Annotated in this window: 298 protein-coding genes, 1 tRNA gene, 1 rRNA gene, 8 pseudogenes and 5 riboswitches (1 of these 313 cut by a window edge); of the genes and pseudogenes, 192 read left to right on the top strand and 116 right to left on the bottom strand. The window is 49.6% G+C overall.

The features are described from left to right. The 3 genes from BN2762_RS07875 to gyrA all read right to left on the bottom strand — a co-directional run. A 16S ribosomal RNA gene (locus tag BN2762_RS07875) occupies positions 1–115 on the bottom strand; the annotation flags it as partial. Positions 116–447: 332 nt separating this feature from the next. Next, positions 448–1,563, bottom strand: a complete 1,116-nt coding sequence (locus BN2762_RS07870) for an HD-GYP domain-containing protein (protein WP_055106452.1) — start codon at positions 1,561–1,563, stop codon at positions 448–450. 413 nt (positions 1,564–1,976) lie between these two features. Continuing rightward, positions 1,977–4,535 carry a DNA gyrase subunit A gene (gyrA, locus tag BN2762_RS07860; RefSeq protein ID WP_055106450.1) on the bottom strand — a complete coding sequence of 853 codons (2,559 nt, stop codon included), beginning with the start codon at positions 4,533–4,535 and terminating at the stop codon, positions 1,977–1,979. Positions 4,536–4,877: 342 nt separating this feature from the next. On the opposite strand from gyrA, the gene BN2762_RS07855 reads away from it, so the two are divergent. Beyond that, positions 4,878–5,657 carry a YheC/YheD family protein gene (locus tag BN2762_RS07855; RefSeq protein WP_055106449.1) on the top strand — a complete coding sequence of 260 codons (780 nt, stop codon included), beginning with the start codon at positions 4,878–4,880 and terminating at the stop codon, positions 5,655–5,657. A 79-nt stretch (positions 5,658–5,736) separates the two neighbouring features. On the opposite strand, the gene gyrB is transcribed toward BN2762_RS07855, so the two are convergent. The 9 genes from gyrB to gnd all read right to left on the bottom strand — a co-directional run bounded on the left by gyrB (position 5,737) and on the right by gnd (position 16,159). After that, positions 5,737–7,650 carry a DNA topoisomerase (ATP-hydrolyzing) subunit B gene (gene gyrB, locus BN2762_RS07850; RefSeq protein WP_055106448.1) on the bottom strand — a complete coding sequence of 638 codons (1,914 nt, stop codon included), beginning with the start codon at positions 7,648–7,650 and terminating at the stop codon, positions 5,737–5,739. 49 nt (positions 7,651–7,699) lie between these two features. Beyond that, on the bottom strand, positions 7,700–7,948 hold the full coding sequence (gene remB / locus BN2762_RS07845; protein ID WP_055106447.1) for an extracellular matrix regulator RemB: 249 nt from the start codon (positions 7,946–7,948) through the stop codon (positions 7,700–7,702). A 17-nt stretch (positions 7,949–7,965) separates the two neighbouring features. Beyond that, positions 7,966–9,078, bottom strand: coding sequence for a DNA replication/repair protein RecF (gene recF / locus BN2762_RS07840; RefSeq protein ID WP_055106446.1), 1,113 nt, complete (start codon positions 9,076–9,078; stop codon positions 7,966–7,968). Between the two features lie 66 nt (positions 9,079–9,144). Further along, a complete protein-coding gene (yaaA, locus tag BN2762_RS07835; RefSeq protein WP_055106445.1) occupies positions 9,145–9,360 on the bottom strand; it encodes a S4 domain-containing protein YaaA in 216 nt (71 codons plus the stop codon). 64 nt (positions 9,361–9,424) lie between these two features. Beyond that, on the bottom strand, positions 9,425–10,567 hold the full coding sequence (gene dnaN / locus BN2762_RS07830) for a DNA polymerase III subunit beta (RefSeq protein ID WP_055106444.1): 1,143 nt from the start codon (positions 10,565–10,567) through the stop codon (positions 9,425–9,427). A gap of 290 nt (positions 10,568–10,857) precedes the next feature. Further along, positions 10,858–12,204 (bottom strand): chromosomal replication initiator protein DnaA, encoded by a 1,347-nt coding sequence (dnaA, locus tag BN2762_RS07825; protein WP_055106443.1) that lies wholly within the window; start codon positions 12,202–12,204, stop codon positions 10,858–10,860. Between the two features lie 523 nt (positions 12,205–12,727). Then, entirely contained in the window at positions 12,728–14,266 is a 1,539-nt protein-coding gene (gene gntK, locus BN2762_RS07820; RefSeq protein WP_230202454.1) for a gluconokinase, read from the bottom strand. A 156-nt stretch (positions 14,267–14,422) separates the two neighbouring features. After that, positions 14,423–15,100 carry a GntR family transcriptional regulator gene (locus BN2762_RS07815; protein WP_055106441.1) on the bottom strand — a complete coding sequence of 226 codons (678 nt, stop codon included), beginning with the start codon at positions 15,098–15,100 and terminating at the stop codon, positions 14,423–14,425. A 153-nt stretch (positions 15,101–15,253) separates the two neighbouring features. Then, positions 15,254–16,159, bottom strand: a complete 906-nt coding sequence (gnd, locus tag BN2762_RS07810) for a phosphogluconate dehydrogenase (NAD(+)-dependent, decarboxylating) (protein WP_055106440.1) — start codon at positions 16,157–16,159, stop codon at positions 15,254–15,256. A 355-nt stretch (positions 16,160–16,514) separates the two neighbouring features. On the opposite strand from gnd, the gene rpmH reads away from it, so the two are divergent. From rpmH to BN2762_RS07750, 12 genes are all read left to right on the top strand, one after another. Continuing rightward, entirely contained in the window at positions 16,515–16,649 is a 135-nt protein-coding gene (rpmH, locus tag BN2762_RS07805) for a 50S ribosomal protein L34 (protein ID WP_040735642.1), read from the top strand. A 686-nt stretch (positions 16,650–17,335) separates the two neighbouring features. Then, positions 17,336–17,686 (top strand): ribonuclease P protein component, encoded by a 351-nt coding sequence (gene rnpA / locus BN2762_RS07800; RefSeq protein WP_055106490.1) that lies wholly within the window; start codon positions 17,336–17,338, stop codon positions 17,684–17,686. 76 nt (positions 17,687–17,762) lie between these two features. Next, complete coding sequence (locus BN2762_RS07795; protein WP_055106439.1) at positions 17,763–18,638, top strand: YidC/Oxa1 family membrane protein insertase; 876 nt, start codon at positions 17,763–17,765, stop codon at positions 18,636–18,638. Continuing rightward, on the top strand, positions 18,635–19,348 hold the full coding sequence (gene jag, locus BN2762_RS07790) for an RNA-binding cell elongation regulator Jag/EloR (RefSeq protein WP_055106438.1): 714 nt from the start codon (positions 18,635–18,637) through the stop codon (positions 19,346–19,348). The genes BN2762_RS07795 and jag overlap by 4 nt, the downstream gene beginning before the upstream one ends. 744 nt (positions 19,349–20,092) lie before the next feature. After that, complete coding sequence (gene mnmE / locus BN2762_RS07785) at positions 20,093–21,472, top strand: tRNA uridine-5-carboxymethylaminomethyl(34) synthesis GTPase MnmE (protein WP_055106437.1); 1,380 nt, start codon at positions 20,093–20,095, stop codon at positions 21,470–21,472. 124 nt (positions 21,473–21,596) lie between these two features. Then, positions 21,597–23,483: a tRNA uridine-5-carboxymethylaminomethyl(34) synthesis enzyme MnmG gene (mnmG, locus tag BN2762_RS07780; RefSeq protein ID WP_055106436.1), complete on the top strand. Its 1,887-nt coding sequence runs from the start codon at positions 21,597–21,599 to the stop codon at positions 23,481–23,483. A 4-nt stretch (positions 23,484–23,487) separates the two neighbouring features. Continuing rightward, positions 23,488–24,210, top strand: coding sequence for a 16S rRNA (guanine(527)-N(7))-methyltransferase RsmG (rsmG, locus tag BN2762_RS07775; RefSeq protein ID WP_055106435.1), 723 nt, complete (start codon positions 23,488–23,490; stop codon positions 24,208–24,210). Positions 24,211–24,717: 507 nt separating this feature from the next. Next, positions 24,718–25,536: a nucleoid occlusion protein gene (gene noc, locus BN2762_RS07770; protein ID WP_055106434.1), complete on the top strand. Its 819-nt coding sequence runs from the start codon at positions 24,718–24,720 to the stop codon at positions 25,534–25,536. A 238-nt stretch (positions 25,537–25,774) separates the two neighbouring features. Next, on the top strand, positions 25,775–26,536 hold the full coding sequence (locus BN2762_RS07765; RefSeq protein ID WP_055106433.1) for a ParA family protein: 762 nt from the start codon (positions 25,775–25,777) through the stop codon (positions 26,534–26,536). Further along, positions 26,529–27,368, top strand: a complete 840-nt coding sequence (locus BN2762_RS07760) for a ParB/RepB/Spo0J family partition protein (protein ID WP_055106432.1) — start codon at positions 26,529–26,531, stop codon at positions 27,366–27,368. Before BN2762_RS07765 ends, BN2762_RS07760 begins: the two co-directional genes overlap by 8 nt. Positions 27,369–27,702: 334 nt before the next feature. Then, positions 27,703–28,860, top strand: coding sequence for an aminotransferase class V-fold PLP-dependent enzyme (locus BN2762_RS07755; RefSeq protein ID WP_055106431.1), 1,158 nt, complete (start codon positions 27,703–27,705; stop codon positions 28,858–28,860). 23 nt (positions 28,861–28,883) lie between these two features. Beyond that, entirely contained in the window at positions 28,884–29,384 is a 501-nt protein-coding gene (locus BN2762_RS07750; RefSeq protein ID WP_055106430.1) for a DUF4446 family protein, read from the top strand. On the opposite strand, the gene yyaC is transcribed toward BN2762_RS07750, so the two are convergent. After that, complete coding sequence (gene yyaC / locus BN2762_RS07745; protein WP_055106429.1) at positions 29,356–29,964, bottom strand: spore protease YyaC; 609 nt, start codon at positions 29,962–29,964, stop codon at positions 29,356–29,358. The genes BN2762_RS07750 and yyaC overlap by 29 nt on opposite strands. A gap of 160 nt (positions 29,965–30,124) precedes the next feature. On the opposite strand from yyaC, the gene BN2762_RS07740 reads away from it, so the two are divergent. From BN2762_RS07740 to BN2762_RS07725, 4 genes are all read left to right on the top strand, one after another. After that, on the top strand, positions 30,125–30,358 hold the full coding sequence (locus BN2762_RS07740) for a putative Se/S carrier protein (protein WP_055106428.1): 234 nt from the start codon (positions 30,125–30,127) through the stop codon (positions 30,356–30,358). Between the two features lie 10 nt (positions 30,359–30,368). Then, on the top strand, positions 30,369–31,262 hold the full coding sequence (locus BN2762_RS07735) for a mechanosensitive ion channel family protein (protein WP_055106427.1): 894 nt from the start codon (positions 30,369–30,371) through the stop codon (positions 31,260–31,262). A gap of 133 nt (positions 31,263–31,395) precedes the next feature. Beyond that, positions 31,396–31,629 carry a DUF951 domain-containing protein gene (locus BN2762_RS07730; protein ID WP_055106426.1) on the top strand — a complete coding sequence of 78 codons (234 nt, stop codon included), beginning with the start codon at positions 31,396–31,398 and terminating at the stop codon, positions 31,627–31,629. Between the two features lie 112 nt (positions 31,630–31,741). Beyond that, positions 31,742–31,832, top strand: a tRNA-Ser gene (locus BN2762_RS07725). 724 nt (positions 31,833–32,556) lie between these two features. Here BN2762_RS07725 and BN2762_RS07720 read toward each other — a convergent pair. Continuing rightward, positions 32,557–32,754, bottom strand: coding sequence for a YjzC family protein (locus tag BN2762_RS07720; RefSeq protein WP_055106425.1), 198 nt, complete (start codon positions 32,752–32,754; stop codon positions 32,557–32,559). A 199-nt stretch (positions 32,755–32,953) separates the two neighbouring features. Here BN2762_RS07720 and rpsF point away from each other — a divergent pair, with 199 nt between their 5' ends. The 18 genes from rpsF (at position 32,954) to BN2762_RS07630 (ending at position 51,702) form a co-directional block, all read left to right on the top strand. Next, a complete protein-coding gene (gene rpsF / locus BN2762_RS07715) occupies positions 32,954–33,238 on the top strand; it encodes a 30S ribosomal protein S6 (RefSeq protein ID WP_019639411.1) in 285 nt (94 codons plus the stop codon). Positions 33,239–33,318: 80 nt separating this feature from the next. After that, positions 33,319–33,798: a single-stranded DNA-binding protein gene (gene ssb, locus BN2762_RS07710; protein WP_055106424.1), complete on the top strand. Its 480-nt coding sequence runs from the start codon at positions 33,319–33,321 to the stop codon at positions 33,796–33,798. Positions 33,799–33,818: 20 nt separating this feature from the next. Continuing rightward, positions 33,819–34,088, top strand: coding sequence for a 30S ribosomal protein S18 (gene rpsR / locus BN2762_RS07705; RefSeq protein ID WP_009223360.1), 270 nt, complete (start codon positions 33,819–33,821; stop codon positions 34,086–34,088). 336 nt (positions 34,089–34,424) lie between these two features. Further along, positions 34,425–35,429 (top strand): ABC transporter ATP-binding protein, encoded by a 1,005-nt coding sequence (locus tag BN2762_RS07700; protein WP_055106423.1) that lies wholly within the window; start codon positions 34,425–34,427, stop codon positions 35,427–35,429. A 14-nt stretch (positions 35,430–35,443) separates the two neighbouring features. Continuing rightward, the gene (locus tag BN2762_RS07695; RefSeq protein WP_055106422.1) at positions 35,444–36,379 is read left to right on the top strand and encodes an ABC transporter ATP-binding protein; all 936 of its coding nucleotides are present in this window, start codon (positions 35,444–35,446) and stop codon (positions 36,377–36,379) included. A gap of 5 nt (positions 36,380–36,384) precedes the next feature. Beyond that, positions 36,385–37,347 carry an oligopeptide ABC transporter permease gene (opp4B, locus tag BN2762_RS07690; protein WP_055106421.1) on the top strand — a complete coding sequence of 321 codons (963 nt, stop codon included), beginning with the start codon at positions 36,385–36,387 and terminating at the stop codon, positions 37,345–37,347. 26 nt (positions 37,348–37,373) lie between these two features. Then, positions 37,374–38,282 (top strand): ABC transporter permease, encoded by a 909-nt coding sequence (locus BN2762_RS07685; protein WP_055106420.1) that lies wholly within the window; start codon positions 37,374–37,376, stop codon positions 38,280–38,282. A gap of 15 nt (positions 38,283–38,297) precedes the next feature. Next, entirely contained in the window at positions 38,298–40,130 is a 1,833-nt protein-coding gene (locus tag BN2762_RS07680) for an oligopeptide ABC transporter substrate-binding protein (protein ID WP_055106419.1), read from the top strand. Positions 40,131–40,445: 315 nt separating this feature from the next. Then, a complete protein-coding gene (locus BN2762_RS07675) occupies positions 40,446–41,495 on the top strand; it encodes an LCP family protein (protein WP_055106418.1) in 1,050 nt (349 codons plus the stop codon). Positions 41,496–41,651: 156 nt separating this feature from the next. Beyond that, positions 41,652–42,080, top strand: coding sequence for a CBS domain-containing protein (locus BN2762_RS07670; RefSeq protein ID WP_055106417.1), 429 nt, complete (start codon positions 41,652–41,654; stop codon positions 42,078–42,080). Between the two features lie 86 nt (positions 42,081–42,166). After that, entirely contained in the window at positions 42,167–42,469 is a 303-nt protein-coding gene (locus BN2762_RS07665; RefSeq protein ID WP_055106416.1) for a MazG-like family protein, read from the top strand. A gap of 6 nt (positions 42,470–42,475) precedes the next feature. Continuing rightward, complete coding sequence (locus BN2762_RS07660; protein ID WP_055106415.1) at positions 42,476–43,402, top strand: DUF2232 domain-containing protein; 927 nt, start codon at positions 42,476–42,478, stop codon at positions 43,400–43,402. Between the two features lie 11 nt (positions 43,403–43,413). After that, positions 43,414–45,402 carry a DHH family phosphoesterase gene (locus BN2762_RS07655; protein ID WP_055106414.1) on the top strand — a complete coding sequence of 663 codons (1,989 nt, stop codon included), beginning with the start codon at positions 43,414–43,416 and terminating at the stop codon, positions 45,400–45,402. Then, positions 45,399–45,842, top strand: coding sequence for a 50S ribosomal protein L9 (gene rplI / locus BN2762_RS07650; protein WP_055106413.1), 444 nt, complete (start codon positions 45,399–45,401; stop codon positions 45,840–45,842). Before BN2762_RS07655 ends, rplI begins: the two co-directional genes overlap by 4 nt. Before the next feature lies 1 nt (position 45,843). Continuing rightward, positions 45,844–47,205: a replicative DNA helicase gene (dnaB, locus tag BN2762_RS07645; RefSeq protein ID WP_055106412.1), complete on the top strand. Its 1,362-nt coding sequence runs from the start codon at positions 45,844–45,846 to the stop codon at positions 47,203–47,205. Between the two features lie 270 nt (positions 47,206–47,475). After that, the gene (locus BN2762_RS07640) at positions 47,476–48,762 is read left to right on the top strand and encodes an adenylosuccinate synthase (RefSeq protein ID WP_055106489.1); all 1,287 of its coding nucleotides are present in this window, start codon (positions 47,476–47,478) and stop codon (positions 48,760–48,762) included. A gap of 174 nt (positions 48,763–48,936) precedes the next feature. Further along, positions 48,937–49,782, top strand: a complete 846-nt coding sequence (locus tag BN2762_RS07635; RefSeq protein WP_055106411.1) for a hypothetical protein — start codon at positions 48,937–48,939, stop codon at positions 49,780–49,782. A 240-nt stretch (positions 49,783–50,022) separates the two neighbouring features. Beyond that, on the top strand, positions 50,023–51,702 hold the full coding sequence (locus BN2762_RS07630) for a peptidoglycan DD-metalloendopeptidase family protein (RefSeq protein WP_055106410.1): 1,680 nt from the start codon (positions 50,023–50,025) through the stop codon (positions 51,700–51,702). A 94-nt stretch (positions 51,703–51,796) separates the two neighbouring features. Here BN2762_RS07630 and BN2762_RS07625 read toward each other — a convergent pair whose 3' ends face one another. The 4 genes from BN2762_RS07625 to BN2762_RS07610 form a co-directional block, all read right to left on the bottom strand. Next, entirely contained in the window at positions 51,797–52,852 is a 1,056-nt protein-coding gene (locus tag BN2762_RS07625; protein ID WP_055106409.1) for an efflux RND transporter periplasmic adaptor subunit, read from the bottom strand. Then, the gene (locus tag BN2762_RS07620; RefSeq protein WP_055106408.1) at positions 52,849–55,962 is read right to left on the bottom strand and encodes an efflux RND transporter permease subunit; all 3,114 of its coding nucleotides are present in this window, start codon (positions 55,960–55,962) and stop codon (positions 52,849–52,851) included. Before BN2762_RS07620 ends, BN2762_RS07625 begins: the two co-directional genes overlap by 4 nt. Positions 55,963–56,071: 109 nt before the next feature. Next, a complete protein-coding gene (locus tag BN2762_RS07615; protein WP_055106407.1) occupies positions 56,072–57,421 on the bottom strand; it encodes a sensor histidine kinase in 1,350 nt (449 codons plus the stop codon). Continuing rightward, complete coding sequence (locus tag BN2762_RS07610) at positions 57,418–58,104, bottom strand: response regulator transcription factor (RefSeq protein WP_055106406.1); 687 nt, start codon at positions 58,102–58,104, stop codon at positions 57,418–57,420. Before BN2762_RS07610 ends, BN2762_RS07615 begins: the two co-directional genes overlap by 4 nt. 214 nt (positions 58,105–58,318) lie before the next feature. On the opposite strand from BN2762_RS07610, the gene yycF reads away from it, so the two are divergent. From yycF to BN2762_RS07585, 5 genes are all read left to right on the top strand, one after another. Next, positions 58,319–59,032: a response regulator YycF gene (yycF, locus tag BN2762_RS07605; protein ID WP_055106405.1), complete on the top strand. Its 714-nt coding sequence runs from the start codon at positions 58,319–58,321 to the stop codon at positions 59,030–59,032. Position 59,033: 1 nt separating this feature from the next. Further along, positions 59,034–60,857, top strand: coding sequence for a cell wall metabolism sensor histidine kinase WalK (gene walK / locus BN2762_RS07600; protein WP_055106404.1), 1,824 nt, complete (start codon positions 59,034–59,036; stop codon positions 60,855–60,857). Continuing rightward, positions 60,854–62,134, top strand: coding sequence for a YycH family regulatory protein (locus tag BN2762_RS07595; protein WP_055106403.1), 1,281 nt, complete (start codon positions 60,854–60,856; stop codon positions 62,132–62,134). Before walK ends, BN2762_RS07595 begins: the two co-directional genes overlap by 4 nt. Before the next feature lie 208 nt (positions 62,135–62,342). After that, entirely contained in the window at positions 62,343–63,092 is a 750-nt protein-coding gene (gene yycI / locus BN2762_RS07590) for a two-component system regulatory protein YycI (protein WP_055106402.1), read from the top strand. 8 nt (positions 63,093–63,100) lie between these two features. Further along, complete coding sequence (locus BN2762_RS07585; RefSeq protein ID WP_055106401.1) at positions 63,101–63,907, top strand: MBL fold metallo-hydrolase; 807 nt, start codon at positions 63,101–63,103, stop codon at positions 63,905–63,907. Here the strand turns inward: BN2762_RS07585 and BN2762_RS07580 are convergent. Continuing rightward, positions 63,876–64,082: a hypothetical protein gene (locus BN2762_RS07580; RefSeq protein ID WP_055106400.1), complete on the bottom strand. Its 207-nt coding sequence runs from the start codon at positions 64,080–64,082 to the stop codon at positions 63,876–63,878. The two genes, BN2762_RS07585 and BN2762_RS07580, sit on opposite strands and share 32 nt — an antisense overlap. Positions 64,083–64,479: 397 nt before the next feature. On the opposite strand from BN2762_RS07580, the gene BN2762_RS07575 reads away from it, so the two are divergent. From BN2762_RS07575 to rlmH, 4 genes are all read left to right on the top strand, one after another. Next, positions 64,480–65,793 (top strand): S1C family serine protease, encoded by a 1,314-nt coding sequence (locus BN2762_RS07575; protein WP_083484802.1) that lies wholly within the window; start codon positions 64,480–64,482, stop codon positions 65,791–65,793. A 232-nt stretch (positions 65,794–66,025) separates the two neighbouring features. Beyond that, on the top strand, positions 66,026–67,996 hold the full coding sequence (locus BN2762_RS28135) for a glycerol-3-phosphate dehydrogenase/oxidase (protein ID WP_055106399.1): 1,971 nt from the start codon (positions 66,026–66,028) through the stop codon (positions 67,994–67,996). Positions 67,997–68,169: 173 nt separating this feature from the next. Further along, positions 68,170–68,337, top strand: coding sequence for a CxxH/CxxC protein (locus BN2762_RS25945; protein WP_074048587.1), 168 nt, complete (start codon positions 68,170–68,172; stop codon positions 68,335–68,337). A gap of 374 nt (positions 68,338–68,711) precedes the next feature. Continuing rightward, positions 68,712–69,191: a 23S rRNA (pseudouridine(1915)-N(3))-methyltransferase RlmH gene (rlmH, locus tag BN2762_RS07565; protein ID WP_055106398.1), complete on the top strand. Its 480-nt coding sequence runs from the start codon at positions 68,712–68,714 to the stop codon at positions 69,189–69,191. A 382-nt stretch (positions 69,192–69,573) separates the two neighbouring features. Here rlmH and BN2762_RS07560 read toward each other — a convergent pair whose 3' ends face one another. Then, positions 69,574–70,281 carry a recombinase zinc ribbon domain-containing protein gene (locus BN2762_RS07560; protein ID WP_055106397.1) on the bottom strand — a complete coding sequence of 236 codons (708 nt, stop codon included), beginning with the start codon at positions 70,279–70,281 and terminating at the stop codon, positions 69,574–69,576. 301 nt (positions 70,282–70,582) lie between these two features. Here BN2762_RS07560 and BN2762_RS07555 point away from each other — a divergent pair, with 301 nt between their 5' ends. Continuing rightward, a complete protein-coding gene (locus tag BN2762_RS07555; protein WP_055106396.1) occupies positions 70,583–72,283 on the top strand; it encodes a proline--tRNA ligase in 1,701 nt (566 codons plus the stop codon). Between the two features lie 187 nt (positions 72,284–72,470). Here the strand turns inward: BN2762_RS07555 and BN2762_RS07550 are convergent, their stop codons facing one another. Together BN2762_RS07550 and BN2762_RS28305 are read right to left on the bottom strand one after the other, a co-directional pair. Then, positions 72,471–73,919, bottom strand: coding sequence for a serine hydrolase domain-containing protein (locus BN2762_RS07550; RefSeq protein WP_055106395.1), 1,449 nt, complete (start codon positions 73,917–73,919; stop codon positions 72,471–72,473). 216 nt (positions 73,920–74,135) lie between these two features. Beyond that, positions 74,136–74,273: pseudogene (locus BN2762_RS28305) on the bottom strand (IS3 family transposase); the annotation flags it as partial. Positions 74,274–74,351: 78 nt separating this feature from the next. On the opposite strand from BN2762_RS28305, the pseudogene BN2762_RS27565 reads away from it, so the two are divergent. Then, positions 74,352–74,629, top strand: a pseudogene (locus BN2762_RS27565) (AraC family transcriptional regulator); the annotation flags it as partial. 64 nt (positions 74,630–74,693) lie between these two features. Here BN2762_RS27565 and BN2762_RS07545 read toward each other — a convergent pair. Further along, entirely contained in the window at positions 74,694–75,245 is a 552-nt protein-coding gene (locus tag BN2762_RS07545) for a TetR/AcrR family transcriptional regulator (RefSeq protein WP_055106394.1), read from the bottom strand. 340 nt (positions 75,246–75,585) lie between these two features. Here BN2762_RS07545 and BN2762_RS07540 point away from each other — a divergent pair, with 340 nt between their 5' ends. Then, complete coding sequence (locus BN2762_RS07540; RefSeq protein ID WP_055106393.1) at positions 75,586–76,440, top strand: SDR family NAD(P)-dependent oxidoreductase; 855 nt, start codon at positions 75,586–75,588, stop codon at positions 76,438–76,440. Between the two features lie 250 nt (positions 76,441–76,690). Here the strand turns inward: BN2762_RS07540 and BN2762_RS07535 are convergent, their stop codons facing one another. Next, positions 76,691–77,602 (bottom strand): helix-turn-helix transcriptional regulator, encoded by a 912-nt coding sequence (locus BN2762_RS07535; protein WP_055106392.1) that lies wholly within the window; start codon positions 77,600–77,602, stop codon positions 76,691–76,693. Between the two features lie 98 nt (positions 77,603–77,700). Between BN2762_RS07535 and BN2762_RS07530 the strand changes: the two genes are divergently transcribed. Both BN2762_RS07530 and BN2762_RS07525 read left to right on the top strand, forming a co-directional pair. Continuing rightward, the gene (locus tag BN2762_RS07530) at positions 77,701–78,171 is read left to right on the top strand and encodes a VOC family protein (RefSeq protein ID WP_055106391.1); all 471 of its coding nucleotides are present in this window, start codon (positions 77,701–77,703) and stop codon (positions 78,169–78,171) included. After that, on the top strand, positions 78,161–78,730 hold the full coding sequence (locus BN2762_RS07525) for a YdeI/OmpD-associated family protein (protein ID WP_055106390.1): 570 nt from the start codon (positions 78,161–78,163) through the stop codon (positions 78,728–78,730). The genes BN2762_RS07530 and BN2762_RS07525 overlap by 11 nt, the downstream gene beginning before the upstream one ends. A 127-nt stretch (positions 78,731–78,857) precedes the next feature. Here BN2762_RS07525 and BN2762_RS07520 read toward each other — a convergent pair. The 11 genes and pseudogenes from BN2762_RS07520 to BN2762_RS07475 form a co-directional block, all read right to left on the bottom strand. After that, positions 78,858–79,079, bottom strand: a pseudogene (locus BN2762_RS07520) (nitroreductase family protein); the annotation flags it as partial. 133 nt (positions 79,080–79,212) lie between these two features. Next, positions 79,213–80,247 (bottom strand): alpha/beta fold hydrolase, encoded by a 1,035-nt coding sequence (locus BN2762_RS07515; RefSeq protein ID WP_055106388.1) that lies wholly within the window; start codon positions 80,245–80,247, stop codon positions 79,213–79,215. Positions 80,248–80,282: 35 nt separating this feature from the next. Beyond that, positions 80,283–80,569 (bottom strand): annotated as a pseudogene (locus BN2762_RS27560) (IS4 family transposase); the annotation flags it as partial. A gap of 23 nt (positions 80,570–80,592) precedes the next feature. After that, the gene (locus BN2762_RS07510; RefSeq protein WP_230202452.1) at positions 80,593–81,558 is read right to left on the bottom strand and encodes a CPBP family intramembrane glutamic endopeptidase; all 966 of its coding nucleotides are present in this window, start codon (positions 81,556–81,558) and stop codon (positions 80,593–80,595) included. Between the two features lie 72 nt (positions 81,559–81,630). Continuing rightward, positions 81,631–82,275 carry a response regulator transcription factor gene (locus tag BN2762_RS07505; protein WP_055106386.1) on the bottom strand — a complete coding sequence of 215 codons (645 nt, stop codon included), beginning with the start codon at positions 82,273–82,275 and terminating at the stop codon, positions 81,631–81,633. Continuing rightward, positions 82,262–83,416: a sensor histidine kinase gene (locus tag BN2762_RS07500; protein WP_083484800.1), complete on the bottom strand. Its 1,155-nt coding sequence runs from the start codon at positions 83,414–83,416 to the stop codon at positions 82,262–82,264. Before BN2762_RS07500 ends, BN2762_RS07505 begins: the two co-directional genes overlap by 14 nt. A gap of 285 nt (positions 83,417–83,701) precedes the next feature. Next, positions 83,702–87,586: a non-ribosomal peptide synthetase gene (locus BN2762_RS07495; protein ID WP_055106384.1), complete on the bottom strand. Its 3,885-nt coding sequence runs from the start codon at positions 87,584–87,586 to the stop codon at positions 83,702–83,704. 34 nt (positions 87,587–87,620) lie between these two features. Continuing rightward, positions 87,621–92,318: a non-ribosomal peptide synthetase gene (locus BN2762_RS07490; protein ID WP_055106383.1), complete on the bottom strand. Its 4,698-nt coding sequence runs from the start codon at positions 92,316–92,318 to the stop codon at positions 87,621–87,623. Next, entirely contained in the window at positions 92,315–93,544 is a 1,230-nt protein-coding gene (locus tag BN2762_RS07485; protein ID WP_055106382.1) for a MupA/Atu3671 family FMN-dependent luciferase-like monooxygenase, read from the bottom strand. Before BN2762_RS07485 ends, BN2762_RS07490 begins: the two co-directional genes overlap by 4 nt. Before the next feature lie 12 nt (positions 93,545–93,556). Further along, the gene (locus BN2762_RS07480) at positions 93,557–98,293 is read right to left on the bottom strand and encodes a type I polyketide synthase (protein ID WP_055106381.1); all 4,737 of its coding nucleotides are present in this window, start codon (positions 98,291–98,293) and stop codon (positions 93,557–93,559) included. 7 nt (positions 98,294–98,300) lie between these two features. Further along, complete coding sequence (locus BN2762_RS07475) at positions 98,301–101,573, bottom strand: non-ribosomal peptide synthetase (RefSeq protein ID WP_074048586.1); 3,273 nt, start codon at positions 101,571–101,573, stop codon at positions 98,301–98,303. A 720-nt stretch (positions 101,574–102,293) separates the two neighbouring features. On the opposite strand from BN2762_RS07475, the gene BN2762_RS07470 reads away from it, so the two are divergent. The 4 genes from BN2762_RS07470 (at position 102,294) to BN2762_RS07455 (ending at position 106,471) form a co-directional block, all read left to right on the top strand. After that, a complete protein-coding gene (locus BN2762_RS07470) occupies positions 102,294–102,950 on the top strand; it encodes a hypothetical protein (protein WP_230202451.1) in 657 nt (218 codons plus the stop codon). 781 nt (positions 102,951–103,731) lie between these two features. Then, positions 103,732–104,745: an ABC transporter ATP-binding protein gene (locus tag BN2762_RS07465; RefSeq protein ID WP_230202450.1), complete on the top strand. Its 1,014-nt coding sequence runs from the start codon at positions 103,732–103,734 to the stop codon at positions 104,743–104,745. Then, positions 104,738–105,472 (top strand): ATP-binding protein, encoded by a 735-nt coding sequence (locus tag BN2762_RS27555; protein WP_055106379.1) that lies wholly within the window; start codon positions 104,738–104,740, stop codon positions 105,470–105,472. The genes BN2762_RS07465 and BN2762_RS27555 overlap by 8 nt, the downstream gene beginning before the upstream one ends. 195 nt (positions 105,473–105,667) lie before the next feature. Further along, positions 105,668–106,471, top strand: a complete 804-nt coding sequence (locus BN2762_RS07455) for a helix-turn-helix domain-containing protein (RefSeq protein WP_055106378.1) — start codon at positions 105,668–105,670, stop codon at positions 106,469–106,471. Positions 106,472–106,557: 86 nt separating this feature from the next. Here the strand turns inward: BN2762_RS07455 and BN2762_RS07450 are convergent, their stop codons facing one another. After that, positions 106,558–106,959 (bottom strand): VOC family protein, encoded by a 402-nt coding sequence (locus BN2762_RS07450; protein ID WP_055106377.1) that lies wholly within the window; start codon positions 106,957–106,959, stop codon positions 106,558–106,560. A 684-nt stretch (positions 106,960–107,643) separates the two neighbouring features. Here BN2762_RS07450 and BN2762_RS07445 point away from each other — a divergent pair. From BN2762_RS07445 to BN2762_RS07430, 4 genes are all read left to right on the top strand, one after another. Beyond that, positions 107,644–108,147 (top strand): RNA polymerase sigma factor, encoded by a 504-nt coding sequence (locus BN2762_RS07445; RefSeq protein ID WP_055106376.1) that lies wholly within the window; start codon positions 107,644–107,646, stop codon positions 108,145–108,147. Next, on the top strand, positions 108,140–109,171 hold the full coding sequence (locus BN2762_RS07440; protein WP_055106375.1) for a DUF4179 domain-containing protein: 1,032 nt from the start codon (positions 108,140–108,142) through the stop codon (positions 109,169–109,171). Before BN2762_RS07445 ends, BN2762_RS07440 begins: the two co-directional genes overlap by 8 nt. A 328-nt stretch (positions 109,172–109,499) precedes the next feature. Beyond that, positions 109,500–109,597, top strand: a riboswitch (cyclic di-GMP riboswitch). A 1,675-nt stretch (positions 109,598–111,272) separates the two neighbouring features. Beyond that, the gene (locus BN2762_RS26475) at positions 111,273–113,084 is read left to right on the top strand and encodes an isopeptide-forming domain-containing fimbrial protein (RefSeq protein WP_222861037.1); all 1,812 of its coding nucleotides are present in this window, start codon (positions 111,273–111,275) and stop codon (positions 113,082–113,084) included. Positions 113,085–113,407: 323 nt separating this feature from the next. Further along, the gene (locus tag BN2762_RS07430) at positions 113,408–114,064 is read left to right on the top strand and encodes a DUF4085 family protein (RefSeq protein WP_055106373.1); all 657 of its coding nucleotides are present in this window, start codon (positions 113,408–113,410) and stop codon (positions 114,062–114,064) included. Between the two features lie 68 nt (positions 114,065–114,132). On the opposite strand, the gene BN2762_RS07425 is transcribed toward BN2762_RS07430, so the two are convergent. Beyond that, entirely contained in the window at positions 114,133–114,678 is a 546-nt protein-coding gene (locus BN2762_RS07425) for a DUF6199 family natural product biosynthesis protein (RefSeq protein WP_055106372.1), read from the bottom strand. Positions 114,679–115,954: 1,276 nt separating this feature from the next. On the opposite strand from BN2762_RS07425, the gene BN2762_RS07420 reads away from it, so the two are divergent. The 8 genes and pseudogenes from BN2762_RS07420 (at position 115,955) to BN2762_RS07390 (ending at position 126,244) form a co-directional block, all read left to right on the top strand. Beyond that, positions 115,955–117,178 carry a Fic family protein gene (locus tag BN2762_RS07420; RefSeq protein ID WP_055106371.1) on the top strand — a complete coding sequence of 408 codons (1,224 nt, stop codon included), beginning with the start codon at positions 115,955–115,957 and terminating at the stop codon, positions 117,176–117,178. 915 nt (positions 117,179–118,093) lie between these two features. Beyond that, positions 118,094–120,226: a diguanylate cyclase gene (locus BN2762_RS07415; protein ID WP_055106370.1), complete on the top strand. Its 2,133-nt coding sequence runs from the start codon at positions 118,094–118,096 to the stop codon at positions 120,224–120,226. Positions 120,227–120,448: 222 nt separating this feature from the next. Next, positions 120,449–121,552 carry a phosphotransferase enzyme family protein gene (locus BN2762_RS07410; protein WP_230202449.1) on the top strand — a complete coding sequence of 368 codons (1,104 nt, stop codon included), beginning with the start codon at positions 120,449–120,451 and terminating at the stop codon, positions 121,550–121,552. A 300-nt stretch (positions 121,553–121,852) separates the two neighbouring features. Continuing rightward, on the top strand, positions 121,853–122,173 hold the full coding sequence (locus BN2762_RS07405; protein ID WP_055106369.1) for an ArsR/SmtB family transcription factor: 321 nt from the start codon (positions 121,853–121,855) through the stop codon (positions 122,171–122,173). Next, positions 122,151–122,291 (top strand): annotated as a pseudogene (locus BN2762_RS27550) (iron chaperone); the annotation flags it as partial. The gene BN2762_RS07405 and the pseudogene BN2762_RS27550, both read left to right, overlap by 23 nt. Before the next feature lie 223 nt (positions 122,292–122,514). Further along, entirely contained in the window at positions 122,515–123,906 is a 1,392-nt protein-coding gene (locus tag BN2762_RS07400; RefSeq protein ID WP_055106368.1) for an MATE family efflux transporter, read from the top strand. Between the two features lie 94 nt (positions 123,907–124,000). After that, positions 124,001–125,674 carry a DUF6138 family protein gene (locus BN2762_RS07395; RefSeq protein WP_055106367.1) on the top strand — a complete coding sequence of 558 codons (1,674 nt, stop codon included), beginning with the start codon at positions 124,001–124,003 and terminating at the stop codon, positions 125,672–125,674. A gap of 132 nt (positions 125,675–125,806) precedes the next feature. Next, entirely contained in the window at positions 125,807–126,244 is a 438-nt protein-coding gene (locus BN2762_RS07390; RefSeq protein ID WP_055106366.1) for an imm68 putative immunity domain-containing protein, read from the top strand. A 95-nt stretch (positions 126,245–126,339) separates the two neighbouring features. On the opposite strand, the gene BN2762_RS07385 is transcribed toward BN2762_RS07390, so the two are convergent. Beyond that, positions 126,340–127,029 (bottom strand): Dph6-related ATP pyrophosphatase, encoded by a 690-nt coding sequence (locus tag BN2762_RS07385; RefSeq protein ID WP_055106365.1) that lies wholly within the window; start codon positions 127,027–127,029, stop codon positions 126,340–126,342. Positions 127,030–127,328: 299 nt separating this feature from the next. Here BN2762_RS07385 and BN2762_RS07380 point away from each other — a divergent pair, with 299 nt between their 5' ends. The 8 genes from BN2762_RS07380 (at position 127,329) to BN2762_RS07345 (ending at position 143,986) form a co-directional block, all read left to right on the top strand. Further along, positions 127,329–129,146: a putative bifunctional diguanylate cyclase/phosphodiesterase gene (locus BN2762_RS07380; protein ID WP_055106364.1), complete on the top strand. Its 1,818-nt coding sequence runs from the start codon at positions 127,329–127,331 to the stop codon at positions 129,144–129,146. Positions 129,147–129,547: 401 nt separating this feature from the next. Further along, a complete protein-coding gene (locus BN2762_RS25895) occupies positions 129,548–131,632 on the top strand; it encodes a S8 family serine peptidase (protein WP_074048585.1) in 2,085 nt (694 codons plus the stop codon). 255 nt (positions 131,633–131,887) lie between these two features. After that, the gene (locus BN2762_RS07370) at positions 131,888–132,487 is read left to right on the top strand and encodes a uracil-DNA glycosylase (protein WP_148499894.1); all 600 of its coding nucleotides are present in this window, start codon (positions 131,888–131,890) and stop codon (positions 132,485–132,487) included. 101 nt (positions 132,488–132,588) lie between these two features. Beyond that, on the top strand, positions 132,589–132,870 hold the full coding sequence (locus BN2762_RS07365) for a hypothetical protein (RefSeq protein ID WP_055106363.1): 282 nt from the start codon (positions 132,589–132,591) through the stop codon (positions 132,868–132,870). 354 nt (positions 132,871–133,224) lie between these two features. Continuing rightward, positions 133,225–133,323, top strand: a riboswitch (cyclic di-GMP riboswitch). Positions 133,324–133,719: 396 nt separating this feature from the next. Beyond that, a complete protein-coding gene (locus BN2762_RS07360; protein WP_083484798.1) occupies positions 133,720–137,046 on the top strand; it encodes an isopeptide-forming domain-containing fimbrial protein in 3,327 nt (1,108 codons plus the stop codon). A 21-nt stretch (positions 137,047–137,067) separates the two neighbouring features. After that, positions 137,068–138,846, top strand: a complete 1,779-nt coding sequence (locus BN2762_RS26470; RefSeq protein ID WP_262362799.1) for an isopeptide-forming domain-containing fimbrial protein — start codon at positions 137,068–137,070, stop codon at positions 138,844–138,846. A gap of 303 nt (positions 138,847–139,149) precedes the next feature. Continuing rightward, positions 139,150–139,236, top strand: a riboswitch (cyclic di-GMP riboswitch). A 144-nt stretch (positions 139,237–139,380) separates the two neighbouring features. Continuing rightward, a riboswitch (cyclic di-GMP riboswitch) is annotated at positions 139,381–139,468 on the top strand. A 13-nt stretch (positions 139,469–139,481) separates the two neighbouring features. Further along, positions 139,482–140,282 (top strand): transglutaminase-like domain-containing protein, encoded by an 801-nt coding sequence (locus tag BN2762_RS07350; protein ID WP_055106360.1) that lies wholly within the window; start codon positions 139,482–139,484, stop codon positions 140,280–140,282. 278 nt (positions 140,283–140,560) lie between these two features. After that, positions 140,561–143,986, top strand: a complete 3,426-nt coding sequence (locus tag BN2762_RS07345; RefSeq protein WP_055106359.1) for an LPXTG cell wall anchor domain-containing protein — start codon at positions 140,561–140,563, stop codon at positions 143,984–143,986. A 156-nt stretch (positions 143,987–144,142) separates the two neighbouring features. Here the strand turns inward: BN2762_RS07345 and BN2762_RS07340 are convergent, their stop codons facing one another. Beyond that, on the bottom strand, positions 144,143–144,778 hold the full coding sequence (locus BN2762_RS07340; protein ID WP_055106358.1) for a class D sortase: 636 nt from the start codon (positions 144,776–144,778) through the stop codon (positions 144,143–144,145). Between the two features lie 685 nt (positions 144,779–145,463). Between BN2762_RS07340 and BN2762_RS07335 the strand changes: the two genes are divergently transcribed. The 3 genes from BN2762_RS07335 (at position 145,464) to hprK (ending at position 150,928) form a co-directional block, all read left to right on the top strand. Next, entirely contained in the window at positions 145,464–145,922 is a 459-nt protein-coding gene (locus BN2762_RS07335) for an L-type lectin family protein (RefSeq protein WP_055106357.1), read from the top strand. A 66-nt stretch (positions 145,923–145,988) separates the two neighbouring features. Next, entirely contained in the window at positions 145,989–149,774 is a 3,786-nt protein-coding gene (locus BN2762_RS07330; protein ID WP_074048584.1) for an isopeptide-forming domain-containing fimbrial protein, read from the top strand. 239 nt (positions 149,775–150,013) lie between these two features. Beyond that, complete coding sequence (gene hprK / locus BN2762_RS07325; RefSeq protein ID WP_055106355.1) at positions 150,014–150,928, top strand: HPr(Ser) kinase/phosphatase; 915 nt, start codon at positions 150,014–150,016, stop codon at positions 150,926–150,928. Between the two features lie 144 nt (positions 150,929–151,072). On the opposite strand, the gene pgmB is transcribed toward hprK, so the two are convergent. The 7 genes from pgmB to BN2762_RS07290 all read right to left on the bottom strand — a co-directional run bounded on the left by pgmB (position 151,073) and on the right by BN2762_RS07290 (position 159,554). Next, positions 151,073–151,756, bottom strand: coding sequence for a beta-phosphoglucomutase (pgmB, locus tag BN2762_RS07320; protein WP_055106354.1), 684 nt, complete (start codon positions 151,754–151,756; stop codon positions 151,073–151,075). A 51-nt stretch (positions 151,757–151,807) separates the two neighbouring features. Beyond that, on the bottom strand, positions 151,808–154,072 hold the full coding sequence (locus BN2762_RS07315) for a glycoside hydrolase family 65 protein (RefSeq protein WP_055106353.1): 2,265 nt from the start codon (positions 154,070–154,072) through the stop codon (positions 151,808–151,810). Between the two features lie 17 nt (positions 154,073–154,089). After that, a complete protein-coding gene (locus BN2762_RS07310) occupies positions 154,090–154,773 on the bottom strand; it encodes an MgtC/SapB family protein (protein WP_055106352.1) in 684 nt (227 codons plus the stop codon). A gap of 51 nt (positions 154,774–154,824) precedes the next feature. Continuing rightward, complete coding sequence (locus BN2762_RS07305; protein WP_055106484.1) at positions 154,825–156,522, bottom strand: ABC transporter permease; 1,698 nt, start codon at positions 156,520–156,522, stop codon at positions 154,825–154,827. Between the two features lie 22 nt (positions 156,523–156,544). Beyond that, on the bottom strand, positions 156,545–157,555 hold the full coding sequence (locus tag BN2762_RS07300; protein WP_055106351.1) for an ABC transporter ATP-binding protein: 1,011 nt from the start codon (positions 157,553–157,555) through the stop codon (positions 156,545–156,547). A 108-nt stretch (positions 157,556–157,663) separates the two neighbouring features. Further along, a complete protein-coding gene (locus BN2762_RS07295) occupies positions 157,664–158,755 on the bottom strand; it encodes an extracellular solute-binding protein (protein WP_055106350.1) in 1,092 nt (363 codons plus the stop codon). 7 nt (positions 158,756–158,762) lie between these two features. Next, positions 158,763–159,554 carry an endonuclease/exonuclease/phosphatase family protein gene (locus tag BN2762_RS07290; RefSeq protein ID WP_055106349.1) on the bottom strand — a complete coding sequence of 264 codons (792 nt, stop codon included), beginning with the start codon at positions 159,552–159,554 and terminating at the stop codon, positions 158,763–158,765. Between the two features lie 224 nt (positions 159,555–159,778). Here BN2762_RS07290 and BN2762_RS07285 point away from each other — a divergent pair, with 224 nt between their 5' ends. The 3 genes from BN2762_RS07285 to BN2762_RS07275 all read left to right on the top strand — a co-directional run bounded on the left by BN2762_RS07285 (position 159,779) and on the right by BN2762_RS07275 (position 163,183). Then, positions 159,779–160,537, top strand: a complete 759-nt coding sequence (locus BN2762_RS07285; RefSeq protein ID WP_055106348.1) for an AraC family transcriptional regulator — start codon at positions 159,779–159,781, stop codon at positions 160,535–160,537. 222 nt (positions 160,538–160,759) lie between these two features. Next, the gene (locus tag BN2762_RS07280) at positions 160,760–162,259 is read left to right on the top strand and encodes a malate:quinone oxidoreductase (RefSeq protein ID WP_074048583.1); all 1,500 of its coding nucleotides are present in this window, start codon (positions 160,760–160,762) and stop codon (positions 162,257–162,259) included. A gap of 150 nt (positions 162,260–162,409) precedes the next feature. Beyond that, a complete protein-coding gene (locus BN2762_RS07275; protein ID WP_055106346.1) occupies positions 162,410–163,183 on the top strand; it encodes an SDR family NAD(P)-dependent oxidoreductase in 774 nt (257 codons plus the stop codon). A 450-nt stretch (positions 163,184–163,633) separates the two neighbouring features. On the opposite strand, the gene BN2762_RS07265 is transcribed toward BN2762_RS07275, so the two are convergent. From BN2762_RS07265 to BN2762_RS07255, 3 genes are all read right to left on the bottom strand, one after another. Further along, a complete protein-coding gene (locus tag BN2762_RS07265) occupies positions 163,634–164,833 on the bottom strand; it encodes a hypothetical protein (RefSeq protein ID WP_055106344.1) in 1,200 nt (399 codons plus the stop codon). Between the two features lie 362 nt (positions 164,834–165,195). Next, complete coding sequence (locus tag BN2762_RS07260; protein WP_055106343.1) at positions 165,196–166,056, bottom strand: hypothetical protein; 861 nt, start codon at positions 166,054–166,056, stop codon at positions 165,196–165,198. An 898-nt stretch (positions 166,057–166,954) separates the two neighbouring features. Continuing rightward, a complete protein-coding gene (locus BN2762_RS07255) occupies positions 166,955–168,145 on the bottom strand; it encodes a coenzyme F420-0:L-glutamate ligase (protein WP_055106483.1) in 1,191 nt (396 codons plus the stop codon). A gap of 126 nt (positions 168,146–168,271) precedes the next feature. Between BN2762_RS07255 and BN2762_RS07250 the strand changes: the two genes are divergently transcribed. Next, positions 168,272–169,162 carry a LysR family transcriptional regulator gene (locus BN2762_RS07250; protein WP_055106342.1) on the top strand — a complete coding sequence of 297 codons (891 nt, stop codon included), beginning with the start codon at positions 168,272–168,274 and terminating at the stop codon, positions 169,160–169,162. A gap of 74 nt (positions 169,163–169,236) precedes the next feature. Here BN2762_RS07250 and BN2762_RS07245 read toward each other — a convergent pair whose 3' ends face one another. Then, a complete protein-coding gene (locus BN2762_RS07245) occupies positions 169,237–169,788 on the bottom strand; it encodes a GNAT family N-acetyltransferase (protein ID WP_083484797.1) in 552 nt (183 codons plus the stop codon). A 99-nt stretch (positions 169,789–169,887) separates the two neighbouring features. Between BN2762_RS07245 and pdxR the strand changes: the two genes are divergently transcribed. Continuing rightward, on the top strand, positions 169,888–171,330 hold the full coding sequence (gene pdxR / locus BN2762_RS07240) for a MocR-like pyridoxine biosynthesis transcription factor PdxR (protein ID WP_055106340.1): 1,443 nt from the start codon (positions 169,888–169,890) through the stop codon (positions 171,328–171,330). A 112-nt stretch (positions 171,331–171,442) separates the two neighbouring features. On the opposite strand, the gene BN2762_RS07235 is transcribed toward pdxR, so the two are convergent. From BN2762_RS07235 to BN2762_RS07210, 7 genes are all read right to left on the bottom strand, one after another. Next, on the bottom strand, positions 171,443–172,159 hold the full coding sequence (locus BN2762_RS07235; RefSeq protein ID WP_055106339.1) for a glycosyltransferase family 2 protein: 717 nt from the start codon (positions 172,157–172,159) through the stop codon (positions 171,443–171,445). Beyond that, entirely contained in the window at positions 172,159–172,896 is a 738-nt protein-coding gene (locus BN2762_RS07230; protein ID WP_055106338.1) for a glycosyltransferase family 2 protein, read from the bottom strand. Before BN2762_RS07230 ends, BN2762_RS07235 begins: the two co-directional genes overlap by 1 nt. A 431-nt stretch (positions 172,897–173,327) precedes the next feature. Further along, entirely contained in the window at positions 173,328–173,777 is a 450-nt protein-coding gene (locus tag BN2762_RS07225; protein WP_055106337.1) for a VOC family protein, read from the bottom strand. A gap of 80 nt (positions 173,778–173,857) precedes the next feature. Then, positions 173,858–174,016, bottom strand: coding sequence for a VOC family protein (locus BN2762_RS28130; protein WP_326830426.1), 159 nt, complete (start codon positions 174,014–174,016; stop codon positions 173,858–173,860). A 116-nt stretch (positions 174,017–174,132) separates the two neighbouring features. After that, entirely contained in the window at positions 174,133–174,540 is a 408-nt protein-coding gene (locus BN2762_RS27545; protein WP_055106336.1) for an RNA polymerase sigma factor, read from the bottom strand. 86 nt (positions 174,541–174,626) lie between these two features. Beyond that, a complete protein-coding gene (locus BN2762_RS07215) occupies positions 174,627–175,499 on the bottom strand; it encodes a PhzF family phenazine biosynthesis protein (RefSeq protein ID WP_055106335.1) in 873 nt (290 codons plus the stop codon). Between the two features lie 46 nt (positions 175,500–175,545). Beyond that, positions 175,546–176,460, bottom strand: a complete 915-nt coding sequence (locus BN2762_RS07210) for a phosphatidate cytidylyltransferase (RefSeq protein ID WP_055106334.1) — start codon at positions 176,458–176,460, stop codon at positions 175,546–175,548. A 100-nt stretch (positions 176,461–176,560) separates the two neighbouring features. Here BN2762_RS07210 and BN2762_RS07205 point away from each other — a divergent pair, with 100 nt between their 5' ends. The 6 genes from BN2762_RS07205 (at position 176,561) to BN2762_RS07180 (ending at position 184,953) form a co-directional block, all read left to right on the top strand. Next, positions 176,561–177,106, top strand: a complete 546-nt coding sequence (locus BN2762_RS07205) for a hypothetical protein (RefSeq protein WP_055106333.1) — start codon at positions 176,561–176,563, stop codon at positions 177,104–177,106. Between the two features lie 177 nt (positions 177,107–177,283). After that, the gene (locus tag BN2762_RS07200; protein WP_055106332.1) at positions 177,284–178,651 is read left to right on the top strand and encodes an amino acid permease; all 1,368 of its coding nucleotides are present in this window, start codon (positions 177,284–177,286) and stop codon (positions 178,649–178,651) included. Between the two features lie 168 nt (positions 178,652–178,819). Beyond that, a complete protein-coding gene (locus tag BN2762_RS07195; RefSeq protein WP_055106331.1) occupies positions 178,820–180,442 on the top strand; it encodes a glycoside hydrolase family 9 protein in 1,623 nt (540 codons plus the stop codon). Positions 180,443–180,595: 153 nt separating this feature from the next. Next, positions 180,596–181,255 carry a ThuA domain-containing protein gene (locus BN2762_RS07190; RefSeq protein WP_055106330.1) on the top strand — a complete coding sequence of 220 codons (660 nt, stop codon included), beginning with the start codon at positions 180,596–180,598 and terminating at the stop codon, positions 181,253–181,255. A gap of 130 nt (positions 181,256–181,385) precedes the next feature. After that, positions 181,386–182,834: a polysaccharide deacetylase family protein gene (locus tag BN2762_RS07185; protein WP_055106329.1), complete on the top strand. Its 1,449-nt coding sequence runs from the start codon at positions 181,386–181,388 to the stop codon at positions 182,832–182,834. Positions 182,835–183,042: 208 nt separating this feature from the next. Beyond that, positions 183,043–184,953, top strand: a complete 1,911-nt coding sequence (locus BN2762_RS07180) for a beta-N-acetylhexosaminidase (protein ID WP_055106328.1) — start codon at positions 183,043–183,045, stop codon at positions 184,951–184,953. A 116-nt stretch (positions 184,954–185,069) separates the two neighbouring features. On the opposite strand, the gene BN2762_RS07175 is transcribed toward BN2762_RS07180, so the two are convergent. Next, a complete protein-coding gene (locus BN2762_RS07175) occupies positions 185,070–189,062 on the bottom strand; it encodes a glycosyl hydrolase family 18 protein (protein WP_230202448.1) in 3,993 nt (1,330 codons plus the stop codon). Between the two features lie 498 nt (positions 189,063–189,560). Here BN2762_RS07175 and BN2762_RS07170 point away from each other — a divergent pair, with 498 nt between their 5' ends. From BN2762_RS07170 to BN2762_RS07150, 4 genes are all read left to right on the top strand, one after another. Further along, positions 189,561–189,899: a zinc ribbon domain-containing protein YjdM gene (locus BN2762_RS07170; RefSeq protein ID WP_055106327.1), complete on the top strand. Its 339-nt coding sequence runs from the start codon at positions 189,561–189,563 to the stop codon at positions 189,897–189,899. Positions 189,900–190,128: 229 nt separating this feature from the next. Beyond that, positions 190,129–191,052, top strand: coding sequence for a pentapeptide repeat-containing protein (locus BN2762_RS07165; RefSeq protein WP_083484796.1), 924 nt, complete (start codon positions 190,129–190,131; stop codon positions 191,050–191,052). A gap of 181 nt (positions 191,053–191,233) precedes the next feature. After that, positions 191,234–192,295, top strand: a complete 1,062-nt coding sequence (locus BN2762_RS07160; RefSeq protein ID WP_055106326.1) for an LLM class flavin-dependent oxidoreductase — start codon at positions 191,234–191,236, stop codon at positions 192,293–192,295. A gap of 365 nt (positions 192,296–192,660) precedes the next feature. Further along, positions 192,661–193,428: a TerC family protein gene (locus BN2762_RS07150; protein WP_055106324.1), complete on the top strand. Its 768-nt coding sequence runs from the start codon at positions 192,661–192,663 to the stop codon at positions 193,426–193,428. Between the two features lie 50 nt (positions 193,429–193,478). Here BN2762_RS07150 and BN2762_RS07145 read toward each other — a convergent pair whose 3' ends face one another. From BN2762_RS07145 to BN2762_RS07125, 5 genes are read right to left on the bottom strand one after another with little or no spacing between them, the layout of a single operon-like run. Continuing rightward, positions 193,479–194,291, bottom strand: coding sequence for an ABC transporter ATP-binding protein (locus tag BN2762_RS07145; RefSeq protein ID WP_230202447.1), 813 nt, complete (start codon positions 194,289–194,291; stop codon positions 193,479–193,481). Between the two features lie 52 nt (positions 194,292–194,343). Further along, a complete protein-coding gene (locus tag BN2762_RS07140; RefSeq protein WP_055106322.1) occupies positions 194,344–195,111 on the bottom strand; it encodes an ABC transporter permease in 768 nt (255 codons plus the stop codon). Between the two features lie 2 nt (positions 195,112–195,113). Next, entirely contained in the window at positions 195,114–196,268 is a 1,155-nt protein-coding gene (locus BN2762_RS07135; RefSeq protein WP_055106321.1) for an ABC transporter substrate-binding protein, read from the bottom strand. A gap of 39 nt (positions 196,269–196,307) precedes the next feature. After that, positions 196,308–196,544, bottom strand: coding sequence for a 4Fe-4S dicluster domain-containing protein (locus tag BN2762_RS07130; RefSeq protein ID WP_055106320.1), 237 nt, complete (start codon positions 196,542–196,544; stop codon positions 196,308–196,310). Positions 196,545–196,570: 26 nt separating this feature from the next. Next, the gene (locus BN2762_RS07125; protein WP_055106319.1) at positions 196,571–198,283 is read right to left on the bottom strand and encodes a fumarate reductase/succinate dehydrogenase flavoprotein subunit; all 1,713 of its coding nucleotides are present in this window, start codon (positions 198,281–198,283) and stop codon (positions 196,571–196,573) included. Positions 198,284–198,587: 304 nt separating this feature from the next. On the opposite strand from BN2762_RS07125, the gene BN2762_RS07120 reads away from it, so the two are divergent. Next, positions 198,588–199,781, top strand: a complete 1,194-nt coding sequence (locus BN2762_RS07120; protein ID WP_055106318.1) for a helix-turn-helix domain-containing protein — start codon at positions 198,588–198,590, stop codon at positions 199,779–199,781. A 107-nt stretch (positions 199,782–199,888) separates the two neighbouring features. Next, positions 199,889–200,218: a chaperone CsaA gene (csaA, locus tag BN2762_RS07115; protein WP_055106317.1), complete on the top strand. Its 330-nt coding sequence runs from the start codon at positions 199,889–199,891 to the stop codon at positions 200,216–200,218. Between the two features lie 196 nt (positions 200,219–200,414). Here csaA and BN2762_RS07110 read toward each other — a convergent pair whose 3' ends face one another. Beyond that, positions 200,415–200,843 (bottom strand): MarR family winged helix-turn-helix transcriptional regulator, encoded by a 429-nt coding sequence (locus tag BN2762_RS07110; protein ID WP_055106316.1) that lies wholly within the window; start codon positions 200,841–200,843, stop codon positions 200,415–200,417. Positions 200,844–200,963: 120 nt separating this feature from the next. Between BN2762_RS07110 and BN2762_RS07105 the strand changes: the two genes are divergently transcribed. Next, on the top strand, positions 200,964–201,551 hold the full coding sequence (locus tag BN2762_RS07105) for an NAD(P)H-dependent oxidoreductase (protein ID WP_055106315.1): 588 nt from the start codon (positions 200,964–200,966) through the stop codon (positions 201,549–201,551). A 208-nt stretch (positions 201,552–201,759) separates the two neighbouring features. Here the strand turns inward: BN2762_RS07105 and BN2762_RS07100 are convergent, their stop codons facing one another. After that, the gene (locus tag BN2762_RS07100; RefSeq protein ID WP_055106314.1) at positions 201,760–202,191 is read right to left on the bottom strand and encodes a hypothetical protein; all 432 of its coding nucleotides are present in this window, start codon (positions 202,189–202,191) and stop codon (positions 201,760–201,762) included. 154 nt (positions 202,192–202,345) lie between these two features. Between BN2762_RS07100 and BN2762_RS27540 the strand changes: the two genes are divergently transcribed. Next, the gene (locus BN2762_RS27540) at positions 202,346–202,618 is read left to right on the top strand and encodes a hypothetical protein (RefSeq protein WP_222861036.1); all 273 of its coding nucleotides are present in this window, start codon (positions 202,346–202,348) and stop codon (positions 202,616–202,618) included. 54 nt (positions 202,619–202,672) lie between these two features. Here the strand turns inward: BN2762_RS27540 and BN2762_RS27535 are convergent. Both BN2762_RS27535 and BN2762_RS07095 read right to left on the bottom strand, forming a co-directional pair. After that, positions 202,673–202,985: pseudogene (locus BN2762_RS27535) on the bottom strand (IS3 family transposase); the annotation flags it as partial. A gap of 174 nt (positions 202,986–203,159) precedes the next feature. Then, positions 203,160–203,504 carry a helix-turn-helix domain-containing protein gene (locus BN2762_RS07095; RefSeq protein WP_055106313.1) on the bottom strand — a complete coding sequence of 115 codons (345 nt, stop codon included), beginning with the start codon at positions 203,502–203,504 and terminating at the stop codon, positions 203,160–203,162. A gap of 224 nt (positions 203,505–203,728) precedes the next feature. On the opposite strand from BN2762_RS07095, the gene BN2762_RS07090 reads away from it, so the two are divergent. Together BN2762_RS07090 and BN2762_RS07085 are read left to right on the top strand one after the other, a co-directional pair. Then, on the top strand, positions 203,729–205,141 hold the full coding sequence (locus BN2762_RS07090; RefSeq protein ID WP_055106312.1) for a helix-turn-helix domain-containing protein: 1,413 nt from the start codon (positions 203,729–203,731) through the stop codon (positions 205,139–205,141). A gap of 428 nt (positions 205,142–205,569) precedes the next feature. Continuing rightward, positions 205,570–206,247: a polysaccharide deacetylase family protein gene (locus tag BN2762_RS07085; RefSeq protein ID WP_055106311.1), complete on the top strand. Its 678-nt coding sequence runs from the start codon at positions 205,570–205,572 to the stop codon at positions 206,245–206,247. Positions 206,248–207,345: 1,098 nt separating this feature from the next. On the opposite strand, the gene BN2762_RS07075 is transcribed toward BN2762_RS07085, so the two are convergent. The 6 genes from BN2762_RS07075 to BN2762_RS07050 all read right to left on the bottom strand — a co-directional run bounded on the left by BN2762_RS07075 (position 207,346) and on the right by BN2762_RS07050 (position 213,880). Next, positions 207,346–209,289, bottom strand: a complete 1,944-nt coding sequence (locus BN2762_RS07075; RefSeq protein WP_055106309.1) for an FtsX-like permease family protein — start codon at positions 209,287–209,289, stop codon at positions 207,346–207,348. Continuing rightward, positions 209,279–210,040, bottom strand: coding sequence for an ABC transporter ATP-binding protein (locus tag BN2762_RS07070; RefSeq protein ID WP_055106308.1), 762 nt, complete (start codon positions 210,038–210,040; stop codon positions 209,279–209,281). The genes BN2762_RS07075 and BN2762_RS07070 overlap by 11 nt, the downstream gene beginning before the upstream one ends. 237 nt (positions 210,041–210,277) lie before the next feature. Then, positions 210,278–211,282 carry a sensor histidine kinase gene (locus BN2762_RS07065; protein WP_055106307.1) on the bottom strand — a complete coding sequence of 335 codons (1,005 nt, stop codon included), beginning with the start codon at positions 211,280–211,282 and terminating at the stop codon, positions 210,278–210,280. Then, positions 211,275–211,970 carry a response regulator transcription factor gene (locus BN2762_RS07060; protein WP_055106306.1) on the bottom strand — a complete coding sequence of 232 codons (696 nt, stop codon included), beginning with the start codon at positions 211,968–211,970 and terminating at the stop codon, positions 211,275–211,277. The genes BN2762_RS07065 and BN2762_RS07060 overlap by 8 nt, the downstream gene beginning before the upstream one ends. A 279-nt stretch (positions 211,971–212,249) precedes the next feature. Then, positions 212,250–213,347, bottom strand: a complete 1,098-nt coding sequence (locus BN2762_RS07055) for a stalk domain-containing protein (protein WP_055106305.1) — start codon at positions 213,345–213,347, stop codon at positions 212,250–212,252. Positions 213,348–213,532: 185 nt separating this feature from the next. After that, positions 213,533–213,880, bottom strand: a complete 348-nt coding sequence (locus BN2762_RS07050; protein ID WP_055106304.1) for a hypothetical protein — start codon at positions 213,878–213,880, stop codon at positions 213,533–213,535. 163 nt (positions 213,881–214,043) lie between these two features. Between BN2762_RS07050 and BN2762_RS07045 the strand changes: the two genes are divergently transcribed. Next, positions 214,044–214,679 (top strand): hypothetical protein, encoded by a 636-nt coding sequence (locus BN2762_RS07045; protein WP_055106303.1) that lies wholly within the window; start codon positions 214,044–214,046, stop codon positions 214,677–214,679. Positions 214,680–214,938: 259 nt separating this feature from the next. Here BN2762_RS07045 and BN2762_RS07040 read toward each other — a convergent pair whose 3' ends face one another. The 8 genes from BN2762_RS07040 to BN2762_RS07005 all read right to left on the bottom strand — a co-directional run bounded on the left by BN2762_RS07040 (position 214,939) and on the right by BN2762_RS07005 (position 227,934). Beyond that, positions 214,939–215,901 carry a glycosyl hydrolase gene (locus BN2762_RS07040; RefSeq protein ID WP_187386486.1) on the bottom strand — a complete coding sequence of 321 codons (963 nt, stop codon included), beginning with the start codon at positions 215,899–215,901 and terminating at the stop codon, positions 214,939–214,941. A 32-nt stretch (positions 215,902–215,933) separates the two neighbouring features. Next, complete coding sequence (locus BN2762_RS07035) at positions 215,934–217,634, bottom strand: ABC transporter substrate-binding protein (RefSeq protein WP_055106301.1); 1,701 nt, start codon at positions 217,632–217,634, stop codon at positions 215,934–215,936. Between the two features lie 100 nt (positions 217,635–217,734). After that, positions 217,735–218,670, bottom strand: a complete 936-nt coding sequence (locus tag BN2762_RS07030) for a carbohydrate ABC transporter permease (protein WP_055106300.1) — start codon at positions 218,668–218,670, stop codon at positions 217,735–217,737. Between the two features lie 35 nt (positions 218,671–218,705). Further along, positions 218,706–219,665, bottom strand: a complete 960-nt coding sequence (locus tag BN2762_RS07025; RefSeq protein WP_055106299.1) for an ABC transporter permease — start codon at positions 219,663–219,665, stop codon at positions 218,706–218,708. A gap of 274 nt (positions 219,666–219,939) precedes the next feature. Next, positions 219,940–222,102 carry an alpha-galactosidase gene (locus tag BN2762_RS07020; protein ID WP_055106298.1) on the bottom strand — a complete coding sequence of 721 codons (2,163 nt, stop codon included), beginning with the start codon at positions 222,100–222,102 and terminating at the stop codon, positions 219,940–219,942. A 104-nt stretch (positions 222,103–222,206) separates the two neighbouring features. Then, a complete protein-coding gene (locus BN2762_RS07015) occupies positions 222,207–224,468 on the bottom strand; it encodes a glycosyl hydrolase (RefSeq protein WP_074048582.1) in 2,262 nt (753 codons plus the stop codon). 123 nt (positions 224,469–224,591) lie between these two features. Further along, positions 224,592–226,142, bottom strand: coding sequence for a response regulator transcription factor (locus BN2762_RS07010; protein WP_055106297.1), 1,551 nt, complete (start codon positions 226,140–226,142; stop codon positions 224,592–224,594). Further along, on the bottom strand, positions 226,120–227,934 hold the full coding sequence (locus tag BN2762_RS07005; RefSeq protein WP_055106296.1) for a sensor histidine kinase: 1,815 nt from the start codon (positions 227,932–227,934) through the stop codon (positions 226,120–226,122). The genes BN2762_RS07010 and BN2762_RS07005 overlap by 23 nt, the downstream gene beginning before the upstream one ends. A 487-nt stretch (positions 227,935–228,421) precedes the next feature. Between BN2762_RS07005 and BN2762_RS07000 the strand changes: the two genes are divergently transcribed. Together BN2762_RS07000 and BN2762_RS06995 are read left to right on the top strand one after the other, a co-directional pair. Continuing rightward, positions 228,422–233,581 (top strand): bacterial Ig-like domain-containing protein, encoded by a 5,160-nt coding sequence (locus BN2762_RS07000; RefSeq protein ID WP_222861035.1) that lies wholly within the window; start codon positions 228,422–228,424, stop codon positions 233,579–233,581. 72 nt (positions 233,582–233,653) lie between these two features. Then, positions 233,654–234,124: an SRPBCC family protein gene (locus BN2762_RS06995; RefSeq protein WP_055106294.1), complete on the top strand. Its 471-nt coding sequence runs from the start codon at positions 233,654–233,656 to the stop codon at positions 234,122–234,124. A 262-nt stretch (positions 234,125–234,386) separates the two neighbouring features. Here the strand turns inward: BN2762_RS06995 and BN2762_RS06990 are convergent, their stop codons facing one another. Then, positions 234,387–235,073, bottom strand: coding sequence for a polysaccharide deacetylase family protein (locus tag BN2762_RS06990; RefSeq protein ID WP_262362798.1), 687 nt, complete (start codon positions 235,071–235,073; stop codon positions 234,387–234,389). Positions 235,074–235,207: 134 nt separating this feature from the next. Here BN2762_RS06990 and BN2762_RS06985 point away from each other — a divergent pair, with 134 nt between their 5' ends. From BN2762_RS06985 to BN2762_RS06945, 9 genes are all read left to right on the top strand, one after another. Then, entirely contained in the window at positions 235,208–236,767 is a 1,560-nt protein-coding gene (locus tag BN2762_RS06985; protein WP_055106292.1) for a helix-turn-helix domain-containing protein, read from the top strand. Further along, complete coding sequence (locus BN2762_RS06980) at positions 236,768–238,564, top strand: sensor histidine kinase (protein WP_055106291.1); 1,797 nt, start codon at positions 236,768–236,770, stop codon at positions 238,562–238,564. 17 nt (positions 238,565–238,581) lie between these two features. Next, entirely contained in the window at positions 238,582–240,126 is a 1,545-nt protein-coding gene (locus BN2762_RS06975; RefSeq protein ID WP_055106290.1) for a response regulator transcription factor, read from the top strand. 136 nt (positions 240,127–240,262) lie between these two features. Then, positions 240,263–241,951, top strand: coding sequence for a type 2 periplasmic-binding domain-containing protein (locus BN2762_RS06970; protein WP_055106289.1), 1,689 nt, complete (start codon positions 240,263–240,265; stop codon positions 241,949–241,951). Positions 241,952–242,029: 78 nt separating this feature from the next. Then, on the top strand, positions 242,030–242,989 hold the full coding sequence (locus BN2762_RS06965) for an ABC transporter permease (protein WP_055106288.1): 960 nt from the start codon (positions 242,030–242,032) through the stop codon (positions 242,987–242,989). A gap of 2 nt (positions 242,990–242,991) precedes the next feature. Then, on the top strand, positions 242,992–243,951 hold the full coding sequence (locus tag BN2762_RS06960; protein ID WP_055106287.1) for a carbohydrate ABC transporter permease: 960 nt from the start codon (positions 242,992–242,994) through the stop codon (positions 243,949–243,951). A 123-nt stretch (positions 243,952–244,074) separates the two neighbouring features. After that, entirely contained in the window at positions 244,075–245,049 is a 975-nt protein-coding gene (locus BN2762_RS06955; RefSeq protein WP_055106480.1) for an endo-1,4-beta-xylanase, read from the top strand. A 232-nt stretch (positions 245,050–245,281) separates the two neighbouring features. Beyond that, complete coding sequence (locus BN2762_RS06950) at positions 245,282–246,301, top strand: SDR family oxidoreductase (RefSeq protein WP_055106286.1); 1,020 nt, start codon at positions 245,282–245,284, stop codon at positions 246,299–246,301. Between the two features lie 250 nt (positions 246,302–246,551). Then, positions 246,552–247,607, top strand: coding sequence for an NAD(P)/FAD-dependent oxidoreductase (locus tag BN2762_RS06945; RefSeq protein WP_230202446.1), 1,056 nt, complete (start codon positions 246,552–246,554; stop codon positions 247,605–247,607). Positions 247,608–247,689: 82 nt separating this feature from the next. On the opposite strand, the gene BN2762_RS06940 is transcribed toward BN2762_RS06945, so the two are convergent. The 3 genes from BN2762_RS06940 to BN2762_RS06930 all read right to left on the bottom strand — a co-directional run bounded on the left by BN2762_RS06940 (position 247,690) and on the right by BN2762_RS06930 (position 250,921). After that, positions 247,690–249,138 carry a serine hydrolase domain-containing protein gene (locus BN2762_RS06940; RefSeq protein ID WP_083484795.1) on the bottom strand — a complete coding sequence of 483 codons (1,449 nt, stop codon included), beginning with the start codon at positions 249,136–249,138 and terminating at the stop codon, positions 247,690–247,692. A 223-nt stretch (positions 249,139–249,361) separates the two neighbouring features. Beyond that, positions 249,362–250,072 (bottom strand): purine-nucleoside phosphorylase, encoded by a 711-nt coding sequence (gene deoD / locus BN2762_RS06935; RefSeq protein WP_055106283.1) that lies wholly within the window; start codon positions 250,070–250,072, stop codon positions 249,362–249,364. Between the two features lie 186 nt (positions 250,073–250,258). Further along, positions 250,259–250,921 (bottom strand): Crp/Fnr family transcriptional regulator, encoded by a 663-nt coding sequence (locus tag BN2762_RS06930; RefSeq protein WP_074048581.1) that lies wholly within the window; start codon positions 250,919–250,921, stop codon positions 250,259–250,261. Positions 250,922–251,457: 536 nt separating this feature from the next. Here BN2762_RS06930 and BN2762_RS06925 point away from each other — a divergent pair. The 5 genes from BN2762_RS06925 (at position 251,458) to BN2762_RS06905 (ending at position 257,597) form a co-directional block, all read left to right on the top strand. Beyond that, positions 251,458–252,516 carry a BMP family lipoprotein gene (locus tag BN2762_RS06925; protein WP_055106282.1) on the top strand — a complete coding sequence of 353 codons (1,059 nt, stop codon included), beginning with the start codon at positions 251,458–251,460 and terminating at the stop codon, positions 252,514–252,516. A 61-nt stretch (positions 252,517–252,577) separates the two neighbouring features. Then, positions 252,578–254,113 (top strand): ABC transporter ATP-binding protein, encoded by a 1,536-nt coding sequence (locus BN2762_RS06920; protein WP_055106281.1) that lies wholly within the window; start codon positions 252,578–252,580, stop codon positions 254,111–254,113. Then, positions 254,106–255,176: an ABC transporter permease gene (locus BN2762_RS06915; RefSeq protein WP_055106280.1), complete on the top strand. Its 1,071-nt coding sequence runs from the start codon at positions 254,106–254,108 to the stop codon at positions 255,174–255,176. The genes BN2762_RS06920 and BN2762_RS06915 overlap by 8 nt, the downstream gene beginning before the upstream one ends. Positions 255,177–255,179: 3 nt before the next feature. Continuing rightward, a complete protein-coding gene (locus BN2762_RS06910; RefSeq protein WP_055106279.1) occupies positions 255,180–256,133 on the top strand; it encodes an ABC transporter permease in 954 nt (317 codons plus the stop codon). A gap of 177 nt (positions 256,134–256,310) precedes the next feature. Beyond that, positions 256,311–257,597: an NCS2 family permease gene (locus BN2762_RS06905; protein ID WP_055106278.1), complete on the top strand. Its 1,287-nt coding sequence runs from the start codon at positions 256,311–256,313 to the stop codon at positions 257,595–257,597. Between the two features lie 225 nt (positions 257,598–257,822). On the opposite strand, the gene BN2762_RS06900 is transcribed toward BN2762_RS06905, so the two are convergent. Next, positions 257,823–258,518, bottom strand: coding sequence for a 4'-phosphopantetheinyl transferase family protein (locus BN2762_RS06900; protein WP_055106277.1), 696 nt, complete (start codon positions 258,516–258,518; stop codon positions 257,823–257,825). A gap of 226 nt (positions 258,519–258,744) precedes the next feature. Here BN2762_RS06900 and BN2762_RS06895 point away from each other — a divergent pair, with 226 nt between their 5' ends. The 3 genes from BN2762_RS06895 (at position 258,745) to BN2762_RS06885 (ending at position 261,590) form a co-directional block, all read left to right on the top strand. Next, the gene (locus BN2762_RS06895; RefSeq protein WP_187386485.1) at positions 258,745–260,706 is read left to right on the top strand and encodes a S41 family peptidase; all 1,962 of its coding nucleotides are present in this window, start codon (positions 258,745–258,747) and stop codon (positions 260,704–260,706) included. An 86-nt stretch (positions 260,707–260,792) separates the two neighbouring features. Continuing rightward, complete coding sequence (locus tag BN2762_RS06890; RefSeq protein WP_055106275.1) at positions 260,793–261,143, top strand: ASCH domain-containing protein; 351 nt, start codon at positions 260,793–260,795, stop codon at positions 261,141–261,143. 6 nt (positions 261,144–261,149) lie between these two features. Further along, positions 261,150–261,590, top strand: a complete 441-nt coding sequence (locus tag BN2762_RS06885) for a DUF2269 family protein (protein ID WP_055106274.1) — start codon at positions 261,150–261,152, stop codon at positions 261,588–261,590. Positions 261,591–261,792: 202 nt separating this feature from the next. On the opposite strand, the gene BN2762_RS06880 is transcribed toward BN2762_RS06885, so the two are convergent. After that, complete coding sequence (locus BN2762_RS06880; RefSeq protein ID WP_055106273.1) at positions 261,793–262,620, bottom strand: AAC(3) family N-acetyltransferase; 828 nt, start codon at positions 262,618–262,620, stop codon at positions 261,793–261,795. Between the two features lie 282 nt (positions 262,621–262,902). Between BN2762_RS06880 and BN2762_RS06875 the strand changes: the two genes are divergently transcribed. Then, positions 262,903–263,943, top strand: a complete 1,041-nt coding sequence (locus BN2762_RS06875; protein WP_055106272.1) for an alpha/beta hydrolase — start codon at positions 262,903–262,905, stop codon at positions 263,941–263,943. Positions 263,944–264,080: 137 nt separating this feature from the next. Continuing rightward, a complete protein-coding gene (locus tag BN2762_RS06870; protein ID WP_055106271.1) occupies positions 264,081–264,842 on the top strand; it encodes an AAC(3) family N-acetyltransferase in 762 nt (253 codons plus the stop codon). A 189-nt stretch (positions 264,843–265,031) separates the two neighbouring features. Here the strand turns inward: BN2762_RS06870 and BN2762_RS06865 are convergent. Then, positions 265,032–265,906, bottom strand: a pseudogene (locus tag BN2762_RS06865) (AraC family transcriptional regulator). Positions 265,907–266,400: 494 nt separating this feature from the next. On the opposite strand from BN2762_RS06865, the gene BN2762_RS06860 reads away from it, so the two are divergent. The 4 genes from BN2762_RS06860 (at position 266,401) to BN2762_RS06845 (ending at position 270,626) form a co-directional block, all read left to right on the top strand. After that, a complete protein-coding gene (locus BN2762_RS06860; protein ID WP_055106270.1) occupies positions 266,401–266,904 on the top strand; it encodes a GyrI-like domain-containing protein in 504 nt (167 codons plus the stop codon). A gap of 983 nt (positions 266,905–267,887) precedes the next feature. After that, entirely contained in the window at positions 267,888–268,946 is a 1,059-nt protein-coding gene (locus BN2762_RS06855; RefSeq protein WP_055106269.1) for an ABC transporter ATP-binding protein, read from the top strand. A gap of 124 nt (positions 268,947–269,070) precedes the next feature. Beyond that, complete coding sequence (locus BN2762_RS06850; protein ID WP_055106478.1) at positions 269,071–269,820, top strand: ABC transporter permease; 750 nt, start codon at positions 269,071–269,073, stop codon at positions 269,818–269,820. 17 nt (positions 269,821–269,837) lie between these two features. After that, entirely contained in the window at positions 269,838–270,626 is a 789-nt protein-coding gene (locus BN2762_RS06845; RefSeq protein WP_055106477.1) for an ABC transporter permease, read from the top strand. Positions 270,627–270,872: 246 nt separating this feature from the next. Here BN2762_RS06845 and BN2762_RS06840 read toward each other — a convergent pair whose 3' ends face one another. Beyond that, the gene (locus BN2762_RS06840; protein WP_055106268.1) at positions 270,873–271,844 is read right to left on the bottom strand and encodes a glycerophosphodiester phosphodiesterase family protein; all 972 of its coding nucleotides are present in this window, start codon (positions 271,842–271,844) and stop codon (positions 270,873–270,875) included. 10 nt (positions 271,845–271,854) lie between these two features. Further along, positions 271,855–272,745: a TIGR01777 family oxidoreductase gene (locus BN2762_RS06835; RefSeq protein ID WP_055106267.1), complete on the bottom strand. Its 891-nt coding sequence runs from the start codon at positions 272,743–272,745 to the stop codon at positions 271,855–271,857. A 225-nt stretch (positions 272,746–272,970) separates the two neighbouring features. Between BN2762_RS06835 and rlmN the strand changes: the two genes are divergently transcribed. The 7 genes from rlmN to BN2762_RS06800 all read left to right on the top strand — a co-directional run bounded on the left by rlmN (position 272,971) and on the right by BN2762_RS06800 (position 284,716). Continuing rightward, entirely contained in the window at positions 272,971–274,041 is a 1,071-nt protein-coding gene (rlmN, locus tag BN2762_RS06830; protein ID WP_055106476.1) for a dual-specificity RNA methyltransferase RlmN, read from the top strand. 95 nt (positions 274,042–274,136) lie between these two features. Beyond that, complete coding sequence (locus tag BN2762_RS06825; protein WP_055106266.1) at positions 274,137–274,376, top strand: LSm family protein; 240 nt, start codon at positions 274,137–274,139, stop codon at positions 274,374–274,376. 1,060 nt (positions 274,377–275,436) lie between these two features. After that, a riboswitch (cobalamin riboswitch) is annotated at positions 275,437–275,633 on the top strand. 199 nt (positions 275,634–275,832) lie between these two features. Further along, on the top strand, positions 275,833–280,080 hold the full coding sequence (locus BN2762_RS06820) for an S-layer homology domain-containing protein (RefSeq protein ID WP_055106265.1): 4,248 nt from the start codon (positions 275,833–275,835) through the stop codon (positions 280,078–280,080). A gap of 95 nt (positions 280,081–280,175) precedes the next feature. Beyond that, positions 280,176–281,249: a DUF4430 domain-containing protein gene (locus BN2762_RS06815; protein ID WP_187386484.1), complete on the top strand. Its 1,074-nt coding sequence runs from the start codon at positions 280,176–280,178 to the stop codon at positions 281,247–281,249. Beyond that, complete coding sequence (locus BN2762_RS06810) at positions 281,236–282,138, top strand: energy-coupling factor transporter transmembrane component T (protein ID WP_187386483.1); 903 nt, start codon at positions 281,236–281,238, stop codon at positions 282,136–282,138. Before BN2762_RS06815 ends, BN2762_RS06810 begins: the two co-directional genes overlap by 14 nt. Further along, a complete protein-coding gene (locus BN2762_RS06805) occupies positions 282,111–284,009 on the top strand; it encodes an ABC transporter ATP-binding protein (RefSeq protein WP_055106262.1) in 1,899 nt (632 codons plus the stop codon). The genes BN2762_RS06810 and BN2762_RS06805 overlap by 28 nt, the downstream gene beginning before the upstream one ends. Continuing rightward, entirely contained in the window at positions 283,997–284,716 is a 720-nt protein-coding gene (locus tag BN2762_RS06800; RefSeq protein WP_055106261.1) for an ECF transporter S component, read from the top strand. Before BN2762_RS06805 ends, BN2762_RS06800 begins: the two co-directional genes overlap by 13 nt. Here the strand turns inward: BN2762_RS06800 and BN2762_RS06795 are convergent. Further along, a complete protein-coding gene (locus BN2762_RS06795; RefSeq protein WP_055106260.1) occupies positions 284,694–285,056 on the bottom strand; it encodes a DUF423 domain-containing protein in 363 nt (120 codons plus the stop codon). The two genes, BN2762_RS06800 and BN2762_RS06795, sit on opposite strands and share 23 nt — an antisense overlap. Positions 285,057–285,253: 197 nt before the next feature. On the opposite strand from BN2762_RS06795, the gene BN2762_RS06790 reads away from it, so the two are divergent. The 4 genes from BN2762_RS06790 (at position 285,254) to BN2762_RS06775 (ending at position 288,495) form a co-directional block, all read left to right on the top strand. Beyond that, the gene (locus tag BN2762_RS06790) at positions 285,254–285,706 is read left to right on the top strand and encodes a carboxymuconolactone decarboxylase family protein (RefSeq protein WP_055106259.1); all 453 of its coding nucleotides are present in this window, start codon (positions 285,254–285,256) and stop codon (positions 285,704–285,706) included. 87 nt (positions 285,707–285,793) lie between these two features. Next, the gene (locus tag BN2762_RS06785) at positions 285,794–286,990 is read left to right on the top strand and encodes a sigma-70 family RNA polymerase sigma factor (RefSeq protein WP_316246773.1); all 1,197 of its coding nucleotides are present in this window, start codon (positions 285,794–285,796) and stop codon (positions 286,988–286,990) included. Positions 286,991–287,095: 105 nt separating this feature from the next. Further along, complete coding sequence (locus tag BN2762_RS06780) at positions 287,096–287,434, top strand: PadR family transcriptional regulator (RefSeq protein WP_055106258.1); 339 nt, start codon at positions 287,096–287,098, stop codon at positions 287,432–287,434. A gap of 20 nt (positions 287,435–287,454) precedes the next feature. Further along, positions 287,455–288,495 (top strand): HAAS signaling domain-containing protein, encoded by a 1,041-nt coding sequence (locus BN2762_RS06775; RefSeq protein ID WP_055106257.1) that lies wholly within the window; start codon positions 287,455–287,457, stop codon positions 288,493–288,495. A gap of 84 nt (positions 288,496–288,579) precedes the next feature. On the opposite strand, the gene BN2762_RS06770 is transcribed toward BN2762_RS06775, so the two are convergent. From BN2762_RS06770 to BN2762_RS06750, 5 genes are all read right to left on the bottom strand, one after another. Further along, the gene (locus tag BN2762_RS06770; RefSeq protein ID WP_055106256.1) at positions 288,580–289,668 is read right to left on the bottom strand and encodes a copper amine oxidase N-terminal domain-containing protein; all 1,089 of its coding nucleotides are present in this window, start codon (positions 289,666–289,668) and stop codon (positions 288,580–288,582) included. 83 nt (positions 289,669–289,751) lie between these two features. Further along, entirely contained in the window at positions 289,752–290,555 is an 804-nt protein-coding gene (phnE, locus tag BN2762_RS06765) for a phosphonate ABC transporter, permease protein PhnE (protein WP_055106255.1), read from the bottom strand. Then, positions 290,552–291,352, bottom strand: a complete 801-nt coding sequence (phnE, locus tag BN2762_RS06760) for a phosphonate ABC transporter, permease protein PhnE (RefSeq protein ID WP_055106254.1) — start codon at positions 291,350–291,352, stop codon at positions 290,552–290,554. The genes phnE (BN2762_RS06765) and phnE (BN2762_RS06760) overlap by 4 nt, the downstream gene beginning before the upstream one ends. Beyond that, positions 291,349–292,122, bottom strand: a complete 774-nt coding sequence (gene phnC, locus BN2762_RS06755; RefSeq protein WP_055106253.1) for a phosphonate ABC transporter ATP-binding protein — start codon at positions 292,120–292,122, stop codon at positions 291,349–291,351. Before phnC ends, phnE (BN2762_RS06760) begins: the two co-directional genes overlap by 4 nt. Positions 292,123–292,273: 151 nt before the next feature. Beyond that, the gene (locus tag BN2762_RS06750; protein ID WP_055106252.1) at positions 292,274–293,263 is read right to left on the bottom strand and encodes a phosphate/phosphite/phosphonate ABC transporter substrate-binding protein; all 990 of its coding nucleotides are present in this window, start codon (positions 293,261–293,263) and stop codon (positions 292,274–292,276) included. Between the two features lie 202 nt (positions 293,264–293,465). Between BN2762_RS06750 and BN2762_RS06745 the strand changes: the two genes are divergently transcribed. The 16 genes from BN2762_RS06745 (at position 293,466) to BN2762_RS06670 (ending at position 319,299) form a co-directional block, all read left to right on the top strand. Next, positions 293,466–295,079 carry a bifunctional metallophosphatase/5'-nucleotidase gene (locus BN2762_RS06745; RefSeq protein WP_055106251.1) on the top strand — a complete coding sequence of 538 codons (1,614 nt, stop codon included), beginning with the start codon at positions 293,466–293,468 and terminating at the stop codon, positions 295,077–295,079. Positions 295,080–295,274: 195 nt separating this feature from the next. Further along, the gene (locus BN2762_RS06740; protein ID WP_055106250.1) at positions 295,275–295,553 is read left to right on the top strand and encodes a hypothetical protein; all 279 of its coding nucleotides are present in this window, start codon (positions 295,275–295,277) and stop codon (positions 295,551–295,553) included. 280 nt (positions 295,554–295,833) lie between these two features. Then, entirely contained in the window at positions 295,834–297,708 is a 1,875-nt protein-coding gene (locus BN2762_RS06735) for an SLC13 family permease (protein WP_148499889.1), read from the top strand. Between the two features lie 220 nt (positions 297,709–297,928). Further along, positions 297,929–298,441, top strand: coding sequence for a DUF6773 family protein (locus BN2762_RS06730; protein WP_055106249.1), 513 nt, complete (start codon positions 297,929–297,931; stop codon positions 298,439–298,441). Continuing rightward, the gene (locus BN2762_RS06725) at positions 298,438–298,632 is read left to right on the top strand and encodes a helix-turn-helix transcriptional regulator (protein WP_055106248.1); all 195 of its coding nucleotides are present in this window, start codon (positions 298,438–298,440) and stop codon (positions 298,630–298,632) included. Before BN2762_RS06730 ends, BN2762_RS06725 begins: the two co-directional genes overlap by 4 nt. A gap of 176 nt (positions 298,633–298,808) precedes the next feature. Next, positions 298,809–299,810: a DUF3829 domain-containing protein gene (locus tag BN2762_RS06720; protein WP_055106247.1), complete on the top strand. Its 1,002-nt coding sequence runs from the start codon at positions 298,809–298,811 to the stop codon at positions 299,808–299,810. Positions 299,811–300,713: 903 nt separating this feature from the next. Then, positions 300,714–303,023 (top strand): ATP-dependent DNA helicase, encoded by a 2,310-nt coding sequence (locus BN2762_RS06715; protein ID WP_055106246.1) that lies wholly within the window; start codon positions 300,714–300,716, stop codon positions 303,021–303,023. A gap of 310 nt (positions 303,024–303,333) precedes the next feature. After that, positions 303,334–303,732 (top strand): MarR family transcriptional regulator, encoded by a 399-nt coding sequence (locus BN2762_RS06710; RefSeq protein ID WP_230202445.1) that lies wholly within the window; start codon positions 303,334–303,336, stop codon positions 303,730–303,732. 15 nt (positions 303,733–303,747) lie between these two features. Next, positions 303,748–304,500 carry an SDR family NAD(P)-dependent oxidoreductase gene (locus BN2762_RS06705; protein ID WP_055106245.1) on the top strand — a complete coding sequence of 251 codons (753 nt, stop codon included), beginning with the start codon at positions 303,748–303,750 and terminating at the stop codon, positions 304,498–304,500. Positions 304,501–305,400: 900 nt separating this feature from the next. After that, a complete protein-coding gene (locus tag BN2762_RS06700) occupies positions 305,401–307,074 on the top strand; it encodes a hypothetical protein (protein ID WP_055106244.1) in 1,674 nt (557 codons plus the stop codon). 20 nt (positions 307,075–307,094) lie between these two features. Then, positions 307,095–308,684, top strand: a complete 1,590-nt coding sequence (locus BN2762_RS06695) for a hypothetical protein (RefSeq protein ID WP_055106243.1) — start codon at positions 307,095–307,097, stop codon at positions 308,682–308,684. Continuing rightward, positions 308,677–313,767: an FtsK/SpoIIIE domain-containing protein gene (locus BN2762_RS06690; protein ID WP_055106242.1), complete on the top strand. Its 5,091-nt coding sequence runs from the start codon at positions 308,677–308,679 to the stop codon at positions 313,765–313,767. Before BN2762_RS06695 ends, BN2762_RS06690 begins: the two co-directional genes overlap by 8 nt. 31 nt (positions 313,768–313,798) lie before the next feature. Further along, the gene (locus tag BN2762_RS06685; protein WP_055106241.1) at positions 313,799–314,674 is read left to right on the top strand and encodes a DUF4007 family protein; all 876 of its coding nucleotides are present in this window, start codon (positions 313,799–313,801) and stop codon (positions 314,672–314,674) included. Next, positions 314,674–318,012 (top strand): hypothetical protein, encoded by a 3,339-nt coding sequence (locus BN2762_RS06680; protein WP_055106240.1) that lies wholly within the window; start codon positions 314,674–314,676, stop codon positions 318,010–318,012. The genes BN2762_RS06685 and BN2762_RS06680 overlap by 1 nt, the downstream gene beginning before the upstream one ends. Before the next feature lie 34 nt (positions 318,013–318,046). Further along, a complete protein-coding gene (locus BN2762_RS06675; RefSeq protein ID WP_055106239.1) occupies positions 318,047–318,844 on the top strand; it encodes a phosphoadenosine phosphosulfate reductase domain-containing protein in 798 nt (265 codons plus the stop codon). Positions 318,845–318,924: 80 nt separating this feature from the next. Further along, a complete protein-coding gene (locus BN2762_RS06670) occupies positions 318,925–319,299 on the top strand; it encodes a hypothetical protein (protein WP_055106238.1) in 375 nt (124 codons plus the stop codon). 657 nt (positions 319,300–319,956) lie between these two features. On the opposite strand, the gene BN2762_RS06665 is transcribed toward BN2762_RS06670, so the two are convergent. From BN2762_RS06665 to BN2762_RS06655, 3 genes are all read right to left on the bottom strand, one after another. After that, complete coding sequence (locus BN2762_RS06665) at positions 319,957–320,628, bottom strand: GNAT family N-acetyltransferase (protein ID WP_055106237.1); 672 nt, start codon at positions 320,626–320,628, stop codon at positions 319,957–319,959. 65 nt (positions 320,629–320,693) lie between these two features. Continuing rightward, complete coding sequence (locus BN2762_RS06660) at positions 320,694–321,368, bottom strand: GNAT family N-acetyltransferase (RefSeq protein WP_055106236.1); 675 nt, start codon at positions 321,366–321,368, stop codon at positions 320,694–320,696. A gap of 91 nt (positions 321,369–321,459) precedes the next feature. After that, positions 321,460–322,317: a carbon-nitrogen hydrolase family protein gene (locus BN2762_RS06655; RefSeq protein ID WP_055106235.1), complete on the bottom strand. Its 858-nt coding sequence runs from the start codon at positions 322,315–322,317 to the stop codon at positions 321,460–321,462. A 233-nt stretch (positions 322,318–322,550) separates the two neighbouring features. Here BN2762_RS06655 and BN2762_RS06650 point away from each other — a divergent pair, with 233 nt between their 5' ends. The 7 genes from BN2762_RS06650 to BN2762_RS06620 all read left to right on the top strand — a co-directional run bounded on the left by BN2762_RS06650 (position 322,551) and on the right by BN2762_RS06620 (position 330,188). After that, positions 322,551–323,564 carry a LacI family DNA-binding transcriptional regulator gene (locus BN2762_RS06650; protein WP_055106234.1) on the top strand — a complete coding sequence of 338 codons (1,014 nt, stop codon included), beginning with the start codon at positions 322,551–322,553 and terminating at the stop codon, positions 323,562–323,564. Between the two features lie 107 nt (positions 323,565–323,671). Further along, positions 323,672–324,574 carry a pseudouridine-5'-phosphate glycosidase gene (locus tag BN2762_RS06645; RefSeq protein WP_055106233.1) on the top strand — a complete coding sequence of 301 codons (903 nt, stop codon included), beginning with the start codon at positions 323,672–323,674 and terminating at the stop codon, positions 324,572–324,574. Beyond that, a complete protein-coding gene (locus tag BN2762_RS06640) occupies positions 324,571–325,446 on the top strand; it encodes a carbohydrate kinase family protein (protein WP_055106232.1) in 876 nt (291 codons plus the stop codon). The genes BN2762_RS06645 and BN2762_RS06640 overlap by 4 nt, the downstream gene beginning before the upstream one ends. A 30-nt stretch (positions 325,447–325,476) precedes the next feature. Then, positions 325,477–326,565, top strand: a complete 1,089-nt coding sequence (locus BN2762_RS06635; RefSeq protein ID WP_055106231.1) for a BMP family lipoprotein — start codon at positions 325,477–325,479, stop codon at positions 326,563–326,565. An 86-nt stretch (positions 326,566–326,651) separates the two neighbouring features. Continuing rightward, positions 326,652–328,184, top strand: coding sequence for an ABC transporter ATP-binding protein (locus BN2762_RS06630; protein WP_055106230.1), 1,533 nt, complete (start codon positions 326,652–326,654; stop codon positions 328,182–328,184). Next, the gene (locus BN2762_RS06625; RefSeq protein ID WP_055106229.1) at positions 328,174–329,244 is read left to right on the top strand and encodes an ABC transporter permease; all 1,071 of its coding nucleotides are present in this window, start codon (positions 328,174–328,176) and stop codon (positions 329,242–329,244) included. The genes BN2762_RS06630 and BN2762_RS06625 overlap by 11 nt, the downstream gene beginning before the upstream one ends. Positions 329,245–329,246: 2 nt before the next feature. Beyond that, positions 329,247–330,188: an ABC transporter permease gene (locus BN2762_RS06620; protein WP_055106228.1), complete on the top strand. Its 942-nt coding sequence runs from the start codon at positions 329,247–329,249 to the stop codon at positions 330,186–330,188. 91 nt (positions 330,189–330,279) lie between these two features. Here the strand turns inward: BN2762_RS06620 and pepT are convergent, their stop codons facing one another. The 4 genes from pepT to BN2762_RS06595 all read right to left on the bottom strand — a co-directional run bounded on the left by pepT (position 330,280) and on the right by BN2762_RS06595 (position 334,618). Next, entirely contained in the window at positions 330,280–331,518 is a 1,239-nt protein-coding gene (gene pepT, locus BN2762_RS06615) for a peptidase T (RefSeq protein WP_055106227.1), read from the bottom strand. Between the two features lie 701 nt (positions 331,519–332,219). Further along, positions 332,220–332,660, bottom strand: a complete 441-nt coding sequence (locus BN2762_RS06605) for a hypothetical protein (protein ID WP_055106225.1) — start codon at positions 332,658–332,660, stop codon at positions 332,220–332,222. Between the two features lie 240 nt (positions 332,661–332,900). After that, complete coding sequence (locus BN2762_RS06600) at positions 332,901–333,731, bottom strand: carbohydrate ABC transporter permease (protein ID WP_055106224.1); 831 nt, start codon at positions 333,729–333,731, stop codon at positions 332,901–332,903. After that, on the bottom strand, positions 333,731–334,618 hold the full coding sequence (locus tag BN2762_RS06595) for a carbohydrate ABC transporter permease (protein WP_055106223.1): 888 nt from the start codon (positions 334,616–334,618) through the stop codon (positions 333,731–333,733). The genes BN2762_RS06600 and BN2762_RS06595 overlap by 1 nt, the downstream gene beginning before the upstream one ends. Positions 334,619–334,799: 181 nt before the next feature. Between BN2762_RS06595 and BN2762_RS06590 the strand changes: the two genes are divergently transcribed. The 7 genes from BN2762_RS06590 to BN2762_RS06565 all read left to right on the top strand — a co-directional run bounded on the left by BN2762_RS06590 (position 334,800) and on the right by BN2762_RS06565 (position 342,982). Continuing rightward, positions 334,800–336,623, top strand: a complete 1,824-nt coding sequence (locus BN2762_RS06590) for a sensor histidine kinase (RefSeq protein ID WP_055106222.1) — start codon at positions 334,800–334,802, stop codon at positions 336,621–336,623. After that, the gene (locus BN2762_RS06585; RefSeq protein ID WP_055106221.1) at positions 336,616–338,262 is read left to right on the top strand and encodes a response regulator transcription factor; all 1,647 of its coding nucleotides are present in this window, start codon (positions 336,616–336,618) and stop codon (positions 338,260–338,262) included. The genes BN2762_RS06590 and BN2762_RS06585 overlap by 8 nt, the downstream gene beginning before the upstream one ends. 124 nt (positions 338,263–338,386) lie before the next feature. Then, on the top strand, positions 338,387–339,703 hold the full coding sequence (locus BN2762_RS06580) for an ABC transporter substrate-binding protein (protein ID WP_055106220.1): 1,317 nt from the start codon (positions 338,387–338,389) through the stop codon (positions 339,701–339,703). Between the two features lie 119 nt (positions 339,704–339,822). After that, complete coding sequence (locus BN2762_RS06575) at positions 339,823–341,934, top strand: glycoside hydrolase family 36 protein (RefSeq protein ID WP_055106219.1); 2,112 nt, start codon at positions 339,823–339,825, stop codon at positions 341,932–341,934. Between the two features lie 24 nt (positions 341,935–341,958). Continuing rightward, complete coding sequence (locus BN2762_RS26815; protein ID WP_154674764.1) at positions 341,959–342,099, top strand: hypothetical protein; 141 nt, start codon at positions 341,959–341,961, stop codon at positions 342,097–342,099. Positions 342,100–342,210: 111 nt separating this feature from the next. Beyond that, positions 342,211–342,645: an SRPBCC family protein gene (locus BN2762_RS06570; RefSeq protein ID WP_055106218.1), complete on the top strand. Its 435-nt coding sequence runs from the start codon at positions 342,211–342,213 to the stop codon at positions 342,643–342,645. A gap of 1 nt (position 342,646) precedes the next feature. Beyond that, a complete protein-coding gene (locus BN2762_RS06565; RefSeq protein ID WP_055106217.1) occupies positions 342,647–342,982 on the top strand; it encodes an ArsR/SmtB family transcription factor in 336 nt (111 codons plus the stop codon). Between the two features lie 384 nt (positions 342,983–343,366). Here BN2762_RS06565 and BN2762_RS06560 read toward each other — a convergent pair whose 3' ends face one another. After that, positions 343,367–344,299, bottom strand: a complete 933-nt coding sequence (locus BN2762_RS06560; RefSeq protein ID WP_055106216.1) for a LysR family transcriptional regulator — start codon at positions 344,297–344,299, stop codon at positions 343,367–343,369. A 229-nt stretch (positions 344,300–344,528) separates the two neighbouring features. Between BN2762_RS06560 and BN2762_RS06555 the strand changes: the two genes are divergently transcribed. The 7 genes from BN2762_RS06555 to BN2762_RS06525 all read left to right on the top strand — a co-directional run bounded on the left by BN2762_RS06555 (position 344,529) and on the right by BN2762_RS06525 (position 355,303). Further along, positions 344,529–345,578, top strand: a complete 1,050-nt coding sequence (locus tag BN2762_RS06555) for a YeiH family protein (protein WP_055106215.1) — start codon at positions 344,529–344,531, stop codon at positions 345,576–345,578. Positions 345,579–346,039: 461 nt separating this feature from the next. Beyond that, the gene (locus BN2762_RS06550; protein WP_230202444.1) at positions 346,040–347,641 is read left to right on the top strand and encodes a sensor histidine kinase; all 1,602 of its coding nucleotides are present in this window, start codon (positions 346,040–346,042) and stop codon (positions 347,639–347,641) included. A gap of 47 nt (positions 347,642–347,688) precedes the next feature. Next, the gene (locus BN2762_RS06545; RefSeq protein WP_055106213.1) at positions 347,689–348,513 is read left to right on the top strand and encodes a response regulator; all 825 of its coding nucleotides are present in this window, start codon (positions 347,689–347,691) and stop codon (positions 348,511–348,513) included. Positions 348,514–348,646: 133 nt separating this feature from the next. Continuing rightward, positions 348,647–349,978: an ABC transporter substrate-binding protein gene (locus BN2762_RS06540; RefSeq protein ID WP_055106212.1), complete on the top strand. Its 1,332-nt coding sequence runs from the start codon at positions 348,647–348,649 to the stop codon at positions 349,976–349,978. 1,313 nt (positions 349,979–351,291) lie between these two features. Beyond that, entirely contained in the window at positions 351,292–352,173 is an 882-nt protein-coding gene (locus BN2762_RS06535; RefSeq protein WP_055106211.1) for a carbohydrate ABC transporter permease, read from the top strand. A gap of 16 nt (positions 352,174–352,189) precedes the next feature. Continuing rightward, a complete protein-coding gene (locus tag BN2762_RS06530; protein ID WP_055106210.1) occupies positions 352,190–353,017 on the top strand; it encodes a carbohydrate ABC transporter permease in 828 nt (275 codons plus the stop codon). Positions 353,018–353,047: 30 nt separating this feature from the next. Continuing rightward, positions 353,048–355,303: an FAD-dependent oxidoreductase gene (locus BN2762_RS06525; RefSeq protein ID WP_055106209.1), complete on the top strand. Its 2,256-nt coding sequence runs from the start codon at positions 353,048–353,050 to the stop codon at positions 355,301–355,303. Between the two features lie 85 nt (positions 355,304–355,388). Here BN2762_RS06525 and BN2762_RS06520 read toward each other — a convergent pair whose 3' ends face one another. Then, entirely contained in the window at positions 355,389–356,144 is a 756-nt protein-coding gene (locus BN2762_RS06520) for an SDR family NAD(P)-dependent oxidoreductase (protein WP_230202443.1), read from the bottom strand. Positions 356,145–356,398: 254 nt separating this feature from the next. On the opposite strand from BN2762_RS06520, the gene BN2762_RS06515 reads away from it, so the two are divergent. The 3 genes from BN2762_RS06515 to BN2762_RS06505 all read left to right on the top strand — a co-directional run bounded on the left by BN2762_RS06515 (position 356,399) and on the right by BN2762_RS06505 (position 360,252). Continuing rightward, positions 356,399–357,700 (top strand): NCS2 family permease, encoded by a 1,302-nt coding sequence (locus BN2762_RS06515; RefSeq protein WP_187386482.1) that lies wholly within the window; start codon positions 356,399–356,401, stop codon positions 357,698–357,700. A 292-nt stretch (positions 357,701–357,992) separates the two neighbouring features. Then, positions 357,993–358,520, top strand: coding sequence for a hypothetical protein (locus BN2762_RS06510; protein WP_055106207.1), 528 nt, complete (start codon positions 357,993–357,995; stop codon positions 358,518–358,520). 373 nt (positions 358,521–358,893) lie between these two features. Further along, positions 358,894–360,252, top strand: a complete 1,359-nt coding sequence (locus BN2762_RS06505) for a sensor domain-containing diguanylate cyclase (protein WP_222861034.1) — start codon at positions 358,894–358,896, stop codon at positions 360,250–360,252. A 117-nt stretch (positions 360,253–360,369) separates the two neighbouring features. Here the strand turns inward: BN2762_RS06505 and BN2762_RS06500 are convergent, their stop codons facing one another. Further along, positions 360,370–363,060, bottom strand: coding sequence for a putative bifunctional diguanylate cyclase/phosphodiesterase (locus tag BN2762_RS06500; protein WP_055106205.1), 2,691 nt, complete (start codon positions 363,058–363,060; stop codon positions 360,370–360,372). Between the two features lie 250 nt (positions 363,061–363,310). Between BN2762_RS06500 and BN2762_RS06495 the strand changes: the two genes are divergently transcribed. Then, positions 363,311–364,258 (top strand): 1,4-dihydroxy-2-naphthoate polyprenyltransferase, encoded by a 948-nt coding sequence (locus tag BN2762_RS06495; protein ID WP_055106471.1) that lies wholly within the window; start codon positions 363,311–363,313, stop codon positions 364,256–364,258. A gap of 294 nt (positions 364,259–364,552) precedes the next feature. Here BN2762_RS06495 and BN2762_RS06490 read toward each other — a convergent pair whose 3' ends face one another. The 4 genes and pseudogenes from BN2762_RS06490 to BN2762_RS06475 all read right to left on the bottom strand — a co-directional run bounded on the left by BN2762_RS06490 (position 364,553) and on the right by BN2762_RS06475 (position 366,900). After that, positions 364,553–365,257, bottom strand: a complete 705-nt coding sequence (locus BN2762_RS06490; protein ID WP_083484791.1) for an ABC transporter permease — start codon at positions 365,255–365,257, stop codon at positions 364,553–364,555. A gap of 40 nt (positions 365,258–365,297) precedes the next feature. Beyond that, a pseudogene (locus BN2762_RS06485) lies at positions 365,298–365,609 on the bottom strand (ATP-binding cassette domain-containing protein); the annotation flags it as partial. Between the two features lie 131 nt (positions 365,610–365,740). Continuing rightward, positions 365,741–366,292: a PadR family transcriptional regulator gene (locus tag BN2762_RS06480; RefSeq protein ID WP_055106202.1), complete on the bottom strand. Its 552-nt coding sequence runs from the start codon at positions 366,290–366,292 to the stop codon at positions 365,741–365,743. A 101-nt stretch (positions 366,293–366,393) separates the two neighbouring features. Continuing rightward, a complete protein-coding gene (locus BN2762_RS06475) occupies positions 366,394–366,900 on the bottom strand; it encodes a hypothetical protein (protein WP_055106201.1) in 507 nt (168 codons plus the stop codon). Between the two features lie 217 nt (positions 366,901–367,117). Here BN2762_RS06475 and BN2762_RS06470 point away from each other — a divergent pair, with 217 nt between their 5' ends. The 3 genes from BN2762_RS06470 (at position 367,118) to BN2762_RS06460 (ending at position 369,178) form a co-directional block, all read left to right on the top strand. After that, on the top strand, positions 367,118–368,038 hold the full coding sequence (locus BN2762_RS06470; RefSeq protein ID WP_055106200.1) for a prenyltransferase: 921 nt from the start codon (positions 367,118–367,120) through the stop codon (positions 368,036–368,038). Positions 368,039–368,095: 57 nt separating this feature from the next. Further along, the gene (locus tag BN2762_RS06465; protein WP_055106199.1) at positions 368,096–368,824 is read left to right on the top strand and encodes a DUF6081 family protein; all 729 of its coding nucleotides are present in this window, start codon (positions 368,096–368,098) and stop codon (positions 368,822–368,824) included. A 174-nt stretch (positions 368,825–368,998) separates the two neighbouring features. Beyond that, on the top strand, positions 368,999–369,178 hold the full coding sequence (locus BN2762_RS06460; protein ID WP_055106198.1) for a hypothetical protein: 180 nt from the start codon (positions 368,999–369,001) through the stop codon (positions 369,176–369,178). Positions 369,179–369,283: 105 nt separating this feature from the next. On the opposite strand, the gene BN2762_RS25865 is transcribed toward BN2762_RS06460, so the two are convergent. Next, positions 369,284–369,415: a DUF4023 domain-containing protein gene (locus tag BN2762_RS25865; protein ID WP_074048578.1), complete on the bottom strand. Its 132-nt coding sequence runs from the start codon at positions 369,413–369,415 to the stop codon at positions 369,284–369,286. Between the two features lie 142 nt (positions 369,416–369,557). On the opposite strand from BN2762_RS25865, the gene BN2762_RS06455 reads away from it, so the two are divergent. From BN2762_RS06455 to BN2762_RS06435, 5 genes are all read left to right on the top strand, one after another. Further along, positions 369,558–370,562: a Gfo/Idh/MocA family protein gene (locus tag BN2762_RS06455; protein ID WP_055106197.1), complete on the top strand. Its 1,005-nt coding sequence runs from the start codon at positions 369,558–369,560 to the stop codon at positions 370,560–370,562. 420 nt (positions 370,563–370,982) lie between these two features. Further along, the gene (locus tag BN2762_RS06450; RefSeq protein WP_055106196.1) at positions 370,983–371,936 is read left to right on the top strand and encodes an ABC transporter permease; all 954 of its coding nucleotides are present in this window, start codon (positions 370,983–370,985) and stop codon (positions 371,934–371,936) included. Further along, positions 371,926–372,876 (top strand): iron chelate uptake ABC transporter family permease subunit, encoded by a 951-nt coding sequence (locus BN2762_RS06445; protein ID WP_055106195.1) that lies wholly within the window; start codon positions 371,926–371,928, stop codon positions 372,874–372,876. Before BN2762_RS06450 ends, BN2762_RS06445 begins: the two co-directional genes overlap by 11 nt. After that, positions 372,870–373,628 carry an iron ABC transporter ATP-binding protein gene (locus tag BN2762_RS06440; protein WP_055106194.1) on the top strand — a complete coding sequence of 253 codons (759 nt, stop codon included), beginning with the start codon at positions 372,870–372,872 and terminating at the stop codon, positions 373,626–373,628. The genes BN2762_RS06445 and BN2762_RS06440 overlap by 7 nt, the downstream gene beginning before the upstream one ends. 42 nt (positions 373,629–373,670) lie before the next feature. Beyond that, complete coding sequence (locus tag BN2762_RS06435) at positions 373,671–374,675, top strand: siderophore ABC transporter substrate-binding protein (protein WP_055106193.1); 1,005 nt, start codon at positions 373,671–373,673, stop codon at positions 374,673–374,675. Positions 374,676–375,443: 768 nt separating this feature from the next. On the opposite strand, the gene BN2762_RS06430 is transcribed toward BN2762_RS06435, so the two are convergent. Then, positions 375,444–376,730: a Gfo/Idh/MocA family oxidoreductase gene (locus BN2762_RS06430; protein ID WP_055106192.1), complete on the bottom strand. Its 1,287-nt coding sequence runs from the start codon at positions 376,728–376,730 to the stop codon at positions 375,444–375,446. Between the two features lie 130 nt (positions 376,731–376,860). Between BN2762_RS06430 and BN2762_RS06425 the strand changes: the two genes are divergently transcribed. After that, positions 376,861–377,685 (top strand): helix-turn-helix domain-containing protein, encoded by an 825-nt coding sequence (locus BN2762_RS06425; protein WP_055106191.1) that lies wholly within the window; start codon positions 376,861–376,863, stop codon positions 377,683–377,685. Positions 377,686–377,710: 25 nt separating this feature from the next. On the opposite strand, the gene BN2762_RS06420 is transcribed toward BN2762_RS06425, so the two are convergent. Next, positions 377,711–379,471 carry a sensor histidine kinase gene (locus BN2762_RS06420; protein WP_055106190.1) on the bottom strand — a complete coding sequence of 587 codons (1,761 nt, stop codon included), beginning with the start codon at positions 379,469–379,471 and terminating at the stop codon, positions 377,711–377,713. Beyond that, positions 379,468–380,445 (bottom strand): response regulator transcription factor, encoded by a 978-nt coding sequence (locus BN2762_RS27530; protein WP_055106189.1) that lies wholly within the window; start codon positions 380,443–380,445, stop codon positions 379,468–379,470. The genes BN2762_RS06420 and BN2762_RS27530 overlap by 4 nt, the downstream gene beginning before the upstream one ends. Positions 380,446–380,704: 259 nt before the next feature. Between BN2762_RS27530 and BN2762_RS06410 the strand changes: the two genes are divergently transcribed. Genes BN2762_RS06410 through BN2762_RS06400 form a run of 3 tightly spaced genes read left to right on the top strand, consistent with a single transcriptional unit; the run spans position 380,705 to position 383,878 of the window. Further along, positions 380,705–382,048, top strand: a complete 1,344-nt coding sequence (locus tag BN2762_RS06410) for an ABC transporter substrate-binding protein (protein ID WP_055106188.1) — start codon at positions 380,705–380,707, stop codon at positions 382,046–382,048. A 40-nt stretch (positions 382,049–382,088) separates the two neighbouring features. After that, the gene (locus BN2762_RS06405) at positions 382,089–383,030 is read left to right on the top strand and encodes a carbohydrate ABC transporter permease (protein WP_055106187.1); all 942 of its coding nucleotides are present in this window, start codon (positions 382,089–382,091) and stop codon (positions 383,028–383,030) included. A gap of 2 nt (positions 383,031–383,032) precedes the next feature. After that, on the top strand, positions 383,033–383,878 hold the full coding sequence (locus BN2762_RS06400) for a carbohydrate ABC transporter permease (protein ID WP_055106186.1): 846 nt from the start codon (positions 383,033–383,035) through the stop codon (positions 383,876–383,878). Positions 383,879–384,024: 146 nt separating this feature from the next. Here BN2762_RS06400 and BN2762_RS06395 read toward each other — a convergent pair whose 3' ends face one another. Further along, positions 384,025–384,801, bottom strand: coding sequence for an alpha/beta fold hydrolase (locus BN2762_RS06395; RefSeq protein ID WP_055106185.1), 777 nt, complete (start codon positions 384,799–384,801; stop codon positions 384,025–384,027). Between the two features lie 464 nt (positions 384,802–385,265). On the opposite strand from BN2762_RS06395, the gene BN2762_RS06390 reads away from it, so the two are divergent. The 4 genes from BN2762_RS06390 (at position 385,266) to BN2762_RS06375 (ending at position 390,601) form a co-directional block, all read left to right on the top strand. Next, a complete protein-coding gene (locus BN2762_RS06390) occupies positions 385,266–386,723 on the top strand; it encodes a catalase (protein WP_055106184.1) in 1,458 nt (485 codons plus the stop codon). A 993-nt stretch (positions 386,724–387,716) separates the two neighbouring features. After that, positions 387,717–388,505, top strand: coding sequence for an ABC transporter ATP-binding protein (locus tag BN2762_RS06385; RefSeq protein WP_055106470.1), 789 nt, complete (start codon positions 387,717–387,719; stop codon positions 388,503–388,505). Between the two features lie 3 nt (positions 388,506–388,508). Beyond that, positions 388,509–390,152 carry a hypothetical protein gene (locus BN2762_RS06380; protein WP_055106183.1) on the top strand — a complete coding sequence of 548 codons (1,644 nt, stop codon included), beginning with the start codon at positions 388,509–388,511 and terminating at the stop codon, positions 390,150–390,152. A gap of 17 nt (positions 390,153–390,169) precedes the next feature. Further along, complete coding sequence (locus BN2762_RS06375) at positions 390,170–390,601, top strand: nitrous oxide-stimulated promoter family protein (protein ID WP_055106182.1); 432 nt, start codon at positions 390,170–390,172, stop codon at positions 390,599–390,601. Positions 390,602–390,887: 286 nt separating this feature from the next. On the opposite strand, the gene BN2762_RS06370 is transcribed toward BN2762_RS06375, so the two are convergent. Then, complete coding sequence (locus BN2762_RS06370) at positions 390,888–393,131, bottom strand: copper amine oxidase N-terminal domain-containing protein (protein ID WP_055106181.1); 2,244 nt, start codon at positions 393,129–393,131, stop codon at positions 390,888–390,890. Positions 393,132–393,482: 351 nt separating this feature from the next. Between BN2762_RS06370 and BN2762_RS06365 the strand changes: the two genes are divergently transcribed. Then, positions 393,483–394,803: the 5' portion of a cytochrome ubiquinol oxidase subunit I gene (locus BN2762_RS06365; RefSeq protein WP_055106180.1), read on the top strand. Its footprint extends 86 nt past the window's final position; 1,321 of the gene's 1,407 nt are visible here — the first part of the coding sequence; it begins with the start codon at positions 393,483–393,485; the stop codon falls past the right edge of the window.

Below are 394,803 nucleotides of genomic sequence, written 5' to 3'. Positions count from 1 at the left end.
CCCGTCCGCCGCTAGGTTGCTTCGGAAGCAAGCTTCCAAAACAACCCCGCTCGACTTGCATGTATTAGGCACGCCGCCAGCGTTCGTCCTGAGCCAGGATCAAACTCTCCAATAAAGTTGGACGTCCGTCGTCCGAAGGCGATGACAATCCAGTTGGAATAAGCTGATTAAGCTCATTTTGAATCTGACGAGATCAGATTTGCATCTGACTCTATTATTTAGATTTCACTTCCGTGAAACCCGCTCACTCGTTGTTCAGTTTTCAAAGATCAACTTCATTTTTCGTGTGTCGCCGTTGTTTCAGCGGCAACTCTTATAATATAACACTTGCTGCGAACAATTGCAAGAGTTTTTTAAAAAAATATTATCGAGCTTCTAAAGCTCAACTCCAGCAGCTATCGCTGCAGCAAGGTATACTATATCCTATTTCCTATCTAAAAAGCAAGCCTAGGAAATAACTTCCTCGATATGCAGGCTAGTATTCTGCATCAAGTTAATAATTTCGCCATTTACCGATACCATAGGCCGAGTAGGATGATTGCGGTCGGAGAATATAATTTCCCCTGTTTTGCCATTGCTGAGGCGCACTCTCATACCATTATGGAACTGGGTTACCTTCTCCACGAAGGTTTGTACGATACTCGGATCAAGCTTGCCGAATGCCTCGGTTTTTAACTGCTCCAGCACTAGATAAGGCGATTGGGCTTTACGATATTTGCGATTCAAGGTCATGGCATGGAATATGTCCGCTACCGCTACGATTCTCGCATATATGTGAATTTTATCGCCCGACAAGTGGAAAGGATATCCCGTCCCATCCATTTTCTCGTGATGCTGCAGCGCAGTGAGGCGTACTCCCTCATTGATAGCTGACGTTTTCCGAAGCAGCTGATATCCATATGTCGTATGCATGCGCATTTCCTCGGCCTCGCTCCCGGAGAGGGAATTCGGGCTATACAGAATAAGCGGATCGATCTTTGTATTCCCGATATCGTGCAGCAGACCGGCAAAAGCGACCTGCATCCAATCCTTTTGCGGGAGGCCATGCCACTGGGCGATCAGATAAGATGTCATCGAGGAGAGGATGGCATTATGGTACAGGTAATCATATTCATTCATATTTCGCGGCGTAAACGTCAATACTTTATAATGCTTCAGTTGGCTGATCAGGGCTTCTAACTGACGTCGTAGCTCGTAGATCGGCAGTTCGGCGGCCAATACGGACTGAAATGCTGTCTTCGTTAAATGAAGCATCCGGTCGTACTCCTGGTGCAGCGAGCTGTTCACCGTATCATAAACCTCTACAGTTGCAGAAGCGGAGGCTGTGGATGCGGCCCTCCCCGATTTGGTCGTCAATGACGCAGGAGCGGCAGCCTTAGATTCATTTGCCGGATGGAAAGGTTCTTCGATTTCTACCGTTATAATCATAAAAGCGCGCAATATATCCAAATCCCTCGGCAACAGCACTTTCCCTTTTTGCAATAATAGACCGCCCAAGGGACTGTATACGTTGCTTGCAATTTTTAACCCGGGCTTTAGTTCTGTCACAGGGATCTTATTCATAACACAATCTCTCCTCAACTCTTCTACTTTATAGGATATACTCCCTATGTGTTTGATAAGAATTACTGAAAAAATAGTACTATTGTCATTATAGTATGGCTGTATTGCCCTAAACAATCTCCTTTTCATAAAGATATCTAAAAATATTAATTATTTTAATTTTATGCGTAACAAAATAAGGCTTCTGAGTCAAATTATCAAAAGGAGGAGCTAAACGGGGCAGATCGGCATACACTATCGCTATGTCATTACCTGTAAAGAGATACAGAGGCTCGGAGAATAGGGTCGGGAAGCTTCTATTTCAAACTATTATAGTGTACATGAAAGTTAAAAAAGCAGAGGCAGAAAATAATAAAAGAAGCGGCGCCCCATCGGGTGCCGCTTCTTCTAATGTGCTGCTAGAAATTATCCGTTTATTCTTCTGACGAATCCGTATCGGCCTCGGCATGGGTCCCATCCATCTCTTCTTGATGTCCGCCGTCAGCCGTTTCCTGGCTTAAAATGCCCTCCGAACTCTCACCGTTCTCTGAATCCTCATGCTCCTGATCTTCGCTCTTATCCGAACGGCAGACCGTAGCTACGGCGTCATCCTCGCGAATATTGATCAGCTTCACGCCCTGCGTATTACGCCCCATGGTAGATATGCCTTCCATGCTCGTACGAATGAGCGTGCCGCTGCTTGTAATAATCATTAGGTCCTCATCGTTCTTGACTACCTTCAGGCCGACGACCGGACCGTTCTTCTCCGTAACGTTGATCGTCTTGATCCCTTTACCGCCGCGGCTCTGAATCCGATACTCAGAGACAGGGGTACGCTTGCCGTAGCCCTTCGTCGTCACGATCAGAATATCCTGGTCAGCAACGATAACATCCATGCCGATCAGCTTATCGCCCTCATCGAGCGTGATCCCTTTTACCCCGGTTGCCGCTCTGCCCATTGAGCGAACGTCGCTTTCCGGGAAACGGATGGACATCCCTTGAGCGGTACCCATGATGACCTCTTGCTCGCCGTCTGTTAGCCTTACATCGATTAATGTATCATCATCCCGCAAATTCACGGCGATGAGTCCGCCTTTGCGAATATTGATGTAATCCTCCAGCGGCGTCTTCTTGACGATCCCTTGGCGCGTCGCGAAGAACAGGTACTTGTCCTCATCGAATTTCTCTACCGGAATAACCGCATTGACGGTTTCTCCCTGTTCGATTTGGATCAGGTTGATGATCGGCGTCCCGCGCGCGGTCCGGCCAAGCTCCGGAATTTCATAAGCCTTCAGGCGATACGCCTTGCCCCGGTCCGTAAAGAACATCAAGTAATGATGCGTATTCGTTACGAACAGATGTTCTACGAAGTCATTGTCCTTCGTATCCATGCCCACGACCCCCCGTCCGCCGCGTTTCTGGCTGCGATAGGTGGTTAATGGCAGGCGCTTGATATAGCCGGTGTGCGTAATCGTAATAACGACTTCCTCTTGAGGAATCAAGTCCTCATCCAGAATGCTCTCTTCACCGATCGTAATTTCCGTGCGACGCGGATCCGCGAAGCGCTCACGAATTTCTTGAAGCTCGTCGCTGATGATCTGCAGAACGAGCGACTCGTTCGCAAGAATCTCGCGATATTCAGCGATTTTCAGAAGAAGCTCATTATACTCTTCCTCGATCTTCTCGCGCTCCAAACCTGTCAGGCGCTGCAGACGCATATCAAGAATTGCTTGCGCTTGCTCCTGGCTAAGCCCAAATCGCTCCATTAACCCCGTACGGGCAATTTCCGTCGTTCGCGATCCGCGAATCAGGGCGATGACCTCATCCAGATGATCGAGAGCAATTCGCAATCCTTCCAGAATATGAGCCCGCGCTTCCGCTTTCCTTAGCTCAAATTCCGTCCGGCGGCGAATAACTTCTACTTGGTGCTGCAAATAATGCTGAAGAACTTCCTTGAGCGTCAGAATCTTCGGCTCATTATTTACAATCGCAAGCATGTTAATGCCGAAGGTACTCTGCAAGGAGGTATGCTTATATAAATTGTTCAGCACGACATTCGGATTAACGTCTCGGCGAAGCTCGATCACTACGCGCATTCCGTTACGGTCTGATTCGTCCCGCAAATCGGTAATCCCGTCAATCCTCTTCTCGCGGACAAGCTCGGCGATCTTCTCAACGAGTCTGGCCTTATTCACCTGATAAGGAAGCTCGTCCACAATGATGCGTGCCTTGTTATTATTCTCTTCAATCGTGGTTCTGGCTCTCATGGTAACGGAGCCTCGACCTGTAGTATAGGCCTGGCGGATGCCAGAGCGCCCTATAATATAACCTGCCGTCGGAAAATCCGGGCCTTGAATATATTCCATCAGCTCGAGCGAATCAATATCCGGGTTCTTGATCATCGCTTGAACCCCATCGATTACCTCGCCTAGATTATGCGGCGGAATATTCGTAGCCATCCCTACTGCGATTCCGGATACGCCGTTGACGAGCAGATTCGGATATCGTGCGGGAAGCACAACCGGTTCATGCTCTTCACCGTCATAGTTCGGCATGAAATCAATAGTTTCTTTATTGATATCGCGCAGCATCTCCATAGCAATCTTGGACAAGCGCGCTTCCGTATATCGCATTGCCGCAGCAAAGTCACCGTCGATAGAACCGAAGTTGCCGTGACCTTCTACAAGCATATAACGCATTGAGAAATCCTGAGCCATGCGAACCATCGTCTCGTATACTGCGGAATCCCCGTGCGGGTGATACTTACCAATAACTTCGCCGACGATTCTGGCCGACTTCTTGAATGGCTTATCGGGATACATCCCAAGCTCGGACATCGCATACAAGATACGGCGATGCACCGGCTTCAAACCATCCCTCACATCTGGCAGAGCACGGCTGACAATAATGCTCATCGCATAATCCATAAAGGATTCGCGCATTTCCACATTAATGTCCCGATCTATGATTTGCGAAAATTTTTCTTCCGCCATGCTGGACCTCCTTCAAATTCTATCCAAATGCCTATGTTCGGGAAAACCTTGAAAACCGGTAAGCCACTAGTGCTTATTATATTACTTTCACAAATTAAGCACAATTAAACGTATTTGATTTCCCGGTTATCTTCCCGAAAAGCACCTTAAAAAATGGGGATGTGTCCACTCCCATTATTACCTCCGCTCATATACTACGGATATAGGCATTTTCTTTACACGCCAAACGAACTATCAAGATTTCTACATCACTTAATTATATCATTTTTTATCTCTTCTGTCCTATGTTTTCATCTTTGAAGAAAATGTACAACAACAGCTCAGGAAAGGAAGGAAAGAGACTTGGCGATTCAGCGTATTGCAAGCAAGTGGGAAAAAACCAAAGCCCTGAACAAGAGAGAGCATATATTGCCGTATATTCCTGACACCCGGGTATATTCCCTTGCTCATCTACAAGACATGTTAAACGAATACGGAATGGTGTACATCAAGCCAGACTGCGGAACCTATGGCATTGGCGTCATGTGCGCGGAACTAGAGAAAGATGACATCGACGAGAATGCAGGGCCTTTGTTCAAACTGAACTTCGGAACACAGAGCGAAGTCCATCCGACCGTAGAAGAGCTCCATAAATCCATTAAAGAGAAGATTGGCGCCAAGACATATTTAATTCAAAAGGGCATTACGTTATTAACCTACAGGCGGCGTAAATTTGATCTCCGGGCCCTGGTGCAAAAAACGCCTCATAACACCTGGGAGACGACCGCCTTCATCGGCCGTGTCGCTGCACCGCAAAAAATCGTAACAAATCACCATAGCGGAGGGACAGCTCTGCCGATCGAGGAATTGCTGGGCCCGCATCTGTCTCCTTCGCAATTTTCCGCTTTATACAAAGAAATGAAAACGCTCGGGGTTCAAGTTGCCTCGCAGCTGTCGCGCAAATATCCCCGCCTTAAAGAAATTGGCCTCGATCTGGCGATTGACGAACAGTATCGCATCTGGATATTGGAGGTCAATACGAAGCCCGCGCTTTTCCCTTTTAAGTGGCTGCAGGACAAAAGCATTTATAAAAAGGTGCGCCGGTACGCGGTGGCCTACGGAAGGCTGAAATCTGCAAAGTAGCAATAAATGACCGCTAAATGGCCGCATCAGATGCTATCAAAAAAAGGTGCCGTCCGCTATAAGACAGCACCTTCTTGTATTAAATATCCAAATTCGTCACGTACTTGGCGTGCTCGTGAATGAAATCGCGCCGCGGCTCAACGTTGTCGCCCATGAGCGTATCGAAGATCGCATCCGCCTGGATTGCATCGGAGATGGACACCTGCTGCATCGTGCGGCTCTCGGGATCCATCGTCGTCTCCCACAGCTGCTCGGCATTCATCTCGCCAAGACCTTTATAGCGCTGCACATTAAATTTGGCATTCTCGCCGAATTCCGCGATGATTTCATCGCGCTCCCGCTCGGAGCCGGCATAACGCACGACCTTGTTGCGTTCGATCTTGAAGAGCGGTGGTTGTGCGATATAGATGTAACCAGCTTCGATCAGCTTCCGCATGTAGCGGAAGAAGAAGGTCAGAAGCAGCGTGCGGATATGCGCGCCGTCCACGTCAGCATCAGTCATGATAATCACTTTGTGGTAACGGGCTTTGGAAATATCGAACTCCTCGCCGATCCCCGTCCCGAGCGCCGTAATGATCGCCCGGATCTCCGCATTGCCGAGAATACGGTCAAGCCGCGCCTTCTCTACGTTGAGGATTTTACCGCGAAGCGGCAGGATCGCTTGGAAATGGCGATCCCGTCCTTGCTTGGCCGATCCTCCCGCAGAGTCCCCTTCGACGATATACAGCTCGCTGATCGATGCATCCTTGGAGGAGCAGTCCGCAAGTTTCCCCGGCAGTGCACTGACCTCAAGCGCGCTCTTGCGGCGCGTCAGCTCCCGGGCTTTACGGGCAGCCTCCCGCGCCCGGGAGGCCTGGAGCGCCTTCTCCAGAACCCGGCGGGATACAGCAGGATTCTCCTCCATGAATTCCTGCAGCTTCTCCGCGAATAACGACTCGACGATCCCTCGAACCTCGCTGTTTCCAAGCTTCGTCTTCGTCTGTCCCTCGAACTGAGGCTCGGGGATTTTAACGGAAATGATCGCCGTCAGCCCCTCGCGCACATCGTCGCCGGTCAAATTGGAATCGTTGTCCTTAATCATATTGTTCTTGCGGGCGTAATCATTGATAATCCGGGTCAAAGCGCTCTTAAATCCGGATTCATGCGTCCCGCCTTCATGCGTGTTGATATTGTTGGCAAAGGAATGAATATTCTCGGTATAGCTGTCGTTGTACTGCAGCGCTACCTCGACGACGATCATATCGCGCTGTCCTTCAACATAAATCGGCTCCTCATGAAGGACTTCCCTGTTCTGGTTCAAATATTTCACGTATTCGATAATGCCGCCCTCATAATGGAACCGCTCGGATTGTCCTGTCCGCTCATCCGTCAAAGACAGATTGATGCCTTTGTTCAAGAAGGCCAGCTCGCGAATTCGGGTCAACAGAATATTATAATCGTATACCGTAGTTTCCGTGAACACCTCTGGATCCGGATAGAACGTTGTCTTCGTGCCGGTGTGCTCGCCCGCTTCGCCGACAATGCGGAGATCGTACTGCGGCACGCCGCGGTGATACTCTTGCATATATACATGGCCGTCCCGGCGCACCTGAACGATCATCTTCGAGGATAGGGCATTTACGACGGATACGCCAACCCCATGCAGACCGCCGGATACCTTATAGCCTCCACCGCCGAATTTCCCGCCAGCATGCAGGACGGTCATGACAACCTCCAGCGTGGAGCGCTTCATTTTGGGATGCTCCCCCACAGGTATGCCGCGGCCATTGTCCGTGACGGTGATGCTGTTATCCTGATGGATCGTTACATCGATCGTATCTGCATAACCGGCAAGCGCTTCGTCAATACTATTGTCCACGACTTCCCATACCAGATGGTGCAATCCCCGTGAACTGGTTGAACCAATGTACATACCGGGCCGTTTACGAACGGCCTCCAGGCCTTCGAGCACCTGTATCTGACTCTCGTCATACGATTGTTCGTTCATCGACATGCCTTCTTTCACCTACTTCTATAGATTCAAATCCCCGGTTTGCGGGCAGTTAAATAGCGAGGGATATGTTTGCTTTCTTCTTGAGCGTGGCAGAAGAAATCGGCGAATAATAGACCATAGATTTCGTAACTACGATTGACTTGGCTTCTTCCTCCCCGATGCGCTGTACGTTCTTCTCCTTGATCGCGTGACTAACAAACTGCTTGGAAATCTTCGAGGACCTCTCAATCGAAATGTCGAAGATGGCTACCAGCTCAGAAGAGAGGATCACCTTTTCGCCACCTAAGTGAATGTACATCTCTTTCCTCCGCTCATTTATGAATTGACTTGTCCTTCGTGCACGTGAAAAATGCTGGCGTCCTGCAGCCGGCTCGCGTTGATCGTCTCCACGCCCGTTGCCGTTATGAACGTCTGCACTTTACTCTGAAAAGTCTCGATCAATTGAGTTTGCCGATAGGGATCAAGCTCAGACAGCACATCATCCAGCAGAAGGATCGGATACTCTCCGATCTCCTCGTGAATCAGCTCGATCTCTGCTAATTTTAGCGACAATGCCGTGGTTCTCTGCTGTCCCTGGGAACCATACACCTGGGCCTCGTTCCCGTTGATATGGAACGCCAAATCATCGCGGTGCGGCCCAGAAAGCGTCATGCCACGGCGTATTTCCTGATCTCTCATTTGTGATAACTTTATCATAAATTGCTCCATTAGGACAGCTTCATCTTCTTCCTCGGCCTCTCCGAAGGAAGGCAAATAGGATAATTCCAGCTTTTCGAGGCCTCCAGTAATGCCTTCGTGAATCTGCTCCGCCCATTTTTGCAGCTTTCTTATAAATTGTTTCCTTCTTTTGATAATTTTAACACCATGCTCCGCAAGCTGCTCATTCCAAATCTCCAGCATTGTCCCCATTTCCGGTCCGGCCCCGAAAGCCTGCTTCAACAGATTGTTTCTCTGCATTAGCACCTTCTGGTATTGCTGAAGATGGAACAGGTAGCTTGGCTGAACCTGGCCGATCTCCATATCAAGGAACCGCCGGCGAATCCCCGGCGTTCCCTTGACGATCTCCAGATCCTCCGGAGCGAACATGACGACGTTCAAAGCACCGATGAAGTCGCTGAGCTTCCGCTGCTCCAGACTGTTCAGCTTGGCCCTTTTGCCCTGCTGGGATAAGCGGAGCTCCAGGCTCAGCGTGCCGTATTTCTTCTCTACCTCGGCGGCAATGACCGCATGATCGCTGCCGAAGGCGATCAGCTCCTTGTCCTTGGCAGTCCGGTGCGATTTGGTCAAGGCCAGCACGAAAAGAGATTCCAGCAAATTGGTCTTTCCCTGCGCATTGCGGCCGATCAGCAAGTTGACATTGCCGAAGTCCTTCAGCTCAAGCGTCTTATAGTTCCGGTAATGCTCCAATCTTAAATGGTTCACATACATGCGGTCCTAAGCCCCCTTCCTTCCCGCTGCCCCATATGAATGAATATGGCATGCAGTCAAGGGACTTTATTGCTTGGCAACCTGAAACACGCCGCATCCTTCTACGTCCACCGTATCTCCAGGATACAGCTTGCGGCCCCGCCGGTCCTCCGGTTCGCCATTCACCTTAACGGCTTCCTCCTGCAGAAGCGCCTTGGCCATGCCCCCCGTAGGCACACAATCCGCCAGCTTAAGAAATTGATCCAGCTTAATGTATTCGGTCGATATTCCGACTGTCTTCATGGATAGCTTCTTCCTTTCTCCTTATCGTGCCCGGCATTTATGGATGCCTAGCTGCGTAAACCGATTAGTTCGTGGTGCGGTAAGGGAGGATGAGATACAGGCTTTGGCTGTCATCCAGCGGTTTAATAATAATTGGACTCATCGCGCCCGTAAAACCGATATGCAGCTGCTGGCTCTCGACCACCTTCAGTACATCAAGCATATATTTCGAGTTAAACGAAATACGCAGCGGATCCCCTTCGAACTTAGCGACCTCGAGTTGTTCTGTTACCTTTCCGAGCTCCGACGAGCTGGAGGAGATTTCAATCGTTCCGTCCTCCATCGTTTGCAGGCGGACAATATTCGTTTTCTCTTCACGGGAGAGCAAATAAGCCCGGTCGATGGAATCCGCTAATTTTTTCGTATCCAGGACGAGTTCTGTTTTATAGGTTGTCGGGATAATCTTGGAGGTATCCGGGTATGTGCCATCCAAAATACGGGTATAGAACAAAATCCGGTCGATTTTGAACAGTACTTGATTGTCTGCAACAACAATTTCGATCATGGTGTTCTGGTCAGGAATGATTTTGCTGAGCTCGTTCAGCGTTTTACCGGAAATCACGATATTGCTGAAGCGAATATCATCGGCATCAGCCAATACTGCTGTGCGGCTGGCTAGGCGATGCCGGTCAGTAGCAACGAATTTGAAATGATTGTCGCTTAAGTTCCACAGTATTCCGGTCAGAATCGGCGATGTTTCATTGGTCGAAATGGAGAATGCTGTTTGCTTGATCATATTCTTGAGCAGGTCGCCCGGGATCATAATGATTTGATCCTCTTCAATGCTTGGAAGCACTGGAAATTCCTCTGGATCAAGCCCAACCATTTGGATATCGGTGGAGCCGGAGCGGATTAAGGTTTGAAAGCCGTCCTTGACCTCCATTTCGATCTCTTGAGAAGGCAGCTTCTTAATAATTTCCACGAAAAACTTAGCCGGCAGAACGACGCTGCCTGGACGTTCGATTTGAACGATTTGTTTGTCGTGATCCTCAGCCGGGATAAAGGCCTGAATTGAAATATCGGTATCGCTGGCGGTTAAGGTCATGCCTTGGAAATTTACCTCCAGTTTGATGCCTGTCAATATGGGAATCGTTGTCCGGCTGGAAATCGCCTTGGAAACGTGTTGAATAGATTCGTTTAATTCATGTTTAAGAATGCGGATTTTCATAATTTCAACTCCTAACAAAATTTTATGTAGCTAGTCAGGTCATAAAAGTTGTTCTTGAGGCATATATTCCAATTATATCGACAAAAAGCGGGCGAGTATTTCACCGTACCTCGGTAGAACGAAGTTGTGCTTGGTCCCTTGCGGCTTAAAGCCGCTTATATATGATGATATATCTTTATAAAAATAATAGAAGAAGTAGTAGGGGCATTGAATATGTGGATAACACCCTTAATTATATGAAATGAAGCCTATCCACATGTGCATAGAATGTGCATAGGCTCAAAGCTTATTCAGGATAGATTTTTAATTTTTTCAATCAGGTTATTCACAATTTTGTATAATTCCTGGTCGGTTTTCAAGGCTTGGGATATTTTGTCATGGGCATGGATGACGGTTGTATGGTCTCGCCCGCCAAAGGCATCGCCGATCTTCGGCAATGAGAAATCAGTAAGCTCGCGCGATAAATACATGGCGATTTGCCGTGGAAAGGCGATTGCTTTCGTTCGTTTGCGCGCTTTGAAATCTTCGATTTTCAAATTATAGTATTCGCCGACTTTTTGCTGAATGTCTTGAATGGTAATCATTTTGGGACGACTGGATGGGATGATGTCTTTCAATGCTTCAGCGGCCAGATGAGTAGTCACGTCCTGGTTAATCAGGGAAGAGTAGGCTACGACTCGAATTAACGCTCCTTCAAGCTCCCTAATGTTCGTATCGATCTGATTGGCGATATACATCATCGCTTCGTTCGGAATATCCAAATTCTCGGCTTTGGCCTTCTTGCGCAAAATCGCGATCCGCGTCTCCAGATCCGGAGGCTGAATATCGGTAATCAATCCCCATTCGAACCGCGATCTCAGCCGTTCCTCCAGTGTAGGAATTTCTTTAGGCGGCCGGTCACTGGAAATAATGATCTGCTTGCGCTCTTCATGCAGAGCGTTGAAGGTATGGAAGAATTCCTCCTGTGTAGATTCCTTGCCCGCCAAAAATTGAATGTCATCAATAAGCAGGATGTCGATATTCCGGTATTTGTTGCGGAAGCTCTCCGCCCTGTTGTCTCGGATCGAGTTGATGAATTCATTCGTGAATTTCTCGGAAGAGATGTAAACCACCTTGCTGCTGGGGCTATGCTCCAGGATGTAATGGCCGATGGCATGCATCAGGTGGGTCTTGCCCAATCCGACGCCTCCATATAGGAATAGCGGGTTATAAGCCCGCGCGGGCGCTTCGGCAACAGCTAGCGAGGCGGCATGGGCGAACCGGTTGCCGGAACCGATGACAAAGGTGTCGAACGTATATTTCGGGTTCAGCATATGGGAAATCGGTTCTTCTACCGCCACTGGAGCGGGCGTCTCCTTCTGCTTCTGAGTCTGCTCAGCCGGAGCCGATTCTTCAATCACAAAAGAAACATCGACCTGCTTGTCGAGATATTCATATACAGTTGTAGCTACCAGCTTGGTGTACCGGCTCTCCAGCCATTCAACGGCAAATGTAGTCGGGGCGGATATGACGATTGAATCGTCGGTGAGGGACACTACCTTCGTTGCCTTGAACCAGGTGTCGAAGCTGGGTTTGCTCAGCTTGGTATTAATGATTGATAAGATATGCTGCCATATTTCGGAGGTATGGCTGTCCACAGACTGTCACTCCTTTTAAATCTTACATTTGTGGCTTGAGCCATGCAGAACGAGTCGAAAAAAAGCATAAATAAAGGGGACTATTATCCCCATTGGTCAGAAGGCTATAATAATTATAAACGTGGATAATTTAAAATTGTTCACAATGTTATCCACAGGTTGTTGATAATTATGTTGTTAACATCTAGATATTCACAACAAAAGCAATCTAATCATAGCAAAATAAGCCTTGTATTTCAATGTTCCGCACCAAATTATCCACAAATTCAATAACTTGTGTATAATTTTAATTCACACCACTACATATTGTTTATAAATTGTTTAGTATTCGACATAATGAGTGAATTATCGCTAAAAATTATGCACAGGTTGTTAAATAAAAGGTTGGAATTTGTGGAATCAATTTCTTGGGGAGGTTTGTGAATAACTCCGATTGCTCCTCGCTTGGGGCGAGCTATTGGAAAATAATAAAAAGGGAATGAGCGGGGGGTCTGACTCATTCCCTTTTTGATGTTTTGTTTTGCTAGTTAGAAGGGGGTGGAGGTAAATTTCTTTGGAAAGAGGCGATGGCCTCGTAATCTTCCTCCAGCTTGCGGGAAATTCGGATATAGATAGGAAGCAGCTCCTTATATACGGCTGCATGCTCTTTATTAGGCGAATGCTCATGCATGCCGCCGATCATTTCCTTAACGACGTCGAATGACTCGATTTTACCGAGAGCATATAGACCGAGAATTACAGCTCCCAGGCAGGAGCTTTCGATGCTTTCGGGGATAACGACCTTCTGGTCAAAAATATCGGCCATCATCTGCCGCCATAATGGAGAGCGGGCGAAGCCGCCGGTAGCCTGGAGCTTGCGCGGTTGTCCGATCTGTTCCTCCATGGCGAGCAGAACGGTATACAAGTTGTAGATGACGCCTTCTAATACAGAGCGGATCATATGCTCCTTCTGATGGTGTAGCGTAAGGCCGAAGAAGGAGCCGCGAACGTTCGGATTCCACAGCGGAGCCCGCTCCCCGGATAAAAACGGGTGAAAGAGCAGTCCATCTGATCCCGGTCTGACCCGTTCGGCGATTTTGGTAAGGACATCATAAGGGCTGATGCCCAGCCGATTGGCCGTTTCGATTTCCGAGGCTGCGAATTGATCGCGTACCCAGCGGAAAATGACGCCGCCATTGTTGACAGCACCGCCAATGACCCAATGCTTGTCTGTCAGCGCATAGCAGAAGATCCGCCCCTTCGGATCGAACACGGGCTGATCCACAACGGTGCGAATCGCTCCGCTAGTGCCGATGGTGACGGCCACTACTCCGGGGTCAATCGCATCGACGCCGAGATTCGACAACACTCCGTCGCTTGCGCCGACAACGAACGGGGTAGAGGAGGAGAGGCCCATCTCCCGGGCATAGGCCTCCGATAGCCCCTGGATCGTATGCGTAGTAGGCACGATCGCGGAGAGGCGATCCGGCGTAATCCCCGCCAGGTCCAGCGCTTCGGCATCCCAGTCCAGCCGGCGCAAATCCAGCATTCCTGTGGCCGAGGCGATGGAATAATCCACAATATATTGATCGAACAGCTTCTTAAACACGTACTCTTTAATAGAAATGAATTTATCAGCGGCCTGGAATATTTCCGGCATATCATGACGAAGCCACATCAGCTTCGTCAGCGGCGACATCGGGTGAATCGGTGTTCCGGTACGCATATAGATCTCATGGCCGCCAAGCTCGTTCTTCAGCTTGTCGGACCAAGGCTGGCTGCGGTTGTCCGCCCAGGTTAAGCAGCGCATGAGCGGGTTGCCTTCGCGGTCAACCGGAATCAGGCTGTGCATTGCCGAGCTGAACGAGACGAACATGATTTGATCGGGAGGGACCTGGCTGTCCGCCATGATTTGCTTAACGGATTGTACGACAGCTGCGAAAATTTCCTCCGGATCCTGCTCCGCGACCGAAGCGGATGGGGTATAGAGGGGGTACCCCTCATTGCCGGTAGCCACAATCCGGCCGTTCTGCTCGAATAAAACGGCTTTGGTGCTGGTTGTTCCTATATCTATACCAATCATATATAAGGGATGTTCCATGACTAATACCTACCCTCTAATTTTTAATGATTTTGAAGCCGGGAACCTGCATCTTTTAATACCCCTACGAAAAAATTGGCTATATAATGAAAGATTCCATGATGAATGTCATTAAGCTCAACAAGTAAGATCGGTTTATTATGATTGAGGCAGGCTGGCCTGTAAGGTCCGCCGGGAATCTGCGAAATATTCCTCGATTCCCGACTGAATAAGGGATTTGTCCCGGGTCTGCAGGCTGCTTACCAGCTTGCGATGCTTGTTGATCACGTATTTGGCCTGATCCTCGCTGCGGGAGAGCACTTCCTCATTCGTGATCAGCATGACCGTAAGGACGATGGGGCGGATGCTTGCCCATAAATGCATGATTCTCGCATGCTGCGATGCCTCGATCATCGTCTCGTGGAAGCGGATATCCTGGGAGGTGAACTCTACGTAATCCTGATGCTTTGCTGCGAGCTCCATTTTGTCGATCGTCTGCTCCATCTGGGACACGAGATCTGTCGGTTTCGTCAGATCCGGCTGCTGCCAGGCGAAGCTTTCGATCAGGTAACGGACGTCGTATAGCTCGAGAATATCTTTCAGATGAAGGCCAACGACGACCGCTCCCATCCGCTGCAAGGTAATAAGGCCTTCGGCGGATAGCGTTCTCAGCGCTTCGCGCACCGGAGAACGGCTCGTCCCGAAATCGGCGGCGATGCGGTTCTCGGACAAGATTTCACCGGCTGTAATTTGCCCCCGGATAATTTGCAAGCGAAGTTGGCTGGCGATGGATTCGCCGAGTGAATTTCCTTTTAACCAGGCAGCTGGATATTTCATGATACATAACTCCTTGTCTTGAAAGAGAGAATTTCCATAGTAAGCGTTTGAATAACGCCGGACCTTTTCATCATAGCACGGTTTTCATGAAGCGGGAATTGCCGCAGGGATAAGGCGAATCCATGCCAAGATGATACTGCTCAGGCAGTATGTCTATTGCTGGCCGGCGGATACTACCGCATGTCCACCGAACTCGTTGCGAAGCGCTGCTACTACTTTACCGTGGAAGGCGTCCTGGTCGAGAGAGCGGTAACGCATAAATAGGGACAGGGCGATAACCGGGGCGCTTGCCTGCAGGTCCAGAGCGGTTTCGACCGTCCATTTGCCTTCCCCGGAAGAGTGCATGATGCCGCGGATATGATCCAGCTTGGGATCCTTGGAAAAAGCCTGCTCCGTAAGCTCCATCAGCCAGCCGCGGATGACCGAGCCGTTCGACCAGACTTTGGCAACCTTTTCGTAATCGAAATTGAACTCGCTTTTGTCCAGCAGCTCGAAGCCCTCGGCGATCGCTTGCATCATCCCGTATTCGATCCCGTTATGCACCATTTTAAGAAAGTGGCCGCTGCCGGCTTTGCCTGCGTACAGATAGCCGTTCTCGACGGCAATGTCTTTAAAGATCGGTTCAATTTTGCGGAAAATAGCCTCGTCGCCGCCGACCATGAAGCAGGCTCCATACTGCGCTCCTTCCACTCCGCCCGAAGTGCCTACGTCAAAAAAGTGAACTCCTTGCTGCGACAGCCTGTCGGCCAGCTTGAGGGAGTTTTTATAGTGAGAGTTCCCTCCATCGATGACAATATCGTCCGGATTCAGCAGGGGAGTTAATGCAGTGATAGTGGATTCCAGGGGATCGCCGGCTGGAACCATGATCCAAAGGATGCGCGGGGTTTCCAGGAAAGCGATCATTTCCTCCAAGCTGGCTGCAGGGATTGCTCCGCTGCCCGCTGCTTTGCTGCCCGCCTGCTCGTTTACATCGTAGACTACGACTTCATGCTCATGCCGCAGCAGGTTTAGCACCAGATTATAACCCATTTTGCCAAGACCGATCATGCCTAGTTTCATTGTTGTAATTGCTCCCTTCCTCGGTTGGTATACTTGTATACAACTATGATCTAGATTATACTTCTGCATTTGTATGGATGTAAACCTAATTTAGAAATAGTTTTCCACATGTGCATAACTATTATGCGGAGATATGATAAATATGAACCTGTGGACAAGGCGTATCCGGTAATTTTTAAGCCTGGGGATTGTGCATAGTTTAAATTTGGGCGTCCTACTAAAAATGATGATAAAAAGAAATGCCGGGCCCGGTTGACTTTAATCGGGGTTTTATGGTTAAATGAAAAAAGGCATTTTCTGTGGATAATGAAAATGGTGAATATAGAAGTTTAGTCCTGTGAGGGGGGTGCAATAGATGAAACCGACTTTCAAACCGAATGTGAGCAAACGTAAAAAGGTTCACGGTTTCCGTAAGAGAATGAGCACGAAAAATGGCCGTAAAGTTCTGGCTGCTCGTCGTCAAAAAGGCAGAAAAGTACTTAGTGCATAAATGACTGCGTGAAGACCACTACGGTGGTCTTTTTTTAAGATTATAGAATTTGCGATTTCAGCGGAAGCTGAACGATTCTATAATTGTAGGAAAAACTACCGCCAATCACGGACGTCTTCCTTGAAAAAGATGCGTCGACAGACGATTTTTTATAAATGACCGGGGTGGGCGATCTCCCTGATGATTCCGTATGCGCTGAATTGATGAGAAGTAAGGTAGTGAAATATGTTGCTGGTTAATGCCCCCTGCAGTGAAGGTTCCGCTTTTTCGTTTCCGTCCCTAGGTTATGGTACCGCATGATATTTGCCGGAAGTGATTTTGAAGCGCACTAGCTGCGGGTTATTTTTGTTTTTGCTGCAATGATAATGGCATGCCTGAAGGAATTTGGCCTTGCAAGAACAATTGGTGTACAAGGTGCTGGGAGCTCAGCGGCAAGTTCATGGACTGAGCAGAGCACCATTTGTCTTGGCATGGCGATGAACGTTATGATTTTCACGTGTGTAGCAATATGTTACGTATGCAGGAGTATGTTAAATAGAAGCATGTAAGCAGGAATATGAAATTATGTTAACGGGACACCTATTTTAATATGAGGTTTACCGTTTTTGGCGTTGGTTTATAATACAAAGAAAGCGAAGCCCTGCATTGTCCTAAAGCGGCGTGGGGTTCAAAGCAAGGAGATTATCGTGCATAAGAAGCTGCGATTAAGGAACCGGGCTGATTTCAGCCGAGTGTACCGGTTTGGGAAGTCTTTTGCGAACCGCCAGCTTGTCGTCTATTGGTCGAACAAACCGGAGGTGGAACGATTTCGGCTTGGCGTCTCGGCCAGCAAGAAGATCGGAAACGCGGTCGTCCGCAACCGGATGCGCCGGTTGATTAAAGAGATTGTCAGGCTGCATGAATCGAAGATCAGGGATCATGTTGATATTATTTTCATCGTGCGGAAAGGCGCTGTCGGGATGGAATATCAAGAATTGGAGAAAAGCGTGCTTCATGCTCTGCGCAAAGCCTCGCTGCTCAAGCCTTCCAGACCGTAAGGATGCTTGTTTATTTGTCTTTTTAAATATGTTATGATTTACGATGAATGGATAGGTTTAAGAGAGGGGTTTTGAAGTGTCGCGTTTTAAGAACAACAGAAGCAAGTGGCTTCTCCTCATTTTAGCGATCGGTCTGGTTGTCGTGCTTGCCGGTTGCGGACAAGTTACGAATAATGCCACGACGACTGAAAATATGCGTAATAGCGGTTCCTGGTGGACAGCGAACGTCGTTTATTACTTCTCGCTTGCTTTGGATACGTTTGCGGACTGGTTCGGCGGGGAGTATGGATTGGCGATTCTCCTTCTTACCATTATTGTGCGTACGCTGATTTTGCCGCTGACGCTCAAGCAGGTCAAGAGCTCGAAAGCGATGCAAGCCATTCAGCCAGAATTAACGAAGATTAAGGAAAAGTATAAAGATAATCCGGAAATGCAGCAGCAAGAGACGATGAAGCTGTTTCAGGAGCATGGCGTTAATCCGATGGCCGGCTGTTTTCCGTTATTGATTCAAATGCCGGTGTTCATCGCGCTATATAATTCGATCTACAATAACTCGGCGATTTCTACACATTCATTTTTGTGGCTGCAGCTCGGAGAACCGGACAAGCTGTTCATTCTTCCGGTTATTGCGGCATTAACGACATACATTCAAACGAAAATGATGTCGAGCATGAACCCGGCAGGCATGCAAGGACCTATGCAGTTCATGATGCTGGTCTACCCTGTGTTGATATTCATCATGGCTTACAACTTCCCTGCAGCACTCCCTCTATACTGGGTGTACAGTAACCTATATACGATTGCGCAAAACTATTTCATTTATCGCAAGAAAGAGCCTGTTGTTGCTGCAGCTAGTAATGACGGGGGCGGTACGAAGTCGAAAAAGGGCGGTTCCAATTTAAAAGCCGGTCATCCCGGTAAAGGAGCCAAGGAGGCCAAAAAGTCGAAATGAATAAAATTGTGACGTCGGGAAAAACCGTTGAAGAAGCTGTAAAACAAGGATTGGCCAAGCTCGGCACTACCGAGGATAAAGTCGCCGTGAATGTGTTGGAGCAGCCGTCAAAAGGATTCCTGGGGCTGATCGGTGTCAAGGATGCCAAGGTGGAACTGACCTTGCTGAAAGAGACCCCTTCAGAACCGCTTCAAGGAAGTCGTTCGAGCCATACTGTTCCTGCAGCTGCTCTAGAGGATGAAGTTAGGGACGAACGGAATCCTTACGAGGAGGCGGCGTCATTTGTTCGCGACGTCGGCGAGAACATGGGTCTTCAGGTAAATGTGGAAATCGAGCATAAGAAGGATAATACCGTCTTGAATATTTCCGGCAATGATTTGGGGCTTTTGATCGGGCGGAGAGGACAAACCCTCGATGCTCTGCAATATTTGGCGAATATTATCGCTAACCGTTATTCCGATAGCTTCGTTCGTATCGTGCTTGATGCGGAGAATTTCCGGGAACGCCGGAGAAAGACGCTCGAGGATTTGGCCGTCAGGCTTGCTGGCCGGGTGGTTCGCACCCGCAAAGAGCTAGCGCTTGAACCGATGTCGCCGCAAGAGCGCAAAGTGATTCATTCCAAACTTCAGGATCACCCGGAGGTTAAGACCTACAGCAAAGGTGAGGAGCCTAACCGGCGTGTGGTGATCGCCCTGAAGCAGAGCAAATGAATGGGGACGCAATGACGTTGTTTCGGCAAATGTCATTGCGTCTTGTTTTTGTCTCAACCCTCCCAAACCCTCCCTTACCGTAAGGGAGGGCTCCCAGGGCTTGCAGCCCTCGGGACTCCCGCAAACTGGAGTAACGTTAGAGGTGCAGAGGCGCTCCTGCCCGCTGTCCCCTTCGGGGATGCGCTCTACTTACGGTGCGTGGCACGCTTTACCCCCTTCGGGTACGTCTTACTTTTGGAGCTCCTGGGCAACCTGAAAACACGCTGCAGGCACTTCTGCTGTCGGCGCACCCGAGTTGGGTAAGTGGGAGGGAGTCGCTTACGCCCTATCGGGCACGCTTTACTACGGCGCTCCTGCGGGGCGAGGGAGTGGGGTTGGTGGTGAATGAGTTGGTGCGTGCAAGGAGGAACTGTCCCTTCGGGATGCGCTTAGGTTGGTACGGGAATTATAGTGGTTGAATGTGGTTTTGCTCAGAGATGTGGCGAGATTGTGCGGGACAAATATCAGTAGGTGAAGAGCAGCAGAGCAGGCCGTTTGAATTCGGAGAAGCGGTAGCGGTCGCCTTTGTCAGCGGATTATAACCTCTTACGAATTTATCAAATCATAATAATCTGGTGACAACAGCGATCGGAGGATCAAACGGAATGCCGAGCGGTTTATGTTTTCACCACGTTTTTAGCTCGTCCACTGTTCTATGTTACGACAAGCAAATTTTATTCTATAAATTATGAGGTGAGTTAAAACATGTTGAGCGATACAATCGCTGCCATATCGACGGCAGTAGGTGAGAGTGGAATTGCGGTAATCCGGGTCAGCGGTCCGGAGGCGATTGCTGAAGTGGGAGCATTGTTTCGTTCCAAGAAGCCGCTGACGGAGGCAGAGAGCCATACGGTACATTATGGCTTCATCATTCATCCGAAGACGCAGGAGAAGCTGGAAGAGGTGCTGGTCTCCGTGTTCCGCGCACCCCGTTCGTTCACGACGGAAGACGTCGTGGAGATCAGCACGCATGGCGGGATCATTTCCGTGAAACGGGTAATGGATCTGCTTCTGCTGCAGCCTAATATTCGCCTGGCAGAGCCAGGGGAATTTACGAAGCGGGCGTTCTTGAATGGACGGATCGATTTGTCGCAGGCGGAGGCGGTCATCGACTTGATTCGTTCGAAGTCGGATCGGGCGTTCTCCCTAGCTTTGAAGCAGGTGGAAGGCGAGCTGTCTCGTAAAATCACGGCGCTGCGACATACGTTGGTGGAGACGCTGGCGCATATCGAGGTCAATATCGACTATCCGGAGCATGATGTGGAATCGATGACGACACAGTTCATCAAGACAAAATGCACGGAAGTGACGGAGGGCATCAACCAGCTGCTGAAGACGGCCAACCAGGGTAAAATTTTGCGGGAAGGCATAACGACGGCGATTGTGGGGCGGCCTAATGTCGGTAAATCCTCGCTGATGAATGCCTTAGCCAGAGAGAATAAGGCGATCGTCACTGACATTCCAGGCACCACTCGCGATGTGATTGAGGAGTACGTGACGATTAACAATATTCCGCTGAAGCTGCTGGATACGGCGGGCATTCGTGAAACGATTGACGTTGTTGAGCAAATTGGGGTGGAAAGGTCTCGTGCTGCGGTGCATGAAGCGGATCTGATCCTGCTTGTGTTGAACAACGCCGAGCTGCTGCATGAGGACGAGATCCATCTGATGGAGCAGCTGAGAGGCCGGCAGACGATCGTACTGATTAACAAAATCGATCTGCCTGCGCAGTTGAATAGAGAGGTTATAAGCCGTTATTTCCCGGAGGAAGCGATCGTGGAGCTGTCTGTGAAGACGGAAGAAGGGCTAGATCATCTAGAGGATGCGATCTCGAAGCTGTTTTTTGGCGGTCAGTTGGAATCCGGGGATTTGACCTATGTCAGCAATGTGCGCCATATCGCACTGTTGAACAAGGCGAAGCAATCGCTCGCAGATGCTTACGAAGCTGCAGATGCAGGCATCCCGATTGATATTCTGCAAATCGATGTTCGGCTGGCATGGGAGCAGCTGGGCGAGGTCATCGGAGATGCTGCGCCGGATGCGCTGATCGATCAAATTTTCTCCCAATTTTGTCTGGGAAAATAAGATCGCGTACGTATGGACAGCGTTCATTCATGGTATGATGAAAAAGAACGTTTTGAGTCATTTAATTTTTAATTAATTGTCGTTACTCTACTATATAATCACGGAATTCAAAGGGGGTTTTAGGATGGGATTTGAAGCAGCAGAATACGATGTCATCGTCGTTGGTGCTGGACATGCCGGCAGTGAATCTGCCCTGGCTGCGGCACGCATGGGCTGTAAAACATTGCTGGTCACAATTAACCTGGATATGGTGGCATTCATGCCGTGCAATCCTTCTATCGGAGGGCCGGCCAAAGGTCATGTAGTCAGGGAAGTGGATGCCATCGGCGGTGAAATGGGCCGCAATATCGATAAAACTTTCATCCAAATGCGTATGCTGAATACGGGGAAAGGCCCGGCGGTTCACGCGCTGCGCGCACAAGCGGACAAGGTGCTGTACCAGCATACGATGAAGGAGACGCTGGAGAAGCAGGACAATTTGACTCTGCGTCAGGGCATGGTCGAGGATTTGATCGTGGAGGACGGCAAGTGCGTGGGTGTCATTACCCAATCGGGAGCAAGGTACCGCAGCAAAGCAGTTGTCTTGACAACAGGGACTTATTTGCGCGGTAAAATCATCATGGGCGAGCTGGCCTACGAGAGCGGGCCGAACAACCAGCAGCCTGCTGTAACGCTGTCCCATAGCTTGAAGAAGCTTGGCTTCGAGCTCGTTCGCTTCAAGACGGGAACGCCGCCGCGCGTTCACCGGGATACGATTGATTTCTCTCAGACGGAGATCCAGCCTGGGGATGAGAATCTTAAATTTTTCTCGTATGAGACGAAAAGCTCGGATAATGAGCAGCTGCCGTGCTGGCTGACTTACACTTCACCGGAGACGCATGAAATCATTAATGCGAATTTGCATCGCGCGCCGATGTTCTCCGGCATCATTGAAGGAACAGGGGCCCGGTATTGTCCATCCATCGAGGACAAAATTGTTCGATTCGCCGATAAGCCGCAGCATCAGGTATTCCTGGAGCCGGAAGGCAAGAATACCGCAGAATACTATGTTCAAGGACTATCGACGAGTATGCCTGAAGAGGTGCAGGAGCAAATCGTGCGCTCGGTTCCTGGCCTGCAAAATGCCAAAATCATGCGCAACGGGTACGCGATCGAATACGATGTCATCGTTCCGACGCAGCTGTGGCCGACGATGGAGACGAAGCAGCTTCCCGGCTTGTTTACGGCGGGACAAATCAATGGTACATCAGGCTATGAAGAAGCCGCAGCCCAAGGGGTTATGGCGGGAATTAACGCCGCCCGCAAGGTGCAGGGCAAGGAGGGCATCGTGCTGGATCGCTCTCAAGGATACATCGGGGTGCTGATCGACGATTTGGTAACCAAAGGCACGAATGAGCCGTACCGTCTGCTGACCTCGCGTGCAGAATACCGTTTGCTGCTTCGCCACGATAACGCGGATTTGAGGCTGACACAAATCGGCTATGAGATCGGCCTGATCTCACCGGAGCGTTATGCGGCATTCCTGGACAAGAAGGAGAAGGTGGAGCAGGAGGTAGAGCGTCTGCGCACGACGAAGGTTCGTCCGGCGGATATCAACCCTCTATTGGAATCGATCGGGTCAGCACCGATTCAGGATGGCAGTCATTTGCTGGCGATTTTGCGCCGACCAGAGGTGACCTACGCACATATTCATCAGTTCTCTCCAGCTGAGGTTGAATTGGATGAGGAGATGAGGGAGCAGGTCGAAATTCAAGTGAAGTATGCCGGATATATCGAGAAGCAGCTTCTTCATGTTGAAAAATTGAAAAAAATGGAAAAAAAACGATTGCCTGAGAATATCAAATACGAAGATATTCAAGGCTTGGCCATCGAAGCACGTCAAAAGCTGGCTAAGATTCGCCCGCTTTCTATCGGCCAAGCATCGCGAATTTCCGGAGTATCGCCGGCTGATATCTCCATTTTGCTCGTCTATTTGGAACATTATAATCGGGTTACCGCCGCAGGAGGATAAGTGATTGGATCAAGTACAATCTCATTTTCTATCACTGCTCCGCGACCATGAAATAGAGATCAGCGCGGAGCAGTTAACCCAGTTCGAAATTTATTTCAAGGAATTAGTGGCTTGGAACGAAAAAATGAACCTGACGGGGATTACCGAACGTGAGCAGGTTTATGTGAAGCATTTTTATGATTCGCTTACCCTCTCATTTTTTGTGAATATGAAGGATATTCATACTTTGGCTGACATCGGGTCTGGAGCAGGATTTCCTGGCATTCCCCTGAAAATTTGTTTCCCTCATTTGAAGCTGACGATTGTAGACTCGCTGAACAAGCGAATTCTATTCTTGCAAAATATCGTGGATCAATTATCGTTGGATGGCGTAGAACTCATACACGGAAGGGCAGAGGATATTGCTCGTAAGACACAGTACCGTGATCAATTTGACTTAGTCACGGCCCGTGCTGTTGCCCGGATGGCTGTGCTCAATGAATTTTGCCTTCCTTTCGTTAAGGTCGGCGGCGTTTTTGCCGCAATGAAGGGAAGCGATCCGCGAGAAGAAGTGGAGGAAGCAGCACGCAGCTTAAAGGTGCTTCACGGCAGACTTACTGGCAATCATCACCTCACCTTGCCGTTGGATGATTCCGCCCGCCATATTATTCTGGTCGAGAAAGCCGGAGCTACTCCGAAGGCCTACCCTCGAAAGGCAGGAACGCCTTTAAAATCACCAATTGTTTAGTATAATGATTCGAATTATTTGAGTAGTTTCAGATCCTTTTAGCATAATGTTCCACGTGAAACAATTATGCTGAGGGATCTCTTACTCATGTAAGCCCATCTAGAAAAAATGCTAAATAAGAGAATAGGATTATAGAGAAAAAAGTGGTAGAATAGATATATCGATCATCAATTACCCGATGTTAGTTGATTTCTGCTTTATTTGCAGTATTCTAAATGTGCTTGCTTTAAATTCATGCAAGAATACTGCTCGTAGAAACTCACATGAAATACTACCAGTTATGAGATGATTCACCTTGGAAGCTATACATAGGTGATCGGTTTTCTCGATGGGGGCTATTTCACCATTACTGTGCAGCGTTCCCCTTGTCTTGAGAAAAACAATCGTTAGCAGTGGACTTTCCTTATAGAATACAGTAACCAATGTTTTTCTTCTAAAATAAGCAAGGAAATGCAGCCCATAAGGCTTTGCCTTATGACACTATGAAATTAGGTGGTAATTTACGGAATGAAAGAACAATTTTCGAAATTGTTTGGTTTTACCGAACGAAGCAGCGGAGATGAAGTGAAACAAATTCCGGTTGGTGAAATTGTAAGCAGTCCATACCAACCCAGAACTATTTTTGATGACGAAAAAATCGATGAGCTGTGCCAAACAATTAAGACGCATGGCGTTATACAGCCTATCGTAGTTCGTTTCCGAAATGATAAGTATGAGCTTATCGCAGGGGAAAGACGTTGGCGTGCGGTAGTGAAGCTTGGCTATGAGACGATCCCAGCTATTTTACGGGATTTCAATGATTCTCAAGCGGCTTCGATCGCTTTGATCGAGAATTTGCAGCGAGAGGGGCTTACTTCTATTGAGGAAGCTCTAGCTTATCAGAACTTGATCGACCTGCATCAATTAACCCAAGAGAGCTTAGCTCAGCGGCTGGGAAAAAGTCAATCGACGATAGCCAACAAAATTAGGCTGCTTCAACTGCCTGAACAAGTCAAGACAGCGCTCATGGAGCGTAAAGTTACAGAACGTCATGCAAGAGCTTTGTTATCTCTTGATACGGAAGAACTTCAATTAAAGGTATTGGATGAAATTATCAGCAAAGAGTTGAATGTCAAACAGACGGAAGCGCGAGTGGCCTTTTATAAAGAGGTCGCTAAGAATAAGAAATCTCCAAAACGAATTTCCTTTTCGAAGGATGTTCGGCTGGCTCTTAATACGATTCGTCAGTCGATTGATATGGTAACCGGCTCGGGGATGCAGATTAAGACTTCTGAGAAGGACCATGAAGATCATTATGAAATCGTGATTCAAATTCCTAAAAGATAATGTGTGATGCTCGCTGACCATGACCGCGAGGTTAAGAGGTCAGCTTCTTTTTCGGCAAAATGGCTTGAGTCATCCGGGGTCATTTCCATCTAACCGAACGCGCAGCTAGCGGGAATGATCATTTATGCAAAGTGCGGACGCACTGATGACTTTGTTGTCTTTTTGTAGAATCAGCTTAGTTGATACTACCTAGAAATACACTACAAGAAGATTTTTAACGGATACTGAGGTGAAAAGATTGTCTAAAATCATTGCCATTGCTAACCAAAAGGGAGGAGTCGGTAAAACGACAACCTCCGTTAACCTCGGGGCAGGACTTGCTGCGATCGGTAAAAAAGTGCTGCTCATTGATATTGACCCGCAGGGAAATACGACAAGCGGAGTCGGAATCAACAAAGCCGATGTAGCCAATTGTATTTATGATGTGCTTATTAATGAAGTGAATCCGAAGGAAGCTATTGTTTCTACGCAGGTGGATGGGCTGGATATCATTCCCGCTACGATTCAGCTGGCAGGAGCGGAAATTGAGCTTGTGCCTACGATCTCACGTGAAGTCCGGCTTAAGAAGTCGATTCAACAAGTCAAGCATATGTACGATTATGTACTCATCGACTGCCCGCCGTCGCTTGGTATTTTAACGATCAATTCGCTTACGGCGGCTGATTCGGTATTGATTCCAATTCAATGCGAGTATTATGCGCTTGAAGGGTTGAGTCAACTTCTGAATACGGTACGTCTAGTTCAGAAGCACTTGAATACGTCGCTGCAAATTGAGGGCGTTTTGCTTACGATGTTTGATGCCCGTACCAACCTAGGGATTCAAGTTATCGAAGAGGTTAAGAAGTATTTTCAACAAAAGGTCTATAAAACAGTTATTCCGCGTAATGTTCGCTTAAGTGAAGCACCATCGCATGGTCAATCGATTATAACGTACGATCCCCGGTCTAAGGGAGCGGAAGTATATTTAGAGTTGGCAAAGGAAGTGGTCTCTTATGAGTAAACGATTGGGGAAAGGTTTGGATGCGCTGATACCATCGCTCTCCATTCAAGAGGATGATAAGGTAGTAGATATTCCACTGAATCAGCTCCGTGCCAACCCGTATCAGCCACGCAAGACTTTTGACGAGGATGCAATTCGTGAATTGGCGGAATCGATTCGCCAGCATGGCGTTATCCAACCGATCATTGTTCGAAGTGTGTTGAAAGGCTATGAAATCATTGCCGGGGAACGGAGATTCCGTGCTTCTCAATATTGCGGAAATGATACCATTCCAGCTGTTGTACGGTCTTTCTCCGATCAGCAGGTCATGGAGATAGCTTTAATCGAGAACTTGCAGCGTGAAAACTTAAATGCCATGGAAATAGCGGTAGCTTATCAAGGCTTGATGGATCAATTCCAGCTAACACAAGAAGAGCTATCATTAAAGGTAGGCAAGTCCCGCTCTCATATTGCAAACTTCCTTAGATTGCTATCGCTTCCCGAGGAAGTGAAGGATTATGTTTCACGTGGAACATTGTCCATGGGACATGCTCGGGCATTGGTTGGATTAAAGGATGCGACGATGATTAAGGATCTAGCCAAGCAGTGTATCGATAATGAGTGGAGTGTAAGAGAGCTTGAGGATGCTGTACAGCAATTAGACCGTAAGAAGAAGGATAAGCCTAAGCCAGTGTCCCTAAAGCGTGATCCATATATCGAAGAGGTTGAAGGAAGCCTGCGGGAGAAATTCAAAACAACCGTGAAGATCAAAGCAAGCAAGGATAAAGGTAAAATCGAAATCAATTATTATAGTCAACAAGATCTGCAAAGATTGCTTGATTTACTCTCTTGATTCAGGGTTCATTGCGAATGGCATATTCGTCTTGCCTGAGGGATGCTTTAATCTCTGCAGCGGAGGAATATGTCATTCTTTGATCATAGGGTGAATAGATTATGAGATGGAATGAACAAGGATTAAAATTGGTAGCGAACTAAAGATATAGAATAGAAAATATATTTCATCTATATAAAATTAGTTTGCATAAATGAAGATTAGCAGATATACCAGATTGCAGGTTGCATATATAATGCAGATTGCATATATAAGGATTACAAAAAAACGGATTGAAGAAGGACGAACTATAGAGGTGTGGAGTTAGCAGCAGCCGTCTGAGGAGGGGAGTTCACTGAAAAGGCAAAGGGTCATCTATTTGGATCATGCAGCTACGTCTTGGCCCAAGCCCCCAACAGTTGGGGAAGCCATGCTGGCAGTATTGAATGGCCAAGCTGCAAGTGCCGGTCGGGGAAATCACAATATGGCGCTTCAAGCAGGACGGATTATGTTTAAGGCTAGGCAGGCACTTGCGACGCTGTTTCATGTTTCTAACCCGAACGATATTGTGTTTACCTCAAACACGACCTCAGCGTTGAATTTAGCGATTAAAGGCTGGCTGAAGCCCGGAAACCACGTTATTGCAACGATGGTGGAGCATAATTCGGTAAGAAGACCGTTGGAATATTTAAAGAGAACAATCGGGATAGAAGTCGATTATGTGGCAGTGAATGAATATGGACAGATTGATCTGGATGTTTTGAGGAACTCTTTCCGTCCAGAGACGACGCTGTTGGTATGCTCGCACAGCTCGAATTTGCTGGGAAGCATCATGCCGCTGAAGGAAATAGGGCGCCTAGCTCATGAGCACGGGGCTGTATTTTTGGTGGATGCTGCACAAACCGCAGGGACATATCCGATTGATGTCGCCGAGATGGGTATAGATTTATTGGCTTTTCCGGGGCACAAAGGCCTGCTCGGCCCTCAAGGTACAGGAGGGCTGTACATTTCTCCCCAGGTAGAGCTGGAGCCTTTGCTGCATGGAGGGACGGGGAGTCAGTCCGAGGTACTGGAGCAGCCCACTGTCCGGCCAGACCGCTATGAAGCGGGAACGGCAAACATAGTTGGCATTGCCGGATTGGCAGCAGGTGTGCATGCCGTGCTTGAATATGGGGTGGAACAAGTTTATGAACGCCAAAGGATGCTTATCCAGAACATGATGAAGGAATTAGCGGGAATGCCAGGCATATCCTTAATCGGGCCGAGGTTTGGAGAACCGCGAACAGGGCTCGTGTCCTTTAATCTGGAGGGCAGGGATGCCGCAGAAATTGCATTTCTTTTAGATAGAGAATATGGGATTGCTGTTCGCGCCGGTTATCATTGTACGCCATTAGGGCATATGACTGCAGGAACATCGGCCGGCGGAGCAGTTAGAGCCAGCGTAGGGCTGGATACGACAGAGGAAGAGGTCGAGACATTCGTATTAGCCATGCGGAAAATTTCGGCTCAATGACATGAACATAGGGGAGAGGAAGCATGCAAGAATGGAATGAGCTCATTCTGGAGCAGTTGATTTGGGTCGTAATCGGATTAGTGATCGTGGTGGTTTGGCTGCTCATTTGGAATTTGCTTCAAGGTGCTAAGCTCCGGAAGGTCCGCCGGAAATATGAAATGATGATGCAGGGGACGGGCGTGGAGGATCTGGAGGGCTTGCTCATTGATTTGAAGCTGCAGCAGGGCAAGCTGGAGGATGCGCAGGAACAGCAGCAAAAAATTCTAGAGCATTTGCAAAAAATCGTTCCGAAGCAAAAAGCAAAGATCGGCATCAAGCGTTATAACGCTTTTGCCGAGCGTGGGAATGATTTAAGCTTCTCCATAGCATTCCTTAATGATGAGAAGGATGGGGTCGTCATTACGGGCATTTATAATCGGGATGGCTCTTATGTCTATGCCAAGCCGTTGACGAAGGGGGAGTCCCCGCATGCGCTATCCTCGGAAGAAGTCGAGGTTATTGCTCTCGCCGCGCAAGGGGAATAAACCCTTTGTTCCATTCCATGATGGCAGAATAGAGGCTGCTAGCAATGATTTCGGATAGACGCATGACCAGACTAAGCCGCGTGTTCTGCAATACAAAATATTCCATGAAGCCGCCGACGTTGACGATGCCAGTCAGATGGATATCGCCAACCGGCGGCAATTCTTTATTTACGCCTGCTCCGGGGCGCAGGGGTCCTTGGACGACCTGAATCGAGCCTACGCTGGTCGTTTGACCCAGACAGGCATCAATGCCGATGATATACGGATCCACAAATGTGGTATTAATTTGTTGGAGGGTATCTTTTAGATTCATGGCGTGAACCGGCTCATCCAGCGTGCCATATAAATGGAAGTGCGGGCAGTTGTACTTAGCCAAGGCGGTGCCCACAAGAGGACCCAGGCAATCGCCGGTGGAGCGGTCGGTGCCGATGCACACGACAACGATTTCCTGACCAGGCTCGATCTGGGCAAGGTGAAGCAGCAGTCGATGAATAATGGCGGAATGTATGCCCGGCTCGGTATGTGGTATTTTTAAATAGGGAATTTCTTGTCCTGTGATAGAAGGGTTTAGCTGAGACATAGAATCTTCCTTTCCGCTTGGAATATCGTTATAGCGGCCCGCGAACCGGAACATCTGCTATAAGGAATAATAGATAGTATATGGAAAAAAGAGCATTTCTATACTCCGACCAAAGTATCGCTTATAATAGGGGGCTAAAGGTGTGGACAGATGGTTAGTGATGGCGTTTGATTCAACGCAGCAAGCATTAAGGGCCGAGATGCTGCTGGAATATGCGGACATAGAAATCGACCTTTTTCCGACGCCTAAAGAAATCACGGCAGGCTGTGCTCTATCGATTCGTTTTCCAGAGGAATCCCTGCCAGATGTCAAGCAGATTGTAGAGCAGGAGAACGTTGAGATCCGGGGAATCTATTCCCAATCTGAATCAGGTTATGATAACATCGAGTTATAGGAGGGAGAAGATGAATTTTTTTACTGCTGAGACGGATCATTCTATAGATTCTCCTGAAGAAGTTTTTGAAGCGGCAATAACCTGGAAGGATAAGCTGTGGGCTTGGGCGACCAATATCGATATGTGGGAAATGGTCTTATTTTCAGCCTTGCGGATTATTCTCATTTTTGTACTTACAAGAATTTTTATCAGAATTATATATCGGGTGATTGACCGCTCCCTTGAGAAAAGACAGAACAGCCGCCTAAAGGTTAATCCACGCAGGTTCGTAACCGTTGGCGAGCTGCTTAAGAATATTACCTGGATTACAAGCAACTTTATTATGGTTATGCTCGTGCTGGGCGAATTCGGCTTCCAGCTTGCGCCGCTGCTTGCCGGGGCGGGAGTACTAGGACTGGCTATCGGCTTTGGCGCTCAGAGCCTGGTCAAGGACGTGATTACGGGATTCTTTATTATACTGGAGGATCAATTTGCCGTAGGCGATGTCATTCAAACTGGCAGCCTTAAAGGTACGGTAGAGATGATCGGGCTCCGTTCAACGCGGCTCGTCAGCTGGACGGGAGAAGTTCATATCATCCCGAACGGTATGATTACCAATGTTACGAACTATTCGTTGAACAATGCGATGGTCATTGTCGATTTCCCTTTTAGCAATGATAAGAAGCTTGACGAGAGTATCAGCTTGTTGAAAAAAGCAATGCTAAAAATGAAGGAGGATCACCCAAATACTCCGGAAATGCCGCATGTGCTTGGAGTCCAGTCGCTGAGCGCCAGCGAATTTGTAGTCCGTATTGTGATGGAATGCATGCCGGCCGCGAGAGAAGAGATGGAGCGGCAAATTCAAACCTATGTGAAGCAGGCGTTGGAGGAAGCTGAGACGCTGGCTTTGCCAGAAGGGGAATAAAGAGGGATTATTAGTTGCTTCAAAGTTGCTTAAGAGCTGCATAAGAATTGCATAGAGTGAAGCTTCAAACGACTGCACGGGATCGTGGTCTTAAATTAGGAATAATTATGGAAGATGTAGGAGAGGAATAGACATGGAGCGTAAATCGTTTGGGCTGGGCGATGTTGTGTTGATGAAGAAGAATCATCCTTGCGGCAGTAATGAAATGGAGATCATTCGAATGGGAATGGATATCCGGATCAAATGCGTAGGCTGCAAGCACAGTGTACTCGTTCCAAGAGCAAAGTTTGAGAAAAACATGCGCAAGGTGATCCGCCCGGCTGCAGCAGCCGGTGAAGAAAACTCGGATACGCAGAACCAGTCATAATTCTGTTAAAGGGCGCCGGACCGTTAGATTTGGTAGTTAATATTATACCGATATTGGGAACGTTTGTTCCCTTGATCGGTTAGGCGTTTTGTGATATACTCAATTGTGCTGTGGAAAGGTACCCAAGAGGTCCAAGGGGGCTGACTCGAAATCAGCTAGGCGTGTCAAAGCGTGCGTGGGTTCGAATCCCACCCTTTCCGCCATTATAGCTTAGAGGCTATAATCAGGTCGGGATGAGAACCTACAGGTGTGGGGTCGTCGGAGCATAAGCTTCGATAGCATAATCATCGCAGTCCCGGAATGCAATGGAGGGTATCCCACCCTTTCCGCCATCATAGTCTAGTCACTATAATTAGTTGGGATGAGAACCCACAAGAGTGGGGACGTCGGAGTATAGGCTTCGAGATCCTTCGATTACCTTTCATACATACTTGAATGTTTAAACCTATCTGCGTTTTTAACGTGGATAGGTTTTTTGGTTATGCCGATAGCTTGAAATGGCTACTATAAGGGATAATTATTTTTAGTACTAAATGACGTGAATGGGAGATACGAGCCGCTGCTAACTGTTGTGAAAAATTCCCTGTAGGAATCTTACCCGCCAAGCCATAAACAACAAAGAAGAACCCATGAGGGTTCTTCTTTTGCGACGGGATGCGGATTGGAATTCTTCTCTCACGACTAAGAAACATCTGATCTTCGCCTAGGCTTTAACGAAGTGACAAAGAGGGGTCTTTCTCAATTCGCGATCGTTTGCTTCTAACGGGTAGTGAATAAGACTCCAGGCAGCTGTGTTGCTCGTGGATGATCCAACGGAACCACACCTCTCTTTGCATCGCCGTCTGAGTGTATTATGCGCAGAGACTTGCGTTTTATGCACCGGATTTGTAATTAATATTTCCGTGACTAGGGGCTGGTACGATTCGATTAGTGGACGCGGGCTTTTTCGGCTTTTTTCCACTTGCGATTCTTGTTGGTTGTCTCAGGGAATGTGTCGCGGCGTTCCAGTTTGACTCGCTTGGGGTTGTTGATTTGTGTATGGAAGCTGCGCGCCTCGCCTACTTCCGTGTAGATGCCGGGATTCGGCGCTTTGTCCCCAGGCTCGAATTCGGTTTGTTCACCCATGGGTAAGGCCTCCTTTCGGATTAAAATGGGGAAGCTGCGATAAAAGGCATGAAGCACGTTTATTGTATGGAGTTCCTTTAGGTTTCATACTTGCAGGGAGTACGCGGGTTTGATATAATATTTTGGTGCGAGTTGAAGCTCGCTCCTTGCTCCCATGGGGAAGAAGGTGGGGGCCATAGTCCAAGAGGAGGTGACATATATGCGCAAATATGAAGTGATGTACATTATTCGTCCTGAACTTGAACAAGAAGCTGTTCAAGCCGTAGTTGACAAATTCCAAGGCATCATCCAAAACGGCGGTGAAATTACAAAGCACGAAGTGATGGGCAAACGCCGGCTTGCGTATGAGATCAACAAAATCCGTGACGGTATTTATGTCCTCGTGAATTTCACAGCGACTCCTGATGTCGTTGCTGAGCTCGAGCGGATTCTGAAGATTTCCGACGAGGTTATCCGTTATCTCATTACAAAAGACGTAGCCTAATATAGGCGTTCAAGAAGTCTCCGGACTTGCTTGAACACGGATTGTACTTTGTAAGCATTAGCCCGGAGGAGGGGATTGGATTGTTGAACCGTGTCATTCTGATCGGACGTCTAACCAGAGATCCCGAGCTGCGGTATACGCCGTCTGGCGTAGCGGTTACTCAGTTCACGATTGCCGTGGACAGACCGTTCACATCGCAGGGCGGAGAACGCGAAGCGGATTTTATTCCGGTCGTAACTTGGAGACAACTGGCTGAGACGTGCGCGAATTACTTGCGTAAGGGCCGCCTCACAGCTGTTGAAGGACGCATTCAGGTACGGAATTACGAGAATAACGAAGGCAAACGTGTATACGTAACCGAAGTCATTGCTGATAATGTCCGTTTCTTGGAATCTAATCGTGAAGGTGGCAGTGGTGGCGGACAGCGCGAGGAGAATCCATTCGGTGGAGGCAGCGCGGGCGGCAATAGCAACCGCAGCAGCAATTTCTCACGCAGCCAAGATCCATTCTCTGACGATGGGAAACCGATCGATATATCGGATGACGATTTGCCATTCTAATATAGGAAGGACTGAAAAGCATGAGCTTCAAGCAAAGAGAAGGCGGAGACGACAAAAGACCGGCACGCCGCGGCGGCCGCAACAAACGTCGAAAAGTATGTTATTTCACTGTGAACAAAATTACTCACATTGACTATAAAGATACTGAGCTGCTTAAGAAATTCATCAGCGAGCGCGGTAAAATTCTGCCTCGTCGTGTGACAGGTACAAGCGCGAAGTATCAACGTCTCTTGACGATTGCGATCAAACGCTCCCGTCAAATCGCATTGCTTCCGTACACTACGGAGTAATCGCATAGACGATCCATATGAAATCCTCTTTAAGTAGATAAGAGGGCAAGAGCATCTCTAGCAGATGCCGTCCCCCTTATTGAACAAGGGGGATTTTTTATTTTGTCATCTAATAAGGATTTAGGTTGTTTCCAGGTAAATCCTTAATTTCAAAAAAACACTTGGAATATAACTGGTAATACTATATATTAAATATCAAGAATATATTTCTATCAGTGGTTATTTTTATAATAAATAGTCCATTGAAGGCAACATTATAAAACCAAGTAAGTGGGGATGTTTAATTTAATTTAGATCGCTCTAGCATTTACAAAACCTTGTGACAGGGTGATGAATATGAATGATGATCTCTTGAGCATCAAGAATCTGTCGACCTCCTTTCGCATATCGGATCAATGGTATGCCGCCGTAGATAACCTAAGCTTAACAGTAAAGAGAAATGAAATATTGGCTATCGTCGGTGAGTCGGGTTCGGGTAAAAGCGCATTGGCCTTCTCCATTATGGGGCTGCATACTCGTGCCCGCATGGAGGGAGAAATTTATTACCAAGGCCAGAACCTCGCAGCAATGTCTCCAGCTGAATTAGACCGTCTTCGCGGCAACGAAATCAGTATGATCTTTCAGGATCCTTTATCCGCACTCAATCCTCTCATGATAATTGGTGAACAAATCGAAGAAGTGCTGCTTCTTCACGAATCCAAGCAGACAGCATCACCCAAGAAGTCCAGGAAGCATAGGAAGGAACAAGCCATTGAATTATTGCAGAAGGTGGGGATTCCTCGTCCAGAGCATGCCTACGGGCAGTATCCTCATGAATTATCCGGCGGCATGCGGCAACGGGTGGTCATTGCCATCGCCATAGCGAACCAGCCCAAACTGTTAATCGCTGATGAGCCAACGACAGCACTTGACGTTACCATTCAGCTGCAAATACTTGAGCTCATTCGGCGACTCAAGGAGGATATGGCTGCAGGAATCATTCTGATTACGCATGACTTGGGCGTTGTGGCAGAAATGGCGGACCGCGTAGCCGTAATGTACGCTGGGCAGATTGTTGAAATCGCTTCAATTTATACTTTGATGAAGAATGCGAAGCATCCTTATACCCGTTCGCTAATGAGCTCCTTGCCTACCGTTAATGATGAGGGTGCCAAGCTGCACGTCATTCACGGCGTTGTACCGTCTCTTAAGCATCTGCCTCGACAAGGCTGCCGGTTTCGCTCCCGGATACCCTGGATCGATGAGTCCAAGCACGAAGCTGATCCGCAGCTGCACGAGGTCGAACCGGGCCATTATGTCCGCTGCACATGCTATAAGGATTTTCATTTTCTCGATTACTGAGGGGAGGATCATGTATGGCGCTTCTTGAGGTTAGGGAGTTAAAGGTGCATTTTCCGGTCTATGGCGGGGTTTTCCGAAGGGTCATTGATCGGGTAAAGGCAGTTGATGGCGTCAGCCTGAATATAGAGGCAGGGCAGACCTACGGCCTGGTGGGGGAATCCGGCTCAGGGAAGACGACGACAGGGCGGGCGATCATCGGCTTGAATCCGGTCACTTCGGGGAGGATCCTGTTCCAGGGAGAAGATATCGGGGATGGGATGCGCCGGAGCCGTTCAAGGTTCCGAAGGGATATTCAGATGATCTTCCAGGACCCGTACTCTTCATTGAATCCGAAGAAGCGGGTGTTGGATATTGTAGCAGAGCCGCTGCGTAATTTCGAGCGTTTATCAGCCGCAGAGGAGAAGCGCCGCGTACAGGAGCTACTGGCTCAGGTTGGTCTAAGCGCAGAGACGATACATAAATATCCGCATGAATTTTCCGGAGGCCAGCGCCAGCGCATCGGCATTGCCCGGGCAATTGCTTTGAAGCCCAGGCTGATTATCGCCGATGAGCCGGTATCCTCGCTGGATGTATCCGTTCAGGCGCAGGTGTTGAACTTCATGCAGGATATTCAGAAGGAGCTGAATCTTACCTACCTATTTATCAGCCATGATCTCGGCATTATCCGCCACATGTGCGATTATATCGGCATTATGTATAAAGGGCGGCATGTGGAGCAGGGCACAACGAGGGATATTTTTGAGAACCCCCAGCATATTTATACGAAGCGTCTATTGGCGGCCATTCCGGATTTGGATCCGAAGCAGCGGGAGATACGTCACCGGCAGCGCGAATCGGTTCGTTTGGAATATGAGGAGGCTTATTCCCGGTACTTTGACGATGAGGGATTAGCCTGTGATTTAAAGCCGCTCTCTACGACCCACTTTGCGGCCTTGCCCGAAAGGGGGTGAAGCCGATGTGGAAAACGATTCTGCGCAGGCTGTTGATCATGATTCCGCAAATTATTCTGCTGAGTGTTCTTGTTTTTATTCTGGCGAAATCATTGCCAGGAGATGCCTTGACCGGAATGCTGGATCCGAGCGTCGATCCGTCGATGCTCCAGGAGCAGCGGGAGAAGCTGGGGTTGAATAATCCCTGGCATATTCAGTATTGGGATTGGATCACCAAGGCGGTTCAGGGCGATTTCGGCCAATCCTTCCGCTTCAAGATGCCGGTCATGGATTTAATTGGACAGCGAATTAACAATACGATATGGCTGTCTTTGGTGACGTTAGTGCTCACATATCTTATCGCGATTCCGCTGGGAATCATTAGCGGTCGTTATCACGATACCTGGGGAGACCGGATAATTACCGGATATACGTATTTAGGCTTTGCTGCGCCCTTATTTATTTTTGCCTTGCTGATGCTGTGGATTTTCGGGTTTCATTTTCAAATGTTCCCTACGGGAGGAAGCGTGGCTCCTGGGCTAGCGCCCGGTACCTTCGATTATATGGTCAGTAAAATATACCACTTGCTGCTGCCTGCCTTGTCAATGGCTCTGATTACTACCGTGTCTACCGTGCAATATTTGCGCAGCGAGATTATCGATATCAAGCAGAAGGATTTCGTTCTGCTGGCAAGGGCGAAGGGAGCGTCGGAATCCCGCGTTTATACGCATCACATTCTGCGGAACTCGCTTCTGCCGATCGCCGCGTTCTTTGGCTTTGAAATCACGGGACTCATCGGCGGGACTGTTTTTATAGAGTATATTTTCAGTTATCCGGGAATGGGGCAGCTGTTTTTGAACTCCATTTTGATTCGCGATTTCAGCGTCGTGACTGCCCTGGTTCTGCTTTACGGCATTGCTTCTATCTTGGGATCATTAATTTCGGACATTATTCTGGGCATTGTGGATCCTCGCATTCGCATTAAATAATGCATCGATCGTACGGGGGTGATGAAATGGATAAAGCAAGCAGGCTAGTAGAGGACGAAGTCTATGAGCCGTCAGCCAGCCCCTCCAGCTGGCAGATTTTATGGCGGGAGATCAAACGGGATAAGCTGGCGCTTGCGTCTCTGATTTTCTTGGGTATCGTCGTTGCGGCGGTCTATGGCGTATCTCTGATCCTGGACCAAAAGCAGATTGTAACGGTTGATTTATTTGCACTGTACCAGCCCCCCTCCTCGAAGTTCTGGCTTGGTACGGATTATGGCGGGCGGGATGTGTTCGGACAGCTGATTATTGGTACTAGAAACTCGCTGTCGATCGGAATTATCGTAACGGTTCTGACCGGAGTGATCGGCATTCTGGCCGGGCTGATCTCCGGGTACTTCGGCGGAACGGTAGATAACGTAGCGATGCGGGTTGTCGATTTTTTCATGATCCTGCCAACGCTAATGATCGTCATCGCCTTCGTGGCTGCTGTGCCAAAATACAGTGTTGTTTCGTTCTCGCTAATTATGACAGCCTTTCTATGGATGGGAATTGCCCGCCTGATCCGGTCAAAGACGCTGCAGGAGAGGGAGCTAGAATACGTGAAGGCTTCGCGGACGCTCGGCTCATCCCATCTGAAGATTATGTTTACCCAGGTCCTGCCTAATTTAAGCTCCATTATTATCGTGACGATGACGCTGAATTTAGCGGCCAATATCGGGCTGGAATCGGGCTTGTCCTTCCTGGGATTCGGGTTTCCCGAAAGTACCCCCAGTCTAGGAACTCTGGTCAGCTACGCCCGGAATCCGCAGACCCTGGAGTTCAGATGGTGGATTTGGTTGCCGGCATCACTACTCATTCTTGTATTGATGCTTAGCATAAATAATGTCGGTCAAGCGCTAAAGCGTGCGACGGATGCTAGACAAAGAAGAGGATGAAAGGGAGGAAATGCTATGGGAAGAAAGTTAACTCCACGAATGCTGCTGCCGCTATTGCTTACATTCATGATTGTTCTCTCTGCCTGTACGTCCGGCAAAGGGAACGAGGGAGCTCAGCCGCCAGGTCCGACCAACACACAGAACCAGACGGAGGGCGAGAACAAGCCGAAAGAGGAAGGGCTGTACTCCATTGAGGATTTCAGTAATGTCAAGACGAATGAAGGGGAGCCGATCAAAGGGGGATCGATTACTTACGGCCTGGTGTCAGATACGCCATTTGAAGGTATTTTAAATTATAATTTCTCCTCCGGCGCTCCGGATGCGGCAGTGCTGGGGTGGTTCGATGAATCGCTCCTAGCATGGGATAAGAACTATGTCTTTACGAACGATGGGGCAGCAACATATGAGGTATCAGAGGACGGAAGAACCTTTACGTTCACCATTCGCGATAATGTCAACTGGCATGACGGCAAGCCGGTAACGGCGGAGGATTGGGAGTTTGCCCATGAAGTCATTACACATAAGGATTATGACGGCCCGCGTTACGGCTCGGATTTTACCAATATTGAAGGAGTGCTCGAATATCGGGAAGGCAAAGCCGATAAAATCTCCGGCATTAAGGTGTTGAGCGATAAGAAGCTGCAAATTACGTATATTAAATCCACGCCGTCCTTATTGACGGGCAGCATCTGGACCTATCCGCTTGCGAAGCACATATTCGGCGATATGGAAATTGCCAAAATGTCCTCCTCCTCTGCGGTTCGCGAGAAGCCGATCGGCTTCGGCCCTTTTAAGGTAGAGAGCATCGTACCGGGGGAATCCGTGGTTTATACCAAGAATGCCGATTATTGGCGGGGAGAGCCGAATCTGGATAAAGTCGTGCTCAAGGTCATTAATCCGACAACGGTCGTTCAGCAATTGAAGTCGGGCGGGGTTGACCTGGTGGATTCATTCCCAATTGACCAGTTCCCTGACAATGCTAATATGTCCAATGTAGAATATTTGGGTGTTATCGATCGGGCCTATACTTACATCGGCTTCAAGCTGGGCAAATGGGATGAGGAGAACAAGGTAGTTGCCCCGGATCCTAATGCCAAAATGGCGGATGTGAACCTGCGCAGAGCGATGTGGCATGCGGTGGATAACGACCAAGTAGGCAAGCGCTTCTACCATGGCCTGCGCTGGAATGCGACGACGCTCATTCCGCCTTCCCATCCGGAGTTTCACGATGCTAGCAATCCGGGAATTGCGTATGATGTTGAGAAAGCCAATCAAATCCTGGATGAGGCCGGATACAAGAAAAACGGCGAATTCCGCACCAAGCCGGACGGCAGCGAGCTGGTGATCAACTTCTTATCGATGACGGGCGGAGACATCGCGGAGCCGCTGGCCCGTTATTACGTTCAATCCTGGAATGCGATCGGGCTGAACGTTAATCTAGAGCTGGTTGAATTCAACACCTTCTATGATCGTATCGGTAATAACGGGAAGGATGATCCTAATGTCGATGTGTATCAAGGCGCATGGACTGTAGGCATTGATGTTGACCCGGCAGGACTGTACGGACGGGATGCGTTGTATAATTTCTCAAGATACGCCAGCGAGGAGAACGACCGTCTTCTGGCAGAAGGGGTCTCTGAGAAAGCCTTCGATGTAGCGACGCGCAAGGCTATTTATAAAGAATGGCAGCAATTTATGATAGAGGAAGTTCCAGTGTTCCCGACGCTCTATCGTTCCGAGATTGTGCCTGTGAATAAGAGAATTCTTAATTATGCCATCGGCGACGGAACGGGAATCTATCTATATGAGCTGGCGGTGACGCAGGATAAGCCGTTTGTTGCAGAATAGAAGAGCCGACGTGCACAAAACGAAGTAATAGAAACGATCAAGCAGTGGATTAACCAAGCGAGTCCCCCGCGGAATGCGGGGGATTTTTTTGGTGTTTTTCCAACAACATATTTGTATGCAAAAACCGGTTTATGGTATAGTACGAAGCGGTAGAGTAATTTTAGTATTTTCGGTTTAATTACTATTTTGTAGTTTTTTGCCGAGGACTACGGTTTACAATTAATTGAAGACACCTGGTATTGCGGCTGTATACCGTATTTAACTGGAAATGCAGTGAGGGAGAGCCGTTATAGTACAAACCATGGGAGGCATATGATGTTAGAACGAAGAAATAGAGCCAAAGATAAAACGAAGAAGCGCAGCAGACTTAGAGGCCTGCTCATCACGCTGCTGGTCCTGATCATCGTCGGAGCCGGAGCATATACATTCCGCAAGCCGTTAGCATTAATGGCATTTGATTTGTTCCTCTCGGGGCAGGTGGAGGAGCAGCTGGAGAAATCATATTCCCCGATCGAAGGGGAGAAGCCCAAGCCTGTCGTTGCCGCCAAAGAGATGAAGCCATTTACCGCTTTGCTGCTAGGCATCGACCAGCGGGGGAATGAACCGGCGCGCTCCGATACACTGATCTATGCTGTCGTGCGTCCGCAGGACTCCAAGGTATTGCTCATCTCGATCCCGCGAGATACGTATACCGAAATCGTCGGACGGGACAAGGACGACAAGATCAACCATGCCTATGCATTCGGCGGGGCCAAGATGACCAAGGATACCGTGGCGAATTTCATGGGTTATCCCGCAGATTACTATGCGGCCATTAATTTTGAGGGCCTGCGGAATGTTGTAGACGAGCTCGGCGGAATCGAGCTGCCGATCGACAAGGATATCGTGAACAAGCACAAGGACCATGAGAAATTCACGATTAAGGCGGGCAAGCCGTTGTATGACGGTCAGGAAGCGCTTAATTACGTCAGATATCGGGAGGACAGCGACTTCAACCGGACGAAGCGGCATCAGATCTTCCTGAACGCTCTGGTCGATCGCATGCTGAAGCTGGACCAAATCGGAAAGATCCCTGATTTAATGGATATGCTGGGGGAGAATTTCAAGACGGATATGGCTCCGAGCTTCATTATTCAGCTGTCCAAGCAACTGCTGACCAACCAGGCGCCGCAAATCAACGGGTTTACCATCATGGGTGAAGGCATGCGCAAGAACGGAGTTTATTATATTCAAGCCAATGAAGAAGACGTAACTTTTGCCGGGGAGCTGATTGAGAGCTGGACGAATCCGAATACGAAGACAGAGGATTTGCTAAGTCCTGATGCACAATCGGCCCAAGAAGGGCAGAATAGCGAGCAGCCATAAATTCTTATATGGATATTATTTAAGTCTCTACAGAATCGTAACCTTATTCGGCAGTCCGGTCCCCGGCTGCCGATTTCGCACCTGTAATGGAACAAATCCTGCTGTGCATCGTAACAATAGGGAGAGTCTGAAAAGGGCAGAGGAGGACTTTTATATATGAATATCGCGTTTTTTCTACTACCCAAAAAAGACGTCGTTACCGTAACCCTGGATTCTACGCTCAGGCAAACTTTAGAGAGAATGGAATACCACAGATATACGGCCGTGCCGATCATCGGCAAGGATGGCGTCTACGTCGGCACTGTAACCGAGGGAGATCTGCTGTGGTACATGAAGAATTCCGGAGGCAAGGTGACTTTTGAGAACGCTTCTAAATTTCTACTCAAGGACGTCCCGCTCAAGATGAACAACAGGCCGGTATCCATCGATGCGGCGATGGAAGGCCTGATCAACCTCGCCAAGGTGCAGAACTTCGTGCCCGTGGTTGATGATATGGGGCGGTTCATCGGCATTGTACGACGCAGCCAGATCATCGAGTATTGCGAGCGGTTTGTAACGAGGGATGTATCCGTTCCCAAAAATTAGAGGCAAGGTTTGCTTCATAGGAAGGAATTGCTTTATGCTATAATGAAGAATAAAGCTTTTTTCAGGGAGGGTGGAAGCTGTCCGCCATGCAGAAAGAAATGGATGTGGCCAAACGCGCCAAAGTGATTGAGTGGCTCAAAACGGAAGTAGTCGATCACGTATCCCGTTTATTCAAGGCATTGTGGGAAGGCAGCACGACACGGGTAAGTGACAGTCTCGCCAGTCTGATCGTCAGTTCTTACATATTAGGACGCAGGCTTGGCGTATCCTATAAGGATATGGACGATCATATCCTGGAAAAGCTGAAGAAGCATGAGCAAGAAGGGCACCAGTTGGAAGATTGGTATCAGGATATTTCTACATTGCAAGAACATTTGCGCAAGAGGTGAACCCATTTGAATTTACGCTGGACCTCGATTGCATGGAGCGTAGTATATCTGCTGCTCCTGCTGTCGTTTGCATCGCCTTTTTCTTTTATCACGATTTTCGTTATGTTATTGCCCGGCGTCATCCTCTACGCAACGTTATCGCTGAGAGCATTCTTATTTCACATCGCAGTCGTATGGGCGGCAGCATTCCTTCTGCTGCTGAATCCCGTGATTATTCTTCTGGCTATTTTCTTCATTGTTCCGGTGCTGGTCATGGGATATCTGTACAAGGCAAGGGCGTCCGCTCTCAAGGTGGTTGTAATGGGAACGGGAACGCTTCTGCTGGAATTTCTGCTGGCCTTCCTCGCCATTACCGTCATTTATGATTTTAACCTGGCCTCTTCGATCGAAGAGACGCTGACGACGATGACGACCCTGATGCAGAATATGGCCGACAACGAATTGATCGCTGCCGATCTCGTATGGACTCCGGAGATTGCGCAGGAGCTCTCCAGCCTGGCCGCGAGAATGACTCCATTCACAATGATCATGGGCTCGTTCCTGCTTGCAGCAGTGACGCATATGATTGCCCGGCCGATCCTGAGCAGCCTCGGATATGCGGTGCCTAGCTTCCCGCCGGTGCGGGACTGGAGACTGCCGCGGGCGCTGATCTGGTACTACCTGGCTACGGTATTGATTATGCTGTTCGGCGGCGCTGCTGTTATGGACAGCTTCGTCGGCACGGTGCTTCTCAACTTGTCGCCGATGCTTAATTTCTTGTTTATGATTCAGGCAGCCAGCTTTTTCTTCTTCTTGGCTTATCATAAGAAGTGGAACCCGGCGATTCCGGTGTTGCTGATCATAGTGATGCTGTTTGTTCCTCCCCTGAAAATCGTGGGGATCCTGGATATCGCTACACCGCTGCGTGAGATAATTACGAGATCAAGACGATAGGGTGAGAAATCATGCCTAATTTACTTCAAAAACGTTGGCACGGCTATCAGAGCGTATGGGTGTTTGCGCTGCAGCTTCTGCTCGTCATATTTATCTCGTATTACAATTGGATCCTGGGCCTGATCAGTCTGTGTTTGGTTTGCGGCTTGACCTACGTCATGCTGCAGGCGGAGCGGCGCTTCCGCAAGGAGCTTGTTCGCTATGTGACCAATCTGACGTACCGGATCAAACGGGTAGAGGGCGAGGCGGTGAGCCGGCTGCCGTTCGGCATCCTGCTGTACAGCGAGGAACGGACGGTAGAGTGGCATAACCGCTTCGTGAACCAAATGTTCTGTCTGGATTCCGTCGTTGGGCAGCCGCTGACAGAGCTGCTTCCAACGGTGCCTCCACACCCTCCCCGGGACAAGAAGGATCCGGCTGTGAATACAATCTCTACGGTCGAGGCGGTCGTAGCAGACCGCCATTACGAATTGACGGTGCTGCATGATGAGCGCCTGATTTACGTTCACGACATAACCGCGTTCGCGGGTCTTCGCGACCGATACGAGGATGAGAAGGCCGCGCTGGGCATCGTGATGCTCGACAACCTGGACGAGGCGGCCCAGGGGATGGACGATCAGCAGCGGACCGCGCTTATCGCCCGCGTGGCCACGGTTCTGACGGAATGGGCGAAGCAGTACAGGGTCTACCTGCGAAGATTGTCCTCGGAGCGATATTTGATGATGCTGAATCAAAAATCGCTGAACGAACTGGAGCAGAGCCGGTTCGTGATCCTGGACGAGGTCCGCGAGATGACCGCGGACCTGAAGGTGCCGATGACGCTGAGCATCGGCCTCGCCTCCGGCACCGAGCGCTACAGCGAGCTGGGCGAACTCGCCCAGTCGAGTCTGGATATGGCGCTCGGGCGCGGGGGGGACCAGGCCGCTGTGAAGGCCGGTCAGCGGCTCTCGTTCTATGGCGGCAAGTCGGGCGCCATAGAGAAGCGGACGCGCGTGCGGGCGCGCGTCATTGCGCATGCTCTCCGCGATTTGATGCAGGAGAGCGATAGGGTCATTATTATGGGCCACCGCATGCCGGACCTGGACGTCATCGGCGCCTCCATCGGCGTATTGAAGGCGGCGGATATGTTCCAGGTCGAGGCGCATATCGTGCTCGACGACAAGAATCCGGGCATCGACCGCCTGATGGAACGGATCGAGAAGGAAGAGCCTCTGCATCGCCGCTTCATCACGTCGGCGCACGCGCTCGACATCATGACCGAGCATACGCTATTGATCGTCGTCGATACGCATAAGGCATCGATGACGATGGAGCCTAGACTGGTCGAAGAGGCCAGCCGGGTCGTTGTCGTCGATCATCACCGGCGGGGCGAGGAATTCATTAACGATGCGGTGCTCGTCTACCTTGAGCCGTATGCCTCCTCGGCGTGCGAGCTTGTTACCGAGCTGCTGCAGTACATTCATGAGAAGGTCGAGCTCAGCCCGCTGGAGGCGACCACGCTGCTTGCGGGAATTACGGTGGACACGAAGCATTTCGCGCTGCATACCGGGTCGCGCACGTTCGAGGCTGCGGCATTCCTGCGGCGGATTGGCGCCGACACCGTGATGGTGCAGCGGGTACTCAAGGAGGACCTGCAGGAATATATCGCAAAAGCCGATATTATAAAGCATGCGCGCATGATTTATAATCATATCGCTCTGGCGGTAACGGAGCCGAACCGCAAGATTCCTCAGCTGCTGATCGCCCAGGTGGCTGACACGCTGCTGAACATGACGAATGTGCTGGCCTCGTTCGTGATTAGCGAGCGGCCGGATGGCTTGATCGGGATCAGCGCCCGGTCATTGGGCAATATGAACGTGCAGATCGTGATGGAGCGGCTGGGCGGCGGAGGGCATCTGACGAACGCTGCAGTGCAATTGGAAGGAACCCAGGCTGAAGCGGAGAGAAGGCTGCTGGAAGTGTTGGATGAAATAGAAAAGGAAGAGGGGTTATTCGAATGAAAGTTATTTTCTTGCAAGACGTGAAGGGTCAAGGCAAAAAAGGGGAAATCAAGAACGTATCCGAAGGTTATGCACAGAACTTCCTGATTCCGCGGGGGCTGGTGCGAGTGGCAACCGAAGGCAACGTCAAGACGCTTGAGGTTCAGAATGCGGCGGAACAGAAGCGCAAAGCCCAGGAGAAGGAAGAAGCGATCCAGCTGGGCAAGAAGCTGGAGGAAATGACGGTCACGCTGCAGGCTAAAGCCGGAGAAGGCGGCCGTCTGTTCGGCGCGATCACGAACAAGCAAATTGCCGAAGCATTGGCTAAAGCGGGCGTGAAGATCGACCGGCGCAAAATCGAGCTTGCGGAGCCGATCCGGACGCTTGGCGTTACCCAGGTTCCTGTGAAGCTTCACCCTGACGTGAAATCGACGCTCAAGGTTCAAGTAACGGAGGAGTAAAATGGCGGGAGATCAATTCTTCGACCGTATTCCCCCGCAGAATCTTGAAGCGGAGCAGGCGGTGCTTGGGGCGATACTGCTGCAATCAGAAGCGCTGATTACCGCCATGGAGCGGGTGCGGACGGAAGATTTCTATGACCCTCCTCACCAATTAATCTATGACGCCATGGTTCAGCTCGGCGAGGAGAGTCAGCCGATCGACCTGATTACGCTAACCTCCAAGCTTCAGGACCGCGGGCAGCTTGAGGACATCGGCGGGGTCAGTTACCTGGCTAAGCTGGCTAACGCAGTGCCAACGGCGGCCAACGTCGATTATTACGCCCGGATCATTGAAGAGAAGTCGATGCTTCGCCGGTTGATCCGGACGGCTACGCAGATCGTCAGCGAGGGCTATGCCGGCGGCGAGGACGTAGGCGGCATGCTGAGCGATGCGGAGCGGAAGATACTCGAGATATCGAACAGCCGATCCGGCAGCGGCTTTATCGCGATTCGCGACGTCTTGATGGAAGTGTTCGAAAAGGTGGAGGAGCTGCACCAAAACCGGGGCAATACCACGGGAATCCCCTCGGGCTTCGTCGATTTGGATCGGATGACGTCCGGCTTCCAGCGTAACGATCTGATCATCGTCGCGGCCCGTCCGTCCGTCGGCAAGACGGCGTTTGCCCTCAACATCGCCCAGAACGTCGCCGTTCGGGCCAAGGAGACCGTCGCGATCTTCAGTCTGGAGATGTCGGCGGCTCAGCTCGTTCAGCGGATGATTTGCGCGGAGGCGAACCTGGACGCAGGGGTTATGCGGACAGGGGATTTCAAGAACGACGACGACTGGTCCAAGCTGACGATGGGGATCGCCGCTCTGTCGGAATCGGAAATTTATATCGATGATACGCCGGGGGTAACGGTGGCCGATATTCGCGCCAAGTGCCGCCGGCTCAAGAAGGAGAAGGGCCTCGGGATGATCGTCATCGACTATCTCCAGCTCATTCACGGGCGCGGCAAGCCGGGGGAGAACCGGCAGCAGGAGGTATCGGAGATTTCCCGTACGCTGAAGCAAATCGCCCGGGAGCTCGAGGTGCCGGTCATCGCCTTGTCCCAGCTCAGCCGGGGCGTAGAGCAGCGGCAGGACAAGCGCCCGATGATGTCCGACCTGCGGGAGTCGGGTTCGATTGAGCAGGATGCGGATATCGTGGCGTTCTTGTACCGTGATGATTACTACAATCAGGAAACGGAGAAGAAGAATATCATCGAGATCATTATCGCTAAGCAGCGTAACGGCCCGGTAGGAACAGTGGAGCTGGTCTTCCTGAAGAACTTCAATAAATTCGCGAATTATGAACGCGCGCATAGCGATGCGTTTGCGGGGTAAATTATAAATTAAATAGCGGCATTGTCCTTATATTACAATTTTTCATGCCAGATCCCGAACAATCACGATTTTATACTCGTGATTGTTCGTCTTTTAATTTGACATTGAAAAACGCAATTGTTACACTTGTATTGCTGCCCGAGATCAAAGGAAGCTGCAGCGGCTTTTGAGGCGGTTATCGTTATGGCAGCCGCCGTCATAAGCGAACCTGACGTATGGAATTCAAGCAAGGCAAATTCGGGTGCCTTACGCACCGACGGGGGAATATACATGTCAACAGTAGTCGTTGTGGGAACGCAATGGGGAGACGAAGGTAAGGGGAAAATCACGGATTATCTCGCGGAAAGCGCGGATGTGGTAGCCCGTTATCAAGGCGGCAACAACGCCGGTCATACCATACTTATTGACGGGAAGAAGTATAAACTGAGCTTAATTCCATCGGGCATTTTCTATAAGGACAAAATATGCGTCATCGGTAACGGGATGGTCGTCAATCCGGCAGCCCTTATCGAGGAAATCAACTATATTCAGGACAATGGGTTCTCGACGGATAATCTGGTCATCAGCGACCGGGCCCATGTCATTATGCCTTATCATATGGTTCTGGATGCTCTGGAGGAAGACCGGAAGGGGCCGAACAAGATCGGTACGACGCGCAAAGGGATTGGGCCGGCGTATATGGACAAGGCGGCGCGTAACGGCATTCGTATCGCCGACCTCCTCGATCCGGAGGAGTTCGAATCAAAGCTGCGCCATCTTATGAAGGAGAAGAACCATATCATCGAGCAGGTATATGGCGCTGAGCCGCTGGACGTGGAGGAAGTGCTGAAGCAGTATTTAGAGTATGCGGAGATTGTCCGGCCGTATGTCCGGGACACGTCGGTGATTTTGAATGATGCGATCGATGCGAAGCGTAAAGTATTGTTTGAAGGCGCGCAGGGCGTGATGCTGGACATCGACCAGGGCACTTACCCGTTCGTGACTTCCTCGAATCCGTCCGCAGGCGGGGTCTGCATCGGTTCCGGCGTCGGCCCGTCCAAGATCGATCAGGTCATCGGCGTAGCGAAGGCCTATACGACGCGTGTCGGGGACGGTCCATTCCCGACGGAGCTGGACGATGCGACAGGCGACGCGATTCGTGAGGCCGGGCACGAGTACGGCACCGTTACGGGACGTCCGCGCCGTGTCGGCTGGTTCGACAGCGTCGTCGTGCGCCATGCCCGCCGGGTGAGCGGCCTGACCGGGCTATCTTTGAATTCGCTGGATGTACTGACCGGGCTGGAGACGGTCAAAATCTGTACCGGCTATAAATACCGCGGCGAGGTCATCAGCCATTATCCGGCCAGCCTCAAAATGCTTGCCGAGTGCGAAGCGATCTACGAGGAGCTTCCAGGCTGGTCCGAGGACATCACCGGGGCGAAGACCCTGGCCGATCTGCCGGAGACAACGCGGAACTATGTACAGCGCGTGTCTGAACTGACAGGCATTCCGATCGCGATCTTCTCGGTAGGCCGGAACCGCAATCAGACGAACCAGGTATTGCCAATTTTCGAATAAGGCGGCATGCCATATAATTGATTCGAAAGCGTCATAACATTTAGCCGTTTGGAGCGTTCGTGGAGAACGTCTGCTCCGGGCGGCTTTTTTTGCTGTTCTTTTCTTGCATCGGGAGGTTGAATCGGCCTTCTATCGTCCATACTGGTAGGTAGGATAAGTAGAAGGAGGAATAAGATGAGATGGGCTGCCTGGCTGGCGAAGCTATCGATTACGGTAGTCATCGTCAGCATGTTAACCGTCGCTACGACGGGTTATGTCGTCAATTGGTATATTCGGTCGCTGCTGAGCAGTTATAACATACCTCTCGAAGTGGAATCGTTAAGCTTGGGAAGCATGATGAAGGGGATGCTGGGCTTTGGAGGGAAAGGGAGCACAGGTAAAGGCACAGGAAACAGGACCGCTGGCGGTAATGGCTTGGACAAGGGTTCGGGCAGTTCGGACAATGGAAAAGAGAGCGCCAGGGTCAATCCAGGCATCGGCAGCAGCGCTGGGGGAAGCGAGAATGGGGAACCCGGCACGGATGGGGCTGCCGGCGGGCAAATGAGCGGAGATGCGAATGGAAGGGATGACGTGCAAGGCAATGAGGCTGCAAACGGCAATGGCGGCGGAGATGACCGTGGATCGGGCCGCGGATCTGAGCATCCTGATGGCGATGGCATGAACACGGGGGAAGGTATTCCCGAGGACGCACTTCCGGTAATGGGCGGTATGGCGTCCGGACAATCACAGCAATCGCAGCAGTCCCAGCAGTCGCAGCAGGGGGCTCTCGGGAGCCAGGATCAGGCGGTCGTTATTTCGCCGGAGGATCTGTTAGCCAAGAAGGATGAACTGCCCAATCAGCAAAAGGAAGAAATTTTTAACATTCTGATGGCTAAGCTTCCGGAGGACGAAATGCAGAAGATGACTGCGGCAATGGAGGGCGGGTTGACCGAGGCTGAAATGATAGAAATTCAGCAAGTTCTATCCAAGCATTTAGATAAGGAGCAGTACGCTAAGGTCATGGAAATACTAAAAAAATAATTGGATAATGCACTAACAATATAGTATGACAGCGATTCCATTCACAGAATTGTAAATAAAATACCTGCTGGTTAATTTAGCAAAAAAACGTTAAGCCCGCTCTTGGAGCGGGTTTTTGGCATTTGTGAACAGAGTTGAAATTCAAGACGCTCGTATGCTAAAGTAAACGATAGCGATTAATGGTTAAAATTTTGAAACTATTTTCTGTCGAATAGTGTCTACTAGAAAAGGAGATTTACCATGAAAGGGTTCAGGGGAAAACTCGGGCTCGGTCAGCTTACGAAGCGGCTTCAGCGTGTATTTCAGAGCATCAGGCCGAACCATAATCTAGCGGCGACCAAGCAAGACGAAATAGATAGTGTGAGCGTAGAGAGCAAGAGTATTCATAGCACGAGCATTGATAGTATGAACATTGATAGTACAAACATAGAGAGCACAAACATGGATACTATGAATACAAACAGTATCGATGCAGCTGGCTTGAACACAGATGGCCTGATTACAGATCGGCAGGGTATGAGATTACGGAGAATCAAAATCGGGGCTATAGCAGCCGTCCTTGCGACAGGCACCTTCCTGGCGGGATATCAATATGTGCAGGCGAATACGGTGACTTATTACCGCGTCATGATCAACAACGAGGAGATCGGGGAGATCGAGAGCGAGGAGCAGCTGTTAGCGCTCTACAAGCGTAAGGGGCAGGAGTACGCTGAGAAATACCCGCAGGCGGATATGGTAGTTAATACGAAAGGCATTACAACGGTCGAAGCGAAGAAGTATAAAGCCAAAATCGATGCGGACGCGACCCTCGCCAAGCTGAGTGAGAGGCTGACGGGTTATTCCCGCGGGGTAGAGCTGAAGGTCGACGGCAAGACCATAGCGATCGTGAAGGATCAGGCTACGGCCAACGCGATTCTGGAGCAGGTGAAGGGGAAATACGCACCGGACACTTCCTCCAATAATGCGGCTTCCAAAATTAAATTAGTGAGCAGCAATCCGAACGCGGCCAAGAAGAAAAACGGCGTAACGGTGGAATCCGCTGAGATTGTGGAGGAGGTTACGCAGGCTGCCGTGAAGACCGATCCGAACAAGGTGCTGAGCGCCGAGGAGGCGGTGCAGCGCATCACGGAAGGCAGTGAGGCTGTGATCACCTATACGGTTCGCGAGGGGGATACAATCTCCTCTATCGCCAAGCGCTATGGGGTGACCCAGAAGGAACTGTTCGCGAATAACCCTGGCGTTCAGGAGAAGACAATGCAGATCGGTACGGAGCTGAACGTAAAGGCGTTGAAGCCTGCGCTTACCGTAAAGACGGTGGAGCTGGTATCCGAGGAAATCGTCACCGAGCCCGAAGTAATCATTCAGAAGAGTGCGGATATGAAGGCGGGCGAGTCCAAGGTGGTGGCCGAAGGGGAAAGCGGCCTGAAGATCATGGAATATCGGCTGACTAAAGAGAATGGCGAGGTGGTCACCGAGGAATGGCTTGGCCATGAGGTCATTAAGGCATCGTCGCCGCGGATCATCATCAAAGGCACAAAGATCGTCGGTGAGGGAAGCGGCCAGTTCGCATGGCCGGTATCCGGCGCTCGGATGACGAGCAGCTACGGCGAGCGCTGGGGCCGAACGCATAAAGGCGTCGACCTCGTCTCTTCGAATCGGAATATTCTTGCCGCGGATGAAGGAGTTGTCAGCTTCGCAGGCGTCAAATCCGGCTATGGCAATGTTATCATCATCAATCATAATAACGGATATGAGACGCTGTATGGGCATCTGAGCAAGATCAGCGTAGAGAAGGGCGACATCGTAGAGAAGGGCAGCAAAATCGGGGTTATGGGCAGCACAGGGCGCTCTACCGGGACGCATTTGCATTTTGAAATTCATAAGAACGGCAACGTGCAAAATCCGATGAAATATCTATAGTATAAAGGCAGTTAAAAAGTCATGTTCAAATAAAAATGGCCCGCGCGGCCGGTGTTCCCTCAGGAGCACCGTCACGCAAGGCCATTTTTTTATATCAATTCGCCGCAACAGCTTCGACCTCTTGCTTGTCTTTCAACTGGTGTTGACCTGATACCACGACCTGATCTCCCGAGGCCAAGCCTCCGATGACCTCCTGATGCAGTTCGTTGAGGCGTCCGAGCTCCACCTGCCGTTTCTCGACTTTGCCGCCGGAGAAAATGTAGACGTAGGTGTTGCTCTCTTCCCGGATAATCGCCGTAGTTGGGATGGTGAGCACTTCCTGCTCCGCTTCATCGGTCAGCCGCAGCTGCACCTTGGTTCCGGGCTTAAGCGCCAGATTGGCGTTGTCTGCCTGCAGCTCCAGCTCATAGGTTCTGTTCATGGTGTCCATAATGTCCGCGAAATAGACGATTTTTCCCTGGAGCAGCTGTTCCGGCTGATCGCTCGCATAGAACGAAAGCTCGGTTTTGCCTTTCAGGAGCTTGGCGTTTTCTTCCGTGATGTTCGCTTTGATTTTGACCGGGTTGATCCGCTGAATTTTGCCGACGGCCCCTTGGGTTATGGTCATGCCGGGCTCAATCGAGAAATCGGTCAAGATGCCGCTGATCGGCGCAGTCACTTTATAATTGTCCAAGGTGCGGTTGATTTGCTCGATATCGATTTGTGCCAGCTTAATCTGATCTTTCAGCGGCTGCAGGGCATCCACATCGTCTTGCCCGGCAAACTGGCCCTCTTGCAGATTTTTCTGGGCCGTGCGGAGCCCGATTTCCGCTTTTTGCTTCTGCAGCAGTACATCGGCCGGATCCAGTTCAAACAGCAGTTCCCCCTGTTTGACCTGATCACCACGCTTTTTCAACGCTTTAAGCACGTCACCGCTCGCTTTGACTACAATATCCCGTTCCGCTGAAGCCATCACTTCGGCTACCGTCTCCTGCGGCGCACCAATGCTTCTCTTTTGAACTTCACTGATCTTGACAGACGGCTTCTGAACAACGGCCTGCTGCACGTCCATTTGCGTTTCCTTAGGGGCATTGCAGCCGGACAGGGCCATTCCGGCCATGGCCAGCAACGCGCTGCCCATCATAACTTGGATCCATCTTTTGTTTCTCATTGACTTACCACTCCCTCACTGATGTCGTCGGATGATTTATCGACTCGGCCTCCTCTGCGGAACAAACGGCCCATCCGGTTCTTAAACGATTCAAGCAATTCGTAGACGACCGGAACGACGACCAACGTCAGAATCGTCGATGAAACGAGCCCGCCGATCACGACGACGGCCATGCCTTTCGAAATGATAGCTCCGCCTTCGGTAAAACCAAGCGCAAGCGGCAGCATGGCAACCATCGTTACGACCGCCGTCATGATAATCGGTCTTAGGCGAAGCATGCCCGCTTCGATTAAGGCGTGGCGAACGGTGTAGCCTTCGTCGCGGAGCTGCTGCGTCCGGTCGATAAGCAGAATCGCATTGGTCACGACGATCCCGATCAGCATCATGAAGCCGATCAGCGAGGTGATGCTCAGCGCTTCGCCGCTGATCAACAGGCCAAGTAAACCGCCAATTACAGCAAGCGGCAGCGAGAACAGGATGACAAACGGTGCGCTCAAATTGCCAAAAGCAATAACCATGATGAGATAGACGATAAATACGGCCGCTGCCATGGCGACAAACAGCTGGGAGAAGCTTTCTCCGATATCTTCGTTAATCCCGCCGACTTCGCGCGACACCCCGTCAGGAAGCTCGACCTGATCCAGAGCCATCGCCACTTGAACGGCAACGCCGCCCTTGTTTTGGCTGTCGATTTTGGCGGTAATGTTCACAACCTGTTCCTGGTCGTTGCGCTGAATGCTGGAGGCGGCATTGATCATGTTCAGCTTCGCCACTTCCTTCAGATAAACGATGGAGCCGCTCCCCGTATGGAACGGAATGTCCCCCAGCTTGGACAGCGTATCGATGCCCGATTTATCCAGTTGGACCGTTGTCGTGTAAGTGATGTTATCCAGCTTGACATCACCGATTTCATCCTCGGCCAGCCAGCCGGCGACAGTTTGCTGTACCGTAGAGGCGCTTAGCCCGTATTGCCAAGCTTTGTTCTGATCGACTTCGATTTCAAGCTCCTTCTTGGCATCGCTGAGGGAGTCCTCCACTTCCTTAATTTCCGGAAAGTCCTTCAGCTTCTCCTTCAGCAGCGCGGAAGCTTCAACCAGCCGATTGAGGTCGTCCCCCTTCAAGGAATATTGGAAGTCGGAGCCGCCTGCTGAATTGCCCTCCAGGGATCTAACGTCCAGTTCAGAGTCTACCGGCAATTCGGCCATTAAAATGTTTTTGTACTGCTCCTGAACAGCTTTGACGTTGCTGCCTTCGCTGACTTCGGTGAAAATCTGCGCCCGGTAAGGTGTTGCCTCCGTGGAGCCGTCAAATCCGATCAGCGATTCGGTAAAGGTAAATTGCGGCTGACCATTGGACATTTTCGCATGATGCAAAATATCCTCCATATCTTTGACTTTGGCATCCATGGTTTTCAAAGAAGTCTCGTACGGCATCTTAATGACGAAGTAAAACTGCCGCGGAGGCTCTTCCTCAGGCATCAAGGTGATGGATAAGAACGGCAGCGTTCCGATAATTGACGCGATGAACAGAAATCCTGCGGCCAGCAGCGTTTTGATCCGGTGGCGCAGCGACCATTCCAGGACACGGCGGTAAAAAGCCGTCGAACGCCCAGCCTTCTCTTCATGATGCTTGATCTTGGCTCCGCGGAGCACCAGCACCTTCGCCAGCATCGGAATCACCGTCAATGCCACGAGCAGCGAAGCCAGCATGGCGGTGGACAACGTAATCGCGAACGGCTGGAATAATTGCCCGACCATACCGCTGACAAAGGCGAGCGGGGCAAAAACCCCAACCGTCGTCAGCGTGGATGACGTAATGGCTGCGCCGACTTCGCGGGTGGCCAGCTTAATGACCGATTCGCCGCGCTCCTGCGCTTTCTGCAAATGCGAATATATATTTTCAATAACGACGATACTGTCGTCCACGACCCGGCCGATCGCGATGAACATACCGCCGAGCGTTAGAATGTTCAAGGAAATGTCCAAGGAATTCATAACGAGCAGCGTAATCAGGATTGAAAGCGGAATCGAGACCAGGACAATCAAAGTCATGCGCATATTCCGCAGGAACAGCAGGATCACGAGCGCCGCCAGCAGCGCGCCGGTGAGCCCTTCATGCACCATTCCGCTAATGGAGGAACTGACTAGTTCCGAAGTGTCATAAATCGTCTTAAAGCCGATATCGGGAAGCTTCTGCTCCCAGTCTGCGAACAGTGACTCGACTTCCCTCGCGAAATCTACAGCGTTGGCATCGCTCGTTTTGTACAGTTGGATGCCGATGGCTGGCTGCTGATTCAGGCGAGCTATGAAATCCGATTCCGAGATCGATTCGACCTTGCCCAGCTGATTCAAGCGAACCCGGGTGCCGTTTGCGGTCAGCAGATCCATGTTTTCCAAGCTATATACGCTGTTGGTGTCGCCCTTTACACGGGCCATCAAGGAGCTGCCATCGAGATCGACGGCGCCTGCCGGCAGCGAAGTGAGGTTTTGGCGAACCTGGCCGGATACATGTCCGGGAGTAAGGCCAAAGGCGTTCAGCTTCCCGGCATCAAGCTTGATGGTAAGCTTCGTCTCCCGCGCTCCGATTTCGTCCATGTGGTCGTAGCCGGGGATCGATTCCAGTTCGGGCTTGATCTCATTGGCATACCATTGATCCAGATCCGTCTGGCTCATGCCATTTTCGCCATAGATGGCGAAATAATAAGCCGGAATTGAGGCGAAACCGAAGGTGGCCACTTTCGGAGTGCTGGCCGAAGCAGGAAGATTGACCTCTTGCAGCAAGCTTTCAATATCTTGCTTTTTCTTTTCGGGGTCGGACTTTTCGGTCAACATGACCATAATGGTTGCAAAGTTGTCGCTTGACGTAGAGTCCAGCGAGGTAACTCCCTCCATGTTGGCTATTTTTTTCTCTATGGGTCTGGTTACTTGCTCCATGACGTCGCTGGGAGACCCGGGATATTGGGCCGTTATGTATACCATGGGAATCGAGATGTCCGGCATGATCTCCGTCTTTAATTTCCCAGCAGCATACAGGCCACCGCCAAACAACATGATGATCATGATAAACAAGGCGCCTGTATTTTTCATGGAAAAATGAATTAGTTTGTTCATGGTAATCCTCCTATCTTAAGAAAGACTACCGAATAAATGTGAACTGAGTATGAATAAATAAGAAGTCAACTTTAAATTTAATTCGCATAGATCAAAGAAACTATATTGCTTAGGACGGCAGGGTGACGGTGATTTCCGTTCCGGCCCCGGGCTTGCTGCGCACTTCGATATGGCCGTGATGCAGATCCACGATTCTTTTGACGATCGCCAGGCCCAGCCCGTTGCCATTATGAACCCGGTTGCGCGAGCGGTCCGCCTTGTAGAACCGTTCGAATATCTGGGCTTGATCCCCGGGCGCAATGCCGATTCCCGTATCTTTGACCGTCACGGAAACCTGGTGGATGCCCCGCCGCACGTCAATGGCGATTTTGCCGCCTACCGGCGTAAAGCGGATGCTGTTCCCCAGCAGGTTGATCCACACCTGATCCAGCTGGTCACGGTCGCCGCAAATTTTCACAACGGGCAGCTCCAGATCGATCGCAATGGATTTGGCGGCCCATTGCGGTTCAAGAGCGACAGCCGTTTGCCGGATCTGTTCATCGAGCCGGAATGTAACGGGACGGAAAGGATGATGCTTCGACTCTAGCGAGGCCAGCTGCAGCAGGTTGTCGCTCATCCGGGACATTCGTTCGCTTTCCGCGATAATGATGTCCAAATAACGATCCCGTTCCATAGGGCCAAGCGCATCGGTCTCCTTCAGCGCCTTGGCGAAGCCGCGGATGGACGTGAGCGGCGATTGAATTTCGTGCGAGACGTTAGAGACGAAGTCCTGGCGCATCTCCTCCATTTGCCGCAGCTGCCGCCGCATTTCGTTAAAGCTCTGCACCAGGACGCCCAATTCGTCTTTACGCCGCGCTTTCAGTTCGCTGCTGAAATCCCCTTTGGCCATCCGTTTCGTCGCTTCCGTCATTCTGCGCAAAGGCTGGATCAGAAAGGCGGCTTCCACGATAAAAAACAGACTGCCGCCCACCAACAGGACAGTGATTCCGGTGAGGATCATGCCGCCGATCGGATAACCGACCTGGCTGTTCGAGCTTGGATCGATAAACATGGCATAGGTTTGCCCTTGATGGCCGAAAGGCAGCCCCACATAGGCATGTCCTTCGGAGGTAGTTCCCTTCACGATTTCCCCTTGAAGCACGCGCTCAATTTGCTCCCGGCTTATCTCGATTAGTGAATCCGAGCCGTATTTCTCTTCGGACAGGGAGCCGTCAAAAATTTGCATACTGACCATACTTGCCAGATCCTTGATGTCGTCCATCACCAGGGCCCGGCGGTCGTACCCGACCCGCTCGAAAATCCGGATCAGGCTTTGGCCGAGCGTAATCATGTAGTTCTGGGTTTGATCCTGGATCTGACGCTGGTATAAATAGCCGATAACCATCGTGGAGGTTAGCAGGCTGACGAGAATGGCGACTAGAAACATCACGACGATACGGACGTATAGCGATTTGATCATTTGTCCACCACAAGGCGGTAGCCTAGCCCGTATACGGTGGCGATATGAAAGGAGTGAGTCTCCTCGCTGTTTGCGGCAAAGCGTTCGCGCAGTCTTTTGATATGGACGTCGACCGTGCGGTCATCCCCTGTATAGTCTGGACCCCAGATTTGTTCAATCAGCTGCCCGCGGGTAAAGATCTGCCCCGGATAGCTTCCGAGCTTGAACAAAAGCTCGAACTCCTTGGGAGGGAGCATGATTTCTTCGGATCCACGGATCACTTTATAGCTTTTGCGGTCGAGCAAAATGTTCCCGAGCTGAATGCTTTGGGAAGAAGCGATTTTATAGCGCTTGAGCAGCACTTTGATCCGGGCCACCAGCTCGAGCGGCTCAAACGGCTTCACGACATAATCGTCGGCACCCAGGTCAAAACCCTTTATTTTCTGCCCCGTCTCGCCCTTCGCAGTAACCATAAGCAGCGGTGTATCCGGGTACAGGCGGCGCAGCTCGCCGCACAGCTCCCAGCCGTCCATGACCGGCATCATGATGTCGAGCACAACCAGATCAACGATTTCCTGCTCCATCATTTTCAGCGCCATGGCGCCATTTTCAGCCTGGATGGGACGTAATCCTTCCTTCGATAAATAGAGACAAATCAGTTCGCGTATATGGGGGTCGTCATCGACGAGCATAATGGTGGTCATAGGCTTAATTTTCCTCCTTAAGTGACTGGTAAAAATAAGTGAATGTATGTATGATCTAAAGCGATTGGGGCAATTGCCGCCAATGATAGAGTAACAGTTTTAGGCAGAGGCATTCAATATTTGCTCTAGGCTTCCCGATAGCTGATGACACTGAGGATATGGTAAGATAGAGGAAGAGTGGCCAAGGCCTGAGAGTTTGGGGTGAATCGCAGCAATGCAAGGTAAAATTCTAGTGGTGGACGATGAGCGTCCAATTGCCGATATTTTGAAATTCAATTTGGAGAAGGAAGGGTACGAGGTCATCGTCGCTTTCGATGGAATCGAGGCTGTAGAGCTGGCATTCAACGAGCAGCCGGATCTGATTCTGCTGGATTTGATGCTGCCCGGAAAGGACGGCATGGATGTGTGCAGAGAGGTGCGTGCCCGCCTGCAGACGCCGATTATTATGCTGACCGCCAAGGATGGGGAAATCGATAAGGTGCTTGGACTGGAGCTTGGAGCGGATGATTATGTCACCAAGCCGTTCAGCGCGCGCGAGCTTCTTGCCCGGGTGAAGGCGCAAATGCGGCGCCAGCAGCGGCCGGCTCAGCTGGAGGGCGCCGAAGGCAAGCAGGGAATCAGCTTGTTCGAGCTGTTCATCGATACCGACATGTACACGGTATACAAGAACGGTGAACCGTTGGATCTGACTCACCGGGAGTTCGAGCTGCTTCATTACCTGGTGAAGAATGCCGGGAAGGTGATGACCCGCGAGCATCTGCTGCAAGCGGTGTGGGGGTATGACTATTTCGGGGACGTTCGCACGGTGGACGTAACGATTCGCCGGCTGCGGGAGAAGATCGAGAGCGACCCGAGCAAGCCCGAGTATATTTTGACCCGGCGCGGCCTCGGCTATATGATGCGCAGCTCCAAGGCGGGTGGATTCTAGGATGAATCTGCCCTCCTTCTTCCGTACGATCCAGGCTAAGCTGATCATCATTTACGTGCTTCTGATCCTGATCGCCATGCAATTGATCGGGGTCTATTTCGTGAGCGCAATGAAAACCTCGCTGACCAGCAACTTTACGAAGGAGCTGCAGGAGCGAGCGGCATTGCTATCGGTACTGGCTGCGCAGAACTTGGGGGTTACCGGAGAATCGGCAGATGCATCGCTTGATAATTTGAGCGTTCTTGTCAACAATTTATTTAATATTAACGGCGCTGAAATCCAGGTGCTCGATGCGAGCGGCCGGGTTCTGACGACCTCCAAGCCGTCGCATGCGGATTACGTCGGCAAGAAGAATACGCAGACCGTAGTCAGCAGGGCGCTGCAGGGAATACGGGACAATGAAGAATATATGATCGATGAAGATAACGTCCGCAAAAAGGTAGTGGCCAAGCCGGTCGTCCGGGACGGCAAGACGGTGGGCGCCATCTATATTGCGGCGTCGATGACGGAGCTTTATAGCACGATGGAGCGGATCAACAGCATATTCATCTCTGGCATATTGCTGGCGCTGGCCTTGACCGCCGTGCTGGGCGTGATTCTCTCCCATACGATTACATCGCCCATTAAGGAGCTGACCCGGCGGGCGACGGCGGTGGCTGAAGGGCAGTTCCATCAGAAGATGCCGATACTCGGCAACGATGAGATCGGTCAATTGAGCAAGGCGTTCAACTATATGACAAGCCGGCTCCAAGACGCGCTCGCCCAGAACGAGGAAGAGAAGGAGAAGCTCGCTTCGATTCTCACCAATATGAGCGACGGGGTCATTGCTGCGGATGAGAAGCGTCAGGTTATCCTGATGAACCGCCGGGCCAGCGAGATGCTGCGGGTTCAGGAGCAGGAGATCAGCGGCATGGATATTATGACGGTGCTGCATTTGCCGCTGGAGGAGCGGGCGATGCTGGAGCGGGGAACGATGCATTCGGCCATACTGGAGATCGATTCTCCCGAAGGGGATACGTTCCTGATCCGCGTAACGTTTACTCCGATCCACCGCCGGGAGTTCGGCGTGAGCGGGACGATTGCGGTGCTGCAGGACGTGACGGAGCAGGAGAAGCTCGAGGCTTCCCGCCGGGAGTTCGTCGCGAACGTCTCCCACGAGCTGCGGACCCCGCTGACGACGATTAAGAGCTATACGGAGGCGCTGGAGGATGGCGCCCTGCAGGACCCGGAGCTTGGCCCGCGGTTTGCCTCCGTGATTCAGAACCAGACCGAGCGAATGATCCGTCTCGTTACGGATCTGCTGCATTTATCCCGGCTTGATTCGAAGGAAGCCATGCTGCGCAAGCAATCCACCGGGGTGCTGGAAATGCTGGAGGAGGTCGTGGACCGCTTCTCCTTCCAAATGCAGGAGAAGGGGATTCATCCGGAGATTTTTATTGAGGAAGGCGTGGATACGGCCTGGATGGACCGGGATCAAATCGATCAGGTGCTGGACAACCTGATCTCCAATGCAATGAAGTATACGCCGGAGGGCGGGAAGATTGCATTTGAGGCGCGCCGGATCGATGACGGGATGATCGCCATATCCGTTCAGGATAATGGAATTGGCATACCGAAGCGCGATTTGGAGCGTATTTTTGAACGGTTCTATCGGGTGGACAAGGCGCGGGCCCGCAATATGGGAGGAACCGGTCTCGGTCTGTCCATTGCCCGGGAAATTGTGAAGGCTCATGGCGGCACGATCACATTGGACTCGGAGCTGGGGGAAGGCACTAAGGTAACCTTTACACTGCCTACACGGGATCAAGGAGGCGAAGGACAGTGAAGGAAACGGTGAAGTCTCTCTTGCTTGCCTTTCTTGTCGCTTGCAGCCTGGTACAGAGTTATTTCTTGATTTATCGGCTGCCTGGCAGCAACCCGGTGGTCAAGACGGAGAATGATTATATCAAGACCGAGAATATGGGAGCGGAGATGCGAGCGGAGGAGCTTATATTCCCCGCGCAAATATCCGTCCACATGGGCGATAACCGGCATACGGTGTTCTATCCCGATTCGATGTTCTACGACCTGATTTATTCGCGCCTGAAGGGCCGGATGTTCGAAGGGTTCCAGCGCATCGCGGTAGATAATATGAACTGGTCGGAAATCCGCAGCAGATATGCGGGTGTGGAGCTTCAGTTCGGCAGCGGCGTACCCGTATCGCTTCTGCAGAAGGTGATGCAAATTTCGGCGGATTCGTTGTTCGAGGAAGAGAGCATTAACCGGGTGTTGATCTATAACGGGGAGAATGAGGAGCGCGCGCGCGTGTTCTTCTTCAGCTCCCATGGAGATGTCGTATATGAAGCAACGAAGGCTGATCTGACGGTGCAGGACGTGAGGCAGCAGGTCGATTTCGGCAAGGATTGGATTCCGTATACGCTGCAGGATGGCTACTATGTTCCAGAGAAGCCCATTGATATGGTTGAGACCCTGCTGAAGGTAGGCGTGTTCTCGACCGAGCAAATCCAGGGCAGCCTGTTCTTTGACCCGAGCATTACGAGAATTATCCGGGAGAAGGACGGCTCGGAGATTTATACGGACAGCAGGCGAAGCCTGCAGGTAAAGCAGGATGGGAACTGGATCAATTATACCGATCCGGCGGCGCCGGCCGCAGGCGAGAACAGCCCTGCCAGAAATGCGCTGTCCGCGATCGACTTCGTGAATCAGCATGGCGGGTGGAACGGCAGCTACCGTTTGGAGCAGGTGGACGGCCTGGACGAGATGAATTCGGTCATCTTCCGCCAGTATTTCGGGAACGGGCAATTCGGCGCTTTTCCAGTGATGGATTTCAGCTCGTTCCGCTACGGAACGATTTCGCTTGCCATGCGCCAAGGGACGATTACGGGTTATGAGCGTTCCTTGCTGTATGTGAAGGCGGGCGATTGGGACAAGCAGGTCGTTCAGCTGTCCGGCGGCAAGGAGCTGAAGGACAAGATCAGTAAGCTGAAGGGCGTCGTTAATCTGTTCCCGGCCTATCTTCCTTCGCTTAGTCAGGAAGGGCTGCTGCTCAGACCGGCATGGATCGTTGAGCTGAGCAGCGGTGTGATGCATGAGCTGAAGTAAGCGCATTGCGTGCCGGATCAGAGGCTCCGCAGGGGACAAGCAGAGGTGCGTAATTTACAGGTATGGACAACGAAACCGCAAAAATGAATGTTCGCCAGCTTGAAAGGTATCCGTGCGGTGACGCCAGTCGCAAGACTGGAAGGCAGTTTGCAGGATAGAGGGCAATTCACAAGAGTGGACAATTTGTAATCAAGGGAGGTCATGGAGTATGGATTGGGGCAGAGCTAAAAATGTGCTGATTTACGCTTTTTTGCTGCTGAATTTAGTGCTGGGCTATCAGCTCTGGAATGACCTGAGGGAGCAGGCCGACTCCAATCCCGACCTTACCTCGCTGGAAATCAGTACGCAGAAGGTTATGGAGAGTAAGCGCATCAAGGTACTCGCGCAAATTCCGAGCGACACGCCGCAGCTGCGCAAAATTTCCTATCGCTTCGTCAATGGGCAGCAAAGCCATAAAGTTGTCGAGCTGCCGGCGCCTGTGGACAGCAGGCTGATCTTTACGCCGAAGGAGCTGGTCAATGCGCTGCGTCCGAGCCTGCCGGATATCGGAAATTACCGTTATGACGAATGGGCCGGAAGCGAGAACATATTCGTACTGCATCCGCTCGTGGACGGAAAGTGGCCGCTCTTTAAAATCAATCTGGAGCTGCATTACAGCAATCAGAAAATCCTGTCTTACCGCCAGGATTTAATTGAAATCAACGAATCAGCGGATGAGAAGGAGCAGCAGGTGCTGTCTGCTTCGAAGGCACTGGGCAATCTTATTGAGAATTTTTTGCCGGAGGGTGCCGTAGTGACGAGTATTGAGCTCGGTTATTACGGTCAGGTGTTCGATTCGGACGCCGATCTGCCGGCTTCGCCGGCATGGCGTTTCCTGCTGGAGAGCGGAGAGGAATATTACGTGCAGGGCATTAGCGGGGACGTCATCAGTCCTAACACGAAGGAATCGAAGGAGTAATGGGGAATATGGGTTTACAATTTACGGTACTGTCGAGCGGATCTACCGGGAATGCGACGGTGGTGACGGACGGAGAGGTTACACTGATGATCGACGCGGGGTTCAGTGCCCGCCGCATAGATGAGCTGCTGCTGGAGCGCGGATTGACCGGCGAGAATCTGACGGGCATTCTGGTGACACATGAGCATTCCGACCATATCAAGGGACTTGGGGCAGTAGCGAGGAAATATAATTTGCCCATTTACGCCAATGAGAAGACGTGGCAGGCGATGGAGAAGTCGATTGGCAGCATTGCCGAGGAGAACCGGCGGCTCCTTGCCACCGGCGAGGCCCGCGATTTCGGATCGATGCGGGTGCAGTCGTTCGGTATTTCGCATGATGCCGCAGAGCCTGTCGGTTATACCTTCAGCGACGGCCGGGAGAAGCTGAGCGTCTGCACGGATTTGGGCTATGCAAGCGATAAAGTAAAGCAGGCAATTGCTGATTCGGATGTGCTCGTCCTTGAGGCGAATCACGATATCGAAATGCTGCGCATGGGACGCTACCCCTGGAACATCAAGCGTCGTATTCTTGGCGATATGGGCCACTTGTCGAATGAAGCGTCAGGCGAGGTGCTCAGCGAGCTGCTGAACGGCCGCATGAAGCGCACTTATCTGGCTCATCTGAGCAAGGAGCATAACATGCTGGATCTGGCTAAAATGTCAGTTCGCAGCGCTATGGAGGATCGCGGGTGCTTCTACCGGGACAGTGAGTTCCGCCTGTGCGACACCTATGCGGATCGTCCTACGCCGTGGGATAGGGTGGGCGAGCCTTAGCATGGTCCAACTCGGAGGTCTTCTGTGCGATCTCTTCGCGGCTAAGGACGCCCTTCTCGACGAGCAGCTCCATCATCGCGCCAAGGGCGAGCAGCTGCCGATACTGATCTTCCTTGAGATCGGCCAGCTTCGCTAGAATATTGACCTCATTCATCGGGGAGAAATAAGAATCCATAATCATCCTCCTTAAGTTGAAATTGCCGGCATTTCCCTTAATGGAAAAACCTTCAGGAACGCGCCTTATATGGTAAAATGAATCTATGAAACTATCGCTTGAAAAACTATTGCTAAAAGCGGTCTGTCTTTATTGAAGGTACATTCGATCAACGTTTTTCTTCTTAGTCTAGTCTTTTAAGGAAGGAATCATTCCTGATGTCTTGAAAAAGTTGAAGAAATGCGGAACCACCAGCAACTTCATACTGAACCGTCTCGTTAGAAGCTAGGGGTTTGTACGGACATATGGCTTTGCCTACCGGGAATAAGGTGAAGTAGAGCTTCATTTCAGGTTGCAGGCATGAGATGAATCGGGAGCGAATAGCCTGGGAGCAGAGTCACGGAGGGAGAGAGTTCGGATGGGATTGTTTGATGACGAGTTTTATTCCACGAAGGTATCGCGGCGGCATGAACGGCGGACGGAGAGCCCACGCGGGTGGAAAAAACGGAAGCGCGGCTCGGGATGGTCTACACTGCAGGTTTCGATCGTCTCATCCGTCCTCAGCGCGATTGTCGCGGTGCTGCTGTTCAGCTTAATTACGGGTCTTCCTTCCTCCAAGGCCAGATACGGTTCGGGCGGAGGGGCTACTTTTGGCTGGGGTCCTGATCCTTTCAGCCGAATTAGCACCGCTGCCGCGAAGGTCGGGCCGACGGTCGTTAGCATTCTGAACCATAGCGAGCTGTCGGGAGGAGATCCGGAGCAAGCCGCGCTTGGATCCGGGGTTATTTTTAAGAAGGAGAAGGGCAAGGCCTTTATTATTACGAATGCACATGTCATTTACGGAGCGAGTGATTTGGAAATCCTCACGAGTAACGGGGAATCGAAGAAAGCTACGGTTGTAGGCGAGGATGCCATTAGCGACATTGCGGTTCTGGAGGTCGATGATAAGGGGATTACTTCGGTAATTGCATTAGGTGACTCCAAGACTCTGCAGCCGGGGGAGACCGTACTGGCTGTAGGCAATCCGCTGGGACTCGGGGGGACGCTGACTTCTGGCATTGTCAGCTATACAAGCCGAGTGATACCTGTATCGGTCAACCAGGACGGCAATTATGACTGGGAGCAGGAAGTGATTCAGACGGATGCGGCGATTAACGACGGAAATAGCGGCGGAGCGCTGGTCAATCTGAACGGTGAGCTGATCGGGATCAATACGATGAAGATTGCTGATATGGGCGTGGAAGGCCTTGGGTTTGCCATCCCGGTCAGCGAGGTCATGAAGACGGTCAATGATTTGATGGAGCATGGGAAGGTAGTGCGTCCGTATTTAGGCGTGTACACCCTTGATTTGAACAATCCATTCTCCGTGCTGACCGAGGAGGATCGCCGGGAGCTGCTGCTGCCGGAGGATGTGGAGGATGGCGTCATCGTGCTTGAAGCTCATGGCCCGGCGAAGGCGGCGGGGCTGAAGCTGAATGATGTCATCGTCAAGCTCGACAAGCAGCCGATTACGTCGACGCTCGATCTGCGCAGGTATCTGTACAGACATAAGAAGATTGGCGACGATATGGAGGTCAGCTTCTACCGCGATGGCAAGCTGCAGCGCGTGAAGGTCAAGCTGGAGGATAAGCCTGACGATAGCGGGCAGGAGGATGATTGGTACGAGATATACGATGAGGAGCATGATCACGATAGCGACCACGGCTTCGGCGAGCTGGAGCCCAGCCCTTAAGGGGCAGCAGCATAGGTTTGTGCACCGTGTGCACTGCTCCTTGCGGGTACGGTACGGTGCATGAAACGGTACGGTGATGGTCCGGGGATGCTTGGAGTCTGTATCGTTTAGGTTATTCAAAGTATGAAGAATATAGCGAATACGCAAGGGATCACATTACGAGGGCAGCCGCATTGCAGCAGGGTGAAGGAGTAATTGTGGTCCCTTTCTTGCAATTAGAGGAGGTAAACCCATGACAGTCCCGTTTGCGAGCAGAAGTAGAACGCATTTTCTTCAAAATATGGAACAGGCGCCGCTTGATTTGCTGATCATTGGAGGCGGGATAACGGGTGCGGGCATTGCCCTTGATGCGGTTACCCGCGGCATGAGAACCGGCCTGATTGACATGCAGGATTATGCGGCGGGGACGTCGAGCCGTTCGACTAAGCTGGTGCATGGCGGGCTGCGGTATTTGAAGCAGCTTGATATCGGTGTCGTAGCCGAGGTAGGCAAGGAGCGGGCAATCGTATATGAGAACGGGCCGCATGTGACGACGCCGGAGTGGATGCTGCTGCCGATTTATAAGGAAGGCACCTTTGGCAGGTTCAGTACATCGCTTGGGCTGAAGGTCTATGATTTCCTGGCCGGGGTAAAGCGGGAGGAGCGCCGCCGCATGCTGAGCGCGGCTGAGACGGTGGAGAAGGAGCCGCTGCTGCGCCGCGAAGGCTTGCAGGGCGGCGGGTATTATGCGGAATATCGTACGGATGACGCCCGGCTAACGTTAGAGGTTCTGAAAGAGGCCGTGGCCCATGGGGCGCTTGCTGTGAATTATGCGCGGCTGGAGCGTTTTGATTATGCGGGGGGGCGGATTGCAGGCGCAGAGATTGCGGATGTGCTCAGCGGCAGGACGTATATGGTCAAGGCGCGGCGGATCGTTAATGCGGCTGGTCCCTGGGTCGATGCGCTGCGGCAGCTCGACGGCTCGAAGCAGGGCAAGCGGCTGCTGCTGACGAAGGGGATCCATCTTGTGCTGGATCAGAGCCGGTTCCCTTTGCAGCAGGCGGTGTATTTTGATACGCCGGACGGCCGGATGCTGTTCGCTATCCCTCGGGACGGCAAGACCTATGTGGGCACGACGGATACGGAATATACCGGGGATATGATGCATCCCCGCATGACGGAGCGGGATCGGCAGTATGTGCTGGATGCGGTGAACGGCATGTTCCCTGAGGTCAGGATTACGGAGGAGGATGTTGAATCCAGCTGGGCTGGCATTCGCCCCCTGATCTATGAGGAAGGGAAGGGACCTTCTGAAATATCCCGCCGGGATGAGATCTGGCAATCCGAATCCGGGCTGATCACCATAGCTGGGGGAAAGCTGACAGGCTACCGGAGGATGGCGGAGACGGTGGTGGATCGGGTTGCAGCTCAGCTAGAGGCGGATGCTGATCGCGGCAGCGGCGGGGCGGACAGGGACAGAAATGGGAGTGTTGAAGGAACTAAAAGTTTCCATGAGGGCGCTTCGGGCAGCCTGGCTCAGACAGGCGGCGTTGCTGTATCTGTTGTGGGTGACGGTGGGAGATACCCGCCGTGCCGGACGAAGGAATTGCCGATTTCGGGCGGCCATGTGGGGGGAGCGACCTCTTTTCAAGACTATGTAGCGAAGAAGACTCGGGAAGGGACCGGCCTCGGCTTGCCTCGGGAATTGGCGGCAAAGTGGGCGGCCTGCTATGGGTCCAACGTGGATCGGTTGTTTGAGCTGGTGCGGGAGATGCGGCGGGCGGATGGATCTCAAGGGAAGCATTCGGTGGAAGCAATAGAATCGGCAGAAGCAGCTGATCAGGCTGGACTTGCTGGAATGATGGAATTATCTGAGGAGAATGTTTTTTCTAATGAGATTGATTTTCCAGATGGGATGGATACGACTGAAGCATCGCAAACACTCGGTAGTTCCCAAATTTCTAAGGCTATTCGGCTCCCTCTGGAGGTCCGTGTGCCGCTAAGGTATGCAATGGAGCATGAGATGGCAGTAACGCTGGAGGACTTTTTCATCCGCAGGACAGGGGCACTGCTGTTCAATGTGGATTGGGTGAGGAAATGGAAGGGGCCTGCCGCTGTATATATGGCTTCATACTTAGGCTGGAGCGCCGAGGAGCAAGCTCGTTATGCGGAGGAGCTAGAGAAGCGTCTGCATGAGACGGTTGTGCCGGAGGATGCGGAGTAATAGGAGGATGTGCTGGAAAATGTAGAGCCGGTGTATATTTACAGTACATTTTGTGCGGAAAGATGGTTCCTTTTTGCCCGGGAGTGTGGTAGAACTGAAAAGGGTATACTGTGTTTATCGTGGAACTGAATGGCGGATCGTGAGACGAGCTAGAGAAAGGATGCTTTCATTTTATGTATGTAGTTTGCAAAGATCATGTGGAATTAGCGATCGATATGTTCGTGGACGAGTTCGAGGAGGCGCCGGACATTGTCGATTTGGATCAGACGAAATTTATCGAATGGGATCCTCCTGTGACGTGCGAGCAATGCGAGCAGCGGGCGAAGTTTTTGATTATTTGATACGAGGCTAAGCCTTGAAGGTGCAGTGCGGCCCCTGATTGGGGACAAGGCAATTCATTTGGGTTCAATGCAAAGGTTAGCTTCAGCGGTGTGAACTTATCGAAATTCGTGATTGAATGTAGAGGGCGGCGTCTTCATCCTTGGGTATGGAGAGCGGCCTTTTTGCGTGGTGGGGCTGTGACAGGTAAAATGGGTGGATAGAGTGGAGCGGACTTATAGGTTATAAGAGCCAGCCCGGAGGTAATCCATTTGTAACGCTAGTCAGAATGTGATAGGGATTTATTAATTTACATAAACGATAAATCGTATAAGAGCGATGGAATCGCAAAATTTCAGCAGCCTGGATCGGGCAGGCTGGACAGGAGATGCTTGGAATGTTCATTCAAATTGTGGCCGTCGGCAAATTGAAGGAGAAGTATTTGGTACAGGGGATCGCGGAGTATGCGAAGCGGCTTGCCCCGTATGTGAAGTTTCAAGTCGTGGAGGTACCCGACGAGAAAGCGCCGGAGACGATGAGTGAGGCGGAGGTGCAGGCCGTGAAGGCACGCGAGGGGGAGCGCGTGCTGGCCCAGGTGAAGAGCGATGCGCATGTCATCGCTCTGGAGGTGGGCGGCGAGCTGTGGAGCTCGGAGGAGCTCGCTGCCGCGATCGACAGGCTCGGCACGTATGGGACGAGCCATGTCGTGTTTGTCATCGGCGGGAGCCATGGGCTCGCCGATGCGGTGCTCCGCCGCGCGCAGCAGCGGTTGTCGTTTGGGCGCATGACGCTGCCCCATCAGCTTATGCGGCTGGTGCTGGTGGAGCAGATTTATCGGGCGGTGAAGATCAATCGGGGGGAACCGTATCATAAATAAGGGCAAGTTTTTTTGCGGAGTTCCTTGCGGGGCATGGATTTGTATATATGTGTGCAGGTTTCGGGCCAAGGAAACGCAAGAAAAGTACATAGGGCAATCGTTTTTTGAGTAGAACATCCTCGTCACATCCCACGGAAGGAAGAGGGCTTCGTGGATGGGGGAGGGTCTCCGAGGCTGGGAAAGAAAAGTGTCAGAAGTGTCGATGCTGGCAGTTTATGCGCTTCTGACGGTACTTTCGCTTAGCGGAAAGAGAGATGCCCTAGATCACGATCGTGAAGGGTGAGGGGTACTTGCGTCTGGACAAAGAAAAAGCCCCGTCCACCTTGTCGGTGGAGGGGGCTGCGACGACGAGACATTGTCTGAGCGTCTCGTCGAATTCCAGTTAAATGCCTCGAAGCTTTTGGCCTTGCTGTACGGCTATCTGCTTCACTATGGTCTGTATTAGGGTCTTCTGCGTTTCGACTGGAGAGGTCTGAAGAAGCCCGTTGAAGTCGCTGAGTGCTTTGCGTACAAGCTGAAGCGGGATGGGCTCGGCTTGGTTTTCGTCCAACTGGCGTTCTGCTTCGGATTTTCGGTTTGCGAGCACGTCGTACTTCGACTTCAATTCGTTGATGCGCTCGACCAGCATGTCGTTATCGATCGTGTCGCTTTCGTAGAGGGCAAAGTACCTTTGCTTCTGGGAGTCTAGCGTTTTCAACTCGCGCTCGATTGCAGCTAGCTCTTTTTGAAGCGGAGCAACGCTCTTGCTCCGCGACTTGTTGAGGCTAACGACAATGTCGTCCAACAGTTTTGGCGTTTGTACTACCGCCGCGATCCGTTCGATGACGTAGCGTTCAGCGAAGTCCGCCTTCACCGAGTTGGAGTTACAGACTCGGCTCCCCTTGTTGCGGAAGTTGCTGCAAATGTAGTATCTTCGGACGACCTTCTCACCACTCTTTAGCGTGTCGTTGATTCGATGGGCGACAAGCGTTGCTCCGCACTGAGGGCATCTCATGAGCCCCGTCAGAAGGTAGATACCGTCGAACTTTCGAGGAGCGGAGACGGCCTTCTTCTTGTAGAACTTAGGCTTCCGTTCAGAATGACTTGACATGGAGCTCTCCATTAACTATGATCTATAACAATAAATGACAGTAATAGCTTAGACCAAGGAGCATGTTATCGAATTCGGCGGCGCAGAGAGGGACCCTAGAGCTGCAAGGTCTCCCCCGAAAGATACATTTCCCGCCTTGTGAGCTGCAACGGCGAATTCAAGTAACCGTTGCCGGTACCGACCGTTATTCGGATTGAGGATCGCCAAGAATAGGCGATCAAAACTAGGGTGGTACCACGACACATTCGTCCCTGACGAGTGTGTCTTTTTGTTCTTTAGTGCACTAAAAGGAGGTATGTTTATGCGTCAATCCCAACTATTTGCCAACACTTTACGAGAGGCACCAGCGGAAGCGGAAGTCGCAAGTCACCGACTATTGCTGAGGGCGGGCTATATTCGCCAACTTGCCGCAGGCATTTACACATACTTGCCAACGGGCTGGCGCGTACTGCGCAATGTAGAACGAATTCTACGCGAAGAGCTAGATAACGCTGGCGCACAAGAGCTTCTCATGCCATCACTTCAGCCTACGGAGTTGTGGAAGGAATCGGGCCGTTATAACGCGTATGGTCCAGAGCTAATCCGACTTACCGATCGGCATCAGCGGGAGTTTGCATTGGGTCCGACGCACGAGGAAGTCGTTACGATGTTGGTGAAGAACGAAATCAATTCCTATCGTCGGTTGCCTGTAACACTATATCAAATCCAGACGAAATTCCGTGACGAACGTCGTCCACGTTCCGGTTTGCTTCGAGGTCGCGAATTTCTAATGAAAGACGCCTATTCCTTTGATGCCTCATGGGAAGGACTGGACCGATCTTACCGAGCAATGTACGATGCGTACCATCGTATTTTCGAACGATGTGGATTGACTTTCAGAGCGGTAGAAGCCGATGCGGGATCAATCGGTGGCGAAGGTGGCACCCATGAATTCATGGCTCTAGCCGACATTGGGGAAGATACAATAGCGGTTTGCTCTCATTGCGGGTATGCTGCCAACGTAGAGAAGGCAACGTCCATGGAGGATCGTTTTGAGAGCAGCGAAAGTGAAATACCAGTGTATGAGAAAATCCACACCCCCGGAGTGCAAACGATCGAGCAACTTACCCAGCACTTACAAATTAGGCCCATTGACGTCATGAAGACACTCATCTACATTGCCGGTGGAAATCCAATCGCAGTCCTTGTTCGCGGAGACCATGAAGTGAATGAAATCAAGGTAAAGAACGCGTTAGGTGTCGACTCGGTGGCGCTTGCAGATGCAGAGACGACAGTAGCGGTTACACGTGCATCAATAGGGTTTGCAGGTCCGATCGGGTTGTCGATCCCCCTTCTTGTAGATGAAGCTGTAGCCCGGATGGAGTGTGGCGTAGCTGGTGCAAACGAAAGCGAATTTCATATAAGGAACGTCGTTCCAGGTCGGGATTTCACGGTTGAGCGCGTCGGTGATTTCCGTAACGTCAAGGAAGGTGAATCATGCTCTCGTTGCGAAGCAGGCAAGCTACGCTTCGTGAAAGGAGTTGAGGTTGGGCATGTATTCAAGCTTGGGACAAAATATAGTGAGGCATTAGGGGCCCGCTATCTGGACACGAACGGAAGAGAGCAACTGATGATTATGGGCTGTTACGGCATTGGCGTGTCGCGCATCGTTTCAGCAATTGTGGAACAGCATCATGATGAGCGCGGGATTGTATGGCCAACTGCAATTGCTCCCTACAGAGTGCATCTCATTCCTATCTCTATTAAGGACGATACTCAGAGGAAAATAGCGAATGATATGTACGATGCATTAAGGCAAAGGGGTATCGAAGTGCTACTTGATGACAGGGACGAACGGGCAGGCGTGAAATTCAATGATTCCGATTTGATCGGTCTACCTATTCGCATCGTCGTTGGTAAGGACTCGGTCCGTGGTAATGTAGAATATGTCGACCGCGGAACGAACGAGAAACAGCTACTTTCAATTGACGAAGCTCTTCTTCGAGTAAGCACTAGCGTTTAGGAAGTCTTCAAGGAAAGGGCCATCCCTCAAAGGATGGTCCTAAAACTTGCCGTTACAGGCAACGCGGAGAACCCTACTATAAGTAACGGCGAAAAATAGGGGGTGCCTGGCACTTCCTTTTTGTTGGAATTGTTCTCTCATTAAAAGAAATCTTCGCGTTTTTTCAATAAGCGAACGAATGAAATGCTTATTTTCGGAGTGAGGCATTATATCGGTGAGTGTATACAAACCATGTAATGCTTGCTGTTAATAATGCCGACGAAATCAAAGCTGTAAGAACACTATATGTTCGCCAAATAAGTATCGCTGACCAATCTAATGCAAAGCACAATATACACTGGACAATCGTAGCAACCAGCATAATAGCTGTTACGATTATTCGCTTTTTTGTCATTGGCTGCCGCTCATTCGTTTTCCTTCTGCGTAATCCTAAGAGAAAGAACAGAACAGCCAATAGGCAAAGAATAATTGTGGTAGACGACAAAATGATGTCCAAAAGCTGTGTGCCGCTTATTTCATATGACTGCGTCAGATTGCCGTCTAATATATCTTTAACTTTTAATACCAAGCTTCTATTGATATTTTCGCCGTTGGTCAGCAAGCAGATGGCTATTCGTTCATTTAGCAGTATGACCACTTCGGTTCCGAAATTGGGATTGCCCCCTGGGTGCTCTATCATCGTTTGGTTGGCGTCTACCGACCAGCCCGCCGCATAATACATTTTGTTGACAGCCGGAACAGACATATCACCCTGATGTGATTTTTCGATAACGGTATGGAATATTTCGGGTATGTCCTGCACAATACCCATCTGTATGCCCATCCAACGCGCCATATCTTTTGTATTAGAAATGATGTAGGCTGCGGGCTTATTCCCGGAATAATCCGGCGCGTTATATGGAGTTGTCCTAAAAAAGGAAGAACGGTAGCCCTGTGCCAACTGTCCGGTGGCTTGAGCATCTTCTTTATAAACATACGTCTGGTGAAGACCCAACGGCTGAAATACCTGTTCCTTCATAAAGTCTTCATAGCTTTGTCCCGACACACTCTCAATAACCAGACCTAATACGTCATAATTAACGGTCCCATAGTTATGCTGTTCACCGGGAGGGAACGCCAATTCAGCATCTACGAGCATTTCCACAGTCTTTTGCAACATATCTGGTGTATTGCCTTGTGGAATATTTTGAGTATGCCAAAAATTTGTTAGACCACTGGTATGGTGAAGAAAGTTATTTAGTGTAAGGCTTTGCATATCAACAGGTCTCCCTCGATACTTTAACGTAAACCAAGGCAAATATTCCTGGATAGAGTCTGACATTGACAGCAGTCCTTGTTCTTCCAGCAGCAGAATACCCATGCCGGTAAAAGCTTTACTTACCGAAGCCAGCTCATATAGAGTATTTTCACTTGCCGACAGTCCCCTTTCACGATCTGCGTACCCGGAAGAAAAGAAGAGCACTTCATCGTTCGCAAGTATGGAGATTGATATTCCCGGTACACCTGATATACGGCTTGCATCATCCAACAATGTTTGTATTGAATCAGATTGCGAATCTGATAATGCATAGCTTGGTGTTGCAAATCCGGTGAACAGTATAAGTAATGCAAGCATAAAGACAATAATTTTTTTCATAGTCTCTCCATTCCGAAATAACTCCCTTATGGAAAATATAAATAATCCGCAGTACGCCTTATTCCCCTAAAGTGTAATAAGATATATGTTATGAAGCTTATTAATGTAAAATCTTATTGTATGTGAAGAATCATACGATATAAAAAATTAGATTGCTATCATAATCTTCTACTTACTACGAACTATTTTGCTAGGAACACAAAAAGCCCCCTCTGCTTCATTCAACTCAGCATCCTTGTCTGGCTTGTCGAACGTTTTAATCACGTAATAATAGGTACTGCGAGGAATCGCTGCTAGCTCTAGAAGTGCCTTCAGCGAGAATTCGTTCCTTAGTTCATAGACTACTTTCGCTTTGTGTGGCTGTAGGGCGTCTATGCCATGTGATTCTAAGCTGATATATAGACCTTTCTAAAGGCCTTTTCACCGTGAAACAAGCTTATGGGAGATGCTGATTATGCACCGTTCAATGAAGCAATGTGTGTAAATGCGACGACGGCATCTATTTTCGATTATGCATTTATTCAAACAAGAGCGGCAGGACATAATGAATCTGAAGAAAGTTACAGGAACAAGGTAATAACGCCCTAAATCATCTGTTTGAGAAAAGCTATGACTATATTGTTTTATGGTTTGGGGAGGATATGTTTTGTCAGATGAATCTTCTAACGATCCTTGCCTATCTTGAACAGTCTCAGTATAAAGGTCAAGTTATTTGAAGTTGATCGATCAAATATTGTGAACCGTATCATAAGTGACGCCGAAATTGTTGCAGTTTTAATCCACGCAACAAAATGAGTTCTCATACAACTCATAAACGGCGAGCAGCTGCTCCGCAAGGCTTATCTCAGCGTTTGAAATCCATTTATTGTATGCCATATGAAAAATTTCTACTGCAAATCGCGCGGCCAGTTCTGACAGATTGCTATCATATTTGGCAGATAACGAGCTTGTGATAGACGCAATGAGCACTTGCCCCTTCAACAGCTCTCGTTCCTGCAGATCAGAGTGGCTCTGAATAATTTGATTCCGCGCTAGTACCCTCTCTCGCGAGCTTTCGAAAAACTCGGAATTCGATACAAAGCCTTCAACCGCTAGCTTCAGCGGTTTTGTCTCAACGTTTAAATTATCTGTGATAAATGCCGCTACCCACTGCCCCAGCTCATTGTTCGTGTCAAAAAGCACGTCCGACTTGTCCTTGAACTGACGGAAAAAAGTTCGCTCCGTCACACCCGCAAGACTCGCAATCTCCTGTACAGTCGTGTTTTCATAGCCCTTTTCCATAAATAATTTAACGGCCGCCGCCTGTAATTTTTCTTTGCTTTTCATGTTCATCATTCCTATTTATGTGGTTAATGGAATAAAAATAAAATAGTCAGTCTCTGACATTTTTTCTTGACATTAAAAAACCCACAGGTATACAATAACTTCAAATGTCAGTTTGTGACACTATTTTATCAAAAAGAGGGTGAATACACAATGAAAATAACAGTACTCGGCTCACTTAGCCATACTAATCGTTACTGCTTATCGCTGACGGACACGATTAGGCTTCCACGAACACACGGCTAACCGTCTTCGACGGAATGAGCCACCTACTACCACCTAGGCAGAGTCAAACTTGTAGGTTCGCGAAGGTTTTTACTGTTGCGTATAAGGGGGAGAGACGATGAACGAAACACGGACGGATATTGAAAACAGAGTATTTTTAATTTCCGGGGGAACATCCGGAGTAGGAAAAGCAATCGCAACGGGACTAGCCAGACTTGGCGCCAAGATCGTGATCATCAGCAGGAGTGCGGAGCGTGGGCAAGCTGCATTAAAGGATATTTCGGAAGCCACAGGCAACAACAGGGTAGATTGGGTGGCGGCAGATCTTTCCCTACAGTCATCGATCCGGGAAGTCTGCGACGTATACAAGCGGAAGTATGATCAATTGCACGTGCTTATAAATGCTTGTGGTGCAGTCTATTTTAAGAAGGAATTGACGGCTGAGGGGATTGATCGTATGTTCGCGGTCAATGTGCATAGTCATTATCTGCTGACTAACCAGTTGCTCGACATTCTCCAAGAAAGCGGTCCAGCGCGCGTCATCACAGTGTCGGGTAACCCTAGATTTATGAAGAATCCCATCATTAACTTCGATGATATTCAAATGGAGCACCAGTATAGCACGATGCGTGCAACCAGCCAGTCGCTGTTCGCCAGGACATTATTTGCTTTCGAATTGGCAAAGCGTTTGGAAGGAACGGGAGTGACCTCCAATGCTTTTTACCCGGGATTTGTGAAATCCAATCTTGCGAGGAACGCGCCTTGGTACTTGAGGGTCGCTGCACCTCTCATGAACGCAAGTGCAAAGCAGAAATGCGAGATCGGGGTTTATCTGGCGTCTGCGAAAGAAATAGAGCGCGCAAATGGCGTGTTCTTCGATGATAAGAAGCAGATCGTACCGATTCACACCAAGTATGAGGATGGAGCGGGAAAGAAACTGTGGACCTTGTGCGAAGGGCTGACAAATTACTAACCGAGCCGCTATCCTGTTAAAAATACATCTATCCAGAATTGGCCTGTAGAGAAGCACTTGTAAATACAATAGCACATAGAGATAATGTAATTCAAAATGGTATAGATATGACGAAAGGCCATTCGGCTATCTAGAGCAGTCGAGATCGTGCTGCACTCATAGCCAACCAGTGCGACTGCGGAAGACAGCCGCGCAGTTTCAAATTGTTAATACATGTGGAATCGGTCATATATGCCAAGAAGAGACCTTATCAAGAATAGTTCTCCATCATTTGATATAAATAATTGCGAAAGTCTTCAACATAAGTTTTGGGTTCTACAACTTTTAGATGAGTGCCAAAGCTCGCTAAGAATTGAAATCCCGTAGGGTTTTGGGGGACATAAATGGTTGCTAATAAAAATCCAGAACGATGATCTTCAATACTCCTTCGACCATACCTTTCGATGATTTGATCCCTTATGCTTGGCGATATCCATGCCTTAATCGCGACGAGTTGCGGTAGATAACTTACTTCGTGTCCTTGCGCTGACCAATCGTCTCTAGGGTGAAACGCATGTTCATCTACAGCAATATGATCAATCCGAGATAATTTGAATGTTCGATATCCCTGTCGATGTAAACAGAATCCTTTCAAGTACCAACTCGATTCGCTAAAATGCAGCTCATAGGGTTCGACTCTTCTATTCGTTACAGCCCCGTCCTTGTCCGTATAATCAAACGAAAGCAGCCTTTTCTTTAAAATGGATTCTTGACACGTCTTTAAGGTTTCAAGAATTTCGGACCGACCTTCCCAATCATAAAACGACAGTTGAATGGAACGATTCAGAGACAATGGACTGACCATGGCCTCTATTTTTTTAATTGTTCTTTCAACTTCTTCCGTAAGGAGGATTTGTTCCAATCCGCCGAGCGCAGTCAATATATTCTCTAAATCGGAGCTGCTTAACAGCCGTTTATCAACCTTGTATTCATCCATGATGCCGTAGCCGCCATTCACCCCATGAACAGAGTAGATTGGGATGTTCGATAAGCTCAATACTTCCATATCGCGAAGGATCGTTCGTTTGGAAACATTGAATAGTTGTGAGAATTCCTTTGCAGAAACAATCTCTTTTTTCAGCAAGATCATGATAATCGAAATAAGTCTCTCCACTTTGTCCATAATTGCCCTCTTTTTCTACATGATTTCAGAATGGTGACACTAAGCTGTCACCTTTTATCCATTATACTACATGTATCACAAGAAGGAGGTTTTGCTTAATGTCAGCGATCGCGTATTTGAATTTTGATGGGGTTACGGAACAAGCGATAGATTTTTATTCAGAGGCCTTACAGGCAACTGAAGTGAAAAAGGTTAGATACAAGAACTTTCCGCAAGATCCGAGCTACCCTCTATCCGAAGCGGAGTTGAATATGATTATGGAATCTTCGATCGAATTCGCGGGCGGGAAAATCATGATGTCGGATTTGCTGCCTTCCATGAAGAGCGTGACGGGTGAGTTGATGAAAGGAAACAATGTATGGATCAGTTTAGTCTATGAGGATAAACAAAAACTGGAGATTTACTTTAATCATCTATCGGCAGACGGTCATGTGATCACGCCGTTATCCAATACTCCGTGGTCATCCTGCTTCGGAATGCTGGTGGATAGGTTTGGGGTTTGCTGGAAGTTTAATAGTGACGCCGATAGGTTTCTTGATCAAGTGATTTTGAGCAGCCATGGAAATTGAAAGGTTGCTGCCGGCAAAATCGAGAAAAGATCTTCGGATTTGGCTGCAGGAAAACGGTAGGACTGAAAAGTCATGCTGGGTCTTGGTTTGTATGAGGCCTATTCCAGATAAGGTGTTATATTTGGACGCAGTTGAGGAAGCGCTGTGCTTTGGATGGATCGATGGAGTCAAAAAGAAAATTTCCGAAACAGAGTTGGCTCAGAGGCTTTCTCCTAGGAGCAAAAAGAGCCCATGGACGGAATTGAACAAAGAACGCGTCCGCCGCCTTGAAAAGTTAGGGATGATGACAGAAGAAGGAAGAAGGGTATTGCCTGATCTGGATCCCCGATCATTTAAAATAGATGAGGTGATTGAGCAGCGGATAAAAGAGGATCAGCAAGTATATGATCACTTCAGGGCATTTCCGAATCTATATAGAAGGGTTCGGATTGACACGATACAAAGTGCCAAGAATCAACCGGAATTGTTTAGGAGCAGATTAGATAAATTCATAACGAACACGAGAGCAAACAAAATGTACGGTCAATGGAATGATTTTGGACGTCTGCTCGATTATTAAGATGCTTTATAATATTCAAATAAGCATTTGGCGGCCATAGGGCCGCCATTCGTTTGAATTGTCTCTGCGGGCATGAATACTCGAGGAATCCGCGAAGCACTAGGACTTCGCGTTGCTAAAAGTCCGATCATGCCCAAGTGGCAATCGTATCTACTGGTAATCGGTAGGAAGGATAGCCTTCTTTGCTCGCTTTACCGATCGAAAGCAGCATGACCGGCTGGAACCGCTCCTTGTCCAAGTGAAAGACCTCCGCGATTCGATCCTTGTCATAACCCGCCATTGGGTTGGTGTCATAGCCGTGGGCGCGAGCTACAAGCATTAGTTGCATGGACATAAGGCCCGAGTCCAACGCGCTCCGTTTGTCAAAATAAAAAGCCGCTCCTGGAAGGAACGGCTTCGATTTTTATACTGAATTATTATACAAATAGAACAGTTGTAGCACTTCGGAAAAATTGCTGCAACCATAAAACTGACCTTTCGCACTATTGTTGAACGAATGAATCCACCATCCACTTGGAAAATGTCTCTTTATCTTCAAATTGTGGATAATGAGCAGATTGCTCGTATGTTATAAATTCCTTTGAACTCGCCTCAATTTGATCGAAGTATGCTTTGGCCGATTTTGCGGAAGTCATGTAATCATACTGTCCCATGATAAAATATACTGGTATCTCAAGTTTCGTAACGATTGTAGGCAGAGGCTCTGCAAGGGCTTGCCGAATTAAAATGCCTTGTGAGTAAGCTGCACCACGGTTATAACGGATGCGATCTAATAAGTTATACTCAGGTCCAAACCATAACCCTTGTTCCATATCCGCCTCAGCATCGATCAGTCTTGCGGCACCTCCATATTTGTGAACATATTGGCGAGGTACTAACGCAGTCCCGTTTCGGACTTGTTCGGTTAACCCTTGCAAATATTGAACGTCGGTCGTATTACCGCTTTGTTTCGCTTGATCAATCACATAATTCATACTATCCCATTCGCTATCAACAATATTAGATACCTGTCCGATGCCAATATAGGCTTCGTATTTATCAGGAGCTTGCTGTGCCGCCTGTATGCCAATATACGTTCCGGAGGAATGTCCGACGAGGATGACCTTCTCTTGATTCAAACGAGCCGAAATGTAATCCGTCAAAATCAATAAATCCTTTACTAATAGATCTGTCGAAAGATTGGAATAGTCCTCTCCAAAGTGATAAGATTTTCCGCTGGCTCGTTGGTCATATCGGACAACCGTAAAGTCCTTCTCCAGCAGATCTTGGTACTTGGTGGCATAGGGGATTTCTGAAACCGCCGGACCTCCGTGTACAAAAATAACAACCGGATTGCTCTTATCCTGACCTCGTATCAGAAGTTCATGACCTGTGCCGTTAATTTCGACTTGCTCAAGTATGCTTATGCTGTTTTTGCCCTCTATCTTGGGAGTCCAAGTGGGAAAAAACAACGCTAACCCAACAAGCAATATAATAGCTGCCCCCGAATATACCAACATCCTTCTCACCTTTTTGATAATCTCACCTCATTAATAAGAGTAGTTTTATTAACTCAACTTTCGTAACATGAAATAGGCAGATATGCCTTGATGTAATTGGGCAAACCAGCGATCCATTGCTGTAATTGACGTTGAATGATTGCTGTCATCCGCTTACCAGCTCTCGAGGCAATTTCATTGATCATATCGACCAATTGCTGAAGAGCAACTGCCCAATCGATTGTACCAACTTCATCGCAAAGCAAATAAAACAGTCGCCAAAAGATCGCTGATCCGTACTCTGCCGGTGCTGCCAAGCAAGCAGGATGTAACGTGAAAAAACAATTGTCGGGTAGTTGATCGAGAGGTGCGAAAGTTGAGATATTAAATATAAGGCTTTTCGGACGACGATACCCGATTCTGTGCAGCGCCAATCAGCATGGGAATGGCAATCAGAAGGCTGACTATCACCGGAACAATAGAGCCCTCGAGTCCAAAATCTCCCCCTGTGAGAATGGCTGCACCGTTCACTTTCACAGTAAACAGACCCGCTGAAGAGTGTCCGGAAACAGGAATACCAAGTAAAGCCTCAAGTGCATTCCAGGCAAAATGCAGCCCCATGGCAAACCATAGGTTCCGTCGCCACAAGAACGCGGCTCCAAGCAGAATACCTGCTTCTATGGTAATGGCAAACGCGCTCCATAGGGTTGCCCCTGTATTCCCAAGATGGGCTATTCCAAAGAATAGTGAGGTTATAGCAAGTGAGACCCCGTTTCCCGCCAACTTACTAATGGCTTGAAGCATAAGCCCGCGAAAGATAAGCTCCTCAATAATAGCTGCGCTTAAAGCTGGTGTAACTGAGGATATTAGAACAGAACCCGTGTCCGCAGTACTGGACCATTGAAAGGAGTAGCCTCCCGCAGCAACAATAATAGAAATGGATATGGTGATAAAAATAGCTCCAGTGAGTAATCCCATGCCAGCTTCAATACCTGCGCGTTTTCTTGATATCTCAGGAATTGACCGACGAGCCAGGTATTTCATCGTCAGCCTATAGACGATGATGGCCACAATCCCAGCCGTTAGTGTCAAAAGAAGAGAAGCAACTCCCCGTGCTTGCTCTGCTAATGGCCGGAATAGAGCATCCGCTAGAATAATGCCGATGGTACCCACAATCATCCAGACGATTGGAAAGCGCCAAAATAGATTCCATTTACTTATTTTTCCACCAACATGCTGCTTCTCTTTAAGTGCAGACATTTTCTTCATGTCCTGCTCAGCCTCCTCTATTACTTGATAGACATGAGTATAGGCTGAAAAAGTCATAAAGAGAAAGTACGCTTTGGTCATGATTTGGTCATATGAACATGCTCAAAAAGCTGGCGACTATTATTAGCTGCCAGCTTCTTGGGTATCGGCTTCTTAGTGATCCATGAATCCCGAATCTCGGGCTTTACGAATAGCCTCCCGCCTTCCCCTCACATTAAGCTTCGAATAAATCGTTGAGATGTAATTTTTAACCGTTCCTTCACTTAGAAACAGCGCCTCAGCAATGTCTTGATTGCGCAAGCCAGAAGCCAGCTTATGCAGCACTTCAATTTCACGAGCGCTCAGCCCGTATTCATTACTTATCGTGGCGGGGCCGCTGTTCATACTTTTGATCATTTTACTCGCCATCTCCTGCGTGATTAAAGTCCCTCCCGCATGAACCACTCTTATGCCTGCAGCCAGATCCTTGGGATGAATGGCTTTGAGCAAATAACCTTCTGCCCCATGGCTTAATGCCGTCAGCACATATTCTACTTCCTTATAGGAGGTCAGCATGATCACTTTGATTGCAGGCATCCGTTCTTTAATCACAGCTGTTGCTGCAACGCCGTCCATGACTGGCATATTGATATCCATCAGTACAAGATCCGGCTGAAACTGTTCACAGCCTTTAATCGCTTCTTCTCCATTCTTGGCTAATGCGACGATATCTAAATCCTCTTCCATGGACAATACAATATGCAGACTCTCCAGAATTAACTCCTGATCATCGGCAAGCAGCACTTTAATTTTCGCCATGCAGTGTCGCTCCCTTCAGCGGAATTTCACATTTGACTTCGGTAATCGCCGAAGTTCCTAACCTGGATGACACAAGCAAGCGGCCTCCCAAATGCTCAAGCCGATGTTTCATAGAGGTCAAGCCGAAGCCATACTCCAGCTTGTCCATGGGTTTTCCGTTATTTTGAATGGATAATTGCAGAATAGATTCGGAAAATCGAAGCTCCAGATGCAGTTGAGACGCTTTTCCATGTTTTAATGCGTTCGTGAAAGACTCCTGGATGACCCGAAGTATCGCTTGACGCACTTCAAAGCGCATCCGCTGCTCTGTCCCCAGCAGATTCATAGTCATAACGGTTCCCGTGTGCTCCTGGAATCGAACTACAAGCGCCTCAACCTGTTGGAAAAGAGTTGACTCCTCTTCTTCTCCCATCTCGTGTACAACACTTCTCATTTCGTCCAGATTTTGCTCAGCCAGCGCTCTTAATCGAATTAACCTGTCTTTGGCCTCGGCAGGCTTGTGATCCATAAGGGCAATGGATGCATCAAGGCTCATAATGAGTGAGATAAAGGAGTGCCCCAGTGTATCATGAAGCTCCTTGGACATACGGTTGCGCTCCTGCATCAAAGTCATCTTCTCAATCTCAGCGGCATAGTGGGTTAACAGTTTATTTTGATGTTCCACTTCGGTAACCAGTTTATTTTTCTGTTCATACGCATTGGCTACGAAGCTTGCCCAAATGCCGATGAAGCAGAATAACAGATTGTCTGTTCCAAGACTAATGGTTTGATCCCAAGATAATCTTAAATAAGACTGAAAAGTAAAAGGTATTAAAGCAACTGCGGGAATGACCCAGAGGGTTTGCTTAGTCAACAAGTATCCCATGGCAAGACTCGGCAGTAAGTAATCAGCTTTTGACGTCAGTTCCGGATGGAAGATAGAATTTACATAATAAGAACCGCCTAGCAATAGCTCCAGTATGCAAAACCAGAGTTTGTTCATCCGTCGCCCAGGAAACCATGATATTAGAGGGATGATCAGCGCGGCCATTAGCCAGATGATGTTTAACCATGTAGTGCTCGAAAGCCCAGGACTTGTGAGAAGCCGGGCTGCCATCAAAATATAATGGTAGAAGCGAAGAGCAAATACGCCCCAATCCATGAAAGATAATATTTTTTTGATATCGTCATCCCACTTTTCCAGAAAAATAAACCAGCATTAGTAAATCCAGTTTATCATTATAGTTTTCCTTCAACAATTGCAGGGGGACTTGCTCTATAGATGATACGGTGAGTCGTACCATAAGTAACGGCGAAAAATTTGCGTGTCAAGGAGGGCCGATAGAACTGTTAAAGCGGTGGAGGAAGGTGCTATAGAAGAATATTTATCCCCCTATAAACTATAGGGGGATTTTTGTGTTCTATTTACCCTTCAAGCCTGCCCGCCTTACCGTACAACCGCCGACCCCAAAATCCCCTTAATAATCTTCACATTTGCTTGCATATGCTCGGGCTCCAGCATCCGTTCGTGCCCCCCGACGCCCTGATAATACGCCACCCGGCCCAAAGTGGCCCCTTGCCAATTCCGGTACTGTTGATCGGCCTCATCCTTCGGTGGAGGGTGAAGATCGTCTTCTGGTTGCGAGGAATGAACGACATGCAGATCCGCTTGGACCGTTCCGATATTATCCAGCAAATAAATATAGCACAAATATTGTTTCAAGCGCTCCAGATCTTGTTCGTTGGTGAGAAAATTTTTATAGAACTCGTGAACCACGGGGGTGGCGATATACTCCTCCCACATCTCTTGCAACGTATCATCGGTCACGGTCACGGGCACGGTCTTCCGGTAAGCGTCCAGCATAATGATATCGGACACGCGGTATCCGGCCGCCTCCATCGCTTTGGTCACCTCGAACGCCAGATTCCCCCCGGCGGAGTACCCCAGGAACGTATAATCGCCCTCCCTCTGCGCAGAGGAGATCAGCTTCACATACCGCTCCATCCGGTCGGGATGATCGATATAATCCAGCGCATAGATCGTGCAGTCGTCCATCTGCTTAGCGAACTCATAATACGCGATCCCGAGACCGCCCATCGGCGGGAAGCAGAAAAGCGTTTTGCGCCGGTCCTTTTTGTTTAACCGTACAATAGGCAGAGGCTCCGCCTTGTTGTTATCCATCAAAAAGGCGGCCATCCCCCGGATCGTGGACGACTCCAAAATGATGTGCAGCGGAAGCTTGACCCGATAGTCGTGCTGCACCCGCGACACGAGAAGCATCGCATGGAGCGAGCTGCCGCCCGCTTCGAAGAAATCGTCCGTGACGCCAATCTCCGGCCTCTCCAAAATCTCCCCGCACACGACCGCCAGCCGTTGCTCCCACGGATTGCTCGGAACGGCCTGCGCCTGCACCTCCGGCGATTCCCGAGCCGTCACGTCGGGCTGCGGCAGCGCCCCGCGATCGATTTTGCCATTGGATGACAGCGGCATCTCGCTGAGCTCCGTATAATGAGACGGCGCCATGAATGCCGGCAATCGCGCCGCGACAAACGCCTTAAGCTCTTCCACAGAGACTGGGGCCGTAGAAACGTAATAGGCGCTCAGCACGGTATCGCCGCTCGCCCCATCCCAGGCCATCACCGCCACATCGTTCAACCGCTCATGGCTCCGAAGCGCGCTTTCGATCTCTCCGAGCTCGATGCGGTAGCCCCGGATTTTGACCTGCTCGTCTTTTCTTCCCATATACTCCAGCCGCCCATCCGGGAGCCAACGGGCGAGGTCTCCGGAACGGTACATGCGCTCCCAGGGATAGAACGGATCGGCCGTGAACGACGCAGCCGTCTGCTCAGGGAGATTCAAATAGCCTCTCGCCAGCCCCCTGCCTGCGATCCACAGCTCGCCCTTCACGCCAACCGGGACCAGGCCGTGGTCGTCGTTCAGTACATAGACGCGGGTGTTGGGCAGCGGCTTGCCGATAGATAAAGGGCGGTCCGGCATGACGTTCCGCTCCAGCGTCGTCACGATGCTGTTCTCCGTCGGACCGTATTCGTCCACCAGTTCGATATGGGGGAAGCGCTCCTTGCTCCGCTTCACCAGCTTGGCGGGCAGCCGCTCCCCGCCAAGCGTCACCACCCGCAAGGAACGGGTGTCCTCCTCGCCGAGACATTCGACCAGCGCCGTATACACACTGGGCACGCAGTCGAGATGCGTCACCTGCGAGTCGCGAATATGATCGCGGAGCGCCAACGGATTCCGCGCTTCTTTGTCCGTGGCCAGCACCACCGTCGAGCCCGACAGCAGTGGAGTGAACAAGCAGGACAGAAAAGCGTCGAACGCATACGAGTACAATTGAAGCACCCGGGCCGTTCCGTCGAACGGGTATTCCGCTTGGCGTGCCAGAACCGTATTGACCGCTCCCTGATGCTCGATCAAGACGCCTTTCGGCTTTCCGGTCGTCCCGGAGGTGTAGATAACGTAAGCCAAATGGCGGTTGCCCGAAAGCGACAGCAGCTCCTTCCGGTCGGCGCGGTCAATCTCCGGGTCCCTGAGATCGATGCATTCCCCGGCAAAAGAAGTCTCCCCCAGCAACGAAGTCGTCAGCAGCAGCTTCATGTCGCTGTCGGCGATCATATAGGCTTGCCGGTCGGTCGGATAATCCGGCGGGATCGGGACGAAGGCCGCGCCCGCCTTCAAGATGCCGAGCATGCCTGCGATCATTTCCACGGAACGTTCCGCGCGCAGGCCGATGCGGTCGTCAGGCTGTACTCCTCTGCTCCGCAGCACATGGGCCAGTTGATTGGAACGCTCATGCAGCTCGCGGTACGTCAGCGTGTGAGTGCCGCAAATCAAGGCCGGGTGATCCGGCGTCTTGCGGACCTGATCCGCGAAGCAGGCATGAAGCGTCCGATCCGCCTGCTCGTACCGGACCGACTGGAAGAATCCTTCCAAAAGCTTCCGTTTATCCCCCGGCGTCAGCACTTTGATCCGGCCGACGGGGATGTTTTCGTCCGCTATAATCTGATCCAGCACGCCGATGAATTGCTCCTTGAGCTGCTCCATCAGCCACGGCTCGTACAACGACGCGTTGAAGTTAAACTTCACGACGGCTTCCTGCGGATAGACGTAGACATTGAATTGCTGTGTCTCCTCTGCGACGCAAAAATCCGTGAACTCGAAGCCTAAGCCGTCCTTCGACTCGACATTGTCCACGTACCTCCGGTCGAGGGGGTAATTTTCGAAGACCATCAGATGATCCAGAAGCCGATGCTTCACATCGGTCGCCCGATTCATCTCCTGAAGAGGGACAAAGTCGTACACCTTCGACTCCAGCGATTGCCGCTGCACCTGCTTGAGGTAGTCGGCGAAGGGCTGCCCGGGCTGCAGCCGGATACGGACAGGGATCGTATTGATAAAGAACCCCACCATCTCTTCAATCCCCTTCACCTCGGCAGGCCTTCCCGAGACGACAGAGCCGAACACGACATCGTCGCTCTGCACGTACTGCCGGAGCACAATCGCCCATGCCGCCTGAAACACGGAATTGATCGTGGCCTGACACATTCCGGCGAGACGCTGCAACCGGTCCAGCCGGGCTGGACCCAGCTCCGCATCGATGCTCATAAGCACAGGCTTAACGGCTGACTTGCCTACAGAGCCCGAAGCGGAAGCGAAGGCCTGAGCGGTCATGGGGAGGCTGCCCCGAGACCGCTCCAATCCGGCCAACGTCTTTTGCCAATACGCGATCCCCGCTTCTTTATCTTGTCTCTCCAGCCACTCCAGATAATGACTGTAAGGGGACGCTTCCACGGTCACAGGCTCCCGCTTGTCTCGCAGCAAGCGGTAATTGTCCAGCAGCTCCCGGAACAACCGGCCGAATGACCAGCCGTCCAAAATAATATGGTGATTGCACCAGATCCAGAGATACTCTTGCGGACTTGTCCGAAATACGGCCATTCGGAAGAGAAGTTCTTTGGCGAGGTCAAAGCCTTGCGCTTTGTTGGCCTGTTTCCATTGGCGTAGATAGGACTCCTGCGGTTCTTTCGCCAGCTCCGACACGTCTTCGAAGTGCAGCCGGAACTTCCGTTCCTTCATCACCACCTGCAGCGGACGCGGCAAATTTTCGTGGACGAATATCGTTCTCAGGATATCGTAGCGCTTCACAAGGGCGTCCATGCTTTGCTCTAGCAGGGAGACGTCGAGCTCTCCCCGCAGCACCGCCTCGATCTGTACGAAAGACAGCGGGGACTCCTTATCCGAGAGCCAGAAATAATACATCCCTTCTTGCGAAGGAGCCAGCGGGTAGATTCTTTTGATTTTGTCCTTTGGATTCATAGCAGTTCCTCCTGTAGCGACGCAGCCGGAGAGGCTACTCGATCATATCGACCAGATTGTTTAGCTGATCCAGCTCTTGCAGCGTCAGCCGGTTATAGCCCAAGTCGCTGGGCGTGGCTTCGGCAGCGGTCTGCTCCCCGCAGTGGCGTATGAGATCCACCAGGCGGTTTTGGAGCTTGTCCAGCAGAGCGGCAATCGTGTCTTGACGGTGATGCGTGCGGTTATATTCCATCACGATGTGAAGACGCCGATCCTGCACATAGCCAATGATGAAAAGCGAAGCCTTTCGCTCGGCTTCTGGGCTTATCGTACGGCCCACTGGCCACGGTGACGGACCGAACCACCGATTGCGCAGATCAGTATTGATCTGACCGAGGTAGTTGAAGCAGATGTCCGGCTGCTGTGTGAACAACATGCCTGGCAAGCTTTCCCGGGGCGTAATATATTTCAACAAGCCATAGCCGATCCCGTGATTCGGCAGCTGCCGCAAATGCTCCTTGACCGATTTGATCTGGTAACCCAAATCTTCCGTGTGCTCTATCGGCAGCACGATCGGAAACTGCGACGTAAACCAGCCGACCGTGCGGGTAATGTTCATATTCTTTATGGTGCTCTGCCGACCGTGCCCTTCCAGATGGATCACGATCCGGTTCGTGTTCATCCATTCCTTCAAGGTCAGGCCCAAGGCGGTCAGCAAAATATCATTGATTTCTGTATTGTAAGCGCGGTGGACTTGCTTCAGCAGCCGCTCCGTTTCTTCCGGCGGCAGCGTGACCATCACTTGAGCCTCGTCCTTCGTCCAGTCACCCGTAGCCTCGAAATCCCTTGGCACAGGCACGCACGGCGTACTCTCGACGGCCGCCCAATAATCTGCTTCACGCAGCACTTCGCCGCTCCGGGCGTATTGTTGCAAAGCTTCCGCCCAAGCTTGGAATGAATGCGTTTTGGGCGGCATGACGATGGCCCCGTGGTTCAGCGCCTGCCCGTAAGCCGCTTCTAGATCTTCCAGCATAATTCCCAAGGACACCCAATCCATCACCAAGTGGTGAGCGACGAGCAGCAGATGGTCGCCCTGCGGCGTCCGGAACAAGGCAGTCTTCATCAGAGGGCCGTTCGCTAGATCGATGCTCTCTTGCAGCCGGTTGGCATGCGCCAGAACGGCCGATTCCATCGAATCGCCGCCGTCCAGAGCCACGACCTCGAAACCGATCATCGGCTGCTCCGCGGGTCCCCGGTTATAAAGCTGCTTGCGGTCCCCTTCGTCCCTCACCACGGATCGCAGCACGTCATGATGCTCGGCCAGACTTTCCAGCGCCCGCTTCAGGGCGGTTTCGTCCAAAGCAGTCTCCGAATGCAGCATCACCGCCGAATTCCAATGGGCCGAAGAAGCGAAGTCACGGTCAAAAAACCACTGTACGATTGGCGTTTCCGCTATCGGTCCTTCCACGGCGTCCTGCGGGATCTGCACCTGCCCGTCGGCCGGCTTGAGATCGAGGCAAAGCTCCTTCAGCACCGGGGTCAAAAATATGTTATTCATCTCAAGGTCCCAGCCTCTGCGGTACAATCTCGATGCAATTTGGATCGCCTTGATGGAATCGCCCCCCAAATGGAAAAAGTTATCTTCGCGCCCAACCGTTTCTGCTCCCAGCACCTCCTGCCACACGGAAGCCATCAGCTCCTCCAGCTCGCCTTCCGGGGGAACGAAATCCGCTGCCAGGCCTCCGATCGCCGAGGGCTCCGGGAGCCGCTTGCGGTCCAGCTTGCCGCTGGACGTCAGCGGAAAAGCGTCCAGCCTCACGTAGTACGCCGGGATCATGTAAGTGGGCAGCTGATTAAACAGCAGCTTCCGCAGCTCCGCAGTATCCAAATCCCGATCCGCGACGTAATAAGCGCAGAGGGCTTTACCAGATGCGGAGGTGGATGCGCTCTGCCGGACCAGAACAGCGGCTTCTTTGATCGCCGGATGCCTGTTCAACGCGGCTTCGATCTCTCCCGTTTCGATCCGGACGCCGTTCAGCTTCACTTGATCGTCTCGACGCCCAAGGTACTCGATGCTTCCGTCCGGCAGCCGGCAGCCGTAATCCCCGGTCCGGTACATGACCTCGCCCGGCCGGTACGGATGATCGACAAACCGCTCGGCGGTCAGCTCCGGATTGTTGCGGTAGCCCCGGGCCAGACACGCTCCACTGATATATATTTCCCCACGCACGCCAACCGGCACGGGCTGCAAGCACTCGTCCAAAATATATATTTGTGTGTTGGCAATAGGAAGCCCGATGCAAGCGGTTAGACTGTCCGTATCGAATTCGTGAGCCGTCGCGAAAATCGTCGCTTCCGTCGGGCCGTACATGTTCAGTAAACGTCTGGAATCCGACAGCCACGCGCGAATGTCGAGCGTGCACGCTTCCCCGCCCGATCCCACGGTACGCAGTGAATCGGGCAGATGCTCCGGGGTGAGCGTGGACAAGACGGACGGCGTCAGCACCATCGCCGTAATCCGCTGTTCCTCTAGAAACCGGTGCAGTGCCTCGCCTCCCGCCGTCGCTTCCGGGCTGACGATGCAGAGTGCCGCACCCGAAGCGAGCGTCGCGAAAATCTCCAATACCGACGCATCGAACGTCGGCGACGCATACTGCAGCATCCGGTCGCCTCTTGACAAGCCAAACAGCCCGATCGCCGCTTCCACCGCGTTGCAGACGCTGCGGTGTTCGATCGCTACCGACTTCGGCTTGCCTGTCGATCCTGACGTATACATTACGTAGGCCAGGTCGCCTGCATCCACTTTAATGCGCGGATTGTCCGCATTTTCTTCCGAAATCGATTGCCATGCGCTGCCGTCAAGCACGAGCTTGTGACGCACCGCCGAGCCTGACTCCGCTTCCGCATGCGCCAGCTTAGGCTGAATCAGCAGGACTTCGATTCCCGAATCCTCGATCATGGTGCGAATCCGCTCAGCCGGATAAGCCGGATCGATGGCGACGTACGCGCCCCCAGCCTTTAGAATGCCGAGCAGCCCGACGACCGTTTCGAACGAGCGCTCCATCATCAAGCCGACGGCCGTCTCCTTGCCGACTCCCCGCTTCTGCAAAGCGTGAGCGACCTGATTGGCGCGCCGGTTCAGCTCCCGGTACGTCATGGACTGGCCGCCGCACACAACGGCCGGATCGTCCGGCGTAAGCTCGGCCTGTCTCTCGAACAGATGATGAATACACGAATCGTCCGGGAACGGCTGTACCGTCTCGTTCCATTCATCAATGAGCTGGTGCCGCTCTTCGTCCGACAGCATCGCCAGCTCGTGAAGGGATTGCTGTGGATCGCGCACGATGCTGTGCAGCAGAGCTTCCCAATGTCGGCTCATGCGCTCAAACGTCTCCCGGCGGAATAGATCCGGGGAATATTCGAGAAAGCCGTCCAACCCGTCTTCCGTTTCGGTTAAGCCGATAGTGATGTCGTACTTGGCCGTCTCCCCGTCGATCATTTCAATATCCGCTTCCAGATCGGGGAGCGCGAACTTCTCCTCGGGCACGTCCACATACACGAATACCGCCTGCACCAGCGGGTTGCGGCTCGGATCGATCGGAATCCGCAGCTCGTCCAGCAGCAGCCCGATCGGAAGCTCCTGATGCTTGTAAACCTCTCTGGCGGTATCGCGCACCTGCCGCAGCAGGTCAATAAAGATAGTCTCTCCCGACACGCGAGAACGCAGCGTGCCCATAGTCAGGAAGTACCCCATCACTTTTTCCATCTCGATCCGGCTGCGATTGGCGAGCGGTGTCCCGACCAAAATGTCGGCTTGCCCGGTATACCGATAGAGCAGCGCCTTGAACGCCGCCATCACGATCATGAAGGCCGAAGCGTTTTCCCGCTTGGCAATCGCCTTCAGTCCGTCCAAAGTCTCCTTCGACGACCGTAGGAAGACACGCGCCCCCCGGTAAGTTATCGCGGGCGGCCGGGGGAAGTCCGTATGGATGTCAAGGATATACTCACAATCCTTCAGCTGCTCCTTCCAGAAGGCGAGCAGCTTCTCCCGGGTCTCGCCCTGTAAGTAATTCCGCTGCCATTCGGCATAATCCGCGTACTGGATCGGCAGCTCCGGGAGCTCGGCCGGGACGCCTGCAAGCGCTGCTTTGTAATGCGCCATCAGCTCTTCGAAGAAGATCGAGAAGGTGAGCCGGTCGATGACAATGTGATGGACGGTCAAAACGAGCATCGATTCCATATCCGACAGCGTAAACAGCTTGAAGCGGATCAGCGGCCCTTTTTCCAGATCGAACAATTGCTGGACCTCTTCGCGCATGAGTTGCTGAGCGACGGCTTCCCGCTCTTCCTCAGGAATATCCTGCAGGTCCACCACGGGTACGCTGACGCGGAGCTCGGGCAGCACGGTCTGCACGGGATCGACGCGCCCGAATACGGTCCGCCAAGCCTCGTGGCGTTTGACGATTTCGTTAATGCCGTACTCTAGCGCCCCATGATGCAGCTTTCCTCTCAAACGGGCGGCCCCGTACACGTTGTACGCGTGCGATTCAGGGTGCATCCGCTGAAACAACCAGAGCCGCTCCTGATCGAAGGAAAGCGGGCTTAGGCCCGTATGGTTCCGCCGGGGGATGGCTGCGGCAGCCGGATTCGGGCTTAGCTGCTGCGCATTCAAGTTTTGTTCCTTGAGCCGTTTTTCGAACAGCGCCCGCTGCTCCGGCGTCAGCGATTGGATACGATCGGTCAGATTCTTCATGGGATCAGCTCCTTGTCATAGGCGAATTTCCGCTGCAAATCAGATAATAATGCCAAGCTTTCCATTACCGTCTCCCGGTCCACGCCAAAATCGATCAGGCAGGCAATCTCCCCGACGCCGATATCGCGGAGCGTCTCCACCAGCTTCGCGCACTTGTCCGGCGTTCCGAGCAGGGAGCTTTCGCGGTAATACTTGTCGAAGGCGCGGGATACGATCGCCTCGAAGTCCGCGCCAGTCATGTCGCCATAGTCGGCGAGAATATGCCTTTGCTGGCTTAAAAAAGTCTTGAGATATTCCTTCAGAGGCCGCTCCACCTTGGCCCTGACCGTTTCGTCGTTCTCCCCGAGGCAGGTATGGAGCATGACCGCGACCTTTTTTGTCTGCGGATCGTAGCCATACCGGATTAGCGCTTCGCGGTACCGCTCGATCTTGCCCTCCAGCTCCGCAAAGCCGTTCCCGAGGATGCCGGTCAGGATGCCCGCTCCGATTCCGGCGGCCTGATGGTACGTCTCCTCGTTCCCGTTCGTGGCGATCCACAGATTCAATTCGCTTTGGATCGGCCGGGGCAGCGTCTTGATTCGGTGGACCGCTCCGCTGGCATCGGTAAAAGGAACCGCCTCCCCGCTCCATAGTGCCCGAACCTGTTCGACGGACTTGAACAGCTCTTCCTTGCGATGGACATAATAATTCGGGTCCTGTACCGGCGCGAGGATAAAATCGGCGGGATGCCAGCCGGTGGCAAAAGCGACCGACACGCGACCGTCCGACAGGTTGTCCACGACCGACCATTCCTCCACGAACCGGACCGGGTGGTGCAGCGGGAGCACTACGCTTCCCGCCCGCAGCTCAATCCGCTCCGTGACCGCCGCCAGCGCCGCACTGAGCACCGACGGATTCGGATAAAGTCCGCCAAAATCCTCGAAATGTCGCTCCGGCGTCCACATTGCCTTAAATCCGTGCCGGTCCGCAAACGCCGCGCATTCCATCAGCAGCCCGTATTTATGACGGTCCGTGGTCGAACCATCGCCAGAGAAGAAAAACAGACTGAAATCCATGGCTGCCTCGCTGCGCCTGTGCTTCGGGACAAAAGCTGCTTCTGCCGCAGCCTGTCCGGGCCTCGACCTTGCCGTATCCGGCGCCGCGATCCCCTGCTGCTTGAGACGCCGCTCCAGCAGCGCCCGCTGCTCCGGCGACAACGCCGCCAATCGCTCGTGAATGTCGCTCATTTGCTCATCTCCTTACCCTTCGCGGCTTAATAGCTGCATCAGCTCATCCTGCGGCAAATTTTCGATTTCGCTGAGCAAGCGTTCGATTTCGTCCAGCTCCTCCGGCTTGACCTGTGTCTGCGCTATCGACTCGGCCAGCTCGGCAATCGTCGGCGATTGGAAAATAACATCCATCGGGATGTCGCCGTGAAACGCTTGCCGCAGCCGGGCAACAAGCTGGATCGAGAGCAGCGAATTGCCGCCCAAATCAAAGAAGTTCTGCTGTCTGCCAATGCTCGGAATCCCGAACAGTGTCTCCCAGATCGCCGCGATCTTTTGCTCCGCCTCGGTTTGTGGCGGTTCTTGAAACGGTTCGCCATCCAGATAAACCTCATCTGCCCGGCTATTTCGGCTGTTCGAAGCAGCGTGGCCTGAGGCATTCAGCCATCCGCTGCCCATCGCATCATGAATGCTTTGCGTGGATACGACGGCTTGGGACAAACCGCTGGCCGCAATGCGCCGGATCGCCTCAAGCCCTTCCGCTCCGGTAATTCCGAATGTCGCCTGCATTTGGAGCATATGCTCCCTGACGTCCACCGGGAGCTCCGTCTGCTTACGTACCCAGACGTCGTCCTGCCACATGCCCCAGTTCACGGCGACGGTTCGTCCTCCAGCGGACGCATGCCACTTGGCGAACGCATCGACAAAATGATAGGACGCGCACTGATCCATCAGTCCAACGCCGCCGGTGAACGAGATCGTACGCGAGAACACGATCATGAGCTCCAGAGGATGGGAGCGGAGCAGCGATTCCAAGGTGAGCAGCCCCAGCGCCTGAGGTGCAATAATCCGTTCGGACCGCTCCCGGTCGCCCAGCTGGATCAAGCCCGAGCCGTACGGCTCCTGGGCGAACAGTACGCCGTGAATCGCACCGAACCTCCGCTCCGCTTGCCGCACAATGTCCCGCAGCCCGGCTTCATCCGTCAGATCGGCGCTGGCATAGAGCAGAGGCGTTCCGTTTTGCTCCAGTGCACGGATGCGTTTGATGATATTGGCTGTATCGTCCGACTCCCCGTGATGCAGCAAGTCATGCTCTGACTCGCGGACATCCGGAAAAGACGCCTCCCCGATCAGCACGAAAGAAACCTTCGCCGTCCGTGCGATTTCCTCGCACAGTTGCAAGCCGATTTCGCTTGTGGCTCCCGTCACCAGATACACGCCTCCGTCGCGGAAGGTGGCGTCCGCAGGATCGGCTTCAGGCAGCTTGACGGCTTCGTAGAGTTGCGTGAAGCGCTGCATCCCCCGGTACGCCACGACAAAATCCTCTCCCCCATGCTCGATCTCCTGAAGCAACTGCCGGATCAAGCGTACGGAGGAAGCCGAAGCGAGATCGGCCAAGCTCACGTCGACGGCACGCGCCCGAATCTGCGCGTACTCTTGCGGAATGACCCGCAGCGCCCCGAGCAAGGTCGCCCGCTCCGGGCTCCGTACCTGCTCGTTGGCGATCCATTGCAGATTGCCGGTCAGCGCGATCAGCTCCGTCGGCTTCGCCGCCGCCTGCATGCCGATTGCTTGGGCCAAATGCATCAAGCTGTACAGCCCAAGCTGCTGGGAGTGGGCGTAACGCTGTGCAATGGGGATAAGGTTATCTCCATCATCCGATTCTGGTTCGATGACGTTCCAAAGGTGAACAACGGTATCCGGGAAGCATTGCTGTGCTGCCAAAGCATGCAGCAGTTCCTCATAGGACCGGCCTTCTGCGGGATGGACCGTGAAGACATCCTCCTCCACTTGCCGGAATCCGTCGCCTTCGAGCACGGCGACAACATCGTGCCCCTTGCTTTTCAAGCCCTCGCTCAAGGCCTTGGCCAATCCGTACCGGTCGTGGAAGAGCAGATACGTCCGCTTGTGCGGCGCTGCGGCTCCAGAGGCTGGTCGCTGCGGAGGCAGGGGCGTTTGTTTCCATACCGGAGCGTAGAACCAGTCGGCCATGTCCGCCTGGCGCTCCTGTCCTGCGGCTGCGGCCGTATCGGCAGAAGCGGCGGGGACGGCTCGAACCTTCTTCTCCAAATAGTAGCGGTAGCGCTCGAACGGATACGTCGGCAAAGGCACTCGACAACGCGCTTTCCCCTCATGCCATGCGGCGAAATCGATGTCCGCGCCTGCGGACCACAGCTCGCCCAGCGCCTGAAGGACGCTGGCATATGCGGATGTGCCCGCTGCCGCCGGGGGCAACGCATTGACGGCCAGCGTCCCGGGTATCGCGTTCAGGGCGATTTGCTGCCGGACCAGCGAGGTCAAAGACTGCCCCGGGCCGATCTCCAGAAAGGCCGTTCTTCCCGATTCCGACAGCAGGCGGATTCCATCTGCGAAGCGGACGGTGTCCCGCAAATGCCGGACCCAATACATCGGGTCCGTCGCTTGCCCGGCCGTAATCCACGTTCCCGTCACATTCGAGACGTACGGAAGCTGCGGTGCATACAGAACGATCCCCCGCATCACCTCGGCGAACCGTTCGAGCATCGGCTCCATCATCGCTGAATGGTAAGCGTGCGAGGTCGCAAGCCGCTTCGATACGGCGTTCTTGTGGCCGAGCGTCTGCTCAAGCTGTTCGATCGCCTCGAAGGTTCCCGATACCACGCAGGACGTCGGGCCGTTCACGGCGGCTACGGACAGCTCCGAGCACGCAGCGACCAGCAGCTCCCGCACTTCCGCTTCGGACAGCGCGATCGCTAACATTGCCCCGCGTTCCATCTCCTGCATCAGACTTCCGCGCGCGGCAACGGCGGTCAGCGCATCGTCTACGGCCATGACTCCCGCCAAGCAAGCGGCCACATACTCGCCAATGCTGTGGCCGATCATCGCCTGTGGACGAACGCCCCAAGCCTCCAACTGCTTGGCCAAAGCATATTCGAGGACGAACAGCGCAGGCTGTGTCAGAGCGGTTTGGCGAAGCCGGGATCCCGCTTCCTCCGCTTGGGATGGCGGCGGATACAGCACGTTCCGCAGATCAAGGCCGAGAAGGGGTTGCAGCCGTTCGGCGCACCGGTCCACCTGTTCGCGATACACGGGTGCGGATTCGTACAGCTCGGCGCCCATATCGATGTGCTGCGCCCCTTGTCCGGTAAACATAAAGGTCACACCCAGCGGCGGTTCGCCGCCGTCTGCGGACTCTTGAGCGTCCCGGCCGGATGGCGGCAGGTCCGCGAGCTTCGCTTTTAATCCGTCCACGACCGACCCATGATCGCGGCCGATCACCACAAGCCGCCGGGCGAACGTTTCTCTGCCTGCGGCAAGCGTATACGCCACGTCGGATAAGGGAATATCACGGCTCGCTTCCAAATAGCCGATCAACCGCTCCGTCTTCCAGCGCAAGGCCGTGGCCGTTTTGGCAGACAAGACGAGGACGTTCCAATCAGTCCCGGTCTCGGTCCCGACCTCCAGCTCCCCATGGGCGAACGCGGCCCCCGCCTCCGGATGCCGTACTTCCGCCAAAGGAGCTTCCTCCAGCACGACGTGCGCATTCGTGCCGCCCATGCCGAAAGAGCTTACCCCGGCACGGCGGGGACGCCCGTCCGTGTCCCATTCCCTGAGCCGGTCGTTCACATAGAAAGGACTGTTCGCGAAATCGATTTTCGGATTCGGCTCCGTATAGTGCAGACTCGGCGGCAGCATTTTATTTTGCAGGCACAGCACCGTTTTGATCAGTCCGGCAATTCCAGCGGCGCTGTCGAGATGGCCGATGTTCGTTTTGACCGACCCGATGGCGCAGTACTGCTTCCGGTCCATAGCATCACGATAGGCCTCCGTCAAGGCGGCCACTTCGACGGGATCGCCCAGCGCGGTGCCCGTACCGTGAGTCTCGATATACGTCATCGTCGCCGGGTTGATCTCCGAGACGGCCAGCGCTTCCTTGACCACCTCGGCTTGCCGTGTAACGCTGGGGGCGGTATACCCGACCTTCTGCGACCCGTCGTTATTGACCGCCGAACCGCGAATCACGGCCAGAATCGTATCCCTGTCCGACACGGCTTCATCCAGCCGCTTCAGCAAGACGGCCCCGGCCCCGTTCCCGACCGCCGTACCTTGGGACTTGGCGTCGAACGCGCGGCAGCGCCCGTCCGGCGACAGAATGCCCCCTTCCTGATAGTCGAAGCCTGCCGTTTGATCCGCTTTGACTGACACGCCGCCCGCGATCGCCATATCGCATTCGTACGTGAGCAGCGCCTGACACGCCATATGGACAGCCACCAAGGAGCTGGAGCAAGCCGTTTGCACAGCGACGCTCGGACCGCTCAGGTTCAACTTGTACGAAACGCGGGTAGCGAGAAAGTCCGGGTAATTGCTGATGCCGATCTGGAACGGTCCGAATGATTCCACAAGCTCGTCATGGCTCAGCACATGCTGGAGATAATCCGACTGCCCACTGCCCGCGTACACCCCAACCCGCTCGGGGCACCTCGTCGGAGGATATCCCGCCGACTCCAAGGCTTCGTAGGCGCATTCCAGAAATAACCGATGCTGCGGGTCCGTCATCTCCGCTTCCCGCGGCGTCATCCCGAAGAAGGCGGCATCGAAGTCGGCCGCTTCCTCCAGAATCCCTGCGGCATGGACCCGGTTCTTCTCCGGCTCCTTGAAGGAGGTAATCGATTCCTGCCCATCTCGCAGATTGATCCAAAATTGCTCCAAATCGCCCGCTCCTGGAAACCGTCCCGCCATCCCGATAATCGCAATCCCCCGCAGTTCACCATTTTTTGAAATCGCTTCCATAAACTCTTTACCTCCTCTGCGTTCTTAGCCGTTTCTGCCTTTCTATTTCTTCCTTTCTCTGGAACGCCATACGGTTCGCGCTGTTGCTTCTGCTGCCGCTCCCGGGCACTTCCTCACGCGCGGCTCCCCGGCTCCGGTTCAAGTGACCCGCCAGCGCACGAATCGTGGGAAAACGGAACAGGTCGACGACAGTCGCGGAATCGTCCAGCGCCTCCCTGATGCGCTGATGAACACGCAGCAGCCGGAAGGAATCTCCGCCCAAGTCGAAAAAGTGATCTTGAACGCCCACCCGCGACAAACCGAGCGCCTCTTTCCAGATCTGCGTCAGCACCTCTTCCGCTTGATTGAGCGGAGCTGCGCTTTCATTCGCGACCGGTTCTTCGAAGCCGAGATTACTTAAAGCAGCCCTGTCTACTTTGCCGCTAGGCGTCAGCGGCAGCCGGTCGACCACGCGGATGAAATGCGGCACCATAAATGCGGGAATCCGTTCCTGCAAATAGGCGCGCAGCTCCGCCGTTTGCGGCTTGTACGTCCCGTCCGCGACCGGGACCACAAAAGCAACCAGCCGCTTGCCGCTTCCATCGTCATGAACGACGACCACGGCTTGCCGGACTTCCGGGTGCAAACCCAACACGGATTCGATCTCTCCCAGCTCGATGCGGTGGCCGCGAATTTTGACCTGATGGTCTGCGCGCCCAATATACTCCAGACTTCCGTCCGGCAAATAGCGGGCCAGGTCTCCTGTCCGGTACAAGCGGACGGCTCCCGGCACAGGCAAGTCGAGCTCTGCCTCCACGAACCGCTCAGCCGTCAGCTCAGGGCGGTTCCAATACCCACGGGCCAGTCCCGTTCCGCCGATATATATCTCACCGGTGACGCCAATCGGAATCGCCTTCCGGTTCTCGTCCAGCACATATACCAGCGTATTGGCAATGGGCCGGCCGATATCCGGCGGTAGCTTGCCGCCGTCGAACGTTTGGTCGGTTACCCATACCGTGGCTTCCGTCGGCCCGTAGGCGTTGATAAAGCGCCGGTTGGCGCTCCACGCGGCAGCGACCTCGGCAGGACAGGACTCGCCCACCGAAACCAACGTCTCCAATGTCCGTAAAGCGCTGACACTGCCCGGGACTTCAGACAGCACAGCGAGTACGGATGCCGGGGAAATGAACAGATTGACAGCCTTTTGGCCGATAAGCTCGACCAGCGGCTTGCCTGGCAGCATCGCTTCGCGGGTGTCTGCCACGAGCGTTCCCCCGCTGCATAGCACAGGGAAAATTTCCACCACGGAGGCGTCGAAGCTGCACGACGAAAACTGCAAGATCCTCGTACGGCTGGACAACCCTAGCTTCTCCTTCATCGCATGAATGAGGTTGCCAAGTCCCCGGTGCTCAATCATGACCCCCTTCGGCTGCCCGGTGGAGCCGGAGGTATAGATGATATAAGCGAGATCGCCCTCCCCGGGGAAGGGCCAATGAATGTCCCTCAGCTCTTCAACCGCACCTCCTTGCGCTTCTTTCGGTTCAACAAGAATGGCCTCGCCGATCCAACCTGTGACTGTCTGTCCGATCCCTTCTTTTGTCATAAGGAATGGAGCCTGTGAATCGTTCAACATATAAGCGATGCGTTCCGCCGGATAATCCGGATCAATCGGCAAATACGCTCCGCCTGCGCGTAGAACCGCGATCATCGCAGCGATAAGCTCCGGCCCCTTGGGCAGCATCACCGCGATGACGCTCTCCGCCGCCACGCCACGGTTCCGCAAGTTGTGCGCCAGCCGGCGCGTCCATTGCTCTAGCTCGCGATATGTAAGGCGTTCGCCCCCGAATTCGACGGCGACCGCATCGGGCGTCTGCCGGACCTGCCCGGCGAACAGCTCGACAAACGTGCGCGGCGTTCCGAAATCTCGCTCCGTCCGGTTGAAATCGGCTAAAATCCGCCTGGTCTCGGCTTCCGATAGTAGACGTAGGTCTGCTACGGTGCGCTCCGGATGGGACAGCACATCGTCCAACAGATTCATGTACCGCTCGCCATGCGCCGCAATTTCGTCTTCGCCGAACAGTGCCCGCTGGTATTCGAAATCCAGCCGGTACATACCGGAAGCCGTATGATCCTTAACGTGAAAATGCAATTCATCCGCGATCGAGCCGCTGAAATGAATTTCGCTTGAAATACCGATCTCGTCTTCCTTGCGGAAATTCATCACTTGAAACTCTGCCCCGATATGGTACAACGGCCCCGTGATCGGATGGCGCTCCCTCGTTCGGGCTACGAGCTGGTTATAGGGATATTTCTGGTGGCGCAACATGCGCGTATAGGCTTTGGCAAAGGCTTGGCAATGCGATGTAAAAGCATGCTGCGGATCGACTTCGTAACGAAAAGCAGCCACACCCGCAAACATACCGAAGGTATGCTTGTCCTGGGGGCTCGTCCGGTTCCCAGTTATACTGGCGAGCATGATGTCCCTTTGGCCCGTCATCCGGTACAAATAGGCGTAGAAAAGAGCAAGAAAGAACGCCGAAGGATTGACCCCGGCCTCCCGGCAGAAGGCATCGACGCGCTCCCTTCTGCTGCCGTCGATCGCGAACCCGTAGCGGCCGCTTTCCAGGCTCCCCGTCAAATTTTCGGTCCGGGCCAAAGAAAGCGGTTCCGGCATTGTACGAAACGCTTCGTCCCAATATTGGCGGTCCCGTGCATGCCGATCCGATTCCAGATACGCGCGCTCCCGGTCGATCACTTCGAGATAGGAAGGCTTCTTTTGAAAATCCCGCGCCTGCCCTCGGGCTAAGCACAAATAAAGGTCTGCGATGTCGGCCCCGGCCTGCACGAGGGCAGTACCGTCACCAAGGATATGATGGCATTTGAGATATAACCATAATTCGGTGTCGGAAAGGCGCAGGAGAGCAAAATCATAGAGCCGGGAAGCTTCAAGCGAGTAAGGCTGTTTGGTTGCAGCGTCGATCCACAGGCGAGCCGCCTGGTCGGGCGACTGCTCGTTGCGGAAATCAAGCAGCGGGATATCGGGAGGACCTTCCGGATTGATATACTGTCGGGGCATGCCGGGCTCGTCCGAGGCTGAGGTTGTGATCGAGAGCCGGATGGAGTCATTTTCCAGCATGAATTGGGCGATGGCCTTCTTCAGCAAATCGGGAGACACCTGCGTCAAAAATTGAACGGACAAACCAAAGTTCATGAAACCGGAATCGGGATGCATCTTTTGCATGAACCATATCCGCTTCTGCGCTTGCGTCAGCGGAAACGTTCCTGTAGGCATTGCGTTCATTCCTCATCCTCCATTTCTTCATTACCTCCATGTAATCCGATGTTTGATTTCATTGTAGCATAATTGGAATTTATTTGATATAAATACCTAATATTGAAATTAAACCATATTCATGATTCGTTCTGCTGTGTGATCTCCCTTCTTGCCCTGACTTCCGCATAACCGGCACGCCGGTACAGTCCACAGCGCCCGGATTTTGGGTAAATACGTCGAGCCGGATGCACCGCGAGCCGGTGAATGCAAACAGGACCGCCACGTTTTTTATTTAGTTTTGTTAAAGAGTTCTATACAGACAACCGAAGGAGCTGCTGCGGCATGCTCCTTTCGTGATTTTCGCCGATAGGCCCGTTAAGCTGAACCGTATCATAAGTAACGGCGAAATTTTTAGACAGCAATCATTCAAGAATTTTGCATCATCGTCATTGCGATTAATCAGAAGGGACATTTGAGTATTACTGATAGCAGGGAAGGCATGCGTTTGATAAAGTAGTTATTATTAGGGAAAACGTAAGGCTCCGATCAATCAAACAGTAAGATGGTCTGCAATTTTAAGGGTTCTGGTGAACCCCGGCGGGGTACTGGTGTTACAAGGTGGCAAGGTGCTTATGAATGCACTGTCTGATTAAGTAGTTGGTTAATAGAAAGGATTTGAAATGGATGGGACAAGAGATAATCGCCTTGGTGTGCGGCACATGCAAAAGTTTATCGGAGCGCGTGAAGATGGAGAGTGAGCTTTTTGATATCGTTGGCTTCGAAAATGATGTTATGGAATGGTCTGATTACGAAAATGAAGTTCCCCCGTTAGATGACCCTCGTTGGATACGGACAGATCGCCCTCCTTTGCAAGGCCAGGTTAGAACAGTGAAAGTATATCATCCTTTCTATATGATGATAGGAGAACCCTTTTGGATGTTATATACCCCAGTATCCTCCAGCCTTAATGGATGGGATTCTCATCCCGAGGAGATTGAGCATTCCTCTTTTGTTCGATGTTCCATCGAACGTGTACTTGAGCGGAACGATTATAAAGCGTGGTTGCGAGTTAAGGTTTTAGAGGTATTGATGATTAAGGATTACAATATACGTTTTCCGGTCAGAGATGGGAGTAACGGGTACTTGGAGGATTTTGAGATGTTCGGGAAGCCCTACATATTCAATTACAGGGATTGGTTATTTATAAATGCTGGCGCACAAGGAGATCTCGGCGTATGGGGACTCGTAAAACGAATGGATAGTCAGTACCATATGCTAGTATATGGAGACTGGGGCTTTCATAGGAGTAATGCTTTTGGAGGCAATATCCTGCTGCCTAAGCATCAGATTGAGGGATGGATTGAGCAAGCATTGCAGAATAATCGCTATGAGACGGTAGAGTAATAGGATTATGTTGGGAAATCTGTGTTGCGCTCTATCCGTTTTAGATCATGTAGATATGTTCCGAGGCAAGCAACTGACGAGTTTATTGCCATGATAAGTAGTCTGGATAGCAGTAAAGTTGAGACCATAAAGCGTATTTATGTTGTATAGTATGATAGAGTTGGCGGATACTTTGAATGATGTATAAGTGTCTTATAGAAGATCGAAAAAGAATTCCTTTGTAAATACAGTATTTCAAAACCATAATTTACGAGGAGCGGAAATATTAAATTTGGAGGCTCGGATTTTTGCTGAGGGGCGACATCTTGAGCGGGACAGTAAGTCCGGTTGCGTGGGCTCTCACCTCAAAACGAAATTACAGTTGTGCTCTTGCTAAAAATGTATAAAACAAACGAAGGAGCTGCCGCAATCAGCTCTTTTAGCATTTTTCGCCGATAGCCCCGCTAAGCTGAACCTTATCATATCTTAGTTGAAAAGGTTATGAAATTATTTTTGATCCAACAGTAAACTCCTTCATATATGCCCATAGGAAAACTCAGGAAATTGCTGTGCAAAGTGTATAAAAAGGACTATAACGATATGTCTTTACAGCTTCGTCAGAATCGGTCAAGACCTAACGACTGTCCCTCTTCGCGAGAATGATCCTAAAGTGATGTAGCTTATGATCTGTCTTCGGGCTGGCTCTCCTCATTAAGAAGTACGGCTATCCCTGTTTTGAAAAAGCACTTTTGAAAAATATACAAGCTCAGTATAGCTCAACGGCCCTGGATGTGTTTCGACTATGGCCGGCTTTGGCGATCCTGTTATCTATCATCTTCTTATGTGCGGTGTTCATGACTTTATTATCGGCTTAAAGGGGGCAGAGCCTAGTGGAACAGGCTGTTCTGACAACCATCAAAATTTGACGAAGAAATACAAGGAACAGACCGCCCTGGATCATGTCAACTTGGTCGTGGAGAAGGGAGATATATACCGATTTATCGGGCAGAACGGAGCAGGAAAAAGTACGTTGCTGCGTATCGTGACTGCCCTGGCCCGGCCAACGAGCGGATCTGTCAGTTTGTTTGGAGAAAGCAGCGAGGCGGGGTTGATTGAAGCTCGGAAGCGCGTAGGGGCAATCATTGAAAGCCCTGCATTATATCCGGATATGACGGCCCGCGATAATCTTGAAGTCCATCGGCTGCTCCGAGGCATCCCGGGTAAGGGATGCATATCGAAGACGCTTGCCCTCGTCGGACTACAGGATACAGGGAAGAAGAAGGCGAGGAACTTCTCCCTTGGCATGAAGCAGCGCTTAGGCTTGGCTATCGCCTTGCTGGGCGACCCGGAGCTGCTGATACTCGACGAACCGACGAATGGCCTTGACCCTGGAGGCATCGTGGAGCTTAGAGAACTGGTCAAGAAGCTGAATCGCGAGTTGGGATTAACGATTCTGATCTCCAGCCATATTTTGAGCGAGCTTCATCAGATGGCAACGAAGTACGGCATTATCCATAGAGGCAAACTGCTGGAGCAAATGACCCATGAACAATTAAATGAGAAGTGCAAGCAGCATCTACGTATCCCAGTGGATGATCCAAGCAAGGCGGCAACTGTTCTTGAGATGGAACTGGGCACCCAGGATTATGAAGTTTTGCAGGATGGCACAATCAAGCTTTACAGCCTCTATCATGATGTCAGAAGGGTATCTATGGCTTTGACAAGCAGCGGTCTGGTTATTGAATATTTGGCGCCAGGCGGGGATGACTTGGAAAGCTATTTTACTAAACGGGTTGGGGGCGGATTCCATGATTAATTTATTGCGCATGGAGCTGTTCAAACTCGGCAAAAATAAAGTGTTTTGGACACTGACGATCATCGTAACGGTTGTGTTTACCCTCCTGCACTATCTAATTACCATCGGATGGTGGAAGATGGATAATGTGTTTATGGGGGCGGGTCTGGAGATGTTCTCTTCGCTTGCACTTGCTACAACCCCATTCTACTTCATGTTATTCTTGAGTACGCTTGCCGGATTTTTTGTGACGAATGAATTCACAATAGGGGTTGTCAAGAACATCGTTATGAGCGGGAATCGCAGAAGTCATATCTTTTTAGCTAAATTCATCGTATTGGCACTCGGTTCCATGTTTCTAGCTGTAGTGTGTCCGTTAATTGTAATCATAGGCGGGAAGCTATTATTCGGATTCGGCGAAATGACAGACCCGTCGGCGGTTAAACGTGTATTCGAAAATTTAATCAGCAATGTGATCCGACATGCGACAGGCCATGTAGCGATCAGCTTGAAGGAAGCAGGGGGCAACATCGTGCTCATCATCAGGAATGAAGCAGACAACTTGAGCGAGCAAGACATAGACAGGCTGTTTGATCGCTTCTATACAGCGGATCGATCAAGATCAAGTCGAAGAACAGGCCTGGGTTTATCCATTGCCCATAGTCTCATGTTAAAGATGAACGGGCAACTGTCTGCAGAGCTTAATGATGGGTACGTGGAGATGAGATGCGAGTGGAAAAGAAAATAACGCGCCGTGAGGCTGCTGCTGGAGCATTATTATGATCCAGGAGCGAAGGCTAGATAAGAGACCTGCCCTGCAGCCCGGAAAGCACAAGCGCCTCCCAATGTTATCAGGCATGTCTGGGTACAATCATTGTCGATGAAGTCGGATCTGGGTTAAAATATGGTAAATCATGAGAAGTGTTCAAAACGGGGTGATGGCATGGCGAAAGAGGGAACAGACCACTATTCAGAAATCGATGAAGTTATTGCCTATATTCACAAGCATATTGACGAACCGCTTGAGCTTTCGCGTCTGGCCAATATTGCGCTATACAGCCCGTTTCATTTTACGCGCATCTTCAAAGAGAAGATCGGGCTTCCGCCCTTGTATTATGTCTCAGCTCTCCGATTGCAGAAGGCCAAAGACCTGCTGCTGCAGACAAACTTGACCATTCGCGATATCGGGCTCGAGATCGGGCAGCAGAGCCTTGGCACGTTCACTACCCGGTTTACCGAGCGGGTAGGCGTGACGCCGTCCGAGTTTCGCCGATCCGCGCAAGAAGCGGACGAGCACTTCAAGTCGTTGCGGAATCTCAGCGACTGGGAAACGACGTATACTGTGCTGCTTCCCGGAAACTCCACGATAGAAGGAAAGATCTATTCGGCAGTTCCGTTCGACGGGTTCATTCTAATTGGCTTATTTGCCAAACCGATTCCCGAAGGACTCCCGTTATATGGGACACTGCTTCCTTCATTGGGGTATTTTCGTTTTATGGGTGTCAGGCCTGGCACTTATTATTTAATGGCAACGTCCGTCTCTTGGGGGATGCAGACGAAGGATTTTCTGCTGCCGTATACTACCTTGCGTACCCGATCACACGCGCCGATTATCGTTCAACCTCATACACCTGTACATTACCAGGAAGTCATGCTTCATCCTGCCCGGCAAGTTGATCCCCCGATTCTTGTATCTTTGCCGTTGCTTATGCAGAACTTTCTCAATCTAAAGAATCAATCCTGGTAGCGGAAGTAGAGTCTATGGTCTGGAAAATATAAAAAGGTCAGCCTAATGGCCAACCAGTGTAATAGGGGAGTGGACGCGCGATCTGTCTAGCTCGGCTTAACCTCGTTGGAAATCATCCACAGCACGCCGAATTTGTCCTCAAGCTGTCCGTGCAGGGCGCCCCAGAAAGCAGGTTCTAAGGGGTACTTCACCTTGCCGCCTTCCGCAAGCTTCGCGAAGGCTTCGCGAGCTTCGTCCTCCGTTGCGAATTCCAGTGACAAGTTGATATTGTTCCCGCAATGAATCGGTTCGAAGGAGTCAGACATGTAGAGATTAACTCCGCCCGCCACAAGGCTCAGGTGAACGACCTTGTCCTTGATGGCGTCATTTGAATCGGGCAGCTGTCCGTATGTCATGATGGAGAGAACCTCTCCTCCTAGCGCATTCGTGTAAAACTCAGCTTGTGATCTTGCATCCTCGGATAAAATGTAGGTTGTGTGTTTAGCCATTGTTCGTACATCCTTTCTTCGCCATATTTGAATTTTTATAAACTCAGTATAGCATCCGATCCACAAGTGGATTTCTTCTGGATTGCTAAGATTTCGCTCAGTAGATGATATGGTGAACCGTATCTTAAGTAAGAGTGAAAAATTGGGGTGTTAGCCGCTTGTCAGCATGGGAAAGTTGTCCTCGAGGAGCAGAGTGGAGGGGCAATTTTCCATGCCTTAACAGGGGATCGGCTCGATGGAGATGTTATTCTTTGGTGGGCAAAACTTTCATAGTTAGAATTTCGTCAATATCTTTTGCTGAACCAGAACCAGAGTTTAGAAGAACGCCTAACCATACATTTTAGAAGCGGTCATTGTCGAGCAGTGTTCATTAGTCGCAATCTTCGTTTAAGTTAGCGTCAAGTGTTTCATGCCAGTACGCTTAGTAAAGCATAAGATGAGATAATCCTCCTCAAATGAACCGAGGGGGATTTTTCATGTTTACACAAGTGTAATGAAGGCAACTCAGATCAGCGAGTACTTCAGCATTTTAAAGTGGTGGCTTTCCGTTCTGTTTCCTCATCGATTTTTGTAATGTATATGGCATTGAGGTTATGTGACAATTAGTTAAATCTTTATATAAAAAATATAAGCTAGTGAGATATTTTCGAGTCACTGATCGTGTTATATACAGGAGGCGAAAAAATGGAGAACAATTCTTTATTGCGTACGGATAAAGAATTGGCAGAACTATATCAACGACATATAGATCTAGTTTATAGGCTGTGCTATATCTACTTGAAAAGTCGTGTTGATGCAGAAGATGCTGTTCAATCTGTATTTCTAAAATTGATCAAAAGCCAAATGGTTTTCAATGACCATGAGCATGAAAAAGCATGGTTAACGGTAACCACCAGAAATTACTGTAAAGACATTTTAAAAAGTTGGTGGCGATCCCGTCGAGTTGATTTAGATAACTTACCGGAGATACCTTCTTGGAGTAACGTTGAACCATCAGGGAAGGTGCTAGCAAGACTACTTTCACTACCCGAAAAATATAAAACAGTGTTATATCTTTACTATTTCGAGGAGTACACGGTAAAAGAGATCTCAAGGATGCTCGGATTCAAAGAAAGTACGATTCAAACACAATTAGCGAGAGGTCGTAGACGTCTTAAAATTGATTTGGGAGGGAATTGCCTTGAGTAACAAAAATATCCATCGGCTTTTTGATGCCTTTACGCCAAAAATCGAAGAAAAAGAAAAAATGTTTCATAAGATTTTAGTAAAAAGCAAAGAAAATGAAAGTAAAAAGCATAAGGGGTATACGCTTGCGAGACGTTTTAGACCCGCAGTATTGGCTGCTATGTTGATGGTTTGCTTTGCCACAACCGCTATTGCAGCGGCATATATGGGGTTGGATGAAACGTTTATGAAATTTCTTAATCCAGTAAACCACGAGCAGGCAGAATATTTGTCCAATGGTGCTTATGTGGTTGATAAAGAGATTAAAAACAAGAATGGGACGCTTAAAATTAAGCAAGTGATCGGCGACAGTAATCTGACTTATATTTTTATGGATTTTTCTGCGCCAGAGGGTACGGTATTAGACGCAGCGCGGTATCACTTTTTGGATAACGACATAACGACAAAGCAGAAATTTCATTCGGTAGGATTTAAAGTCCTCGACGATGGCAACCAGCATGACAACAAAATTAGCATGGTTATGAGTATCATGACGAAAAATAGCCTAGCCGGCAGTAAAATTCACTTACGGCTCAAAGATTTACAGGCAGCAGATCCGTTTCCAGGCATTTTTACAACGGTAATACCAGGCATTTGGGAAACAGATTTTAAGTTGGATTTCAAGGAATACTCTACTCCTCATGAGGTCAACGAAACCATTTCCATGTTTGGTTATGGGGCGGTTCTCAAATCGGTTTCCGTCTCGCCGATTTCGATTTCACTGAAGGTTGAGGGCAGTTCAATGGATGAAATTGACAAAGCTGCAGGCTCATTTAAATCAATTGGCCCTAATCAATACTTGGATAACTACCCAATCACGATTAAGTACAAGGACGGTACATCGGAAACGACAAGCCTGTTCAAAGGAATGCATTTAACGGAGAGTGGCACTCGCCTCTTAACAATTAAAACATTTGAAAATGTGGTTAATGACAACGAAATCGCATCAATTGTCTTTTTTGATAAGGAGATTCCGATAACAAACTGAAATCGTAACGAAGGTGGGTTGAGATGCTTTTTTTCTGTAATCGTATTTTCTGACTTGATAACAACGATAATCAGATAATCATTACTTAAGCTTTTAAATCATGAGTAAGCGAGCCTCCTGCACAAGATTGTTACGGGAGGCTTGCATTTTTTAAGGTCTAAAGAATTTAATATTTTTTGTATCTTTAATTAACAAAAAAGTAACAAACCCCCTCTTAAACGACAAAAAGAGAATGAATTTCTACAAAAATAAGACCTTAGAACCTAACTTATCATACTTTTATATTATACCTTTAATTAAATGGTTAAATTTTTTAATTAAACTGTTCGTATGATCAGGGCAAACCCATTGAAAAATGGGGACGCAAAGCTAAAGGGGCTAACGGATTTGCTGCCATGCAAATGTTACTGCCAGCCAGCTGCCGAATACGACGGAAGACTCCGTCTATTAGCGTTTGCTTTTGGATGGAGTTTTCTTTTATGGAGATATTTAAAATTTTAATTAAGTTAGCCGAGGCATTAAGCCTTGTCTATAGATTCAAAAGAGCTTCTGGGTCGGCAATAGATTGAACATGGTTGGACCCTGGCTTTGTAGGAGAGGACTTCCTTATATCACGGATATTTAGGAGTTAGGTAAAGAGGAGGTGATGACACGGTTTTGGGTTAAGCAGTTCCTTAACATCCCGAGCGATACCCGAATTTCGGTACTAATCTTCCCATGATAAAGACCGGACAACAAAAAGAGGTGAACAAACTTGGAGTTAAAACGAGAAGTGAGAAAGGGGTTACATAACAGTCTAATATGCTTCATGGTAATATTGATCATTTTTAGTGGAGTCTCACCTGTCCAAGCTGCAACAATACCAAATACACCTATTGATCAGCATCCCAAGGTGACAATGTTAGGGGACGTGGGTGAGGGAAAATATATTGATGCGGACTACTCGTTTACACCGAGGATTACAGACGAAACGAAAGTGTCGATCACACCAGGATCGAATACTAGATTAATAACAATTGACGAATTTTGCAGTAAAGCTCCTGCTTCTATGTGTAATTCTTTTCAGGGGAAGAATTATTATTTTCCTGAAGATACCTCAGGAGAACGTTCGCCGTCAGCGACAATGACCTTTACTAATGTTGGTATATACAATAATCAAAAAATAGATATGATGATTGAAACGACATCAGAGCATACAGACGTACTAAGTATTTCATTTGATGTGAACGGCGGGGTCAACTTACAAGGAGGGACGTCACCTTCTAGTGTGACTCGTAAAATAACTTTTCTATCACAAGAAACTGGGCAACCGATCGAAGTAAAAGGATATATGTCTTATAACGCAATTAATATGGCAAAAACTATGTTGTTTGATTTACCGATAAGAGATATATTTGCAATTAATGGTTCTACAGTCCTTTATGATAATGGAATTTCTAAAGGTGAACCTCTGTTCGTCACAGGAACTACACCAGGAGGAACCGGCACACCTGATACCAGGATAACTATAGTTTATGAGCCAACATCCACCATTACCTTTACACAGACTTACCGTGGTAGAGTAGACGTTTTTCCATCAAATCATGGTACAAGTATAGGATATTTTAGTCTAACTGGAATTGAACCTCCTGGACCTGTAAAGTTTGGGTATACGGTAGAAGATAAAAAGGTAGGCCAAAACGAGTATCCAAATCCTAGAGAAGTCATTTACCAAATCGTTCAGGCAGTCGCTTATGCAGATCCAATTAATTATTATAAGTCATTTGAGATAACGGATGTTTTGGATGATGTATTACTCATCGAGGAGAACGACATAGAAATCAAAAATACTATCGGTGATGACGTATCCAGCTTATTTGACATATCTGTTATAGACCATCAATTATCCATCAAAGCAAAAAATGCTACGCTTTCAAACGCGAATTTTTATAATCAACAGTATACGATTACAATGAAGGGCGCATTAGATTTAACAAGTGATTACGGAAAATACATGGATCAAGATGGGAATATATTGGTTTCAAATAAAGCGATAACGACGGTTGATAATGTACCAAAAAGCAGCAATGAAGCTTATGCGAAGTTTAAGTATAAAGCTCCTGTGCTCGAGTCCAAAAAGACTGCCTCAATTGAGCAAAAGGCAAATGGCAACTCAGATCTGAAGAATCCAGAAGTGGGAGATATCCTCACGTATACGATTGAGACTCGAAACACAGAGGATAATAGTCTTATTAAAAACCTTACGATCAGCGACATCATTCCGGAAGGAATAGAGTATGTATCAGGTACGTTAATAGTAGATGGACAGACGGTAACAGATGCAGAAGGGGACGACAGCGGTCATTATGCCAATGGAAAAGTGACTGGACAATTCGGAGATGTAGCCGATACGAATTGGCATACGCTTCAATTCAAGGCAGTCGTAGAACCTGGACAAGCGGGTAAGGATATTATCAATATCGCCACTGTAGCTGGTGATAATGTCGAGACGCCGGACAAGCCACGCGTAGGAGTGGAAGTATATCCACGGAATCCGCAGATTGAATCGGAGAAAATGGTAAGGAACTTGGATGTAACCAAAGCTACGTATGAAGTCGGGGACATTATCTCCTATACGATTCGTACGAGAGCGGTGGTCAACGATAGCGCTTTGGAGAATCTGACGATTACAGATACGCTGCCGGCAGGTCTGGAATACGTTTCGGGCAGCCTGAAGGTGGACGGCAAGCCCGTCACTGATGCGCAAGACGGCGACGCGGGTTATGCAGTGACAGGGCAAGTCTACGGCTGGTTTGGCGATGTAACAGATATGGAGTGGCATGAGCTGGAGTTCCGGGCCGTGATTCAAAAAGGACAAGGCGGTCAGATGATCCAAAATACGGCGCTGGTGAAAGGTGACAACATCGTTCAGCCTGGCGAGCCGACGGAGAAGTTCGTCGTTGAGCCCGAGCCAGATCCGCCACTGGATCCCGTCGACCCTCCCGTGGATCCTGTAGATCCTCCGGTAGATCCACCCGTTGATCCGCCGGTCGACCCGGTAGATCCCGTTGACCCACCGACAGATCCAGTCGATCCTCCTGTTAACCCACCGGTAGACCCGGGTAACAGTGGTGGAAACGGTGGTGGCGGCGGTTCAGTAGATGTGCCGCGCTCTCCGGTGCTTGAATCTGAGAAATTTGCACGGGACCTGAACGGAGGCAGCATTGAAGTCGGTGACTTGATCGAGTATACGATCCGCGCCCGCAACACGGTTGCAGGCAGCCAAGTCACGAACATGGTGATCTCGGACCAGCTCCCTGAAGGGCTGGAGTATGTGCCGGGCACATTGAAGGTGAACGGTGCTGCTGTAACGGATCAAGCCGACGGCGACAGAGGCGAATATGCGAATGGAACGGTCACAGCGAGATTCGGAACTGTAACGGATATGGCTTGGAATACGCTAGAGCTCCAGGCGAAGATTGTTCAGGGCAAACAGGGTGACGTCATCAGGAATGTTGGTGTAATCCATGGAGACAACCTGATTACTCCGAATCGTCCGAGTGAAGAGATTATTATTGATGGCGGCAGCGGAAGCAACCCAGAAATCCCTGGTACCCCAGGAGATCCGAAGGATGGAGCTTCTTCCGGTAATGTGAATCCAGGCGAGGAAGATTGGGATACGGGATCCCCAGGCTCGAGCCAATCCGGGGGAACCGACGGAGCTGGTGAATCGGCTGCAGCCGGTGAAGCGGATGGATCTGGCCAGTCTGGCCAATCCAGTACTTCGAACGACTCGGCGTATGTAGAGTCTGGAGATAGCGAAGGCAAGGGTAACAAGTTGCCGAATACGGCTACAAATATGTACAGTTATATACTAGCTGGGTGCATAATGCTGTTTGCAGGACTGTTCCTGATTAGAAGAAAAAAGGCATAAGGATAGGTGAAAGCAGGCCCCCTGTAAGCTTACAGAGGGGCCTGCTTTCATTTTTGGTATGGAAATCGGGTGATGTTTCCCGGCGCTGTTGGTGGTAATGTTTTTGTTTCGCTAGCAGTAATGTCCTGATTTGTTTTGATGATTCTCATTACGTACCTCCTGAAAAAGTAAATGATCCTCAAAAAGGGGTCTTAGCTCTGGGCCATAAATATGAAATATGTATCAAGATTTGCTTGATCTGGCTTTAAGCTAACGGGCAGGATAGCGCAACAAAACGTATGTTAATCCGTATGTTTAGGGAGTGAGCGATATAGGAGGAACGAATGAAATATTTTACTAAAGCATGGTATGAAGAAGCGCAGATCAGAAGCTTTTTGATTTTTCCTGATACGAAAAAAGAATGGGATGATGATATTGCTTGGTATGAATCGGAGGGTCTGAACTTTAAAGAAATTTGTAAGAGCAACTTAGAGAATAGAAAGACTGATTTACTTAAATATCTCCCGGCACACTTTCATCCTTACATTGAGGATGGAACGTTAAATTCACAATTTCCTTCTGAAGAACTTAGAGAAATGGCTGACCAATGGGTATTGGAGTATGATGAGAAAACGGAAGTAAGAGTAGAAAGCTATCGGAACAACTATAACTCTATAAAAAAATCACTTCCCGAGAATGTGATTAATTTGGTGGAGAAGACCTTACACGATGCACGAGTAATTTCATTTGAAATGCCTTCGAAGGGTACGTTAGTCATGACATTAGATTGTAGAGGCGGCTATCATTATTTGACGGATATTAGGTTAACCTTTACGGGAGTTCAGAAGATGAAGCCAACTACTTTAAGAGAAGGCAGTGTCTGGCTATACGATGAAGTATACCTCACGGAGACAGGTTTTGAACTTCATGTGTTGTTAGATGGCCCTTTAATGGAGTTCACCATTTTAGCTACAAACGTTACTATAGAGATCATCTCATAATCCAGGATTTAACTTGATTCAGCGAATGAAAGTAGTTAGTTGTAGATTATAACATTATAATGATGCTACTAATCACCATAATTTGTATGAAACCAATTTTTTAAATCTTCATTCACTATCTCATACTCCTTCTTAGTAGCATCTGGATGCAATTCGATCCCTCCAGATGCCCCGAAAATAACTATTTCTACACTAGTCTTGTCTATAAATGTAATTTCCCCAGTAGCGCTTGCTCCAAAAGCTTTACCTGAATCAAAAGGTCTAAGTTCTGCATCTTGTATCATTTTGATAACAGTATCTGTTTCTTCCTCGCTTAATATTGTGGGATTAATCATACCGATACTGATTTCTTTTACTTGCCCTGCCTCAAGTTTTTCTTTAAACTGTTCTAACCATTTATCGTCTTCTCCTTTTCCAGTGGAGCAACTTGAAACAATCAGTATAAAACCGACAATTACAAAGATAATACCTAAAATCCGTTCAACACTTAATACTAAATCACTTGGCTTCGAATCTTCAAGCATCCATCCCAGTTGTAAAAACCAAGCAAAGTAAGGCCAAATTACGATAATCAATCCTATTATTATGGCTACAATTCCTATAAACCCTGTCAAATAATCACACCCATATTGTTAATTATACTGTTTAATACGAAAAACATTTATTAATGTTTCTCGTATGTAAATCCCTCCCTACACTCATTGAATTTATCAATTACCAGATTTTAAACCAAGGTTGTGCTGGAGGTGTTCCGGAAGGAGCAAACTGTGAACGAAATTGCTGCTAAATATGAGCTTAGTCCCGTGATGATTAGCTGCTGGAAGTTTTCTAAGTGTCTGAGAAGAAGGTGATTGAAGTTGACGAAGTGGGAAAGGAGTACGAGAGCATCTAGAGAGCTGGTGGCCAACTTACAGTTGAGATCGACTGGCTAAAAAAGTCTGGTCTTAAATGAATCGCCCTAAGCAAGTAAAGCCATGGTCGAGCGTGACAATGCAGAGATAACGATCAAGAGCCACACTGACCTTCTTAGTATCAACAAAACCAGCGTATATCGCTCTAAAAAGGAGCAACGTGAGAGCCAAGAAAATGTACAAATCATGCACCGGATCGATGGGACCCTTACTATGTACCTGTAGAATATCATCTGACTGATACAGTCGAAAAATCACCGATTATGAACTATCAAACACGCTAGATTATCTTGAACTGCTAAAGAAGGCAGGAGTGAAGGTCTCGATGGATGGCAAAGACCGGGCAATAGAAAACACTCGCACAGAGCGTTTTTTCCAGTCGTTCAAGTAAGAATGTATCTTCCTCAAAGATTTTTAAGACCCTCATAAGCAAAGAACTGGCTCATTATGTCCAATTCAAAAGCTAGGAACGTTTATCGGTAGGCGGAGCCAAGCCCGATAATTCTATACCCATCATTTGAAAAATGCATACTAAATCGCTAAACTTAATCGATCGGTTGTGTATTCGCATAATCAAAAATATATAGCATTGGTACATTGCCTTCAATTTCGCTCTATAGGTCTTACGCTGAACTATTATAAGTAGGGCGAATATCGGGATCGTAAATTATATGATTTTAGAAAAAAACGTGGTCGAGAGGTATAACAACTTACATCCATGCTAAAAATATTAACACTTTGAAAGGAGAGGTGTTAATTTATGAAAGTTGTTTGTCCTTCATGTAAGAGAGAAGTGATAATTAAGAAAAATGGGAATGGTCGATGTGTCTGTGGTGCTAACATTAAAGTGTTGAGCTAACATCAGGAAATAAAAAGGTATTCCTATGCTAAGAAATAGACGTTTTTTTTAACATAGGCATGGACATTACCAGTTTAGTATGCATATATTATTGTTATATATTAAATTGGCGGTGATCTAATGAGATATCTGCATAAAATATTTTATGAAAGCAGTGCTAGTAAATTTAATAGGGCTTATGAAGAAAGATTTAACTTTCCTTCAACCATAAGGCTTGGGATATATATAAAACCCATGGACCAAGCCAATATTTATGAATTATATTATGTGCCTACAAACAAAATGATAAGTCTGATCACAGAACTTTACACAATATCGATGGATTTTGGCACAACCTTTAAGAATCTTCCTAAAGTAGCACAAAAACAGTTTATTATTGAATGTATTTCAGAGGAGTTGTATAACACAAACGAGTTAGAAGGGATAAGAAGTAGTAAAGAGGAAATTGTTAGGAGTACCAAAGATATACTATTCAATAGGAAATCAAAGAAAAGGTTCGAGAGTATGATTAAATCATATTTTCGTCTACTCGATGATTTTGAATATCCCAAAACGCCTAAGGACATTAGAACAATATATGATGATATTACACAAGGGGAAATTGACCCACAAGAACTTCCTGATGGGGAAATATTCAGAAAAGATGTCACTTACATTTTAAAAAAATCAGGTAGTGGAAAGGTTATACATCAGGGAATTACACCAGAACTAGAAATCAATAAATTAATGGGAAAATTATTGGAATTTATGAACAGTGATGATCTTCAGGTACCCAATATAATCAAAGTGGCAATAGGTCATTATTATTTTGGGTACATACATCCATTTTATGATGGGAACGGGAGGACATCTAGATTTATTAGCAGTTTATACTTGTCAAAGGATTTGGGTAATATTTCGACATTATCATTATCTAGAGGTTGCAATAAATATAAAACAAAATATCTTGAGGCTTTCGAGATAACAAACAGTATTAGAAGTAGAGGTGAAATGAATAGTTTTATTGAAGTTTTTTTGGAAATATTAATAGAGGCTCTTAAGCAGATGAATGCAGAATTGAAAGAAAAAAGCCAGTTGTTAAATATGGCATTTAAAAAGATTAATAGCGATTCGATTCTAGGAAATGTGCCCCAGGGTCATAGGGATTTGATGTTCGTTTTAGCACAAAATCATTTCTTTGATTCTAGTAGTGGACTAACTGCAGGAGAACTATCTGGTATATTTGAAAAGTCAGCAGCAACAATCAGAAAAATAGTTAAAGATCTTCTTGAATTGTCGTTGGTAGAACAAAGAGGAGAAAGACCTGCATATTTCTGCGTCAGGAGAAAATATTTCGAAGAATGATAACCATTTTTCCGGTGAAAAAAGGTTGGTTGTGAGTATGTCGAGAATTGTTGGTGGGCCTCTGAAGCAGAATTAATTTTAACCTCTACGACCTTTGGGTCCTAGGGGTTCTTAGTTAATTTTGACTAGAAAACCACCTGCCATTTTCCATGGTGTGGTCGCGACAAGCTCCTTCTTACTTTTCATCGATATTCGTTCTGGTGCAAACAACTCTTATTAAGTACATTCATCGAATGGAAAAATTAAAACTTGCTTTTTATCGTGATGGTTAGCACCTTAGCTCTTTTTAAGTCAGGAAACAATGAGATCAGGCCTAGGGATCGCAAAAAATGAAACCTACCCATAAGCGAGAGTGGGGCCCATATCCGGCATCAATGGCCAGTCCTCCGATGGATGAGCCGACGACGACGCCGAGGCTTATAACCGATCCGTGAACATTCGTAACAAGCTCCCGTCACAATCGCCTGTTGCAGAGTCTGCTCCAGCAAATCCACGTGTCGTTTGAATAGGCGTTTGACCACCGGATCTCTTTGTACACACTCCATTGCAGCATTAATCAATAGGTAACCTCTCCGGCCTGGATGCCGAATTCATGATAAGGCAAGGGGGCTTAAAGTTTTAGTTTCAATATTATGGTCATGATGGCATGAGGTTAAAAAGATTTACAAGATTGCAATCTAGCCTCCAATAATGCTCGGATAAAAATGTTGCTCTCTCCTACAGGAAAAACACTATACACTTCCCAATTATTCATTATAATAGAGTGAATTAAGTCAATTTCTTCGCTTATACAAGAGTATCCATTAATGTTATTTAACGCCGTTTCTTATTTGTACCTCCTCGCTGCCCCAAATGAGTAAAGTTGCCTAATAAGATTTCAAGATTACTACGATTGAGAAACTAGGTGAATATGACATGTTGCTGGAGGAGTTAAACAAAGAACTAATCAAGTTGAAGGATGATGAAAATTACATCGTCAAAATATGTGAAAAGTTAAGAGGAACGGAGTCTAAAGTTGCAATAGAAGCCTACGAAGCAGCTATTACATTTGTAAGAGAACATAAAATGTTGACCTGTGCTTACCCATGGATTCTTTATCATAAGGGCTGGTTATGCTTTGATTCCACAGACTTTAAAGCTGCGACCAATCTTTATGAAGAGGCTTATCATATTTTTAAAGAGAATAACAATATAGATGGCCAATTGGCGACTTGCAGCGCTCTTGTAAGCGGTTACTCGGTACAGCAAAAGCTTTCCCAAGCCATTGAGCATGGCATGGAAGGCATAGAGCTTGCAGAAAAAGTGGGTAACTATGAGCGGCTCACTCAAATCAAAGGAAACCTTGCCGCGCTGTATATGGAGATCGATGAGTATGAAAAGGCAAAGGAGCTATTGGATCAGATCGTAAACATCCCTCGTGTCTATAGCAATGCCTTTAAAGTAGCTTGTTACACGAATCAAGCTGAATGCTGCAACCACTTGGGCGATCCAGATCAGGCAATCGTGTATATCACGAAGGCGCTTGAGTTAGCAGAGGAATATATTCCCAGAATGGTACCCAATGTGTTAAAGGAAATGGCTCATATTTACGCGACTAAAGGGTGCTACGATACAGCAGAAGAATACTTCGTCAAGAGTGTAGAAATGGCGAAAGCCGGAGGAGCGCAGCTGTATGTTCAAGATGCGCTATTGTACTGGGCAGAGCTGGATTTGGTACAGGGCCGATATAAGGAGACAGTTGATAAGCTGCAGCAAGTAGAAGAAGGGATAAAAGAGGCCAAATCTATAAGGAATTTAAATAAAGTGTATTTGAATATGAGCAAAGGCTTTAAAGGACTGGGGAATTATGAACAAGCCTATGCGTATTTAGAAAAGCATATGGAATTAGAAAAACAAATGCAGGCTATTCGCAGTGCTGAGAGTATGGAAATGCTGAATCGAAAAAGAGAAGAGGAAGAGGGGAAAATCTACAAGTTCCTCTATAATCAGACTGAAGCATTGAACGGTGTGGGTCAGCATATCCTGTCTAACTTGGATAAGGAAAGTATCTTTACTATTGTTGCTAAAGAAATACAGGATTTGATCCAAGCGGATATTGTTCAAATTGGCATATATAACGAAGAGGAAGGGGTCCTTTACAATGAGTTGTCTATCGAAAAGGGGCAACGTCTGGTTGTAGGGCCTATGTCTATAATCGAAGATAGCTTTTGGGCATATAGTGTCAAGCACAAGCAGGATATTTTTATTAAAGATACTGAAAAGGAATATAGCCGTTATTTTGAAAATTTTAAGGAATACCTGGAGAAGATAAGGAAGAAAAAGGAGTACGTAGTAGAGACAATACCCTACTCTCTTATATTTGTACCTATTATTATGAAAGATAAGGTCATAGGGGTAATAAGTACTCAAGCTTATAAGAAAGATTCCTTTAACTTAAAAGACCTGAGTACATTAAAGACCCTATCTAATTATCTAGGGATTGCATTAGAGAATGCTAGACTATATATGGAAGTAGAGTATGCTTCTAAGTATGATGTGTTAACCAAAGTTTTTAATCGAAAAGAGTTGTTTGAAGAAACAACCCAAATGTACGAGCAACTTAAAGAAAGCAATAACACAAATAGAACACTATGTATCCTGATGATTGATGTGGATAATTTTAAGAGAATAAATGATGTTTACGGGCACCAGGAAGGAGATAGGGTGCTAGAGACTGTGGCGGATCTGATTCAAGCTAGTGTGGGAGAAAAGGATAGGGTTGGCAGATATGGGGGGGAAGAGTTTATGGTGGCAATTCCCGATGAAGCCCTAAAGCAATGTATTCAAAAAGCAGAGGCTATCCGAAAAAATGTTGAGAAGGCCGTTATAACATCAGCTCTAGGGATACCCATTCCTATTACCGTAAGTATAGGGGGAGCTAACCTAAGTACAAAGAAGCATACCTTAGAGCAAATCATTAATTATGCTGATAAAGAATTATTGAAGGCTAAAAACTCAGGAAAGAATTACGTATTTGTATATCAAGAAGGAAATACGGGCGGTAGATAGGGCACTCTGATTAGAGTGCCCTTCGTCATTCGCCGTACAATTTAAACTGCCTTATTTTCTCTAAAGGCTCACTTGGATGTGATCTATTCGGGGTTTAGTTTACAGTTTTATTATATTTAAAGTTTCCCTAGAACCTGGTGGAACTTTCAGGTAAGTATAAGGTAACTAAAAGGAGGATGGATCAATGTTAAATAAGGTGGTTATCATTCAATCGGGAAGTCGTTGCGAAAATTTGGACTGGAGGAGATATTTATAAATTATAGCGAAGTTGTTAAAATCAGCGATGCATATTTACTTCCATTAGTAACAGAGTTGTACGGATTGGAAGGTTATGAATTTCAACGGATACCGGCACATGACGGCGGACGGAACGTTGTATATGCTTTTGAGAAAGAGGGCGGCGACGCGAAAATACTCCGAATTGCATTCTTGCCTGACAGGAGCAAGGAGGATTTTCTGGGAGAAGTAGAGTTTATCAGGTATTTATCCGAGCATGGAGGAAGTGTTTCGGATGTTGTCAGCTCTCGGAAAGGGAATCTGCTGGAAGAGGTTACTCATAATAATCATACTTTCTTTATCTGCCTGTTTAAAAAGGCGAAGGGAAAATTGCTCGTAGAAAATCATTATCAGTACCGGGAAGGCGTTCCGATTGCTGAATACTATTATAATTGCGGTAAAGTCCTGGGGAAACTGCACCAAATATCAAAGGGGTATACTCCCGTTCATCGCAGGTATAGTTTTTTTGACAAATACAATGCCGACTATATCGAGAAACTGATCCCCGACTCGTTACCTTTGCTGAAGGATAAGCTGTTAGAGCTCTTAGGAACCTTAGGAGGATTGGACAGGAACCGTGAGTCTTATGGTATGATCCACTTTGATTACAACGATGGGAATTACTCGATCGATTTTGATACTGGGCAAATCACTGTATATGATTTCGATAATTCATGTTATTGCTGGTATATGTTTGACCTAGCAGGTCTTTGGACACACGGAGTGGGCTGGATACAATTTGAACCAGACTCCAATAAACGCAAACAGTTCATGGATGATTATTTTGAAACCGTCCTTGCGGGATACAGATCCGAGACGAATATCGAGCATTCGATGTTGGAGAAGCTGCCCTTATTTATCCAAGTATCTCTCATGGAAAGTATTATCGATGCGTTTGAGGTAATGCGGAACAACGGTGAAGATCCGGAGTGTGATGAGGAGTTGTCGTATCGCATAAAGTGTATGGAAGATGATATCCCGTATTTGGGTTTCTTCCATGAAATTTACTCGTGCGAACAACCCTTTGAGTATGAAGAACGAACGATTTAGTCTTGTTAAAGCAGCTTTTGAATAAAAGGTTGCTGAGATTGTGCTACAATAAGGAACTGCTATAGTTGAAAAAGCAATATAGAAAGGCCATCCTGCCCAAGGATGGCCTTTGGATTTATGCGACTCTCATAAACGCACGAAGTCCTCGCTTTGTTTCAACCGTTCAAATCGTTATAGGCGGAACAAAACGGCGGTCATAAATAAAGTTGACTAGACACCAAATGGTGTCTTATAATCGAATTGACACCAAATGGTGTCCGATTAAATAAATACAACATGAAAGAAATCTGGTGGGTTGCTATGAACCAAGCTGCTCAAATACGAGATGTGTTTGACGCGATTGCAGATCCGACGAGACGGCGACTGATTCATTTGTTGTCGGATGTAGATGAGTTGTCGCTTCATGAGATCACGCCGCATTTTCCAATGGGCCGTACGGCGGTGTCGAAGCATCTGACCATCCTTAAAGAGGCAAGTCTGGTGCATGATCGTAAAGTCGGCAGAGAAACGCGATATAAGTTAAACGCATCTCCGCTTAAAGAAGTAGAAGACTGGGTTGCTTTCTACAGAAAGTATTGGAATAACAATATGATGCGTGGAGATTTCGAAGGCCGGCTATGACCAAACGAAGGAGTTAATGCGGATCCCGTGGGATCAACCGATTAATTACTCGTTACTTGAGAAGATGATCGAGTATAATATTATGGATAAGGCGGACTGTACAACCTTTTGGAGATAATAGAAAACTTGAAGGGGCTTTTGCTTGGGGAGAGCAAAAGTCCTCTTTGTCATTTTGGCGGAAGGTGTCAGTTTCAAAGAAATGCCCTCGGACGGTCGGGTTGACTCAAGCCCGATGACAGAGCGGCTCGCCCAGAAGGTAAATTTAATTATAGACTTGTTGGATTGTGGGCACTACACTAGGTAAAGCGACAGAGAAAAAATAGGGTAGGAGCTTGTTAACAGTGACATTAACCGATCGTATTCCATCTTGGAAAAAACTTAGTCTTTTTGCCGTGACTTGGCCTATTCTCATCGATTCCGTGCTGCGAATGATGCTCGGCACGGTGGATGTATTTATGCTAAGCCGCATCTCCGATAAGGTGACCGGGGCAGTTGGGCTAGCCAACGAAATTATTTACTTCTGTATTCTGATGTTCGGCTTTGTCGGCATCGGCACCAGCGTTGCGGTTGCCCAGTATATCGGCGCTGGACGGGAGAGAGAGGCGGGCCGCATCTCGGCGAATGCCATTACGTTGAACCTGATTTTCGGGGTGCTCGTCAGCCTGGTCCTGTTTCTGTATGGGGAGCCTATCTTGCAGTTGATGAAGTTAAATCCCGAGCAAATCGGAATTGCAAGTCATTATTTAAAGATCATCGGCGGTTTCATCTGGATTGAGGCGCTCTCTTACGCGGTTTCATCGGTCATCCGTTCGAGCGGACATACCAAAAGCGTGATGTTTGTTACCTTGGGCGTCAATCTCGTTCATGTTATTGGTAATTATTTGCTTATCTTCGGGAACCTGGGCTTTCCAGAGCTGGGCGTGACCGGGGCAGCCATATCCACGGTCGTTAGCCGCTTGCTTGGCATCGTCGTTCTTTTTATCATTCTGTACCGCCGGAGTCCTGCACCGATACGTACTAAAGATTACGTAGTTTGGAACAGCACTTACGTAAAACAGATTCTGCATGTCGGCTTGCCCGCCGCAGGCGAGCATCTCGCCTGGCAGTCGCAGTACCTCATGATCATCAGTTTCGTCAACATGATCGGCGTTTCTGCGTTAAACACGCATGTTTACGTCATGAACATATCGAACTATTTTATGGCGCTTGCTTTGGCGATCGGAGCAGGTACGGAAATCATTGTCGGGCAGATGGTCGGCGCGGGGGAAATGAAAGCAGCTTACAAGAGACTCATGAAAAGCGTGAAAATCAGCTTTATGCTAACTTTAGCTATCGTGGGTGTAGCATCGATATTCCGGCATGAGTTGGTTGGCATGTTCACGAAAGACCCCGCGATCATTGCTGCGGGAGCGGGTATTTTTCTGCTTTCCATCATTCTCGAACCCGGCCGGACATTCAATATGGTCATCATCAATTCGCTGCGGGCCGCGGGGGATGCGCGCTTTCCTGTATTGATGGGCGTGATCTCGATGTGGGGGGTCTCGGTACCGCTTGCTTATGCGCTTGGCGTTCATTTCGGATTTGGGCTGCTGGGCATATGGATTGCGTTTACGGTGGACGAATGGCTGCGCGGCATGATCATGCTGCTTCGCTGGAGAAGCCGTGCCTGGGAGAAGAAGGCGCTAGTGAAGCCGGTTTCCGTCCCGGAGAACGGCATGGGGGCGCAGGCTTAAACAGGTATACTTTATCAATGGACAAAAAGGGCCATCCGCGAAGGATGGCCCTAATAATTGAGAGAAGATGAAACATGCAGAAAGGCGGAGGACAATGAACGAACTTCAGAAGGAAGCGCTGGAAGAGATGAGAACGGCCATTCATAAATGGTTTGACGAACAGGAGAATCGAATTGACGTAGAGAAAGTGGTCTTGCGCACCACGCTGCAGGTAGGGATCTTTAATTTTATCATACTGGATTACCGCCCGGGCAGAACCAGGGTTGACAGCTCGAAATCTATGGGGAGTTCCGCAGGCAGGAAGTCGATGAAGGCTTCACCCTTTACGCGGGAGCAGATACTGCATGAGGTTCAGCCCCTGCTGGCGGAAATAGCCAGGGAGAGGCTGGACAAGCTGGAAACGTCGCCATTGATCAACTACCGGTTTACCTTCGAAGGAAGCTTCGCAACAACAGACGGGCTTGTGGAATTAACGGTGCTGGAAATGGTATATGAAGAGAAAAAGCAGCAGCTTCTGGAGCGAATTCAGTCCTATATTGAGAAGAAGCTGGAGAAGGGCTCTTATCCGACAAAGCCGCTGGAAACCTTCTTTTTGGCGCGTCATCTGCTGGATCCGTATTTATTTCCCGAATCGGAGGCTGCAAAGACGATTGCTTTATTTGACCGGATTCAGGAGTTGAATAAAGGGCGGGTTGAAGCTCTCGCGGAGCATCGAAGAGATATCATTGGGGCTTTGACCAGCTGGGCCGAGGATGGATTCCTGCCACGTTATTATGACGTTACCCGTTCCGAATACAGAACCAATGAATATGTGATCAAGCCGGATGCGGTTCTTGAGAATAAGGATGAGCCGAATCAGCCGATTAACCTTCTGTTGTACGGAGCGGTAATGATTATTCGTTATGAGCCGAACTACAGCAAATTTAGAGGGCATACCTTTTTGGAGCTGGCGAAGCAGCTTGGCAGCGGCAAAGCCGCACGCATGCTGAAGGAGGGCAGCGGCAGCTTCTCGCACGACGAAGTCTATATGTCCCATGAGTTGGTCGAATGCCAGGCTAACGATGTGTTCTCCCTCTTCACCATCGTTATTCGCAAGGAAGAAGCCGGGGCGTATGAGCGGGCGATTTCGTTTATTCTCTCCCTGCTCCGGAAGGACTTCCCGAAAAGCTACAAAATCAAGCTAAAATCCAGCGTGAGAGAGTATCTGCCGATCAAGGGGCTGGCCAAGTCGGACACGCACCGTTTTTTTGCGAATGCGCTGGCTTATTCCGAGCTGCATCCGTTATTGGAGGAATACGCACGTCAGGCAATGGTCGAATTTGAATGGTATGAAGATACGGAAGATGAAAAAAGCGTAATGCCAGGCAGTTATGCCGTGTTCGGGCTGGGGCTTTCGTCCGAGCGGTATTTTCCGCTTGTTGAAGCTTACATGGATCTAGTGGATGATGAGCATCAGCTGATGCATGACAAGTTCACAGCTGTTTTTGCCGAAACCTACGGCATAACGGAACGCTCGACTCCTACCTTGACTGCCTGCCTGCTGCACTCCCACGATTCGCTAAAGCTGAAGATTCAGCCCGAGCTGGAAAACGAAGACAAGCTATCGCTATTTGTGCAGCATATAGAGACTCTGTCGGATGACGAGGCTGAGCGGGTGCTGTACCCGATCTGGGGCAGGGCGGAGAAGCTGGCTGCATTGGCTCGCAAGGCGCAGGAACCGCGCAAGGAGCTGCTGCTTCGTCTGCTAAAGGCGGCAGGTATAGCCTGACGGCGGCTTGCTGAGAGCGGCATTATAAGTATGCTTTTGAGGGATTAAGCATAATTAAAGCCCATGACTCTTGTAGAATAAATCTATAATATTTGAATAATTACAATACTTACTAGAAAGTAGGAGAAGAACATGTACATAAGCAAATGGTGGGGAGACTTGATTGGCGGTTCCGATGATTCTATGGCATTAATAGACTATTTGGAGCAATTGGGCTCAACGGATGTGACGCTCAATCAGATTTTCAAGGATTTGGGTCTGGATGTTCTGCTGTCTAAGGGAGACTTGAAAAACGGCGGAGACCTTGGATTTGATATAAAAAGTGCTGACGGCACGTTTCGAGCGGAGCTTGATATTGCCTGCTCTGTTCTAATCGATCTCTCAGCCATTGTATTGGAGTGTCATAAATCAGGCTATGTCAATTTGCATGATTTGGATGAGGCCAGGCAGCCGTGCAAGCTTTATATAGACGCTCCCCAAGAAGAAAGAAACCTGCTTCGGGACGAATTGTACAAATTCTCCCGTAATCCGCTGGCTTATGAATTAGCCGAGCTTGTGGACTGCTCCTGATCAGAAGAGAAAAGGCATAAAGATACTGAGCTGCACAACAGCCCCTCTGCTAATTGAGGGGCTGATGTCATTTTGTTGATGCAGACATCTCATTCTTATGTTACCAGCTCCAGCGGCAGGAATGCATAATCTCCGTTACGAATGATCTCTCCTTTGCTTACGGAGAGTGGCTTAGAGAATATAGGGCCATCGATGACGGCCGTATGGAATTCACCGCCTTCTCCGCAGGGGTCAATCCCGCGAGCTTCGAGCTCCTTCACATAATCCAGAGTCAGCACCCGCCCTAAATCATCCTCTTTCATGCCTAACGATACATTCACCGTAACGATAATGGTGATGAAGCCTAGATGAATGAATTCTTCAACGACGTCTCGATGATTCATTTCCCAAAGAGGCATGCCAAGCTTTAATCCAGCATTCCTTGTTACCTTGTCGTGCCAGCAGCCATGAGCAGGCATATCCAGATCCCCGGTTACCAGCACCTCGGCCCCTTGACTCTTAGCGGTTGCTAGCAGGCGCATAAAGTTATCTTCGTAATCTGCCCAGCTTGAGGCCGCGGTATATAGGGGGAATCCTATAGAATCCGCTTGAGCTTGCAAGAGCGCTGGAGGCAAGCCGTGGGATCGGGAGCGGTCGCCCTCTTCCTCTAGCATCACGATAAGTCCGACGGCTTCTCCAGCCTTCATCGCTTTGTACAAGGCTAGTGTGCTGTCCTTTCCACCGCTAAAGGAAGCTATAAATTTATGTCCATCAGCGCCTGTTCTCCAATCTGAAGTTCCGGTCATTTCTCAAGTTCCTTTCGTTTTCCTTGATCTCTTATATTCTATCATTTGCACCGGATCCTAAGAAAGAAAATAACCCCCAAAAAGGGGTCTTGGTACTAGGCCGCGAATATGATAAATGTCACGAAATTTTCTTGAATCGGTTCAAGCTAGCGGAGAAGTTTTGTGTAACAAGGGGGGAGTTCAATACACTTAGAAATTAATGAAAGGCATGAAGCCAACGAACCGAATAGGGGAACCTGTTGCATATGGAATGTTGTCTAGAATTACAAAGTTACTTTAAACAAACGAGGTGTTGATCAATGAAGCTGCCACAGGTTTGGACGAAGCGCCTTATGCATATCACGCCGAAAATGGTCATCATGTTCTCGGCAATCGCTCTTTCCATGAATTTGATCAAGGCCGTTAGTAGTTCACAAGGTCTTACCTTTGCTCTCATCTTTATTGGTATTATCTTTGCATCCATTTTTGTCAGACCGTTACCGCTCAAATATACACTGGCTGCTGCAGCCTTTCTCGCATTCTTCAATGCGCTCCCAGATCTATCCTTCGATAGGCTGGTCAGCGTAATGTATACATCGTTGATTCTTCTCGCATTCCTACTACCATCCCCCCTACCGCTATTCCTCGTTGCAGGATATTTTCTTTATTTCACTCTATCTTATTCGCTCGAAGAGTCGATGGAAATGATCCGCCCAATCGTAATCGGTATTGTCGTCAACACGATCCTCTATGCATTGCTAGCATTCTACTTCCGGAATATGGAGAAGGAGAATTCGATCATTGTGGAGTTAAATGCAAAGCTTAACCAAGCTCTCGGCAAGCTGAAGCATATCGCTTACTACGATACGCTCACCAAATTGCCAAACCGTGAATTACTCAGAGAACGGATGGCCGAGGAGTTGTCCAAGGAAGCTCCATTGGCTGTTATGTTCCTCGACCTCGACCATTTTAAGAACGTTAACGACATGATGGGCCACAGCGCGGGAGATCAGATGCTGCAGGTCATCGCCAGCCTTCTGAATGACACGGTCGGCCATGCATGCTTCATTGCCCGTTATGCGGGGGATGAATTTGTGCTGCTCATGCCTTACGAGCAGCAAGAAGAAGTCGAAGAGCTGGCGGAGATGCTCATTCAAGCCTTTCAGGCTCCGTTTCAGATGGATCACAAACAGATTTACTCGACGCTTAGCGTGGGTATCAGCCTGTATCCAAGGGATGCGAAGGATGCCGAAACACTGATCCAATACGCAGACAAGGCAATGTACAGCGTGAAAAGCGGCGAAAAAAATGGGTTTCGTTTTTTCTCTGCTATTAAAAGTGAGGAAATGCTGCGTCAAGTCAAGCTAGAGAATGATCTGCGGAGTGCATTGAACAAGAAGGAGTTCAGCATCCACTACCAGCCATTGGTGGAGATGAACACGGGCAGAATCCGGGGAGTGGAGGCGCTGCTGCGCTGGACGCATTCGGAGCTGGGTCAGATCTCACCATCCGTATTTATTCCGCTGGCTGAGCGTACTGGAGCTATCGTCGAGCTGGGCGAATGGGTTCTTAAGGAGGCATGCATGCAGGTAAAGGACTGGCAGCGCGTCGGTAATCCCGATCTAGCGTTAGCCGTTAACATTTCGATTCGTCAATTTAAATCGCCCAAATTCGCCTGCAAGGTGTTGAATATCCTAGAGGAGACAGACTTCGAACCTGCTCTTCTGGTGCTAGAGGTTACGGAGAGTATAGTACAGAATCTGAATGAATCGATCACGATTCTTGGTGAACTCCAGCGGGAAGGCGTAAGAATTTCTATCGACGACTTTGGAACGGGTTACTCTTCCCTAAGCGTCTTGCGGCACCTGCCTGTAGATTTTCTTAAGATCGATCGCTCATTTACACAGGAATTGACAACGGCTATCCCTGCCGCTTCGATCGTCAAGCTGATTATTGATATTGGTCACAGCATGAATTTACAAGTCATCTGCGAAGGCATTGAGACATACGAGGAGTTTCAAATGCTCCGGCAGTACGGCTGCGAGATTGGACAAGGCTATTACTTTCATCGCCCCTCCTCTCCTGAAGAGATAGAGCTTCTGCTTCGCCGTGGAACTCCTGAGCGAGCTTTGCAGTAGGCAGACCAATATTCATAGTTAGTCTGATAAGATGAATCGGCTCTCCAATAGTGGTAAGCAACAAATCGATTTGAACGTTGGCCTTTCAATGCTAAATATCTGGATGGGGGCGCAATCTGTCCCCCGGTTGAAATTTTTCATGAAATAGTGGTGTTATTTCCTGGTAAAACAATAGCAAAGTATCACTTGGGGAAAAAGAGTAATTTATCCAACTACCCCTCCATATTTATGATGTTGAGAAAGGGGGATCAAGGAAATCAGGGGAAAGGGCTGAAAAAACTGTGGTGTAATATGCATTTTTTTGAATGCGCTTTCCTAGCATCATGACGAACTCCATTTCATCATGTAGAAGACAAGAAACCAGTACAACTGGCTACATTTGTTTCTTGGAGGGGATTTTAATGATGAGGAAGTTTGCAAGCTCTATGTTAGTCGCTATTTTCCTTGTGGGAAGCCTCTTTACAGGGGTATCGTTTGGCAGCTCTGCTCAGGATAGCTCAACTGATTATATTGAAGGCCAACTCGTAGTATCGATTGCGGAACCATCCGATGTGTACTCGATTCAAAGTGCGGATGACAGATTGATGAAATCAGCTTCGCTCACAAAGAACGGTTTCACTATTGCCGATTCATTGTTCGGATACGATGCAGGCACCTTCTCGGTGCAATCGCTGGAGAGCAATGTCAGAGCTACAGCGATAGAAAAGATGGGATTGGTATATTTGGTGGAGTACTCTGTTCAGGACTATGAGTCGATCGATTCCGCCAAAATAGAACTGAACCAAATATTAGACAGTCTCGGCTTCAAGGTCCGGTATATCTCGGAGAACCGCAAAATGTATGCTGCTGAAACTGAAACACTGGAAGATGTGTCAGCCCAGGCTATTCACAATAACCAGCGTTGGCATTATGACATGATTAAGGTTTCGCAAGCCTGGGGGATTACGACCGGTTCAAGCTCCGTGCGGATTGGCGTGCTGGACACGGGAATCGACAGCAACCATCCAAGCTTAAGAGATTTGGTGAACACTAGCTTGGGCCGCAGTTTCGTAGACAGCACCACAAGCGACCGCAATGGGCACGGTACTCATGTCGCGGGAACGATCGCCAGTTATGGATCGGTGTCAGGCGTCATGCAGAATGCGACCTTGGTTCCTATTAAAGTGCTTAGCGACAGCGGCTCGGGCACGATGTATGGCATTCAACAAGGTATTCTTCACGCCGCCAATGTCAGGGCCGATGTCATCAACATGTCGCTTACTGGCGGCGGCTATGATCGCGGGATCGATGAGGCGATTCAAACAGCGAACAGCCTAGGCTCTATCGTGGTAGCGGCCACTGGCAATGAAGGAAGGGCAAGTATCTCTTATCCGGCAGCTTACAACGGCTCGATCGCGGTTGGTTCCGTTACATCAAGCCGAACCCGTTCAAGCTTCTCCAACTATGGAGCAGGTATCGATGTGATGGCTCCTGGGTCGAATATATACAGCACCTATCCAAACGGTCAATATTCAAGCCTGTCGGGCACCTCGATGGCAACTCCTCATGTGGCGGGAGTATTAGGGCTGATGAGATCGGCTAACCCGAGTCTTTCCCCTGCGGCGGCCAGAGATATTCTTAGGAGGACTGCCCAGCCCGCTGGAAGCTCCGACCAGTATGGGTATGGCATTGTTGATGCGTACGCTGCTGTGCTAGCGGCTGGCGGCGGCGGTACGCCTCAGCCGGGCCGGGAAACCAGAACTACAGTCCAGACGGACAAAACAGTGTATCAACGTGGAGACAATATCAACATCACTTCAAGAGTTACGGATCAGCAAGGGAATGTACTGCAGGGAGCCTCGGTAAACTTTACCTTAACTCGTCCAAACGGCACAACCGTCACCAGCGCGGCTACATCGAACAGCTCTGGTATAGCAACCTGGACGATAGGCTCCAACGCGCAAACAGCGCTTGGCACTTATCAAATTTTAGCCGAGACTACACTTGCGGGCTATCAGCCTAGCACAGCCAATACATCGATTCAGTTCAGTGACGGCGGCAGTGGCGGTGACACGCAGGCCCCGAGCGCACCTGGCAATCTAACCTCCACAGGCAAGACCAGCACCAGTGTATCGCTTAGCTGGAGTGCATCTACGGACAATGTGGGTGTAACAGCTTATGAAGTATATCAAGGAAGCGCGCTAGCGGCGACAGTTACGAATACTTCGGCAACGATTACCGGTCTGACGCCCAATACGACATATACGTTCACAGTTCAAGCGAGAGACGCCGCAGGTAATCGGTCTGCAGCAAGCAATGCCGTAACGGTAACGACGGATTCCGATTCGTCACAGCCGCCTGCGGGTTCTCCTTGGGCTCCGGGCGTAGCGTATAAAATTGGGGATGAAGTGTCTTACAACGGAGCTACGTACCAGTGTCTTCAAGCACATACTTCCATGGTGGGCTGGGAGCCGGCCAACGTACCGGCATTATGGTTGAAGAAATAATAGGTTCTAATTGATCCGGAGTAAATACACAGAGCGCCTTCGCAGATCCGTCTGGAAGGCGCTTTTATTTATTGAGTGATTATCAATTAACGAGCGTTTATTGAACATCTCTATCCTTCTCCAGCAGCATTGAAATATAAAACGTTTCTTTTTCGACAATTAGTTCTGTATGGGCCACCTTATAAGACGAGGACAAGTTTTTGCCCTAGGTGGGCATAATGGAATCATTGCGTGCTACAGAAAGGATGGAACTGCATGGCTATGGAAATGGATCATCCCTGTATCATCTTGCCTGAAGAACAAGCCCCCGAAGGGATTCAGCATTGTGAACGCTGCGGACTATTCAAGCAGGGGAGCCGCGTTATTTGGGGAGAAGGTAATCCGCAAGCCTCGCTGATGATGATTCTGGATAATCCGGGGGCCCGGGAGGATCGGGAAGGAAGTCCGTTCTTGTGCGGTACCCGGGAAACCCTCCAACTGGGCATAAGGGAAGCGGGTATGGATATAAACTCGGTTTATGTAACGTACTTGCTTAAACGCCGGCCCATCCGTGCTTACAATAAGCCTGAGGCAAGATTGGCATGTCTTCCACACCTGCAGCTGCAGATGTTACAGAAGCAGCCATTGGTACTATTTGGGCTTGGGAACGTCGTGGCTGAAGCATTGCTTCCGCAGAAGGAGAATCCGAGTGTTAAGGAATTGCGAGGGAGTTGGCACGAATTTGAGAGTATACCCGTCGGCTTCACCTATCACCCGCTTGCGGTAAGAAGAAGGCCGAATTTACTGAAGTTTTTTGTTGAGGATCTGAAGGCCTTGAAGGAGAAATGGGAGGAAAGGTCAACGAAGGCAACATAAATGAGCTAAAGAGCCGTTTCGCCTCATGTATAATTTCAGCTCGACTTACAATACTATGCACTAGAGAACATGATCACATTGGCGAAAGGGATGATGTACCATTGGCGAAGCATTCAGATATAAGCTGGAAAAAGGATCATCCGAGCACTTTATTAAGCAATTCTGTCCAAAAGGTGGATCGTGCGGTGAAGCAAGCGATGTCGCACCCCGCGGACACAACGGTTGAGCATGCTTTCAATTCAATTTCCCATGCTGAGAACGCACTCTTCAATGCAGAGGAACACAATGAGCATTTGGATACCGTCCAGCAATATAAAGACCAGTTGGAGCTGTCAAAGCAGCAATTGCAAGAGGTGCAGGAGATTGTAGAGGACCAGGAATAATACGTAGCAGATTAGAACCAGCCATAAGAACAACTACCCTAGGGCGTTATATGGGTAAGTCTCATTTAGTGGATATGGAAAAAAGCAGCTAGTCTAGAAACTGGGGTCGGTCTTTACCGGCGCCAGTTTATTTAATTTATTTTTGATCCATAAAATCGTAGATTAATTCGGACTTATGCAAGCGTAATTCGACGCTTTAGCAGGTCTGATATGGAGCATCTCTGATGGAAAAAGTAAAAATCTTCCTCATAAGAGGTGGATGGAGAAAAAAATCTCCAAAAATAAGACTTTAGGACCTTTCCTATGATTCTTCCATATTATACTTTTAGGTTAATCATTCAACTGCATATAATCGTACGATCAAGGCAAACCCATTGAAAAGTGGGGACGCAAAGCTAAAGGGGCTAACGTGTTTGCGGAAGAAGCAAATGCTATTGTCAGCCAGCTGCCGAATACGACGGTAAACTAACTCCGTCTATTAGCATGTGCTTATGGACGGGGTTTTATTTTTGTATATATTTAAAATTTTAATTATTGGTAGCCGAGGCATCAGGCCTTGACTATAGATGAGTTAAATTGACGAGGGGGAGAGGCCTTTGAAGAAGAAGGATACATACTCATCCTAGGAGGAGAGACCGTTGAGGTGGTGAAGGAAGCAGAGACGTCTTGCGTCCCGTTCTTTAATCGTATCCGCTGCCGTTCAAACGAGAGGCCGATTAATGAAGAAGCGGTATATTAACAGACGCCATTTCTTAACCAAGCTCTACAAATCAGGTACTATTAAGTTTTTTAATCCCGCGAGGGATAAATTTCAGATGATAGTTAGCTTGGCTTGTTGTTATCAGGGGGATGACAAATATTGGGTTAGAGTACCGGCGTGATTCAGGAACTACAACAATGATTGGGGGGGATGAATTGAACCTTACCCGCACGGTAACTAGAGCAAATACAGTAAAACGTCTATTTATTCAATTTTGTGTATTTTTAGTTGTTTTGGGATGTGTTTTTCCTTTAGGGCCGTCTCAAACTAATGCCGCAGCTTTTGAAATTAACGATGTGGATACTTACGTCATTGCGGCAAGCGGCAATGCCATCTACCAGCTCGACGGCAATAATCCGGGGGCTCTGAATCCTAAGGCGAGCCTTCCGCTTGACAGTTCCCTTCGAATTGTTAATGGATTAGCGATTTCATCGACGGAAGATGTATTCTACGCATATTCCGGAAATGGCGGAATTCGCCGATTGTATAGAATCTTACCTACGGGGGTTGCAACTGAAGTTGCAACGTTACAAGGACCAGCTGGCAGCGCTGTGATTAGCAAGGATAATAAATATTACTACTTTTACGATGTTAGTGGGGTAACTTATCTTGCTAATTATGATTTATCGACGAAGCAGCACAGCAGCAAGGTCATCAGCAACATGGCAACGGGTAACGGAGGAGATCTTCTATTTGATGAGAATGGGTACATTTGGTTTCTGGGTTTTACTGACCAGTTAAGTGCCTATCAAGTCGACCCGGAAAAGGCAACCGTATTACGCCATGTTCCCATGACAAGTCTGGATGGCAGCACAATTACACCTGGGAGCCGGGCACTCAGTTTCCTGCCGAACGGAAAAATGTATATAGGTGCCGGTAACACTAACACTACCGTGTTCGAGCTCGACCCGGACACACTCAGCTATCGATTCCTGAGCTCGACCAATATCGAATTAACGTCAGATGCAGCATCGCGTGTCATGCCGAATTTTGACCCAAGTCCTCCCGTAATTGAATCTAGCAAAACAGCAACCCTTCAGGAAAAAGCGGCCGGAAACACGGATGCCGTCAATCCGGAGGTAGGAGACACGCTGCTATACACGATTCAGACACGAAACACGGTGGATAACAGTTTGATTCGTGATCTTACGATCTCTGACATACTTCCGGAAGGCCTGGAATACGTACCTGATACACTGACAGTAGATGGTCAGGCAGTTAGTGATGATCAAGATGGTGATCAAGGCCATTATGCTGACCTTAAAGTAACCGGAACGTTTGGGGATGTCACCGACACCGAATGGCATACCATTACATTCCAAGCAACGGTCAAGTCTGGACAAGCAGGTAAAACCATTGAAAATACTGCAGTCATCACTGGCGACAATCTAGACAGGCCTGATGAGCCGAAGAATTCAATTGGAGTATATCCGCTTGATCCGTCGAATCCTCCAGGCGTCTGTGCCGTACCAGTGGCGCTGATTAATGGTAGTTTTGAACAACCGCCTGCAAGAATGCCGGGGGATACAGGTTCACCAGGCTCTGAACATGCATGGCAGTATTTTTTAGAGGATGAAGTTCCTGGTTGGAAAACAACGGCTTCTGATAAATTTATTCAAATTATGAAATCGGAATTTATTTATAATGGGATGGAGATCAATCCTCCTAACGGGAATCAATATGCTGAGTTAAATGCAGAACAAGTGTCGGCATTATATCAAGATGTTGAAACGGCGCCAGGCCAAACCATTTATTGGCGATTAGCTCATAGAGGGCTTCTGGGTGTCGATACAATGGCTGTACAAATAGGCTCAGCAGATATTCCTATAGAGGAGCTGCCAGTAATCGAGGAAATAAGTACTGGAAATACTGAGTGGGTTTATTATTCAGGATCCTATACAGTACCAGCAGGCCAAACAAAAACAAGGTTTGCTTTTAACTCTATAGATGCTGCTGGTGGAAACCAACGTTTTGGTAATTTATTGGATGACATCTTTCTCGGAACAGTACCTTGTGTGACTGCAGAAAAATCTGTTAGTCCTGGAGGAGATGTTTTTGTCGGTGATGAATTAACGTATGAAATCTCCTTGAAAAATGGTGGCGGTGACATCGCCTCAAACACAGTCATCGAAGACGCCATTCCTGAAGGTACAGAATATGTCCCTGGATCGATGAAAATTGTTAACGGTCCAAATTTAACGGATGCTGAAGATCATGATGCAGGTCATTTTGCTAATGGTAAGGTAACCTTTCATGTAGGGGATTTACCGAATACAAACGACTTGCCTGACGGAATTACGGTTCAATTTAAAGTGAAAGCTTTGTCAAGCCACGTAGGAAAGACTGCAGCCAACAAAGCACAAGTCAAATATAAGAATTTGTTAAAAGATGAGAATGAGGAAATTTCATCTAATGAAGTAACCAACAATGTCATAGAAAGGCCAGACATTAATGCCTGTGCCGCACCAGTGGCATTGATTAATGGCAGCTTTGAGGAGCCGGTTATTAATAACGGAACCTGGTGGGCGCTAATTCCTCAGGACAATGTTCCAGGATGGAAAACTACTCATACTACTGGAACAATAGAAATATGGAACAGCGACAGTCCTATCACTAATGCTGCAGAAGGCAATCAATTAGCAGAAATCAATACGGGTATGTTTTATCAAGATGTTGAAACAACACCTGGACAAACGATTTATTGGCGGTTGGCCCATAAGGGACGCGAGGGTGTTGACACGATGCAAGTCCGTATAGGTCCTGCAACGAACAACATAAATGATACAAAAGTGATTCAGCAAATGTCCGATGGAACCGATAAGTGGGGATACTATTCTGGAATTTATGATGTTCCGGCCGGTCAAACGGTTACACGATTCGGTTTTGAATCCATTGCCACGGCATCGGGGAATTTAGGTGATGGCAATTTATTAGATGATATTTTCCTTGGCACAGGACCATGTGTTGTCGGGGAAAAAACCGTCTCACCAGAGGGAGAGATCTATGCCGGTCAAGAATTAACGTATGAGGTAACTATTAAGAACCATGGCGGCGACATAGCAGCTAATGCTGTCTTTGAGGATGCTATTCCTGAAGGCACGGAATATGTTCCAGGTACGTTAAGAATTACAAATGGCCCAGGCAATGGCGATTTAACAGATGAAGACGATGGCGACGCAGGTCATTTCGATGGAAAGAATGTCATTGTCAGGTTAGGGAATCTGCCGAACACGAATGATTTACCGGATGGAATCACCGTACAATTTAAAGTAAAGGCCCTATTAAATGATAGTTTTAATGAAATTGTCAATAAGGCGCAGATAAGTTACGATAATCTATTAACTGATGATAGGGAAGTGACTGAATCCAATGAGACGACTTCAGCACTTACTTATCAGAAGCCGGTATTAGAATAGCAAAAATCCTCAGAGCTTAAAATTAAAGCCCCGGGGAATGCAGACGCAGCTCATCCGGAAGTAGGAGACACGCTGCTGTACACGATTCAGACTCGAAACACGGTGGACAACAGTTTGATTAAAAACCTTACGATCCGTGACACCATTCCGGAAGGATTGGAATATGTACCGGGCACACTAACCGCTGATGGCCAAGCTGTAACAGATGCAGAAGGTGATGATGCCGGTCATAATGTGGATGGAGACATCGTTGCACGATTTGGCGATGTGACGGATAAGGAATGGCATACTGTAACTTTCGAAGTCGTAGTTGGAGAAGGCCGAGCGGGCAAGGATATTATTAATATCGCCGAAGTAAATGGCGACAATGTCAGTACGCCGGACAGACCGAGAGAAGACGTGCAGGTATATCCACGTAATCCGCAGATTGAATCGGAGAAAATCGTAAGGAACTTGGATGTAACGAAGGCTACGTATGAAGTCGGGGACATCATCTCCTATACGATTCGTACGAGAGCAGTAATCAATGATAGCGCTCTGGAGAATCTGACGATTACAGATACGCTGCCGGCAGGCTTGGAATATGTTGCGGGCAGCCTCAAGATGGACGGCAGATCTGTCACTGATGCACAAGACGGCGATGCGGGTTATGCAGTGACAGGGCAAGTCTACGGCTGGTTTGGCGATGTAACGGATATGGAGTGGCATGAGCTGGAGTTCCAGGCCGTGATTCAAGAAGGACAAGGCGGTCAGATGATCCAAAATACGGCGCTGGTGAAAGGGGACAACATCGTTCAGCCTGGCGAGCCGACGGAGAAGTTCGTTGTTGAGCCCGAGCCAGATCCGCCAGTGGATCCCGTCGATCCACCCGTGGATCCTGTAGATCCTCCGGTAGATCCACCCGTTGATCCGCCGGTCGACCCGGTAGATCCCGTTGACCCACCGACAGATCCAGTCGATCCTCCTGTTAACCCACCGGTAGACCCGGGTAACAGTGGTGGAAACGGTGGTGGCGGCGGTTCAGTAGATGTGCCGCGCTCTCCGGTGCTTGAATCCGAGAAATTTGCACGGGATCTGAATGGAGGCAGCATTGAAGTCGGTGACGTGATCGAGTATACGATCCGAGCCCGCAACACGGTTGCAGGCAGCCAAGTCACGAACATGGTGATCTCGGACCAGCTCCCTGAAGAGCTGGAGTATGTGCCAGGCACATTGAAGGTGAACGGCGCTGCTGTAACGGATCAAGCCGACGGCGACAGAGGCGAATATGCGAATGGAACGGTCACAGCGAGATTCGGAACTGTAACGGATATGGCTTGGAATACGCTAGAGTTCCAGGCGAAGATTGTTCAGGGCAAACAGGGTAACGTCATCAGGAATGTTGGTGTAATCCATGGAGACAACCTGATTACTCCGAATCGTCCGAGTGAAGAGATTATTATTGATGGCGGCAGCGGAAGCAACCCAGAAATCCCTGGTACCCCAGGAGATCCGAAGGATGGAGCTTCTTCCGGTAATGTGAATCCAAGCGAGGAAGATTCGGATACGGGATCCACGGGTTCGAGCCAATCCGGGGGAACCGGCGGAGCTGGTGAATCGGCTGCAGCCGGTGAAGCGGATGGATCTGGCCAGTCTGGCCAGTCTAGTACTTCGAAGGACTCGGCGTATGTAGAGTCTGGAGATAGCGAAGGCAAGGGTAACAAACTGCCAAACACAGCTACAAACATGTACAGCTATTTGCTGGCAGGATGTATTCTCTTCCTTGCAGGACTGTTCCTGTTAAGAAGAAGAAAGGCATAGAGATATAGGAACTAGCAGCCCCAGATTTACTAGAGGGGCTGCTAGTTTTTATATGCGAAAGGGGGGCCGAGGAACTTCGGTTCCTTTTTCTTTTTTGTAGATTAAGATATGATTTCCTCTCTAGTAGGGAAGGAGGCTAAGCACCTGATTAGAGGGATTTATTTCATAATTTCTGTTCCCCCCGCCTGATTGATTCTGAAAGGAGCAAATCTAATAAAATTATTCTATGTAAAAGGTGACAAAATTCGATTTATCTCTTGCTGGAAATAGAGAAATTTGGTACGATGGATACATAAAAGCTACTCACGATAACGGCAAACCTGTCGAAAGGCAGGGGCGCAAAGCTATAGGGCCTTCTTGACGCTATGTCAATGGCAGCCAGCTACCGAACGAAGATGCTTTTTTTGTTTTTCTAGGATTATAGAATTCTATCCTCACTAGAGAAACTGCCGCTAACTGCGGTCAGTCCACTTTGAAACTATTGATCGACGTTTCTTAGTAGGACCAACATCCATAGTAATCTGTGAAACTCTATTACGATAATGGCAAACTTGTCGAAAGGCAAGGACGCAAAGCTATAGGACCTTCTTGACGCTATGTCAATGGTAGCCTGGCCACCGAAGGGAGTTTACAGTATGCGCAATGCAGTATTCGCTATTGTAGGACTTTTTGTGTTATTGATGTGGGCTCCGGTTATACAAGCTGCGCCATTTGAGGATTGGCTGGGCTTGGAGCAGCTGGACCATGGCGCAGTTGTCATTCGATATGATGTGCAGCCTGGCGTCAGAACGAAGCTCATGATCACGAAAGGGCAGGACAAGTATACATATGAGCTTTCGGCGGACAAGCCTCAGGAGACATTTCCGCTGCAGATGGGCAACGGCGAGTACACGGTAAGCGTTCTGGAGCAAGTTGGCGGAACCAGATACAAGCTTGTGGAGGAAGCGGCAGTTACGCTTCAGCTGACGAACGACAGCAAGGTGTTCCTGAACTCTGTACAAAATGTAAATTGGAGCGAAGGGGATCAGGCAGTTCAGCTTGCGAAGAAGCTGACCGGGTCTCTCCAATCCGATGAAGAGAAAGTACAGGCTGTTTATGAATATATTATCGGGACAATCAAGTACGATCATGCTCTTGCATCCAGCGAGCTGACGGGCTACCTTCCTGATAACAATCGCACGATTTCTGGACAGCAAGGGATGTGCTACGATTATGCTTCCCTATTCGCTTCCATGCTGCGGAGCATAGGCATTCCAACAAAGCTTGTCATGGGAACGTCGGAATATGTTGAGGTTTACCACGCCTGGAATGAGGTTTACTTGAACGGGCAGTGGGTTACCATTGACACTACCGTCGATGCAAGCTGGAGAAGCAGTGGATACGGGTTCAAAATGATAAAAGACGCCTCCCGCTATATGGCAGACAAATTTTACTAATTCGTGTATGATATAACTAAGCTTTGGACGCTAAGTCCAAGGCTTATTTGAGTTTGTTGAGAAATTGTATAGTTTTGGAAGATATAATGCAAGAAACCCCTTGGTTCTGAGGGAAATTATAGGCACATGAATCGTGCGTAATAAGGCATAGCGGAGGTGGTGGATTAGAAAGTCCCTTATCGGCATGCATCCAATAGGTGTGTGACTCGATTTGCGCACGGTAAGCAAGAATCGGAACCGAATATTATAAGGGTGATGGAGAGTCTGAGGGAGAGATCATGAAGAAAAAAGTAAGTGGAATCATTGTGGCGCTGCTGCTTCTGATTCAATCGTTGTTTGGCGCATCTGCTTGGACGGCCAATGCAGGGGCAAGCGTGTCGGAATCAGTATATGGATTGAAGCTAAACGCTGATAACCCGCCAGCGCCAGTCGCCAATACGGACAATATTCTAACTAAAGTCGTGTTAACCGATACGAACGGTACCGTGATTGATGCGGTATATCATCCGGACAGCAGCCTGGACATAGGCGCCGCTGTCAATCTCAGCTACGAGTGGGAGCTTCCGAACGGACACAGCTACAAGGATGGAGATACATTTACCTTTGAGCTGCCGTCGCAGTTTGAAATTTTTACGGATATTGACGAACCACTTAGAGCTGGTGAAGAAGAAGTCGGCCGGTTTAAGGTCGATCGGAACGGGAAAGTGGTTATGACCTTCAACCGTTATGTGGAGAGTCATTCCAATGTAAGCGGCAAGCTGGAAATTCGTACGGAATTTAAGAAGGAAGTTCTTAAAGGAAGTACGGAGGTCATTATTGCTATTCCCATCAAAACCGGAGTACAGACCATTATCGTCAATCTGAAGCCGGAGAGCGGCGCTCTGATTGATAAGCAGGGGCAAGCGATTGGCAAAGAGCGGATCGATTGGACCGTTCAGGTCAATAAGTCACTGGATAGAATCAAGCATGCGGTTGTCACGGATGCGATGCCAGAAGGCTTGGAGCTTATCGCTGATTCTGTAGAGGTCTACCACCTGCAGGTTAATGGCGATGGATCGACGGCCCTTGGCAATAAGGTAGAGGCCAGCAAATATTCCGTAGAGACGAACGAAGGCGCCAAACTGGAGCTAGCGTTCCAGGATGAGACGATTAGCAAAGCCTATGAGATTCGTTTTTCGACGAAGCTTACTGGCGAGCAGTCGCGCTTTGAGAACACCGCTGTACTGTCTGGCGACGGGATAGAGGATGCCAAATCGAAAGCTTCCGTATCAGTGAACCGAGGCCAGTTCCTGGATAAATCGTATCGCCAAGACAGGGATACCGGAATCATCACTTGGACTGTGAAATACAATTTCAATGAGAAGAAGATTCCGCAAGAGCAAGCGGTTATTACGGATGAATTTAGCAGCAATCATACATGGATCGAGGACTCGTTGAAGGTGTATAACGGGAATTCGACGGAAGACAGCCATTTGGTGCCACGGGGTGAGTACACCGCTGATCCGGAAGGTACGAATGGATTCCGTCTCCAATTCGGGAAGGATATCGAATCGCCGTATACCATCGTTTATCAGACGAAGCCAGTCGATCGGCTGAGCGCCGATGGTAAGCCGGTGAAGAACAAAGTCGTATCGGGTGAATCGACCAAAGAAGTGACAGCTCCTGGCCAATCCAGCCGTGCTCTGGTGAAAGAAGCCCAGAACGTCAACTTTGCCACCAAAACGGCGAAGTGGGTTATTACGGTCAACGGCGATAAGCGGCCAGACGGCGGCAAGTACAGCATGGAGAAGGTAGTGATCACGGATACCTTCCCGAACGAAGGGCTCGAATTCGATCCGGAGTCATTGATCGTCAAAGCGGACGGGAAAGTCGTTGATAAGAGCGATTATAAGCTTGACTACGATGAACGCAGCGGCTTTGTAATCGAATTCTCCAAGATTGACACCGTCTATACGATCGAGTATAAAACCGAGTTTAACATCGCCTGGCTGAAGGAAGGCAAGCCGAATTTTGTGAACAAAGCCTCCATGACGTGGATTGAGGGCGGCGAGACAAAAGGGCCAATAGAGCGGCAAGCGAGCTTCTCTCCTGATAATTATACGAAGAACAACGGGGGGAAGGATGGCCGCTACAATCCTGTCAACAAAGAGATTACGTGGAACATCAAGCTGAATTACAATCTTGACTCGCTGGACGAAGCGATCGTAACCGATGTCCTGAAGCATAACCAGAAGCTTGTGCCAGATTCGGTCAAGGTCTACGAGATGAAGCTGACGGGAGCACGGGATGGAGTTACAAAGGGAACTGAGGTTCAAGCGTCTGAATATGAGGTAACAGAACCGTCTGAAGCGAACGGCAACAAGCTGACCATTCGTTTTACCAACCCGATCACAGCCTCATACTGGGTCGAGTTCAAAACATCGCTGCAGGGTACGTTGATTGTCAAGCATATCGATAATACTGCTGATCTGTGGGATGGCAATGATAAGGAAGCGACATGGAATGCCAGCGTGACGGTTCCTCACGGCGGCGAATATGTGAAGAAGGATGGTGGCCAGAACGGAAACAAAATCGATTGGACGATTCGAATCAATGAAGGCCAATCGCATATTTCCAACGCCACAATTATCGACCATCCAAGTGCGAATCAAATTTTGATTGAGGATTCATTCCATCTGTACAAAGCCGAGATTAGTGAAAATGGTGAAGCGGTCAAAGCTGAAGAGCTGACAAAAGGAACGGACTACACGCTAACCATTACTAGGCTTGATGGAGATCATGAGAAGTTTGAATTGAAGTTCACAGACGATATTTCCACGGCTTATATTTTGGAATATCAGTCGTTCATTATCGCAGAGGATAAAGAAGCTGTAACAAATGAAGTATCGCTCGAAGGAGATCAGCTGACCACCGAGATTAGGGAGACGTCGAAAGAGGTTGTTGTCCGTACTTCCTCCGGTTCAGGTTCAGGAGGCGGCGTAACGGGCAGCCTGGAAGTGACGAAGGTTGATAAGGATGATGAAACGAAGCCGTTGGCCGGTGCGAAGTTTGCGCTTTACGATAAAGCAGGCAAACGAACGCCGATCGTAGACACAACGGATGAGGAAGGCAAAATCCTGTTTACGAAACTGCTGTATGATGACTATATTCTGGAGGAGCTGGCAGCTCCGGAAGGATATAAAATCGAGCAGGCAACGTGGGACGTAAAGATCGACTCCAGTATCACAAGCGAAGGCAATGTAAAGAAGCTCACTATAACGAACAGTAAGGAAGAAGAGCCTGTTGAACCAGGCAATCCTGGAAACCCTGGAAACCCTGGCAATCCGGGTAATCCAAGCAACCCGGGAACTCCGTCGAATCCAGGAAGTCCTAGCAATCCGGGACATTCTTCAACAACTCCGTCCAATCCAGGGCCGCCATCTAGTGAAGTAGAAGTGCCGGATGAGGACATTCCAAGAGGCGAACCGATAACGCCTCCAACGGACGATCCAGAAACACCTACCGTTGACATCGAAGAGGAGGATACTCCTCGCGGCGAGCCAGAACCTAAGAAGCCGGAACCGAACACCCAGACATCGAAGACTCCGGTAGCGACGCTTCCGAAAACTGGTGAAGCAAGCCATTATCCGTTCTATTTATCGGGTCTTGGGTTGATCGCTCTCGGGATTTGGTTAATCCGTAAACGTTCAACCATGAAACCATAATGCATTGGTGCTTCGGCTCCTCTTGTCCTCGGACAGGGGGGGCCGTTTTGATATCTGAAAGAAGGCGACATCAAATGAAGCTGCATGAATCGTCATCAATATCACGGTTGCATATCTTGCCGGAGCACATCCTGCCGGAGTTGGAGTTCTGCTCCATCAGGAATCACGGCTGTCTTCGCCCTCGACCGGATAAGCGTAGAAAACAAACCGTTCTGGCGCATTTCCTACATAACGGAACGGATAGCAGGTCGAAACCACCAGCACCTCTGTCCCCATAGAACGAATGACCGATGTATCGTCTTTATCGACGATATCTGTGCTTTTAATCTCATATTCAAACGTTCCGTAAGGCAGTGTAACGATAAAACGATCCCCCACCGCCAACTTGTCAAAATTACGAAATACGGTATCCCGATGTCCCGACAGCAGAATTTGCTCGTTGTCCATTGGAAAGGCTGTACCGCTGAAGTGACCCACTCCTCTTGCAAGCATCTCTTCCTCCGTGCCTTCGATGATTGGAAGCTCCGCTTCCAGCTTGGGGACTTCGAGCACTCCGATCACCTCGTCCAGCTGCGGGTCAAACTTGGCTCTGGCGAGTAACTGGTTCTGATAGGTTGCTTGATCCGCATGTTCATCAGCGGAAGGATCTACTGTGCTGGATTGGCGAATAAGCGTGTTCGCTTCTGCCATGGCTTCCTGCATATTCACTCGATGTTCGATGAATTGAAACGCAGCGAAGGCTACGATCCCCATGCCCGCTAGTATTAATAGTGTCCCTAATATTCTTCGCATGTTAGCTCCTCCGATTCGTCTATAACGATTTATCGATCTCATGAAGCCTTTTGAATTCTATGTATTTATCATTCAATTTTACTGTTCTATACCCTCAAAATCCAGTGACTGCAGAAGTCAGTCTATTTGGGTTGCCCTGGACAATCAATTTCTTTAATTAAAATGCCTTTCGGGAAGGGCGTGAGGAACTCTTCTATAGGTCCAACGGTTTATAATCTTAGTATAAAGTGATTGTTTTTTTGTTTGAGGGCAGGAAAAATGTAGAATTATGTCGTATTTTGAAATTCTATAGAATAAAATAAATAGTGATTGTGATGGTTTAGGGCGGGGTTCCTCTCGATTTAATGATTTTAAAAGAAGTGGCCTCTCTCACCTAAGCGAATCGCAACTAAACTATTAAAGCAAGAGGGTGATGATCAAAAAAGCATGACAACGATTACATAATGAATGCTGCTCTGATCAAATCCGAGCCCCTTAAAGGCGGAATTTCTATTGTGTGTCTCCCTGCATTACATGCAAGATCGAAGCGATTCATAGAGTCGAGAAGAGGAGAGGGGAACGTCGAATGGTGCCGGCGTCCAGTAATCAAGGAAGAACTTAAGCTTGCAAGCAGCGATTCACTGCCTTTGCCCGCACCCCTTGGAACGGCTTTAGAGCCTTCCCACTGGAAGATAGGGAGGAAACAATGAACAGAAAATCGAAAATCAGTCAACGTTTTAAGTATTTGATGGCTGCCTTCATCATTTTGTTTAGTCAGATTGTGCCTTTATACCAGCTTGATGCAGAAGCGAATACAGCAAATAGCAAATGGCTGAATTTTAAATTTGATGAATTTTCCAGAGATGCGTTCAATCAATTATTTACCGTATCTGGTGACGCCGAGGTTGCCGATGGTACGAATTTTATCCGATTGACGCCGAATTCCGCCCTAAAAAGTGGAGCCGTATTTAATAATACTGCACTATGTCCCAGATACGATTATTCATTCAGTACAGCCTTTTCATTTAGAATGAGTAATCACAGTCCTCAAGGCCCAAGCGACGGTTTGACCTTTACGATCCAGACGGGCACGACCAGTCAGCCGGCATATGGTGGCAGCTTGGGATACTACGGCATACAACCTAGCTTTGCTGTTAAGAAATGACACCTTTGAAAACGATGTCTACAGTGATCCTTCAGCGAACTATATTGGGCTTGCGGTAAATGGGAGGTGGCAAATAAGCCGGGCTGGTATACAGACTTAGATACGTATAGCGGTCCGAAATATAAATTATCTGATGGAACCTTGTATTATACATGGATCGACTACGACGGTCTAAACCAGAATGTACAGGTTCATCTAGGCACATCGCCAGATCGGGCGAGTGCAAGCAAAATATTAGATGTCAGTGACATAGATCTTGGCAGCGTGTTTGGCGGGAAATCGTTCTATGCCGGTTTTACCGCATCAACTGGAGAACCATATTACGAGTATCATGATATCCATAGCTGGTATTTTGTAAATGAGTACGCACCTATTGATACTCTCGATTCGCCAAATGATTATAAAGTGAACCAGCCCCCAACCGCTCCAGATGACGCAAGGGCTACGGCGGTAAATACGCCCGTCTCTGGGCAATTATTCGGTACAGACCCGGATGGAGACCCTTTGACATATAGCAAAGGTACGGCTCCGGGGAACGGAAATGTCATCGTCAATTCCGATGGAACCTGGATTTATACGCCGGACTCGGGTTTTACCGGTGTGGACGAATTCTCCGTTTTCGTCAGTGACGGCAAGTGCGAGAATGTCGAGGCTAGGATTACCGTTGAAGTGACGGACTCCGTTCCGCCTCCGTTGGACATCTGTCCAAATAGAGTAGCGCTGATTAATGGCAGCTTTGAAGATGGGCCGGCACAGGGGTCTTTTGATCCAATCAATGGCCCGTTTATGTTCTATGAATCCGAGGTGCCTGGGTGGAAGACAACAGATGAGGCGGCCGGTCCGGGTATTCACTTAATCGAAATATGGGATTATGCTCAAGGTTATCCGAATCCTACCGTTACACAACAACCCGCTCCAAAGCATGGTAATCGTTATGCAGAACTAAATGCTGTAGAAGATGGCATGTTATATCAAGACGTTGAGACAACACCTGGACAGACGATTTATTGGAGGCTTTCACATAAAGGTCTGTACGGTGTTGATACGATGCAGCTTCGTATTGGCCCGGCAACAGCCGATCCTTATGATACATCGGTCATAAAGCGGATGTCTGATGACAATACGGCTTGGGGAACTTATTCGGGCATCTACACGGTTCCGACAGGCCAGACAGTGACAAGGTTTGGGTTTGAGGCAGTCTCGACGGCCAATGGATCCATTGGGCACGGCAATCATCTGGACGATATTTTCCTTGGAACAGAACCATGTGTGGTCGCCAGCAAGACGGCATCTGCACAGGAAGTAAACATCGGTGATGAAGTAACCTATGAGATTCAAATCAAAAATGAAGGCGGAGATATCGCCGCCAATACGAGCGTCACGGATTTCATTCCGGAAGGAACGGAATATGTTCCAGGCTCGATGAAATTAATCCAGGAATCAGCGATCAAAGATCTTACGGATGCAGCTGATACGGATGAAGGTCAGTTCGACGGCAGCAAGGTCAGCATTCAGTTAGGCAATTTGGCGAATACAAGCCAACTAGCGGATGGCGTTACGGTTCAATTTAAGGTAAAGGTTCTATCCAACGCTTGGAATCCGGAAATTAGAAACAAGGCTCAGATCCATTATGATAACTTGTTAACGGACACGAAGGAACAAATAGAAACCAATGAAACCACGACCCTGGTCCGTACCAATCCTCCTGACCTTGAATCCAGCAAAACAGCTGCCCTTCTGTTGAAGGCGGCTGGAAACACGGACCCTGACCATCCTGAACCGGGAGATACGCTTCTGTACACAATTCAGGCACGAAACACGGTTGAGGACAGCTTGGTTCGCAGCTTCGTCATATCGGACGATATACCGGCAGGGCTGCAATATGTACCGGGCAGCATGAAGGTTGACGGCAATTCTGTCACCGATGCCGGAAATGACAATGACGGCGGTCTGTATGCCGATGGCCGGGTAGTCGCCTTATTCGGGGATATCACGGATACGAACTGGCATAAGCTTGAATTCGCCGTGGTCATTGAAGAGGGACAAGCCGGCAAGAATATTCGAAATATCGCCATCATTGGCGGTGAGAACGTCGATACGCCTAGCAGGGCCGAGGAGGAAGTGAAGGTCTACCCGATTCTGGAATCGGAGAAGTTCGCAGTGAACCTCGAGCCTGGAAAGAACACGTTTGAAGTCGGCGATACGGTGGCCTACAAGATTCAGACTAGAAACTTGGTAAACGGCTCCTTAATATCGGACCTGAAAATTACGGATACCTTGCCGGAAGGCTTGAAGTACGTGCCGGGCAGTTTAAAAGTGAACGGAAGCCCCGTCACTGATGCAGAGGGCGATGATAGCGGCCATTTTGTGACCGGTGCCGTTTACGGCGGATTCGGCGATGTTCAGGACATGGAGTGGCGGACGCTTGAGTTTAATGCGGTTATCCAATCGGGACAAGCTGGCAAGAATATACGTAATATTGCAGTAGTCAGCGGGGATGGTATCCAAGTGCCAAGTATGCCGGAAGAAGAGATAAAGGTCTATCCGCGCAAGCCGATCATCGCTTCAGAGAAGTCTGCAGTTAACCTCGAAGCGGGCAAGGACAACTTTGAAGTTGGCGATACTGTCATTTATACGATTCGGGCAAGAACAGTAGTCAGCGATACTTATATAGACAACCTGGTGATATCAGATACGCTGCCGGCAGGGCTGGAATTTATTCCGGGCAGCTTGAAGGTGGATGGCAATCCGGTCACCGATGACTATGATAATGACAACGGTCATTATGCCTCAGATCAGGTAGCCGGCCACTTTGGGGAGATCTGGGATACGAAGTGGCATACGCTTGAGTTCCGGGCGAAGATCGTAGGAAATGCAGGCCAGACGATCCGAAATACCGGAGAGATTACCGGGGACAATATTGACGAGCCAGGCCGGCCAACAAAAGAAATTACGGTTGAGGAGGGCGGTACTCCGCCTGTCAATCCGCCGATCGATCCGCCTGTTGATCCTCCAGTAACACCGCCAGATGTAACACAACCAGATGTAACACCGCCCGATGTGACTACGCCTGCCCCTGTCATCGAGTCGCGTAAAACATTGAGGGATATCCATGGTGGAGTCATTGAAGTCGGCGATACGATCGAGTACACGATTTCCGTTCGCAACACCGTTGCCGGAAGCCATGTATCGAACCTCGTTATCTCGGACATTCTGCCTGCGGAGCTGAAATATGTGGCAGGCAGCTTGAAGGTGGACGGCCAGTCGGTAACGGATGCCGTGGATAGCGATAAAGGCTCCTATGTGGACGGTAAAGTCAGCGGACGGTTTGGCGACATTGCGGACTTGAGCTGGCATTCGATCGTTTTCCAGGCTGAATTAGTATCCGGCCAAGCCGGTCAGACGATTCGCAACACGGGAGTAGTAGCCGGAGATAACCTGACCAATTCGGACCGGCCGTATGAAGACATCATCGTTGGAAATGGAAGCGGAAATAACCCGGGTATTCCAGGTACTCCAGGGGATACGAATGATGGGTCCTCTTCCGGAAATCCGAACAACCCGGAAGGGGAGAATTCGGATACGGCTGCAGATTCCAATCCATCTGGAGAAAACGGTTCTTCTAGCGGCGCTGACGCAGCCGGTGAGTCTGACGTAACCAGTGAATCCGATGGATCTGGGCAGACAGGCCAATCTGGTTCCTCGAGTGACTCTGTGAACCTAGAGTCTGGGGATCGCGAAGGAACAGGCAGCAAATTGCCAAATACAGCTACAAATATGTATAGTTATTTACTGGCTGGATGTATCCTTCTGCTAGCAGGCCTGTTCCTGATCAGAAGAAAAAGGGCATAAAGAAGAGAAGCCCCGATTTATTAGGGCGGCACAAGTTACTAAGATATGTAGTAAGGGACCGGAGAAATCCGGTTCCTTTTCATTTTATGTATACTTCTGTTAGAACTAATTCAGAGGCCGGCCTTCTGGAGACAAAAATTTGCAGGAACCAGCCTGCTGGCTGTTGAATATATCCGGAATCGCGTTATTGAATATCAGGCGTATTTAACGGGACGCCCTAGCCGCAGGAGGAGAACAACATGAAGACAATCACTGTTCAGAAGCTTAAGGAAACATTCCAGTTGGAAGTGCTTGCGGGAGCCAACGGCATGGATCGTGTAGTTACACGTCCAAGGACGCATAGGCCCGGGCTGGAGTTTGTCGGGTATTTTGATTTTTTTCCAATGGAACGGGTGCAGGTGCTCGGCCGCAAGGAAATTACTTATTTATTGACACTAACCGTAGAGGAACGCAAGCTGCATATCGGTAATATCGTCAAGTATCATCCGCCATGCTTTATTGTGACGTCAGGGCAGCAGGAGATCCCGTATTTAATCCTGTTCTGCGATCAGGAGGGGATTCCGCTGCTGCGGACGACGGAGACGACAACGGAGTTCATTGCCAAGCTGGACAGCTATCTGGTCAAGGCACTTGCGCCAGAAATATCCATCCATGGGGTGTGCGTAAATGTCTCGGGCATAGGCATCCTGCTTCGGGGTAAATCCGGGATCGGCAAGAGCGAAACAGCCCACACGCTTATCCGCAGAGGCCACCGATTCGTGGCGGACGATATTGTGGTGCTCAAGAAGCTTGGCCCGGCAACTCTTCTCGGGACACATAATGAAACTACTCGGGAATTCCTCGCGCTGCGCAGTGTCGGCTTGATCAATGTTGTACGGCAATATGGGCGCAGAGCCTTTCAAGACGAGACGCGAATTGTACTCGACATCGAATTAGCCCCATGGCAGGAAAATTCCTTGAATAATGAGCTGGAGGTAGAGCCGCAATTCACAGAATATCTCGGTGTCAAAATCCCGCATATCGAAGTCCAGCTTCAGCCGGGACGCGATGTGGCGGGTCTGATTGAGGCAGCGGCAAACAACTGGTACCTCAAGCAGTTGGGCTACAGCGCCGCTGAAGAGTTCATGAAGCGGATCGAGAATGAAATGCAGTAGTCGTAAACGCAGTGTGCAGCGTTGATCCAACGATTGCTGAAATCGACGGGGCTTATCGACTAAAATGTATAAAGCAACAACCGCTGTCAGGCTTTGAGCCGACAGCGGTTGTTTTTATATCTTATGATTTGACTTAATGTTCGGCTAATGTTGATGGCAGCCGTGCTTCGAAAACGACGCTTGAATCTCGTTCCAGTGCAGCTGATCGGTGGATTCCACCAAATAGTCGGCGCCAGATAGAGAGGGGCCGACTCCCACGGCGAACATGCCGCTTGCCTTAATCGCCAGAATGCCTGCGGCCGCATCCTCGATGCCGATCGAGCGGCGCGGGTCGGCTCCTAATCCCGCGCATGCGGTCAGGAAGATTTCAGGATCCGGCTTGGATCGCTGGATTCGCGCGGCGTCCGCGATGTAATCGAACGTCCCTTCCAAGCGCAAGGATTGCAGCACGGTTGCCGCATTTTTGGATACGGAGGCAAGCCCGATCGGGATGCCTTCCTCCTTGATTGCAGCGATCAACTCTGAAATACCGGGCAGGATATCATCCGGCGTTAATTGCGTCAGCAATTGACAATAATGCGTGTTCTTCTCATCCGCCATCCGTTCCTTTTCCGCCTCGGTATAATCGTGCTGCTGCCCGCCTTCGCGCAATATTAACTCTAAAGAATCCATTCGGCTAACGCCCTTCAGCTGTTCGTTAAAAGCCTCGTCAATGACAATGCCCAGCTGTCCGGCAAGCTGCTTCCACGCAACAAAGTGAAAATGAGCCGTATCCGTAATAACGCCGTCCAAATCGAACACCACGGCTTCGATTGCCTTATCGGCCATAAATCGCTTCCTCCCTTTATCCCCCCCGCCAGCTAACGGGCTATTGGCTGATTAAGCCAGGCGGACCTCCCGTCCGAAAAGACGGATCGTCAATTCTTCTCCCGACAGCAAGGTCACCTTCGAACCGCTCTGATCCACGGTGATCGACAGGCGTCTTCCCAGGTACATGATCGTGAATGAATAGGAATCCCATGGCTTGGGGAGAACCGGCTCTAGCGACAAGCCGCTGTCCTTAATGCGCAGACCAGCGAAGCCGAATACAATCGCCATCCAGGTTCCGCCCATATTGGCCATATGGAGACCGTCCTTCGTATTCCCGTGCGTATTATCCAGATCCAGCCGCGCCGTCTCGATGAAATAATCATAGGCCTTGTCAAGCTCTCCGATCTTTGCGGCCATAATGCTGAAGACACAGGAGGACAGCGAGGAATCGTGCGTCGTTATTTTCTCATAATAATGATAGGAGGCCCGGATAACCGATTCATCCTGTTCATCCTCCAGCAGGAAATGCGCGAGCACCGTGTCGGCCTGCTTGCAAACCTGGTAACGGTACAAGGTCAGCGGATGGTAATGCAGCAGGAGCGGGTAGTGATCCGCCGGTGTCCCTTCGAAGTCCCAAATCTGTTTTTGCAAGAAGGAGTCGTCCTGAGGATTGATATGGAGTGCTGAATCATAAGGCAGATACATCTGCTCCGCGGCCTGCAGCCACTCGTTAGCCTCTTCTTCCCTCAGCCCGATCCTCGAAGCCACTTCAGCTAGCGCTTCGGGGGCGCGTTCCTTCATTTCCTCAACGACTCGGGCGGCCCATTTCAAATTATATTTGGCCATCACATTCGTGTAATAGTTGTTGTTAACGATCGCCGTATATTCGTCCGGCCCGGTTACCGCGTCGATCTTGAATTTGCCGTCGTGGTAGTGGCCGGTATCGATCCACAGCCGGGCTGTCTCCATCAGAAGCTCCGCGCCATAGCGTTCGATAAATTCGAAGTCTCCCGTGACCAGATAATATTGCACGAAGCTGTAGGCGATGTCCGCACTGATATGGTACTGGGCGGTGCCAGCCGGAAAGTAGGAGGAGCATTCTCCGCCTGATATAGTCCGCCACGGGAATAATGCGCCTTGGCGGTGTCCCATTTCCCTTGCCCGTGCCCGTGCCCCGTCCAATATCGAGTACCGGTAAAGAAGCAGTGACTTGGCACGCTCCGGGTTCGTCATCAGGAAGACAGGCAGCATATAAATTTCAGTATCCCAAAAATAATGGCCTTCGTACCCTTCGCCCGACAAGCCCTTCGCCGCTATATTCGAATGGCGGTCGCGGCCTGCCGACTGAAGCAGATGGAACAGATTGAAGCGGATGCCTTCCTGCAGCGCCGGATCTCCTCCGATGCGAACGTCCGCCTGGCGCCAGAATTCGTCCAGGTAGCTGCGCTGGCTCTCCGCGACCTCCTGAAAGGACAGGCTGGACAGCTGGCTGCTCAGCTCATAGGCCGCCTGCAGAGGAGCCTCTCCATGCCGGAGCGTGTCTGTGAAGATATTGACCTTCGTCAAGACAGCCGTCTCTCTCAATTCGAAGGCAAGCATCGTTTCGATGCGCTCGTCTGTCCGGGTGATATGCTGGCGGCTGTCCTGATTGACCCGGCATGTAGAGACGCAAGCGGCGCGAAGCTTGGAATGCAGCGTCTCCGCCTCAATGCCGGCTGTGCTGCCTTCCGCCTGTGCTGCCGTGACCCGCAGCAGCTTGACATGATCGGAGCCGACCCTCGGGTCGTTTGGATCAGCAAAGTTCGATACGTCGCCCCGCAGCACCGATACGACGGCTGCAGGACCGAAATAATTGACAGGCTCTAGTGAAATCTCCTGAACAAACAATTCCTTGTCGCGGAAGGAGACAATGCGCTTGAAGCGCAGCTTGATTTCCTTGCCTAGCGGCGACCGCCAATGCACATATCGTTCTGCAAATCCTTTATCCATATGAAGAGTACGGCGGTACTCGACAATTTCCCCTTCGTCTAGTGCAAATCTTTCCCTGCTGTCCTCTTCGCCGAAATAGATCAGCACGGTCTGCGCGTCCATGATATTCACGAGCTTCTGCTGGGTTTCGGGAAAGCCGTTTAATTTCTCCCCGTAAGCGATGTCTGTAATATCGTGGAACGCGTTCAAATACGTTCCGCGGATTGTGCCAGACGTATTGGCGGAGCTGTCGTTTTCCTCAAGATTTCCGCGCACGCCCAAATAACCGTTTCCTGTAAAGTAAAGGCTCTCCTCCTGAAGCAGGCTTGCCTGATCAGACTGATTGGACTGAATGATCCAAGACATGTATACAAAATTCCTTCCTAATTCGAAATTTCGATCGATACAACCCCGTCCATCTGCGAGATGGTACGGTACAATTTCGTAATCGATTGGTTAGAGCTCACTTTAGTCCGAAGCTCAAGTAAATGGACAGCGTCCTTCTTGATATCCTTAATCCGTGAATGTGAAATCCGGATTCTCTCCGCTTGGAGATTGTCGATGACTTGCTCCAGGCTGGACGGCTTGTCGACCGTGATTAGAATCAGATGCTCGTTTCCCAGCCGTTTCATCGGTCTCTCCAACAAGAAGGGAATCAGCTCTACACTGACGATCAGCAGCACAACGACCGTGATCGCTTCAATATAGAAGCCCGCTCCGACGGCAATGCCGATCCCGGCGGCGCCCCATATCATTGCAGCCGTTGTCAAGCCCGAGATATGGTCGTTGCCCCGTCTCAGGATGACGCCGGCCCCGAGAAAGCCGATTCCCGAGACGATTTGCGCAGCAAGCCGGAGCGGATCCATTTGGATATGGATGCCGTGCTCACTTCGGGTTGCCAGATAGGCGGACTCCATGGAGACGATCGTCAGCAGGCAGCTAATGATCGCGATGACTGAGCTCGTCTTCAAGCCCAGCGGCTTCCTCTTGATTTCGCGCTCCAATCCGATGATAAAGCCGAGCAGAGCTGCCAGGCCCAGCTTTATAAAAAGTTCATTGTTAGCCATTCCATGGGATCTTCCTTTCCAAGGGCGGAGCCTGTGACATGATGTAGGATTCTAGTTTTTGCTTCTTCTTCCGTACACGAAATATAGCGTTAACCCGGACATGATCATGAGAATAACCGTGTAGACCAAGGTGAGCGCCTTGGCGTCACCAAGTGCCTGCGGATCGGTGCTGTTCTTGACCACGATTCCGAGCGGCTCGAACAGCGGATGGTACAGGAACACCGTGACATCGTAATCGGCCAACATCCCGTTGAAATTCAGAGCGAGCACGGCCAGCGTGGATGGAAGAATGATAGGCAGCAGCACTCTGCGGAACGTGTAGAACGGTTTGGCTCCCAGGTTGCGGGCCGCATCCTCCAGGTTGCTGTCTATGCTGAAGAACGAAGCCTTCACCATCCGGAGCGTAAACGGAATATGCACGATGACATATGCCAGGAACAGCATCCAGACAGAGCCTACGAGCACGGAATTGCCGACGATCCAACGGGGTACCCCGAATGTAACAATTAATCCGATGGCAATCAGCGTGGAAGGCAGTATCCAGGGAATGAGCAGCGCATACTCCAGCATTGTGGACCAGATATTTCTGTATTTATGCAGAATCCGCGAGGCCATCAAGGCAATGGCTACTACGGTCACCGAAGCCGCTGCCCCGTAGCAAATGCTGACCAGGTATGGCTTGAACGCCGACAGGCTGGAAAATACCCGAATATAGTTGTCGAGGCTGAAACTGCTGAGCGACAACGTTCCCGAATAAATACTCTGGGCGTCCGTGAATGAGAAGAGGACGATGAGAATAACCGGGATGACATAAATCAGGAACAGGAAATAGGCAATGGCATGAACGATAATATTGCCGAGCTTGGAATGGATTTGCTGCTTGACCAGATCCGATTTCACCTTCGAGACCGACATGAAATTGCCCTTGCGCTCGAAACGGATCATGATCGACAGCAAGATCAAGGTGGCGATGCCCAGAATAAGCGCCAGCAGCGCCGCCAAATTCCGCGAGGTTACGCTCTTGGAGAAGGTCAAAATCATCGGCGTGATCGTCTGGAACTCAGTTCCGCCCAGGATGAGCGGAGCGGATGTGGCCGCAAGCCCTGTCAGGAACACCAGAATGGTGAGCGCGTAGATGGTGGGCTTCAGAACCGGGATCACGACCCGCCATAAAATGTAGAAGGTAGAAGCGCCCATGTTTCTTGCGGCTTCGACCGTTTGGTAGTCGACCTTCCGGATCGCGTTGCTCAGGAAGAGCACGTGATTGGACGTACAGGCGAACGTCATGACGAACAGAACCGCCCAGTAGCCGTGAAACCATGTTGCGTCGAAGGACGGAAATATGGCCGACATCACCTTCGTCATAAATCCGGTTTCTCCGTAAATTAATTTGTAGCCCGAGACCAGAACGACACCGCTGTAGATCAAGGTGGTAAAGTAACCAAGCCTCAGGAGCTTCGCGCCCTTAACCTTGAAATATTCTACGACGAGAACGAGGAAGATGCCTACGATATTGACCGTAACCACCAGGGAGCAGGCCAGCAGGAAGCTGTTGGACAAGCTCTTCATCGCCCGTTCCGAGCGAAGCAGCTTCTCGATAGCCTCGAAAGAGAACTTTCCGCCGGAAAAAAAGATTTCATAATAAATGTTCAGGTTGGGATAGATCAGAAAGGCTATGACAAACCAGGCGATCAGCCCGTACATGATCATAGCGGTCGGTCGCAGCGGCAGTCGGCCTTTATTTTTCATTGCAAACAAACGATGTCACCCCCTAGTACTGAAGAATATCTGTGGCATTGATGTACACGTCGATCTCGTCTCCTACAGCGGGCTGGGCCGATCCGCTCTCCGTTTCCAGCGTTTTCAGCAGCCCGCCTCCGATCACCTCAACGGTATATTTCGTATACAGGCCATAGAACTCCTGATCAATGATTTTACCCTTCAGCCGAACGGTATCCTCTCTCTGGGCCACAGGGGAGAGGTTGACCTTCTCGTTGCGAATGTACGACTTCTTATGGGGATCCACATAGTTCTTCAAATCGCTGTTCTCGATAATGGCCGGAGCGATCAGATTAATGTCGCCGATAAAATTACATACGAACTCGGTCTTGGATTCATTGTAAATTTCACGCGGTGTGCCTACCTGCTCAATGACGCCCTTATTAAACACCGCGATGCGGTCGGACAGCGTCAGTGCCTCCTCCTGGTCATGCGTAACGTAGATCGTCGTGATGCCGAACTTCTTCTGCAGGTCCTTAAGCTCGTTGCGCAATTGTACCCGCAGCTTGGCATCGAGATTGGACAGCGGCTCATCCAGCGCGAGAATGCTGGGCTTGAGCACGAGCGCCCGGGCGATGGCTACACGCTGCTGCTGTCCGCCCGACAGCTCTGAGACCTTCTTAGCAAGCTGTTCGTCGTTCAAGTCCACCTTGCCTGCAATTTCCTTGACCATCCGGTCGATATCCGCCTTGGGCGTCTTTTTGACCTTCAAGCCGAAGGCGATATTCTCGTACACGTCCAGCGTCGGAAACAGCGCATAGCTCTGGAACACCATGCCGATTTCCCGCTTCTCGATCGAGACGTTCGTGATGTCCTTGTCCTTTAAGAAAATTTGTCCGTCCGTTGGCTGGATAAAGCCGACCAAGCTGCGCAGAATCGTTGTTTTGCCGCAGCCAGACGGCCCTAGAAAGGTGAAAAACTCACCCTCCTTAATATTCAAATTTAGATTCTTGATGGCATGGAAATCGCCGAATTTAATCTGGATATCCTTGAATGTAATCATGTTTACCCCTTGTGTGTGAATTTTTGTGGATGAAAATCAGCAGACTGCATATCGGCCATCTTTAACATGCAGTCTGCTGTCGAATCGTCGTGATATTGTCCGTCCGTCTTATTTTTTGATTTCTAGCTCAATCTTCTCGACCCATTGCTCAATATTGTCGGAGAGGAAGCCCCAATCGAACTGCTGCGCCTTCAGCGCCGAATACAGATTCTTCACTTCGTCGTTCGCCTTCTCTACGGCCTTCATATTGGCTGGCATCGCATTGAATTGTGCAACGAATTCGCCCTGAACCTCAGCTGTGCCCAACCATTCGACGAACCGTTCAGCCGTCTCCTGCTTCTTCGTTCCATTAATAATGGCAGCATGCTCTACGATCATAGGAACGCCAACCTCAGGCGCAACCGTGCCGGCTTCAACGCCGTATTGCTCTGTCTTGCTCTTCAGTGTACCGGAGACGATTGTCACCAGCGGAGTTTTGCCGCTGGCCAGGTTCGCATACGGATCTTCTCCTTCAACCATAGGAACGCCGTTGTCGTACATTTTCTTTACTTCGTCCCATCCTTGCTGCGAAATGCCCAGTTCACCGTTCTCATCGATGTGACGCGTCAGAATTCCGGCCACTACCAGCTGAGGCGTGATCTGTCCAAGCAGCGCCGGCGCCTCATATTTGCCATGGAACTCAGGATTGTTCCACAGATCCGTCCAATCCTTCGGCGCTTGATCCGCCGCTATACTGTCCGGATTGTAGCCCAGCAGAATCGCCTGCTTGATCAAGCCGTGGTAATATCCATCCGGATCGTTCAAGCCTTCCTCAACATCACTAGCCCAAGCGGGAACGTATTTGGCAAGTACATTTTCCTTTTTCAGCTTCTCATACAGCATATTGTTCAGACCGTACACCACGTCGGCTACCGGGTTATTCTTCTCGGCAATCAGGCGGTTCGTCAGATCGGCGCCGCCCGCTCCCACGATTTCGATTTCGAAGCCGGCTGCCTTCGCTTTCTCAACGAGCCATTCGCCGCGCCCGTCCGAGTTAGCGTTCGTGTACACGATCAGCTTCTCATTCTTGACCGCTTGTCCACCCTCGGACTCCGCGTTCGAGCCTGCGGGATTGCCCCCGTTGCCCGATTTATTGCCGCAAGCTGCTACCATCATGGCCAGTACCAAGGTTAACGTCAAAAGCATGAATTTCTTCTTCATGTTGAATTCAGTCTCCTTTATGATCGGTTATTTCTAAAGTTGCCGTAATTGGGAAATGATCCGATGGATATTTCCGGTCAAAGCTGTCGGTTACAGCTCTCGTGCTCAGCACCTTTACCTGCTTGTCTGCAAAAATATAATCGATTTCCTTCAATTCACCCCATGGAATGTCGTAGCGGAAGCCGGTAAAGGTTCCCCGCGGGCCATAATGAAGCACATCCGCTACTCTCCGGGTATCGATTAGCCGATTTACAATGGCTTTATAGCATCTTTCCTCCAGAGAAGCGTTGAAATCTCCTGTCAGTACAACCGGAAGGCCAGCCGCATGCCGTTCAATCCAGTCCAGAATGAGGAGAGCGCCGCGGTACCTGGCTTCCTCGCTGACGTGATCCAAGTGGGTGTTCATGATTAGCAGCCGTCTCCCGTTCCGCTTGTCCCTAAGTTTCACCCAGGTGCAAATTCGCATGCAATCCGCGCCCCACGATTTTGAAGGAACGTCCGGCGTTTGCGACAGCCAGAAGGTGCCGCCGTCCTCCTTGGCAAACACCGAGGCTTTGTAGAAGATCGGGCTATGCTCGCTCTCCGGATCGTGATCGCGGCTGATGCCTTCTGTGGCGTAATCGTCCAATCCCGATAGATAACGCAGCTGATTGCCCCGTGCTTCCTGTATCCCCACGACATCCCAGCGGTAATGCGCCATCATGCTGAGCATGTGCTCCTTGCGGCAGTCCCAGCCGTTCTCGCCATCGGCAGGATTATCGAAGCGAATATTGAAGGAAGCCATTTCATAAATCGTCATGCCTGTCACCAACCACCCCTCAGCCGTATTTTTTCGACGTCTTCGCTGTCATTGAAACCGCTTTAACTTTGTTGTCTGCTTGGCGCCGTCTAATACGCCTCTCATCCCCCTAATGTGATTTAGTCAGAACGAAATGTCTTTGTTTACATATTGAAGTGTATAAGTTAAAGGGATATAATGCTGTTAAAAAATAAAGGTTTTTATTAAAAATTAAAGGGTGAAATATGACAGCGACGAATAACACAGTCCCTCAGAAGATCATCAAAAAGTTCACAGAAGAGCGGGTCAAGAACAAACAAAAGTTCTTCGTGCATCCTTCCTACAATTCGGAGCAGAAGATGCTGCAGGCTTTAACCAAGGGCCTGCTGGATGAGGCTACCCAAGCCCTGGATGCTATCAACCGTCAGGATCGAGCTACGCTGGCCCGGGACCAGGTACGTTCCTTGAAGAATTCGTTGATCTGCACTTGTACCTTGTTTACGCGAGCGATTATTAGCGGCGGGGTTCACCCGGAGCACGCTTACAATTTGAGCGATGTGTTCATCAGGCAAATCGAGGATACGAACGAGATCGGGAGCCTGAAGGACCTTGAGTATGAGATGCTCCATTCCTTTTTCTGGACGCTGCGCAAGGAAAAGAAGCCGTTGTATAACTCCATTATCAATAAAACAATTTCCTACATTCATGATGAAATTTTCGGCGATCTGTCGCTGGAGAAGCTTGCGGCTAATGTAAAAGTGCATCCGTATTATTTGTCCAGCCTGTTCAAGCAAGAAGTCGGCTTGTCTATTGGCGAATATATTAATAGGAACCGGATCGAGGATTCCAAATATTTTCTCATCCACACCGATCTTCGCATCCTGGATATTGCTGTGCTGCTCGGATTCTGCAACCAGAGCTACTATAGCCGGCAGTTCAAGAAATATGTGTCCATGACTCCGCTGCAGTACCGGAACCGGTACTCGGAGTTGGAGATGCATTAGTGGATAAAGCTGTAAACTTCAAATCAGATTCTAAATCACTTAAATTTATCATATTTATACTAAATAAATATTTTAATCTATCAGTATTATTGATACACTAGGATCAGGTTATGAATTGTTCCAGAAATGGTGTGTGACTAGGTTCCGCACTGGCTTGCTGTTATGCCTGAGCAGGAGCGCCTACATCCTTTCTGCAAATCTTAGGGTATAAGGACGGTAAAAATGAGTAACAGACAAACAAGTACAGATGTTATCTTAATTGGTGCCGGGATTATGAGTGCAACTTTGGGGACACTGCTGAAGGAATTAGTACCGGACTGGGAAATTACAGTGTTTGAGAAGCTTGCCACAGCAGGAGAGGAAAGCTCTAACGAGTGGAATAATGCGGGAACAGGACATGCAGCGCTATGCGAACTTAATTATACCGTCGAGAAATCGGACGGATCCGTAGATATAAGCAAAGCTATCAAGATTAACGAACAGTTTCAGGTTTCCATGCAATTCTGGTCTTATCTTGTCAACAGCAGCCTGATCCGTAATCCGCGCGACTTTATCGCCCCATTGCCGCATATGAGCTTCGTACAAGGGGAGAAGGACGTAACGTTCTTGAAGAAACGTTTTAAAGCGCTATCAATCAATCCGTTGTTTAAAGGCATGGAGTTTTCCGATGATCCCAAGCGGCTGATGGAATGGATTCCGTTGATGATGAAGGATCGCCCATCCAACGAACCGATAGCGGCGACAAGAATCGAGTCCGGAACGGATGTGAACTTCGGCGCTTTAACCCGCTTGTTGTTCGAGCATTTACAGAGACAAGGCGTAAGTATCCAATACAACCGCAGCGTAGATAACCTAAAGCGTACTAGCGACGGCTTGTGGGAGTTGAAAGTACGGAATGCCGATAACGGCAGCATCGAGCGCCATACGGCCAAATTTGTCTTTATCGGCGGCGGGGGAGGAAGCCTCCATTTACTGCAGAAATCGGGCATTCCGGAAGGGAAGCATATTGGAGGATTTCCCGTTAGCGGACTATTTATGGTATGCAATAATCCGGAAGTGGTGGCGCGGCACCATGCCAAAGTATACGGCAAGGCCAAGGTAGGCGCCCCTCCTATGTCCGTTCCGCATCTAGATACAAGATTTATCGACAATAAGAAGTCATTGCTGTTCGGGCCATTTGCCGGTTTCTCGCCGAAGTTCCTGAAATCCGGCTCCATGTTTGATTTGATTACGTCCGTTAAGCCGGATAATCTTGTAACGATGCTGGCTGCAGGCGCCAAGAACATTCCACTGACCAAGTACCTGATCCAGCAGGTAATGCTGTCGAAGGAGAAACGCATGGAGGAGCTGCGGGAGTTCATCCCAGATGCCAAAAGCGAGGATTGGGATCTGCTTGTGGCCGGTCAACGCGTGCAGGTGATCAAGGATACGGATACCGGCAAAGGGACGCTTCAGTTCGGAACGGAGGTCATCAGCTCCGCCGATGGCTCGATCGCCGCATTGCTCGGCGCTTCACCAGGGGCTTCAACCGCTGTGTCCGTCATGCTTGAAGTCATTGCAAGATGCTTCCCGCAGTATATGGAGGCGTGGGAGCCGAAGATCAAAGAAATGATTCCTTCTTATGGCGTATCATTACTGCAAAACCCTGCACTTATTCAGGAAGTTCACACTCTAACATCACAGACGCTCGCTCTAAGCGAGAAAGTCCCTGTATACAATTAGTATCATTTAACCCGGAACCTTTGATCTGCTTTTGGATCAAGGGTTCTTTTTTCATGCCAGTGAGAAAGTTGTATCGGGGGAATCCGTTATGGGTAAACTGCAAAATGGCAGGACATCCGGAGGCCGTATAGCGAAGGAGGCAATCAAAATATGAGTAAGTTCGATGGCAAAGTAGTATTGATTACGGGCGCTGCAGGCGGGATTGGGAAGGCGACGGCAAAAAAATTGGCAGAGCAGGGAGCTAAGCTTGCTTTGGTCGACTTGAATGTAGAGGCAGTCCAGCAAGTCATTTCAGAATTGGGCTTGGATGATTCAAGGGCCCTTGCTCTTAAAGCCAATGTCGCGAATGAAGAAGAGGTCAAAGCTTATGTCGATGCAGCCGTTGAGAAGTTTGGCAAAATCGATGGCTTCTTTAACAATGCAGGAATAGAAGGGATTACTGCCAATGTAGAGGATTATCCGACAGACATTTTTGAAAGGGTACTTAACGTCAATGTCAAAGGCGCGTTCCTTGGGCTTAAATACGTGGTTCCTGTGATGAAGAAGCAAGGGTACGGCAGTATCGTCAATACCTCCTCAGGCGCAGGGCTAATCGGCTCTCCCGGCTTTGTTGGCTACAACAGCTCCAAGCATGCAGTGATTGGGATGACCAGAGTGGTGGCGCTAGAAGCAGCCCCCTTCGGTGTAAGGGTGAATGCGGTGGCACCCGGTGTAATCAATACCCGCATGATGCGCCAGATTGAGAAGAATACGGTCCCTGAGGACGCCGAAGGAGCGAGAGAGGCCTTTAGTTCCGCAGTACCTATGGGAAGATACGGAGAGGCGGAGGAAGTGGCAAATGTAGCTGTCTTCCTGCTATCTGATGAGGCCTCTTATGTAGCTCAGTCCATCTACACGGTGGATGGCGGCCAAATCAATCAGTAGAAAGTAGAAATATGCAGAAACGATTAGACTTGAGGCAGCCAAAGGGCTAGGTTGGCTGCCCCGTTATTCTGTGGTGAAAAATATTTGCCCAAAAGAAGATAAAAACGAGTAATTAAAGGTAGAATGGATAGTTACTCACCTTATAATTATTTGTCTACGTCCTGACTCAAATATACAAGCCACAAGCCAATTATGAAGAGAATAACAGGAATTACAAACCAACTGATATGGATATTAAAGATATTATATCGAAAAGCTCCGCTATTGATGTCGGCAGAACGGTCAACCGACTTAAGTGCAGAGATTAAAAATCCCGTGCATAAAAAAATTACCGAAGATAAGATAGATGTACATCCAAGAAACAATTTTCTCATGTGTAAGCCCTCCTGGAAAAAAGTACAACTCTCCTACCATGGATAATATAGGTAGGAGAGGGGACGATTTTAATGTTTAGAAGCTATACGAAAGATTTGTTGTGGTTGTTGAATACCAGACGCTTCCATTAGTATATACATTTTCATTTCTAAACTGATGACTCGCAGAGAATGAAAGAACTTTGTTTGTTGCTTGGATTAAGGCTCCATGCCCCGTTGTAAAAGTATCGGAGGCAATAGCGTTTCCATTATTTTTATAAATATATTCTGTTGTTAGCCCAGAGGTTTTACTTCCAGTAGACTCTAATTTTACATTAGAAGTGCCATTCCAAGTATAGTTGAAACTCAGCTCAATACCAGCTGTACTTGCAGAGATCCCTACCTGGAACTGATCATTACTGTCCAGACTAAGCCCAGTAGTATTTGGTGACCAGTTTATCAATGAGTTTGTACTAGAATTCGTTCTAATATTGGATTTATAACCTGTTGTCCAAGTAGCATTATTGTTGTCGGCCACACCTGCAGGATAAATTTGTGAATCAGCTAAAACATAAAAATGAGTCCCTTTACTATTGGCATAAAGTATATAGTCAGTTACAGCTTTGCCTGCCACATAGTTAACCGTAGAACCACCTATTACTGTATAACTGCCATTAACAGATAATGTCTTTCGAATGCTTGTCAATATATCACCTTGAGCAGCAGAGACACTAACTTTCGCGGGAGAAAAATACTCTTTAAAGAAAAGATCATTCATATCATTTTTAAAATCATTAATAAGTTTTTGTTGGTCATTAGTATCTACATAGGATCTAAAGGACTTGACGTTAACAGATTCATCAATTGGTTCGTCATTCTGTAAGACTGTTATCTTACCATTGGCATTGTAAAGGGCAATTAGGGTAGTTTTTGTTGGCACAACAATGTTTTTTTCATTATCGATGATTGTATCCTGCTCATTTAAAACGACATCAGGGTTAATTTCTTTAAATTCTTCATCTTCTAAGAATAGAGGTATGTTCATTGGCAGAAAAATATTCTGATACAGTGGAAGCTTATTAATATCGGCTCCTTCAAAAATAACAATATTGCCTGGAGTGCTTAAGTGAGATTCAATAGTATAAACAGAGTCAACAACAGAAACAATCGAATTATCTAAGTTATAAACTAGAGTATCTTGGCTATTATCAGCAGCGGAGGTTGTTTGCAGATTCATGGGTGTTATCAGCGCTAATAACGATAAGCAGAATAAGCATTTAAATATCGATTTTTTCATTAGAATTTCCTCCATTTATCGCAATTATGTCGGCCGACGCAATAATATAATACCACAATTACCCAATTCCTCAACTATAAAATACAAATTTTCACAGAAATATTAATCATTTGTTATTTTTTTGAGTAAAAAATGTACCTTTGAAATAAAACAAAATATTTAACATTCAGTTAATGGGGGATGAAAGAAAATTAATTAAGTAGGAAAACATAGTGAAATAAAAGAAAGAGATAGCAAGACTGCCATCTCTAAAATAATTAAATAATTGAATTTTATAACAGTGTTATAGTTTACCTGGGCCGTAACCGGTACCATGATTAAATGTTTGTATCGAAGTACCTGGGGAGTGAATAGCTTGTAAGTTACTTAGAATTCCAATCACCAATAAAACTGAAAGCAGCACTTTCTTCATTTTTAACAACTCCCTCGCTTATAGTTTTTTGGATTGCTTGATATTCTTTTAGTTGATCTTGTGTTGCATGACTTCTAAATGCTTCAAAAGTAGCGACTGCTTTTTTGAAACATCCATCATAACCAATTTTATCAGATGTTGACAAAATATTCAAAATATGAAGAATAAGATTTATTGAGCCGTGATATTCCTGATGTTTAATTCTATATATCGATAATAAAAAATAAAAGGAAAGATAGTCAGTACAGTCCATGTGATTGTTATAAGCATTGAAATCTTTAATATAAGGCATGAGCAAATTAATTTCTTTGTCTACAACTATACTATAATCCAAGGCTGCTTCTAATATCGTTATTAGCCCGGAAAGAATTTCATCTGGGTGATCTAGAAGAAACGCAGTATATTCAGGAAGCTTGTCAATGCTTCCAATGAGAATGTCAAGTGTTAATGTATTTGCATGAGCAAAGAATTTAAAGTCTGATATGACTTTTTTACTCTCGGCACAATCATCGCCAAGCCAGTCAAGGTTTTCATACTTTTTTATACATTCTTTCGCCTTATCGTATTGTTTGAGTTTTTGAAGGGCTGAGCCTTTCATTAGATAACTATATCCAAAATAGTATGCGATTGGCCTATCTAATTTACGCAGCTTAGAAAATCTGACAGGACTACGATAGACCTTTTCTGCCTCTGTGAGGAGTTTATCGGATATGAAAATTACTTTCTCCCAACATTCTAATTCGTAAGCCATTTTTAATATCTTAACTAAGGGGTCTACCTCATGAGCATCAGATAGAAAGTTATCTTGCATACAAGCACCCCCTTGAATTACAATTATTTACATCATTGTATGATAATAATATTACATGGTCAACGCTTAGTTTTTAAAATATAATGGAGCATAATATAATTATGGTGGCCAATCACATATCCACCTCCCCTTTCGCCGAGCATGAATCGTGGACTTTTTGTTCTAGCGAACACGAATCGTGGACTTCTCGATTTAAATGGATTTATAGTAGTTAGTCTCTGCGGCAAAGACAGGAAAGCAGATTTAAATGGATTTCATGTCGTTAGAAGAAGGGGATAGTCCCATCATGGGCGGGATTCTTGATTTTAGGTGCATCAAATCCAGCTAATCTATTGAACCACTCGTTTCGAGCATAATTAGATACATGAATTCCATTTCGTGTTCGAGTTCGACAGGCAAACCTAAGCGGATGGTAGTCGGTAAAGATTGCATGAATTCCATTTCGTGTTCGAGATCAGCAGCTTATGTTCTAGTTCGATAGCGTATGTTCGAGTTTTCGTTTGAGCTTATGATCGATAACCTGTGTTGAGTTCGATAGCTTGTATTCGAGCTTGATAGCTTATGTTGTTCGATAGCTTGTATTCGAGTTCGATAGCGTATGTTCGAGATTATGTTCTAGTTACTAGTGTTAGAGCTTGTATTCGAGCTTGTATTCGAGTTTGTGTTCGATAACTTATGTTCGGTAACTAGTGATCGAGTTCAAAGGTTCTATAGCTTATATATGGATGAGCCACAGAATGGGGTCTAGGCAAGGGAAAAATGGATTCCGGCTAAAATGGATACCGTAAAATGGATTCCCCAGGAACGGATAGCTTTCTAAAAAGAAAGGGGCGCCCCTCTGCCATCGATGATGACTTCTGGGACAGCCCCTTGCCGTAAAGCGCTTATTTTAAACAAATTACTTCGTAAAGTTATCGAAGTAACCTTGAATATAGACGATCGGCGTTCCTTTGTCTCCGCTTCCTGATGTCAAATCGGACAGAGAGCCGATGAGATCGGTAAGCTTCCTAGGCGTAGTGCCCTGTGCTTCCATGGATCCCACGAGATCGTCATTCTTATTGCTGATGTACTCGGAAATAGCCTGTTTAAGCTCATCGCCGCTTAGATCGGCAAAGTTGTTATCTGCAAGATACTTCAGCTTGATTTCGTTAGGCGTGCCTTCAAGTCCGGAAGTATAAGCGGGTGATACCACCGGATCAGCCAGCTCCCAGATTTTCCCCACAGGGTCTTTGAAGGCCCCGTCCCCGTAAATCATGACCTCAATGCTCTTTCCTGTCTTCTCCTTGAAAATTTGCTGGATCTTATCGACGGTTTGTTGGCAGTCGCGCGGGAACAGCTTGATTTCGTCCTCGGTAGATTTATTCGATCCGAGCAGGCCGTATTCTTCATTAAAGCCGCTGTTGTCAATGGATTTAGCCAGGATGTCGCTGAGGCTGTAGATCTTCTCTCCGCCATTGGCCTTAAGAATCCTTGCCGTTCTGATCCGGGAATGGATGTCGCAGGTCAGCACATTTTTAGTGTAATCCAGGATTGTTTTAGGATGGTTGGAGAAAATAACCTCGCACTCCGCCCCTTGTTCTTCTACTAAGGTTTTATAGTAATCAATGTAATCTATGCCTGTAAAAGTATGCTTATTATAGCCAAAGAGCTCGCGGAACCGGGCTTCCGTCAGCACATCGGTCCAAGGATTGACGCCTTTCTCATCGAGCATGTCGAGATCGACCAGGTGATTGCCAACCTCATCGGAAGGATAGCTAAGCATGAGCACGACCTTCTTAACGCCCTTGGCAATACCGCGAAGGCAGACTGCAAAGCGGTTGCGGCTTAGAATGGGAAAAATAACGCCCACCGTGTCGTCACCGAACTTGGATTGAACGTCCTTGGCAATATGATCGATCGTCGCATAGTTTCCCTGCGCGCGGGCGACAATGGATTCTGTGATCGAGACGATGTCTTTATCCTTAATTTGAAAGCCTTCAATTTCCGCAGCCTTCAATACGCTATCTACAACGATTTCCTCTATATGATCCCCTCGTTTGATAATGGGGCAGCGCAGGCCTCTAGCAACCGTTCCAACTACTCTTTCCAAATACATTCAGCTCCTTAGGGTGATAAAGTTTGTTTTACATTATCCAACCATCTACTTGTAATATACATTATCCTAGTGGTATAAGTTAAATTAATATATCGAATAGAGGGTATAAGAGGTGTTTATGTGATAAGCAAATTGGATTTATATAAAATTTTCAGCAAAGTGGCAAGATGCGAGAGCTTTTCCAAGGCGGCCAAAGAGCTGTTTATGACACAGCCGGCGGTAAGCCAGGCGATCATGCAACTAGAGAAGGATCTGGATACGCGGCTTTTTAATCGAACCCCCAAAGGGGCGTCCTTGACAAATGAAGGCAGCCTTCTGTTTGAGTATGTAAATTCGGCAATGAACTTGCTGCAGACCGGTGAGGAAAAAATATTGGAATTCAAAAATCTAACGGCAGGCGAATTAAAGATCGGCGTAGGGGATACGATCTCCAGATATTTTTTGCTTCCTTACTTAGAGGCCTTCCATAATAAATATCCGAATATTAAATTTACGATTGTGAATGGCACCACCTTGGAGCTCTGTTCGATTCTTAAATCAGGCGAGGTTGATATTTCTATATGCAATCTTCCCATCGATGATGCCTCTTTAGAGGTAAGGCCATGCTTCGATATCCAGGATACGTTTGTTTATGGAGAACGGTTTGCGGAAGTCTTATCCGAGCCGATAAGCCTTCATGAATTAGTGAAGCTTCCCTTGATCTTTCTTGAATCAAAGTCCAATTCCCGAAGATATGTGGAAGACCATATGTTCTCTAAAGGAATCAAGATTGCGCCGGAGTTTGAGCTAGGCTCGCATGACCTATTGCTGGAGTTTGCCAGGATTAATTTAGGGATCGCATGCGTTACGAAGGAGTTCTCTCAAGAATATCTATCGAAGGGCTTGTTGTCCGAAGTCCAGCTGCTGGAGGAGATCCCAGGGAGAAGCGTAGGCGTATGCAACATCAAGAGCGTCCCTCTTTCGTCGGCGGCAACAAAATTCGTGGAGATGCTGCACTGGCGGTTAGGTTAACTATGCTTTGTGAAAATGGAGTGCCTATAAAAAAGGAGCTCCAATTCAAAGTGAATGGCTCTCCTTAATTATCCTTATTTACAGTATAGAGATCTGTATTCATCCTCTAGCATACTCATGAGAATGGAGTCGTAATACTGATGGTTGTAAAATAAGGCTTCTCGCTGAACCCCTTCTTTCTTGAAGCCTATATTTTTATAGACCTGCATGGCACGCTCATTGTACGAGAAGACGTTCAACTCGATCCGGTGAAGATTGAGGATGCCGAAGCCGTAATCCAGCATGAGACGGAGAGCTTCAGTACCGTAGCCTTTTCCTTGATTGTTGCTGTCAGGGATAGCGATGCGGATGTTGGCATTGCGATTGATCGTATCTATATCTTGAATCGCAATATCTCCAATGGGGGTATCGTCACTTACGGCGGCAATGACCAGCAATACAGATGAGCTGTCCTGAGCTTTTCCTTCGATATAGCGGGCAATTTGGTCCTGGGTATAGTGCTTCTGTGTCCCAGTAAGTTTCCTTGTTTCAGGATGGTACAGCGTAGTGAAGTACCAATTAGCATCGGATACTTCGATCGGTCTTAAATAGACTTTTTTTCCTGCGAGAAAGCGTGTCGGTTTCATGGTTGATATCTCCTTGTTTTGACTCTACCTCAATTTACCACCAATCTGTATACTTAAAAATATACAGATTGTAATATTTTCAGAGGACAGGAGAGGCAGATGAAAAACAGCACGGTTTCTATACCCTTTTCTAAATCCCCCGTTTATTTGACCGTTTATGAAGCTATCAAGCAGGATATCGTAGGAGGGAGGCTCTACGCTAACGAACGCTTGCCCTCGATCAGGGAACAAGCCAGGCAGCTATGCGTTAGCACGACTCCTGTAGAGACTGCCTACCAGCAGCTGATGGCAGAAGGATTCATTGAGAGCCGTCCCAGACAAGGGTACTATGTAGCAACTCTCCCCGATTCGTATAGCAGGTTTACGATGTCTGCCTCCAAGACAGAATCCGGTCTTTCCGAGAAGGACTGCTCTACCGCGGAGACGTATGCCTATGATTTTCATCTGGCTAAAAACGACTTTGCAAGCTTTCCGGTCTCCCATTGGAAGAGGCTCCTGATGCAGACGCTTCGGGAGGAGTACGAGGAACTGCTCTTCTACGGGGATCCGCAAGGCGAGGCTGGATTGCGCGAGGAGCTTGCCGCTTACCTGTACAGGATTCGCGGAGTGGTGTGCCGCAAGGAGCAGATTGTCATTGGTGCGGAGCAGCATCTGCTTCTGCATTACCTGGCCATCCTTCTTAAGGGAATTTCTCCAGCTGTAGCTGTAGAGGATCCGTGTTATCCGCTAATCGCCCGGACATTCCAGGCCGAGGGCTTTGCTGTCTTGACCGCAACTGAAGCAGACAAGGGGATAGACATTTCCCGTTTGCTGCAGTCATCCGTACGAATTGTGGCAGTCGCCCCTTCCCATCAGTTTCCTGGGGGCAGGGTAATGCCGATTAACGAAAGAATGGAGCTGCTGAAGTGGGCCAAGGAGCAGGAGGGCTATATCATTGAGGACGATTACGGCGGAGAGCTTCGCTATGTAGGGCAGCCGGTACCAGCGCTCCAAGGCTTGGCGCCTGATGCGAATGTGATATATGTAGGGGGGTTCTCCCAAATACTCGCCCCCGACATTTGTATCCATTACCTGGTGCTTCCTGAATCGTTACTGGCTCCTTATCAGCAATTGAGAAGAAGATTGCTATTCGAGCAATCCTCCTCCCGGGTGTATCAGCGCACGCTGGAGAAGCTTATGAAGCAGGGGTATTTCGAGAAGCATGTTCGTAAAATGAGAAGCCTTTACCGCAGAAAAAACCAGGAGCTCGCCGAGGCCCTTCAGATACAATTCCACGACTGCGGCGATGTCCTTAACCCGCATGCGGGATTTCACCTGATTCTGTCGCTTCGCGCTACAGCTTCTGAGCAGGAAATGATTCAAGCGGCGAAATCCGGCGGCATCCGTGTGGCATCGGCATCTGCCTTCTACGCGGATCAGGCTGCCTGCGAACGCAGGAAGAGGAAAAGATTCATGATCGGCTTCGGCGGCATTGCAGGGCAACGAATAGAGGAAGGGGCGGCCCAACTTAGGCAGATATGGGAGCCTTACCTTCAGGTTTGATCCCCTATATAGTATCTTGGGCGATGATGATTCGATATTCCCTTTCACCTATAGAAACGACCATCCCTTAGGAGCAGGGGTGGTCGTTCTCTAGCGAGAAGAAGGTCGGAGTTTATCCTCGGGTTACGAATTTTTCGGGATCCCTGACCTTTAGCACTTTCACCTTGCCTGTGAGCAAGCTCTTGTCGCTTACGATCCAAGTATGGTCTCTCGAATTCTTCCTGCGATACGCAACAAAGTTGTAGGGATTGCCGGCATAAATTTTGAAGCCCTTGGCCCGGCTGTCGGAGCAGAACTTTACACTTTCCCCCCGGTTTCGATTGGGGAAGGAGACCTTGCTGAACACGTGGCGTTTGACGAGCAGGGTGGCGCCTTGAACAAGGGGGACATATTTATCGGCCATATTGTTGTAACGATGAAGGAGTGTCTTTTTGCCGTTCAGGTACATGTAGTGGGCTCGTTTCCCTATGATATCGGCGTTTGTTTTGCGCAGAACCTGCATACTGTCTTTGAGATAGCCGGGAGCATAATAATCGTCATCATCAAATTTAGCAATGTAATTGTATTTGGCGACCTTTACTCCATAGTTGAGGCAGCTGCCCAGCGAATAATTAGGGAGACTGTAGATTCTTACGTTCTTATATGGCTTTGCCGCTATGATATATTCATCCATGTTCAGCTTGCTATGATTAAGTATGATGATAAGCTCTTTATTCTGATAATTTTGCCTGCTATAGTTGCGAAGAAGCGCATCCAAGCAGTATCTTCGTTTAGTGCAGGTAATGATGGAAACAGCGCTTTGCTGGCTGGAGATATTCACCTTGGCCATTATGGAGCATCCTTTGGCGTCCGCTGCACGAACTTCTTGTAATTTTGAACATTGGGGATTCGTTTATGGTGGGCGAGAAGCTTTTTATCGCTGATGACCCACGTATGGCTGGATGAGTTTTTTCGGCGGATAGCGACAAAATTATATTTGCCTGCAGAGTAGACTTTATATCCCTGTTGCTTGCTTCTAAGGCAAAAGAGGTCGTCTTCCCCAACGTTCCGATGGGGAAATTGCACCTTGTTCAGCACGTTCCGTTTCATGAACAGCGTAGCGCCGGGGAGCCTGTTAACCGATCTGTTCTCGTCCTGGGAAAAACGGAGAATTAATGTTTTGGAGCCGCGTAAATACATATAATGAGCTCGTTTCCCTACGACATCGGCATTTGCTTTTTGCAATGCTTGCAGGCTGTCTTTTAAATAGTAGGGTGCGTAATAGTCGTCATCATCGAACTTGGCGATGTAGCTGTACTTTGTCTTACTGAATGCATAATTTAGGCAAGCACCGAGGGATTCGCGGCCTGCCATGCGGTAGACGCGGATGCTCGGGTTTTTCTTGGCTAAACGCTGATATGGCTCAAGCGGTATGCTATCGTTGTTTACAATAATGATGAGTTCCTTTTTCGGATGGCGCTGCCGAGTGTAATTTTGAAACAGGTTGTTTATAAAATTGTGGCGCTTTGTGCAGGTAATGATGGAAACCCCCTGCTGCTTTGCCTCGTTCCTCTGTCCAGATCCCATTACATCCTCCTCCTATCCGTGATGATGAATAGCAACTTACTCTACAGTATGTACACGAATTAGAAGAGCAACGGCATATCCACCAAAGAGTAGATATCCTATTAAAAATAGGGGAGTATCTGAGTTAATCGTCAAACGCCGCAGGAGGGGCGGCTTTACTTCCTAAATGACGATGCGGTATCCTCTTTTAAGATCCATCAGGAAAGGAGTTACTCGCTTTGGGTGACAGCATTTTAAAGAAACAGAGGCATGCGATGCCGTTATTTTGGCGCTGATGGGCGGGAGCTTAGCGGCCGGGCGATGTACGGGAATCATGCTAATTTGGAATAGTCACAAACAGAGTAAAGACAGTAAAGACAGTCCCTTACACGATCAGGTAGAGGACTGACTTTCTGTTTGGAGGTCAATCATTTTGTTAGCCGCTCATTTCATTATGCGGTTGCGGGGTCTTGCCATACATTAAACTTGTTGCCGTCAGGGTCTTTAAATTTAAACTGCAGACCGCAGCTGTCAAGGTCCATCAAGGGCTCAACCTCAACGCCGTTGTCCCGAAGCTTCTTATGCAGCTCGACAATGTTCTCGACTTCAAAGGTCAAGGAGAACATCTCATATGTTTTTTCATTTCCGTCCCATTGACTGGTGGCAAAATTAGCGGTTCTTTTCTCTGTCGTCTCCAGCAAAAACAGCCACTGGCCATCCCCTAAGACGAGAATCGCACCGCCAGGGTCGCGCCTTTTCAACTCTAAACCGAAAATCTCGGTATACCATTTTGCTGCAAGCTCCAAATCGGATACGGGCAAATAGTTGCAGAGCACCCTCTTGAGCATCGGCTTCTGCTCGGCCTTACGGCTTTCTAGCTTCCGCATTTTCTGTTGTTCCATCCGTTATTCACCTCTTGTTTTGTAGTTTCAGTAAATAGACGATGCATATAGATGAAATCCGTCACAAGAGAAATACAAACTTACACAATTTCTACAGCATTGAATTTGTTCCCGTCCGGGTCATGGAAGACAAACGACTTTCCGAATAGATCGTCTACCGCAATTGGCTCCGTCTGCACACCGCTGCTTGTGAGTTTAAGCCATAATGCTTTAGCGTCGGATACGGAGAAAGTTAGCAAGGGAGTCTCTCTGGGCGAGTGACTCTCCGATTCCAATAAATATATTTCATGACCGGATTCGAGCAGTAAATTTCCGTGGGTGCTGTATTTTAGATGGAAATGGTGGAAGAACCAGTTTACAGTTTGCTTTTTGCCTCTAATGTTTGCAAGGCAGCCCAGACCGATTCTTGAACGGTATGTTGTTCCAGCCAGGAATGAACATTGTCCAATTTTGAAGCGGTGGCCTGGTCATAAGGAAGGAGCTTGTGTTTCTTTCTAGTAAAATCAAGACTTGTTCGGTAAGCGATGGAATACAGCCAGCTGCCAAGCCTGGAGGGGTCTTTTAACGTATGTAACTTATGATGGCATTTCACAAAGGTTTCCTGAACGGCATCCTGGGCTTCATGATAATCTTCCAATATGCTGTAGGCCACAGATAGAAGGGCTTTGGAATAGCGGCACACGATCGCCCGGAACGCTTCAAAATCACCTTCAGCTGCGCTTGCTGCCAGCTGCTTATCGGATGGATTAATTTCTTCGGTCACGAGATCACCTTCCTTTGATTGATCATGGCCCCTCAGCTTCCTGAAAATTCATCATAAAGAGGTGAGGACATTTCATGGCGGAGGTACTACAGCCATTCGCCTTTTGCCACGAAGAATACCCGCCCGCCGACATTGATGTCGTATGAATCACCATCCTTAGAGGCGTCTATGTGCAGAAGGGAAGGACGCCCCGTGGCGTATCCCTGCTCGATTCGAAGCTGAATTTCACCCTTTTGCAAAAATTCGTGTTTTAACAAATAACCTGCCAGGTTCCCGGTGGCACTGCCGGTGGCGGGATCTTCATAATACCCTGGGTCATTAACGAATACCCGCACATGCAAATCATTTTGCTCATGAAGGGTCTCCTCGGAGAACACGAGGAGGTTCGCATCTGCGATATTTTCGAGGAAGGCCTTATACTTCCCCGGGGCAACCTCGCATCTTCGCACGGCATCTAGACTCTTTAAAGGGACAATGACGGATGGAAACCCTGTTGAAGATACATGGATGGGGTAGGCGGTTTGGATATCCCCGACAGGAATTTGGAGTATCTCTGCGATCACGGCAGGGGCGATAGCCTCCCCGAATACAGGCTGCTGCTGCTTCATCCATAACTCGTTATCCGATCCTTCGGCAAAGGAGACGGGGATTTGGCCCACGCCAAGATTCAAGAGCATATGCCTGCTCTTATTTGGATCAAGCTGATGATGAATGACGAAGGCCGTTCCAAGCGAAGGATGTCCCGCAAAGGGAAGCTCCGCGTTGGGGGTAAAAATGCGCACAGGGTATCCCCCGTCCCTCTGTTTGCCCGACATAATGAAGGTTGTCTCCGAGAAGTTGATCTCTTTGGCGATCTGCTGCATCTCTTCCGTGGCCAGTTCCCGGTCCGGCAGCAGTACGGCGAGCGGATTGCCTTGATATTTTTGTTCCGCAAATACATCAACGATATAGAATTCCATAGCAAGCAACTCCTTGGCTTCAAAGTGAGGTTGAACGTTCGACAGGCTACATGAAATCAAAAAAGTAACGAATCACGTGGAAAATAACCGGCGAAGTATAAGCCAGACTATCAACCCGGCTGAGGTAGCTTTCCTTAAGCGCATCGAACTTGTTGTCGTCGCCGATTAACAAATCCCGCTTCAGCACGGAAACCGTCAGGCTGCCGAAGAACCCGCTCAAGCTGATCAGCATGCCGCAAAATATTCCGAACATGGAACCAAGCGGCGTCAGGTAGGGGTGGATCAAATAGGCCGCGGCGGTCGTCACCAGGAACGCGAAGGCAAACCCTTCCCAGGTCAGATAGGGATTGGCCGTCGGAACGACTTTGCGTTTGCCGAAATAAAGCGATGCCACATGATGGGCGACGTCATTCAGCTGGGTCAGCACAACCAGGAACAACACAAGCCCTGCGCCATACTCCGGCGTGGCAAACTGGAAGTAGGCGAGGTGGCTAAGCCCGAATACCATCAGCATGAGCCCCCACTGGGTGGAGCTGACGCTGCGCAGGAAGCCGACCGTTCCTTTATTGATCAGCCGCGGGAGCGGCAGGAACAGAAATACATAGATCGGAATAAAGATGATGAACATCCCGTACCATTCAATATAGATCCAGTAGAACTGCACGGGAATGGATAAATAAGCCCAAAGATACAATCTGCGGTCGGCTTTTCTGGAACGGATCATGGAGAAATACTCCTTCAGCGCGAAGAAGGTAAGCACCATAAGGGACAGCAGCGAAACGACCGGATTAAATAGAGTAGCCAGACAAAAAATAACGAACATGCCCCACCAGGTCTTGATTTTGGAGCCGATGGCGGCGTAATCTTTGTCCGGCTGTATTTTGTTCAGGACATAATAGATAATCTGTATGACTAATAATGCAGTAAAAATCAGGGTTAAAGTTATGAGCGAGCTGTTCATTGCCCTTCACCATCCACCTTGTCATGACGTAGGACCCACCAGGGGCGATCATATGTTATTATGAAGGAACAACTCATTTTTGATAAGGGGAATTTCGTAAATGGCAGATGATCGTTCGGTTTTTATTTTGCTTACGAATACCGGGACGCTTTTTACGAGGATGATCAAGGGGTATACGAGAGCCCCGTACAATCATGCATCTATATCCTTCAACCGGGAGCTGTCCGAGCTGTACAGCTTTGGACGGAAGAGCCCGAACAATCCGCTCAACGGGGGGTTCGTCAAGGAGGATATCAAGACGGGCACGTTCAGCAAGTATCCAAATACGACGTGCGTTCTTTATGAGCTCAAGGTATCCGAGCGTGAAGTCGAGAAAATGAAGCGGGTTCTGCAGATTTTCATCCGCAGCCGCAATAAATATCTGTATAACATTCTGGGCGTGGTCGGCATTGCGCTCAAGGAGCCCGTTGAATTCAGCAACTCTTACTTCTGCTCGCAGTTCGTGGCGGAGATTCTGGACAGGTCCGGCATCAAGCTGTGGAACAAGCTGCCGGCGCTGGTGACGCCGGATGATTTCCGGCAGAGCGACCGCCTGAAATTGGTCTATGAAGGAAAGTTAAGCGAGTATGAGCCAGAGGAGCTGTAAATTGAGGGACCGTACTTCTAATGGGAGTACGGTTTTTTATATGCGGCGTTATAGATATGGAGAAATTGGCCATTCCTGGTAGTGGTGATTTTTAGGCGTGCATGTTTTGGAGAATAGGGGTAAACTGTAGATTTAGGTGTATACAATAAGGTCTGGATCATCGGAAGGAGTCAGGAAATGTCTCAGGAGAGGGCACAAGCAAACGAACAGGAGCAGGGGACGCTTCATAAAAAATTACGGCCTCGGCATATTACCTTTATGGCGATGGGCGGCGTAATCGGCACGGGAATATTCAAGGGAAGCTACGAGACGATCAGTATAGCAGGACCGGGGATCGTCATTTCATATATTCTGGCAGGCTTGCTGCTGCTCGTCGTGATGGGAGCCATTGCCGAGATGGCGATGGTATACCCGAATCGCAATATGAAGGACTTCATTCGGGAGGCCTTCGGCGAACGGCTGTCTTTCATTATCGGCTGGCTCTATTGCTTTATGTGGCTAACGGTATGTGTCATAGAGGTGCTGGCCGCAGGCAGCTTCCTGCAATACTGGCTTCCGGAGGCGCCGCTATGGCTGTTGACCTTGGGGTGTGCAATCCTTGTCCTGGGGATTAACATGCTGAGCGTCAGCGGCTTTGGAGAAGCGGAGTTCTGGCTGGCGGGCATCAAGATCGGCATGATTATTGTCTTTATCATTCTGGGTGCCTTGATACTGTCTGGCGTATGGACAGTGGAAGGTGCTGGCGGCCTGCATAATTTGGTGGATTACGGTGGCTTCCTGCCGAACGGTTGGACGGCGATTATTGCCGCGCTGCTGGTAGTGATGTTCTCTTATGGCGGGTCGGAGCTGATCGGGCTTACCCTGACGGAGACCAAGGACGTGGACAAGGTTTTGCCCAAGGTGGTAAAGAGCTTCATATTACGGGTCATTCTGTTCTATACGCTGCCGATCCTCGTCATTTGCAGCTTGATTCCGTGGAATCAGTTGAACAGCGAGAGCAGTCCCTTCGTTCAGGTGCTGGCCAGTACCGGGCTGCAGGGATCGGCCCATGTGATGAATTTTATTCTCGTGACAGCGGTGCTGTCCGCAGCGAATTCGGGGATTTACGGGGCTACCCGCATGCTGCATTCGATGGCGGCGAACGGCGAAGCATCGCCTTATCTGGCCCGTACGACGAAGCGGGGCGTGCCGATGAACAGTCTGAAGCTGTGTGCGGCCGTACTTATCGGCGGGGCTGTTCTGGCTTATCTGTTTCAAGACGGTTTATTCCGTTTCCTGATGGCGGTGCCGGGATTTGTCGTGCTGCTGGTGTGGATCAGCATTTGCCTGTCTCAGTTGAAGCTGCGCCGCAGCTATCCGGTACAGCCGAGCTTCCGCGTATGGGGATTTCCATACATCACGATTCTAGCGACGGTCAGTCTGTCGGTCATTGCCGTACTGTTTCTATTTGATCGGCAAAATATGCTTAGCATCGGGTTTTGCTTGGCGTTTCTGTTGTTTCTGTTCCTATGGTCGCTCATCAAGTTCAAGAAAACGCGGCGGTGACTACAGAAATATGCTAGAAAAGCCGCTAGCGGGAAGAATAGAGTAACAATGAAAGGCCGTTCTCTGTTAAATCAGGAGAGCGGTCTTTTTTTCGCAAAAGCAATTGACCAAAAATTAAAAAGGAAATATCATGGGTGCTAATTAGAGTAAAGAGGAGGATATGGACGTATGCCCATGGAGCAGCAATTCACAATAGCCGTGAACCAGCTTGGTTACCGCAGCAAGGATGCGAAGATGGCTATGATTACAGGAGAGAGCGCCGGCTTTCGGCTGGTGGATCATGAAACCGGTAAAGTAGTTTGGGAGGGCCAGACGCGGCCTGCTGCCGAAGACGCAGCTAGTGGAATCACGGTAAGCCGGGGAGATTTCTCGGCTTGGGAGCAGCCGGGAACCTATCGGATTGAAGCCGGGGATGGGCAGAGCTCTTACCCTTTTGTTATTTCGGAGGCGGTGTATGAAGCAGCTCATCAGGCGTTGTTGAAAGCGTTTTACTATTTCCGCTGCGGGATGGACCTGGAAGAGAAGCACGCTGGTCCATGGAAGCATGCGGCCTGTCACCTTGCGCCTGCGCTCGTCTATGGCGAGGAGGCGAGGACCATCGATGCTTGGGGAGGATGGCATGATGCCGGGGACTACGGCAAATATGTAGTGCCTGGAGCCAAGGCGGTGGCGGATTTGCTGCTGGCTTATGAGTGCTATCCTCAGGCTTTTCAGCGGGCAGTGCCGGTGCCGGAGACCGATGGGGCTACGCCGGATGTGCTTCATGAATGCAGATATGAGCTGGAATGGATGCTCCGTATGCAGGATGAGGAGAGCGGCGGTGTCTTTCATAAGCTTACGACATTGCGCTTTCCCGGCCCGGACGTCATGCCTGAGGACGATACAGCGGAGCTGTACATTACGCCGATATCCGCCACGGCAACGGGCTGCTTTGCCGCCGTCATGGCTATGGCAGCCCGGGTGTACGCCCCGTATGACTCTGCCTTCGCTGCATCCTGCCTGCAGGCTGCAGAGCGGGCATGGACGTGGCTGGAACGCCATCCTGAATATCCCGGCTTCCGCAACCCGCCGGAGATCTTCACCGGGGAATACGGTGATGAGCAGGACATGGATGAGCGCTACTGGGCTGCAGCCGAACTGTACCGGACTACCGGGGAGTCCCGTTATCATGAGGCCTTCGGGCAATATGCCAGGCAGGACAGCTTCGATAAATACGAGCTGGGATGGGCCGATATGGGGGGATACGGAACGATTTCTTATTTGATGTCGGCGCGGGAACAAGAGCCTGAGCTGGCTGCGCGTCTACAAGCCGGCCTGCAGCAGAGGGCCGCTGAGCTAGCTGATGTCAGCCTTCAAGACGGGTTTGGCATATCGCTCAGGCCGGAGCAGTATATTTGGGGCAGCAATATGCTGGTTATGAATCATGCGATGCTGCTGCTTATCGCTGACCGATTGTCGGGCTCCAAGGCCTATGAACGCTGGGCTCTCGAGCACGTCCATTATTTATTCGGAGCCAACGTAATGGGGATGAGCTATGTCACCGGACTTGGCAGCCGGCCGATTCTTCATCCGCATCATCGTCCCTCTGAAGGAGACGGCGTCGAAGCGCCTGTTCCCGGGCTGGTCTCGGGCGGGCCAAATTACGGCAAGCAGGACGACTATGCGCGAGAGCATTTGGCAGACCGGGCGCCGGCCGCCTCTTTCGCCGATGTCATGGAGAGTTATGCAACCAATGAGGTTACGATTTATTGGAATTCTCCCGCTGTGTTCGTGCTGTCTCACTTTGTGTAAAGGAGCAAGCAAGCCCCGCGCTTAGCGGGGCTTGTGCAGTTCTAGTTAAGCTCATCGAGGAAGCTTCTGACGAGGTTTATACCGCGAACGGCCTTTGGCCTTGTATTGTTATGCTTCCAGTGGCTCATTAATGCGGAATGGAGATGGTTATGAATGAAGCGTATGCTGGTGATCGTTGGCGATTATTATCATGATGCTGAACTGGCTCGGCATTCTTTGGAGAAAGTGGCCGAGCCTTATGTTCAGGCAGGCAGGCTCCAGTTGACTTATGCGGGTGTGGGGCATTGCGAGCAGGAGCTTAACCTAGCTCCGGACTTAGTCGTCTTGTTTGCAGGAAATTATATGAATCCGCAGGCGGAGCCGGAGAACTACTGGATGACGGAACGATTGGCCGAGCGGATCGAGAGGTATGTGGCGGACGGAGGAGCCTGGCTGGCCTGGCACTCGGGCTTGGCATCCTATCCGAATGACAGCGTCTATGTCAGAATGCTTCGCGGACATTTTCTTATGCATCCGGAGCAGCACAGCCTAGTGACGTATACTCCGCTGTCAGGCACGGATCTAGGCCGTTTAGGGGAAGCCTTCAGCTTCATGGACGAGCACTATTTTGTCGACTGCAAGGAGGAGGAGACGAATGTATTCTTGCGTTCCTCTTCGGTAGAGGGGGAAGCCGCAGCCGGCTGGTATCATAGCTACGGCTCCGGCCGCGTCGGATGCATAACGCCGGCGCATTTGTCCGAAGGCCTGTTGATGCCGCGGTTTATTGATACAATGAGAAGCTTGGTTGCTTGGTGTGCTAAGCTTGATACATGAGTCCGTACACTCGGACTTTGCTTGGTTTCAGTATCGATCGGCGGCATGGTTGGCGCATACAGCCGAAAGGGTATAAAATGGTTAGCGGTAGAAAGAGCTTCATGAGTTTTACATAAAAGGAGTATGGAGAATGCAGACAGGAAATACGAACAGATTAGGAAGAGGCTGGATACAGGCCATTTTTGTGCTAGGAGTATGCTTGATTTTATCCAGCTGCAGCATTGCCGGGGACAGAAATATAATGGAGGGAAATGAAGACAGCGGAACGAAGCAGCCGATAGAAAGGTATACAGGGGCTCCAAGTCAGGCGATCTCTTCTGTCTATACTACCGGACGCGAGCTGGCGCTTACCTTCAATGGGATGGCGGACAGCGACACCATGAACAAGCTGCTGGATCAGCTGGACGGTTACGGGATCAAGGCCACCTTCTTTTTACCGGGCATGAGAGTAGCGGAGGAGCCTGATATCGCCAGGGAGATTAAGTCCCGTGGCCATGAAATCGAGAATAATACCTTAAACGGACAGGATCTGAGCCAGCTTTCCTATGAACAGGTTTATCAGGAGATCCATTTAGCGAATCAGGTTATTCAGAAGGAGACGGGTATCACTCCCCGATATGTAAGAACCGCGAGCGGTGAATACAACGATGATATCCGGCTTGCAGCTGCTCATAACGGGCAGAAAGCGGTGATTTCTCATAGTTTGTTTCTGCATAATTGGAACAAGGAGTCCGAAGCCCAGAAGAGAAGCTATATCCGAAAATACATCAATCGGGGGGGAATCATCGCGCTTGATGCGGGGGAGAACAAGCAGCTTCTTGAAGACATCGCTTTTCTAGCCGATGCTGCCAAGGATGCAGGCTATACGTTCGTACCGTTAAGCAAGCTTGTGATGGAGGGCGGAGAGCGGAAGCCGCTCGAGCAGATCGCAGGATATGATGCCGCCAGGCTGAACGCTAGTCATAAGCCGACGTCCTATAATCTTGTTTCCAGAGAAGAAACTAACAGCAAAAAAGTGGCGCTGACCTTTGACGACTGGGGTACAGATTACACGATTACTCAAATTCTTGACATTCTGGAGAAGTACCAGGTCAAGGCCTCCTTCTTCCTGCGCGCAGACGGGGTTGAGAAGAATCCGAACCTGGCCAGGGCCATTGCGAAGGCAGGGCATGACGTTGGTAATCACACTTACAGTCATCCGGAGCTGGCCAATCTCACTCCGGAACAGCTGCAGAACGAGGTGGTTAAGGCCCATCAGATCATTACGGAAGCCATTCAAGAGAAGCCGGCGATGCTCTTCCGGCCGCCTACTGGAAATATCACGCCCGAGGCTGCTGAAATCATAGCGGCAACAGGCTATCACACCATTGTCAATTTTGATGTAGATCCGAAGGACTGGGATCGGAGCCGCTCTGCTGCTCAAATCACCCAGAGCATAATGGAGCAGACGAAGAGCGGCAGCATTATTTTGCTGCATATCCTGGATGATCTGCAAACGATCGAGGCGCTCCCCCAAGTCATTGAGAGCCTGGAGGGGCAGGGCTATACTTTTGTAAGGGCTAGCGACCTTTTATCTTAAATTGACAATCTCTAAATTTTGCTCTTTTAGAAATTGAATGATACGCGGCAGTGCATCGAGGGTTGCCTGGGATTCATGGAGGAGAATAGATAACAAGGATCAGAGAAATTTCCCCCTTTTGGCTATATTTTTTCTAGTATAGTAGGAATTAAAGCGCTTATATCATTTTGGGTAGCGTAATATAAAACCTATTACCAGGAGGGAAGAAATGAGGCTGCGATTTGAAGGAGATTTGACGTCTCTGCGGCCTGGAATTCAGGCCTTGTCGAGGGATATTGCTTTTACGGAAGCAGAGGAGGGACTTTCTGTTCAGGTGGAGTCCTCCGCTGGAGATCTCGAAGTTGGACTGAATGAAGGCGGCGCATACATACGCTTTAGTAAGAGGCACCAATTCTTTCGCGGCTTGGGGCTGCTTGTGCAGCATGGTCGCAGCGGCAGGCCCTTTGCGATACGGGAAGCCCAGCAGTTCGACATCATAGGGCCGATGTTCGACCTGTCTCGCAATGGCGTTCTCACGTTAGACAGCTTCAAGTTTTTACTGCGCAAAATGGCTTTGATGGGCCTGAACACTGTAATGCTGTATCTCGAGGATACTTATGAAATCAGCGGTGAGCCGTACTTCGGCTATATGCGGGGACGCTATACACAGGATGAGCTCCGGGAAATCGATGATTATGCGGATCAATTCGGGATCGAGGCATTTCCGAGCATCCAGACGCTTGCGCATTTGGAGGAGTTCCTGAAGTGGGAGCCGGTATCCTATTATAAAGATACGAAAGGAGCGCTTCTGGTCGGAGACGAGAGGACCGAGCAGTTGGTCGATCGCATGATCGAAGCGGCCAGCGCTCCGTTCCGCAGCCGGAAGATTCATATCGGCATGGATGAAGCGGAGGAGCTTGGACGGGGCAAATATCTCGACCGGAACGGGTACGTGGAACGGTTCGAGATCATGACCGGCCATTTGGAGAAGGTGCTGGAGATGGCTCGCCGCCGGGGCCTGAAGCCGATGATGTGGAGCGATATGTTCCTGAAATTCGCCTCGAAGGACGGGGCTGAGCATTATGACACCGAGACTCCGATTCCTGAGGAAATGGCGCGCAGAATTCCGAAAGATGTGGATATGGTGTATTGGGACTATGCGCACACCGACAAAGAGGATTATGAGAAGCTGATTGCGAAGCATCGGCCGCTCGGCTGCAATCTGGCATTTGCCGGAGGGATCTGGGTGTTCAATACCTTTGGCGTGAACTATGGGCTGTCCCTGAACGCAACGGATTCGGCGCTGCAGGTATGCAAGCAAGAGGGTATCCGAGAGGTCTATGCCACGATGTGGGGCGATGACGGAATGGAAGGCAATCCGTATGCAGCGCTGTTGGGCTTGCAGTTCTATGCAGAGCACGCTTATACGGAGGGAGAGCTGGCATGGAGCCAGGTGGCGGAACGGGTGAAGTTCTGCACGGGAATCGAGGCTGAGGCGTTCCTGAAGTTCAAGGATCTGGATGAGACGCCTGGCTCAGAGCCCAATAACCGCAAACAGAGTAATCCGTGCAAGTTCCTGCTTTATCAGGATGTGCTGCTGGGCCTGTTCGATAAGCAAATTGAGGGATTGGCTATGGCAGAGCATTATGCGCAGCTTGAGCAGGAAATTCGCCGGGTTCGCGTGAAGGACGCGGAGCTGGATTATTTGTTCGATGTGCCGGAGAAGCTGTGTGCGGTGCTGAAGCAGAAAAGCGAGATCGGCATTGAGCTGAAGCGGGCATATGATTCCGGCGATCAAGCTGAGCTGCAGCGAATTGCGACGACGGTGCTGCCTTCTATTGCTGAAGCGGTTAAAGAGCTGCGGGCTGCGCATCGCTCGCAATGGCTGCGAATGTTCAAGCCGTTCGGCTGGGAGGTTATCGATATCCGCTACGGGGGAGTCTTGAGTCGGCTGGATACGGCTGCGCTAAGGCTGCTGGATTACGTAGAAGGGCGAATCCCGGCAATTGAAGAGCTGGAGCAAGAGCGGCTCGTGTACAGCTCGGTCAACCGTTTCAATCAGAAGGGGGCCGGCTGGTGCAGCTACTATTACCGCATGGCTTCGCCAAACGTCTTTTTCCATGTGATTAATCCGTTTTAAGATGCTCATTGCATAACTGATTAATAAGTAGAGCAGCAAGCCCCTTGGGGAGGGACTTGCTGCTCTTTGTTGCTGCAGAGGATTTCGCAGCGTTAAGCGGAGAAGATTGCGAGGTATTAATTAGATAATTCTAGAGCGCGCAGCATTCTCATTACGGTAACTACGTTCTGCTCACGAGTTACAGGCGCTTGAGGTGCCAGCTCGTCAGCCGATATGCCGTAGAGGACTTTGTGCTCTACCATAAATGCCATAGCATTACGGGCGAAGGCACCGATGGCATGCTGATCCTTGAATTTATCCAGCACATCCTCAGCTGCATTGTTCTCTTTGCCAGCATAGCTCATCGCATTTGCCAGCATCACTGCCAGCTCCTGGCGGGTAACCAGACCGTTAGGATCGAATGTGCTGCCGGTTCTGCCCTTGATCAGTCCTGCTGCATAAGCTGCAGCGATTTCATTGGCATACTTCGATTGCGGATCTACATCCGTGAACACGGACGGGTTGTCGCCAGGGATAATTCCCAGGCCTCTTACGATCAAAGATATCATTTCAGCGCGGGTAGTATGCTGCTTAGCCCCGAAATGATTGGCATTCTCGCTCGTAGCGATCAATTTGGCTATAGCCTCGGCTACATCCTTTTTGGCCCATGGCGAGACATCAAGAAGGCTAGGGAGGCTGGATTGAACCAGTGCATAAATGCCGATGCCTGTTTTCTTGATTTCCACAGTAATTGTCCCGTCGGCATTGACTTTAACCAGGGTAGGCACGGAACGAATTTCATTCGTGTCTGGAATATAGACGATTCCGACAAGGCTCTTCGCATCGATGCCGGCTGCATCCAGTGTAATAAATTCGCTTACTCTGGATTTGCCGAATTGCTTGAGCTCTTGCTTCGTGTTATCAGCGTTAAGCTTCTCAATTCTAAGCACGGCAGGCTCTGTAAGTGCCTTTTTGCCTTGCAGCAGCTCCGCGAAGGCTGCCTTTTCAGCCTCTGTCGGAGCAGTGATGGAAATGCTCGCGCTTCCCTCTCCGGATAGCAGAGCCGCAGGAATGCGGTGCTCCTTTCCATCCACAAGCAGGGACAGGCTGCTCTCCGGTCCTTTTTTGGCCAGTGCGGCAATGACCTCTTGAGGAATTTGGAGCTCTGCCTGCTTGGCTTTATCGCCAGCAGAGATTTGGAAGTTCAGAGATTTAGAATCGTTAATAGCCTTGACTGCCGCATCAGCCGGCACGGTTACGACGGCCTTGTCTCCATCGAGAACCACTTTGGCGTCAAGCTGTCCTTCAGGCTTAGGCTTCTCTGGAGCTGGTGCAGGCGTGCCCGATCCGCTCGAACCGCTGCTTCCACTAGAGCCGCTTGAACCTCCGGAGCCTCCAGAACCGCCAGAACCGCCATCTGATCCAGAACCGCTTGAAGTCTGTGCGCTTACCACGTTAGAAGCTGCGGATACCTTCTCAATCTGCTCATCTGCTTTGGCGATCGCCAGCAAATGAATCTTGTAAGTGGTATTCGGCGTTAGAGAGCTGATGGTGTATTGATTAGCCGTAGTGGTTCCCACCATCACGTTATTCACATAGACCTCGTACTCGGTTGCTCCGGTAACCGCTCCCCATTGGATTTGAATCGAATCGCTCGATGCAGATGCCAATAGATTGCTAGGAGCTGCTAGAGCAGAAGTGTTCACACTGCCGTCGATCGGCAGGTCCTTCACCAGCTGAGTAGTCAACGTCCGGTTGCGGTCGCCGCTGATCTCCCAGCTCATGACGCCTGCGATATCCAAGGATTTGACGATCGAGGCCGTGTACATCATTGTAGCTTTGTCGTTATAGGTAACGAAGCCTTTGGTTTCCTCGCTATACAGGTAAGGGACCTTTGCCGCTTCATTCCAATAACGGACATAGCCGTTCTTGTTCAAGAAGTTTTCCTCAATATCTGTATAGTCCAGTATACCGGCTTCCCAAGTTCCCGGCATAATGCTGTCGCAGGTCTGATATTGACCGTTAGCAGGGCAATCTGCCCATGCTTTTCCGTAGAAAGGCACGCCTACCATCAATTTATGCTGTGGAACTCCGCCATTCAAATGGCCTAGAAGACCGCCAAGCACATGATTTCTTGGAGCTGTGGTCGATGCCAATGGATGCTCCTTATCATAGAACAATGGTGAATTGTGGTGCGCCAGCGTCTCCCAGCTTCCGCTGAAATCATAGGACATAATATTAACAAAATCGAGATATTGTACGGAGTTGGCGAGATCGGCATTTCTGACGAAGTTATCGCCTTGTGCAGAAGCAATTGTTAATAAATAGTACTTGTTGTCCTCGGAGCCGGCTGCATCCAGCGCTTCGCGAACGGCTTTCATCATAAGCGTGTAGTTTTCCGGATCCTCAGGGCTTCTGGAGTTATCTTCCTCTCCGCCCTCAACAGGATATTCCCAGTCCACGTCTAATCCGTCAAGCTTGTATTGACGAAGGAATCTAACCGCTGAATCCGCGAACGAGCGGCGGGTTTCCTCGGTTGCTGCCATATTGGAGAAGTTGTTGGACCAGGACCAGCCGCCGACGGAAACCAACAGCTTCAAATGAGGGTTTCGGTCTCTGATCTCTGCCAATGAATCCAGATTCACGAAGTCGAATTCCGGATCGCCTATAATGATTTCGCCGTTATGGACGTAGCGATCCTGGCCAGGAATAGTAGGATCCTCGCAAGCTCTTACGGTGCTGCCGAATTTCTTCCAGCAAATATCGCCAAAGGCGTAGTTAATATGTGTGATTTGTGATACATCAATATCTGTTGGATGGAAGTTGCGTTCTGTGGGGCTAGCAGACCAAGAGGTGTAATAAGTAATATTGTTGTAGTTGCTGCCCGGTACTACCGAGATCTCCTCGCTTGCAGAAGAAGACCATAAGCTGTTCTTGGCAACAATGGTATAACGATAGGTTTTGCCTTCTTCAAGTCCCTTGGCTACATAACGGTTATCGCTGCTGGAGCCGATCTTAGCTCCATCTTGATAAATGTCATAGCTTGTAGCCCCAGAGACAGGCGCCCATCCTAAAGCCGCGGCGCTTCTTGTAGCTGACACGATCTGCAGCCCCTTCGGCTGGGCAAGCTCGCCCCATGTTACGGTGACTAGGTTGCTTTTCTCGGAAGCCGGCTCATCGTCATTTACCGCGCTTACTGCGAACGTATAAATGCTGCCTTGTGCAAGGGGGCCGTAGGACAGTGTAGTTCCATCGGTTTCCTCTGCCAAGGCATCGTTCACATAGAGCTGGTATCCGGTCGCCCTTGGGCTGGAGCCCCAGTTCAAGGTTATCGTATCTGCGGAGACATCCGTGACCTTCAAGAAGCTTGGAGGTGCAAGAGGCGCTTCCTCATACACGGTTGTGTCTGCCGTTGTAGTAAATTCAAGAACATTACTTTTTAATTCTTTAGAAGGCCTGTGGTCATACCAGGTAATGTAAATGCGATAGGTGGTTTCCGGCTGAAGATTCGTGACCGCATGAGTAGTCAGGTTCCCCCAAGTGATATATCTGTCAGTATCGGCATCCCAGACATCGATATTATTCGGGTCATCTGGAAGGTAGTTCCATTCAAAGGTAGCCTGATTATGTGTTGCTTCAATTAGCCGAAGATTAGCCGGTGCGGCGGTTTTCTCGGGTTTGCCCGGTCCATCGAGGGTCGTAAATTCGACCACATTGCTTTTGTGCCGCAATGCTGCTTCTGGGGCCGGTCTTTCATACCAGGTAATATAGAGCTTGTAAGTCGTATTTGGCTTTAAGTCATCAATCGTTCGACTGTCGCCGCTACCCCAAGTGAAATACTCATCGGTATCGGCATGCCACACATCGACATCTCCTACATGGTTTGGATCATCGGGATCATAATCCCATTCTATAGTAGCTCCAGTAGAGGTGATTGAATCCTGCACGACCCTTAAATTCTGCGGCGCCAGCGGATCTTGGGATGCAAATGTGTAAGTAGAAGCGGTCACTGACGCAGGGGCATTTGCGTAGGTTGTAGACTGAGGAGATGAATTGCCATCTGCAGCGTGGGCCGTGATGGAATGAAGCAGCGGTGTGAAAGATATTGCAAAAGTCAGAAGCCATATCACCCATTTTGAGCGTTTCCTGGGTACCATTGAGTTCACCATTTTCACCCCTGTTAGCTTAGTAATTGAAAAACGTGCGATTCCTCAACATGCAAGGATGTTGCTCAGGTTCTCACCATGATATTGAAAGCGTTTACTAAAATTGGCGATAGTTTAGTGTGCACCAGCCTCCTTTGGGTTGATTTTGCAAATTCCTTGTTGAGCTTTCAGTCCCCTTTCCTTGTTGCAAGATGAATGTTCATAAAGTGTTAACAATCTAATCATGGAATCTACCTGGTTAATTGGGAAGGGGGAAATATTTATAAAAGAGGGATAAAATCTTATAATTAGGCATTTACACCTAGGAAAATGAGATCATAATGGGGGTATTTGAGGCCGTGTTTGCCATTATGAGCGGACTATGACACGATATAAGGTAGATGCGAGCCCCCCGAAAAGCCTCATGCTGACCGGGGTTGGCAAATTATATTTCATCATAAATGAATGGAGGAACTGGAGATTATGCCGTTACCGAATTGTCCGAAATGTAGTTCAGAATATACATACGAAGATAGAGATTTGCTGGTATGTCCGGAATGCGGCCATGAGTGGACGGCTCATAGCGACAGCCTAGAGAGTGAAGAGGCTAAGGTCGTGAAGGATGCCAATGGCAATATTCTAAGCGATGGCGATTCTATTACTGTGATTAAGGATTTGAAGGTAAAAGGAAGCTCATCCGTGATCAAAATCGGCACCAAGGTGAAGAACATCCGACTGATTGACGGTGATCATGATATCGATTGCAGGATTGACGGCTTCGGGGCGATGAAGCTGAAATCGGAATTTGTGAAGAAAATATAGTTGCTAGAAGACAGTTCCTGCACGAAATAGGTGCGGGAGCTGTTTTTTAATTTTGTTGAAGGAAGCTATCCCAGGTGAAGGAGCAAGCCTAATCTATTGCATGGGAATTATGATCAAATTGACTGCTCAATTGCAATATATAGTAGAATAAAAAACGTCCTTAAAAAGACATTGCACATTGAATATATGAGTATCGGCAGCCCTTAAATAACTTGAAGGAGTATGAACAATGTCAAATAGCGATCGATGGCAAGAGAATTTGACAACATATGGGCATAATGAGAATACAGCAGCTGCTTCTCCCATCGGCTTTGATCGGAGGTCCATTCTTCAGGCCGACTGCGAGAACTGCTTTGGGCTATGCTGTGTCGCACTTCCCTATGCGGCTTCTGTTGATTTTGCAATCGATAAAAATCCAGGGCAGCCTTGCCCCAATCTACAGTCTGATTTCCGCTGTGGCATTCACCAGGGTCTTAGACAGCAGGGCTTTCGGGGCTGCACGGTATATGATTGCTTTGGTGCGGGTCAACAGGTCTCGCAAGGGACCTTCGAGGGGCGTGACTGGCGGAAGTATCCAGATACGGCTCAAACCATGTTCGAAGTGTATCCGATGATGTGGCAGCTTTATGAGCTCTTATGGTACTTGTCCGAGGTGCTGACCATCCAGTCTGCACGCCCCATTCATGAGGACGTTCAAGGAGCGATGGAAAAGACGGAGCAACTGACATATCTTGACGCGGATATTCTTTTGAAACTGGATGTAGCTGCACACCGGGCTGAAGTGAATAAGCTGCTTCTTCGGGCTAGCGAGCTTGTAAGATCGGCAGTATTGCAATCGTTGCAGGGCTCGGCTGCTCGCCGGAAAGCCTTTGGCCGTGGCGCGGATCTGATCGGAGCTAAGCTTAAAGGCGCAGACCTTCGAGCCGCCAATTTAAGAGGGGCATATCTGATCGCCGCCGACCTGCGGGGGGCAGATTTGAGAGGGGCAGATCTCATCGGTGCGGATTTGCGGGATGCAGATCTTCGAGGGGCTGATCTTGCGGATAGTATTTTTCTCACCCAGGCTCAGATCAATTCTGCCAAGGGAGACGCCCATACCAAGCTGCCACAGGCAATTAACCGCCCGATGCATTGGCTGCTGCCCTCCGGGTAGAAGGTCACTCCTGCCAGAGATTCCATCTATAACTAGCTTATGTTCAGGTATAGCCTTCCCGCTGGAATTGAGATACAATGAGAGATAATTACTTACCGTTTGAATGATTCTTACCTTTTGAAAGTTAAGAGAAGGATCTAGATTGAAGTGAAATAGATGGATAAAGCAGGAGGGATTTACTATGGAAATAGGCGTAAGCACTTTTGTTGAGACCTCGCCGGACGTACATACCGGCAAGGTGATGAGCCATGCACAGAGGCTGCGCGAGGTTGTCGAGGAGATCGTGCTGGCCGATCAAGTCGGGCTGGACGTCTACGGGGTAGGCGAGCACCATCGCAAGGATTATGCGGCATCATCTCCAGCCGTCGTGCTGGCTGCCGCGGCGGCTCAGACGAAGCGGATCCGGCTGACGAGCGCGGTCACGGTGCTGTCCTCGGACGATCCGGTACGGGTATTCCAGGACTTTGCCACGCTGGATGGCATTTCGAACGGACGGGCTGAAATTATGGCTGGGCGGGGTTCCTTCATCGAATCCTTTCCGCTGTTTGGATATGATCTGCAGGACTATGACGAGCTGTTCGATGAGAAGCTGGATTTGCTTCTGAAACTATGCGAGTCTGAGAAAGTGACCTGGAGCGGCAAGCATCGTCCGGCGATTCATAATCTGGGCGTCTACCCTCGCCCGGTTCAGAATCCGCTGCCCGTGTGGATCGGCAGCGGGGGGAACAGGGAATCGGTAATCCGCGCCGGACTGCTCGGCTTGCCGCTCGTGCTAGCGATCATCGGCGGCCGTCCAATTCAGTTCGCTCCACTCGTACAGCTCTATAAGCGGGCAGCGGCCCAGGCGGGGCATGATGTATCCAAGCTGCCGATCGCCTCGCACTCCCATGGCTTTGTCGGGGAGGATACGGAGGCTGCGGCGGACAGATTCTTCCCCTCCACGCAGGCGAGCATGAACGTGATTGGCCGCGAACGGGGCTGGGGCCATTACGACCGGGCCAGCTTCGATGCTGCCCGCAGTCCCGAAGGGGCGCTGTATGTAGGCGACCCGGAGACGGTGGCCCAGAAGATCATTCATTTGCGCAAAAACGTTGGGATCACCCGCTTCTTCCTGCACGTACCGCTTGGTACGATGCCGCATGAGGATGTCATGCGGGCTATCGAGCTGCTGGGCACCGAGGTTGCGCCGCGGGTTCGGGAGGAGATCGCCCGCTGGGAGGCGGAGAACGAAGGGGACATTTAAACAAATAAACAATTTCGACAAAAAACTTGAACATGTCCATTGACAAATCCCCGGGGGAGCAGTTATATTTAAAAAAACTTAATATTCTTCCTGAAGGGGAGTAGCTGATACAACAAAGTCGTCAATTCGAAGATGATGTCTTCCGGCTTTGTTGGCAACGAATTTGTTGTTAGCAAGACCTTTGCCTGCTTTTTACACGGGTGAAGGTCTTTTTTATTGAACCTTTGCCGTTTGGCAAGGGTTTTAATTTTTTTAGACGGGCTTAAGGGGGGTTCGTTAACGGATCGCAAATGTTTGAATGATTCCTGAGGCAACAAGCTAACACTAGAAAAAGTACAAGAACGATTCGGAAAAGGGGATGGAGAATGGATTTTTCAATCTTATTGGAATATGGCTGGGTTCTGGTATTATTAGTCGCTCTGGAGGGACTTTTGGCCGCGGATAATGCACTGGTGTTGGCGATTATGGTGAAGCACCTGCCTGAATCGGATAGAAAGAGAGCTTTATTCTACGGGCTTGCGGGCGCTTTCGTCTTCCGTCTTGCCTCGTTGTTTATCATATCTTTTCTAGTCGATGTTTGGCAGATTCAAGCGATTGGGGCATTGTATCTGTTATTTATCGCGATTAATCATATTGTCAGAAAGGTGTTCATTAAGAAGCAGGAGACTAAAGCCGAGAAGGAAAAGAAGCAGTCCGGCTTCTGGGCAACGGTGATCAAAGTTGAATTAGCGGATATTGCGTTCGCGGTGGATTCGATTCTGGCAGCCGTCGCCATGGCGATGACGCTTCCAGATACGCCGCTTCCGGCAATTGGCGGCATGGACGGCGGGAAGTTTATCGTCGTGTTCGCAGGGGGGCTGATCGGGTTGATCATTATGCGGTTTGCCGCCAACCTGTTCGTGAAATTGCTGCATTCCAGACCAGGCTTGGAAATTGCCGCCTTCGCCATCGTCGGTTGGGTGGGCGTCAAGCTCGCTGTTTTAACGCTGGGACATGAGGATGTGGGCATCATTTCGTCCGAGTTTGCGCACTCGACGCTTTGGAAGCTGATCTTTTATTTTGTTCTTATTGTCATCGGTGCGTCAGGCTGGTTCCTCTCCAAAGAGAAGAAGCCGTCCGTGGCCGGGTCATAACGCATAAGGGGCTGAGCCGGGAGTCGAAGGACTTGGGCTCAGCCTCTTTTCTAATGGCAGCTATAAATCTCGTGCAGCAATGGCATGCGCCGTTCACTAGCTGTGCAAGCCAGCGGCGGCATATCCACAGCCTCAGGTTCATCCGCTTGCAGGAGGCGAAGGATTCTGCTGCGAAATTGAATAAATCCGGCTTCCGTTCTGACACGCGGCCGGGCGAGCGATATGGGCAGGATCTCTTTGATTCTGCCGGGGCCTGGCGTCATGACAATAATTCTGTCGGCCAAATAGATCGCCTCTTCCACGTCATGGGTCACAAGGATAAAGGATTTGTTCTCCCGCAGCCAAATGCGAGTCATCTCCTCCTGCAGCTTCTGCCGAAGAATCGCATCCAACGCGGCGAACGGCTCATCCAACAGGAGGAGCCGGGGGTTAAGGCATAGTGCTCTGGCGATCGCAACCCGCTGGCGCATGCCGCCGGACAGCTGCTTTGGATACAGCTTGGCCGCCTTTTCCAAGCCGAGAATGCTGATATATTCATTAACGATGCTTCTTTTGGTTTTTGTATTCAACCCTGTCATGTCGAGGCCGAAGGAGATGTTATCGCGAACATTGAGCCATGGGAAAAGAGCATATTCCTGAAAAATAAAGCCCCGTTCGGGCGAGGGGCCCGTTACGGGCATTCCCTCGACCTTCACGCTTCCCGAAGACGAGGATTCGATGCCGGCGATCAGCTTAAGCAATGTGCTTTTTCCGCATCCAGATGGTCCGAGCAGACAGATAAACTCGTTCTCCCCAATGCTTAAGGAGATGTCTTCCAACGCTTGAATGACATGCCCGCTGCTTGAAGGATAGGCTTTGGTCACATGTTGGATTTCTACATGCAATGTTCATCACTCCCGATGATTTGTTAAGACCTCATTTCCACTTGATCGTCATACGTTCGAGTCCTCGAACCACAGCGGATGAAGCGAACCCCAGCATGCCAATCGTAAACATCCCGATTACAGAAAGGCGGTAATCGAGCAAATGATAAGCCTGCCAGGTCGTGTACCCGATGCCGGTTTGCCCCGACATCATTTCTCCCGTAATGACCCCCATCCAGGAGGCGCCTACTCCTACGGATAGGCCTGTGAATATCTCCGGCAGCATAGCCGGCAAATAGACGCGCCATATCAGCCTGGCAGGGCCGCAGCCCAGGCAGCGTGCGGCCTGTACAAGATTGGCGGGAATTCTACCTGCGGCATCCTTCGTACTGATCAGTATCGGAAAGAACGCCCCGAGGAACGTAATAAAAATAATGCTGCTCTCAATCGTAGGGAACAGCAGCATGGCGACAGGCAGGAAGGCGATCAGGGGGATAGGGCGGAACAGCTCCAGGCTTGGAAACAGAGCGTCTCTTGCAAGCTTGCGGTTCCCGATCCACAGGCCGATCGGCACCGCCGTAATGAAAGCAAGGACAATTCCGCTTAGAACTCTTGCCGAACTGACGAATATGTCCTTATAGTAGCTGCTCTCTTTCAGATAAGATAGCCAGGTCGCAAGGATATCCACGGGGTCCGGCAGGTTGCCGAATTGAAGCGGCCAGGTGATGTTCATCCGGACCAGCCACATCCATGCCGACAGGAATACCGCGATGGACAGCGTGCGTACGGAATAGGACGTAAGCTTTCTTGGCCTTCTCATGTTCAATATACCTTCCCGTCTATCCACTCGCCCTGTAACTCCTCGTCGGACAGAAAGATCTTCCCGCTCTCTTGGACTGCAGTCCGCAAGTAGCTGTCATCGACGAATGTCTTTAAGTCAAGCCTGGCCTGAAGCTTGCCTATCCCGGTGAGGAACTCGATGCTTCCGTTTAGCGTGTCGAGGTCCTTTTGATAGACTGCCGAGTCGAACCGGATGCTCTCCACCATTTGCAGGCATATTTCCAACGGGAATTGGCTTTCGGCTTCAAAGATCCGGGCCGCTTCCTCCGGATGCGAGATTGCAAACTCATGCGCCTCGTTCAGGGCCTGAAGGAAGGCCGTTACATAAGGTTTGTTGGATTTAGCCCAATCCAGATTAGCGACGACGCCGGCCAGGTAGTCGATACCCGTTTCCTCGCCGAGCTGCAGCACCGTGCCGATGTCCTTGAACTGCATCAGGCTCGGGTAAGGCTCCCATGTGGAATGAGCGTCAATCTTGCTCTGCTCGATGCTTTGCATGCCTACCGTGACGGATTGATCAACGATCGTCACCTGATCGACCAGATCGACCGATCGGAGGGAATCCAGCAGCATTCGGTGAGCACTGCTTCCGATCGGCGTGGACACCGTTCTGCCTTTAAGATCGGTGATCTCCTTGATATCGCTATGGCTGGGGATGAGAATGGCCTGATTCCGGCCATGCTTTCCTTTTCCGTCGAAGGCGAGAAATACAGAATTGTAGTTAGCTTGCGTGACTCCCAGCACCCCGTTCAGCAAGGAAGGCATGTCTCCCAAAAAGGAGATCTGGATTTTGCCGCCAGCCATATGGTTATTCAGGATGGAGCCTGCCGGAGCATCGAACCATTCTACTTGAATATTATGGTCAGGTGCTTGCTGCTTCAGGTATTTCTCGAACAGCTTTTGATTCTTTATGATCAGCGCGCCCCAGGTCTGGGCGGTTGGAGACTGATAGCCGACCGTGATTGTCACGGTCTCTCCTGCGGGCGAGGCAGTGCCCGGCGAGGAGGGGGCACTTTCCGTGCTCCCCGGTTCCGGTCCGGATGCCGGTCGATGGAGCGCGCAGGCTTGCAGCAGCAGTAGCACGAGGATTAGCGTCATGGCCGTTCCGGCGGCCTGGAGGGGATTACGCTTATTCATGGCATCGACCTTCCTTCTTCGTGAATCATTGAAGTGATGTTATCTTACTAAATAAGGAATATGGACGGTTACCGCATCTACCGGACAGTCCGTCTGGCAAGGCGTGCAATACCAGCATTCGTCATATTTCATATAAGCCTTGTTGTCCTGGTCCAGTGCGAGAATTCCCATCGGACATACTTGAATGCATATGTTGCAGCCGATGCATTTGTCCCGGTCGATAATTACGCTAGCCTCTACTCGCTGTGGTATAAAATTGGCGGACAAATTACTCATGTCATCTTAAGCTCCTTTCTTCACCGTTAATGGGCCGGCGCCTTTTGGTCGGTGCCGGACGCCTCTGGCTCTGGCTCCAGAATATAGGGCGGCAGCTCCTTGGTATACAGCTCGCATTCACCGGTGCTGCCCTTTCGGACGATGACTCGTTTGAGCCAGTTCTGATCGTCGCGATCTGGATAATCCAGGAAGTAATGGTAGAATCCCCAGCGGCTCTCCTTGCGGAACAGCGACGCTCGGGCCATCAGCTCCGCGCAGTCTACGATGCTGTGGACTTCGAGAGCCCGGCCGACCTCATGCGGATCCCTGGCACCAAGCAGTTGGAGGTCTACATGGCGAAAATGGGCGATTTTCTCCAGAGCCATCTCCATCTTGACGATGGTCTTCGGCGGCATGAGATATTGCGTGACAATCCGCCGTATTTTATATTCCACTTGTTGATGGGGGACGCCTTCGGGATTGCCTGCAATTCTGGCGATGCGTTCTTTTTCCGCTTCGATTTGTTCCGGGTCGGGCTCGATATGAACCTGATCCTTCGCAAAATGAGCTGCATTGGTGCCCGCGATCCTGCCGAAGGTAAGTGCGCCCAGCAAATATTGATGCGGAACACAGGCCATGTCTCCGGCGGCATATAAGCCCTTCATCGAGGTCTCTGCTTCATGGTTGACGAGGACACCGGAGGCGCTATGACCGCTGCACAGCCCAAGCTCCGAGAAATGGAGCTCTACCATGTCGGTGCGGTAATCTTGGCCGCGTCCTGCATGGAACCGGTCACGGCTCGGTCGTTCGTTATTGTGGAGGATGGCTTCAATTTTTGAGATCGTCGTGTCATCTAGATGGGACAGCTTCAAGAACAGCGGCCATTCCCCCTTGTTGGCCATCTTCCACATATTCATGATCAGTTCGCCGCTCCAATAATCACAGCCCGTAACCCGTTCCCCTTTGGCGTTGGCTGTATAGCCTCCGAATGGGCCGGCAACATAAGCGCAGGCGGGACCGTTATAGTCCTTCATCGTTGGATTGATTTGATAGCATTCGATCCCCGTCAGCTCCGCGCCGGCATGATAGGCCATGGCAAATCCCTCGCCGGAGTTGGTCGGGTTCTCGTAGGTGCTGTACAAATATCCAGAATCCGTCAGTCCCATTCTTCCGGCCGCGCCAGCCGTCATCACTACCGCTTTGGCATGCACGAGGACAAGCTCGCCGCTCCTCACGTCGTAGCCGAGCGCTCCGATCGTCTGGTTCCCCCAAGTGAGCAGTCTGGTAGCCATGACCCGATTAACCACTTTGCAGCGCATTTGCTTTACTTTTTTGGTCAGAATCAGCTTCAGGTCACTCGCCTTCGGCATCGGCAGCACATATCGGCCTTTCCGGTGAACCCGGTAAACTTCATAGTTTCCGTCGGCATCCTTCTCGAAATCTACCCCCCAGGAGTCGAGCTCCTGGACAATCTCATAGCATTCCGAGGCCTGCCGAAAGACGGCGCGCTGGTCGACAATGCCATCATTGGAGGCCGTAATTTCAAGCGTGTATTCCTCAGGCGTTGCTTTTCCTGGAATTACCGCGTTGTTAAGACCGTCCATCCCCATGCTGATCGCGCCGCTGCGGCGAATATCTGCCTTGTCTAGTACGAGCACCTCCAGTTCAGGCTGGGCGGCCTTCGCTTTGATGGCGGCCATCGTTCCGGCCGTTCCGCCTCCGATAATTAGTACATCCGTTGTATAAACTCTTGTTTCCATCCGGATATGCAACCTCCCTTGGACTTGAAAAAAGACACAGTACCTTATAGAAGGCAGCCGTGTCTCCGGTAAGTCCAGTCGACATTCATTATTCCCATGCAGATACTATGTCTTTCGATTTGCTATGAATCTTATCATCGGGGCAAAAGAGGCGTCAATACGGAATAGAACGATGAGGAGCAATGAGGAATAATGAGGAATAGAGCAAGAAATAAGTTGTTTGGGTGGGAAGAATTGGATTACAATGATATAAATCATATTATTCACATTAAATTTATAGGAATTTAATGCGGAGGTGGGATCAATGAATGATAGGGGATTTCGCTTGATTACATTGCAGGAGGCAATGAACCTGTTCGGCATAAGCCGGGCAACGATTGACCGCTGGCGGCAAACCAAAGGATTGCCGTACATTAAAATCGGCAGGGAAGTATTTATCGATCCCGCACAATTGCAGCGATGGATCGGCGGCTTCACCCGCGAACATGTCGAGTCGGAACCGAGAAGGCAGGAACACGAACCGGACCGGGTGGCCATTGGCTATCAGAGCGGGACTGCTCATATGTGGAGCGCGCTGTTGATCAAGGAGGCTGGCTTCTTTGAGGAAGAGCTCCGCAGTCTTTTTCCGGGGAAGGATGTGGCAGTAGATTGGTACAACGCCCATAACGGCATTGAACTGGTGGAAGGCCTGATCACAGAACGCGTTCAAATCGCATCTCTGGGGGACTATCCCATTCAAATAGCTCATAAATTAAGCGAAATGCTGCCTTCGTTTCAATCCGTGCTGCTTGCCTTCGACGGCAAGACTCCAAACGGGAAGGGAATCTCGATTGTTGTTCCGCCCGGCAGTCCGATTCAGCGGGTTGAAGATCTGCAGGAGCTGGAAATATCAACCGTGCCGCATTCGAGTGCAAGCTCCCGGTTGGAAAGGTTGATTACGGTTACTGGGCATATATCGGCTCGGCAAATCGTCGCGACTCCTATGCGGGAAAGCATGGAACGGATCATGAGCCGCCAGGTCGGAGCAAGCGCTATGTGGGAGCCGTACCCGAGCCTGCTTCAGGAGGCGGGGGCGGGCCGAATCCTGTTCGAGGAAGGCATGGGCGAGGATTATTTGACCGGAATCGTGGCGGGCAAGGCGTGGGCGGCAGCAAATCCGGCAGTGACGACCGCTTATCTGAAGGCTCATCTAAAAGCACATCAGATGATTCGGGTTCATTTGGACAAGGCTGCTGCGCTGATACATCGTGCAACAGGAGTTCCCCAACGAACCGCTGCCAAGGTTCTGCGGCGTGTTCGCTGGGATGCGGCGATTTATGAGCGCGATCTGCACACTCTGCACAAGCTGGATACACTTGATTCTGATCTCAAGGGGCGTGAGGCTGATTCGCTCAATGTTGAGACGGTGTACCTGCAGGCTGCATTAAAGCATCTGAGGCTGCAGCCCGTTCCCGATGCTCCTATCCGGGGAGAATGGTCTTCCGAGGCTGTGTATTAAGACGGATTCTCCGGTGACGGATTGCTGGGATTAGGAGATGCAATAGAATATAATAAAACTATAAGGCCTGACGGGCCACACTGTAAAAATTGGAGTGAGTACTCGACGTGGCAACGATAGAGGATTTTTTGAAGTTGGATATTCGCATAGGAACAGTGATCCAAGCAGAAGCCTTTCCGGAAGCAAGGAAACCGGCGATTAAGTTAGAAATTGATTTCGGGGAGATCGGCATCAAGCGTTCTTCCGCCCAGATCACGAGAAGGTATAATCCAGAACAGCTTATAGGCCGGCAAGTAGCCGCTGTAGTGAATTTTCCAGTGAGGCGGATCGCGGGCTTTGAATCGGAAGTGCTCGTCATTGGTGGCGTTCCCGGTGAAGGCGATGTTGTACTATTACGACCGGATCAGCCTGTGGAGAATGGCACGCCTGTCGCTTAACCGTATTTGGCAGGTGCTTTTCGTTCCACGGACGGATACGGATGCTTTGCGAGAAGCTCTAAATATTGCCTGAATTAAACTAGCCTAGCGGCTTTATCGCTAGGCTTTTTATTTCTTCTTAAGGAATTCTGGATTCAATCTCATTTGCGAGGCGAAGGAAATCAGGGGGCCTGATGGGGGCGAAATCTCCTCTTCCTTAGTAAAAAACCTTGCTGCGCAGTATATCCAGCGCATGCTCGATCTCTTGCAGCTCCTCCTCGGTAGCATGAGCAATTCTTTCAGCAAAACGGGACTCCACCCGCCCAAAAGCCTCATTCATCATCTCCTCCCCTTGCTTGGAAAGACGAATATATTGCTTGCGCCGGTCGGCTTCGTCCACTACCTTGTCGCATAGCTGCTTCTCGCTTAGCTTCCGCAGCTCCCGGCTCGTATTTGGCATGGAAATGTGCAAGCATTCGCTGATTTTGCTCAGCGTTACCGGCTGGCTGATCGAAATGAATTCAAGCATTTTATATTGAAGGGGCGTAATGTCTTCAGATCTAATATCTCTGGTCATATGATTCGTTATTTCATGAACGGCCGAGACAAAGGCCACGAATTTCTGGAACAATTCGCTCTTGCCCATAGAATCACCTCTACACACACGATAACAAAACGATTATCATATAACAATTATCATTTGACAATAAAATAGGAGGTATGCTACCTTTTTGTTATCAAATGATAAGTAAAAGGAGACTAAACGATGAAACTGCTCATTATTTATACACATCCGAATCATCAAAGCTTGAATTATGCATTTTTACAGGAGGTTATCCGAGGCAGTGAGGAGAATGCCGCCATTGAGGAGATGAAGGTACTCGATTTATATGAAGCAGGCTTCAATCCTGTCCTTGTGTTCAATGAACATAAGCGCAGGAGGGATATGCATGCTGATCCCGATTTAGCCCCATACAGGGAACAGCTCATGTGGGCGGATAAGATCGTGTTTATTTACCCGATCTGGTGGGGACGGCCTCCAGCCATGCTGCTCGGATACATCGACCAGATGTTTGCCTCGGAATTTGCATATAGAGATAAGGGGGGAATCTTTCCAGAGGGATTGCTGAAGGAGAAATCCGTCGTGTGTATTTCAACGATGAAGGGGCCGACCCACTACCCATTGTTCTGGTTGAACAACGCTCACAAAACATTAATGCGCAAAGCGCTGTTTAACTATGTGGGCATCAAGAAGGTGAAATTCTTTGAATTCGGCAAGATGGAGAGCCCGCAGGGCAAGCAAAAGGAGAAGCTGGAGAGGGTGTATCGTTTTTTTAGGGGGATGGTGAGTTGAAGTTAATAAGTTTGCAGTGTGAGTGAGAATTATTAGAGAAACATAATGTAAACTAATTACCGATATTCAGGAGAAGGACTTAGAAAAAGTTGCAAAGGATATCTAAAAACACCGGTGTGAGCCGGTGTTTTTTGTATTTATTAATTGCTAAAGTCTTCAGTATTCTACGATATTATAAGTGGCCATCAAGAACGCAGGATTTAGCCTTTTAAAGGGAAGTATATTCAATTAGTAGACTTATATGGGAATCCTTGGTAGGATCATTATATAGTTTGGAAAATATTTCTGAAAGAGAATCTAAATCCATTTTTGCATCGTACTGTTCGTTTACTAAACAGTTAGCAAAATAATTTTTTAAATGTTTGGTGTATTTTGTAATAGAAATATTGGAATTATCAAATGATGTATATTTGCCAATTGAGTCCATTTCGCTGCTCACTTGCAATGCTTGAATAATAATATGATTCTTTTCATTCCCACTACTTAATATTTGTTGCATTGTAGCTAGTGAGTTTCTGAAGTCGTTATCAATGCTGCTTTCTAATCTTGAAACAGTTTGATAATAATAACCAACAAGGATAGCTAATACTATCAAAAGGAGTGATGATATCAAAAAATACCTTTTATAATTTTGTTGCACAAGTCATTCCACCTTTTTTAGATTTTGATTTTAAGATTAAGGGAGTGTTGATGAATTGAAGAAAAAAATTAACTTTTTTACTATCGCTTGTAATGTTATTTCTTATTGTAGTTCCAAATAATGTTTTGCAACTAAATTACATAAAGACTCTGTTTTGCAAGAATTAGGAATTAATATCAATGAATTATCTCCTCAATCCAAAGATCTATTCTGGAATAAAATTAATTCTAATTTTGATGTCAATAATATGCGCCCAGGTAGTGAGCATACGACTTATCATGAAGTTAGAATAGTTAACTATGATGATGTAGTTAAATATGATGTAAAACCCATTACTCAATCAAGAGTAGTGTCTAGTAATCAGCACCTGCTTCATATTATGATGGGTATGGCGCTTATGCCCATCAAGAACTTGGTACTTCTATAAGCGTCTCTATTCCTTTAGGTGGTTCAATTTCATTTTCAGGTTCGTATGATAAAACTAACACCCATGTACAAGATTTTTTCTAATAACAAAAAAAACTAAAGCAGCCAGTCGTCGGAAATTCATCGGCGACTGGTTATTTAGTTTCGTTTGATTCGCGAATTGAGTTATAGTAAGCGATGTACCTCGGACGGTCTGTACCACGATTGCAGTCGTTATACGGATTAGCCCTTCGAGATAGAACGTTTAAGACTTTAGTGTGGAATGAAACGATTCAATGGGGGCATTATCAGCAGGCGTTCCTTTACGGTACATGCTCATGCAATACCTTTTCCTTTATCGTAGCCTGATAAGCCTGAGATGTACATACGCCCCTCGGTCGCTATACTTTAAGACCGGAATTTATGACGGATGCAAAGCTCTTGAATTTCTCCACGCTGTATCTGTACTTTTTTTCTTCACGACTGTTTTCCAACGATAGTTAGGTAGCTCTTGCGATCCCAAGCCATGCACAAGCCTCATTTCTATGGCTCTCATCTTTCAGCTATTCCTCTTCCGATAACATTTCCCGAATGACTCGATAAACTTTACGTTGAGTACGTTCATCCTGTTGAAGCATCAGGTTAATACTACCCCAAACCCACTTTTTAGACTGCAGAAAGGCTTCATGCTCATTATCAAATAACTGCTCGATCGATAAATCTAAAGCAGTAATTATTTTCTCAACTGTATCAAGTCGTATGTTCTTCTCGCCGCGTTCAATTTGACCGATGTAGGATGCTGTAGAGCCAATCGCTTCTGCAAGTTGTTCTTGTGTCAAATTTTTGGCTATACGATGTAGTCGAATTTTTGCACCGATTCGCTGTGTAATAGATACGGATAATTCCATAATATTTTCCACAACCTCTCTATATGAAAAGTGTAGACCAAGGAAAGAGAGGGGTGGAGTTAGCTAAAACGACTTTAGAATAATTTAAAAATCGTTTTAATATTGATACCTCCTGTAATGTGAGGTATAATTTTCCATATAATCACAATCTTTTCTCATCTGCTGATCTACGTTGAATTTTTATCATAACTACATTCCTATCTTTTAGAAAGGAGGTTAGATCTATGAAGCCAACAGCCTCAGTCCGGCAGCTATTGGAGGATTACATTAAAGAGAACGGTTTATCGCTGCATCAGTTTTCGGATATTTCCGGGGTGAATGTTGGAACACTGAGCGGCCTGATTAATTCTCGCAAGCGGATGTCGATTCTTCAATTGGATCGCATATGTATGGCTATGGGGTTGGCGGAGGGCAGTTTATATGAGTTATATATTGAGGAATTTCTGATGGAGTCATCGCCAGATTGGCGCAGGCTAAGACCTTTGCTCCAACGTTGTGTGGAGCTGAATAGGCTGGATTGTATCCAGCACATCATCATGACGGTCATGGATAATTTAGCATATGCCCCACATCTTTTTGTGCTCGCAGAGCAGTGGTATATAGCAGGGGAAAATGAAGCAGCGGCGCTATTATACCAGTGTGTAGCGGAAAGTGAAAAATATCAGCATTCGGAACGATTAGCTCTTTGTCGGTACAGATTATTCACGATTCAACTCGGGGATGACCGGGAAGCTGATCTATCCTTGGCGGCTTCTTTTGAGCCTTATGTAGGGCGCTTGGGGGAAGGGGTTCAATTGGATGCGCTTAAGGATCTGGCGGATACTTATGCAGCAAATCAACGTTGGACCAAAGTTGAGGAACTTGCTGAAGAGTTGGGGCGCAAGGCAGTTATTCAATACAGACCTGGCCCTTGCGATCAGCAGCGAAGGGAGCTTTGCCCAGAATCGGAGCAAAGGGGAACGCGAAGACCTGTACTTTTCTACATTCTTTATGCTTATCTGCTGAGAGCTAACGTTTGCGAAGCCCGGGGAGATTATGAACAGGCCTTGAACATGGTCTCGTTGTATACAGAAGTCGGCCGGGTACAGAGTTGTAGCGAGAAAGAACATGTGATCTTGGATCAATTTAAGGAGTGGGGGCGGGCTAATGCTTGCTTATACCGGCTGATGGCCGGACAAGCGGAGGTTCTGCCGGAATATGCAGAATACGTAGCTTCCCATGATAGCGAGAAGGTATCAGCCCTGCTCAAAATCACGGAGGCGGCTAACCGCCATCGTTTTCAAGTGGACCACATCCTGGAACGTTTCGGCCCTGATTTAAAATCTGAGGGACGTGAGCACGCCTTCGGGAGTTATCATGCTGGAATCGCAGCAGATCAACATACGCGTTTGTTAGCCGAACTGGCGGCCTATTATTTATCGACAGAACGGGTCGAGCTTGGAATGAATTACATCATCGCATGTCTGGAAGGCTGTGCTGCATTCTACAGTGAAGCGGTAGTTATTCGGTGTGTGGGGTTATTCGAGAAATATCGGACATGGGCAACACCGGAGATGAAGAAGCAATATACAAATTTAATAAGTGAGGTGCAAAGGAATCATGAGGAAAAAAGGGGCTTTGCTGCTGATTGTGTGTAGTTTCGTTCTGACTTTGGTCCTTCCCGGTGGGAGTGGGGGACTTGGTGTCACTAAAGTTACTGACGTATCTTCTAATTTTTCCACACAGTCATTAATTCATGGCTTGGGAGGCTAAGGGCTGATCCTGCGGATGTTTAACGAGGGATCCAGCGAGATCTCCAGCGGCAAATTAACGATCCTTTGCTTTACATAAATTAGCTCAGAATAACGAACCCTAGGGCATAACAATAAATTCAGTTCAGGAGGATGTGTTTTGCCGTGAAGGTTCGTTGGATCATTATTTGTCTCGTAGTCCTATGTGTGTTCTCCGGCTGTGCGCAAGGCGGCAAGTCAAAAACGCAGCAGGTTAAGCCGAATGCCAAATCTAAACAATCGAAAGTATTGCGGGCTAAGTCTGCTACGCCTGATTTGGCAGGCGGGCCTGAAATGTGCGCAAGCCCCATCCGCTCTCTTTGGCGGACCTGCGGAAGAAGTACCGCAGTACTTTCATATTGAATGGTTCCCCATCTAAACGGGAAATCGCCCTGACTTTTGACGATGCACCGGATGATCACTTTACGCCATTGGTGCTGGATACTTTAAAAAGAGAGGGTGTGAAGGCTACATTTTTTGTGGTGGGAAACCGGGTCGAAGCTCATCCCGAGATCGTCAAGCGAATGGTTGAGGAAGGTCATCTCCTCGGAAATCATTCTTATAACCACGCCAACCTTCCCAAAATATCGGACGATGAATTTCGCAAGCAAGTGATTAAAACGGACAACCTTATCCGTCAGTATACCGGATATACCCCGAGTATTATTCGCCCGCCGTATGGAAATATCAGAGAAGGGCAAATCCAGTGGTTAGCGAGTCAGGGAAAGAAGATAGTTAATTGGAATGTTGATTCCCTCGATTGGAAGAAGTTGACTCCAGAGCAGGTAGAAACCAATGTACTTGCGCAAATCCAACCAGGAGCGATTATCCTGCTTCACTCCGGCGGTGGAAAAGGGGAGGATTTATCTTGTACGGTTCAAGCTTTGCCCAGGATCATCAAGCAGCTCAGAGACGATGGGGTCAAGCTTGTGACGGTTACAGAGCTATTGAATATGAGCACTCCAACTCAATAGCAGTGCGTAAACAGGTATGCTGAGAATAAATCAGCATACCTTTATTTTTTATTCAACAAGCCCTGATACTTAATCGATGGATTACTGCTAAAGGGCATGTATGTCCCTTGGTATGCAGAAAAGTTGGATGAAACAGAACAAATTCAGATCCAGCAAGCGTAAAATATAAAAGCTAGTAATAAAAGAAGAACCGGGCAGTCATTTATGACTGCTCGATTCTTTAGGTTTGCATGTTTTACCTCAACTGCTCAACCGTTGGTTCACTGCTGTTAACACTACTTGGGCCGCGAACATCACTTAGAATGTTAATACTACTTGGGCCGCGAACATTACTTAGAACGCCAACATCTACTAGAGCCGCCAATGTCACTCGCGATACCAACAACACTTGGGGAGGAATTAAGTGGATTTCATGATTCTAATCCAGCTCTATAGTGGAAGCTAGCCGAAATAGTTGGATATCATGCATCTAGTCCATCCCTTTTGGGCCTATTTCCCTCCAAACTTCATTATTAACTACAGGAAATCCATCTAAATGTATATTCAGTGATAGAGAGGAATATTTAAATACAACAAATCCAGTAAAATTACATAGAACCCTACCATAGCGAGGTTACCCGTACCAAACCGATACTGCACCAGTAACGACTTTTACATAAAACCTATCCATATCGTCGGCGCCCGTACCGTACCAATACCGGCTGGCCGCCCATACAGCTCCCCACTACAATGAGTTGACCCCTTTTTGTATTGTTGCCATTCCATTATCAAAGCACTCCCATAGCACGTACCACTATTGCGCTACCATTGCGCTACCATTGCGCTACCATTGCGCTGCCATAGCATCGCACGCATCCCCATAGCACCGCCACGTACTCCTATGGCATCGCCACGTACTCCTATGGCATCGCCTCGCACTCTCAAAGCACCGTACGCACTCCTGCTGCATCGCCACTCACTCCTATACCGCCAAGCGCTGCCATAGCATCGCACGCCCCCCATAGCATCGCCACTAACTCCCAGAGCATCAGCACGCACTCTCAAAGCATCGCCAATTGTTACCATGACATCGCGACGAACCACCAAAGCATTGAACTCTTACAACGCCTCCCGAATTACGCGCTTGTAATATATTACCGAAAGGATCGCAAAGATCGAATAAAGCTCCGTATACAGCAGCATGACCAGGATCATGGGCGTCCACAGCTCGGTGCCGAACAGGAACCAGCCTGATTTCACGGCAAAATAGCTATGGCTGACCCCAACAACAAGCGGAATGCCGAAGTTGAACAATTGTTTCGCTTGGATACCTCTTAATAAATCTCCTTGGGTGAAGCCGAGCTTCCGGAGTATCGTATAGTTCGGCTTCTCTTCCTCACTTTCATCCATCTGCTTGAAGTACAGAATGCAGCCGGAGGTCATCAGGAAGGTAAGTCCCAGGAAGCCGACCACGAACATGATCAGTCCCATCGTTTGCTGCTGGTTGCGTATGACGGCGATCTGCGATTCATTGGCGCTGCCTTGGCCTAATGCTAACTGTTCAAATATCACGTTAGCCTCGTCCAGCTTGGCCCCATCAGCAATATCAAACCCGATATACGCGGAGGATCTATATTGCATCTCGGGGTCGGCATCCTGCTTCAATCGTTCGAATACGGCTTGATCCACAACGGCTATTGGTAGGCCGCTAGTGAAATGCCACGATACATAGTATTTGCGTTCCACAGCCTGGATTTGCTGGGGGATCACCTCCTGCTGGCCCATGAATTGGATCTCGCCGCTATCTTTTATCGCTAAAAAAGTCTTCATCATATCGTTATATCCCGTAAGCAGCGTCTCCCCTTCGGTCAGATCGAGCCCATTGACCGACGTATCGCTAATGACACTGATGGGAACCACTTTTGCATTAGGGTCGCTATCGTCAAATCCGTTATCCATCACCTGGGAGAAATCCGCTTGCGTCTTAAGCACATCAATGAACGTTTCTTGAAACGGAATACCGCTGGAGGTCAGAGCCTCTTTGAACTTATCCGCATCTTCCTGCACCGTAAACGAGAAATCATTAGGCACGCTGTTCTTTCCCGACCGCTCTGCGGAATAGTAGGAAATATAGCTGAGCGACAACAGGCCGATGGCCAATGCCGATACCGTCGTAATGATGGTCAGCAATAGAGCATTGGATTTCATGCGGAACATGATGGAGGAGAGGGACAGAACCTCGTTGATGTTCAGATAGCCCCCTTTTTGCCTGCGAATTAAATAGAAGATGAACCGCACCGACCCTTTGTAGAACAGATACGTTCCCGCGATCACCGAGCCGAGAATCACTACCATCGCAAGGAACAATTCAGTCATGGCCATAAAGTCTCCACTGAACAGCTTCGTGGAAATATAATAGCCCAGCGCGATTAAGGCTAAGCCGAGGATCCCGAGAATCATCTCCCATGCCGATACCTTCTTCACCTTCTCTTCCGTGGATGACCGTACTCTGAAGAGAGAGAGGATACTCTGCCGCTTCATAAAAGTATAATTCATCAGCATGATCAGCAAATAAATTGCCAGGAACACGATAACCGTTTGAATAACGGCTTGAACAGAGAACCTTAGCGTTGCCCCGGTCTCTACCGCAGTAATTTTAAATAGAATCATAATAATCAGTTTGGAAAAAGAGAACCCGACGAACATCCCGATCAGCAGTGAGCCGAAATAGAGTATGAAGTTCTCCACCGTTAGAATACGGAATATCCGGTTCTTGGTCAGCCCGATCAATTGGAACAAACCGATCTCTTTGCTGCGCCGTTTGATGAACAAATTGTTGGCATACAGCAAGAAGATAGACACAATGGCAACTAACAGAATCGATCCGGCACCGATCGCCGCCCCGCCCTTGATGCTTCCTTTGATCTCATCCATAGCGGGATCATACTGCAGCGTGACGAAAGCGAAGTAGAGCGCTACGCTGAAAATGAGGGCGAAGACATACAGGTAGTAATTTTTGACGTTCTTCTTGAGGTTGCGGAGAATGATGTAGTTAATGCTCAACCTGCACCCCTCCTAGTACCCCTTGCGTCTTCATAATGTCCTTGAAAAAGGCCTGTCTCGTCTCTTCCCCTTTATTTAACTGCGTGTAGATCTGGCCATCCTTGATAAAAATAACCCGGCTGCAATAGCTCGCAGCGACTGGATCATGCGTCACCATCACAATCGTGGCTTGCCGCTTCTTGTTCATTTCGCTTAGCTTGTTCAGCAGATCCGAGGCCGACTTGGAATCCAGAGCCCCCGTAGGCTCATCCGCAAAAATAATGCTCGGCTCGTGGATAAACGCCCGGGCGGCTGAAGTTCGCTGCTTCTGCCCGCCGGAAATTTCATTCGGATACTTATCCTTGATCTCATCAATCCCCAGCTCGGTCGCGACGGCTTGAAACTTTTGGTTAGCTTCTTTCCTGGACACCTTGGAAACCGACAGCGGCAGCAGGATGTTCTCCTTCACGGTGAGCGTATCCAGCAGATTATAATCCTGAAAAATAAACCCCAAATGCCGCTTGCGGAATTCCGCCAGCTCTTTTTCCTTCATGCCCGTCATTTCGTGGCCTTCAATGAGCACAATGCCGCCGCTCACCTGATCGATGGAAGAGAGAACATTCAGCAGCGTTGTCTTCCCGGAGCCTGAGGCTCCCATGATCCCGATGAACTCGCCCTGCTCGATGCTCAGGTCGATCCCTTTTAACACTTCTTGTTTATTGAATTTATTGCCGTAGCTTTTATGAATTTTTGTGGCTTCCAGTATCGCCATTTCTCCACACTCCTTTATTCGGTAGCTCCATTATAAAAGGGACCGCCATCCTCATTCCTTCGTTTCGCCGAACAATTGAACAAGGCATGTGACAATGCTGTCACATGCCTGTGCTTACCGCTGTGCTTACCGCTGTGCTTACCAGTGTGTTCCCCGCTCGTGTTCTCCATTGGTTACCTACTGTGCTCTTCACTGTGTTCTCCACTATTATTCCGCTATGCTGTCTATCTGCTTGTGCTACCCGCCCTGGATTTGAATGAACTCATTTTGCTGCGGGAATATGAGACTTGCCGTCGTGCCGGCTCCTGGCCTGGACTCGACATCTATGCGGATGTGAAGCGAGCGGGCAGCCTTATGGGCTAAGTATAGTCCCATCCCCGTAGCTTTATCCTCATGATGCTTGGTCGTCGAAGTGAAGCCTCTATCGAAAATGCGGGGAAGATCTCGCGGATCAATCCCCCGGCCCTGATCCCGAACCTCCAGAACGGTATGGTCACCGCGGGCATAGCTCTTGACGCTGATGTCTCCCTTTTCGCTGTACTTCACGGCATTGGTCAGCAGCTGGCGGAGGATGAACGCGAGCCACTTAGCATCGCTAAGCACCTCCGCTACTTGCAGATCTACATCGAAACCGATGCCCTTCTGCATGCACCATGAGCGGAGGGTGCGGATTTCCCCGATGAGCAGGGGCTTCAAGTCGAGCTGCTCGACAAACATATCATTTTCCATGGAAGGAATTCGCTTCTGATGCAGCTGCTGATCGAGCAGGAGGTGGATGCGCAGCCACTCGTAGGTCAGCTGCGTCTTCAGTGTCTCATCTTCTATACGCTCCAGCATGAGATGCATCGCAGTAAGCGGCGTCTTCACCTCATGAATCCAGGACAAGAGATAGTCCTTCTCCTCCTCGAGCGCTATGCGGTTATGCGCCGCTTCCTCCTTGAGCCGCTGGGTCTGTTCAAGGAGCAGATCGCGGGTAATTCTCTCGAAGGGGCGCTGCCCTTCCGCTAGGTCGGTGATGTCGAGATGCGGCTCCCATTCCTCCAGATTTTTATAGAACCGGGTTTCTTTATGATACCGGGCGACGAGGAAGATCACGAAGATCATCGTCGATAGAAAAACGATGTAGAGCAGCGAATCCATCGGGATTTCCGCATCCAGGTAGGCCACGGATAAGGTGAGCAGCTGCAGCACGATGACGAGCAGAATCCAGCTGCGGCGTTCGGTCAGGAATTTTCTAATCATGGCCGGCACCTTCCTCAATGGCCATATAGCCTTGTCCGACCTTCGTCTCGATCATACGGTCCAGACCTAGCTCCTCCAGCTTCTTGCGCAGCCGGTTCACGTTAACCGTCAGCGTATTGTCGCTGATAAAACGCTCGTCATCCCAAAGGCTCTTGATCAGCTCCTCCCGGGTGACGATTTTGTTCTTCCTCTCAATGAGGAGCTTTAGGATGTAAATTTCATTCTTGGTCAGCTCGACCGTGCCCTCGGCATTCGTCACGGTGTTCTTCTCATAATCGACGGCAGCCCCGCACCAGGTGCGGAGCGAGACCACCTCGGTATTATAATCATATACACGCCGCAGCGTCGCCTGGATTTTCGCCACGAGCACCTCGAAGTGAAAAGGCTTCTGAATGAAATCGTCCGCCCCCAGCTGCATGGACATGACCATGTCCGTCGGGTGGTCGCGCGAGGATAGGAAGATGATCGGCACATTGGAGTGAGTACGGATCATCCGGCACCAATGAAAGCCGTCAAACTTGGGAAGCTGTATATCAATAATCACGAGATCGGGCTTCACGGCCGTGAATTTTTGCATAACGCTGCTGAAATCCTCGACCCCATATACGTCATAGGACCATTGCTGCAGCCGCTCCCGAATCTCGCCGAACAGGCTGGCATCGTCTTCAATCAGCATAATTTTGAACATGGCGGCACCACCATTAGTTAATCTATAACTGCTTATTATACTGCAACTGCTTGATCTGTTGCTCCTTATTTCATCTTTACATGAAAAATGGAGGTTGTAAATCTCTTGCTGCCAGCTGCTGTGGTTATGCCCGCATTCACATAGAGAAGGAGCAGCTCAGGTTGGGCTGCTCCTCGAGAAGGATTGGCGCTGTTCGGCGGGATTTGGCACTGGGGAAATCTCCAGTGTTTAACATGGGGCTGCAGGCAGTACCCGCAGCTGTTTAGCTGCGTCCTCCTGTTAAAACACCCTGCGCGCCGTTACGAACCGCTTCTTCCATTGGCCGTCGAATTCGCCGATATGAACGCCGAGCTTCTTCGAATACGTATGCAGAATTTGGTTGTTGCCGGCATAGATGCCGACATGGCCAATTTCCAGACCCCGTGCGCTGAAGAACAGCAGGTCTCCGGTGCGCAGCTCGTCCACTCCGACTTCCCGGCCTTCCTTCGCTTGATTATAAGACACTCGGGGAAGCTCGATGCCCAGTGTATCCTGGAAGACGCGCTTCACAAAAGAAGAGCAGTCGAAAGTGTCTGTCTGGCCGGGAGAAGCGCCGAACTCATACGGCGTGCCCCAATACTGCTTGCCATAAGCAATCAACGCCTCTCCTTGCCGTTCAATGAGCGAAGGACTTGTATAATCGGTATATTTCGGCTTGGCCGAGATGTATCCTTGCTTCTGATCCCGGGTTCGGACCTCCAGCCAGAGCGCATCGGCCTCGCGGAGGACATGAACCTTATCGCCTGCTGGGAGCAGCACTCCCGTTGCAGAGCCGTCAGCCGTGTCGGGCCGGCTGCGCAGATTGACGCCCCAGAGAATCGTCGTCTCATAGTTCACTGGGGAGGAGACATGGATCGTGCGCGTGTCCGGTGACCATTTGACGCTGCTGCCGAGCGTCTCGCTGACGAACCGCAGGGGCACTAGGGCATAGCCGTCCGCAATCCGGCCGGGAACGGATAGGCTTACCGGCCGTCCATTGAGATCGGCAGAGGCTTCTCCGATCCGGTAGGTAAGTGTCAGATCATCCTTGGTTGCGGTAAGGGTCTTGCTGGCATGGTTCCAGGCCAGCTTTGCGCCTTGAGCTTCGAACAGCCCGCGCATTGGGACGAGCACGGTGCCGTTCACTATGACCGGCTCTGTTTCAGGCTCAAGCTGGCGGTCGTCCAGGTAAATCGTAATTGGTTTAGATTTGGCTTGTTCCTGGGACTGAATATGCTTCTGCGTTTGAAGTACGGTTTGAGAACGGGCATCCGTTACACCCGCTTCTGCCTGCGCCGGGGCGGCATACAGCAGGGAGGCTGCAAGCACGAGCAGCAGCAGGCTCTGATTATTTGTCATCTGTCCATCACCTTGTTGTTTGAAATATTCATATAGTTGGACGAGGACAAAAAGGATTAGTTGTGATCCAAATATTGGCGAGGGGCAGAAGTTTTCATAAATAGATAGAAGGTAATAAAAGCGTAGACACTTTTCGGATGGTTTTTATTTTTGACGGATTGTAATATAAATTACGACAACTATAATCAGTTAATCTTATTTATAGAATTGTAACGTACCCAATTTTCAATTTCACTAATTAAAAACAAATGTTTTCCTCCGGGCAACTCCATATAAGGAAATAATGTATAAGTATCATAAATACCCTCGCCAAATTGCTCTCTCTTCTTCTTATCTAGATCAATAAGAGTATTCAATTCTTCTGCTGTGATTCCAAGATATTCAGCAATCTCACTATCTGAAAATATAGTCTTATTTTCATTAATTTTTTCAATAGATTTATTTGGATCAATATTTTTGGAAATCAAATAACAACCAGTTATAAAGGAAACAGAAATAATAATACTACTAATAACATTGGAGAATTTACCCATTTTCACATATCTCCTTTTTATTAAAAATTAGTAAATAAGTAGGAAGGGGAAAATAGGGTTATGGGGAATTATATTAATAGTATAACAAAAATATCCTTCGAAAAATGGAGTAATTAAACTGAAAAAGAAACGCTTGTTGTCAATTACGTTGTCCTGCTTGCTAATGATTCTTTCTATTTCAGCAGTATCAGCAGAAGGCTTCAACTCCTCTGTTCAATCGCAGGAAATTGTTGTCGCTACCCCTAATGGTGTTCAAAATGCTAAAATTGAATTTATTGATAAGACAAAGATTAATAATGGTTGGAAAATAAGTCCTTATGGTGGAGATAGACGCGTATATAGGCACTCTTATTCGCAAATAGCAAAAAACACTATCACAGCCTACAATGCCGGTCCCCGAGAGAAAGACGTTTTTTTGCTTAGCGTTTCTAAAGGACAAGAAAAAGCAATCTCCAGCACGAAGAAAGTAACAGGATCTGTCCAATTTTCAACAAATGTTGGTGTAGAAATAAAATCTTTGATTAATATGGCTATAACCAGTAATACTGCAGGAAGCTTTTCTCATGAATGGTCGCAATCAGTTAAATATCAAGGTCCCGATGGAAATTATACTACTAGGGACTATTATGGTGCAGTAAACTATGACCAATACAGTACTATTGTAAAAACATATGATGTTTATGATGAATACTTGGGTACTGTCAAAGTTGAGACTTCACATGAATTAGTTTCAACACAAACTATTAATGGAACTAAAGCGCCAAAAGCTGTAGAGTATTATAGAGACTTTAATAATTAAGTGTTGTAATTAACAAGACTGTCCAAAAAAATATTTCTTTGGTGTTAGTTAAGTGAAGAGTTTTGGAACTAAAGCCCCCCAAGCGTACACTCGGTAAGTCTGGGGGGCATTATAATTTCATCTTGGTCGCAGGAAGCTTAAATTGTTTAATAAGTTTATACATACATGATTCTGATATTATCCAAATATTGGCGGCGCTAATCATAAAAAGACCAAAACCAGCCCCTGTAAATGGTTAGGGGTGGTTTTGGCTGACATGCTAATATAGCTTCGGAAGCTTATCCAGGGTGATGGCATAGTCGCTGTGATAAGCGCTGTATAGCTCCGCTTTGGTGGTGAACTTTTCCGTTTTGCCAAAATCATTGGACCAGGTCATAAACCACAGCCAGGGTATTCGCGATTCGGACAAACTTTGAATGCACGGAATCGGGCCAATTTCCCCGAGAGCGGCAAGCTTCGGAGTAGGCGTGATGCGAATCAGCTCCTCGTACTCCTGGCGCAAATCCGTATGCTGGTGGGCTGGCGGATATAAATCCCTGGAGATGATATCAGCGACATCGTCCCCGACATAGCCTTCAGGGGTTGGTGAGTTCCACACCCAGATCAAATTCGTCAAATCGTGGTGCTTCGTATATCTATCGTACATGATGCGGTATAATTCCTTCGCTACTACTGGACCCTTGCTGCCCCACCAGAACCAGGTTCCTTCCGCTTCATGAAAGGGCCGCCACAAGATCGGGATCCGCTTGTCGCGGAATTCCCGTAAAATTTCGGCCATGTCATCCATATCGGACAGCAGGGCCTCGTGTTCTGCGGTGCCTTCCACAGCCGCCTTCGCTGCATCAAAATCGGTATGCTCTGTATAGAAGCTCTTATCCCGGCCGCCAAGCGGAGAGAACCAATGCCATGTGAAAGTAATCAGGCCTTTCTCCTTTTCGGCCCATTCCCAGGCTTTTTGCAGCGTATCCTTGTTTTCCGTGACTTCCAGCAGGCATTCCTCACTGCTGTCTTTATAATTAATATTGGGAGAATAGCCGAGAAGCTCGAAGCCGCAGAGCGCAGGAAGCTTTCCCGTCACTTCACGGATATAGTGAAGCTCGTCCTGTGCTATGGTCTGGGTGTGCTGACCCGTAATAATGCCTTTTCCTCTAATTTCGCTTAAATAATTCAGAACAGCCCTTACTTCAGGGGAAGCTTTCGGATTGCAAGGGGCTGTATTCATCGTATGCATTGTATCCTACCTTTCCTTTATGACTATTCACCGCTCCAAAGCTTAACACGGTCCTTGACGTATTGGCCGTAAGCCTCTTCCATCTCTTCTACGCCCGCTTTTTCCAGCTCCGCCATATAGTCATCCCAGATTTTATCGAACTGATCCGGATGGGCCATAATTGCCTCTGGAATGCGTTTCCAGGTGATATCCTTCATTTTTTGCATCAGGATTGTAGCTTTGCTGTCGCTAGGCAGAACGATATTGTATACCGCGCCGGCTTTTCTTTCCGGGAACTCCTCCTCTTTCGGGAACAGGTCTCTCCAAGTCTCGACGTTATAAGCCTTCAGCGCTTCCTTCTCAGGCTCACTGTAAGTAGCCTCCAGCATTTCTCTGTTGTTCTTGGTAAAATAGTTGCCCGTCGAGTCTTTGATTCCGTCACCGTAATGAACCGTAAGATTCCAGTACAAACCAAGCCCCGACTCCTTCAGATAAGCATTGCCTTCCTTGTCCATCTTGTCTTGAGTTTCTTTCGGTACAACTCTCTTGCCGTCTTGAACAATATAATCTATGCCTTCGACGCCCCAGTTGATCAGAATTTGACCCTCTTCGGAGGCCAGATAGTCGAGGAACTTTATAGCCGCAACTGGGTCTTTGCAGTCTGCCGAGATGGCTATGCCGTAGCCTCCGTCAAAGCCTGCCGGCCAGAAGCTGGTATCCTTATACTCCTTGGACATGGTAACCGGATAATGCCCGTAGGTCTGATCGAATTTACCTTCGGCTCTTAGAGCATTCTGTGCCTCGCCATAGTCCCATGCAGGATCGATCAGACCGAGCACTCGGCCGGAAGCGACCTTAGCTTTGAATTGATCCGTCTTTTGCACGAAGCTTTCCTTGTCCAGCAGCCCGATGGAGTTCATATGGTTCAGCCAGCGGAAATACTCCCGTTCCTCCGGACGGCGGAAGTGGTAGGTCACATCAAATGTTTCCTGGTCAACATAATACTCGCCGTCATCTGGCGCACCTGTCGTAAAGAAGCCCATATTCGTCACTTGATACATATGCCAGTCATCGGCGTTAAGCGTAAGCCCGATATTCGGATTGCCGTTCTCATCCGTTGGATGCTTCTCAAGGTACTCCTTGATCACCTTCTCAAAGTCTTGAACTGTTCGGATCTCAGGATATCCGGCCTCCTTTACAACACGGTGCTGCAGCTGGAAGCCATAATCGGGTTTAAGCTTACGCTCGTCAATTGCAGACCAGGTTGGAATCGTGTAAATGGCTTGGTCCTCCAAGCTGTATTTGGTACGTACAATTTTATCGCCTAGCATTTTCTTGATGTTCGGAGCATGCTCCTCAATCAGGTCTGTCAGATCGAGGATCGCACCCACATCAACCAGTTTGCCGATATCCGCCTTGGCTGCGATAAGGTCAGGAACTTCTCCGGTTGCCGCCATGATGGCTATCTTTTGCGTAGGATCCCCTACGGCGTATTCGGCATCCAATACAACGCCTGTTTTTTCAGTAATAATCTTCCCTATTCGATCCTGCATGTTGTTCCAGTTGGCGCTAGGGTCCTGGGAAAAATAGGTGAGCGTAATAGGAGATGTACTGTTGCCAGTTGGATTTGATGCATTAGAAGATTTTTTTCCGTCTGCGGAGCCGCCGCTGCAGCCGATAAGCTGACCTAGCAGAAGAACTGACGTTAAGACTGAAAACGTAGTTTTCTTGAACTTAGTCTTCATAATATTTAAACGCTCCTTTATTCAAATTGATGTCCAAAACAAATTTATCAAATACGATGCATGCGCCACAGTATTGCCTTGCAGATTCCAGTTTACCGCATCAGCTTTTTACAGCGCCAAGCGTCATCCCTTTGACAAAGTATTTCTGCAAGAACGGGTAGACGACCAGAATCGGAACGGTAGCAACGATGGTAATCGCCATTTTGACGGAATCCGGGGACACTTGTGCCATCAGTTCAGTCATATTCCCCCCGCGCATGTTGTTGGCATTCGTCGTAGTGCTTTGCAACACTTTCATTAACTCATACTGCAGCGTAGTCAATGCGTCATTGGATCCATTATACAGATAGGTATCAAACCAAGAGTTCCATTGCCCGACAGCGAGGAACAGCGCAACTGTAGCAAGCGCAGGTTTGCATAGCGGAAGAATGATGCGCCAGTAAATCGTAAAGTCGTTTGCCCCGTCAATCTTGGCTGACTCTTGAAGGGCAAAAGGGAGGCCATCGATAAAAGAACGAATGACGAAGATATTAAAGGCACTCACAAGTCCAGGTAAAATATAGACTGCAAATGTATTAATCATATCCAGGTTCTTGATCAGGATAAATCCAGGAATCAAGCCGCCGGATACATACATGGTAATAGCAAGGAACGTGGAGATGAATTTTCTTCCTTGAAAATCTGTCCGAGCCAAGGTGTAAGCGACCATAGAGCCACTAACAAGGCCCGCCACTGTGCCAGCAAGTGTACGGTACACCGAAATTTTGAATCCAGTGAGCAAGCTGCTGTAGCTGAAAATTTGTTTGTAATTTTCCAGAGTGAATTTTCTTGGGTAAATCGTCACGCCGCCTCGAACCGTATCGACAGAATCATTGAATGAAATGGCTAGTACGTTTAGGAATGGATATAGAGTAACAATAGTAATGATTCCAATGAGCAAATATACGATTGTATCAAAAATCCAGTCCTGGAGAGATCGGGAGGCTGCTCTCGACCTTTTTGTCCTGAGGGTGGATGCCGAATCGGCTGCGCCCATGCCTGAAGCCCCTCCTTTATAAGATGCTTATAAGTTTACATGATACTTTCATTAGCGAATTTCTTGAACATTCCGTTCGCCACAAACAATAGGATCAAACTGATCATCGAATTAAAAATATTAATTGCAGTACCGAAGGAATATCTGCCCATAGACAAGCCGTAATTCAAAGCGTACAGATCCAACACCTCGGAATAGTCCTTGACCATATGGTTGCCGAGCAGGAACTGCTTCTCAAAGCCGATCCCGACGAGATGGCCGATGGACATAATCAATAGCACAATAATCGTCGATCGAATACCCGGGAGCGTAATATGCCATATTTGCTTCAGGCGGCTGGCCCCGTCAACCCTGGCGGCTTCATACAGCTCAGGCCCGATCCCTGAAATGGCTGCCAGATAGATAATGGCGTTCCAGCCTGTCTCTTTCCAGACATCGGCTACTGTTACCAGCCCCCAAAACAGGTGGCCCTTCGACATAAACTGAATCGGTTCATCAATAAGATTCAGACTCATTAGCACAGCATTTACAGCACCGCCATCCGTCGACAGCATCTTGGTAACGATCCCCGCCGCAACTACCCAAGATACAAAGTGCGGCAGATAGGAAACCGTCTGTACAAACCGCTTCATAGCCTGAACTCGTACCTCATTTAGCAATAATGCAAACAGCACTGGAAATACAAAACCTGCCACGAGCCCCATTACACTCATTGCCAGTGTATTTCTGAGCACCAAATAGAAGTGGTCATCACGGAACAGCATTTGGAAATGCTCCAGCCCGACCCATTTTTGTTCAAAAAAGCTCTTGCCTGGCTTGTAGTTTTGAAAAGCCATCGTCCAGCCCCAAAGCGGTAAATATTGAAACACGAAAACCCAGATTACAAAAGGAATGGACATTAGATAAAGGTATTTCTGATTTTTGAACACCTTCCACCTTTGCGGCTTATGATTCAGTCCGCTGCCGGTTCGGTTTTTCAGTGTTATCGCTTTCATCTCTCCGTTTCCCCCCTCTCTTTCCTTAAGCATAAAGTATCGAGAGGCTTGGAGACATATCGCAGATTTCGTATAATTTCATTCTAAAATCTAAGATGATTTCTGAAACAATCATTCGTTTTCAGGATGCGTGAATACATTCTACTGACAGCCAATCCGGTTCTGGACATGAATAAAGGATGACTGCAAAGCAGCAGCTTTGAGACATCCTTATTCACGATCCCATTTGACTTCAGTTTTTAGCTCTATTTATTTCTGGCCTTTGGCCGTGTGTTCAATGAACTACACTTAACTTAAACCAAGTACTGGCGTAGTCGCCAGTAAGATGGGGAACAATCAGGCCTGCCTGCATCAAACGGTCGCCGCCGTAAATACCGATCTTGCCGTCCGTTGTTGTAACTGTGTAGGCAAGAGACCGGTCAAGCCCCTTAAGCCGCAGAATCCCAGATGCAGGGTTTGGTTTGGCAAGCACGCGGAAGAAGAATACGAGCGCCTCGGTTTTATCCTCTGACACAAACATCCAGGATGTCTCCTCCCCGTCAAACGGGCTTTTGAGCCGATAGAGATCACCCTGCTGCACAAGAGAGCGTATCTCCTTATACATGGCAATATGCTCCTTAACTTGGTCCTTCTCCGCTTCACTGAATTTCGTCAGGTCAAGCTCGTAGCCAAAATTTCCGGACATGGCTACCTCACCACGCATTTTGAGCGGTGTTTCCCGGCCGACCTGATGATTGGGCACCGCAGATACGTGAGCCCCGATGGTGCTTACCGGATAAATCAGACTGGTTCCGTATTGAATTTTTAATCGCTCCACAGCATCGGTATTATCGCTTGTCCAGACCTGCGGCATGTAGTAGAGCATCCCTGGATCGAAGCGTCCGCCACCGCTGGCACAGCCTTCAAACAAAATTTCTGGAAACGCTGAAGTTAACCTTTCCAGCAGCTCATAAAGTCCAAGCACATAACGATGCGCGATCTCCTGTTGATGCTCCGGGGAAGCTGTGGCCGAGCCGATCTCGGTCAGTGCGCGGTTCATATCCCATTTGACGTAAGCAATAGGAACGTCTGTGAAAATACGGGCTAGTGCATGGTACAGATAATCACGAACCTCCGGCCGCGAAAGATCCAACACGTGCTGCCAGCGCGCTTCTGAGCGGCGCCGGCCGGCCACGTGCAGACACCAGTCAGGATGAGCACGATATAGGTCACTGTCTGGTGAAATCATCTCCGGCTCAAACCACAGACCGAACTTCAGCCCGTGCCGGTTAATCCTTTCCGCCAAATCACGAAGCCCGTTCGGCAGCTTGCGGCGATCCTCGACCCAGTCGCCAAGGGAGCTGTTGTCGCTGTCTCTTCTGCCGAACCAGCCATCATCAAGCACGAACAGCTCGATCCCCAGCTCGGCTCCTGTCTTAGCGATCGTCTCAATTTTGTCCGCATTAAAGTTAAAATAGGTCGCTTCCCAATTGTTGATGAGTATCGGACGTTCCTGATCCCGATGAACTCCGCGGCAGAGACGTTTCCGGTACAGACGATGGTAACTTCTCGACATGCCTCCGAGCCCTTCAGCGGAATAAACTAATACAGCCTCAGGCGTCTGAAAGGACTCCCCTGGCTGAAGCGTCCAGGCAAAATCGAATGGATTCAATCCAATCGCCATTCGTACGAGACCGAAGCCATCGACTTCCGCCTCGGCGTGAAAGTTGCCGCTGTACACCAGATTCATGGCATAAACCTCGCCATAGTTCTCATCTGTCCCAGGGCTGATTACAGCTGCAAACGGGTTGTGCTGGTGGCTGCTCATTCCTCGCCGGCTGCCCAGGTTGGTTCCCCCAGGGCCGAGCGGCCTGCGCTGAATATGGGCCTCCCGTGCCCAATGACCGGAGAGATACAGCAGCTCATGATCCCCTTTGCCATATAAATCAACGTTTGCACTCAAGGCACGCAACAGTCTCAGCTTTCCATTGCCCTTGTTTATAAAGCGAGCCGATCGTGTAATCGCACCGCCTGTAAAAATGCTGTAGCTTAACAAGACGATCATCCCGGTGTATGCATCCTCGAGCTCCAATTCGAGTGTATCTGCCTCGTCATCTGACTCTGTGTATACATACGGCAAACCTTCCAGAGCCGGTTTTCCAGCTGAAGCCGTGTAACTTTTATAACGAAGCTCTGTGATCCGGCTGCCATCCTCAAGCTGCACCTGATAAGCAGGCGAGCGGAAGTCACCTGACCCATATTGCGGATACTCCTGAGGCATTGTATCTAGAAATGCATTGTTGGCAGCAGGCACAAGCCCCTCCAAATCAGTCTCTGCTTGAAGCTGCTGCCCCCAGTAAGTATGCACGGGATAGCCGTCTATGATTTGAATAACATAGCTGGTGTGATCTGATTGCAAATGAAAGATTTGCTTTGACTCGTCTATATAAATGGCCAAGATATATTCACTCCATTATTAGATTATTTCGCATTTAAAAGAAGATCGCTAACCATTTGGAATTAGGTAAACGGTCAGCTGATCTTCTTTTGAATTGTTGATGATCAGGAATTCATGAGGTTTAAATAAGCCAGTAGACGCTTGAGTATGACGACAGCTTGCGCACGATCCACCATTTCCTCGGGTACAAACTGGTCTGGGGATACTCCATGAATAAGTCCTGAGGCTGATGCTATATTTACACTGTCTGCTGCCCATGCACTGACCGTGGAACTATCGGTGAACCTTGCCAGAGAGCGGTCTGCCCCAGCTGGGTTTTGCCCTGCAAAGGCCATCGTACGAACGATCACCACCGCCATTTGCTCACGTGTAACCGGAGCATTCGGCTGGAAAGCACCCTCAGCAGAGCCTTCCATGATCCCCGCTTCACTTACAGCTTCAATAGCACTTGCGTACCAGCTCGTCTTCGCTACATCAGAGAATTTGCCCGTTGCCGGTTGTTGATCAAGACCAATCGCTCTAGCCACAAGGGCAGCGACTTCGGCACGCGTAATTGAACGATCCGGTGCAAACTGTCCGTTGCCAATCCCGTTAACGATCAGTTTGTTCAGCATTAGCTCAATGTCGTCCTTAGCCCAATGGCCTTCGAGATCAGTGAAGCTATTTTTTGGCTCCATGCCGGTAGTATAGCCGCCCTTCGAATGGCTTTCCTGCCCATTAGCTCTGGTCATTCCTGCCGATTCGCCATTCTCAGCCTCAAACTCAGGATTGGCGTACAGGTCTGCCGGGAGCTCATCGAGCGTGATGACGTAATCGTGATGGTATACCTTTTTCAAATGTTCCATGGTATTGGTTTTACCATCCCTGATGTAATCGCCGGTCCAGGTACTAAAGAAGCTCCATTCGGCACCGTACGCCTGAAGAGCATCCGGGTCCGGAATAGGGCCATTCTCAGCGAGTGCAGCCATCTTCTTGCCGTTCACCAAGGACACAAGCCCCTCATACTTTGCGATGCTCGGATTGTAATCCTCTGCAGGGTTGTAGATATCCACGCTTACTATATCCACGACATCATCACCCGGATACCAATCCTTCTTCTCGGAGTTCCATATCCAAATGAGATTATTCAAATTGTGATCATGGGTTAACCGATCATACATCAATCTGTATAGCTGCTTCGCCGGCTCAGGTCCCTTGGCTCCCCACCAAAACCAGCCGCCTTCGGCCTCGTGAAGCGGTCTCCATAACACAGGCACGTTCGCATCCTGCAGCCGCTTCAATTGAACAGCGATGGCGTCAATGTCCCGGATCAGAAGCTGGTAATCCTCCGAATCCAGATGGTTAAGTGCAAATTCTACATCGAAGGTCGTAAACTCGGTGTAGAAGCCCCGCCACCATTCGTGCCCAGGCTCATTGCCGCCGATTCCCTTTGGCGCATTCCAGTGCCAGCATAAAGACACTATACCACCGCGTTTGTACCACTCTATCATCTTTTCCACCTCTGTCGAGGAGGCCCCATTTTCGATGCGGGATGGAGAATAATCCATCAAGTCAGTAGAGAATATTGCTGGATATTTGCCCGTCTGCTGCTTAATCCACTCTATATCTTCAATCGTCTGCTGCCCAGAGATAATTTTCTGTCCATACTGGCTGAGCAAGTAGTCCATCAGCGCTCTGGCCTCAGGTGTCGCCTCGGGATTGTTCAGTGCGCCAGTCATGGGGCCATCCTCTGCTGCAAGCTTGTTGCTGGATGAGGCTGCACCAGCTGGCTCGAGCTTAATATGCTCAATGCCGTAGTAACCCCACCCGCGCATAATTTTGATGGTATTGCTGCCCGCGTTCAGCAGCACTTTACTGACCATTTTCTCAGCGCGAACCGTACCTGCCGCAGGTTCATCCAGTGTCAGCTCTCCGGTGCCTGCGCCATTGATCTCGATACTGGTCACTTTGTCCCCATAGCCTTCAGGAAGGTAGTAGCCTAAACTCAGCTTATACAGCCCTGCTTCAGCAACATCTACAGTAAACGTTGCACTGCCGACGGGTTCTGCAGCGTTTGCATCCTCGTCGAAAAAGTAAGAGATATACCCTTTGCCGTCATATAAAGTATCCTCGTTTTCCTTGACAGAGCCGCGCTTCTCAATACCATAGCCTGTCAGTACAGCATCAGCGAAAGTAACTGTTATGCCGTTTGTCGGACTGGCAGATGGCGCCTCTTTAACGACAGTATCCGGCAGGGCTGAAGAAGCATCGGCAATTGGAGCAGCTGAACCATACGTTCCCGCCAAAATAACAAAGCAAAACAAAAAAATAGAAAATCTTCTCTTTCTTTGTTCAGCCGCCACCAAAAGGTTTGACATCGCTTTCATTTTTTCTGCGTTCCCCCTCTCGTGCTTAAAACTATAAAGCATACGGGGATGTGGAGATATATCACTAATTTCGCATAATTTCATGCGATAATCCGCAGAAGTTTCAGAAACAATCATAGATTTTCATTGTTTTTTCTGATACGAGGAAGGCGATTGCCCCTCTATTTTTTTAAATTTGTTGTGAAAATAATTCACATTTGAATAGCCTACCTTTTCGGCCACCTCATATACCTTCATTCCCTGTGTCAGAAGCTCCTTCGCTTTGTCAATCCGAACCTTGTCGAGATAGGCGTTGAAATATTCTCCCGTGTGGCTCTTGAAAAGCTGCCCCAGGTAGGAGCTGCTGTAATTGAATAGCTCTGCCAGCATTTCCAACCGCAGATTTTCGTAGTGATGCCGGTCTATGAAGTCGAGCATGCGCTTCATTTCGTTGTCCCGGCTGGTATAATCTGCGCAGCGGGCCAGCCTTTCCATGACCGCAGCTACATAGCCGACAAGATCCCGGATCGAGCGCTGATTGTAAATGCCCGCCAGAAATTGGGTCGGCTCCCCCGGATAGATGGATTCCGACCAGAGGCGAGGCGAGGTTTTTCGCAGCGTTTCATTGGCCAGGTAGAAGAACCGGTCCCGAATCTCCGTTTCTCCTTTCCCCTGAATCACCATTTGCGCAGCCGTCTCGTCCAGAAGGGAATGGATCGCCTCCGCATGCCCGACATCAACTAAATAATATAGGCGAAAAGACACCTTCTCTCCGTCCAGCAAGGATATATCCGTGGAGACGGAGACCGCCTGCCGATAGCTTTCCGGAGTCTCCGGTGTTAATAATTTTCCTTTGTCAAAGAAAAAGCTGCGATCGAGCAGGGACCGGGCAGTGCGGAATGAATCCGGGATTTTCTGCAATTCCTGAACCGTTTCTCCTGCCGCCACATCCATCTGGGTGCGAATCTCCCCGGAGAGCATCTGCAATTCTCTGTATAGATCAGCCCGTCTGAAGTCACCAGCTAGCGTTTTGCCGAGAAGCAGAACGGTATAAGGAGCAAAATAGAGAACAACGCCTTGACCATCCGCTGCATATGCTGCAACCAAACGGTCCCGGAAGCTGCGAATCCGCTCATCCTCCTCCGGATGCAGGCCCGGAAAAGCGATCAGCACAACTTGATATTGCGGCCAATCCATTCCTAGCGATTCAGCCAACTCATCCAGGGAAACGCTTTCCAAATCATGCGAGCCGGACAGCAGGGAGTACACCGTCCACTCCCGCGAATTAGCTTCCTGCTGCACCGCCTTCTCCAGCCGCTGGGCAGAAATTTTCCCATGAAGCTTCTGAAGCAGAGCAGACAGCTCCTCTTTGTTTACAGGCTTGAGCAGATAGCCTTCAACACCGTACTGGAGTGCCTGGCGGGCGTACTCAAAGTCGGCGTATCCGCTGAGTACGATCGCATGCGTGTCCAAATCACGGCGCCGAATTTCTTGCAGGAGCTGCAGCCCGTCCATGCCGGGCATACGGATATCGACCAGCATCACATCGGGAACCTGCTCTTCCACAATACGAAGCGCTTCTTTTCCACTGGCCGCAGTTCCCATGATCTCGTACCCTAGCCCTTGCCACGGTATTAAGGTTTGCAGCCCAAGGCGCAGTTTTGGTTCATCATCAACAATCATTACTGTAAACATTCGTTTCGTTCCCCCTCGGTATGCAGAATCTAATGCTGGTTCCTTCACCCTCTTTGCTCTCTATCGAAAGCCCTGAACCATTGCTATAGGTAAGCTGAAGGCGGTCATGCACGTTGCGGAGCCCGATCCGCTGCCCGGCTTCCCCCGGTTCCTGTTCCTTCAGCTGCTTTTGTAGTTCCTCGATCTTCCATGCAGGGATCCCTGCCCCGTTGTCGTGAATCTCCACGTACACTTCTTCATTCTCACCAAGCCCCGTTCGAATGGTAATCCGTGTTGATCCTTCCTCCTTGTGATCTAACCCGTGGATAATCGAGTTCTCCACCAACGGCTGGATAATCAGCGGCGGAAGCTCAATGTCCTCTGTGCCTGGCGCCACCTCCAGTTTATAAAGAAGTCTATCCTCATACCGGAACTTTTGCAGCTCCAGATAGCAAAGCACCATATTCAATTCCTCGGAAAGCCGTATTTTGCCGTTGCCAACCTCCAGGCTGTTGCGGATTAAGCTGCTAAGCTGCCAGACAGCTTCTGCTAAATCCTCCTCGCCCCGGATGTGGGCCTCCATTCGAATGGATTCCAGGGTATTAAATAAGAAATGAGGGTTGATCTGGCTTGCAAGCATTTTAAACTTGATCTCGTTTTGCTTCTGCTCCAGCAGCCGTTTTTGCCGGTTACTCTCTTCTACCTCTAGCATCAACTGGCTGACCCGTTGGACAAGAGCATTAAATTGCCTGGACAGTTGTCCGATTTCATCCTTACCATCCAGATCAAGATAGGTATCCCAGGAGCCGCTGCCAGTGCCTACTTTGGACATATGCTTGCTTAGCCGCAGCAGCCTGCTCGTAATGAGAGATGCCGAGGCGTAGACAAGCAGCACTGCAACAATCAGAGAGCCTGCAATGACCAGCGTGGCCAATCGGATAACCCCGTTTGCATCCCGGAGGATATCCGACACCGTGAACACGGAAATGACGCGCAGCCCATTCCAACTAGACTCCGGAATCAGACTGGAAATCACGACTTCGGAGCGTTCTCCGTCCATGTCGACATCGAAGCTGCCGTCACTTTGCGTCAGAATGCTCTGCGCGGTATGCACTTCCGCAAGATTTTTGCCATATAAATCCGGACGGTTGGCAGCCACAATGTGGTTATGATCGTCCACAATCATGGTAGTGAATGATTCTTGTGAAAGGATAGAATTAAGCCGCGCTGTATTGACGTTGATGACGAGCACACTTTCCTGACCGAGTTCGTCCAGGCTGATTTTTCGCACCAAGCTTAAATAATGCGTCTGATCCCGTTCATCCTCGATATATCCCCAGCCGGCCAGCCCCTTCTTGCTTAGCGCCATCTTGTACCACTCGGCCTGCTCGATCTGAGCGTCCGGCTGCATGAATTCCCAGTTGTTCAACATCGTCGGATTGGGCGTGTAAAGCCGGATGGCCTTTATCTCCTTATACAGCCGAACATAATCCCGAATGTCGGAATATTGCCGATATGTCTGAATGACCTCGATGTAACTGTCGTAGCGGCGGCTCGCCACAGCTTTCATCCGGCTATCATTGGATAGCTGATAGGAAATATCCAGCGGTACCTTGATAACCTCCTCCGTTCTCTTCCGAACACGGTCTACATTATCTGTGGCCTGTTGAAAGGCATCCGCTATCATAATCTCGCGCAGCTTGCCGGTCAGAAATATGCCGCTGATTAAGAGCGGGACAACTGCAACTGTGATAAAAGTGAGGGAGAGCTTTCTCCTAAGCTTTATGTTATTCAGCAATCTGATAAATTTCATATTCCGGCCTCCTCTGGTTTTCAGAGCTCCATAAAAACGACCCCTTTTATGAAAAAAAGGGGTGCGTAAGTTGAATCGACCATCTGAAAGACATAAGATTTTGTTATATTTTTCTTTAATGTGTTATTGCATTTGTTATTTTAATAAAAAAATAATATCCTTCTTGACTCCATTCGTCAATGAAATAACCTAAATCCATAATTTATCAGGCGCGAATTCGCGTGATTTTAAATGGAGGATTTTGTTATTTTACTTCCAAAAATAAAATCAAACTAAAATTCAGGGAGCTGCTCATGCTTTATCAGAACGAGGTAAATAGATTTGAATAAAATGGGCGACAAATCTCCGGGATTAGTATAGAATCATAAATTAGGTAGGAGAGATAAATTTACTAAAATAGTTTACTTGCGGAGAGTGGACCAAGCATGACCAAAATTTGAACAAAGGAGAGTATGGCGATTTGAGGAGACTACAACGTTGTTTGGCTGTGTTTGTATCATGTTTGCTGCTTCTTTCTTCTTTTCCTTTGACGGTTGGTGCGGTTCAGGGCAGTGATTCATCTGCCGGTTTGGTTCAAATTACGAGTGATTGGCAAGGCAGTGTTTTTGGGGATGTAGGCGGAGCGGATAAGATTACGCCCGAACATTTCGGCATCGCCGAACATGCCGGGGGCACGGTAACGCTTCGGAGCTCGAATGACAGAGGCAAAATTTCGAGCAGCACAGAAGGGATTGCTTACTACTTCAAGGAAGTGGCGCCGGATGCCAACTTTGAGCTGACAGCCACGGCACAGGTGGATCACTGGACGGCTCATAATCAGGTGTCGTTCGGCCTGATGCTGCGCGGCAATGTATTGGACAATGAGAGTATCAGTACATTTACCGGGGATTACGTTGCCGCGGGTGCTTTGGACCAGAAAATGAAAGCGCTTCATAAATCGCAAGGGGGCGGCTTGAAGAAGATAGAGGCCTTTGCTTCGGCTGCTTTGCCTGCGCCAGGCGAGGAATACCGGCTGAGCATTAAGAAGTCGGGCAGCCTGTACGTCGTACAAATCGGCGACGAGACGGAGGCCATTACCGACTTCACGGGGGATATTCGTTATGCCGGATTATATACGGCCCGAAATGCGACGGTGACCTTCAAAGACGTGAAGCTAAGCGTTGAAGGCTCTGTCCAGCTGGGCGACTGGGAATTCAGCGCTTTTGGCGCCAATACGAGCGAATCCAAGAATCCTCCTCCCTTGGAGCAAAGCGAAACCTCGGCAACCCTGGCAGTTTACGGCGGGAAAATAGCCAGCGGCGATGAAGGCATGTCCTTTTACTTCAAGGAGCTGCCGGCTGCGGCGAATTTCGAGCTGAACGCAAAGGCCAGGGTAATATCCTTCAATAGCGACAGTACCATCAGTACGCCGAATCAGAAGTCGTTCGGGCTCATGCTGCGGGACAGCGTAGGCGCCCATGGAGATTCGAGTACAGCGACTGCAAATTATGTGGCGATCGGTGCATTGGATACGGTGATGAAGGGCTTCTACAAGAGCCAGGGCACACAAACGAAGCTGGGCCCGACGCCTGGCGCCAACGCGCCTGCCGCAGGAGAGGTATATGATTTGCGCATCAAGAAATCAGGAGCGACCTACCTGTTGAGCGTCAATCAAGAGAGCGAAACGCTCCTACTGGGGGATATGTTCACGGACACGCTCTATGCCGGGGTCTATGCCGCCCGGGACGCTAAGGTGGCTTTCAGTGACATTCAGTTTCGTGTAGAGAGCAGAACGGTGAGTCATCTGATCGCCGATCCTAGCGCGATGAAAACCTCGTATTTGGTAGGTGAAGGCCTGGATTTGACGGGGCTTACGGTAAAAGCTCAGTATTCTGACGGCAGCGAGGAGATCCTGCCGCCAGGTGAGTATATCGTCACAGGCTTTGACAGCAGCCAGGCGGGAACAAATGTGGTGACGATCCACTATAACGGCGCTTCTGCAACGGTTGCTCTGCAAATTGTCCCGTTAACGGTGACCTCGCTGGCCGTAAAATACTATCCAGCTAAAACGGTTTACTATTTGGGCGATGCTTTTGACCCAGAGGGTCTTGTCGTCAGAGCCGATTACAATCATGGCTTCAAGACGGCGGAGCTGACGGATGACCAGTACTCGCTGTCCATCGAGGGGCAGCCGATTACGGAGCAATCGCCGTTTACGTTCACACAGCCGGGAAGCGTGGAGGTGATGATCATGTCCGAGGAGACGCCGGGAGTGAAGGCCGCTTTTGATGTGACGGTCAAGGCAGCGGCTCTGACAGAGCTGGAGATCAGGCAGCTGCCGGAGCAGACGGTTTATTTCATCGGTGATTCATTGGATTTGGACGGGCTTTTGCTGTACGCCAAATATAGCGACGGTTCGGAAGTAAGGCTGATGAGGGGCGAATATACGGCCTCGGTTCTCGATACCTCTGCCCCCGGGCAGAAGCAGGTTACTCTGCAGCATAAAGGGCAGACGGTTTCTTTTCCGGTGACGGTGAAGGTTAAAGAGCTGGTTGGAATCGAAGTTACGAATTATCCGCGAACGACCTTTAACCTCGGGGATGCCTTTGAACATGAGGGCTTGAAGGTCTCGAAGGTATTCGACAACAGCGACAGGGAGGAGCTGACGGACTTTACGCTCGATACCTCGCGGTTTGATGGGCAGGCGGCTGGAGTATATGAAATTAGCGTGATTCCCGGGGATGCGTCGATCCGTCCGATCACGTATAAGGTCACGGTTCGAGAGGTATCGGCCCCTGAATGGCAGACGACTTATTTTGGCCAATCGACCTCGGCTAAGAGCAATTACGCCACGATCCATGCTGACGGCTCGATTGAGCTTGTAGCTGCGGATGGCGGTAAAGTGACCGGGGATCATGATGGAATTACGTATTACTATACCGAGCTGGATGCGGCCAAGGACAATTTTGTGTTATCCGCGGACATTCAGGTAGTAGCCTATGCGAAGAACCCGAATGACGGCCAGGAGTCATTCGGCCTTATGGCCAGAGACGCCATTGGCGTGAAGGGCAATTCGAGCGTGTTTGCCTCTAACATCGCAGCCGTTGGCGGGTATAGCGGCGGCACGAGGGATGACAACGGGACGCAGCTGTTTGTGCGTACAGGCGTTGAGACGTCGGACGGCGCAGGCAGCCAGGGGGTTCAGAAGATCATGCTGCAAAACGAGCGCCCGGCAGCCGGCAATACTCATCCGGCAGCGCCGTACCGCTTGACGCTTGCCAAGACGAATAGCGGCTTTACCGGCAAGCTGAACAACGGACAAGAGGAGATCGTTTTTACGCCGGATATTTTAAATGTGCAGGACTCCAAGATGTATGTCGGCTTCTATACGGCACGGGTTGCGACGATCATCGTCAGCAATGTGGAGCTTACCGTTACTGCGGCGGATACGGATGCGCCGAGAGTTGTGCCGCCAGCCGAGCCAGTTGAGCCGCAGCTTGAGGTGCTCTCGCTGGAGAAGACGCCGGAAACCGATTATGAGCTCGTTCTGCGGGCGAATGTGGACGGTACGGTTACGGTAAAGCAGGGGCAAACGGTCATTCAGCAGGATGCTGCTGTGGAAGCCGGCCAGCGTCTGGCGGTTCCGGCCGCGCTTGCGGCACAGAGCGATACGAATTTCAGCATTGTTTTTGTGCCGGACGATACGCAGAAATTAACCTCCTATGACAAAATCGTTCGCAATTTCACGGTGGAGGTCAGGGAATATGCGGCAGGCCAGGATATTATTGTATCCCCGACCGGAACGAGCGGCGGTGACGGGACAGCCGATCGCCCGCTGGATATCGATACGGCGATCGATTACGTGAAGCCGGGCCAGCGCATCGTGCTGCAGGATGGCCGCTACTTGCGCAGCTCCAAAATTGAAATCAAGAAGTATAACGACGGGAAACCCGGCGCGATGAAATATTTGACGGCGGCGGAGGGCGCAAGGCCTGTTATCGACTTCGACAAGAAAACGGAAGGCGTTGTGCTGAGCGGAGACTATTGGCATATCAAGGGGCTGGACTTCACCCGTTCCGCAGGCAATACGAAGGGCTTTACCGTAGGGGGAAGCCATAACATCGTTGAGAACAGCAGATTCTATGCCAACGGCGACACAGGGCTGCAGATCAGCCGTACGGATCCGAGCGCCCAGGATCCGGCGGAATGGCCGTCGTACAACCTGATTCTGAACAGCACCGCATTTGACAATCGCGATCCGTCCGACAACAATGCCGACGGCTTCGCTGCCAAGCTTACTTCAGGCGTCGGAAATGTGTTCAGGGGCTGCTTGTCCCACAACAATATTGACGATGGCTGGGACTTGTACACGAAGGCAGGAACAGGCGCGATCGGTGCAGTGGTGATCGAGAACAGCGCTGCATTCAATAATGGATTTCTGACCGACGGTACGGTAGGCGCGGGAGACAAGAACGGCTTCAAGCTGGGCGGGGAAGGCATTCACGTTCCCCATGTAATCCGTAATTCCATCGCCTTCGGCAACGGTGCTTACGGCTTTACCAGCAACAGCAATCCCGGCGTCATTGCGATTAACAACACCGGCTTCAACAATGACGGAGGGAATTTGAGCTTTACGACGTATTCGCATATTACGCCGGACTTTACGATCGACGGCTTCCTGTCCTACCGGACAATTGACATCGCGAAGGATAACTACCCGGCGTCGAATGCTGCGGATAATAATTTTATGTTTGACGGCAAGGTCTCCAAGAACAAGTCGGGGAAGGAGCTGACCGATGCCAGCTTTGCTAGTCTTGAGCCGGTCGTTAGTTATGAGAGGGATGCCGAGGGGAATGTTATCTGGGGCGACTTCTTGAGATTTATCGGCTTCCAGGAGCCGGGGAATCCTGGGGAAAATCCGGACGGCGGAGACAATGGCGGCGAGAATCCAGGTGGCGGAACTCCAGGCGAAGGCAGCTCTGGCGGCAGCTGGAGCAGCGGCAGCACCGGAACAGGCAGCACGGGAGGCACTGGCGGCGAGAAACCTGAGGACTCATCGGATCAATCTTCTCCCGGAAGCGGGGATCACGGCAATGAGCCTGCCATTCCGGCCCGGCCTTCCGCCGTCGCATTTACCGATACGGATGGACATTGGGCGGAAGCAAGCATCCGGGAAGCAGCGGCGAGAGGATTCGTGAACGGTTATCCGGATGGAACGTTCAAGCCGAATGGAGCGGTTACTCGCGCCGAATTCGCCGTGATGCTTACAAAGGCGTTCAAGCTGGGCGAAGTTGGAGAGGCGGCATCGGAGTTAAGCTTCACCGATCAGGGCAGCATTCGTCCATGGGCGCGGAACGCGATAGCCCAAGCCCTGCAGGCGGGAATCGTAAGCGGCTATGAGGACGGCAGCTTCCGACCTGCCAAGGCGGTTACACGCGCCGAGATGACGTCGATGCTCGCTAGAGCGGCAGGACTGAAGCCGGCTGCGGGGAACGCTACGAGCTTCGCCGACGATAAGGAGATCCCGGCCTGGGCCAAAGAGGCTGTGGCAGCCATGCAGAAGCAGGGCCTTGCAGCCGGCCGGGACGGCAACCGCTTCGCACCGCAGGAGACGGCGACACGCGCTGAAGCGGTAACGATGATCCTGCGGCTGCTGGATCGGGCATAACTGGGGCGCCGCGTTGCATAATAGGAATATTCCATTGCGGCAAGCGGCGCCGCTAGATGAGGAGGAACTCTATTGTTAGCAGACATCCGGCAGGCCGGGCAAGGATATATCGCATATTTTGAACGGTACCTCGAGCATTCTGCCCGGGAGGTCTGGTCCTGGTTGACCGAGAACGACAAGCTGGCCCAATGGTTCCCGGAGCTTCGGATCGACGATCTCCGTGAAGGAGGAGCCGTCAGGTTCGATATGCAGAACGGAACGTTTGAAGAGCTCAAGATTATAGGGCTCAGGCCAGGCTCCGTACTGGAATACGCATGGGGCGGGGATCAGGTGCGTTTTGAGATACATCCGGAAGCGGGCGGGTGCCGTCTCATCCTCATTGAGAAGTTAGTCAAAATTACGGACCATACCCCAAAGGATCTAGCCGGCTGGCATGTATGCCTGAATGTTATACAGAAATTGATGAACGGGCAGGCTGTTGAACGACGACATGAAGAATGGAAAATATGGTACGAGAAATATAAAGAAATTCTTTTGAAGTAGGAGAGGCTCGCCTCTCCTCTTTTTTTGCGGCCATACACGAAAAAGAGAAATTTATCTGGCCTACACCTTTTCAATTGCTCAACAAAGCATGCTGTGCTGAAGTGACAATCACGTATTCTAGGGCTTGATCTTCTGCAGTCAAAATAGGAGACGAAAATGCAGGGGAGGCATGCAAACGGATTAAGCCGAATAGGTAGCCGAATAAGTTCAGGAAGAAAAGGAAGCTGCATGATGCATGAAATGCGGCTCCCTTTGTATACCTTTACTCCCCTCTGACCGAGGAGGACATCCTGACTAAATCGCTGACGGTGACCAGGCGGTATCCTTCGGCAGCCAGCTCAGTGACGAGCGTGCGTACTGCCTCTACCGTTTGTGAGCGGTCGCCGAAGCCGTCGTGAAAGAGCAGCACACTTCCCGGGGACAGCTTCTCCCGCGTCTTCTCGACAATATGCGCCACTCCCGGCTGCTCCCAATCCATGGCCTCGCCGTTTACCGCTCCGGCCGTGATATACCCCCGGCTGCTGATCCACTCCGCGGCCTGCTCGTTATAATCAAAATAAGGAGGACGAAAGGTTAGCGGCTTAACGCCGATCGTCTCCTGAATCAGGCGCTCCGTCCGAATGACTTCCTCGGCGAATTCCTCTGCGCTAAGCTTCGATAAATAAGGATGCGTATAAGTATGGTTGCCGATCTCGTGCCCTTCGCCGTGAACGGTGCGCGCTAGCTCGGGATACTGCTCAATCTGGCTGCCGACCATGAAGAAGGTCGCCTTGGCCGCGGCGCCCGCTTCCCGGAAAATATCCAGGATTTGGGGCGTATAGACAGGGTGTGGACCATCGTCAAAAGTAAACGCAACGGCTTTCTGATCGGTATCGAATTTATGAATAACTGCGGTGCTGAACATGAATGAAGCCTCCTTTTCGATAATATCAAAATGATAATTATATATCTTCTCGATATTTCTTTTTTAATCCTCCTTTGATAGAATCAGCCTTACTTAAGTATCTCTTCACCGCAGTCAGGACATTGGGAAATATGAATGCGCTTTCACGAGTAGCAATAGAACAGAGGAGGCGAATGAACATGCTGAATGTATTGCTGGTAGATGATGAGCCCTGGATTCTCGAAGGGCTGAGGACGATGATTGCTTGGGATAAATACGGCTTCCGCATTTGCGGAGAAGCGCTGAATGGTACCGAGGCGCTCCGCCTGATACAGGATCATCACCCCGAGCTGGTGATCACGGACATCCATATGCCGAACCTGAACGGCCTTGAGTTGATTGAGCAGTGCAACCGGCTCCTGCCGCGGCCGCCCAAATTCGTTGTGCTGAGCGGTTACGACGATTTTGATTATGCGCGGGCCGCTATGCGGCAGAGAGTAGCCGAATATCTGCTCAAGCCCGTAGATGATGAGGATATAGATGCCTTGCTGGTCAAGCTTAGCACCAGCATTCATAACGAACTTGCCTCGGAGCAAGCCCGCCGGCAGCAGCAGCAATTTGTCGTGAACAACATCATTAAGCGCTTGATTCAGGGGGAGACGGGCGAACGCCTGTGGCAGCAGGCTGCAAGCACGATGCAGCTGCGGGAGGACTCGGAGCTGCAATGCATCTTGATCGAAGCCGCTGCCGCTTCCGAGGACTTGAGCTCATGGGCTGCAGCTTTCTTTCCAGCGGAAGCCGTTCACGCCTTCCTTGACCCATCCGGAAGAACAGGCTTGTTCGTACAAGCGAATCGGAGTCTGGATGGCAGGGTAGGGGAGGCCGGTGCTGAGCTGCACAGGCGGCTATCGGCAAGCTCGGAGGAGCCTGTCATGATAGCGGTTAGCGGCACGGGCCGGGGAATCGCCTCCATCCGGGAGCTGTACCGGCAAGCGGCCGAAGTGGCCCGGGCCAAGCGGGGTCAGGGAAGAACCGGCCTGTTCTATTTTTGCGGGGATTACAAAGGCCAAGTGAACTACGAAGCGCTCAAAGCGAAGCTTGATCAGCTCTTTGCTGCTGTTCTTGCCGGAGACGAGACAAATATCGGGGCCTCCGTAAAGGAATTTATCGCTTCCTTCGTCTGCCGCGTGCCCGACATTGAGGCGGCGAAGGCTTATGTCGTTAACCTGGAATGGCTGATCTGCGAGCGGATCGCAGAGCTCGGCGGAGATCCGAATACGCTGATGGGGACGGTGCAGGAGAAGTGCGGTTTGTTGGGCGAGCAGGCGGATTATTGCAGGTTGGAGCGGTACGTGGAGCAGCTATGCGCTCGTGGGGCTCTGCGAATAAGCGAATTGAAACGGGAGAATGAGTCCAATACGATCTTTCATGTCATCCAGTACGTTGACCGGGAATTCCGCAGCAGGCTCCAGCTTCAGGAGCTGGCACGTCAATTTCACATGAACGCGACTTATCTGGGGCAGTTATTCAAGAAGAATACGGGGCAATCGTTTAACGCGTACTTGAACGAGAAGCGGATTGAGGAAGCCAAGCGCCTGCTGAAGCGGACCCAGCTGAAGATTTCCGATGTAGCCGTGCAGGTCGGCTACCCCAATACGGATTATTTTATTAATAAATTCAAACAGAGCACCGGGATGCTGCCATCGGCATACAAGCAGGCTGCCGGGATTAAGGCGGCTTGGAACCAGGAGGAGCTGTAGATGTCTGAGAGTAAATTCAAGCTTAGAAAAATCGTGAATGATATTCCGCTAAACTATAAGTTTCTGCTCATTTTCTTTATCGGCGTGCTTCTTCCGATCATTCTTCTGAATATATTTTTTATGGATCGCATGTCCCAGCTGATTACGTCAAGGGAGGAGCAGAACCTGGAAATTTCGCTGGAGCGGGCCCGCAAGGATATCCACGACTATCTCGATGGGGGCGTGGCGGTCAGCCATGCCTTGAGCAGGGATAGAACGCTGTACGAAATGCTGGATCAGGTATATGAGGACCAGCTGGACTTCTATGTCGCGTTCGATGAGCAGCTTCGCCACCGGGTAACCAGCTACATGCCGGTCAATAACCAGATTCAGCGCATTACGATTTTTACGGACAATGAATCCATCGTAAGCGGAGGGAATTATCAGGTCATCAATGAGGAGGTGAAGCGCAGCGACTGGTATAAGCTGTGGAAGGCGTCGGACGAGAGCGTGCTGGTTGCGGCGTACCAGGCCACGGGCAGCAGCGACAGGACTTTTACGGTCCCTTATTTGAGCGTGATCGAGAAAATGGATTATATCGACCATTTCAATACCTATGAAAAGCTGCTGCGCATCGATATCGACCTAAGCAAAATTTACGATGTGATCGTGCGGGAGAAAGACTATCTGAATCTCTACCTGGTCAATGAGCGCAACCAGATTATTATGTCGTCGCAGAGCGGCTATCAGAGAGGCAGCTTGGATCCGTATCCCGTATTTAAGCTGCCCGAGCATTATAAGGACGAGGATGTACATATGGTTTCAATCGGGACGGCCAAATACGTAAAAGGCTGGCGGCTGATCGGACTCGTCGAGGGCACGCGGATTTCCAAGGCCATGCTCGACATGCGTTTGTTCGTTGGCGCGATGGCTGCGGCCGTTACTTTGATGGCCACGATATTTATTTACGTCATGCTGCGCTCCTATAACTACAGGGTCAAGCGGCTGTCCAGACATATGCAGAAGGTATCCAACGAGAAATTCGATCTGATTCAGATTGACGAGGGACGCGATGAAATCGGCGGCTTGATCCGCAATTTCAACCGGATGACCGCGAAAATCAATTCCCTGATCAACAACGTGTACAAGCTCGAGATTCAGAAGAAAAGCCTGGAGATGGAGCGGGTGAGGGCAGAGCTCAATTTTATGCAGAGCCAGATGAATCCCCACTTCTTGTTCAATACGTTGAACGCTATATTGGTCGTATGCACGAAGAACAATTATTCCGACGTGACCGATATCATCAAGAGCTTGTCCAAGCTGCTGCGCAGGCTGCTCGGCTGGAAGGAAGATGTCGTAACGCTTGAGGAAGAGCTTATGTTCATTGAGATGTATTTGAAGATCGAGAAATTCCGCTTCAGGGAGAAATTCGATTATCAGTTCGAGATCGAGGAAGAGGCGCTCCAATATAAAATTCCGAAGATGAGCATTCAGCCGCTCGTCGAGAATGCCTGCAAGCATGGCATCCAGGCGATCGACGGGCTCGGCCTGGTGCGGATCAGCGCCACGGTGAGGGATGCCCGCCTGCGCATCGTCATTGCGGATAACGGCAAGGGCATGGAGGCAGCCAAGCTTCGGGAGATTATTCTCGCCGTGCGCAATGAGAATTCCACAGGAACGAGCATCGGTATGCGCAATGTCTACCGGCGGCTGGAATTGTATTATGACGACCAGGTTCGCTTCGATATTGTCAGCCAGCCTGGACAGGGAACTGAGATTAGCTATGAAATTCCGCTTAAGCTTCTTGAACATGCATAACTAAGGGGGAAGAGATCATGACCTTCAAAGTGCTCTTGATTGACGATGAGCCCGGTGCGCTGGAGGGGATGCAGCTGTGGATCGACTGGCCGGGCATCGGATTCGAGGTATGCGGGACCGGAAGTAACGGAGTTGAAGGCCTGAAGCTGATCAAAGAGCTTCAGCCGGATTTGGTCGTGACGGATGTCAACATGCCGCTGATGAACGGGCTAGAAATGATCGCATCCTGGCAGGAGGAGCAGACCCGCGGCGTTCGCTTCGTCATTCTCAGCGGGTACAGTGAATTTGAGTATGCTCAGCGGGCGCTGCGTTACGGCGTGAATCACTATTTGTTGAAGCCGATCATACCTGAAGAGGCCGAGAAGGAGCTGGCTGAAATTCATAAGGTGCTGGTACAGGAGAAGGAGGAGCAGAGCCTGAACCAGATCGCCTCCTATGAGGAAATTGTATCGGGCATTAAGACTATGCTGCAGGGGCAGCCCTCGGATCCAGCCGCGGCTTCGCTGTTAGGCCGGGTATCAGAGATCCGGGAGAGATGGAACTTCTGCCTCGTGCAGACGGAAGCGGATGCTTTTGCCGAATTGCGGGGCCAGGCGGCGGCTCTGCTGTATCAGGAAGAAGCGATGTATCTCATTGATCTGGACATGAACCGCTTCGGCATCGTATACGGCCAATCCGGGAGCAAGGACGGGGAGCAGGCCTCGTGCCGGATGCTCTGGGAGCTGGTGCGGCTATATGCTGGGCAGCGCGTATTTATCGTTACGGGCGAGGAAGCAGGAGACTTGCTCCAGATCGGCCATAGTTATCGAACTGCCAAGGCAGCGATGATTTATAAATTCTATGACACGGCATACGACCGTATATTCCGCTATGAACAAATTTCGAAGGGTCCTCTGAATTATCATTATGATCAGCTGCAGCTGGTCGAACGGATTACTTTGGCGGTTACTCTTCTGGATCAGGAGGCATTACAGGAGGCCATACATTCGGCGGCTCGAAGCTTTCGGGAAATGCTGATCGCCCCTGAAATCGTCAAGAAGGCCGTGATCCATATCATGTGCAGAATCATGGAATATGTGGAGAAGACCAGCGAGACGAAGCCGGGGCAGCTGTTCGGGAAATATGAGCTTCCCGGATTATCGGATTCGGTCTATATTCTGAGCGATCTGATGGAGCTTCTGCTGGCATGCGGCACGGAAGGCATTGAACTGCTTGCCAAAGAGCAATCCAAGCAGTCACAGGGGGTTGTGCAGGAGGTCAATGATTACATTCGGGAGCATTTCCGCGAGCGCCTCACCCTGAAGAAATTGGGCGAAATATTCTACATGCACCCGGCATATTTAGGGCAGCTGCTGCTGAAGAAGAATGGACTCAGCTTTAATGAGCTCATTCATGATCTGCGGATTGAAGAGGCGGCGCGCCTGCTGGAGCAGAGCGAGCTGAAGAACAGCGAAATAGCCGAGCGGGTCGGCTACAGTCATTACGGCCAGTTCTTCAAGCAATTTGAGGCCCGGATGCGGATGTCCCCGAATGAATACAAAAAAAGAAGCACCATGTTCTAATATTTTTAGGGTGAGACCTTTAATTGTGCTATAGTTCAGCCCGGATAGCACTTCTAAAATAAAGATAAGTTACATGAAAGGGCTTACAATGGAAGCTTGTGTGTAGCTAAAAATTTTTGCGGAGGTGCTTTAAACAATGGGGGGTACATCTAAGACATGGCTTCGGCTCGGGACAATTCTGCTGTTGTCGCTCAGCGTCGTTCTATCGGGCTGCAGCGGCGGGAATGCGAAGCCAAGCGGGAACAATACTCCGGAGCAGACGGCGACCGGAAATAATGATGGCAAGGTAGAACCGTTCGAAATCAGTATCTTTATCGGGGAAGCCGGACAGCAGCCGACGCCGGACAATAAAATATACAAGAAGATCAAAGAAGAGACAGGTGCTACCTTCAAGTTTGAATTCCTGGCGGGCGACATTGACCAGAAGCTGGGCGTTATGATCGCTGGCGGCGATTATCCTGACATGATGACAGGAAATACGAAGCTGACTGCAGCCGGGGCTTATATTCCTCTGGAGGATCTGATCGAGGAACACGCTCCGAACTTGAAAAAACATTATGAAAAATATTGGAATATGATGAAGGATCCAAATGACGGTCATATTTATATTCTTCCGAACTATGGCGTTTTGAACGCCGACCCTGCCAGCAACTGGTATGCAGGACCGGCCTTCTGGATTCAAAAAGCGGTATTGGAGGATGCAGGTTATCCTCAAGTCAAGACGCTGGATGAATACTTTGATTTGATCGCCAAGTATAAGGAGAAATACCCAACGATCGACGGAACCCCGACCATTGGTTTCGAGATCCTGAACTATGACTGGAGAAACTGGAGTCTGTTCAACGCTCCGCAGCATTTGATCGGTCATCCAAATGACGGTGGCGTCGTTGTCAAAGACGGCAAAGCGGAGATTTTTGCTGATAAGGATTACGCGAAGCGGTACTATCAAAAGCTGAATGAAATGAATGCGGCCGGATTAGTCGATAAAGAGGCATTTACCCAAAACTACGACCAGTATATGGCCAAAATTTCAAGCGGTGCCGTTCTCGGTATGTTTGACCAGCATTGGAATTTCCAAACGGCTGAGGAATCCTTAATTACACAGGAGAAGCTCGAAAGAACTTATATAGGTCTTCCTCTCGTATACGATACAAGCATAAGGGATCACTATAAGGATCGTCCGGCACTGAACCTCAACAACGGTTTTGGCATTAGTGTCAACGCGAAGGATCCTGTGAAGATTATTAAGTTAATGGATCGCTTGATAGAAGAGGATTGGCAGAAAATTCTCTCTTGGGGAATTCCAGACGAGGATTACTATGTCAATGAGGAAGGTCGCTTCATGAAAACGCAAGAGCAGCGTGATAACTTTAATGACGGCACCTGGAAATTGGCCAACAAAGCGGATGCTTGGTTTAAATTTGCACCGAAAATGGAAGGTTACTTCTCCGATGGGAACTCCACGGATGCAGCCGCTCAACCTGAAGAATTCAAGGCTGGGTTGAAACCGTATGATAGACAGTTCCTTGAAGCTTACGGCTTTGACAGTCCCGTTGACTTCTTTAGTGAGGCACCGGAGAATGACATTGCTTATCCAGCTTGGTCCGTAGACTTGGTGGATGGATCTGAAGCCAAAATTGTAAATACGAAGCAAAATGAATTGTCGACGAAGTATTTGCCGAAAGCCATTCTTGCCAAGCCAGCCGATTTCGAAAATGTATGGAACGAGTATGTGTCCGAAATCAGGAAGCTTAACATCAAGGCATATGAAGATCGCATCAATGAAGTATTGCAGTGGAGAAGGGATACCTGGTCAGTGAAATAAGGGTTGAATCGGAAGGTGGAGGACATCTGCATTTGTCTCCCGCCTTCCGTAATTACAGGCTTTGGGGAGAAAACGCTTATGGATGAGACATTAACGAAAGATCGTACCGGCCGGAAGTCTAAAAAAGAAAAGAAAATGACCTGGTCCCTCATTAAAAGCCAGAGTCAGCTGATCTACATGTCAGTGCCACTTCTGGCCTACATCGTTTTATTCGCCTATGTTCCAATTTGGGGTTGGACCATGGCCTTCCAGGACTATAAGCCAGCGCGCAGCTTCAGTGATCAGAAATGGGTAGGTTTTAAACACTTCGAATTTTTGTTTAAAGACGACAGTTTTTTGCAGGTGCTTCGAAATACGCTTGCGATGAGTGTTATTAATCTAATTCTCGGCTTTACGACCGCGATTATATTGGCTTTATTGCTGAATGAAATCAAGAAGGTATTCTGGAAAAGAACCGTGCAGACGATATCCTATCTGCCGCATTTTTTATCATGGATTATCGTAACTGGAATTGTAGCTACTTCGCTAGCTTCAGACGGAATTGTCAACGACGTCCTGCTTAAGCTAAATCTGATTAAAGAGCCGATTCAATGGCTCAGCGAAGGAAAGTATTTTTGGGGCATTGTCGGTGCTTCGCATGTGTGGAAAGAAGTCGGCTGGAATACGATTATCTACTTGGCCGCCATGTCCGCAATCGATCCCGCACTGTACGAAGCTGCAGATATCGATGGAGCAAGCCGCTATAGGAAAATGCTCCATATTACACTGCCGGGCATAAAACCAACGATTATTATTCTGTTGATCATGTCGATCGGTCATATTCTCGAAGCAGGCTTCGAGGTTCAATATCTGCTGGGTAACGGCCTTGTCCTCGACTGGTCGCAGACGATAGATATTTTCGTGTTGAAATATGGGCTCGCTCAAGGCAATTACTCACTAGCTACTGCTGCTGGTATATTCAAAACGGTCGTTAGCGTGACCATGCTGCTCTTTGCAAACTGGATGGCTAAACGACTAGGGGAAGAGAGGTTGTTATAGTTATGGCAAATCATTCAACCACCCCAAGGCCGGCAACTGTTGCGGCAGTCAATAGACGCATCAGAAGAGGACGGATAGAACCGATAATCTTCCATACCTTCAACACGATATTCATGGTTGTCTTGGTCATCGTCACCTTATATCCATTTCTAAACACGATCGTCGTATCCCTTAATGCAGGGAACGATACGATCCGTGGCGGATTATATCTTTGGCCAAGGGAATTCACCTTGCAGAACTACAAGGCGGTTTTCGTCTCGGGAACGATATATAACGCATTTTGGGTTTCGGTAGCCAGAACGGTGTTGTCGACCTTGCTGAATTTGTTCCTGACAACGATGCTGGCCTATACACTGAGCCGGCGGGAGTATGTGTTCCGCAAGCCGATTACCTTCATTTTTATCCTGACGATGTACTTTAACGCCGGTCTGATTCCAGGCTACTTCCTGATGAAGGACCTGCACTTGATCAATTCGTTCTGGGTGTACGTGATCCCTTCAATGATCAGCGCGTTTAACATGATCGTGATCCGTACCTATATCGGATCTATTTCTGAAAGCTTGGTCGAGTCGGCGAGGATCGATGGAGCCGGTGATTTCAAAATTTTCTGGCAGATCATTTTCCCGCTCTGCAAGCCAGTGTTGGCCACTATTGCATTGTTTGTTGCTGTCGGGGCATGGAACTCCTGGTTTGACGCCTTCATCTACACCTCCTCTAGACAGGAGCTGAGCACCTTGCAATACGAACTGATGAAGCTGTTATCCTCGAGTATGAATGCTAATAACAATCCTTCAGTAGCTGCGGGGGCAGGCATGACTCAGGGTGCGGCCGCGCAAATGGTGACGCCTTTATCGATTCGGGCTTCGGTGACGGTTGTGGCTTCCGTGCCTATTCTGCTGGTTTACCCCTTCATGCAGAAGTATTTTGTCGTCGGTCTGAATGTAGGAAGCGTTAAGGAGTAACGGTTATGGAAGCGATATGGGGATACGGGCGATATAGGGATGTGAATTACTGGAGCGAATGACCAGACAGGAGGAATTGTTTTGACCACGAGAGCTATTCGCACGGAGGCAGCGCTGAAGGAGATGTTTGCGGAGGACTTTCAGATCGGAGCCGCTGTTAATCCGATGACTATACGGACACAGGAGGAGCTGCTTGCTTATCACTTCAACAGTATTACGGCAGAGAATGAAATGAAGTTTGCCAGTCTGCAGCCGGAGGAGGGGGCTTATGCTTTTGACGAGGCGGATCGATTGGCGGCCTTCGCCCGGAAGCATGGCATGGCGATGCGGGGACACACTTTAGTGTGGCATAACCAGTCCACAGGCTGGCTGTTCGAAGACAAGCAGGGAAATCCTGTAGATAAGGCAACTCTGCTGGAGAGGCTGAAATCGCACATCCATACGGTAGTAGGACGTTATAAAAACGATATTTATGCTTGGGATGTGGTAAACGAGGTTATAGAGGACGAGGGAGACGGCCTGCTGCGCCGGTCGAAATGGCTGGATATTGCCGGACCGGAATTCATTGCCCGGGCGTTCGAGTATGCTCATGAGGCTGACCCTAATGCGCTGCTCTTCTATAATGACTACAACGAGTCCAATCCGGCGAAGCGAGACAAGATCCATGCTCTGGTGAAGTCGCTGCTGGAGCAAGGCGTGCCTATTCATGGCATTGGACTGCAGGCGCATTGGAATTTGTATGGTCCTTCTCTCGGCGAGATCCGAGCGGCACTGGAGAAGTATGCTTCTCTTGGCCTGCAGCTGCAGCTTACGGAGCTGGATATGTCGCTGTTTCGTTTTGACGACAAGCGTACGGATATAACCGAGCCTCCGGCGGAATTGCTTGAGCTGCAGGCTGAGCGGTATGAGGAAATTTTCAAGCTGCTGAGGGAATACCGGGATGTAATCACTTCCGTGACCTTCTGGGGGGCTGCGGATGATTATACGTGGCTGAACGATTTTCCCGTCCGGGGGCGGAAAAATTGGCCTTTCCTGTTCGATGAGCAGCATCATCCCAAACTGGCATTTCATCGGGTTGCTGCACTTTCCCGCCAGTGACCTCGCTATTCTAGGATTGGGGTCTGACGGGGCGAAGCACGGTGGGGATAGCGTAAAGCTGAGAAGGCGACAATTCATTTGAAGTAAGGAAGGGAGTCCGGTACGGACTCCTTTTTTGGCGGGGCGTCCTGGTTAAATTGTATACAGCAACTCCCGGGAGGTCGGTTACATTGTCTTGGAGGCGCATGCATGTTAGATTGAAGGTGGAAGCAACCACAATCGGAGGTGTCTTATGAAAGTACTATTTATCGGTGGAACAGGAACGATTAGCTCGGCCATTACACAGCAGCTGGCGGATATGGATTGCGAGCTGTATTTATTGAATCGCGGGACAAGAAATAGCGGTCTGTCTGCCGGGGTAAACCTCCTCCAGGCCGATATCAACGATGAGGCCGAGGTGGCTAGGCTTATCGAGGGCATGGCCTTTGATGTCGTTGCCGATTTTATTGCCTTCCACCCCGAGCAGTTGGAGCGGGATTATCGCCTGTTCAACGGGAGAACGAAGCAGTTTATCTTCATTAGCTCGGCGTCCGCCTATCAGACGCCATTGTCGGATTATAGAGTTACTGAAGGAACGCCTTTATCGAACCCTTATTGGGAGTATTCCAGAAATAAAATCGCCTGCGAAGAGTATCTAATGAAGCAGTACCGGGAGAATGGCTTCCCGATTACGATTGTAAGGCCAAGCCATACGTATTGCGAGCGTTCCATCCCGCTGGGCGTGCATGGCCGCAGGGGGAGCTGGCAGGTTGCCAAGCGGATGCTCGAGAACAAGCCGGTCATCATTCATGGGGACGGAACCTCTCTTTGGACGATGACGCATAACAGCGATTTTGCCAAGGGCTTCATCGGCCTGATGGGCAACATCCATGCGATTGGCGAGTCCGTTCATATAACGTCCGATGAGACGGTGACCTGGAACCAAATTTATGAGATGATTGCGGATGCTTTGGGCGTGAAGCTGAATGCGGTTCATGTAGCCTCCGAATTTCTGGCGGCCTGCAGCTCCGATGATTTACGGGGCAGCCTGCTGGGGGACAAAGCGAATTCGGTAGTGTTCGACAATTCTAAACTGAAGCGCCTTGTTCCAGAATTCGTGGCAACGACTAGGCTTGATCAAGGCATCAAGCAGACTGTGCAGTACATCCTGGCCCATCCAGAGCTTCAGCTCGAGGATCCGGAATTCGACGCGTGGTGCGACAGGGTGATCGATGCCATGGACCGTGCTGTAAAGGCTGTTGTAACTGAATAATAGATTTAATAATTTTGCAATGTTCAAAGCCCCTAAGGCAGCAGGCGGTAGCCATGCGCTTTAGGGGCTTTCTGATATTCAGGTTATTTCCTGAGCAATAAACGCAACATTGAAATCATAACTTTTCTAAGAAGTGGCCCCATGTCAACTTGATAATGATTATCATTTTCAATATAATCACTATAGAATGGCCAATGAACGTCTCAATATATATTCAAGGGCTGTAATTATAGCTGAGGAGTGAATGGTTGTGGAGCAGCAAGGGCAGGAGATATTTGATGTAACTATTATTGGCGGTGGACCTGCAGGGTTGTATTCCGCGTTCTATAGCGGGCTTCGGGAGATGAAGACCAAGCTGATAGAATATCAGCCAAGGCTGGGCGGGAAAATTCATGTGTATCCCGAGAAGATGATCTGGGATGTCGGCGGACTGACGCCGGTTCCGGGCTCGAAGCTAATTGAGCAGCTCGTCGAGCAGGGGCTAACCTTTGATCCCGAGGTGGTGCTGAATGAGAAGGTGGAGTCGATCTCTCGGCGTGAAGACGGGATATTTGCACTGCAGGCTGCCTCGGGGCGGAGGCACTACTCCCACACGGTAATTGTCGCCGTTGGCGGCGGCATATTAAATCCACAGAAGCTGGAGATCGAAGGGGCAGAGAGATTCGAGGTGTCCAACCTGAATTACACGGTGAAGTCGCTTCAGCGCTTTAAAGGCAAGACGGTGATCATTTCCGGGGGCGGCAATTCCGCGATCGACTGGGCGAATGAACTGGAGCCGATTGCCGGACAGGTCTATTTGACCTACCGCAAAGAGTCGTTGTCCGGGCATGAGGCGCAAGTGACCCAGCTGCTGAGCAGCTCCGCTAAATGTTATTTCAACACGTCGATTACGAAGCTGATCGCGGGAGAGAACCACGAGGCTATAGAGCGCGTAGAGTTGACGAATCATGAGACGGGTGAGGTTATGTATCTTGCCGTGGATGAAGTCATTATCAATCACGGCTACGAGCGCGATACGGCTCTGCTGAAGAACAGCGCGCTGAACATAGAGATTGCGGACAATTATTACATCGCGGGCAGCGCTGGAGGCGAATCCTCCATCGACGGGCTGTATGCCGCAGGAGATATTTTGAGGCACGACGGGAAGCTGAATCTTATTGCGGGAGCCTTCCAGGATGCGGCTAATGCAGTTAACCGGGCCAAGCAATATATTCAGCCGGATGCGCATCGCAGCGGCATGGTGTCCTCCCACAACGAGGTTTTCAAGGCGAGAAATCGGGAGCTGATCAAGCAGATGATCAAGTAAGTGGAGCTTCGCTCGCGAGCCGATATCAAGTGTCTGGGCCGAGCTTATGATCAAGATGGAAGAGGGTCCGGATTGTTGTGATCTATGATCTAGGGGCTGTCACTATCTCCTGGCGAACAAAAGATTTGCAAGCAACCGAAATGCTTAAGCCGATCCAGAAAATGGACAGCAGAGTTAGTCCATTTACGGTGTCGGGTGCCGTTGTGAGCCGATGCAGAGAAGGCGCTCCGCTCGCATATGGAACATGGACGTATATATAATAGAGGACGCCAGCCAGTATTAAACCATTTAATACGAAGCAGAACAGTATAGCTGAAATTGTTGGCCTGATCAAGGAGCAGCTTGTTCTCTTTCCTAGCCATCTTATCCATGTGGGAAGCCATATTAGCACAATAATAAGGAACAACAAAGCGCTGATCGCTAGAAGACTTTTATTTATGGAAGATACAGCAGGATAATCGCTCTTGGCCAAATGCCGAGGAGGGTCCCCCTTCAATATCCGGTAAATATTAAAGTTTGTTTCGTCGGTAATGTTTTGCTTGGAGTTGGCAAGCAGGGCGAAGCCGTACGATTCACCGGGAACCAATATCAAATTGGCTGAAAATCCGGGGAGTCCCCCTTTTTTTTCTATTGTATTTGCTGTGATCTCCCAACCGTGTCCATGCCCGATCGAAGAATCAAAAATAGCAGCGGTGTGCATCCTGCGCAGACTATCTGCTTGAATGACTGGATCACCCGAGGCGGAAGTGCCGCTAAGGAGAAAAGATATGTAAGTCCCCAAATCTTGGGCACTGGTTGATAAACCGGCGGATCCCAAGGTAGCATAAGCTAGATTCTCATGAAAAGGGCGAACATGCCCCCAGATATACCGGTGTCCGGTGGCTAAATTGTGGTCAAGCCCGGCCGCAGCCCGGGTGAAGAACGTTTGATGCATGCCTAGAGGCTCATAGATATGATAACGCATATAGTCGGGATAATTTAAACCGCTGACCTCCTCAATAACGAGCTGCAGCAAGTCATAGTTGATATTGGTATATTCATAGGTTGTCCCCGGATCGGCTGCAAGCTGTACGCTCTGAAGCTTATGCTTGATTTGTGCGGCAATTTTCTCAGAACTCGTGCTTGTTATATCATGAGTATTGAGCCGCCCTGGAAGCCCGCTCGTATGATTCAATAGATCATGGATGGTTATAAGGTCAGAGAGGGTGGGGTCCTTCGTTGCAAACCATGGCAAGTATGCAGTGACAGGAGCATCCAGCTCGACCAGTCCTTGATCCTGCAGCTGCATAACAGCTAGCGAAGTGAACACCTTGGAGATAGAACCAATTTGAAACCGGGTCGTGGAATTAATCTCCCGAGCGCTACCCCATTCGGTTACTCCATATCCTTTGGTATAAATAGTACCGTTCTCATCCGCAAGCACGAAGGCCATGCCCGGAATGTCGAAGCGCTGCATGTTCTGGACAATTTCTTCATCGATACGATCCCATAGCTCCCTCTGAGTTGCAACTTCTGCGGAGCTGGAGGCCATGATGGGGAGAGATAATAGGCTGTACAAAATTATAATAGGGAACAGGATAGATAAGCGGCGAATAATAAGACCTCCTAATATGGATGATAGATCTATCTCGTTCTCATAGGTGATAGGGATAAAAGAGAAGGACTACCCGATGGCGAAGCCCGCTGCTGTCAGGTAGTCCTCTTTGTTGTTTGTGATGGGTTTTACTCAAGCTATAGTGCACGATGCCTCGGTCTTATTTTACTGCGGCAACAGTCTCCAGAGCAACTTCGATCATATCGTTGAACGTCGTTTGTCTCTCTTGGGCCGTGGTTTGCTCTCCTGTAAGGATATGGTCGCTTACTGTAAGCAGACTTAAGCCTCTGACGCCGAATTTATTGCTAAGGAAATACAGCGCTGCTGTCTCCATCTCTACGGCCAATACGCCATGCTTTCCGAGCTTGCTGAATTCATCGTTGCTGTCGGTGTAGAACAGGTCGGAAGAGAGGACGTTGCCGACACGCAGATTCAATCCTTTATGGGTGCCGATTTCATAAGCTGTCTTGATAGAATCGAAGTTCCCGATTTGCGGGAAGTCGTATCCGGGGAACGCGTTGCGAATGATCGCAGAATTGGTGGCCGCCGCTTGAGCGACGATGACGTCACGGATTTGGACGTCGGGCTGTATGGCCCCGCATGTGCCGATGCGCACGAGATGCTTGGCACCGTAATCGTTAATCAACTCATGGATGTAAATGGACGCGGAAGGCATCCCCATCCCGGTGCCTTGAACCGATACGCGCTGTCCCTTATAGGTTCCTGTAAAACCGAGCATGCCGCGGACTTGGTTGTAGCATACGGCATTCTCCAGGAAGGTCTCGGCGATATATTTTGCGCGTAATGGGTCGCCGGGCAGCAAGACCGAATCAGCAACCTCGCCAACTGCAGCTTCGATGTGAAAGCTCATGTAATTTCCCTCCAGCTTAGTTGTATTGTGACTTTTGCAACATTACATGAAAAGCATAGCACAATGCAAGGAGAGGGACTGTTAAGGGGTTAACCCGGCATCTGTGAATTGGTTAACAGAATAAACGTTACGTTGTTAACGGAATTGAAGCGCTGTCATTTGCTATATTGAGAGCAGCAGGCAGGCCTAATTGTTATACCATTTGCGAAGCGTAGGGAATTCTTCCGTCTCATGACAAATGGATTCTAACAACTTCATATCGAGGAGGTACAGGTATTTGTCACGAATATCGATTAGTCCTTCGGCTTGAAAATCACCCAGCGTTTTGGAGATCGACTCTCTGGTGATCCCGATCATGTTAGCCAATAAGGATTGGTTAATTTTAAGATCAATTTTGTAAACGTTTTCGTGAGTTGTTCCAAAGTTATAGTACAGATCCATGATGAGGTTGGCGACTTTGCCCCGGACATCGTAGAAGGTCAAATAACGGATCATGCGATTGAGCATCCGCGTTCGTTCTACAAGAATTTTATATGCGTTTCTCAGAACAATCGGGTATTTATCAACGATATGCAGGAAATCCTGGCTGGAAATATGCCAGACGGAGACGTTCTCCAGCGCCTCAATCGAGGAGATTCGATGGTAGCTGTTCGATAATGATTCAACTTCGCCAATGATGTCACCCGGCATTGTAATGCTAAGGACCACTTCTTTGCCTTCATACATGCGATAAATTTTAACCATGCCGGAGCGAAGCAGGTAGATCTCATCACTCTCGTCATTCTCAAACATAAGAATATGGTTCTTCTTGAACTGCCGCTCTTTGAGAAACGGGACAATATATTGCAAGTCCTCTTCAGGAAGGCCGAAAAAATTTGAATGTCTGAGAGGTTATCAATCATGAATTCTACGCCCTTTCAGTTTCGTTATGTGAACAGCCTGGTTATGGGATGGTAAAGCAGCCCTACCGTGTTATTGTAGCATGATTTAAAGAAAACATAGCATAGAGTCATTTTTTGTTCTATGCCAAATTCGGGAAGAAATGATGAGTTTGGAACCAGGTTAATGGCCTGATCCCCTTCGGAGAAACCGTGCTAAAGCATTTGCAGGCCGGCGGGTATGATGTTATCCCATTGGTAAAATTTATGATATATTTACAGGACAAGGAATAATGAAATCTCTTCCAACAAAGACTAACTTAGATGTTATTGGAATGACAATCCAGTAGTTGGAGCGTTCGTTTAAGGGCCTCTTGATACTAATTTGGTAGATTTCAAATTCCTTGCTTCCTGGCTCAGCGTCGGTTTCGCAGCTAAGGATTGGTAGCTAAGCCACGCCCAGGTAAGGGTCCAAAGGCAAATATTTATATTAGGGAGGAAATCACAATGAAAAAGTCGATGAAAACCGTATTACCTCTGCTGCTCGCGCTCATGCTGGTTCTAACCGCATGCGGACAGAAGGCGCCGAATCAGAACGGCGCTGGGGCCGGCACCGGGAATACTCCTGCTGGCAACGGCAATCAACAGGAGCTCAAGAAGCTAAAAGTCGGCATGGTGACCGACCTTGGAAGCGTTAACGACAAGTCCTTCAACCAGAGCGCATGGGAGGCGCTGCAGCAGCTGGAGCAAGACTATGGCTTCGAAGTCAAATACCTGGAGCCCAAATCCGATGCGGATGTGGTCCCTAACCTGAATCAATTCGTCAAAGCAAATTATGATCTGACTTGGGCTACCGCGTATACGCTTGCCGATGCCGTAGCCCAGCTGGCTAACGAGAACCCGGATTCGATGTTCGGAATCGTGGACTCCGACCTGACGCTGCCTAACGTTGCGGCGGTATCCTTCAAGGAGCAGGAGGGCTCTTTCCTCGTAGGGGTGATCGCAGGATTGACGACGAAGACGAATAAAATCGGCTTTGTCGGCGGCATGGATATCCCCGTCATCAAACGCTTTGAAGCTGGATTCCGCGAAGGGATTAAAGCCGTTAATCCGGATGCCAAATTGATCGTAAACTACACAGGCTTGTTCAACCGGGTAGATATGGGGAAATCGGCGGCCTCTACGATTTATAACGATGGCGCAGATATTATTTTTCACGCGGCGGGCTTGACGGGAAATGGCGTATTTAATGAAGCGAAGGAGCGCAGCAGCAAGGGCGACAAGGTATGGGTTATCGGGGTCGACAAGGACCAATCCCTGATCTTCGGCGATGATGTCACCCTCACTTCCATGGTGAAGAAGGTAGATGAGGCGGTCTATCAAATCTCCAAGAGCTTGGCCGAAGGGAATTTCCCGGCAGGGAAGGTGACGCTGATGGGGCTTAAAGAGAACGGCGTGGACATTGCGCCGACTTCCGATAAGAACGTAGCCCCCGAGGTGCTGGCTAAAGTAGATGAGTATCGCCAAAAAATCATTAACGGCGAAATCACCGTACCTGAAGAATAATCCATTCGTCCCCTATTGCCGTACGTGATAGGGGACGGAAACTTTGATGGAGGGGTCTACTGTGACTAAGGCAGATATTGCGTTAGAGCTGAAAGGAATCACGAAGAGCTTCCCCGGAGTATTAGCCAATGACTCGATCAGTTTTCAGTTGAAGCGCGGCGAAATTCATGCTTTGCTCGGTGAGAACGGTGCAGGCAAGTCCACGTTGATGAGCATCGTCTTTGGATTATATCAGCCCGATGCGGGCGAGATTTACGTTAACGGGCAGAAGGAAGTGATCGATAGTCCGAACAAGGCGATTGATCTGGGCATCGGGATGGTGCATCAGCATTTTAAATTGGTCGAGCCCTTTACGGTAACGGAGAATATCATTCTTGGCATGGAGCCGAAGAAGGGCTTGAAGATCGATATTAAAGGCGCCAGCGCCCAGGTCAAGAAGCTCTCGGAGCAGTACAAGCTCGATGTTGATCCCATGGCCAGGATTGAGTCGATCAGCGTCGGCATGCAGCAGCGGGTAGAAATCATCAAGACGCTCTACCGGGGCGCGGATATTCTTATTTTCGACGAACCGACAGCCGTGCTCACACCTCAGGAGATCAGCGAGCTGCTGGAGATTATGAGACGGCTTGTCGCCGAGGGCAAATCGATTGTATTGATTACGCACAAGCTCAAAGAAATTATGGAGGTTGCAGATACATGCACCATTATCCGCCGGGGCAAGGTCATTGAGAGCGTGGAGGTCGCCAGGACGAACCCGCAGGAGCTGGCGGAGAAGATGGTAGGGAAGGCCGTCAACTTCAAGACCGAGAAGCAGGCAGCGACGCCTGGAGAAGTATTGCTGGAAGTCAAAGACCTGGTCGTGGAGGGCGGAAAGGGAAAAAATGCGGTCGATGGACTGTCCTTCTCCATTCGCGCAGGCGAGATTGTCGGGATCGCCGGGGTCGATGGCAACGGCCAGACTGAGCTGATCGAAGCGATTACTGGCATGCGCAGCATTAAATCGGGGGAGATTCTTCTGCAGGGCCAGGCCGTTGCGAACCAATCTCCGCGCATCATCTCCGAAAGCGGATTGTCACATATTCCGCAAGACCGCCATAAACACGGACTCGTTCTTGACTTTACTGTCAGTGAAAATATACTCCTGCAAACGTACCATCATCCGGAGTTCAGCCAGCGCGGCTTCATTAATGAGAAGTCACGGGACGAGATGGCCGCGCGCCTCGTCAAGGAGTTTGACGTACGGACGCCAAGCATTGACACGAAGGTCCGCTCCATGTCTGGAGGCAATCAGCAGAAGGTCATTATTGCCCGCGAGATCGACAAGAAGCCGCAGGTGCTCATCGCGGCCCAGCCTACGCGGGGGCTTGACGTCGGTGCGATAGAGTTTGTGCACAAGCAGCTCATTGCCCAGCGGGATCAAGGAAAGGCCGTGCTGCTCATCTCCTTCGAGCTCGAGGAGATTCTGAATGTGTCCGACCGCATTCTCGTCCTGTTCGGAGGACAGATTGTAGGCGAGACGACGCCGGAATCGACGAATGATCAGGAGCTGGGGCTGATGATGGCAGGCAAGCATGAAGGAGATGGCGCACATGAATAAGTTTATGAGTATTTTCAGGCGTGAATCTGCTGTTATTCCTGTTGTCTCTATTATTATTGGTCTATTATTGGGTGCGCTGATCATGCTGATCGGCGGGTATGATCCGCTGCTCGCTTACGATTCCCTGATTACCAAAATATTCGGCACCAGCTATGATATCGGGGAGGCCCTGCGTTCGATCGTTCCCCTCGTCATGTGCGGTCTGGCGGTAGCCATTGCCTTCCGCGCAGGCCTGTTCAATATCGGGGTCGACGGGCAAATCATCATGGGCTCGCTCGGTGCGCTTATTGTAGGCACGAAGCTAAGCCTGCCGCCGCTTCTGCACGCTCTGGTCGCCGTCGTGTTTGGTGCAATCCTCGGCGGACTGTGGGGCGCCCTGATCGGGTATATTAAGGCGAAGCGGGGCATCAATGAGGTTATTACCAGTATCTTGTTCAACTTCATTGCGCTGTACTTGAGCCATTACTTCATCCGTACGTTCATGCCGCAAGCAGGAACGCAGCGTTCCGCCATGATTCAGGAGTCCGCAAGCATTCAGATTGGCTGGCTGTCCCAGCTTATGGGAGGCGCCCGCATTCACTGGGGATTCCTCTTAACGATTCTCGCCGTAATCTTCTATCATATTTACCTGAACAGAACCAAGTGGGGGTATGAGCTGCGGGCTGTCGGGCTTAACCCGGATGCGGCTGAGTATTCAGGGATGAAGGTGCCGAATGTTCTGGTGCGCACCATGTTTATTTCCGGCGTGTTCGGCGGCCTGGTCGGCACCTTTGAGGTGCTGGGCGTATTCAAATATATCGCCATCAACTCGGTGACCTCGGGCCTCGGTTTTGATGGAATCGCGGTAGCCCTGCTGGGCGGAAATACGGCCCTCGGGGTGCTGCTGGCGGGGACGCTCATCGGGGCGCTGACCTACGGCTCGCAGGGCATGAGCTTCGGCGCAGAGGTGCCGGGCGAAATCATTCGGATGGTTATCGGCTTCATTATCTTCTTCGTGGCTGCACCCGGGATTGTGAGGCTCTTCTTCCGCCCGCTCACTAATAAAATGAAGAAGAAGGTGTAAGAGATGGACATTATCAGCAATCTCATCAATGGGACGCTTGTATTCTCCACGGCCTTTATCTTTGCTGCCCTCGGCGGCCTGATCTCCGAGCGTTCGGGCGTCATCAATATTGGACTGGAAGGCTTTATGGTGTCCGGAGCCTTCTTCTCGGCGGTCATTGCTTATTATGCCGAGTCGGCAGGATTAGGCGGATTGTCCCCGTGGCTCGGCGTGATCGGGGCCTTCGTATTCTCGGCCGTATTCTCCAGCATTCATGCCATAGCCACGATCGGGTTCAAGGCCAACCAGGTGGTCAGCGGGGTTGTGGTCAATATACTTGCGGCGAGCTCCACCTTCTTTCTGGTGAAGCTGATCTTTGAAGGCTCGGCGGAAAGCCCGCTGCTGACGACGGTATTTCATAAATTCAGAATCCCGTTCCTAAGCGATATTCCGTTTATCGGCAATGCCTTCTTCAACAACTATCCGACGACATATATCGCGATTGGGTTCGTGATTTTGATTTACTTCATTATTTATAAGACGTCGACGGGGCTTAGGCTCCGTGCCGTTGGCGAGCATCCGGGCGCCGCGGATACAGTGGGGGTCAAGGTTAATCGGATGCGCTATATGGCCGTTATCCTCAGCGGCTCGATCGCCGCGCTGGGCGGAGCGACGATCGTACTGACCTCGAACGGCAACTTTGCCTTCAATACCATTTCAGGGCAGGGCTACATCGCGCTGGCGGCCGTTATTTTCGGCAAATGGAATCCAGTCGGGGCTATGCTGGCTTCCTTATTTTTCGGCTTGGCTCAAGCGGTCAAGGATCAGCTGCAAATCTTCGAATTTGCAGCCCGCATTCCGAACGAGTTCTTCTATATGCTGCCGTATGTCCTTACGATGCTCGTCCTGATCGGCGCGGTAGGAAAGGCTCGGGCGCCGAAGGCATTAGGGGAGCCTTACGAGGTAGGGAAGCGATAGGCATCAGCAATTTATAGTTGGGATAAGGGCTGGAGTCGGTTAAGACCTCCAGCTCTTTTTAAAACAAAATTACGGTAAGCTGCCAAGTATATAACAGAAAGTGCTACAAAATGAGGGGAATTCTATGCAACAGGTCTGTGAGCAGGAATTGTAGTGCTAATAAAGAGGTGTTCTTCATTGGATAGCAGACTGGAAAGATGGTTTCACCTTCAAGCAGAGAAGACGACGATACGTACCGAAATGGTAGCAGGATTAACAACGTTTATGACGGTGGCCTACATCATTGCCGTGAACGGCTCTATTCTAAGCATGGCGGGGATGCCGTATGAAGCGGCTACGATCGTGACGGTCATTTGCTCCTTCATCGGCTGTATGCTGATGGCGCTGTGGGCCAACTCGCCCCTTATTCTGGTTCCAGGTATGGGAGACAATGCGTTTTTTGTATTTACGCTCGTATTCTCGCTAGGATTAACCTGGCAGCAGGCACTAGCTGCGGTATTCCTTGCCGGAATTGTGTTCATGGCCACGTCGGTGACGAAGTGGGCGGACTATCTATCCCGCTCGATTCCGAAGTCGATGATTCATGCGATGACGGCGGGGATCGGCTTTTTTATTGCCTTTCTCGGCTTACGAAACGGCGGTGTGATCGTGGCCAACGAAAGCACCTTCGTGAGCTTGGCTAATCTGGATGAGCCTCACGCGTTAACGACGATTTTAACATTGGTTATCGCGCTGCCTTTATTCTTGCGTAATGTGAAAGGGAGCTTCTTAATTGCGATCATTGCCGGAACAGGGATCGGTGCGGCGCTTGGCATTGTTGATTTCTCAGTGCTGCGTGATTTCAGCATTTCTTTTGACGGGTATGGAGAGCTGTTTCTTGCTTTGGATTTCAGCGGGATAGGGACATTCCAATTTTGGACGGCCGTATTCTCTTTATCGATGGTAATTATCTTCTCAAATATGGGGGCCCAGTTGGGTATGCTCCCGAATAAGTCAAAGTTTAGAAAGTCGTTTCAGGCGAATTCGTTTTCGGTGATCAGTGCAGGGCTGCTCGGATGCAGTCCGATGACGACGGCAGCGGAAGGAGCGACCGGTATTGCATCCGGCGGAAGAACGGGGCTTACCTCGCTAACCGCCGGACTGCTTTTCATCCCCGCCTTGTTTCTCGTCCCCCTATTTAAGGTCATCCCGAGCAGTGCGATTGCTCCGGTGCTTATTATTGTGGGCTGCCTGATGATAATGTCGATCAAGGAAGTGCCTTTTGACGACTTTACCGAAGCCTTTCCGGCTTACATGATGCTGGCCATCATGCCCTTATCCTTCAGCATCGCTAACGGGATTGCGTTTGGCTTCATCGCTTATCCAATCGTGAAGTGGGTGACGGGCCGCCGTGCGGAAGTGTCCATGACCATGTATATGATCGCTTTCTTCTTCCTGCTGTATTTCATTTTGGGTTCAATGTAAAGCGGTCTGCTGATTCTTACGTTTGTGTTGAACCTGCTGTTGGTTCGCTGGCTTTCGCGTTGCATTCGCGCATACTCTGGCTGGGCATATTGCTGTTGTGGCTTTTGTTTTGCGTGATGTCAACGTTCTTTCTACCAGGGGGCTATTTGTTTACCTGGCTGCTTCTATATTCAGCCTGATCGGCCAGGCATATTGTTCACGGTTGCGGGCTCTTTCAGAATTCGTTCATATGTAAACCAAGAACCGCTCATGCAGCTCGTCCATGCTCAGCATGCGGATATGATCAGGAAATCGGTCATGCAGCGCACAAACAGACAGTTTGTACGCGGGATCGATATCATACTGCTTGAACGAACAAGGCTTGAAATCATTTTGGGTGTCTAACTCGATCCGCTCCTGTCCAACACGGATGGAGAAGGAGTCCAGCGGCAAGGAGAGCCCCATACCCGCCGCTTTAATATAACTCTCTTTAAGGGTCCATAAATCGAAAAAATAGCTTAATCTGGCACCCCCCTGACGCATATAAAGATCAAAGCACTCCTGCTTTGAGAAAAAACGATTGGCGATGCTGAAATCAATATCTGCGAACTTTTCCACATCAATCCCGACAGGGGAATCGTCTATGGCGCAAACTACCCATTTCCCGGAATGGGAGTTGTTAAAGTGCAGACTGGAATCCCCTTCCAACAGCGGCTTGCCGTAAGCATTTTGAATCAATCGTATATCCCTGTTCTTCATGTTCAGTCTGCTGCAAATGAGGAGCCTGGATAGAATATCAGCCGTTAATGTTCTTAGCGCGTCTTCTTTGTGCATAAATCTATGGATTCGCTCCTGCCTATCGATAGGAAGCACATCGATCAGGCCCCAAATTGGGAGCGAGGTTATGTTCGGTTCTAGCCGGACACCGTAAATCTCAGTCATTTTTTCCCCGCCTAATCTATTAGTCAGTTAGTTTCCTCTTCTTCCATTATAAGGATAATAATGCGGAGGGCAAATACAAGCCAGCAAACATTGGTGCTACCAGCATTTCACTTCAAAGTCATTTCTACCCTAAGCACTCCATGATAAGATATAGATAATTTAACGATAGAGTCTAAATTGCTTCGAAGAGTGGGGGAACAGCAATAATGCAACAGGGTATCGCTTGGTGGAGGAGGGGGAATATGAAGAGGCGATAAAATATTTGGAGAAAGCGATTGAATATGCTTATAAAATGGAGCCGGCCCTCGTTGATTTGGAAAGCGAAATGAAATTGGATCGGCATATGGGGGCTCCATTCAACAACCTAGGCTGGGCGTATAACGAATTGGAGGATTATGAGAGAGGCTTGGAATACATCGAGAAGTCGCTCCTCATTGTGCCCAACCAGGATGGGGAGTATGTGAATAAAGGAAATGCCCTGTATGGCTTGTATGAATATGAAGCCGCCCTGGAGAGCTATGATCAGGCTTTAGCAATAGGCGACGAGAAGTATGCTTATTATGGTAAAGGCAGAGCGCTTTTTGATTTGGAGCGATATGAAGAAGCGCTGGAGCAATTCGATATTTATTTGGGTATGGATGAATCGGATATGGACGGGTTTGAAGCGAAAATATACACCTTGCTCCAACTCGGTCGGTATGAGGATGCGAGCAGGCTGGCCGATGATCTCATCCGTCAGGAACCGGATAACTATGAGACATACCGTATTAAAGCCGCTGTAATTGAAGATACAGGCAACATAGATCTAATAGAAACTCATTATAAGAGCATGATTGAAAAGTTTCCCGACAATATGGAAGTTTACGTGCAGATGATGGAGACATATAACGCGCTGGGAGATTTTGAACGGGTAAAGAGCAGCTATAACGCCGCCGTTCAAAAGGATCAGTCCAATGCAGATATACATATAGCTATGGGAGACGTTCATATGGAACGATCCATGTATGTTCAAGCAGCCAGGTATTATGATTATGCGCTTCAGCTCCAGCCTCGGCATGAAGAGGGCAGCATCAACAGGCTGAGGGCGCTGTACAATGGGCGCAGGAATTATCAGTGCATCGCCTTTGGCGAGGAAGCGGGGAAGCAAGAATTCTCCTCTTCCCTTATTCCATGGTTTACAGGGCAATGTCATTTTGATTTAAACCAATATACGGAAGCCATTAAAGCAATGGAGAGAGTGATTGATCTGGATCCGCAAGATGACGAGGCTTACGCCACGATTGCGTATTCCTATTACATGCTGGAGGAGTACGATCGGGCGGAGGAATTCTGCGAGAAGAGCTTGGAGTTATACTCCGGCAATTCGATGGCCCTATATATTCAAAATGCAATACAGGACAGCAGGAAGCCGCTTGGCGAGCGAATTAAGCATTTTTTCCAAGATAATTATTTGTATATAGGCAGTATTCCTGATGTAGATACGATTTTGTCCAAGCTGGATCAGAAGGAGCTGACGACGGCGGAAATCGCTGCGGTCATCGATCGTGCGATCCAGCAAGGGGACGTCTTCACCTCGGTCATATATGGGCAGGAATACGATCAATTCACCGGGAGACCGGATCAGGATGTGCTTTATGAAGACCAGGGAACGATCGCTTACTTCCGCATTTATGAATTTAATCCAAGTACCGATGACAGGTTTATCGAATATCTCGATCAAATTTCCAGCCCCGAAACGAAGAAGCTTGTCATTGACCTTCGCGGGAACACAGGCGGGGATATGGACAGCGCGAATCATATTCTGGATGCGCTCCTGCCGGAATGCGTGACAAGCATGCTGATTGAGCGGGATGGTTATGCGGACAATTACTACTCGGATGCGGATTATATTGCCTTCCGTCATATATATGTCCTGGTCGATGGGAATACGGCGAGCGCCTCCGAGCTGCTAACATTGGGCTTGAGCACCTATTTGCCTAATGTGATGATCATAGGACAGGATACATACGGCAAAGGAGTCGGCCAACGCGTTTTCGAGGATAAAGCGAATAAAATTATGGTCATCGCGGTAAATCACTATTGGAACGTGAGGCAGAACAATATTATGCACTCCCACATCCGCCCGGATATTTACGTTAAAAGCTCCAAGCTGGAGGATTATATGCAGCCGATAAGAGCAGATCGTTAGAGTCGCGACATGCACCGAGGGTTATGGACACGGATCACAATTGTGATAAAGTAAAATGAAAGAATGGACGAGGAGGGTAAAACAACATGCAGAATCATACAGAACACGAGGCATTGCCGCCAAAGACCTGTTCGATTGAGCGATTAGTGACTATGCCTGCTGACGTGGAGAAGGTGTTGGCAGGCCAGAAGACGGCTACCCGCCGCAACGGTCGTTACGCCGATGTGGGTGAAGTGATGACGCTGAAGGGGCGGGATTTCGTAGTAGAGCGGGTATATTCCCAGGCTCTCGGCGATCTGACGGAAGAGCAGGCTATGCAGGAAGGCTATGCCAATCTGGAGGAATACAAGCAGTCGATCCTGTCTATTCATCCCGGCATGCGCTGGGTACCGACCATGCGAGTTTGGGTTCACGAGTTCAACCCTGTGCAGAAATAGGCGGATGTGGATAAGCTGCGTATCATCCTCTTGTATATCCATATCCTTAGCGCGATTACGACGATTGGCCCCTTTTTTGTGCTGATTTCTTTGGTTCCGAGGCTTCGGTCGGCAGGGCCCGAGGCACGTCAGGCCTATTTGAATACGTTTAAGTCGGCGATCCGGCTGGTCAAGCACATGGGACATGTGCTTGTTGTCTCGGGAATACTCCTGATCCTGGCGGCATCCTGGTCCTGGTTGGAGCCCTGGCTTGTAGCGACGTATATTATTTTGGCTTGTTCGCTCTATTTTATGGCCTGTGCTTTTACGCCAAAGCTGCGTAAATTCGGAGAGCCTGATGTCAATGAGGAGGCTCTGATCAGGAAGCTGATTCGTTCGGTATGGATTTATTTGCTGCTCCTGCTCGTTATGTTGTGGCTTATGGTTGCCAAGCCGCAGCTATGGTAGTTATTTGCGCAAATGCGCGGTCGGCCACAGTGACCTGGCTGAGTCGCCCCCCATTCCTGCGGTTTGCAGAAGGGAGGGCGATTTTTTCTCCGTTTATTGGACGAGGCTAAGCTTCGGTAAAGGTATTAAAGGAAAGGCTGCCTCCCTATTTTGTGTCTATCGATAATCATAATGGCAGCAGTAATTATCTTGAAGTCATTATTTATAAGTTTGTGTGATTCTCCCCTTTTCGATGCTCTTCCATCCATTGAACGGCCCAGTCTACGAGTTGTCTCTGTCTCAGAAAACGAACCTCAGCCTCACCGACCTTGTGGATCGCTACCTGGTGAGCTCTGTCGAATTCTTCACCCAGAATGGTGAAATCTCCGTCATCCACAGCTTGAGTGCGGTAGGTCACCCATTTTCTCTCTCCGTCTAGCAGAATCGCACTGCTCTCCTCCATAAATCGCTTCGTGGGGAAATCCGCCTTGGTCTCTGCTAAGTGCAGTGAGGTGTTCTTGTTGTGGCCGACTCCGATGAGCAGGATGTGGCCGTCAAGCTCGTATAGCTTATGGAGCGGCGAACCTTTGCCAAAAATTTGGCTTAGATCATGCTCCTTCGTAAGATACTCTGCATGCTTGCCTACGGCAGCCATGGATCTTGCAGGATGATCAGATCTGGAGGCCCCAGGCCATTTCCTTAACATTTCCGCAACAATGCCCATTCCGATGGCTGGAGTAATGTCTTTATTATAGGCGGGCCAATGCTCGCGGATGACAGGCCAGTGCTCGGGAGACACCTCCCAATGAACGCCTGTGGCGGGATCAAGATTCTTCCAGGTTTGGGCTGGCATCATCAGCGTCCCCTCATCGCCGACAATTTCAAGCAGAGCCCGGATTAAGGTCTCGGCTCCGCCAACTACGAATCCGAGCTTGCTTAGCGAGGTATGAACGATGATCGCTTGCCCTTCTGATACGCCACATCGGCGGAACTGCTCTTTGAGTACGTCTTTGGTCAAAACAGGCTTTTGGGCATCGTGAAAATTAGCCACTGCTGATCACTCCTTATTTCTTCGAATTTACAAAAAAAAGAGACAATCCCTCCTAACGCCGAGGGGTTGTCTCTGGTGCTTCCAGAAAAGCATTGCCCTTATTTTGCTGTGCTTCTTGTATATTATATTTGAAAAGGCAAATAGTTTCAATATTATTCCAGATGCACCCCGTTTATAAAATTGAGATAGACGAGCTATTTACCAATAATAGAATCACCGGGTTGTCTTATGCCCTTAAAATTCGAGCGGTTTACGTATATATAGTAAAAGGGGGGCGTTAGCGTGGATAGTGCCAAATATACGATAGAGAAAACGATATCGATAAGCTTCGTGTCTGACGCATTCTGGGACCGGTGGCTCGGAATCGGTTTGCCGAAGCCGGTGGTATACGAGCTGCGCCAGCGGGTGACCGGAATCGAGAGCTGGACGGAAGTGCTGCAAGGTCATGCTGCCGTGTATGAGCAGCTGGCGTCCAAGCTGCTTCATCAGCAATTGATCAGTGAAGCCGAGTATTTCTACCGAAGCGCAGCTGTGAATTACAATCTTATCCAGTGGATGTATCCTCATACCGGACGAGACAAGCAATTGTGGTACGAACGCTGCATAGACATGCACCGGCAGGCGGATGGGCTGGCCGAGGACGAGATTGTCGAGGCGGAGATTCTGGTTGAAGGGAATAAGTGCAGCGGAAGAATACGAACTCCAAAGCATCCCCGCGGCTGCGTAATCATCATATATCCGATTGATTCGTCGAAGGAGGAGCTGATTAAATATGAGATTGGCTTCGCTAGAGAAGGCTTCATTACCATCAGCTTTGATGGACCGGGGCAGGGCGAGACGTATGTCTTGAACCGTAGCCTGGCAACTCGGCGAGGCTGGGAGCTGTTTATACACAAGCTTATCGAGCTTGCGGCACAGCAATTTCCGGGGCTGCCGCTGCACCTATTCGGAACCAGCTTTGGCGGTTCCTGGGCCATTGAAGGAAGCCGCCATTCCAGCATCGGCAGGGTTGCGGCGGTCAGCCCTGTTTTGGAGAGCCAGGGGAGGCTGCCGGATTATTTTAAGGAACGTTTGGCCTACGTGATTAAGGGAGAGGAGAGCCCTCTTGAATTGAAAGAGGAGAATATCGGTCAGTCGGGACCGCTTCTTCTTATACATGGCCAGATGGATGACTGGGTGAAGGAGGAGGAGATCCGCTCGTTCTACCGCAGAATATCTGCCGAGAAGCAGCTGATCGAATATCCGGATGAACGGCATGCCTGCAGTTCCCGAATGGATGACATCATTCAGGCGGCTTCGGAATGGTACACGCGTGGATTGTAGTTAACTCCTCGATCGTAGTTAACTTCTCCGCAGAAGATGCGGCTCTTTCTCATTCGTCGTCAGTCTAGGGTTGTTGTTCCAGGCAGGACAGGTATAATGGGGATGAATCATTCCATTACCAACAGTTGGAGGTTATCATGCATACGAAGCAAAGTTTGATGGATCAGCTTGAAAGTGCTGGCATTAACCGGCATGGAACCGTGCTGATGCACTCATCCATGAAAAGCATCGGCGAGGTAGAGGGAGGAGCAGACACGGTTCTGGATGCCCTTTTGGAATATATGAAGGATGGACTATTAGTTTTGCCTACCCATACCTGGTCTTATATTAATGCGGATAATCCGAAGTTTTATGTAGAGACCTCCGAGGTCTGCGTCGGCATACTCCCTGAATTGTTCCGCAAGCGTCCGGGTGTAATCCGCTCTCTTCATCCTACGCATTCCGTAGCGGCGCTGGGCAAGGATGCGGCTGAGTTTACCGCGGGCGACGAGCGCTGGGATACGCCTTGCCACAGGGAATCGGCTTGGGGCCGCCTGCTGGACCGCAAGGCCACGATACTGCTTGTAGGAGTGGATCTGCGCAGAAACACGTTTATCCATGGGATTGAAGAATGGGTCGATATTCCCGGAAGACTGACGGATAGTCATGAGCAGCTGTACACGGTGCTCCCTGACGGCCGGGAGATTCTGGTTCCGTCGCGCCGCCATTGCGGTCTGCCTTGGTCGGAGCATTTTTGGAAGGTAGAGGGCGTCCTGGAAGAACAGGGAGCGCTCTACCGTGCGCGTCTGGGCGATGCCGAGGTGCTGGTATGCGATACGGTGAAGACGACGGATATCCTGACGGATATGCTGCGCAAGAACCCGGATCTGTTTTCGGATAACGAGCCATTGGCCGAGTAGCAGAGAGGAAGCCTTGATGAGAGAAAAAGCCGACTGCCCCAGGCAGTCGGCTTTACGCCGTTCTTCACATCTTATATCTTCATATCTCGGATATGCGTCTCGGATATGCGGTTATTGAGCGAGGCCAGATCATCCATGGTTTGTTATTAGCTGGAGTAATTTCGCTATGTCCGTCTCTTGGCAAGTTTGTTAGCTAGTTTGCCGGTCGTCGCTTTTTATAATAGGGATCCAGATTTCGCAAAGATAATCCTCGGCTGAGGTATCTCCCGGCGAATAGACCTCCAGCTCCGGCGCATTCGCAACCTCATAGCCGGTAGCCGGGAACCATTCCTGAAATATCCGCTCAAACACCTGCTGAATGGCGTGAGGCACTGGACCGACTGCATTGAAGATCGCCCAGGTAGAACGAGGAATCGTTGTTAGCGAGAATCCCTCTACAGAGCTTCCAGATCGGTGGGTGCAGCAATCATATAAGTGAAATCCCCGCTTTCCGGCTGCATATGCATGCAGGCTCCGAGGAGATTCCCGCCGTTGCCAAACGAGCCGAGCTTCTCAATCATGCCATTCTGGTGGCACTCCTGCCAGAACCTCGAAATTTGTCCCTTGTCATGACATTTTACTTCGATGGCCTTGCCGATGACCTTGAAAGCTTCTTTGTCAATGATTTTGTAATCCATATCTTGATCTCCCTTCAGCGATAAATGGAAGGAAATGCGCGGAAAGGCCTTCAAACTGGCGCCTGGACTGCGGGCTTCCGAAGGCGGGATGCCGTGTATTTTGCGAAAAGCTTTAGTGAAAGACTCAGGGGAATCATAGCCATACTTCAGCGCTACATCAATCACCTTAGAAGACGTTGTTGCCAGCTCCTGGGCAGCCAAGGTCAGCTTGCGCTTACGCATATATTCAGCTACGGTCATGCCAGTTAAGATGAGAAACACCCGTTGAAAATGAAATGGAGATACACAGGCTGCCCTGGCAATCTCATCAATGTCCACCCGACCCTCCAGCCGCTGCTCGATCAGCTCCAAAGCATCCTTGATACGCAGTAACCTTTCCAAACACATAACCTCCTTGTAAATATCAGCATATCACCCTAGGGCAGGGCGTTCCTGTCTTTTCGTGCTTTTTGCGAACAGCCTCTTGCAGCTATCGTACCTTAGTTTGATAGGAATTAGAATCGATAAGAATTGGAGTCGATAGGAATTAGAATCCATAGGATTGGAATTGGTAGGATTGGAGTCAATAGGGGTTGGAATCGATGGGAATTAAAATTGGTAGGATTGGAGTCAATAGGAGTTGGAATTGATAGGAATTGGAATTAGTAGGGGTTGAAGTCTATAAGAGTTGGAATTGACGGGAATTGGAGTCGATAGGAATTGGACAGGGTCAGAAGTGAAATTAAATGGCGTAACTTCGGTCCGAAACCCATTTTCTCAAAGAATCGATCCAGGGGCGGATTTTTGGGTATTTGTACACTTGTTACAGATTTTGTAAGTGTGTTGTAGTAAAATGGGATTCGGGGACAAGTAATATTTTCAATGATAGGGAGAGGTGAGTAATGGAGCAGACGAATATGATGGCAACCATTGTAACTAAGCAAGCCTTTAGCGCGATTGGACTACGTTGGGAGGGTACATTTGCCGAGGCGGGTGCCGGCGGTATACGCGCAATCCATGAGAAGCTGCTGCAACGGCGCGTGGAAATCCGCGGTATTGTTGATCCTGGCAATTTTTACGGCTTATCTTACCACGCTTATCCAGGTGGGGACGGATTCGTTCATTACGCGGTATTCGAGGTCGCTGACCCCGGGGAAGAGCAAATCCCCGAAGGAATGGTGAAAGTCCAAGTACAGGCAATGAAATATGTGAAATACGAGCACCGGGCCGAGGAAAATATCAGCGAATCGTACAGCAGCATTTATGCCTGGATCGAACAGCAGGGCCTCAAGACGCAGCCGCAGGAGGAAAAGGAGCTGACGCATTTCGAAATATATCCAAGCGACCAGGATCCTTACAGCTCACACCCTAAGTTTACGATCATGATCCCTGTTCTAGAGGATTAGTCCGTTTGCTCCTCCAATTTAGTACGCAGAAATAGTACGCAGAAAGCAGCTTAGTACGAAGAAAGCAGTTTAGCACGCAGAAAGCAGTATGGTGAAATCGAAAGGCCGAATTTCCACTAAAAAGACGCCGATAAGAGACTGCTTTGCGAACCGTCTCGGTAAGGCGTTTTTTTAATATATAGGGAACTCTGGAATCAGAGAGTCCCATTATTGATCGTTGCAAAAATGGTCGGTTAGGGTACGTTGATTAGCGATAGCCGTCCTTCACGATTCATAACGGACCCTGGTTCCGCTATTCCGACGAAAATGGGGTAAAACACTCTGCTTACGGACCCTAGTTCCGCTATTACACTCAAATTCAGTCAACTTGCAGCTTATTTTTGCAAATAAGGGCTTCTGGGTCCGATAAACGCTCAAATTCCGGCCAAAACAAGAAATAGCGGATCTCCTGTCCGCAAGCTTACTTTATAACCTGCCACCTTGCTAGTTCGCACGCCAATCACCCAATTTAACGATTTTACTCGGCTATCCAAGTTTAACCAGCCCGTGGTGTCCTCCGCCCACCTTCCCTGCTACGCCACCATGTTCAACTTCGTTCCTGCCTATCGCAACCCGCCTTTCTCGTCAAAGCTTGTCTAGTTCAAGTCTTTCCATGCCCATACCTAATCGAACTCCTGCTGATACTGCAAGCCACGAACCGTAGCTCTAGCAAATCCACATCTTAGCTGTGGCAACCCCTGTCCTGTTCTCTAACAATCCGCATTGCGTACCTCTGCAAACCCCGTATCGTTCCTCCAACAAATCCGGCACCTTTGCTCGCGCCATTGCTCTAGCAAGCCCTTCACCGCTGCTCCAGCAGATATACGGTAAATATTGCCTTTACATCCAGTTGATCATTTGATGTAGAGGTTTCAGAGGTTGTAATTTATAATAGGAGCTTGGACGGAACATGAAGAAAGACATCGTTAGCGAGGTAGATAGATATGAACGCGATAGAAGTGCAGGATTTGCGCAAAGCATTCAAAATACAAAAAAACCGCGAAGGCCTCAAAGGGGCCTTTGCGGACTTGTTCAAACGGCAATACCAGGAGGTCATTGCCGTAAAAGATATTACATTCGCTATTCCCCAAGGCGAAATTTGCGGCTACATCGGGGAGAACGGCGCGGGCAAATCGACGACCATCAAGATGCTCACCGGCATACTGGTGCCGACCTCCGGTCATCTCAAGGTAGGCGGCTACGTGCCCTACGAGGAGCGGGAGCGCTTCGTGCAGAATATCGGCGTCGTCTTCGGGCAGCGCAGCCAGCTGTGGTGGGACATCGGCGTCATCGAATCGTTCCAGCTGCTGCGGAAGGTATACCGGGTGCCCGAGCAGGACTTCAAGAAGCGGCTGGACGAGCTTGTGGAGCGCCTGAAGCTCCAGGATCTGCTGAATCGTCCGGTGCGCAAGCTCAGCCTGGGGCAGCGCATGCGCTGTGAACTCGTCGCCGCGCTGCTGCATAACCCGTCGATTCTGTTCCTTGACGAGCCGACGATCGGGCTCGATATCATGGTGAAGTCGGAAATTCGCGACTTCCTCAAGGACATGAACCGCGAGCACGGCACGACGATCCTGCTGACGACGCATGACTTGCAGGATATCGAGGCCCTTTGCTCCCGCGTCATCATGCTGGATGATGGACGGATCATTTACGACGGCGGGCTGGAGGAGCTGAAGCAGCGCTGGGGCACGGGGCGTGAGGTGCTGTTCCAATTCGGAAGGGCGACGAAGCTGGAGACGCTGCGGCAATGGACGGAAGGGTTGGCCGTGACATGGTCAGCCGAGAACGAGCTCAATGCCAAGGTCTGGATTCCGCTGGAGCTCAACGTATCCGACGTGCTCGGCCGCGTCGTGGGACAGGCCGACATTACGGATATCAAAATAATCGAGACGAATACCGATGAAATCGTACGCAGCATCTATCAATCCGGGTCGGCGAACAAGCCGGAGGAAGCGGCGGGATCCTTCATGGCCGAAACAACGGAGGCCCCCCATGTCTAAGCGTCTTTCATTTACTCCGTCTTCACCCAGACCGCCCCGCCCGGAAGGGCGAAACTCGCGCCATAGCGGAAAACGCCTGCTCCTGGGCGCGTATTTAGACTTTATCCGGATTCGGTTTCTGACCATGCTCGCTTACCGCATCAACTATTACACTGGTATTCTCATCTATACCCTCAACATCGGGGTCAACTATTTCACCTGGAAGGCTATTTACGGCGAGGGAGACTCGCTGGGAGGCTTCACCGCTGTGCAGATGACGACTTACGTTGCGGTATCATGGATGGCCCGGGCATTCTATTTCAACAACCTGGACCGGGAAATATCGACCGATATCCGCGACGGCAGCATTGCCATTCAATTCATACGCCCGTATAACTATGTCTTTGCCAAAATGATGCAGGGCCTCGGGGAGGGCATGTTCCGCTTCCTGCTGTTCATGATTCCCGGCATGGCCATCGCCATGCTCCTGTTCCCGGTGCAGCTGCCAACGGCTCCATCGGCCTGGGCGGGCTTTCTGGTCATGCTGGTCTTCAGCTTCCTGATCAATTCGCAGATCAATGTTATTACGGGCCTCTCGGCCTTCTTCATCGAGAATAACGAAGGCGTCATGCGGATGAAGCGAGTGATCGTCGATCTCTTCTCAGGGCTCATTGTGCCAATCAGCCTGTTTCCGGGCTGGCTGTCCAAGGTGCTTGAGGTGCTGCCTTTTCAGGCGATCACCTATTTGCCGGGCTCCGTCTTTACGGGCAGGGTACAGGGCGTGGGCATTTGGAACGTGCTGGGCATTCAGGTGTTCTGGTTCGCGGCCTTGATCATCCCGATGATCCTGTTATACCGGGCGGCGCGGCAGCGCCTGTTCGTGCAAGGAGGTTAACGAGAGGCATGACGAGGATGTTCTATTACTTAGGCTTAATTGTGGAATATTTCAAAAATTACATGAAAACCCGGCTTACTTACCGTGCTGATTTCTGGGTCGAGGTGATCTCGGACTTGCTGTTCCAGGCGACGAACTTTATTTTCATTCTGGTCGTATTCATGCATACCGACAGCCTGGGCGGCTGGAGCCAGAACGAGGTTATTTTTGTCTATGGCTTCTTCATGGTCCCCTATGCCGTCTTCAGCTGCTTCGTCAATATGTGGAATTTCAGCGAGCGCTACATCGTTAAGGGAGAGATGGACCGCGTACTGACGCGTCCGGCGCATCATCTATTCCAGATTTTCCTGGAAAATATCGATCCACCCGCGCTGATCGGCGGTGTAGTCGGCATTGTCATAATGGTTATCAGCGGCGGTCAGCTTGGGTTGCCATTCGAATGGTGGACCATTCCGGCGCTCATCATTCTGACGCTTTGCGCGGTCGCGATTTATACAGGCATCTACACCGCGCTCACCTCGCTGTCATTCTATTCGGATGCGCCGACTGGGATACTTCCGCTCATGTTCAATATTCAGAACTATGGGCGCTATCCCGTCACGATTTACAACCGGACGATCCAGATTCTGCTGACCTGGGTTATCCCGTTCGCCTTTGTCGGCATCTATCCGGCTGCTCTGTTCTTGCAGCGGGAAGAGATGACAAGCATGGCCCTGCTTACTCCGGTGATGGGGGCTATTTTCCTTGGCATAGGCTTGTTGGCCTGGAATATGGGGGTCAAGCGCTACAAGGGCGCTGGCTCCTGAGAATGCTGCCTTGTCGGTAGTACAATGCCGCATTCTTAAACTGCGATGGACATGGCCAAGTGCAGGCTTCTAAGGAAATGCCTCGAACTCCTTAAGGCCCCGACCCCTGGTTACTCTCAGTGCACCAGCATCTAAATATGCATACAAGCCTTGTCATACCCAAAAACCCGCTAAACCATTTAGCGGGTTATTTGCCATCTGTTCGCAGCATTACGCTGCAAGCCAGCGGCTGAGATCTTCCATGGCCTATTTCACGGCCGGTGCGATCCGATCAATTCTGTTCGTCCAGATCCCACCGGTATAGCCTTTGGGAAGCCTTGTTAAATCCTCTGCGGTATCAAATCCTTCCGACCACTCCCCGCTGCCTGCGACAACGATCACCCGTGTGCCGGCGTCATCCATCCGGTTCAAAAATTTATTCGGCCAGCCCCATAGCCAGGGGGCGAACCTCTCGGGAATATGCAGCTGCGTATTCCTGCAGCCGGCCGGCACATATCCGGTCCAACCGATCCCTTCATACGACAGGAGGCAGCTTTTTAACGTAGCCTTTGACATCACTCTCAACCCTGGCAAATCCTCCTGCAGTGCAGCTATAGGGGCATCTCCGCCATAGACAGCCAGTTGAGCCCGGCGTTCCTCCGGAAGCTTACTCAGATATCGTGCAAGCTGGCGGCCTTCGCCAGAATCATTGCTTTTAATATGAATCAGGAAGGAGCCCTCGGGAAAATAAGCCAGCACCTCATCCAGCGAAGGCATCAGCCCTGTTCCTTTGCCGCGAAAAGGGTAGGTTGCGCCGTTATCCGCCGTATAACCGTAACCGATATCGATTTCCTTCAGCTCGTCCATCGTATAGTCACTGACCATGCCCTGGACATTCGTCCGGCATTCTAGCGTCCAATCATGAAAAACAGCGAAATGCCCGTCCTTCGTAGGCTTAATGTCCAGCTCAACCATATCCGCTCCAGCATCAAAGGCCGCTTCCATCGAGGGAATCGTATTCTCCAAGTAAGGGTGCTCCGGCTCGAAAATTCGGGTGGCCGTGCAGGTGTCTCCTTCTATACCTTCCATGCTGAAGGTCTGCCCCAGCCCGCGGTGGGCCAGCAAGAAGGAGGAGCCGTTGCGCCCCTTGGCGAGCAGAGAAGAATTATTTAAGTAGATAAATGCTGATAAAATGAGCAGAAATAAAAATGCTCGCTGCAGTCCTTTTTTTCGCTTCATTTTCACGTTCCTATCCTTGTAAAATATCACGCAGCGTCTGGTCCAGATGAGGAAACTTAAACGTGTAGCCTTCCCTCTCCAAACGCTCGGGGATCACCCAGCGGCTCTTTAGAATCAGCTCCGTCTCCGTCTGGATCATCACGGCGCCCAGCTCCAGCAGCCACTTCGGCGAGGGCAGTCCGAAACTGCGGTTCATCACCCGCCGCAGCTCGCTCATGAGCTCCCGATTCGTGACAGGATTCGGGGAGGCGCAGTTAAACACGCCGCTCAAATCTTCCCTAGCCTGGAGAAACGAGATGATTCCGTAAATGTCCTCGATGTGAATCCAGCTGAAACGCTGGGTACCAGGCCCCTGAACACCGCCAAGCCCGAAGCGGACGAGGTTCTTGTATGGCGTCATCACGCCTCCGTGTTCGCCAAGGACAATGGCGATGCGCAGCGCAGCCTGTCTTGTTGCCGGTAATTTGAAGGAGAAGAAGGCCTGCTCCCACGCTTTGGCCACCTCGACGGAGAAGCCGGTTCCGATCTCGCCGCCCGCTTCCGTCATCGGGCGATCCTCAGCATGCCTGTAGATCGTGGCTGTGCTTGAATTGATCCACAACGCAGGCGGCTGCTTGCAGGCTAGCACGGCAGCGCCAAGAAGCTGAGTCGTCTCCGTACGCGAATCTATAATGGCCTTCCTGTTCTTCTCCGTATAGCGGCAGTCGACGGACTTTCCCGCCAGATTGATCAGCATCTCCGCTTGTTCTAGAGCTTCTACAATGTCCTTGTGATTCTGCCAAGAAATATGTCCAGGCCGTCTGGAAATATGTATTACTTCATAGCCTTGCTGTTGAAACTTGTCACTTAAGTAGGTTCCGATAAAGCCGGTTCCCCCGGCCAAGATGATTTTTCCGGCCATAAGCACAGCAACTCCATTTCTGCCCCCGTTGTTGCATGGGCGGGGCTGGTTATTATTTATGATTCAAACGGCCTGTTTCACCGTTCGCTTAATTATGTAGACGTCGGCAGGGGGCTAAAGTTACACTTTCGGATATATTTCTCAATAATAGAGCCTTGTTTTCATAAAAAAGATTTGGGACAATAATAAACAGAATTTTAAATTCTGAAAAGAGGATAAAACATGTTGAATACATCATCCATTTATGGATTTACGCTAGATCAGCTGATCGCCTGGCTGGAGGAGCGGGGACACAAGAAATCACGCGCGCTCCAGGTATGGGATTGGCTTTACCGCAAACGGGTACACAGCTTCGCGGATATGAATGACGTCAGGCCTGAGGTTGTTGCGCTGCTGGAAGAGAATTTCGTGATGGAGACGCTGACAGAGCAGGTGAAGCAGCAGTCTGCGGACGGAACAGTCAAGTTTCTCTTTAAACTGGCGGACGGCAATCTGATTGAGACGGTTTTAATGAGGCATAAGTTCGGTCTCTCCGTCTGCGTCACCACACAGGTCGGCTGCAATATCGGCTGCAGCTTCTGCGCGAGCGGATTGCTGAAGAAGAGCCGTGATTTAACGAGCGCCGAAATCGTGGAACAAATCATGAAAGTACAGTTCCATTTGGATGAGGCTGGACAGGAGGAACGGGTAAGCCATATCGTCGTTATGGGCATCGGCGAGCCGTTTGATAACTTTACGAACGTATCCAACTTTATTCGTACGGTGAAGGACCACAAGGGTCTGGCCATCGGTCCGCGCCGCATTACCGTATCCACAAGCGGCCTCGCGGACAAAATCATTGAGTTTGCCGACTCCGACCTGAAGGTCAACCTGGCGATATCACTGCATGCCCCCAACAATGAGCTGCGGACGCGCATTATGAAGATCAACCGGGCCATCCCGATCGAGCAACTGATGGAGGCTGTAGACTACTACCTGGCTAAATCGAATCGCAAGGTTACCCTGGAATATATTTTGCTAAGAGACGTTAACGATGGTCCAGAGCATGCGCTGGAGCTTGCTGAGCTGATCGGCACTCGCCGGGGCGGAGTTACGGTCAACCTCATCCCTTACAACCCTGTGGATGAACACGGCCAGTACCAGAGAAGCCGCAAGGAATCGATTCTGGCCTTTTATGATGTGATGAAGAAGCAGGGAATCAACTGCAGCGTCCGTCTGGAGCATGGCACGGATATCGATGCGGCCTGCGGTCAGCTGCGCAGCAAGCAGATTAAGAAGGATAAGAGAATATCCTAGGTAAGTCTGCAATAAATGGTCTCGCCGCCTATAGACCTGAGCCGTTACCGTCCCTCATTCCTCTCATAGACTAATATGTAATATGAATAGGGAGGATGAGGATTTTGGTTGAAGCCTATTATAATTGCCTGCGCTGTAAAAATAAAAGGGTTCGCATTCTGACCAGGGACGGGCGGCAGTACTCGGGAACTATAGTTGATGTAGACTACAACAACGTTTATTTGCGTCCCGATCCCAGAGGGGTTGTCAAAACCTCGGCATTCTATCCAGGCTTTTATGGCGGTGAAATTTTGACGCTAAGCCTGTTTACGCTGCTGGCGATCGCTTTGATTTAAACGTATGGTTATGCTGAAAGGGCTGTCTCAGAAGTCATCATAAATGACTGGGGGCGTCCCTTTCTTTTTGAAGGCTATCCGCTTCTGCGGAATCTCTCTCTTGCCGGCGACCTATTCTTTGGCTCATCTTATATAGGCTATCGAACTCTAAAATCCTACCCTTTGGCCTATGTTATATAAGCCGTCGACTCAAACACTAAAACCCCACTCCCTAGCTTATGTTAGGTAAGTTGTTGAACACGATCACTGAAACCTCACTCCTTGGCTTATGTTAGGTAAGTTCTTGAACACGATCACTAAATGGAATTCATGTATCTAATTATGCTCTAAACGAATGTTTTGGAGGATTAGATGGATTTCATGCATTTAAAATCCAGAATCCGGCCTATGATAGCGATCTCCCTTCTTCTAACGACATGAAATCCATTTAAATCTACTTTTCTTTCCTTGCCGCAGAAACTAACTACTATAAATCCATTTAGAACGTGAAATCCGCGATTAGCTTGGCGTAAGGGAGGCATGAGCGTGCTTGGTACATCAGGGGTAATCCGAGGCATGAGCGTGCTTGGTCACATTAGGGGTAATCCGAGGCATGAGCGTGCTTGGTCACATTAGGGGTAATCCGATGCAAGGAGCGTGCTTGGTCACATTAGAGGTAACCCGATGCAAGGAGCGTTTTTGGTCACATCAGGAGTAATCCGAGGCAGAGAGTGTGTTTGGCCAAGGGGCAACCGATTGTGTTGCAGGTTTTCTTTGCGAGGCTTGGACAAGGTTCATGTGCAGTTTGGGCTTATGGCCTTAGCCCACAATCTACTGATAGCAGCAAGCAGCCGCCTCGCTGCTTTCTTACAAAGGCGGTGGCCACTACAAAGATGGAGTGGAAGCTTTACGTTTTCCCTCCAACCTTTTATTTTTGGGACTTATTGGACAGCCCCTCTGTATAGGCGGCTATGCAGCAGTTCCCATCAGTAGTAGGCCATTGGGGCATTGCTGAAAAATTGCTGAAAAATCCTTTGTCTAAACCGAGGAAGTCTGCTACAATAACCCCGAATCTACTAATTTCATATTTTACTTATACGGTGCTGCCCATAATCTATTATGAAGCAGCTTAATAGGGAAGTTCGATGTAAATTCGACGCGGTCCCGCCACTGTAACGCGGAGCTGACTATCGTAAAGCCACTGTTGATCAACAATGGGAAGGTGATAGTTAAGCGATGAAGCGAAGCCAGGAGACCTGCCGTGTAAGGGCTCTGCAATTTCTCACGAGGATGGGATGGAGATGTTTATTCGTGCTGCTGCCGTTATGCGTGATCATGCGTCATAGGGCGGCGATCGTATGTATAGTTCGACACGGACAAAACTTCGAAACATCTTTCTTTGGGGAAAGATGTTTTTTTGTTGTCCACATTACAAGATGGTAAAGGAGAGCGGACGTTGAACAGTTGGAGGAAATGGATGAAGAGAAGCTTGCCTATGGTGATGAGCTTCGTGCTGCTGTTATCGCTGATTAATCCCCAGCTCGCCAAGGCGGCGGGAGGAGCAGGCGACACACGGCTGCAAGGAATGATTGAGAGTACCCTCGATTACTACGAGGAGCAGTATCGTGATCCAAGCTCTACGAAACGAATCGAGTCCTGGTGGGAGCTCGTAGCTTTGTGGGGGGCGGGAGTAGATTTGCAGGATGGACAATGGAGATTGCCTTCCTGGGAGCTGACTGCACCTAATTTGACGCCGAATAACTATGGAACCGAGCACATCAGATACATATTCGGGCTGCTGGCAATGGGTCAGGATCCGGCGCATGCCTGGGAGACAGATCGGAATTTATGGGCCGAGCTGGCTGCCCAGCAGGATCCGGATACCGGAGCTATCGGTGGAGTAAATAAGCATATTTGGGCGATGCTGGCTCTGAATGCCGGGGTCAAGCTCGGCGCGGACGTTGGTCCGTGGGATCAGGCCGCGGAGAAGAAGGCTTTGGAATATTTGCTTCAATGCCAGTATGCTGATGGCGGATTTGGCCTCAGCCCAAGCGGAAGCTTCGGTGACACCGATATGACGGGCATGGCCCTGCTGGCGTTAGGGAAATATCAGGGGCAAAGTGCGGTAGACAGCGCCATTCAGCGGGCCAAGGAGCTTCTGAAGCAGAGACAGCTCGACAATGGCGGGTTCGATTCACCTGGAACATGGGGTTCCGGAGACAACTCGAACAGCCTGTCTTCTACAGTATCCGGCCTGATCGCTGCAGGCGGCGATGCATTATCCTCTGAGTGGATCGAGAACGGCCGCTCGGTATTGGATGCGTATGAGCAGTTCCAGCTGGCTGACGGCTCCTTCAAATGGAAAGCCGCTGATACAAGAATGAACAGCATGTCTACGGAGCAGGCGCTGGTTGCGCTGCTTGACATCCTGCATGGACAATCGACCTGGTACCGTATTGCCGAGGCAACGCCGGCCCAGCCTGGCATTGCCGCACAGCTGCAGGTGACCGGGATGGACAGCGAGATTTATGCGCCTCGGACTGTGACGGTAGCGGCTAGCGGCGGGGAGGTTACGGCGCTAGACGTCATGAAGCAGGGACTGGATACAGCTGTCCCGCCCATCAGCTACAGTATTACAGGCAGCGGTAGCTACGCTTACGTTACGGAGATAGCGGGCCAAACCGCCGGAGCCCTGGGCGGCTGGGACGGCTGGATGTATACCGTCAATGGGGCCGCGCCTGACGTCGGGGCTGGCGATTATCTCATTCAATCCGGTGATCAGGTTCATTTCTATTACAGCCGTTGGGCCAGCCTGTCGGCGACATCAGCTGAAATCAGTCATGGCACCGTAGACCCGGCGGTTGAATTGAAGCTGGTTGGGGATACGTTTACACCGGCTGCGCAGCAGGCCAGCCATTGGCTCATCGACCCGGGGTCGACCGGGCTGCAGGTGGCCGGCATTACTCTGGTGAACGAGCAGCAAGCCCGCATTGCATTTGCCGGCCAAGCCGTGGAGGGCACGATTTCCATGCAAGCCTTGGCCGGAGCTCTGACTGGACAGAGCGATGCAGAGGCTGTAACTGTTCATGTGGCAGCCTATGCTGGGCCAATTCAGGAAGAGATTATTCCTGTTCCGGATAGTGAGACTCATTTTGAGTACGGCTCTTATGGAGACCCGTTGACGGAAGACAAAGTCATTCTGCAGTTTACCAAGCTCCAGCTGCCGCAGGTTACTACCGTCACGGACAGCACCTATTTCGACATTGAACCGAATACAGAGGTGACTTCCACAGGATGGAACAAGCTTATTCAATTGCCGAGCAAGCTGAGCATCACGGATGCCGCGTTAATCGGCAACATAAATGCTGCTCTGTCCTCATCGAATCAGGAGCTTGCGGGAATCGCAATCCGTGTGAAAGTAGGCGGCGATGAGCAGATTGATTTCACCCGCCACGTCACATTAAAGCTAACGGGCCAAGGCAGCCGGCATGCTGGCTGGATCGGCAGCGACGGCAGCTTTCACCCGATTCCAAAATATGGCGACTCATCGTCAAGAGAGGACACAGTATATGCATATGCCGATGACCGCGGAGACTTGGTCATCAGAACAACGCATTTCACGGAATTTATCGCTTATGATTTAAAGACTAAAGATAACCCTGGACAGGGCGGCGGGCCTGGTAACGGCGGAAGCAGCCCTGGAGATGACAGCGGGAATGGCAGCAGTCCTGGCGGCGGCGGAACTCCTGGCGGCTCACCTGGTGACGGCGGGAATCCGGGCGGAGGCGGCGTCACCAATCCCCCTGTGTCCCGTACAGTTACTCTATCTGTCGAGAAGCGTACGATTGGCGAGGGAGATATCATCTCACCCGTGTCAGTAACGCTGCAGGACGGAGATACTGCATTTACGGTTCTCAGAAGAGCGGCGCAAGCTCGAGGCGTATCGGTTGACTACACCGGTTCGGATGCAACTCTGTACGTCAAGGGCATTGCCGGCCTGAGCGAGTTTGATAAAGGGCCTGAGAGCGGCTGGATGTATTCGGTGAATGGCGTGTTCCCGAACTACAGCGCCGGGCTGTATACGCTAAAGAACGGGGACGTTCTCCGTTGGCGCTATACGACGAATCTCGGAAAAGATCTTGAAGCCGGAGATGCCGGAGGCGGTGCACCGGTACCCGGAGCACCTGGTGCAGGAGGAGCTGCAGGAGGCGGCGAAGCTGGCGGATCGCTAGGACAAGCCGCAGCGGCAACGCCGGAGCAGAAAGAGGCCTCGCTGGTACGCATTAAGGAGGCCATCGCCCGCTCAGCGGCTTGGATTCTGAACAACCGCAGCTTTTCCAAGCATGACAATTTCAATGATTGGGATGCCATTGCGTTGGCCCGCTCCGGCAAGCAAGTCCCTGCGGAGTACTATTCCGTGCTCGAAAGCCATATTCGGGAGAAGAACGGTGAATTCCGGCTAGTGACGGATTACGAGCGCATGGCGCTGGCCGCCGTCTCGATCGGTAAAGACCCGCGCAGCGTGGCCGGGTTCGATCTCTTGGAGAAAATCTATAACAATACGCGCATGACCAACCAGGGAACGAACGGGCTCGTGTTCGCGCTGCTGGCTCTGGACGCGGCGAAGGCCGATATTCCGGGCGATGCGCTGTGGACACGGGATAAGCTGATCGCGGCTGTACTGCAGCAGCAGAACTCCGACGGCGGGTTCCCGATCAGCAAGGAGACCAATGGCCAAAGCGACATAGATATGACAGCTATGGCTCTGCAGGCCTTGGCGAAATACCAGGACCGCAAGGCGGTCAAGGCGGCGACGGATAAGGCGCTGGCCTGGCTGTCGCAGCAGCAGCAGGCGAATGGCGGCTTTAAAGCGTGGGGCGTAGAGACGAGCGAGAGTATTTCGCAGGTTATTATTGCGCTGTCCAGCCTTGATATTCCGCTGGATGATAAACGGTTTGTCAAGGCCCGCGGTGATCTTCTCACGGCGCTGCAGGTCTATATGAATAAGGATGGCGGCTTTGCCCATACGGCTGGAGGGGCCAGTGATTACATGGCGACTCATCAGGGCCTGATGGCGCTTGGGGCGTATGAGCGGATGCTGAAGAAGCAAAGCGCGCTGTTTGATATGTCCGATATTCAAGCTTCCGCTCCCCAACCGGCTCCGGCTGCATACGGGGATGAAGCCTCGATATCTGCATGGGCCAAGGAAGCGGTTGGCAGAGCCGCAGAGCTTGGACTGATGACCGGGACAGGGACGGCGTCGCCGCAATTTGAGCCGAAGCGCGGCTTGACGCGTGCGGAATTCGCGGTGCTGGTCGTCAAACTGGCAGGCGAAGGGCCGTCCGGGAATGCGGCAGGCTTTAACGATGTCAGCCCAGGCTCCTGGTATGCCGGGTATGTAGCGGCTGCTAAGGAGCAAGGTCTGATTTCCGGCCTGAGCGATAATCAATTCGGACCGAACCAGCAGATCACAAGACAGGAAATGGCTACGATCCTTGTGCGGATGCAAGGACAATTGCAGCCGAATGCAGGGGAGGGCACAGCCTCCAACCGCGTTCTTAAGGATCGAGAGCAGGTCTCGGATTGGGCAGCGGCTTATGTGGATGCGGCGATTCAATCGGGGCTTATGTCAGGAGACGGCGATTATTTCCGCCCGCACGAGCAGGTTACTAGAGAAATGGCCGCCGTTGTCATTGTAAAAATGTATGAAATGATCCATTCATAGAATCAACCGGGAGAAGGAGCCTTAAGCCTCCTTCTTTCCCTATTTATATGATTACTATAGCTTGGGGAGGGCTTATGCAGGATTGGAGCAAAGCAATGTGGCGCAACAGAAATAAACTCTTCGGACTGCTGGCCGTGCTGGCGATTGTGCTGGCTGCGGTATGGTTTTACGGGGGAGATCGACTTGCCCCTGAGTCGAAGCCCAAGCTCGAGGCGGCGCAGCAGGCAAGCCTTGCGGTAGAGCCGGGTACGGGGCAGCAGGAGTCACCCGGCAGCGCCAATGCAGGCGAGGGCTCATCCGCGGATTCACCCGCGCCTGCCGGTGCAGATGCTGGAGAGCCGGGAGCAGCTGTGGGTACTGAGGAGCCGGGAACAGCCGAGGGTGCTGAGGAGCTGGGAACAGCAGCTGGCGGGGAGAGCGGTTCGCTGTCAGCGGTGTCGGGGCAAGAGGAATCAGCCTCATCGCTGCCGGCCAGAAATACTGAAGCGAAGCCGCTCTCTGACACTGGGGATGGAGATGCTTCCGGGAGCGCAGCAGCCCTTGGAGCAGGTGGGAAGGATCAAGGATCTTCCATTCATGCCTCCCAGCCTGGGCCTCTGCCTGAAGCAGGCGGGCCGCAGCCACAGCAGGTAGGGAGTGGCGATAGCAAAGCCGGTACTGCCGTAGAAGCTAAGACGCCGAGCGAAAGCGGCCCAGCCTCCGCGGGTTCAATCTCCGCAGGCCCTGCCTCAACTCCTGGAGCTGCCATAAAGTCAGGCAAGGAACAGGGAAGGGTCGCGGAGGCGGAGGCAGGCTCTGGCGATTTTGTGACCCTGACTATCGTTGGGGCACCGGATATCGGCACGATTATGGAGACGACCAAGGTGGACATCGGCGATTCGAAGACCGTGCTGGATGTATTGAAGAAGGCGGCGCGGAGTCAAAAGATGCAAATGGAGTATACCGGAACTGGAGCAACCGCATATGTACAGGGCATCGATAATTTATATGAATTCGACAAGGGCTCCGGCAGCGGCTGGATGTACAGTGTGAATGGCAAATTTCCTAACCGGAGCGCGGGAATCTGGCCGCTGAGCCCGGGGGATGATATCCGGTGGCTGTATACGGAAGATTTGGGCAAGGATTTGGGCGCTGGTGCAGAGGACGGTTTATGGGATGGGAAGAGCTGATATGGTCTACGGGTTCTCAGGCCTGCATCCGCGATTATGCCTGCTGTATTTCATCGTGCTGCTGGCAGCATGCATGATGTTTCAGCATCCGGTCTATCTGCTGGCGTCGTTACTATGCATTATAGTGCTCCTCTTCTCTCTTGACGGGGGGCGGGCTTTGAAGAAAGTCATCAAAGGCTATCTGCTGATCGCCTTGATTATATCGATCTCGAACCCGCTGTTCTCCAGCCGGGGCGCTACGATCCTGTTCTACATGATGGATCGCCCAGTTACGCTGGAGGCTATCGCGTACGGCGCAATTTTTGCCTTGTCGCTGTTGAATATCCTGCTCGCCTTCGTCGCCTTTAATTTGGTTGTGACGCCGGATAAGCTGCTGTATCTGCTGACGCCGTACGCGCCTCGAACGGCCTTTGTGATTACTGTAACGCTTCGCTTCGTCCCTCTGCTGACCCGCAGATTGCAGCAGATCATGACGATTCAGAAGGTGATGGGCTATTTGCAGCCCGGAGGGAGCAAGAAGCATCTGATGCGGGAAGGCATGGAGACGATGCATACCCTCGTCGGCTGGTCCTTGGAGGAAGCGCTGCAGACGGCCGGCTCCATGCGGGCCAGGGGCTACGGAATCGGGCGAAGAAGCAGCGGTACGGCGTACCGGATGGATCGCCGGGACAGGCTTGTGCTGTGGATCATGACCGTAACGGGGCTGAATATAGTCATTGGGGCGCTGTTCGGCGTTAACCACTATGAGGTGTATCCTCGGCTGCAGGGATGGCAGTGGTCGGTTCAGCTAGCGATTCATTTGCTTAGCTATGCTGTATTCCTGGCCATCCCCCTGGCGATGAATGGGAAGGAGTGGCTGCATTGGCGCTTTATCAAATCGAACATGTAAGCTTCAGATATCCGGAAGCATCGGTTGCGATGCTGGCGGACATAAATCTTACTGTTGAAGAGGGAGAATTCGTATTGCTATGCGGGCCATCCGGCTCGGGCAAGACGACGCTGCTTCGCCAGCTAAAGCGGGAGATCCGGCCGGAGGGACAGCGTGGGGGAGAAATACGGTACAGGGGAAGTCTGCTGGATGACTTGGAGAAGCGGTGCTCTATTGAGGAAATCGGAATGGTTTTTCAGGATCCCGACAATCAAATCGTCATGAATACGGTATGGCAGGAGCTTACCTTCGCTATGGAAAATCTGGGCTACCCCACGGAGCAAATTCAGCGCAGAATCGGCGAGCTCGTTCAATTTTTTGACATGGAAGACTGGCTGCAGCTGGAGGTACATGAGCTGTCAGGGGGGCAGAAGCAGCTTCTCAACCTGGCCTCCGTCATGTCCTTGCGGCCTAAGGTTCTGCTGCTTGACGAGCCGACGGCTCAACTGGACCCGATTGCCGCCAAGGAGTTCATCCAGCTGCTGGCCCGGATCAATGAGGAGCTGTCCATGACTATTATCATTAGCGAGCATAGAGTCGAGGAGCTGTTCCCCCTCGCATCCCGGATTGTCATGCTTAAGGCGGGGGAGGTCGCCTACGCCGGGGAGCCGCAAGAGACTATGCGCGAAATTTGGAACGGCCGGGATGAATTCTTCATGCCCTATCTGCCCGCTGTCAGCCGATTATTTCTGGGCGCTGGCGGTATGGATGCCTGGAGCAGGCCCGAGCAATCGATCCCGCTTACCGTCAAAGCAGGCCGGCATTGGATTAGCGAGTACACCAAGGCATTGGCGGAATCCCTTGCCAGGACGCCTGCAGAAGCATCAGCATTAACAGATGGGGTAAGCGGGCCGCCATCCAAAACATCATTCGCACCGCTAAATCATGGGCAGACATTGAATGAGCAAGTTATACAGCAAACCGCACAGCGAGTGGTACAGCAAGCTGAGCGCAAAGATGGATTGCAATCGGAATGGCAAGCTGAACAGCAAACGGAACGGCAAGCCGAGAGGCCTGGAGCGTCTTTACTGGAATGCAGGGACTTGTTCTTCACCTACGAGAAGCATGCGCCTCTTGTGCTGAAGGGCTGCTCGCTGCACATTCGGCAGGGGGAATTCTTCACTTTATTCGGCGGGAACGGCTCAGGCAAGTCTACGCTCCTGTATCAAATTGCGGGTGTGAGGAAGCCGCAGCGCGGGAATATTTTTATGGAGGGAAAATCTTTACTTCGCAGCAGCACTGCCGAGAGAAGCCGATGGATCGGGTACGTAGCCCAGAATCCGTTGCTTTACTTCACCAGGGATACGGTAAGGGCGCAGTTCAAGGATCGAATCGAACGGCTGGAGCTAAGCTTGGAGCAAGGGGGACGGCGGGGTCAGGCGTTCACCGTCAGCAGACAGGAGCGGCTATACGAACTGGTGGAGCTGTTTGAGCTGAAGGAGTCGCTGGACCAGCATCCGCTTGATCTGAGCGGAGGACAGCAGCAGAAGGCAGCGCTTATTCTTGTCCTTCTAGCGGAGCCGCGATTGCTGCTGCTAGATGAGCCTACGAAAGGGCTGGATCCTACCTCCAAAATGAAGCTGGCTGCACAGCTTGAGGCTATCCGCGAGAGGGGGACAACCATTCTAATGGTCAGCCATGACATCGAATTTGCAGCTCATTATGCGACCCGCTGCGGGCTGCTGTTTGACGGCAAGCTGGTTGCGGCAGACGAGACGAGGGATTTTTTGCGGGACAATTACTTTTATACGACAATCATTCACCGCACGGCGGGTGAGTTCTTCCCTGCGGCTATGACTATGAAGGATATTGAAATGCTATGGGAAAAATAAAACGCTTGATCTATACCGGCAGCCTCATCGCGGTAATCCTGCTGCTTGCCGCAGTGTTCTGGTTCGAGGAATACTATCTTCCGCTCAGCTTCCTGATCATTGGCCTGGCGATTGTTCCGTTCTTTATCCGCTTCGAGAGGAAGAAGCTGAGGGCGGAGGAAATTTTGCTTGTGGCTATGCTGGGAGCCATCGCAGCTGTGAGCCGCGTGCCTTTTGCGCCGCTCCCCAGCGTGCAGCCAACGTCTTTTGTCATTATCATGGCGGCTCTGGCCTTTGGAGCGGAGACGGGATTTCTCGTAGGCAGCATCGCCGCCGTCGTATCGAACATATTCCTGGGGCAAGGGCCATGGACGCCATGGCAGATGTTCTGCTGGGGGATGATCGGTTTCACGGCGGGTCTGCTTAAGGATACGTTCTGGATGAAGCGGATGTGGGGCAGAAATATTTTTGGCTTCCTGTGGGGATTTCTGTTTGGCTGGATCATGAATTTATGGTTCCTCATCGGCTTCTATGATCAATTATCCTGGCCGGTATTCGCATCGGCCTATATCGCCAGCTTCTATTTCGATTTGGCTCATGCGCTGTCGAACGTATTCTTTCTTACGCTATTCTCAGGAGTATGGATGCGAATCCTTATCCGGGTCAAATCGAAGTATGGCCTGTTGAACCCGGAGGACTCGCCGATTAAATCACCGCAATCGCCATAATGGCCCAGCCGATCAGGAAGGCTACGCCGCCTAGCGGCGTAATCGCCCCAAGCTTGCGGATACCCGTCAGGCTTAGCGCGTACAGGCTGCCTGAGAATAGAATGACGCCCGCGAACAGGAACCAGCCGGCCAGCATCATAAGGGAAGCCGATTCGAATTGCGCAGAGATCAAGCCTAGCAGCAGCAAGCCAAGGGCATGCGCGATGTGGTATTGGATTCCGGTTTGATAAATTTTCATCATTTCCTCGGACAGCTTCTTCTTCAATGCATGGGCTCCGAACGCTCCCAAGGCTACAGCAAGGAACATCATGCCCGCGCCGAGCAGCAGCAATGTGGTCATAGATATAACACCTCCCATTCCAAATAGTAGCGATTACAGGCGGAGCCGTCAATTCAAGAAAGGACGGGAGGAAAGGGGTGAGAGGCAGCTGTTCTACAGGACAAGATCAAATGCGGCGAGCTGTGCTCTCCTTGGTGTCACAAAATCGGAGGTTCATTTGTCTACTTTGTATCACATATATTAAGGAGAGATGGACCATGAGTCTGCGGTTAAATTTTCGAGCGGCCAACCCTGCTGCATATCAAGCGATGTCTGGATTGGAGAATTACACTAAGGATAGCAGCGTAGATCCCGTTACAAATGAGTTGATCAAGCTTCGTGCGTCACAAATCAACGGATGCGCCTACTGCTTGGATATGCACGCCAAGGACTTGATGACGATGGGGGATCATGCCGACCGTATTTTGCTGCTGAGCGTATGGCGGGAGGTCCCGCATTTATTCACGGATCAGGAACGGGCCGCGCTGGAGCTCACGGAATGCGTGACGAACATTTCGCGTGAGGGAGTGCCTCAGCCAGTCTATGAGAGAGTGAGGCAGTATTTCACCGAGAGCGAATACGTAGATTTGCTGATGGCGATAAATACGATTAACAGCTGGAACCGCCTGGCTATTTCATCCGGACTTTTTCCCGGCTGCTTTGGAGCATGAAATGGTAATATAAGAAAATAAAAGGCTATAGCGAAAGGAAGCCGTTCCGGCTTCTTTTTGGCATTTGGAGGAGGGAACGGCTTGACGGTGCCATCGCAAGATGAGGAGGCTCGGACTCAGGAGATGGAGCAATCTGAGCAGATTAGGGTGATACGGAAGGTGGAGCAGCTTCAGTGGATGGAGCAATCTCAGCAGATTAGGGCGTCTCAGCAGGTGAAGCAGTCTCAGCAGATTGAGAAGCCTCATCAGGTGGAGAAGTCTCGGCAGATTGCACAGGCTCCACAGATTGAACGGGCCCGGCAGGACAGCCGGACCCGACAAACCAGAGATGACGGGAACGGCCCAAGGGATGAGGCGGCTGAGCAGACGGGAATGGATCTCCATGCTTTAACAGACCTCGATGCTTTGTATCGGAATTACCGGGCATATGCCTTTTCCATTGCATACCGGATGCTGGGTGTGGTATCCGATGCCGAGGATGTGGTTCAGGATTGGTTTATGGAGATGCAATCCAGAGATTTGACCGAAATCCGGGATGTAAAAGCTTATTTGGCCCGAGGAATTACCAACCGCAGTCTGAATGTATTGAAATCCGCACGCAAGCAGAGGGAGGTATATGTCGGCGAATGGCTTCCTGAGCCGCTCGTCGCCGATTACGAGTCTCCCGAACAGACACTGGAGCGCCAGGACGTAATATCGTATGCCTATCTGGTCATGCTTGAGCGCCTTGCGCCGATGGAGCGGGCGGTCTACCTGCTTCGGGAAGTATTTCAATATGACTATTCCGCGATTTCAGAAATGCTGGGCAAGTCGGAGAGCAACTGTCGCAAAATATGCAGCCGGGCCAAGCAGAGACTAAAGGCGGGGGGCGTGGAAACTGACAAACCTGCCGCTCCCGGCCAGGAGGCCGCAAGAAAGCTGATCGAGCGGTTCATTGCCGCATTCGAGCGATATCAGGTGGAGGAGATGCTTGAGCTGCTGGCGGAGGATGCGGTATTGATTACCGATGGCGGGGGCTATACCCGTTCCGCGATTTTCCCGATTATAAGCCGGGGGCGCGTGCTGGCATTGTTGACTTCCCCGAAGGCGTTTAAGGAATTGCGCAGCTGGGAAGCCGTATTGACTGAGGTAAACGGAGAGCTGAACCTCGTATTCAAGAAGGACGGCCAATTGAAAGGGATATTATGCTTTCAATGGACGGGTGAAGCGAACGGGATTCAAAATTTATATTTGCTGCTCAATCCTCAAAAGCTAAGCCATCTGCAAACCATTCGGCATGAGTGAGATCATAAATCTTGCTCATGTTTTTTTATGGCTGAAAATTAATAATAATAATAACTTTACAATAGTGTGCGGCATACAGTATATTGGGAGCAGGAGTTGATCATGATGACTGATATTCAAGAGGTCGTGAATGGATTACTGCAGGAATTAAGGCGGGGAACGATCATCATAGGCGTATTGAGCCAGTTGTCGGAGCCCCAGTATGGATATTCGCTTGTGATGATCCTCGAGGAGAAGGGGATGGCGATTGATCCCGGCACGCTGTATCCCTTGCTTAGAAGATTGGAGAAGCAGGGGCTGCTGGAGAGCGAGTGGGACACGACGGAAAGCCGCCCGCGGAAATATTATCGGCGGAGCGAGCTCGGCACCGAGGTATACCGCCAGCTATGCTCGGATTGGCGGGAAATGAATCGAAGCGTTGAGAGCTTGCTGGATTTGAATTGAATATTTAGGAGGAGTGACTCGTGGATTATGTGCAGAGATATATTTATGCTGTAACGCAGAAGCTGCCCGAGGGGCAGAGAGAGGACATTAAGCTGGAGCTGCAGGGCTTGATTGAAGATATGCTGGAGGAGCGCACGCAGGGCAGGCCTGTGACGGAGGGCGATATCGAGACGGTGCTCCGCGGGCTGGGAAGTCCGCAGGAGCTGGCAGTCAAATACCAAGTCCGTCCTAGATACTTGATCGGCCCCGCCTACTTCGATGCTTATATCGCAATACTGCGTATTGTCATGATCTCTATTGGCATCGGGCTTACGATCAGCTTTGCCGTTCAAGCTCTCATTACGCCAGCGGAGCTGCTGGAGCACTTTGTTTCCTATATCGTGTCGGTCATAACGATCGGTGTACAGGGCTTTGCCTGGGTAACCTTTTCCTTTGCCATTATTGAATACGCTGGCGTAAAGCCGAAGGATCGGGGCGCGAGCGAGCGGAAATGGTCTCTAGCCGAACTTCCCGAGGTTCCTGATCGCAGGCTGCTTATTAAGCGGAGCGAGCCTATTACGGGAATTATATTCGCTGTGCTATTTGCTGTGTTATTTACGTTTTCGGTGGAGCTGATCGGGGCTATTATTTTTAAGGACGGCCAGTTCCAAGGGACAGTCTCCGTATTCCATACAGAGAATTTCACCCGGTATTTGCCGCTCATTTGGGGGCTTACAGCACTCAGCATCATGAAGGAATCGGTCAAAATGATCTTCGGCAAATGGACGCGCGGTGTCATGCTGTCACATATGATATTTAATGTAGCCTTGCTGATACTGATGGTTATTATGTTCAAGGATCCAGCCGTTTGGAATCCGTATTTTATGGAGCAGCTGGTGCAGTTAAATGTCTTAACACCTGGCAGTGAGGCGTTCGAATGGGTCGAGGGGATCTGGAACGAGGGCAGAAAGTGGTTTGTTTATATCGTGGGACTCGTAACATTTATCGATATGGTGACCGTTTTGGTGAAGGTGTATCCGATTCGTAAAGGCTCGGCAGAGCATCAGGAACCCGTTCATTGATGTGAAAAGCTTAGAGGTAACTGGCGGCAGTAAAAAACACCTTACAGCGGAGTGTACCGCTGTGAGGTGTTTGTATTGAACTGCTTATTGCTCTGATGGCAGATCAGCCTCTACCACGATTTTGACAGCTTGGCTGATCGCAGGCAGGCTCTTTGTCATAACGGGCTGGTAGAACCCGATGACCTTTGCTCCTTGCTTGATGGAGCCTGGCTCTAAAGTATTGCCCTCCTTGTCGATGATGACTGTATCAGCGCTTAATTGAAGGACGATTTCATCCTGGGACGAATCGGTCAGCCCCTGTCCTTTGACCAGGTAGCTGGCATATCCTTGGCCATTCGTACGGATATCCTCAATGGTTCCGGCAGTTCCCAGCAGTTCGCTAGGCAGCTTGTCGTCCAGCACAGTGAGGGTGTAGGCTCCCGTCTGAGGCGGCAGGCTGAGAGCCATAGCCATAGAGTGATCGGCTTGAACGGTCATCCCGAGCTGCAGATCCGACCATTGGAGCTTCGTTCCATCAGGGCGTTGATATACGGTGTCCTCGCTGACCTTCAGAACTAGCCCATCGGGCCAGACTCCCTGAATATGAACTGAGGGATACTTATCATCCGCTTGAATGGCAGTGATAACGCCGGTGGTTTGGGCCGTTTGCTGCTGCACCGGCTGCTCTGGCTGCTGCGACTCCTGCGCCTGCGCTGTAATCGAGACGGTGCCTGCGTTGATTGCCACGGAGGCGTTCAGGGCATCTTCAATAAAGGCGGCCGGTACATGCAGCTGCCCCTTCGTCATTTCAGAAGCGGCCGGAAGCGAAGCGGATACTCCATTGACTGTATATTCCTTTGCATCAGTCTTAACGGCCGCGTTCATGCCGTCCTTGCTTATTGCTGCGGAACGATCGGCTTGGCTCCATTTCACGCTATAACCCAGCTGCTCTGCAACAGCGCGAAGCGGCAGCATCGTTACGTCTCCGTTCTGCGCTTGGTAGGCCGTTACAGGCAGAAGTGCTCCATCGATTTCAATAGTGGCGGCTGGCGCCTGTACAGGTGATGCCATTGGGGTAATATCCGCCGAGACGACGGGACGGCTTGCCGCAGATTCGGCAGCTGCTGCGCTAGAGGCGATTGCTGTCGACAAAGCCAGCATGGCCATGGATGTTCTCAGTATAGTCTTGTTCATGTTAACAATCCTCTCTAACTGTAATTTGAAGTAGCTACAAGTCCAGACGGGATTGTTCTTGGAAATGTTGCAGAAACGGATAATTAAACCAATTTTTTGCGGATAGATCCGGAGATCATGTCGATGATCGTAATCATGACCACGATGCCGAGCAGAATAATGCCGACTCGCTCCCAATTGCGGGAGCTTAAGGCGAAAATAAGCGGTGTGCCGATCCCGCCCGCCCCGATGATCCCGAGAATGGTGGCGGAGCGCACATTGATCTCGAACCGGTATAAGGTGTAGGACAGGAAGCCCGGCAGCACCTGAGGAAGCACGGCGAACCACATGATTTGCAGCCGGTTCGCTCCCGAGGCGAGCAAGGCCTCGATAGGGCCCGGATCCAAATTCTCGACTTCGTCGGCAAACAGCTTGCCCAGCATGCCTACAGAGTGCAGCCCAAGCGCTAACACACCGGCGAAGGAGCCGGGGCCAACCGCCTTGATGAACAGGATGGCCATAATGATCTCCGGGAAGGTGCGGATGAAGCTCAGAATCATTTTTCCCGAGCCGGACACCCATCTGGCGGAGCTCATATTGGCGGCCGCCCAGAAGGCGAAGGGGATGCAGATGATGGTCGAGATGAAGGTGCCGAGCATGGAAATTGCCAGCGTGTCCAGCAGACCCCGCAGCAAGTCCTCGCCGTCAGGCAAATACACGTAGTCCCAGTCCGGCGAGAAGATCCCTGCCACGATGGCCTTCGTGATTTGCCCTGCAGTTTCTTTGATGCCGGTATACGGTATTCCGGCGAAGGCCCAAATATAAATGATGGCAAGCGCGGTGTAGATCAGCCAGCGATAGGCTGGCTTTCTCGGCTTGCGCCTGGTTTGGTTTGCCGATTTTGTCATAGCAGCTTCTCCCGCAGCTTCATGCTTATATAATCGATTACAAGCACGATAGCTAATGTAAAGATAATGATCACACTGGTCTTGTCATATTCCAGGAAACCCAAAGTCACCTCATAATAATGTCCAATGCCGCCGGCGCCGACCAGGCCGAGAATAGCCGCAGCGCGTACATTGATTTCGAAGGTGTAGAGCACGTAAGAGGCGAAGTGGGCCTGAATTTGCGGAATGACGGCATATGCAATCCGCTGCAGCGCATTGGCTCCGACGGAGGTCATCGCCTCCAGCGGGCCATGGTCGATCGTCTCCAGCGCCTCATAGGTCAGCTTGGCGATCAGGCCCATCGAGAAGACTGCTAGAGCGAATATTCCCGGGAGCGGGCCAAGCCCGAAAATAGCGACAAACAGGGCAGCCAGCAGCAAATCCGGGATGGTGCGCACGAGATTCAGCAGGAATCGCACCGGATAGTAAATCCAGCCGGATCTGGTTAAATTACTGGCGCACAGCAGGGCGACGGGAATAGCAGCGATCGCTCCCAGCGTCGTTCCTACGAGGGCCATGCGGATCGTCTCGAGCATAGCCTGTGTAATATTGTTGAAGTAGCTCCATTTCGGCGGAAACATTTCCCGCAGCAGGTCGAGCATATTGGGAATTCCGGCCGCGAGCTCGCCGAGCGTCGAATCTGTCTGCATCGCGCTGCCCCAGAGCAGGAGCAGGATAATGACCGCAGTCAGCCCATGCTTCAGCCGGCTAGGGGCTTTTGGACGCGCCTGGATAGGGAGGCTTGGCTTGGCGTTCATACGACCCGCTCCTCCAGGAGCTCATCCTGCTGAATCGGCCGCCCATAGATGGCAGCGAACACCTCGTCGGTCGCCTCCCACACCGGGCCGTCGAAAACGACTTCTCCTGCTCTGAGCCCGATGATCCGAGTAGCGTACGCTCTGGCCAGGTCGATGAAATGCAGGTTGACGATCGTCGTAATGCCGAGCTCCTGGTTGATTCTCTTTAAATCATCCATCACCTGCTTCGTCGTCAGCGGGTCCAGGGAGGCGACAGGCTCATCCGCGAGGATGATCTTGGCCTCTTGGGCGAGCACGCGAGCGATCGCCACCCGCTGCTGCTGCCCGCCGGACAGCTGGTCGGCCCGTACATAAGCCTTCTCTGCGATGTTGACGCGGCTTAGCGCCTCAAAGGCGATTTCGGTATCCTCCTTGGGGAACAGCCCCAGCACGGTGCGCAGCGTGGAATGGTAGCCGACCCGTCCGGCCATCACATTACGCAGCACGGTGGAACGCTTGACGAGGTTGAAGCTTTGAAAAATCATGCCAATATCGCGGCGAATGCTGCGAAGCTGCTGCCCCGATGCCTCGGTAATCGACTTGCCGCCGATTCGGATATCCCCTTCGGTAATGTCATGCAGCCGGTTCATCGAACGCAGCAGCGTCGATTTGCCTGCCCCCGAGAGCCCGACGATAACGACGAACTCGCCTTGGGAAATGGACAGATTAATCTGGTTCAGACCCTTTGTTCCATTGGGATATGTCTTGGATACATTCGTAAGCTCTATCACTTATATAATCATTCCTTATACATAGTTTTATCGCGCAGCCCTGTCTGACGTCTCTAACAACAAGCACAGCCAGTCACAGTGCGGCAGCACTCCAACTGGCTTGCTCATTTTGCATACGGTGTCCCGGAGGCTTCCTTCCAATAAGGCAGGCTTACTCCGTTTTTACTTTCTCCCCGTATTCGCGCACGATATCAAAGGTGCTGTCCTCCGACTTCACATAACCCTCATGCGAATATATTTCCTGAATGATTGCACGGCCAGCTTCGTCCTTGCCGATATCAATGAAGGCGCCCGCGATTTTCTCGCTCCATTCCGCGTTCATGTCCGTACGCACGCTGACTGTATCGTTAGGAATCGGCTCGGTGAACGTCAGGACTCGGGTATCCTCGAATACTGTTGGATAATCGCCCTTCACGACATTCCTGGCATCCTGGAAAATAGCCGCGGCATCGACATCCCCGTTCAATACGGCGAGCACGCCTTGGTCATGTCCCTTGACCGTGATGGCTTGAACATCCTTGAGCGGATCCAATCCGGCCTCCATCAGCTTGCCGGCGGGCCATACAAAGCCTGCGGAGGAGGTCACATTCTGATAAGCGATACGCTTGCCCTTCAAATCGCTGACGGATTGAATGGCGGAATCCTTCTTGACGATAATCATCGCTTTATAGAAGTCGACGAGCTCCTCGGTAGGAGCGCCCGTGGCATCTTGAACGCCGTAGCGCTGAGCTTGCAGAATGACCTCGGCAGCGCCCTTCTCTTTGGCCAGGACATAAGCGGTCGGCGGAAGGAAGCCGACGTCTACCTTCTTGGAGGCCATCGCTTCAATAATCGTGTTGTAGTCGGTTGATACACTGACTTTAACGGGAATGCCGAGACGGTCGGTCAACAGCTTCTCCAGCGGCTTGGCTTTAGCTTCGAGCGTGTCCGCATTTTGGGATGGAACGAATTGTACGGTTAGCGTCTCCGGCACATATCCGGCGGCTTCAGGCGCATCCGCAGGCTGGCCTTGCGGTTGATTGGTTGGCTGGTTCGCCGCAACGTCCTTTCCGGTGCTGCTGACCGCAGCATTGCTGCCGCAGCCGCTAAGGAAGGCGACGGACAAGAGCAGGGGCAGAATGAATCGGGTTATTTTTCTCAAACGGTATGACCTCCACAAATCTATTTTGGATTACTCACTTAAACTATAGGAGAGGTTTATTAACGGCCCATCAGCAGAAATATAGAATTATGTAAAAAATTGTGATTTTCAATGCGGCCCAGTTAATATAATTCATGATTTCGCTTGATAGACTGAATAGAGCATAATTGAATCCGGTAATGGAAGGGGTTAGGAGACAGCGATGAATAATAAGAAGGTCTGCGAGGTTGAAATCCTCGTCACAAGCGACATACACGGGCATATTTATCCGACCGATTATAGGACGACGGAGGAGCAGAGCCTGGGCTTGGCGAAAATAGCTTCTCTCATTCAGCGGGAACGGCGGCACATTCCCGATTTGCTCCTGCTGGATAACGGCGACTTGATACAGGGCTCCCCGATGGCCTCGTATTTCATTAAGCAGGGGGCGAGCGTTCCCCATCCGGCGATTGCTGTGTTGAATCATCTGGCCTATGATGCCGCCGTTCCGGGGAATCACGAGTTCAACTATGGGCAGGACGTCCTGCGCCGGGTTATGGCGGATTCGGAATTTCCCTGGTTGTCGGCCAATATAGTCGATGCCGGGACTGGCAAGCCCGCCTTTGGCAGGCCTTATATTGTGAAACAAGCAGGGCCCTCCGATGATCCGGTCAAGGTAGCGGTTCTCGGCATAACGACGCATTATATTCCTCATTGGGAGAATCCGCTTCATTTGGAAGGGTGGGAGTTCCGCGACGCCCTGGAAACGACGAAGGCCTGGGTGTCTCTGATCCGGGAGACAGAGCGCCCCGACCTGCTGATCGTTTCATATCACGGCGGATTCGAACGAGATCTCGTCAGCGGGGAGGCATCCGAGAAGCTGACCGGCGAAAATCAGGGCTATGCGATCTGCCGGAAAGCCGCAGGAATCGACGTCCTGATTACCGGCCACCAGCATCGCTTCCTGGCGGAGCAGCTGGGTGAAGTAACCGTGATTCAGCCGGGCAGTCTGGGACAGGCCCTGGGTAAAATCGTGGTGCATTTGGAGAAGCGCGGGGAGCAGTGGGGCATATGCCGCAAATCGGCTGAGCTGCTGAGGGTAGACGATTCGGTTAAGGCGGATGAGGCAGTCCTGAAGATGCTATCCGGCCTGGAGGCCGAGACGCAGCGTTGGCTGGACCAGCCCATTGGCAAAGTGGAGGGAGATATGCGCATACCTAGCCCGTTCATCTGCCGGATGGCGGATCATCCGTTCATAGAGTTCGTCAATAGAGTACAGATGAACGCTGCTGATGCCGAGATATCCTGCGCCGCCCTTCTGAGCGAGGATTCCCGCGGATTCGGAGCGATCGTGACCATGCGCGATGTGCTGGGCAATTTCATGTATCCCAATACCTTGACTGTACTCCGGCTGAAGGGGAGGGATATCCGGGCTGCATTGGAGCAGACGGCGGCTTATTTCGTCATGGATCCGGACGGAAATCCTGCGGTCAATCCGGCATACATGAAGCCCAAGGCCCAGCACTACAATTACGATATGTGGGAAGGCATCCGCTATGAGCTTGATATCGCCAGGACATTCGGGGAGCGGGTCGTGAAGCTGACCGATCTCAGCGGCCGGCCTATCGGAGAGGAGCAGGAGTTCGAGGTCGTCATGAACAGCTACCGGGCAGGCGGCGGGGGAGACTATGACATGTTCAGGGGGAGGCCGGTTGTGCGGGAAATCGGGATCGATATGGCTGAGCTCGTCGCGGAATACATCCGGGAGCATCGGACGATTCAGGCAGGCTGCAACCATAATTGGAGAGTGATTGGGCATGATCCTATGGTACAATGACAGACATCAGGACAAGCTATATAAGATGAACTAGAGAAGGGGGATGCAGGCAAAGGAAAAAATGTGATTCTGAAGAAACAGCATTTTGTGCGTGCCTGCCATACATCCACCTCAATCATGCAAACTTATATAGAAGCAGCATGAATTCTTCTCATGATATGCACAACCTACCATAAACAAAGGAGCTAACTGTTGATGAGCGAACAAATTAACGAGCAAGAGCTGGTTCAATACATTGCCGAGCGTGCCCAGGCCAAGCCTGAGGAGATTCGCACCGTGCTGAAGCATGAGGAGGCGTTTATTAACGATGCTCATAAGAGCGCCAAGGGTGAAGTTGATATCGATGGCGACGAGCTGGTTGACTATGTGCTGAGCCGCCCGGACGTACAGCTCGACGAGCTCACCGTCGAGACGATCCTGGAGCTGGAGATGGAATATTTAATGGACAAGGGTCTTGCAGGCTACGTGGATTAGAGCGCGACTAGCGGCTTGTGAAAAAAAGACAGTCCAATCCCCTTTCCTGCGCAAGCAGCCGAAGGGGATTTTTGTGCTGGCGGGCGGCGAGCTTGATAGTCCGGGAGGGGCAAGGTTGATAGTCCGGGAGGCTGGTGTCAGTTTGCCGGAAAAACCAGCTCCTTGGCGAATAAGCCTGTTCTGGAGCCATATGCAATGATATGATAGTCCTGATGCGGATACTGGGAAGCTTATTACATAACAATACTGCAAAACCAACAGTTACATAGGAGGAACAACCGTGAATGGCCCTATGATTATTACTCTTATTATTTTAATCACGGCATCGGTGCTGTTTTTCTCGGGAAGGGTCCGCTCCGATCTCGTGGCGATCGGGGCGCTGATCGTATTGATGCTGCTTAATATTCTTACTCCGGCTGAGGCGTTATCCGGCTTCTCCAATTCGGTCGTGATCATGATGATCGGATTGTTCGTTGTCGGCGGGGGGATACTCCATACCGGACTGGCCAAGATGGCCAGCCGATTTCTGCTGAGGCTGGCTGGAACAAGCGAGACCCGGCTGCTGATTATGGTCATGCTCGTCACCTCGCTGATCGGTGCATTCGTCAGCAATACGGGCACCGTTGCCGTCATGATGCCGATCGTGGTGAGCCTCGCCATGAGTGCGGGAACTCACCCGGGCAAGCTGCTCATGCCGCTAGCCTTTGCCAGCAGCCTGGGCGGCATGCTGACGCTGATCGGTACGCCGCCCAACCTTGTTATTCAGGAGACGCTTCAGAAGGCCGGGTACAAGGGGCTGTCCTTTTTTAGCTTTACGCCGATCGGCATCGTCTCTTTGCTTGCAGGCATCATCGGCCTGCTGTTTCTGCGCCGCTTCCTGCCGGATCACAGGAAGGAGGAGGGCCGAACCAAGAAGAAGGGCCGTTCGCTGCAGGAGCTTGCGAGCCAATACCAGCTCACGCAAAATTTGTACCGTGTTCAGGTGGGAAAGGATTCGCCGATTCAGTCGAAAACGCTGCTGGAGCTCGATATATCCGCCAAGTTCGAGGTCAACGTCATTGAAATCCGCCGTAAAATTTCGGCAAAGAACCAGTTTTTCAAGACAATTAACCAGGAGATCGCCGGTCCGGATACAGTCATTCACGAGGATGACATTCTGTATGTCAACGGCACGTTTGAGCGGGCCGAGCAATTCGCCCGGCATTACGGGTTAACCCTGCTCGATCATCACGTTCCGGAGAGAAGCGGGCCGCCGTCGGATCAGGGTGAACAATATGCGACCAGCGAAGTGGGCATTGCCGAGGTGATGCTGACGCCGAACTCCAGCCTGATCGGCAGACTGGTCAAGCATTCCGGATTTCGGGAGAAGTATCGGGTCAATATTCTCGGCATCCAGCGGAAGGAGCAGTACCTCCTGCATAATCTGAAGGAGGAGCGGATGAGATTCGGCGATGCTCTGCTTGTCCAAGGCAGCTGGGAGGATATCGCGCTGCTGGCGGCGGATCAGGCGAATGTCGTCGTCGTTGGACAGCCGATCGAGGAATCGCGCAAGGTTACGATGGATATTAAGGCGCCGATCGCTGCCGGGATTATGCTGCTCATGGTGATTCTGCTCATTACGGAGCTGGTGCCTGCCGTGGCAGCTGTCATGATCGCCGCTGTGCTGATGGTGGTCTTCGGCTGCGTCCGCAATATGGAGGAAGCTTATAAGAGCATCAACTGGGAAAGCATCGTCCTGATCGGCGGCATGATCCCGATGTCGATCGCCATTGAGAAGACCGGAGCGGCAGCGCTGCTGTCCGAGGGACTGGTCAGCGTGCTTGGGGGCTATGGCCCGATTGTGCTGCTGGCCGGCGTATATTTTACGACGTCTCTGCTGACCATGTTCATTAGCAATACGGCCTGTGCGGTGCTCTTTGCCCCCATTGCCCTTACTGCAGCGGTTCAGCTTGGCGTAAGCCCGTATCCGTATCTGTTCGCAGTATCGATCGGGGCAAGCATGTGCTTTGCATCCCCGTTTTCTACGCCGCCAAATGCACTCGTGATGTCGGCGGGACGATATAAGTTCAGCCATTATATTAAGGTCGGTCTTCCGCTGCAGATATTCATCGGCGTGGTGATGGTGGCAGTGCTGCCGATATTTTTTCCGTTTTAAATCAGGAACGTCCTCGTTCGCAGTTTCGGCTGTGATGGAGGGCGTTTGTTGTTTTGGGGGAATGGCGGGCGAGATATTTAAGAAATAACAAAGACAGACATGCCAATGACATTTATAATTGTTTAAATGCAATATATATTTGACATTTAGACAGGTATGATGTAGATTTAGAGTGTAAACAGATGCAGGTTACTATATTGCGTGGAGAGGTTGTGGAGATATGAAATGGTTTACGTGGGATCCAAATCAAGGCAAACACGCGGACGAGAGAGTTGTTAATCTTCAGAATAAAATTTATAGAGAAGCCTATACGCTGATTATGTTGATCAGTCTGGCATCGATTATCGTCAAGTTTGTCATGCTGGGGAAAGATACACCGGTAATCACAGAAATCGTCATTTTGCTGGCTTCCAGCCTGTATTATCTGATTCGTTCGGCTTCCCTGGGCATTTATTCAGATGCGGTCGAGGTTCATGATCGAACGAGCAAATTCAAGATGAGCACCAAAAATATCATTGCAGGCAGCGCTTTGGGTTTGGGGTTGGCTTTGTACTTCGGGTTCCGCAGCGCAACTCTTTATGCTGATGGGGGATTGCAGTCACTGTGGTATTTCGTGCTCGTGGCTTTCGTCTCATTGATGATTTATGTTCCACTGTTCCTGCTGTTAACCTTCGGCCTTCATAAGGCTGCGAACAAAGCGAGCATGCATGTGAACAAGGAAGAGCTGGAATGAAGAATATCAGGATGAAGCTGGCAAGAGTCGAAAAGGATTTGTCCCAGGAGCAGCTGGCCCAGCTGGTCGGCGTATCGAGACAGACGATCGGGTTAATTGAGCTGGGGAAGTATAACCCCAGCCTCAGCTTGTGCGTGGCGATCTGCAAAGCCTTGTCCAAGACGCTAAACGATCTTTTTTGGGAGGAATGAGGACAGAAGCTGCACAGGTCTTTTTCAGGCTGGGGGGTAGAAGCGGCCAAGACAAGATCCTTCCTTTTATTTAGATTTGAAGCCAGGCTGTTCAGGAATGGTTGCTCTAGTAAAAAATCCCCACAGTTTAGCCGATAAATAAAGCAGATGGCTAAATAGAATGGGGGCCTATAGAAATGAGGAGACAAGGACGGCTCGTCTTATGCAGCATCCTGCTCTGCTTCCTGCTCGCCTCCTGCAGCTTGCTGGACGAGCTTAAGGGGGGCGCGAGCATCAACGTCAATGGGGCAAGCCTGGAGGAGGAGCATGCAGCTGCCAAATACAGCGCTTACATAAATTTAAACAATCTGATGACGGGCGGAACGTTCGATAGGGTAATCGAGAGCTATATTAATGAATTCGGCATGAATGATGAGATTTATATTAGCGAGGATTTTGACAGCAGCGGCTTTGTAGTTGCTCCCGGGCTGGAAGGTCTGGCGAAGACGGTGAATACCGCCGTGGATCGCGCGGCCGGCGAGCCCTCGTACGGGGCTGCAGATGAAGCGCTCATTCAATTAGGACCCGCCATGCTCGATCTGCTGGACACGATGACGGAGATATCCGATTACTACAGCGATAGGAATTTTACGGAGGATCAGTTCGCCAAGGGCAGGGAGCTGCACAGCCGATTTATTGCCCAATACTCTACATACGAGCCTTTGGCCGATCGCTTCTATCATGATTTCGACCAGGTTGCGGCCCAGCAGAAGCTGACGGATCTGGAGACGCTTAAGGAGCAGGACTTTCTGATCCGGTACTATGCTCTTAGCTTGGTGATGCGGGCTCAGGATATCGAGAAGGCTTTTTTTGAGGCTGAGATTTATGATGAGAACATTCTGGATTACAAACTGGAGGAATACAGGTTATTGTTTGACCTGCTGATCCATGACTCCAAGCAGTTTATGGAATATGCCGAGGATGACAAGAGGAAGAAGCAGGAGTCCTGGACAACGAATCCCGAACTGGAATCGGCCCTTGAAGAGGTGATCGGGACGGCGACCGATATCCTGACGATTCTAGAGACGAAGGATACGAGCAGCAACCGGGACAATATGTTGATTAGCAGCTATTTCTCGCAGGTGTCGAGCCTCATCGATGCCTATAATTATAATATCAGCGTCGATATGACCGAATAAAGACGGGGGGGTCCATAAGCCATTATAGCTGGCTGAGGGGCGCCCCTTTTTTTCAGAATGCTATCCGTTTTTGTGGAATCAACTTTTGAAGAATCAACTTTTGAAGAATCAACTTTTGCAGAATCAATTTTTACATGATCAATTTCTTCCTTACCCGCATCTCACTCTTTAGCTCATCTTATGCAAGCTGTTGAACTCGAACACGAAAATCCTATTCTTTGGCCTATGTTATATAAACTATCGAATTCGCAAACTAAATCCTCATTCTTTGGCCTATATGTCTAAGCTATCCAACTCAAACACGAAATGGAATTCATGTATCTAATTATGCTCTAGGCAATTGTTTTAGGGGAATAGATGGATTTCATGTATTTAAAATCAAGAATCTTGCTCCTGATGGATATTTTCTTTCTTCTAACGACATGAAATCCATTTAAATCTACTTTCCTTTCTTTGCCGCAGAAACTAACTACTATAAATCCATTTAAACGAGAAATCCGCAATTCATACTCACTAGACGGGGGAATCCACGATACGGGGAAATCCGTGGTTCATGCTCACTAGACGGAAATCCTTGGGTTATGCTCACTGACTGGGGAACCCGCGGGTCATACTTACCAGACGGAGTCCACGGTCACTCACTAGACTGCGAAATCTGCAATTCTTACTCACTAGACGGGGAAATCCGCGATTCATACTCACTAGAACGAGAAAACCCCGCTTCATGCTCGGCGTAGAGAGGGGGAGGTGGAGAGAGGTGTTTGCTCACATCAACCTGCTAAAGATAAATTTACGTTCTATGCGCGAAAAGTGGCGTTTAGCGAAGAATTGGCGTTAACCCCTGCGGATCATGGTATACTATAGAGAACAAATGTTCTTTCAAATGATCGGCAGGTGAGAAGGATGGTCCAGCGTGTAGAACTCGCTGTCCGTCAACTGGTTGAGCACGTGTTCCGAAGCGGGAGCCTCGAGGGCGGGTTTCGGAGCGTCTCCTCCTTGACGGAGGGCACGAAGGTGCATCAGAGGATACAAAAGACATACGGAGAACTGGATCAGAAGGAGGTCTACCTGTCTTTGGAGATCTCCCACGGCGGGTTCATATTCGTGCTGGATGGGCGCTGTGACGGTCTGCTGGTCAGTGAGGACGGGAAGGTCACGATCGACGAGATCAAATCCACGGCTATGGAGCTGGAGGGGATTGAGCCGGACACCTTCCCGGTTCATTGGGCGCAGGCGAAATGCTATGCCTATATGTATGCCAGCATAAATGATGTCCCGGAGCTGGACATGCAGTTAACGTATGTTCAAGTCGGTACGAACGAGCACAAGCGATTCGTGCAGACGATGACGAGGGACCAATTGGAGGCTTTCGTAGCTGATGTCGTGCAGAAATACGCTCCTTACGCGGAAATGCTGCATCGACACCAGACGAGGCGGGATGCGAGCATCACAGGCCTGGATTTTCCCTTCCCCGCCTATCGTAAAGGGCAGCGGAAGCTGGCGGGCGCAGTGTATGCTTCTATTGCCGAAGGAGCCAAGCTGTTTGCCGAGGCACCGACGGGCATCGGGAAGACGATGTCGACGATCTTCCCGGCGGTAAAAGCGATTGGAACCGGGCTGCTGCAGCGGATATTCTACCTTACGGCCAAGACGATCACCCGGACTGCGGCCGAGGAGGCCTTTGCCCGGCTGCAGGCTGGAGGGCTTCATCTTCATGCGGTGACCATTACGGCAAAGGAGAAGATTTGCTTTCAAGAGCAGATCAGCTGCCGGAAAGAGGACTGCATTTATGCGGACGGCTATTATGATCGGGTAAACGTAGCCATTCTGGATATGCTCGGACATGAGACGCTGATCGACCGCGGAGTGGTTGAGGCGTATGCCCGCAAGCACCGCGTCTGTCCGTTTGAATTTTCGCTCGACGCGGCGTATGCCGCTGATGCGGTCATTTGCGATTATAATTATATTTTCGATCCGCGGGTATCCTTGAAGCGGCAGATGGCCGAGTATAAGCGCCATACCGCGCTGCTTGTGGATGAAGCGCATAATCTGGTGGACCGCTCCAGGGAGATGTTCTCCAGCGCGCTGGGAAAGTCGGCATTTCTCGCTTTGCAGCGGGAGTATAAGGCCGTGAACAAGGGAGTATTCGCAGCGGCCAAGGCGGTGAACAGCTATTTTATTCGCCAGAGGAAGCGTGCAGAGGAGAAGCATTTGATCGAGCGCGAGGCTCCGGTAGAACTGCTGGAGCTTATTGAGGATTTTGTCCAGCAAGCCGAGCGTGAATTGGCGGCCGGAGCAGGGCGGCTTGTTCCGGAGACCGGATCGCTGCTGCTCGATACATACTTTGAAGCCGTCCATTTTGTAAAAATCGGCAAGTTGTATGATGAGCGCTATGTAACGTATTTAGAGGCTTCCAGCCATGAGGTGCGGATCAAGCTGCTCTGCCTGGATCCCGCTCATTTGCTGCGGGAAGTGGGCAAGGGCTACCGCTCGCATATTTATTTCTCGGCGACGTTATCCCCGATCGGCTTCTACAGAGATATGCTGGGAGCGGACAGCCATGATTATACGGTGACCGTTCCATCTCCTTTCTCCAAAGAGCAACTGGAGGTTGTCCTGCTGCCCTTGTCTACACGCTATCGTGACCGGGAGGCAACAGCAGCGCCGCTTGCGGCTTATCTGCAGCAATTAACGGAGAGGCGGCCCGGAAACTATTTATTCTTTTTTCCTTCCTATGCTTATATGAATACAGTTTACGAGCGCTTTATGAGCGGAGCTCCCAAGGCGGAAACGATCCTGCAGCATGGGGACATGGCCGAGGAAGAGCGGGAGAAATATTTGGCTGCGTTTGAGGCAGGCGGATCGGGGACGTTAGCGGGGTTCGCGGTGATGGGAGGCATATTCTCCGAAGGCGTGGACCTGGTGGGCAGCCGCTTGACGGGCGTCGTCGTTGTGGGTGTAGGCATGCCGCAAATCGGCCTGGAGCGGAATATCATGCGGAGCTATTTCGACCGGACGGGCAGGAACGGATTTGACTATGCCTATGTGTATCCGGGCATGAACAAGGTTCTTCAGGCGGGAGGGCGGCTGATTCGCTCTGAGCAGGATACCGGATTGCTCGTGCTGGTCGATGATCGGTACCTGCAGCCGCATTACGCCAGGCTTCTCCCAGAGCAGTGGAGGGAGCATACCGTTATTTCGCAGCAGCCCTAGCTGTGTCGTGCTCAAGCAGTACCCCATAGTTACGTGCATTCTGAGGAGCCATACCGGGCCTGCCAAAGGGCTCGGAAGGCTCCTTTTTGCATATAACAGGGTATAAATTCAGATTAGTGACACAAAATGGACAGGAGAGCTTCCAGGACCTGCAGGTTGACTCTGGATCACCTGAGATTTAAGATAAAAACATAATAGTTCAACGGTTTAAACTATTATTATCTATTAATTAATTTTTTGAATATACCGCAAATCGAGGTGATGGATGCTGGATAAGCAGGAACGCTTGTCAGCTATGATCTCTGACTGCATGAACCGGTTTGTAGTCGGGTATGCTAAAATGCTCGACCAAGATTTAACGGCTCCCCAGTATTTGATTCTTCAAATTTTATCCGAAAATGAGCCGAAAAGCTGCTCAGAGCTGGCTGAGGAACTAGACGTCACGCTGCCGGCGATCACGAATCTGTCCAATAAGCTCGCAGGCAAAGGCTATATTGAGCGCATTACGCCGGATACCGACCGGCGCAGCGTATATCTGCGGCTTACGGAGGAAGGCCGCAAAGTGATGACAAGAATGCTTGAGAGATACCAAGAGCTGACCAAGCCGATGCGGGATCATCTGACGGAGCAGGAAACCGACGCATTGTTGAGTGCCTTCGAGAAGATGACGAGCTTGCTGCCCATCGGCAAGGGCAGAGGATATAAATGACAGGAGGATGCTAGCATGGGTAGATTGGATAATAAAGTAGCTATTATTACAGGTGCGGCCGGGGGAATGGGAAAGGCGGATGCACTGTTGTTCGCCAAAGAAGGAGCCAAGGTGGCCATCTCCGATATCCAGGAGGATAAAATCCAGGAGGTTGTTCGGGAAATTGAGCAGAACGGCGGCGAGGCGATCGGCTTTGCCCATAACGTAGCTTCTGAAGAAGACTGGATTCGCGTTGTGGAGGGCACGATAGCGAAATTCGGCAAAATCGATATTCTGGTCAATAACGCCGGGGTTTCCAATCCGACGCCTTTCCTGGAGCTCACAGTTGAGCAGTGGGAGAAGACCATGTCGATTAACGTCACCAGTATCTTTCTCGGGCAAAAGTATGTTATCCCGCATATGATCGATAACGGCGGCGGCTCGATTGTTAATATTTCCTCCATCGCGGGGCTTACGGGCGGCAGCGGTTCAGGACCTTATACTGCAAGCAAGGGGGCGGTCCGCATGCTCACCAAGGCTACGGCCGTAGACTTTGCCAAGCATAATATCCGCGTAAACTCGGTGCATCCCGGCTTTATCGAAACGCCGATGACTGTCGATTTAATGGCCGACGAAAAAATGAGAAACTGGTTCCTTTCGATGACGCCCCTTCCGCGGCTGGGCAAGGCAGAGGATATTGCGGCAGGCGTGCTGTTCCTCGCCTCGGACGAGTCCTCCTACATTACGGGGGTCGAGCTGCCGATCGACGGCGGATATGTGGCGAAGTAGGAGTTGAAGTGGTTTAATAAAGACAGTTATAAATACAATTCGTAGGAATAAAAATAAAGCGGCCTGTGTCTACTAATTTAGTAGATACAGGCCATTTTTTGAAGTTTAATGTTAAGAGTCCTCGCTGAGAATGTATCTATACCGAACTACTGATTTGCGTCATTTGATGTAGTCTTTCCATGTCGAAATAAATTTTGAATGTGTTCTGGAGGACGGAAATGGGTGGAAAATTCCTTTTTTAACCCTTGGGTAACGACTTCTTATTTTAGTGAAGGACGGAAATTCGCTTAAAAGATAGATAATGGACCTGTTAATTTTAACATTTAAAGAAGTAGACTTTCTTGTAGAATATGCAAAATGACTTCCCTCCCTTGAAGTTTTCTATTTAGATCATTTGAAAACTTCCGCTAGATCAGGGTGAAGTCCCTTTTTATACTCAAAAATCCTTCAATAAAAACTTAGCTAATCAGTTTTTCGAAGACCTGGTCATCTGTAGTCTACTTATAAATCGGGATATCTACCCTGCGACATTGATAGACTGACCTCGACAGCACTGTCGATCGTAACGTGACTCCCATCGATGATTCCTTCTTACGACTGATCTTTTGCTGCAGTGTTTGTAACTAATGGCAGGTAGGAAGGAGGAAAGGATTTGATGTGCAGGAAGGAGTAGCTAAGGAGTAAGGGAGTGTTTAATGGAGTTTTGTTTTGGGAACTTGTGCAATTAACCTGTTTTTTTTGCTAACTTTAGATGTAATAATCAATTGTGTTACAAAATCCAGCATAATAATATTTTGTTAAATTGATCCAATAGATTAACAATGATAATATACTTTATAGGAAATCAATTACTGTAGATTCATTACTTTTGAACTACTAGAGATTCGTAAGGAGCGCGACATGAATTCTTTCGTACAATATCTCGATCAATTTAATGTCCTTTCCCCAAACCATGCGAAGATATACGACGAGTACACCCAAAGTACGGATCAATATCGATTTGCAATCGATACCAACATTGAACAGTTTTTATTGACGTTGTTTAATGAAGATCCTCGTAGTGTGATCATGACGGGTAATGCTGGTGATGGCAAAACTCGCCTATGTCGTACTATATATGAGCGAATTACGGGGAAGCAATTGCTAAAATGGCCGGATAGCGGAATATTAGAAGCTTCGTTCAACAAGGGTAAATTACGGATTGTAAAAGATTTATCGGAGCTTACTGATGCAGTAATCTTTGAAGAGCTTCAATTTCTGCAAGAAATGATAGCTGATGGGCACGAGAGTAGACTCTATTATTTGATTGCTGCTAACGAAGGCAAGCTCACCAAGTTTCTATCCCAGCATCTTGAGTTGCTTACATTGTCCCAAATGGTAAATAAAAGGTTTCTAGATCATAAGTCTAACGATAAGCACCTCCACCTGGTTAATTTACAGGATGTTACTTCCTCAATATATGCGGCTCGCATCATGGAAGAATGGAACCGTGAGGATAACTGGGTTGCCTGTGAGACTTGCACCCGGAAGAAAAATTGCGTGATTCAGTTAAATCATCGACGTTTGTCACAGCCGTTAATACGAAACCGGCTTGTCGAACAGTATCGGTTGTTGGATTGCTTAGGTATTCACGTCACTATGCGTGAGATACTCATACATATTAGTTATGTATTGACTGGGGGACTCACCTGTGAGCAAGTAATGAGTGCCGGGTATAGAGATATCGAAAAACATGCGAGGCTAGCCTACTATGATAATTTTTATGGGGTGAATATGAAGGAAAATGGAGCCGGAGAGCAAGGGGCTATCCGTTACTTTAAGCACCTTGATCCTGGTAAGCTGTCTATCTCATCGATTGATGATTATTTGTTGAACGGGGACATTAGTGGAGACAATCTAATCGTTCAAAAGCATCAGATGTTATTTGATGATGAAATTGATTTACTGTTCGGTTATTACCGTAAGTTAATCGAAAGATATCGGATTCAAGATCCGGACAAGGAATCGCTGGAGATTTTCGATCAAATGCCCAAATTCAGACGTAAGTATTTTTTTGAGACAGGTGAGCAAGACAAACGCACACGAGAAATGCTAACTCCTTATTTACATTTCTATCGGTTTCTCGATTGCTTAAAGGACAGGCAGACTCTTGCATCAACGAGGAAAGAACTCATTCAAGGATTGAATCATAACTTTTCCAAAAAACTGATCAGTCGTGGCGAAACTAATTTGTATGTAGTAAATGAAAATCTACTAATTCATGAAAGCTACTCCCCAAGCCAAGTGAGGCTTTCAATAGATGAAGAACGGACGGATATTGATTACTTACCATCAAAGATGTTTATAACAGTAAACCAGGAAACGAGGTTAGAGGTCAAACTACCGGTATTCGAATACTTACTACGATTAGCCGGAGGAGGACTATTCGTTACATTAAAACAAGAGGTCGATATTTTGCTTGGCACCTTCAAGAATGATTTGATAAATCGTAGCGAATTGGATGAATTTAGTTTGCAGGTATTCGCAATAGATCCAAATAAAGGCGTGTACAAGCCATATGAAATCGACATTTGATGCGGGGGTACTGCTAAATAATGAAAACAGTAGCGGAAAACAGTTTAGATAAATTTACGTCTCAGCTATCTGCTCGCATATGGGGACACCGATTTAAGGATGGACAGCGGGGCCCGGAGTATGTGTTAGAGTTTCTTAATGTATTGTATGGCACTAACTACAGTTTCAGTGATGATTGTTATCAACGTAAGAGGTCAGTTGGGCTTCGAAAATTTATTTTTGAAGGCGTGAAAGAAGGATCAGGTTCGCGAGATATTTTGGTTCTCAAGGAGCAGGAGAAAGAAAAGTTATTTAAGGCTATTCATGAAAATGATGTACATGTGTTAAAACAGTTTCTCCGAAATTTAGAGGTTGTTCTATATAATACAACAGGAAAAGAAGCGGATCGATCCTGGTTTGCACGGTCGTTGTATCCATTACATGAATCGTTGCTATATGTTGAATTACGTAAAAAAGGAAAAGACTTGTCATTTGAACGAAATTTTTATGCCCGAGGCGGTGAACTTTACTTCCTCATGCTGGCGTACGGGACAGAAAAACATGAGGAGCGACGTAGCTTTATCGAGAAGAGGTTCAGACAACTATTGACGAAAAATAAAATTATCGAAAAAGTTGTTGACAAAATTACGTCAGCCTTTGACGAGGAGGAAGAGTCCTTGGATCGTGCGCGTTTGCGATCTACTTCTAGTGAAGAAAATGTTCCGCTATTGCCATCTTCAGCTCCTCTAGAAAACGAGCGGTTATTTGAAAGCTTTGCGATAGAACTAGAGTCTCTGCTCTCGATTGATCTTGATATTTACGAAATGTTTAATCTTTTGACCTCTTTAGTATGTTTTCAATTGGCACGTTATATGCATGAGAGGGCTCATATCCAATCCAGTAACCATTATTATTTCATAGATTGTTTAGATGGGAGTAATAAACCGATTTTTCAATTATCATCTATTAGCTTTGAGCAGCACGAAAATCTGATAAAGGCAAAGTTTGAACATGAATTCGAGTTGAAAATGAAAAATGTATTCGGTAGTGAAGAAGAAATTGAGCAGCAGTTACCTTTATGGAAGGCAGATCCTGATGAATTTATCAGTAAGATGGGACTAGGGCAAATGCGCAGCCGAAAGCAAATCATTATTTCAACGCTGTCCCGGTGTAGCAGTGCATCTGATGTAACAGGAAGATTGAAGAGAATGATTCGCGAGGCTGTTTCTGATCAGTTAAAAAAGCATCAATTAAACATTACTCGTGTTATTTCAAGGGACGGGGGGTTTGCGACTTATCGCCGTGGCTCTGCTTCTAATTATAGATATACGATTTCGGATGCCTTTTTGCAAATGCTCGTGTTCACTAAAGTTAAGCCACAAGAAAAGATGGAGTATCATAATTTTTTGGAGTCAATTTACGAGGACTATGGCATTGTTATTGGGGAAAGCCAAGCAAAAAATTCAGGTGTGTATGATCAATCAAGACTTAATATCCGTTATTTTAACGACAACGAAAAGGCGTTACGCGACAAGCTACGTCATAACGGATTGCTTATCGAATTTTCAGATGCTACGGCCATGGTTCAAAATCCTTATGTTTCTAGCACGATGGAGGTAAGCTATGTATAGTTCTGCACGACAGTTGCTGGGTCAGTGGGTTGTTAGGCTAGTTATACATTATTTTGAGGATCAAAAAAAGATCCACAGCGATAAATTGTTTATAAAAATTGCAGGAATTGACGATTCGGCCTGGAGTGAAGTACTACAAGCGTTTAGGGAAGCAGAAGATCGCCTATCAATTTATTACAAGCCTATTATTAGAACTTTGAACAAAGTTCAGGAATTCGAGACTTATGAGTGCCAGCAACACGAGACGAGCACTTGGCTCCGGAATAATACGTCTTCCGGCAGTGCACTTCTTATTTTTATGAATGATTTGTCTCCAGAAGCTCAAAGTTTAGAGAATATATTTACTATTGATGAGGCTAGGCTATTAAGCCCACAAGGTCTTGAAGTATTGTATCAGTTTTTTGCGGATATCTATAAATGTATTGGTGATGAGTTGAAGGCGCTTATGCAGTTCTTAAGCATGTATAGTCGAATTGCTGAACCGCAACTGCGTAACGTACTTGCCTTCCTAGCTTCAGTTACCCAGGATTCTCAGATATCGATGATAGATAAGATTCAGCAAAATATGGATCAACTGTTGTTATTTCGCGATAGTAAGCTATCGTTTCGTACTTCAGAAGGATTCATGAGATTAAAGCGAAATTACCAACTATCTAGATTGGAGAGGGAAGGAAAGACGGTTAAAAAAGACGATTTGATTGATAATTTGTATTCTTTTATTGAAAAATCGACTGCACCGCAGGAGGAACATGAGCTTTGGGAGAAGGTTCATCCTGACACTTTCCGACAACAGGCTTTGGCTTTTATTCATAATCAATCGGATGAATTACTACAATATGAGTTTGATATTATTTCAACTGCATTATTCTTTAAAGTAAAAAAGCAGAAGATTAATGAAAAAATTAATGATTTTAAATCATTGCTGGAAGTTCAAGAAAACTGGAAGCCGGAAAAGGACCATATCATAACGGAAACATTAGAGGCTATAGATGATAATCGTAATCCGGATAAAATTCAAGAATTTATTGACGAATTTTCGGATGATTTGCATGAACACCCAACGTTGAAGAAAGATCTAGAACGTATTATTGCCCGACAACGTCAACTTGCGGAATATATGGAACTAAGCGACGCTTTACTGCAGGAGTCGATACAACTCCTGGAAGAATTCTCATCGGAACAAGAAGGGAGGGGGCTAGACGAAGTAGTATTTGTGCTTCGCTTGAACTCTTCCGTTCATGAATCTGTTCAGGAGGCACTAAAGTTTCATCTCCTTCAACTGGACAAACTGACAGGGTATATAAGGTTTGACGAATCCTCACTGGAGTATTCTAACATTCAAGAAAAGGGGCATGATCAATCCTTTAAATTACAATTACTTGTTAAAGATCAGGTAGTTTCAGAAAGTCGTTTTATACTGAGTAAAGCTTTTATGGGGGCTCTTTCAGGTATGATTGAGCAGTTACAAGATATAGGACAAATACCTTACGTTCGTGAGTATTATGGTTCCGATATGAAGTTGGTCGATGTGGCACAGATGGTGAAAGATCGCGTTAGTGGTTACGTGGCGACGGGCTATTCTAATGTTGAGAGCTCAGCTACTTGTATCTATGAGTTTGTTGATTGGTTTACTCTCGAGACTAAGAAAGGCTTGAAATTAGGACTAAGTAGCATGAACTTCAAAGAATTAGAGAACAAACTTGAAATACTCCTAAGTCAAATACACCAATCTGCGCTCATTTCGAAACACGTATTGCAATATATAAACTGTTTGGGAGTTATCGATCGTTACGATTGCAAAATTAGTGATCCAGTTGGTCATGTACAAACACGCGTATTGACCCTGTTTAATCCTCTACGGCTGCTGAGCTATTCAAAGCGTCTATTACGTATTCGCGATGAATTGGACAACTGGATAAAGCAGCAGGCAGCTCCTGCATCTATTGACGAAATGAAAGCTTATTTACAGCAGAAACAAGAGGAAACTGCTCATTTGTTTCCGCGTTATTTTGTTATTGAAGGGGTTCAAGATCAATTTCTAATTGAACAACATGAGCAAATGGGTGAAGGGGTATTTGCGTTAAACGGTAAGAATAGCGGAGAAGAGACACTCGTTAAAACATTTGGCGAAGAATTTCTTAACACGGTTAAGACTTATCTAGATGTGTATCCTTATGCTCGTGATTGCCTAGATATTGTATTCTTGTATTGTCCACATGCGGAATATGTCACGAATGCTATTGATCGGATATTCAAACATAACTTGAATGTCCGTAAAGTAAAAGCAATTGTTCATTGTGAGACAAATGGTGCATCTGTGCATGAATATTTAAATGACTGGATGAATCAGGAGGAACAACATTCCGAACGTTACAATAGTTTCCCAAGAGTTGAAATTCAAGTTATTGCTGAAAACTCTATTAACGCGATGATGCAAAGCGTATCTCAGTATTTGCTTGATGCAGATATCGGAGTACTAATTAACTATTTCGGCCAGACATCTCATATTCAGTATAAGCTTGAAAAAGTACATGTGAAGGAGTCTGATAACTGGTTTGATACAATTTACAAGGAACCGCTCAAGAAGGATGATGCAGTGAAGCGGGTTAGTCTCGTCAGCGAGAAAATGCCGAAAGTTATGCAGCATTTCTATCAAATGCAGTATATCTTGCATAACAACGAGATTGTTTCACTCGATGAACATTATTTACTTCGTAATGTGATTTCGATTACGAAGCTGTCTGATACCGAATTAATCAACTACATGCATGATCAATTTAATTGGTCTTTTTTTATCGATCGGTACTTAGATAAATCCCTTTTAAGACAGGTTTCTTCTAAAGCCCAGATAATTAAATATAAATCAAAAGCAGGAAACAACAAGGATTTCAGAACGATATTATCTTCATCAAAGTATATTCGGAAACTCGCAAACGAGCTTGCTGACCATGAATACTATGATCGACTACATCAGAAGTACACTCAGTTGCTAAAGAATGACCATATCGATCCACAAATTATCGTGCAAGCCACAGAGCGAGTAAAGGAAATATCGGGTGCTGTTGTGCTTAGAGCAATAGGTCCTGGCAAGTTTGCTCATGAAATGATGGCGATCTACTTATCGACGCAGGCTAGAGCAGTAACAGAAGGAGAATTGGAGGTGTGGTCTGTTTGTGACGAGTTACCTTGGTTTCAAGGTTCAGTACGGAGGCCCGATCTCGTTCGTACAGTAATTAAGCGTTATGGAGATCGCTTTAACATCCATTTTGAGTTGATAGAGCTAAAGTTCACTTCGCATACGATTTTTGAAAAAGAAAGGTATGATGCCATAAAACAAGTTAAGGCGGGTCTTGGGTTATACCATAACCGCTTTTTATTTAATGAACATATGGCAAGTGCATCGTTGTGGCTAAAAGAGTTGATTTACTATCTATTGGAGTATGGCACATATTCTGTTGAACATGCATTGCTTTTGAAGGAACTACAATCAACATCAATTGATTGCATTGATGTGGAGCTTTCCGGTTCAATCGATTCGTTTGTTTATACGTCTAATTTGCTAGAACTTAGCATTATGGAAGGACATAACAACGGCTATCAAATGGAACGGCTTCATAACGAGTACACAAATCATATTTATAATCGATCTTACATTTTGAGGGCACTAGGTGCTTCTCAAGAAGAAGCCACGCCTTCCTATGAGATACTAGAGGAGCTGCCTGCATTTTTTACGAGTAAGTTGGGACCTGAAGAACTTGGAGAAATAACATTGTTAAATAAGGAAAATAAATTAGAAAGTTCCCCGAGCAGAGAAGTGGGCCAAGTTGGTTCATTCCCAGCTAAAAGCCCGGAAGAGGTAGTAACAAATGAATTTGGGGAGAGTAAGAATCAAGCTGCTGCTTCAATTGAATCGACAGTAAGTCTGAATACAACAAAAACATATCCAGAAATTGAAGCCCTTGCTGCTGAAGTGAAAGAGAAATCACTTGGCGTAGAAGATATGCTGCCGCTAGTTGAGGGCTACCAAAAGAAACTACGTTATAACTTTAACCAGATTGGAATTCCAATAAAGATTGTCGAGTCGTTTATAGGTGTAAGCGTAATTCGCCTTGTCTTGGAAATTCCGGTGGACAAGTCATATAGCAGTATTGAAAACAAAGCCAGAGATATTTGTCTGTGGCTGCAACTACCATCTATTCCTCTTATCGCTCTGCGTAAAGGTAGGATTAATATCGACATTAATAGGGAAGAGCCAGAAACAGTTTATTTCGAAGACTTCATGGAGCTTGCGAGGACACAGTTTCCGAAAGAAAGGCTGAAGGGCAAACTCATTGCACCGATAGGTGTTGGGCAGCTGCGTGAGTTGATCGCATTAGATTTCTCTAGTTCTAATACGCCTCATCTTTTGATCGGAGGAACAACAGGAAGTGGTAAGAGTGTGACGATTAATTCGATTATTCTGGCCATGATGTGTCTCTATGATCCATCAGAGGTGCAATTCCTGTTCATCGATCCAAAGAAGGTTGAGTTTATGAATTATGAAAACCGTACTCATACTAAACAGGTCATTACTGAAATTGAAGAAGCGATAATCGTATTAGAACAATTGGTAGAGGAAATGGAGCAGCGCTATTCATTATTTGCACGTGAAAGTGTAATGAGCATCGACGAATACGTAGAATTAACTGGCTCACCACTACCACGGCTCATTGTCGTATTTGATGAATTTGCTGATTTCATGGAGCGGGAGAAAAGCTTGAGCGGAAGAGTAGAGAATGCCATTTTGAGGCTAGGAGCAAAGGCGAGGGCTGCTGGAATTCATTTGCTTATTTGCACACAGAATCCAAAGGCAGATATCGTGCCAACAAATATCCGCAACAACCTGCCGGCTCGACTGGCTTTGAAGGCTGCAGACCACCATGCTTCAAAAATTATTATTAATGAGGAAGGCGCCGAAAAGCTTGGGGGTAAAGGGGATTTCTTAATAAAGCTAGATATGCCAGAAATCGTTAGGGCAAAAAGTCCCTTCCTAATGCCTCGTGTTAAACGTGCACTTCTAAAGTATTTCGAGAAGAACGAATAGCTGCAAATCATTGAAAGGATGAACTCGCGACATGAAATTCGGACATCATCAAAGTTTTTACTTGCGGGTGAATTGGCTATCCAAAGCTATGAAAATGACACAAAACGATTCAAGGTTTTTCTTTGACGAATTCGCCTTCGAAAAAATCGGGTTGGGTAAAAACATGGTCAAGTCACTTAGATACTGGGTTGTGGCTACAAACGTAATGGAGGAAAGTAAAAACGAACAACATCAACCGGCTCATCGTTTGACGCCGTTCGGTCGGCTGTTATCGTACTATGATCGTTTCACCCGTATTCCTCTAACGGCTGCTGTGCTCCATGTTAATCTGGCATCTAACAAAGAATTCGCTCCAACATGGTATTGGTATTTTAACGAGTTCAATCAGCGTGCTGTTTCTAATGAGGATTTGCTTGCTGCTTTGAATGATTGGGTTTCGATTCATCATAATCGACGTGTTTCTATTCACACTCTTAAGAGGGATATAGATTGTTTAAAGCAAATGTATACTGCTCGAGTTCGAAACGATGATGATCCCGAAGACATTGTAGCTAGCCCCTTATCAGGGTTGGAATTACTTTATGAATCAAGAGACCAGTTCATTAAAAGTGCCCCTGTCTCGTTTCAGCTTGACCTGGATGCGTTGTATTTTACGCTGCTTCGTTACTGTGAGCTTTATCAAGTTAATAGCGTAACCTTGGAGGAAGTCCTAGTCAAGCCGTTACTCTGGGGTAAATTGTTTCATTTGTCGGCTAATCAAATTCTAGATATAATGCAAATGCTTGAAGCCAGTTCAAGTTATACTGTAAATCTTGTTAGAACAAATCAACTTAACATTCTAAACATAGATCCACAAGATCCATACGCCTTCTTGGAAAAGGCTTATGAACGGAAGGCGGGTTTTTGATGCAAAGATATCGTTCTAGCATTCATATGCAATTTGATTTTCCTGATCCTCACTTACTGGAGCGGTATGTCCTGACTCCCTCCCATTGCAAGGTGTTGAACGGGATATTAGAAGGTGTGAGCGGAAAAGGAGATAAGCGTACTCATTTATTGATTGGACCTTATGGAACGGGAAAATCACTTATATCTACGATACTATGTCAATTACTGTCCCGCCAATTTCCAAAAGAATGGAGTATACGTTTATTTAAACAAGCCGAGCTAATTGATGCGCAGTTAGCGTCTATGCTCCGCCTAGCGGACGATGGACAGTTTACCTATATTCCAGTTTTAGTTAACGGGAAGACGGGTAGCTTGTCCAAAATCATAATAGAAGCAGTATACCGTGCGCTCTATCAAGCCAATATTCATATTGTTACACCGAATGAAGCTACGGTGATTTTAAGTACAGTTGAACGTTGGAAACAATCATATCCCGAAGCATATGATGCATTCCTTCGATATTTAGAAGAGAGGCTGATAGGAGAAAAGGAATGGCAAAAACAGATCAGAGAGTGCAATGAAGATTTGACTAAGGAGTTTATAGCTTTTTATCCAAGTGTTACTGCCGGTACAAAATGGTTTTATGATCATGATACTTACTTTATCGAGGATTTGGAGTCGTTGTCCAACGAACTAGAAATGAAGCGAATAGGTTTGTTCATTGTTTACGATGAATTCGGACGCTTTCTACAAACACTTGATAACTCAGAATCCTTTAAAAATATGCAGGATTTGCAATCTCTTGCGGAATTTATAGATCGAACTAATAACATGCATTTACTGCTAATTAGCCATAAGCATATCCGGCAATACGCCTCTAATGATCAAGAATCCATAAGACTGGAATTTGAAAAGATTGAGGGAAGATTCCGCCATTTTACACTTGAAAACGATGCTGGAACCTATTTGCAACTTGCGCAAGAAGCTATACGTGACATTAACGAGACTAGTTTAGAACATGAACCCGAGCTCGAAACAGCTCACTCGTTAAGAAAATTCCCATTGTTCAACGAGTTTACATCAAATCAGCTTGAGCAAGGTGTATTGACATCGCTGTATCCTGTTCACCCGGTAGCGGTAATGTTGTTACCACAGCTTTCAAATATATATGGTCAGAACGAAAGGACCCTATTCTCTTTTTTATCTGATCACGAGCGAGATAGCTTACGTGAACATATACAACAACATACAGGTTATTACTATGCTGATCGATTGTTCCGATTTTTCCAACTAGATGCGGCAGAGGTCAAGGAACAATCTGCTCTGGATTTATACCATGCTATCGTACCTTATGTTGATAATCAGCGTACCTTGCAGAATCGTATCATTGAGCTTTTAACTATGTGGTCAGAGACAAGAATGACCCAAAAACAACCTGTTACGATACCGTTTCTTGCATTTGCTTTAGGTGTTGAGGAGGAAGATGCTGAAAACGAGCTTAAACAATTGGCTGATGCAAAGATCGTTAGGTATAACAGCATAAGAGGACAATGGGAGTTGTTTAACGGAAGTTCTATCAATATTGAAGAACTGATATCGGAGAAGATGGTCTCATCTTCTCTCAGGACACGCGAAATAATGGAAATTATGGACAAGCATTTACCAATGTCGTTCATCTTGCCCTATGACTATAACGACGAAATGGACATGATTCGATACGCTGACATTCGATTCGCAGACATTGGGGAGATGAGAGATTCTAACGATAAGGAATGGCCAGGAGATGATCGAATTTGGTTCTTAGCTTATGAAAATTTGGACCAAAAAGATGATCATAGTGCTGTCATGCAACAATTAAACAAGCCGTATTTAGCGGTATTTCCCACTCTTTCCACGAAAAAAGTGATCCCTTATTTACTGAAATATAAAATAACGGAACAGCTGTTGCATGATTCAGCGTTACTAGCGTTGGATTCTCGTTTGAAAAATGAGCTAACCTTCATACAAGAGGAAACAAGCCTAAAAATTCGGGCATTTGTAGATCGATATTTCGATTTTGCCAAGCATGAATGGTATTCTGGAACTAAGCGGGTAACTGTGACGAATATAAATGATCTGGAGAAATTAATTAGTAATCGACTTCTGCATAAATATCCTCATAGTCCGGTCATTCGTAATGAAGCGTTTAACAGAAATAGAATTTCTGCTGTCCAACGGCGAGCACTTATAGATGTTATAGATCGTCTAATTCACCAGCCATTGGAGCCTTCGCTTGGAATTACGGGTTACGGCCCGAATTATTTGATTTTCGCGACTGCATTGAAAAATAACGATTATCGAATTAATGAGAATGGAGTTATCTACTGCAATGAAACGCTTGAAGCTATCCGGCATGACTTAATTCATCAATTGCATCAGAAACCGATTGGAAAATTGTCAGAGCTTATTAGAATGATGCAGGAAGCACCTTATGGAATTCGTTCCTCGGTCATTCCACTTCTTTTAGTTGCATTATTACGGGATCTTTGGGACCAGCTTCTTTTTTATTCACATGAAATGATGGTATCTCACTTGAACGGCGCTTCTATTTTGGAAATGGTTGAGTTGGCTGATTTGTTCGAATATAGATATTATAGCTGGTCTGTTGATGAAAAAAATCGGCTACTAGAAGCGGGGAGACGCTTAAACCTTTCTGCCGAAGCATGTAATAGTTTCTTAAAAGCTTCGGAATCCTTATTACAGTGGTTACGCAGTTTACCGAAGTTTACGCAAATTACTCAGCAGTTCTCACAAGAAATTCTTTGGGTCCGTGATCGGATTCGATCTACTGAAGTGGATCCATACACCCATATGAAGCAACTTGTAGCGAACGTGGATTTACTAGTGTCCGCCAAAGAAGAAATGGAACTTTTTATGATGAGGAATGAGTCTGAATTAGAACGGAGAGTTTTAACTCTAACTGGGCAGCCTTCATTTGAAAAATTTTTTGAAGTCATATCAGGTAGTCGCGATGAAGCAATCGGAAGAAACAGCAAATTAATGACGTTATCGATGACGGAGCAGCTAACTGGCGTGATAGACAAGATCGCGGAGCATCTTATAGGAGTTGTCCGAGCTGATTGGGCAGATTCTACGGAAGAGCTTTTTTTGAGCCAAATTAAATATGAATGGGAATTGCTAATGGCTGATAAGGAAGTTGCTGTTTCTATGAAGCAGACATTAGATGTGAACCAACCGTTATCGAAAAAGTCACAAACGCTCTATGCCAACGTTAAGAACATGTTAAAGTATGCTGGGAGAGACGTATCAAAGCAAGAACTCAAACAGCTACTTGTGAAATTAATTCACGAATTGTAAATAAATATGTTGGATAAGAGAGGAGCAGTATTTGATGAAACGCAAACCGATTCATGTTGCTATGTATAGTGGTGGGGCTTCTTCCGCCTATGTCGCCCATCATATGGTGCAGACATATGGTAGAGAAAATAGCATTCTATTTTTTACAAATACGCTATGGGAGCATGAGGACAACTATCGTTTCATGCATGAAGTAGCTGACTATTTAGGGGTTGAAATTACGTATCGTACAGACGGCAGAACACCTGAACAAGTCTTTTACGATTACAGATTTATGGGCAACTCGCGACTTGCGAAATGTTCTGAAGAATTAAAAGTTAGACAAACAGTCATCTTTCTTGAAGAATTGAGAAGCGAACACGGGCTTGAGCCTATTTTGTATTTTGGTATTGGGAGACATGAACAGCATCGTGCAGAAAATTTAAAGGAGTTTTATGCACATGTTCCGCTTGAACCAGTAGAAACAAGGTTTCCACTAATATCCACATTTCGTGAGGAAATTGATGCTAAACGGATTATTGAAGAAAAGTGGGGTATTCGGCTCCCCGTTATGTATGAGCTTGGATTTTCACATGCCAACTGCGGAGGTCGATGTGTTAGGGGGGGCTTACAACATTATGCTCAATTGTATCGCATTTGGCCAGACGTGTATCGAGAGCAGGAAGAAATGGAGGAAGATTTCAGACGTCATTTTGATAAAAATGTTTCAATTTTGAAACGTAATGGGGGACCTTATACATTAAAGGAATATCGTGAGACATTGGAAAGGGAAGGCGTCGAGTCCTATCTTAGTCGGGAGGATGATACTGTTCCTTGTGTATGCACGATATAATTTTTATTTATTTAAACCTGGTTTAAAAATACATACTCTTCGCATAATGATTAGTAATACGATGGATAGGAAGGAAGTTTATGCGGAGAGTTGAGGACGGGCAAAAAGTGTTGATTGCATTTCATTTGCATAAACAATGTTTTTCGATCCGGCTTGCCTCAACTCGGAAGGTTGCAGGCTATACAGATCGAATCGTTGTCAGCGATGTTCGTTTTCCCGTGTCCCCTTCTGGAAGATTAAGAGTGCTGAGAGAAAGGAGGAAGAACGTTCACGCTTTTGTTCTAGGGAAGTATGAGCAGGAGATGCAGAATTTATCACGGTTGCATTTTAGAGAGGCGTACTATAACCCATATCAGGTATCCGGTTTTGTTGACCGGGAAACATTTAGATTAATTGAGTTTGCTGATTACGCAATATGTGAGAATAAAAGGGTTTATTATTTAGTGCTCCAATAAATGAGCAGTAATGCTTGAATCTTGAATAATGTATAGCTTATAGTAATTGGGGAATTTTGTCGGATTATTACTGTTCTACACCCGTAGATTTTGACAGGTTTACGCCCCCATTTTAGAAGTAAGTGCAGCATCTACGCAAATGCGGAGAGCTGCTTTTTTCATGAAATCCAGCGTATGTATTAGTTGTTCCCGGTCTTTAATAAGGTATCTAAACCGAATAACAATGAACAAACCTGATTTTAATAAAATGAGGAAGTAAGTACTTTTATATTAATGGTATAATGGGCTAACCTATACGTATACTTTACTATTTTCCAAAATAGATTTGAGCCTATGTACTGTATAAATAAGATTACTGAGATAGCAAACACAATTGACAAATAATATGGCATTCAAGTGTCTTGGTTAGTTTTTTACTAAGCATCATTTAGTTTATATAGGGGACTAACAAACTCGTGCCTACCTTACTTTTAACTGATTCAGCAAGGTAAATGCTGTATCCGCACAGGGTAATAATATAGACTCCAAGATAGAAAGATACGGACTTAGTGAGAGTCAAGAGTGTATAGCCCCTTCTTCATCGTATTATAAATACGAAGAGGAGGGGGCTATTTAACAGAGTATGAATCTTAAAAAGAGCGTGGATAGAAGCTTATCCTACAAAGGCAGCAAAGCTACCTCATCTAGACCTTCCAAACGCTCCACCATCGCATACCAGGATTGCGGCCGGTTCGGCAGCACGGCGTAGTAGCGCTTGAGGAAGCTGACGATCAGCTCGGCCGACAGCCGGTCCTGCTCGTCGTCGGTAGGCAGGAAGCACAGGTCGAGTCCCGTTACGGCCTCCCCGTCATTGTTCCAGGACGGATGAACGTATTCGAAATCAAGGCGCTTGTATCCAAGATGCGAGAGTACCTCGCGGCGAACGAACGGATCCATCGGCTTCACTCCGCCGAACTCATGCTCCTCCACCCGGTAAGGATCGTAGATTTCAGCGAACATGCCATGCAGTCTGACTCCATTGGCTGCGGCCAGCGCCTCCAAATCCTTGCTCCGCTGCTTCGCCAGGAAACGTCCAATCCCCAGCCCGGAACGGCCGATAATCGTAAAATCCGTCATGGCGACATTAAAATTCTCGTAATAGCGGTATTCCGTAGCGCCGACTACCTTGCCCTCATGCACAGCGACAAAGACCCGAATGCCCGGGTCCTCTAGCGGCTCCTTCCATAGGTCGAATTCGAGCACTTCCTCCGGCGGGAATACTTCCTGCATCAGTTCATGCATACTGCGGAACAGGGGATCTTCAATATTCGTAATACGATGATATTCCACTTGGGCAACCTCCTAATCGGCTTGTATATTCATTCTATAAATTTAAATGAGTTGATCTCTTTGCGCTAGCTATTTTTGAAAGGATTGCGCCATTCCATCAAAGCGCCATAATTGCAGGATTCCTCGTCTTCCAAATAATCAGAGACGACGCCGACCGGCGTTCGTCCGCAGCGCAGCATGAACGTGATAATGGGATCGCTCAGCTTGCCGCTGATGACGGCCTCGAGATATTCCTCGGCGGTCATCTGCCCGGTATGCAAATGATACCCGGGCATGCGCCCGCCGCCGAGCAGCCTGTCCAGCCCGAGCTGGACCACGACGTCGTACATGGACAGCATCAGCCATTTGCCGAGCCCCAGCTTGCGGTACGAGGGACGGACGCTGATGTCGGCAACGTACAGCGTGCCTCCGTCAGGATCGTGATTGCGGATATAGCCGCCGTCCGTCACCTCTTCCCAGGTATGGGCCTGGCCGGGGCCGACGCTCTCGTTCTTAACGAGCAGTCCCGTCATCGATCCGGCGATCTCCCCGCCGACCTCGATGCACAGCGCCCCTTCCGGGAACAGCCTTACGTGATTGCCGAGCTGCTCCGTATTCCACCACAGCTCCGGGGGGAAGGGCGGAGGGAAGCTCTCCTGCTGAACGGCGATCAAGCCCGGGAAGTCGCTCTGCCCATAATTGCGAATGACGGCCGGGACAGGGCGATTCCCGTCAAATACATACAGCTCTTTCCGATACATGAACAAGCCTCCTTCTGTCCAATGGCATACTGGGCCAGCCTGTTGCCTCTGCTAAGACAACAGCGGCAGCAGGCCGGCTCTTGGCAGACCGCTACCTCCAGTCCGTATAGAGATCGGTCCGGCGATCCCGCCACGTCGTGACCGAGCCGCTCTCCCGAACCTGATAGAGCAGCTCCAGATCCAGATCGGCGGTAACGATCATGTCATGGTTGATCTCGCCTTCGGCCAGCAGCCCGCGCGGAGGGAACGGAATGTCGTTCGGCGTAATGATCGCGGCCTGTCCGAAGTTGGCCCGCATGAAGTCGACCGTCGGCAGCGAGCCGACCGTTCCGGTCAGGACGACGTAGATCTGGTTCTCGATCGTTCGGGCATGGCTCGTATAACGGACGCGATGGAAGCCGTGGCGGTCGTCCGTGCACGAAGGACAGAAGATGACGTCAGCGCCTTTGGCTTTGGCCATCCGTACGATCTCCGGGAACTCGATGTCATAGCAGGTGAGCATAGCGATCGTTCCTTTATCCGTCTCAAATACCTGCAGTCCGTCGCCAGCGCTCATATTCCATTCCTTTACTTCCGTGGGGGTGATATGCAGCTTTGGCTGCTCCCCGATTTTGCCGTCCGGATAGAACAAATGCGCTGTATTGTACAGCTTGCCGGCTTTGCGGACGACATGGGTTCCCCCGATGATATGGGTGCCGCTCTCTTTAGCCAGCTCTGTGAAGAGCTTCAGATATTGCTCCGTAAAATCGGGGAGCTCGTCTATCGTGAGAGCCCGGCCCTGATCATTTCCGATCGACATTAATTGTGTGGTGAAAAATTCGGGAAACAGAATGAATTCAGCATCGTATTCCGCTGCCGTTCTAACATAATGCCGGCATTGCTCGGCAAACTCCTCGAACGAGCGGATCGTATGAAGGTGATATTGTACTGCGGATACCCTGATTTTCATTAGTACCTCCTTAATATACGAATGAATTGAAAGCACAGCTCCAAAGGATTGGATTGAACTTATTGTGCTAAAAAATGCATTTGACTGCAAGCACAGTAGTAATCTTATTGCCTGAGCTTTCAGAATAGCTTCTTTTATACAAAAATTAAAGTGCTTGACAGAGAGGTCCGTTGGAAGTAATCTAAGATCAAATAGAAATGCCAACGATGGCAAAGAATTATAGGAGTGTTCAGATGAACCGAGTAACGATTAAGGATGTGGCGCAAAAAAGCGGAATGTCTATTCGTACCGTTTCTCGAGTGATTAATAACGATCCGAATGTGAAGGATAAAACCCGAGCCAAGGTGCAAGCGGTCATTGAGGAGCTTGGCTTCAAGGTCAACCTGCTGGCTAGAAGCCTGAAAGAGATGAGGACCAATCAAATTGTAGTATTCATTGACCAAAGACGGGGAATGTATTGGGGAACATTTCATAATGAATTCCTTCATGAGCTCCACCGTGTGATGAAAAAGCAGGGATACCGGATGGTGATTTCACCATCGTCACCCGAAAGCTTTGAAGAGGATGAGAACGATGGGTTCTACCTCGTTAAGAATGGGATGTGCGACGGCGCCATCATGTTTGATCCCAATATCGGGGATAAGAGAATAACTTATTTGAAGGATATCTCCGTTCCATTTGTTGTTATTGGCAAGGATGTCAGCAGGTATGATACCTCGTATGTCGATGTGGACAATCAATATGTGGGATATGTCGGCGCCAAGACGATTCATTCCTACGGTTATCAGGATTTCGTTCTTCTTCTAGGAAGCGAAGGCTCTCCGATTAATCAGGATCGAGCCTCGGGCTTTCAACAATATTGTTTGGAGCAAGGGATCCAGAGCAGGTATATTTTTGGTTTATCGGATTTAGAGTCTGTTTACCAGCAAAGCTTGAGACAAATTCAATCAGAAGGCACCAAGGCCATTTTCGTATCTGGGGACGAGCGGGCCCTAGCCGTATATCGGGCAATATATGAGAGCGGATATAGAGTAGGAGAGGATATTGGAGTACTTGGCGTAGATGATATTCGGACCGGAGAATACATGTCTCCAGCGCTCAGTACCATTGGCCAGCCTAAACGAGACATCGCAGAGCTTGCACTCAACATGCTCATAGAGCAAATTCACTCGGAGGACCCGGCAGCCAAAAGAACCCTCGTAGCTCCGACGCTTATCCACAGAGCATCATTGGTAGAGCAAAAATAGGCTAAGGCCTATTTTTACAAAACGAATTGCCATCGATAGACAAAACACGGTATGAGGTGATGTAACCATCACTGAATATAAAACCACATCCAAGGAGGAACACCGAAATGGAATTTCTGAAACTCAATGAAGAAGTCAAAACTGCGCTGGCGGAAGGCAAACCGATTGTCGCCCTGGAATCTACGATCATTTCTCATGGCATGCCGTACCCTGACAACGTGAAGATGGCATTAGAGGTAGAGCAGTTGATTCGCGAAGAAGGAGCAGTTCCTGCCACAATTGCGATTATGGATGGCAAAATATGTGTAGGTCTGTCAAAGGAAGAAATCGAACGATTAGGTACGGATAAAAACGTGTTCAAAGCAAGTATTCGCGATATTCCAAAAGTACTTGCACTCGGCATGGTTGGCGCAACCACAGTAGCTACAACAGCTTATGCTGCTGAATTGGCAGGCATTCGTTTCTTTGCGACAGGCGGGTTAGGCGGGGTTCACCGTGGCGTAAACGAAACCTATGACATTTCAGCTGACTTGCCAACGTTGGCAGATTTAAATATTTGTATCGTTAGCTCTGGTGTAAAGTCGATTCTCGATATCCCTAAATCGGTAGAATATTTGGAGACTTTTGGTGTAGCTGTATACGGCTTTGAGACAGACCGCTATCCTGGCTTCTATGTTCGGGATTCTGGACTGCCTGTGGAGAAGATTGAGAAGGAAGAGCTCGTCAAGCTGCTTAAAGTAAAAGAGGAGCTTCAATTGAAGGGGTCTGTATCCGTGACTGTTCCGATTCCTGTTGAAGCCGAGCTTAATCCGCAGCTAGTGGAATCCACCATTGCGAAGGCGCTTGAAGATGCAGGAGGACTTGGCATTAACGGCAAGGAAGTTACCCCGTTCCTTCTAACTCGAATCAAAGAGAGTACAGGCGGACAAAGCTTGCAGTCGAACATCAAATTGATGAAAAATAACGCTTTGACGGCAGCGCAAATCGCAGTTGCCTACCATCAGTCATGATTACGGTAATCGGTGACCTAGTATCGGATATTATCGTCCATCGGGACATGATGAATTACGGTACGGATACCGATGCATCCATTCGGCTGCACTGTGGAGGGCAAGGCAATAATGTTGCCGCCTGGATTGCGCACGAAGGTGTGGAATGCCAATTGATTGGCAGAGTGGGAGATGATCCTTTCGGGTTGCATCTCCTGGCTCGTGCCAGGAAATACGGGATTCGCTGCGAGGTGCAAGCAGATCCTCTCCATCCTACCGGTAAAATCATTGTCATGATCGATAACGATACAGGCGAACGTTCCATGATTGTTGACCGTGGCGCTAATTTGGAGCTAGGCAGTGAAGATATTGTTAATGTAGAGCAAAGCAAGCTGCTCTATTTATCCGGCTACAGCTTGTTTGCGGACAAGCCTAGACAAGCGATTACCCATGCCAAAGGAATTGCCCTGAGCCAAGGGATTCCAATCGCGCTGGATCCGAGTTCAACCTATAACTTAAGAGATCATAAAGAGGTTCTGTTTGATTTTCTGGACGGCATCACTTTCTTGTTTCCGAATCTTGAAGAGGGGATGTATCTGACTGGAGAAATTGAACCAACACGTATTCTAATGAAGCTTGCTGAACTTGTGCCGAACCCCATTTTGAAAATGGGTGAGGGGGGCTGCTTGTTTTTGGAGGGACAAACCATCGTTCATCTGAAGCCGCCGCAGGTCAAAGCCATTGATGTGACGGGAGCTGGAGATTCTTTTATTGGCAGTTTTCTAGCGAAATATTACAGAACTCAAGATATTCGAAAATCGGCTCAGAGAGCGATTGAAGTGTCATCGAAGGTAGTAACGCAGAACGGCTCGATGCCGCATTTACCTGAATAGGCATGAAGAAGATTGAGGGGGAAAATGGATATGAAAAAGAATACTTTCAGATTTCATGCGTTATTGTCGGTACTCCTTATTAGTGTATTGGTTCTGTCGGCTTGCGGAGGAGGGAACAGCGGCAATGCTAAAGGAAGCAGCTCAGGAGATAGTGGTGCTGATTCTAACGGCTCTAAGCAAATTGGCATGGTTACTGATGCAAGCGGTGTCAATGATAACTCCTTTAACCAGGGGGCATGGAGCGGATTACAGAAGCTTGGCGAGACAGAGAAAAACGTCAAGGTCAAGTATTTGGAGAGTAAGTCAAACGCCGATTATGAGACAAATGTAAATAACTTTGTAAAGCAGGGATGGGATTTAACCTATGGGATCGGCTTTCCGTTAGAGGAGGCGATTAAGAAGGTATCTGAGGCAAATCCTGACTCGAAATTTGCCATTATCGATTCTAACCTGGGCGGAGATATCCCCGCCAATGTAGTAGCTGTAACCTTCAGGGAAGAGCAGGGCAGTTTTCTAGTGGGTGTCATTGCGGGGCTGACGACCAAGACGAACAAGGTCGGATTTATTGGCGGCATGGACAGCGCCACCATTAACCGTTTTGAAATCGGTTTTAAAGCAGGAGTAAAGCTGTCTAACCCTGACGCAGAAATTGCAACCGCTTACGTAGGGTCGTTCGGAGCTCCGGATTTAGGCAAACAAAATGCAGCCACTATGTATGACCAGGGTGCCGATATTATTTTTCACGCTTCAGGCGGGACTGGAGACGGTTTGTTTAACGAAGCAATTGAGCGTAAAAAGGCAGGTCAAGAAGTGTGGGTAATCGGGGTGGACATGGATCAATCCCTGCGATTTGGCGAAGAAGTAACGCTGACCTCCATGATCAAGCGCGTAGACAACGCAGTCATACAGATCTCCAAGGATTTCTTGGAAGGTAGATTCCAGGGAGGCAAGGAGGTTCAGTACGGATTGAATGAGGGCGGCGTGTCGATAGCAGATACCTCCTCGGTCAATGTTTCCGCTGAGATCCTGGAGAAAGTCACTCAATTCCGTCAGGACATTATTGATGGCAAAATTGTTGTTCCTCGTACGCATGATGAGTTTTCCAAACAGTTTCCATGATCTGAACGGCGTCTAGCGTCCGGGGGAAGAGCAGCAGTGTCCTTCCTTCGGACAGTGGTCAAAGTGACCCATAGGAGGTGACAGGTATGACTCTTGCAGTAGAGATGAAGAACATCACCAAAACGTTCTACGGCATGAAGGCCAATGACGATATTTCTTTTCAAGTAGTAAAGGGTGAGATTCATGCGTTATTAGGTGAGAACGGAGCCGGTAAATCTACATTGATGAACATCCTGTTCGGATTGTATCAAGCTGATCAGGGAGAAATACGGATTCATGAAAAACCTGTAAAGATTACAGATCCGCAGATGGCTATTCAGCTAGGGATCGGGATGGTTCATCAGCACTTTATGCTCGTTGATAAATTTACAGTTCTTGAGAATATCATTCTTGGAGCAGAGCCTCGAAAGGGAACTTCGATAGATTATCACAAGGCTTCGAAAGAAATCGAGACTCTATCGAATCAATACGGACTTAAGATCAACCTTAACAGTCAGGTCAGGGATATCTCGATCGGGATGCAGCAGCGCGTGGAAATCCTGAAAACCTTGTATCGAGGCGCTGATATTCTAATATTTGATGAGCCGACAGCCGTTCTAACCCCGCAGGAAATTCAGGAGCTAGCGAGCATTATGAAAAATCTGACGGATGAAGGCAAGACGGTCATTCTTATTACGCATAAGCTCAAAGAAATACTAGCCATCGCAGATGCCGTAACCGTGATCCGCCGGGGGAAGGTATGCGACTCCTTGAGGGTCAAGGACACGAATGAGGCGGAGCTGGCGGAGAAAATGGTAGGTCGAAAAGTAACACTTCAGCTAGACAAAGAAGAGAAGGAACGGGAAGGACTCGTTCTAAGTCTTCGTGATGTTCGAGCACGGGACAATCGTGGACTGGAGGCACTCCACGGGATTGACCTTGAAGTATACGGCGGTGAGATCGTCGGGATTGCTGGGGTTGATGGCAATGGCCAATCGGAGTTAATTGAGGTCATCACAGGATTAAGGCCAGTTCAATCCGGAGAAATTGTCCTGGCCGGAGATCATATTACAGGACTTCATACCAGGCAGATTAACGAGATGGGAGTCGCTCATATTCCAGAAGATCGTCACCGTACGGCCATTGTTATGGATATGACGCTCTCTGAAAATCTAGTGCTGAATAGCTATTTCAAAGAGAAATTTAACAAGCGGGGATTATTAATTGAGAAATCGATTAAGTCCCATGCTCGAAAGCTGATCGACAAGTTTGATATTCGTACGCCAAGTGAGTCCGCCAAGATTCGAGCCTTATCCGGCGGCAATCAGCAGAAGGCGGTCATTGCACGAGAAATTGAAGGCAATCCTAAGCTGCTGATCGCGGCGCAACCCACGCGAGGGCTTGATGTTGGGGCCATCGAATTTATCCATCGTCAAATACTCCAGGAGCGTGATCAGGGAAAGGCTGTTTTGTTAGTATCCTTCGAGCTGGAGGAAATATTAAGTTTGTCCGATCGGATTGCAGTCATCTATGAAGGAAGAATTGTAGGTATTGTGGATCCTAAGGAGACAACCGAACAGGAGCTGGGACTTTTGATGTCGGGCCGTATCAAGGGGAAGGAGACCGCAGATGAATCTTAACATGAAGAAGAACAACGTAGGCGTCCCTTTTGTCTCGATCCTATTGGCTATGCTGGTAGGTGCGGTAGCTATGTTGCTGGCTGGTTATAATCCGATCAGCGCATACGCTTCCTTCTTTGATGGAATTTTCAGTAGTCCGTATTTAATGGGAGAGACGATCAGACAAGTAACACCTTTGATTTTTACAGGGCTGGCGGTGGCATTTGCGTTTCGTACAGGGTTGTTCAATATCGGTGCTGAAGGGCAATTTCTTGTTGGGCAGCTAGCTGCGGTAGCTGTCGGTATTTTCTTCAAGCTTCCGTTTTTTCTCCATATCCCGCTCGCTCTTCTCGCTGCAGCCATGGCGGCTGGTTTATGGGGAGCGATTCCGGGCTATTTGAAGGCGAAGCGTGGAGTTCATGAGGTTATTACGACAATTATGATGAACTGGATTGCTTTTATATTGACGAATTATTTGATTCGTACCTATATGAAGGCGGAGTCGGAAAGAAGTCTGGATATTCAGCCGACGGCGTCGATTTCTTTCGGCTGGCTGAGTGATTTGTTTCAAGGAGCCCGTATTCACCTAGGCATCATCATTGCGCTGCTGTTCGCGTTCCTGATGTACTTTTTGCTGTGGAGAACGAAGCAAGGCTTTGAACTGCGTGCGGTAGGCTCCAACCCATCGGCTGCCAAGTACGCAGGCATGAACGTTAAGAGCAATATTATAAAGGCGATGTTTGTCAGCGGTGCTCTTGCGGGTTTAGGCGGAGCCTCGGAAGGTCTTGGCGTTTACGGTTATATGACCATCTCTAGCGTGTTTCCCGGCGTAGGATACGATGGTATTGCTGTTGCATTAATTGGTTCGAATACGCCGGTTGGCGTTATATTAGGTGCGATCCTGTTCGGAGCCCTTACCTTCGGAGCGCAAAATATGCAAATGGCTTCCGATGTTCCTTATGAAATCATCCGCATCGTTATTGCGTTTATCATTTTCTTTATAGCTTCCAGCGACATTGCCAAGAGCGTTCTCGGCCTCTTCAAAAAAATACCGCTTCCCGGCAGAAAGGGAGGGGCTTAAACATGGAATTACTAAGCATTCTCACAACGATCATCCATAATGGCGTTATATATGCAACCCCTTTAATCTTTGCAGCACTTGGCGGGGTTTTCTCTGAGAAATCGGGTGTCGTCAATATCGGCCTCGAGGGATTAATGATCATTGGTGCTTTTGCAAGCGCTGTCGTCACCTTATGGACGGATTCTCCGCTGCTCGGGCTGGCTGCAGGCGCACTGGCAGGTGTCCTGTTATCTATTCTGCATGCTGTCGCATCCGTAACCTTTCGTGCCCATCAGGTCGTCAATGGGATGGCCATTAATTTCCTGGCGCTGGGCTTGTCCATCTATTTAACGAAGCAGCTGTTTAACGGGTCGGCACAGACAACAACGCTCAAGACACTAATCCCCAAATGGGATATTCTCTGGTTAAGCGAAATTCCTTATCTCGGGCCGATGCTCTTCAAGACGTACCCCACCTCTTATCTGGCGGTCCTAGTCGTTATATTGTGCGGGTATCTTCTATTTAAGACCTCCTTCGGCTTACGGCTGCGTGCCGTTGGCGAGCATCCGGCTGCAGCGGATACAATGGGGGTGCACGTTGGAAGAATGCGCTATACAGGCGTGCTGATTAGTGGGGCACTAGCAGGTTTAGGCGGCGCGATCATTACTCTAACGACAACCAGTAACTTCTCCTATAGCACGATTTCGGGACAGGGTTATATCGCCCTCGCTGCGGTCATTTTCGGAAAATGGAATCCTTTCGGCGTGCTGGGCGCATCCCTCTTCTTCGGTTGTGTGCAGGCACTGAATAGTTCGGCACAAGTGCTCGGATTCTCTGCTTATATACCTACTGCATTCATTCAAATGCTGCCATATGTGCTCACGATTATCGTCCTGGCCGGCTTCGTCGGCAAAGCAGAGGGGCCTAAGGCCGCAGGGGAACCATATATTAAGGGAAGCCGATAACCGGATCTCTGCATTAGATATCTACCGCCCTCAGTAACATGGGAGGTAGATTTTTTTGTCTAAACAAAAAGAAGAGCAAGACGCAGTCCGCTTATGACTGCGCCCGCTCCTCAAACCGCCGGATTATTCCGATGATGACCTCGGTGGCTTTAACCATGTTATCGAGTGAAATGTATTCGAATCTGCCATGATAATTCTCGCCCCCTGTGAACAGGTTTGGCGTCGGTAATCCCATATAGGATAACTGGGAGCCGTCGGTGCCGCCCCGGATCGGGGTCATAATCGGCTCGATGCCAAGACCTCTCATGACCTCGGCGGCGACATTCACGATGTCCATAACCGGCTCGATTTTCTCGCGCATATTATAGTATTGATCACGGATATCGAGGACAAGCCTGTCATGGCCATATTTTGCTCTCAGCTCATCGGCGATGTTCTCCATCCTGGCCTTGCGGGCTTCAAATTGCTGGCGGTCAAAATCACGAATGAGGTACTGCAGGCGGGTCTGCTCTACATCTCCCTCGATGGAGGAGAGATGGTAGAAGCCCTCGTAGCCCTCGGTATGCTCAGGCGCCTCTCCGGCCGGAAGCTGGGCGTGAAACTCCATGGCGATTTTAGCCGAGTTGATCATTTTTCCCTTGGCCGTCCCCGGGTGCACGTTGACTCCTCTGCAAGTAATCTTGGCCGCAGCGGCATTGAAGCTCTCGTACTCCAGCTCGCCCAAAGGCCCGCCATCCACCGTATAGGCAAAATCGGCGCCGAAGGCTGCTACGTCGAAGCGCTCCGGCCCTCTCCCGATCTCCTCATCAGGCGTAAAGGCCACCCGAATGGTTCCGTGCTTGATTTCGGGGTGCCTGATCAGATAGGCCATCGCGGTCATAATTTCGGCTATACCCGCTTTATCGTCGGCACCGAGCAGGGTGGTGCCATCCGTCGTTATAAGCGTATGGCCTTGGTATTTATGCAGCTCCGGGAAATCCTTGGGGGACAATACGATATTTCCCGCTTCATTTAGAACAATGTCCCCGCCGTCGTAATTCTCTACGATCTGCGGCTGCACGTTGGTTCCCGAGAAGTCAGTAGCCGTATCCAGATGGGCGAGGAAACCGATGACCGGCACGTCCTTGACCGTGTTGCCTGGCAGCGTGGCCATGACATAGCCATTGTCGTCCATGCTGACATCCTCCATGCCGATCTCCTGCAGCTCTTGAACGAGCTGTCTGGCCAAAGTGAGTTGTCCGGGAGTAGACGGGCAAATTTCGTTTTCTTCATTGGATTGCGTATCGATTCGGACATAGGAGGTAAATCGTTTAATGATTTCGTCTCTCACAGGAAACCGCCTCTCTGTATTAGAATCTTCTTCTGTAACGATTGTATCAAACCGGCTGCAGCCATGAAAGCGAATCAGCGGGGAAGAGTCACTGCAGATTACATAATATTATGTGAAGATGAGCATATAAAAATGCCAGCCTGTTGTTGTGGAAAACAAACAGGCTGGCATGTTATGCTGCTCTGATTTTTTAATTATGGCCTAGTGAAATTCTCTCCGTGGTAACTTAATGGAGCAAATAATGTATCCGCTTTTGGAGGAATTGAAATAAAGACACTAAAGATCAATAAACTTGCAAACATTCCGATCAACATTTTTTTCATCCGGGACAACTCCTTTTAGAATAATATTTCGATACTCTTCGAGCTGACCATAAGAAGCAAAATCCTTTAAAACCTCAAATAAACCAATTGCCCTTTTATACCACCGTATGTTGTCAATACTATCTACTAGCCTTAACAACCTTAAAGTATGATCTACTGCCGATCTATGTTGGGCACGACTCATATAATATAGTACTAGTTGATTAAGGAAAGAACAGAAATAAGTGTTATCAACGGAATCTGGGTTGTTATATAACTTGAAGTGTTCAATCGGGTCTTCCGGCATTTTAGCTAACACATGTTCAATATCAAAACCGTGAGTCGTTGCCGCTTCTAAGATAGAAGAAATTCCAGTGAGGTATTCTGAGGGGTTGTTTTCTAAAAAAACAAATAATCATCCATGACTTCTTGGTTTCCCGATAGAAGCTCGAGCTCAAGAATATTTGCTTTCGCAAAAAAAGCAAATCTTTCAACATAATCTCGCGTTTTTTCATTCATACCAGGGAACCAGCTCAAATCAGCGTACATACTAATTACATTCCTAGACGCTATGAAATTTTTAGACTTTTTGAAAGCAGTTCCTTTCATTATTAAAGAGTAACCATAGTAATAAATTAAAGGTTTATTGGAGTAATTATAACACATATATCCTTTCTTGTCATTTTTTATAATGTGTTTAGATCGTTCAAATAAAGAGTCTGAGTAGTCGTTGAGATAGTCTAGCAAGTCAAGTGAGTAAGCCACTTTTATCATTTTAACTGTAACGTCAAAATCAAAAGTATTAATATCGATATGATTTATGCAATTGCTTCCCTCCATTTTGCAATACTCTCCTTTATTTACATTTATATGTTTTTATTTCATGTTAACATAAATTAAATAATTTTCCTAATTTTTGAGAATTGCTTAAGCTTGAGGAATCCAAAAGAATATGAACTAAGATTAGAAAAAAGAAAAGCCAGTTTCAGAGGCTTCTCCAAAAATAATAAAACGCCGGGACGCGGATTAACCGCAGACCCGGCGCTGGATTGCACCGTAAAGGATTCGATTGTTGAAAGCCTACCCTTTTACCGCCCCGGCAACAACGCCCTTAACGATATGCTTCTGCAGGAACATGAACACGATGATGGATGGCAGAACGGCCATAACCATCGCCGTCATGGCATACTGCCAGTCCGAGGTGTACTGCCCGACGAAGGTGTAGGCAGCCAGCGTCAAGGTCTTCGTGCTCGGAGAGCCGTTGACCATCAGGAGCGGGAGCAGGAAGTCGTTCCAGATCCACATGACGTCAATAATAATGATCGTTGTCGTTACGGATTTCAGCAGCGGGAAGATGACCCGGAAGAACAGTCTGAAGCCGGAAGCGCCGTCGATCGTCGCGCTCTCGTCGATCTCATTGGGAATTCCCTTCACGAAGCCGTGGTAAATGAACATGGCCAGCGGTGCGCCAAAGCCCCAATACAGGATGCCAAGGCCCCAGGTGCTGTCAGAAAGATGGAAGTCCTTCGCCATTTGCAGCACGGACAGCATGATCGATTGGAACGGGATCAGCATCGGCATGATACAAATGAAATAAATCAGGTTGCTTGCCTTGGATTTCGTTCTCGCCAGCTTGTATGCCGCGATGGAGGAAATCAGGATGATCCCGGCCAGGCCAAGCACGGTAATAACGGTATTGTTCAGGAACAATCTCGGGTAGTTAATGTATTTCCACACGTAGCTGTAGTTCTCGAAGGCCAAACTTTTTGGAAGAGCGATCACGTCTGTCATAACCTCGGAGAAGCTCTTCAAAGAGTTGATGATGGTCAAGAACAACGGATACAAGAACAGCAGCGAGAGAATGACCATGAATATTTCAAAGATAATGCGGCCTGCCTTCTTGCTCTTCATTATGCCTCAACCTCCCTGCGTTTGAAGATCGTCAATTGAATCACGGTAATGATCAGCACGGCAACGAACAGAATGAGCGCTTTGGCTGTACCATATCCGTACAGGTTGTTCTGGAACGTATCCCGGTATATGTCATAAGCGACGCTGTAGGTCGTACCGCCAGGTCCGCCGCCCGTAAGGGACAGGATGACGTCGAATACTTTGATGGAGTTCGTCAGCGCCATAAACACGGAGATCGTGATGGAAGGCGCCAGCAAAGGCAGTGTAATGCTGAAGAACCGGCGAACAGGGCCAGCTCCGTCTACCGTTGCTGCTTCCTTCATATCGTCCGGTACTGATTGCAGGCCGGCGATGTAAATGACGAGATAGAACCCGACCGACTGCCAAATCGAGACAAGCAGGACGGATATGAAGGCTAGATTCGGTTCCCCGAGCCAGCTAAGCTTGAATATGCCCCAGCCTGTGCTTGCTCCGAGCGACTCGAAGCCTTGCATGAAGATAAATTTCCAAATGAAACCAACAATGACTAAGCTAAGAATGTAGGGAATGAAGAAAGCGGCTCTAAGCCAGGTCGTGGACTTCATCTTCATATCCAGGACAAGCGCCAGCAGAATCGCCAGCACGTTCACGAGCACGATGTACAATATCGCGTACTTGATGGTGAACCAGCTTGCATTCATGAAGTTGGCATCCCCGCTGAAGATCTGCTTGAAGTTGTCCAGACCTACGAATTTAGGGTTCTTGGATATCCCGTTCCACTTGGTTAAGGAATAGCGAATCGTCATCATAAACGGATAATAGAATACGGCTATTATGCTGATTAGTACAGGCAGTGTGAAAGCGCCAAATTCCAATCTTTCAGCCCATTTTCTCCCCAGTTTGAACATATCGCACCTCTTTTTCGCAACGTATTTTCTAAAGACAAGAGAGCAGCCATTTCTATACACTCTGTCGTTTTCGGCTATAATAATTATAATTCAGGCTGAAATGCGCCTAAATGGACATAAGAAAACAGTTAAGGGTAAAAAGGTAATCTGTATGTAGCACTGTGCAGGGGGAAGGACAGCGATGATCAAAAGGTTAATAGCTGCTATAAAATCGCTTATTGAGCGAATGTCGCGCAGACTGGTCAATAAGCTTAATTTGCTTTTTACGTCGATTATTATTCTTATCGTGGGGTCGCTTACGGTCATTTCCTACCATATGCTCCAGAAGGAATCGGTCAGCAACAGCATCGCCAGCACGACAAATAATCTGATGCTCGTTAATCAGAAGCTGGAGGACTATTTGGATGGGATCGAGCAATTCTCGCTGCCGCATAATAAATATGACGAGATTATTCGGGCGGTTATGCAGGAGGGGAGCGATTACGCCGCCAGGATGTATCTTGAAGATTATTTGAGAGATATGTTCTACAGTCGCAAAGATCTGGAGAGCATTTATTTGTATTTGATCGATCAGGAGAAATATTATTCGATCAGCCGGGAGGCTTACAACATCACCACCAGGGTCGGCTATCAGAGCGGAATCGATGAGCAGCCGTGGTACCAGGAGGCGATGGACAGCCCGAGGAACCGCTCCTTCCAATCCTTTGTCCTGCCGGATACGGCAAGCGGCTATCCGATGATTACCGAGCCGGAATTCATGGGCTATCACCGCGTGCTGCGCTCAATTGCTTCACGGGAGCCGCGTGCTGTGCTGTCGTTTTATTTGAAGCCAGAGGTGAAGGACAGCATCATGAGTGATATTCCGTTCGAGAATGGGGAGCATCTGATGTTCCTTGATCCGAATAATGTCCCTTTTCATATGGATGACCTGGAGATCTATGAGGCGATCAGCTCGGCGGACTGGCTCCAGAATATCCATGATGGTTCGGGAAGCCCTGTTACCTGGTCCAATGAGGACAAGCGCTATCTTGTCGTGTACGACGTAGGGCAGGAGGAGGGCTGGAAGCTGATCAAGCCCATCCCTTACAGCAACATTTATGAAGCGGCTACCAAAGCGCGGAATTTGAGCTATTTGATCGGTTTGATTTTTCTGATCATATCGGTCATTCTCGTCACCTTAACCTCGAATGCCATTACGAAGCCGCTGAATCGCCTGTCGCGCCATATGCGGCGGTTCAGCGAAGGGACATTCGATGCGGAAGCCCCGGTGCAGGGCAGAGATGAGATTGCTTATCTTACAATGCATTTCAATCAGATGGTGCGGCGCACGAATGATCTGATCAATGAACGCTACCGCATGAAGCTGGTGGAGAAGAATGCGATCCTGAAGGCGCTGGAGGCGGAGATCAACCCTCATTTTCTTTATAATGCGCTGCAGGCGATATCTACCAAGGCTTTGAAGAGCGGCAACGATGATGTGGCGGATATGGTGGATGCCCTTGCGCTGACGCTGCGGTACTGCATAAGCGGCAAAGATATCGTATACGCTAGGGAGGAGCTGAGGCATATCGAGAGATATTTGGCGCTGCAAAGCGCTAGATTCGGAAGCCGGCTTCAGGTGGAGATCGATTGGGACGAGTCTCTGATGGAGCTGCAAATTCCGAAGCTGTCCATTCAATCCCTGGTGGAGAATTCCATCAAGCATGCGGTGGAGAAGGTGTCGACGCCGGTGACGATCGTCGTTCGGGCCACCATGAGCGAGAAACATGCTATCATATCGGTTTATGACAATGGCCCGGGCATCCCGCCGGACAGGCTGGAGCAGATTCTGCATACGTTCGAAGTGGAATGGGAGGAGCAAGAAGGGGAGAATATTGGATTGAAAAATTTGAATACCCGTCTGAAGCTGCTGTATGGCGATCAATCAGGCCTTACCATACAAAGTGATGAAGCGGGGACGCAAATGACGATGAGAATACCGCGGGGAGGCGCAGAACATGTATAAAGTGCTGATCATAGACGACGAAGAGCCGCTGCGCGAAGCCATTAAAATATTGGGCGACTGGGATGGGCTGCAGGTTGATGAAGTATGGGAGGCCACGAACGGCGTGACGGGCCTGGAGATGCTGAAGGAGCACCGCCCCGATCTCGTGATGGTCGATATGAAGATGCCGGAGATGAACGGGGTGGAGTTCCTGCGTGTTGTGGAGCAGGAATATCCTGAGCTGCTGACGATCGTGATCAGCGGCTATAACGACTTCGAGTTCACCAGGCAGGCGATCCATTCCAAGGTCGTTGACTATTTGCTGAAGCCGATCAATCGGCAGGATCTTAATCAGGCCTTGCGGAAGGCTGTTGATTTGCTCGAAGCAAGGCGCCAGACCCACAGCGAGCTGATTACGAGAAATATTGCATTCAACATGTCCCTGCCCAAGCTGAAGGAGAAAATCTACTTGTCCATCATTGAACGCGGGTTCAAGAAGCAGAGCAATCAGGCCTTTCTTCCGCTTATCGGTGCTGACAAAGAAGATAACCGATTCGGTACGCTCGTATTAAAGCTATTGAATATGCAGAAAATCTGCGACCAGCGCTTCAACCGGGACACGGAGCTGCTCTATTTTGCCGTGGCGAATGTGATCAACGAAGCTGTCATGGAGGACGTTGTATGCTTCAGCTTCCCCAATCCGAAGGAGGACGGGGAGATCATCGCGATCTTCACGATGCAGGGCGGTTACCCGGAGGATCACGCGTTTCGGGCGGATTATTTGATGAAGAAGATCGGCCATACGCTAAGCGACTTATTCGGCATCGTATCGGCTGCTGGGATGGGGCAAGTCTATGACGAGGTCTCGCGATTGGCCGACTCCTATGAAGAGGCGCGCTCATCGCTTCTGGCGGTCGATCTGCACAAGCTGAAGGGAGCGACTGCGTTCGGTGTCCGGGGGAAGGCGGGCACATCGGAGGTTCTCTCCTTTACGAGCCGAATGCCGATTCTGCGGGGCGGTCTCGAGTCCGGGAACATGCATCATGCGAAGGTGGTCTTCGGGGAATTTGTACAGAAAATCAAAGAGGCGGACAGCTTCACGATCGGAGAGGCGGAGCGGATGATCCGCGATATTATCGTCTTGTTCAATGACATGGCGCTGGATCTAGGCGTTCCTTCGGACAAGCTGCCCGCGTCAGGCTCGCGCAGCTCGCTGGCTGCAGCCGGAATATCCGGAGATTTCAGCACGACGGATGAGTACGAGCAATTGCTCTATCGCATCCTGGAATATTACAGCGAGCAGATCCGGCAGTCGATGGCCGTTAACCGGCCGTTCCATATCGAGGATATCAAGGATTATATCGATCAGCATTATTTCGAGGACATCAAAATTTCCATGTTCACCGAAAAATACTTCTTGAGCAGGGAATACTTAATGAAGCTGTTCAAACAGCAGTTCGGGTTCGGGATCCACGAGTATATGCAGAAGGTAAGAATGGATAAGGCCTGCGTGCTGCTTGACGACTCCTCTTTAAAAATCCAGGATATTTCGGAAATGCTGGGCTATAAGGACAAGAACTATTTCAGCAAGGCATTTCGCAACTATTATGGTGTGTCGCCCTCGGAATATCGTGCCAAGGCGGAAGGGGAAAAAAAGTGAACAGTTGGAGGATTACACTTTTTTACCCTCAAGTCGTCACTTATCTACATTTTTATCGCGAGTCCATTTCTTTAGAATAAGTCTCATAGACATACTAACCAAAGAAAGTGGGGGCAAGAACCTTATGAAGAAGAAATTTCTGGCCATGTCATTCAGTCTGGTGCTGTTAATGGGACTTCTGTCGGCCTGCGGCGGCAACAATGCAGCCAATGACGGGACAAACGGTGCAGCAAACGGAGATGGCGGCGCCGATTCCTCCAAACCAGTAACGATTAACATGTTTACCGCTTCTCCAGAATACACAGATGCTTTTAATGCTTATATCGAAGAGTACAAAAAAGTGAAGCCGAACGTAACCATCAACCTGGAAATCATGCAGGCGGACTACAATACGGTGCTTAAGTCCAGAATTGCGGCAGGCAGCACGCCGGACGTATTCCAGACGACGGCTGGCGGAGATATCGACACCTTTGCGGAGTACAGCGCCGACTTGACGGGTGAACCGCTTGCCAGCGCCATGACGGATGCCGTTCGTTCAAACATGTCTTCCTCGGATGGCAGAGTGCTTGGTCTTCCGATCAAAGGCAATCTGTTCACGTTAATCTACAACAAAGACCTGCTTGAGCAAGCCGGCATTACACAGGTGCCTGCAACGACAGCCGAATTGGAAGATGCGATTGCGAAGCTCGAAGCGAAAGGCATTACTCCATTTGCCAATGCTTATAAAGAGTGGTGGGTATGGAAGCACGTCTTCCAGCACTTCGTGGATGCGGCAGCTCAAGATGCCAACATGAGTCCGAAGGATTTAGTCGCCAGCTTCATCGACGGAAAAACGACGTTCGCGGATCATCCGGTCCTCGCCAACAATTTCTTTGAGTTCATCGATCTGACGGTCAAACACGGAATGGACAAACCGCTGGAGCGCGACAGCAATGCGCAGGTGAGCGACTTTGCTTCCGGCAAGGCAGCGTTCATGACAGGTAAAGGCGCTTGGGACGAAGAAGCGATCAAGAAAATCAATCCAGACATCAACATCGGAATCGCAGGCTATCCTGTAAGCGATAAGCCGGAGCAAGCTCTTATTATTACAGGGGCCGACCAAGCTCTGCGCATTAACAAAGACTCTAAAGTCGCTAAAGAAACGATCGAATTCTTCAACTGGCTGTATACTTCGGAATACGGTAAGAACTGGTTCTCCAGCGTAGCGAAGGTTATTCCTCCAATCAAGGACGCTCCGCTGCCAGACTTGGATATGCCTAAACAAATGGAAGAGATCCTGCAGGTGCAGCCATCCGGAGACCTGGCCATCAACTATTCTCTGGATACGTTCCATCAAAAATTCGGTGAATTGATGCAGGCCTACATTGGCGGCAGCCAGTCCAAAGAGCAAACCATCAATGAAATCCAAAAAGCCTGGATTCAGCTCGGATCTGCAGAATAATATTGCGTACCCTAATATTCCCTTTCTTAACTCAGCACTCCCCGGTGCTGAGTTAAGTTTTATATAAGAGCATAAGGCGCAAGCGTTAGCGCCACAACAGGAAAGGAAGTGCGATAAAGGTGAGTCAAATCATCGCGATTGAAGAGAATGGGCTAAGTCTGGTACTTGAGGTAACCGACGAGCGGGATGTTTTATTGCTGCATTTTGGCCAAGTGCCCTGGCAGGAAGCCAAGAGTGGAATGAACGGCATTACCGCTGTGCAAAAAAAGGGCTTCCGCCTGCTCGAGCTTCAGCTGACGGGAGAGGACAGAGAGGAATATCACGGGCGGACGCACCGGGCGACCTATCCGGGCCTGCGCATGCAATACGAGGCGCATCGGGACGAGCGGAATGCTATTGGCCGCAAGCTGGAAATCGTACTGAATGATCCCGTAACCTTGCTGCAGGCCGTGCAGCATTTCCAGTTCTATGACGGGACGGCCGTTGTCCGATGCTGGGTCGAGCTGACGAACCGCGGATCTCAGCCGGTAGGGGTCGAATATGTATCCAGCTTCGCGCTAACCGGGATCGATAAGGAAGGGGCCGGGGATCGCGATAGCAAAATGCATTTATCGATTCCCCACCATGGCTGGCAGAGCGAATTGCAGTGGCGGACCTATCGCCTGCCTGAGCTTGGCATGTCGCATTTGATCGACAGGGGCTCAAAGCGGGTATCCTGCAGCAATACGGGCTCCTGGTCGGCGGCGGAGCATGTGCCCATGGCGATTCTGGAAAATCGGGAGGCCGGCACGAGCCTGTTCTGGCAAATTGAGCATAACGGCTCATGGCATTGGGAGATCATCGAACAATCCGATTTATTGACCCTACTCGTCAGCGGGCCTACCGAGCACGACAACCATTGGTGGATCTCTTTAGAGCCGGGGGAGGCGTTCGTATCGGTTCCAGCTGCGGTTGGCGCGGCCTCTGGCTCCATCGATGAAGCAATTGGACAGTTGACGCGGTATCGCCGCCTGATTCGCCGGCCGAACGAGGACAACCGCAAGCTGCAGATCATCTTTAACGATTATATGAACTGCCTTTGGGGCGACCCGACGACCGAAAGGCTGCTTCCGCTCATCGATGCGGCAGCCGAGGTGGGCTGCGAGTATTTCTGTATCGATGCTGGCTGGTATGCTTCCGGCGAATGGTGGGACGGCGTAGGTGAGTGGCTGCCATCCCAGGAACGGTTTCCGGAAGGGATCAAATATGTCCTCGATTATATCCGCGGTAAAGGGATGGTTCCTGGCCTGTGGCTGGAGCTTGAGGTCATGGGCATCAACAGTCCGAAGCTCAAGGATACGAATGATAGCTGGTTCTTCCAGCGGCACGGCCAGCGGGTGAAGGACCGCAGCCGCTATCAGCTGGATTACCGGAATCCCGAGGTTATCGCCCATGCGGATGAGGTTATCCGACGGCTTGTAGAGGATTACGGCGTAGGGTATATCAAGATGGACTACAACATCAATGCGGGAATCGGCACAGAGAGGGATGCCGACAGCTGCGGCGATGGATTGCTTCAGCACAATCGTGCTTATTTGAGCTGGCTGGACCGGATTTTTGCCCGGTACCCCGATCTGGTCATCGAGAATTGCTCTAGCGGTGGGATGCGGATGGATTATGCGATGCTTAGCCGCCACAGCATACAATCGACGAGCGATCAGGAGAATTATGTAAACTACGCGGCGATTGCCGCAGCCTCGCCTACGGCGCTGACGCCGGAGCAATCAGCAATCTGGTCTTACCCGCTGCGTGAAGGCGATGATGAAGAGGTCGTCTTCAACATGGTGAACGCCCTGCTGCTTCGCGTGCATCAGAGCGGCCATCTCGCCGAGCTGAGCCCGCGCCGCCGCGAGCTGGTCAAGGAGGCGCTCGACTACTACAAATCGATTCGCCATCATATCCCGCAGGCGCTGCCTTTCTGGCCGCTTGGTCTGCCTAAGCAGCAGGATGGCTGGATCAGCCTGGGGCTGTGCCATGAAGACAGCGTTTATCTGGCTGTCTGGCGGGTCCGCGGCGAGTCCGCCGAGATCGATTTGCCGGTATCGCTGCTGCAGGGCAAGGCGCTTGATATTCGCTGCGCTTATCCGCAGGGATTCGACTGCAGCTGGAGCTGGGACAAGGCCGCGGGCATTCTGAAGGTAGCTCTGCCGGAGACAGAGACAGCAAGACTGCTTGAAATCAAAATAAAATAACGGCAGTCCGGAAGGGAGAGCATCTTGCTTGGCGTTAACCTGGCAGGCCCTGCCGAGCTTCCCCGCCATATGAATGCCATGCGCCGCATCCGCTTCTTGTTTGAGAAGCAGGTGCGGCGTTCTATTTTGCTAAAAGGCGGGGATTCATGGAATGCTAAGATGTAAAAATTGGCGCTTGACGTGAAACCTTATGGTGTCATATTATATGATTCGAAACCAAAAGGTTTCATAACTATGGAGTGAAAAATTTGTTGATGAATAAGGAGACATGCAGAAATGAACAAGGACAATCAGGCCAACGGCGGCTCGCTGCCGGATATCCGGCGGACGATTATGCTGAATGCGCCCATCGGAAAAGTGTGGGAGGCTGTAGCTACATCTGAAGGAATCGCTGCATGGTTCATGCCGAACAATTTCGAGCCGAAGGAAGGGTTCGAGTTCGTGCTGAATGCAGGGCCATTCGGAAATTCGCCATGCAAAGTGACGGAAATTGACCCTCCGCATCGGCTGTCTTTTACATGGGGCAAGGATTGGACGTTGACTTTTGAGCTTGCAGAGGCTGACGGGCAGACGGAGTTCACGCTGATTCATGGCGGCTGGAGTGCGGATCAATTGACCGAATTCGGCGAGGCTCATTCGATTGTGCGGTCGCGGATGGATCAGGGCTGGGGCGGGCTGGTCGAGAAATTGGCTTCTTACGTGGCGGGCTGAGATGGCTGCAGCCCCGAAATACGATGTGTTTCAGGCCATAGCCGACCCGACCCGCCGGAAGCTGCTGGATCTGCTCAGCAGGCAGGAAATGCCGGTGAAGGAGATTAGCGGGCATTTTCCGATGAGCCGTACCGCCGTATCCAAGCACCTGCACGTCCTGTCCACAGCCGGTCTTGTCCGCGAGCGGAGGGTTGGCCGGGAGACGAGATACCGCCTGGATCCCGAGCCGCTGCAGGAGCTGCAGCATTGGCTCAGTTACTTCGAGCAGTTCTGGGACAACAAGCTTTCCATGCTCAAGCACTATGTGGAGAACGAGGGTAGCGGAAGGGCAGAGTAGGCTGAGGCATTTGTTGCCTCCGGCGGTGCAGGAAAGCCGGGCAGGCTGAGCTGGAACGTACCGTGCAATTTGCAGGTGATCCCCGAAGTGCCGATGCCTGGCCGGAACGTAATCTAAGGCGGCAAATGCGCTGCCCGGGGGTGGGGCAGACGAGTGGCTGCCTACCGTCTAGGACGAGCTGTAATTGTCTCCTTGGCGGTATAAGGCATGCGACTGTGATAGCTGCCCGCCTTCTAGAGCAGGATAACGCACCGTCTACCGGTCTAGGGGACTGGAATAGTCTGCTCTGTGATTTAGTACATGCGACTGCGATGGCCGCACGCAATCTAGAGCAGGAAAACGCGCCCCTACGGTCTGGGAGCAGCTGAGTGCTCTGCCCACAGTCTAGGGCTGGCAATGCCGCTCGAGTATGTCGCTAAGCGTTTCCTTGGCTTGCCGCTGCTCCTGGACCTTCCGCTGGAACATTTCTGCCGCCAGGGTGAGGGAGCTTTGTCTGTTGCGGATGACAGACAGCTCCCGCTTCATGGCCGGCCCGCTTACCGCCAGCTCGCGAAGCTCCCCGTTCTCAAGCTCTTTGCGGACGGCCAGACGGGAGAGCACGGCAATCCCCAGGCCTGCGGATACCGCCTCCTTGACGCCTTGGCTGCTATTAAATACATAAGAACGTTTAGCGCTCAATCTGTTCACTTGCAGAAAATGATCGCTAAAGGCGCGGGTGCCCGAGCCGCTCTCACGGATGATCCAATTTTGATCGGCCAAATCAGCCGGATGCAGTGCTGCTGCACCAGCCAAGGGATGATTTGCAGCCGCGATGACGATCATTTCATCCTGCATGTAGGGAGTGATGATCAAATCGGGATACTCGTCCACATTCCCCTCCACCAGGGCCAGATCAAGATCGTTGCTGCGGATGCCCGCGACGATTTCCTCCGTATTGCCAATGGTCAGCTGCAGATCGACCTCAGGATACTGCTCGGCAAATTTGGCGAGAAGCCGCGGCAAAATATATTCTCCAATCGTAAAGCTCGCGCCGATCTGGATTGAGCCGGTGACCACCTCATGCAGCAGATGAATTTGCTCCTTGGCCTCCTCATACAGACCTAGAATTTGCTTGGCCTTACGATATAATATTGTTCCTTCTTCAGTTAGCTTGACCTGCTTGGGCGAACGCAGCATCAATTTCGTGCCAAGCTCATTCTCCATATTTCGGATATGCTGGCTTACGCCAGGCTGGGACATATTCAGAAGTTCTGCGGCCTTTGAGAAATGACGTTGTTCCGCAACCGTAACAAAGACACGCAGGGTGTCGACGATCATATTCACTTCCCCTTTCGATAATCTCATTGTAGCTCTCTTCGAGATGACTCTCAATCTTATCCGCGGCAGTTCCCTTCATTTTGCTGTTATGGATATATCCTAGCGCTTTAATCATCAGTTTTGCTTATGATTGGGATAGCATATCCGTATTTCACTTCGAGCTCATCGCGCTTTATAGTAGACATAAACCGGCGCCGGTTTCGACAACTACGAGCTTGGAGTGATCTTCATGGCACAAACTGTACAGTCACAGACAAACGTTGCACCGTTCAAACGGAAACAGAGCTTCGGTTTTGTGCAGGGCATCGGATTAACCGTGCTGCTGGCCGTGGCGGCTAAATTTTTATCTTATCTGCCGCTGTTAAGCGTAATGGGACATCTCGTGATCGCCATTATGCTTGGATTAATTTGGAGGGCTGCTATCGGCGTGCCAGAGCATATCGTTGGCGGCATTTCCTTCTCCAGTAAAAAACTGCTTCGCGTCGGGATTATTATGCTCGGCATGAGGCTGAATTTACAAAGCATTATTCAAGCAGGCCCCAAAGTGCTGGCCATGGCGGCTATCCATATTGCATTTACGATTGTGGTTGTAGTCAGCTTGGCCAAATGGTTTAAAATTTCCGGCAAGCTCGGTGTTCTCACGGCTTGTGGAACCGCCATTTGCGGGGCCGCAGCAGTAGTTGCGATAGCACCGCAAGTAGAGGCCAAGGACGAGGAAACGGCCATCGGCGCAGCCGTTGTCGCCATCCTGGGAACAGGGTTTACTTTAGTTTACAGCCTTCTGTATCCGGTATTCGGGCTGTCCGCCCATAGCTACGGAATTTTCGCGGGAGCTACGCTGCACGAAATTGCCCATGTTATCGCAGCGGCGGCACCAGCTGGAAGCCAGGCTGAAGATATCGCCATTGTCGTCAAGCTGGCGCGGGTAGCGATGCTTGTGCCTGTGTCGTTATTGCTGGGAATGTGGATGAATCGCAAGAAGCGGACAGGGCCGCGAATTTCTCGTAAACGTTCTATTCAGATTCCGTGGTTTATCCTCGGGTTTCTATTGATGAGCGGAGTAAATACGTTAGGAATTATTCCAGAGCGTGCTGCAGGAATGATCGTCGCAGCGGCTTACTTGCTGATTGCCGTAGCCATGGCTGGGCTCGGCCTTGGCGTTGATCTTGCCGTCTTCCGCCGACTGGGGATCAGGCCTTTTTGGGCGGGGCTCATCGGGTCTGTTGCATTGTCGCTGCTTGGTTATGGCAATTTGTATCTGTTCGGTCTGAATGGATAAAATAACATGAAAGGTCAACTCACCAGCTAGCAGCTTTTTAAGCTTTGGGTGAGAGGGCCTTTTTTTAGGGGAGTTTTTTTGTTTGCAGGCTCCATATCAGTCTGCGTCTGTCCGCCACAATAGAACAAATCTACGCAGTGTCCACCTCTCTCCCCCTCTAACATACAACAAATCGATGCAATTTAGACTAACCTCATTAATAGCAGAAGCCTTGGTGCTATAATCGAAGGACAGATGATATATAAAGTGAGGTTTCCCGCGAGATGTTGAATCGACGGCGTACCCTGATCCCGCAAAGCCTAAAGTACAGGCTGTTTTCGGCCTTTGTGATGCTGATCCTTCTCCCGTTTTGCGCGCTAAATATTTACAACTATCAAAATATTGAAACTTTAGTTCAGAAAAAGATCAGTCAGCAAAGTCACTCCCAACTCGAGCAAATGTACCGTACTTTAGAGGATCAAATGAGCATCGCGTTCAAAACACTGATCTTTCTGGAGCAGGACTCCACTGTGCGGTCCATTTTGCAGCATCCTGAACTTCGGCCAGGGCTTGAGAACAAGAGATTGATGGAGGAAAAATTCAAGACGCTGAACAACAGTTTTTTTCTATATAATCCCTCGGTTTATTTTACAATTCTCGATTTCAATCATAGCGTATATACGTCCTATCCGCCTAAGGAGGCGCTAAACTACGAGAGGCTTAGAAATAACTCCGGCTTTAATCCGGAGCGGATGGAGAAGGCCTCCTACCACTGGGTATCTAGTGATGAGAATTACGTATTCCGGGACGTATCGACGAGCCCCTATTTATTGTCTCTTTACGCGTATATGAAGGACCGATACAACGAGCCTTATGGCATGGCCCGGATTAGTATTGACTACTCGTTCTGGTTTCAGTCCGTGCTGAAGCAATCCACACTGCGCCAGGAATATTTCCTTATTACGAGCCAGGGGGATAATATTTCACAGTCCGTACAGGACAGCTCTTTGTCAGCAGCGATCAAGAAGCAGATTGTTAGTCAGGAGGATAGCGAGTATTTTACGGATAAGGCCTCAGATACGCTGATTAATTATATTTATGTTGAATCCTTGGACTGGTATATCGTGAACCGAATTCCGCTCAGTATTCTGTTCACCGAGATTGAGGAATTGAAACGGCAATATTTTGTGACCTTCTTTATTCTGATGGGAGCTTTCATCCTGATGACTTTCATCATTGCTTCGACCATAACGCGTCCGCTCTCTCATTTACAAAATAAGATGAGGGAGGTTGTTCGGAAAAATTTAAAAGTTCGGCTGCCGGAACAAAAATTTAGAGGAGAGATTTTGGAGCTGACTCGAACCTTTAATACGATGCTCGATGACACGAACGAATTGATCCGGCAGCTTAAAGCAGAGGAGCGGCAGAAGGAGGCGGTTCATTTTCAGATGCTGCTGGCTCAGATGAATCCGCATTTTCTCCTGAATACTTTGAATACGATTAAATGGATTGCGATCCGTGAGAAAAACGAGGATATTACGAATATGACGCTGTCGCTCGGGAAGCTGCTTGAAGCTAGTCTTAGCACAGAGAAGGATCTGGTTTATTTAAAGGATGAACTGGAGCTCGTTCAGGCTTACGTCCATATTCAGCAAATACGTCATAATTATCAATTTAAAATTACTTATCATTATGAGGAACAAATTCAGTATGCTCTTGTTCCTAAGCTCAGTCTGCAGCCGCTGATTGAGAATTCTATTATGCATGGTGTTGGGGACCTCCTGGCTCAAGGAAGGATTGAAATTCGAATATATCGAATAGGCCATGACAAAATGGCGGTTGAAGTCGAGGACAATGGGATTGGCATGGACCAATCAAGACGTTTGCAGCGGCAGGCCATCGGCAGGAAACGGCCGGGAATCGGTCTAAGCAATGTTCGGGAGAGGCTGAAGTTACTTTTTAAGGAGCAGGGCTCTATGGAGATCATGTCCTCCGACGATGGCACCTTAATTCGTTATACGATTCCGTTCTTGTTATCTACGCCATACGTGTCAGAGCCAGGGAAGGAGCATCTTAATATTTAAGCTAGCTTACCAATTCAACAAAGCCAACGGCAGGAGGAGAACAGCTCATGTGGAAGGTGCTGCTTGTAGAGGATGAAGTGTTCGTCCGGGAATCCGTCCGCGAAATTATTGCATGGGAGGAGCTTGGATTTACGGTAACTGGGGAAGCCGGTAACGGGGCAGAGGCGCTGGATATGATCCGGCTGGATCCGCCGGATCTCGTACTTGCTGATATCGTGATGCCGGAAATGGATGGCGTGGAATTGCTGAGAAGAACGCGGGAAGAGGGATATGGCTCGAAATTTATTATGCTGACTTGCATGAGTGATTTTGAGTATATGCGGCAGGCGATGGAATACGGGGCTTCCAATTATATTCTCAAGCTCTCAATGAGCGTGAATTCACTTCGTGACACGCTTCGCAAGCTCAGCTCGGAGCTAATCAAAGATGAGGAGCAACAGGGAATGACACGCTCCAAAGGGGTTGGAAAACAGGAGGAGATGAATTCCATCGTCCTTCAGACCGTGGAGCCTGAAGCAATTACTTCACATCCTGAAGTGCTTAAAATATTGCATTATATTCAACAAAATTATAACCGGGATATTACCGTTAAATCTATGTCACAGTATGTCATGATGGGCGAGAACTACGTCAGCGCACTATTCAAGAAGAAGACCGGACAGACGCTGATTCATTACTTACATCAAGTTCGAGTCGAGAAGGCAAAGCATTATTTGATTCATACCGAACTCCCGGTGCATGAGATTGGTCATCAGGTTGGTTTCCTGAATGACAATTATTTTATCAAGATATTCAAGCGACTGACCCAACATACGCCCAGTAAATACAGGCAGCTTAACAAGTCTGTGCAGTCTAACAAATCTATGCAGTAAATTTGTTCTACTGCCTCGCAATTTGCATCATTTTGTTTGGTGAACTGAATGGTTTTGTATATTAAAAAGCGCTCCCGATCCCTGCTACGATGAGAGGGAATCAGTTATATTACCGAAATAGGGAGGTCTTCCATTGAAAAGCAAAAAAAGAATGCCCGTACTCCTTGCTGCGACAATGCTCTTCGGACTGCTAGCTGGATGCGGAGGAGGCAATAAAGAAGGTAGTCCGGCAAATCCTGCAAGCGGTTCCAAACAGGAGTCCGCGGGGAAATCGATCAAGCTGACGATGTGGGGAGGCGTGCCGCCGGAGACGGGACCGCAGGCGGTGGTAGACGCGTGGAATGCAGAGCACCCCGATATTCAAGTGGAATATGTGCGTTTTGTTAATGATGACGACGGGAATTTGAAGCTGGATACGGCACTGGCAACAGGCCAGGATGTCGATTTGTTTGTCAATTATACGCTGACCCAAGTGGAGAAACGGGTTAATGCCGGGGTTGCCCTTGATTTGAGCGAATTTACGGATTATAACATTGATGAGAAAATGGGCAGCGATGCAGCGGAGTGGAAAATTGAAGACAAGTACTACGGTGTGCCCACCAAGAAAAATGTTTTCTTCTTTGCTCTGAATAAGGATGCGCTGGAGCAAACGGGGCTTGAGGTGCCGAAGGCATGGACATGGGATGAGGCAAGACAATATGCCAAAACGTTGAAGGAAGCTGGCTTCCAATACGGACTTGTGCAGCACCTTGAGCCATTTGTAGATCCCATTGATTCCGTGCTCGTTAAAGAAGGCTACGTCAAAGAGGACGGGAGCTCGAACCTAGATCATCCGCTCGTCACCACTTGGCTCGAGACGATGAATGCGATGATGAAGGAAGATGAGACGACGCCACCGCTTGGCGAACAGCTTACGTCCAAAATGCCGGTCGAGAATATGTTCCTTGGTGGTGAATCGGCCATGATTAATATTGGAGAATGGCTGATTCGCAGCTCGAATAATATGAAGGATTTTCCGCGTGATTTTAAAATAGCTTTTGCCCCTGTACCCAGATTGTCTGCGGATGAGGAGGATTTTATAGGCCGCGGGGGTCTAGGTGATTTGATCTCGATCAATGCCAACTCCAAGAACAAGGAGGCGGCCTGGGAATTTTTGAAGTGGTATGCTGATGGAGGAATGGCACCTATGGCGGCAGGCGGACGGCTGCCGGCTTCAAACGCGGTAGATCAGACAACGGCTATTACGAATCTGCTTGGCGAGCATGAGGACACTTATGACAAGGAATCATTGGAGTATGTACTGTATGGGGATAAAACGCCAACTTTCGTTCGGAGCTTCCCGCAGGAAATGGTGGATATGCGCGCGCAGGAATACGAGAAGTTCTTCTTGGATAACCAGACTGTGCAGCAGACGGTGCAGGCGATGACGAAGCGTCATAATGATTGGTTGAAACAGCAAAAGTAAAATTGGGAGGGCTGTCTCAGAAGTCATCATAGATGACTGAGGGGCGCCCTTTTTTTTTGGGAAGCTATCTGTTTTTGCGGGATAATTTTTGCCGGAATCAATTTCTCCTTTGCCCGCATCCCATGCTTTGGCTCATCTTCTATACGCTGTCGATCTTTGAACTCGAACATGAGCTATCGAACTCGAACGTAGCTATTGAACTCGAAGGTAGCTAATGAACTCGAAGGTAGCTAATGAACTCGAACATAGCTAATGAACTCGAGGGTAGCTAATGAACTCGAAGGTAGCTAATGAACTCGAAGGTAGCTATCGAACACGAACGTAGCTAATGAACTCGAAGGTAGCTAATGAACTCGAAGGTAGCTAATGAACTCGAAGGTAGCTAATGAACTCGAAGGTAGCTAATGAACTCGAGGGTAGCTAATGAACTCGAGGGTAGCTAATGAACTCGAAGGTAGCTATCGAACACGAACGTAGCTATTGAACTCGAAGGTAGCTATTGAACTCGAAGGTAGCTAATGAACTCGAAGGTAGCTATCGAACACGAATGTAAGCCATAGAACTAATCGTAAGCTATAAAACTCAAATCTAAATGGAATTCATGTATCTAATTATGCTCTAAACGAATGTTTCGGGGGATTTGATGGATTTCATGCAATTAAAAATCAAGAATTCAGCCTGTGATAGAGATCTCCCTTCTTCTAACGACATGAAATCCATTTAAATCTACTTTTCTTTCTTTGCGGCAGAAACTAACTACTATGAATCCATTTAGAACGTGGAATCCGTGATTTATGCTTGGCGTGCAGGGGAGGCAGGGAGCCTGATAGGTCACATTAGGGGTAACCCGGGCAGGTAGCTTGATTGGTCACATCAGGGGCACCCCCAGGCAGAGAGCGTGTTTGGCCAAAGGGGAACCGATCGTTTTGCAGGTTTTCCCTGCAAGGCTTGGACAAGGCTCTTGGGCAGTTTGGGCCTGTTGCCTTAACCTACAATCTACTGAAAGTAGCAGGCATCCGCTTCGCTGCATTCCTACAAAAGCAGTGCCATAAAAAGGTTGGAGCGGAAACCTTACATTTTCCCTCCAACCTTTTATTTTAGCGACTTATTGGGCGGCCCCTTCTAGGGGCCGTTTTAATTTCCTGGAAATCGGGATGAACATACCGGGGGATAGAACGAATCCGTTCACCCCTGCGCAAGCACTAGTGAAAATGCGTATTTTTGTAGTATGGGATTCGTCGTTTTGTTCATTAAAATGGCCTCGATCCGCCTGCTATGCTTAACATGTAATTCAAGACTGGGGAGTGTTGCGTATGAGAAGTTCCTGGATGAAACGGCAGCAACTGCTGGGATATGTGTTTATCGGGCCCAATATGCTCGGGGTGCTTCTGTTCTTTATTTTACCGGCTATTTATTCTTTTTATCTCATGTTCACGGACTACAAGTTTATGAATCCAAACACTAATTTTATTGGGCTTGAGAACATTCAAAGAATGCTGGGGGATGAGGTATTCTATGTCGCCCTAAAAAACACAATGATCTTCCTGCTGGCGGTTCCCATTTCCATCGGATTGGCTTTTACCGTGGCGGTGGTGCTAAATCGCTCCGTCCACTTAAAGAAGCTGCTTAGGGCATTATATTTTATGCCTTACATTACTAGCGGTGTAGCGATCGCTTTCGTCTGGATGCTGCTGTTCCAGCCGACCAATGGACCGATTAACGGCCTGCTAAGAGCTATCGGGATTGCGAATCCTCCGGGCTGGTTGTCCACCATGGATTCTTCCATGTATGCCATAGATATCATTTGGATCTGGTTCATGCTTGGCTATAACATGATCATTTATTTGGCTGCATTGCAGGAAATCTCAGGAGAACTGCTGGAGGCCGCGAAGATCGACGGGGCCCGGACATGGCAGACCGTTCGCAGTGTCATTTGGCCCCTCGTCAGCCCTACAACCTTCTTGCTGCTTATTACTGGATTAATTATGACGATTAAGCAATTTGGGATTATTCAGGCCATCACGCAGGGCGGGCCTGGCAACAGTACGACGGTGATGTCGCTGTACATTTATCAGAACGCATTCCGTTACTACGAGATGGGTTATGCATCAGCTATCTCCTGGGCATTATTCTTGATTATCATGGTGTTCACCGTTCTGCAATGGATCGGTCAGAAGCGCTGGGTTCATTACTAGAGGGGAGGATTGGCAGATGACACAAATAAATATTCGCAAACTTATCCTGACGTTCATCATGCTATTCTTCGGGGTAGTGATGGTAGTCCCCTTTTTATGGATGATCAGTACTTCATTTAAGTCACCGGCGGATGTATTTAAATATCCAGTCGAGTGGATTCCTTCTGCATTAAATTGGGAGCACCATGTCAAAGTATGGTCAGGCAAAGATAGCTTCGCACAGTATTATTTAAACTCTTTGAAAATATCATCCATCAGTGTCATTGGAGCGGTTTTGCTGTCATCTTTGGCCGCCTATGGATTCTCGCGGATCGAGTTCAAGGGACGTAACGCAATGTTCTTAGTGTATCTGTCCATGATGATGGTGCCGCCGCAGGTGTTATTCGTTCCGAAGTTTATCATGTTTGAGTGGGCAGGCATATATAACACGCATTGGGCGCTCATTCTTCCTGGGATGTTTACCATCTTCGGAGTGTTCATGATGAGACAGTTCTTCATGTCCGTACCAGCGGAAATTTCAGAGGCTGCCTTTATTGATGGCGCTGGCCATTTTCGAATATTTTTCCGTTTGATTCTCCCGCTGGCCAAGCCGGCTCTAGCCACGCTGGCAATTATCGATTTTTCCTGGCATTGGAACGATTACGAGAATGCGCTCGTGTTTCTGATCAGCCAAAATTTGTATACGGTTCCGTTAGGCTTACAGAACTTTATTCTTGAGAACAACGTGGATTATAACGGTATGATGGCTGCGGCCACCGCTGGTATTATTCCGATGATTATCGTCTTCTTGATCGGACAGAAATATATTATTCAGGGCGTATCCAGTGCGGCGGTCAAGGGATAGCTATAGAAGAGAGGAGAAAGGTGACTATTCATGAGATACGAATCGATACAAAGTGATATTACGGTTGTTGGCGGAGGGCTTGCTGGGGTATGTGCTGCCATTGCGGCAGCAAGGCTCGGAAGGAAGGTAGCGCTTGTTCAGAACCGTCCGGTACTCGGAGGGAATTCCAGCAGTGAGGTTCGAGTATGGGTATGCGGAGCAACTGCTCATGGGATCAACCGTTACGCACGGGAAACGGGTATTATGGGCGAGCTGTTTCTTGAGAATCAATACCGCAATCCCGACGGCAACCCGTATATTTGGGATCTGGTTGTATTGGAGAAGGTTAAGGCAGAGCCCAATATCGCGCTTTATTTAAATACAGATGTTCATGAGGTTGAAGCGGACGAGAAGGAAGAGAATCGGATGATCCGTTCTGTCACGGGCTGGATGCAGGGTTCGGAGCGGCGGATTCGCTTTGAAAGCCCGGTATATCTGGACTGCTCAGGCGACGGGCTGATCGGCTTTCTGGCCGGAGCACAGTACCGGCTGGGACGGGAAGCCAGAGAGGAGTACAATGAGGAGTGGGCGCCGGAAATGGCTGATGATATCACACTCGGCAGCACACTGCTGTTTTATACAAAGGATGCGGGTCATCCTGTTAAGTTCATCCCTCCTGCATTTGCCAAGGATATTACGAAGACGCCAATCCCGCTAAAGCGTGTCATTCGGAGCGGGGATTCCGGATGTCACTACTGGTGGATTGAATGGGGCGGGGAGCATGATACGGTTCATGATAATGAAATGATTCGGGACGAGCTGTCCTCTGTGATTTACGGTATTTGGGATTATATCAAAAACTCTGGTCAATTTGATGCAGATCACATGACCCTGGAATGGGTGGGCGGGGTTCCTGGCAAGCGGGAATACCGTAGATTTGTTGGCGATTATGTACTGACACAGAACGATATTCTTTCCCAAAAGCTTTTTCATGATCGTGTAGCCTATGGCGGGTGGTCGATTGATCTTCATCCACCGCAAGGCATGTATGCTGCTGAGAGCGGCTCCAAGCATACGCATGCCGATGGCAACTACCATATTCCTTTCCGTTCCTTATATTCAGTCAACGTGGCTAATCTGTTATTTGCCGGAAGAAATATTAGCGCTACTCATGTCGCCTTCGGAACTACCCGGGTCATGGCGACCTGCGCTCTGATGGGAGAAGCAGCGGGAACAGGGGCCGCTTTATGTGTAGAGCATAACATCTCTCCAAGAGAGTTATCGCAGAATCATATCGAGCTGCTGCAGCAAACGTTGCTTAAACAGGATGCCGCGGTACTCGGCTTACAGAATAAAGATCCGGAGGACATGGCAAGAGAGGCGACAGTAACCGCATCGTCAACCTTATCACAGCTTAGGGTCGAACCTGCCGGGGAGCTTACAGCATATCATTTGGTTCGGGATGTCGGCATGATTATGCCGGTTCAAACTGGAATGGGCATTATACAGTGGCTGGTCGATGCAGCAGCAAAGACTGAACTGAAGGTTGAAGTATGGAGCACGGGACGAGCGGAAAATTATATACCTGCTAAGCTGGAGTATGAAACGACGGTAACTATAGAGCAGGGGGAGGAACAATGGATCCCGGTTATGCTGGATTGGAATCCGTCCGAGCCGCAAAATGCTTTCATCATATTAAGGCATAATGAGGCTATCCGCCTGCATATGTCAACTGCTTCGATTAGTGGTATTCTGGCCTTTGAGCGGGGGGCCCCCGCACATGTATCCAAGGATCTGGAGGATCATGACGACAGCCAGCCGGTCATCGAATGGAGCATGCGAAATCTCGTGCGTCGCGCATTCTGCTTCCGGGCGTTATTTCCAAGCGGATGCTATGATCCGGAACATATCATTGACGGCTATTTAAGGCCGTACGGCGGCCCGCATATGTGGCTATCCGAGCCGATGAAGGATAAGCAGGCGGAATGGATTCAGTTGTCATGGGATGAAGTAAAGGAAATCCGTGAAATACATCTTGTTTTTAATGACAATGTGAACGAGGATCTGATCAATCTTCACCGTCATCGTACTCCGTTTGAGATCATGCCTGAGCTGGTAAAGGACTATCGGATTGAAGCGTATGCTGATGGGAAGTGGATCGCGCTTACGGCGGGTCAGAATAACCACCGGAGAAAGACTGTTCATCGGCTGGATCAGAGCATTTACGCTTCTTCGATCAGACTAATCGTGGATTCAACGAACGGATCCGCTCATGCGGAAGTTATTGAAGTAAGAGTTTACGCTTAGTGCATTTCTTGTTTATTTTATAGATTATAAAAAGTCGAGCCGCGGGCATGATGCTGCCCTTGCTCGACTTTTTGAGTTCAATCCATTAGCCGTTCATTACACTGCCGCCATTGGCTCCCAATACCTGGCCCGTGTAAATATTAGCGTCGTCCGAGGCGAGGAACATCACCGATCTGGCAATTTCCTGAGGGAAGGCCAGCCTTCCCAGCAAATGCCCGGCCTCGCTCTGATGCGTGCCTTCCTCCAGCGACGATCGGACATCGGAGAAGGTTCCGCCCGGGGCGACGGCATTTACGAGCACATAAGGAGCAAGCTCTCTCGCTAGCGATTTGGTCAAGGCTGTGACGCCGCCCTTCGCTGCGGAATAATGAGCCAGCTCGGCCCCGCCTTGGCTGGCAAGATCAGAGGTGACATTGATAATTTTACCGGCCTTCTGTGCCAGCATGCGCGATGCTGCCTCACGGGAAGTATAGAAGGCGCCGTAAAGGTGGATTTTGATCATCCGATCCCATTGCTCATCGGTCATGTCGGTGATTTTGACCGCTTGGGCAATGCCGGCGTTGTTCACCAGGATGTCCAGCTTGCCGAACTGCTCATCCACCGCCGCGAACATCTCCTTGACCTGAGCCGGGTCGCTGACGTCAGCGTGGAATGCCTCTGCGCGCACGCCGTAGGCTTCGGCCTGACGCTTTACCTCCGCAGCTTCTTTGTCATCTCCGTAGTAATTAATCATGACATGAATGCCGGACTTGGCGAATTCCAGCACGATCGCTTTGCCGATCCCCCGGCTGCCGCCCGTAATGAGGGCAATCCTCTGCTGTTTACCATTGCTTGTCATCATAGTTGGCTCCTTTGATTTTAAACTTGGTGGTTCAGGTAAGGAATACCTGTAGTTCGTTCACGAATATAGTTCGAACGACCTATTAAATCATATCTATGAAATTATACTATATTATTTGTGAATATGAGAACAATTTAGCAAAGAGCCAGGGGCAGGCTTGACGAACATGGGCGATCACAGGAAAATAAGGGATGTTCAAATTGGTTAATACTAATGCATGATGCGTTTTGACACGAAGGGAGATTAAGAATGATATGAACAAGGTGCTGAATGAATATTTCAAGCTCGAGCAGCACGGCACGAATGTAAAGACCGAGGTGCTGGCCGGCATAACGACCTTTCTGGCTATGGCTTATATTCTGGTCGTCAACCCGGCCATCCTCTCTGCGGCGGGGATTCCGTTCAATCAGGTATTTATGGCAACCGTTATCTCGGCGGTCGTGGGCACTCTATTTATGGCCTTGTTTGCCAAGCACCCGATTGCAATCGCGCCGGGTATGGGTCTTAATGCTTATTTCACAAGCGTAGTTGCTTCGACCGGCTTGTCTTATCAGATCGTGCTCGGCACCGTATTTATCGCCGGGGTTCTATTTCTGCTGCTTAGTCTGACTCCGCTGAGGGAAGCCCTGATTCGCGCCATCCCCGATTCGCTCAAATTCGGGATTACCGCGGGAATCGGGTTATTTATCGCTTTTCTGGGGCTGCGGATGTCCGGCATTGTTGTAGCGAATCCGGACAACCTGGTGACTTTTGGGGATTTGCACCGCTCCGTGACATTGCTGACGATCTTTGGCTTGTTCGTGACCTTGATCCTGTTGGCCCGGCGGGTTACGGGCGCGCTGTTTATCGGCATGGCCCTTACCGCGCTGGTGGGTTATTTTACGGGCCAGCTGTCGTTCGAGGGCTTTCTCTCGGCCCCGCCGGCACCTGTATTTCTGGATATGGATATTCCAGGCGTGTTCAGCCAGGGGCTGTATGCGACGGTGTTCGCTTTCCTGCTCGTTACGCTCTTTGATACAACCGGGACGCTGATCGGTGTGGCCGAGCAGACAGGGGCGATGAAGAACGGCGAGTTTCCGCGGGCCAAATCGGCACTCCTTGCCGATGCTACGGCAACGACCGTGGGCTCCTTGTTCGGGACGAGTCCGACGACAGCCTACATCGAATCGACGACAGGTGCAGCCGTCGGGGGACGAACCGGGCTGACCTCGGTGGTCGTGGCTGTGCTGATGGTGCTGTCGGTGTTCATTTCGCCGCTCGTAGGGGCGATTTCGTCGCTTCCGGCGATAACGGCTCCGGCGCTTATTATCGTCGGCTGCTTTATGATGGAGGGGCTGGCGAGAATCCAGTGGAAGAAATTCGACGAGGCCTTCCCGGCCTTCGCCATTTTGCTGATGATGCCGCTCACCGCAAGCATCGCCACGGGAATTGCGGTGGGGTTCATTACTTATCCGGTGCTGAAGCTCGTCAGCGGCAAGGGCAGGGAGGTTCATCCGCTGCTCTATATTTTCGGCTTGATTTTTATCGTCCAGCTGACGTTTTTCCCAGCGCATTAAGCTTTAAGCCTTGCTTGTTTCGGGCAATGTATTGAACAGGCGTTTCTCCTGGGACATAAGGTCGCACCAACGGATGATGTTTCCTGCACATGGAGATATTAGCTAAAATTTTGTCATCCCTTTTAACGGATTTGAGACCCTTTTGCTGTCGCCAAAACATATAATTAAGATGAATTCATTTTTATTTAGTTTGAATGGCCTGAGATTGGTTATTAAAGGGTATAGACGTTTATGCCCTTATGCTTAATTTAGATGCAAATTCATCTCGAAGACCTGAAAGGCGGGAGCGCACATGATGAGAAAATGGTTGGCTGTATTGATCCCTTTAGTCCTTATCGTCGTTATGTCTTCGTTTAGTACGTCCAGCTCTGGGGCTGCGGAGCCGGGCTATGTTCCGGTCGAGCAGACGCCTGATACCAAGGTGGTATATATCGAGGAATTGAAGGCCCTGGCGGATGGCGATCATGAGCTGACCGTAGATGAAATCGAGTGGTACGAAGGGGAGGCTGCAGAGCAGGCTTTTCTGAAGCATGAGCCGGATGCAGGGATCGATGGTCCGCCGGACGGCTATTACATCGTGAACGAGGAGCATGAACTGGCGGCTTACAAGGTTGCCAAGGACGTCAGAATCCTTATGCAGATCTATGACCGGACGGGGAATGTGGAGGATATGAATATCCATTGGGATGAGCCGGTGACTTTGGAGCAATTCAAGAGCATCCTCGGGAATACCGCGTGGATCGATGTCCGGGATTATCCTTACCATATTACCGTGAAGGATGGCATCATCGTACAAATTGTGCAGCAGTACATTCCGTAATCCTTGAATGGACGAGAAGCTTTCACCCCTTATAGCAGACATTGGACCCACACCCTGCAGGTGTGCATCCCAATGCCTGGCTATAGGGGGTGTACTTTTTGGTGAAGAAAGAGGGTACTTCAGACTAAAAGTAGATTTGTTTAAATGACAGGGAGGATTTTTACAGGCTATTTAATTGTTTCGATATATCTGTACCCCTTATGAATTGACTATACTTACCATTGCCGATAAAGCCTTAATTGACAACAATCGTCTAGCAAAATAATACTGATCAGGTATACTATAATTTAACACGTAGTTCATTATGCCTATTCAAGAAAGAGTGAAGTGAATGCATAAAGAAGCTGAACTAGTCCACCAAAAGAATATGCTGATGTTAAAAATACTGTGGGGATTCTTTTTCATCGCCAATGTCATTAATCTGCTCGTGGAGGGGAAGCTAGCTCCGGTGTATCCGCTTGTTGGATTGATTCTCCTGGCGCTCCTGACCGGGATCGTCGTGCAGAAGCGCTGGCCCTCTTTGACGATGATCCTGACGGTGTGCATTCTTTATGTATTTTTCTACTTTTTAATATCGGGAGATCCGTATTTGCCTAACTTTATATTTCTGGCCCTTGCCCCTCTTTTGAGCTTATTCTATCATGACTACCGGGCAGTACTCCTATCCGGGCTTTTGTTCATCATTTCTTCGGCCTATTTTTTCTTTACTTACCAAGACGCATTATTTCCTGGTCTTCAAGGAAGAGAAGTATCCTATTTAATATCTTACGGTGTGTTTATTACGGCTTTTTCCATCATCCATACGAAGCTGACGCGGAGCCTTTGGCAGCGCGCAGGGCAGAGCGAGGAACGGCTGAGAACGATTCTGGACAGCGTGGCTATCGGGATCTGGACGTTCGATTTGAGCACAATGCAGATGGAAGTGTCGGATGGCTTCGAGCAGTTGACGGGCTTTTCCGTCGATGCGTTAAGGGGCAATTCCGATCAGATGAATGAAATGATCTATCCTGAGGACGAGGGATTATATCAAAAATTTCAGCAAGAGATGATTTTCGGCCGCCGCAGCGCGGTGTGCGAATATCGCATCATCTGCCGCAATGGTACGGTGAAATGGGTGCAGAACCGCGGCACCCCGCATTTTAACCATTTAAACCATTTGGTACGGCTGGAAGGCGTCATGATCGATATTACCGATCGGAAGCAGATGGAGGAGAAGATCGAGCATCTTGCTTACCATGACGAGCTGACCGGGCTGCCTAACCGCACACTGTTCAGCAAGAGGTTTGAGGAGTATGCGAGTAAGGGAAAGTTTTCACTTGCGATTCTCTTTATCGATTTGAACGATTTCAAGGTAGTGAACGACACCTTTGGACATGATGCGGGTGATTTGCTGCTAAAGGACATAGCGAGCAGATTGACCAGCATCGTGCGTGAGCAGGATATGGTGTGCCGCCTTGGAGGCGATGAGTTCCTGGTGCTGCTCGTCGACATCGATGAGACCCGTGTGGCGAAGGTGGCTGACCGGATCAAGTCGAGCCTGTCCGAGGGATATTTGTATCAAGGCTACAGGCTGACCGCCGGAGCCAGCATCGGCTTCTGCGTTGCTCCCAGCGGCACGGGGGATCTGGAGGACATGATCCGGCAGGCAGATGAGGCCATGTACGGCGCCAAGAGGAGCAGGGTACGCCATTATATGTCGCAGCAGGAAGGCGTGACGCCGTCTGAGGTTTAATGCAGTTTGCTGTCCGTCTATATTTCTCTCTAAAAAGACATTTGTCTCCCTTAGACATCAGGAAGCCTATAACCCAATCATTAAACCTCGCCGAAATTGGCGAGGTTTAATGATTTCTCATTTTCCGTCATCTGCTGCCGGCCAGAGCAGTTTATTTCCGTCCCAATGCTGGACGAAACGGGTGAACTCCTTCTCCCGCAGCGGCCCGCTGAACAGATAGCCCTGGAATTGATCACAGTTCAGGCTGTGCAGGTAATGCATCTCCTCCTTCGACTCAATTCCCTCCGCAACGACATTCAGCTCCATATGATGGCCAAGCTCAATGACGGCACGTACGATCGCCGATTTCTTCGGGTCGTGGGCCAGCCCCTGGATGAACGATCGGTCCAGCTTCAATTCATGAATCGGCAGCCGCTGCAGTTGACTGAGGGATGAATAGCCGGTGCCGAAATCGTCCAGGGAAATAGTGATCCCCATGGCGCGCAAATCCGACATCACTTTAATGACGTATTCCGCGCTCTGCATCAGCGAGCCCTCGGTGATTTCGAGAATGAGATCGCCGGGATCCAGCCGCGTCTTCTTGAGCACGCGCGAGATCATGCCGATCAGATTCCCTTGGTAGAAGTGCCGCGCTGAAAGATTGACCGCGACCGGGAAGCGCGGCAGCCCTTGATCCTGCCAGGCTTTATTCTGACGGCACGCCTCGGTAACGACCCATTCATCAATGTTCATAATAATCCCCGAGGTCTCCGCAAGCGGAATGAACTTATCGGGAGGAACGAACCCGTATTCCGGGTGGAGCCAGCGAATTAACGCTTCCGCTCCGCTAATCCGGCCTGTGCGGGCATCGATTTTGGGCTGATAGTTCAGGGTGAACTGCCCTGTCAAAAGGGCGCTCCGCAAGCTGTTCTCCAGCTTCATGTTCTCGGAGCGCTGGTTCTCGATCATCCGGTCATAGAAATGGTAGATACTGTCCCCCTGCTCCTTGGCTACGTACATCGCGATATCCGCATTGCGCATAATCAGGTCGAGATTGTCGCCATCATAGGGATAGATACTGATCCCGATGCTTACCGAGACGTAGAGAACGACATCGTTAATGGTGATGGGCTCGTCCAGCACATCGCAGATTGTCTGGGCAGCCTGCTGTACGGAAGCGGTATCATTAAAGTGAAAGACAAAGACAAACTCATCCCCGCTGAGCCTGAATACGCGAAGCTGGTCAGTAACCAGCCGGGAGAAGCGGGAGGCCACCTTTTGCAGCAGAATATCGCCGATCTCATGGCCTAAAGTATCGTTGATCTGCTTGAAGCGGTTCAAATCAGCGAACATGACGGCAAAGGAATGCTTCGGGCCATAGTGCAGGTTGAGGGAGCTGATATACTCCGTAAAATGCAGCCGGTTCGGCAGCCCGGTCAGGCCGTCGTAGTATGCCAGCTCTTGCAGCTTTTTCTCCGATTGCTGCAGCTGGAAGGTCTGCTCCTGAAGCAGCTGATTGTTCCGGAGCGATTCCTGGAACATACTGAGCAGCTTGTTCGTCATCTGCCGGAAGTTCACGGTGAGCGAACGAATCTCATAGATCCGGCTTTCCGGCCACTCCAGACTATGCATATGGTATACCTTGCCGGGAAGGTCAGTCGTGACGTCAGCCAGCTCAGACAACCCCCGGACGATACGGCGGGTAATCCACCTGCTTGCAATTGCCGCTACGGTCATAAAGAGCAGCAAATAAATGAACTGCGTTAGATACTGGGCATAGATCTGCTCCTGGTACGGCTGCAGGGGAACCATTACGTACAGAAAAAAGGGCGCACGCTTCAATGGCGTTCCGTAAATGTAACGGGCTTCCTGCCAATCCTGGTTCGGCAGCAGCCGCAGCTGCTTCTCAGGTATATGCAAGTAGAGATCCCCCTGGATCATCGAGTTGTCCGACAGCGGCACAAGCTTGGCGATGGAGTGCTCCGTGAAGTCATGGTCACTGTCCGCTACAATAAGTTCACGCCGGGGATCGAAGACCATAATATGATAGCTCTGGCCTGCCGAGTAGAAGTCAATAATTTGCTGCAGCTCCTCGAGGCGGACTCTTCCGGGGAGATCCAGCCTGCGGATTTTCTCCGGGCTCCAGCGGTCCAGCTCGCTGGAAATGCTGTTTGAAGTATGCAGGGCGACCTGCAGTGAATGATAACGAACAGTATCGTATGTATTTTTGCTGTTGATGAATAGGTAGAACACGAAGGGCAGGGCTATCGCCAGAAACAGAATATGGTGCAGCAGCTTGCTTAAGTAAATGGGCTTGTCCCGGGCAGTCCTGTGTATGTAAAAATATTTGTGCGGCAAATACTCCCAGATCGCATCCGCCAGCAGCACGTTGAACAATCCGCTCGCGGTATAGATGGCTGCCATCAGCCATGTCTCTATCGCAATGTCACGGTAGGATAAATAATATAGAAGGAAGAGAATCGGGATACCTGCAATTGCCCAGAATATGAAATCTGCCCCGATCGTTGTCCTGATGCGCTTCCTCCGGTACGACGAAAGGCATAGAAAGACGATTTCCAGCCAGAGAATTCCTTGTAAAAGCGGATTGTTCCACACGAAAATGGATACAGCATACACGATCGCTGCCGCACATAGCCCCCAGCCCGCGCCGTATAGCCGGGCAAGCATTAGCAGCGGCAAATTCGTAAATACGAGCGAAATGCCGAAGATCAAATGCAGGGGGTGGTATTCGCTGGCGAGGGCCAGTCCCAGCCCCGTCAAAAAAATAATGCCTGCCGTATACGAGAACTGTCGTCTTATGGTGATCATGTTGAGTCCTCCCCCGGAGGAATTGTAATCCGTAATACCTACATTTCGGCATAGTTCGGAAAAATCCCTCTTTTTTTGCGGAAAACAACAGCAGCGGTGTCTGGAAATCAGGGGCTATAGAATGAAGAGGATCAGCGTGTCAATGACTTTTAAAATAGTAAATCCTTAAAATGTGAGATATCATCTTTTTAAAGACCGGAGAACCTGGAAGCTAAATAACCGAAGGTCTAAAGGGTGGTATCTTATGGGGATGGCGATTAAAAAATTTCTGAAGCTGGTGGAAATCCAAACGAAGGCCGCGAGCATGATTCCGTTTCTGTTCGGCACGGTCTATGCTCTGTTCCGGTTCCAGCAGTTCAATGCCTATCATTTCGTATTGATGCTGGTCTCCCTCCTAAGCTTCGATATGGCGACTACGGCCATCAATAACTATTATGATTACCGCAAGGCCGTCAAGAAGCGCGGCTACGGCTATGAAATTCATAATGCGATTGTGCAGTACGGCATCAAGCCTTCCGTCGTGGTCGTGATTATAGCGGTTCTGCTGACGCTGGCCATAGGCGCTGGCATCATCTTATTCCTTGAGGTGGGCTTGCTACTGCTAATGCTGGGCGGCCTGTCGTTTGCCGTAGGGATTCTGTATTCTTTCGGGCCTATTCCGATCTCGCGCATGCCGCTGGGGGAAATATTTTCGGGCCTGTTCATGGGCTTCGTCATTATCTTTATCTCCGCTTACATTCACGTAGGAGACCGCATCGCCTCCTTGACGCTGGATGGAGGGGCCGCCGTGCTCCAGGTTCAGCTTGTAGAGGTCATATTGGTCTTCTTCGTATCTATACCTGCAATATTAGGGATTGCGAATATTATGCTGGCGAACAATATTTGCGATATGGAGGACGATATCGAGAACAAGCGGTATACGCTCCCCGTCTATATCGGCCGCTCGAATGCTTTAATTCTGTTTAAAATGCTCTACTACGCCGCATATCTCGATTTGATCGTGCTGTGCGTGCTCCGCGTCCATCCGGTCGTCGTAGCGCTCGTGCTCTTAACGATACTTCCGGTCCGCAAAAATATGAAGCGGTTCGCCGATAAACCGACTAAGCAATTCACCTTCGGCCTGTCGGTGCAGAACTTTATGCTGACCAATGCCGCCCGCATCGCCGCCCTCGGCATTGCCGCGATGATGCTGCCGTAATGGCGCCGATGCGGTAGCGCGGACAGCATCGGGCGCCAAGTGTGCATGGCCACCTGCCTTGGGGCGGCAGATGCCCACGGTGAATGGGGCCATGGTTAGCAAGAGCCATAGAGCCGGCGTTAGGCGCAGATACACATGGTGAATGGCATTAGTCAGCAAGTGTCTATGCCGGCATTGGGGCAGCAGATACACATGGCGAATAGCACTAGTCAGCAAGTGCCCATGGCAGCCAGCTTGGGGCGGTACACTTCTCGGACAGCACGGTTCAGTAAAGGGCTTCCCCGGCAATTGCGGTTACAATTGGCTGGCGTCTGAGGTTCTCACCATGCTTCTCCGGCGGGCTGGCGCCTCGTTGTCCCAGCGGAAGGTCAGGATGGCAGTCCCGAGACAGAGGGCTGTGAAGACGGCCAAGAGCAGCATGGAGCTGCCGAAGCCCGGTGAAGAATTCGCCGGAACAAGCGCGAGGTTCATTGCTTTGACGAAGTAGTGGAACGGCTGAAGCGAACCGAAGGCCTTGACCCATGAAGGGGCGTGCTGCAGGGTGTAGAACGCTTCGCTGGTGAACAGCAGCGGGAAGCTGATCAGATTCGAGATCATGTTGACATTGTTCTCATCCCTGGACAGGTTGGCGGCGATAAATCCGAGTGCCGTGAAGCATATCGTTCCGACCAGCAGAACGAGCAGCATCAGCAGCAGGCTTAAGGGGCTGAGGCTGACGCCGAGCACCAGCCTGCCTACCGCGAGGATTCCGGCGCTGACGATCAGGGATAGCGCCGTTCTCGCCGCGGTCATCGCGGCCACGAAGGCTGCGGTCGGGAAGGGGGTAGCCCGCAGCAGCTTATATACGCCGAGGTTGCGATGCGACATGGCGTTGAAGGCGGTCACCATCGTGGAGCCGAACAGCACGTTCATCGCCAATACGCCGCCCAGCAACTTCTCCGAGTAGGCCGGCTGCTGAAAATACAGGCCTAGGCCGAGCAGCATCGGTCCTTGCAGCATGCTCGAGGCCGCATCGGGCGAGGATGCTCATAATGGCCCCGGTCTTCAGCCGCACGCCGTAGAAGGCGGCGAACATGCGCATATTCTCTAGGGCGCTGAAGCCGGGAAAGAACGGGGTCGACTGCAGCTGCACGCCGATCCGGCGATACAGCCCGGGATTCCCGTATTTCACGGTGCCTTTGTCTGGACGGCGAAGCCCGAGCAGTAAATCGAGCATCGTCGATTTGCCCGCCCCGTTCGGGCCAATAATGCCGATAACCTCGCCCGGATGAATCTCCAGGCTGATGTCCTCGATGACGCGCCTTTTTTTATACGTTTTAGCCAGTCCCTCAGCATGAATCAAATAGCTCACGTTGTATCCACTCCCTTACTCAATGTTATATATCCAACGTTGGATAATGAGGTGAAAAAATCGCCTGCTGTCAGGGACGAATTATGCTCATGCCCTGAGCAGGCTTCTTCTTGCCGATGGACCGGTACAGCCTAGATATCCGCCGCCCCCGCCGCCTGTTTTCCCTCCACCAGCCTTATTATGCGCTTGACGTATTCAATGTCCAGCTCCAGCAATGCCATAGCATTGTCGAAGGAGGCTTCGGCAAAAGGGGTAAGTCCATATTGCCCCTTAATGTCCCTGCCGACGTGCCACAGCTCCAGGGTCTCCTCCAGCTGCCGCAAATTCTGCTGCAGCAGGCTGAGGGCTTCCTCTGGCGGGAGCTGCTCGATCCACATCAATCCGAGGGAGAAATCAGACTTGACGGAGTGAGGCGTTATTGTGAGCGATTGCCGCAGCATCTGCTGGAACGTCTCCTCGCCGGCTTCCGTGATTGCATATATTTTGCGCAGGCGTGCGCCCGTCCGTTCCTCCGCTTCCGTACGCAGGAGACCATCCTGTTCCATTTTGTTGAGCGCGTAGTATATCGACCCCGACAGCAGATTCGTCCAGGTATCCATGCGGCTCGTCTGGATGAGCTGCTGAAGCTCATAGCCGTGCATCGGCCGTTCGCGCAGCAGGGCGAGCAAGATCAGGTTAGTCATCTTACCAGCATCCTTTGTCGTTTAAAGATCAAATTGAATATCCAACGTTGGATATGTCTTGTGCTGATTATATAAGGGAGCTAACCTCTTGTCAACGGGGTTTAGAATTTCCTCTTTTTTGGAGCAAACATGATTCCCGCTCCGATGGCGATCAAGGCGATCGCAAGCACGGGCTGTCCGAATATTACGCGGTTATATAGCGCCCCGAAGGAAATCATGGCGAAGAACAGCAAGGACAGCACGCCGAGGATGTTGATCGGGATCAGCAGCCATTTGTTCCGGTTTCCAAACCAGTAGAACTCGAACAATCCGACCGCCGGGGCGAGGATGAATCCAGGCCACAGATATCCCCAGCCATCGAATAGAGTGGACAGCTGGCAGACGATGCCGACCGTGAACAGAATTCCTCCGGGGATGAGCAGGCCGCTGCCTCGGCGCCCGGTCAGAGAGAAGTACATCCAGTGGAAGAGAAGACCGAGTGGAATAATGAATAGGGTAGGCCAGAAAGTGCCGAACAGGCTGCCCATCGACACTGCTTCTTTATGGAAGAAAAACAGGTAAACGCCCGCTAAAATCATTAACGGTCCAAGCCAGGATAAGCGATTCATATGGGATCTCCTTTTCATATGTATTGATTTACGTCTAGCATACTACATAACTTAAACGCCTTCTTCGGTCTCTGGGGAAGAAAAAAACTGGACTTTGGTCTAGCAAATTGGCGGAGTACGCAAAATTTTACATGAAGCAGCCCGGGAATACTTCATGTATAATCAGTAGGGAAGGTTTTGAATTATCAATTTAATCTGGAGGAGCGTGAGACGGCGGATGAATAAATGGACTTTGTTCAGAAAGGCATCCCGGTTTCAGGTCATTCCCGTCATGCTTATTCCTGTTTTTCTTGGAGCGCTGGGCGCTTTTGTATGGAAAGGGGAATTTCATCCGATACTTTTCATGGTCACATTGATCGGCGCGGGAGCGGCGCATCTGTTCTCGAATATGATCAATGATCTGTGGGATTACCGGAGCGGCGCGGATACCGCGGCAAAAAATACGCCGGAGGTGATCTCCACCAATTCCGGTTTTTTGGCTGGAGGCATCATGTCTGAGAAGGCCTTTGCGCGGCTGACCTGGTCTTTGCTGGGCATTGCCGTACTGTGCGGCGTCGTGCTCAGCCTGTACAGCGGCTGGCCAGTAATCGTATTCGGCGGGCTCGGCGGGCTCATTGCCTATTTCTATGTAGCGCCACCGATTCAGTTCGGATACCGCGGCAAGGGGCTAAGCGAGCTGGCGATCCTCCTGTCCTTCGGCGTGCTGCCCATTATGGGCTCTTATTATGTGCAGACCGGCGATTTGAGCCTGCGCTCAGCACTGCTGTCCATGCCGATCGGGCTGCTGACTACGCTGGTGCTGTTTAACCACCATTTTCTACACTGGCAGGCGGACAAGCAGGCGGGAAAGCATACCCTGGTCGTCGTCTGGGGCGAGAAGCGGGCGCTGCGTTTTTCCAAAACGCTGCTGGCATTGGCTTATGTTTTCTTAGTGCTGTGCATCGTTATGGGCATACTGCCGGCATATGCGATAGTGGCCCTGTTAACGGCGATTCCGCTCTACCGCGTCTATGGAAGGCTGAAGGAGCATAACGCTCCGGCGGCCTATTTGCCGCTGATGGGAGCTTCCCTGCAGGCTTCCATACGCTGTGGGCTCGTGATGATGGCTGCGCTTTTGATTCAGGGGATTTTGCAATAATGAGGAAGGCCATAACGGAAGGCAAGACAAGAACATCAGGAAAGCGAGACGATACAAATGGAGAAGCAGCGGGTCATTGGAGATTTTCATACGATACTAAATGAAGGGCAGGTATGGAAAATCGGCGGATTTCCTTTGCCGGACGGGGAATTCTGGGAATACCGCGAGCCGGATGCGGTCGTGATTGTTCGCAACGGCATACTATACGTACGGGCGCCGCTCAGCCGGAAGCATGACCATGTGCAAATTCTGGATAACGCCAAGCATATGTATTATTCCGTAGAGGAATTCGCGGTGCCTGAGAACGGCGAAATCAGCTTTGAGCTGGACATTCGGGCGAGAACGCAAAATACGGTGCCCGGGGATCTTTACGATGGCTATGTGTCCCTGAATCTCCTGGATTTCACGACGGGAGCGGCGCTGGACTTCTTTGCCGGAAACGATAAATACGCCAGTGTGTACGCAGTGCTGCCATTCCCGGGCGTCGAGGTGCCGCCGAGCGATAAGACGAGATTCTTCTGCGTGTTCAAGGAGGATACTGATTTTAAGGCACGGGAGTTCAATCATTATAAAATCACTTATAACCGGGCCGAGGATGAGGTCATCTTCTATGTGAACGGCAAGGAGATCCGCCGGGAAACGGGCGTTCCGGTCAAGTTCAATAAATTCACGATTGCGCTCGGCATTATGACGGAGAAGGACCTGACGCCGGAAGGCAGCGTATCGGTGCACGGACAAACCGTCATCGGCGAATATTCGCCGGTCACAGTGACGATGAAGGAATAGCGGGCAGCGGAAATGCCAGAATGCAGCCGGCCGGTCAACATCACATCAGACAGCGAATATAGAATATAACAGCTAAGCTGCATAAAACAAGCCCCGATGTCGAACCCTACGGAAGACAGCCGGACATCTAGTCTTCAGTTCTGTTAAGACATTTCATGCGGGAGGTGCTTGAGGATGACGGATCCCAATCTGGAAATTCAGAACCCGGAAGGGAACGGCAGCAGCAATGGTCAGAACCGTTCTATGGGTAACGGCGGAGAAGGCGGCAACGGCCGCTTGAGCCAATTCAAGAATCATAACACGCACGGCGGCGACATTCCGAATGAGTATATTGCCAGCGAGAAGCGGAAGTAGACTCAGCAGCCGCTGATGATTCTGGCAAGACCATGATTGATTCAAAGGGCCATTCCTCGGGCAGCTGCCGAGGGATGGCCCTTTGAAGTTAAAGGGTGAGCCGGTTTATTTTTGCGTACCGTGCTGCTTGGTAGGCAGCTGGCCTGCAGGATTGCCTTTGCCGTGGCGTTCTTTGTTGCGGCGATCCTTCTCCTGCTTGTCATGCACCTTTTCCACGAAATCATGCGTGCTGTCCATTTGGCCTCGAACCTCCTTTGCTCTAGGTCATTGCTGCTTCCATTACTATGTCCAATTGGAGGGGCTTCCATGACGGGCTGCTGTACTTGGGGACTGGCTGGTTGTACAATTAACAATACATCATAGAAAGGGGAAGATGAGAATGGACAAGAAACTTCGATTCGGTATATTGGGTTGTGCAGGGATCGCTATCAACGAGGTCATGCCGGCCATTCAGAAGTCGGAATATGGCCTTCTGGCCGCGGTCGCAAGCCGCAGCCTGGAGAAGAGCAGGGCGGTGGCTGAGCAATTCGGCATTGCGACTGCTTACGGAAGCTATGAGGAGCTTATTGACGATGCGGCCATTGATGCGGTTTATATTCCGCTGCCTAATCATTTACATAAGGAATGGGCGATTCGCGCCATGGAGGCGGGCAAGCATGTGCTCTGCGAGAAGCCGATGGCGCTGAATAGCGCGGAGGCGGAAGAGATGGCGGCCGCAGCCAAGCGGACCGGCGTTGTACTGGCTGAGGCCTTCATGTATCGGCATCATCCGCGCTGGCATCGAATCAAGGAGATCATCGAGAGCGGAGAGCTGGGACAGCTTCGTGTAATCCGCGGCGCGTTCACCTTTAATAATGCCGAGGATTTGGACAATATTCGGGTACAGCCGGAATGGGGCGGAGGCTCTCTCTATGATGTAGGCTGCTATCCCATCAGCGCTGCACGCTTCATTCTGGGGCAGGAGCCCGAGGCGATTACCGTGCACGCCCAGTTCTCCCAGAAGCATCACGGTGTGGACATGATGGCGGCGGGCGTTATGGAATTCGCCGATGGCCTGGCGTTGACCTTCGATTGCGGCATGTGGGCCGAGCCTCGGCAGCTGCTGGAGATCGTAGGCAGCGAGGGGCGTATTGATATCCCCCATGCCTTCACGGTCGGGGATGACGAGGATGCCTCATATACCGTAACGATCCGCGGCGAGAGCCGGGTAGAGGGACGTGAAGACAAGGCTGATCCTTACGTGATGGAGGTTGATGATCTGGCCAAGGCCGTATTCGGAATGCAGCCGCAGCGCTTCTCCCCTGAGGATGCCATCCAGGGGATGCGCATTCTCGAGGCTGCGCTGACGTCGGCACGAGAACGCCGCCGAATCAGCCTGAAATAGGCAGGGGCTGGAGGCTCCTCTTATTATCGTGCTTGCAGCTTGCTGGCTTCGTTCTTGAGACAGGACGAAGCTCGGCAAGTTTTTTCTGCTTGTGCGTATTGAAAATTGAAGAACTGGGAACTGAGAATTGAGGATCCAATTGAGAATGTAATTGAGAATGACCCGTATTTTTATGCATTATTGCGAGTTGGAACAGGGGAGTGTATACTGTTTAGCTGTTGAGGTTGGGCTTGAACGGGATGCCAAAAACCCGCTTCAATGCTTGTATTTCTTGAAATTTCAACATTTAAATAGTTGACATTGTATGAAGGGCATATGTATAATTTAAACTAATTGATAATGAATATCATTATTAACAATTGTCTTGCCGGCAATGACATTAAGTTCCTCTGGCCAGAGGAACGTGACTAAGGACATGAAATGAAGAAGACATATCTGATCATCGCGCTAATCGTACTATCCGTCGTCTCGCTCTTGATCGGAGCCAAGACGACTTCATTGACAGCATTGCTTCGATTTGATCCGGAGCAGTGGGAGCTCCTGCGGATCAGCCGTTTCCCTCGGTTGATCAGTATTATTATCGCCGGAGTAAGCATGAGCATCGTAGGTCTTATCATGCAGCAGCTTACGCGGAACAAGTTCGTCTCGCCTACGACGGCAGGGACGATGGATTCAGCCGGGTTCGGCATCATGGTATCGATGCTTCTGTTCGCCTCGGCCGGGCCGCTCGGCAAAATCGCCGTCGCCTTCGTATTCTCCCTGCTGGGGACCTTCATCTTCATGCGGATTCTCGATAAGGTGAAGTACAAGGATTCGATCTTCATCCCGCTGGTCGGGTTGATGTTCGGCGGAATCGTAAGCTCTGCAACGACTTTTTTTGCCTACAAATATGACTTGATTCAGAGCATGAACGCATGGCTGTTCGGCGACTTCTCCATGATCATGCAGGGGCGGTACGAGCTTCTCTACATAAGCGTCCCTCTCGTGGCGTTGTCGTATTTTTATGCGAATAAATTTACGGTTGCGGGCATGGGTGAAGAGTTCTCCGTCAATCTTGGCTTGAATTATAAGCAGATCGTCAATATAGGCCTCTTTATCGTGGCTCTGGTTACTTCAGTCGTCGTGCTGACGGTTGGATCGATTCCCTTTATCGGGCTCATCGTTCCCAACCTGGTGACGATCTTCCAAGGGGACAATCTGAAGAATAACCTGTCGCATACGGCGCTGCTGGGGGCTGTATTCGTTCTCGCCTGCGACATTCTGGGAAGACTGATTATTTACCCATATGAAGTGCCCATCGGCTTGACCGTGGGGGTTATCGGCAGCGGCATTTTCCTGTACTTGCTAATGAGGAGAAAGACATATGAGCATTAGAACCAAAATAGGCGCATTGGCCATTCTCGCGATTGTGCTTGTGGTCTTATTCATGACGATCGATGCAGGCGGCCACTGGGACTATATCATCCCTAAACGAGGCAAGAAGCTGATCGCCATCCTCCTTACAGGAACGGCCATTGCATTCTCCACCGTTGTGTTTCAGACGATTACGAATAACCGCATTCTTACGCCAAGCATTATTGGCCTGGATTCATTGTATATGCTCTTGCAGACCGTCATTGTGTTCATTTTCGGCTCAACGGCGCTTACGCTGATGAGCAAGAACCTTCAATTTGTTATGGCGGTCGGGCTCATGGTGCTCTTCGCCCTGCTCTTGTATCAGCTGCTCTTCCGAAGGGAAGGCCGCAACATTTACTATTTGCTGCTGATCGGCTTGATCTTCGGCACGTTCTTCTCCAGCTTGTCGTCGTTTATGCAGAAGCTGATCGACCCCAACGAGTTCCTGATTGTGAAGGATAAAATGTTCGCGAGCTTCAACAACGTCAATTCGGACATATTGCTGCTCGCCATAGGGGGCGTGCTTGTCACCGGGATATATTTTGCCAGGTTCAACAAGTATTTGGACGTCCTTGCCCTGGGCAGGGAGCATGCCGTCAATCTAGGGGTCAGCTACGACTATGTCGTGAAGCGCATGCTGATTGTGGTGGCGATTCTCATCTCCATCTCCACGGCGCTGGTCGGTCCGATCACCTTTCTGGGTCTGCTCGTGGCCAACGTGGCGTATCAGTTCCTGAATACGTATCGCCACAAGCAATTGATTGCCGGGGCATCATTAATCAGCATTATCGCGCTCGTCGGCGGGCAGCTGGTTGTGGAAAGAGTATTTACTTTCTCCACCTCACTTAGCGTCATTATTAACTTTATCGGTGGGGTGTACTTTATCTATCTACTGCTGAAGGAGAACAAATCGTGGTAAAGGTCAGGGGAGTATCGAAGCAATATGGCGGCAAAAAGGTGGTCGACAACGTATCCGTTGACATTGCGGAGGGAAAGATCACCTCGTTTATCGGCCCGAACGGGGCGGGCAAGAGCACGCTCATGTCGATGATTAGCCGGTTAATTACGAAGGATGCAGGCGAAATCGTGATCGGCGGCACGGAAATCGGCAGCTGGAAGAGCAACGAGCTGGCGAAGAAAATTTCGATTCTGAAGCAGTCGAACCATATCAATATCCGGCTTACGGTAAAGGATCTGGTCAGCTTCGGACGGTTCCCTTATTCGCAAGGGAAGCTGACGAAGGAAGATATGAAGTATGTCGATGAGGCCATTGCCTACATGGAGCTAGAGCCGATGAAGGATAAGTTCCTTGATGAGCTCAGCGGAGGACAAAAGCAGCGGGCGTTCATCGCCATGGTCATTGCTCAGAATACCGAATACGTTCTGCTCGATGAGCCGCTCAACAATTTGGATATGAAGCACTCTGTGCAGATCATGAAGGTGCTGCGCAGGCTCGTGGATGAGTTGGGCAAGACGGTCGTGCTTGTCATTCATGACATCAACTTCGCATCCTGCTATTCCGACTATATTGTTGCGCTCAAGGACGGCAAAATCGTCAAAGAGGGCACAACCGACGAAATTATGGATCCAGCTGTGCTTAAGGAAGTTTACGACATGGACATTCCGATTGAGAATATCGGGGGCAATAAAATTTGCGTCTATTTCACATAACGGATGGGCAGCCATCGAAAATAATGATGAGGTGAATTTGAAGTGAATAAAAAACTGTCTTTATTGGTAATGTCTTTAGTTCTTATCTTGGTGTTGGCTGCATGCGGGGCGAACAAAGGAAATAATTCGGCGAATACGGGGAACGCGCCAAGCAATGGCGATACGTCAACTCCTGCGGCGGCAGCTCCGTCGGATGATGAAGAGCTGTCGATTACGCATCAGCTTGGAACTGCAACGCTGAAGAAGAACCCCGGCAATGTCGTCGTGTTCGACTACGGTACATTGGAATCGCTCGATAAGCTGGGCGTAGAAGTAACGGGCGTACCGCAGTCCAACCTTCCGCCTCACCTGAAAAAATACGAGGACTCCAAATATACTAATGTGGGCACTTTGAAAGAGCCGGATTTCGAGAAGCTTAATGCGATGAAGCCTGGAGTGATCTTTATTTCTGGACGTACAGGCGAGGCTTATGAGGAATTGAATCAAATCGCTCCAACGATTTACCTGGGTGTCGATAATGCTAGATACTTGGAATCCATGAAGGAGAACTTGGCTATTCTCGGCCAGATTTTCGGCAAAGAAGCTGACATCGAGCAGGAATGGGGAGCAATCGAGGAGTCCGTTAAAGCGATCCAAGATCAGTCTGCAGCAAGCGAAGGCAAAGGACTTATCATTTTGACGACGGGCGGCAAGGTGAGCGCTTATGGCCCAGGCTCCCGCTTCGGTATTATTCATGATGAGTTCGGCATTACTCCTGTAGACGAGTCGATCGAGTCCTCCACTCACGGACAAAGCATTTCCTTCGAATTTGTAGCGGAGAAGAATCCGGACTACTTGTTCGTCATCGACCGTGATGCCGTAGTCAGCCAAGCGGGCCAAGAGGCACAGCCTGCTTCCAAGCTGGTGGAGAACGACCTGGTGAAGAAGACGAATGCCTACAAGAACGGCAAAATCATCTATCTTGATGCCAGCTACTGGTATCTGTCCGGCGGCGGCCTAATCTCCGTACCGGCTATGGCGAAGGAAGTTCAAGAAGGCATTAAATAGATACGGGCTAGGCAGCGTAGGGTTCAAGCAGGGCTGAGTGGGAATAAATTCAGTGAAGTTGAGTAAAGTTTTGAGTGAAGTTTTGAGTGAAGTTTGAATGCGAATATAATGCAGGGCCCTCCAGATATTTGGAGGGTTTTTGCTTTTTAACGAGGCAAGTCATGTGTGCTAGGCTGGGTAATATGCTGCAGGTCCGTTTAGTGGCAAGGAGGTTTTGATGCAAGAGTGCAGATAGGTTCCTAGATAGTGCGGGCCAGGTAGCTGGTAGTAACAGTTGATAGAAGAAACAGATACCTAGATGCAATTCATGCAGTTAGTTCAGCGGTTTTGGCGGTGTTAGAGGGAACTAACTGCAAAACCTACATTTAGTTTTAAGCTATTTCGACGAATTCGCTCCATTCAGGCGAACTAATTGCATGTTTTGCATTTAGTGTAAGCATTTTTTGATAAAAAAGCTTAACTAGCTGTATAAAATACATTCCGCGCATGCCTTTGCTCCAGTCGACGAATACCCCTACTCCAGCCGCGCATGCCTTTGCTCCAGTCGACGAATACCTCTACTCCAGCCTCGAATGTCTCTACTCCAAAAGCAAGCCGCGAACGCCACTGCTTCAATTTTCAAATTAGGTGTTGCACTCTGAATTTTAAGCACTATTAATGGAACAAATCGGTATAAATTGATGGAACAAGTCGCTACGACATAAAAACGCGATCCGATAACAAAAAGCCTTCGCCACAGTGCTCTGCAGCGAAGGCTCTTTGGCCTGCTTATAGCTTGAACAAATGATCGATCTTAACCGGCTGTCCGGTGCGGATCGAACGGTTGGCTGCTATGCCCGTCATGATGGACAACGCGCCGTCGATATGGGAGGCAGCGCGGTTGAAGCGGTCCTCCTGCTTCTTGTCGAAAATGTCGCGAAGCATGACCGGATCGCCGCCGCCATGGCCGCCGGAAGCCTGCTCGACCTCGACTTTATAAGGCTCCGCAAATTGCGGGTAGATCATGATGCTTATGCCCTCCAGCGCGCCTTCGTTTTCTTTCTTGCCGCCGGAATTGACGTAGGATTGCTCGGTCACCCGTACCTCCATGCGTCCCTTCGTGCCGTTGAACACGATAATGAAGCCTTCCCACGGCAAGTAGGCGTTCAGGGAGTAGTTCATGACGGTCTTGTTCTTGTATTTCACCATGACGCTCATCGTATCTTCAATGCTGATGTTGTCCCCGAACACGCTTTGATCGCGCTGGTATCCGTCCTCGTGCTCAGCATCCAGGTACAAGCTCTTCAAATGCTCATTCTGATCTAGATGCAGGGCGAAAGGATCGTTCTCGGCGGCCTTGCTGCCGTACGCACGCTGATAGAATTCGGTCACTCCGCGTTTCTCGGCATTTTCTTTGCCATAGAAGCGCAGGTCGCCCATTGCGAATACGGTATCCGGCTTGGAATCGAGCCAGAAATTCATCAGATCGAAGTGATGCGTAGATTTATGCACAAGCAGTCCGCCGCTGTTGCGCTTGTCGCGATGCCATCTGCGGAAGTAATCGGCCCCGTGCTGGGTGTTCAGCAGCCATTCGAAATTGACGGATAGAATTTCGCCCAGCGTTCCGTCCATGATGATTTCGCGGATTTTCGTGTTATGGGGGGCATAGCGATAGTTGAACGTAACGCGCAGATCACGGCCCGTACGCTCGATAGCATCGAAGATTTCCTGGCATTTCTCCTCGTCCACGGTCATCGGCTTCTCGGAAATCACATCGCAGCCCAGCTCCATTGCGCGAACGATATACTTATGATGCGTACGGTCGATCGTACAGACCAGCACGTAGTCCGGCTTCGTCTCTTCAATCATCCGGTCAAAATGTTCCGCTTTGTAAGTCGGTACCTCATGGTAGTTATATTTGTCCTTCAGCAGCTTGTTTGTATAATTCATTCTCGTCTGGTTGACGTCGCAAATGGCTACCAGGTCTGAGGTATCCTTATACGTAGTAATCAGCTCACTATAGAAAAATTCAGCCCGGCCGCCCACACCTACAATGACGTATTTCTTCTTGGACAAGGTGATCACTCCATTTACATTGGTTTGAATCTATCTTATAGTATATGAAATGTAAAAATCTAAGCGTTTCTTAGTCAATTCGTTAAAAATCATGCATATATTATCCTAATTTACGATGAGGGATGCTCAAATGGATGCCGTACCGTTTTTTGATGTTGAACAGATCAAGCGAACCGGGACCTTTAATATGGATTCCGATCATTTTCATGAAAGCTACGAAATCTATTATTTGCTGGCCGGCGAACGATACTACTATGTCAATGACCGGATTTATGCCCTGCAGGTTGGCGACCTGCTGTTCATTAACAAGAATCAGCTGCATCGGACTACAAGCAAGGGCCGCTCCACGCATGAGCGGATATTGATCAATTTCGGCGACCCATTCATAGAGCCGCTGCTGAAGCTGGGGGCTGGAGAGCTGCCGCTCTTTCAAGGGGAGAGCTTTCTGCTGCGGCCGGACGTGCATGAGCAAGGGCGGATCGTAGATATCCTCCATGCTATGCTGCGCGAGCAGAAGGAGGCCGCCATCGGGCATACGCCTTATCTCCAGACCCTCTTGCTCCAGCTGCTTATTCTGATCAGCCGTATTCGAGAGGCAGCCCCGGAGCCCGTTCTGCCTGAATCTAGCGAGAAGCAGCGCAGGGTCTATCGCATCCTCGAATATTTGAATGCTCATTACGCCGAGCGGCTGACTCTGCAGAGCATCGCGGAGTATTTCTATATCAGCGAGACGTATTTATGCCGTATTTTCAAGCAGACGACGGGGTTCACAGTGATTGAATACCTGAATTACGTACGAGTCAGGGAAGCCCAGACGCTGCTGAAGGAAACGGATCATAAAATAACCGCCATCGCCGAACGGACCGGCTTTGACAGCATTGCTCATTTCGGCAGGGTGTTTAAGCAGATTGCGAAGCGTTCCCCGCTGCAATATCGCAAGCAGAATAAAATTTAAAGCCTCAGCCCAAAGAGCGGCATGATCAGTCATGCCGCTCTTTCTGCACGGGGAGAATCAGTTCAACCATGGTGCCGAAGCCCGGCTTGCTGCGGATCCGGCAGCTGTACATATGGCTGTACATCAGCTTGAGTCTTTTATTCGTATTGAACAAGCCGACATGCTTCGTCCGTTCCTCATCCGAGTCGAACCGGCGGCGGATCTCCGCAAGCGCCCCGGGCTCGATGCCGACGCCGTTGTCGATGACAGCGACGCGCAGCTGCTCCCCCTTGCGGACGAGCTTCACCTTGATCAATCCAGGCCCTTCCTTCTCTTTAATACCGTGGTAAATGCTGTTCTCAAGAAGCGGCTGCAGGAGCAGCTTCATGGTATACAGCTGTGTAATTTCCGCCTCATATTCGAAGATGACATCGAATTTATCCTTGTACCGCTTCTTCTGGATATTGATGTAGCTGACCGAATTGGCGATCTCCTCCCTCCAGGTGACCGATTTCATCGGCTCGCTGAAGGAGTAGGACAGAATATCGGATAAATTCTCGACCATTTCGCTCGCTTTATTAGGCTTCCCCGTCAAAGCGACCGCTTCCCAGTACACGGAGTGCAGGGTGTTATAGAGGAAATGCGGGTTGATTTGCGATTGCAGCGCCAGCAGCTCCATGACCTGCAGCCGGTATTTTTTCTCCAGAAGCTGGGTCCGGATATACCGATGCTCGATAAAGTGCGTAATCATATTGTGCAGAATATAAGAATACTCGTCCCTCACCTTGCCCGGAGGCTTCAACGGCACATTGCGGTCCTCGGCCGATTTGATCAGCATGCGAATCATTCTCAGCTGCTTGTAATTCCGGCTTACAACATAATAAGTAAGGATCAGGCCGCACACGACCGCAATCGCCACGAACAGCAAAGTGTAGTTAAGAATGCGCGTTGGCGTCTTGTACAGCTCGGAGTGGGGAATTGCCGATACATACTTCCATTTGTAGCGCTCCGACTCGACCTTTGTGATATTGACCAGTCCTCTCGAAGTCTTCATATCGAAGAATGCCGAGGAATGATTCGCAATCTGTTCGATATCCTTATCCTGAAACCAATCTCCATGATGGTTGGAGAAAATCACGTTGTTCTCCTCGTCAAGCACAAGCAGCTGCTGTCCCTCGTAAGTCGTTATGTCATCCAGGATGTTCTCGATATATTTGGGCCGGATATTCAGGATAATTCCGATCTTCTGCGGCACCAGCACATTATAGAACGTCACGATCGCCGTAGGACTTGCCTCAAAATCATAAAAGCGGATATCCCTGCGGGTCGTCCACTTTATGGGGGGCCCGGTATAGTCCATGAACTGTTCATACCAGGCCGTATCGTAATAATGATCCAGCGTGACCAGCCCGTCGACCGAGGAGAGAAAGCGCTCATGCGGATTGTCGACATACAGATAGAAGGACTGAATGTACGGCTTGGAGCTGGTAAAGGCATTCAGGAAGCTGGAAATGATCCGGTTGGAGGTCGAGCTCTCGTAGGTGTAGTAAGGGTTGATCAGCACGGCGGACAGCTCGTTGAAAATCTCCTTATTATCGTAGAGCGCCAGGTACAGCGTGTCCAATTCATCCAGAATCATTTCCAGCTGGGTCTGAGACTGCTGCAGCAGAAAGCTGCTGTTCTGGTTAATATCGGCTTTAATGTCATGCTGCGACGTCACCGTCGACAGGGCGCCGAGAATGATGATGGGAACAAGCAGCGGGATCAGGAAGGTAGCCAGATGCTTGATGAAATATTTCTCCCTCATGGTGCGACCGGGCCGTTTCGGTATTCGCTCGGCGTTTTGCCGTAATAGCTTTTGAAGGTGCGCGTGAAATTCTTGGCATTGCTGTAACCGACCATTTCGCTGACTTCATACGTCTTGTAGCTGACGTCCTGCAGTAAATGGAGCGCGACCTCCATCTTGGTTCTGATCAAATAGTCTGAGAAGTTTTGCCCTGTCTTTTGCTTGAAAAAAAAGCTGAGATAGTTGGCGTTCATATGTACGATCCGAGCTACCTCTTCCAGGGAAGCGTCCTTATAGTTTTCTTTGACATAGGACTTTATTTTATGGATGATCAGGCTTTCGTCGCCTCTAGGCTGCCCGGCGTTAAGGCCTGCAGCACCAGTGCCTGCTGTACCGGACCCTGCAGCGCCAGTCCCTGCGGCGCTAGTCCCTGCGGCGCCAGTCCCTGCAGTGCTGGACCCCGCAGCGCCAGACGCTGCAGCACCGGACCCCGCTCCGGTGCCGGCACCTGCGGTACCCGAGCCTGCATTAGCCCCTGCGGCGACAGCTCCCGTGGTGCCAGTCCTCGCGGTGTCAGGCCATGCGGCATGAGGACCTGGCTTCAGCCGGGCTCTTTCGGCATCGAGCTCCTCCTTGATCTCGTGGAACACCTCCATCAGCACATGGTATTTGGCGGGCTTGAGCACATAGTTTTTTACGCGGTAATGCAGAGCCTTCTGGGCGTATTCGAAATCCCGGTAGCCGCTGATAAACACGGTTTTAATGTGCCGATGACCGTTGTAGAGCTTCTCCGCCAATTCAACGCCGGACATGACCGGCATTTTAATATCGGTAAGGACGACATCAACGCGCTCAACTCCCGCAATGAACTGAAGCGCTTCTTGTCCGTTATTGGCTTGGCCGACCACCTCAAAGCCTACCTCATCCCATGGAAAATAACTCGACAAGGCTTCACGCGTCTCGGCCTCATCGTCAACGATCAACAGATTATACATGATACCACCTCACGCATGCAGGTTAATGTTGTTATCGCTTCCATCTGCATTATAGCAGATTGGGCACTCTTCGCTGTAAGCGATTTAATAGGCGGCTTCATGATCTGTAAAAATGATTCTTTTTACAATAACAGGATACCCCTCCAGGAAAAGATCGCGTTTAATGATACCTTTTTCTAAGATCAGCTACCTTAAAAAAGCAGAGAACGAGGTCTATAATTAAAAACGCTTACACCAAATGCTCAAAAGGAGAATGCAGATGAAGAGAAATAAAGTAGGGGCGTTATTCGTTGCTGTTGCACTCATTCTATCCATTCTAAGCGGCTGTTCGTCGGGGAATGGCGGCGCTGCCGGTTCAGGCCATGCTTCCGGAGCCCCATCGTCCGCCGATGAAAAGGTTACCTTGCGTTTTAGCTGGTGGGGCGGGGAGGATCGGCATGCGGCTACTCTGGCGGCGATCGAGGCATACAAGCAGGTTGCTCCGAACGTAACGATCGAAGCGGAGTACCAGGGCTTCGACGGCTATGAGCAGAAGATCAAGACCCAGCTGTCCGGCGGAACCTCTGCGGATATCATCCAGCTGGATCTGCCGTGGCTGCAGGAGCTGACGGCCAAAGGCGATTTCTTCGTGGATTTGAAGGATCATTCCGACTTTGATGCCTCCGGCTTTGATCCGAATTTCCTCAGCAATTTCGGAATGTATGAAGGTAAGCTTGTTGCGGTTCCGACCGGCGTCAATGCTTACTGCATGATCATTAACAAGACGCTCGCTGACAAGCTGGGAATTCCGGCAGATGCCCAGTGGGATTGGGAGTCCATATATGAAGCCGGAAAGAAGCTCCATGCTGAAGACAGCTCCAAGTATCTCCTGCTTGCCGACCATGCGGCCCTGCGGCAGGATATCATCACGATGCTGAAGCAGCGCACGGGCAATCAATGGGTCAATGAAGATTATACGGTCGGCTTCAGCAAAGAGGATGCGCTAGCCAGCTTCGAGTGGCTTCATAAAGCGATGGAGGCCGGCGTATATCAGCCGATTGGCGAAAGCGATCTCTTCTTCGGCAAGATCGACCAGAATCCAAAATGGATCAATCAGGAAATTCCTATGGCTCCATCGATGAGCAGCACGCTGCTGTCGCTGAAGACGGTGCTGCCTGAGGATGTAGAAATCGTGACTGGCCTCCCGGTCATCGCCAAGGATGCCAAGGATACAGGCGTGCTGGTAAGACCTTCGCAGCTGTTCGCGGTCAGCAACAAGAGTAAGCACCAGGAAGAGGCTGTCAAGTTCCTGAACTGGTTCATGAATGATTCCGAGGCTGCGGCAATTCTCGGCGACGTGCGTTCCGTTCCGCCGGTGAAATCGGCACAGGAGGCGGCGGTTGCAGCCGGCAAGATCGATCCGGCTATTACGAATGCGGTCGAGCTTGGGCTGAGCCATGCGGGCATTGTGGATAACAGCATCGCGAATAACTCCGAGGTGCAGAAGGTGCTTGAGGACATCATTCAAAAAGTCAGCTACGGCAAGGCGACGCCGGAGCAGGCTGCAGATGAGCTGATCACCAGCTTGAGCTCCAAGCTGGACGAAATCAAAGCCAGACAATAATTTAAAGAGCTTTAGAGGATAGGAAGGGAGAGCGTCCGCTATGTCTGTATCTCATTCAGTATTGGCCAAGGCTCAGAAGAATGCGCGACCAAAGGTAAAAGCCAAGAAAAACTATCAGTACATCGGACTACTATACATTGCACCATGGATTATTGGCCTGCTCGTCTTTCAGTTCTATCCATTCTTGTCATCCCTGTATTATTCATTTACGGATTACAACATGGTTAGCGCACCGAGATTCATTGGCTTAGAGAACTACAAGAAGATTTTTACGGCTGATCCCGATTTCTACCAGTCGCTGAAGGTGACGGGGATTTACGTCCTGCTCGCAGTGCCGGTGAAGCTGGCCTTCGCCCTCTTCATCGCGGTGCTGCTCAGCGCAAAGCTCAAAGGGATCAACTTCTTCAGAACCGTCTACTATCTGCCCTCCATTCTGGGCGGGAGCGTAGCGATCTCCGTCCTGTGGCGCTTCCTTTTTATGAAGGAAGGGGTTATCAACCATATGCTCAGCTATCTGCATATCGGTCCGGTGGACTGGCTTGGCAGCCCGGACGTGGCTCTATATACGCTCGGTCTGCTGACGGTATGGCAATTCGGCTCATCGATGGTGCTGTTCCTGGCAGGGCTTCAGCAGATCCCTAATGATTTGTACGAGGCCGGAGCGATTGACGGAGCTTCGAAGCCGCGCATGTTCTTCAAAATTACGGTGCCGCTGCTTACGCCGATCGTATTGTTTAACCTCGTCATGCAGATGGTTAATGCCTTTCAGGAATTTACCGGAGCCTTCGTCATTACGAATGGGGGACCGATGAAATCGACCTTCCTGTATGCTCTGAAGCTGTACGAGGAAGCCTTCAGTTTCTTTAAAATGGGTTATGCGTCGGCGTTGTCCTGGGTACTGTTTGTTATTATCATGGCGGTGACGGCCATCATCTTCAAAACATCCAACAGCTGGGTATACTACGAGGACGGGAGAGGATAAGCATGAGAGATACCAGCAGCAAGACGAGCATCATGCTCAATTACATTTTTCTGATCGTTCTCGGCTTTATTATGGTATACCCGCTCATATGGCTGTTTTCTTCTTCGTTCAAGACGAACGCCGATATTTTCGGCTCCAGCAAGCTGCTGCCGACGACCTACGTGTGGGACTCCTACGCTCTGGGCTGGCAGGGAACGGGGCAGTACGGCTTTCAGGACTTCTTCGTGAATACGCTCATTCTGGTTGTGCCGACGGTGGTCTTCACGATTATATCCAGCGTGATCGTTGCTTATGGCTTCGCCAGGTTCGAATTTCCGCTGAAAACGATGCTGTTCTCGATCATGATCGCGACCTTGATGCTTCCGAACGCCTCCATCATGATCCCGCGGTATATTCTGTTTAACGGCATGAACTGGCTGGATACGTATTTGCCGTTTATTATTCCGGCGGCATTCGCTACAGGAGCCTTCTTCGTCTATATGATGATCCAGTTCCTGCGCGGCCTGCCCCGGGATTTGGACGAGGCGGCGACTATCGACGGATGCAACTCATTTACCGTCCTGACCCGGGTACTGCTGCCGCTGTGCAAGCCGGCCATATTTTCCGTGGGTATATTCCAGTTCATGTGGACGTGGAATGACTTCTTCAACTCGATCATCTACATCAGCAGCGTGAAGAAGTTCACCGTATCGCTGGGGCTCCGCCTGTCGCTGGACGCCTCGTCGGCCGTATCCTGGAACCAGGTGCTGGCAATGTCCGTCGTCAGCATCGTGCCCTGCATCCTCTTGTTCTTCTTCGCCCAGAAGTATTTCGTAGAAGGCATTTCTACGACGGGCTTGAAGGGATAAAGCCTCTGGAGCACTAGAATACGAGAACAAGAGAACAAAAGCATCAGCAGCTTAAATCGCATTGTAAATTTCAATCCGGATTCCAAGAACCCCAATCTGATGAATCCAAGGGAAGAACCTCGCCACTGGCGAGGTTCTTCTGCCTTTTACTTGCTGCAGCGTTCGATGAACCGCTGAATCAGTCCGTTTAGCTTCTTCGCTGCCTTTGTAGGGATCTGGTGGCTGACTTTTTCAATCAAGACGAGCTCGTTGTTTGGCAATTGTTCATGCAGCATTCGGGCGTACCGGTAGAATTTCTTGTCCCTCTCTCCGTAAACGAGCAAAACGGGATGAGAGATACGCTTCAACTGGGCCGTGCAATTATAATTCAAGCTATATTGATAGTACTGCTTGGCGTTTTTGGAGCTTCCCTGTCTAGCATCGTTATATAATCGCCGCGCTAGAGCCACCTTTGTTCTCGCCTGATTCCAGGCGATCGTCAGGGCGAGTGCTCCTGCTGCACCGACGCGGGATAAGACGGAGGCGAGAAATATTCTCCTCCTTAATTTTCGGTCACTTACTTCCGACATGCCGCCGACTACGATACCGCCCAATGCGCGATCAGGATAGGATAACAGAAATTCAAGCACGATGGAGCCGCCGGTTGAGTAACCGCATAAAAAGGCCCTTTCGATTTTCAGCTCATCCAACAGCTTCCGAATATCCTCGACGATTAACGGGTACGTGATGCTTTCCCTGGAAGGCTCGCTGTGCCCGTGACCCCTTATATCAAAAGCGACGGTTCGAAAATGGGCCGATAATTGCTGGATCTGGTACTGGAAATTGGTGCTTGTCAGCACGGGGGGATGGATGAACACGATGGCGGTTCCTTCACCGCGATCCAGGTAATGCATTTTGTAACCGTTTATAACGGATTCAGGCATGGACAATCACCGCCATAATATTTTTGTTGAAGTTAAGGTTGCTCTATATTTTGTTAGTTATTCATGAATAATAAATAGGTACCCAAGCTGCCGATCTTGCCGCAACCTTCCCTAATGTTCTATATTTGCCTGAATTTCATACACTGAATAATGAGTAAAGAGCCATGCTTTTATATTTCAAGCACGGTTTTTTTCATTTGGCAAACTTAAGAGTGGTAAAGCTTTAGAGCTGAAATATAAGAATTTCGACTCAAGAGTCAGCAATACAATCCGGTGATCCGGTCTCTGCGAAGGCTGATGAACAGGCAGGGAGTTGATGAGGAAAATTCCTGTTTACTCCCCTTACGGTATCTTCATGAACCCCTCATTTAAACTTCATGCAAGCCAGAGCGGGAACATGATAATATCTATTACAGAACTTAGATTAAGTCTAAATACAATAATAAATTGAAAGGATGATATAGATGACGAATTGGATGACAACGAACCAGGGTGCGCCCGTGGGGGATAACCAGAATTCGAGAACGGCTGGACAGAACGGCCCTACGCTGCTGGAGGACTACCATTTGCTTGAGAAGCTGGCGCATTTCGACCGCGAGCGAATTCCCGAACGGGTCGTTCATGCCCGGGGGGCAGGAGCGCATGGGGTGTTCGTAACGGAGAGCAGCATGGCTTCGCATACGCGGGCCCATTTCCTGCAAGAGGCTGGCCGGGAGACTCCGGTGTTCGTCCGGTTCTCTACCGTTATTCACGGGCAAGGATCGCCGGAGACGGCGCGCGACCCCAGAGGCTTTGCTGTGAAGTTCTACACCGAGGAAGGGAACTATGATCTTGTAGGCAATCACATCCCTGTATTCTTCATCCGCGACGCGATCAAGTTTCCGGACATGGTGCATTCCCTGAAGCCATCCCCGGCCACGAACATTCAGGAGCCCGCCCGGTATTGGGATTTCATGACGCTGTCGCCCGAGTCCACGCATATGATGACCTGGGTGTTCTCGGATCACGGCACTCCGGCGAACTACCGCCAGATGGACGGATTCGGCGTACACGCCTTCAAATGGATCAATGCCGCAGGCAAGGTGACTTATGTGAAGTACACATGGAAGTCGAAGCAAGGAGTCGCTACCTTATCCGCTTCCGAAGTCGGCGAAGTGCAGGGGCGCGACTTCAACCATGCCACCCGCGATTTGTATGAACACATCGAGCAGGGCAATTTCCCGCAATGGGAGCTGCATGTTCAGCTGATGCCCGTGGAGGACCTGGACCGCTGGAGCTTCGACCCGCTTGATCCAACCAAGGTCTGGCCGGAGGACAGCTATCCGCTCGTAAAAGTCGGTACCATGACGCTGAATCGGAACCCGGAGAATTTCTTCGCCGAGGTCGAACAGTCCGCTTTCTCGCCTAGCGTACTCGTTCCCGGCATTGAGCCGTCCGAGGATAAGCTGCTGCAGGGCAGACTGTTCTCCTACCCGGATACCCAGCGTTACCGTTTGGGGGCCAACTATTTGCAGATTCCGGTCAACTGCCCTTACGCGCCGGTACGCAATCACCAAAGAGACGGGTTTATGAACGTGAAGCAGGATCCTTCACCGATTAATTATGAGCCGAACAGCTTTGATGACAGTCCGAAGGAAGCGCCGGCATACCGTGACAGCATGGTGCCGCTATCCGGGCAAGCGGGCCGCGAGCGCATCGCCAAAACGGACGATTTCACGCAGGCTGGAGAATTGTACCGCAGCTTTACGGCAGAGGAGAAGAATCATCTGATTCACAATCTCGTCAATGACTTGAGCCAGACTCCAGAGCAAACTCAGCTTCGGGCCATCTGCAACTTCTTCCGTGCGGATGCGGAGTATGGCATGCGGCTGGCACAGGGGCTGGGTGTAGATATTAGCGGTTTCCTGCCGAAAGAGTCCTGATCATTGCTTTTATTCTAGCTTCCATTTTGAGGGGTTGTCCCAAAAGTAAACTTTGCGACCGGTAGTCCTTGATTTACGACTGGTAGCCGTTGATGGATCAAATAGGTTCTTTACGATCGGTAGCCGCGGATGTGATTAAATACATTCTTTACAACAGGTTGCCCTTGATGTGAGCAAGTACTCTCTTTACGACCAGTAACCCTTGATGTGATCAACACGCTCTCGGCCTTCGACCGCCCATGACAGACCCATGACAGACCCATGACAGACCCATGACAGACCCATGATGTGGCCAAACATGCTCTCCATCTTCCTTTTACGCCGAGCATGAATCGTGGACTTCTCGTTCTAGCGAGCATGAATCGTGGACTTCTCGATTTAAATGGATTTATAGTAGTTAGTTTCTGCGGCAAAGAAAGGAAAGCAGATTTAAATGGATTTCATGTCGTTAGAAGAAGGGAATGGTCCATCAATAGGCGGGATTTATGATTTTAGGTGCATCCAATCCAGCTAATCTATTAAACCACACATTTAGAGCATAATTAGATACATGAATTCCATTTAGTGTTCGAGTTCGGCAGCTCATGTTGGGGTTCAATAGCTATGTTCGAGTTTGGCAGCTCATGTTGGGGTTCAATAGCTATGTTCGAGTTCGGCAGCTCATGTTCGGGTTCAATAGCGATGTTCGAGTTGGCAGCTCATGTTCGGGTTCAATAGCGATGTTCGAGTTTGGCAGCTCATATTGGGGTTCAATAGCGATGTTCGAGTTCAATAGCTCATGTTCCAGCTCAAAGTTCGATAGCGCTTATATAAGAGCCAAAGAAGGGGGCGCCCCTCAGTCATCTATCATGACTAGGGGAGAGCCTCTTCTTTGCATTTAACCGGCATTCCTATGAGATATGGCTGATGAAGCAAGTGCGAAGTCTCATTGAGAAAACAATTCATATCCTGGATAATAGGATTAGAAATATTCGCAACGAAGGGGCTGAGGAAATGAACGAACCAGGGCAACCACTCATTTCGATCCGGGATTTACGCATGAAATTCGAGAATAAGTATGTACTTAACGGGATTGATCTGGAGGTCTATCCAGGACAAATTATTGGATATATCGGACCCAACGGGGCAGGCAAGAGCACAACGGTGAAAATCATGCTTGGCCTGGTGGAAGGCTATGACGGAGAAGTACGCGTGTTAGGCCAAAGTCCGAAGGACGGCGCTGTGGATTATAAGCGCAGAATCGGATATGTGCCCGAAATTGCCGAAATGTACGACACGCTGACGGCCCGGGAATACTTAACGTTTATCGGAGAGCTGTACGGAATGACGGCGGAGGATGCGGAATGGAAGGGGCGGAGATTGCTGGAGCAGCTCGGCCTCGGCCATGCGCTGGATACACGGATTGCCACGTATTCCAAAGGGATGAAGCAGAAGGTGCTTATCACCTCCAGTCTGCTGCACAACCCGGACATTCTGTTTTTGGACGAGCCGCTGAGCGGCCTGGATGCGAACAGCGTCATGGTGGTAAAGGAGCTGCTGGCGATTCTGGCTGCCAACGGGAAGACGATTTTTTATTCCTCGCATATTATGGAGGTCGTGGAGAAGATCAGCAGCCGGATCATCCTTCTTGACGGCGGCCGGATCGTGGCCGACGGCACATTTGAGGAGCTGAAGGACCGCAGCCAGGAGGGCTCGCTCGAGCAAATATTCAATCAGTTGACCGGATTCAACGAGCACCGGGCGATTGCGGAACAGTTTGTAAGCATCGTTCAAGAGGTGTAGCGGATGAAAAATTATAAATCACTGCTCGTATTGGACCGTTTCCGGGGCCTGTTCGAGAAAGCCGGCGTGGATTATGCCGTTCTGCGGCGTATTCTGCAGGTGAAGCTGATGATGGATGCCCGCAGAGTGCCTTCTTTTATGAGTAAAAACAGGAAACACGCAGATCGGCAGGAGGCTAAGGAGAGCAACAACTTCCTCGGCTCCTTATGGATCTATGGCATATTCGGAGCGTTCAGCACGCCGTTCATCCTGCTGGGCGACAATTATATTTTTCAGATGAGCCTGCTCTTTGGCATCTTTATGTTCATGACGCTTACGGCGCTGATCTCAGACTTCTCCTCTGTGCTGCTCGATATTCGCGACAGGAATATTCTCGGCACGAAGCCGATTGACAGCAGGACGATTTCGATGGCGAAGACGGTCCATGTGTTCATCTACATGTTGTTTCTCACCGGGGCCATTGGAATCATCCCGCTCGTGGTCGGGCTGCTGAATCACGGCGTGCTGTTCTTTGCCGTATTCCTGCTGATGCTGATCCTCATGGATTTGCTCGTCCTAGTGCTTACAGCCATGCTGTATCTTGCGGTGCTGCGTTTTTTTGACGGCGAGAAGCTGAAGGATATGATCAACTATGTGCAAATTGGTTTCACCATAGTGATAACGATCGGCTATCAACTGCTTATCCGGCTGTTTGACTTCGTCAATCTCGATGTTGCGTTCCAGCCTAAATGGTGGCAAGCTATGATCGCTCCGATTTGGTTCGGGGCTCCGTTCGAGGTACTCCTGAAGGGAAGCCGCGATCCGCTGTATATCGTCTTTACGCTGCTGGGAATTCTGGTGCCGATTCTAGCCATTGCCATTTATATCAAGCTGATGCCGTCGCTGGAGAGAAATCTTCAGAAGCTGGCCGATCCTGGCGAACGGAGCGGTAAGGGCGGAGGGGGCTGGAAACGGTTCTTGGCCAGGCTGCTGCCCGTAGGCCGGCAGGAGAAAGCCTTTTTCCGCTTTGCCTGGACAATGATCGGCCATGAGCGTGAATTCAAGCTGAAGGTGTATCCTACCCTTGGCTTCTCGCTCATCTTTCCGTTTATTTTTATTTTTACGCAGCTGCGGGACGTAGGGCTTAAGGGGCTGCAAGGAACCAAGCTGTATCTGTTCATTTATTTCTGTGCTCTGCTGGTGCCGACGATTATTATGATGCTTCGTTATTCGGGCAGGCACAAGGCGGCTTGGATCTATCACACCGCTCCGATCGCCGAGCGGTCAGCCATTTACCGGGGAACAGTGCTTGCAGCCCTAATCCGGCTCGTGCTGCCGATTTATATATTGGAAAGCGTCACTTTCGTGTTATTGTTCGGCGCGGCAATTATTCCTGATCTGATCGTATTCGGCTTAGCCATCACACTCTACCCGGTGATTTCATTCGCCTATCTGTCCAAGGCACTGCCTTTCTCCGAGCCCTTCGAGGTCGCACAGCAAAGCGAAGGTATGCGCATAATCCCGCTATTACTGCTGCTGGGTGTGTTCGGTTTGGTTCATTTGGGGGCTACCTTCGTAAGTTACGGTGTTTATATTTATGGGGTGATTCTGCTTATACTAAATACAGTAACCTGGCGCCGGGCATTCTCGTCATCGGCAGTTAAATAGGAGGCATGTACTTAACTATGGCATCTGAAGCAGCAAGTCTGGAGGGGCCGAGAATCCGCCGGGAGAAGGAGACCGCCGCCCGCATGATTTTGATTTATTGCCAGGGCGTACACCCGAAGGCGGAGAAGCGCTATCCGGTAATGGATGTGGGGAAGGAACAGATCCAGGGCGAGAAGAGAGGAATGAGACGGCGGAGCCAACGCTCCCTGATATGCGATGACTGCTATGCCCTGTATAAATACAGCCATAAGCGGCTGACCTATTGCCGCTTTGGCGAGGCAAAGACGACCTGTGCGAACTGCCCGGTCCATTGCTATGCACCCCGGGAGAGGGAAGGGATCAGACGGGTGATGCGTTATGCCGGGGCCCGCATGCTGTTCAGGCATCCCTGGCTCGCCTTTCGCCATATCCTTGACGGCAGAGACAGCGGAGCCCGCGGCAGCGGTTAGACCGCTCTTACGCTGTCCACGGTTCATACCTGCTTAACGCGTCTTGCTGTTGTAAGCCGCTCGCTTCAAACTTACTACAAACCTACTCCAAACCACTGACAGACCACTGACAACCCACTGACAACCCACTGACAAACCACTGTTATCCCTGGCTGCCAAGCCATCGCCGAGCCGGGGCTGGACAGCGGGTATAAATGAGGCCGACGAGCCCAATTGATCTAAAAAAACAGCCACCCCTTGAGCATGCTGCTAGAGGTGGCTGTTGCTGTATATGGCGATGTGCCTGTTAGTGCTTGATGGCAGGAAGAGGCATAAACAAGATAGAAAATGGCAGGTTGCTTCCTGCGGATGGGGTCGTCCAAATTTCTACGATCTCCTCGGAGTCGCCGGTACGGTGCAGTACGCTTGTCTGGCTGGAAACATTGTCTTTGCCCGTATGGGAGAAGCTGACTAGGTTGCCGTTGACAAGGGCGGCCCCCATATAGAGTCCCCCGCGCGGGTTGAATGTGATCAGCGTACGCGGAGCTACGCGCAGCTTAATTTTATAAATGACGCCATAGTTGCCGGCGTTGACGCTGGAGATGCCGAGCGTCGTGTCCATTCCGATCTGGAACGGATCGGCGGTGTTATCTGTCAGGGACAGGCGGTAGTTCTTGTTGCCGCCAATGGTCTCCAAATGCTCGAATATCCGCGTGGAATCGCTGAATGTACCGCGCATCACCGATTGAATCGGATCAAGAATCGGCAGTGTGTCTACCAACTCTAGGGGATCTTGGCCGTCTTTGACGAAGACGCTGGTATATTCGATCGGCGAATCACTGTAAAGATCGCCCAGGAAGGAGATCGTCTCCTCCGGCTTCAGCGCTATTTTGCTCATGTCATTAAAAATGACTTTGCTTTCGCCGGGAGCCAGGGTGATCGTTTGCTTCTTGCTGTCGTTTTTGTAGTTCTCGAAATAGCGGGCGACGGATTTGGTGCCGGTAATTTCGGCATAAATGTCCGGGCCGGCCATGCCGGAGGTGATGATCTCCAGATTGGCTGGAACCTCGTTGTTGTTCTTAGCGATGATGTGAATGTTGCCCTTTCCGTCGGTCTTGTTAACATGATGAGTCATGAACCGCGTAAGGCCGCTAATCGTGTCCCGGTACAGAATGCCTTCGGAGGCAACAGGCTCCGGGCCGTTATCCTTGAACAGCGTGTAAGGCTCTGTCGAGTAAGTATAGGTCAGCCGCTCGTAGCCCAAGGCTTCCCCGCCGTTGATCGTAAAGTTGCTGCCGACCGGGGTGAAAAGCTTGGAGAACTCATCCTTCGTATACAGCGTCTCCGTTGTTATGTTGATCGTATGCTCTATCGTTGAGGATGCCCCGTCCTGGTCTGTGACGGTTAATTGAATCGTAACCGGACCTGGCGTGAAGAAGGCCGGATAGTTGTTCAGCCATTGGCGGTCAACGATCTCGCCGTCCTCGTCATAGCTCAAATCCGTAATCGTAATCGGCTCGCCCATCTTGTATTGCTCCTTGTCCGTCTTGAACTGGGCTACAGGAGGAATATTCGGATTGACGACAACGATGGTCTGGACATAAGGGTCGCTCCACTCGCCGTTGGCGTCCTGAACGGAGTAGGATACTGTGTAGGTTCCCGCTGCTTCAAAAATGTCCTGGCGTCCTTCCCATTTCTCATCGACGATTTGTACGCCTCTAGGGGAGGAGGATTTCGCTTGATAGATAACCGTCGTCTCTCCAGCGACAATCTTGTCATTCAGCACGGTAAAGGAGGCGACGGGTTTAGTCGACAACTGCATGATCACCTTCTTGCCATCAACTTTATAGGAAATGTTGAGGGCCTGGGTGATGGAGGTCAGCGGCACCATGAACACGTTGTTGTCCTGGTAGCTAGCGCCCTTCATCGTCATTGCCTTGCCGTTCACGCGGTAGGTCTTGCTGTCGGTCTTGAACCGCAGCTCATCCTCCCCATATTTGATAATCGTTTCCTTCGTCTTCGAATCATAGGCGATATTATAGCCGACCCGGTCAACCAAGGAACGAATGCTGACATAGGATACGCCATCCTTCACGAGCATAGGCTGGGAGGAGGTATAGACCTGGCCGTCCTGCTCCATGCGCGTGCTGTTCATATAAAGAATAAGCTCTCCTGCTCCGCTTGAAGGAACGGCCGGGTTATCGGTTGGGGTCCCAGGCTCTTGAGAGCCTGCTGGTTCCCCGGGCTTCTGCGGTGTCTCTTCAGCCTGCGGATCTGCTGCATTCTCGCCGGCATTGCCGGGTTCAGCGCGGCCAGGCTCGCTATCGCCGGGTGCAGTTGGGGCGGCCGGATTCTTATCGGCCGGAGCTTCGTTTGGATCTGCGGAGCCAGCGGCTGGCGAATTCGCTGGCCTATGTACCTGATCGCCTTGGGGCTTCTCCTCCTGAACGACTGAGCCTGAAACGGGGGATTGCGCCAGTGCGGCAGGTACAGCCAGTGCGGACTGCAAAACGAGCAGCGCAGCGGCTAGGGAAATGCTCTTCAATTTCATCTTGATATTATGACTCCTTCTATGAATTATTTGATTAAAAAACAAATGAGTACGCAGCTATTTCCAGCTTCCTATACCTCATGTTTAGACGCTGCACGGGGCGAAAAGTTACGGTCGCAAGCAAAAGATATTAGGCCATGCCATAGCGAGTGCATTTATTCACAATATCTCCACAAATGCAAATAGTCCAGAAAAACCTTGTCGTGATGCGGGTTTCCGGCATCGTTAACATCATGGACACAAGATTATGTGATTCTTGTCACAAAACGATTACTTTTTGCCCGTTTGCTTTCATAAATCCGTGATAGAATTCACAATAGTGAAACCAAAAATGAAAGAAGGGTGTATTTTATGGATCCGGTAATGCTTGCGCGTATCCAATTTGCAGCAACAACAATCTTTCATTTCTTCTTTGTCCCGCTGTCCATTGGTCTGGTGCTGCTCATTGCGATCATGGAAACCATGTATGTGGCCAAAGGGAAAGAAATTTACAAGCGCATGGCTAAGTTCTGGGGCAAATTGTTCCTCATCAACTTCGCCGTGGGGGTCGTAACCGGAATTCTGCAGGAATTTCAATTCGGCATGAACTGGTCGGACTACTCGCGCTTCGTAGGGGATGTCTTCGGTGCGCCGCTGGCGGTCGAAGCGTTATTCGCTTTTTTCATGGAATCGACATTTATTGGGCTATGGATATTTGGATGGGATCGCTTGTCCAAAAAAGTGCATTTGCTCAGCATTTGGCTGGTGTCCATCGGAACGATTGCTTCCGCCTTCTGGATTTTGGCGGCAAACTCGTTCATGCAGCGTCCCGTCGGCTTTGAGATCAATAACGGCCGGGCGGAAATGAATGACTTCTTCGCGCTGATCAGCAACGGTCAGCTGTGGGTGGAATTCCCGCATACCGTGCTTGGGGCCTTCGCTACCGGAGCGTTCCTTATTGCGGGCGTCAGTGCCTACAAGCTGATGAAGCGCCAGGATATGGAGTTCTTCAAGAAATCGTTCACCGTTGCGATCGTCATCGGTCTGATCACATCGTTCGCTACGGCGCTGTACGGACATCAGCAGGCTCAGTATTTGGTGAAGACTCAGCCGATGAAAATGGCTGCCGCCGAGAGCTTATGGGGCAAAAGCGGCGACCCGGCGCCTTGGACGGTATATGCGCATATCGATCCGAAGACCGGAGAGAACACATTTGAGATCAAAATCCCTTATCTGCTCAGCTTCCTGTCCTACAGTGAATTCTCCGGCGAGGTCAAAGGGATGAACGAGCTGCAGGCCGAATACGAGCAGACTTACGGTCCAGGGGACTATATTCCGCCTGTGCGGACGACCTTCTGGAGCTTCCGGATCATGGTGGCCGCAGGCTCCCTGATGATCGTGCTCGGGATGTACGGCACGTATCTGGCATGGCGCAAAAAGCTGGATCGGCCGAATAAATGGTTCTACCGCATCATGCTGTGGGCGATTTCCCTGCCGTTCATCGCGAATACGTCAGGGTGGATTATGACCGAAATCGGCCGGCAGCCTTGGACCGTGTTCGGCTACATGCGGACGGAGGACAGTATATCGCCTAGTGTAACCTCCGGCCAGATCTTATTCTCGCTTATTGCGTTTACGGCGATTTATGCTGTACTGGCCGCAGTCATGGTTTATTTATTCGTCAAGGTGATTA

It is taken from the genome of Paenibacillus ihumii (assembly GCF_001403875.1).
GTDB classification, from domain to species: Bacteria; Bacillota; Bacilli; order Paenibacillales; family Paenibacillaceae; genus Fontibacillus; species Fontibacillus ihumii.
This window is presented reverse-complemented; position numbering and strand designations above follow the sequence as displayed.

Coding starts and splice junctions, on each gene's coding strand:
- BN2762_RS07870 (WP_055106452.1), bottom strand. CDS start 1,563: ATGAATAAGATCCCTGTGACAGAACTAAAGCCCGGGTTAAAAATTGCA.
- gyrA (WP_055106450.1), bottom strand. CDS start 4,535: ATGGCGGAAGAAAAATTTTCGCAAATCATAGATCGGGACATTAATGTG.
- gyrB (WP_055106448.1), bottom strand. CDS start 7,650: ATGTCGATGAACGAACAATCGTATGACGAGAGTCAGATACAGGTGCTC.
- remB (WP_055106447.1), bottom strand. CDS start 7,948: ATGTACATTCACTTAGGTGGCGAAAAGGTGATCCTCTCTTCTGAGCTG.
- recF (WP_055106446.1), bottom strand. CDS start 9,078: ATGTATGTGAACCATTTAAGATTGGAGCATTACCGGAACTATAAGACG.
- yaaA (WP_055106445.1), bottom strand. CDS start 9,360: ATGAAGACAGTCGGAATATCGACCGAATACATTAAGCTGGATCAATTT.
- dnaN (WP_055106444.1), bottom strand. CDS start 10,567: ATGAAAATCCGCATTCTTAAACATGAATTAAACGAATCTATTCAACAC.
- gntK (WP_230202454.1), bottom strand. CDS start 14,266: ATGATTGGTATAGATATAGGAACAACCAGCACCAAAGCCGTTTTATTC.
- BN2762_RS07815 (WP_055106441.1), bottom strand. CDS start 15,100: ATGAAATATCCAGCTGCCTGGTTAAAAGGAAATTCACTCGGCGAATCC.
- gnd (WP_055106440.1), bottom strand. CDS start 16,159: ATGAAACTAGGCATGATCGGTCTTGGCAAAATGGGTTATAATCTGGTG.
- rpmH (WP_040735642.1), top strand. CDS start 16,515: ATGAAACCGACTTTCAAACCGAATGTGAGCAAACGTAAAAAGGTTCAC.
- jag (WP_055106438.1), top strand. CDS start 18,635: ATGAATAAAATTGTGACGTCGGGAAAAACCGTTGAAGAAGCTGTAAAA.
- mnmE (WP_055106437.1), top strand. CDS start 20,093: ATGTTGAGCGATACAATCGCTGCCATATCGACGGCAGTAGGTGAGAGT.
- mnmG (WP_055106436.1), top strand. CDS start 21,597: ATGGGATTTGAAGCAGCAGAATACGATGTCATCGTCGTTGGTGCTGGA.
- noc (WP_055106434.1), top strand. CDS start 24,718: ATGAAAGAACAATTTTCGAAATTGTTTGGTTTTACCGAACGAAGCAGC.
- BN2762_RS07760 (WP_055106432.1), top strand. CDS start 26,529: ATGAGTAAACGATTGGGGAAAGGTTTGGATGCGCTGATACCATCGCTC.
- BN2762_RS07750 (WP_055106430.1), top strand. CDS start 28,884: ATGCAAGAATGGAATGAGCTCATTCTGGAGCAGTTGATTTGGGTCGTA.
- yyaC (WP_055106429.1), bottom strand. CDS start 29,964: ATGTCTCAGCTAAACCCTTCTATCACAGGACAAGAAATTCCCTATTTA.
- BN2762_RS07740 (WP_055106428.1), top strand. CDS start 30,125: ATGGCGTTTGATTCAACGCAGCAAGCATTAAGGGCCGAGATGCTGCTG.
- BN2762_RS07735 (WP_055106427.1), top strand. CDS start 30,369: ATGAATTTTTTTACTGCTGAGACGGATCATTCTATAGATTCTCCTGAA.
- BN2762_RS07730 (WP_055106426.1), top strand. CDS start 31,396: ATGGAGCGTAAATCGTTTGGGCTGGGCGATGTTGTGTTGATGAAGAAG.
- BN2762_RS07720 (WP_055106425.1), bottom strand. CDS start 32,754: ATGGGTGAACAAACCGAATTCGAGCCTGGGGACAAAGCGCCGAATCCC.
- rpsF (WP_019639411.1), top strand. CDS start 32,954: ATGCGCAAATATGAAGTGATGTACATTATTCGTCCTGAACTTGAACAA.
- rpsR (WP_009223360.1), top strand. CDS start 33,819: ATGAGCTTCAAGCAAAGAGAAGGCGGAGACGACAAAAGACCGGCACGC.
- BN2762_RS07700 (WP_055106423.1), top strand. CDS start 34,425: ATGAATGATGATCTCTTGAGCATCAAGAATCTGTCGACCTCCTTTCGC.
- BN2762_RS07695 (WP_055106422.1), top strand. CDS start 35,444: ATGGCGCTTCTTGAGGTTAGGGAGTTAAAGGTGCATTTTCCGGTCTAT.
- opp4B (WP_055106421.1), top strand. CDS start 36,385: ATGTGGAAAACGATTCTGCGCAGGCTGTTGATCATGATTCCGCAAATT.
- BN2762_RS07685 (WP_055106420.1), top strand. CDS start 37,374: ATGGATAAAGCAAGCAGGCTAGTAGAGGACGAAGTCTATGAGCCGTCA.
- BN2762_RS07680 (WP_055106419.1), top strand. CDS start 38,298: ATGGGAAGAAAGTTAACTCCACGAATGCTGCTGCCGCTATTGCTTACA.
- BN2762_RS07675 (WP_055106418.1), top strand. CDS start 40,446: ATGTTAGAACGAAGAAATAGAGCCAAAGATAAAACGAAGAAGCGCAGC.
- BN2762_RS07670 (WP_055106417.1), top strand. CDS start 41,652: ATGAATATCGCGTTTTTTCTACTACCCAAAAAAGACGTCGTTACCGTA.
- BN2762_RS07665 (WP_055106416.1), top strand. CDS start 42,167: ATGCAGAAAGAAATGGATGTGGCCAAACGCGCCAAAGTGATTGAGTGG.
- BN2762_RS07655 (WP_055106414.1), top strand. CDS start 43,414: ATGCCTAATTTACTTCAAAAACGTTGGCACGGCTATCAGAGCGTATGG.
- rplI (WP_055106413.1), top strand. CDS start 45,399: ATGAAAGTTATTTTCTTGCAAGACGTGAAGGGTCAAGGCAAAAAAGGG.
- dnaB (WP_055106412.1), top strand. CDS start 45,844: ATGGCGGGAGATCAATTCTTCGACCGTATTCCCCCGCAGAATCTTGAA.
- BN2762_RS07640 (WP_055106489.1), top strand. CDS start 47,476: ATGTCAACAGTAGTCGTTGTGGGAACGCAATGGGGAGACGAAGGTAAG.
- BN2762_RS07635 (WP_055106411.1), top strand. CDS start 48,937: ATGAGATGGGCTGCCTGGCTGGCGAAGCTATCGATTACGGTAGTCATC.
- BN2762_RS07630 (WP_055106410.1), top strand. CDS start 50,023: ATGAAAGGGTTCAGGGGAAAACTCGGGCTCGGTCAGCTTACGAAGCGG.
- BN2762_RS07625 (WP_055106409.1), bottom strand. CDS start 52,852: ATGAGAAACAAAAGATGGATCCAAGTTATGATGGGCAGCGCGTTGCTG.
- BN2762_RS07620 (WP_055106408.1), bottom strand. CDS start 55,962: ATGAACAAACTAATTCATTTTTCCATGAAAAATACAGGCGCCTTGTTT.
- BN2762_RS07615 (WP_055106407.1), bottom strand. CDS start 57,421: ATGATCAAATCGCTATACGTCCGTATCGTCGTGATGTTTCTAGTCGCC.
- BN2762_RS07610 (WP_055106406.1), bottom strand. CDS start 58,104: ATGACCACCATTATGCTCGTCGATGACGACCCCCATATACGCGAACTG.
- yycF (WP_055106405.1), top strand. CDS start 58,319: ATGCAAGGTAAAATTCTAGTGGTGGACGATGAGCGTCCAATTGCCGAT.
- walK (WP_055106404.1), top strand. CDS start 59,034: ATGAATCTGCCCTCCTTCTTCCGTACGATCCAGGCTAAGCTGATCATC.
- yycI (WP_055106402.1), top strand. CDS start 62,343: ATGGATTGGGGCAGAGCTAAAAATGTGCTGATTTACGCTTTTTTGCTG.
- BN2762_RS07585 (WP_055106401.1), top strand. CDS start 63,101: ATGGGTTTACAATTTACGGTACTGTCGAGCGGATCTACCGGGAATGCG.
- BN2762_RS07580 (WP_055106400.1), bottom strand. CDS start 64,082: ATGGATTCTTATTTCTCCCCGATGAATGAGGTCAATATTCTAGCGAAG.
- BN2762_RS07575 (WP_083484802.1), top strand. CDS start 64,480: ATGGGATTGTTTGATGACGAGTTTTATTCCACGAAGGTATCGCGGCGG.
- BN2762_RS28135 (WP_055106399.1), top strand. CDS start 66,026: ATGACAGTCCCGTTTGCGAGCAGAAGTAGAACGCATTTTCTTCAAAAT.
- BN2762_RS25945 (WP_074048587.1), top strand. CDS start 68,170: ATGTATGTAGTTTGCAAAGATCATGTGGAATTAGCGATCGATATGTTC.
- rlmH (WP_055106398.1), top strand. CDS start 68,712: ATGTTCATTCAAATTGTGGCCGTCGGCAAATTGAAGGAGAAGTATTTG.
- BN2762_RS07560 (WP_055106397.1), bottom strand. CDS start 70,281: ATGTCAAGTCATTCTGAACGGAAGCCTAAGTTCTACAAGAAGAAGGCC.
- BN2762_RS07555 (WP_055106396.1), top strand. CDS start 70,583: ATGCGTCAATCCCAACTATTTGCCAACACTTTACGAGAGGCACCAGCG.
- BN2762_RS07550 (WP_055106395.1), bottom strand. CDS start 73,919: ATGAAAAAAATTATTGTCTTTATGCTTGCATTACTTATACTGTTCACC.
- BN2762_RS07545 (WP_055106394.1), bottom strand. CDS start 75,245: ATGAAAAGCAAAGAAAAATTACAGGCGGCGGCCGTTAAATTATTTATG.
- BN2762_RS07540 (WP_055106393.1), top strand. CDS start 75,586: ATGAACGAAACACGGACGGATATTGAAAACAGAGTATTTTTAATTTCC.
- BN2762_RS07535 (WP_055106392.1), bottom strand. CDS start 77,602: ATGGACAAAGTGGAGAGACTTATTTCGATTATCATGATCTTGCTGAAA.
- BN2762_RS07530 (WP_055106391.1), top strand. CDS start 77,701: ATGTCAGCGATCGCGTATTTGAATTTTGATGGGGTTACGGAACAAGCG.
- BN2762_RS07525 (WP_055106390.1), top strand. CDS start 78,161: ATGGAAATTGAAAGGTTGCTGCCGGCAAAATCGAGAAAAGATCTTCGG.
- BN2762_RS07510 (WP_230202452.1), bottom strand. CDS start 81,558: ATGACCAAAGCGTACTTTCTCTTTATGACTTTTTCAGCCTATACTCAT.
- BN2762_RS07505 (WP_055106386.1), bottom strand. CDS start 82,275: ATGGCGAAAATTAAAGTGCTGCTTGCCGATGATCAGGAGTTAATTCTG.
- BN2762_RS07500 (WP_083484800.1), bottom strand. CDS start 83,416: ATGGATTGGGGCGTATTTGCTCTTCGCTTCTACCATTATATTTTGATG.
- BN2762_RS07495 (WP_055106384.1), bottom strand. CDS start 87,586: ATGAATCCAAAGGACAAAATCAAAAGAATCTACCCGCTGGCTCCTTCG.
- BN2762_RS07490 (WP_055106383.1), bottom strand. CDS start 92,318: ATGAAGAATCTGACCGATCGTATCCAATCGCTGACGCCGGAGCAGCGG.
- BN2762_RS07485 (WP_055106382.1), bottom strand. CDS start 93,544: ATGAGCGACATTCACGAGCGATTGGCGGCGTTGTCGCCGGAGCAGCGG.
- BN2762_RS07480 (WP_055106381.1), bottom strand. CDS start 98,293: ATGGAAGCGATTTCAAAAAATGGTGAACTGCGGGGGATTGCGATTATC.
- BN2762_RS07475 (WP_074048586.1), bottom strand. CDS start 101,573: ATGAACGCAATGCCTACAGGAACGTTTCCGCTGACGCAAGCGCAGAAG.
- BN2762_RS07470 (WP_230202451.1), top strand. CDS start 102,294: ATGGAGAGTGAGCTTTTTGATATCGTTGGCTTCGAAAATGATGTTATG.
- BN2762_RS07465 (WP_230202450.1), top strand. CDS start 103,732: ATGGCCGGCTTTGGCGATCCTGTTATCTATCATCTTCTTATGTGCGGT.
- BN2762_RS27555 (WP_055106379.1), top strand. CDS start 104,738: ATGATTAATTTATTGCGCATGGAGCTGTTCAAACTCGGCAAAAATAAA.
- BN2762_RS07455 (WP_055106378.1), top strand. CDS start 105,668: ATGGCGAAAGAGGGAACAGACCACTATTCAGAAATCGATGAAGTTATT.
- BN2762_RS07450 (WP_055106377.1), bottom strand. CDS start 106,959: ATGGCTAAACACACAACCTACATTTTATCCGAGGATGCAAGATCACAA.
- BN2762_RS07445 (WP_055106376.1), top strand. CDS start 107,644: ATGGAGAACAATTCTTTATTGCGTACGGATAAAGAATTGGCAGAACTA.
- BN2762_RS07430 (WP_055106373.1), top strand. CDS start 113,408: ATGAAATATTTTACTAAAGCATGGTATGAAGAAGCGCAGATCAGAAGC.
- BN2762_RS07420 (WP_055106371.1), top strand. CDS start 115,955: ATGAGATATCTGCATAAAATATTTTATGAAAGCAGTGCTAGTAAATTT.
- BN2762_RS07415 (WP_055106370.1), top strand. CDS start 118,094: ATGTTGCTGGAGGAGTTAAACAAAGAACTAATCAAGTTGAAGGATGAT.
- BN2762_RS07405 (WP_055106369.1), top strand. CDS start 121,853: ATGAACCAAGCTGCTCAAATACGAGATGTGTTTGACGCGATTGCAGAT.
- BN2762_RS07395 (WP_055106367.1), top strand. CDS start 124,001: ATGAACGAACTTCAGAAGGAAGCGCTGGAAGAGATGAGAACGGCCATT.
- BN2762_RS07390 (WP_055106366.1), top strand. CDS start 125,807: ATGTACATAAGCAAATGGTGGGGAGACTTGATTGGCGGTTCCGATGAT.
- BN2762_RS07385 (WP_055106365.1), bottom strand. CDS start 127,029: ATGACCGGAACTTCAGATTGGAGAACAGGCGCTGATGGACATAAATTT.
- BN2762_RS07380 (WP_055106364.1), top strand. CDS start 127,329: ATGAAGCTGCCACAGGTTTGGACGAAGCGCCTTATGCATATCACGCCG.
- BN2762_RS25895 (WP_074048585.1), top strand. CDS start 129,548: ATGATGAGGAAGTTTGCAAGCTCTATGTTAGTCGCTATTTTCCTTGTG.
- BN2762_RS07370 (WP_148499894.1), top strand. CDS start 131,888: ATGGCTATGGAAATGGATCATCCCTGTATCATCTTGCCTGAAGAACAA.
- BN2762_RS07360 (WP_083484798.1), top strand. CDS start 133,720: ATGACAAATATTGGGTTAGAGTACCGGCGTGATTCAGGAACTACAACA.
- BN2762_RS07350 (WP_055106360.1), top strand. CDS start 139,482: ATGCGCAATGCAGTATTCGCTATTGTAGGACTTTTTGTGTTATTGATG.
- BN2762_RS07345 (WP_055106359.1), top strand. CDS start 140,561: ATGAAGAAAAAAGTAAGTGGAATCATTGTGGCGCTGCTGCTTCTGATT.
- BN2762_RS07340 (WP_055106358.1), bottom strand. CDS start 144,778: ATGCGAAGAATATTAGGGACACTATTAATACTAGCGGGCATGGGGATC.
- BN2762_RS07335 (WP_055106357.1), top strand. CDS start 145,464: ATGAACAGAAAATCGAAAATCAGTCAACGTTTTAAGTATTTGATGGCT.
- hprK (WP_055106355.1), top strand. CDS start 150,014: ATGAAGACAATCACTGTTCAGAAGCTTAAGGAAACATTCCAGTTGGAA.
- pgmB (WP_055106354.1), bottom strand. CDS start 151,756: ATGGCCGATAAGGCAATCGAAGCCGTGGTGTTCGATTTGGACGGCGTT.
- BN2762_RS07315 (WP_055106353.1), bottom strand. CDS start 154,072: ATGTCTTGGATCATTCAGTCCAATCAGTCTGATCAGGCAAGCCTGCTT.
- BN2762_RS07310 (WP_055106352.1), bottom strand. CDS start 154,773: ATGGCTAACAATGAACTTTTTATAAAGCTGGGCCTGGCAGCTCTGCTC.
- BN2762_RS07305 (WP_055106484.1), bottom strand. CDS start 156,522: ATGAAAAATAAAGGCCGACTGCCGCTGCGACCGACCGCTATGATCATG.
- BN2762_RS07300 (WP_055106351.1), bottom strand. CDS start 157,555: ATGATTACATTCAAGGATATCCAGATTAAATTCGGCGATTTCCATGCC.
- BN2762_RS07295 (WP_055106350.1), bottom strand. CDS start 158,755: ATGAAGAAGAAATTCATGCTTTTGACGTTAACCTTGGTACTGGCCATG.
- BN2762_RS07290 (WP_055106349.1), bottom strand. CDS start 159,554: ATGACGATTTATGAAATGGCTTCCTTCAATATTCGCTTCGATAATCCT.
- BN2762_RS07285 (WP_055106348.1), top strand. CDS start 159,779: ATGACAGCGACGAATAACACAGTCCCTCAGAAGATCATCAAAAAGTTC.
- BN2762_RS07280 (WP_074048583.1), top strand. CDS start 160,760: ATGAGTAACAGACAAACAAGTACAGATGTTATCTTAATTGGTGCCGGG.
- BN2762_RS07275 (WP_055106346.1), top strand. CDS start 162,410: ATGAGTAAGTTCGATGGCAAAGTAGTATTGATTACGGGCGCTGCAGGC.
- BN2762_RS07265 (WP_055106344.1), bottom strand. CDS start 164,833: ATGAAAAAATCGATATTTAAATGCTTATTCTGCTTATCGTTATTAGCG.
- BN2762_RS07260 (WP_055106343.1), bottom strand. CDS start 166,056: ATGCAAGATAACTTTCTATCTGATGCTCATGAGGTAGACCCCTTAGTT.
- BN2762_RS07245 (WP_083484797.1), bottom strand. CDS start 169,788: ATGAAACCGACACGCTTTCTCGCAGGAAAAAAAGTCTATTTAAGACCG.
- pdxR (WP_055106340.1), top strand. CDS start 169,888: ATGAAAAACAGCACGGTTTCTATACCCTTTTCTAAATCCCCCGTTTAT.
- BN2762_RS07235 (WP_055106339.1), bottom strand. CDS start 172,159: ATGGCCAAGGTGAATATCTCCAGCCAGCAAAGCGCTGTTTCCATCATT.
- BN2762_RS07230 (WP_055106338.1), bottom strand. CDS start 172,896: ATGGGATCTGGACAGAGGAACGAGGCAAAGCAGCAGGGGGTTTCCATC.
- BN2762_RS07225 (WP_055106337.1), bottom strand. CDS start 173,777: ATGGAACAACAGAAAATGCGGAAGCTAGAAAGCCGTAAGGCCGAGCAG.
- BN2762_RS07215 (WP_055106335.1), bottom strand. CDS start 175,499: ATGGAATTCTATATCGTTGATGTATTTGCGGAACAAAAATATCAAGGC.
- BN2762_RS07210 (WP_055106334.1), bottom strand. CDS start 176,460: ATGAACAGCTCGCTCATAACTTTAACCCTGATTTTTACTGCATTATTA.
- BN2762_RS07205 (WP_055106333.1), top strand. CDS start 176,561: ATGGCAGATGATCGTTCGGTTTTTATTTTGCTTACGAATACCGGGACG.
- BN2762_RS07200 (WP_055106332.1), top strand. CDS start 177,284: ATGTCTCAGGAGAGGGCACAAGCAAACGAACAGGAGCAGGGGACGCTT.
- BN2762_RS07195 (WP_055106331.1), top strand. CDS start 178,820: ATGCCCATGGAGCAGCAATTCACAATAGCCGTGAACCAGCTTGGTTAC.
- BN2762_RS07190 (WP_055106330.1), top strand. CDS start 180,596: ATGAAGCGTATGCTGGTGATCGTTGGCGATTATTATCATGATGCTGAA.
- BN2762_RS07185 (WP_055106329.1), top strand. CDS start 181,386: ATGCAGACAGGAAATACGAACAGATTAGGAAGAGGCTGGATACAGGCC.
- BN2762_RS07180 (WP_055106328.1), top strand. CDS start 183,043: ATGAGGCTGCGATTTGAAGGAGATTTGACGTCTCTGCGGCCTGGAATT.
- BN2762_RS07170 (WP_055106327.1), top strand. CDS start 189,561: ATGCCGTTACCGAATTGTCCGAAATGTAGTTCAGAATATACATACGAA.
- BN2762_RS07165 (WP_083484796.1), top strand. CDS start 190,129: ATGTCAAATAGCGATCGATGGCAAGAGAATTTGACAACATATGGGCAT.
- BN2762_RS07160 (WP_055106326.1), top strand. CDS start 191,234: ATGGAAATAGGCGTAAGCACTTTTGTTGAGACCTCGCCGGACGTACAT.
- BN2762_RS07150 (WP_055106324.1), top strand. CDS start 192,661: ATGGATTTTTCAATCTTATTGGAATATGGCTGGGTTCTGGTATTATTA.
- BN2762_RS07140 (WP_055106322.1), bottom strand. CDS start 195,111: ATGAGAAGGCCAAGAAAGCTTACGTCCTATTCCGTACGCACGCTGTCC.
- BN2762_RS07135 (WP_055106321.1), bottom strand. CDS start 196,268: ATGAATAAGCGTAATCCCCTCCAGGCCGCCGGAACGGCCATGACGCTA.
- BN2762_RS07130 (WP_055106320.1), bottom strand. CDS start 196,544: ATGAGTAATTTGTCCGCCAATTTTATACCACAGCGAGTAGAGGCTAGC.
- BN2762_RS07125 (WP_055106319.1), bottom strand. CDS start 198,283: ATGGAAACAAGAGTTTATACAACGGATGTACTAATTATCGGAGGCGGA.
- BN2762_RS07120 (WP_055106318.1), top strand. CDS start 198,588: ATGAATGATAGGGGATTTCGCTTGATTACATTGCAGGAGGCAATGAAC.
- BN2762_RS07110 (WP_055106316.1), bottom strand. CDS start 200,843: ATGGGCAAGAGCGAATTGTTCCAGAAATTCGTGGCCTTTGTCTCGGCC.
- BN2762_RS07105 (WP_055106315.1), top strand. CDS start 200,964: ATGAAACTGCTCATTATTTATACACATCCGAATCATCAAAGCTTGAAT.
- BN2762_RS07095 (WP_055106313.1), bottom strand. CDS start 203,504: ATGGAATTATCCGTATCTATTACACAGCGAATCGGTGCAAAAATTCGA.
- BN2762_RS07090 (WP_055106312.1), top strand. CDS start 203,729: ATGAAGCCAACAGCCTCAGTCCGGCAGCTATTGGAGGATTACATTAAA.
- BN2762_RS07070 (WP_055106308.1), bottom strand. CDS start 210,040: ATGGCGATACTGGAAGCCACAAAAATTCATAAAAGCTACGGCAATAAA.
- BN2762_RS07065 (WP_055106307.1), bottom strand. CDS start 211,282: ATGATTAGAAAATTCCTGACCGAACGCCGCAGCTGGATTCTGCTCGTC.
- BN2762_RS07060 (WP_055106306.1), bottom strand. CDS start 211,970: ATGTTCAAAATTATGCTGATTGAAGACGATGCCAGCCTGTTCGGCGAG.
- BN2762_RS07055 (WP_055106305.1), bottom strand. CDS start 213,347: ATGACAAATAATCAGAGCCTGCTGCTGCTCGTGCTTGCAGCCTCCCTG.
- BN2762_RS07050 (WP_055106304.1), bottom strand. CDS start 213,880: ATGGGTAAATTCTCCAATGTTATTAGTAGTATTATTATTTCTGTTTCC.
- BN2762_RS07045 (WP_055106303.1), top strand. CDS start 214,044: ATGATTCTTTCTATTTCAGCAGTATCAGCAGAAGGCTTCAACTCCTCT.
- BN2762_RS07040 (WP_187386486.1), bottom strand. CDS start 215,901: ATGAATACAGCCCCTTGCAATCCGAAAGCTTCCCCTGAAGTAAGGGCT.
- BN2762_RS07035 (WP_055106301.1), bottom strand. CDS start 217,634: ATGAAGACTAAGTTCAAGAAAACTACGTTTTCAGTCTTAACGTCAGTT.
- BN2762_RS07030 (WP_055106300.1), bottom strand. CDS start 218,670: ATGGGCGCAGCCGATTCGGCATCCACCCTCAGGACAAAAAGGTCGAGA.
- BN2762_RS07025 (WP_055106299.1), bottom strand. CDS start 219,665: ATGAAAGCGATAACACTGAAAAACCGAACCGGCAGCGGACTGAATCAT.
- BN2762_RS07015 (WP_074048582.1), bottom strand. CDS start 224,468: ATGAAAGCGATGTCAAACCTTTTGGTGGCGGCTGAACAAAGAAAGAGA.
- BN2762_RS07010 (WP_055106297.1), bottom strand. CDS start 226,142: ATGTTTACAGTAATGATTGTTGATGATGAACCAAAACTGCGCCTTGGG.
- BN2762_RS07005 (WP_055106296.1), bottom strand. CDS start 227,934: ATGAAATTTATCAGATTGCTGAATAACATAAAGCTTAGGAGAAAGCTC.
- BN2762_RS06985 (WP_055106292.1), top strand. CDS start 235,208: ATGCTGAATGTATTGCTGGTAGATGATGAGCCCTGGATTCTCGAAGGG.
- BN2762_RS06980 (WP_055106291.1), top strand. CDS start 236,768: ATGTCTGAGAGTAAATTCAAGCTTAGAAAAATCGTGAATGATATTCCG.
- BN2762_RS06975 (WP_055106290.1), top strand. CDS start 238,582: ATGACCTTCAAAGTGCTCTTGATTGACGATGAGCCCGGTGCGCTGGAG.
- BN2762_RS06970 (WP_055106289.1), top strand. CDS start 240,263: ATGGGGGGTACATCTAAGACATGGCTTCGGCTCGGGACAATTCTGCTG.
- BN2762_RS06965 (WP_055106288.1), top strand. CDS start 242,030: ATGGATGAGACATTAACGAAAGATCGTACCGGCCGGAAGTCTAAAAAA.
- BN2762_RS06960 (WP_055106287.1), top strand. CDS start 242,992: ATGGCAAATCATTCAACCACCCCAAGGCCGGCAACTGTTGCGGCAGTC.
- BN2762_RS06955 (WP_055106480.1), top strand. CDS start 244,075: ATGTTTGCGGAGGACTTTCAGATCGGAGCCGCTGTTAATCCGATGACT.
- BN2762_RS06950 (WP_055106286.1), top strand. CDS start 245,282: ATGAAAGTACTATTTATCGGTGGAACAGGAACGATTAGCTCGGCCATT.
- BN2762_RS06940 (WP_083484795.1), bottom strand. CDS start 249,138: ATGGCCTCCAGCTCCGCAGAAGTTGCAACTCAGAGGGAGCTATGGGAT.
- deoD (WP_055106283.1), bottom strand. CDS start 250,072: ATGAGCTTTCACATCGAAGCTGCAGTTGGCGAGGTTGCTGATTCGGTC.
- BN2762_RS06925 (WP_055106282.1), top strand. CDS start 251,458: ATGAAAAAGTCGATGAAAACCGTATTACCTCTGCTGCTCGCGCTCATG.
- BN2762_RS06915 (WP_055106280.1), top strand. CDS start 254,106: ATGAATAAGTTTATGAGTATTTTCAGGCGTGAATCTGCTGTTATTCCT.
- BN2762_RS06910 (WP_055106279.1), top strand. CDS start 255,180: ATGGACATTATCAGCAATCTCATCAATGGGACGCTTGTATTCTCCACG.
- BN2762_RS06900 (WP_055106277.1), bottom strand. CDS start 258,518: ATGACTGAGATTTACGGTGTCCGGCTAGAACCGAACATAACCTCGCTC.
- BN2762_RS06890 (WP_055106275.1), top strand. CDS start 260,793: ATGCAGAATCATACAGAACACGAGGCATTGCCGCCAAAGACCTGTTCG.
- BN2762_RS06870 (WP_055106271.1), top strand. CDS start 264,081: ATGCATACGAAGCAAAGTTTGATGGATCAGCTTGAAAGTGCTGGCATT.
- BN2762_RS06860 (WP_055106270.1), top strand. CDS start 266,401: ATGGAGCAGACGAATATGATGGCAACCATTGTAACTAAGCAAGCCTTT.
- BN2762_RS06855 (WP_055106269.1), top strand. CDS start 267,888: ATGAACGCGATAGAAGTGCAGGATTTGCGCAAAGCATTCAAAATACAA.
- BN2762_RS06850 (WP_055106478.1), top strand. CDS start 269,071: ATGCTCGCTTACCGCATCAACTATTACACTGGTATTCTCATCTATACC.
- BN2762_RS06845 (WP_055106477.1), top strand. CDS start 269,838: ATGTTCTATTACTTAGGCTTAATTGTGGAATATTTCAAAAATTACATG.
- BN2762_RS06840 (WP_055106268.1), bottom strand. CDS start 271,844: ATGAAGCGAAAAAAAGGACTGCAGCGAGCATTTTTATTTCTGCTCATT.
- BN2762_RS06835 (WP_055106267.1), bottom strand. CDS start 272,745: ATGGCCGGAAAAATCATCTTGGCCGGGGGAACCGGCTTTATCGGAACC.
- BN2762_RS06825 (WP_055106266.1), top strand. CDS start 274,137: ATGAGGATTTTGGTTGAAGCCTATTATAATTGCCTGCGCTGTAAAAAT.
- BN2762_RS06820 (WP_055106265.1), top strand. CDS start 275,833: ATGAAGAGAAGCTTGCCTATGGTGATGAGCTTCGTGCTGCTGTTATCG.
- BN2762_RS06815 (WP_187386484.1), top strand. CDS start 280,176: ATGTGGCGCAACAGAAATAAACTCTTCGGACTGCTGGCCGTGCTGGCG.
- BN2762_RS06810 (WP_187386483.1), top strand. CDS start 281,236: ATGGGAAGAGCTGATATGGTCTACGGGTTCTCAGGCCTGCATCCGCGA.
- BN2762_RS06800 (WP_055106261.1), top strand. CDS start 283,997: ATGGGAAAAATAAAACGCTTGATCTATACCGGCAGCCTCATCGCGGTA.
- BN2762_RS06795 (WP_055106260.1), bottom strand. CDS start 285,056: ATGACCACATTGCTGCTGCTCGGCGCGGGCATGATGTTCCTTGCTGTA.
- BN2762_RS06790 (WP_055106259.1), top strand. CDS start 285,254: ATGAGTCTGCGGTTAAATTTTCGAGCGGCCAACCCTGCTGCATATCAA.
- BN2762_RS06780 (WP_055106258.1), top strand. CDS start 287,096: ATGACTGATATTCAAGAGGTCGTGAATGGATTACTGCAGGAATTAAGG.
- BN2762_RS06770 (WP_055106256.1), bottom strand. CDS start 289,668: ATGAACAAGACTATACTGAGAACATCCATGGCCATGCTGGCTTTGTCG.
- phnE (WP_055106255.1), bottom strand. CDS start 290,555: ATGACAAAATCGGCAAACCAAACCAGGCGCAAGCCGAGAAAGCCAGCC.
- phnE (WP_055106254.1), bottom strand. CDS start 291,352: ATGAACGCCAAGCCAAGCCTCCCTATCCAGGCGCGTCCAAAAGCCCCT.
- BN2762_RS06745 (WP_055106251.1), top strand. CDS start 293,466: ATGAATAATAAGAAGGTCTGCGAGGTTGAAATCCTCGTCACAAGCGAC.
- BN2762_RS06740 (WP_055106250.1), top strand. CDS start 295,275: ATGAGCGAACAAATTAACGAGCAAGAGCTGGTTCAATACATTGCCGAG.
- BN2762_RS06730 (WP_055106249.1), top strand. CDS start 297,929: ATGAAATGGTTTACGTGGGATCCAAATCAAGGCAAACACGCGGACGAG.
- BN2762_RS06725 (WP_055106248.1), top strand. CDS start 298,438: ATGAAGAATATCAGGATGAAGCTGGCAAGAGTCGAAAAGGATTTGTCC.
- BN2762_RS06720 (WP_055106247.1), top strand. CDS start 298,809: ATGAGGAGACAAGGACGGCTCGTCTTATGCAGCATCCTGCTCTGCTTC.
- BN2762_RS06715 (WP_055106246.1), top strand. CDS start 300,714: ATGGTCCAGCGTGTAGAACTCGCTGTCCGTCAACTGGTTGAGCACGTG.
- BN2762_RS06710 (WP_230202445.1), top strand. CDS start 303,334: ATGAACCGGTTTGTAGTCGGGTATGCTAAAATGCTCGACCAAGATTTA.
- BN2762_RS06705 (WP_055106245.1), top strand. CDS start 303,748: ATGGGTAGATTGGATAATAAAGTAGCTATTATTACAGGTGCGGCCGGG.
- BN2762_RS06700 (WP_055106244.1), top strand. CDS start 305,401: ATGAATTCTTTCGTACAATATCTCGATCAATTTAATGTCCTTTCCCCA.
- BN2762_RS06695 (WP_055106243.1), top strand. CDS start 307,095: ATGAAAACAGTAGCGGAAAACAGTTTAGATAAATTTACGTCTCAGCTA.
- BN2762_RS06690 (WP_055106242.1), top strand. CDS start 308,677: ATGTATAGTTCTGCACGACAGTTGCTGGGTCAGTGGGTTGTTAGGCTA.
- BN2762_RS06685 (WP_055106241.1), top strand. CDS start 313,799: ATGAAATTCGGACATCATCAAAGTTTTTACTTGCGGGTGAATTGGCTA.
- BN2762_RS06680 (WP_055106240.1), top strand. CDS start 314,674: ATGCAAAGATATCGTTCTAGCATTCATATGCAATTTGATTTTCCTGAT.
- BN2762_RS06675 (WP_055106239.1), top strand. CDS start 318,047: ATGAAACGCAAACCGATTCATGTTGCTATGTATAGTGGTGGGGCTTCT.
- BN2762_RS06670 (WP_055106238.1), top strand. CDS start 318,925: ATGCGGAGAGTTGAGGACGGGCAAAAAGTGTTGATTGCATTTCATTTG.
- BN2762_RS06660 (WP_055106236.1), bottom strand. CDS start 321,368: ATGTATCGGAAAGAGCTGTATGTATTTGACGGGAATCGCCCTGTCCCG.
- BN2762_RS06655 (WP_055106235.1), bottom strand. CDS start 322,317: ATGAAAATCAGGGTATCCGCAGTACAATATCACCTTCATACGATCCGC.
- BN2762_RS06650 (WP_055106234.1), top strand. CDS start 322,551: ATGAACCGAGTAACGATTAAGGATGTGGCGCAAAAAAGCGGAATGTCT.
- BN2762_RS06645 (WP_055106233.1), top strand. CDS start 323,672: ATGGAATTTCTGAAACTCAATGAAGAAGTCAAAACTGCGCTGGCGGAA.
- BN2762_RS06640 (WP_055106232.1), top strand. CDS start 324,571: ATGATTACGGTAATCGGTGACCTAGTATCGGATATTATCGTCCATCGG.
- BN2762_RS06635 (WP_055106231.1), top strand. CDS start 325,477: ATGAAAAAGAATACTTTCAGATTTCATGCGTTATTGTCGGTACTCCTT.
- BN2762_RS06630 (WP_055106230.1), top strand. CDS start 326,652: ATGACTCTTGCAGTAGAGATGAAGAACATCACCAAAACGTTCTACGGC.
- BN2762_RS06625 (WP_055106229.1), top strand. CDS start 328,174: ATGAATCTTAACATGAAGAAGAACAACGTAGGCGTCCCTTTTGTCTCG.
- BN2762_RS06620 (WP_055106228.1), top strand. CDS start 329,247: ATGGAATTACTAAGCATTCTCACAACGATCATCCATAATGGCGTTATA.
- BN2762_RS06605 (WP_055106225.1), bottom strand. CDS start 332,660: ATGGAGGGAAGCAATTGCATAAATCATATCGATATTAATACTTTTGAT.
- BN2762_RS06600 (WP_055106224.1), bottom strand. CDS start 333,731: ATGAAGAGCAAGAAGGCAGGCCGCATTATCTTTGAAATATTCATGGTC.
- BN2762_RS06595 (WP_055106223.1), bottom strand. CDS start 334,618: ATGTTCAAACTGGGGAGAAAATGGGCTGAAAGATTGGAATTTGGCGCT.
- BN2762_RS06590 (WP_055106222.1), top strand. CDS start 334,800: ATGATCAAAAGGTTAATAGCTGCTATAAAATCGCTTATTGAGCGAATG.
- BN2762_RS06585 (WP_055106221.1), top strand. CDS start 336,616: ATGTATAAAGTGCTGATCATAGACGACGAAGAGCCGCTGCGCGAAGCC.
- BN2762_RS06580 (WP_055106220.1), top strand. CDS start 338,387: ATGAAGAAGAAATTTCTGGCCATGTCATTCAGTCTGGTGCTGTTAATG.
- BN2762_RS06570 (WP_055106218.1), top strand. CDS start 342,211: ATGAACAAGGACAATCAGGCCAACGGCGGCTCGCTGCCGGATATCCGG.
- BN2762_RS06565 (WP_055106217.1), top strand. CDS start 342,647: ATGGCTGCAGCCCCGAAATACGATGTGTTTCAGGCCATAGCCGACCCG.
- BN2762_RS06560 (WP_055106216.1), bottom strand. CDS start 344,299: ATGATCGTCGACACCCTGCGTGTCTTTGTTACGGTTGCGGAACAACGT.
- BN2762_RS06555 (WP_055106215.1), top strand. CDS start 344,529: ATGGCACAAACTGTACAGTCACAGACAAACGTTGCACCGTTCAAACGG.
- BN2762_RS06550 (WP_230202444.1), top strand. CDS start 346,040: ATGAGCATCGCGTTCAAAACACTGATCTTTCTGGAGCAGGACTCCACT.
- BN2762_RS06545 (WP_055106213.1), top strand. CDS start 347,689: ATGTGGAAGGTGCTGCTTGTAGAGGATGAAGTGTTCGTCCGGGAATCC.
- BN2762_RS06535 (WP_055106211.1), top strand. CDS start 351,292: ATGAGAAGTTCCTGGATGAAACGGCAGCAACTGCTGGGATATGTGTTT.
- BN2762_RS06530 (WP_055106210.1), top strand. CDS start 352,190: ATGACACAAATAAATATTCGCAAACTTATCCTGACGTTCATCATGCTA.
- BN2762_RS06525 (WP_055106209.1), top strand. CDS start 353,048: ATGAGATACGAATCGATACAAAGTGATATTACGGTTGTTGGCGGAGGG.
- BN2762_RS06520 (WP_230202443.1), bottom strand. CDS start 356,144: ATGATGACAAGCAATGGTAAACAGCAGAGGATTGCCCTCATTACGGGC.
- BN2762_RS06515 (WP_187386482.1), top strand. CDS start 356,399: ATGAACAAGGTGCTGAATGAATATTTCAAGCTCGAGCAGCACGGCACG.
- BN2762_RS06510 (WP_055106207.1), top strand. CDS start 357,993: ATGATGAGAAAATGGTTGGCTGTATTGATCCCTTTAGTCCTTATCGTC.
- BN2762_RS06505 (WP_222861034.1), top strand. CDS start 358,894: ATGTTAAAAATACTGTGGGGATTCTTTTTCATCGCCAATGTCATTAAT.
- BN2762_RS06500 (WP_055106205.1), bottom strand. CDS start 363,060: ATGATCACCATAAGACGACAGTTCTCGTATACGGCAGGCATTATTTTT.
- BN2762_RS06495 (WP_055106471.1), top strand. CDS start 363,311: ATGGCGATTAAAAAATTTCTGAAGCTGGTGGAAATCCAAACGAAGGCC.
- BN2762_RS06490 (WP_083484791.1), bottom strand. CDS start 365,257: ATGCTGCAAGGACCGATGCTGCTCGGCCTAGGCCTGTATTTTCAGCAG.
- BN2762_RS06480 (WP_055106202.1), bottom strand. CDS start 366,292: ATGACTAACCTGATCTTGCTCGCCCTGCTGCGCGAACGGCCGATGCAC.
- BN2762_RS06475 (WP_055106201.1), bottom strand. CDS start 366,900: ATGAATCGCTTATCCTGGCTTGGACCGTTAATGATTTTAGCGGGCGTT.
- BN2762_RS06470 (WP_055106200.1), top strand. CDS start 367,118: ATGAATAAATGGACTTTGTTCAGAAAGGCATCCCGGTTTCAGGTCATT.
- BN2762_RS06465 (WP_055106199.1), top strand. CDS start 368,096: ATGGAGAAGCAGCGGGTCATTGGAGATTTTCATACGATACTAAATGAA.
- BN2762_RS06460 (WP_055106198.1), top strand. CDS start 368,999: ATGACGGATCCCAATCTGGAAATTCAGAACCCGGAAGGGAACGGCAGC.
- BN2762_RS25865 (WP_074048578.1), bottom strand. CDS start 369,415: ATGGACAGCACGCATGATTTCGTGGAAAAGGTGCATGACAAGCAGGAG.
- BN2762_RS06455 (WP_055106197.1), top strand. CDS start 369,558: ATGGACAAGAAACTTCGATTCGGTATATTGGGTTGTGCAGGGATCGCT.
- BN2762_RS06450 (WP_055106196.1), top strand. CDS start 370,983: ATGAAGAAGACATATCTGATCATCGCGCTAATCGTACTATCCGTCGTC.
- BN2762_RS06445 (WP_055106195.1), top strand. CDS start 371,926: ATGAGCATTAGAACCAAAATAGGCGCATTGGCCATTCTCGCGATTGTG.
- BN2762_RS06425 (WP_055106191.1), top strand. CDS start 376,861: ATGGATGCCGTACCGTTTTTTGATGTTGAACAGATCAAGCGAACCGGG.
- BN2762_RS06420 (WP_055106190.1), bottom strand. CDS start 379,471: ATGAGGGAGAAATATTTCATCAAGCATCTGGCTACCTTCCTGATCCCG.
- BN2762_RS27530 (WP_055106189.1), bottom strand. CDS start 380,445: ATGTATAATCTGTTGATCGTTGACGATGAGGCCGAGACGCGTGAAGCC.
- BN2762_RS06410 (WP_055106188.1), top strand. CDS start 380,705: ATGAAGAGAAATAAAGTAGGGGCGTTATTCGTTGCTGTTGCACTCATT.
- BN2762_RS06405 (WP_055106187.1), top strand. CDS start 382,089: ATGTCTGTATCTCATTCAGTATTGGCCAAGGCTCAGAAGAATGCGCGA.
- BN2762_RS06400 (WP_055106186.1), top strand. CDS start 383,033: ATGAGAGATACCAGCAGCAAGACGAGCATCATGCTCAATTACATTTTT.
- BN2762_RS06395 (WP_055106185.1), bottom strand. CDS start 384,801: ATGCCTGAATCCGTTATAAACGGTTACAAAATGCATTACCTGGATCGC.
- BN2762_RS06390 (WP_055106184.1), top strand. CDS start 385,266: ATGACGAATTGGATGACAACGAACCAGGGTGCGCCCGTGGGGGATAAC.
- BN2762_RS06385 (WP_055106470.1), top strand. CDS start 387,717: ATGAACGAACCAGGGCAACCACTCATTTCGATCCGGGATTTACGCATG.
- BN2762_RS06380 (WP_055106183.1), top strand. CDS start 388,509: ATGAAAAATTATAAATCACTGCTCGTATTGGACCGTTTCCGGGGCCTG.
- BN2762_RS06375 (WP_055106182.1), top strand. CDS start 390,170: ATGGCATCTGAAGCAGCAAGTCTGGAGGGGCCGAGAATCCGCCGGGAG.
- BN2762_RS06370 (WP_055106181.1), bottom strand. CDS start 393,131: ATGAAATTGAAGAGCATTTCCCTAGCCGCTGCGCTGCTCGTTTTGCAG.